This window comes from Paenibacillus sp. CB74 (genome assembly GCF_055687625.1).
Window position 1 is genome coordinate 2,132,586 of sequence record NZ_CM146009.1, and the last position, 461,373, is coordinate 2,593,958.

365 protein-coding genes, 1 pseudogene, 2 riboswitches and 1 other annotated feature (1 of these 369 cut by a window edge) are annotated in these 461,373 nt (G+C 45.7%); of the genes and pseudogenes, 78 read left to right on the plus strand and 288 right to left on the minus strand.

Annotated features, from left to right (window positions below; genetic code table 11):
- Positions 1–365, minus strand: partial view of a LacI family DNA-binding transcriptional regulator gene (locus ACX9NY_RS09490; RefSeq protein ID WP_339261043.1) — the beginning only. It extends 634 nt beyond the left edge of the window; the window shows 365 of its 999 coding nt (coding positions 1–365); it begins with the start codon at positions 363–365; its stop codon lies beyond the left edge, outside the window.
- A 158-nt stretch (positions 366–523) separates the two neighbouring features.
- Here ACX9NY_RS09490 and ACX9NY_RS09495 point away from each other — a divergent pair, with 158 nt between their 5' ends.
- The gene (locus tag ACX9NY_RS09495; RefSeq protein ID WP_339242503.1) at positions 524–949 is read left to right on the plus strand and encodes a MaoC family dehydratase; all 426 of its coding nucleotides are present in this window, start codon (positions 524–526) and stop codon (positions 947–949) included.
- 76 nt (positions 950–1,025) lie between these two features.
- Here the strand turns inward: ACX9NY_RS09495 and ACX9NY_RS09500 are convergent, their stop codons facing one another.
- The 28 genes from ACX9NY_RS09500 to ACX9NY_RS09635 form a co-directional block, all read right to left on the minus strand.
- Positions 1,026–2,216, minus strand: coding sequence for an aminotransferase-like domain-containing protein (locus tag ACX9NY_RS09500; protein WP_339261042.1), 1,191 nt, complete (start codon positions 2,214–2,216; stop codon positions 1,026–1,028).
- 178 nt (positions 2,217–2,394) lie between these two features.
- The gene (locus ACX9NY_RS09505) at positions 2,395–3,543 is read right to left on the minus strand and encodes an NAD(P)/FAD-dependent oxidoreductase (protein WP_339261040.1); all 1,149 of its coding nucleotides are present in this window, start codon (positions 3,541–3,543) and stop codon (positions 2,395–2,397) included.
- Between the two features lie 6 nt (positions 3,544–3,549).
- Positions 3,550–4,269, minus strand: coding sequence for a methyltransferase domain-containing protein (locus ACX9NY_RS09510; protein WP_339261039.1), 720 nt, complete (start codon positions 4,267–4,269; stop codon positions 3,550–3,552).
- Entirely contained in the window at positions 4,256–5,413 is a 1,158-nt protein-coding gene (locus tag ACX9NY_RS09515; protein WP_339261037.1) for a type III polyketide synthase, read from the minus strand. Before ACX9NY_RS09515 ends, ACX9NY_RS09510 begins: the two co-directional genes overlap by 14 nt.
- A gap of 265 nt (positions 5,414–5,678) precedes the next feature.
- On the minus strand, positions 5,679–6,563 hold the full coding sequence (locus ACX9NY_RS09520) for an alpha/beta hydrolase (protein ID WP_472478335.1): 885 nt from the start codon (positions 6,561–6,563) through the stop codon (positions 5,679–5,681).
- A 171-nt stretch (positions 6,564–6,734) separates the two neighbouring features.
- A complete protein-coding gene (locus ACX9NY_RS09525; protein ID WP_339261034.1) occupies positions 6,735–7,424 on the minus strand; it encodes a hypothetical protein in 690 nt (229 codons plus the stop codon).
- A gap of 56 nt (positions 7,425–7,480) precedes the next feature.
- A complete protein-coding gene (locus ACX9NY_RS09530) occupies positions 7,481–7,837 on the minus strand; it encodes an MmcQ/YjbR family DNA-binding protein (RefSeq protein WP_339242487.1) in 357 nt (118 codons plus the stop codon).
- 136 nt (positions 7,838–7,973) lie between these two features.
- Positions 7,974–9,401 (minus strand): DEAD/DEAH box helicase, encoded by a 1,428-nt coding sequence (locus ACX9NY_RS09535; protein WP_472478338.1) that lies wholly within the window; start codon positions 9,399–9,401, stop codon positions 7,974–7,976.
- 116 nt (positions 9,402–9,517) lie between these two features.
- Positions 9,518–9,832 (minus strand): DMT family transporter, encoded by a 315-nt coding sequence (locus ACX9NY_RS09540; RefSeq protein ID WP_339242483.1) that lies wholly within the window; start codon positions 9,830–9,832, stop codon positions 9,518–9,520.
- The gene (locus ACX9NY_RS09545) at positions 9,832–10,170 is read right to left on the minus strand and encodes a DMT family transporter (protein ID WP_339242481.1); all 339 of its coding nucleotides are present in this window, start codon (positions 10,168–10,170) and stop codon (positions 9,832–9,834) included. Before ACX9NY_RS09545 ends, ACX9NY_RS09540 begins: the two co-directional genes overlap by 1 nt.
- A gap of 101 nt (positions 10,171–10,271) precedes the next feature.
- Positions 10,272–10,372: riboswitch (guanidine-I (ykkC/yxkD leader) on the minus strand.
- A gap of 70 nt (positions 10,373–10,442) precedes the next feature.
- Positions 10,443–11,072: a pentapeptide repeat-containing protein gene (locus ACX9NY_RS09550; protein ID WP_339242478.1), complete on the minus strand. Its 630-nt coding sequence runs from the start codon at positions 11,070–11,072 to the stop codon at positions 10,443–10,445.
- On the minus strand, positions 11,069–11,848 hold the full coding sequence (locus ACX9NY_RS09555) for a class I SAM-dependent methyltransferase (RefSeq protein ID WP_339242475.1): 780 nt from the start codon (positions 11,846–11,848) through the stop codon (positions 11,069–11,071). Before ACX9NY_RS09555 ends, ACX9NY_RS09550 begins: the two co-directional genes overlap by 4 nt.
- Before the next feature lie 139 nt (positions 11,849–11,987).
- Entirely contained in the window at positions 11,988–13,067 is a 1,080-nt protein-coding gene (locus ACX9NY_RS09560; protein WP_339242473.1) for a threonine aldolase family protein, read from the minus strand.
- A complete protein-coding gene (locus ACX9NY_RS09565; protein WP_339242471.1) occupies positions 13,064–13,486 on the minus strand; it encodes a MarR family winged helix-turn-helix transcriptional regulator in 423 nt (140 codons plus the stop codon). The genes ACX9NY_RS09560 and ACX9NY_RS09565 overlap by 4 nt, the downstream gene beginning before the upstream one ends.
- 257 nt (positions 13,487–13,743) lie before the next feature.
- On the minus strand, positions 13,744–15,462 hold the full coding sequence (locus ACX9NY_RS09570) for an ABC transporter ATP-binding protein (protein WP_472478342.1): 1,719 nt from the start codon (positions 15,460–15,462) through the stop codon (positions 13,744–13,746).
- A gap of 2 nt (positions 15,463–15,464) precedes the next feature.
- Positions 15,465–15,839 (minus strand): hypothetical protein, encoded by a 375-nt coding sequence (locus ACX9NY_RS09575; RefSeq protein ID WP_339242468.1) that lies wholly within the window; start codon positions 15,837–15,839, stop codon positions 15,465–15,467.
- A gap of 177 nt (positions 15,840–16,016) precedes the next feature.
- On the minus strand, positions 16,017–16,958 hold the full coding sequence (locus ACX9NY_RS09580) for an alpha/beta hydrolase (protein ID WP_472478345.1): 942 nt from the start codon (positions 16,956–16,958) through the stop codon (positions 16,017–16,019).
- 25 nt (positions 16,959–16,983) lie between these two features.
- Positions 16,984–19,113, minus strand: a complete 2,130-nt coding sequence (locus ACX9NY_RS09585; RefSeq protein WP_472478347.1) for a serine hydrolase domain-containing protein — start codon at positions 19,111–19,113, stop codon at positions 16,984–16,986.
- A 194-nt stretch (positions 19,114–19,307) separates the two neighbouring features.
- A complete protein-coding gene (locus tag ACX9NY_RS09590) occupies positions 19,308–20,669 on the minus strand; it encodes a sensor histidine kinase (protein ID WP_472478349.1) in 1,362 nt (453 codons plus the stop codon).
- Positions 20,666–21,340 (minus strand): response regulator transcription factor, encoded by a 675-nt coding sequence (locus ACX9NY_RS09595; protein ID WP_339261019.1) that lies wholly within the window; start codon positions 21,338–21,340, stop codon positions 20,666–20,668. Before ACX9NY_RS09595 ends, ACX9NY_RS09590 begins: the two co-directional genes overlap by 4 nt.
- Positions 21,341–21,460: 120 nt before the next feature.
- A complete protein-coding gene (locus ACX9NY_RS09600; protein WP_472478351.1) occupies positions 21,461–23,551 on the minus strand; it encodes a serine hydrolase domain-containing protein in 2,091 nt (696 codons plus the stop codon).
- A 23-nt stretch (positions 23,552–23,574) separates the two neighbouring features.
- Positions 23,575–25,029 carry an alpha/beta hydrolase family protein gene (locus ACX9NY_RS09605; RefSeq protein ID WP_472478353.1) on the minus strand — a complete coding sequence of 485 codons (1,455 nt, stop codon included), beginning with the start codon at positions 25,027–25,029 and terminating at the stop codon, positions 23,575–23,577.
- Positions 25,030–25,169: 140 nt separating this feature from the next.
- Positions 25,170–26,153: an alpha/beta hydrolase gene (locus tag ACX9NY_RS09610; RefSeq protein ID WP_339261013.1), complete on the minus strand. Its 984-nt coding sequence runs from the start codon at positions 26,151–26,153 to the stop codon at positions 25,170–25,172.
- Positions 26,154–26,322: 169 nt separating this feature from the next.
- On the minus strand, positions 26,323–27,312 hold the full coding sequence (locus ACX9NY_RS09615; RefSeq protein WP_472478355.1) for an alpha/beta fold hydrolase: 990 nt from the start codon (positions 27,310–27,312) through the stop codon (positions 26,323–26,325).
- Between the two features lie 209 nt (positions 27,313–27,521).
- Positions 27,522–28,892 (minus strand): sensor histidine kinase, encoded by a 1,371-nt coding sequence (locus ACX9NY_RS09620; protein ID WP_339261009.1) that lies wholly within the window; start codon positions 28,890–28,892, stop codon positions 27,522–27,524.
- On the minus strand, positions 28,889–29,563 hold the full coding sequence (locus ACX9NY_RS09625; protein WP_339242454.1) for a response regulator transcription factor: 675 nt from the start codon (positions 29,561–29,563) through the stop codon (positions 28,889–28,891). The genes ACX9NY_RS09620 and ACX9NY_RS09625 overlap by 4 nt, the downstream gene beginning before the upstream one ends.
- Before the next feature lie 70 nt (positions 29,564–29,633).
- Positions 29,634–30,167, minus strand: coding sequence for a GNAT family N-acetyltransferase (locus tag ACX9NY_RS09630; RefSeq protein ID WP_342572960.1), 534 nt, complete (start codon positions 30,165–30,167; stop codon positions 29,634–29,636).
- A 97-nt stretch (positions 30,168–30,264) separates the two neighbouring features.
- The gene (locus ACX9NY_RS09635; protein WP_339242450.1) at positions 30,265–30,870 is read right to left on the minus strand and encodes a TetR/AcrR family transcriptional regulator; all 606 of its coding nucleotides are present in this window, start codon (positions 30,868–30,870) and stop codon (positions 30,265–30,267) included.
- 281 nt (positions 30,871–31,151) lie between these two features.
- Between ACX9NY_RS09635 and ACX9NY_RS09640 the strand changes: the two genes are divergently transcribed.
- Positions 31,152–32,591 carry a DHA2 family efflux MFS transporter permease subunit gene (locus ACX9NY_RS09640; protein ID WP_339261412.1) on the plus strand — a complete coding sequence of 480 codons (1,440 nt, stop codon included), beginning with the start codon at positions 31,152–31,154 and terminating at the stop codon, positions 32,589–32,591.
- 97 nt (positions 32,592–32,688) lie between these two features.
- Here the strand turns inward: ACX9NY_RS09640 and ACX9NY_RS09645 are convergent, their stop codons facing one another.
- The 3 genes from ACX9NY_RS09645 to ACX9NY_RS09655 form a co-directional block, all read right to left on the minus strand.
- Entirely contained in the window at positions 32,689–33,921 is a 1,233-nt protein-coding gene (locus ACX9NY_RS09645) for a cytochrome P450 (protein ID WP_339261005.1), read from the minus strand.
- 212 nt (positions 33,922–34,133) lie between these two features.
- Complete coding sequence (locus tag ACX9NY_RS09650) at positions 34,134–34,421, minus strand: hypothetical protein (RefSeq protein ID WP_339261003.1); 288 nt, start codon at positions 34,419–34,421, stop codon at positions 34,134–34,136.
- On the minus strand, positions 34,418–35,560 hold the full coding sequence (locus ACX9NY_RS09655; RefSeq protein WP_472478359.1) for an NAD(P)/FAD-dependent oxidoreductase: 1,143 nt from the start codon (positions 35,558–35,560) through the stop codon (positions 34,418–34,420). The genes ACX9NY_RS09650 and ACX9NY_RS09655 overlap by 4 nt, the downstream gene beginning before the upstream one ends.
- 293 nt (positions 35,561–35,853) lie before the next feature.
- On the opposite strand from ACX9NY_RS09655, the gene ACX9NY_RS09660 reads away from it, so the two are divergent.
- Entirely contained in the window at positions 35,854–36,669 is an 816-nt protein-coding gene (locus ACX9NY_RS09660; protein WP_339242443.1) for an AraC family transcriptional regulator, read from the plus strand.
- On the opposite strand, the gene ACX9NY_RS09665 is transcribed toward ACX9NY_RS09660, so the two are convergent.
- The 31 genes from ACX9NY_RS09665 to ACX9NY_RS09815 all read right to left on the minus strand — a co-directional run bounded on the left by ACX9NY_RS09665 (position 36,666) and on the right by ACX9NY_RS09815 (position 76,246).
- Entirely contained in the window at positions 36,666–37,307 is a 642-nt protein-coding gene (locus ACX9NY_RS09665; RefSeq protein ID WP_472478361.1) for an HAD family hydrolase, read from the minus strand. The genes ACX9NY_RS09660 and ACX9NY_RS09665 overlap by 4 nt on opposite strands.
- 39 nt (positions 37,308–37,346) lie before the next feature.
- Positions 37,347–37,940, minus strand: coding sequence for a DUF1349 domain-containing protein (locus ACX9NY_RS09670; protein ID WP_339242439.1), 594 nt, complete (start codon positions 37,938–37,940; stop codon positions 37,347–37,349).
- Positions 37,941–38,019: 79 nt separating this feature from the next.
- Positions 38,020–39,264 carry an MFS transporter gene (locus ACX9NY_RS09675; protein ID WP_339242437.1) on the minus strand — a complete coding sequence of 415 codons (1,245 nt, stop codon included), beginning with the start codon at positions 39,262–39,264 and terminating at the stop codon, positions 38,020–38,022.
- 92 nt (positions 39,265–39,356) lie between these two features.
- Positions 39,357–40,388, minus strand: coding sequence for a zinc-dependent alcohol dehydrogenase (locus tag ACX9NY_RS09680; protein ID WP_339242435.1), 1,032 nt, complete (start codon positions 40,386–40,388; stop codon positions 39,357–39,359).
- Between the two features lie 41 nt (positions 40,389–40,429).
- Positions 40,430–41,737: an aminotransferase class III-fold pyridoxal phosphate-dependent enzyme gene (locus ACX9NY_RS09685; protein ID WP_472478364.1), complete on the minus strand. Its 1,308-nt coding sequence runs from the start codon at positions 41,735–41,737 to the stop codon at positions 40,430–40,432.
- 37 nt (positions 41,738–41,774) lie between these two features.
- Positions 41,775–42,929, minus strand: coding sequence for a glycosyltransferase family 2 protein (locus tag ACX9NY_RS09690; protein WP_339242431.1), 1,155 nt, complete (start codon positions 42,927–42,929; stop codon positions 41,775–41,777).
- Between the two features lie 354 nt (positions 42,930–43,283).
- Entirely contained in the window at positions 43,284–43,850 is a 567-nt protein-coding gene (locus tag ACX9NY_RS09695; protein WP_339242429.1) for a TetR/AcrR family transcriptional regulator, read from the minus strand.
- Positions 43,851–44,066: 216 nt separating this feature from the next.
- Entirely contained in the window at positions 44,067–45,545 is a 1,479-nt protein-coding gene (gene abc-f, locus ACX9NY_RS09700) for a ribosomal protection-like ABC-F family protein (RefSeq protein WP_472478366.1), read from the minus strand.
- Between the two features lie 386 nt (positions 45,546–45,931).
- Positions 45,932–46,468, minus strand: a complete 537-nt coding sequence (locus tag ACX9NY_RS09705; RefSeq protein WP_472478368.1) for a GNAT family N-acetyltransferase — start codon at positions 46,466–46,468, stop codon at positions 45,932–45,934.
- A 230-nt stretch (positions 46,469–46,698) separates the two neighbouring features.
- Positions 46,699–47,304 (minus strand): pentapeptide repeat-containing protein, encoded by a 606-nt coding sequence (locus ACX9NY_RS09710; RefSeq protein WP_472478370.1) that lies wholly within the window; start codon positions 47,302–47,304, stop codon positions 46,699–46,701.
- Positions 47,305–47,550: 246 nt separating this feature from the next.
- Entirely contained in the window at positions 47,551–48,159 is a 609-nt protein-coding gene (locus tag ACX9NY_RS09715; RefSeq protein WP_472478372.1) for a GNAT family N-acetyltransferase, read from the minus strand.
- 32 nt (positions 48,160–48,191) lie between these two features.
- The gene (locus ACX9NY_RS09720) at positions 48,192–48,554 is read right to left on the minus strand and encodes an Asp23/Gls24 family envelope stress response protein (RefSeq protein ID WP_472478374.1); all 363 of its coding nucleotides are present in this window, start codon (positions 48,552–48,554) and stop codon (positions 48,192–48,194) included.
- 164 nt (positions 48,555–48,718) lie between these two features.
- Positions 48,719–49,195 carry a hypothetical protein gene (locus ACX9NY_RS09725; protein WP_339242418.1) on the minus strand — a complete coding sequence of 159 codons (477 nt, stop codon included), beginning with the start codon at positions 49,193–49,195 and terminating at the stop codon, positions 48,719–48,721.
- Positions 49,192–51,210 (minus strand): alpha/beta hydrolase family protein, encoded by a 2,019-nt coding sequence (locus ACX9NY_RS09730; protein ID WP_472478377.1) that lies wholly within the window; start codon positions 51,208–51,210, stop codon positions 49,192–49,194. Before ACX9NY_RS09730 ends, ACX9NY_RS09725 begins: the two co-directional genes overlap by 4 nt.
- A 21-nt stretch (positions 51,211–51,231) precedes the next feature.
- Entirely contained in the window at positions 51,232–52,161 is a 930-nt protein-coding gene (locus tag ACX9NY_RS09735; protein ID WP_339242414.1) for an ABC transporter permease, read from the minus strand.
- Positions 52,162–52,177: 16 nt separating this feature from the next.
- Positions 52,178–53,095, minus strand: a complete 918-nt coding sequence (locus ACX9NY_RS09740) for an ABC transporter permease (protein ID WP_017688654.1) — start codon at positions 53,093–53,095, stop codon at positions 52,178–52,180.
- Between the two features lie 105 nt (positions 53,096–53,200).
- A complete protein-coding gene (locus ACX9NY_RS09745; protein WP_339260981.1) occupies positions 53,201–54,766 on the minus strand; it encodes an ABC transporter substrate-binding protein in 1,566 nt (521 codons plus the stop codon).
- Between the two features lie 2 nt (positions 54,767–54,768).
- A complete protein-coding gene (locus ACX9NY_RS09750; RefSeq protein WP_472478380.1) occupies positions 54,769–55,974 on the minus strand; it encodes a M20 metallopeptidase family protein in 1,206 nt (401 codons plus the stop codon).
- Positions 55,971–56,723 carry a FadR/GntR family transcriptional regulator gene (locus tag ACX9NY_RS09755; RefSeq protein ID WP_339242408.1) on the minus strand — a complete coding sequence of 251 codons (753 nt, stop codon included), beginning with the start codon at positions 56,721–56,723 and terminating at the stop codon, positions 55,971–55,973. Before ACX9NY_RS09755 ends, ACX9NY_RS09750 begins: the two co-directional genes overlap by 4 nt.
- Before the next feature lie 178 nt (positions 56,724–56,901).
- Positions 56,902–57,615 carry a glycosyltransferase family 2 protein gene (locus ACX9NY_RS09760; protein ID WP_472478382.1) on the minus strand — a complete coding sequence of 238 codons (714 nt, stop codon included), beginning with the start codon at positions 57,613–57,615 and terminating at the stop codon, positions 56,902–56,904.
- Positions 57,616–57,773: 158 nt separating this feature from the next.
- Positions 57,774–58,871: a Gfo/Idh/MocA family protein gene (locus tag ACX9NY_RS09765; protein ID WP_339242404.1), complete on the minus strand. Its 1,098-nt coding sequence runs from the start codon at positions 58,869–58,871 to the stop codon at positions 57,774–57,776.
- A gap of 12 nt (positions 58,872–58,883) precedes the next feature.
- The gene (locus tag ACX9NY_RS09770; protein WP_472478384.1) at positions 58,884–59,807 is read right to left on the minus strand and encodes an AraC family transcriptional regulator; all 924 of its coding nucleotides are present in this window, start codon (positions 59,805–59,807) and stop codon (positions 58,884–58,886) included.
- 24 nt (positions 59,808–59,831) lie between these two features.
- Positions 59,832–60,836, minus strand: coding sequence for a Gfo/Idh/MocA family protein (locus tag ACX9NY_RS09775; protein WP_472478386.1), 1,005 nt, complete (start codon positions 60,834–60,836; stop codon positions 59,832–59,834).
- Positions 60,837–61,083: 247 nt separating this feature from the next.
- Positions 61,084–63,876 carry an alpha-mannosidase gene (locus ACX9NY_RS09780; protein WP_472478388.1) on the minus strand — a complete coding sequence of 931 codons (2,793 nt, stop codon included), beginning with the start codon at positions 63,874–63,876 and terminating at the stop codon, positions 61,084–61,086.
- A gap of 18 nt (positions 63,877–63,894) precedes the next feature.
- Entirely contained in the window at positions 63,895–64,719 is an 825-nt protein-coding gene (locus ACX9NY_RS09785) for a carbohydrate ABC transporter permease (RefSeq protein ID WP_339242395.1), read from the minus strand.
- 22 nt (positions 64,720–64,741) lie between these two features.
- On the minus strand, positions 64,742–65,608 hold the full coding sequence (locus ACX9NY_RS09790) for a carbohydrate ABC transporter permease (RefSeq protein ID WP_091016580.1): 867 nt from the start codon (positions 65,606–65,608) through the stop codon (positions 64,742–64,744).
- 67 nt (positions 65,609–65,675) lie between these two features.
- Positions 65,676–67,055: an extracellular solute-binding protein gene (locus tag ACX9NY_RS09795; RefSeq protein WP_342572930.1), complete on the minus strand. Its 1,380-nt coding sequence runs from the start codon at positions 67,053–67,055 to the stop codon at positions 65,676–65,678.
- Between the two features lie 96 nt (positions 67,056–67,151).
- A complete protein-coding gene (locus ACX9NY_RS09800; protein ID WP_472478391.1) occupies positions 67,152–68,453 on the minus strand; it encodes a glycoside hydrolase family 125 protein in 1,302 nt (433 codons plus the stop codon).
- Positions 68,454–68,674: 221 nt separating this feature from the next.
- Positions 68,675–69,847, minus strand: coding sequence for a GntR family transcriptional regulator (locus ACX9NY_RS09805; protein ID WP_339261411.1), 1,173 nt, complete (start codon positions 69,845–69,847; stop codon positions 68,675–68,677).
- Between the two features lie 187 nt (positions 69,848–70,034).
- Positions 70,035–70,796, minus strand: a complete 762-nt coding sequence (locus ACX9NY_RS09810; protein WP_472478393.1) for a YheC/YheD family protein — start codon at positions 70,794–70,796, stop codon at positions 70,035–70,037.
- 200 nt (positions 70,797–70,996) lie between these two features.
- A complete protein-coding gene (locus ACX9NY_RS09815) occupies positions 70,997–76,246 on the minus strand; it encodes a S8 family serine peptidase (protein WP_472478395.1) in 5,250 nt (1,749 codons plus the stop codon).
- A gap of 1,002 nt (positions 76,247–77,248) precedes the next feature.
- Here ACX9NY_RS09815 and ACX9NY_RS09820 point away from each other — a divergent pair.
- Positions 77,249–77,683 carry a hypothetical protein gene (locus ACX9NY_RS09820; protein ID WP_339260955.1) on the plus strand — a complete coding sequence of 145 codons (435 nt, stop codon included), beginning with the start codon at positions 77,249–77,251 and terminating at the stop codon, positions 77,681–77,683.
- Positions 77,684–77,813: 130 nt separating this feature from the next.
- Here the strand turns inward: ACX9NY_RS09820 and ACX9NY_RS09825 are convergent, their stop codons facing one another.
- Positions 77,814–79,199: an exosporium glycoprotein BclB-related protein gene (locus ACX9NY_RS09825; RefSeq protein WP_339260953.1), complete on the minus strand. Its 1,386-nt coding sequence runs from the start codon at positions 79,197–79,199 to the stop codon at positions 77,814–77,816.
- 360 nt (positions 79,200–79,559) lie between these two features.
- Between ACX9NY_RS09825 and ACX9NY_RS09830 the strand changes: the two genes are divergently transcribed.
- Entirely contained in the window at positions 79,560–80,489 is a 930-nt protein-coding gene (locus tag ACX9NY_RS09830; RefSeq protein ID WP_339260951.1) for a carbohydrate deacetylase, read from the plus strand.
- Positions 80,490–80,611: 122 nt separating this feature from the next.
- On the opposite strand, the gene ACX9NY_RS09835 is transcribed toward ACX9NY_RS09830, so the two are convergent.
- The gene (locus ACX9NY_RS09835) at positions 80,612–82,069 is read right to left on the minus strand and encodes an alpha-L-fucosidase (protein WP_342572922.1); all 1,458 of its coding nucleotides are present in this window, start codon (positions 82,067–82,069) and stop codon (positions 80,612–80,614) included.
- Positions 82,070–82,191: 122 nt separating this feature from the next.
- On the opposite strand from ACX9NY_RS09835, the gene ACX9NY_RS09840 reads away from it, so the two are divergent.
- The gene (locus ACX9NY_RS09840) at positions 82,192–83,037 is read left to right on the plus strand and encodes an AraC family transcriptional regulator (RefSeq protein WP_339302608.1); all 846 of its coding nucleotides are present in this window, start codon (positions 82,192–82,194) and stop codon (positions 83,035–83,037) included.
- Between the two features lie 26 nt (positions 83,038–83,063).
- Here the strand turns inward: ACX9NY_RS09840 and ACX9NY_RS09845 are convergent, their stop codons facing one another.
- A complete protein-coding gene (locus ACX9NY_RS09845) occupies positions 83,064–84,152 on the minus strand; it encodes a glycosyltransferase WbsX family protein (protein ID WP_472478398.1) in 1,089 nt (362 codons plus the stop codon).
- 56 nt (positions 84,153–84,208) lie between these two features.
- Positions 84,209–85,198, minus strand: coding sequence for a CgeB family protein (locus ACX9NY_RS09850; RefSeq protein ID WP_472478400.1), 990 nt, complete (start codon positions 85,196–85,198; stop codon positions 84,209–84,211).
- A 307-nt stretch (positions 85,199–85,505) separates the two neighbouring features.
- On the opposite strand from ACX9NY_RS09850, the gene ACX9NY_RS09855 reads away from it, so the two are divergent.
- On the plus strand, positions 85,506–85,913 hold the full coding sequence (locus ACX9NY_RS09855; protein WP_244660886.1) for a hypothetical protein: 408 nt from the start codon (positions 85,506–85,508) through the stop codon (positions 85,911–85,913).
- Between the two features lie 113 nt (positions 85,914–86,026).
- Here ACX9NY_RS09855 and ACX9NY_RS09860 read toward each other — a convergent pair whose 3' ends face one another.
- The 6 genes from ACX9NY_RS09860 to ACX9NY_RS09885 form a co-directional block, all read right to left on the minus strand.
- Entirely contained in the window at positions 86,027–87,373 is a 1,347-nt protein-coding gene (locus ACX9NY_RS09860; RefSeq protein WP_472478402.1) for a glycoside hydrolase family 30 protein, read from the minus strand.
- A 36-nt stretch (positions 87,374–87,409) separates the two neighbouring features.
- On the minus strand, positions 87,410–89,053 hold the full coding sequence (locus tag ACX9NY_RS09865) for a type 2 periplasmic-binding domain-containing protein (protein ID WP_472478404.1): 1,644 nt from the start codon (positions 89,051–89,053) through the stop codon (positions 87,410–87,412).
- Positions 89,054–89,090: 37 nt separating this feature from the next.
- A complete protein-coding gene (locus tag ACX9NY_RS09870; RefSeq protein WP_472478406.1) occupies positions 89,091–89,978 on the minus strand; it encodes a carbohydrate ABC transporter permease in 888 nt (295 codons plus the stop codon).
- 15 nt (positions 89,979–89,993) lie between these two features.
- Positions 89,994–90,983 carry an ABC transporter permease gene (locus ACX9NY_RS09875; protein WP_472478408.1) on the minus strand — a complete coding sequence of 330 codons (990 nt, stop codon included), beginning with the start codon at positions 90,981–90,983 and terminating at the stop codon, positions 89,994–89,996.
- 116 nt (positions 90,984–91,099) lie between these two features.
- On the minus strand, positions 91,100–92,122 hold the full coding sequence (locus tag ACX9NY_RS09880) for a LacI family DNA-binding transcriptional regulator (protein WP_339242367.1): 1,023 nt from the start codon (positions 92,120–92,122) through the stop codon (positions 91,100–91,102).
- A gap of 135 nt (positions 92,123–92,257) precedes the next feature.
- Positions 92,258–92,602: a thioredoxin family protein gene (locus ACX9NY_RS09885; protein ID WP_339260935.1), complete on the minus strand. Its 345-nt coding sequence runs from the start codon at positions 92,600–92,602 to the stop codon at positions 92,258–92,260.
- Positions 92,603–92,721: 119 nt separating this feature from the next.
- Between ACX9NY_RS09885 and ACX9NY_RS09890 the strand changes: the two genes are divergently transcribed.
- Positions 92,722–92,859, plus strand: coding sequence for a hypothetical protein (locus ACX9NY_RS09890; protein ID WP_339242363.1), 138 nt, complete (start codon positions 92,722–92,724; stop codon positions 92,857–92,859).
- 99 nt (positions 92,860–92,958) lie between these two features.
- Here the strand turns inward: ACX9NY_RS09890 and ACX9NY_RS09895 are convergent, their stop codons facing one another.
- Positions 92,959–93,252 (minus strand): DUF3817 domain-containing protein, encoded by a 294-nt coding sequence (locus ACX9NY_RS09895; RefSeq protein ID WP_342572909.1) that lies wholly within the window; start codon positions 93,250–93,252, stop codon positions 92,959–92,961.
- 211 nt (positions 93,253–93,463) lie between these two features.
- Entirely contained in the window at positions 93,464–94,432 is a 969-nt protein-coding gene (locus ACX9NY_RS09900) for a LacI family DNA-binding transcriptional regulator (protein ID WP_472478411.1), read from the minus strand.
- A gap of 362 nt (positions 94,433–94,794) precedes the next feature.
- On the opposite strand from ACX9NY_RS09900, the gene ACX9NY_RS09905 reads away from it, so the two are divergent.
- On the plus strand, positions 94,795–96,228 hold the full coding sequence (locus ACX9NY_RS09905; protein WP_472478413.1) for a glycoside hydrolase family 1 protein: 1,434 nt from the start codon (positions 94,795–94,797) through the stop codon (positions 96,226–96,228).
- 201 nt (positions 96,229–96,429) lie between these two features.
- Here ACX9NY_RS09905 and ACX9NY_RS09910 read toward each other — a convergent pair whose 3' ends face one another.
- The 4 genes and pseudogenes from ACX9NY_RS09910 to ACX9NY_RS09925 form a co-directional block, all read right to left on the minus strand.
- Positions 96,430–97,017 carry a sugar O-acetyltransferase gene (locus tag ACX9NY_RS09910; RefSeq protein ID WP_339243055.1) on the minus strand — a complete coding sequence of 196 codons (588 nt, stop codon included), beginning with the start codon at positions 97,015–97,017 and terminating at the stop codon, positions 96,430–96,432.
- A gap of 38 nt (positions 97,018–97,055) precedes the next feature.
- Positions 97,056–97,623, minus strand: a pseudogene (locus ACX9NY_RS09915) (sugar O-acetyltransferase).
- Between the two features lie 217 nt (positions 97,624–97,840).
- The gene (locus ACX9NY_RS09920) at positions 97,841–99,004 is read right to left on the minus strand and encodes an MFS transporter (protein ID WP_472478415.1); all 1,164 of its coding nucleotides are present in this window, start codon (positions 99,002–99,004) and stop codon (positions 97,841–97,843) included.
- Between the two features lie 124 nt (positions 99,005–99,128).
- Positions 99,129–99,881 carry a TrmB family transcriptional regulator gene (locus ACX9NY_RS09925; protein ID WP_339260927.1) on the minus strand — a complete coding sequence of 251 codons (753 nt, stop codon included), beginning with the start codon at positions 99,879–99,881 and terminating at the stop codon, positions 99,129–99,131.
- A gap of 204 nt (positions 99,882–100,085) precedes the next feature.
- On the opposite strand from ACX9NY_RS09925, the gene ACX9NY_RS09930 reads away from it, so the two are divergent.
- Both ACX9NY_RS09930 and ACX9NY_RS09935 read left to right on the plus strand, forming a co-directional pair.
- Positions 100,086–100,214, plus strand: a complete 129-nt coding sequence (locus ACX9NY_RS09930; RefSeq protein ID WP_047842809.1) for a DUF4023 family protein — start codon at positions 100,086–100,088, stop codon at positions 100,212–100,214.
- 95 nt (positions 100,215–100,309) lie between these two features.
- Complete coding sequence (locus ACX9NY_RS09935; RefSeq protein ID WP_339242352.1) at positions 100,310–100,570, plus strand: hypothetical protein; 261 nt, start codon at positions 100,310–100,312, stop codon at positions 100,568–100,570.
- Between the two features lie 81 nt (positions 100,571–100,651).
- Here the strand turns inward: ACX9NY_RS09935 and ACX9NY_RS09940 are convergent, their stop codons facing one another.
- The 5 genes from ACX9NY_RS09940 to ACX9NY_RS09960 all read right to left on the minus strand — a co-directional run bounded on the left by ACX9NY_RS09940 (position 100,652) and on the right by ACX9NY_RS09960 (position 107,755).
- Positions 100,652–102,295, minus strand: coding sequence for an extracellular solute-binding protein (locus ACX9NY_RS09940; RefSeq protein WP_472478418.1), 1,644 nt, complete (start codon positions 102,293–102,295; stop codon positions 100,652–100,654).
- A gap of 119 nt (positions 102,296–102,414) precedes the next feature.
- Positions 102,415–104,094 (minus strand): response regulator, encoded by a 1,680-nt coding sequence (locus tag ACX9NY_RS09945; protein WP_472478420.1) that lies wholly within the window; start codon positions 104,092–104,094, stop codon positions 102,415–102,417.
- A gap of 4 nt (positions 104,095–104,098) precedes the next feature.
- A complete protein-coding gene (locus tag ACX9NY_RS09950) occupies positions 104,099–105,847 on the minus strand; it encodes a sensor histidine kinase (RefSeq protein WP_472478422.1) in 1,749 nt (582 codons plus the stop codon).
- A gap of 96 nt (positions 105,848–105,943) precedes the next feature.
- On the minus strand, positions 105,944–106,834 hold the full coding sequence (locus tag ACX9NY_RS09955) for a carbohydrate ABC transporter permease (RefSeq protein WP_339242341.1): 891 nt from the start codon (positions 106,832–106,834) through the stop codon (positions 105,944–105,946).
- Positions 106,835–106,849: 15 nt separating this feature from the next.
- The gene (locus tag ACX9NY_RS09960) at positions 106,850–107,755 is read right to left on the minus strand and encodes an ABC transporter permease (RefSeq protein ID WP_339242339.1); all 906 of its coding nucleotides are present in this window, start codon (positions 107,753–107,755) and stop codon (positions 106,850–106,852) included.
- A 310-nt stretch (positions 107,756–108,065) separates the two neighbouring features.
- Here ACX9NY_RS09960 and ACX9NY_RS09965 point away from each other — a divergent pair, with 310 nt between their 5' ends.
- Positions 108,066–108,731, plus strand: coding sequence for a potassium channel family protein (locus ACX9NY_RS09965; RefSeq protein WP_237175555.1), 666 nt, complete (start codon positions 108,066–108,068; stop codon positions 108,729–108,731).
- Positions 108,715–110,112 (plus strand): TrkH family potassium uptake protein, encoded by a 1,398-nt coding sequence (locus ACX9NY_RS09970; RefSeq protein ID WP_472478425.1) that lies wholly within the window; start codon positions 108,715–108,717, stop codon positions 110,110–110,112. Before ACX9NY_RS09965 ends, ACX9NY_RS09970 begins: the two co-directional genes overlap by 17 nt.
- Positions 110,113–110,246: 134 nt before the next feature.
- Here ACX9NY_RS09970 and ACX9NY_RS09975 read toward each other — a convergent pair whose 3' ends face one another.
- Complete coding sequence (locus tag ACX9NY_RS09975) at positions 110,247–113,984, minus strand: alpha-L-arabinofuranosidase C-terminal domain-containing protein (protein WP_472478427.1); 3,738 nt, start codon at positions 113,982–113,984, stop codon at positions 110,247–110,249.
- 394 nt (positions 113,985–114,378) lie between these two features.
- On the opposite strand from ACX9NY_RS09975, the gene ACX9NY_RS09980 reads away from it, so the two are divergent.
- Positions 114,379–116,796 (plus strand): family 43 glycosylhydrolase, encoded by a 2,418-nt coding sequence (locus ACX9NY_RS09980; RefSeq protein WP_472478429.1) that lies wholly within the window; start codon positions 114,379–114,381, stop codon positions 116,794–116,796.
- A 198-nt stretch (positions 116,797–116,994) separates the two neighbouring features.
- Here ACX9NY_RS09980 and ACX9NY_RS09985 read toward each other — a convergent pair whose 3' ends face one another.
- Positions 116,995–117,549, minus strand: a complete 555-nt coding sequence (locus tag ACX9NY_RS09985; protein WP_472478431.1) for a helix-turn-helix domain-containing protein — start codon at positions 117,547–117,549, stop codon at positions 116,995–116,997.
- A 130-nt stretch (positions 117,550–117,679) separates the two neighbouring features.
- Between ACX9NY_RS09985 and ACX9NY_RS09990 the strand changes: the two genes are divergently transcribed.
- Positions 117,680–118,261 (plus strand): LysE family transporter, encoded by a 582-nt coding sequence (locus ACX9NY_RS09990; RefSeq protein WP_472478433.1) that lies wholly within the window; start codon positions 117,680–117,682, stop codon positions 118,259–118,261.
- Positions 118,262–118,312: 51 nt separating this feature from the next.
- Here the strand turns inward: ACX9NY_RS09990 and ACX9NY_RS09995 are convergent, their stop codons facing one another.
- The gene (locus ACX9NY_RS09995) at positions 118,313–119,290 is read right to left on the minus strand and encodes an MBL fold metallo-hydrolase (protein WP_472478435.1); all 978 of its coding nucleotides are present in this window, start codon (positions 119,288–119,290) and stop codon (positions 118,313–118,315) included.
- Between the two features lie 202 nt (positions 119,291–119,492).
- Here ACX9NY_RS09995 and ACX9NY_RS10000 point away from each other — a divergent pair, with 202 nt between their 5' ends.
- Complete coding sequence (locus tag ACX9NY_RS10000; RefSeq protein WP_339242325.1) at positions 119,493–120,470, plus strand: alpha/beta fold hydrolase; 978 nt, start codon at positions 119,493–119,495, stop codon at positions 120,468–120,470.
- 86 nt (positions 120,471–120,556) lie between these two features.
- Here ACX9NY_RS10000 and ACX9NY_RS10005 read toward each other — a convergent pair whose 3' ends face one another.
- The 3 genes from ACX9NY_RS10005 to ACX9NY_RS10015 all read right to left on the minus strand — a co-directional run bounded on the left by ACX9NY_RS10005 (position 120,557) and on the right by ACX9NY_RS10015 (position 123,647).
- The gene (locus tag ACX9NY_RS10005; protein ID WP_472478437.1) at positions 120,557–121,204 is read right to left on the minus strand and encodes a hypothetical protein; all 648 of its coding nucleotides are present in this window, start codon (positions 121,202–121,204) and stop codon (positions 120,557–120,559) included.
- A gap of 305 nt (positions 121,205–121,509) precedes the next feature.
- Positions 121,510–122,991 carry a DHA2 family efflux MFS transporter permease subunit gene (locus ACX9NY_RS10010; protein ID WP_339243053.1) on the minus strand — a complete coding sequence of 494 codons (1,482 nt, stop codon included), beginning with the start codon at positions 122,989–122,991 and terminating at the stop codon, positions 121,510–121,512.
- A 68-nt stretch (positions 122,992–123,059) separates the two neighbouring features.
- Positions 123,060–123,647 carry a TetR/AcrR family transcriptional regulator gene (locus tag ACX9NY_RS10015; RefSeq protein ID WP_339242321.1) on the minus strand — a complete coding sequence of 196 codons (588 nt, stop codon included), beginning with the start codon at positions 123,645–123,647 and terminating at the stop codon, positions 123,060–123,062.
- Between the two features lie 264 nt (positions 123,648–123,911).
- Here ACX9NY_RS10015 and ACX9NY_RS10020 point away from each other — a divergent pair, with 264 nt between their 5' ends.
- Positions 123,912–125,732, plus strand: coding sequence for a beta strand repeat-containing protein (locus tag ACX9NY_RS10020; protein ID WP_472478439.1), 1,821 nt, complete (start codon positions 123,912–123,914; stop codon positions 125,730–125,732).
- Positions 125,733–126,210: 478 nt separating this feature from the next.
- Here the strand turns inward: ACX9NY_RS10020 and ACX9NY_RS10025 are convergent, their stop codons facing one another.
- Positions 126,211–129,450, minus strand: coding sequence for a bifunctional cytochrome P450/NADPH--P450 reductase (locus ACX9NY_RS10025; RefSeq protein ID WP_472478441.1), 3,240 nt, complete (start codon positions 129,448–129,450; stop codon positions 126,211–126,213).
- A 307-nt stretch (positions 129,451–129,757) separates the two neighbouring features.
- Positions 129,758–130,687, minus strand: coding sequence for an NAD(P)/FAD-dependent oxidoreductase (locus ACX9NY_RS10030; RefSeq protein ID WP_339242315.1), 930 nt, complete (start codon positions 130,685–130,687; stop codon positions 129,758–129,760).
- 455 nt (positions 130,688–131,142) lie between these two features.
- On the opposite strand from ACX9NY_RS10030, the gene cyoE (ACX9NY_RS10035) reads away from it, so the two are divergent.
- Positions 131,143–132,072, plus strand: a complete 930-nt coding sequence (gene cyoE / locus ACX9NY_RS10035) for a heme o synthase (RefSeq protein WP_253434982.1) — start codon at positions 131,143–131,145, stop codon at positions 132,070–132,072.
- A 108-nt stretch (positions 132,073–132,180) separates the two neighbouring features.
- Here the strand turns inward: cyoE (ACX9NY_RS10035) and ACX9NY_RS10040 are convergent, their stop codons facing one another.
- From ACX9NY_RS10040 to ACX9NY_RS10060, 5 genes are all read right to left on the minus strand, one after another.
- Positions 132,181–133,950 (minus strand): ABC transporter ATP-binding protein, encoded by a 1,770-nt coding sequence (locus ACX9NY_RS10040; protein ID WP_339260900.1) that lies wholly within the window; start codon positions 133,948–133,950, stop codon positions 132,181–132,183.
- Entirely contained in the window at positions 133,947–134,735 is a 789-nt protein-coding gene (locus tag ACX9NY_RS10045; protein ID WP_472478444.1) for an ABC transporter ATP-binding protein, read from the minus strand. The genes ACX9NY_RS10040 and ACX9NY_RS10045 overlap by 4 nt, the downstream gene beginning before the upstream one ends.
- Positions 134,723–135,691, minus strand: a complete 969-nt coding sequence (locus ACX9NY_RS10050; RefSeq protein WP_472478446.1) for an ABC transporter transmembrane domain-containing protein — start codon at positions 135,689–135,691, stop codon at positions 134,723–134,725. Before ACX9NY_RS10050 ends, ACX9NY_RS10045 begins: the two co-directional genes overlap by 13 nt.
- Before the next feature lie 137 nt (positions 135,692–135,828).
- On the minus strand, positions 135,829–136,560 hold the full coding sequence (locus ACX9NY_RS10055) for a Stf0 family sulfotransferase (protein ID WP_342572875.1): 732 nt from the start codon (positions 136,558–136,560) through the stop codon (positions 135,829–135,831).
- Between the two features lie 444 nt (positions 136,561–137,004).
- The gene (locus ACX9NY_RS10060) at positions 137,005–138,240 is read right to left on the minus strand and encodes an MDR family MFS transporter (protein WP_339242305.1); all 1,236 of its coding nucleotides are present in this window, start codon (positions 138,238–138,240) and stop codon (positions 137,005–137,007) included.
- Positions 138,241–138,569: 329 nt separating this feature from the next.
- Here ACX9NY_RS10060 and ACX9NY_RS10065 point away from each other — a divergent pair, with 329 nt between their 5' ends.
- Positions 138,570–140,336, plus strand: coding sequence for an ABC transporter substrate-binding protein (locus ACX9NY_RS10065; RefSeq protein WP_339242304.1), 1,767 nt, complete (start codon positions 138,570–138,572; stop codon positions 140,334–140,336).
- Between the two features lie 139 nt (positions 140,337–140,475).
- Here the strand turns inward: ACX9NY_RS10065 and ACX9NY_RS10070 are convergent, their stop codons facing one another.
- The 5 genes from ACX9NY_RS10070 to ACX9NY_RS10090 all read right to left on the minus strand — a co-directional run bounded on the left by ACX9NY_RS10070 (position 140,476) and on the right by ACX9NY_RS10090 (position 148,677).
- Positions 140,476–143,103 carry a PAS domain S-box protein gene (locus tag ACX9NY_RS10070; RefSeq protein WP_472478449.1) on the minus strand — a complete coding sequence of 876 codons (2,628 nt, stop codon included), beginning with the start codon at positions 143,101–143,103 and terminating at the stop codon, positions 140,476–140,478.
- A 270-nt stretch (positions 143,104–143,373) separates the two neighbouring features.
- Positions 143,374–145,755 carry a polyprenyl synthetase family protein gene (locus ACX9NY_RS10075; RefSeq protein ID WP_472478451.1) on the minus strand — a complete coding sequence of 794 codons (2,382 nt, stop codon included), beginning with the start codon at positions 145,753–145,755 and terminating at the stop codon, positions 143,374–143,376.
- Between the two features lie 186 nt (positions 145,756–145,941).
- Positions 145,942–146,739: a sulfite exporter TauE/SafE family protein gene (locus ACX9NY_RS10080; RefSeq protein WP_339260886.1), complete on the minus strand. Its 798-nt coding sequence runs from the start codon at positions 146,737–146,739 to the stop codon at positions 145,942–145,944.
- A 487-nt stretch (positions 146,740–147,226) separates the two neighbouring features.
- Positions 147,227–147,982, minus strand: a complete 756-nt coding sequence (locus ACX9NY_RS10085) for an SDR family NAD(P)-dependent oxidoreductase (protein ID WP_339242297.1) — start codon at positions 147,980–147,982, stop codon at positions 147,227–147,229.
- A 218-nt stretch (positions 147,983–148,200) separates the two neighbouring features.
- Positions 148,201–148,677 (minus strand): DUF6376 family protein, encoded by a 477-nt coding sequence (locus tag ACX9NY_RS10090; RefSeq protein WP_472478453.1) that lies wholly within the window; start codon positions 148,675–148,677, stop codon positions 148,201–148,203.
- Positions 148,678–148,812: 135 nt separating this feature from the next.
- On the opposite strand from ACX9NY_RS10090, the gene ACX9NY_RS10095 reads away from it, so the two are divergent.
- Positions 148,813–149,781, plus strand: a complete 969-nt coding sequence (locus tag ACX9NY_RS10095; RefSeq protein ID WP_472478455.1) for a bile acid:sodium symporter family protein — start codon at positions 148,813–148,815, stop codon at positions 149,779–149,781.
- Positions 149,782–149,902: 121 nt separating this feature from the next.
- Here the strand turns inward: ACX9NY_RS10095 and ACX9NY_RS10100 are convergent, their stop codons facing one another.
- Positions 149,903–150,754 carry an aldo/keto reductase gene (locus tag ACX9NY_RS10100; protein WP_339242291.1) on the minus strand — a complete coding sequence of 284 codons (852 nt, stop codon included), beginning with the start codon at positions 150,752–150,754 and terminating at the stop codon, positions 149,903–149,905.
- Positions 150,755–150,927: 173 nt separating this feature from the next.
- On the opposite strand from ACX9NY_RS10100, the gene ACX9NY_RS10105 reads away from it, so the two are divergent.
- A complete protein-coding gene (locus tag ACX9NY_RS10105; RefSeq protein WP_472478457.1) occupies positions 150,928–151,422 on the plus strand; it encodes a MerR family transcriptional regulator in 495 nt (164 codons plus the stop codon).
- A gap of 167 nt (positions 151,423–151,589) precedes the next feature.
- Here ACX9NY_RS10105 and asd read toward each other — a convergent pair whose 3' ends face one another.
- From asd to ACX9NY_RS10135, 6 genes are all read right to left on the minus strand, one after another.
- Positions 151,590–152,675, minus strand: coding sequence for an aspartate-semialdehyde dehydrogenase (gene asd / locus ACX9NY_RS10110; RefSeq protein WP_074094892.1), 1,086 nt, complete (start codon positions 152,673–152,675; stop codon positions 151,590–151,592).
- Positions 152,676–152,792: 117 nt separating this feature from the next.
- Positions 152,793–153,068, minus strand: a binding site (T-box leader).
- 78 nt (positions 153,069–153,146) lie between these two features.
- On the minus strand, positions 153,147–153,992 hold the full coding sequence (locus ACX9NY_RS10115) for a class I SAM-dependent methyltransferase (protein WP_472478459.1): 846 nt from the start codon (positions 153,990–153,992) through the stop codon (positions 153,147–153,149).
- A 151-nt stretch (positions 153,993–154,143) separates the two neighbouring features.
- Positions 154,144–155,016 (minus strand): UTP--glucose-1-phosphate uridylyltransferase GalU, encoded by an 873-nt coding sequence (galU, locus tag ACX9NY_RS10120; RefSeq protein ID WP_472478461.1) that lies wholly within the window; start codon positions 155,014–155,016, stop codon positions 154,144–154,146.
- 57 nt (positions 155,017–155,073) lie between these two features.
- Positions 155,074–155,466, minus strand: a complete 393-nt coding sequence (locus ACX9NY_RS10125; RefSeq protein ID WP_472478463.1) for a GtrA family protein — start codon at positions 155,464–155,466, stop codon at positions 155,074–155,076.
- Positions 155,459–156,445, minus strand: a complete 987-nt coding sequence (locus ACX9NY_RS10130; protein ID WP_472478465.1) for a glycosyltransferase family 2 protein — start codon at positions 156,443–156,445, stop codon at positions 155,459–155,461. The genes ACX9NY_RS10125 and ACX9NY_RS10130 overlap by 8 nt, the downstream gene beginning before the upstream one ends.
- A 51-nt stretch (positions 156,446–156,496) precedes the next feature.
- Positions 156,497–158,683 (minus strand): ArnT family glycosyltransferase, encoded by a 2,187-nt coding sequence (locus tag ACX9NY_RS10135; RefSeq protein WP_472478467.1) that lies wholly within the window; start codon positions 158,681–158,683, stop codon positions 156,497–156,499.
- 204 nt (positions 158,684–158,887) lie between these two features.
- Here ACX9NY_RS10135 and ACX9NY_RS10140 point away from each other — a divergent pair, with 204 nt between their 5' ends.
- The gene (locus tag ACX9NY_RS10140; protein ID WP_342573360.1) at positions 158,888–159,571 is read left to right on the plus strand and encodes a response regulator transcription factor; all 684 of its coding nucleotides are present in this window, start codon (positions 158,888–158,890) and stop codon (positions 159,569–159,571) included.
- Positions 159,571–161,088, plus strand: a complete 1,518-nt coding sequence (locus tag ACX9NY_RS10145; RefSeq protein ID WP_472478469.1) for a sensor histidine kinase — start codon at positions 159,571–159,573, stop codon at positions 161,086–161,088. The genes ACX9NY_RS10140 and ACX9NY_RS10145 overlap by 1 nt, the downstream gene beginning before the upstream one ends.
- 181 nt (positions 161,089–161,269) lie before the next feature.
- Here ACX9NY_RS10145 and ACX9NY_RS10150 read toward each other — a convergent pair whose 3' ends face one another.
- Positions 161,270–161,740: a GNAT family N-acetyltransferase gene (locus tag ACX9NY_RS10150; protein ID WP_339242277.1), complete on the minus strand. Its 471-nt coding sequence runs from the start codon at positions 161,738–161,740 to the stop codon at positions 161,270–161,272.
- 247 nt (positions 161,741–161,987) lie between these two features.
- On the minus strand, positions 161,988–162,698 hold the full coding sequence (locus ACX9NY_RS10155; RefSeq protein WP_342572854.1) for an SDR family NAD(P)-dependent oxidoreductase: 711 nt from the start codon (positions 162,696–162,698) through the stop codon (positions 161,988–161,990).
- 103 nt (positions 162,699–162,801) lie between these two features.
- Here ACX9NY_RS10155 and ACX9NY_RS10160 point away from each other — a divergent pair, with 103 nt between their 5' ends.
- Positions 162,802–163,161 carry a MerR family transcriptional regulator gene (locus tag ACX9NY_RS10160; RefSeq protein WP_339242273.1) on the plus strand — a complete coding sequence of 120 codons (360 nt, stop codon included), beginning with the start codon at positions 162,802–162,804 and terminating at the stop codon, positions 163,159–163,161.
- Positions 163,162–163,275: 114 nt separating this feature from the next.
- Here the strand turns inward: ACX9NY_RS10160 and ACX9NY_RS10165 are convergent, their stop codons facing one another.
- The 6 genes from ACX9NY_RS10165 to ACX9NY_RS10190 form a co-directional block, all read right to left on the minus strand.
- Complete coding sequence (locus tag ACX9NY_RS10165; protein ID WP_472478471.1) at positions 163,276–163,863, minus strand: GNAT family N-acetyltransferase; 588 nt, start codon at positions 163,861–163,863, stop codon at positions 163,276–163,278.
- Between the two features lie 35 nt (positions 163,864–163,898).
- On the minus strand, positions 163,899–165,362 hold the full coding sequence (locus tag ACX9NY_RS10170; protein ID WP_472478473.1) for a S8 family serine peptidase: 1,464 nt from the start codon (positions 165,360–165,362) through the stop codon (positions 163,899–163,901).
- Positions 165,363–165,492: 130 nt separating this feature from the next.
- Positions 165,493–165,978, minus strand: a complete 486-nt coding sequence (locus ACX9NY_RS10175; RefSeq protein ID WP_472478475.1) for a GNAT family N-acetyltransferase — start codon at positions 165,976–165,978, stop codon at positions 165,493–165,495.
- Positions 165,979–166,122: 144 nt separating this feature from the next.
- A complete protein-coding gene (locus ACX9NY_RS10180) occupies positions 166,123–166,422 on the minus strand; it encodes a hypothetical protein (RefSeq protein WP_017688728.1) in 300 nt (99 codons plus the stop codon).
- Positions 166,423–166,534: 112 nt separating this feature from the next.
- The gene (locus ACX9NY_RS10185) at positions 166,535–168,274 is read right to left on the minus strand and encodes an ATP-binding cassette domain-containing protein (protein ID WP_472478477.1); all 1,740 of its coding nucleotides are present in this window, start codon (positions 168,272–168,274) and stop codon (positions 166,535–166,537) included.
- On the minus strand, positions 168,259–169,116 hold the full coding sequence (locus tag ACX9NY_RS10190; RefSeq protein WP_472478479.1) for an ATP-binding cassette domain-containing protein: 858 nt from the start codon (positions 169,114–169,116) through the stop codon (positions 168,259–168,261). The genes ACX9NY_RS10185 and ACX9NY_RS10190 overlap by 16 nt, the downstream gene beginning before the upstream one ends.
- Positions 169,117–169,228: 112 nt before the next feature.
- On the opposite strand from ACX9NY_RS10190, the gene ACX9NY_RS10195 reads away from it, so the two are divergent.
- Positions 169,229–169,819: a biotin transporter BioY gene (locus tag ACX9NY_RS10195; protein ID WP_339242262.1), complete on the plus strand. Its 591-nt coding sequence runs from the start codon at positions 169,229–169,231 to the stop codon at positions 169,817–169,819.
- A 127-nt stretch (positions 169,820–169,946) separates the two neighbouring features.
- Here the strand turns inward: ACX9NY_RS10195 and ACX9NY_RS10200 are convergent, their stop codons facing one another.
- The 5 genes from ACX9NY_RS10200 to ACX9NY_RS10220 all read right to left on the minus strand — a co-directional run bounded on the left by ACX9NY_RS10200 (position 169,947) and on the right by ACX9NY_RS10220 (position 177,914).
- Positions 169,947–171,416, minus strand: coding sequence for an Msr family ABC-F type ribosomal protection protein (locus tag ACX9NY_RS10200; RefSeq protein WP_472478481.1), 1,470 nt, complete (start codon positions 171,414–171,416; stop codon positions 169,947–169,949).
- 481 nt (positions 171,417–171,897) lie between these two features.
- On the minus strand, positions 171,898–173,784 hold the full coding sequence (locus tag ACX9NY_RS10205; protein ID WP_472478483.1) for a beta-glucoside-specific PTS transporter subunit IIABC: 1,887 nt from the start codon (positions 173,782–173,784) through the stop codon (positions 171,898–171,900).
- Positions 173,785–174,001: 217 nt separating this feature from the next.
- A complete protein-coding gene (gene licT, locus ACX9NY_RS10210) occupies positions 174,002–174,832 on the minus strand; it encodes a BglG family transcription antiterminator LicT (RefSeq protein WP_472478485.1) in 831 nt (276 codons plus the stop codon).
- Positions 174,833–175,355: 523 nt separating this feature from the next.
- On the minus strand, positions 175,356–176,798 hold the full coding sequence (locus ACX9NY_RS10215; RefSeq protein WP_339242255.1) for a 6-phospho-beta-glucosidase: 1,443 nt from the start codon (positions 176,796–176,798) through the stop codon (positions 175,356–175,358).
- Between the two features lie 285 nt (positions 176,799–177,083).
- A complete protein-coding gene (locus tag ACX9NY_RS10220) occupies positions 177,084–177,914 on the minus strand; it encodes an amidohydrolase family protein (RefSeq protein WP_472478487.1) in 831 nt (276 codons plus the stop codon).
- 317 nt (positions 177,915–178,231) lie between these two features.
- On the opposite strand from ACX9NY_RS10220, the gene ACX9NY_RS10225 reads away from it, so the two are divergent.
- Positions 178,232–179,959: a cellulase family glycosylhydrolase gene (locus tag ACX9NY_RS10225; RefSeq protein ID WP_472479260.1), complete on the plus strand. Its 1,728-nt coding sequence runs from the start codon at positions 178,232–178,234 to the stop codon at positions 179,957–179,959.
- Between the two features lie 140 nt (positions 179,960–180,099).
- Here ACX9NY_RS10225 and ACX9NY_RS10230 read toward each other — a convergent pair whose 3' ends face one another.
- The 19 genes from ACX9NY_RS10230 to ACX9NY_RS10320 all read right to left on the minus strand — a co-directional run bounded on the left by ACX9NY_RS10230 (position 180,100) and on the right by ACX9NY_RS10320 (position 218,238).
- Positions 180,100–182,082, minus strand: a complete 1,983-nt coding sequence (locus tag ACX9NY_RS10230; RefSeq protein ID WP_472478489.1) for a sucrose-specific PTS transporter subunit IIBC — start codon at positions 182,080–182,082, stop codon at positions 180,100–180,102.
- A 26-nt stretch (positions 182,083–182,108) separates the two neighbouring features.
- Complete coding sequence (locus tag ACX9NY_RS10235; RefSeq protein ID WP_339260854.1) at positions 182,109–183,584, minus strand: glycoside hydrolase family 32 protein; 1,476 nt, start codon at positions 183,582–183,584, stop codon at positions 182,109–182,111.
- A 345-nt stretch (positions 183,585–183,929) separates the two neighbouring features.
- Positions 183,930–184,913, minus strand: a complete 984-nt coding sequence (locus ACX9NY_RS10240) for a LacI family DNA-binding transcriptional regulator (RefSeq protein ID WP_472478491.1) — start codon at positions 184,911–184,913, stop codon at positions 183,930–183,932.
- 242 nt (positions 184,914–185,155) lie between these two features.
- Positions 185,156–186,829, minus strand: a complete 1,674-nt coding sequence (locus ACX9NY_RS10245; RefSeq protein WP_472478493.1) for a ribonuclease J — start codon at positions 186,827–186,829, stop codon at positions 185,156–185,158.
- 150 nt (positions 186,830–186,979) lie between these two features.
- Positions 186,980–188,251 (minus strand): L-rhamnose isomerase, encoded by a 1,272-nt coding sequence (gene rhaA / locus ACX9NY_RS10250; RefSeq protein ID WP_342572831.1) that lies wholly within the window; start codon positions 188,249–188,251, stop codon positions 186,980–186,982.
- Between the two features lie 19 nt (positions 188,252–188,270).
- Positions 188,271–190,340, minus strand: a complete 2,070-nt coding sequence (locus ACX9NY_RS10255; protein ID WP_472478495.1) for a bifunctional aldolase/short-chain dehydrogenase — start codon at positions 190,338–190,340, stop codon at positions 188,271–188,273.
- Between the two features lie 178 nt (positions 190,341–190,518).
- The gene (locus ACX9NY_RS10260; RefSeq protein WP_445252972.1) at positions 190,519–191,451 is read right to left on the minus strand and encodes a glycoside hydrolase family 5 protein; all 933 of its coding nucleotides are present in this window, start codon (positions 191,449–191,451) and stop codon (positions 190,519–190,521) included.
- Between the two features lie 356 nt (positions 191,452–191,807).
- Positions 191,808–194,174, minus strand: coding sequence for a beta-galactosidase (locus ACX9NY_RS10265; protein ID WP_472478497.1), 2,367 nt, complete (start codon positions 194,172–194,174; stop codon positions 191,808–191,810).
- Between the two features lie 52 nt (positions 194,175–194,226).
- Complete coding sequence (locus ACX9NY_RS10270; RefSeq protein ID WP_472478499.1) at positions 194,227–197,565, minus strand: DUF5107 domain-containing protein; 3,339 nt, start codon at positions 197,563–197,565, stop codon at positions 194,227–194,229.
- Positions 197,566–197,738: 173 nt separating this feature from the next.
- Positions 197,739–198,449: a trehalose operon repressor gene (gene treR / locus ACX9NY_RS10275; RefSeq protein WP_339260842.1), complete on the minus strand. Its 711-nt coding sequence runs from the start codon at positions 198,447–198,449 to the stop codon at positions 197,739–197,741.
- A 127-nt stretch (positions 198,450–198,576) separates the two neighbouring features.
- Positions 198,577–206,079 carry a fibronectin type III domain-containing protein gene (locus ACX9NY_RS10280; RefSeq protein ID WP_472478501.1) on the minus strand — a complete coding sequence of 2,501 codons (7,503 nt, stop codon included), beginning with the start codon at positions 206,077–206,079 and terminating at the stop codon, positions 198,577–198,579.
- Between the two features lie 156 nt (positions 206,080–206,235).
- The gene (locus tag ACX9NY_RS10285) at positions 206,236–207,258 is read right to left on the minus strand and encodes an SDR family oxidoreductase (RefSeq protein ID WP_472478503.1); all 1,023 of its coding nucleotides are present in this window, start codon (positions 207,256–207,258) and stop codon (positions 206,236–206,238) included.
- A 96-nt stretch (positions 207,259–207,354) separates the two neighbouring features.
- Positions 207,355–207,780, minus strand: coding sequence for a cupredoxin domain-containing protein (locus ACX9NY_RS10290; RefSeq protein WP_339260839.1), 426 nt, complete (start codon positions 207,778–207,780; stop codon positions 207,355–207,357).
- 431 nt (positions 207,781–208,211) lie between these two features.
- Positions 208,212–209,171 (minus strand): EamA family transporter, encoded by a 960-nt coding sequence (locus ACX9NY_RS10295; RefSeq protein WP_339260838.1) that lies wholly within the window; start codon positions 209,169–209,171, stop codon positions 208,212–208,214.
- Between the two features lie 106 nt (positions 209,172–209,277).
- A riboswitch (purine riboswitch) is annotated at positions 209,278–209,388 on the minus strand.
- Between the two features lie 77 nt (positions 209,389–209,465).
- Complete coding sequence (locus tag ACX9NY_RS10300) at positions 209,466–211,685, minus strand: DEAD/DEAH box helicase (RefSeq protein WP_339260837.1); 2,220 nt, start codon at positions 211,683–211,685, stop codon at positions 209,466–209,468.
- Positions 211,682–213,025, minus strand: coding sequence for an ATP-binding protein (locus ACX9NY_RS10305; protein ID WP_339260836.1), 1,344 nt, complete (start codon positions 213,023–213,025; stop codon positions 211,682–211,684). The genes ACX9NY_RS10300 and ACX9NY_RS10305 overlap by 4 nt, the downstream gene beginning before the upstream one ends.
- Positions 213,026–213,032: 7 nt before the next feature.
- On the minus strand, positions 213,033–214,613 hold the full coding sequence (locus ACX9NY_RS10310; protein WP_472478506.1) for a TerB N-terminal domain-containing protein: 1,581 nt from the start codon (positions 214,611–214,613) through the stop codon (positions 213,033–213,035).
- A gap of 207 nt (positions 214,614–214,820) precedes the next feature.
- Positions 214,821–217,361 carry a diguanylate cyclase domain-containing protein gene (locus ACX9NY_RS10315; RefSeq protein ID WP_342572816.1) on the minus strand — a complete coding sequence of 847 codons (2,541 nt, stop codon included), beginning with the start codon at positions 217,359–217,361 and terminating at the stop codon, positions 214,821–214,823.
- A gap of 286 nt (positions 217,362–217,647) precedes the next feature.
- Complete coding sequence (locus ACX9NY_RS10320) at positions 217,648–218,238, minus strand: biliverdin-producing heme oxygenase (protein ID WP_339260832.1); 591 nt, start codon at positions 218,236–218,238, stop codon at positions 217,648–217,650.
- A 285-nt stretch (positions 218,239–218,523) separates the two neighbouring features.
- Between ACX9NY_RS10320 and ACX9NY_RS10325 the strand changes: the two genes are divergently transcribed.
- From ACX9NY_RS10325 to ACX9NY_RS10340, 4 genes are all read left to right on the plus strand, one after another.
- A complete protein-coding gene (locus ACX9NY_RS10325; RefSeq protein ID WP_472478509.1) occupies positions 218,524–219,321 on the plus strand; it encodes a Nif3-like dinuclear metal center hexameric protein in 798 nt (265 codons plus the stop codon).
- 560 nt (positions 219,322–219,881) lie between these two features.
- Entirely contained in the window at positions 219,882–220,307 is a 426-nt protein-coding gene (locus ACX9NY_RS10330; protein ID WP_342572814.1) for a DMT family transporter, read from the plus strand.
- Positions 220,308–220,341: 34 nt separating this feature from the next.
- Complete coding sequence (locus ACX9NY_RS10335) at positions 220,342–221,040, plus strand: Crp/Fnr family transcriptional regulator (protein ID WP_339242209.1); 699 nt, start codon at positions 220,342–220,344, stop codon at positions 221,038–221,040.
- Between the two features lie 14 nt (positions 221,041–221,054).
- Positions 221,055–221,561 (plus strand): DMT family transporter, encoded by a 507-nt coding sequence (locus ACX9NY_RS10340; RefSeq protein ID WP_472478511.1) that lies wholly within the window; start codon positions 221,055–221,057, stop codon positions 221,559–221,561.
- Between the two features lie 84 nt (positions 221,562–221,645).
- Here the strand turns inward: ACX9NY_RS10340 and ACX9NY_RS10345 are convergent, their stop codons facing one another.
- From ACX9NY_RS10345 to ACX9NY_RS10360, 4 genes are all read right to left on the minus strand, one after another.
- A complete protein-coding gene (locus tag ACX9NY_RS10345; RefSeq protein ID WP_249911804.1) occupies positions 221,646–222,365 on the minus strand; it encodes a YebC/PmpR family DNA-binding transcriptional regulator in 720 nt (239 codons plus the stop codon).
- A gap of 279 nt (positions 222,366–222,644) precedes the next feature.
- The gene (cysI, locus tag ACX9NY_RS10350) at positions 222,645–224,366 is read right to left on the minus strand and encodes an assimilatory sulfite reductase (NADPH) hemoprotein subunit (RefSeq protein WP_339260826.1); all 1,722 of its coding nucleotides are present in this window, start codon (positions 224,364–224,366) and stop codon (positions 222,645–222,647) included.
- A 56-nt stretch (positions 224,367–224,422) separates the two neighbouring features.
- Positions 224,423–226,258 carry an assimilatory sulfite reductase (NADPH) flavoprotein subunit gene (locus ACX9NY_RS10355; protein WP_339260824.1) on the minus strand — a complete coding sequence of 612 codons (1,836 nt, stop codon included), beginning with the start codon at positions 226,256–226,258 and terminating at the stop codon, positions 224,423–224,425.
- Between the two features lie 218 nt (positions 226,259–226,476).
- A complete protein-coding gene (locus tag ACX9NY_RS10360) occupies positions 226,477–226,866 on the minus strand; it encodes a winged helix-turn-helix transcriptional regulator (protein ID WP_339242202.1) in 390 nt (129 codons plus the stop codon).
- A 175-nt stretch (positions 226,867–227,041) separates the two neighbouring features.
- On the opposite strand from ACX9NY_RS10360, the gene ACX9NY_RS10365 reads away from it, so the two are divergent.
- A complete protein-coding gene (locus tag ACX9NY_RS10365; RefSeq protein WP_472478514.1) occupies positions 227,042–227,602 on the plus strand; it encodes an NAD(P)H oxidoreductase in 561 nt (186 codons plus the stop codon).
- 169 nt (positions 227,603–227,771) lie between these two features.
- On the opposite strand, the gene ACX9NY_RS10370 is transcribed toward ACX9NY_RS10365, so the two are convergent.
- A complete protein-coding gene (locus tag ACX9NY_RS10370) occupies positions 227,772–232,997 on the minus strand; it encodes a fibronectin type III domain-containing protein (protein WP_472478516.1) in 5,226 nt (1,741 codons plus the stop codon).
- A gap of 449 nt (positions 232,998–233,446) precedes the next feature.
- A complete protein-coding gene (locus tag ACX9NY_RS10375; protein ID WP_253434780.1) occupies positions 233,447–235,003 on the minus strand; it encodes an ABC-F family ATP-binding cassette domain-containing protein in 1,557 nt (518 codons plus the stop codon).
- 197 nt (positions 235,004–235,200) lie between these two features.
- Between ACX9NY_RS10375 and ACX9NY_RS10380 the strand changes: the two genes are divergently transcribed.
- A complete protein-coding gene (locus ACX9NY_RS10380) occupies positions 235,201–235,674 on the plus strand; it encodes an SET domain-containing protein (RefSeq protein ID WP_339242197.1) in 474 nt (157 codons plus the stop codon).
- Between the two features lie 219 nt (positions 235,675–235,893).
- Here the strand turns inward: ACX9NY_RS10380 and ACX9NY_RS10385 are convergent, their stop codons facing one another.
- The 7 genes from ACX9NY_RS10385 to ACX9NY_RS10415 form a co-directional block, all read right to left on the minus strand.
- A complete protein-coding gene (locus ACX9NY_RS10385) occupies positions 235,894–236,502 on the minus strand; it encodes a DUF1349 domain-containing protein (protein WP_342572803.1) in 609 nt (202 codons plus the stop codon).
- Positions 236,503–236,546: 44 nt separating this feature from the next.
- A complete protein-coding gene (locus ACX9NY_RS10390) occupies positions 236,547–237,893 on the minus strand; it encodes a dihydrolipoyl dehydrogenase family protein (protein ID WP_472479263.1) in 1,347 nt (448 codons plus the stop codon).
- A 50-nt stretch (positions 237,894–237,943) separates the two neighbouring features.
- Positions 237,944–239,458, minus strand: a complete 1,515-nt coding sequence (gene opuFB, locus ACX9NY_RS10395) for an osmoprotectant update ABC transporter permease/substrate-binding subunit OpuFB (RefSeq protein ID WP_472478518.1) — start codon at positions 239,456–239,458, stop codon at positions 237,944–237,946.
- Entirely contained in the window at positions 239,451–240,425 is a 975-nt protein-coding gene (locus tag ACX9NY_RS10400) for an ABC transporter ATP-binding protein (RefSeq protein WP_339260819.1), read from the minus strand. The genes opuFB and ACX9NY_RS10400 overlap by 8 nt, the downstream gene beginning before the upstream one ends.
- A 209-nt stretch (positions 240,426–240,634) precedes the next feature.
- Positions 240,635–241,495: an ergot alkaloid biosynthesis protein gene (locus ACX9NY_RS10405; RefSeq protein ID WP_472478520.1), complete on the minus strand. Its 861-nt coding sequence runs from the start codon at positions 241,493–241,495 to the stop codon at positions 240,635–240,637.
- The gene (locus ACX9NY_RS10410; protein ID WP_339260817.1) at positions 241,488–241,928 is read right to left on the minus strand and encodes a nuclear transport factor 2 family protein; all 441 of its coding nucleotides are present in this window, start codon (positions 241,926–241,928) and stop codon (positions 241,488–241,490) included. Before ACX9NY_RS10410 ends, ACX9NY_RS10405 begins: the two co-directional genes overlap by 8 nt.
- Positions 241,929–242,065: 137 nt before the next feature.
- Positions 242,066–242,650 carry a TetR/AcrR family transcriptional regulator gene (locus ACX9NY_RS10415; RefSeq protein ID WP_339260816.1) on the minus strand — a complete coding sequence of 195 codons (585 nt, stop codon included), beginning with the start codon at positions 242,648–242,650 and terminating at the stop codon, positions 242,066–242,068.
- 167 nt (positions 242,651–242,817) lie between these two features.
- Between ACX9NY_RS10415 and ACX9NY_RS10420 the strand changes: the two genes are divergently transcribed.
- Together ACX9NY_RS10420 and ACX9NY_RS10425 are read left to right on the plus strand one after the other, a co-directional pair.
- Positions 242,818–243,180, plus strand: coding sequence for an iron-sulfur cluster biosynthesis family protein (locus ACX9NY_RS10420; protein WP_339242182.1), 363 nt, complete (start codon positions 242,818–242,820; stop codon positions 243,178–243,180).
- A 424-nt stretch (positions 243,181–243,604) separates the two neighbouring features.
- Complete coding sequence (locus ACX9NY_RS10425; protein ID WP_339242180.1) at positions 243,605–244,378, plus strand: M15 family metallopeptidase; 774 nt, start codon at positions 243,605–243,607, stop codon at positions 244,376–244,378.
- A 137-nt stretch (positions 244,379–244,515) separates the two neighbouring features.
- On the opposite strand, the gene ACX9NY_RS10430 is transcribed toward ACX9NY_RS10425, so the two are convergent.
- Positions 244,516–244,755, minus strand: a complete 240-nt coding sequence (locus ACX9NY_RS10430; protein WP_342572797.1) for a hypothetical protein — start codon at positions 244,753–244,755, stop codon at positions 244,516–244,518.
- Between the two features lie 130 nt (positions 244,756–244,885).
- On the opposite strand from ACX9NY_RS10430, the gene ACX9NY_RS10435 reads away from it, so the two are divergent.
- Positions 244,886–245,518 (plus strand): nitroreductase family protein, encoded by a 633-nt coding sequence (locus ACX9NY_RS10435; protein ID WP_339242177.1) that lies wholly within the window; start codon positions 244,886–244,888, stop codon positions 245,516–245,518.
- A gap of 48 nt (positions 245,519–245,566) precedes the next feature.
- On the opposite strand, the gene ACX9NY_RS10440 is transcribed toward ACX9NY_RS10435, so the two are convergent.
- On the minus strand, positions 245,567–246,727 hold the full coding sequence (locus ACX9NY_RS10440) for a leucine-rich repeat domain-containing protein (protein WP_472478524.1): 1,161 nt from the start codon (positions 246,725–246,727) through the stop codon (positions 245,567–245,569).
- A gap of 157 nt (positions 246,728–246,884) precedes the next feature.
- Between ACX9NY_RS10440 and ACX9NY_RS10445 the strand changes: the two genes are divergently transcribed.
- Positions 246,885–247,343 carry an AraC family transcriptional regulator gene (locus ACX9NY_RS10445; protein WP_339242173.1) on the plus strand — a complete coding sequence of 153 codons (459 nt, stop codon included), beginning with the start codon at positions 246,885–246,887 and terminating at the stop codon, positions 247,341–247,343.
- Between the two features lie 310 nt (positions 247,344–247,653).
- On the opposite strand, the gene ACX9NY_RS10450 is transcribed toward ACX9NY_RS10445, so the two are convergent.
- From ACX9NY_RS10450 to ACX9NY_RS10460, 3 genes are all read right to left on the minus strand, one after another.
- A complete protein-coding gene (locus tag ACX9NY_RS10450) occupies positions 247,654–248,898 on the minus strand; it encodes an aminopeptidase (protein WP_472478526.1) in 1,245 nt (414 codons plus the stop codon).
- A 241-nt stretch (positions 248,899–249,139) separates the two neighbouring features.
- Positions 249,140–250,732 (minus strand): acyl-CoA synthetase MbcS, encoded by a 1,593-nt coding sequence (gene mbcS, locus ACX9NY_RS10455; RefSeq protein WP_472478528.1) that lies wholly within the window; start codon positions 250,730–250,732, stop codon positions 249,140–249,142.
- A gap of 249 nt (positions 250,733–250,981) precedes the next feature.
- Positions 250,982–251,986 carry an aldo/keto reductase gene (locus ACX9NY_RS10460; protein ID WP_472478530.1) on the minus strand — a complete coding sequence of 335 codons (1,005 nt, stop codon included), beginning with the start codon at positions 251,984–251,986 and terminating at the stop codon, positions 250,982–250,984.
- 201 nt (positions 251,987–252,187) lie between these two features.
- Between ACX9NY_RS10460 and ACX9NY_RS10465 the strand changes: the two genes are divergently transcribed.
- The gene (locus ACX9NY_RS10465) at positions 252,188–253,033 is read left to right on the plus strand and encodes an AraC family transcriptional regulator (RefSeq protein WP_339242168.1); all 846 of its coding nucleotides are present in this window, start codon (positions 252,188–252,190) and stop codon (positions 253,031–253,033) included.
- A 77-nt stretch (positions 253,034–253,110) separates the two neighbouring features.
- On the opposite strand, the gene ACX9NY_RS10470 is transcribed toward ACX9NY_RS10465, so the two are convergent.
- The 13 genes from ACX9NY_RS10470 to ACX9NY_RS10530 form a co-directional block, all read right to left on the minus strand.
- Complete coding sequence (locus tag ACX9NY_RS10470; protein WP_339242167.1) at positions 253,111–253,509, minus strand: Asp23/Gls24 family envelope stress response protein; 399 nt, start codon at positions 253,507–253,509, stop codon at positions 253,111–253,113.
- Positions 253,510–253,538: 29 nt separating this feature from the next.
- On the minus strand, positions 253,539–254,618 hold the full coding sequence (locus ACX9NY_RS10475) for an AI-2E family transporter (protein WP_339242165.1): 1,080 nt from the start codon (positions 254,616–254,618) through the stop codon (positions 253,539–253,541).
- A gap of 35 nt (positions 254,619–254,653) precedes the next feature.
- Complete coding sequence (locus tag ACX9NY_RS10480) at positions 254,654–256,111, minus strand: sensor histidine kinase (protein ID WP_472478532.1); 1,458 nt, start codon at positions 256,109–256,111, stop codon at positions 254,654–254,656.
- The gene (locus ACX9NY_RS10485) at positions 256,089–256,796 is read right to left on the minus strand and encodes a response regulator transcription factor (protein WP_339260804.1); all 708 of its coding nucleotides are present in this window, start codon (positions 256,794–256,796) and stop codon (positions 256,089–256,091) included. The genes ACX9NY_RS10480 and ACX9NY_RS10485 overlap by 23 nt, the downstream gene beginning before the upstream one ends.
- A 227-nt stretch (positions 256,797–257,023) precedes the next feature.
- Positions 257,024–258,469, minus strand: a complete 1,446-nt coding sequence (locus tag ACX9NY_RS10490) for a 4-hydroxyphenylacetate 3-hydroxylase family protein (protein WP_472478534.1) — start codon at positions 258,467–258,469, stop codon at positions 257,024–257,026.
- 127 nt (positions 258,470–258,596) lie between these two features.
- Positions 258,597–260,555, minus strand: coding sequence for an FtsX-like permease family protein (locus tag ACX9NY_RS10495; RefSeq protein WP_472478536.1), 1,959 nt, complete (start codon positions 260,553–260,555; stop codon positions 258,597–258,599).
- Entirely contained in the window at positions 260,530–261,300 is a 771-nt protein-coding gene (locus tag ACX9NY_RS10500; RefSeq protein ID WP_339260799.1) for an ABC transporter ATP-binding protein, read from the minus strand. Before ACX9NY_RS10500 ends, ACX9NY_RS10495 begins: the two co-directional genes overlap by 26 nt.
- A 310-nt stretch (positions 261,301–261,610) precedes the next feature.
- Complete coding sequence (locus tag ACX9NY_RS10505; RefSeq protein ID WP_472478538.1) at positions 261,611–262,594, minus strand: sensor histidine kinase; 984 nt, start codon at positions 262,592–262,594, stop codon at positions 261,611–261,613.
- Positions 262,591–263,295 (minus strand): response regulator transcription factor, encoded by a 705-nt coding sequence (locus ACX9NY_RS10510; protein ID WP_339242153.1) that lies wholly within the window; start codon positions 263,293–263,295, stop codon positions 262,591–262,593. The genes ACX9NY_RS10505 and ACX9NY_RS10510 overlap by 4 nt, the downstream gene beginning before the upstream one ends.
- A gap of 41 nt (positions 263,296–263,336) precedes the next feature.
- A complete protein-coding gene (nagZ, locus tag ACX9NY_RS10515) occupies positions 263,337–264,665 on the minus strand; it encodes a beta-N-acetylhexosaminidase (RefSeq protein WP_472478540.1) in 1,329 nt (442 codons plus the stop codon).
- Positions 264,666–265,087: 422 nt separating this feature from the next.
- A complete protein-coding gene (locus tag ACX9NY_RS10520; protein WP_472478543.1) occupies positions 265,088–266,191 on the minus strand; it encodes an NADH:flavin oxidoreductase in 1,104 nt (367 codons plus the stop codon).
- Between the two features lie 360 nt (positions 266,192–266,551).
- Complete coding sequence (locus tag ACX9NY_RS10525; RefSeq protein ID WP_342572777.1) at positions 266,552–267,865, minus strand: hypothetical protein; 1,314 nt, start codon at positions 267,863–267,865, stop codon at positions 266,552–266,554.
- 183 nt (positions 267,866–268,048) lie between these two features.
- The gene (locus ACX9NY_RS10530; protein WP_339242147.1) at positions 268,049–269,098 is read right to left on the minus strand and encodes a 2,3-butanediol dehydrogenase; all 1,050 of its coding nucleotides are present in this window, start codon (positions 269,096–269,098) and stop codon (positions 268,049–268,051) included.
- A gap of 388 nt (positions 269,099–269,486) precedes the next feature.
- Here ACX9NY_RS10530 and ACX9NY_RS10535 point away from each other — a divergent pair, with 388 nt between their 5' ends.
- Positions 269,487–270,524, plus strand: a complete 1,038-nt coding sequence (locus ACX9NY_RS10535) for a LacI family DNA-binding transcriptional regulator (protein ID WP_339242145.1) — start codon at positions 269,487–269,489, stop codon at positions 270,522–270,524.
- A 124-nt stretch (positions 270,525–270,648) separates the two neighbouring features.
- Here the strand turns inward: ACX9NY_RS10535 and ACX9NY_RS10540 are convergent, their stop codons facing one another.
- Positions 270,649–271,617 carry a D-2-hydroxyacid dehydrogenase family protein gene (locus tag ACX9NY_RS10540; RefSeq protein WP_472478544.1) on the minus strand — a complete coding sequence of 323 codons (969 nt, stop codon included), beginning with the start codon at positions 271,615–271,617 and terminating at the stop codon, positions 270,649–270,651.
- A gap of 80 nt (positions 271,618–271,697) precedes the next feature.
- A complete protein-coding gene (locus tag ACX9NY_RS10545) occupies positions 271,698–272,279 on the minus strand; it encodes a TetR/AcrR family transcriptional regulator (protein WP_472478545.1) in 582 nt (193 codons plus the stop codon).
- A gap of 228 nt (positions 272,280–272,507) precedes the next feature.
- Here ACX9NY_RS10545 and ACX9NY_RS10550 point away from each other — a divergent pair, with 228 nt between their 5' ends.
- Complete coding sequence (locus ACX9NY_RS10550) at positions 272,508–273,728, plus strand: MFS transporter (RefSeq protein ID WP_472478546.1); 1,221 nt, start codon at positions 272,508–272,510, stop codon at positions 273,726–273,728.
- A gap of 176 nt (positions 273,729–273,904) precedes the next feature.
- Here the strand turns inward: ACX9NY_RS10550 and ACX9NY_RS10555 are convergent, their stop codons facing one another.
- From ACX9NY_RS10555 to ACX9NY_RS10610, 12 genes are all read right to left on the minus strand, one after another.
- The gene (locus ACX9NY_RS10555) at positions 273,905–274,378 is read right to left on the minus strand and encodes an SRPBCC family protein (RefSeq protein WP_342572772.1); all 474 of its coding nucleotides are present in this window, start codon (positions 274,376–274,378) and stop codon (positions 273,905–273,907) included.
- Between the two features lie 162 nt (positions 274,379–274,540).
- The gene (locus tag ACX9NY_RS10560) at positions 274,541–275,632 is read right to left on the minus strand and encodes an HD-GYP domain-containing protein (protein ID WP_339242137.1); all 1,092 of its coding nucleotides are present in this window, start codon (positions 275,630–275,632) and stop codon (positions 274,541–274,543) included.
- A 283-nt stretch (positions 275,633–275,915) separates the two neighbouring features.
- A complete protein-coding gene (locus ACX9NY_RS10565) occupies positions 275,916–277,751 on the minus strand; it encodes a UbiD family decarboxylase (protein ID WP_342572771.1) in 1,836 nt (611 codons plus the stop codon).
- A 212-nt stretch (positions 277,752–277,963) separates the two neighbouring features.
- Positions 277,964–279,295 (minus strand): sensor histidine kinase, encoded by a 1,332-nt coding sequence (locus tag ACX9NY_RS10570; RefSeq protein ID WP_472478547.1) that lies wholly within the window; start codon positions 279,293–279,295, stop codon positions 277,964–277,966.
- A gap of 2 nt (positions 279,296–279,297) precedes the next feature.
- Complete coding sequence (locus ACX9NY_RS10575; protein WP_339260783.1) at positions 279,298–279,966, minus strand: response regulator transcription factor; 669 nt, start codon at positions 279,964–279,966, stop codon at positions 279,298–279,300.
- A gap of 28 nt (positions 279,967–279,994) precedes the next feature.
- Positions 279,995–281,959 (minus strand): ABC transporter ATP-binding protein/permease, encoded by a 1,965-nt coding sequence (locus ACX9NY_RS10580; protein WP_472478548.1) that lies wholly within the window; start codon positions 281,957–281,959, stop codon positions 279,995–279,997.
- Between the two features lie 287 nt (positions 281,960–282,246).
- On the minus strand, positions 282,247–284,178 hold the full coding sequence (locus ACX9NY_RS10585) for an S-layer homology domain-containing protein (RefSeq protein WP_472478549.1): 1,932 nt from the start codon (positions 284,176–284,178) through the stop codon (positions 282,247–282,249).
- 91 nt (positions 284,179–284,269) lie between these two features.
- Positions 284,270–285,325, minus strand: a complete 1,056-nt coding sequence (locus tag ACX9NY_RS10590) for a dockerin type I domain-containing protein (protein ID WP_472478550.1) — start codon at positions 285,323–285,325, stop codon at positions 284,270–284,272.
- A 192-nt stretch (positions 285,326–285,517) separates the two neighbouring features.
- Entirely contained in the window at positions 285,518–286,810 is a 1,293-nt protein-coding gene (locus ACX9NY_RS10595; RefSeq protein ID WP_472478551.1) for an amidohydrolase, read from the minus strand.
- Between the two features lie 78 nt (positions 286,811–286,888).
- Positions 286,889–287,182, minus strand: a complete 294-nt coding sequence (locus tag ACX9NY_RS10600) for a hypothetical protein (RefSeq protein WP_339242124.1) — start codon at positions 287,180–287,182, stop codon at positions 286,889–286,891.
- A gap of 74 nt (positions 287,183–287,256) precedes the next feature.
- On the minus strand, positions 287,257–288,360 hold the full coding sequence (locus tag ACX9NY_RS10605) for a saccharopine dehydrogenase family protein (protein WP_472478552.1): 1,104 nt from the start codon (positions 288,358–288,360) through the stop codon (positions 287,257–287,259).
- Positions 288,344–289,051: a class I SAM-dependent methyltransferase gene (locus ACX9NY_RS10610; protein WP_472478553.1), complete on the minus strand. Its 708-nt coding sequence runs from the start codon at positions 289,049–289,051 to the stop codon at positions 288,344–288,346. The genes ACX9NY_RS10605 and ACX9NY_RS10610 overlap by 17 nt, the downstream gene beginning before the upstream one ends.
- Positions 289,052–289,180: 129 nt before the next feature.
- Between ACX9NY_RS10610 and ACX9NY_RS10615 the strand changes: the two genes are divergently transcribed.
- Positions 289,181–290,290: a helix-turn-helix transcriptional regulator gene (locus ACX9NY_RS10615; protein ID WP_472478554.1), complete on the plus strand. Its 1,110-nt coding sequence runs from the start codon at positions 289,181–289,183 to the stop codon at positions 290,288–290,290.
- Between the two features lie 176 nt (positions 290,291–290,466).
- Here the strand turns inward: ACX9NY_RS10615 and yidC are convergent, their stop codons facing one another.
- The 3 genes from yidC to ACX9NY_RS10630 all read right to left on the minus strand — a co-directional run bounded on the left by yidC (position 290,467) and on the right by ACX9NY_RS10630 (position 293,353).
- Positions 290,467–291,354: a membrane protein insertase YidC gene (yidC, locus tag ACX9NY_RS10620; RefSeq protein ID WP_339260772.1), complete on the minus strand. Its 888-nt coding sequence runs from the start codon at positions 291,352–291,354 to the stop codon at positions 290,467–290,469.
- Positions 291,291–291,641, minus strand: a complete 351-nt coding sequence (locus ACX9NY_RS10625; protein ID WP_342572757.1) for a hypothetical protein — start codon at positions 291,639–291,641, stop codon at positions 291,291–291,293. Before ACX9NY_RS10625 ends, yidC begins: the two co-directional genes overlap by 64 nt.
- Before the next feature lie 92 nt (positions 291,642–291,733).
- Positions 291,734–293,353, minus strand: coding sequence for a DUF4153 domain-containing protein (locus ACX9NY_RS10630; protein ID WP_472478555.1), 1,620 nt, complete (start codon positions 293,351–293,353; stop codon positions 291,734–291,736).
- 135 nt (positions 293,354–293,488) lie between these two features.
- Here ACX9NY_RS10630 and ACX9NY_RS10635 point away from each other — a divergent pair, with 135 nt between their 5' ends.
- Positions 293,489–295,279, plus strand: coding sequence for an ABC transporter substrate-binding protein (locus ACX9NY_RS10635; protein ID WP_472478556.1), 1,791 nt, complete (start codon positions 293,489–293,491; stop codon positions 295,277–295,279).
- Between the two features lie 60 nt (positions 295,280–295,339).
- On the opposite strand, the gene ACX9NY_RS10640 is transcribed toward ACX9NY_RS10635, so the two are convergent.
- On the minus strand, positions 295,340–296,689 hold the full coding sequence (locus ACX9NY_RS10640) for an FtsW/RodA/SpoVE family cell cycle protein (RefSeq protein WP_472478557.1): 1,350 nt from the start codon (positions 296,687–296,689) through the stop codon (positions 295,340–295,342).
- Complete coding sequence (locus ACX9NY_RS10645) at positions 296,686–297,021, minus strand: PadR family transcriptional regulator (protein ID WP_253434636.1); 336 nt, start codon at positions 297,019–297,021, stop codon at positions 296,686–296,688. Before ACX9NY_RS10645 ends, ACX9NY_RS10640 begins: the two co-directional genes overlap by 4 nt.
- A 264-nt stretch (positions 297,022–297,285) precedes the next feature.
- Here ACX9NY_RS10645 and ACX9NY_RS10650 point away from each other — a divergent pair, with 264 nt between their 5' ends.
- The 4 genes from ACX9NY_RS10650 (at position 297,286) to ACX9NY_RS10665 (ending at position 303,349) form a co-directional block, all read left to right on the plus strand.
- Entirely contained in the window at positions 297,286–297,870 is a 585-nt protein-coding gene (locus tag ACX9NY_RS10650; protein WP_339242110.1) for a P-loop nucleotide/nucleoside kinase family protein, read from the plus strand.
- A 333-nt stretch (positions 297,871–298,203) separates the two neighbouring features.
- Positions 298,204–300,249, plus strand: a complete 2,046-nt coding sequence (locus tag ACX9NY_RS10655; RefSeq protein ID WP_339242109.1) for a serine hydrolase — start codon at positions 298,204–298,206, stop codon at positions 300,247–300,249.
- 386 nt (positions 300,250–300,635) lie between these two features.
- Positions 300,636–302,717 carry a sensor histidine kinase gene (locus ACX9NY_RS10660; protein WP_472478558.1) on the plus strand — a complete coding sequence of 694 codons (2,082 nt, stop codon included), beginning with the start codon at positions 300,636–300,638 and terminating at the stop codon, positions 302,715–302,717.
- Positions 302,714–303,349 (plus strand): response regulator, encoded by a 636-nt coding sequence (locus tag ACX9NY_RS10665; protein WP_472478559.1) that lies wholly within the window; start codon positions 302,714–302,716, stop codon positions 303,347–303,349. Before ACX9NY_RS10660 ends, ACX9NY_RS10665 begins: the two co-directional genes overlap by 4 nt.
- Before the next feature lie 133 nt (positions 303,350–303,482).
- On the opposite strand, the gene ACX9NY_RS10670 is transcribed toward ACX9NY_RS10665, so the two are convergent.
- From ACX9NY_RS10670 to ACX9NY_RS10720, 11 genes are all read right to left on the minus strand, one after another.
- Positions 303,483–304,448, minus strand: a complete 966-nt coding sequence (locus ACX9NY_RS10670; RefSeq protein ID WP_472478560.1) for a sugar phosphate isomerase/epimerase family protein — start codon at positions 304,446–304,448, stop codon at positions 303,483–303,485.
- A gap of 55 nt (positions 304,449–304,503) precedes the next feature.
- Positions 304,504–306,222, minus strand: coding sequence for a hypothetical protein (locus ACX9NY_RS10675; protein WP_472478561.1), 1,719 nt, complete (start codon positions 306,220–306,222; stop codon positions 304,504–304,506).
- A 21-nt stretch (positions 306,223–306,243) separates the two neighbouring features.
- Positions 306,244–307,116, minus strand: a complete 873-nt coding sequence (locus ACX9NY_RS10680) for a carbohydrate ABC transporter permease (RefSeq protein WP_339242100.1) — start codon at positions 307,114–307,116, stop codon at positions 306,244–306,246.
- 39 nt (positions 307,117–307,155) lie between these two features.
- A complete protein-coding gene (locus ACX9NY_RS10685; protein WP_339242099.1) occupies positions 307,156–308,058 on the minus strand; it encodes an ABC transporter permease in 903 nt (300 codons plus the stop codon).
- Between the two features lie 111 nt (positions 308,059–308,169).
- Complete coding sequence (locus ACX9NY_RS10690) at positions 308,170–309,771, minus strand: extracellular solute-binding protein (RefSeq protein ID WP_339242098.1); 1,602 nt, start codon at positions 309,769–309,771, stop codon at positions 308,170–308,172.
- A gap of 395 nt (positions 309,772–310,166) precedes the next feature.
- On the minus strand, positions 310,167–310,538 hold the full coding sequence (locus tag ACX9NY_RS10695; RefSeq protein WP_472478562.1) for a hypothetical protein: 372 nt from the start codon (positions 310,536–310,538) through the stop codon (positions 310,167–310,169).
- Positions 310,539–310,774: 236 nt separating this feature from the next.
- Complete coding sequence (locus ACX9NY_RS10700; RefSeq protein ID WP_339242096.1) at positions 310,775–313,018, minus strand: helix-turn-helix domain-containing protein; 2,244 nt, start codon at positions 313,016–313,018, stop codon at positions 310,775–310,777.
- A gap of 21 nt (positions 313,019–313,039) precedes the next feature.
- The gene (locus ACX9NY_RS10705; protein WP_339242094.1) at positions 313,040–314,263 is read right to left on the minus strand and encodes an MFS transporter; all 1,224 of its coding nucleotides are present in this window, start codon (positions 314,261–314,263) and stop codon (positions 313,040–313,042) included.
- 42 nt (positions 314,264–314,305) lie between these two features.
- Positions 314,306–315,364: an ROK family protein gene (locus tag ACX9NY_RS10710; RefSeq protein WP_339260761.1), complete on the minus strand. Its 1,059-nt coding sequence runs from the start codon at positions 315,362–315,364 to the stop codon at positions 314,306–314,308.
- A 36-nt stretch (positions 315,365–315,400) separates the two neighbouring features.
- Positions 315,401–316,627 carry an ROK family transcriptional regulator gene (locus ACX9NY_RS10715; RefSeq protein ID WP_339242092.1) on the minus strand — a complete coding sequence of 409 codons (1,227 nt, stop codon included), beginning with the start codon at positions 316,625–316,627 and terminating at the stop codon, positions 315,401–315,403.
- Between the two features lie 545 nt (positions 316,628–317,172).
- Positions 317,173–318,012 (minus strand): YitT family protein, encoded by an 840-nt coding sequence (locus ACX9NY_RS10720; RefSeq protein ID WP_339242091.1) that lies wholly within the window; start codon positions 318,010–318,012, stop codon positions 317,173–317,175.
- Between the two features lie 375 nt (positions 318,013–318,387).
- Between ACX9NY_RS10720 and desA the strand changes: the two genes are divergently transcribed.
- From desA to ACX9NY_RS10735, 3 genes are all read left to right on the plus strand, one after another.
- Positions 318,388–319,446 carry a Delta(5) desaturase DesA gene (gene desA / locus ACX9NY_RS10725; RefSeq protein WP_339242089.1) on the plus strand — a complete coding sequence of 353 codons (1,059 nt, stop codon included), beginning with the start codon at positions 318,388–318,390 and terminating at the stop codon, positions 319,444–319,446.
- 87 nt (positions 319,447–319,533) lie between these two features.
- Positions 319,534–320,682 carry a sensor histidine kinase gene (locus tag ACX9NY_RS10730; RefSeq protein ID WP_339243042.1) on the plus strand — a complete coding sequence of 383 codons (1,149 nt, stop codon included), beginning with the start codon at positions 319,534–319,536 and terminating at the stop codon, positions 320,680–320,682.
- Entirely contained in the window at positions 320,679–321,278 is a 600-nt protein-coding gene (locus tag ACX9NY_RS10735) for a response regulator transcription factor (protein ID WP_307537205.1), read from the plus strand. Before ACX9NY_RS10730 ends, ACX9NY_RS10735 begins: the two co-directional genes overlap by 4 nt.
- 197 nt (positions 321,279–321,475) lie before the next feature.
- Here ACX9NY_RS10735 and ACX9NY_RS10740 read toward each other — a convergent pair whose 3' ends face one another.
- The 3 genes from ACX9NY_RS10740 to ACX9NY_RS10750 form a co-directional block, all read right to left on the minus strand.
- Positions 321,476–322,384 carry a hypothetical protein gene (locus tag ACX9NY_RS10740; RefSeq protein ID WP_342572747.1) on the minus strand — a complete coding sequence of 303 codons (909 nt, stop codon included), beginning with the start codon at positions 322,382–322,384 and terminating at the stop codon, positions 321,476–321,478.
- Positions 322,385–322,464: 80 nt separating this feature from the next.
- A complete protein-coding gene (locus tag ACX9NY_RS10745) occupies positions 322,465–323,208 on the minus strand; it encodes a polysaccharide deacetylase family protein (RefSeq protein ID WP_339242085.1) in 744 nt (247 codons plus the stop codon).
- Positions 323,209–323,680: 472 nt separating this feature from the next.
- Positions 323,681–324,184 (minus strand): ferritin, encoded by a 504-nt coding sequence (locus ACX9NY_RS10750; RefSeq protein ID WP_339242083.1) that lies wholly within the window; start codon positions 324,182–324,184, stop codon positions 323,681–323,683.
- A gap of 172 nt (positions 324,185–324,356) precedes the next feature.
- Between ACX9NY_RS10750 and ACX9NY_RS10755 the strand changes: the two genes are divergently transcribed.
- Positions 324,357–325,616, plus strand: a complete 1,260-nt coding sequence (locus ACX9NY_RS10755) for an amino acid permease (protein WP_472478563.1) — start codon at positions 324,357–324,359, stop codon at positions 325,614–325,616.
- A gap of 56 nt (positions 325,617–325,672) precedes the next feature.
- Here the strand turns inward: ACX9NY_RS10755 and ACX9NY_RS10760 are convergent, their stop codons facing one another.
- The 4 genes from ACX9NY_RS10760 to ACX9NY_RS10775 all read right to left on the minus strand — a co-directional run bounded on the left by ACX9NY_RS10760 (position 325,673) and on the right by ACX9NY_RS10775 (position 334,696).
- On the minus strand, positions 325,673–325,792 hold the full coding sequence (locus tag ACX9NY_RS10760) for a hypothetical protein (RefSeq protein ID WP_017688846.1): 120 nt from the start codon (positions 325,790–325,792) through the stop codon (positions 325,673–325,675).
- A gap of 100 nt (positions 325,793–325,892) precedes the next feature.
- The gene (locus tag ACX9NY_RS10765) at positions 325,893–326,150 is read right to left on the minus strand and encodes a YolD-like family protein (RefSeq protein WP_339242081.1); all 258 of its coding nucleotides are present in this window, start codon (positions 326,148–326,150) and stop codon (positions 325,893–325,895) included.
- Positions 326,151–326,303: 153 nt separating this feature from the next.
- Positions 326,304–327,995 carry a DUF11 domain-containing protein gene (locus ACX9NY_RS10770; RefSeq protein ID WP_339242080.1) on the minus strand — a complete coding sequence of 564 codons (1,692 nt, stop codon included), beginning with the start codon at positions 327,993–327,995 and terminating at the stop codon, positions 326,304–326,306.
- Positions 327,992–334,696 carry a DUF7507 domain-containing protein gene (locus tag ACX9NY_RS10775; protein ID WP_472479265.1) on the minus strand — a complete coding sequence of 2,235 codons (6,705 nt, stop codon included), beginning with the start codon at positions 334,694–334,696 and terminating at the stop codon, positions 327,992–327,994. The genes ACX9NY_RS10770 and ACX9NY_RS10775 overlap by 4 nt, the downstream gene beginning before the upstream one ends.
- 244 nt (positions 334,697–334,940) lie before the next feature.
- Here ACX9NY_RS10775 and ACX9NY_RS10780 point away from each other — a divergent pair, with 244 nt between their 5' ends.
- Positions 334,941–336,071, plus strand: a complete 1,131-nt coding sequence (locus ACX9NY_RS10780; protein ID WP_339242076.1) for a GGDEF domain-containing protein — start codon at positions 334,941–334,943, stop codon at positions 336,069–336,071.
- A gap of 118 nt (positions 336,072–336,189) precedes the next feature.
- On the opposite strand, the gene ACX9NY_RS10785 is transcribed toward ACX9NY_RS10780, so the two are convergent.
- Both ACX9NY_RS10785 and ACX9NY_RS10790 read right to left on the minus strand, forming a co-directional pair.
- Positions 336,190–336,711 (minus strand): hypothetical protein, encoded by a 522-nt coding sequence (locus ACX9NY_RS10785; RefSeq protein ID WP_339242074.1) that lies wholly within the window; start codon positions 336,709–336,711, stop codon positions 336,190–336,192.
- 71 nt (positions 336,712–336,782) lie between these two features.
- Positions 336,783–338,426: a sensor domain-containing diguanylate cyclase gene (locus ACX9NY_RS10790; protein WP_339242072.1), complete on the minus strand. Its 1,644-nt coding sequence runs from the start codon at positions 338,424–338,426 to the stop codon at positions 336,783–336,785.
- A 297-nt stretch (positions 338,427–338,723) separates the two neighbouring features.
- Here ACX9NY_RS10790 and ACX9NY_RS10795 point away from each other — a divergent pair, with 297 nt between their 5' ends.
- From ACX9NY_RS10795 to mnhG, 6 genes are read left to right on the plus strand one after another with little or no spacing between them, the layout of a single operon-like run.
- Positions 338,724–341,678 (plus strand): Na+/H+ antiporter subunit A, encoded by a 2,955-nt coding sequence (locus ACX9NY_RS10795; protein ID WP_472479267.1) that lies wholly within the window; start codon positions 338,724–338,726, stop codon positions 341,676–341,678.
- Between the two features lies 1 nt (position 341,679).
- Positions 341,680–342,018 carry a Na(+)/H(+) antiporter subunit C gene (locus tag ACX9NY_RS10800; RefSeq protein WP_036670645.1) on the plus strand — a complete coding sequence of 113 codons (339 nt, stop codon included), beginning with the start codon at positions 341,680–341,682 and terminating at the stop codon, positions 342,016–342,018.
- Positions 342,011–343,489 carry a Na+/H+ antiporter subunit D gene (locus ACX9NY_RS10805; RefSeq protein WP_472478564.1) on the plus strand — a complete coding sequence of 493 codons (1,479 nt, stop codon included), beginning with the start codon at positions 342,011–342,013 and terminating at the stop codon, positions 343,487–343,489. The genes ACX9NY_RS10800 and ACX9NY_RS10805 overlap by 8 nt, the downstream gene beginning before the upstream one ends.
- 6 nt (positions 343,490–343,495) lie before the next feature.
- The gene (locus ACX9NY_RS10810; RefSeq protein ID WP_339242068.1) at positions 343,496–343,972 is read left to right on the plus strand and encodes a Na+/H+ antiporter subunit E; all 477 of its coding nucleotides are present in this window, start codon (positions 343,496–343,498) and stop codon (positions 343,970–343,972) included.
- Positions 343,972–344,256, plus strand: a complete 285-nt coding sequence (locus tag ACX9NY_RS10815; RefSeq protein WP_017688855.1) for a Na(+)/H(+) antiporter subunit F1 — start codon at positions 343,972–343,974, stop codon at positions 344,254–344,256. The genes ACX9NY_RS10810 and ACX9NY_RS10815 overlap by 1 nt, the downstream gene beginning before the upstream one ends.
- Positions 344,240–344,632 carry a monovalent cation/H(+) antiporter subunit G gene (gene mnhG, locus ACX9NY_RS10820; protein ID WP_076249568.1) on the plus strand — a complete coding sequence of 131 codons (393 nt, stop codon included), beginning with the start codon at positions 344,240–344,242 and terminating at the stop codon, positions 344,630–344,632. Before ACX9NY_RS10815 ends, mnhG begins: the two co-directional genes overlap by 17 nt.
- A gap of 134 nt (positions 344,633–344,766) precedes the next feature.
- Here the strand turns inward: mnhG and ACX9NY_RS10825 are convergent, their stop codons facing one another.
- The 6 genes from ACX9NY_RS10825 to ACX9NY_RS10850 all read right to left on the minus strand — a co-directional run bounded on the left by ACX9NY_RS10825 (position 344,767) and on the right by ACX9NY_RS10850 (position 352,708).
- Entirely contained in the window at positions 344,767–345,939 is a 1,173-nt protein-coding gene (locus ACX9NY_RS10825) for a rhamnogalacturonan acetylesterase (RefSeq protein ID WP_339242065.1), read from the minus strand.
- A gap of 51 nt (positions 345,940–345,990) precedes the next feature.
- Positions 345,991–347,010, minus strand: a complete 1,020-nt coding sequence (locus tag ACX9NY_RS10830) for a dienelactone hydrolase family protein (protein ID WP_472478565.1) — start codon at positions 347,008–347,010, stop codon at positions 345,991–345,993.
- A gap of 190 nt (positions 347,011–347,200) precedes the next feature.
- Positions 347,201–349,426, minus strand: a complete 2,226-nt coding sequence (locus ACX9NY_RS10835) for an MMPL family transporter (RefSeq protein WP_472478566.1) — start codon at positions 349,424–349,426, stop codon at positions 347,201–347,203.
- 108 nt (positions 349,427–349,534) lie between these two features.
- Positions 349,535–350,689, minus strand: a complete 1,155-nt coding sequence (locus ACX9NY_RS10840; protein ID WP_472478567.1) for a type III polyketide synthase — start codon at positions 350,687–350,689, stop codon at positions 349,535–349,537.
- 240 nt (positions 350,690–350,929) lie between these two features.
- Positions 350,930–351,550: a flavin reductase family protein gene (locus ACX9NY_RS10845; RefSeq protein WP_472478568.1), complete on the minus strand. Its 621-nt coding sequence runs from the start codon at positions 351,548–351,550 to the stop codon at positions 350,930–350,932.
- A gap of 165 nt (positions 351,551–351,715) precedes the next feature.
- Positions 351,716–352,708, minus strand: a complete 993-nt coding sequence (locus tag ACX9NY_RS10850) for an iron-hydroxamate ABC transporter substrate-binding protein (protein WP_339260747.1) — start codon at positions 352,706–352,708, stop codon at positions 351,716–351,718.
- Between the two features lie 225 nt (positions 352,709–352,933).
- On the opposite strand from ACX9NY_RS10850, the gene ACX9NY_RS10855 reads away from it, so the two are divergent.
- Positions 352,934–353,572: a hypothetical protein gene (locus tag ACX9NY_RS10855; protein WP_342572738.1), complete on the plus strand. Its 639-nt coding sequence runs from the start codon at positions 352,934–352,936 to the stop codon at positions 353,570–353,572.
- 94 nt (positions 353,573–353,666) lie between these two features.
- On the opposite strand, the gene ACX9NY_RS10860 is transcribed toward ACX9NY_RS10855, so the two are convergent.
- Positions 353,667–354,902: a multidrug effflux MFS transporter gene (locus tag ACX9NY_RS10860; protein ID WP_339242052.1), complete on the minus strand. Its 1,236-nt coding sequence runs from the start codon at positions 354,900–354,902 to the stop codon at positions 353,667–353,669.
- A gap of 6 nt (positions 354,903–354,908) precedes the next feature.
- The gene (locus ACX9NY_RS10865) at positions 354,909–355,652 is read right to left on the minus strand and encodes a GTP pyrophosphokinase (RefSeq protein WP_062834047.1); all 744 of its coding nucleotides are present in this window, start codon (positions 355,650–355,652) and stop codon (positions 354,909–354,911) included.
- 301 nt (positions 355,653–355,953) lie between these two features.
- Between ACX9NY_RS10865 and ACX9NY_RS10870 the strand changes: the two genes are divergently transcribed.
- Together ACX9NY_RS10870 and ACX9NY_RS10875 are read left to right on the plus strand one after the other, a co-directional pair.
- A complete protein-coding gene (locus ACX9NY_RS10870) occupies positions 355,954–356,787 on the plus strand; it encodes an alpha/beta hydrolase family protein (RefSeq protein WP_472478569.1) in 834 nt (277 codons plus the stop codon).
- 85 nt (positions 356,788–356,872) lie between these two features.
- Complete coding sequence (locus ACX9NY_RS10875) at positions 356,873–357,589, plus strand: YoaK family protein (protein ID WP_472478570.1); 717 nt, start codon at positions 356,873–356,875, stop codon at positions 357,587–357,589.
- A 47-nt stretch (positions 357,590–357,636) separates the two neighbouring features.
- Here ACX9NY_RS10875 and ACX9NY_RS10880 read toward each other — a convergent pair whose 3' ends face one another.
- On the minus strand, positions 357,637–358,533 hold the full coding sequence (locus ACX9NY_RS10880; protein WP_472478571.1) for a LysR family transcriptional regulator: 897 nt from the start codon (positions 358,531–358,533) through the stop codon (positions 357,637–357,639).
- Between the two features lie 137 nt (positions 358,534–358,670).
- Here ACX9NY_RS10880 and ACX9NY_RS10885 point away from each other — a divergent pair, with 137 nt between their 5' ends.
- On the plus strand, positions 358,671–359,375 hold the full coding sequence (locus tag ACX9NY_RS10885) for an O-methyltransferase (protein WP_472478572.1): 705 nt from the start codon (positions 358,671–358,673) through the stop codon (positions 359,373–359,375).
- 77 nt (positions 359,376–359,452) lie between these two features.
- Complete coding sequence (locus tag ACX9NY_RS10890) at positions 359,453–360,766, plus strand: MFS transporter (protein ID WP_339260741.1); 1,314 nt, start codon at positions 359,453–359,455, stop codon at positions 360,764–360,766.
- Positions 360,767–360,905: 139 nt separating this feature from the next.
- On the opposite strand, the gene ACX9NY_RS10895 is transcribed toward ACX9NY_RS10890, so the two are convergent.
- The 15 genes from ACX9NY_RS10895 to ACX9NY_RS10965 all read right to left on the minus strand — a co-directional run bounded on the left by ACX9NY_RS10895 (position 360,906) and on the right by ACX9NY_RS10965 (position 382,010).
- Positions 360,906–361,109 (minus strand): hypothetical protein, encoded by a 204-nt coding sequence (locus ACX9NY_RS10895; protein ID WP_339242039.1) that lies wholly within the window; start codon positions 361,107–361,109, stop codon positions 360,906–360,908.
- A 76-nt stretch (positions 361,110–361,185) separates the two neighbouring features.
- Positions 361,186–361,464: a YkgJ family cysteine cluster protein gene (locus tag ACX9NY_RS10900; protein ID WP_339242037.1), complete on the minus strand. Its 279-nt coding sequence runs from the start codon at positions 361,462–361,464 to the stop codon at positions 361,186–361,188.
- Positions 361,465–361,562: 98 nt separating this feature from the next.
- Positions 361,563–362,414 (minus strand): chemotaxis protein, encoded by an 852-nt coding sequence (locus tag ACX9NY_RS10905; RefSeq protein WP_339242035.1) that lies wholly within the window; start codon positions 362,412–362,414, stop codon positions 361,563–361,565.
- A gap of 490 nt (positions 362,415–362,904) precedes the next feature.
- Positions 362,905–364,923 (minus strand): PTS system trehalose-specific EIIBC component, encoded by a 2,019-nt coding sequence (treP, locus tag ACX9NY_RS10910; protein WP_339242033.1) that lies wholly within the window; start codon positions 364,921–364,923, stop codon positions 362,905–362,907.
- A gap of 28 nt (positions 364,924–364,951) precedes the next feature.
- Positions 364,952–366,673, minus strand: coding sequence for an alpha,alpha-phosphotrehalase (gene treC, locus ACX9NY_RS10915; protein ID WP_339242032.1), 1,722 nt, complete (start codon positions 366,671–366,673; stop codon positions 364,952–364,954).
- 365 nt (positions 366,674–367,038) lie between these two features.
- A complete protein-coding gene (dctA, locus tag ACX9NY_RS10920) occupies positions 367,039–368,394 on the minus strand; it encodes a C4-dicarboxylate transporter DctA (protein ID WP_339242030.1) in 1,356 nt (451 codons plus the stop codon).
- A gap of 238 nt (positions 368,395–368,632) precedes the next feature.
- A complete protein-coding gene (locus ACX9NY_RS10925) occupies positions 368,633–369,325 on the minus strand; it encodes a metal-dependent hydrolase (protein ID WP_339242027.1) in 693 nt (230 codons plus the stop codon).
- Positions 369,326–369,421: 96 nt separating this feature from the next.
- A complete protein-coding gene (locus tag ACX9NY_RS10930) occupies positions 369,422–371,113 on the minus strand; it encodes a glycoside hydrolase family 13 protein (RefSeq protein WP_472478573.1) in 1,692 nt (563 codons plus the stop codon).
- 370 nt (positions 371,114–371,483) lie between these two features.
- Complete coding sequence (locus tag ACX9NY_RS10935; protein ID WP_472478574.1) at positions 371,484–371,942, minus strand: VanZ family protein; 459 nt, start codon at positions 371,940–371,942, stop codon at positions 371,484–371,486.
- A gap of 41 nt (positions 371,943–371,983) precedes the next feature.
- A complete protein-coding gene (locus ACX9NY_RS10940; RefSeq protein ID WP_472478575.1) occupies positions 371,984–372,853 on the minus strand; it encodes an effector binding domain-containing protein in 870 nt (289 codons plus the stop codon).
- 263 nt (positions 372,854–373,116) lie between these two features.
- Positions 373,117–375,549 carry a glycogen/starch/alpha-glucan phosphorylase gene (locus ACX9NY_RS10945; RefSeq protein WP_339242020.1) on the minus strand — a complete coding sequence of 811 codons (2,433 nt, stop codon included), beginning with the start codon at positions 375,547–375,549 and terminating at the stop codon, positions 373,117–373,119.
- 499 nt (positions 375,550–376,048) lie between these two features.
- Positions 376,049–377,152, minus strand: a complete 1,104-nt coding sequence (gene glgD, locus ACX9NY_RS10950) for a glucose-1-phosphate adenylyltransferase subunit GlgD (RefSeq protein WP_339242018.1) — start codon at positions 377,150–377,152, stop codon at positions 376,049–376,051.
- Positions 377,153–377,178: 26 nt separating this feature from the next.
- Positions 377,179–378,348 (minus strand): glucose-1-phosphate adenylyltransferase, encoded by a 1,170-nt coding sequence (locus tag ACX9NY_RS10955; RefSeq protein ID WP_339243038.1) that lies wholly within the window; start codon positions 378,346–378,348, stop codon positions 377,179–377,181.
- 564 nt (positions 378,349–378,912) lie between these two features.
- Positions 378,913–380,064: an iron-containing alcohol dehydrogenase gene (locus ACX9NY_RS10960; RefSeq protein WP_339242016.1), complete on the minus strand. Its 1,152-nt coding sequence runs from the start codon at positions 380,062–380,064 to the stop codon at positions 378,913–378,915.
- A 251-nt stretch (positions 380,065–380,315) separates the two neighbouring features.
- Positions 380,316–382,010: a M3 family oligoendopeptidase gene (locus ACX9NY_RS10965; protein ID WP_472478576.1), complete on the minus strand. Its 1,695-nt coding sequence runs from the start codon at positions 382,008–382,010 to the stop codon at positions 380,316–380,318.
- 607 nt (positions 382,011–382,617) lie between these two features.
- On the opposite strand from ACX9NY_RS10965, the gene ACX9NY_RS10970 reads away from it, so the two are divergent.
- Together ACX9NY_RS10970 and ACX9NY_RS10975 are read left to right on the plus strand one after the other, a co-directional pair.
- Entirely contained in the window at positions 382,618–383,373 is a 756-nt protein-coding gene (locus tag ACX9NY_RS10970) for a hypothetical protein (protein WP_339242012.1), read from the plus strand.
- A 118-nt stretch (positions 383,374–383,491) separates the two neighbouring features.
- Positions 383,492–383,704 (plus strand): cation:proton antiporter regulatory subunit, encoded by a 213-nt coding sequence (locus ACX9NY_RS10975; RefSeq protein WP_076249592.1) that lies wholly within the window; start codon positions 383,492–383,494, stop codon positions 383,702–383,704.
- A 49-nt stretch (positions 383,705–383,753) separates the two neighbouring features.
- Here ACX9NY_RS10975 and ACX9NY_RS10980 read toward each other — a convergent pair whose 3' ends face one another.
- Positions 383,754–386,501 (minus strand): PAS domain-containing hybrid sensor histidine kinase/response regulator, encoded by a 2,748-nt coding sequence (locus ACX9NY_RS10980; protein ID WP_339242010.1) that lies wholly within the window; start codon positions 386,499–386,501, stop codon positions 383,754–383,756.
- Between the two features lie 271 nt (positions 386,502–386,772).
- Here ACX9NY_RS10980 and ACX9NY_RS10985 point away from each other — a divergent pair, with 271 nt between their 5' ends.
- Positions 386,773–387,597 (plus strand): protein-glutamine gamma-glutamyltransferase, encoded by an 825-nt coding sequence (locus ACX9NY_RS10985; protein WP_339243037.1) that lies wholly within the window; start codon positions 386,773–386,775, stop codon positions 387,595–387,597.
- 185 nt (positions 387,598–387,782) lie between these two features.
- On the opposite strand, the gene infC is transcribed toward ACX9NY_RS10985, so the two are convergent.
- The 18 genes from infC to ACX9NY_RS11075 form a co-directional block, all read right to left on the minus strand.
- Positions 387,783–388,274, minus strand: coding sequence for a translation initiation factor IF-3 (gene infC / locus ACX9NY_RS10990; RefSeq protein WP_339242008.1), 492 nt, complete (start codon positions 388,272–388,274; stop codon positions 387,783–387,785).
- A 119-nt stretch (positions 388,275–388,393) separates the two neighbouring features.
- Positions 388,394–389,326, minus strand: a complete 933-nt coding sequence (locus ACX9NY_RS10995; protein WP_339242006.1) for a manganese-dependent inorganic pyrophosphatase — start codon at positions 389,324–389,326, stop codon at positions 388,394–388,396.
- 399 nt (positions 389,327–389,725) lie between these two features.
- Positions 389,726–390,049: a (2Fe-2S) ferredoxin domain-containing protein gene (locus ACX9NY_RS11000; RefSeq protein ID WP_339242005.1), complete on the minus strand. Its 324-nt coding sequence runs from the start codon at positions 390,047–390,049 to the stop codon at positions 389,726–389,728.
- Positions 390,050–390,150: 101 nt separating this feature from the next.
- A complete protein-coding gene (locus ACX9NY_RS11005) occupies positions 390,151–390,903 on the minus strand; it encodes a metallophosphoesterase family protein (RefSeq protein ID WP_339242004.1) in 753 nt (250 codons plus the stop codon).
- A 101-nt stretch (positions 390,904–391,004) separates the two neighbouring features.
- Positions 391,005–392,012 (minus strand): LLM class flavin-dependent oxidoreductase, encoded by a 1,008-nt coding sequence (locus ACX9NY_RS11010; protein WP_339242002.1) that lies wholly within the window; start codon positions 392,010–392,012, stop codon positions 391,005–391,007.
- A gap of 245 nt (positions 392,013–392,257) precedes the next feature.
- Positions 392,258–394,195 (minus strand): LTA synthase family protein, encoded by a 1,938-nt coding sequence (locus tag ACX9NY_RS11015; protein ID WP_339242001.1) that lies wholly within the window; start codon positions 394,193–394,195, stop codon positions 392,258–392,260.
- Between the two features lie 116 nt (positions 394,196–394,311).
- The gene (locus ACX9NY_RS11020) at positions 394,312–396,678 is read right to left on the minus strand and encodes a putative PEP-binding protein (protein WP_339242000.1); all 2,367 of its coding nucleotides are present in this window, start codon (positions 396,676–396,678) and stop codon (positions 394,312–394,314) included.
- Positions 396,679–396,968: 290 nt separating this feature from the next.
- On the minus strand, positions 396,969–397,184 hold the full coding sequence (locus ACX9NY_RS11025) for a hypothetical protein (RefSeq protein WP_472478577.1): 216 nt from the start codon (positions 397,182–397,184) through the stop codon (positions 396,969–396,971).
- A 229-nt stretch (positions 397,185–397,413) separates the two neighbouring features.
- Positions 397,414–399,084 (minus strand): helix-turn-helix domain-containing protein, encoded by a 1,671-nt coding sequence (locus ACX9NY_RS11030; protein ID WP_472478578.1) that lies wholly within the window; start codon positions 399,082–399,084, stop codon positions 397,414–397,416.
- Positions 399,085–399,182: 98 nt separating this feature from the next.
- Positions 399,183–400,181: an ABC transporter substrate-binding protein gene (locus ACX9NY_RS11035; protein ID WP_472478579.1), complete on the minus strand. Its 999-nt coding sequence runs from the start codon at positions 400,179–400,181 to the stop codon at positions 399,183–399,185.
- 185 nt (positions 400,182–400,366) lie between these two features.
- On the minus strand, positions 400,367–400,741 hold the full coding sequence (locus tag ACX9NY_RS11040; RefSeq protein WP_339241994.1) for a hypothetical protein: 375 nt from the start codon (positions 400,739–400,741) through the stop codon (positions 400,367–400,369).
- 22 nt (positions 400,742–400,763) lie between these two features.
- Positions 400,764–401,426 (minus strand): 3'-5' exonuclease, encoded by a 663-nt coding sequence (locus ACX9NY_RS11045; RefSeq protein WP_339241992.1) that lies wholly within the window; start codon positions 401,424–401,426, stop codon positions 400,764–400,766.
- 61 nt (positions 401,427–401,487) lie between these two features.
- Positions 401,488–402,066 (minus strand): histidine phosphatase family protein, encoded by a 579-nt coding sequence (locus ACX9NY_RS11050; protein WP_472478580.1) that lies wholly within the window; start codon positions 402,064–402,066, stop codon positions 401,488–401,490.
- Positions 402,063–404,282, minus strand: coding sequence for a class I SAM-dependent methyltransferase (locus ACX9NY_RS11055; RefSeq protein WP_472478581.1), 2,220 nt, complete (start codon positions 404,280–404,282; stop codon positions 402,063–402,065). The genes ACX9NY_RS11050 and ACX9NY_RS11055 overlap by 4 nt, the downstream gene beginning before the upstream one ends.
- A gap of 72 nt (positions 404,283–404,354) precedes the next feature.
- Entirely contained in the window at positions 404,355–405,167 is an 813-nt protein-coding gene (locus tag ACX9NY_RS11060; RefSeq protein WP_472478582.1) for a phosphotransferase family protein, read from the minus strand.
- Positions 405,168–405,181: 14 nt separating this feature from the next.
- Complete coding sequence (locus tag ACX9NY_RS11065) at positions 405,182–405,772, minus strand: GNAT family N-acetyltransferase (RefSeq protein WP_472478583.1); 591 nt, start codon at positions 405,770–405,772, stop codon at positions 405,182–405,184.
- A gap of 8 nt (positions 405,773–405,780) precedes the next feature.
- Positions 405,781–406,227 (minus strand): RidA family protein, encoded by a 447-nt coding sequence (locus ACX9NY_RS11070; protein ID WP_339241983.1) that lies wholly within the window; start codon positions 406,225–406,227, stop codon positions 405,781–405,783.
- 17 nt (positions 406,228–406,244) lie between these two features.
- The gene (locus tag ACX9NY_RS11075; protein ID WP_472478584.1) at positions 406,245–407,126 is read right to left on the minus strand and encodes an AraC family transcriptional regulator; all 882 of its coding nucleotides are present in this window, start codon (positions 407,124–407,126) and stop codon (positions 406,245–406,247) included.
- Between the two features lie 127 nt (positions 407,127–407,253).
- Here ACX9NY_RS11075 and ACX9NY_RS11080 point away from each other — a divergent pair, with 127 nt between their 5' ends.
- The 7 genes from ACX9NY_RS11080 to ACX9NY_RS11110 all read left to right on the plus strand — a co-directional run bounded on the left by ACX9NY_RS11080 (position 407,254) and on the right by ACX9NY_RS11110 (position 416,933).
- Positions 407,254–408,543 carry a Gfo/Idh/MocA family oxidoreductase gene (locus ACX9NY_RS11080; RefSeq protein WP_472478585.1) on the plus strand — a complete coding sequence of 430 codons (1,290 nt, stop codon included), beginning with the start codon at positions 407,254–407,256 and terminating at the stop codon, positions 408,541–408,543.
- Between the two features lie 118 nt (positions 408,544–408,661).
- Positions 408,662–410,479 carry a sensor histidine kinase gene (locus ACX9NY_RS11085; protein ID WP_472478586.1) on the plus strand — a complete coding sequence of 606 codons (1,818 nt, stop codon included), beginning with the start codon at positions 408,662–408,664 and terminating at the stop codon, positions 410,477–410,479.
- Positions 410,451–412,010, plus strand: coding sequence for a response regulator (locus ACX9NY_RS11090; protein WP_472478587.1), 1,560 nt, complete (start codon positions 410,451–410,453; stop codon positions 412,008–412,010). The genes ACX9NY_RS11085 and ACX9NY_RS11090 overlap by 29 nt, the downstream gene beginning before the upstream one ends.
- Before the next feature lie 116 nt (positions 412,011–412,126).
- A complete protein-coding gene (locus tag ACX9NY_RS11095; protein ID WP_091016954.1) occupies positions 412,127–413,041 on the plus strand; it encodes a carbohydrate ABC transporter permease in 915 nt (304 codons plus the stop codon).
- A gap of 5 nt (positions 413,042–413,046) precedes the next feature.
- Positions 413,047–413,886, plus strand: a complete 840-nt coding sequence (locus ACX9NY_RS11100) for a carbohydrate ABC transporter permease (RefSeq protein WP_339260701.1) — start codon at positions 413,047–413,049, stop codon at positions 413,884–413,886.
- 39 nt (positions 413,887–413,925) lie between these two features.
- On the plus strand, positions 413,926–415,254 hold the full coding sequence (locus ACX9NY_RS11105) for an ABC transporter substrate-binding protein (protein ID WP_472478588.1): 1,329 nt from the start codon (positions 413,926–413,928) through the stop codon (positions 415,252–415,254).
- Between the two features lie 23 nt (positions 415,255–415,277).
- Positions 415,278–416,933 carry an MGH1-like glycoside hydrolase domain-containing protein gene (locus ACX9NY_RS11110; RefSeq protein WP_472478589.1) on the plus strand — a complete coding sequence of 552 codons (1,656 nt, stop codon included), beginning with the start codon at positions 415,278–415,280 and terminating at the stop codon, positions 416,931–416,933.
- Positions 416,934–417,005: 72 nt separating this feature from the next.
- Here the strand turns inward: ACX9NY_RS11110 and ACX9NY_RS11115 are convergent, their stop codons facing one another.
- Positions 417,006–417,350, minus strand: a complete 345-nt coding sequence (locus tag ACX9NY_RS11115; protein ID WP_253434362.1) for a hypothetical protein — start codon at positions 417,348–417,350, stop codon at positions 417,006–417,008.
- 124 nt (positions 417,351–417,474) lie between these two features.
- Between ACX9NY_RS11115 and ACX9NY_RS11120 the strand changes: the two genes are divergently transcribed.
- Positions 417,475–417,897 (plus strand): hypothetical protein, encoded by a 423-nt coding sequence (locus ACX9NY_RS11120; RefSeq protein WP_472478590.1) that lies wholly within the window; start codon positions 417,475–417,477, stop codon positions 417,895–417,897.
- 200 nt (positions 417,898–418,097) lie between these two features.
- Here ACX9NY_RS11120 and ACX9NY_RS11125 read toward each other — a convergent pair whose 3' ends face one another.
- From ACX9NY_RS11125 to ACX9NY_RS11185, 13 genes are all read right to left on the minus strand, one after another.
- Positions 418,098–421,271 (minus strand): bifunctional cytochrome P450/NADPH--P450 reductase, encoded by a 3,174-nt coding sequence (locus tag ACX9NY_RS11125; protein ID WP_472478591.1) that lies wholly within the window; start codon positions 421,269–421,271, stop codon positions 418,098–418,100.
- A 315-nt stretch (positions 421,272–421,586) separates the two neighbouring features.
- A complete protein-coding gene (locus tag ACX9NY_RS11130; protein WP_472478592.1) occupies positions 421,587–422,141 on the minus strand; it encodes a glutathione peroxidase in 555 nt (184 codons plus the stop codon).
- Positions 422,142–422,354: 213 nt separating this feature from the next.
- On the minus strand, positions 422,355–423,080 hold the full coding sequence (locus ACX9NY_RS11135) for a LutC/YkgG family protein (protein WP_472478593.1): 726 nt from the start codon (positions 423,078–423,080) through the stop codon (positions 422,355–422,357).
- On the minus strand, positions 423,070–424,590 hold the full coding sequence (locus tag ACX9NY_RS11140) for a LutB/LldF family L-lactate oxidation iron-sulfur protein (RefSeq protein WP_339260688.1): 1,521 nt from the start codon (positions 424,588–424,590) through the stop codon (positions 423,070–423,072). The genes ACX9NY_RS11135 and ACX9NY_RS11140 overlap by 11 nt, the downstream gene beginning before the upstream one ends.
- A complete protein-coding gene (locus tag ACX9NY_RS11145; RefSeq protein WP_472478594.1) occupies positions 424,587–425,315 on the minus strand; it encodes a (Fe-S)-binding protein in 729 nt (242 codons plus the stop codon). The genes ACX9NY_RS11140 and ACX9NY_RS11145 overlap by 4 nt, the downstream gene beginning before the upstream one ends.
- 243 nt (positions 425,316–425,558) lie before the next feature.
- On the minus strand, positions 425,559–426,320 hold the full coding sequence (locus ACX9NY_RS11150) for a DeoR/GlpR family DNA-binding transcription regulator (RefSeq protein WP_342572707.1): 762 nt from the start codon (positions 426,318–426,320) through the stop codon (positions 425,559–425,561).
- Positions 426,321–426,322: 2 nt separating this feature from the next.
- Positions 426,323–427,816, minus strand: coding sequence for a rhamnulokinase (locus ACX9NY_RS11155; protein WP_472478595.1), 1,494 nt, complete (start codon positions 427,814–427,816; stop codon positions 426,323–426,325).
- A 234-nt stretch (positions 427,817–428,050) separates the two neighbouring features.
- Complete coding sequence (locus ACX9NY_RS11160; protein WP_472478596.1) at positions 428,051–428,566, minus strand: DUF2500 domain-containing protein; 516 nt, start codon at positions 428,564–428,566, stop codon at positions 428,051–428,053.
- Between the two features lie 109 nt (positions 428,567–428,675).
- Positions 428,676–430,478 carry an oligoendopeptidase F gene (pepF, locus tag ACX9NY_RS11165; protein WP_472478597.1) on the minus strand — a complete coding sequence of 601 codons (1,803 nt, stop codon included), beginning with the start codon at positions 430,476–430,478 and terminating at the stop codon, positions 428,676–428,678.
- Between the two features lie 500 nt (positions 430,479–430,978).
- On the minus strand, positions 430,979–431,338 hold the full coding sequence (locus tag ACX9NY_RS11170) for a winged helix-turn-helix transcriptional regulator (RefSeq protein WP_472478598.1): 360 nt from the start codon (positions 431,336–431,338) through the stop codon (positions 430,979–430,981).
- A 272-nt stretch (positions 431,339–431,610) separates the two neighbouring features.
- Entirely contained in the window at positions 431,611–432,174 is a 564-nt protein-coding gene (gene hxlB / locus ACX9NY_RS11175) for a 6-phospho-3-hexuloisomerase (RefSeq protein WP_472478599.1), read from the minus strand.
- 4 nt (positions 432,175–432,178) lie between these two features.
- Positions 432,179–432,811 carry a 3-hexulose-6-phosphate synthase gene (gene hxlA, locus ACX9NY_RS11180; RefSeq protein ID WP_036670570.1) on the minus strand — a complete coding sequence of 211 codons (633 nt, stop codon included), beginning with the start codon at positions 432,809–432,811 and terminating at the stop codon, positions 432,179–432,181.
- A gap of 378 nt (positions 432,812–433,189) precedes the next feature.
- Positions 433,190–434,272, minus strand: a complete 1,083-nt coding sequence (locus tag ACX9NY_RS11185; protein WP_472478600.1) for a lactonase family protein — start codon at positions 434,270–434,272, stop codon at positions 433,190–433,192.
- Positions 434,273–434,487: 215 nt separating this feature from the next.
- Here ACX9NY_RS11185 and ACX9NY_RS11190 point away from each other — a divergent pair, with 215 nt between their 5' ends.
- Entirely contained in the window at positions 434,488–435,417 is a 930-nt protein-coding gene (locus tag ACX9NY_RS11190; protein ID WP_472478601.1) for an AEC family transporter, read from the plus strand.
- Here ACX9NY_RS11190 and ACX9NY_RS11195 read toward each other — a convergent pair.
- The 5 genes from ACX9NY_RS11195 to ACX9NY_RS11215 form a co-directional block, all read right to left on the minus strand.
- Positions 435,395–435,985, minus strand: a complete 591-nt coding sequence (locus tag ACX9NY_RS11195) for a DUF2062 domain-containing protein (RefSeq protein WP_339241946.1) — start codon at positions 435,983–435,985, stop codon at positions 435,395–435,397. The two genes, ACX9NY_RS11190 and ACX9NY_RS11195, sit on opposite strands and share 23 nt — an antisense overlap.
- Positions 435,986–436,043: 58 nt before the next feature.
- Positions 436,044–436,502, minus strand: a complete 459-nt coding sequence (locus tag ACX9NY_RS11200; protein ID WP_339241944.1) for an OsmC family protein — start codon at positions 436,500–436,502, stop codon at positions 436,044–436,046.
- A 21-nt stretch (positions 436,503–436,523) separates the two neighbouring features.
- Complete coding sequence (locus tag ACX9NY_RS11205) at positions 436,524–437,291, minus strand: DeoR/GlpR family DNA-binding transcription regulator (RefSeq protein WP_472478602.1); 768 nt, start codon at positions 437,289–437,291, stop codon at positions 436,524–436,526.
- A 137-nt stretch (positions 437,292–437,428) separates the two neighbouring features.
- Positions 437,429–438,559: an NADH-dependent flavin oxidoreductase gene (locus tag ACX9NY_RS11210; RefSeq protein WP_339241941.1), complete on the minus strand. Its 1,131-nt coding sequence runs from the start codon at positions 438,557–438,559 to the stop codon at positions 437,429–437,431.
- 203 nt (positions 438,560–438,762) lie between these two features.
- Positions 438,763–439,440 carry an SOS response-associated peptidase gene (locus ACX9NY_RS11215; RefSeq protein ID WP_091016984.1) on the minus strand — a complete coding sequence of 226 codons (678 nt, stop codon included), beginning with the start codon at positions 439,438–439,440 and terminating at the stop codon, positions 438,763–438,765.
- A 228-nt stretch (positions 439,441–439,668) separates the two neighbouring features.
- Here ACX9NY_RS11215 and ACX9NY_RS11220 point away from each other — a divergent pair, with 228 nt between their 5' ends.
- Positions 439,669–440,190: a zinc metalloprotease gene (locus ACX9NY_RS11220; protein WP_339241939.1), complete on the plus strand. Its 522-nt coding sequence runs from the start codon at positions 439,669–439,671 to the stop codon at positions 440,188–440,190.
- A 43-nt stretch (positions 440,191–440,233) separates the two neighbouring features.
- Positions 440,234–440,905 (plus strand): hypothetical protein, encoded by a 672-nt coding sequence (locus ACX9NY_RS11225; protein WP_472478603.1) that lies wholly within the window; start codon positions 440,234–440,236, stop codon positions 440,903–440,905.
- Positions 440,906–441,041: 136 nt separating this feature from the next.
- Here ACX9NY_RS11225 and ACX9NY_RS11230 read toward each other — a convergent pair whose 3' ends face one another.
- On the minus strand, positions 441,042–441,905 hold the full coding sequence (locus ACX9NY_RS11230) for a helix-turn-helix transcriptional regulator (RefSeq protein ID WP_472478604.1): 864 nt from the start codon (positions 441,903–441,905) through the stop codon (positions 441,042–441,044).
- 175 nt (positions 441,906–442,080) lie between these two features.
- Here ACX9NY_RS11230 and ACX9NY_RS11235 point away from each other — a divergent pair, with 175 nt between their 5' ends.
- Entirely contained in the window at positions 442,081–444,075 is a 1,995-nt protein-coding gene (locus tag ACX9NY_RS11235) for a beta-galactosidase (protein ID WP_472478605.1), read from the plus strand.
- A 135-nt stretch (positions 444,076–444,210) separates the two neighbouring features.
- On the opposite strand, the gene ACX9NY_RS11240 is transcribed toward ACX9NY_RS11235, so the two are convergent.
- The 4 genes from ACX9NY_RS11240 to ACX9NY_RS11255 all read right to left on the minus strand — a co-directional run bounded on the left by ACX9NY_RS11240 (position 444,211) and on the right by ACX9NY_RS11255 (position 451,285).
- Entirely contained in the window at positions 444,211–446,121 is a 1,911-nt protein-coding gene (locus ACX9NY_RS11240; RefSeq protein ID WP_472478606.1) for an AraC family transcriptional regulator, read from the minus strand.
- A 204-nt stretch (positions 446,122–446,325) separates the two neighbouring features.
- On the minus strand, positions 446,326–448,872 hold the full coding sequence (locus tag ACX9NY_RS11245; RefSeq protein WP_339241930.1) for a beta-mannosidase: 2,547 nt from the start codon (positions 448,870–448,872) through the stop codon (positions 446,326–446,328).
- A gap of 246 nt (positions 448,873–449,118) precedes the next feature.
- Positions 449,119–450,150: a LacI family DNA-binding transcriptional regulator gene (locus ACX9NY_RS11250; RefSeq protein WP_339302835.1), complete on the minus strand. Its 1,032-nt coding sequence runs from the start codon at positions 450,148–450,150 to the stop codon at positions 449,119–449,121.
- A 187-nt stretch (positions 450,151–450,337) separates the two neighbouring features.
- Positions 450,338–451,285 carry a DMT family transporter gene (locus ACX9NY_RS11255; RefSeq protein WP_472478607.1) on the minus strand — a complete coding sequence of 316 codons (948 nt, stop codon included), beginning with the start codon at positions 451,283–451,285 and terminating at the stop codon, positions 450,338–450,340.
- A 132-nt stretch (positions 451,286–451,417) separates the two neighbouring features.
- Between ACX9NY_RS11255 and ACX9NY_RS11260 the strand changes: the two genes are divergently transcribed.
- Complete coding sequence (locus ACX9NY_RS11260) at positions 451,418–452,326, plus strand: LysR family transcriptional regulator (RefSeq protein WP_472478608.1); 909 nt, start codon at positions 451,418–451,420, stop codon at positions 452,324–452,326.
- A gap of 48 nt (positions 452,327–452,374) precedes the next feature.
- On the opposite strand, the gene ACX9NY_RS11265 is transcribed toward ACX9NY_RS11260, so the two are convergent.
- From ACX9NY_RS11265 to ACX9NY_RS11285, 5 genes are all read right to left on the minus strand, one after another.
- Positions 452,375–452,572 carry a hypothetical protein gene (locus tag ACX9NY_RS11265; RefSeq protein WP_339241922.1) on the minus strand — a complete coding sequence of 66 codons (198 nt, stop codon included), beginning with the start codon at positions 452,570–452,572 and terminating at the stop codon, positions 452,375–452,377.
- A gap of 31 nt (positions 452,573–452,603) precedes the next feature.
- Positions 452,604–453,086: a tetratricopeptide repeat protein gene (locus ACX9NY_RS11270; protein WP_472478609.1), complete on the minus strand. Its 483-nt coding sequence runs from the start codon at positions 453,084–453,086 to the stop codon at positions 452,604–452,606.
- Between the two features lie 270 nt (positions 453,087–453,356).
- Positions 453,357–454,214, minus strand: coding sequence for a heme o synthase (gene cyoE / locus ACX9NY_RS11275; protein ID WP_339260651.1), 858 nt, complete (start codon positions 454,212–454,214; stop codon positions 453,357–453,359).
- 157 nt (positions 454,215–454,371) lie between these two features.
- Positions 454,372–454,938 (minus strand): hypothetical protein, encoded by a 567-nt coding sequence (locus tag ACX9NY_RS11280; RefSeq protein WP_339260649.1) that lies wholly within the window; start codon positions 454,936–454,938, stop codon positions 454,372–454,374.
- A 289-nt stretch (positions 454,939–455,227) separates the two neighbouring features.
- Complete coding sequence (locus ACX9NY_RS11285) at positions 455,228–455,581, minus strand: DUF3243 domain-containing protein (RefSeq protein ID WP_310334611.1); 354 nt, start codon at positions 455,579–455,581, stop codon at positions 455,228–455,230.
- A 255-nt stretch (positions 455,582–455,836) separates the two neighbouring features.
- Between ACX9NY_RS11285 and ACX9NY_RS11290 the strand changes: the two genes are divergently transcribed.
- Positions 455,837–456,046 (plus strand): hypothetical protein, encoded by a 210-nt coding sequence (locus ACX9NY_RS11290; protein WP_339241912.1) that lies wholly within the window; start codon positions 455,837–455,839, stop codon positions 456,044–456,046.
- Between the two features lie 135 nt (positions 456,047–456,181).
- On the opposite strand, the gene ACX9NY_RS11295 is transcribed toward ACX9NY_RS11290, so the two are convergent.
- From ACX9NY_RS11295 to ACX9NY_RS11315, 5 genes are all read right to left on the minus strand, one after another.
- Positions 456,182–457,093 (minus strand): NAD(P)/FAD-dependent oxidoreductase, encoded by a 912-nt coding sequence (locus tag ACX9NY_RS11295; RefSeq protein ID WP_339241910.1) that lies wholly within the window; start codon positions 457,091–457,093, stop codon positions 456,182–456,184.
- Between the two features lie 383 nt (positions 457,094–457,476).
- Entirely contained in the window at positions 457,477–459,108 is a 1,632-nt protein-coding gene (locus ACX9NY_RS11300) for an S-layer homology domain-containing protein (RefSeq protein ID WP_472478610.1), read from the minus strand.
- Positions 459,109–459,323: 215 nt separating this feature from the next.
- On the minus strand, positions 459,324–459,923 hold the full coding sequence (locus ACX9NY_RS11305; protein WP_339241906.1) for a nitroreductase family protein: 600 nt from the start codon (positions 459,921–459,923) through the stop codon (positions 459,324–459,326).
- A gap of 153 nt (positions 459,924–460,076) precedes the next feature.
- Positions 460,077–460,325, minus strand: coding sequence for a hypothetical protein (locus ACX9NY_RS11310; RefSeq protein ID WP_339260642.1), 249 nt, complete (start codon positions 460,323–460,325; stop codon positions 460,077–460,079).
- A 136-nt stretch (positions 460,326–460,461) separates the two neighbouring features.
- Positions 460,462–461,319: an AraC family transcriptional regulator gene (locus ACX9NY_RS11315; RefSeq protein ID WP_472478611.1), complete on the minus strand. Its 858-nt coding sequence runs from the start codon at positions 461,317–461,319 to the stop codon at positions 460,462–460,464.
- Positions 461,320–461,373: the final 54 nt, after the last annotated feature.

The following is a 461,373-nucleotide window of genomic DNA, read 5'->3' on the forward strand; positions in this document are numbered from 1 at the left end:
GCGATAACAATAGCTCCATCAATTCTTCTTTCTCGGATGTAACGATGGGCTGTTGATTTCTCTCCACCCAACGAACTACATACGATCATATCGTATCCATGACTCATGACGACAGTTTCTATTCCGTTCACCAAATCCGAGAAATACGGACTGGACATGTCATGGACAATAATACCAATGGTTTGTGTACTATTTCGTTTTAGTTCAGATGCAGGACCATGCCTAACGTAATTAAGTTGGCTCGCTGCCTCAAGTACTCGGAGTCTTGTTGGCTCACTTACATTCCCTTTATCGTTGAGTACACAAGATACGGTTGAACTGGCTACTCCCGCCATCTTGGCTACATCTTTAATCGTTATCATCATATATACTCCTCAAAGACAGTTTCATCTGTTTATTTCATTATGTCGGTAACACAGCATAACACCGGCGTGTTCACTAGCATTTTAACACGTCAGTCCAGTCATGTCTCTTTCCAAGACATCGACTACGAAAAACATATTAAAGAAACCGAGGTGCCTTCATGAGATTCAGTGAATATGTAATAGGTCAGCGCTACGAAACCACATCCTTGGCATTGTCCAAGAACGATATTATGGAGTTTGCCACGATCTATGATCCACAGTACATGCATTTGGATGAGGAGAAAGCCAAGCAAGGCCGCTTTGGCAGCATCATTGCTTCTGGCATGCAAACGATGAATATCTCCTTTAAATTATGGATTGAGGTCGGGGTCTATGGAGAACATGTCGTGGCGGGAACCGGAATGAATAACATTCAATTTCTGAAGCCGGTCTTTCCGGATGATGAACTTCATGTCATTGCAGAAGTTATTGGACTAACGCCCCGACGAAAAGGTAATGGGATTGTTACCGTGCTGCTGAGTACTTTTAATCAGAAGAATCAAAAGGTTTTTCAGGCAGAATTAAGTGCATTAATTGATAATTAAGGGCTGTGAAAGGCCAAAAAGAAGCCGCCCATTGGCGACTTCTCATGGATTATTGTATTTTACTTTTTATGCAATATTAAGCGTTGTAGCCCTTCAATACCTGCCCCAAAATATCTACACCCTTGATAATCTGTTCGTCTGACGGGGTTGAGAAATTAAGTCTGATGGCATTACAAGGGTCTTGCTCGTTCACCAGGAATGCATTTCCCGGTACAACCGCAACCCCTTGAGCTGCCGCTGTCTTGGCATAATCAAGCATCGGCACATGTGCTGGCAGGTCACACCAGAGGAACAGTCCACCATCCGGTTGAGTGTAGTTAACGGACTCACCCATATGCTCTTGCAGCTTGTCCATCATCAATGTAGCTTTTCTCCGATATACCTCACGAATGCTGTTAATGTGCCCCGCGTAATCATATTCTGTCATGAACTTGTATGCCAGAATCTGTGGAAGCATGGCGGTATGTACGTCTTCTCCCTGTTTGGCAACAACCATCTTCTCCACCACTTCATGTGGCGCTTGTACAAAACCGACACGTAGTCCCGCCGACAAAATTTTGGAGAATGATCCAACATAGATGACCAGACCCTCATCATCCATAGACTTGATGGTTGGCACATCGTCTCCGTTGAATCGAAGTTCTCCGTACGGATTATCTTCCAAAATCATAACGCCATACTTCTTAGCCAACTCGTATATAGCCTTACGTTTCGCTAGACTTGTCGTTACACCAGTAGGATTCTGAAAACTTGGGATCACATAGATCATTTTCACATTGGGCTCCGTTTGTAGCGCCTGTTCCAGCTTCTCGATATCCATGCCGTCCATCTCCATCGGAACACCCGCAAGCTTCGCACCGGATGCCCGGAAGGAGTTGAGTGAACCAATAAAGCTCGGACTCTCACAGATAATCGTGTCCCCTTCATTACAGAACACTTTACAGGCAAGCTCAATCCCCTGCTGCGCTCCAGATACAATGAACAATTGATCGGATGACTTACCGGTATCAAAACCTGTCTTCAAATGTTGCGTCAATGCTTCCCTGAGGGGAACATATCCTTCTGTAATTCCATATTGCAGAGCCGTGACCGGGTCTTGCTCCAGAATGGTTTGGGTGAACGTGCGAATCGCTTCAATAGGAAAAGTTTCCGGTGCGGGGTTTCCCGCAGAAAATGGAATCACATTTTGTCCCGAGGAAGCTTTCAGAATCTCGCGAATAATGGATGGTTGCAGTGCTGCGATACGATTGGAAAATGAATAGTTCATCTTAAATAGTGCCTCCCGACATTTCATCTGACTTAGTTCTCTATCGTTACATTAGATTCTATTATACGAGCATTTGCCGAATTTCCAAACTGTCTCCACAAAATTATATGTATACACCAAAAAAGAGGCCGCCGTCAGCAACCTCTTTCGCATCAGTATTGAGCAAAGTTTCAATGAATTAGCGCGCTGCGTTCATCTCGGATAACCGTGTGGCCTTCACGACATAAGCAGCTAAACCGGGGATCATCCGAGCCAGACCAGGATAGAATTTATTGGTTTTGGCAAAAGCCAGCTTTTGAATTCTTCTTGCGCGTCTGAGCAATTGGGTGAATTCACGGCTTGCTTCCAGCGTGTAATTACTCTGCCAATCAGCATGTTCAATGTCGCCTTGCAGGTACTTGTCGGTCCACCTTGCACACAGGAGTGAGGAGCGAAGGGCAATGGACATCCCGTCTCCACATAAAGGCGGGATCATCAGCATGGCATCTCCAATATGCGGATATTGAGACCAAGGTTCAGGAACATTGGACAAATGCAGAGGAGCAATCGACACTTGCGTTCCGTCTACAGGTTTTCCTTCGGCTAAACGGGCTGCCAAACTCACGTTCTTCAGGGATGCAGCCTGTAAAATATCGTTTACAGACTTGCCACTTCCCTGTACGGTATCCAGTGTCAACAATGCGGCGACATTCACATTGCCATTTTCAATGGGAGAAATCCCCACATAACCACCCTCGCAAAAATATAACTCGACCCGTGCAGGAATCTCAATTCCGCTGAAGTGGGATTTAACCCCAACATATACGGTATGGTCTCGCAGATCAGGTGCGGAAGCCATCCCACGCGGCTTCTTGGTACCATGTGCTCCGATGACGGCTTTGGCTCTGTAGCTCATCCGCTCATCTCCCTGTTTCACCTGAACCTCATAACTGGCATCCTCAAGCTGCTCAATACTCGTTACGGTCGCTTTGGTAACAATCTGGGCTCCGGCCGCCAGAGCCTTCTGATGCAAAATCTGGTCCAGCTCATATCGACTTATGCCATATGCAAATCCCGGCAGTGGTGCTTCGATCACTCCACCTTGTGGCATAACGATTTTGGCATGATCCATGGTGCTGGGTTTCTTCGTCTGGTCCAGAAGGTGAATGTCCAGAACCTCCAGCATTTCCTTGGTTTCGGGTGACATGAACTCACCACAGGTTTTGTGTCGAGGGAACTCTTGGCGATCCAGCAAAAGGGTTCGATGACCTTTTCCTGCCAGTTGCATTGCACACGTACTACCGGCAATCCCGGCTCCGATGACAATCACATCTATCGAATTCGTCACGTCAGATCACCTGCCCTTTGTGGGAATAACAACAGAGTAACGGAACAAAGGCTTCCATTCATAAGTCATCGTATCATGATTTAGCCGTTGTTTAAGTTCCTTCCAATCCCTGCCTGTAAAGCCTTTGGCTACGGACAGAGGGCCATCATGACGAATGTACCGATTGCGCGAGATCATTCGTGTTGTAATCCAGACGGCTTTATAGGACACGGAATGGCGGTGAATATCGTTAATGACGACACCATATCTCGATGCTCGCAGCATATGAGAAACCATATCAACCAGCATATCTCCGTCAAAATGATGCACAAACTGGGAACCTGTCACAATATCTGCTGACGCATCCGGCAGTTGTGTAAGATCGGCACGTTGTACCCTGACTCGGGGTTCGTCACGGAATAGTTGTCTTGCTTCCTCACACGCCTCTTCCGTCAAATCAACCAATGTAATTTCCAACTGAATGCCCTGACGGTCCGCCCATTGTAGCAGTTTCTGGTTCACATCCCCTGAACCTGCCCCCACATCCAGAAGAGACAGTTTATCTGGCCTGCCGACAGAGTTCCATAACTTCTCTACACCAGCAAGCGTTGGGCCGGGTGCCGCGAATATTTTGTTAAGACGCCTCAGATGTCTGAGTGCTTCACGCAGCTCCTCCCCTCCCATAGAGAAGTCATCCATCAGTTCCTCTTCCTTGGCCCGTATGGACAATGTTCTAAAGAAGGACATGATCGTGCTCCTCCATCACTGAAGAGAATGAGGGTACATAAGTGAATTTCATCAACTCCGCGGTGAGTCCCGGTCCAAATGCCATGGCTACACCATCTGTGGAGGATTGACCCTGTACCTTCATGTCCTCACGCATCGCATTCAGTACAAACAGGATCGTGTTGGAAGACAGGTTACCATACGTTCTAAGGATCTGCCTGCTGTACTTTGTTTGTTCATCTCTTAACTTCATTACATTCTGCACAGTGTCCACAATCCCGCGTCCTCCCGGATGAATGGCCCACAGTTCAGGAAGCTCCTCACTTGGCAATAAGAGACGAAGTTCCTCTTCCAGATGAACACCAAGCAACTTCGGAATACGAGGGGATAGATACAGGTCATACCCCAGATTCCCAACCTCCCAGGTCATATCTTCAGTTGAATCTGGAAGAAGCACAGAATAACCCGTTCCTAGACTCAGAACATTCTTGTGCTGAGGTTCTGGTGTGCCCACTATGCAAGAAGAAGCTGCATCTCCGAAGAATGAAGCCGCAAATAGCGCTTCCCGATCTTGCACCGGCTGAAAATGTATTGTGCACAACTCTACACAGACAATAAGTACCTGTGATCCTGGAGCACCCTGCACGACATCTCGTGCCATCTGAATGGCTTTCAACCCTGCGGCACAGCCCTGAAAGATCAACGGCAGTCGGTTAACACGGTCAGACAGTCCCAAGTGACGGATGAGCATAACATCAAGACCTGGCAGATATTGACCGGTGCAACTGACGGTGATGATATGCGTGATGCTCTTGGGAGATACACCTGAATCCGAGAGGGCTTTCTCTGCCGCCTCGATTCCGAGCGGAAGCGCCTCTCGCTTGTAAGTATTCATTCTTTCTTCAGTTGTCGGGATGTCAGATCTCTCACCAGAGGGCAGATAACGGCATTCTTCCAGTGAGCCCAGATAACTCGGTTCTACGGTATATCGAGTTTCAACACCACAGGACTTGAATATTCGCCTGGCAAACCGGGCCAAATCCGGCCGATCCTGAAGAGAAGAAGCAATTAGTTCCGCAATATCAGACTGCGCTACGGGGTGAGCAGGGAGAGCCGTTCCCATGCCAAGAATGGCGATATCGGATGGACTGTTGTATTGGTTCATAATAAACCTCCTGGTATTGGTTATTATTTCCTCTAATTAACACTCTTACCCTTAACGATATCGTTATAATCTCAAGACGGCTCCTAATCCAGTTTATTAACACATCTGCAAGATCAGAAGCTTGGTTTCACCAAGCAATTGAGCAATCACGCCAATGAACTCAAAAAAAGCCGCCATTAGGCGACTTTAAGGTAACTTTTATACAACTTGCTCAAATGATATCTAACCACTTCCCAGTTCTTTCTACACGTCGCTCTAATGTACTTTATTTGGAAAATGCTTCTCTGATCTTGTCACTCATCCGATACCAAGCATCCTCAGCTATCTGAAGATCGCCAAAATGTGTAAATCCATGAGCAGCTCCCTTATACTCCTTATGGGTCACCTTCACACCGCTTTCTTCCAGCCTTGCTGCGTATGTTCTTGCTTCTTGTGCCAGTGAATCTTTCTCCGCCGTAATGATTAACGCTTCCGGGAGACCCTGCAATGATGTCGCAAGCACAGGCGACGCTAACGGATCATGCGCATCTTGTGGCGTTTCAAGGTACATCGCGTTGAACGTTCTGGCGATATCAGCAGGAATGGCTACTTCATAACTCGGTTTCTCGGCCGGATCTGTAGCTATATCCAACACGGCATAATCGATAACCTGAAGTACAATCGGCAGCTCGCTACCACGTTGCTGATTCAGCAAACACACTGCTGCTGCAAGATTCCCCCCAGCACTATGCCCACCAATGGCGAATAGAGATGGGTTCACCGAGAAGGATTCCGGATTGTCGTGGACCCACTTTACAACGTCATAACATTCATGGACTGCGGTTGGAAATTTGTGCTCTGGTGCAAGACGGTAATCGATATTCACGACCACACAATCAGCACGATCAGCGATCAGACGACACCATGGATCATCCATCTCTGCTTGTCCGAGGATGAAACCACCCCCATGCATATTGAAGAAAACCGGCAGAGGTGCGGAATGATCCCGATTCGGTGTATACACAAGTACACGCGCATCACCTTTCGTCGTAGGAATCATAACTTCTTCTACGGTGACGGCATACGTGGAGCTGGGTTGAAGAGCTGCATCTGTACCGACGACATTTTGACGCATTTGTTGTACCATGGCCAGTTGTTGCTGTTGATCCATAGATATCACTCCTTATTTGCATTAAGAATGAATCCGACAATCGGAAATTTGAATCATTCATTCTCCAATGAATTCAAGACAGTGATGTAATTTTCCTCCCCCACTGTCGTTGCCAGTCCACCTTTCGTTGTGACAGCATGTTCATGCGAGATATCAAGCTCCCCCAGTTTCTCACTGTTCGTTGGATGCGCTCTCCTGCTCCATACTTGACTGCTTAGTCTTGTGGAACATCATCCAGACCCCCATCAGACAAAATAAAACGCTGCACCCCATGCCAAACACGCTGCTGGTTTTTAAAGCGAGAGGTGAGGCTTGCATGGTAAGTAGTGTCGCTTGTGTCACGACGATGGATACCATGGCATCGGTGAAGTTAATCATTTTCAATGTAGATATAATTGGGTTATGTAGATGACGATTAGCCCAGGTACCATACACGGCAAAAGCAAGTTTGGTAAAAGCGACTATAGCTACGATATATACAATAAGTCCGCTATATATGAAGGCATCACCGATCAGATACATTCGCAGACAGACGATCGAATAGGATACGCCCAGAAAACATAGAAAAAGACCTCCGCGTTTATACACCGCAAGCTCCAAAGAATATCTTTCTTGGGGAGACACCATACCTTTGGCAACTTTATATTGATGAAGCACCTGGCCTTTGGCTATACACAGAATCAAATAATACACTGCATTTGTGATGAACCATCCGGAAAGGAGATATATCCCCAAGACTAGCTTGCCTATCCCAATCCAGGCATTGATAACAAGGGATGCAACGTTGAACAAGGCCGTTCGATCTTGCTTATTTCCAAGATAACGGTCCCATATGGGCTTCAAGTATGTCTTCATTTTCATAAGATATTCATTCTACTTGGCGAGCAGACCATCGGCATTGATATGAGCGAAATGCCTCACGATTCGGCCAGAGATTCCCGAACCCTTTTCGGAAGGGATTGGATAACCATTTCATACGAGTGATCGATCATGACGTAGACATCCTCATCTGACAAGGAGCCATCCAGCGTAATGGTATTCCAGTGTTTTTTGTTCATATGATATCCTGGTTGAACAGCTTCATGCTGCTCTCTCAGATTCTCTGCAATAATCGGGTCACATTTTAAGTTCAAGCGACAGTTCTTTTCTTTATTTTCAAAAATAAGCGCGAACATCTTACCCGCGACCTTAATCGCGACTGGATCAGGGCCAAATGGATAATCCTTGATCGCGCCTTTCTTGTTCAAACAGTACTTAATTATCGTATCCTTCAAGTCAGTACCTCCCTTTTACCCGTGAACGATATAATGATATAGAATATAAGTTCGTATGTAAATAAGCTCTCTGTACATACATAATAAAACCTCCTCCATATGAATGAAGAAGGTTTTATCTGCGTTTATTTAGGTCTTAATTGGCTCTATCATTCCTTGTTTTGCTGCTGCGGCTGAATGAACCATTATTTGATTTACTGCTACTACTGTTCGATCGACTGCTACTGCTGTTAGAACGATTGCTATTGGATCTACCGTCGTTAGAACGGCTACTGGTCGTTTTGCCACTCTTGGCAAACCACTCGGATTTGGGCTTGCGTGCCGGGTTCGCCTTGGATTTGGCTGGTTTGCCCACAGCTGATTTGTTGAACGCAGGTTTACTGCCTGATGCTTTGCTGGTTTTCTCAAACACAGGAACACCTGTCATCGGATATGGATGACCTTTAACTTCAGGAATCGTCTTCTTGATTACTTTCTCAATATCCTTCAGGAATGGAAGTTCATCCTTCTCACAGAATGAGATGGCCATCCCGCTTTTCCCTGCTCGACCTGTACGTCCAATACGGTGAACATACGTTTCCGGAATGTTAGGCAGGTTAAAGTTAATGACATGTGACAGTTCTTCCACATCAATTCCTCTTGCTGCGATATCCGTCGCCACCAGTACTCGCGTAGCCCCACTCTTGAAATTGTTCAGTGCCCGCTGGCGCTCGTTCTGAGACTTGTTGCCATGAATGGCTTGTGCCGTAACATTCACTTTGGCCAAATCACGTGTAACCCGGTCAGCGCCGCGCTTCGTGCGTGTGAACACCAATGCCGTGACGATGGATTTATCCTCCAGGATCTGATTCAACATCTGCTGCTTTTTGCCATTCTCCAGCAAATATATAGACTGCTCAATGCGGTCTACTGTTGAAGATACGGGTGTGATTTCGACTTTGACTGGATCAACCAGCAGGGTTTTAACCATCTTGGTGATTTCAGGAGGCATGGTCGCTGAGAAGAACAGCGTTTGCTTCTTGTTCGGCATCTTGGCGATAATTCTTTTTACATCATGAATAAAGCCCATGTCCAACATCCGGTCTGCTTCATCCAGAACGAGAATCTCAACCATCTTCAGATCAATACGTTTCTGGTTAATCAGATCGTTCAATCTGCCAGGTGTTGCGATAATAATATCTGCACCTTGATTCAGCGCCCGCTCTTGCACTTTTTGCGAAACACCACCAACGATAGCCGTACAACGGATGTCCGTATACCGACTATATACTTTGATATTATCGGCGATCTGAATTGCCAGCTCTCTTGTTGGTGTCAAAATCAATGAACGAATATGTCGAGCGGACTTTGATCCTTGTCCTTTGGATCTTTCGCTTAATAATTGAATGATCGGCACCGAAAATGCTGCCGTCTTGCCTGTTCCGGTCTGTGCACATCCCAGCAAGTCTCTGCCAGCCAATACAGCTGGAATGGCCTGTTCCTGGATAGGCGTAGGATTAGTATAGTTTGCTTTGCTTAACCCTTCCATAATAGAGGGAATAATATTTAGGTCCTTAAATGTCATGTTATCTCCTTCATTTACGCACATCTATCAATAAGACGCATCTTTTATTTCACACGTAACGTATAAGGATAACATTAAAAACGCAATCTGTACATTATCTTTTTAATTCTACTTATTTAACTAACCAATTTAAGACCGACTGCCGATCCGAGCACCATAGCGATAAACAGAATTCTTAGGGCATTTCGGGGTTCTCCGTAAAACACCATGCCCAGAATGGCACCGCCGGAGGCTCCGATTCCCGTCCATACCGCATATGCTGTCCCCATCGGAAGAGTTTCCATTGCAAGGGACAGGAACATAAAACTTAAACCAAACCCGGCTACCAATAGAACGAGTGAAATTAAATTACGGTCTTTGTGCAACTTGTTTATCATTAGCACGCCGATCATCTCAAATACCCCTGCCAAGATAAGAAACACCCAGTTCATTATAGCTGCACCTCCTTGTTCTTCTCTTTACTCAGCATTTTAAGACCAATTACGCCGAGTAAAAGTGTACCAATGAGTATCATTTTTCCGGTTTGCACATTTGCATTAAACAAAAGAATCTCTGCAAGCACCGTTCCAGCGGTACCTAGGCCAACGAATACTGCGTATACGGTTCCCACGGGCAAGGTACGCGAAGCTGCAATCATTAAGCTGAAGCTGATCATAATCGCAACCAGTGTAAGACTCCATTCCAGCAACCCGCTGGCATGTTTTAATCCAATGACCCAACCCACTTCGAACAACGCAGCAATCACAACCGACATCCAATTTTTATTCATACCTGAAACACTCCTTCTCTACTACATTTTTTGTACAACCTGTAAGGGTTCATTAGCGAAAAACAAAAAAAGCCCGGGAAACAAACTGCATATCGCAGTTCATCTCCCAGGCTTTTATCCCTCCGTGGCACAACCAACAGGTTGCGGGTTTTCTCTCGGACCAGACCGACACATACGTCGCGGAACCCTAGAAAACCTGTTTGTATTCTAATGTGTCTCCAATTATACACACTTCCACTATCTTGGCAACCCCGTTAATGTGATCATGCCATTTATTTGATAATCAAACCCATTAATCCTACAAATGTGGCGGCTTGATGTGGTGAAATCACACAACCGTTGAGGTCTTCCATGGTTAACACCAAGGAGTCAAATTGGCAATCGCGAAGATCCAAATCTTTCATTTTGGTCCCCGTTAAGGAAGCTTGGTCGATATTACATTGAGTGAACTCCATCTTCTGAAGAGCCAGATAGGCAAAGTCCGCACCAATCAAGGTACATTCCGAGAAGGAGACCTGTTTCAGATGGGCAAAACGGAAATTGCTGTAATCCCCTAGACCATGAAAAAAACTGACATTTTGCAAGCGACTATTGGAAAAATCCGTTCCAACAAACTTGCAGTTATGCCATTCGATTCGGTGCATGAAGGCACCAGAGAGATTGACATTGGAGAAGTCGCAGTGTTCGAACCGGACATCCGTGAATTCGAATTGTTCCAAGGCAGACTCCGAGATCGTCACATGTCTAAATACAACATTTTCAAAGGAAACCTTACTCGCTTCCTGTTGATCCAAAGTCATGTTCTCAATCAGTTTGTGTTTATACTCCATTTTGGATTCGAGAAAACCTATCGTTTCCGGTTCAAGCAACTGCTCCTGAAGCTTGGGTTTGTCCACTTTCATACCGCATTCCCCGATTCCTTCATGGCTACCACTCGCAGTCGGCTTCTGTCCAAATACCATTGTCCATCCCGCATCAGTTGTGGCTGTACTTTTTTCTCTACAGCTTCCATAATAACATCCTGTTCCGCAGGTGCGATACCACTGAATAAATACTCTGCGAAGCTGTCCAACCACTTTCTGGCACCTGGCTTGAACGGAGTAAATTGGTCAACATGCTGGGCCAGACTAACTCGAAATCCGTTTTGCTCCAGAAGATTAGTATATTCGCCAATGGTAGGGTGATACCATGGATTCCGGCCTTCCCATTTGTATCCACGGGCATGCAGTTCTTCCCGTACCGCTGCTATTAAAATAGCCGTATTGCCACTTCCGGCAAACTCTGCCACGAATCGTCCGCCCGTCTTAAGCGCTAAGTATATGGATTGCACTACAGCTGGGGCATCCTTTATCCAATGCAGAACGGCATGAGAGAAGACCGCATCAAACGGCTCTTCAGACCGATAATGACAGGCATTAGCGACTTGAATATTCATATCAGGATATTTCTGTTTAGCTTGCCTAATTGTCTCCTTCGAAAAATCAATGCCTGTTGTCAGCGCTCCTGCGGCTGCAATTTTGGCTGTCAGATCCCCATTCCCGCAACCCACATCAAGGATTCGTTCTCCATGGGACGGCTGGAGCAAGGTTAAGATCGGTGTTTCCTGTAACGCTGTAAAAGGAGCAGAATGACCACTCCACGATTCGTTCGTTTGTCCGGATAAATGTCCGTTATTCATAGAATACAATCTCCTCCTCAATTAAGGATATATTATATCTATAATAGCTTTAATATAAGAGAACTGTCAATTCACGAAAAACATACGAAAAAGGACAACCTGTCGCGGTTGTCCTTAAGTAACATTAATATTAGCAAAGTTATACCAATACTTCGAGTCGTTGTTCAATCCGAGTCTCTTCATGCAATAATTGAGCAATATCACGAGTCAGTGCATCCACATTCTCCTGCCGGGTTGCCCAACTGGTACAAAAGCGCACCGCACTGTGTGTATCGTCAACCTTTTCCCAGAAGGAGAAAGTATAATCATTCCGTAATTTCTCAAGCAAAAGATTGGGCAGAATCGGAAACTGCTGGTTGGTTGGTGAGTCATACAGGAAGCGTACTCCCTGCTGTTCGAGTGAATCATGAATTCTCAACGCCATATCCACGGCATGATGGGAAATCTCAAGATACAAGCCGTCTTCGAACAAAGTTTCGAATTGAATCCCCAACAATCTGCCTTTGGCAAGCAGGCCACCTTTTTGTTTGATCATATAACGAAAATCTGGTTTGAGCGCATCATTCAGGATCACGACCGCTTCTCCCATCAACGCCCCAATCTTGGTTCCGCCGATGTAAAATACATCGCACAAGCGCGCAAGATCAGCAAGTGTCATATCGCAATTACGGGAGGCAAGTGCATATCCAAGGCGTGCTCCATCCACGAAAAATGGCAGACCACATGCTCTGCTGACTGCGTGCAATGCTTGCAATTCTGCTTTGCTGTACATCGTTCCGTTCTCCGTTGGCTGAGATATATAGACCATACCTGGCTGTACACAATGTTCCGGTGAAGACTCGTTCATGTGCGCATCATAGACTGCTCTAACCTGTTCAGGCGTGATCTTTCCATCCTCACTTGGAACCGTGAGTACCTTATGGCCCGTTGCTTCGATAGCCCCAGTCTCATGAACCGCAATGTGTCCCGAGGTCGCTGCAATCACACCTTGATATGGACGCAAAATAGAGGCAATCACCGTTGTATTCGTCTGTGTACCGCCAACCAAAAAATGAACATCAGCCTGCTCGTTGTCACAAGCCTGACGAATAAGCATTCTCGCGCGTTCGCAATGCTCATCCGTGCCATACCCGCTTGTCTGTTCCATATTGGTTTCCATCAGTTTTTGTAAAATGCGTTCATGCGCACCTTCGTTATAATCACATTCAAATCGTATCATCGTGTTGTCTCTCCTGCCTTCTTGTTCAACTTCTCTTGTATGTTCATCATGGAGGTGTATACCTCTTGAATCTCTTCTTCATTGAGTTCTTGCATTAATTTCAGAATCTGTTGATCGGAACGATCATTTAATTGGGCATACAGCTCCTCACCCTTGGCTGTCAGACGAATCAGACTGACCCGGCTATCGGCTTCAGAATTCACTTTCACCAGCAGACCTTCCTTGGTCAGCTTGTTCACAATGCGGCTCATATAACTGCGATCAATGGTCAGTGTATCCACCAGATTGTTCGCAATGCTCTCTCCCCGAATTCCAATCTCGATAATGACCCGTACTTCAGCAAAGGAATACCCTGTTCCGAGAATATGCTTGTCGAGTACACCAAGTATGTTGGTATAAAAACGGTTAAAACGTCGCATGTCAGCCAGAATATCTGGATTTATGTACTGAGAGTCGATGTCAAACCCTCCTTTTTAGTGGACATTGTCAACATTATAATAATCAGGTTAGTGGACGTTGTCAACATTATATTTTCCCTTGATATTTGGTTACCACATTTTTAAGCCAAACCAAAAAGCCGCACATATGCGCGGCCTTCTGGGGATAACAGCAATCGGAAGGTTGTTCTGTCATCAGAGTATCAAGTGTAAATATTCTATACTTCAATTTATATGGATTAAGAGTGACTATATTGCACCTGATGAAGACGGCTGTATATGCCTCCAGCGGCGACCAATTCCTCATGGTTACCCTGTTCAGCGATACCATCTGTGTTCACTACAATGATTCGATCCGCGTTCTTGATCGTTGTCAATCGGTGTGCGATCACAAGGGTCGTTCTACCCACCGACAATTCAGCGAGTGATTGCTGAATAAGTGCTTCCGTTTCCGTATCCAGTGCAGACGTTGCCTCATCCAGAATAAGAATGGGTGGATTTTTCAAGAACATACGAGCAATGGATAACCGTTGCTTCTGTCCTCCGGATAGCTTGACTCCACGCTCGCCAATGACCGTATCCATACCGTCCGGCAACGTAAGAATCAATTCCTCCAATGAGGCACGGCGAGCGGCATCCCAGATCTGTTCGTCCGTTGCACTCAGGTCACCATAAGCAATATTCTCCTTAATGGTACCCGAGAACAAAAATACATCCTGTTGAACGATCCCGATATGCTTACGCAACGATTGAAGCTTAACATCCCGAATGTCCACTCCATCTACAGTGATTCGTCCCTCTTCTACCTCATAGAATCGAGGAAGCAGGCTGCAGATGGTTGTCTTACCTGCGCCTGACGGGCCAACAAAAGCAACGGTTTCCCCTGGTCGAACAGTCAGACTGATATCATTTAAAATACGGCGACTGGATTCATATCCAAACGAGACGTTCTCAAAACGAATATCACCCTTCACACTTTCGAATTCCACGGCGTTTTTGTTATCCGCAATTTCAGGTTCTGTATCAATGATCTCCAGATAACGCTTGAAACCAGCGATGCCCTTTGGATAACTTTCGATGACTGCGTTAATCTTCTCGATAGGACGGAAGAAGATATTCGATAGCAGCAGGAAGGCCATAAAATCACCCATATTAATTCTGCCATCAATATAAAACCAAGCCCCGCTGATCATGACAAATACCGTAACCAGTCGCATCATCATATAACTGACTGAGTTACTTTTTGCCATCGTTTTGTAGGCAAGCAGCTTGGTTTTACGGAAATTCTGATTGTCTACAGCAAAAAGCTCTTTTTCGTGTTCTTCGTTGGCGAACGATTGCACAACTCGCATGCCTCCGACATTGTCCTCAATGCGCGCATTGAAATTGCCGACGTCTCCGAAGAGTCTTCGATACGTCTTCGTCATACGGCCACCGAATACGATAATGACCCAAGCCATAATTGGGATAATGATAAAGGTTAGGAGCGCAAGCTCAAGATTAATGTTAGCCATCAGCCAGAATGATCCGATTAATGTCATCACTGCAATGAACACATCTTCGGGTCCATGGTGAGCAACCTCGCCGATATCGTTCAGATCATTCGTAAGATGACCAATCAAATGACCTGTTTTGCGATTATCGAAGAACCGGAAAGACAGCTTCTGCAAGTGAGCGAACATCTTCTCACGCATGTTGGTCTCAATGTTAATGCCCAGCATATGTCCCCAGTATGTAACGACATAGTTCAATACCGTATTAAGTGCATAGATGGATAACAGCACAATACAGGCAAGCAAAATAAGAGGCCAATCCTGACCCGGCAACAACTCATTAATGAATTTGCTGACGGCAAGGGGGAAAGCCAACTCCAGAAGACCTGCGAGTACAGCACATCCAAAATCAATCAAAAACAGTTTTTTATAAGGACGATAATACGAAAAAAAACGACGAATCATACTTATTCACTCTCACTCTCCAGATTCTTATTGGGACCTACATCTTCATTTTGCAGTTCGAAAAGATGGACATACTCGTCGATGACCTGATCAATGGCTTTCAACTCCCCACTGATTATTGGGCGAATATGTTCATACTCCTCCTGACCAAGTTGTCTGGCGAGCGTTGTTCTTCGATTCTGCATCTGTTCCAGAAATACAAGAATCCGGCCGCGACGGAAGGTTTGCGCACCATGGCCCCGTTTCCCCTGATGTTCACCATGTCCTCTGCCACGTCTGGAATGCTCTCCACGTTGCTCGCTGTCACCCACATCACGTCTCGGACGTTCACCTTGACGTACACTTCCATCCGATTCTTCGATCTGTCGATCTCTCATCCTGCCACCTCCATTACGTGTATACATATGTATACAACGCATTCATGTATACGATTGTATACGCGGCGACAAGGAGTGTCAACCTTAATTTTCCAATAAAGTAACTACGTATGTATGTTCATCACCTCTTTCAATAGAAAAAAGCCGCGATTTCGCGGCTTCTTTTGTTGACACACTCTACTCTATTTCACTCATAAACTTCCTATATTCTTGAACCATTTCTTTGGATCGGGTGTGATGCAAATAATGATCTCCCTCGAAAGTCCTCACTTTTCCATGCACTGAATCTTTGACTTGCTCTTCATGCAAGGGTATCCATCCTTCCGTTTCAGTATCATTCGCTTGTAAGAAGAAAATCAACGGAAGATCTTTGGGGAAGGTCAGGTTCTCCGCTGCTTTGAAGTTAGGACCAAAGTTTTCGCCTTCATTCAGATTGTTCGGATTAAACGTATTTTTGAGTGAAAGGATTCGAATTTGTTCTCTGGTTTCATCATCAACATCGGGTGCAATCAGTTGATCAGGGGCCAGTTTCATTAACAATCGGTAGAATCCTGATTTTTTAAGCAGTTTGTACGTTTCAGTTGGGAATGGATCATCGTTACCTCCCTGCGTTGGGACACTGCTCTCGATGCCGACAAAGGAAGTTACTTCGTTTGCATATTTGTTCACATAATCCAGTCCGTATATTCCTGAAATGGAGTGAGCCATGAGCGTATAACGATGAATACCAAGTTGCTGTAACGCTTCATGAATTTCACTAACCATATTTTCCGTAGTACGCTCTTTTTCAGTAATGTCACTTAATCCATAACCGAAAGGTTCAATGACAACGACTTTGTAAAATGGAGATAGCTGATCGATGAGCGGTTTGAAATCAAGGGCTGGGGCGGGTGTTCCATACCCAGGAAGTAATACCACCGTTTCTTTGCCTTTTCCTTGAATCAACACATTCATGTTTTTCCCGTCAACCGCTACAAACTGGCCGTATGATTTTATTTTCCCTTCCTCCGATTTGTTGCTAAATACATTAACAATAAAGACAGTTGCAATAAATAATGCAAAAGCGATAACGATCGCTCCGAATATTTTGAGCAAAATGATTAATATTTTTTTCATCATGATGGTTCTCTCCTGTTGAGTTCATTTACTTTTTTAGTGAAATTTCAAATTTGGCGCCAGCCTCACCTGCAAATACAATACGGCCGTTTTCGGGTAAAACAACAACATTATTACCGCTGACTACGCTGTGATTAATACAAACTCCGTTCTGATCATAGATAGCGAAGGCTCCATTTGCAGGTAACTTCACTGTCATGACTTTTCCTTTCGCAGTAGCGGGTACCGAAAACCATTTGGCATATCCATCTGCTTGAATCGTTGTTGCGGATTGTTTACCGGAATAGATTGGTTTTACCAATTCCTCACTGACGAATACATAACCTGAAAATGTAAGATACTCTCCATCGTTCTTTTTGAAGAAATGAATGTCCATTGGTTCTCGTCCGGCACTACCCGGAATCTGCAATTGATTGGCTGCTTCGTCTGCTCCAATAATCTTATTATTGGACATATACCCTGGATTCTCTTTATTCATATAAATAGGCACGATCGATGTAGCATTAAGATAAAACATGGATGTGTATTTCGCATTCACCAGATAATATTTTTTACCATCACGCTTTGCCCATGCATCGTTAATCTCCTTGGGTAATGTATTGGCTTCCAGCTTCTCCGCTTTATATTCTGAGAGAGCCACCTGTCCGAGTCCTGGAACGGAGATATAAGATCGAGACCACAGGTAGGTATTCCCATTTTTCTCCACAACGAATTTCAACTTTTCTGTACCATCATCACTCACAAAAGTACCATCTGATGTATAGGTGTATTCTTGAACCGGATGACTTGGAGACGTGAGAGAGGAGACCGTCATTTGTCCAGCCGTATTTATTTTGATCTTCGTCACTGAATTATTGCCACCATAATTCCCTGCAAACTTGGAGATTTCTTTAGGCATATCAGCCTTCACAGGTACACCAAATGATTTTTCCGGTTTCCGTTCTTTAATCATGCCCTTTTCTTCAAGTGCGCTAAGTAATAACTCACTCGCAATGAATTGATCGGTTACGCTTGACCCGTCTGAAGAGATCACGGCTGCAGCCATGTTGTATTCCGGAAGTACGACGAGTGAAGAATGATAAGATAACGTATCTCCACCTTTCGTAACAGCCTTGATGCCGTACTCACTGAATGGGAACAAGTCCACACTATCCCACCCTAATCCGTACGACATAGAAGAATCACTATCCTTTGGCCACATGCCTCTTCTGTATTCTTTTTGCTCCATGGCTTCTACCGACTTGTTGGAAAGAATCCCTTTGACCTCTCCTGTGAAGATTTGCGAAAATTTCACCAGATCCTTAGCGGTGGAATATATGCCTCCTGAAGCAATGATATTATAATTCTCTTTTGGAAGTTGTGCCTCATAAAAAGGGGAATAGATTCCCGCCATTTCTTCCGGATTAACTATATCCTGTGGTGTTTTGGTATGATTCATTTTCAGAGGCTCTGTAATATATTTGTGTATAAATGCCGTAAAGCTCATACCAGTGACTCTCTCAACCAGAATTTCAGCTAATGTAAATCCATCGTTAGAGTACACCGAATACGCACCTGGCTCTGCCATCAGATTCTGGGTCGCCAATTGATCCAAAAAGGTATCATGTGCAATGGTATCATTGTCCCCATACAGTATAGCACTACCGTTAGAAGCTCCGGGAAGCCCGGCCGAATGATTCAGCAACATACGGGGTGTAATCTGTTTGTGTCGATTATCTTTCATTGTAAAATCAGGCATATAGTTCACAACAGGCTCATCCAAATCGATCTTGCCTTCATCCACCAGCTTCATCACTGAAGTTGTAAGAAACATTTTACTGGTTGACCCTATGCCATAGATCGTGTTCGTAGTAAGAGGTACCTTGTCGTTTAGATCGTTCTTCCCCGTTTGACCGGACACCGTAATCTCTCCACCATCAATGAGCGCATATTGCAGACTCGTCGTACCGTACGTCTCCGTCAGCAATTTAGCTTTTTCGATTACGGTTTTCTTTGTTGTCTCATACGTAAGGTTAATGGTGTTATTCGTGGCAGCCGGTGCAGCCATTGCAGATAGCGGGGCAAGTATCGTCAGCATGAGAGTCACAGCAGCTATAGTATTTCTCTTTCTTGCTCTCCTCACACTCATCTCCAGTTTTGTTACCTCTCTTGGTTTCATTCTTGCATCTACTCCTGTCTTCATCATTGTGTTAAGCCACCATAACGTGGGCGCTAAACACAATATAACAAACCAAGATGTCCCCCTAATGACTACAACATGAACGGAGGATGAACAGGCAAAAAAAGTTTGCATCATTATACGCAAGGAGGTTTATACAGGGTGTCATAGCCTAGTGAAGGCATAAAATTCAATCACTCTGTGGGTGTTGTAATTGGCAAGATGACGATGAAGGTCGTTCCTCGTCCATATTCGCTCTCCACCCGGATGTCCCCTTGATGAAGCGAGATGATCTGCTTTACAATAGCTAGTCCCATACCGCTTCCTTCATATTTCTGACTGTGGGAACGATCTGCTTTAAAGAAGCGGTCAAATATACGCTTTTGGTCTTCCGGGAGAATACCAATACCCGAATCCGATATGCGTATATCCACGTTCTTGATATTCTGTTTGATCGTGACGTTAATTCGGGCACCATCTTCGGAAAATTTGATGGCATTGCCGAAGATATTGATCCACACCTGATTTAACTGATCATAATCGGCCGTGATTTGGGTGGGCTGCAAATCAAGATCGATCTGAATGTTACGGGCCGACCATTGGGGTTGAATAGCGACAATTACTCGTCTGATCTGTTCATCCAGACTGAGCGTGGCCAGCCGCATTTGCAATGATTGAGATTCAAGCAAACTCAGCTTTAGCAGACTATCACTTATTTTGGACATTCGTGCAGTTTCAGTGATGATAATGTCGAGATAATCGCTTTTTTCGTCATCCGGGAGGTCTACCTGCTTGAGCGCTATAGCAAAACCGGAAATGGAAGTGAGCGGAGACTGAACTTCATGGGACACGTTTGCTACAAATTCCCTGCGCATCTGCTCAAGCTGCTTTAGATCGTGCATCATTTCTTCAAAGCTGCGAGCCAAAGTACCTATCTCACCCTTTTGTTTAATATTAAGCTTGACGTTGAAATCTCCAGCAGCTATAAGCCGGGTCGCTTTTGTCAATTTTTTGATCGGTCTTACCAGAAAAATAGCCGCAATTAGTATCAATAGGCTTCCTGCTAACAACGAACAAATCAAAAAGGTTACAACAAATTTGATAAGAAATGAGGTGGAAGAGGAAGTGAGGGGCTCTACAAACATTGCTATGCTTCCCATTTCAGTTTTTATCGGCAATCCCAAGAAGATCGTATCGATTCCATTAACTTGGACTCTTCCTCCATCCAGCACTTTCTTCAATTGTTCTGTAGTCACTAGGAAAGGATGTTGTCCTTTAAGTTCTCTATAGGATTGAAACGGACCCGTTGCTTTATAGATTCGGATGTGGTAAGAGTTGAGTTGTTTCATTTCACTTATAAACATTTCTGCTTCGCGTAGAGGCAATGTCTCGTAGATGCGGACGATATCCTGTCCAAAGTCAAGCAAGGAAGCTTGTATGTTTTCGTTTAATTTATCTTGAAATATCCAGGTTGTAGCAAGAAAAGAAAGGATGGTGCCCCCGGTCACGGAGACCAAAAAGGTCAGGACTACACGTGTATAGAGGGAGCCGGTCACTCCTGCACCTCTAGCCGGTAGCCAAGTCCCCGCACCGTTTCGATACGAAAATCGGAGATATCGGTAAAACGTTCGCGTAGACGTTTAATATGCACGTCTATCGTTCGATCATCGCCAGTATAATTAATTCCCCAAACTTGATCGATTAGTTGCTCCCGCGTATAGACTTGTCCCGGTAATCCAGCAAGTTTATACAATAATTCGAACTCTTTAAGCGGCAAGGTGAACGACTCTGTACCCCTCAGGACCTTATAAGTCTGCCGGTTCAGAATAACGTTTCCTAATTGGATGGTCTGCGTTAAACCTATACGGTATCGTTTCAACAGTGCCTTGACGCGAGCCATCAACTCAAGCGGATCGAATGGCTTCGTCATATAATCATCTGTCCCGAGCTGAAATGCTTGTACTTTCTCCCAGGTCTCGTTTCTTGCCGTCAACATGAGTAACGGAAGATCCGGATTGGCTCTTCGAAGTTCCTCGCATAATGCCCAACCGTCCATGACTGGCATCATAATATCAAGAATAACCAAATCGACTGGCGTGGAGGTATAGATAGCCAGGGCTTCCTTTCCGTCTACGGCGTTGATGGTAGTAAATCCGTCGTTGCGCAAAAATAAACAGACGAGTTTGCGAATGTTCGCATCGTCGTCAGCAACTAATATCGTAGGCATCGTTTCCACTCTCCGAAAAAAGAATATAAATATATCTTCTTCAATTGAACAAAAGCAGCCGATTACTTTGATCGGCTGCCTTCTTAGTTTCGTTAAACATGCTACCTTACTAGAATTCATCTATTTCAATGAAATTTCAAATGTGGAACCAACGTCACCTGCAAATACAATGCGACCGTTTTCCGGTAAAACAACCTCATTCTTACCGCTGACCACGGTGTGATTAATACAAATACCCTTTTGATCATATACGGCAAAGGCACCATTTGAAGGCAGTTTAACGGTCATGACTTTTCCATTCACCGTTGATGGTATAGAAAACCATTTGGCGTAACCGTCTGATTGAATCGTTGTTACAGATTGTTTGCCCGAATAGAGTGATTGTACGATTTCCTCACTGGCGTATATGCTACCTACAGCTGTAATGTACTCTACTCCATTCTTTTCAGCGAAATAAATTTCCTTTGAATCCCGTCCTGCCATACCAGGGATTTGAAGATCCGTGACTGCTTTGTTGGCTCCAATAATCTTACTATTGGTCATATACCCTGGGGTCTCTTCATTCATATGGAAAGAAAGGATTGGTGATGAATGGAGATATACAGTTGATGTATACTTCTGATTCACCACGTAGTATCTCTTACCTTCACGCTGCTCCCATGAGGCAGTAATATCTTGGGATAATTCATTGGCTTCCAGCTTCTCCGCCGTATATTCGGAGAACGCCAACTGTCCCAGTCCCGGCATGGATATATAAGATCGAGACCATAGATATGTCCTTCCATTCTGCTCTGTAACGAATTTCAGCTTTTCTGTGCCTTTATCGTTAACAAACGTACCATCCGCTGTATATGTGTATTCTTGAGCCGAATTATTTGGAGCTGTTAGCGCGGATACAGTCATTTTTCCAGCATAATTCATTTCGATCTTCTTCACCGAATTATTAGAACCGTATATACCCGCATACGTGGATATTTCTTTAGGCATATCTGCCTTCACTGGTACGCCAAACGATTTTTCCGGCTTTCGTTCTGTAATAATGCCCTTTTCCTCAAGTGCACTGAGTAATAATTCACTTGCAATAAACTGATCTCTGGCACTCGTTCCCCCTGATGAGGTAACGGCTGCAGCCAGATTGTATTTTGGCAGTACAATTAATGAGGAGTGATACGATATGGTATCCCCACCTTTGGTAATAGCTTTGATGCCATATTCACTGAATGGGTACAAATGTACACTATCCCACCCTAACCCGTAAGATATAGACGTGTCGCTATCCTCCGGCCACATACCTCTTTTGTATTCTTCCTGCGCCATGGCTTCTACCGACTTATTGGAAAGAATGCCATCGACTTCTCCCGTGAAGATTTGTGAAAATTTCACCAGATCCTCAGCAGTGGAATAGATGCCTCCAGTAGCAATGATATTATAATTCTCTTGAGGAAGCTGGCCTTCAACCAAAGGAGAATAGATTCCCGCCATTGCTGCCGGATTAACGACATCCTGCGGTGTTTTGGTATGTTTCATGTCCAGGGGCTCTGTAATATATTTGTGTATAAATGCAGTAAAGCCCATGCCGCTCACTCTTTCAACTAGAATCTCGGCTAACGTAAAACTATCGTTACTATACACCGAGTACGCGCCAGGATCAGACTTCAGGTGTTGGTTCGCCAATTGCTCCAGAAACGTGTCATGTGAATACGTGTCATTATCCCCGTATAATGTAGCATTGCTACCGGAGCTGCCCAGCAGACCAGCGGAATGATTCAACAACATACGTGGTGTGATTAATGTGTATCGGTTATCTTTCATCTTAAAATCAGGTAAATAGTTCACAATTGGCACATCCAAATCGATCTTGCCATCATCAACAAGCTTCATAACAGAAGCTGTAAGAAACATTTTACTTGTTGAGCCGATGCCGTAGATTGTATCTGAAGTAAGCGGTACTTTATCCTCTATATCGTTCTTGCCCGTTTGACCGGACACCACAATCTCTCCAGCATCGATTAATGCATATTGTACACTGGTCGTACCGTACGTCTCAGTTAGGATCTTCGCTTTCTCCGCTACTATTTTCTTGGTTGGTTCATACGTTAAATCGCTGTTGTTACTCGTAGCTGGTGCAGCCATGACTGACATTGGAGCTAACATCATTAACACCAGAGTTAAGGCGGTGATTGAAGTTCGTTTTCCCGTTTGTCGTCCCATTCACATCATCTCCTGAGTTTAAATTAGAGTTCTTTCGGATCAACAAATTTCACCTCTGGGTAGATGTCGCTCGGCCCCTGAATCAGGTTTCCACCCGTTCCTTTCAATTGTTTGTTAAAGAAATCGAGTACATATTGATTTACGATATTTGAACCTCTTTTACCATTGATCTCTCCTGTGATCCCGGACAGTTTAATCAGTTCTGAATAAAATTGAAGATCCGTGAAATTGAAGTGCTGGGTTCCTTCTATATAAATTACATTTCCCCCATGTTCAATAACATTTTTCATAATGTGCAGCTCATCTGAAAGAAACTTAGTTACTTCGTCATCCGAATTTCTGTCCTTTTCAAAATTGGCTAACCAGTCTTCAAAATTTCCCGATCTGATAAACATAAACGGCTTGTTTATATCATCTCTATCTTCTACTTCATTCAGTGACCCATCCATATTAACCGCGGCCTTGATTCGATGATCCAAATACGTTGCATTAAACGCCGTTGCACCCCCAAAAGAATGCCCCATCGCACCGATGTTATCTACATCGATTTTTCCTTTAAACTGACTTTCAATTGCACCTGAATTCAGCTTTTCAATTTGATCAATTACAAACTCCACGTCTTTTGTCCATATATCGCCAACTTCTCTGCGGTCATCTATGGTTGTCATCTTTGTTGTATACCCCGTTACACGACCATCAGGAAAGAGGGTAGCAAACGTGCTGTACGTATGATCGATTGTCACTACGATAAACCCATGACTGGCCAGATTCTCCGCCTGTGATGCCTGTAGAACTCTACTGGTTCCCATACCATGAGATAGCAGCACCACAGGATAAGGACTTGCCGAAGGTAATATTTCTACATTTTCATAAGAGTTGCTATGACTATATTTCCAGTAGTCGAGCACAAATTCAGGCAGTTTCAAAGAAGCAGAGAAGCTCTGAATATACGTTTTGAACATTTCTTTATTATTTGGAAACAGCGTGTCACGTTTCTTGTTACTAATGTTTTCAGTAGGGTACCAGACTTGAACCATTAACTCCCTCTTATCGGTTTGATCTTCAGTCAAGATTTCATCTCTGTTCTGATCTGTAAAATGGAAGGTTTGAGTACCTACTTTCTCTGGACCCTCGGGCTTCGGCAAATCAAAGACAGGTAAGTATACCGACAAGAGGGTAGAAGCAACAAGCAGAATGACGATTAGGGAAGATAAACTATACTTCAATACCTTTCCTATTTTTAGATGGATCATCTTGTCGGAATGCCGGAGTAAAACAATAAACATGAATAGTGCCGTCATGATATATACCAAAAGCAACTGCCATCTGTATCCCTCAACCAATAAATGAGCTACGAGTATGACACTGCTTCCTATACCTATACCTAGGCCTGTTTTCTTTGCACTTCTTTTAATAAATAGTAAGTCTGCGAGTAAAGCGAAGCAGGATAGAACTAAAAGTATCTCAAATAATCTCATTTGTATTTCCTCTCTCTCATCACAGCAACGTCCGGATTGACCATGTTGTAGAAACCGCCACACAGGACGGTTTTTCATATTCGTTCATATAGATTCGTTCATACAGATCTGTTATTCAAAGGTTGTACGTTTACCCCTATTTATTTCGCTTCAGCCATAAAAGCTCTAACATCTTCAGCAATTTTTTTGAATTGCGTATGATGTAAATAATGGGAACCATCCATTGGAATTACTTTCCCATGAACCGAGTCTTTGATCTGTCCTTCATGCAAGGGGATCCATCCTTCTACCCCTTCATTATTCGCTTGTACAAAGAGCAGAAGTGGAAGATTTTTAGGAAAGCTTAAACCTTGAGCACCTTTAAAATTGGTATAAATATGGTCCATCTCGTTTAATGAGGTGGGATTGTACATGTTTTTATTCGAAATCATTCTCATCTGCTCAACCGTTTGTTCATCGAATGCCAGTCCCTCATAGGGATCTGCACCCACTTTCATCATTAATCTCAAGAGACCTGTATTTCTAAGAAGAGCAAACGTTTTTAAGGGGAACTTTGCATCTGTAATACTTGGTTGGGTGGATACACTGCTATCAATACCGACAAAGGCAGTTACCTCATCCGGATATTTGTTCACATAATCAATGCCGTAAATGCCCGCTATAGAGTGACCCATGAGCATGTACTGCTGAATATCAAGTTGCTGCAGAGCTTCATGAATTTCACTTACGATATTCTCCGTGGTTCTTTCTTTTTCAGTTTCATCACTTAATCCATAACCGAATGGCTCAACAGCAACCACTTTGTAATATGGTGATAATTGATCAATAAGCAACTTGAAATCAAGCACTGGTGTTGCTGTTCCATAACCAGGCAGAAGCACAATCGTTTCCTTGCCTTCACCTTGAATGAGCACATTCATATTTTTTCCATCTACAGAAACATGCTGACCGTAAGACTCAATCTTTTTCGCCTCAGAATTACTGCTGATTACATTGGTGATATAAACAATACCTAGAAACAGAACAATGGCAATTAAGATTGCTCCTAGTATTTTAAGTATAATATTTCGTACCTTCTTGACCCTGGTTCTATTCTTGGTTTTCTTGCCTTCTGGTTGTGTCACGCTAATCTTCTCCTGTCCTGAACTGGTAGTTGGGTATTCTTCTTTGCCGCTAATGAAACTTTATCCAATGCACATGTACTCTCCGTGACGACAATATGAACTGAATATGAACAAGTAAAGAAATGTTATGACGTGACGGAGCAGGCGCTTATTCTAATGGATAATGGGGTTATTGAGATCCTCCCATAAACTCCCTGAACTGTGCAGCGATTTCTTTGGCATGGGAACGGTATAGATAATGATTTGCTTCCAGAAGCACCATTTCACCACGCGCAGAGTTCTCTATTAACTTCTCGTGTTCGGGAACCCAATTGTCCACTGCAGGATGATTCTTTTGAACAAAGAAAAGAACCGGGAGATCAACTGGGAACGTTAACTGTTCAGCTGCTTTAAAATTGGAATACATGCTTACAATTTCGTTTAACTGAGTTGAATTAAACATGTTCTTTTGTATCAAAATGTTCAATTGTTCTTTGGTTTGTTCATCATACGGAAGCCCAGCATATGGATCATCACTCAATTTCAATTGCAAACGTGGGAAACCCAAGTTACGGTACCATTTAATCGGTACGATTTCTGATGCTTCAACCTTCTGTTCACTAATCGCTGGAACACTGGTGTCCAGCCCAACGTATGCACTTACTTCATCAGCATATTTGTTCACATAATCCAGACTATAGATCCCCGATATGGAATGACCCATGAGAATATACCGATCAATACGAAGATTTTGCAGCGCTTCATGTATTTCGCTTACGATATTTGCTGTACTGCGTTCCCTTTCGGTATGATCACTTAATCCATAACCAAAAGGTTCCACCACGACGACTCTATAATATGGGGTTAACTCCGAGATAAGTGGCTTAAAATCTAGTGCAGGTGACGCTGTTCCAAAACCCGGCAAAAGCACAATCGTTTCCTCGCCTTCACCTTGAATGAACACATTCATATTTTTCCCATCCACGGAAACATGTTGACCATATGGCTCCATTCTTTTTTGCTCTGAATAACTACTGATTTTGTTAACCGTATATACGGTAGCTACAAAAAGTAAAATTACTAAAATGATTGCGGCAAGCACTTTTAACAAAATGCTTAACACTTTTTTTGTTTTGCTCTTACTCCGCACGCTTTTGTCTACTTGTTGATTCACATTCATCTGCTCCTGTCCTCATCTGTGTATTGGCCTAAGAGGCCGTTAATGCAAGCCTAACCAACAAAGATGTACTCTCCGTGACCGGAATATGAACGGAATATGAACAAGCAAAAAAACCATGTGTAACATGCAAGGAAACATGCATGTTACACATGGTATGAAAATCCGGTATTCAATCATCCGATTTTAATTCTTTGGCCTATCCTGCGAGCCTAACTATCCGTTGGTGGATGGATGGGCAACGTGATGACAAAGGACGTCCCTTGACCAGGTTCACTTTCCACTCGAATGTCACCCTGATGAAGCGATACGATCTGTTTAACGATAGCAAGTCCCATACCACTGCCGTCATATTTACGACTGTGGGAACGATCCGCCTTGAAAAAGCGCTCGAATATACGCTTCTGGTCTTCAAGGGGAATACCGATGCCCGTGTCGGACATTCGGATAGTCACATTTTTGATATCCTCTTCGATACTGACTTTAATCATGCCGCCATCATTGGAAAACTTGATGCTGTTTCCCAGAATGTTCGTCCATACCTGATTTAACTGATCGTGATCAGCCGTCACCTTTACATTCTCCAAATCAAGCTCGAAATGAATATTGCGCGCAGACCATTGCGGCTGGAGTGCCACGATAACCCTTCGGATCTGTTCATCCAGACTTAAAGTATTGAGCCGAAGTTGCTGTGACTGCGATTCAAGCAAACTCAGCTTGAGCAGGCTGTCGCTCATTTTGGACATTCGCTTGGCTTCAGCAATAATAATATCCAGATAACGGTTCCGCTCTTGTTCTGAGAGGTTTACCTGCTTCAGTGCCGAAGCGTAACCGGATATCGAGGTGAGTGGAGACTGAACCTCGTGCGAAACATTCGTAACGAATTCCCTGCGCATCTGCTCCAACTGCTGCAGATCGTGCATCATCTCTTCAAAACTGCGAGCCAACGTACCTATCTCAGTCTTTTGCGTGATGTTCAGCTTGACATTGAAATCTCCAGCTGCAATCCGTTTGGTCGCTTTGGTCAATTTCTTGATTGGTCTAACCAGGTATACAGAAGCAATCAGAATCAGCAGACTTCCTGCAATCAACGAACAGCTTGCAAAGATTAAGCCAAACTGCACTACAAAAGAGGCGGAGGGCGGTGCGAGGGTTTCCAAAAACATCGCTTTTGTGCCCATTTCCGTCTTGATCGGTAACCCCAAAAGAACAGTAGCGATCCCCTTGGGTGTGTCTTGAACAACCCCTCCATCTAACACTTTTTTAAGTTGCTCTTTCGATACAGCAGCTGATTTATGTCCATTAAGCTTCCCATAAGTCTGGAGCTTGCCCGTTGCATCATAAATTCGAATATGATATGAATCAAGCTGTTTCATATTGCTAACGAATAATTCTGCTTCATCCAGAGGCATCGTCTTATATATCTGCACTACGTCTTGGCCAAAGTTGCGTATGTTAATTCGGGCATTTTCGTTCAATTTATCTTCGAATATCCAGGTTGACATAAAAAAAGAAATAACTGTACCAGCGATGACAGAGATCAGAAAGGTGAGCACCACACGAATGTATAATGATCTGATCATTCATGGACCTCAAGTCTGTATCCTAGCCCACGCACCGTTTCAATCCGAAAATCAGGTGTCGTCGCGAATCGTTCACGCAGGCGCTTAATATGTACGTCTATCGTTCGATCATCTCCGGCGTAATCAATACCCCATATCTGATCGATCAACTGCTCACGTGTATAGACCTGGCCTGGTGTTCCAGCAAGCTTATATAGCAATTCGAATTCCTTCAGTGGTAAAGTAAGCGATTCTGTACCTCTCGTCACCTTATACGTCTGACGATCCAGAATGACATTGCCAAACTGGATTGTGTGTGTGGAGCCAATTTTATATCTTTTCAGTAATGCTCGGACACGTGCGGTAAGCTCCAATGGATCAAACGGTTTCGTCAAATAATCATCCGTACCCAATTCGAATCCTTTTACCTTCTCCCAAGTCTCTCCTCTCGCCGTCAGCATGAGTAACGGGAGATCCGGATTGGCTCTGCGGAGTTCCTTGCATAATGCCCAGCCGTCCATAACAGGCATCATAATATCAAGCACGACCAGATCCACTGGCGTCTCGCCGTACACGGTGAGAGCTTCCTTACCGTCCGCAGCTTCCACCGTCGTGAATCCATCGTTTTTGAGAAAGAGACAGACGAGTTCGCGAATGTTCGGATCGTCGTCCGCAACGAGTATAGTAGCCATAGATTTTTCTGTCCTCTCCGATACGTTTGAATATATGGTTCAAATTATAGTTAATTCTGATACATCCTGCTCATTGTATATCCACAGCAAACATCGTATGCTCCTTTAACGTTCCCTGGATCGGGACAGACTGTGACCCGCACGCTGTGAATCCTGCCTTTTGAAGTACACGGATGGAACCTGTATTATCAGGTACCGCTCCAGCCTCGATGCGTGTAATTTCAGTTTCATGTTTGGCAAATTCCAGCACACATTGCAGGGCTTCGCTCATATACCCTTTTCCTTGATGCAGCACATCCGTCACATAACCTACGATCCATTTGGGGGTTGAATCCATTATGATCTTGAACAATGAAATTTCACCCACAAGTTCATCCGTTGTATGTAGAAAAATACCGAAGGAATAGCGAATTCCTTCTTCTCTTTTCTTGTCCCAGCTCTCAATGAGTTCCCTTTGCTTTTCCAAGCTGTAGTAAGAGTCATCCCGATGACTTGCAGAGGTTCTCTCAATTGCCTCACGATTTCGAACCTGAAGATCCAGAAGCAATGAGGTATCCTCCACCTTCCAAAATCTCACATATATACGTTCTGCACTATATTTCATTACATTAGTCCTCCTCTGTTATGTATGAGTCGATGGCCTGCATTTTCCCTGTCATATCCCCCCGTTTGCTGTCATTGTTCAGTGAATTGTAGTTTGATTATATCAGGTCATTATAAGAGTATGAACGGATCAATGAGAATTGTTTCGCCAGAAAATGCGGAGAATAAGGCATGTCGTTACGCAGCCATGCAACAATGGTACCAATTAAAGCAGACGAACCATACCAGATGGCGATTTCCTTGTGAATGCCGGAATCCTCCAGCACATCTTCCATTTCGGCTCGATCTATCTTAGCTTTGACCAAGGTACTTAACAGCTTCAGGAGTCGTTCTGTGAAAATGGGTGTGCGCTTCGTGGCAAGTACCACCTGATAGAATGAGGCGTTCTCTGCAAAATGCTCCAGTAACTTGACCAGAACTGGCCAGGCTTCTTCTGTTCTTTGTTTCTCAAAATGAGGGGCATATTCCTCCACGATCCGTTCAATATGCTCAATCATCTCATCAGCCATCTTCTCCATCATATCCGTAATATCCCGATAGTGCAGATAGAAGGTTACCCGATTGATCGTCGCTCGTTCGGCAATTTTGTTCACTGACAATTTCTCAATATCCATTTCCTGCAGCAACTCCACAAACGCACCTCGAATTAACTGACGTGTTCGCAATATTCTTGGGTCCACAGGCGATTTCTTCTCATCTTTCACGTGTATCCCTCCTTCAAATTTGGAACATTACAATTTTAAACAATCAGTCGTTTATTTTCGATTTACACAACAATATCATAACATTTGTAAAATAAACGACGAAAACACCTCATAACGTAAATTGTAATCTGTCCGAATATGTATATAATTCAATAAATACAATGTAAACTATACAACACGTTGTAAATTTAGTCACGTTTGGATTGAAAGGATGAAAAGGATTGAGTCAGGTTAAGTTACAAGATGAATCTTCCGTAAAGAAAGGCCCTATTCTGTTTATCATGATTCTGGGAGCCTTCCTTGCAACGTTGAATCAAACGATCATGAGTGTCGCTACACCGGAACTGATGGGTGATTTTAACATCTCCGCCGCAACAGCACAATGGTTAACGACAGGTTACATGCTGGTAAACGGGGTGCTGATTCCCATTACAGCCTACTTCATGCAACGCTTTTCAACCAAGCAATTATTCCAAGCTTCGATGTTCATTTTTCTAATCGGTACCATCGTATCCGCTCTTGCAACCAACTTCGGCACATTGCTGACAGGTCGCATGATTCAGGCAGCAGGTGCTGGGATTATCATGCCACTCTTGATGCACGTTATTTTGACCTTGTTTGCCCCTGAGAAACGAGGGTCAGCTATGGGTATGGTTGGTTTTGCGATCATTTTCGCTCCTGCCATCGGGCCTACCCTTGCCGGTTATATTCTGGAGAACTACTCTTGGCAAACGATGTTTTATGGCATGATTCCATTAACACTTATTGTCATTGCCTTTGCCTTTGTATACCTGAAGAATGTATCCGAACGGGTCAACACCAAGTTCGATACGATCAGCGTGGTGTTGTCCACCATCGGATTCGGCGCATTGCTGTATGGATTCAGCAGAGCAGGAAGTCTGGGATGGTCAAGTGCAGAAGTACTTATCTGTATTGCTGCTGGTCTTGTTGCACTTGCGCTGTTCACTTGGCGTCAGCTCGTTTCGGAAGATCCATTGCTTGATCTGCGGGCTTTCAAGTACAACATGTTCTCCCTGACCACGGTCATTAGTATCGCAATTACCATGATCATGTATGCTGACATGATGTTGCTTCCCTTGTACCTCCAGAATGCACGTGGTTACACTGCACTGGAGTCCGGTTTATTACTCCTTCCGGGTGCCCTTGTTATGGGCTTCCTGATGCCTGTAGCCGGAAAATTGTTTGATCGATTTGGAGCAAAATGGCTCGCTGTTATCGGGATGGTTATCACCATTGTGACCACCATTGGTTTCATCGATTTATCGGATTCAACCAGTTATGGTTACCTGGTGTTAATGTCGACCGGCCGCCGAATTGGTATGGCTTTGCTCATGATGCCGATTCAAACTGCTGGGCTTAACCAACTGCCACCAAGACTGGGTGCACACGGTACAGCCATCTCCAACACCGTCAGACAAGTTGCTGGCGCTGTAGGTACTTCATTGCTCGTGAGTGTCATGACCTCACGTACAACAGCACATATAGAGGATATGATGGCAACTGGTGCAGCCAATGGCCTCAGTCAACAACAGTTGGCTACCGAGTCCATGATTCAAGGTATCAATGATGCGTATGTTGTTATCATCGGTATCGCTGTCGTGGGATTGGTTCTTTCCTTCTTTATTAAACGCACCAAACAAGCCAAAGAGGAAGAAGTCAAACAAGTTGTCAGACAAAAGGTTTCGATGAATTCAAATTAAGTTATCCAGCCTCATACTTGCATAACAAAGCGGCAGACCAAGACGTTCACGTCTGATCTGCCGCTTTTTAGGTTGTCCAATGATGAAACTCATTCCCTTAGCCGACAATCTTCACTGGCAGATGGGTCAGTGACTGTCCCGGAGCTGAAGCGGCCAGATTATCCTCCAGATCAAAAGACTCCACGGGTTCAATCCGAGCAATCTTCTCTACAAATGCAGTCAAGACAATACTTAATTCCATTCGCGCCAGCGGAGCACCCAGACAAAAGTGTGGACCATTACCAAAGGTAAGATGTCTTTTATTATTATGACGATGAATGTTTAACTCAAACGGGTTTTCAAACATCTGCTCATCCATATTGGCTGCACTCATCCAGGAAATGACAACATCCCCTTTTTTCAAGTCCACTCCAAGCAGTTGGTTATCCTGCTTCACTGTTCGATGCCGCTTGGCATTATGAAACCGATAACGAAGCATTTCTTCCACTGCTAGCGGCACCAATTCAGGATTCTGTCTAAGCTGTTCATACAGACTCGGATCATCGTACAGGAAGGAATAGAACGTATTGGAAACCATATGGCTCGTTGTCTCAATACCAGCTCCAAGTAAAAGCATGGTCGTGCGAACAACCTCATCTTCCGTGAACTTCTCCCCGTCAACTTCAACACTCAACAGATCCGTAATGATATCCTCACCAGGATGGGTCCGTTTATGAACCACTATAGGATAGAGAAATTGATAATACTCTTGAGCTGCCGTCTGTTTTTTCTGTTCACTCTCCTCAGCAGTCTTCGGATTAGTGGGTTGAAACAGAATATCTACCCAGTTCTTAAAGCGATGACTGTCTGTAAGAGGGATACCAAGCAGATCGGCCATAACCATCGAAGGCAGGGGAGCGGCCAGCGCCTGAACCATATCAATGGTCGTATTCGGTTTAATATCAGCTACGAGCTGCTGTGCAATGTTGCGAATTCGTGGCTCCCAGTTTTTCAGACTACGCGGTGTAAAAGCAGCGGATAACAACGAACGACTTTTTTGATGACGGGGCGGATCGATACTTGAAATGTTTAATTTGTCCGGAGGTGTGCCTTCGTTGTTCTTCGCTCCGACCGCAATGGTCGTTCGAGTTCCTTCAGCTGAGAAATACTCATGATTGCTTAGGACCTGCTTCACATCATCGTATCTGAACACATTCCAGGTATCTGTATCTTCGTGATAGTACACAGGATGATCGGACAACATTTTTTGAAACCAGTGAAGTGGAAAAAACTCTTCAGATCTGGTCTGGAACCCTGTGATGTCCTCAACACGTATCACTTCTTTATACATTCGAAAGCCACCTCTCAGAATAGTTTCATTGATTGGTTACATGGATACCTGAATTGACAGTTCTGCACCCACTTCTATTTTATACCACCCGTTCATTTATTGGTATAAACCATTTGAACTAAATCACAAAAACCCCTTAAATAAGAGGTTTTTGTGTATACATATCGTATATTTTATTGTCAGAGTTTCAGAAAACACGAGATATGAGCCGATTAATCGCCCAGTTTCGCCAATGCTTCCTCTAGCTGTTTCAGCTGTGCAGACAGGATTTCAATCAAGTTCTGCGTCTGACTAGCCTTCTCCTTTAAGAATTGCTCGTCCGAACCGACTTTCGATGCATTACCGATTGGTGATGACTTCAATTCCGACATTTCCCGCTCGTATGTTTCTTGTTTCTCCATAGCGATTCGCAGTTCTTCTTTTGTCGTACCAATCTGATGCTCCAGATATATGATGTCGGACGAGTTCGCTCCATCGGATAAACGTTGTGAATAGGTCATGACTCACCTCTTTCCATCTCATCCATTGCTTTGCCAACATTGTACGGCTCAATATCGATATCCAGTTCCATGCCAAGAGCCAATTTGGCCAATTGACTCCCGATAAATGGCCCCATGGTCAAGCCAGAAGCACCCAGGCCATTCGCCGTAATCAGCCCCAGCCACCCCGGCACAGCTCCCATTACGGGCAGAAATCCAGGTGTGAACGGACGGAATCCAACTCGCACTTCCTGGAATGTGCTGTTTGTGAGACCCGGTGCCAGTTCCAGACCTTTATTCAAAACCTCCTGCATACCTCCTGCAGTTACTCTTGTATCATAACCTTCCACATCATTTTCATGAGTGGCCCCAATCACAATCTTCTGTTGATCAAAGGCCAACAGATATTGATCTGACGGGGGCATAATCACAGGCCAGCGGCCTGTATCCGCCTCCTCCGTGACATGCAAATGCATAATCTGTGCCTTTTGATAGTGTACTTTAAAGTGTATTCCGAGAGGCTTCAGGAGTGTATTGGCCCATGCACCTGCACATACAACGACTTCATCTGCCAGCAAATGCTGATCATTAACACTCACACCAATGACCCGATCTGCTTCGAATTGAAGCGTGGCGTCTCCATGGACCACTTTCGCTCCATTACGCTGTGCAGACCGGATTAAGGCATCCCGCAACGCCCGTCCATCTATACGTGCAGCACCGCTAATATGAACCGATTGATAACGTTCATCCAGCAATGGAAAACGATCACGGGTTCCTTTGGCATCAAGAGGTGTAATCTCACCAATCTCCGGTGCATCTGCTTTTCGAAGCTGTGCCCGTTCTTCCATTTTGTTGATTTTATCCTCATACGTATGAATGCTGAGCGCGCCCACTTGAGCATATCCGGTTTCCGTTTCTCCTTCTTCCTCAAGCTCCGCTATGATACCAGGATAGAATCGCGCACCAGCCTTGGCGAGCTGATACCAGTCCTGGTTGCGTCGCTGTGACAACCATGGACAGATGATACCGGCTGCTGCATCGGTTGCCTGTCCTATATCTTTTCGATCTATGATGATTACTTCTGCGCCCCGTTTGGCTAATTGATAGGCTGTTGATGCCCCCAGAATACCCGATCCAACTACGATGACTTTCTTCATGTTTGCATCCCTTTCCTTAATCACTCATCCGTTATAGCGTATACTGTTTCGCATTCTGTTGGCAAGGCAAGCGTACTTTCAGGTCCATAAATGGAGACTGATCTGACTGCGGTTCATGCTAGTCCATCCAGATAAAACAGTTGCATCGTTTTTTTGAAAACGTTTTATTATCACTAGCCATTAAATTAAAATTATTCCATTTATGTAATATAATTCATTCTAGGTTTCTTTTAACTCTGTAACCACGCCACTTACGCACATGATCCTTTAACGAAAAGAGGAATAACACGACGATGCCGAAACCTAGCATGGGGAATCCACTGGATACCGATATGCCGCTCATGATTACAGGGCAAAACCAGTTGACCGTTGATGAATTGATGAATTGGAGCGACCATTCACGGGATTACAGCATTGTACAGTGCATCGGAGGAACAGGGCGAATCGCAGCTAAGAATCATGAATTTTCGATCAAAAAAGGGACAGCTCTCATTTTGTTTCCGGAGGTAACATACCGTTACCACAATCTGAGTGATTCATTACGATTTGATTGTCTGTCTTTCAATGGCTATTTATTACCACGATTCTTGCATACCTTGCAGATCGGGGAGCTGCGCGCCTTCAAGCCGGATGGAATGCTTCATATCCTGTTGCATGAAATTACGTTGGCGCTGCAGTCCCGGCACAAGGATCAGATCTGGCACGTATCCGCATTACTGTACATGCTTTTGGTCAGATTAACCATTGAAGGTGAACGCTATAGTGCTTACGAACGTTCCAATGCCCGATTACGGTTGGATGAACTCATTACTTTTATCAAACAAAATTATCATCAGGATCTCTCTCTCCCCATGTTGGCTGAGCAGATGGACGTGACCGAACAACACCTGAATCGGATATTTAAAAAAGAATTCCAAATGACTCCATTGGAGTATTTGATGCGATATCGGTTGTTGAAAGCCAAGGAAATGCTTATTGAAAATGATGCAACTACGGCTCATGAAATAGCGCATGCCGTTGGATTTAACAGTGCCAGTTACTTTGGATCGGTGTTCAAAAAATACGAAGGGATCTCCCCGATCGAGCTACGCAAGCAATATCTGGATTAGAGAACCTCCATATCAATCTCGGCCAGCGAGGATAACCGCAGTTCATGCATGGCGAATTCCAGACTACGCGTTACCTCGTTAGGCACGATGATGCAACGAATACCTGCGGCGTTGGCTGCCTTCAGTCCGTTAGGAGAGTCTTCAAACACAATCGCTTCCGAAGCCTCGATTCCCAGACTCTGGAGAGCAAGAAGGTACAGTTCAGGATCAGGTTTCACTCGCTTCACATCTTCAGATGTATGAACGACTTTGAAATAATCAAAAATGCCTAATTTCTTCAAGTAACCATGAACCCAGTCCCGTGTGGAGCTGGAAGCAACGGCAAGCTGAATCCCCTTTTCCCTCGCAGACTGAAGCAACTCATTCACCCCTGGAAGAATAGCCGCCTGTCCCAAATAAGCTTCGTATTTCTGTTCTGAGAGCAGTTTGATATGCTCATGATCAATTTTTCTTTGAAGCGCCTGCTCCAGATACAAAAAAGGATGAAATTCCTCAAAGGATGTTCCCACATTTTTCGACCATAGGTCCAGACCAAGTTCAACACCATGCTCTTCATAGATATCGCGAAACGCATAATACCACGGCGTCTCTGTATCCACAATGAGTCCATCAAAATCAAATATGAAAGCTTTTACCATGAACCTGTTCTCCCTCCAATGATCGGCCGGGGGAGCGGATTAGAAGCGTGCAGTCAAGTCCGGACGAGTAACATTGACAGACAAAAAGTGACATGTACAGCCCGTTCCAGTCGGCGATTGTGCAACTAATCCAGCTCGAAGTTCCCCTTGTGTCGGCATGCCGAAATATCGAATTAGTTTCCACTCTTCCCCATCAGGAGAATAAAAGAATGATATGCAGTCCTCTACTTTGCGTATACGCAGATAGGGATTAGATACAGAGACTTCAACCGAATTACAATCATCGGATGAACCATCACGTGTGACCACCGACACGATGGTAGGTGCTTTTCCATCATACTCAAAACAAATTTTGCACCAATTGAGATCATCCGCCATGACCATCAGGCATCCGGAATCATATTGATTTTTCATATCTACGGTTAACTGGGTTGTGATTTCGAAGTCACTAGGTACAGGCATGGACAGGAAGGGTGCAGTTGCACGAATATGCTTGCCCGCAGGGTCCTGGAAAAAGTCAGTATCCGCTTTCGCTTCCACCACCACACCTCCCTGATCCGTGTAGGACCAGCTCTCGGGCTCGTTCATCCAGCTCCACTGATTCCGCGCTTCTGTTGTCATTATGTTCGTCATTCCGTATCCTCCCAAGTGAAGTTAATTTTTAGTTTTTTCTGTACTACATATTCGATTTACATACAGAAAACCCCTTCTTCTACATATTTTTGTAAGGTTTCAGCACTTGGGAGTGCTTTTGTGGATCAGGCAGGAAGAACATGATGATCATGAGTACGATGTATAGACCAAGAATGACACTGAACAACAGCGTTGGATTGTGATGGTAGAGCAAGCCCGTCAGGTAACCCGATGGAATAGCTGTTAACGTCATAACCGTCTGCACAGCCGAGAACATGTCAGCTTTTTCATGCGTCCCCAATCGGTTCATCAGCAGGGAATCTCGATACGTCTGCAAAATGAAGTTACCCGCAGCGAGCACGATTAGCGTGAGAAACAACATGCCTATATTCCCCACCGGAATCAACAGAAAGAGAATGGCCCCGGCCGTACTAAGCACAATGGAAAAACCAACATACTTCTCTTCCGAACGCCGTTTCAGTCGCGGAATAATGACCAGATAGAGCAGCATGACAGTGACCGCAGTCACCACTGGGATAAACGAAATGACACGGTCATCGAATTTCAACTGTTCCTTGAAGAAAATGACCTGAAAGAAATTCAGCTGCAAAATCAGATTCGACAACACCGTAATCAGAATGATCGGGAACAGTCTTCGTTTATAGAACGATTTGCCGAACAGGCGCAGACTGGCTCCCAAGCTCTGAAGCACGCGGGTTTTACTATGCAATCCCATAAGCTCCTTACCAACCTCGGTCTCATCCGTGTATCGATTACGAATGAAAAACATGGCCGTCATGAGGATGCCCCCGACAAAGTAAATGCTGGCCAGTGTAGGTACAATTCCAAAATCAGCTATAACAACTCCTGCAATTGGCGTAAGTACCCCGGCTCCTGTAATAATCATGTTGAGAATAGCAAATACCTTGGATCGTTTGTGTTCCTCAACATCCTCTATGATCAGACAGTTAAAGGCAACCGTTACAAACTTCGATGTTGCGTTCAGCAAGTAGGCGATCAGAAACAGCCAGAAGTTCTGGGAGAAAGCCCAGATGAACATGGGAACACTCCAGGCAAGCAGGTCGAAGATCAGCGTTGTTCGTTTACGCCCCAGCTTATTGGTAATGGAACCCGCAAACAATTGAAAGATAAAAGCAAAATAAAGATTCACCGAATTGATTAAACCGATTTCGATATCCGAAAGTCCGGCTTCCTTCATATATAAAGGAGCGTAGAAGAGAACGATCGTGCCCGGAATGGCCCATACCGGTTCGAGTAAAATGGAGTAGCGTGGATTCTTCGGCAAATCTTGAAGCAATTTCAATCGATATCCCTTCCTTCTGCGGTTTTCACCGCTGCGAATTCCAACTTCTCGCAGCGGCAAACCCGCTAATGTCTACATGCCTATAGTACCTCTTATAGGATAAGAGCTGTTTTGACCGAGTTCATCGGCAATTTCTCTCCAGTATGCATGTCATAACCAATCGTTCCATTAAAGGCCCGTTCATAATCACTCAGCAGTTCTTTGGCTGTCACCATTTGTTCCAGCTCCGGGATGCTTTGGGCAAATTTCAGTGCCGTGCTGATCATCGAGTGGTTAGCAACTGCACCGATGATACTGATGCCATCATTAATCACGGCTGTTGATTTGAAAGTCACCTCATAGCTGTCGTCATATCCCATCGGAATAATCTTTCCACCTTTGGCAATCATCTCAAATCCCACATGAAGCTGGTTACCAACCGCGTCCACCACAATATCAAACTTCTTGTTATTATTGATCTCGTATACTTGATCCAGTGTCAGATCCTGAGGATAGAACACATGATCTGCGATCCCTGAAGCGAACTCTTTGCGATATGGATCAACTTCCGTGCCTACAGTAAGCCTTGCCAACCTTTTACTCACAAGCTGACACAGGGAACCGATTGCCCCCGAACCGAGGACCAGCACAGCGTCGCTTGGCTTAGTCCCTGCTTTCATGAACGTCTGAAGCACACATCCCAGTGGTTCGATCATCATGGCCGTTTCCCAGCTCATGGAATCCGGGATGGCATAGATATACTTTTCGTCCCCAACAAAATATTCAGCAAAGGTTCCATGTGTCGTCATCCCTACTTGATAGTCATCAAAATTCTCGCAGTAGATGAACAGACCTTCACGGCAATAGGAGCAGGTTCCGCAAGATTGCGTGGGATCAACCAATACCCGATCGCCAATCTTGAAACCGCGAACTTCTTCACCCACCTCAACAACGGTGCCCACACCCTCATGACCGATAATCGTGCCTTTATTGGCAGGTACTTTGCCTTTGACAATGTTCAGATCTGTACCACAGATACCTGAACCATAGATTTTGATTTTCACCTGGTTTGGCTTTTGAATAGTTGGCTCCTCAATCTCCTGATAAGTCACCTGTTTGAGATCCTGATATACGAGTGCTTTCATTGAATATTCCTCCTAGTTGATTGTAATTTCTAATTTATGGATTAGACTTCAAACGTTTTCGATAATTGCATCGAATGGAGATGTTCCTGCTTCTGAATCTCTTTCCAGTCTGACAGGGTCTGTAACAGTGCTTCCTCAACCCACAGCAATTCTTCCCGTGTATGGGCATCCGAGAAAATAAAGTAACCTTTGGTGAAAATGCCGAAGTGAGCCATTCTCTTCACCATGAACTCGCGGAAAGGGTCCGTTTGAAAGTTATCCTCGGCCAAGGATTGAATGCAGAAGCTCGCATACGTTCCCTTCACTTCCAATTGATCCGTTAATCCAAGTAACACAAGTTCAGATGCCAGACGATCCATAATCCGGGTTGCCGGATCACGCCAGGTCGGCCATACTTTCGCATTTTTCATTAATCGTTCACAGGCAATGGCTGCCGCGAGCGCTGTTGTTTCGCTGGAATGGGCATTGCTGAATCGGACTTGTCCCGACAGAGACATCAAGTGCTCAGGCCCCAAAACCGCTGCGAGCGGTAAACCGTTTGCCATACCTTTGGAGATACAGAGCAGATCAGGCCAGATGTCATATTCTCCTGCTGTAGCCTGTTTGCCCATTCGAATACCGGAAGTAACCTCATCGAATATGATAATGATGTCCAGAGACCGGCATAGGTTCACGACTTCCTCCAGTGCGTCCCTTTTCCACTCGTTGGGACATAAAACAATACATGCGATATCCTCGGGAGATGAGGTAATCTGGGCCTCAATTCGTTCTGCAGTAGGTTTGTTGACCCAGATTGTCGAACGCTCGATATCTACTGGGATGCCCCGTTCTTTCGTCTGGCCACCATAATAACCGTATGCGGACCAATCATGCCACCCATGATAAGCCGTCGCAATAACCTTGCTCTTACCACTTGCGGCACGAGCAAGTCGTACGGCCCCACTCACTGCATCCGCACCACTCTTGGTGAAGCGCAGCGACGGATAACGACCCTCGAACCGCTCCAAAATTAACTCGGCGCATTCAAGCTCGATGTCGGCCGGTACCGAAAAGCTTGTCCCTTTTTTCAGCTGGTGAATGACGGTTAGTTGGACTTCATGCCTCGCATGGCCCCAAGACGCCGTACCCATGGCCATTTCGCAATCCAGCCATTCATTACCGTCGATATCTGTAAATCGGGATTTGTAGGCCTCTGCACAGCATACGGGTGTATGCCCCGGAAATAAACGTTCAGGTGCTTTGGCTAAAGTGCTGCATCCGCTCGGAATTACCTTTTCGACTTGCTCCAACCACTCCAGATTACGGGTAAATCTTACGGCACGATCGAGCGTGCTCTCTTTTTCTTTCACCTTAAGTACCTCCCTGTTTATTTTCGTTGTGCGTGAATTACCGTACTTTGGTTCCAGGCCAGCATCCATCGTAGATGCGATCCATCGTAATTACATTGCCATACAGATCAATGATCAGATCCTTGGCTCGATGAGCATGTCTCATCTCTATCCAGTAGCGGTTTTCTAATAAACGGGCGAAATTGTCCACCAAGAACAGTAACCGATTCTCACTATGAATCAGTTCCTTACCCAGTACCTGTGGCAGCCAGATGGCCCCGTTGGAATTGAAGCGATTGGAATAGTCACGTACCTCGGTTACATTGGCAAAGTCAGCTTCCTCCAACTTGGTCCAGAATGTATCCGCATCACTGCGAACCTCGGCAAGGTCAATGCCAACAATCGGCAGATGCTGGTATTCAGCTTGACTCTCTAGCTGCGCTTTCAGATGACTGAAAACGAAAGGCCACACATCAGCCTCGATTTGACCGCCCCACTTTTTCCAGAAGCGTGCCAGATTGTTCTTGCGGTTGAAGTTCCGGTGAATGCCGCTGCTGCGTTCCCAGTGATAGGCTTGAATATTCGGATTAATGACTGTATCGTATCCGGCAGCTCGTGCCCGCATCTGATAATCAAAGTCCTCGTACCCGTTAAAGAATTTCTCATCGAGGTTGCCGATGGTCTCGTAGACCTCCCGCTTCATGCCGAACATGGCAAACACCACCAGTTGAACAGAGAAGGTTTCTTTCGGGATATCATCAGGGGATGCGTTCAGGAACAGGTGTCGACCGATGGTGTCTGCAAAAGCAATCCCGCAGTGCTGTACACCTCCGGTTTGTGGATACAACAGAACGCCTCCAATCATGCCGATTGTAATATCGCTGTCCAGTGTCTCTTTCATCATCGGTTGCCAGTTCGGCTCTAGAATCGTGTCAGAATCCAGGAAGAAAATGTACTCTCCCTTGGCAAGACTCAGTGCGCTATTAATCGACACGGCGCAACCGAGTGGAAAATCATGCTGAAGAATCTCGATGGTCACACCTTCTTTTACTTCTTGCTTCAGTTTATCCAGATGTTGAAAGACTGCTGAGCCCGAACCGTCGTTGATGAAAATAATCTGAGTGGATGGGCTTACCGTCCGAAGCAACGAATCTGTGAACAGGTTCAAAATGTTATAGTCCTGGTTGACTGGCACAATAATGGTGTAAAGCATGGAATCCCTCCTGATTTGGGTTGATGGAATGAGTACTTGAGCTGATTCTGAACTGGATAATTGCAGGTCGTTCTGTCTGTCCCCCTCGCCTGAATATTTTGTCTTTATTTGGTAATGATTTGAATCTACTAGAAATTTATATCATTTTTTGTAAACTTGAAATCTTAAATTCTGAACCCTGTTAATATTTGAATATTAGTAAAAATCAAGTCCATGATGTCTGTACACTGGGAAAAGCTGTTGCAAACGCAAAAAAACACCCTCAAGGAGTCTGCATATCTAACGATACGATTGACTGTTTTGAGCGTGTTTTCACTATTAAAATCTAATGTTTTTCCTTCTATTGGCGCTGACCTAGTGCTGCTTAAACCCATGATAAAACGTGTCTACTACAAGCGCAGGAGCTGCTTTTCTCGCGATATGACCACTTACAACCTGCTGCCATGTCAGGAACATGATGGAGTACAGCACATCGACAATCCAGGTTTTATCAAGATCGGAGCGGAAATAACCTTTCTGCTGTAACAGACCGACCGCATGCAGTACCGGTTCTCTCAGCTTCAGATCTGCTCCCTCAATCTCTGGATTATAGTTAATGGTGGTGTCATGAGCCAGGAAATATATTTTGTCGCCTAATGGAATCAGCGCCTCGATCAGCTCAGGTATGTACTTTTCACAGTGCTCTTCATCCAGTTGAATTTGTTGCATGGTCTCACTGACCACCTCGATTGCCCGTAATCCCAGATGAACCATGAGTTGTTCGCGACTTTCCACATATCGATGTAATGTAGCGATCCCGATTTTTGCAGATTCGGCAATTTCATTCATGGAAGCATTCGGTTTTTCAATCAATAATTTGGTGGCCTCGTCCAAAATGGAATTGAGCCTGGTTTGTTTGATTGTGGTCATTTCCTTTTTCATTGGTATTACACCTCTTAGCGAGTATATTCAACAATTGATCTATTTATCCATCATATGATTGGATTAGACTATAAAATTATAGCATACATTCTCACCATATCGAAGTCTGAACGTTACACGCTACCTGCTATACTCTTGCTGTACATATAAAGCTTAAAAGCCGCCATTCGGCGGCTCTTAGCATCGTTACCTTTTAACGCAGTCTGTTGCTGTTGCTCATAGTTCAATAATTTTTGTTGCAATATTGGTACAAAATTCACGATCATGCTCTACAAAAAGCAGGGTCGGTGTATATTCCAGCAGCAGGTCTTCGATCTGCATACGTGAGATGACATCTACAAAGTTGAGTGGTTCATCCCAAATGTGCAGATGAGCCCTCTCACTAAGACTTTTGGCAATGAGCACTTTCTTTTTTTGACCTGCACTAAACGTTGAGATATCTTTGTCCAATTGCAGTCTGGAAAAATCCAACTTTCGAAGTATCGATTTAAACAGGCTCTCATCTATCCCCTGTATCGCCGCGTACTCAGATAATTGGCCTCCGAGATCAGACGTGTCCTGCGACACATACGAGATTTTAAGCTGATAATCCTTTTGCAAAAGTCCTGTGTAAGCAATATCTTCACCACAGATCAGTTTAAGAATGCTGGATTTGCCAGATCCATTTTTACCGTAAAGGGCAATACGATCTCCTTTTTCAACCGTCATACTGACATCCTTGCACACCGTATTGGCCCCGTACGATATCGACAAGTGTTCCAATTCGACAAGTTCATTCTTGTGAAAATCCAGCTGATGGATCTGCAGACGTTCTGCACTCTCGATATTTTTGAGAAGTTTAGACTTATCTTGAATCGCAGACTGCTGCCTTTGTTCGATATTTTTGGACCGTTTCATCATTTTGGCAGCCTTGTGCCCAATATATCCTTTATCCACTTTGGATCCGGAGTTTCTTGTACCATTTTTGGTCTTCTCGACTTCATGCGACCATCCACCGGTTCGTTTGGCAGAATCGGATAAACGCTTGATATCTTTTATTAATTTCTCATTACTCGCAAGTTCGAACTGATCTTGCCTTCTTTTATTTTCCCACCAAGCGGAGAAATTGCCTTTCTGAATCTCGATGTTGCTCTTATTGATGGAAAGGATATGGTCTACACTTTGATCCAGGAAGGATCGATCATGAGACACCAAAATAAATCCACTCTTGCTGCGGAGATAATCACCTACGATTTGTCTCGCATGAAGATCAAGATGATTGGTTGGTTCATCAATGAGCAGAAACCGATTGTCCTTCAGAAACAAGGCAGCCAGCATCACCTTTGTTTGTTCTCCATTGGATAACGTGTCGAAAGGCCGATACAATACATCTTCCGACACCTTCAACAGGTTAAACTCGCGCACAACTTGCCAGTGCAGATATTCAGGATGAATCTCGCCGATGACATCGATTGTCATGGCTTCCTTATTCTCTACCTGGAAAGGAAAGTATTCAAAGCTAACATTCGCAGAGATATGTCCGCTGTATTCATATTTACCGAGCAACAGATTGAGGAATGTCGTTTTGCCTCTGCCGTTCCTGCCGGTAAAACCCAATTTCCAATCGGAGTCTAACTGAAAACTAACATTTTCAAATATATTATCGTAACTGCCATCATAGGCAAAGGTCAGGTTGGTAACGTTAATTAAAGACATGCTGATCATCCTTTTTATGTGAAATATAAAAGTAAACTGACGGGATTTCACCATTGAACCTGGCATGGATTCCCTCACTTTAATATTTGAACATAATCAGAATTTAGATTCGCTTATACGATAAAAGAAACCTGGCGATATAACCTTCAGCGCCAAGTAGATCTATGCATAGGAGGATAAAGTGTCGGATTCTGATTAGCTATATTGTGAACCATGCCATTGTTCAAGTTCGTTGACAGGTCCACATAAACATCTACAACCTCTAATTCTGTCATCACTTTATCACCCTTTCGAAGCTTAAAATTTAATACAGAAAACTTAACATGGAACAACAACACGGGTCAAGGCGAGAAAGCAGTTAGAGCCTCATCGCACAACCAACTTGATTAATATAAGTATCCTAAGAAATCGAGTTCTCCTTCTTCCCATAGCTGGCTTCCAACCTCTTTAATCATTAACCCCTCCACCTTTTGAGTCCCTACTCCAACTGTGGTTAAGGTTTCATGATTAATTTTCAACCACTTACATATGTTGCTTACCGTTTTGAAACCATTTTTGCTGTACAATTCCTCATGATCCGCAAATAAAAGGACAAAATCCACTTGCACTTTGGCCAACCTTTCCACTTCGGATATTAACAAAGAAGCGATCCCTTGAGAGCGAGCAGCCGGAGAAACACACAAATCAATGATTCCCATCACTCTGATCGGTGTTCCATTTAAATTCATCATCCTGTAATCCAGTCCCACTTGCCCAACGAGTTGGTTATCTGGGGTAAATGCCAATACCCTACTCTGTGGTATCTGCTTAAAGAACAATCTGTCTTTCGGATAAACTTCTGGAAAGCTTGCAACAAGTAATTCCTGAAGAAGAGTTGACCATTCTTCACTTAGTTCCACATCATATGTTTTAATTAATTTCAAAAAAATATCCTCCAAACCAAGTGATTCTGTCTTTTACTTTCGTTATAAGCCCAAAGACAATAACAGCAACAATAATAATTAATGTGACGGTCATGATAAACTTCATTTAGTTGAAACTTATGTTAACTACTTCTTGTTTATATCTATTATTCCCTCCTATTTTCTTAAATGTGAAAGCTTTATAGTCAAAAAGCCGCCTTAACGGCGGCTTCATGCTGCATATGTTCAACTCAATCTACTTTCGCACCATGCGAGCGCACAAACAGAACGGCTTGTTCACGATCCAATCGTACCCCTTTGATATCCAGTGATTTCAGATCGATACCTTCCAGATTAGCCCCTCTTAGATCGGCCCCTTGCAGCTTGGCTCTGCTTAATACGGCTCTGGTAAGATCACAGTCTCTCAAATCCGCTTTGGTGAAATCCGTGTCCGTAAAGTCAGCTTCAAAGAAACGAATTCCTCTCAAATCCTGTTTGCCTAATCGGGTATGTCTCAGATTCGTATAAGACCAATCGCCGTGACTTAGTGTAATGCCATCCATTTGCGCACCCGAAAAGTCCGATCCGGTCATCTTGCAAGAACTGAATTTGGAAGCAAATAGATTCGCACCACCAAATAAGCAATTTTCAAAAGCCGACTCCGTATGAATTGAACCATTCATGGAAGCCCCTTTGAAGTCACACTCAATGAAACGGCAATTACTTGTTTCGATTTCTTCCATAGAAGCGTTCATAAATGTACATTGTTTAAAAACACAACTTATGAGTTCTCCATAGCGCAGATCACGCCCCTCAAAATGTACTGCCTCATATTCCTGGTCCTTATATTGATACACTGGTTACACCCCGCATTATATATTTCTCCGTCTTTCTTCATTAAAAGAACTTTTTATACTATACCACACCCCTGTCAAGTCCCTGCTTAAACACCACTGAAAGTCAAGTATCTTTTTTTGTAAAATGATCTTAAAACTACAAAAGGAACGCAATAAGCGTCCCTCCATCCCACACCATCGAATATTCCAACGTGTGCTTAAGTATATGAATCTACCATTTCTTTATCTATTCGTATTAGAGAAACACTATACCAGTATTTTGGACATTCGGTACAGGGAAAGCGAAGGTTTGTTGATTCCCCCCACTCTCTGGTATCCCAGACGTTCATACAGTTTAATAGCTAGTAGATTTTCTCTTTTAACCGTAAGTGAAGACTTGGAGAAACCTTGTATTACAGCTTGCTCCTCTGCAAATTGAATGAGCTGTGTCCCTACACCAAGTCCTCTGCTCTCAGGCAAGGTAGCCAATGTCCCGATGTGGTATTCGTCGTTCTTCGCTTCTTTTAATGTCACCATGGAATAGAACTCTTTCCAATGTTGAAGATTATACTTAATCAGGCTCCAGTTCCGAAGTTCAAACAATTTGGTGAACGTTGGCAAAGCGAGCTTGTTCATTAGAGTGGTCGGATAACACATGATCATGCCCAGCGTTTTGTTCTGCATTTTGGCTTCATAAGCGTATTCGTGACTGAATCGGTTTCGTTTCGAACGCCATAACTTGTTGAAGGTTTTTTCTATAATGCTTGTATCCTTGGTACCCGCAAGCGAATAGGCCATATATTCAAGTGCCATCTGATTCAGTTGCCCGCCGACCAAGGACTGTGGACTGGCTTTTATTATGGAAATCTTATTCATCGCTGTCACTCCTCCAGGTAGTTGAAATTGGACTACATCCTCACATCAGGTTGATTGAAGGATATGCCCTCAACGATGACGTTCACAGTTTCAATGGTTAGACCAGTCAGTTGTTCTACATGCACTCTCACATTGTTTTGCAATTCCCTGCAGACTTCATGTACTTTTGTTCCATAACGAACCACAACCTTTAAGTTAATCTCCAGTCTGGATTCTATATTGCGGATTGCTATGCCATTTTGCAGACTTTTCCCACTCCACTTTTTGGTGATCCCTTCTACAAATCCTGTCGACATGGAGGAAATCTCACTGGTCGTATTTGCAATCTTGCCGACAATTTTGGAGATCGCATCATCCGATATTTGAATTTTCCCCAGAACATTTTGAATGGACATCCCATGTCCTCCTTTTTACATCCATCATTTTGATAGATAATAATATCATTTAATATAAATATAAATCATACAGAGTTCGATTTCAACTTTTTGAATTCAGTCGTCCACATTTCTAACTGTACATACCAAAAAAGCCGCGATCACGGCGGCTTCTGTTGGTCATACTATGGGAATTTCAATTGAATAAGGACAGGAATGCGGGAGGATGACCCGGTGTCTGTTCTCCCTTCCTCTGCTGCCTCGGTTTCTTCTACGTGTACGATCCATTGCCTGCCAATTAACGATTGCAGCAATTCAATCTCATGTTCAGTCAGATGAACATGCTTCAATGACAGATCGTCTTGAACATAATCCCGATCCACCTTACGGTCAAACCGGAAATCGAGCAATCTCTTCAATGCGTTAATATGCAAAAACTTGAACTCATAACCTTGACGTATCGCCATCTCCCAGTCGTCTCCGATATCAGCTGCTGTCTGTAGTCTTTCATCAAAATCCATCGCGGGTTCTTTAACCAGAGGCAGCAACTGGGAAAAGTCACGACGTTGCAACCATTCAATCATGTTCTCCTTGGTTGCACCACTTGTCAGTGCATTCTCTACAAGAAGCCCTACAGGAATGGACAACTGAGTTCGGCTCATTGCTCGCCCTCCTCATTCCCGAGATACTGATTGAACCAGGCATTCACCTGTTCGAAGCTATCGATCCGCAGCGATGGTTTACCGCTTTTGAGCAAACTGTGATTGGAGCCCGGATAACGGATCAGCTTGGTCTTTTTGCCATATCGTTTTAACGTTGTATATAATTCTTCCGCTTGCGCAATCGGTGTCCGATAGTCCTGTTCCCCGTGCATGATCAGAAGCGGCGTCTCAATATGGTGTGCATGGGCAAGAGGTGAGCGAGACCATAGGAATTCAGCGTTTTCCGCCGGATTACCTCCAATGACTCCCTCCACATAGGAAATTCCAATATCGCTCGTTCCGTACATGGATAACCAGTTAGAGATACATCGCTGGGTTACAGCAGCCTTGAAACGGTCCGTATGTGCTACGATCCAGTTCGTCATTACACCGCCATAACTGCCACCTGCGACACCCAGACGTGATGCATCAAGGAAATCATACGTAGCCAATGCATAATCAACAGCTTCCATCAGATCCCGGTAATCGCCTCCGGCGAAGTCACCACGGCAAGCTCTGGCAAACTCCTGACCGTATCCCATACTTCCGCGAGGATTGATCCACAGCACAGCGTAACCTTGCGCAAGAAGTGTCTGCATCTCATGACTGTATGTTCCCGTATACATCGCATGAGGTCCACCATGTATTTGAAGTATGAGTGGTAGCTTCCCATGGTTGCCACGTATTGCCGGAGTAGCTAACCAACCTTGAATCGGCCATCCATCGGAAGACTTAAACTCTACACGTACAGGCGCATTTACAACTAAACCCGCCATGAATTCATCATTTCGCCGGGTGAGCCTGAACATCTCACCACTATCCATATTCACGCGATATAACTCTCCAGGATGTTCATCAGTCAACGCAGCGATAACGAGCGAAGTACCATCTGGCGTTAAGGTATACTGATACACATCCTTTTCACGAGTGTCCGTCACCGATTGACAAGCTCCATCTTCTTGAATGCGATACACGTCCACATTCCCGTTATGCGTTCCGAGTACATACACACCACGTTCCGGATGATGGATATCCGAGACAGGAGAAGGTGATGCACCTGCTGACTTCATATCTCCCAGTGCTGCGTTACCAATCTGCATATCTAACTGTGGTGCAATTATCCTGGGTTCCCCCCGTTGAACAGGGACAGCGTATAAGTTGTTGTGGCTCCCGCTACCATACTCACGATCACTGGCGATCAAGATCAGCTGCTGCCCGTCCGGTGAATAGGAAAACTGGCTAATTGCCAGACTGGAATCCGTCACTTTGAAGAGCGTATTCTCTCCCAATTGAATGCTGTATACATCTGTAAAGTACAACAGATCCGCATCAAGTTCCTCATCCTCCACTTGCTTGGATATGAAGGAAAGATACTGGCTATCTGGCGACCATGCCGGAGCACTGATATTCCACAGCCCGGAAGTTACCTGCGTGATCTCCCCGCTGGCGATCTCATATACAAACAAATGGCTGTATTGACCATCCCACCATCCAGCCCCTTCTGCCTTCGGCGTTGTACGCTCAAAAACCTTACCTCGTAGCGCAGGTGCGGACTGCTGTTGGGGATCAGCTGTCTTCTGTTGATCCTCCGGTTGCACTTTGCTGGTAAACGCAATGTAATGCCCGTTCGGCGACCAGATATAATTCAATATCTTACGTGCGGGAGAGATCAGCATGACAGACTCTTTTTTATCCGAATCGAGCACCCATAGTCCTTTACCTCCATCCACAGAGCGAATGAATGTGAGTTGTGTGCCATCCGGCGACCATGCAGGCGAAGAATCCTTCGTACCATCTGAAAGTGCAATATCTTCATCACCATCGAGCGAAATCCCTCTTATTTGCGTGTTATATTCGTTTTTATCCTGATCAATGGTTTGTTCCACATAAGCCACTTGTCCGTTCGGGCTGACAACAGGCTGACTTATCCAACGATAGTGAAGCAGATCCTCCGGCATAATTGGTCTTTGATTCATAATGATGGCTCCCTTCTCCGTTTATTTTTGGGTTGTCTCCGTACGTGGATCAAGCACATCACGCAGCCAATCTCCAAGGAAAATAACACCGAGTACGGTAAAAGTAATGGCTAGTCCCGGGAATGTAGCGACCCACCAGCTTGTTGCAACATATTGTCTGCCATCACTGAGCATGCCTCCCCAGGATACATCAGGTGGTTTGATGCCCAGACCCAGGAAACTGAGTGAAGCTTCCATAATAATCGTCGTGCCCACATTCATCCCACAGATCACGATAAAGGACGAGAGGATATTCGGCAGAATATGTTTCACAATCAGTCTTCCGTTCTTCGCACCGATCGATCTGGCCGCATGAACAAAATCCCGCTCCTTAATACTAAGTACCTCACTTCTGACCACACGGGTGAATGGAACCCAATTTGTCACCCCGATGACAAAGATTAGCGTTGTAATACCCGGACCAACAATCGCCATCACAACGAGCATAAATAGAATGGTTGGGATCGCCATGAAGGCATCACCTACACGCATGATGATAGCATCCAGCCATTTCCCGTAGAATCCGGATACCAACCCCAAAATGGCGCCAATGATGCCTGATACAATCACGGCACCCATCCCCACGATTAAGGAAACCCGGGCACCATATACAATTCGACTCCACATGTCTCTGCCCAGATTATCGGTCCCCAGCCAGTATTCGGCCGTTCCACCCTCAAGCCATGCAGGCGGTTTAAGGCGATTGAGCGGATTCACTGCCGCTGGATCATGACTCGTCAATAGAGGTGCACCTATGGCGATTAACACCACCAACAATACAAGCACAGCACCAAACATTCCGGTCTTGCTGATGATCAGTTGTTGCCAGATATAACGAAATCCCGTTGGTGCACGCCCATTGTCCTGTCCCTGTTCTGTACCCGGAATTGGCATTTCATTGCTGCCTGTCATATGATTGCACCTCCTTCTAGTCGTATTTGATGCGCGGATCAAGCAGCCTGTAGGCCACATCCGTCAAGATGTTGATTACCACAACGATAAAAGCAATGACAAACACCGCGGCCTGTACAATCGCCATATCATGTGTGTTGACTGCAACGACCAGCAATTGACCCAGTCCAGGCCAAGAGAATACCGTTTCCGTAATCAAGGTTCCCCCGATCAGACTTGTAAACTGCAAACTCATGATTGTTACTACAGGAATCAAACCATTCCGAAACGCATGTTTCACAATGACAACCATCCGACCCAGTCCTTTGCTCCGGGCTGTTCGAATATAGTCCTGATTCAGAATCTCTAACATACTTGAGCGAATCAGCCGGGTCATCTGCGCAGCCAGTCCAACGCCAAGTGTGAATGCCGGCAAGATCAGATGTGACAATCCTCCGCGACCGGATACCGGCAATACACCCAACATGACGGAGAACAAGAGGATGAGCATGATTCCCATCCAGAAGTTTGGCATGGCCTTACCAATGACGGATATTCCGGAAATGATGAGATCGGTAAACGTATTGCGTTTGACAGCTGAAATGACACCAAGTGGCACAGCCATAAGTACAGCAAAAAACATGGCGGCTACTGCCAGTTCAAAGCTGGCAGGCAATCTCTCCAGCACTAGCTCTAATGCAGGCTGATTGTAGCGAAAAGACTGACCAAAGTCTCCCTGGATCGCACTTCCCAGAAACTTCACGTACTGCGTATATAAAGGCTGGTCCAAACCAAGTGCCTGCGTCAAGACAGCACGATCTTCAGCGGTAGCCGTTTCAGGCAACATTAGCGCAACCGGATCACCGGTGACTCGAACCAAAATGAACACAATTAATGAAACAATGAACAGCACCGGAATGATCTGCAGTAATGACTTAAGTACGTATTTGCCCATTCCTTGTTCACCTCCCTTGTTAAGAAAAAGAACGGCAGGAACATGGTTATCCAGTCCCTGCCGTTCACGGCCTTATCTTTTCAATGACCGGTATAATGCTCGATGTTACTGTGTAACAGGTGTAATCTCGTCAGCATAGAACATCTCGTCACTGCGCGGCGCGAAGTTCACTTTGGCGTTTGTTCCGTACACACCTTCCATTTGGTACAGATATACGGCTGGGCGTTCTTCAGAAAAAATCTGCTGTACTTGCTGGTACTCTTTCTCACGAGCCGCTGGGTCCATATTCACCAATGCAGATTGAAGCAGTTTTTCTACTTCAGGATTGTTGTAATCCGACTCGCCTTTGGCTTCTTCCAACATATAACGATTGTAGTTATTCGAAGCATCGAACAAGGAGTTACCAATACCGATCATGAAGATTTCTTTGAATGATTTGGAGCTGTAACGTTCACTGAATGCACTTGCTTCCAGGACATCCAGATTGATTTTGAATCCGGCTTGTTCCAGCATCGCTGCAACAACTTCAGCTTGTTCTTTGTATTGTGCAGAAACGGAGATGGTCATCTCAGCTTCACCTTCTGCATAGCCAGCTTCTTGCAGCAATTGTTTTGCTTTTTCCAGGTCATAGAGTGACGTTTTGTACAATGAAGGATCAGCACCGAAGTTGCCCGGCGTTACGGATGTGCGGGTTACAATACCTGCCCCGCCGGCAATGCTGTCCACGATTCCTTGTTTGTCGATCGCCAAGTCAATCGCTTCACGCACTTTTGGATCAGCCGTGATGCTGCCTTCCGTCTGACGGAAGATCAACTGAAGCACACGCTGGATTGGTGCTTTGACAATCTTCTTGTCTTCTTCACCTTCGATCCGGGCAATGTCAGTGGACGGAATGGAAGACGCTACATCTACACCACCAGCGAGCAATTCGGATACACGTGTGGAGGCTTCCGGAATAACGCGGAATACCACTTCATTCCATTTGGGTTCACCGTCGAAGTAGTTCTCGTTTTTCACCAATTCGACACGATCGTCTTTGGCCCATTTACTGAACTTGTAAGGACCTGTGCCTACCGGCTGTTTCAGGAAAGCATCAAATCCTTTATCCGCAATATATTTTGCCGGCAGAATACCAGCTCCCATTTTGGACAAACGATTCAGCAAGAGCGGATCTGGACCATCCGTGATGATGTCTACGGTATAGTCATCCACCGCTTTAACTTCTACGATATTTTTGAAATAACTGTTTTGTTTCAGTGTCTCATCCTTGGCTACGCGCTCCAGCGTGTATTTTACATCTGCTGAAGTGAAAGGATCGCCATTGTGGAAGGTTACGCCTTCACGCAGCTTGAATCTCCATGTTGTATCATCAACCTGATCCCATGATGTCGCGAGTCCCGCCACTTTTTTCTGTTCACTGTCATTTTTGATCAGATAATCAAAAACGTTCACCAGAACCGCTTCACTGGAAGTGTTGTTGTTGTTGTGCGGATCGAAACTCTCAATATCTGTTGCCGCAGCAATGGTCAGTGTTGTACTTGGACTTCCACTGTCCGTTCCTCCTGTTGCGGTATTATCATTCGTGCTTGTCGTTTTACCTCCGCAAGCGCTGAGTACCATTACGATTGCCAGTAACGTAATCCACAAGCCTGTCCATTGTCTTTTTTTCATTGTCATTGCTCCCCCTCAGAAGTTGTATTCCTTGCCAAAAATTCAAGAGCTACTGCTGACAACATGCCCACACCATATGGCATCGCTGTCTCATCGAGATCAAACATGGGATGGTGGAGTGGATAACGAGTACGTTCCTCATCATTACCAGATCCTAGTCTGAAAAACACACCCGGAATCTGCTCACAATAAAAAGCGAAATCCTCGCCCCCTGTAGAGGGTTTGATATAGTTCCATCCCTTCTGCGCATTAACCTGATCACAGGTCTCTGTCAGCAGACCAACCATGCCAAGATCATTCACAACAACAGGGTATCCATCTCCGTAGACAACTTCGCATTCAGCTCCGAAAGAATCACAGACCCCTTTAACAACCTGCTCGATCAAAGCTGGCATCTGTTCACGAATGGCAGGTGAGAGTGTACGAACCGTACCGATCATCTCCACTTCCGGGGCGATGGCTGTTCCCATATAACCTCCGGAAATTTTGCCAATGGTGATTACAGCGGGTTCAAGCGGATCAACCATCCGACTGACGATATTTTGCAAGGCGGTGATAACCTGTGCAGATACCGCAATCGCATCAATGCCCTCATGCGGACGAGCTGCATGTCCACCCTTGCCAAACACCTTGATAATCAAGGGATCAGCTGATGCAAATGCAACGCCCTGACTTACGCCCAAGGTTCCCGTGTCCTGTCCAGGGGTCATGTGTAACCCTGCAATGGCATCAACCTTCGGGTTCTCCAGAACACCGTCTTGGATCATGGCTCTTGCTCCTGCAAGTCCTTCTTCCGCTGGCTGGAAAATGAATTTGATGTTGCCTGATTTCGGTCTACCAAGTCCAGTAAGCAGTTGAGCTGCTCCCATCAGGATGGAGGTGTGAGCGTCATGTCCACACAGATGCGCTTTGCCTTCCACTTGCGAGCGGTACTCCACTGCTTTCTGATCTTGGATTGGCAGAGCATCCATGTCTGCTCGCAAGGCAAAGGTTGGTCCGTCGGTCTCTCCGCGAAGCAGGCCTGTAACCCCGGTCTGTCCCACATTACGTGTAACTTCCAGGCCTAGGCTCTCCAGATGTTCAGCTACGATAGCGGAAGTACGATGCTCCTCGTAACCGATTTCCGGATGGCGATGTAAATCTCTGCGCCAAGCAGTTAACTGGGCTTGTAGTGGCTGAGCCAGCTGTATTAGTTCTGAACGATTCATTCGCTGTCATTCCCTTCATTTTCATCCGATTCAGAAACCAAACGGGCATAAATTGCATCCGCCGAGAATTCGATATGTTTTTTCATCATCTCTCGGGACTTGAATTGGTCATGTGCCTTCAGTGCTTCAAGAATCTCCATATGTACACCATGGTTGACCGTACGTATCCGGTCATCATAAGGCATCAAGTCGAGCGCCGGATTAATTTTGGTCCGAATCTGTCTGACAGCCTTCTCGCAATAGGGATTCCCGGAAGCTTTGGCGATGGTCAGATGAAATTTCACATCCAGCGCTCTGAACCATTCCCTTGTACAGTCTGGCTCTATACTTTGCTCCATATAGCTCTCCAGAAGCTCCAGTTCGCCTGCGGTGATCCGCTCAGCAGCGAGAAAAGCTCCCTCCGGCTCGATGATGGTTCGATATTCAAACACCTTGAGCATCTGTGCCCAATCCCGTTTAATCTCTTCTCTGGTCCGTTTATGCGAATTGGCTGTCAGAGGCAATACAAATGTTCCGCCTTTGGCCCCTACCCTTTTTTCAATCAAGCCTTTCTCTTCCAATGAAGAGAGTGCCTCACGAACGGTAATGCGACTTACATTAAAAATCTCTGCCAGATCTCGCTCGGCTGGAAGCTGTTCTTCACTCATTAATTCCTTCAGAATAATGGCTTCTTCCAGTTGTTCTCTAATGAACTCACTAACCTTTTTGGTAGATACTTTCTCAAAACGAAATGAAAACGTACTGGACATCTAAACACTCCGATCTGTATATGGTCTAGACCTTATACCATTAATATAATTCCGACTAAACTTATATGCAATACTTTTTTTCAAGTTAATTCATATTTTTTTCTCACCACCTCCCAATTGAACCATTTTGGGCACAAAAAAGACGCATCTGCAATGGGCAGAAGCATCTCTTTCTCCTCTATAACTTCTTGTTAGCAAAAGGTCTGAAATCGTCCGTAACTGCAAGTTTGGTGCTTCCCTCCAGGTAAAAGTTATCATCAGCTCTCCACGTATGGCTTTTTTTGTTTTTTCTCCGGTGATACACATAATTGAAAGGTGAGGTCGCGTACGCTTTGAATCCTCTTTTTCTGCATTGTCTCAGGAAGGTTACGTCTTCCCCTATTGAACGGTCCGTGAAGCGGACTTTTTTCAAGATCTCCCTTTTGAATAAAATCGTGCCGCCCTGTACAAATTCAACCGGTTTATTTTTCTCAGTAGGTGATCTGACCAATAGTGTCTTAGAAGCACCCAGGTAGACCAGACAGGAATGTTTGCCCACAATATCACTTTGGGTTCGTCTGAGTTCTCTCACCTGTTCTGTCAAATAATGCGGTGAATAGTAGTCATCATCATCAAATTTGGCGATCAACGAAAAGCGAGTCCTTGTTATTCCGGCGTTTAAGCTTTGTCCTAGCGATATGCTCTCCGGAACTTGGTATACATGAACATTGGCAAGATTTCGAACGCGTTTCTGATATAATGACAGATTCATACGGTCATGGTTCAGAACAATGATAAGCTCTTTGCTTTGATAATGCTGCCGACTGTAATTCTGTAGGATGTTCTCAAAAAATTGCGGCCGATTGGTACATACAACAATGGAAACACCATGACTCGTTTTATGTTTAGTCAAGACATACCCTCTTTTCAACTCCGTTTTCTCTCAGCATATGTGCCGAAATAGTGTCTGGTATGGACCAATAGCTAGTAACCACAACACCCAAAAACCCTCTGTCCACAATAACGGGACAAAGGGTTCTGTAATCTGTTCTTTCTGTATTTCGTTCTGTTCTATGCTTCGTTAGCGTTATTCAAGTATACAGCCTTGCCTGTACGAGCAGATTCATAGAGTGCTTCCAGGATCTGAGATACAACGAGCGCTTGTTTTGGTGTAACGACTGGCTCCTGATCGTTCTCAATCGCTTCGATCCACTTTCTCATCTCCACATCCGGTGCGCTCTCGCTCTTGCCATCGTAGAATGCTACCCCACCTGCACTCAGTTCAATCTCGTTCGTATATAGACGGCTGAATTTCTCGCCATTAATGCGCAGTCCGTTCTTCATATCCGCACCGGCTTCGCTTCCGCTCAAGCTGCATTTGGCTTCATCCACGTCCAGTGAGTTAAGTGCCCAGCTGGATTCAAGCATAATTGTTGCACCATTTTCCATCACAATCATGCCAAAGGCTGAGTCCTCTACGGAAAATTGTTTCGGGTCCCACGGGCCCCAGGCGTTGGCCGCATTTTCACGTTGCGAGAGTTCATGGTAGGTCGTGCCGAGTACAACCTTTGGTTGATAATTATCCATCATCCAGAGCGTCAGATCAAGTGCGTGCGTACCAATATCAATCAGCGGACCGCCGCCTTGTTTCTCCTCATCCAGGAAAACACCCCAGGTTGGTACGGCTCTCCGTCGAATGGCATGTGCTTTGGCAAAATAGATATTTCCCAGATCACCCGCTTCGCATACCTTCTTCAGATATTGACTGTCTTCTCTGAAACGGTTGTTGTATCCAATCGTCAGTTTCTTACCGGTACGTTCTGCCGCTTCCAGCATGAGTTGTGCTTCAGCAGACGTCTTCGCCATTGGCTTCTCACACATGACATGTTTACCTGCTTCCAGGGCAGCAATGGAAATCTCGGCATGGGAAATATTCGGGGTAAGCACATGCACAATATCCAGAGACTCATCCTTGAGCAGTTCTTGATAATCGGTATAGACTTCAGCATCCGTAGAGCCATATTTCTGCTTGGCTTCATCTGCACGTTCCTGAACAATATCGCAGAAAGCCACCAGTTCAACATTATCCAGTTTACTCAGACTTGGCAGATGTTTACCATTCGCGATTCCACCACAGCCAATAATTCCGATACGATATACTTTACTCATATATATTCACCCTCACTTAAGTATTGGTTGTTTCATTTTACGAAATGCCGACGGGGTCATCCCCAGACGTTTACGAAATACAGCATGCAAATAGTTGGCATTATTGAAGCCTGAAGCGAGAGCGATCTGTTCGATGGATACGTTACTTTCCTCCAGATTACGGCACACGGCGCGCAGACGAATATCCTCCAGTACGCGGCTGAACGGCATCTCAGGCTGTACTTGATAGAAGATTCTCTGCAATTGTCTGCTGCTGATATGAAGTTTCTCAGCTACATGCTCCAGCGTGACTACTGTAGGATGATTCGCCTCCATATACTGCACTGCATACTCATAACGATACGCTGACATATCCCGAACAGGGGCTTCCGGTCGATTCCCACCGGTGTCGTATGCTCGCACGGTTTTGAGTAATATGCTAATGACCAGCTGCTTGATTGATGTATAATAACCTAATAATTTCTGATCACATGCCTCATAGGCTTCCAAAAAACACTGCATCGCGCGATGATAATCATTCACCGGAGTATGCGGAAGCGTTCTCAGCTTTTCAATCGTCTCCTCAGATTCAGCGGCTTCCCAAGGATCGACATGCTCTCTTGGCTTGTGAACGATATCCACATGAAGACAGAGTTCATCCATATCCTCTTTGGCGTCCGCCTCCTGATAATGAACGACACCCGGACCGGTCAAATACAGCATACCTTCCGAGAGTGCATGTGTCTGTTCATCGAGAATAACCTTACCTTTGCCTCTCGGGATAAAATGAAATTCAAACTCCGCATGATTATGGAAATCCACAACTCGGCCCGCTGGAAAAGAAGTCAGATGAAATCGCATTACGCGAATCTCATAATGTCCCCACACCATTGCAATATCCAGTCTCTCTAGGAGATCCTGCCGTTCAAGCATTTTCTCATAAGGATACAGGCTCAAGTTTGCATACCTCCTTCATAAAACCTAACCCTTCAACTCACTCAGAGTGATTCTGCGCCCTTCCTTGTTAGAGAGATTCGCAGCTTCCATCAACCGGGTCAGCTCCATAGCGATCTGCACGTTTTCCGTTGCATCCGTATCATTTTGTATATGTGCAACCCATTGATTGAATGCGCTTTCCCTTTTGTCTGCCAAAGGAAGTTCAGTCCATTCTTCATACTGTCCCTGTGCTGCTTTTGTACGAATCAACAGCTTATCATCAGGTGTTCCGTAGAGAAGGGTGCCTTCCGTACCATGAACCTCAATCGTAAACGGAGAATGACTATTTACAAAACCAGCTTCAACAACACCAACTGCTCCGGAATCCGTAAACAAGGTTGCAACTGCATTATCTTCCACTTCTTTGCCTGTAATGTATCCGAAGTTCGCATTAACCGCTGTTACTTCCTGACCCAGAAACAGTTTGGCCAGATACATTGGATGGCAGCCCAGATCAATCAGTGCACCGCCCTGACAATCCTTCAGATCATAGAAGTGTTCAGGTAACCAGTTCGAAATCGCTCCATCATGCGATAAACGTGCTCTAACATAAGTCACTTTGCCAAGCAATCCCTGGTTAAGTACATCCTGAATCGTGAGCGTATACCCTGCATTCAGACGTGGTAAGGAGACTGTCATCTTGACTTTGTTTGCCTTTACCTCACCAAGGATTCTGTTGGATTCCGCTTGTGTCGCTGCAATAACTTTCTCCGTAAAGATGTGTTTCCCTGCTTTTGCAGCAGCGGTGATCACTTCTTCATGGATGCGGGTTGGCGCATCTACAATAACGGCATCGATGTCATCCTTAGCCAGCATATCTTCGAGTGAAGCATAGAATGGTACGTTTAAACGTTCAGCCGCTTCCTGTCCCCGCTTGGCATCTTCATCCCACACCGCTGCGATGACTGTATCTTCATGTTCCTGTGCCTGCTTGATGTAATCCCATGCGTGAACATGCCACAAGCTAATTTTCCCAATTCGAATGGTCAATGTATCTTACCTCCATACTATATAATATTCTGACATTTATCTATAAGTTATCACAGAGTTAATGTATTTTTAATAGAAACTCACGACAAATAATGTATAAAATCACGACACGTATATCATTAGGTATGTATGCGGTTTTCCCATATTACTTTGGGTGTGGGTGCATTTAACGGGACACATGACAAAACCTCCTGTCCACACTACCGTGAACAGGAGGTTCCTAAGATAATAAAGTTCAAACATTAACTCAACGTAACGCATACCCTTGTGTAACAATCTTGAACCCGGATATCGTCTGGCTGTCCTCTTCCAACGTATCCTTGACCCGTTCCAGCACATCACTCTCATAAACGGAGGCGCATTCGAATCCAGGCTGAACGTTCAATTCAGCGGCTTCGGTATTCAGATTATACCAGCGAGCGATCACGTCTCCGGTTTCCTCTGCGATCTTCAATGTGGAGAAAGCTAGTGACGAACTTTGTGTATTCCACGCTAACCATTGCTTCGACAGAGGCAACTCCACCTTCTGCCCATCAGCTCCGGCATGACCTTCCCACTCAAAAGTGCGTGCTAATGATCCTAGCTGCACAGTCGTCCACGGAATGGGATACATATATGCGGAAGCACATGCGCCTGACTGTGCTGCATCCCCTGCAAATGGAATAATCGCATATTCCACACTCTGTTGTCCCAGACATTGGGCTTCCGGTGTCTCGAACACGCCCCAGTCTCCCAGCTCCGAAGAGGCACGCAGTAGCGTAACCGCAATCGTACTGCCCTCTTCATGTTGTAAAATCTCGTATTCATTCAGCCCTTTGTTTGCAATCATCAAGCCATGATCACCATCCGTCACATGTACAAACGCTTGCTGATGCTGCGCATTACTCGGATTCACCCATTCCTTGGCCGGTGTGTTCGAACGTTTGGCAACCTCAAAGATGGAATCTGCATAATGTTCCTCTGTCACCAGTCCGGATGGAAAGAGTGCACGCAGCCGATGATCCTTGGCCTGATTGTTAAATTCAGATTTTACTTTGACCATATTACTGCCTGCTTCCAGCGTATACGTTGTCGTAATTACCAGCGGAACCGTGTTCTTCACCCGCTGTGCCTTCCGTTCTGTAAAAGGAACCATTTGGCGCTTCTCCAGCTCGAACAGTTCATCTGCTCCAGCAGGAATGTCCCAGTGTAATACACTCTCCATGACTGCACGATACGGAGATTGCTCCACGATCCGCAGGTCTGCCTTCAGATGATTCGTGGTCAGCGTCATCTCTCCGTCAGGCTGACGATAGACGTATTCATTGCCGATATCACCGGTATTTTCATATGAATTCAAGCCCCTGTATACAGCACCGGAGATCTTATCTTCAATCGTTGCCGTACCATTCTCTTCAATCGTCACCCGCAAATGACCGTTTTCCATCATCATTCCCTGAACCTGAACGAGTTCGCTCGTAGCGGGCACTTCAGCAATCTCTGTTTGCTTCTGAACTGGAATAAGAGCATACGTCTTATAACCCAACGAAGGTACATCCACCGCCTGGAAAGTCACTCTAACTTTACGAGCCATATAAGGCTGTCGGAAGCGATCCTTCGGAAGTTCATAACCGAAATGCGCACCCAGATCCTTGATTTCAGCCGAGTACGCGTGTCCATCCGAATCGACCAGTTGATATGCTGGCAGTGCATCTTTTTCCACCTTCTGTGCAAGTGCCTGAGGATTAGGCCCTTCCGGGAAAAAGGCTTTGTCCACAATAAGATCCATCTCCATGATGCCATTTCGATTCCACCCACTCGTGTTGAATACAGTGAACGGCACGGCTTCCTCTCCCCAAGCCTCAGCAGGTTGCGCACGAATGGATTCAGCAATCGCTTGCGCGCTCTGGGAAACCAATTTCTCTGCAAGCTGTCTGCTCTTGGCGAAGCGGGTCACCATCTCACGGTGAACCTCATCCACACTGCATCCGCAGATGCTATCATGCGGGTGGTTCTGCATCAGCATCTTCCAAGCATGTGTTAACAGATGATGCGGATAATCTTTAACCCCGGCTACATGGGCCATGGCGGCCAGTGGTTCAGCTACTTTTTCGAGCAACGTCTGCCCCTGCTGATTCAACTGTTTCAGATAAACCCGTGCGGATGCCGTGTTCACCAGTGTTCCCCAACCATCCGTGTGCTGACTGCGAAGTTCACCTTCAATGGTCGCCAGATTTTCAGGGACATCTTTCGTAACCGCCTCAATGTAATCGTCAAAATTGGAGTGAATAAATTCCACATCCGGATACAACGCAGCCGCCGTGCGTAAAGCCTCAGGCAGATCCGTCTGGATCGGCTGATGATCACAACCATTCATGAACAACAGATGTGGAGTCGAGGCGAATTTCTCGGCATCCTCCAGATTTTTATCCCAGTATAATTGAGCTTTCTCTGGTTCAACCGGAACTTCCATCCCATTGCAGTACCAATTCGCGAACAAAATACCGAGCACTTCCGAGCCATCCGGCGAACGCCAGATCATCTCGGAATAGGGAGATTCGTAACTATCCGCATCAACCACGGCATTATTGAATCCGGTAGGCTTTACCCCGCGCCCGAAGATCGCGTTATGAATGTCCGCCTGTTGCAGAATCTGCGGTGCCTGTCCCATATTTCCGAATGAGTCAGGGAAGTACCCCGTCTTGGATATCACACCGAATGGACGAGCATCACGATGACCGATGAGCAGATTTCGCAAGTTGGCCTCGCTGCTGGTCAGAAACTCATCCTGTAACACATACCATGGGCCAAAATGAATGCGTCCTTCACGAATATAGCGGTCAAGTCTCTCCTGTTGTTCAGGCCGAACCTGCAAATAATCCTCACGAATAATCGTCTGCCCATCCAGATGGAAATAACGATATTCCGGGTCCTGATCGAGCGTATCCAGCAGTTTATCCATCAGCTCAATGAGAAGAACATGATGATGTTCATAAGGCATATACCATTCCCGGTCCCAATGGGTATGCGAGATGAGATGTGCCGTCTTTTTGGTTGTCATGTTGCGTACCTCCTGTCATTAACCTTTGGTTGCCCCGCCCATGCTGAAGCCTTTGGACATGTAACGCTGGGAGAAGATATATAGCACAACCGAAGGCATCGTATAAAGTAGTGAAAATGCAGCCAATCTGCCGTATTCAACCATCCCGTGGCTGCCGAAGAATTGATAGATCGTGACCGATGCCGGAAGTTTCTCCGGTGTCTGGAGCAGGATGTAGGGCACGAAGAAGTTGCCCCAACTTCCCGAAAAGGTAAATATCGCTATTGTTGCAATTCCCGGCAACATCAATGGTGCTACGATTCGTCTCAAGCCATTCCAGACGGATGCTCCGTCAATCCATGCCGATTCTTCCAGATCAATGGGCACCGAATCCATGAAGTTTTTCATCATCCAGATACCGTAAGGAAGTGAAGAGGCGGTCAGGAACAGCATGGTGGCAATGATGCTATTTTGCATTTTGAAGAACAGAAACATTTGAAATACCGGAACCATCACGGCCGTAATCGGAAGAGCTGTCATGAACAGAATGGATAACAGGAAGCTCTTTTTAAATCTCATTTCATAACGGGACAGAGGATACGCAGCAAGTACTGATACCAAAACAACCAATACCGCTTGCCCTCCCGACAGAATCAGGCCGACACCGAATGAACGAAGATTGCTCGCATCCCCGAGTACATCCTTGAAATTTTGAATGGTCCAGGTACTGGGCATTTTGATGCCCTGCTGTGCGTTCGGATCAAATGAAGCCAAAATGATCCAGAGCAGCGGCAATAAAAAACAGAGCCCTAGAAAGACTAGAATCCCGTACTGGATTTTACGTTGAAGCCCATGTTTGACCATAGGGATCGAACCTCCTTCATGGTTACACTTTCACTTTCATGGATCGCATGTAGAACAGGCTGGCGATGATACCGATGAACAGCAGAACCAGCGAAATGGCTGTACCATATCCAAACTGATAATTCACAAAGGCCTGGTTGTACATGAAGATTGGCAAGGTTTGTGTCGAAGTACCCGGGCCACCACCGGTCATCGTATAGATCAGCGTGAACACACCCAGTGTCTGTAGGGTAACCAACATCATGTTGGTCACGATCGACCCTTTTACCATTGGAATTGTAATGTGTCTGACGATCTGGAACCCTGTAGCACTGTCAATAATGGCAGCTTCTTCGACTTCCTTCGGAATATCATCCAAAGCCGATTGGTAGACCATCATCGAAAAGGCTGTGCCGTGCCAAATATTCGCGATAATGACACTCACCATTGGGAAACTGAACAACCAGGAGATCGGATTCGCCCCAAACCAGCCAAGAATCTGATTCAATGAACCATTGTCACTGAAAAAGGCAACCATACAGAAGGCCACCACAATCTCGGGTGTCACCCAGCCAGCAATGACGATGATGCCAATGACCCGGCGGAACGTCACATTTTTTTCCTTCATTAGAAGAGCCAGAATGAAGCCAAGCAATACCTGACCAATCACTGCGGAGAAGATGAGAAAGACCAGCGTACGCCAGACACTAATGCGGAAGTCCGGATCATGGAACATATTAATGAAATTCTGAAATCCGACGAACTCCAGACTCTTGGCTGCCGCCCCGGTCAGAGCCATATTCGTAAAGGCAAAGCAGATCGTCAGAATGATGGGAACAATGAAAAACACGAGTAATAACAGTACGGAAGGCATGAGAAACAGAAATGAGCCTGGTGCTTTCCTTTTCATAAGTCACTCTCCATTCGAACCGGAAAAAGGGGAGATTGTTCCTCCCCCTCCGAATATATCGATATCCTTATTTCTCTTCGATGCTGTCCGCGCCAAGGGAGCGGGATACGTTGTCCTTCAATTGCGTAATTCCGTCTTCCGGCGTCAGCTTGCCAGAGGCAATACTCTCTACGATACTTTGCAATTGTGCGGATACCGTTGCATACTGATCGTTCGCCGGACGGAAGTGAGCCACATTCAAGAGTTCCTGTGCTTCTTTGGTATATGGACGATCCGTATACCCTTCAACTTCTGTGGAATCATTACGTGGACTGAGGCTGCCTTCCGCTATTACGCGTGCAGTCGCATTTTCCTTATTCATCAGAAACTCGATAAATTTCCAAGCTTCTTCCTTGTTCTTCGCTTGTGCAGGAACAGACCAGGCCCATCCTCCAGACATCGTCGTTGCTCCAGGTGCTTCCCCATTTTGTGTAGGGAATGGCGCAAAACCTATTTTCTCTTCGACGTTGGCAATTGGAGCAGCACCGTTCTCGGCCCATGTCGAACCTGCCCAGCTACCATCTACAGCCATCGCCAGTTTGTCTTGCGGGAACTGTTGCTGGAATGCAATACTGCCAGCTTGTCCATTCAAGGCGACCTGCATAGTCGGACCTGTTTTATCCGTGTTGAACACTTGATCTATGAATTTGAAAGAATCCAGAAGGCCCGGGCTGTTCACGACCCATTTCTTGCTGGTATCGTCATACAGCGTATCCGCCGTACCATAGAGCAGCATTTCCAGCGTCTGCATGGTAACCCCTTCACCGTTTGCTTTGCCCACGATCATATTAAGCGGTGTCACACCTGGCAGTTTTTGCTTGATGGTACGTGCTGCTTCGAGTACTTCTGCCCAGCTTGCAGGTTTGAATGGAACTTCCAGACCTGCCTGTTGAAACAATTCCTTGTTGTACCAGATCCCGCGTGTATCCGAGGTAGCCGGAACACCGTATACCTTGCCATCTTCACCCGTAACCCCTGCCTTCAGGTTGTCGATGATGTGTTCTTCCCAATCGGACCAGCCCTGAACCTGTGTATCCAGCGGCTCCAGATATCCCGCAGCAGCATCGGATTTGATAATGGATGTATCTTCGGCAATAACATCAGGCGCCGTGTCAGGCGATTTCATCTGCAAAACCATTTTGGACGTATAATCACCTTCACTTGCCAATACAGGAGCAATGTTGATTTTGATATCCGGATTTTCTTTCTCGAATTGATCCACCAATCCGGATTTGAAAAACTTCGTAAGTGTATCTTCAGATCCTGAAGAACGGAACGATACGGTTACTTCCTTCTTGCCATCACTGGTTGTGCCTGTACTTGAACTTCCGCCTGAACAGGCTGTCGTTAGAATGAGCAAGGATGTCATAACTGCTGCTACCGGCATTTTCAAAGATATTTTTCTCATGGTTCGCTCTCCTCTTGTCGGAATTCAACGAACTCCGAACGTTATGATGTACTCGCAGGTTCTCTCTTGCTTTCCTATCTATTTCTGTGCGTAATCCTATTTCTCTACGCGGAATCCGCAATAATCCATCATCAGTTCACTAAAGAGCATGTTAGACCATGAAAACCATGGGCGGGTATACTCATGTGGATCGTTAGCCGAAAAGCCTTCATGGGTAAGTCCGGTGCCCGCATCCGTCTGTTGGATAAGCTGGAGCAATCGCAGTTTTTCGTTGCGATCCGTTGTAGTCAGCCCCTGCATCGATAAAGCGATATGCCAGATGTACCCATCCGGTGTATGTGGACTACCGATTCCAGCTGCTGCTGTTCCCTCATAGAAATACGGGTTGTGTGAGGATAGAATGAATCGGCGTGTATTCTGATACACCTCGTCGTTCTCATCAACATATCCGAGATAAGGTAAAGACAGCAGGCTTGGTACATTGGCATCATCCATCAGATTGTGATTGCCTTTCCCGTCGGTTTCGTACGCATATATGGTGCCATATTCCGGATGTTCGACAGTACCATAATCCTGAATACCTTGGTTGATCTGTTCCTCCAACTGCTGAGCAGTTGCTGACAGCCCTTTATCCTCGAACACGACTTCGGCAATTTCCTGTAGATATCTCAGCGCCACAACGGCGAACATATTGGATGGTATAAGATAACCATATTCACAGCGATCATCGCTGGGACGGAATCCCGACCATGTCATGCCTGTATAAGCTGTTTCAGTACCTCGTCCATCTCGACTGAGCGTATCGGTTTCGGGCGCATCCAGACGTTGGAACGTGTAGGGTGATTTCGTCTCATGATGCTGCTCCACTTGCCATAACTGCATGATAATCTGGGTTGCTTTGCGGAACGTATCATTGAATTGAGTTGTTCTTCCCGTGTTCTTCCACAGGAGATAACTGAGCTGAATTGGATAAGCCAGAGAGTCAATCTCATACTTCCGTTCCCAGATCCAATCATTCATCTGCGTTAGATCTTCCTGATGTCCTTTCCCACTCTCTGTCTCATTAAAAGCGTTTGCATAAGGGTCTAGGAGAATATAATTCAGTTGCCGTTCAACCAGTCCAGCGATCATGTCGGCGATATCTTCATCCTCTGAAGCGAGAACCAGATACGGTCTGACCTGTGCAGCAGAATCACGTAACCACATGGCAGGGATATCTCCCGTAATCACAAAAGTTGTTCCATCTTCTTTGCGCTGAATGGTAGTCGCCATCGTATTGGTAAAACAGTTTTTAAACATTTGGTTAAGTTCCGGATAATCCGGCATACGTTTGTTAACTCGATCAATCATGTCGTATATCGAGGGGGAAATGTCTTGATCTTCTCTGGGTGTCAGCATGTTGTCCTCCTTATGTAATCCAGTTTATTAACCGCTTTCATCATCCTAAAACGAATATAATGTTATGTCAATATATTTATTTGTATATTAGCATGTTATTATCATTTTTTAATCTAAATAATATACCAATCAAGGTGATGTTTCCCTTTTTATCCATACCAAAAAGAGACCTCGTTTTCACGAAGTCTCTGATTACACTCAATGAATATAGGCCGCTAAAATTAACCCTTTTGTTTCACTATACTCGTTGATTTCCCCTTCACCAATCGGGCAGGCAAAACAACCCTGTTCACTGCCATTTCGTTGTTCTGCATATTTTGGAGCACCATCTCGAATGCTTGTTTCCCCATATCAAACTGACTCTGTCGCATATGTGTTACACGGCTTCCTTCGGCAGCGTTTGGACTGTCAAAACAAATGATGGACAAATCTTCCGGAATCTTCAGACCCAGCCGAGCGGCTGCTTGTTCTGCAAGCAAAGCAATATGGTATTCCGCAGCAAAGAGTGCAGTAATCTCCGGATATTTCTGCAAATGTTCTACCAGTGTCTCCACATCGCGGACCTCGACCTGAGGATCGAACACACTAGGCAATGTCGAAAGAAAAGATTCCAACCACAATTCTCTGTTCACCAGCACACCTTGATCATGATGTGCCTCAATGATCCCTTCAATTCGTTCTTCAATCGGTGTGGTGTTGGCCGGAGGCTGTGTAAGAAAAGCAATGTGTCGATGACCCAGGTGGAACAGATAATTCATCCCTTCTCTCGCCGCCCCTACGTTATCCGTACTGACCGAAGAAGCTGGAATGCCTTTCAGATACCGGTCAATCAGAACAAACGGGAATTTGTTCACGACCAGTTTAAGAATCTCATCGCTGAAATATTCACCCTGTGCAGGGAAAATGATCAATCCGTCCACACCCAGTTCCAGCAGTTCCTGAATGCTGCGTTCCTCCTGCTCGGGAATCCCGAAGGATCGTCTAAGTACGAGAAAACAATCATGCTCTCGTGAAGCTTCTTCCATGCCATATAACAGTTCTGTACCATACATATCACTGAAGTTGGTAATGACCAGACCAATGAGCAGCTTCTTCTCTGGATCTTTAACCGCACCATGCGGAGCAGGTCTGTTAGGTCTTTCCTGCATACCCTCTGCCGTATCGGCTACAAAAGAACCCCGTCCCGGCTGACGTACAATCAATTGTTCACTCGCCAACATCTCAAGCGCTTTTTTCGTCGTAATCCGGCTAACTCCAAATTCATCACATAATTCCTTCTCCGAAGGAACACGCTCACCCACTTGATATTGATGAAGCTGTATCCGTTCGCGCAAGGATTCAAAGATCTGTTCATACATCGGCTTGGATGCCGAGTCTTTCCCCAATACAAGCACCTCCATAAATACCCATACTTCTCATGTTCTACATCCTAATATATCATGTTATATCATTAATGTGAAGAAAGGAGAATACTTCCCTGCTGTCATATGCAAGCAAAAGAAAAAGCATCCCGATGGATGCTTCATTTTCACATATTTATTTTCACATGATTTTCTGAATTCGCTTTGACATCGTCATTCATTATAGTGCGTTCTGACGATAATATCGAATCACCTTGCGATACATTGTCTTGTCCTTTAACTGATTGAATATATAGGGATCTGGCTTCGCGTTTACCTCAATAATCCATGGAGTCAGACTTCGATCAAGCCCGATATCCACCCCAATGCTTCTCAAACGCGTGTATTTCTTCCGCATGTGCCGAGCGATATGGATGCCCAGGTGATTCATCTCCTGGATCAATTCGTTAATCCGATTGTCAGAGGCATGGGATCTCAACAACGTATGAATGCTCATTGGCTTCGCACCGCTATGGTAGTTGGTCACAATTTTCTTTGGATGACCCAGTCGGCCTATGACCCCTGTCGCTTCCCACGCCTGCCCGGGATTTAATTGAACCATTACCCGAATGTCAAAGCGCCTGTTATTATGTTGCAGCAGATGGATACCTCGTTGAATGAGATAGCTTTTTTGCTTAATTCTATGGGTCAGGCTTCGATAGAATGACTCAAAGCTGTTGAACGTCAGACGCTTTTGACCAATCTGGTAGGCGAAGTAGTGCTGATTGTGCATTTCAGCTTTAATGACTCCCATTCCAAAGGTGCCTATCTCGGGTTTGACATATACCATCCTATATTTCTCCAGCATGGTCTTCAAGTTGGATTGGCTATATCGTTGTGTATCAGGGATAAATGGTTTGATCGCCGAGTTATTCAGCAACATTTTGGTTTTGAGCCATTTACTTCGTAACGGTTGGGATCGTTGTACTGCATCAACTCCCACAGTTCACTCCTCCTGTCATCGTATTTGTTAATCCTAATGCTGCAAACCATGCAGTATATGCATTTTGCTCGAACTAATCTTAGGCGTCAGCTATGAAAAGAGAATATAACAAAAAGCCGACAAGCCAGGATACCTCGGCTTATCGGCTTCTTGCTTCAATGTGCTAAATACAGTTATCTTCCATGACATACTTTGAATAATTAAGGTTGAAGACCCTCAGCAGACGATGGAGCAGGTTCATTGGATTCGTCCACTTCAGGACTCGAATCTGGTTCTGGATTGGATTGTTCCTGTGCTGCGCTGACGAACAATCGTCCAGCTGCTTCGGCTTCTACTTTGTTGCCAGCTGCATCCTGAGCACGAATTACAATGACTCCACCCTCAAGAGTAAGGGATGAAGGTGTTGTGTACGTACCCGTGTAACGACCTGGCTCAGTCTCCACCAATGGAATCTCTCCTGCCCCTGGGGCATTTAGATTCAGCGGTAACTGAATCCGGAAAGATGCTTGCAGTCCAGGTTTACTGTCAAACGATACGGTGACAATCTCCCCTGATGTGATTCGAACATCTTCAGCTGGCGTAATATTCGTAAGTTCTGGCAACGCCGTTTCCACGTATACGGTGCGGGTTACCGTTGTTTTGTTGCCAGCAAGATCGGTTGCTGTAATGGTTATCGTGTTCTCGCCTTCGTTAACCAATACGCGATGACTGAAGCTTCTGTCTTTGCCCACTTGTACGGTTTGTCCGTTAACAGTCAACTTATCGAGGAATTGTTCCACGACATTACCTGTTACATGAACAACTTCCGTGTTGATCCGGCTTCCTTCCGTCGGGCTCGTGATGGTCAACTGTGGTTTGGTTTGATCCAAAATGATGACAACGGGCAGTGAACGGTCGGTTGTTTTTCCGTCCACCACAGCCTCGGCCGTAATCGCATTAATCCCAGAACGGAGTTTCACACCGTATGAGAACTTCCCATTTGCGACAGTTGTTGTACCAGCCAGATCTTTGCCGTTGTAGATCTTAATCTGAGCGCCGGATGCCGGAGAGGTTCCCGACACGGTGAAAGTTGATTGATTCGTATATGTGTTCGCAGGTGCTGTGAGCACAGGTGCATTTACCGGATATCTCACAACTGCACGAATCATGTAGTTACCTTCTTCTGCAGGTGAAGTGCTCCACGCCCCACCTACTCGCTGCCAGCTTCGACCTGCATTTGGACCATCCTCATCGGTAGCGAGTCCCGGAGCGCTAGTTCCAGCTAAGCTCTGTACATACACGATATAGAAATCACCCGTTACAATGACCGGTTCTGGGAATTCAACGGTTGTCCATTGATCGTTACGAAGTGCAGTACCGTCAAATGGTCCAGCTAGTTGTCGTCCCGGAGCTCCGCCAGCACCCGATGCATCATAGACGGCATATTGGAACGCTGTACCTCCAGGTACAGGCCATTCGGTGTTCCAGAAGCGGAACGATGCACCCGTCAGTTGTGCGGTCTCCAGCTCTGGTGTCATTCGAACTGCCCAAGCGTTATCCGCAGCGTTAAAAGCTCGTGCGTTCTCTGCTGTTCCATCATCATAAGCAATTTCCCCTGGAAAACCGATGAACGGCTTCAAGGCAACATTCGCCTCTGCCGTACCATTACCAGGTACAGTCACAGTAACCGTCTTACTGTAATAATCCGCAGCCCGGATGGATAGAGTGTAGCTTCCTTCCAATACCTGAATAACGAAGCTGCCATCTGAACCTGTGTGAACTTCACCTACATTCGCATCTTCCACCACGAGAACGGAAGCATCAGCCAGTGGTTGTCCTGTCCGCTCATCCGTTACTACACCTTCAATCTGTCCATGAGGGATTGCCTCCAGATTAAAGTTGGCTTTGGCTCCACTGCCATCGGTGATTGTCACCTGCTGGGTACGAGGATAATATCCATACGCCTCAGCTTTTAATGTGTAATCACCTGCTACGTGTGTGAAGCTGTACTTGCCTGTAGCCGAATCCGTTTTCACCGAACGTCCGGTTTCCAGTACGGTAACCGTTGCACTTGCAGGCAGGCTTTGTGGATTAACCGAACCTGCGCCTGGTTTTTCGACTTCCGGTTGTTGCTGTTTCGTTTTGTTGAATTCCGCTTTGTCTGTCCGCGTAATTTTGTACCATGGGTTATCATAGGACGGTTTTGGTTTGTCACTGTTAAGCACGACGGCATTGTCCTCTGTAACCGTCTCCACCGCAACACCCAGTACACGGAAATCATCAATGAACCAACCTGTTTTCACAACACTGTTGTCTGAAGTCAGACGGAACCGGAATTGTACTTCATTGCCTGTAAGTGTATCCAGATCATAAAATACCGGTGTCCATTGTTTACCGTTTGTACTATGTGAGAATTTGCCCAGTTCTGACCATGTTGTTCCACCATCTTTGGTGACTTCCACATATCCATAATCGTATCCACTCTCAATCTCGTACCAATGATTAAACGTGAGTGTTCCTTCGGATACATCCGTCAAATCAATAACTGGGGATACGAGCGAATAGTTGGAGCCATTCTCATACGTATTGTCGAGATCAGTTGCCCACACATTCGGCGGAGAAACGGCGCTGGCAGGTCCCGTTACCGGAATGCCGCGTTCCCACTCATCTTTGGTTCCCGAATGAGTCCAGCCATTATCATCACTGCCGTCGAAGTGATCGATGTAGATATCCTCAGGCACCTCCACTGTAATGGAGACCTCATTCGACTTGTCACTTTCATTGCCACTATAATCCAGTGCAGCAACGGCATAGTAATAGGTCGAATCCGTAACTGTAGTTGTATCCGTAAACGTTGTTCCTGTCGTGCTTCCAATAGCTTCATAACTTGTACCTGCGGTTGTGGAACGATATACGACATAGGATTCGAGATCCTCATCACTCGCTCCAGTCCAGTTCAAGGCTACGTTGCCGAGAATATCAGCAGTTGCAGTCAATCCAGCAGGAGCTCCCGGTGCAAGCTCATCCAATTCTTCAACTGCAAAATCATCAATATACCAACCAGCCTTCTGCACCGAGTTATCACTGGTCAGATTGAATTTGACAAATACCTGCTGACCCGCGTATGCGCGAAGGTCCACATATTGTTTCTTCCAGTTACCACCCGTACCCGTGAAGCTTAACAACTCTTCGAACACATAATCGCTATCCTCGGAAGCGATATATACCTTGCCAAAGTCGATGTTATTCTCCAGATCATACCAGTGTTTGAAAGACAATAACGCGCCTTCCGGGCTCTCAGTAAGATCAATTGGCGGCGCAAGCAGATATGCATTGCTGTTCGCCAGATAAGTACCTTGCAGGTTGGTTGCAATCACCTTGTCACCGGAGTATGCACTTCCAGGACCACTGCTTGGTGCTCCCCATACCCATGTACTTCCCGTACCGCCAGTGGTGAAGCCCAGCTGATCTTCTTCAAAATCCTGAAGATATCCGGGTTGAACACCATTGGAGACAGCCACCTTGTATACCTGACTATCGAATCCGTTATTGCCATAGTCATTCACGCGGATATAATACTCCACACCTTGTGGCTCAATGAGAAAGGCAGGAATGGTTGCTGTGTAAGTTCCATCTTTACTATCTCCGGCAATCCGATTCATCGGCAGATAGACGTACTGGTTGGTACCTGTCGTTTTGGCAAAAGCCTCGACGGAGACTACCGCGACGTTATCTGTCACATGAGCCGTTAATGGAATATCAATGCCTGTAAAGGCTGAATTGACAGGTGTGTGTTCCAGTACCGGCTCTTCCAGATCATCTCCGGCTGTAACGACTCTGCCGGATACTGTGCCGATTCCTTCGAGTACAGAACCCACAGCATCAAGCGCATTAATAATGCCGTGACCGTAGCCGTTATTAGGAGATGTCGGATACTGACTATCTGTTCTCGGTGTGGCCGTATCTGTAATGATCTGCTCCAGCTGATCCACCGTAAGGGAATGGTTGGCCTGAAGCAGGAGTGCAGCAAGTGCAGTGGTATGCGGGCCTGCCATTGACGTTCCGTTCCAGCCTCCCTCATAGACACCACCCGGAACTGCTGAACGGATATTGACACCAGGGGCAGATACTTCCGGTTTGATCTCGCCATACGGAGATGGACCCAGCAGGGAGAACGAAGCCAGATTTCCGTTGATATCCGTTGCTCCTGTAGCAAAACTTTCAGGATAGTTGGCCGGGTTAGCAACAGAACCAGGTCCGCCCGGGTTACCCAGTCTCACATTTCCTGCAGAGAATTCCGGGAAAATCTGAGCATCACGCCAGGCTTGCACCATCGGCCGGAACCATTCATCCAGTCCTGCGCCTCCGCCCCATGAGTTGTTGACGACATCCGGTGCAAGTTCAGGGTGCAGATTACCTTCCGCATCCACCGGTGCGATCAACCATTGTCCGCCATCCAGAATAATGGCATCTGTTGTTTCCGGATTAAATATCCGTACACCTATCCACTTCGCACCGGGAGCAACCCCGATCTGATTGGTACCATCTGGTTCCGAGCCAACCATCGTACCCATGGTATGAGTACCATGTCCGTCTCCGTCCGCAGGAAGCGAAGCATTGCTGTGCGGATCATACCAGCTCAGTTCGGGATCAACAATATTGCCCGAAGCATCCAGTCCCCGCCATTTGCTGCGAAGCGCAGGGTGGGTATAGTCCACACCGCTGTCGAGATTGGCAACGACAATCCCCGTTCCATCGATGCCCCGATCCCATACGGCTGGCGCATTGATGTAATCCAGGTTCCATTCCACGTTCTCTGTTGCAAGCTTGTCCTTTGCAGCAGGCTCTTTATCTTTGACTCCGACTGAAGCGTCTTTAGCTGGCGTTTGCACAGCATCTTTGGCTGGTGCCGCACTCGCCGGTTCTTTACTCACTTCGGCTTTCTGTAAGTATCGTGTCTCATTCGGTAGAATCTTCTCTACCTCAGGCAGCAGCGCAATCTGTTCCATGACTTCTTTGGTACTCGTCACTGCCAGTGAATTGACAATAAAATAGCTTTTATATTCTTTGACCTTGCCCAGGTCAACTTCCTTTTCCAGATAAGTTTCCAATGGATATTGTGTACGTGAGGCCGTTTCTCGCAGAGAACTGACGACTGAATTCCGAACGGACAGCTTTGTGGCTGAAGGCGTTTGTTTGGCGATAGTCGCCTTTTCGAGGGCCTGCTTGGAGACTGCTGCTGTATCCACCTGTTCCTTCATTTTCACCAGATAGGTAACATATTCACTACCTTCAAATTCTTTGGTCAACTTGGCGTTTACTTTGACCTCCGAAACTTTGGCAAGTCCAGATTTCATATCCAATTTGGATGATGTGGAGTTTTCAGCTGAAACCGGATGAATGATCGAAAATGCAAGGAGAAGCGAGAGCCCTATAGAGATGGGCTTGCGTAACCGATTAATCTTTATCAAACTTTTCCACTCCCTTTACCCGGTTTTGTAATTTAGTCTGGTACATATGCCCTTCTCTGCAGAATAAAACGGTAGACTAACCTTGATTGCGGACGGAATAAACGCCCTGGATTTCACATAAAGCCTCACCTCCTTTACAGGTTTGGTTAGGGAATTAGGGACAATATGAGTCAGAAGAGACACACCGATTCATCTATGTTTTTTCACTTGGAAGTTTAGGAGATTTGATACCTCAAGGGTTAAGACGCGAGTGTAATAGGTTGGATGTTTGAGTTATGCGACGAGAGTGAATGTCTATAAGCATTCATATGGAAGGGTAATCAGGAGCGTTAGCAGAACGCTTTCTAAGGAGTGGTGAATATGACTTTCGATCGTGATTCGAGTGAGTGTGCAAATATTTAAATTACATATAATAGTCAATTAGGAATTTAATTGGATTTTATTGGTATAGTATAGAATCATTATTCGATATATACAAGCACTTTTATTGAAAAATATAGAAAATAAGCCTATTAAATGCTTTTATGTGTCTCATGTCGCTTACGCGTTCATACTATTTTTTCGTAATTATGCATTCCATTCTGCTAAATGATCAAATTTAGTAGTTCTATGAAACTACTTTTTGAAGGTCAAGGTTACTATTCAAACCAAGAGGTCAAGTAGACATCTATCCTGCTGTTACCTTTTTCGTTCATCGTGCGTTTGAATCGCGGGGCTCTTCTCCGTAATCATTCGATCTAATAAATGTTAATTTGTGAACTATATATGAATAAAGTATATATTTAACAAAAAAAGCATAGAAAATCCTGCAAACGTTATTGTATATATTTGGAATAAAATGTACGATTATCTTGTAACATACATTTGGCGCCAGATCATCCTTACTCTCATCCTAGGAAATGACTGTGAGGAAAGCTACTGCTCTATTGATCTTTTGTCTTTGTGACAAGTACGAACTCTACTCTATTTTAAATTTTATATACCATAAGGAGATGTTTGATTGTGAAAAAATATCAAAAAACAGCAATTGCAGCTCTTTCTTCCATGGCGATGCTTTTAGCATCTGTTCCAGCGGTATTCGCTGATGAAGCTCATACGGTAACTCCCCCTTCCTCCCAGGAAGTTCAGACACAACAACAGTCCCAAGCACAAGATATTAATATTTTTGTTCAAAATCCCATAAGAGAATATTTCAATGGAGGATACAGTACCGATATATACTTGAGTGGAAGTGTCACCTTTAGATTTAATCCTCTTACAACAGGGGAATATGTGTTTAATGTTGAAGATATGAGTGGAAATCTGAAGGGAAGTGGAAGAGTAATCGTGTCTGATTTTGGAACGAAAAGCATTACACTTGGTAACTTGTATGGTTATCATAAAATTGTAGCTTACTCACCAAATAGTTATGGTGGAAGCTATGACATTTACTACTAATGCTTGATAGTAACAGATATCACAGCTATGTATAAAAAGTTCAAACCCCATGGCTCTCATGAGTCATGGGGTTATTTTATAATTTTGAAAGAAACGATTGAGTCGGCCCCAGATCAAAATGTATATCGCATCATGTAATGTTTACGCCACCACTAGCATAACCAACAACGGTATTCACAAGGCTGAGTCCAGTTGCCGTCGCGGAGAATACGAGCAGAAGACGTGTCTCTGCTGTCACCGGTATCGCCAATCCGGTTGTTATGCCATTGGAGATGCTTCCCAAAGCAATAATACCTGTGAGTGGCGGCGCCAGTGTAACGATGGCCCCTGGTACCGCAGTGAATGCATTATCCGGAGTAGGTGAACTGAATAATTGCGCGGTGATGGTCACCGTTGAACCGACCAAGGCCAAGGCTGCTGTGGTACTAAAATAGGCCGCGATGGAAGTGATCACGCCATCACGTGGGGCAGAGAACGCAAAGTTAATGAGTGGGCCGACAACCGTCCCCGTCAAATCAATCGTGCCACCCAGAATGCTGACTCCGGTTGCCGAGCTTCCGAAACCGATGAGACTTGTCGTTCCTACCAGTCCACCAGCAATGGTTGTCAATATGGCAGGTCCGCCAGAAGCAAACGGTATAATAGCTCCAGAACCCGTAGCGCCTGTTACGCCAGTGCTGCCAGTTACTCCCGTAATCCCGGTTGCGCCGGTCAGTCCCGTATCACCTGTGGCACCTGTAGCCCCGGTTACTCCCGCAATTCCGGCTGCACCCGTATCACCTGTCACTCCCGTGGCACCCGCTACACCAGGATCACCTGTTGCTCCTGTAACACCTGCTGCACCAACAGCTCCAGTACTCCCCGTTGCACCTGTCGCTCCTGTTGCACCACCCGCAGGGCCTGCCACACCCGTTGCGCCGGTAGCTCCCGTGACACCTGCTGTTCCCGGTGTACCAGCAGGTCCTGCACTACCTTGAGGTCCGGCAGCGCCTGCCGGGCCTTGTGGTCCAGGTACGCCTTGAGGACCCGCAGGCCCTGCAGGTCCAGCCGGACCTTGACTCCCAATGTTTCTTAGCCCTGTAGTAATAGCCAATTCAGTTGCCCGAATCAAAATGACCAGTTGATCTTTTTCAGCCGAATCGATATTCCCCTGTAAAATAACAGAGAGCAGCACATCCAGCAATTGTTGCAAATTGGTCGCCACACTAATTGGAGAGAATGGAACAGCCTCTGCAGATACAATTGTGAGCTCCAAGACTGCTTCGAGGTCTGCGCGGGTTCCCTTTTTCAAATCCGAGTGATGAATCAGGGCCAGTAATTTACGCAACACCTCGATCAGAAGCGAAACATTGTGTGAAGTCGGATTGGCAAAAACCTGTACAATGGCTCCTTTCAACTCGCCAATCAGCTTGAAAAGCAATTCAGCTTCGATTTCAAAGCACTTGTGATGTTCCTCTCCTCCTCTATTTTTCTTAAATATGTTTCCACCAAATTTTATACGTTTTTTTGGCTTCATCTGACGGAATCGCCTCCTTAGTGAGTCCGAGTAAACATACCCATAACGCCATTGTGCTTCCGCGATATTGTGCAGCTGAGATTACTTCATACCAAGTCTGTTTGAGCCATACTGACAGCACTTACGTGAATTATATTCGCAATATGAACTGAATATCTCTCCCCAGGGATGGACATACATCCTTACTTTGCAGTGTTTAGACTGAATTTGACACATTCGACGAAACGGTCATGTATTGATTTGATAAGAGCAAGATTTTTAGCAAACCTGTGCGAATGTACGATCCCCTTGTTTGTTCCTTTAATATATTAGCTAGATACTATTCGATTTTTTCAATCCGAGGGAGGGGGATCACTGGACATGAGCAGGCAAGTAATTATTAATGCAGACGACTTTGGATTGTCACCTGCCATTAACGAAGGCATTATTAAAGCTTATCAATCAGGAGGAATTACGAGTACTTCGATGATGGTCAATATGCCTGGCTTTGATCATGCAGTGCATGCTGCACAGTCGCTACCTGATTTCGGGATCGGTTTGCATTTCAACCTCACCTACGGATGCCCTGTTTGCGATCCGGGAAGCGTATCTTCTTTAGTGAAAAAAGATGGTTCTTTTCATAACGGAAATAGTGTATATGTACGAGATCCCGCTGATATCATCAAAGAACTTGATGCACAATGGAATCGGTTTATAGAAGCTTTCCGTTACCCTACACATTTGGATGCCCATCATTTGCTGCATCAGAACGATCCCATGATATATCAAATTATGGCAGAAAAAGCCATTCGGGAAAATGTACCACTCCGCAAATCTCAGATCGTTCATTCCATTCCCCAAGCGCCTGTCCCCCGAATGACCGAGATGATATTGTTGGATACTTATGGAGACAATGAAGGCTTGCAGCGACTGCTTCATCATTTGTTTACGCTGCAAGAAGGAACCACTGAGATTGTATGTCACCCCGGCTATGTGGATGATATTCTGCTTGGGATTTCGGAATGGACGGACATTCGTGAGCGGGAACTTGCCGTGTTCATGAACGAGGAAATTCCCCGTACGATGCGGGCATTGAATATCTTGCCTGTTAACTACACAGCGTTGAAAAAATCACCGGAGGAACCATGTGAACTCCCCATACGTCCATCAACACCAGAACCCATAAATAAGAAAACTTCCCGTCACAACCCGAATCGTGCAGTTAAACGCAAACGAAAAACACCTCGATTATTCAAAAAACGAGGTATCAAGTCTCGCCTGTCTACCGCTCGAACCCGGAGAAGAGTGTAAGTCATTGCAGAATATTGATTATTACTGCAAAAGTTAAACAACCCAAAGAGCGCTATCCAATGAGAACAATACTCCTGGATGCGCCCTTTTTATAATAACCGTATTGAGAATGATCTTTGAGATTAATCCAATTCAATTTTGAAAACAATCGGTGCATTACTCTTCACAGTTGTCGTTGTGATTGTCAGTGCGTCCGTAGTTCTCTCCCATTGCGGTTTTTCTTCGTATCCAAGTACCTGAATGTCTTGAATAACGCCTTGGAAATGATGAGAACCTTCCTTCAGCGATTTAATGTGAATCACTCCGTTATCCGGGTAGGCAAGAACCGTGGCATACAGACTGCTTTCTTTTATCGTAAACCGTATATCTTCACTCGTAAACGCCTTGGTATCCCCATCCGTAAATTGCCCTTCCTTCACCTCGGTTGGACCCTCGCCAAACGTACGCCAGAATGTCGTGTCATAGATCGCTTCTCCATTCACTTCAAGCCACTTGCCGATGCTCAGCAAAATGTCGCGATCTTCATCCGGTATACTGCCGTCTGCTTTGGGGCCAATGTTCAGCAGAAGATTTCCGTTCTTGCTTACAATATCGACGAGATCCCGAATGATCTCCTCGGCCGTTTTATAGTTATTATTTTCCGTATAACACCATGAGTTTTTAGCGACAGCCGTATCCGTTTGCCAGAAATAAGGCTTGAGATCAGCGAACTGTCCGCGCTCCACATCCGGAACGGCACTGCCAAACATATAGGCCTCATGTTTATAATTGATCGCAACAGGCTCGCCCCATTCTTCACCTTTGTTATAATAATAGGCCGCAAATTTCTTCAAATAGGGTTTGAATGCAACCGTTTGAATCCACCAATCGAAATAGAATACCTTCGGCTGATATTGATCTACCAGTTCACAGCAACGAATCAACCAGTCTTCCAGATACTCCTCGGTCGGAGGCGAACCATACAGATCATGATGATCCGGTTCTGGCATGGCAGGCCAATAGAAATCACCACGTTTCAGGGGCTCTTGAATATCTGACTCGAATTCCTTCCCGTGAGACATGAAGAACCAATGCTCCGCACGGTGGGACGATACACATAAGGTTAATCCCTGCTTCTCATATGCAACCTTCATCTCGCCCAGAATATCTCGTTTGGGGCCCATTTCATATGTGTTATAGTGAGAGATAGAGCTCTTGTACATCTGAAAACCATCATGGTGCTCAGCTACAGGCATAACATATTTGGCTCCGGCCTGTTTGAATAAAGTTGCCCATTCATCGGCATCAAACTTCTCTGCACGAAACATCGGGATGAAGTCTTTATAGCCAAAGTCTTTATGAGGTCCATACACCGCAAGGTGATGTTCATAAGCCTTGGAGCCTTGAATATACATATTTCGCGAATACCATTCGCTATCATAAGCTGGGACGGAATACAGCCCCCAGTGGATGAATATACCGAATTTCGCTTTTGGGTACCATTCTGGAACTTGGAAAGCGCTGAGCGAACTCCAGTTGTCCTTAAATTTACCGTTCTCAATTGTTGCTTCGATCTGTTGCAAATATTCATTTTTGTCCATGAACTGTTCTCATTCCCTCCGTTATCGTCTGCACTTGTATTGTAGTGTTAAGGCCACAGGTTAAACATGCAGAACACTAACTTTTAGATGGACAATACTAACCTTGTATGGAGATGAATAACATGAACCACCAAACGTTGCTTACAAACTATCTGTCCAATCTGCAAGTTGAATTATTCATGGTCAACTATAATCGTTGCGACATCGATTGGAGAGATCTGGATTATACACCCGATTACAGCAAGTTTTATTTCATATGTGAAGGTGAAGGCTGGCTCAAGATTGGGAACGAAGAGTTTTACCCTACGCCTAATCAGCTTATTTTAATGCCGGAAGGAATCAAACAATCCTACTCTGCCATTAATGACCGTCCTTTTCTCAAATATTGGTGTCACTTTAGTGCAAAGGTTGGAGGAATCAATTTGTTCCAAATTCTGAAATTTCCGAATAGCTGCACGTTGGATCAACCTGAGTTGATTCAGGGGATTTTCAGCAGTATCCTTGCATATGCAAAATCCGACTCAGTCTATGCCCATATGATGGCCAAGAGCAAACTGACCGAGTTACTGTCCCACTATATAATGAATCTCGATCTGGATCAGATCTCTTTTATTAACGTACCGGTTATGGAGAAGCTATCCACCATTCTGGCTTACATTGATTCCAACATTGAAGAGAATATTTCAGTTCAGGATCTGGCCCAGATTGCCTACATGCATCCGAATTATTTCATTCGATTCTTCAAGCAGCAGATTGGCCTTCCTCCGATCCTCTACATTACTGGCAAAAAAATCGATAAAGCCAAGGAATTACTGACCTGCACCCCGAACACAATCACCGCCATCGCAGAGCATCTCGGTTTCAGTGATTTGTACTATTTCTCCAGACAATTCAAAAAGCATACAGGGCTCACACCTACGGAGTACCGTAGACAAACAACAGTACTGACTACGAAACAGGGTTTATGAACAAGCGCAATTAAGAGAGAGTTCCCTCATTCGGAACTCCCTCCCACAGACTTGTTTCTGTTCAACAACTCTTGCTGGATTACTTTTTTGAGTTCTCTCAAATAAGCGTAACCATATTTTTGATCCGGCTCAAGATATGCCCCTTCCGCCCATTCATTCCAGGCGTTAACAAAGAGATATTCACTATTGTACACTGTCCTCGCTCTCTCCATCTGCCTCGCCAGATATATCCCAAACTTCTCTGGGGTTGACCCTAGCGTACTCTGGCCGTCAACGCCTCTTCGCGGTGTATTATCCCAATTGACAAAAGCACCTGGATAGATCATTTCTCCGTTACGATGAGGTGTTCGTTCCAGAATGGAGGACCATACTTTGTCGTAATTCACAGCAATATGCTGCCGACCCTCAATGTTCATTTCGATCCAGATTCCATTCATATGTCCATGTGCAAACGTGTAATGTGGTTCAAATTCCATACTTGCATCAAAGATCTGATGAATAAATGTAGGGAACCCGCCAATGGTCTGCACAAAATGGATCCCTTTCAGGCCATGCTCCAGAGCCAATTCACGCCAAAACTGTATCATTTCCTCACATCGAGGAATGCTTGCTGGCCGATAGATCAGAAATAGCGGTTTATCTTCGACTCGAATATATCGTTTATCCTTAAATACCTCTACCAGATAATTAAAATGCTCTTCCCAATCATCTTGATCCCCATAATTCTGGGCCATGAGAATGTCCGATTCCTGGCCATCCCATTTTCTCGTCCATGTTTCATTGGCCCAAGACAAACAAAATGGAAAATCAGGCTCTCCACTGCTCAGTATTTCATTCACCGGTTTTTCCAGCAATCGTTTGCCTTTGAACCAGTAATGATAATAACAAAATCCATAAATGCCATGCTGGTTGGCTGTTTCTGCTTGCCACTTTCGCACATCCGGATCGGAAAGATCATAATATTTCCCCTGAAATGGCTGGTTCGGCTGATGATGACCCGAATATAGGGGAGTGGCTTTTTTTACATTGGTCCATTCAGTAAAACCTTCCCCCCACCAACGGTCATTCTCCTCAATCCGGTGAAACTGGGGTAGATGCAGAGCAATTACCTTCAATCAGAACGCCTCCAATGGAGCAACATGATACAGCATATACCCGAGATTCTTGATGGTTATATAAAAATGATATCCAATAGTCGCAGTGTTTTTTGCAGATGGGATTGATTGTATTTCATGTATGCCAGAGCATGGCTAGCGGCCAGTCTTCTTGCATCAATATTCTGCCAGTAATATTCAAACTTCTGAATGAGTTCTTCACCGGAAGTGTATTGCTGAAAGATACCAAGGTCTACCATGTTACTCTGATTCAGCGATGGCCCTATGAGCTGAAACGTCCCGCATGTGGCAATTTCCATCAAATGTTTGATTGATTCTCCACTATGAATGATCAGTTTGCTTCCGTTATACAACATCTGACGAGCTTCATGTCTTTGAACGGGATAGAAATCCCCAAGCGGAGTCCACCCCTTCCCGTCCACCCGAACGTTTTTGTTATCCAGAAGACCCGATTTGGCAAAAGTTGTGATGATGCCATCCGGTTCTGCATCCCCGATGATATAAACATCCGATTCATACTCCGGGGGAACAGCTTGCGGACAGAAAATATGGGGATCAGGGGGCATTAATAGTTCATTAAGAGCAGAGCCTGCCAGATGCAACGGGTCGCTTATTGACCATGAATGCTGCACAAACACGTGATCAAACCATGGCAATATGGCTTCGCTCTGACTTCCATTTTGATTCGGGGACAACCAAATTGCTTTTTTGGCGGTTGATTCTTTTAAAGCTGTGATATTCTCATTCGGCAATTGTTCATCACTTCCAACAATCAGAATCAGGTCAACCTCCATAGCAGACAGACTGGCTGAAACGGATTCTATATATTTAATCTCATTTACATGCCTCACGAGATGTTTAAGGCTATGTTCAATCAGTACACAATGTGATGACATTTCCCGGTCATTACACGGTGTAATCAGAAGCACATTTAACTCCTTATAGATCACTTTGGACTTTACTCGATTAGTTGCATGTTCCTCCTGCATCATTTTCAACCATTGTTGCTTGAGATCCAACTGCTGTACTGCCATATGTTTGCGCATGGATTTGAGTTTTCTGTTCAGTACTGCATGCATCTGTCTCAGAAATAACTGGTTTGCATCGTGAACTGAACGATTCTTCTTTATAGACTTAACCTGCATTTTGGACTTCTTTCGGATAGCAAACCCTCCCGTTCCGTACGAAAACATTCTCTGGCTACAATATGCACGAAATAGTGGCATGGTTTCTTCTATTAATGGCTTCACTGGCTCATCATGTAAAACGGGCTTTATCTCGTACATATAATGTGTAGTCACCCGGGTCGGTTCAAATCTTGTCCTCATAGAATATAAGAATACTATATAGGAGATGATCTCATTGCCAACATTTGATAGTATCCTTGTCACCGGTAATCAGACCATTAATCAGGATCTGCAAGTCAATGGTAATGAAACCATTGGCGTTGATCTACAGGTCAATGGTAGCCAGACCGTAGCAGGCAGCCTCCAAATCAATGCCAGCTCCTCTATCGTTAATAATCTGGGTGTAGGCGGTGTTATTGAAGCTGGAGACAGCGTCAAGGCTACTACACAATTAATGGCACTTAATCAACCAGTGCTTCCAGTAGCTCTGCCGATTGTACAGCAGCTCAGGTACTACAATCCTGGTGTGGCAGGTCAACCCGGTCTAGTCTTAACGGGGACCGCTGGCAATCAATATATTCTGTTCGTTGATGAGAGTAGTGGAACGCCCAATCTTGCCATTCAACCTTTATAAGGTGATCCATCCACAGGTAATGTCAGCAAAAGAAGCGATGTCCATGTATTCTCCGGACGTCGCTTCTTTTGCTTTCGTTACTGATGAAACCTATTTATAACTTCATCCATTGATCAACCTTTGATTAATACAGACAAGGCACTCTTGCTTTCCAGCTGAAACTTCATCAATGTATCGTCACGCAGCTTGACCTGTACGTTACCCGTCCCATCTCCATCATTGAAGAGGACTAGTGCGACGGAACCGTCTACATTTTTGAAAGCCACGGAACAGATCGCATGATCACTGGACGTTGATTCAATGCGAACAGCCTTTGGACGAATCAAGGCACTAAAGTGTGCCAGGGCATAATAATCGAGTGTATACGTAAGCTCCTTCGTCTGCTGATTCACTTGCACGATCCCACGGCACGTACTGCGGCCAAAACCAGGAACCGTAGGCCCATTGTTCTCGTCCAGAGCCATATTCCAAAGTACCAACGACTTGCTGTAATTGCGCAGAATCTGAATCCCCGTTCTCATCACATTCGAGAAGGCTTGTTCAAATGGCGGGATCCACTCCCCTCCTGAGCCTTCGGTGAAGTGCACTTCTTTGCCAGCAAAGGCTTCGTATACCTTCGTTTGAGCTGATGCATCGCCACCGTACCAGTGCCAGGCTACGCCGTCCACTGCCTCTCCCACTTGTTCCAGCACAGTAAGTGGATAGTCCGGTTGATCCCAGTTGTGATCGTAACAGAGAATTTTGGTTTGAATATCGTTACGAACAAAGGCTGGTTTGAGATGGTTTTTGATAAAATCCGCTTGCGCTTCGGCTTGCATCAACATACCGGGATAATGCCCTGGTTCATAAAGCGCCTCATTCTGTGGTGTGATGGCATGGATCGGTAATCCATGCTCTCTATACCCTTGAATGTATTTCACGAAATATTCGGCATAAACAGGATACCATTCCGTATTCAATTGTCCGGTAATCATCGATCCGCTCGTTTTCATCCAGCCGGGAGCACTCCATGGTGAAGCAAACAGTTTCAGTTCAGGATTCAATGCTAACGCCTTTTGCGTTAACGGAATAACGTCCTCTTCATCATGCATAATACTGAACCGGGTTAATTCTGGATCTGTCTGCTGTTCTGGCATATCGTTATAACTGTATACCGTTCTCGCATAGTCCGAAGCGCCCATCGGATTACGTATGACCGAGAGCCCAATACCTTTCTCAGGATGGAACAGCCGGGTCATAACCTCTTCCCGCTGCTCCTCACTCAAGATCTGGTTGATCAAATAGGCAGATGAATCCGTAAAAGAAGCACCAAATCCGTCCATCTCCTGATACGTTAGCTGATCATTCAGATGGATGGTGGTTGTCTCCAGTTCAGGGGCAAGAGGTTGCCATTGATCCGAGGACACGGATACAAATAATTCATCTTCTCCTGTGGATTTGTACATTTTGAATGTAGTCATAAGATTCTCCTTCATATTTCATATTTCATTTTTCTATTATTGAATACCTAGTTTCTCTTTGTTCAATTTCATCTTTTCACTTCGTACCTTCACAATCTCTTCCCAGCGGTTTTCACCCAAAAATGACTTGTAAGCAGCCAATGCATTGTCATACGACGCATCATCCTTGGACCGCACCATGCTCACCAGTGTCGTATTCCATTTCGTATTGATTGCTGACAACGCACGAGCTTCAGGAGTACTTTGGTCCGGACTAATGTTTTCCAGAATAAAGTGTGGTTTCAGCTTGCCTTTGCCCCACTCCTGCATCTGTTTAATCGCTTCCGGAAAAGCATCTGCACTGAGTGCTTTGTGACGATCATGGCCGAAGAACATAAACTCACCCATCCGATAATCCTTTTTGAATTGATCTGCGTTATTCAGTTGCATGTCTTTCACTGCTGGCAGTAATTCGACACTACCGTCGGCTTTGGTTTGGAAGGTCTCCCCTTCGATCCCGTAATTCATAAGTGTCTGTCCTTCTTCACTGAGTAAATATGTGAAAATTTGAATCGCCTTGGCCGGATCTTTACAATCCTTGGAGATGTAATTGATCATCCATCCGGTTATCCCGGATTGATTCAATGTCGGGGCATTGCCTTTGGTGCTCTGCGGACCATCAATTGCAATATATTCTTTGCCCGGGTTGGCACTCATGTATATTTGCAGGTTTCCTCCTTGTTGAGGTGTACCGTCAAGCAGCATGGTCGCGTATTTACCAGACTTTACTTTTTCCTCAAAAGCCGTTCCATCATCAGCAAAACTGTCATCACTGATATTGCCATCTCTGTACACGGTGTTCAATGTCTTCAACCACGTGAGGTAATCTTCATCCAGATTACGATCGTAGAATTCTCCCGATTCGGTCTCCAGCGGGACGCCGATGAAATCTTGCAATGTATCCCCGAGTGAACCTGTTCCTTCACCAATGGAGTTGAATCCAAACGGAATCAGCGCAGGAAACTCCTGCTTAATTCGTTTCATCACACTCTGGAATTCCTCTGGCGTTCCAATGACCGGACTACCCAAAGCTTCGTACACATCCTTACGAATGATAAATGCCGTTTTGGCAGGAATGTTACCGCTATCATAATCCTCCTGTGTATTGGAATAGTTCGGATAACCATAGGTTTTGCCATCCGCCAATTGGAACCAGTTCAATGTATCGGCAGCCGCAACTTTATTAAAATAAGGATCATATTTCTCCGCCAGATCGTTCAGCGGCATAGCCCAGGTAGCGGCTTTTTGTACCACTGGAGAATTGGAGTCAAATACCGTTAGCAGGTCAGGCATATCTCCGCCGGCGAAAAAGGTATTTAACTTGGTATCATCACCCGTGATGAATTTAATATTGATGTTCAGATCCTCTTTAATTTTCTTCGTGACAATGTCCTTGCCAAAATCGGTGTTCCACCAGTCCGCATTGACGTACCACGTCAGGTCTGTAGCTTCTTCCTTTTTATCCAACTGCCAAGCCGGCTTTTCCGGGTCAACCGTGTACCGATCTTCAATGGATACCCAATTCCCTTCACTGGAGCCCCCAGATCCACCGCTACAACCCGTTATCATAATCACTGCTGCAAGTAATGTCGCGAACAATGTAATCCCTTTTTTTCCTGATGCCTTGTTCAACTTCAACATGTTTTTGTTCCTCCTCATATTGGGGTATTTGTTTCTTCTATTCCTTGACCGCACCGAGCATCATTCCCGAGATAAAGTATCTCTGAACGATGGGATAGATCAGTACGATCGGGAGTGTTGTAATGACAATCGTGGCCAACTGCACGCCTTTGGTCGTTGTTTCGATCACAGCCGAACCCCCAACATTTTGCATGGATTGGGTCTGGGACTGAACGATAATCTCATACAGCATCATCTGAAGTGGATACAGTGACTGATCGGTAATGTATAACTTGGTTGTCATGAAGTCGTTCCATTGCCCCACCCCATTAAATAGCGCAATTGTAGCCATGGCAGGCATGGAGAGTGGAATGAATATTTTCAAAAAAATATGCCAATCCCCTGCGCCGTCAATCTTAGCCGACTCCTCCAGAGAATCCGGGACATTTCGGAAGAAATTCATCAGAATCACGACATCATAGAAACTGAATAACGCCGGAATAATGTATACCCAGAAGCTGTTTAACAATCCAAGGGTTTTGATTAATAGGTATGTCGGGATCATGCCGCCCGAGAAGAACATTGTAATGACACCCATGGCAACATATAATTTACGGCCTCTTATGTACTTTTTGCTCAGACCGTAACCAACCATGGCACAGAAGAACACATGTGTAACAACACCTATCGTTGTTTTGGACACCGATATGAAGAAAGCCTGCCATATGCCCTGATCGTTGAATACTGCTCTGTAATTCTCTAGCGAGAATTCCGGTGACCAGAAGATGAATCCACCTTCCGCCAACGCTTTGCCTGAGCTAAAGGAAGAGATAATGACATTCCAGAGCGGAACCAAAATAACGATCGTACAGATGATTAACAAAATCATATTTAAGGTATCAAAGATCCGACTATCGAGATCTTCTTTTGCCACCTTTCCATTCACGCGGGATGCCTCCTTCTACAACACAGATTGATTATCATTTAATTTGCTGGTAATTTTGTTCGCCGTGACGAGCAGAATGACAGATATGATTGAGACACCCAAGCCAACGGCCGTGGCATATGAAAAGTCACCCTGAGACATCCCCATACGATACACGTATGAATTGATGACTTCCGCTTTATCGCGGTTTTGGGAGTTCATGAGAACCAGAGTCTGATCCAGATTCGACCCTAATAAACCGCTTACAGTTAGAATCAGATTGAGGCTGATAATGGAGCGCATATTAGGTAATGTGATATTCCATATCTGTCTGATACGGCTTGCACCATCGATTTTGGCAGCTTCATAATACGTAGGGTCTATCTTCGCCATAATCGCCAGATACAGAATCGTTCCCCAGCCTGCCTCTTTCCAAATATCCGATAAGGTAGCAATCCACCAATACTTGCCTGCATCCAGCAAAATGTTCTGCGGTTGCGATATCACTCCAAGACTAAGCAACAACTGGTTAAATAAGCCCGTTGTTGAAAACCAGGTGATCAGCATTCCCCCGAGTACGATCCAGGACAAAAAGTGGGGTAAATATGAAACCGTTTGCACAAACTTTTTGAAGCGTCCGCTGTTTAACTCATAGATCATGATCGCAAGAATAATCGGAATGACAAAGCCGATCCCCAGTTTCAAAAAGCTGATCCCCAGTGTATTCACAACTGCATCCCAGAAATATTTGTCAGACAAAATGATTCTGAAGTTATCCAGTCCTACCCATGGAGCCGTAGCAAGCGTATCAATGACCGTGTAATTTTTGAAGGCAATCGTCAATCCGTAGATCGGGATATAACAGAAAATAATCATAAATATAATGCCAGGGATAATCATGGATTGAATCTCCCATTGTCTTCGATAATCCACTATGAATTCTTTGATCCGTTGCCCGATGGGCTTCTTTCCGTTAGGACCGATCGTTTGTTTACCGGTTGAAGTTTCTACGGCTAATTTATCCACGTTTTTGTTCTCCCCTCCGCCTTACGTTTATTATAAAAACGTTTTTATTTTTCGCCATAAAAACCCCCTTTGTTTGTATTTATGTAAAAAAAGACCGGAGAAGCAGCTGAGTCAACTTATGTACGATAGTCTTTCCGGTCGATCTTCACATGACTTGAACCTCTAACCACCAGTTCACCCGCCAATTTTTGCGCTGCCCCTTGTTCTTTCTCCTTGATCATGCCTACCAGTTGATTGATGGCCAGGATACCCTGTCTTGCAATCTGATTTCTTACCGTTGTGAGCGGTGGAGAAAAATACTGTGCGATATCAATATCATCGAAACCTACGACACTAACATCCTGAGGCACTTCAAAGCCCTCGGACTTCAACGCATGCATACAGCCAATTGCACTCAAGTCATTCCCTGCAAGAAATGCATCCGGCCGCTTGCCGGGATGCAAATGAAGAAAAGATTTTATAGCACTATATGTGCTATCCTCTTCAAAATACCCCTGTATAATGTAATCTTCATCGATTGGAAGCTGGTATTCATGCAGAGCAGCCAGATAGCCATCTCTACGTTGCACACTATCGAACATCGTGTCCACACCGGAAATATACGCAATTTTCTTGTGCCCCAGCCCAATCAAATACTTGGTTGCTTCGTAAGCTGCCACATACGAGTCAAAAATGACACTTCCCATCGTATCGCTCTGATAGACCCGATCCAGAAAAACAGCCTTGATCTTGTCTTTCTCCATGGCGATAATATCTTGCTCATCGATCCGAAGCTCTTCGTATATAATGACACCATCCACCCGCCGACCCAGAATATTACTCATAATAACGTGTTTATCCTTGGTCACAAATACATTCAAACCATACCCAAGACGATCACATTCGCGAGACATCGATTCAACCAGCTTATAGAAATACGGGCCCGATACACTTGTAGTGAAAAAACCGAGCATTTTGGTTTGGCCGGACTTCAAAAGCTTGCCATTCAGGTTGGGCACATAATTCAATCGCTCTGCCACCTTGAGGACATGTGATTTCGTCTCCGGGTTTAAGACATCTACACCATTTAAAGCGTTGGAGACGGTAGATATGGATACGCCAGCTTCCCTTGCTACATCTTTAATCGTTATTTTTGCCATAATTTTTGTTCCTTTGCTATAAAAACGTTTTTATAATGTTTAAATTATCATAAAACCGTTTTCATGGCAACACTTTAATTTTCGAGCACAAAAAACGGCTCACGTATGAGCCGCCGTTCCTGAAGCTTTCGCTTTCTATTCCCCATCCTGGTTATACATGGAGTAAATCTGTTGCAGCTGCTCTTCCAGACGTTCCAAGCGCACAAAACGATCCGCTCGAATATATTCCTTCTGCTCCACAATCATGATCATTGTTGGAACGGTAAAAATAAGAAACCTGGAAGCGACTTCTTCCACTACGTTAGCATCAATGTGCCCCAAATATATGGATGGATAAGGTTCAAGCAACGCCCTGATCTTGGGAAGTAAAGCGTGACATACATTGCACTCCGGACGAGATACATACAAAAAAACGAATTCATGTTGCTGAATAGCCTCTTCAACCATTTCTATGGATGTTAATTCATGAATATCTTTCACAGAAACTCAACCCTTTCCATCATTCAATGGCTTTCTTAGTTAAAATTTTTTCTTTTCAAGTATAGCCTATGTGCGTTACAATTAAATGGAATATATCCCCATAAGAAAGAGGTTATGGTATGAAAAAATCATTCTTATTTCTGTTCACTGCCCTAGTTGTTGTTACTTCCTTCTCGGCCTATGCACCTGTGTCCAATGCCTCTGGCGATGTTGGAGTCAGCCTGTTGTCCGATCGTCAAACAGGTGTAGTGAAATAAAACTCGATAGAACTCAGCAGGTGACCTCTTCGGATAACATCCGTACTGGGTCGCCTGCTTTGATTTGTATTCTATTGATTTTGCCTCTTTTATTACATATTAATTCCAATCTCTCTTTCGAAGATAAGATTCAAATACAAAAGTTCCAAATGGCAGAAGACCGGCCACTCCACCCATCAGCCAGCGCGTAATCTTCCACTTTTTGACCACAGCCAGATGCACTAGCGCAATAAGGTACAAAGGAAACAAAATACCATGAATCATGCCCATTACGGCTACAGGGGAAGAGATATCTGCAAAATATTTCAGAGGCATAGCAATAAAAATTAATAGAAGTAATGACACACCCTCCCATATGCCCGCAATTCTGAATCGGCCTGTCACTGTTTTCATAAGGTCCATTCTCACCTTTCCCGCTAATCGTTTGTGAAATATGTAACTTGTAACATGATACGAAAACTTCACGCCACATCTCCGTACAGATATGTTGTTCTGAAGCTTATCCTCAGTATAACGTATGAGGTTAATCCGAAAATGCTTCAAATTTGAATAATTATTGAATCCACAAAACCCGATTCCCACATCAGGTTCAGGTCTTACGGATTCAAGTTGTCTCACGCTCAATCAGCTGGTATGTCAGCTTCTCGGTTTTCAGCTCTGTTTTACCCAATACAGCCCATAATTGGTGAAATGCTTGGGTGGCTTGCTCTGCGATCGGATTGTGTATGGTCGTGATTCCGAGAACACGGGAAAGCTCAATATCATCAAACCCCACAATGGCGAGTTGTTCCGGTACCTGGATATTTTGTCTCCGTGCTTCACTCAGAATGCCGATGGCTGCATAATCATTCGAACATAATACAGCTTGTGGAAGTTCTGGCCCCTCTGCCATTCTGCACATCGCTTCTTCGCCATCTGTGGAGCTGAATACAGAATATTGATACGCTTCAGACCACACAGGTAACCCTTTGCTCTTCATATAAGCTTCATAAGCTTCACGGCGGCTCTGGGTATTCAAACTTTCAGCCCTGCCAAATGCATTTGCAATTCGAGTGTATCCTCTCGAAACCAGATGCTCCAGAGCTAACGTATACCCTTCTGCCTGATCCATCGCGACAGACGGAATCTCGTCATTCCCCATTCGCTGCCAGGAGACAATGGGACCATACTCACAATATGCTCTCAACTTGCGAGGGTCATTGACACAAGCGATAATCACCAGCCCATCGACTCGTTTACTGCGCAGATCTTCGAACGCTTGCAATTCAATCTCCGGATCTCCACGGGATGTATAGATAATTGTCTGAAATCCAAAATCCATAGCTGTATCAATGAATTGATTCATGAATGTAAGAATGATTTCTCCTGTGGTAGAGGTCACAATTCCAATCTGCTTCGTTTGCCCTGTTGATAACGATATCGCATTTCGGTTGGGAATATAATTCAACTGTTTCATAATATCCGTGATGATCTGCCTTGCTTCATCACTAACATGCGGAGAATGATTAATCACGCGTGACACTGTCGCTTTTGAGTAACCGGACCGCTTCATAATTTCATCAAACTTGGACATCGGAGACTCCTTTCTTGCTAACGAACGATATAAGTTCAACCAAGATTATTTAGAATAATAGTATGCCTCAGATTAGGATCAAAAGTAAAACTTGACGTGTAACCCGTTACAACGTTTAAGCTTTTTTATGTCATACATGGATCACCTTAAAGTGCGTGTTGAAAAAGATCAGTTTTCAGTACCGAGAAGATGGGATGAAGATAGAAATGGAGTAGCAGAGCGTAGGGAAAACTACGTGAGCAACGGACATTTCGGCTGAATTCCATATTCGATGCTGATGATGCCGTTAGGCATCTTTTGTAATCAAAAGCGGGCTTTTTGAACAACCTCTTAAATAAAATTTGATGAATGGAGCGATACAGATGAGCAACTCTCAAAATCAAACTTATCAATTCCCGGAAAATTTCCTGTGGGGTGGCGCAATTGCAGCCAATCAGGCTGAAGGTGCATACAATCAAGGTGGCAAAGGATTATCTACTCAGGATGTAGCTCCCAAAGGCATCATGGGCCCGATCACGGAAGAACCAACCGAAGATAACATGAAACTGATCGGTATCGATCTGTATCATCGTTACAAGGAAGATGTAAAACTGTTTGCAGAGATGGGCTTCAAAGTATTCCGTACTTCCATCGCCTGGTCCCGGATTTTCCCAAAAGGGGACGAGCTGGAACCGAATGAAGAAGGTCTGCAGTTCTACGACGATCTATTTGACGAGTGTCACAAATACGGGATCGAACCACTCGTAACGTTATCCCACTATGAGACACCTCTTCACTTGTCTAAAGAATACGACGGCTGGGTTAACCGGAAAATGGTTGGATTCTACGAGCGTTATGCAACCACTGTCTTCAACCGTTACAAAAACAAAGTAAAATACTGGCTTACCTTTAACGAAATCAATTCGATTCTGGAAGCTCCCTTCATGAGTGGAGGCATCTACACGCCAAAGCAGAAGCTCAGCAAGCAAGATCTGTATCAGGCAATCCATCATGAATTTGTAGCGAGTGCTTCTGCTGTGAAACTCTGTCATGAGATTATTCCTACGGCACAGATTGGTTGTATGATGCTCAGTATGCCTACCTACCCGCTGACACCGAACCCAGACGATATGATTAAAGTCATGGAATTCGAACACAGCAACTATTTCTTCGGTGATGTGCATGTAAGAGGCCGCTACCCTGGTTATATGAAACGTTACTTCCGGGAGAATGGAATCGAGATTCATATGGAACCTGGCGACGAGGAAATGTTGCTTCATACGGTAGACTTTATCTCTTTCAGTTATTACATGAGTATCTGTCAGACGGCAGACCCGGAGAAACAAATCGCAGGTGAAGGTAACCTGCTTGGCGGCGTACCTAACCCTTATCTACCAGCAAGTGAATGGGGATGGCAGATTGACCCGCAAGGTTTACGTTATGTGCTTAACATGTTCTATGACCGTTATCAGAAACCACTGTTTATTGTAGAGAATGGTCTTGGCGCTGTCGATGAGTTAATCACGGGTGCTGACGGTGAGAAAACAGTCGAAGATGATTACCGAATCCAGTATCTGAATGATCATCTGGTTCAGGTTGGCGAAGCCATTGAAGATGGCGTTGAAATTATGGGTTATACATCATGGGGTTGCATTGATGTGGTCAGTGCGTCTTCTGCTCAGTTGAAAAAACGTTATGGCTACATCTACGTTGATCGTCATGACGATGGTTCAGGAACACTCGAACGTTACCGTAAAAAATCCTTCCATTGGTACAAAGAAGTAATCAGCAGTAACGGGAAAAGTTTGCAGCGATAAAGTTTCTCAAGCAAATGTTTTAGCAAATGTAACAGATATATCCGTCTATCCCCCAACAAATTACGTGAAAAAGTGTCGGTTATACGATACCTTGGCATGTTTACTGTCTGGGGGGTGCTATTATAAATGCCCGATGTTAAACGATAAACATCGGGCATTCTCATTAGCTGTTATCCTATTCTTTACTATATATGTTCTTCACTACATCCTGCTGTACTTTGTTTTGTCTTCTTCGGTTATCTCGCGAATGACCCTGCAAGGGTTGCCCGCTGCAATCACCCCAGACGGTATACTCTTGGTCACTACGCTCCCTGCTCCAATGATCGTATTGTCTCCGATGGTAACTCCGGCAAGAACGGTCACACCGCCACCGATCCACACATTATTCCCTACCGTGATGGGTCCAACAATCTCCAGACCTTCATTGCGCTGCTCTACATCAAAAGGGTGGCCAGCAGTATAAAAACCACAATTTGGAGCAATAAAAACGTTATCTCCAAAACTGATTTTGCCTCCATCCAACATGACAATATTATGATTGCTATAGAAGTTCTCACCAATTTCAATATTATAACCATAATCACATACAAAGGGCTGTTCAATCAGGAAACGATCAGTCGTTTTCCCGAGCAGTTTCTTAATTAACGCTTCTCGTTCATGGATCTTGCCTGGATGGAGCTGGTTATAATCGTAACAAAGTCCTTTGGCATACAAACGCTCTTCAATCAACTCTTTATCATAATTGGCATTATATAAGAGCCCTAATTGAGATTTTTCTTTTTCAGTCATCATATCCTGGCACTTCCCACCTTCTATCTATACATTTGTTAAAGCTCTATCTCTCTAATGATTCTGGTCTGGATTGCCGCCCACGATCATATTATCCGGAACATCCTTCGTAACCACAGCGCCTGAAGCAATAACAACGTTATCCCCTATGCTAACACCCGGATTTATGACGGCTCTTCCCCCTATCCAGACATTATTCCCTATCGTGACTGGCTTGCCATACTCTGCTCCCGTATTGCGTTCATGCGGATGGAGTGGATGAGTAGCTGTATAGATATGTACATCTGGCCCCATTAAACAATAGTCTCCAATACGAACTTCACACACATCTAATATCGTACAATTAAAGTTGGCATAAAAATGATTGCCCACATGAATGTTATATCCATAATCCACATGAATATTAGGTTCCATACCCAGATGTTCACCTGTAGATCCAAACAGTTCCTTCAGTAACTTGGTTCTAAGCTCTCCGTCCGTTTCTGTCGTTTGATTGAATGTGCGCGTCATTCTGCGTGCATATTCTCGATCCTTAGACAATTCGAGATCAGAAGCCATGTACAGCTCGCCATCCAGCATTTTTTGTTTTTCCGTCTTTGTGGTCATGATCACTGCTCCCTTGGTACACATCATATAATTCAACATTAGATAATACTTTTTAAAACTATTTTAATTATATAGATTACGATGAATAAAACAAGTCTTGCTTGATATAAAACAGTATATTCTACTCACGCACAATCTCGTAAGGTAGCCAAAAACCTCTACACCCCATTGACTAGGGGATTGCAGAGGTTCAAATTTTTTGTCTAAGTTCTTTATTTTATGCAACCGCCTGAATGGTTTTTTCCTTCACGCTAATGGCGTAGATGGCAGACACCAAACCAAGCAAAATGAGTACAGAGCCGACCCATCCGGTGTGCAGAATCGATGAATGATCGATCACCATGCCACCGATATAGGTACCGAGTGCGATACCAGCATGTGCTATACCGGAATTGGTGCTGATTAGTGTTTCAGCTGTTTCCGGCGACGTTTTGATAATCAGACTATTCTGTACAGGTGTAACCGTCCAGCTCAGTGCACTCCAGATGCTTAACAATATCAAGAAGGCAATCAAAGGCAATTGAACACTAAACGGGATGATAGCCATACTCACGATAAAGGGAATTAGAACAATGACAATCGCTTTAGCAGGATGCAGACGATCCGATAACATGCCCCCAATGCCTCCACCTGCAACAGCAGCGATCCCAAACATCATATAGATAAAGGTAACCATCGTTGCGCTGGCACCCAGGGTTTCTTGCAGAAATGGTGTGAAATACGCATATAAAGTCAAATGACCCGCAAGTACAAGCAAAGTCGTCGCATGGATTGCCAACATTTTCGGATTCCACAGCGCTGTAAGCTGTTTCTTCAGGGATACAGCAGGAATCGGCTGCACTCGATCCATCGCAATCCAGATAGCTACCATAACCACTGCGGTCAGTATGGCAATCAACATAAACACTTCACGCCAGCCAGCCAAGTTCCCTACAAAAATACCGAGTGGTACACCAAGGATAAGTGAGGCACTGCCTCCCATGGTAATGGTCCCCACCGCGCGTCCTTTATACTGTGGTTCCACAATGCGCGCTGCAAGCGTCAGGGAGAGCACAAAAATAAGTGAACCCGTCGCGGCTCCGAGAGCTCTACCCGCCATCAGCATGTAGAAGCTGGTGCTGAACGCAGAGATGAGATTACTGATCAGAAATACAAATAGCGTACACATATATACCTTTTTACGCTCGAATCTAGCCGTCATATTTAATAAAATCGGCGCAGATAACGCATAGACAAGTGAGAAAATAGAAATTAAATATCCGGCCTTAGCCAGGGATAGATGAAGATCCGTAGCAATCAGGTCCAGAATGCCGCCCAAGATCAATTCAACGGTTCCGACCACAAATGCTGCGATAGCAAGCACATATACTTTCTTATTCATGTTGAATCCTCCTCAAAAGTTACAACTACGATAGTAACTCATAGGAATGAAAGTTTCAATAGTTATTTTCATTGTTTTTTCAAATAAAGTTATAACAAAAAAAACTATTCTCTTGGAGAATAGTTTAATAGATCAACCTGGTGAGCAATCGCTCGATTTCAGCATCCTGCAACAGTTGGTCACCATATTTTTTTGTAATTTGAGTAAGGGCAACATCATGGTAGAAATAATCAGTCATAGCTTTAACAATCGGTTTGGACATCGTCTTGATGGCTCGCCATGAATCGTGTTCCACACCGGCAAACAACAGATAAGCATGATCCACAATGAGCAGTTGGGATGGCTCCGGCGCGTCAAGTAATGGAATCAACGAGTATTTACGCGTTAAGGAGGTCTCCATTCCCCCTACGGCTAACACTTCAACGTACACTCCCTGCTTTTCCTTCTGCTCCAGCAGTTCACGATATTTTTCCATTCGCTCATTCCATGCCAGGAAAAGAATTGATGATTCCGCTTCTTCGATAAGTTGTTCAATGTTTGATCCAATGGATGATTCATCTTTTAACGTCCAGATATGTTCATCCGTGAATGTACGTTTGATTTTGTAACTCTTCAGTTCCTCGATATCTTTATCAAAATCTGCCTTGATCTTATGAATAACGGACTGAATATCCACGGCCATATATAATTTTTTCTTTCCATCCATCGTGGTCAGCACCGTTCCCTTGTCGATCAATCGATTAAGCACTTCATATATTTTGGCTTTGGGAACGTTCGAGTAATTAACAATGGATGTGGCATCAAGCGGTTCATCTTGTGCAAATATAGCCTCGTATACCTGGCTCTCATATTGTGTAAAACCGAATTTCTGCAACATATTTGGATCGGCGCATCCCTTCTTATTATGTCTGGTCTATCTAGTTTAGACGGCTATACTTCCCATGTCCAGTATGTCCCACCTAACGTGGGATTGTTTGAATCAAAATTAAATTAAGCGATGTCCCCAAAATAAAATCACTTTCCAGTGGTTATATTAAGAATCGGATACCCATTTTGCTTGTGGAAGGAGCTGTAATTTTTAATGGAAAGCACGCAAGATTTTGTGAAGAAAGTTAATGAAAATGCCGAAAAAGCGCGTCACAATAAAAACAATGGCAAGGGAACACCTGGAGACAAGTTGCCATCGAAACAGCATTCTACGAATAAGTAGAGTCTATTTATTGAACAGCATGACTTCTGTCTAGCACCTTTTCCTCTACTTTTCATCTACTATTAAGAACCTTTAATAGAAAAGAGATGATTAGTATGGCTCGTGTCAATGCTGTTCGACAACCGGATCTGGTGTTAATCTATTGGTCCAGAAATCCGCTCGTGCCTGGTTCTGCGCGCAGAATTCAAAGCGTACGTGTGATTGGAAACACCGCTCCGTGTACATTTACCTTAGTTCCCGGGGCATTATTGATCAATGCATTAAACTGTTTGTTGGACAACGATATTGGATTCAAAGTGGTATACCGCCAGAAAACATCAGCCATCAGTGGAGTTCTGTTATTGAAACGCAGATAATCAGACCCGAAAAAAATGGTGCTCCCTTTAGGAGAGCACCATTTTCTCATTTTTCATTCTTGGATTATATCCATTAATCCTTTATTGATTAGCAGCGATTGTTTCATTCACTTCCTGTGTAATCTCATCACCGCCGAGTTTCTTCCAATTGGCAACAAAGTTATCGAACTCGTCAATCGACAGGTTACCATAGATGATTTTCAGGAACGTCTCGGCTCTCAATTTATCCAGCGTAGCTTGCTTGGTATTCATTGTTCTCGTTGGTGCATAGATGAATTCATTCATGACAATCAGGTCATTATCCCGATAATATTTAATCACACCTTGCGAACTCTCTGGGCCAAATATCCGCTCCATATGCCACTTGTCGAGATTACCATTCCGATAATCCATAATATCATCATAGAACAGCTTCGCTTCGAGTTCCAATCCGGACGTATCTCCTGTTTGAAGCGCCTGCTCCACTTCGTCCTGCGCCTTCACATTTTTGTTGGCTGGCAGGTTAGAAACCGTCGCATTATGAAAACCAAGACCTGTCAGTCCATTTAAGTAAGCAGCCCGTTCTTCCTTCGCAGACTCACCAAACATTTTTTCAGCCTGGAAATTGAGCAATTTAATTAACGCTTCCGGATGCTCGTAACCTTTGCGAACAGCAAATATGCCGCCCAGACTAAGATGGTTCTGTGTTTTTGCTGGCTGATCATCAATCGATTGAACCGGGTAAGGCATCCAGTCGATGTTCTTGTCTTTCTTAATCATACTGCTAACCTGGAAAGGTGCCCATTGTGGCAGGAAGAACATGCCTGACTTGCCAGCATTCACATCCTCCATCATTTTAGCAAAATCTTTAACGCCAAATTCGGGATCAAGAACACCCTTCTGATACAGAGTCTGGAGCTCACGCAATCCTTCTTTCACTTCCGGTTGGATCGTTCCATTCACGACTTGACCTGAAGCATCCTTAATCCAGGTTTCGAGATAACCATGATAGCCGAGCAAGAACGCGTTGATAGGTAAATCCTTGTTTAAGGCAATGCCGTACGTATCATCTTTGCCATTTCCGTCTGGATCTTCGAAGGTAAAGGCTTCCGCAATCTGGATGACATCCTGCATGGTTTTAGGTGCCTCAAGCCCAACCTTTTTCAGCCAATCCTGACGAATCCAGATCATATCCGAGGAATCCAACGAACCTGGGAAGCTAACCATGGCGTATATTTTTCCATCCTTGGTTACCGGCTTCAAACCTGCTCCATCTTCAGCAGACATGAACTCCTTCACCAGTTCGGATGCATACTTGTCATATACTTCGGTCAGATCCTCCAGCATTCCCGCTTCATGCAGTTGTTCGAATTGCACAGCGCTCACTTTCAGTACATCCGGCAGATCACCACTCGCGAGCGTAACATTCATCTTATCGTTATAATTGGCATCCGGAACAATCCATTCGTACGATACATCAATACCGAGTTCATCCTTATACCCTCTGGTCCAGATGTTATTGGCGTGTGTATCTCCTTCGGCTAGCGATTCTTTCCCCGTTTCATTCATGGTAGAAGTTAATTTAATGGGTGGGTCGTATTTCGTAAGTGGTCCTCCCGCATCCTGCTGTGTGTTTGGCTCAGCTTCATTCTCGGCACTTCCCGCACCGGACGAACAGGCTGCAAGTGTGGTGGCTAGTACTATGGTTAATGTTAATAATGAGAACTTCTTGAATGATATATTCATGCGAATCCCCCTTTTTTCTCCTCCCGTGAGGTATAATTTTATATTACAAAGGAAGCGCTATCACTTCGAGTGTACCCCGTTTACATCTAGTATCTTTGATTTACCCTTTGAGAAATCCTCTAACTTTTCTGATCCCGATACTCTTGAGGGGTGCAGCCTGTCGCTTTTTTGAAGAAACGATAAAAATAATGCTGATCGCTAAACCCAACCCTCGCAGATATTTCATGCATCTTACAGGTCGAACCCAGAAGCAACTCTTTGCTTCGCTCCACTCTAAGGTCATGGATGTAGTCGGATATGCCTTTGCCTGTAATCCGTTTGTACCAACGTGACAGATAAGAAGGGTTAAGAGAGACTTCCTGTGCGATCCGTGTGAGTGAGAGGTCGTCCTCCAGATGGTGCTTGATATAATGATGGATCGTGATCAGAATCTGTGATTGGTCATTCAGACGAGCATTGCTTCGTTTGGAGATCATCCATTCGTATGCAGATTGATAAAAGATAACCAGTTCGGACCATGCGGTATGGATGTCAAAATGCAGCATTCGGGACAGCGCTATCTCTTCCATTGCCGATTCATACAGCCCTAATTCGTGCAGGACTTCAATGAACACATTGGCTGCGCCAGTATAGGTTTTCATTCGAAAGAACGGATCTTGAAGTCCTTTCTTCGCAGCCTCGGTCCATTTATGGAAGGACTCCATCCACTCCCGGTCACCTGCTGTTATTCGCTGTTTGATGTGCTCCAGATGCAGAACTACGACACCCTGTTGATTCATCATGCTAGGAGTGTAAGGCAATTTATCCTGGATTTTGACACGCAACAGCTTCTCCATCCCCAGCCCCGGACTCTCATGAATCGATAGACGCAACTGCGCAATAGCCTGATTAACCCTGTTCCATTCTACCGCCTGCTCACTAACCATGATGGATACGGACAGGTTCAAACAGTCCGCACAGGATTGCTGCACAGACTCCAGTGTGCCATAGACAAAACGAAGAGTTTGTTGCCAGTTATCCAGCTGACTTCCTCGCCCCCCTTCAGTATTAGATACGTGTGGCGGATGCACCCCCTGCGATTGAATAAAGCAAGCGATGACCTGAGTGTCCAGATCAATTGCCTTCACCTTGGCCTTGTCCTGCAGCAGTTCCTCTGCAACATTGGCAACGGCATAGCGGATTAAGCTGCGATCGGCCTGGGACTGATAGTTGTTCCATTCTTCTACCCGGATGATTACTGGAATAACGAGTTGATCGGATTCGAAAGGTAGCTGTACAGCATCAAGTTCTTCCTGAAGTGAAATGATATCATGGCTTTCCGTTCGCTTAAGCACATCCAGCAGCAATTGACGCTGTAACTGGGGCAGCGCTCGTGGCAATTTACTCCGAAACCATGCAGCTTGGTAGCGAAAATCATTCTCTTCGGAGATTTGTGTTAATGCCCGTTCTACCGCAGCCCGAATGTGATTCATGCCCTCTGTCTTTAACAGGTAATCAACAACGCAAGGATTCCGAATAGCTTGGTGTGCATAATCAAATTCGTTATGACCTGTCAGCAAGAGGACTTTGCATCGTGGCCATCGATCCATAATCTGTTCAATTAATTCCATGCCGTCCATGCCAGGCATACAGATATCACTGAGTACAATATCAACCTTTACCAAGTTCAGCCAATCGATAGCTTCATAGGCCGAGTATGCCTTGATTATCTCCATGTCCTGAAGATTTGCTTTTTGAAAAAACGCATACAGTCCGTCCAGAATAACGGGTTCATCATCTACTATGAGCATTCTCTGCATGACGTTACTCCCCCTCCCATGGAATCTTCACTATAATGCACAACCCACCGAGCTCACTTCGCTGCGCTGTAAGACCATAACCAGCCCCGAATTTGATTCTTAATCGCTGATTCACATTGATGAGCCCGGTTATCTCTTCGTTTCCATGTTTCCGCTCTGTTTCCTCAAATGCAGATTGCAGATAATTCAATGTTTCATCACTTAACTGATCCCCATCATCCTCAATGCGAATGGACAGATTGTCCAGGCCCTTTTGGTACGAGAACTGTAGGATACCTCCTTCGCTGCGTTTGGCTAGTGCATGCTCAAACACATTCTCTACGATCGGCTGAATCATGACTCTGGGAACGGAAATGACTCTGTATCTTGCGTCCAGATCCTCTAATTCCAATTGAATCCTCGAACCAAACCGGATTTTTTGAATCGATGCATAGACCAGCGCATGGTCAATCTCAGCCCCCAACGATACCTCCGTATGAGAATCCCGAGACATATACCTGAAATATTGACCCAGGTAGTCGGTGAATTCCTGAATGAGCTCCACATTCTCCACCTCAGCCATTTGCTTGATGCTGAACAGACTGTTGTATAGAAAGTGAGGTTGAATCTGGGATTGCAGATGTTTGAGTTCCGCCTCACTTGTTCGAATGCGCGCAACATAATTCTCATCGATCAAAATATGTAAGCGTTCTATCATATGGTTGAATCGGGAGTACAAATAGCCGAATTCATCCCTTCTGGATGAAGGAATATATACACTTGTCTGGCCCTGTTCAGCCATTCTAAATCCTCGGATGAGCAACGATAAAGGTTGGTGAATCGATCTATAGATCGAAAAAGAGAAGACAATAATAATTACAACCGACATGAAGGTCACCATCCATAACCATACGTTGTATTGTTCCAGTGGTGCGCTCAGCACATCCTGCGGAATAGTGGCTGTCAGCGTGAACGAATGATCTTTATCGTGTAAAGAATAATAGAGATATGAATCAGATTGGAACTTTGTAACTTGCATGGACTCAGACGGTTCAGGCGGAACTGTTCGAATCGGTTTTACAGGTGCTGCCTGCTCTGAAGAAGAGATGACTACATTATGGTGTTCACCAAAACTCAGTGTAATCTCACTTTCACCCGTTTCCGACAGTTGCTGCAAACGATGTTTCAGTTCTTCAGCAGACAAGCGTATTCCTAATATGAAATTGGGTGGCTCCTCATGGTTCATGTTATACGGATTACTTTTCAGGAAATAGAGAACGTTATTGGAATGCGATAATTCGCCATTCAGATTCCCCATTGTCGCGAGCAGATTCTTCCACTCGGTATCCTCTACATCCCGAATCCCGTCCGCCGCACTGACTCGTTTATGCAGAGCGGGAACGTAATACACAACATCACTAATATAAGGACTCGTCACCATGATCTGACCCAACTTATTGTGAATGTTGTTCAGGCTGGACGTGATTTCATAGCTACTCATAATCGCAGCTCTTGTACTTAGCGTGGACATGGGTTCATCAAATGAAAATTCGGTAACCAGCGCACTCATCCGCTCCAATTCGAATTGCAGATGATTATGGTAGAAGTACAATATGGACTCATGGGCCTTCTCCACCTCTGTCTGCATTTGTTTGGAGCTGAGTTGTGTAATCATAATGCTTATCCCGTACAGGGGCAGAATGACCAGTATAAAAGCAATCATCAGTTTGACGACAATGGATGACTCTCTCCATCTCCCCCAAATGAATCTCAATGTTCCATCTCTCCTCTCCTCTTTCTTCTCACCTCAATAGCAAAAAAAGGAGCCAGAAATCGGCTCCTCAATCGATTGGTTTTCCTCCTACCGATCTTATCCCTTTACACTTCCGACGACAAGCCCATGAACGAAATATCGCTGCAGGAACGGATACACAAGTAGAATCGGAATAACGGACAAAAAGATCTGGGAAGCTTGGGTAGTTCTATCCGATACCTGACTTAAGAGTGTCGCATCCTCCAGCGTCATCATCTCGCTCTGAATCATCGTCACCTGCTGTAACATGGACTGAAGATATGTAGCAAGCGGATAACCTTCCGGACTTTTCATGTAGATCATGCCATCGAACCAGGCGTTCCAGTGTCCCACCATGGCGAACAGCGTGATGGTCGCAATACTGGGAAGTGAAATAGGAAGATAGATGCTGCATAGCGTGCGGAAATGTCCTGCCCCATCCATCCAGGAGGCCTCTTCAAGTTCCTTCGGCAATCCCCGGAAGAAATTAAGCATTAGAAGTACATTAAAGATCGGAACAGCACCCGGCAAAATTAGAGCCCAGATGGAATCCAACAAGCCCGCTTCCTTAACCACCAGGTAACCCGGGATCAATCCTCCACTGAATAACATGGTGAATACGAATATCCAGGCATAGACTGTTCTTGAACGGAATTTGGCAGCCTCTTTGGAGAGCGGATAAGCTACCAGAATTGTGAAGATCAGATTGGTCGTAACCCCCAGAATGACACGTAGCAGGCTCGTGCCGAATGAGTTCAGGAATTGCTGATTTTCCAGAATGTATTGATAGGAGGACAATGTAAAATCCACAGGCCAGAATGTGACGCTCCCCGCTTTGACCGCATCACTTGAACTAAATGAAATCGCTAATATATTCACAATCGGGAACAGGCATAACAAGGCAAGAATCGTCAGGATGACGTAGTTAAACCCTAGGAACCACCGATAGGCTCTTGAAGCGTGGTGCATGACTCTGCCTCCTTTCTAGAATATCCGATAATTCGCGAACCGATAGGCCAAGAAATAACCAAGTCCGATAAAAATGAACGAAACGACAGATTTGATCAGCCCCAACGCTGTGGATACAGAATACTGTGCATCCTGCAATCCGATCCGATAGATCATCGTATCGAGAATATCTCCTGATTCGTATACTAATGGATTATAGAGGTTGAACACTTGATCAAAACCGCCGTTGAGTACATTCCCCAGACTAAGTGTTACCATCAAAATTACGATTGGGCGAATGCCGGGCAGTGTGATATGCCATGTCTGTTTCCATCTTCCCGCTCCATCCATAACAGAGGCCTCGTAGAGTGACTTATCAATATTCGTGAGGGCAGCAAGATAGATAATCGTACCAAATCCGAATTCTTTCCATTGGTCTGTGATGACGAGTATGTATGGAAACCACTCGTTACTGGCCAGGAATTGAATTGGGTCAATTCCGAGGGCTTTTAGCAACATATTAACGATCCCTGTGCTGGGAGATAACACATCCACGATGATTCCCGCCAGAATAACCCAAGAGAAAAAGTGAGGCATATAAATTACAGTCTGAATCGTTCTTTTGAAACCTGTCTTGCGAACCTCGTTGAGTAATAAGGCTACAAGTACCGGAATAACCAAGCCGGACACAATTTTCATCGTTGATATAAACACCGTATTCCATACAACTTGCGAGAAACCGGGCAGATCGAACAGATACCTGAAATTATCCCACCCCACCCAGTTCATGTTTTTGAATCCGGCAATGGGAGAGAAATCCTGAAAGGCAATAGAGAGCCCCGCCATCGGAATGTAACCGAATACAATAATAATCAGCAGTCCGGGTAGAATCATAAGATGAAGCGGAACGTTTCGGATGAATTGTTTGTAGTTGGAACGCATAGCTGACTCCTCCTTCAACGTTTATTATAGGAGCAGCCCTTTCACCGCAACAGTGTGGGCTATTTACTTTAGGTATCTTTTGTTGACTGCTTTCCACAGTTCAATAGCATACCAAAAAAGAAACGAATCAGTTGCAATTCTATTGTTAAGCCATTAGAATGAACTCTTTTGAGATATGCTTATACATAGACATGGTGGAAGGAATTTGCAACTACGATATGAAACCTTACATTCCAGTGTACGTAATGTAATATTTACCATTAGGGTGTAGAGTAAACTGTTATTTATTTTGATTACAATGAGGGATATTATGAAAAAACAATTTATGGTACTTGGTCTTGGACGATTCGGTTCAAGCTTGACACACACACTCATTAAAAATGGGCATGAAGTGCTCGCTGTAGACAAAAGCGAAACTCTTGTTCAGGAGATTTCAACGGTGGCAACCCATGCGGTACAAGCAGATTGCACTGACAAATCAGTCCTTATGGAGCTTGGAGCAAGCAATTTTTCACACGCCATTGTCGCGATTGGCGAAGATCTGCAAGCAAGCATACTGACCACTCTGTTATTGAAAGAACTTAATGTACCCAAAGTAACAGCCAAAGCAAAAAATGATAACCATGGCAGTGTGCTTAGCAAGATTGGTGCGGATCAGATCGTCTATCCTGAACGTGACATGGCCACAAGGCTGGGGAATCAGCTTAGCTCAGACAACATTATTGATTCCATTGAATTGTCTTCAGATTATAATCTGGTTGAAATCAAAGCACCCTTAAGTATGAATCAGAAGACACTTCTGGAACTCAACATTCGGGCAGAATATGGATGTACCGTTATCGCCATCAAAACGGGGAATAACCTGAATATCTCACCCATGGCAGAAGACATAGTCCGTGCGGGAGATATGCTCCTGTTAATAGGCAGTAACGATGACATTCGGAATCTGGAGAGTGACTATGAACCAAAGAAATAAAAGCACACATGGAAACTCGCCGCTAGATAAGATTGAATCCATTGTGAACAAGCTAAAAAATAATATGAGCCCTCCTCAACTGATCATGATCATCTTCTTCACCCTTATCTGGATCGGAGCCATATTGTTAGCACTACCGGTATCTTCCAGTAACGGAAAATCAATCGGGTTAATTGATGCTCTGTTTACAGCTACTTCTGCAATCTGTGTAAACGGGCTTATCGTACTGAATACAGGGAGTGTCTTTTCAACATTCGGACAGGTCATCATCATGATTTTGATTCAGGTTGGTGGACTGGGTTTTATGACACTAGGTGTAATGGTTGCCATTATTCTGGGGAAACGGATTGGTTTGAAACAGAGGCTTCTTATTCAACAAGCCACCAACACCTCCTCTGCTCAAGGTCTGGTTAAATTATCCATGTATATTGTACTTATAGCCTTTGCTTTTGAAGCTCTGGCTACGGTGGTTCTTACATTGCGCTGGCAGAGTGATTTGGGATGGGGACAAGCTTTCTATTACGCCATATTCCATTCCATCTCTGCCTTCAATAATGCGGGTTTCTCTCTTTGGAGTGATAGCCTTACCCCATTTGTTGGTGACCCGATTGTTAATCTCACAGTCATTACGCTCTTTATCATTGGCGGCTTGGGTTACATTGTGGTTGTGGATGTATTCCGCAAACGTTCATGGAGAAAGCTCTCCCTTCATTCAAAAATTGTGTTAATCGGTAGTTTTTCTCTGTACTTGTTTGGATTTCTGACTATTTTTTTACTCGAGAGTTGGAACCCTTCTACGTTTGCTGATTTATCTTACAGTGAACGTATATGGGCTTCTCTGTTTCAGGGTACTGCTCCTCGAAGCTCTGGATTCAATACCATTGACATTGGAAGTATGTTGGCCACATCCCAATTTTTCATTATTATCCTAATGTTCATTGGGGCTTCTTCCGGCGGAACAGGTGGAGGAATTAAAATCAATACTTTTGTGGTCCTTATTCTTGCGACCATACAAACATTTCGGGGCGGCGGACAGATTCATGCTTTTGAGCGTAAAATTGCAGAAGAAACAGTAATGCGTGCACTCGCTGTTGTCTTAAGTTCTCTCGCCTTTGTGCTTGGGATTTCCATTCTGCTATCCATATCCGAAGGCATTCTAGAAAATCATTTTCTGGATGTTCTGTTTGAAGCCACTTCAGCATTTAGCACCACAGGACTCTCGATGGGTCTGACGAGTGAGTTGAGTGTTGCCGGTAAAATTATAGTCTCTATTACGATGTTTGCAGGACGATTGGGACCATTAACTCTGGCTTTTGCACTGGCTCAGAAGAAACGCACATCCAAAATCGGTTATGCAGAGGACCATGTCCTTATTGGTTAACATACCGGACTATGACATGTTAATCCTATTCGTAAATTAATTGATTTTTATGTCAAAACAAGTTCAATAGCAAAAGGCCCCCTTATCGGAGACAACTGATGTCTGCATAAAGGGGCCTTTATTTATATATTTGCTTACTGAAGATCCATAATAAGAACATTTACCGAATGAGCTGACAAATCAACAATCACTGATTCACCATTCAATTTTATCTCCTGTTCTTGGGGAACCACTTTCTCATCATTCTTCTGATTCACATTTGGAATATGCACCAAATGATCTTCTCCGGTAAGCGTGAGCAGTCTGGCTGAAGCTTTCACATTCAGATCCTGAAGGCAAATCCGGGTTGATTTATCCACATCATCTGCATTCACCAGCTTCACATACACATGCCGTGCGTCCTTCGTAACGGAGTGGAATACTTCCCGGTTATAGGCTTCCAGCTTGTAATCCAGAACTTTGCTGGGATGGAGACCATCTGTATACGAGCAGATCAGATTCTTTCCTGTATCCCCACCATAGTTAACCGTAATCCTATAATCGGTCCCATTCTCGATTGGTTCATAATTGGCCGCTCTCAGATTACCTGCTGCTGAACTGGATGAGTAATCTCCCAGTGTATAACCCTCGACCCCTTGTTTGTACACCTTCACGCCTGTTGCGTTCCCGTCGTAACTGATTGCGTACTCAATGACATCCTTGTTCTCAGGTGAGATATCCGTCAATCCCACGCCGATGTAAAAACCATCCTCACCCGAAATTCTCTCCGCCTCAACGTGCACCTTGTAGTTGGTCCATTCGCCATTCAGCAGGTACAGTCCATTTAATCCAGTAGTTTGTGCGCTCAAGATGAGCCCTTTTCCTGCGGTTAACGTGTATCCTTCCGATCCGGGAATCTGGCTCCATGCCTCACTAAGCTCTGTACGTTCCCTGAAATCTTCTTCAAACATCAAGCTGCCATCCACATTGGACGTGACGGTGACTCGTTTCACCACGATGTCTGCATTCCCTGTCGCAATCTCGATGCCGCCACGTGGAATGAGATTCAGCGGTTTGCCTTTGCTATATGTGGAGAACGAAGTCGCAAGGACCTGATCCCCTATATATTTTGCAAAAAGCTGCTGCACATAATAATTCGGTGTGTACCACACCGTTTCATCATCAAACCAAATGCAGTCCGGCGTCCAGCGGTAGGTCCCGTCCGTTAGTACTTTGTTGAACAATGGCGCATAGGCAGCCAGACGAACAACGTCCGCATTATTTTCAAAGCCGGTCATGATCGCAGCTTCCGCAACCGCACCTGCCAGTGTATTTTTGTCCGTGGAAGCATACTCTCCCACAAACACTTTGGATGTTTCTTTCCAGTCGACACTTCCGTCTTCATGATAGGCCCGGTCATAGTAGTTGTAACGATCCACGTTATTCAGCAAATATTCATTGGATCGATAGTAGTGCTCATCTGCGATGGTGTCCATATAATTGTCCTGATTCTCATACCAGGTTACGGTCTCCTCAATGACCTCTGTACCATCTGCAAAAGCAACTTGGGTTGATCCGGTCAGATTTCCGCTGAGGAACTTCCATCCTTCCTGATACGCATCATCATCCGCCTGAGCACCAACCGTCGAGATAATGTGCAGCTCATGATCCGGATAGTTCCGTTTCATGTACTCATCTATCGAGCTTTTGAACACTTCGAAATTGGCAAAAAATTCAGTGCCCCAGTTCTCATTACCTACACCCAGATAACGAAGATCGAACGGTTCAGGATGTCCCATCTGGCTTCGTACCGCCGCCCATTCGTTGTGTTCAACATCTGTACTGAGTGCAAAGTCGATCAGGTCGGTGAAGTTGCGGATATAATATTCCCTTAATGCGCCACCCGCAGGGTGAGCATAATCCGAACGTGCCTGACATAACACACCGCAAGCCATCACCGGAACCGGAGCAGCATTCAGATCCTCCGCCAACTGGAAGTACTCCATATAACCAAGCCCCATCGTCATCATGTAACCCCAGACATTATAATTCTCTTTGCGCAGCTCAACGGGTCCTACAGAATCCTTCCAATCGTATACGTTGTCCCATATGAAGGACCCTTCCGAGATACATCCTCCCGGAAAACGCAGGAACTTTGGATGCAGATCTGCGAGTGCCTGAATTAGATCTTTTCTCAATCGATAGTTCGGATTACCTGTGTAGTTGGCATGTGCTGTAGCGGATATTCCTTCTTCTGTCGGATCAGCTCCCCATACATTCTGAGGCACTAAAGACACCATATCAACAGATATGTCACCTGCAAACGTAAGTGCCAGTTGACCAAATACAGTATGTTTTCCGGTAAGTGACAAGCCGTATTTCTTCCATGTGTTCCCGCCTTCAACATGTAACGTTACCGAATCACTGATGGAAGTGTCTTCTCTATCCTGCAATTGAACAGTGATTGTTCCTGCCGACTCTGCTTTTGCCCATACGGTAAAATCATACGCCTCACCCTGCTTGATGGACATGGCACAATGCTGGTTGGAGTCTGAGAATCCACGATTTCGAATCGTTGCCCCATCCTGAACGGTGACATAATAAGCATTTACTTCGGGATCTTGCACGTTAAAATGTGTATTCAATCCCTCCGTATGCTGCACGAGCATCTTCTCGGTATCCCCTGACCAGGCAAACAAAGGTTCACGATTTCGACCTGTCGAACAACCACATTCCCCCGAATCATGTGAATATGTATCAAATGCAAAAGATTCAAATGATCGATTCTGAACAAGCTCCGCATAGATCCCGCCATCAGCGGCGTTATTAATATCCTCATAGAACAAACCATACATCACTTCACTGATGTCAGCCACCTTCTGATCTCCATGGATGGTGATCGTATACGGCGGGACGTGCGCCGGCACAACAGACACGTCAAAGCTTTGGCTCAGCTTGCTATCACCTTTGTTCAGAAGCGCACGGAGCGTAACCTCTTGTGCGGATGTAATTGCCTGAACCTCTCCATTCTCAGACAGGACTTCCGGATTACTGGAACTCCACTGTACCGTCACTTTATCACCCAGTAAATGTGTGGGTAGTGACACATCTTTGGTGATAATTCGGTTAGGGAAGGACAAATACTTGTCTGCCGCTAGCTTCACAATCGCTTCATCTGTCAGTGATTCACACATCACTTCAATCACCTGATCCATGGTGAGCGCTGCCCCATAGATCCGAAAGTCGGACAACGAACCTGCAAAATCCACATCAGCTGCGTATTGGGAGCGTCCAATATAGTTCTGGTTATAATTCTCAGGGTCCTTGAACGTATCAAACCAATTGCGCAGTTTGGCATAATTGCCACTGGATGTCTGACTGATCGAACCGTCTGCGGCTTTCTCCCCGTTCACATACACAATCGGACCTGCACTGCTGAGCGTCCCTCCTTGGCTGCCTGCCACGGAGAGTGCAATATGCATCCATTCACCGCTTGCAACTCCCCCACTTGGGTGAACAACCAGATTATCTCCGGCATATAACGTACCCAGAAGCTGACGCGTCAAAAACATATACGGTCCCTTCTCTCCTTTGCCAAAGTCAAAAATGCGTTCCCACACATTAGCCCCCTTGCCCAGGAACACCCAAGTGGCAATTGTAATTCCTGTGTTATCGCTTACATTCCGAAGTAGATCCGAAGATAACTGCAGATAAGAAGTACCATTCACTCCCCCGCTAAAAGTTACAGCCGATCTGCCTTTCACTTTGGATCCCACTGGCAGAATCTCGCCTTTTGCCAAACTATCATGCCCGTTCCCGGAGTTGTCTTTACCGATCTGAACAGCATCTTCGAATGTGTACCGTGCGATTAATTGGTTTTGATACGAAGTCATGTGCTAACCTCCTATGTAGTGTAGAATTGTCTTCCCCTCTTTTGATTCGCATAATTATAAAATGATTGATAAATATATAAAGACATAATCTAAACGTAATACTATCGCATTACAGAGTCCCATTTCAATCCTAAATTTAAAAATGACTCCTGTTTTATTTATGTTTATTTCTATGTAAGAAGCTTGGTCGGTCCATCTCTCTGCTCTTATTTTTATTCATTTTGCTATAAATCCATCATATTTATGGTTTACAAACATATAAACCAATTGATAATATATCAAATGAAAGCGCTTGATTATGATTGGATACTCAAAGGAGGTCTGCTGAACCTTATATCGTGTGTTGCCAAGTATCGCGTTATTTTTCATTCCGGGAATTAGGAAAGGGGAAAATATGAAACGTTATTGGGTAAATGTACTTAACATTTCTGTACTAAGCACCGTATTACTTACAGCAACAACTTTGACGCCGGTCTCGGTGTTCGCCAATGGTTCAGGGGCAACTGTGGGTAACGCACAGACTTCCATTACACCAATCGTAAATCCAGCTCCAACATTCAAAAATGTTTCTGTTCATGACCCTTCTGTCATTAAGGTGGAGGATACCTTTTATATTTTTGGATCACACCTGCAAGTAGCCAAGTCCAAAGATTTTCTGAACTGGGACCTCGTCGCCTCCGGCGTTACGGATAACAATCCTGTTGTCCCCAATGTAACCAAGGAATTCGCTGAAGCCCTAGAATGGGCACAGACAGATACGTTATGGGCGGCAGATGTCATTCAGCTCGCAGACGGCAAATTTTATATGTACTACAATGCCTGTAAAGGAGACTCTCCACGCTCAGCCCTAGGAATTGCTGTCGCAGATAACATTGAAGGACCTTATAAGGACCAAGGCATACTGTTGAAATCTGGCATGTGGGATCAGATCAGTGAGGATGGTACCATTTACGATGCAACGATTCATCCCAATGTGGTTGATCCTGATGTCTTTTATGATAAAAACGGCAAGTTATGGATGGTGTATGGCTCCTACTCCGGGGGAATTTTCATTCTGGAGATGGATGAGACGACAGGCAAACCGCTGCCGAATCAAGGTTATGGCAAAAAGCTGACCGGAGGAAACCATAGTCGTATTGAAGCACCTTATATGCTCTACAGTCCCGAAACCGATTATTATTATCTGTACCTGTCTTACGGCGGACTGGGTGCTGACGGAGGATATAACATTCGAGTTGCTCGTTCCCAAACGCCGGATGGTCCTTTCCTAGATGCCGAAGGAAACGATATGATCAACGTTAAAGCGGACAAGGATAAACCGCTATTTGATGATCGTTCCATTGAGCCTTTTGGTGTCAAATTAATGGGGAACTTCCTGTTCGAGAGACAGATTGGCGATCCGGGCACAGGCCTGGGAACCGGTTATGTATCACCGGGACACAACTCAGCTTATATTGATGCGGAGACAGGCAAACAATATCTGATCTTCCATTCCCGTTTTCCGGGGCGTGGTGAAGAACATGAAGTCCGCGTACATGAGATGCATATGAATGCAGACGGTTGGCCCGTCGTTTCTCCGTATCGCTATGCTGCCTTGGGAGAGGATACAACGCAACTGACAGCTCAGGATATCTCCGGTCAGTACCAGTGGGTGAATCACGGTAAGGACATCACGGCGGACATCAAGCCATCGCAGGCCGTTCAGTTCACAGTAGATGGGAAGATTCATGGTGCCGTGACAGGAACATGGAGTCTCGGCACAGACAACAAAGTTCAGATTACATCGAATCAAGTTGTGTATAACGGCGTTTTCACACATGAATGGAATTCGGAATCCCAGAGTACGGTTCTGACCTTTAGCGCCCTCTCCTCCTCCGGGATTGCCGTCTGGGGAAGTCAAGGTGTTGAACGGAGTGATCAGGACATTGTAGATGCAATAAAAAATGATCTGAGCATTGGTAATACGGATCATGTGTTCTTCAATCTCTCACTGCCTTCAAAGGGCTCAAGTGATGCAGACATTACGTGGAAAAGCTCAAACCCTTCGGCTCTATCAGCTACTGGTGTAGTGCAGCGACCACGCGCTGGCAAGGGGGATGCCAAAGTGAAATTAACTGCTACAATTCGTAAAAGTACTGCGGTAAGCTCCAAAACGTTCAACGTGATTATTCCGCAGCAAGCGGTAAGCCCATTGCTCGGGGAGTATACGTTTGAACACAAGAAAATTGCAAAAATCGCACAGGATGACAGTAAGAACAAATATCATGGACAAGCCTATAATGTGGTGAGTTCTGCTGCAGGTGGCAAAAATCAGGCTGCCACATTTAACGGGACCAACAGTTACATCCAGTTGCCTGGACTCCTGACTGATACCACGGATTTTACGTTTAGCGCTTGGGTCAATTGGGATGGTGGCGGGTCCTGGCAGCGTATTTTCGACTTTGGAAATGGCTTGACGAGACACATGTTCCTTACTCCATCCCAGCATAATGGAGCATTACAATTCACCATCCATAATGAGGGACGGGATCAGAGTCTGATTGCTGCAAATCCCTTGCCTTCCAAGGAGTGGGTTCATGTGGCTGTAACTCTTCAAGGGGATGTGGCTACTCTATATGTGAATGGTACATCTGTTGCAAGCAGCTCTGAGATCTCCTTTAATCCGAAGGATCTGCAAGTGACAGAAGCTTATCTGGGCAAAAGTCGTTATGAGGCTGATCCGTTCTACAAAGGTAGTCTGGATAATGTTAAAGTGTACGATAAAGCATTAACAGCCAAGGAAATTCAGCGTCAGGCCAAAGAAAAGCCTTAACCCAGCCATATCATAGTCGTCGCTGTTCTGCATAACGAACATACCAATAAAGCAGCCAATGGTTTGAACGGTATCCTCTTTGTCATTTGTCAGACTGAAGGAGGTGCAGTTCAATGACCAGGCTGCTTTATTGTCATTTCATTCATGTATGCATACATTCGTTCATCGTTCGTTACCTTCACAGTTGGCTCTTGGCGTTTACTTCGAATAATGAATAACCATGTTTAATTTATTGGTCTTAGCACCAGCGTTAACATAGACATGAGGCTTGTCCGCCCCAAAACGAATGGATTCCCCTCGGTTCACCGTGTATTCTTCCGTCCCAACCCGAATCGTAACTTCCCCTTCAAAGACCGTAATAAATTCTTCCGTACCTTCGATATGCGATTCTGCATTTAACGCAGACTGGGGGTCCATCTCCATCATATATATTTCAAAACGCCGACCCTCTTCAAAAGGAAAATGAGGATATATTCGTACCCTTCCCTCATCCTCCACCAATACTTGAATATCATCGCCCGTTACAACGGTAGTATCTGACTTCGGTTCGTGGATCAAAGCAGTAAAAGAAATTTTCAGGCCGTTGGCAATCTTCCAAACGGTTGCAATCGATGGATTGGATTCGCCACGTTCAATCTGACCCAGCATGGTCTTACTGATACCGGACATTTCGGCAACCTTGTCCAGACTAAGCTTTCTTTGTTCCCTAAGCTGTTTCAAGTTTTGGGCAAGAATATTATTAATGTTCTTCAAAATCCATCCTCCTTCATATATAAACTAGTTGTGCTTTATAACGTACGTATTGTACAATGATAAAGAACATACGTTATAGCGCACATTTTAGTTTATTATATCACACAACTTGAGAAGACATGGAGGACACATGAACATCATACCTTTGGTGACATACGCAATCATCGCATCATTTACACCGGGCCCCAACAATATCATTTCCATGACGCATGCAAGAAATAAAGGTTTCCGCAAGACCATACCTTTTATTAGTGGAGTTGCAGCCGGTTGCTTGCTTATTATGTTTCTGTCCAGTTATTTCAACCTTATTCTGCATCAATATATCCCCAAGATCACACCCTTTTTGAACCTGTTGGGATGTGTGTACATGCTTTACCTGGCAATCAAAATTATGCGAAGCAAACCTGCAGATACGGAAGAAAACACAGTGAATCATTACTCATTTCTATTTGGGTTCACCCTGCAATTCATTAATCCCAAAGTCATTCTGTATGGACTTACGGCCATATCTGTTTTTGTTCTGCCTCTTGGGCAATCCCATGTTCAACTTATCGCATTTTCCTTGCTGCTCACCTTCATCGGGATTAGCGCCAATATGACCTGGGCTTTTGGTGGACTATTATTCCAGAGCTTTCTATTGCGATATGAACGTCCAGTTAATATCGTGATGGGTATAATGTTAATCTACAGTGCCCTATCGATCCTGATGTAAAATGCAACAGAAAAAGCGTCCACTCATTGAATGAGCTGAACGCTTTTAATTTCAACCGAGTTCCGGTCTCCACCATGGATGTGTAGGGTAGTGATCCGTATGAAGTACAACCTTCTCGCCAATTTTAGGTGTTGCAATCTTAACATTCATAGCATGTGCTGCCTTGGTGATCCGTTCGACCGGTTCATTCCAGGCATGATAAGCCAGCGTAAATGCGGCCCAATGAATCGGGATAAGCAACTGGCCACCTACATCCAAATGCGCTTGCACCGTCTCTTCCGGCATCATGTGAATGTTGGACCACCGTTCGTCATATTGCCCGCATTCCATCAAAGTCAGATCAAATGGACCGTATTTACTGCCAATTTCCTTGAAGTGAGGACCGTATCCGCTGTCACCACTAAAGAACACTTTTGTATGTTGTCCAGCGATGACCCACGAACACCATAACGTCGAATTGCGGTCGAATAATCCTCTGCCTGAAAAATGTCGTGCTGGCGTACAAGCCAATGTTAGACCCTTGAACGATAACTCATCCCACCAGTTATGCTCGGTAATCTGCTCCAAAGGCACGCCCAGTTGAATCAGTCGACGACGTACGCCAAGCGGCACGATAAATCGTTTTGTTTTATCCTTCAATCTGCGAATGGAATCATAGTCCAGATGATCATAATGGTCATGCGATATAATGATTGCATCCAGAGTTGGGAAATCCTCCGGTTGAATCGGTAGATTCGTGCTGTAACGTTTGGTACCCACCCATGATACGGGGGATGGACGATTACCCAGCATCGGATCAAAGAGTAACCTGTGACCCTCGATTTCAAGCAAAAACGCCGAGTGGCCAAACCATGTAACCTGCGGATGATCGGATGCACTGAATGACTCTGCAGGTTCACACATCACTATCGGCATCGTACCTGATGGCCTCCGCTCAACATCTCCACGCATGGAATCTCTCAATATACTGACCAAGGACTTGAAGTTCATGCCAGCTGATGTCGGAAGCTGATTTTCGTATTTTGTCATTGTTCATACCTTCTGTTCTATATAATCAATCTATGATTAAACATTTAGATAACATATATTCATATCGTAGCTATATATTAATTCATTGGCTGGTGATATTCAATTTTCGGTTAATTAAGATAGAATTAAGACACGGTTTTCTCTCGTATAAGATTGGGCATATATAATTGAGAAAATACATCGAGAGAGTGTGTGAGAAACCATGAAGAAATGGCGTAAAAGATTAGTCAAGTTTTTGATATTCGACCTGGCGGTGCTTCTGTTGCTTCTCGGTACAGGGGTAATCTACCAACAAATAGGTGCAAGACAAGATGCAAAAATACTTGTGCCCCCTGGAGAGTTGTACAAAGTACATGGTGAAAATATGCATCTATATACGGGTGGAAAAGGCGATGTAACCGTAGTGCTCGCCTCCGGCTGGGGTACCGCTAATCCCTATGTAGATTATTATCCATTATATGAAAAGCTCGCTCCCAACACAAAATTCGCTGTATATGATCGATTTGGCTATGGATACAGTGATCAGACCGATAAGAAACGTGATGTTGATACCATAGCTGAAGAATTACACGAGTTGTTGCAGGTATCTGGACAGAAGCCACCTTATGTATTAGTTGGACATTCGCTCGGCTCGCTGGAGACCATCCGCTTCGCACAAAAATACCCGGATCTCGTTAAGGGTATCGTCATGATTGATGGTGGAAGCCCTGAATATTATTCGAAGGACGATGACTCTTTGGCAGACACAATTGGTGGTTTTGCTAATAAATTACGTATCCAAACCGGACTATTCCGCCTCTCCATGCAATCTGACTTGGTTGTCGAAACATCCAATGCCAACCGTAATGAACTGAAACTTGTACCTGAAGATTTAAAAAAATTGGATACAACTGCCCTACTACACAACTATGGTAATGAAAACACGTTGGATGAATTGCGTGAAATAGCTGAAAATGGAAAAGTGGTCGTGGATCACAAGCAACCATTTCCGTTTCCACTCACCATACTGACGGCTGACTACTTTGGTGCAAGTGAGCCCGAATGGGATAAAACACAAGCAGAATTCAAATCTTGGTCAGATGAATCGAAACAGGTAACCGTTAAAGATACCGACCATTACATCCATCAATATCATCCTGACCTCGTTGCCGATGAAATATTGGCTATGGTGAAGAAGTAACTTACAATCTGCCAAAGTAATGCAAGGCTATAGTAAAAAAAAGAAACCCCAAAGATTATCCATATCTCTGGGGTTTTAAGTATGATTTATTGTGCTATCGCCAGTCTTGGCCGTTGAGACCGGAAATCGTTGAAGGCTTGCTGGATCTCTGAAGAAGTAAGCTGGTGACGAATGAAATACTGCGCCATTGCCTCCATTTCGATTCGATCCCCATTGTAGATCTGTTCAATCTTTTGAATGACCTGCTCATACAGGCTCTCGCGTCTGGCTCTTACAGGCTCACACAACCAAAAGTCTGTTCTTTTCACATTTCCGGTTTCCGTCCAAAGTAAATTTTCGTATCGGATAACATCCCAATCCCAATATCCCGCTTGAATCTGCTGAAGCTCTGTCGAGAACATATCATATATCAAGCTTGGAGGAATATGTCCATACGCCGCACGGTATTGTTTCAGATTACATGCGTCAATCCACTCTGTCAGGATGTACTCCCCTGGTGAATACGCATACAATTTAGGTGCATAAGGGTTATTTTGCAATGACCTAATTGCTTCACTTTCCATCTCCCCATCCAATCTTGCTCGTGAAGCGTATACCTTGAGACAATAGTCTTGCAATCTATATACAACCGAGCTATTACTAATAAGCGAAGCCTGTAGTGTGAGATGGCCATTTTTTTCGTAGTGTAACAGCATCTTTTCGATCGTGTTATCGATGGGATGAATGATTATCATAATGAGGTCTCCTTGCATAAAGATAAAAGATATAAATCGTTTTCGATTAATTAAAATTGCACGAATATATTCTATATTACCCTGTTATATTAGTATGAACATATACAATCTTGCAGGAACATGAAGTATTTGCTCTGAAATTCAATGTTTTGTGCTGCCGAAGACTGGCTATACACTTACTCTAATGGCTGAAACCCGTTTCACGTCAACACAAATTATTGAACTAATAAATTTCACCTAATAAAAGAGCGATGCATCCTTATGGTTAAGGAACGCATCGCTCTTGATATTGCATAGGTATAATATTAATGCATTGGACCTTGTTGCTCTGGTGTAGATCCAACCTTGACTCGTTTCACGAAGAGTGAAGTGATCAAACCGATTATCGCCAGAACCAAAGCAAAGACGAAAGCGTTTTGTACTCCTGATGTGAAACCTGCCAGTTGATTCTCCGGGGTTTCCGGATTCGCCACACTACTTAGAAAGCTGGATTGCCCTGCACTCAATATACTTACCGCCACCGCAGTACCGATTGCTCCGGATACCTGCTGTAATGTATTCATGATTGCAGTACCGTGTGGATAATACTCACGAGGCAACTGGTTCAAACCATTGGTCTGTGCAGGCATCATAATCATCGAAATGCCGACCATCATGAACACATGCAACGTAATAATCGTACCAAGGGAAGTCGTCGCTTCAATACCTGTGTATAAGAACAGAACTATTGCCACGACAGTCATTCCAATAATCACAAGCCATTTCGGTCCAAACTTATCAAACAAACGTCCCATGACTGGTGATAAAAATCCATTCAACAAGCTGCCTGGTAATAGTACCAATCCAGCAGTCAACGCTGTCACAGCCATTCCCTGCTGAAGATACATAGGCAGGATTAACATGGAAGACAGAATCATCATCATACAGATGAAGACAAGAATCAAACCAATCGTAAACATTGGGTACTTGAAGGCTCGCAAGTCCATCATAGGCTGTTTCATTCTCAACTGACGGATGCTGAACAGTAACAAGGACAGCACACCAACAACCAATGTGGATACAACGATCGGACTTGTCCAGCCCCCACCGGTATCCCCATGTCCACCTGCGCTACTGAAGCCGTATACGATACCACCAAAACCTAGAGTAGAAAGGATAATGGATAGTACATCGATTTTGGGCTTGGTCAATTTCGAAATATTAGGCAAGAACAGCAAGCCGCATACCAGTGAGATAATGAAGAACGGCAACGAAATCCAGAAGATCCAGTGCCAGCTCAGATTAGCCAGGATCAGACCGGAGATACTTGGCCCGCTTGCTGGCGCAAACATGATAACCAAACCGATTAATCCCATGGCAGCACCACGTTTTTCAATCGGGAAAATAACCAATATCGTGTTAAACATCAGCGGCAGCAACAGTGCTGTACCTACAGCCTGTAGTACCCGTGCCACCAACAAAATTTCGAAGCTAGGTGCAAGCGCAGCAACAAATGTGCCTGCAATGGAGAAAATCAGGGACGTTGTGAATAGCTGTCTGGTTGTAAACCATTGCAACAGCATACCGGATACCGGCACCAGGATTCCCAACACAAGCAAGTAACCTGTGGTTAACCATTGAATCGTTGTAGGTCCAACTTCAAGCAGACCCATAAGTGGCGTCAAAGCCACGTTTAATGCCGTTTCCCCAAACAGACCAATAAAGCCGCTCAGCAGCATTGCGAACAAAATCGGAAATACCTTGTATTGCTTCGTTTCTTGTTGATTCTGTGCAGAATCAGCCTTCATGGAAACCTCCACGATCCCATCCTCCTCAAACGTATCGAACTTTCTTTTTCTCTGGCTCTTGCTATAACTCATTGAACCTGTTTGGCGTTCTTCGTCACAACCGACAAATACTCAGCAGCCGTCAGCAGAGGCTGTTTATCCTGATTGGTCAGGCTGATAATCAGTGCTCCCTCCATCAAAGAAATGATCAGAAGTGCAGTCTCCCGCGCCTTCTCTTCACCAACGCCATCCAGAATCAGATGTTTCTTAATGATATCCTGCCAATCTGCAAATACACCCTGACATGCAATACGCAACTGCTGACTAATACACGATGTCTCCACAGCTGCCCAGAAGCTGAATGGCAGAAATCCGGTAAACCCGGCTGCTTCTGTTTCATGAGCCAAATCATGAATAAATCTCTGAATGGCGTCCCCTGTATTATCATGGGCTGCAAATGTTTTCTCAAATGTCTGCAGGATCTGTTCATTGGCTTTTTGAATACACTCGTGCGCAAGCTCTTCCTTGCCATGAGGGAAATAATGATACAACGACCCTTTTGGCGTATTACTCTCTTTGATGATCTGATTCAGACCGGTCGCATGATATCCTTGTGAAAAAAACAGTCTCGCTGCTGTGCTGACAATGGACTCCCTAGCATTAGACTTTTCACTCAACGAAAGCCACTTCCTTCAAATAATTATAACAATCGGTCTATATAATTAAACCCGCTTAAATAGGCACTGTCAATCCTTTTTATTTCAAATTTTAGATGTAAGCATTTTCATATGGATTCATCACGCCATCTTTATTTTTTTATTGTTACCTTTCTTACATTTGTTTCTCAGAAAGTAGGGCACATTTCTCTAATCCAGAATAAACATACATCAGTGTGAGTGAATTACACATAATCACGATTTCTGAGAAAAGGAGTGAGAAACTTGGCAATCCTGCTAACTGGCCCTATTGATAATAGTCCAGTAAATGGCGTACGACCCACCCAGACGGTTTCAATTAAAATTGAAAATCAGAGTGCTGTAAACGCCGCGACTATACTCATACAGGGATATTCATTAATTACAACCAGAGCTTTATATGTGAGTGAGCAATTCACCATTTTACCTGGCGCAGTAGCTACACGTAGTTATTTTGCCGATATCAACAGCTTTGAATTCGTTATTACAGATACAGGCGCAACCCCTGAGGACATTTTAGTTTCTGTTTGGGGGAAAAACAGTGCCGGCTCTTTAGTTGCTGCTCATCGACTTGTTTATTCCGAATTATTTGGCAGTGAGAATTTTAATGGAGCTACCGGGGCTACCGGTACAACAGGCGCTACAGGAACTACGGGACTTACAGGACTTACAGGACCTACTGGACCCACAGGAAATACTGGTGCTACTGGCGCAACGGGGCTCACTGGTGCCATCGGCACGACTGGAGCTACGGGTGCATCAGGATCTACAGGACCTACTGGTGTCTCTGGAGCCACAGGATCTACTGGGGCAACGGGCATCACAGGCGCTACTGGTAGTTCTGGAGTTACAGGTATTTCTGGTTCAACAGGTGTTACAGGGGTGACGGGCGCCACTGGGGATACAGGAGCGACAGGTCTCACGGGTGCGGTCGGTATTACGGGGGCCACCGGCATTACTGGGGCATCAGGTCCTACGGGAGCTACAGGTATTTCCGGTTCAACAGGTGTTACAGGGGTGACGGGTGCCACTGGGGATACAGGTCCGACAGGTGTTACAGGATCAACAGGCGCTACTGGGGATACAGGTCCGACGGGCGTCACGGGTGCAACGGGTGATACTGGTCCATCAGGCGGTCCAGAAGGCCCTACGGGTGCAACGGGTAATACAGGTGCAACAGGTGCCATCGGAGTTACTGGTTCTACGGGGATTACAGGAGCTACTGGAGCCACCGGAGCTACTGGAGCCACTGGAGCCACCGGGGCCACCGGAGCTACTGGAGCCACCGGAGCCACTGGTGCCACTGGTGCCACTGGTGCCACTGGAGCTACGGGAGCTACGGGAGCTACGGGTACTGTACTGCCCGATCCCTTTAACGTATATGTTTTACAAGGCGCGGTGGGTGGAAATGGAACACAAGCTAGTCCCTTTGGAACGATTCAACAAGGTGTAACCGCGGTATCTCCAACGGGAACCGTTCATATTCTTGGTGGCACATACCCTATTACTGCAAATATTACTATTAATAAAGCAGGAGTAACTTTGATGGGCTATCCTAGTACAATTATCCTGTTACAAGCTGCTGTTATCCCTTTCACCATCATTGGAAGCGGAGTAACTGTAGACGGATTAACGATCACCAGTGACAATCCTTATGCTGTTGAGTTTATTCAATTAGGCGGAACCAACCACACCGTAAAAAACAATACCATATTCGGTCCTCCGCAAGCAGGTCCCTCTTCAGGTTGGGTTGTGAATCGGGGCCTCGTCACCCAGATTGGAAATATGACCGGATTAATTGTACGCAATAATATTTTTTATTCCTTGCGTCAACCAGCATACTTTAACCCTAACACGACTGGAGAAATCATCAGTAATGTAGTTTATAATACCAGAGGATTTGTGAATGATCAGGCCGTTATGGTTTTCTCGGGAAATTCATGGGGCAGTCCAGTCAATGCGGTGGATATAGCACTGCTCGCAGGTACAATAACAGGGCCTCCTTTCGATCCGCTTACCGATCTGAGTGCCAATAATAGCTCTGCAACAATTCAGGATTCCAGATAAGAATCATTTCTCGCTCTTACAAAGTGCCTAATCTAAAAAACAGCCGCCGATTTGGATGTGAAAGTCCAGATCGAACGGCTGTTTTTTGGATTAACAGCAATGTTCCATTACTACTTTAATAGTTAACATAACCTGCGTATGTCACGGTCCATGTGTAACCTGTTTGACCATCAACTGATTTTAGTGTGAGTTGTCCCCAGTATGGATCAACATTATAACTTGCTGTCATTGGAATATCACCAAGCGTTGGAAATGATTGAAGTTGAAGGTACACTGGCTGCAAAAGATGTGGAGCCAAGACTGAAACATGCAACGACGGTTAATAGACCAATCATAAGTTTCTTTTTCATCTTCATCTTCCTTTCGTATTTAAGTACATTTTCATCATATATGATATTAGTCTATCAAAATGTAATATTTGTAATATAGTGAAAATATTTGATTTATTTTGTGTGAACTACTCTTTCATTTTTAAGTTTTAATAGATACATTCAGAGGTTTCAACCGTTCGTATATTACCTGCCCACACGTCCTGCAAATAACGTCCTTCAGCCTGAAGCTGAATGAGCCATTCTTTCGCTTGCTGCCTCGTTGCTCCCTGCACCTCCTGATACGCCTGCTGCAAAGCCTCTTTCACCGCAGGAGCCATCTGGCTTCCATCTCCACATACGTAGATTCTTCCATTGTTCATGAGCATATGAAGCAACTGCTCGAAATCCTCTTTCATCAGATCCTGTACATACGTTTTGGGCTTGCCTTCCGCACGAGAAAAAGCAATGTGTAACTTAACAATGCCTTCTCGTTCGTATTGTTCTAACTCCTGACGATAGATGAAATCTGAATCATCCCTGCACCCAAAGAACAAATGCGCCGCACTCAGCGGCAAATCTCTCTGTTTCATGACAGCTCTTGCCTGGAGGAACCCTCTGAACGGTGCAACCCCCGTTCCCGGTCCCACCATGATCATGGGAACATCGGCCTCTTCCGATAGAACAAATTCGGATTCCGGCGTCCGTACAAACATCAGTATACGTTCTCCGGATTGGCAACTGGCGAGGTATGATGAGGCAACGCCAAGGTATTCGCCCCTGCCACTCCACGCAGGCTCTCTTACTACCGATACGGTTATGCTTGCTTGCTCCGAATTCAGTCGTGGTGAGCTGGATATTGAATAATATCTGGGTTTAAGCGGCGGTAATAGTTCAATACACTTTTCAAAAGGCAACTCACACGCCTCATATTTTTCTAACAGGTCCAACATGGTGATTCGATGGGCAAGAATATAATCCCTATAGCCGTTCTCGTCCAACATGCCTTCCAGTTCACGCTTATGAGGGGGGCATACCGTATGATTAGCCAACTCCTGCAACTGTGTTCTGGTAGCAGGTGTTTGCAGTTCCACACATTGAGTGAGCAACTCTTGTACCTTGACGGGACGGTTAAGGGGAAGATGTGTAAGGTGTTTCGTGTCCGAAGTTAATTGTACATGGACATCTCCACTTAACCCGAACCGACTCAGAACCCGGTCCACATTCTGCGACTGATTGTTAGGCAACACGCCTAGATGATCGCCTTCTCTATAGGTCATACCTTTAGGAAGCAACACCTCAATGTGACGTGTGCTTCTCCCACTTCCCATCTCCTGAAGTTCTTTATTAACTAATACCGTGGCATAGCTGGCATCATATGTTTGTGCAAGCGGCATCTCAGCTTCCTGATGGACAAACTCCATTTGAATTCCCCTTGTGCTTGGCCGGGTTGGCTTCACTACTTCCGCGTTGATTCCCAGAGCGTTCAACACCTGCGGCCACAACATATGCTGCCATGCCTCGACTTGTTTCTCGATATCACCTCCGGCATCGGCTTCACCGCGGGATAACAATCGATTGCCACCTAAATTTTCAAGTTTCTCATCCATTAATCGCGGAATACTCTGGTATGTTCCCGACCAGCTTCGATCTCCACAGCCCAAAATTGCATAGTTCACATCCCGTGCATCCTCTGACTCCGCTTCCTTCAACCAGTCTACAAATGCTGTAGCATTTTGTGGTGGTTTACCATTATACGAAGCAGTGACGATGAGAACCACCCCCTGACGGGGTAAACGGCCCATCCATTCATTCAGAGTTGCAGCTTCACTTGGGATGCCATACGAACGACCTTTCTCCACAAGTTCCCTGGCAATGCCTTCTGCCGTTCCCAGATTGGAACCATACAACACCAGGAGTGATGGATCACCATCTGCTTCAACGAACACATTTTCTCCCATCTGACGGTCGCTTGCTACATTTTTATGAACAACATCAGGTTCCTCTTTTGCATATACAGTTGCCTTATTCATCGGCTGCGTAGCCGCGCGCGCTTTCACCTGGATTCGGAAGTCTCCCGGCTTCAACGTCAGCGTCTGTTTAACATCCAATTCATAATTGCTATAATCGATCAGCTCAAAATGTTTGAGGAGCATGCCAAGCACAAGAGCTGCTTCATATAAAGCAAACTGCATGCCAATACATGCTCTCTCCCCATTACCAAAAGGTTTATACGCATGATGAGGCACTTTCGTCGTATCTTCGAATCGCTCTGGACGGAACAGCTCCGCATCCTCTCCCCAAGCCTCTCTGTCACGGTGAAGCTGGGGCAGAAGAATGCTACAACTCTCCCCTTTCTTCAAGGGATATTTGCCACCTATGACGGTGTCTTCTTTGGCATATACATCAAAACCCGGGGCTGTTGGCCATAGACGTAGCGATTCACTTAGAATCATGCGAATATAGGCAAGCTGAAGAATTTCCTCGTACTGTGGTGAGTCACTGACCAAAATCTGATCTACCTCGTCGTACGCCTTTTGAAGGGATTCAGGATTGTTCAATAAGAAATACAGGGCAAAAGATAACAAACCACTGGTTGTTTCATGTCCGGCAATCAGAAACGTAATAATCTGATAACGGATATTCTCATCATCCAGCATTTCTCCAGTCTCTGGATCTTTGCCATTCAACATACGAGCGAGCAAGTCAACCTCTTCAGGTGCTGAACTCGCTTTACGTTCCTCTATAATTTGATCTACCAGAGTGAACATCGTCTGAATATCGTCCTGGAACTGTCGTTTGGTTTTGACCATCAGAAGATTCTGAATTTTCAAACGTGAGCTCTTCTGCATCGCTTCATTTAGCGCTCTGACCATACTCTCAATAAAAGGACTGTGATCCTGTCTGTAAAAGCTGTTAAACCGATAATTGAATCCACATAGTCCAATGGTATCCAACGTAAGACGTGTCATATCGTCTGCAACATCAATCGTATCGTTGGAATTGAGGCGTGCCCACTTGTTGATTAACTGTTCGGCAATATCCACCATCATGGGATGATAACCTTTCATGGCCTGCTTGCTGAAAGTCGGAAGCAGGATGTTATGGGCCTTTTTCCAGTTGGGCTCTGATGTTCTACTAGTGAATAAACCATCGCCTCCAAAAGCACGGACGTTTTCGAGTTCATTGTATACAAACTTGTCAAAACGGGACACATCACATAACTCAGCAACAAGATCTGGCCCAGATACGATTAAACCGGAATAACCGGGCACGGTAAGTCGATATATCGGTCCATACTGTTCAGCCAGTGCACCTAGCGACAACGTTGGTTTATTTTTATCAATCAAAGGCAGATTTCCAAGCGGTCCATACATTTTAGGCTGTGGTATGTGAGTTGTATTATTCATGATGATCACCTCTTATCTGTACGTCATGGAGCAAGGTATTCGCTAACCAAGGGATGGCTGCTCTGTTTTCATTCATGTATGACCTCTCCTTTGCTTATAATTGATAGTTATATCTATCATTTAATAATATAATAAATCAATTTAAACTTGATATCAAATTTTCTTCCGGTTGCTCCCTCTCTTTGGAATCGTTCAACGTTAAGGCTGAAAACAACAAGTAGAGGATTGCATATGCAATCCCCTACTGTGTGAACTTGTGACGCTATCGCTATGGTTCTATTGGTTCTATAACACTGATTCATATAATCTAATGCTGACTTGGCTCATCCCACTTCTCAAAATTCAATTCAGTATTAATACTTACTGCAGACAATGCTCCCAGGGACGCAGCCGTAATGGCCTGATACAACTCAGAGGCTGCATCACCTGCACTGTACACACCCGCTATAGATGTTTTGCCCGAAGCATCAACGATAACTGTTCCTGATTCTGAAATATCACAACCGATGGCCTTCGGCAGTTCTGATCCGGTGAACAGTTTGGGTTGGAAGAAGACTCCCGTGCATGGAATCGCTGTACCGTCATTCAGCACAACTTGCTTTACCATTCCTTTTTCAGAGTCAATGGATTTAACTGGTGCATCGAATACAGTAACATGATGCTGTTTCAGCTCTTCACGCTCCTCATCGGTTAAGGAATCTGATCCATTCGTACAGATTGTATAACGATCTGTCCAGCCGGATATGACTTTTGCCATATGTAATGCCTTATCTCCACTAACGATGATGACCAGCGACTGGTCTCTTAGCTCCCATCCATCACAATATGGACACACAAACGCACTTTTACCATAAACCTCTGTTAATCCGTTAATATCCAGAGGCAGATCTTTCTTACCTACTGCAAACAAAATCTTTTTCGTGCGATAGCTTGTCCCCTGTGTAGTCTGGATTACAAAATCACCATCACTACCTGTAACCGCTACTGCCGTATCCGATGCAAATTGAACTGAAGGGTATGCTGCAATCTGCTCTTTTGCCGCTTTGCGAAATTCACGAGGACTGGCCCCATCTCTCGTCACAAACCCATGCGTCTCCTTTGTAACCCAGTTTCGCGGTGTCTCATCGTCGATGACTACGACGTTCTTGCGGGCTCTGCCGAGTACAAGGGCTGCATTAAGCCCCGCTGGTCCTCCACCAATAATAAGTACATCCAAGAGTTGATTCGTATTACTCATATTATTCACCCTTTCCAGACATTTAATATCTCTAATTGACTTCTAAAAATAACCTCCGCTTTCTCTTAAGAAAAATCATTCGGAGATTTACGTAAAATCATCTAAAACAAAACCATTAAAGATATCTTATATCTACAATATACAAATCTCAGACATTTTGCAACCTATATCTTGGTTTACATTCTTCAATCCACCCTATGTGAGTTGAACAAAAGAACATTTACAATTACACTACTAACGATAGAACAAACTTCACATCACTGTTATCCACAGATTTTCTGCTTCTCTCCTGTAACACAGAAATAATTATTTAACAATTAAAAAAAACCTTGTTTTTAAATTGTTCACAATCAAATGACATTATTTTAAATACTAAAACGTTAATTAAATCACATAGTGTATTGAATGGTATAATAGCGACATAATATATAAGTATAGATATAGGAAGTGAGTTCTTGAAAACATTGAACAATGGTTCACAGACCAATATCAGCCTGGAGTATAGCTCGATTCCGAAAGTATTCTTCGATACGATCAAAATCGGAATCATCAAGTCCAACCTGATCGCCATGTTTGCGGGTTTAAGTTTGGCTTTATATGTATTTGATGCTTCAATCTTAGCTAATATTGTACCAATTATTCTTTCTTTTATCGGGTCTTCCCTTATTATTGGGGCAGCAGGGGTGTTTAACAACTTGTATGATCGCGATATTGACGCGATTATGGAGCGCACGAAGACACGTCCTACCGTTACGGGACGCGTAGATACCAAGTCGGGGTTAATTCTCGGTATTGCAATCACCATCATCGGGGGCATCATGTTGTACATCGCTTCCCCATCTGCTGCCGTATTCGGTATTTTGGGACTGTTGCTTTACGTGTTCCCATACACGATGTGGACCAAACGTACAACGATCTACAACACGGAAGTGGGAAGTCTTTCAGGGGCTGTGCCTCCGCTTATCGGTTGGGCAGCCATTTCACCGGAACTGGGTCATTTTGAGATCTGGGCATTGGTCGTAACGATGCTCCTATGGCAAATGCCTCACTTCTACGGCATTGCAATTCGTCGTTTTGACGAATACAAAGCGGCTGGTGTTCCCATGTTGCCTGTCGTTAAAGGTATTAGACGGACATACATTCAGACGAATGTGTATCTGGTACTCTTGTTGATATCCAGCTTTTTATTCTGGCCGATGAGTCCTTTTGTCGCTATTGTGGCATTTCTGGTTACCTTGGCCTGGCTCATTCTCAGTGTGGCTACCTTTGATCGGAAAGAAACGGAGAAATGGTCCAAACGGATGTTTATCTTCTCCATTAACCATATCACTATTATCTTCTTGGTCATCATTGCGTATTCCTTGATTGCTCAAATGATGAGATAAAACCGTTACACTCGTTATAACGAAAAGCCTTACAGACTATACTCTTTCAAGGAGTAAACGTCTGTAAGGCTTTTTTGGTTTTTATTGGCTTTTCTAATTTATTCAAAGCTATCCTACTTTAGCGGGAGTTTGTTCGCCTTGCCACAGCAGTTGCATCTCTTCATTGGTGGCAAGCAATTCAGCCAAGCTTCCCTCCGCTTCAATGCGTCCATCTTTCATCACGATAATATGATCTGCTTTGGAGAGCGCTGCCCTGCGGTGAGAAACCGCGATGCAGGTGACATCCGGCTCTTGGAACAACCCTTCCCATACTTGTTGTTCGGTCTCCACATCCAGTGCACTGGACAGATCGTCAAAGATAAACAAGTCCGCCTCCGTCATTAACATGCGCCCTGTAGCCGCCCGTTGAATCTGCCCGCCTGACAGCATCACTCCTCTTGGACCAACCGGGGTCTCAAGCCCCTGATCCAGATGGTTGATATCTTTCTCCATCACAGCCAAACGAATGGCTTTCTCAAGCGCTTGCTCCATATTACCTTGTTTACCCTGAACAATATTTTCTTTCAACGTATCACTGAACAGTCTTGGCACTTGTGGGGTATACGCTGCTCTAGGCGGCATCAGGAACGTGGCTGGATCAACAGCTGCTCCATTCCAGTGAATGTCCCCTTTTTGCTTGGGTAACAGTCCAAGAAGTGTGCGTACAAGTGTTGATTTACCTGACCCGATCCGTCCCGTAATGACCAGAAATTGTCCGCGTTTCAGACGGAAACTGATCTCTTCTATGCCATTTGCAGAATTCGGGTATTGATACGTCAGATTCTTCACCTCAAGCGATTGCAATTTCTCCTTGGGATCTCTCTGTTCACTTACAAGCGCTGGCGGATCTTCATACAGGTAGATTTCTCTCGAATCCATGATCTGGTCTTCTTCCCCTGGGCGAAATAGCTTGCGCATACGATCATAGGATACCTTAAGCCTTTTGTGCTGAAACACCATATAACCAAACAGTGAAATGCTAAATCCGATATTAGCCAGATAACTGGTGAATAAAGCAAAATCACCTACGGTAAAGTTCCCTGCTTTCATCTCAGCTGCACACATCAGTAGAATCAGCCCGGTGCAGATACTGAGCACATGCTGATTCATTGATCTCATCCACTGTTTGAACAGATTGTCCCGGAGTGCAGCCTGACGACGATCCTCATTCAACTGATTAAAACGTGAAGAGACGTTCTCTTCCGCCTGACCCAGTTTCAGGGCTTGCACAGCTCCAAACGTTTCCGCAATAAAACTGGTAATTCGCCCAGTCGCTTCGCGGTTAACCTGTGCATATTTCCGGGCCCGATTCCCCGACAGGTTATTAAGTAAGGTCACGACCACCAATGGCAGCACGGCAACCAATGTGATCTGCCAATTAATGTTCGCCATAATGACGATGGACACAACAGCAAATACAAGTCGTCCCCAGAAGTCCACCCATGATTCTACATACTCGACGACTTCATCCACATCATCCCGAAAACGACTCATCGCTTCCCCTGGTGAAGCCGGAAGATTACGGCCCGGCCAGCGCATGATCGCTGCGAGCATGTTGGTACGCAAAATCGCCTGAACATGATACAGATACGTAACCCATGCATAGAAGGCTACAAAGAATGTGCCCACCCGAGCCATTCGGACCAAAGCAATAAAGATAAGCGGCACAGCAAGCCACATATAGTCATTTGACCCCACTGTTGTGCGATCAAAAAACCACTGCATCCCAATACCAATGGCTAACGGCAAGGAATGAAATATACACCATAACAATCCGTTGATTACAAATAACAAAGGCCTGAATCGAAACAAACGGCCTATAAATCCTGCTACAGTCATGCCAATTCCTCCTCTCGGCCTGTAATGAGCAGTCTGGCATAATGAGATGCCGGGTTACTGGCAAGTTCTTCTCTCGCTCCAAATTCCAGTACCTTGCCATCCCCCAGCACCATAATCCGGTCAACTTTCTCCAGTGTAGCCAGTCGGTGAGCAATGATGACTCCTGTGGATTGTTTCATTAACTGGTCAATTGCAGATTGCAGCATGCCTTCAGTCGCAGCATCCAGACGTGACGAAGGCTCATCCAGAATGACCAGACTTGGTTCGGTCAGGAATACGCGGGTCAGGGCAAATAACTGTGCTTCCCCTGCCGATAACGAAGCTCCACCTGCGGCCAGATAGGTATCGAGTCCTTCTGGTTGTGAATTAATCCATTGGCTAAGCCCAAGGCGATCCGTCGTTTCCCTGATCATATGATCCGATACATCCCCATTGAACAAGGTCAGATTGTCACGCAGCGTGCCATCAAACAACTGCACATCCTGTGTCACCATACCCACCCGGCGATAGAGCGCTTGTAATGAAAGCTTCGTGATATCCGTCCCACCTACACGGATCGTTCCCCGATCCAGATTGTACAATCGGAGAAGAACACGACTAAGACTCGATTTGCCGCTACCTGTGCGACCGATGATTCCCAGACGTTCTCCAGGTTTAATGGCAAAATTAATATCCTGCAATACCGGTTTATCCTGGTTATAGCTGAAATGTACCTGATTGAATTCCAATCCAAGCGGTCCTTCAGGCAATTGCTCCTCTGTCCCCTCTTCAATCACACTCTGCATGGATAGCAGCTCTCTGGAGCGCAGCATACCTGATTTTCTTTTTGGAACTCCTGCACCTGATCTCCAAGCATCTCAATCGGATCATTCAGCATCTGCGTATATTGGTAGATTAGAAATAATGTTCCAATACTAATGAGACCTTCCATATAGTAATGCACACCCAACAATAACACCGCAGTGACCGCCAGAGCGAACAGAACTACTGTGGTATTCCATGGAATAACCCGAAGTAGCCAGGCTTTTCTCCCCTTACGGAATACTGTGCGCATCGTGCGGTAAAAGCGGTTCATCACATAGGGCACATGGCCATTCGCTTGCACATCTTCAATCCCGGCAATACGTTCTTCAATTAATCCAAACAGAGCGGCACTTGCCGCCCGTTCATTTTTGGAAGAGTCCACGCCCAGATTTCGGATGAAGACCATGAACAGGATCGATAACAATGTGAACACGGTCATGACCATAGCAATAGGCACATTGACGCTGAACATGAACCCGAGAATTCCGGCCAGCAGTACAAAACTCCCGATCACTTGCACGATAAACATTGCGAAAAAATTGGAGATACTCGTTACGTCACCATCCACACGTTCAATCATCTCACCAGGTGTTTTCACATTATGAAAACGCATATCAAGACGCAGACAGTGCTTCAGCAGATCTCCACGAAGTTGATTCGTAGCCCGCCAGGCTACATCATTTCCCAGATAACTGACCGCTACCGTGATGAGTTGATTAAACACGGCCACAACCAGAAATATTCCTGCAAGCTGAATGAGATTGGTGAGCACTCCGCCATTTGCCGCTGTATCGATAAATCGTTTGATAATCTGTGGATTCAAAAGCTGAAGCCCCGTTGATGTCAGCAACATGAGTAAAAGTAAGGCCAGCCGTCCTTTGACTGGTTTTAAATAGCGCAGCAGCCAAGACATGGAGCGTTTCTCTGTTTTGGGCATAACCCCTCACTCCTTCGTATAACAATTCTTTTCTGTTCTAATGATTCAAACCATCTTTGTTCCTCACTAAGATGAATCATACATAATAACACTAAATGCAACATTTCCGACCCGTGGATGTATTTTTCCATGTGTGTTTACCATCTTACATTCTCCCATCCTCTCTGGCACTCTTCCCGAAATCGTTGGACCCATTGTTCAGAGATCTCATCTGCAATCGGGTCAAAGGAAGGGGCTGATACCGTAATACCGTCCGATTGAACTCCCAAAAACGCTAACACATCCATGACGGTCCCCTCATAATCTTGTATAAAATCCTCATATACAATTGTCAGCGGTTCAATGCCCGATTCGGACAGAAAATCTTCGATTGCAGCTTCGCACATGTTACTCTCAACAAGCAAATGTTTAATCGCATCAAAGTTGTATTGATCTGCAATATCTTGTATGTGAGGGCGATCTCCATGCTTGCGATGCCACTCCCCCGAAACAATGGCTCTCCACCACGACACCGCCAATCTGACTTTGTTGCGACGTGTCATGTATATATGCTTGTTACAGTTCGGAAACCCCGTACTCCATACCTCAGCTCGCGATAACACTGGTGGCAGATGATAGAGACTACGGAATGCATCAATCCATCGTTGTTCAAAATTAATCTTTATGCCAAACACGCCGTTTGACGTTGTCCCTTGGCTCCAAATCTGCTCCAGATCTTCATGTTTCAAATTATCTGGACTTTTAAACTGATAATGCAGCCATTCGTTCGGATAACCGGCTACACCTGTAGAACTTAAAGCGTCACCCAACAGAGTACTGCCCGTGCGTTGGGAGAACCAAATGGTATAACTTTGCGCAGGTTGCTTCATAGGGTTACCTCTCTTTCTTCCTTTAAGGGTATGTTCATTGCCAAAAAGAAAAACAAATGCTCCTTTCCATGTGAACGGATTGGTGGAATGCATGCAAAAAAGCCATAGATGAACTAAAGTTCATCTACAGCTTATAACCGAAGGAATCCGGATGAAATGCAAGCATTTCCCGAATCTCCTCTGCATCGCAATAATGATGAGCGTCCACGACAGGGGTGCACAAACATGACTGTCCCAACGCGATCATTGCAAAAAAAATCGGATTAATGTCACTATGCTTATGCGTATTCAGTTATTGATTCGAAATCTGTATAGGCATAAACATAATCATCATCCCACCCGTTTCACATATTTGTTGTTTATTGTATTCGCTGGTTTAACATCCGTCAAGATAATTTTAACTGAATTGTTATTTAATTCATGTCATTAATCTTTCAATTCCTGCTACATACCCAATGATGTGGACTCCGTTTGCTTCTCTCTAACAACAAGGCGTCTATGTGCGATCAGAAGAAAAGGCACTCCCAGTGCTGTTGTCAGTGCAATCGGTACAAAGACAGCCAGCCCATTCTCCGCTCCAAATTGACTTAATAACACCCCTCCCATTACAGGAGCAATGACACTACCAATATTATTGAAGCCGATGGTCCCGAAATACGTTCCCTTCCATTCCGGCTTCGCAATCCGGTCGATGAGCATATCCATCATCGTGAACAATAATACTTCCCCAATGGTAAATAGTATGACACTCATCATCATCATGAGTACACCTTCAGCGATTCCAACCATCATCAGACTGGTTGCAACCAGCAGATTACCCACAATCAGAGGAACAAGCGGTGGAAAGTTTCGGAATGTTCGCACAAGCGGATACTGAATAATCAATACCGTCACGGCATTCAGGGAAAGCATGTACGAGAACATCTGGCTTCCATTTTCAAAGATCGGGCTCCTCGCCAAGTACTGTGCCAATGTAGAACTGAAGTGTCCGTAACCCAGAACACAAAATGTGGTACCGATCAATACTGGCAGAAACACCCGGTCGCGACCAGTGGTCATGAGTGCTTCACGCAAACGTGGTGCGGTTGCCTGATGACGCTCTGGCAAATTGGCATGCTGTAGCTTGAATTGCAGAAACAGTACAAGTCCATAGGCTATGTATACCAAGCCGGAAATCACAAATGGAAATGTCGATTCAGACGATCCCAGTTGAAATCCGATAATTGGCCCAAAGACCACGCCGAGATTAATCGCAGCATATCTGAGGTTGAACACCAGCAATTTGTTCTGCGGAGAAGTAATATCCGATAACAGGGCTCTGGAGGTAGGCTCGAATACTGCACGGCATAATCCGTTTAACGTATTGGCAACAAAGAACACCCATAGATGCTCTGCTGCTGAAAAAATGAAAAACACACCTGCCCAGCTAAATACCGAGATTAACATCACGATTTTGCGACCAATCCGGTCCGAAATATAACCGCCATAAAAGCTGACCATTACACCTGCCAGCGAGCTAACGGCCACAGTAATACCGGTCTGGGTCGGTGTAGCCTCTAGTACACGTGTCAGATAAATGGATAGAAACGGGATACTCATTGACGTGACAAGACGTCCAAACATGGTTCCGATAATGATGGTCCATGCCAAGGGGTGAATTTGCCTTAAATATTGCTTCATGCGAACTTCTCCTATTCATTCTAGATGCTTCAAAAGCGGACTTTTTGAACAACTTCTACTAATTCGTGTTCAAAAAGTTCGGTTTTCAGTACCGAGAAGATGGGATAAAGCTAGAAATGGAGTAGCTGAGCGTAGGGAAAACTACGTGAGCAACGGACATTTCGGCTGTATTCCATATTCGATGCTGATGATGCCTTTAGGCATCTTTCGTAATCAAAAGCGGACTTTTTGAACTACCTCTACTCATGTATAATTGTAAGGATAAAAGGGGGAAGTAAAAGTGTAAACATTTGATCACACTTTTCACCTTTAATAGAGGAGTTATGCACATGGATACTCTACATACACACTTTCTAAGGATCGCCGGTTCCGAACAACTTTCATTCAAGCTCCATGAACCTGTAGCGGTAACCATTGATAGCCTGTCCGCTGCCTTGTGCTGCACCCCTCGTAATGTGAAGTTCATTATTAGAAAATTGGAGGAGCAAGGCTTCATCCACTGGCAACCCGGGCGTGGTCGTGGGCACCATTCGGAATTAACGTTGCTGCGTAGCATGAATGAAGCGCTGGAAGCGAGTTTTACACAACTTCTCGCTAAAGACAAAATGAAAGATGCCATTGAACTCATCGGAACCATTCAGATGCATGATTCATTGCGAGAACAGCTCATGCTTTCCCTCCATCAACAGATGGGATTTCACAGCCACGACGAAACTTCCTCAGGTCAGGATATCCTGCGCATTATGAGGTCTCGCCAGTTAGGCGATTTGGATCCAGCCTTTGTGTATACTGCTTTTGAAACCTATCTGTTGAGCCAGGTCTGTAATACATTAATCACTTATGATGCCAAAAAAGAATCATTCCGCCCAGCATTGGCTCATATGTGGGAGTGCAGCGAGGACCACCGATTATGGACCTTCTATCTCAGGAAGGGTGTACGTTTTCACAACGGTCGTGTCATGACCTCCCGGGATGTGCAAGCAACGTTGCAACGATTAAAAGACGTGCATAGTCCGTCCATCTGGTTATATCGGGATATCGAACACGCGGAAGTAGCAGGTGATTACTGCATCAAGTTTGTTCTTCGTCGTCCTAATCGGTTCTTTTTGCATCTGTTCAGCTGTATTCGAATGACGATCCTGCCCTACGATTACAATGTAGCCAATACCTTAATTGGTACCGGTCCTTTCCAGATCTCTGAGCTGAATGAAGATGTATTGGAACTTACTGCATTTGATGCCTACTACGGCATTCGGCCACATCTGGATCAAGTCCATTTCTGGTTCGTACCTGACCTGAGTCCGAATGATCGTTATTATGAGCTACCAGGTACAGATCGATTGAGTCTCGCAACAGGCTTTGAACGGACCAACAGCATCAATTATCCGGCACTGGGTTGTCAGTATATGCTGTTTAATTTTCACAAGGAAGGCATCCATCATCAGCCTCTATTTCGACAAGCGCTTCGTATCGTCTATGATTCGGTCGCTCTTGTCAGAGATCTCGGTGGCAATCGGATCACACCAGCCAGCAGTTTCCTTCCCTGGAGAAGTGCAGCCCAAGACTGGACAGCGGTTTCTCTTGACCATGCTCGTGAATTGCTGCATGGCTGTGGATACCAGGGTGAGACGATAACTTTATCGTATAAGCAAAATAAGGATGCAGATGTTGCGGAGTGGTTCCAATGTCGTGCGCAGTCCATCGGAATAAACATCAGCATGCAGCCCGTTGTGGATTATTTCAACTCAGAGGAAACCACGAACGCACAATTGATCTTGGCTGAAGAGATACTGGAGGAAGATTGGCAGTACGGCATGATTCATTTTTTCAAAAACCTGTCCAACCATTTTCATATGTGTATGTCTCCTGCATTCCAGTCTCAACTGGATGACAAACTGGATCATTTCGCGAAGCTTCATCGGGAAGACCGAACAGTGCTCCTGGATGAAGCTGAAGCATTGCTTCGTGATCAATGCTGGATCTTGCATGGTTGTCACATGAACAAGCAGGCTGAACTGGATCAAAGCATCTTCGGCATGCAGATAGCAGAATTCGGATATATGGACATCTCCAAATTGTGGATCAAAAATCCTTAGGGATATTCGTGTGCAGTTGCATCTGTGGGATACAGGGGTGGACCAAAATCATGGAACAGCAAAAAAAGCCGCTAGTTTATTTGTGGTAAGCTAACGGCTCTATTGCCAATCTATTTTTTAGTACAATTAGAAATTAGTTTCAAAGATTATGTTTGACGTAATAGGTTTCCAAGACTTGCATGATGGACTCGATTTTAATCGGTTTGCTGACGTACGCATCCATGCCTGCCTTCAAGCATTTATCCTTGTCTCCTCTTAACGCATTGGCAGTTACCGCAATAATATACGGACAACTCTCGGAGTGCAAAGAATTTTTAATCACTTTTGTCGCTTCGAATCCATTAAGCCTTGGCATATGCACATCCATGAAGATAATATCATATGAATTGTGTTTTACCGCTTCGACTACCTCAATACCGTCCGCCACACGATCCACAAAATGTCCTTTTTTCTCCACAATTCTGCTAAGGACAAGCTGATTCACCTCATTGTCTTCTGCGACTAATATTCGCAAGGCTGAGGTTCTGCTCTTCTTCTGCTGTTGATCCAAGCTGTTGCTTTCTTCACCATTATTTAATTTGAATTGGGCAGTAAATATAAATATTGTACCTGGTTGATCCGAATCCTCAATCCAAATCTCGCCCTGCATAAGCTCCACCAGTTTCTTGCTAATGGCTAGGCCAAGACCGGTACCTTGAGGTTTGCGGGTCATAAAATTCTCCAGTTGGTAGAAGGGTTCAAATAATTGTTGTCTCCTCTCAGCCGGAATCCCAATGCCCGAATCCTTTACCTGAAAATAAAGTTTCACGCTATTGCTAGACTGCTCCTTAACCCCAACTTTAATATCCACGCCGCCTTCTGAAGTGAATTTGACCGCGTTGCCAATGATATTGGTAAGCACCTGTTTCAGTCGATACGCATCACCATATACCGGAGTTGGTATGACATCTTCTACGCACATACGAACATCCAGTTTTTTTTCAATAGCCAGTGGTTTTACGATTTGTACCGTCTCGGTCACGATTTCTACGAGATCAAAAGGATCTTCTACCAGATCGGTTTTGCCTGACTCGATTTTGGAAAAATCAAGAATATCATTAATGATAGCTAGCAAGGAATCTCCACTCTTCTGAATGATTTCAATATATTCCTTTTGTTCCGCGCTAAGTCCAGGAGTATCCAATAGCAAATCCGTCATCCCAATTACACCATTCATAGGTGTGCGGATCTCGTGGCTCATCATCGCCAAAAATTCACTTTTGGCCTTATTCATTCTCTCCGCTGTCTCTTTGGCAACAAGCAGTTTCTTCTGCTCCATGATATCCTTCGCAATCAGGTAAAACCCGACATTGGATTTATTTACAATGATTGGAGCAAGTGTAGCCAAGACTTCGGTCTCAGAGCCATCGGTGTGCCTTACAGCGTTGATTTCCTTTTCAGCCATCTCATAATTACTGCCCAAGATCAGGCCCAAGTTGTCGGCTCCGATAAATCTGCTTATGCTTGTGCCGATCATCTCAGCCACGGGACAGCCCGTCATGTTCACCGCTACGGGATTGGCATTCATAATATTACCATCCATGTTAAACGAGATAATGGCGTCATGATTATATTTTTTAAGCGAAGTGTAGCGCTCCACAGATTCCTGTAATTTAAATTCGATGCGTTTGCGTTCAGTTATATCCTGTAGTGTCCCGTTTAGCTGGACTGGCTGATGATCCTCATCGAACGTAATCAATCCACGCAAGTGAAGATACTTCTCACTTCCATTCGTACTAATGTGCTTGTACTCGAAATCTAGCGCTTTCCCTTGTTTTACCCATTCCATTTGTTCGTATAAGGAGGCTTTATCCGCAGGATTAATCACATTAGCTATATCGCTTGCACGATATGATTTTCGTGTACGTTCGAATTCAAGAATCTCAAAAATCTGATCTGAAAGAGCGATCTGGTCATTGACCATATCCCATTCCCAACTGCCAATTAAGGCGATGCGTTCAGCCTCTGCACTGATGTCTTTATGTTTTTTCCGTTCGGATACATCTCGTCCAATTGAAAAAATCTGCATTCCATGCTCAGCATCTCCAAAGACCTTGTATGTGGTTTCAAACCACAGATAATGCCCATCTTTATGACGGACCCTAGTATTCAACAGATTACCCTTGGTCAAGTCCATCTGTGAAATCCGTTCCAGATCTTGTGGGTGAAAATATGCATCATTATTTTGACCAATTACTTGTTCTGGCGAATAACCCAGTAAACCTTGAACGGAGGGTGAGCAGAATCTACAAACACCCTGCTGATCGGCAATATAGATGATCTCCTGAGCATGATCTGTTATAAGTTTGAACATCTCTTCACTATGCAGAAGCTTTTGTTCAGACATTTTGCGGTCAGTAATATCAACAATATGGCAGATAAAGTAAATCGGTTCATCCGTAATTTCGTTACGAACTAATGTAACATGCAATGACGTCCATAAGATGTCACCATTTTTATGGATGTAACGCTTTTCGTATTGATTTTCTTTTATTTTACCCTCAAATAGGTCGTAACTACAGATCATATCGTGTGGTGAATCATCCGGATGTGTAATATCCTGATACGTAAGATTCATTAGTTCATCACTTGTGTAACCTAGCATACAGCAAAAAGCAGGGTTCACTTTCATCCATTGCCCTGTCGGAGCAACGAGTGCAATCCCAATAGGCGCTTGGTTGTAAATCTGCTCGAACAATTCATGATGATCGACCTTTTGAACCTGCATTGTAAGCTCTCCTTTTGGCATATAAACTCCATCTAAAGATTGTCGAAATCTAAGATTTTTCCTGATAAAAGATTTTCTATAATAATTAGTCGGTTTTAAAACAACAGTACCTGCTTAATACCCAGAATTTCAATCCTTGAAACAAAACTTTCCAAGAAATTTGTGTCTATGAAGGCAAACAAGGCCCGGAATCCATCCTATGGAATCCCGACCTTTGTCGTTATCTATCATTATAAGTCATATGCAGTAAGGCATCACGAGAAAAATGGTTTATCGCTCACGAGCCACAAGATAATCCAAAAGATGTCTCAAAAATGGAATAGATTTCGGCAACTCGTTTAATGCATCTGTAGCAAGACAGTAATGTTCCCACATCTCTTTCTTCGCGCCTTCATCACCCAGGATGGACACAAAGGTTGAATTGTTGTTCCGCTCATCCTGACCTGCAGGTTTCCCAAGAATGAGATGATTTCCCTCGTAATCCAGCAAGTCATCCTTGATCTGGAAGGCGATCCCCGCATGATAAGCGAACTTTTTCAGCGTTGCCATCTCCGGTTCCTTCACTTGAGCAAGTATGGCTGGCATGATCAGAGCAGCTTCGAAGGCAATGCCTGTTTTGTAAAAACAGATCATATTCAACTGCTCAAGCGTTAACACTTTGCCTTTGGAGTTCAGATCCATCGCTTGCCCCATACACATATCCTCAGCTTTTTCAGCCGAATATTGAATAAGAGTGAGTACGGTTGCTGCATCAAAGCGATTCAATGAGGATTGTTCTCCTATCGCCTTCTGAATGAGAAACAGACCCGTAAGCTCTGCTGTGGCGCTATTGTGTACCTGATGCAGTGTGGAACGTCCACGCCTTGTCGAAGCATTATCCTGCGTAGGCAGATCATCAAAGATCAGGGAAGCAGTATGCATGTACTCCAGCGATCGTAGCAGCGGAACAATAGATGATTCAGGTAGACCATACTCGCGCACACCCATAACCCAAGTTAATATGGGGCGTAACCTCTTTCCGTCTCCCTGCAAGCTATAATTGGCGGCATCGATCAGCGTTTCTTTCATCTCATGAAGTCCACCGGGCTTCGCAATCTGCAACTCCACATTAATCTGTTCGCGAACTGTTCGAATGGTCTGCTTGAACTCCTCTTTCTCCTGCTTGTCATGTTTCAACTGAAGCACAACCTGATCCCGTAACAATTTATCGAGAAAATCAACGTCATCTGCTTTTCTCACCATCTGTTGAACCAGTTGATTGAATTCAGGCTGCCCCGAGGCAAAGATCGTCATTACTTCATCATATTTCTGCTGCCCCAACCGTTCTTTACAACGCTTCAGACCATTTATAGCCCGATCCAGGATGACCTCCCGGGTCTTGGCGTCCGAGTTGTATACATCGTGGATCAGGTGAGAGATGACTGCCCAATACAATTCATATGGATTAATCAGATCAGGGCGCAAATCACGATACTTCAAATAGTACGTATAAGGAGTTACAGCCCCTTCTTCCATATCGTCAAACATATCGGCAAAATCATCTGCCAGCTGATTATATATCCCGTAATAGAACGTCCGCAGATCAAATCCTTCATCCACTGGTGCACTGAGTACAGACCGGACAATTAATCGGGAAGACGAAGATTTAATAATAATTGGAATGTACAATTCTTCATTGGTATAATTCGCATTGGCTAATTTCTTGTTGCGATCCATCTCTTGAGACTGAAAGAAAACATAGGATTGCTCTAGGAACGTGCGTTGTTTCTCTGGATGCTGGTAATTCTTGATGTACTCAAATGCTTCCCGAAGCTCGGAATGCACATATTCAATCACTTCAAGGTTAGCACCAATCCATTCTCCCAGATCAGGTACAACCCCGGTAAGAAGTGCATCGCGTATCATCAGGGAATATTGTTCCTTTTCCTGAGCAGTCAAGGCTTGAGAATCCAGCAGGTCATCCACAAATGGATACGTCAAACCGTAGGAATAACCGAGTCTGATCGCCGCATCGAATCTTCGGGCTCGTTCCTCAGGTGGGGTCTGCTCGTTCATCTCATCGTCCACATGAAGAACCACGCCGAGAATAATTTTGATAAGCTTCCGCTGCGCCTGCTCTGCATCCAGCTCCTTCGGGATGTTGGATGCTACGTTCTTTAATTTGTTCATCACCCAGATGACAGCTGTTTCAATGTGCTCCTTCTGCCCCCACCGGTACAGCGCAGCCAGACTGATGTAATCGTGCTGTCCTTTGCGCCCAGCGGCAGAGCCCATAAAATATTTTTTGGTATTCTCGACAACGTGCTGAATTCGGGCCTGAGTATCTGGAGAATCAAGGGCTTGCCCCAGATCTCGCATATAGATATATGAAATACTCCGATCCAGGTAATCATCCAACTTTCCAGTCGTATTCAGCCAATGGATATATCTATGCACATCCCGGGGATCGGGTTTTCGTTTACTTGGTGACAAAAGAGAAAGCCAGGCAAAACAATGAATATGTTTTTTTTGCCACACATGAATATCTTGGGTAAGTATAGTTGTATACGTATTATCCATAAGTTGCTGCCTAAGAGCAGTAAAATACTGAGATGCTTTCTGTTCAGCTAGCCGATATCCTGCATCAGCCTGTTCTGTAAGTACGTTATTCATAGGGTGGATACCTCAACTTCTATTAATGTTAAACATGTATCCATGAAAGGAGATGAGGTGCTCCATGGACGAAAACTGAACTCATTTGATGGTGTATCCAACGTGTCAGCTCATGTTCATAACCTTTATACGGTGATCCAACCGTTTGGTTACGAAATCGTCACTGTTCATTCTACGTACGTGATTTTAAAGAATGGAAGACCAGACTTTGACCGCTGTAATGGCGATAAGTACAATTAATGCATACCGAAGTATCCTCACATTGATCATCGAACTAACCTTAGAACCAATGGACGCCCCCAGCATGCTACCAATCACTGTATAGATAATGGGTTCCAGCGGAATGTCTCCACCCGTCAATTTCCCTATCACACCACCAATGGCCGAGATAAATACAATTGCCAGTGAAGATGCAATCGTCGTTCGCACGGGGATGTTAAGGATTGTCAGCATGATGGGAATAAGGATAAAAGCACCACCCGCACCCACAATTCCTGATACAATGCCTACTGCAAACGCAGTGCCTGCTGCTATCCATCGGTCGAACACCAAAGGAGCCGAGGTATCAAGCTTTCCTTTTCCAGGAATCAGCATGAGCACAATCGCCAGAATTGCCAAAATACCATAGATCAGATTAATAACCCTTCCATCCAAATGACCTGAGACGAACCCGCCAATCAGACTGCCAGCAAGAATGCTGGAGCCCATGTAGAGCACCAATCCGCGGTGAACAAATGCCCCACCACTTCTCCCCGCTTTTACTTTTCTCCGGAATGCAACAACACCGGCCAGTGAAGCGAAAAATACTTGAAACATACTAATCGACGATACCTCATGGGCTGAGAATGGCTCCAGTCCCATCCAGGATGGAACATATAACAGTAGCGGATAATTGATAATGGCCCCACCAATACCCAACAAACCGGAGAAAAATGAACCGACCAGACCGAGAATAAACATGATGATAAAAAGCTGAAGATCCATCGGTTATGCGCTTCCTTTCGTGCCAATATAAATTTCATTTCGATCCCCATCTAAAGTGCTATACAAGGCGAATATTATCCGTTATAATAAAAACCAAGTAAATTAATCCGAAATGAGTGATTAAGCATGTTTAACGTGTTGAAGACTCTTTTTGAAAATAAATGTCCACAGTGTAACGAAAAATTACAAGTTCATAATGATGCTTTGTGTTCAACCAAAAGCTGTTCTCAATGTCATTACAAAGAAGAGAGCTATGGCTCTCTTGGAGTTCGAATTGTATATGACACCACAAAATGATAAAAAGCTATAGCCTTGTTAATTGTATCATGATCTCTGAATTTTCGGGATAATTCGACAAACTTATTTCCACCTCCTATGCCACGATTCCTTTATAATGAAATACAAAAACGGTGCAAAACGAATAAATCGTTTTGCACCGTTTTTTCTGTTTATTTGAGGAGACTTCCCTTCCTTCTAGAAGGGTTACTTATTTGGTTTTGAAGCTGAGGAAACCATCATCTACTGCTACGGTTGTACCATTCATTGCACTTGCTGCATCACTGAAGAGGAATGTAACCACACTGGCTACTTTCTCTGGCTGAATAAGTTCTCCACGCATATGTTGAGTAGCAAGTGCATCTTTCATGGCTTGGTCATCGCCAAGAATCGGTGTTTCGATAAAACCAGGCGCTACACCAACGACACGAATTCCATGCTCCGCAAGTTCCAATGCACCAGACTTGGACATCATTACAACAGCCGCCTTGGCTGCATTGTAGTTGAAGCTGCCTACTGCAGCAACACTTCCATAGATCGAAGCCGTATTAACAATGGTACCTTGTACATTTAATTCAACCATTTTTTTCGCGCCATAATACATCCCATAATATACACTGTGTTGATCTACATCAATGACTCTGTGATAGGATTCCGGGTCCATCTCCAGAAATGGCTTCACAAGTCCAATGCCTGCGTTATTGAAAATACCGCTTAACGTCCCGTATTGCTCAACTGTCCAGTCGATCAGGGCTTTAATCTCGTCCCCTTTGGATACATCCACTTTATATGCGCCCGCTGTTCCGCCTGCTGCTTCAATCTCTGCCGCAAGCTTCTTCGCTCCGTCTTCATTATAGTCAGCGATAACAATAGTCGCACCTTGATCCGAAAGTTGAAGGGCTGTTTCTTTACCAATACCACTAGCTCCACCAGTAATAATGATTACTTTTCCATTGTGTTCGGTCATGACTCAGTTCTCCTTTGTGGAAAAATATATCAAACCCTTGCTCATATTCATCTCGTGATTACTTGCTATAGTCTAGCTCCTGTGACATTAAATATGCATGAGTTTTCGGAAAATAAAAAAAGCGAACATATCAGTCATTCAATCCCTCCGATATCCCGCTCGTATAAAATATGAAAATTTCAGACTAGTTGTCTCTACATATTGAAAATGAATTCAACTTATTCCCCCTGAAGTCCACTAAGCGGATCTTTCAGGTTATTGATGTTGGTGATCAGTTCAGGAATGCCCGTCTTCTCCCAATTTTCCACCGTAAACCCTTGCTCTGTAATCGTATTCTCGAAATGGTCCACAACTTCCGTTAATTGCGTATTGTAGCTGACCAGATTCTCATGAATGCTCTCACCGATTGCAGGAGCAGTCAGCTGAGAAAATTCGCTTGCTTCTGCTTGAATCAGATCGATTTTCTCCTGAATCTGAGTGGTTATCTCCGGATTGTTCACTGCACCTGATGCGAGCTCTTGCAGATCTGCGCCAGCGTTCGATACCTGTTCTATATAATCAGTAGCCCCACTAACATAATTTAAACTTTCATTGGCTTGCTCCACGACAGAACAGGCCGAAATCAAAAGAATACTTGATGCGATAAGGCCTGTCATCATTAATGTGTGCCTTCGTTTTCTTATGAACATGATCATCTCCCTTTCTCCTATTCTAAATCCTTGTTCCAAGTCCATGATACCTGTTTAGACTGTTTTATTGCAAATGGATCTGCAGCCAGCGTTATTAACATGTATAATAGTAAAATCACACGGTAAAGGGATGTCATGATAATGCTTCAAGCCTTGAACCAACGCTTGAACCGCATCATGCCACTGATTACCCCAATCAGCATTATTATTGGCGTGTTATGCGGGAGTTTCCTTTCTTCTTATACCTTTTTATCTCCTTGGCTCTTTGCGTTCATGACGTTCGCTGGAAGTATCAGTCTTGGGATACGGGATTTTGTCAATGTACTGAAGAAGCCGTTCCCCTTGTTTGTATGTCTGTTTATTTTGCATTTGGCGATGCCTCTAATTGCTCTCGGTATGGGTCATCTGGTGTTCCCTACAGATGCGTACACCATAACGGGTCTGGTTCTGGCAGCCGTTATACCAACTGGAATAAGCAGCTTCATCTGGGTCAGCATCTATCGGGGCAATATCGCACTTACGCTTTCCATCATCCTGATTGATACGATGCTTGCTCCTTTCGTAGTTCCCGGCGTATTATCTCTGTTGATTGGCACCAGTGTCACCCTGGATACAGCTGCCATGATGAGCAGTCTGTTCTGGATGATTGTAGTGCCATCCCTGCTCGGTATGCTTTTGAATGAGTGGACCAAAGGCGCCATTGTCCCGGTCTGGGGACCGAGATTGAATCCATTATCCAAATTGTTTATGGCATCCGTCGTTGCAATAAATGGATCTGTTGTTGCCCCCTACTTGGCCAATTTCAACTGGAAATTGGCTGGTCTTGCGGTCATCATTATTTTCCTGGCATCTTTCGGGTATGCACTAAGTTATTTTATTGCTCGATTGTTGGGATGGAATGAGGCCGACCAGGTAGCTCTCGTGTTTAATGGAGGCATGCGTAATATCAGCGCAGGTGCAGTACTCGCTGTTTCGTATTTTCCGCCACCTGTTGCTGTCCCGGTCGTGCTCGGGATGGTATTCCAACAGATGCTTGCTTCCCTGACAGGTTATCTGCTCGCTCGTCGCTCTCAGCTTCTGCATAAGTCGGATAAGACATCTGCCGCCTAACAACATACTGGAATGTAAAAAACGCCGACATGATTGTCGGCGTTTTGCATTGGATTGCTTTTATTACTAATATCGCTACGATACTACTCCGCTTCGTAAATCTAGTCATTCGTTTCTGTCTTTACAAATCCACTTTCATCTTACCTAGCATCTGGGCAACTTCAGGGTCGTCAATCTTCATAAATAGACTTTCCTTGGTATCCAGCGTGGAAATGGTTGCGATCTCTTCCGGACTCAGTACAAAATTGAAAATATCAAAGTTCTCGATAAGCCGCTCTTTGCGTACCGATTTTGGAATAATCACGATGTCTTGTTGCACAAGCCAGCGGAGTACAACCTGGGCGATGGATTTGTTATGTCTCCCGGCAATGGAAGCCAGCACTTCGTTACTAAATAAATTGTTGCGACCTTCCGCAAACGGTGACCATGACTGGTGTTGTATGCCCTGTTCTTTCATAAAAGCAGCACTATCGACCTGCTGTTGAAACGGATGTGTTTCGATCTGATTGATGGCAGGCACAATTTCGTTATGAACAATAAGGTCCATCAGACGGTCTGGCAGGAAGTTGCTGACGCCTATTGCCTTGATCTTGCCCTCGCGGTACAGTTCTTCCATCGCACGCCAAGACCCGTAGTAGTCACCAAAAGGCATATGAATGAGGTACATATCCAGATAATCGAGCTGCAGCTTACTGAGCGATTTGGCAAACGCCAGCTTGGTACTTTCATATCCGGCATCCTGAATCCATAGCTTGGTCGTGATAAACAGTTCTTCCCGCGGTATGCCACTGCGCTTGATCGCGCGTCCAACTGCTTCTTCGTTCAGGTATCCGGCGGCCGTATCAATTAAGCGGTAACCTGCCTTCAATGCTTCATATACCGTGTTCTCGCATTCATCGGCATCAGGAACCTGGTAGACACCAAAGCCGATGATCGGCATTTTCACTCCATTATTTAAAGTTACAGTTTGCATATTAACGCCTCCTAAGGTTCTATTGTGAATCGCAAGTCTTCACGTATTGCTGAAATTCAGCAAAAAAAGCAGTTGTTCCACTTCCGTCCGACTTGCGTTACAATAACCCTAGCTCCTTCGTGTTAGACGAAGTCAAGCGGTCTCCATTATATTTTTTACGAGGAGGATTACATATGTATACGGTTCAGGATGCTGCCCATCTTACAGGACTCACAGAGCACGCGGTACGCTTTTACACGGATAAAGGTTTGGTTCCAAGCATTCAACGCAATAAAAATAACATTCGGGTGTTTGATGAGGAATCCATCAACTGGCTGCATGGTGTCAAATGCCTCAAACAGACTGGCTTACCGATTGAGAACATTAAAACATACGTCGATCTCTGTCTTGAAGGGGATTCAACCGTTGCACAGCGATTCGCACTTATGATGGAATACAAGGAAGCAGCGCTGATTCAGCTTGAAGAAGCCAAGAGCCGGGTTGCTCATTTGGAAGAGAAAGCACGTCAATATCAAGCCATTTTGGAGCAACGCATCCCGGATATAACCAATCCTATTAATTGGGAAACCAAACGCGACGAAGAAGGTAGCTGTCCGGCTTCTCGGCTAAAGAGTCGTATTCTTCCTGAATCCGAAGCTTCGAGTCCGTGCCCGGCAGCTGCGCAGTAAATAACGCTGACAATCCTGTTGGCGTTTTTCACTTTACATATTTCATACCACTCCATGACTCCACTCCGTTTTCCGGATATAGCCCACAAAAAAAACCATCAACAAGTGATGGTTTTCATCTAATCATTCTTTGCAGAAATCTGTTGCTGTTCATGATTCTTTGATGCTTATTTCGGTTGAATGTATCCTTCGGCTTTGAGCAATTCAGCGATCAGAACCGCACCACCTGCCGCTCCGCGGAGCGTGTTGTGGGACAATCCAACGAATTTGTAATCATAGAGTGAATCTTCGCGCAGTCGGCCTGTCGATACACCCATTCCGCGTTCGATGTCACGATCCAGTTTTGTCTGTGGTCTGTTCTCTTCTTCAAAATACGTAATGAATTGTTTTGGTGCACTTGGCAGAGCCAGTTCCTGCGGACGACCTTTGAACTGCAACCAACGCTCCAGAATTTCGTCTTTGCTTGGTTTTTTCTCGAAGTTTACAAACACGGTAGCCAGATGCCCATCCGTTACCGGCACACGAATACATTGTGTTGTAATTAATGGAGCAGAAGCTTTGACGATCTGATTGTTCTCGATGCTACCCCAGATCCGGAGTGGTTCCTGTTCACTCTTCTCTTCTTCGCCACCGATGTATGGAATGACATTATCGAGCATATCCGGCCAGTCCGTAAAGTTTTTACCTGCTCCTGAGATGGCTTGATATGTGGAAGCAACGACCTGAGTCGGGTTGAACTCACGCAAGGCGTGCAATGCTGGCACATAACTCTGAATGGAGCAGTTTGGTTTTACGGCAATGAATCCGGTTTTCGTACCCAGACGTTTGCGTTGAGCTTCAATCACGTCCAGATGTCCCGGGTTAATCTCAGGAATTACCATAGGTACATCTGCTGTCCAGCGGTGAGCGGAGTTGTTGGATACGACAGGTGTTCCTGTCTTGGCATAAGCCTCTTCGAGCGCTTGGATCTCATTCTTTTTCATATCAACCGCGCAGAAAATAAAATCAACCTGGCTGGCAAAAGCTTCGACCTGCGAAGCATCTTGAACCACGATTTTCTTCACTGCTTCCGGAATAGGAACTGCGAGTTTCCATCTGCCCTGTACGGATTCTTCATATGTTTTACCTGCCGAATTGGCGCTTGCAGAAATAGCTGTTACTTCAAACCATGGATGTTGATCGAGCAGGTCTACAAAACGCTGACCTACCATTCCCGTTCCACCGACGATACCAACTTTCAATTTTGCTGACATTCAATCATCATTTCCTTTCGGTGTGAGTTTCCTCTTATTAAACACTATTCAGGCAATTCCAAAGCGTGTAGTCACAGCCCCGAAAAAACCAAAAAATCCCATCCCCAAGACAATAGTCTCAGGGACGAGATTGAACTCTCGTGGTACCACCCAGATTCGCTGATATGTCACCATATCCGCCTCTTCAAGTAAAGGTTACACAACCATGTTGCTGTTGTATACCTTCCTACTCTAGCTCTGTAACAGGAGCGCCTGTCACACCATCCCTTAATGCTAAGTTCCGATGTGCTGCTCTGAGTCTTTATTCAATAAAAAGTTCTTTACTCCTTTTCAGCTGCCGGAGCTCTCTTTGAAAGAATTGTTTTTATCTACTCGTCTCTTCGTCGCATTTGATATTGCGATTATAATATCAAAATTACCGTGATGAAGTAAACATATTTTTTTGGCTATTAAAATTTATTCGTGATTTCCTTACTGTTTGTTGGCAATAATGGCATACGTCCCCAGTGGACTCCCAGGGCCCAACGCATGATGTGTTCTAAGTAATTTCAGTTCGGAAAGAAGAAGTGTTTTTACTTTGTCCGGGATCGGAAGCCGTTTTAGTTCCTCAGGCGCTTCTGCCAGTGTCATTTCAGTTTCCCAGCGACCATCCTGCAGCTCGGAAGAATGGATCGAAATCTCTTCCTTCATCATCCAGCCTGACGCAGTGACAAGCTCCTGAATATCCTCCGGTGTAAAAAGCGTACGCACATTGGAGAAGCTGTTCTCCTTGTAACATTCAACCTGGGACTGAATGAGAACGGATAACCAATGCGAGAGCTGGCTCACATCTGTTACTCGTGCATCCCATTCGGCAAAACATAACTGATGTCCCCACGTCCTAACCTTGCTAAGAATCCGGGCGAGTTCGTCAAACGATTTCAAGTACCAGGAACAATGGGATAGTACAATCACATCGAACTCATTCTCGGCAAATTGAACCTCATCACTTAGAATATCGAACTCATAATCCATTCGAATTCGGTCACCCAGCGGAGATCTCAGCAGCTTGGCTGCCGCTTCACCTACGGTCAACGGTGAACCATAATCCTCTGGTGCAATATCTAGACCATGAACGTACCCATGCTCCCCCACCAGGTGTGCAAGCACGGCTGTTGTATCTCCCTGACCACACCCGATTTCCAGCACACGGTTACCTTTCTGTATTCCCCAAAAGTGTCCCAGTTTCATCCGATGCTCGGTCTGAATGTACTGAATGGCGGCGTTGTCCTCGACGTCCATATACTTAATAAGGTCCCTGATGATAGTCTCATTCATGATTCCTCACTCCTCCAAGAGCAACTTGAACTTCTTGCTCATTGTAGCGTTACTGGAAACATTGTACAATGCTGGATTCGATGAAAGAACCATGTACGAAGGAAAGGCTCTCTTGTTGCAGCAGATGTGGGCCTCTGCTTCATATCAATGCCTATACCCACTGGGTTGCAAGCTTTTGAAGATAGGGTGTCAGCATGGGCTGTAATTCCTTGCGCATCAATCCGATCTCCAAGATCGCCTGAATATATCCGAATTGATCGCCAATATCGTAGCGACGTCCTTTCAGTTCAAGAGCTAACAACTCCTCCACCTGACTTATTTCTTTCAAGGCATCCGTTAACTGATATTCCCCTCCGGCCCCTCTCTCGATCTGATCCAGAATGGGAAAGATGGAAGGTTTCAGAATGTATCTTCCCATTACAGCTGTTCGGGATGGTGCTTCTGCAAGGGAAGGTTTTTCGACCAGATTGGTGACTCGGTGAACCCGGTCCTCTGCACCAGCCGAATCAATAATGCCATATTTGCTCACATTTGCCGCGTCTACCTGACGGACACCGATGATCTGGCTGCCTGTCTTTTCATAGAGATGAACCATCTGGGCCAGTGCAGGCGGATCAGACACCATAATGTCATCGCCGAGCAGTACTGCGAAGGCATCATCTCCTACAAACTGCCGTGCACATCCAATGGCATGCCCCAGACCCAGCGGTTCTTTTTGACGAATAAAATGAATATTGGCCATCTCGCTGATCGCTTGCACCTCTTCCAGTAAAGACTGTTTGCCCTTGGCATATAAAGAATGTTCAAGTTCAACCGATTTATCAAAATGGTCTTCTATGGATTTTTTGTTACGTCCAGTCACAATGAGGATATTCTCAATGCCTGACTGCACTGCTTCTTCAACAATGTATTGGATAGCCGGTTTATCCACGATGGGCAACATCTCTTTAGGCTGTGCCTTCGTTGCTGGCAGGAAACGGGTTCCGAGACCCGCTGCCGGAATAACGGCTTTTTTAATTTGCATTTCATCATACACTCCTTTCATTTGCTTCGTATAACTAATATTTCATATTGCGCGCAGCTAAGCTGCTATACGAAACACCCAATATCTACTAGCCATATAGTTCAGGACCATTCCCATTAATGTCGCCAAGATCTTGCTCATCACGAGACTCCATCCCAACTCATCGTGCAATGTCATCATAATGAGGGCTGATAATGCAAGAACGATGAGATTGGTGATTAGAAAACGAATAAGCTTCGCTCTATCGTTACCCCCTCGCGTCGCATCTCGAAAAGTCCACCTGCCGTTCAGCCAATAGCTGTTCGCAACACCGCAGCTGTACGAGACTCCTTGAGCAATCAGAATCGGCATACCGACCAGTGCGAGTATAGCAAACACCGCCGCATCCACTGCGGTATTCGCAACACCCACAATACCAAACTTGAAGATTGTTACCAGACGCTTAGTCATGATGAGCGACTCGGGCTGTCAATCGGGATTGCACTTGCTGACTCTCGGCCTGAACCACGTCTCTTACAATGTATAGTGGACGTGCCTTGGTCTCATCATAGATTCGGCCAACATACTCGCCCAGAATGCCCAGCATAATCAGGATGAATCCGTTAAACATCAACATGATACTCACAATGGAGGGCCATCCTTTAATCGTAGAATCCGTAAAGATGGCTGAACTAATAACCGTTAACATGTAGATGAATCCACCTACCGACAGGATCGCACCTACATATCCTGCCAGCTTGAGCGGTTTATGCGAAAATGACGTAATGCCATCCAGGCTCAGCTTCAGCATGCGTTTCAGCGGATATTTCGTTTCACCTGCCAGACGTTCATCCCGTTCATATTCAATAGCCGTCTGACGAAATCCAACCCAACTGACCAACCCGCGCACAAATCGGTTTTTCTCCGGAAGACGTTTCATTTCATCACATACTTTGCGGTCAATGAGGCGGAAGTCTCCGGTGTCTACCGGGATATCCGTATCCGTGGAGGCACGAAGTAGACGATAGAACAGACTTGCCGACCATCTCTTGAAACGAGTTTCCCCGCTTCGTCTGGTGCGACGGGCATATACGACTTCATAACCCTCTTCCCATTTGGCGATCATATCCAGTATCAGTTCGGGAGGGTCCTGCAGATCCGCATCAATAATAACCACGGCATCCCCCGCTGCATAATCCATACCTGCTGTTATCGCAATCTGATGTCCGAAGTTACGAGCAAAATCAATCAGCTTCACACTCTCGTCCCAACGAGCGTAATCACGGATCATCTGTGCGCTTCGATCCACGCTGCCATCATTGACAAACAGCAGTTCATAGCTCTCTCCTGTGCTGCCCATGACCTTCTTCAGACGCCGATAAGTCTCCTCAATCACCGCTTCCTCGTTATACATGGGAATAATAATGCTGTATCGGTACGCGTGAGCCATGTTCGTCCCCTCCCTTTTCCAATGGACTTCGTTCGAGATTTTCATTACAGTTTATAATTTCACTTCGTACAAGGTCGTCTGTCCGCCGAATCCAAAGCCAGCTCTGTTTCCGGTGTCTCCGTTATCCATAGATCCACTGTCGATGCCTGTCTTCCATTCTGACGTTGGAATCTCGGTTCCATGTTCTTTGATCCAATCGGTAATTTCCGAGTTTCCTCCACGGCCACCCATGCCACCAACCATGAAATATTTCACTTGCCCGCTCTTGACGAGTTCCTCAAGTTCCTCTGTGGTGTACACCGGGTCTGATCCGGAGAAACCGCCAAGCGTAATCACTGCTGCTTTCTCATCGATGATATAAGGCGCTGCCTGATTATAGTCCGTAGTGGCGAAGAGATACGTTTCGCCCGTATTGTGCTCTTTCAGATAATTCAATGTGGCTGTATCCACTTCTTCGTTACGGTTACCCATTCCACCTCGGCCACCCGTTGCAGGCATTTCTGTATCTCCTGCACCGTTACCCATCGGCATGCCCATTCCGGCTCGACCAAACATGCTATTGGAACCCGTAGGTCCTGCTGCCGGAATCATGCTGTTGCCACCATAAGTAATTGGGGTGAATGCCCAATAGATTGGACCAATCAGCATCACCATGAATCCCGCGATAATGAAGCCCTGTTTCCATCGATGTGTGCGATGAAGCATAACGATCAGAATGACCGTAACCAGAATGCCTGCGATGAATTCACTAATCGACCATCCTGCACCAATCGTATCGTTATACAACTGCATGATATACCAGCCGAACAGCGTCGTAAGCAGTATGGACACCGGAAGCAACCACGCCTGCCATCCGGTGCGATCACGATATAACTTCCACATCGCTACAAATCCTGCGCCAGTCAGCGCTGCAATTGGAGGTGCAAGCATAATCAGATAATATTGATGGAAGAACCCTGCCACACTGAAAAAGGCAGCAACCGGTAGCAGCCAGGCCAACCAGAACAAGGCCTCCTTGTGCTTGTTGGTTATACTTCTCCGTCTTAACCCTGCAAATATGGCAATGCACCCAAGCAGCACAACTGGCAATAGCCAACTTGCCTGACCTGACAATTCAGTCTGGAAGAGACGCAAAGGACCCTTCTCCCCCGTTCCAAACATTCCTCCCATGCCTCCGCCACCATTACCGCCAAAATTTCTTCCGTTTGGCATTTCCATATCATTTGGCATCTGTCCGTTCGGGAAATTGCCATTCAGCCCATTCATGCCGCCCATGGTGTTCCTTCCGTTTGAAGCATTTGAATTATCGGTATCCGGTGCATTGCCAGCTTGCCCAGAGCCTGGGGAACCACTATCCGTCTGATTAGGAGATGAGGTCGAATCCCCTCGATTGCCACGATTATTTCCCTGTCCGATCCCATTTGGCATACCAGCGTTACCTGAAGTATTCTGCTGACCCGTTAGACGAGCCAGGCCGTTGTATCCAAATGCCAGTTCCATGACCGAGTTCGTTTCACTGCTGCCGATATAAGGACGCTCGTCTTCGGGTATGGAATCCACAGTGACGGCCCAGGATAAGGAAACGACCGCCAGAACCGCTGTACTGCCGATCATCAGGATGATCTTCCTTCTCCATTTCGCCTGAAATGCGAGCAAATAGAACAAATAAAAAGCCGGGAGAATCATGTAGGCTTGAAGCATTTTCATATTAAAGGCTAAGCCGATTAATCCAAAGGCAACCAGTATGCGCCAAGCACTGTTTTGTTTGCTGCCTTTGAACAAAAACCATGAACCCAGCAAGAGTGTAAACACCAGCATGCTGTCAATATTGTTGGTCCGGCTGACTGCCGCCACGACAGGCACAGTCGCCATTGCAAGCGCCGAGATCCGTGCTGCTGCAAGACCGTATGTAGGTTTCACCATGAAATAGATCAGGAGCACCGAACCGATTCCCGCTAATACCTGTGGCAAAATAACACTCCATCCGTGCAATCCGAAGACATAGGCAAAAGCCGTCTGAATCCAGAAGACCACAGGTGGTTTATCTACAGTGACGGAGCCTGCCGAGTCTAGTGAAGCATAGAAAAAGTTATGGAAGTTGCTGAGCATACTACCAACGGCAGTCGTATAGTAGGAATTGGCATATTGATCGTTCCAGATACCGTACCCATTCAAAAACGCCGCCAGTAATACAATTGGCAGAAGGACAAAATCCATCCTTCTTTTGGTGTTATTCAATGTTAATCACTCCTTCAAAGTTCTTCATGTCTACTATTCTGACATGTCAAAATAAAACTGGGATGAGTGTCCGCTGAATGTTGTCTGAGGATAATTCATCATCCTTTCAGCTAAATTTCAGTTTGGCAAGCGATAATACAACATATAGTCCCTCTCACTTGAGGGAGAATTAAGATGGAAGCAAGCAAGGAGGAACCCCGCATTATGAAGCTTAGCAGCGGAATTAAAATACTATTGGCTGATGATGAACCACATATTTTGCAATTTCTGGAGCTTGGATTAAGCAATGAAGGCTTCGATGTGCGTACGGCACCGGATGGAGCGGCTGCGCTTGAGTTGGCACTTGAATTCAGGCCACATATGGCTATTCTGGATGTCATGATGCCAGAGATGGATGGATTCGAAGTGGTCGAGCGTCTTCGTAAGACCGGAGCTCAGATTGGTGTTATTATGCTGACAGCGAAGGACGAAGTCGAGAATCGGGTTAAGGGCCTTTGGCTGGGGGCTGATGATTATATGATCAAACCCTTTGCCTTCGACGAGCTGCTCGCTCGAATTCAGGCCAGACTGCGCAATCAATTTCCTTTATTAATAGGAGCCGTCACCCACGGCCCATTCCGAATTGATGATCAGCGCAAAGAGATCACCTATCAGAATCAGGTCCTGGAGTTATCTCCAACCGAATACGAACTGTTAAAATTTATTGTGCTTAATCATGGGATCGTACTTAGCAAAGCAACCATTTTGAGCCGGGTATGGGGGTATGATTTTGGCGGAGAAGAAAATATTGTGGAGGTATATGTTCGCTCCTTGCGTGACAAACTCGGGGACAAAGAGCATAAACTCATACGCACGCTTCGGGGTGTCGGGTACAGGGTGGACCTCTGATGAACTCACTGCCTAAGAAAAATAAACTTCGTTTAAGACGTCTTCACCAATGGATCTGGCCCCGTTCACTGCGTTCTCAATTGCTCTCACGTTCTCTGTTCGTGCTTGCTGGGTTGCTATTGTTAATCGGTATCCTGCAATTCTGGATCATGGAAAGCTTTCTGTATCGAAATCAGGCAAAAACCATGCAAGAACAGCTCATGTCCATGCCCCCGGTGTGGCTTGGAATCCAGTCACGTAGTGGCTCTTCCAACAATCCTTTTGGAGGACAGGCAGGTAACGGATCTGGCAATCGGGTGCTATTTATTCCGGACCGGTCACTGGCGTTGTTTGATAATCAAGGTACGTTCGAGGATGTTTTTGGGGAAGACGGTCTGAAAGCTCCTCATCTATCAAGCGTTGAATATCAAGACATTACAGCGGAGTTGAAAGAACAAAAACATATTCCCTACCGGATCGTAACGGATAGTCAAGGGAATGAGCAATTGATTGTATTCGCCTCACCAGGTCCACGCAATCGGGGCTTACCCATGGTCCAGATGGGCACAGCTACAAAACCACTGAAAGACTTGATTATTAAACAGCTTCTGATCTTTCTGATGTTATCACTGTTGGCCATGGTAGCTGGTCTTATTCTATACACTAAGGTATTACGCCGGACATTGATTCCCCTGTCCAACATGGTTAATAAAGTTCAGCAGATCGATGCAGGCAGCCTTGCAGAACGCCTTCCCGTCGTTCAGGGACAAGAGGAAGTGGATCAGCTCGCCGTTTCATTTAATGGGATGCTTGAAAGGTTGGAGAACTCGTTTGAAGCGGAGCGGGAATCGAAAGAGCAGATGCAGCGTTTCTTGTCCGATGCTTCCCATGAGCTTCGTACCCCGCTTACCTCCATTCACGGCTTCATTGAAGTTCTACAGCGGGGAGCAGCGACCAATCAGGATCAATTGTATAAAGCACTGGACAGCATGCACGGCGAATCGGTACGAATTAACAAGCTCGTTGAAGATTTACTGCTCCTGACCAAGTTGGACCAGGCTCCGAAGCAGGAGCGTGAGGTCATTCAGTTGGACAGTCTGTTGCTCGAAATGCAACCCCAACTTGCGATGATGGCTCAGCTGAGGTCCATTCATCTGGACTTGACGGCTGCGGTCCATATACTGGCTGACCCTTATAAGCTGAAGCAGGTTGTGCTGAATCTGTTCCATAATGCGGTGCAGCACACCGATCCAGAGCATGGAGCCATCTCCATTACGTTGTATGCCACGCACCATAAGGCTGAATTGTCAGTAAAGGATAACGGCACAGGCATTGAACCTGCACATCTGCCCCATATCTTTGAGCGATTTTACCGCACAAGCAGTTCTCGTTCGCGTAAACAAGGTGGTGCAGGTCTCGGTCTAGCCATTACCCGCTCAATTGTGGAGTCGTATGGTGGGAAAATTACAGTACGAAGTCAGATAGGCGTGGGGACTGAATTTATGATTTTGATGCCGCTGTATAAGACTGATGTCTGAATTGAGGTAGACTCCGGCTTTTCATTGCCATGAAGAATCCCCCATCATTTCAATTAAGAAACGAATGGGGGATTCTTTTTTGTATCTGTTTGATAGAGTGAAGAGTAGTAGTCCAATTGGTTTGAGGCTTCCGGGCTTACAAGCTTAGGAATCTGAAGCCCCTTATTCAAGGATTTACGGCCTATAAATGCTTCTCATAAAATACCATTGTCATTTTGTCGTTAATTGCTTTTGTTGCACCTGTTTTTTTATAGCCTATCTTTTCATACAAATAACAGTTTCCCTTCTCTTGCAAGATGGTACCTAGTTTCCATGATTTTGCATCATCATATATCTGCTCAACTATTGTAAAGACTTTTTGAGCAATTCCTTTTCCTTGATGTTCTGGCAGTATAAAAATTGGGCTAACACTGTAGACTTGATTTTCTTTTTTCACGACTCTTATTCCACCAACAGCAATTTCAAGATGACGAATTATGAAATAATCTGTAAAAGATTGATTGATTTGAGTAATAACTCTTTCTACGGTTTCATTAGCAGGGCTTGTTTCAAAATCCTGATATTTTTCCAACAAAGGCATAAATGATTTAACTTTCATCTCATGAATAGTCACTGCATCTGTTAAACATGCTTTATCTAATGAAACCCCCATTAAATATATACCTCCGATTGATACACTTGTTAGAAATATGATTTTTCAGTACATGCTCTCTTAAACTGGTACAAGAAAGATGTTCGTCTACGTTTATGTTTGTTTCATATACAACTAATAAATTAGAACTAACAAACACATTTTTCTTATTCGACGTTATATTCTCATATTCCTTGCTATCCAAGAGACAAAATCAGTCAGAATGAACTCAAGACTTTTTAGCCCCTCATACCCATCATCTTATGGATTACCAAGGGTATACGCCATTCTCATCAAGGAACTCCCCATTATGGCGTTTACCATCTGTCGCATAACGCACGATAATCGCAGCGCCGGCTTCTTTTGATTTACCGCCTTCGGCATTGCCGTTAAGATCTGTTGAAGTGAATCCGGGCGTGACTGCAAAGACTTGAGCCTTGCTGTTTTTGACTTCATAGGCCATGGAAAGAGTCATGGCACTGTTGGCCGTTTTGGATGAGTTATAGTCGAAGGCATTTAAAGTGAATTCCGCATTTTGCATATGGTCCAGAGATGCCATGTCGGTCGAAACATTAATGATTGTGCCTTCATTATCTTTAATTAACGGGAACAAACGCTGATTCAAACGGAACGTGCCGAAAAAGTTCACTTCGAAGGCGTTCCGCAGGTCTTCCTCTTTCGTATCCGTGAAGGAATGAGAGAATGCACCAGGCATACCTGCATTATTGATCAGAAGGTTTATTGAGGGATACTTCTTATAAATCGTATCAGCTGCCAGTTCGATACTCTTCATGTCGATCATGTCGATCTGCACAAATTCTACATCCAATCCCCTGGAAGTTAACTCCGAAACAGCTGCTTCCCCCCGTTCGACACTCCTTGCGCCAAGGATAACTTTCCAACCAGCTTCACCCAACTGTTTTACAATTTCATATCCAATTCCTTTATTTGCTCCGGTTACAAAAACAGTCTTTTTCATGTGAATCCTTCTTTCCGTCATTAGATTTTTATTTAACAATGTATAAGTTACTATGCTACACTTAGTGCAGGTCAAATTTTTTTTTATAAAAAGGTGGATTCACATGTTAACGATTGGAGAAGTAGCCAAAAAAGTTGATATCTCGATTGGAGCGATCCGCTTTTATGAAAGAAAGGGACTGCTGAAACCTGCTGCACGAAATGAGCAGAATAACCGCCTTTATTTGGAGGATGATCTGAACTGGCTGGTTTTTATCAAATGCCTTCGTGAAACGGGGATGAGTGTGGAAGACATCAAAAAGTATTATGATCAGGTCAATGAAGGAACCTCCACGTTGAAAGAAAGAACCAGGCTAATTGAGGATCAAAAGCAAAAGTTGCTGAATGATATCGAGGAGAAAAAAGCGCAGCTTGTTCATTTGGATCACAAACTGGAACGCTATTATCGCGGAGAAAATTTTTAAAATAAGCCTTGTCCTATAAATAAATGAAAGAAAAAGATCAGGCAGCCAGCAATAACTGTCTAGCCTGATCCAAAATGTTAATGTTATAACAATTCTACATGGGACTATGTTCTATCAAAAATGACCTTCATGCTTACACAGTTGATAATGGTGATAAGGTTCATTCTCGATCTCGATCTCGATCAAATTTAACCGTTCAAAATTACATTTCTGTATCACCTTATTGGATGCTTGATTGGTAATCAAAGCGATGGCATTTAATATTTCAACGTTTGTATGTTCAAACAAATACTGTGTCATCCCTTTTACTGCCTGCGTTGTATAGCCACGATTCCTGAAGTGTTTCGAAATACCGTACATAATTTCCCGATTGGGTGCTGGCAGTTCGTCCTTGGTCCCTGAGCAGCACCACCCTATGAACTCGTCATTTTCTTTAAGTACGATAGCCATACGTAAATATAACTCTCCGATATTTCCTCCTGCCAATGCTGCTTGTTTAAAACGCTGATTCTCAGGAATTTCATATTCGGTGAGCCACAGGGTTCTCTCTTCCATTGTAGCGTTCCATCCCGGTAACAATTCATACACCTCAGGTTGCCACGTAATTTCTTGCAGTTTCTCTAAGTCCTCAAGTCGATACTCGCGCAAATAAATATCCTTGCAATCAATGATTAATTCATCACTTGAAATGGTTTGTTTCATAAAGTTCCCTCCACATACTGATTTACGTTACTTCATTATAGAAATAGAGTCGTGAACCATTGCCTTAAAGGCAATGCCTTGATATGTATAGCGTCAGGATCTTGGGTTTTTTCCAGTTGGGGAAAACACTCTGGATATTGAGCCAAATATTCGCTAACACACCATCGAACCGACCAGTTAATATCTGTTGACCAATTTATCCATTTATGTATTTCCTCCTTTGGAGCATTTTGCAATAATCCATGCATATACCATCCACGCACTCCCCCTTCTGTTTCATTCATTAAATACATCCAATACAACTTTCGCTCTCGTTTGTTCATCGGTTGGCCGAGGGTCGATACTGCAATTTTACGAACAATAGCGGATGAATCCCTAGTGAAGCTCCACAACTCTTCACGTGATAATCCTCCCCTCTCCACTAAAACTGTTAAAGAGAGCGCTCTTTCGATATCATCCATTGAATGAATTTTGTTATAGAGATTTTGATTTTTTATACTTACTATGGGTAAAGTTTTTGTTATGTACCTTGGCTTATCTGCCCTGTCCATATAACGAATTGTATTCTCAACGTTAATTCGAGGAGCCAGGTTATCATCACCCTCCAGTGGTTCTCCATGCTCGACTAATAAGTGTCTTAGCATCTCAGAACTTAAACTCGGAAATCGGGAGAATAGATGAGCCGCAACACCAGCAACAAGGGCAGCCGCTCCAGATGTGCCCCCATAAAAAGATACACGCCGAGTAGATTCTTCAATTTCACAAAAGGGGATCGTAAGGTCTAGTCTGGGCGCTAATATATCTGGTCTATAGTGACCATCTCCATTTCTGCCATAAGGTTCATCAGGGAAAGGAGCGTGTAATGAACGATCAGCATTTCCACGATCCACGTAGCCCCCTACTGCTAAATACTGTATTGGAGGCATGATGTTATTTAAACGTGTATTCCCATTCGAACAAATAACCAAAATGCCCTGTTGCACAGCTGTCGCCAATGCTTTAACCGTTGAGTTTTCACTCGTATTTTTAAGATAAACTTCATTATCTAATGCCTGCCAACCAGTGCTTAAAATAATTTTTATATTCCATTCGAGCCCATGTTCAAGAATCCATTCCATTCCTTTTTTCAGACGTTCTCCTTCTCCAGTTGTAAATGCCCCATGATCTAAAACGATAAATGTTGCTGCTGGTGCAATCCCGACATGAATCTGTCCCTCTAATAGAATAGGTTCATGAGCCAAAGCTAATACACTCATAAGGCCATGCTCGCCTTTCCGATTATCCTCCTCCCTGTTCATAGATGAAATGTCTCGCATAGTGACAGTCATATTTTCATGTACGGTAACACATTTAATTCGTGTATTTAAGTGATGTACGAGATGATGTGGTTTAATTGAATCGATAATTACAATCCCCACACCCAGACCAGAAGTATGAAAATCAGGCTGTTCAGCAAAACCTAACCTTTTCCATGTCGGATCAGGTATCGCTTTATCCACACGATCACCTCAGATTTTGATATCATTAGAATATACTCTCACCTTTAGCTTAATGTACATTACCATTTATCCAATGATCATTGGCAGACTTTAAGCACCTAGTGATCTTATATATGCTGGAATCAAACAATCAAACAAGCCCCTCTTTTTCCACAAACTCGTCTTTGGTTAATCCAAAGAGAATTAGATCCTGGTATTTTCCATCCGTATAGATCACCTGGCGACGCACACCTTCCTGAATACATCCAAGTTTTCTCATCATGGCTGCAGAAGGTTCATTTCCTTCGAGTACAGAGTCATTGAATTTGTTGAGCCTACGCTCGAAGAAGGCATACTTCAGCAAAATTCGAACAGCTCTGGTTCCGTATCCTTTTCCTCGATGATCCCTGTCAATTTGAATGCCAATGCTAAAGGTACCGTTTCTCTCATCAATGCTGTTCAGGTTTACACCTCCGACATTCTCACCATCCATATTTACAATGGTAAACATGATCCGTCCTTTGGTTAAAGAAAAATCAGAGAAGTTTTCCGTGAAATTCTTAGCCTCACCATGAGTTGGAGGTAATTCTACTGCACACTCCAATAACCGCCCATTCCGAATCCTCCGCCTATTCAACCAAATTTTTACTCCGAGCTACAAATATAATAACCCATAATGTGGAATTGGAGGAGATTTGTTTTTATTGAGCACAAACGAAAATAGCCCCCGAACAAGATAAAACCTGTCGGAGGCTGCGCTCTATTTTATATCCATATCACATTACGATTCTTCCGTGTATTGAGGTTTGGACACATTATCCGGAACCGTTTCGTCAAAAACATCCTGACCCGGATAATCCCGTACTTCTCCCTCGTGAAGCTCATGATTCTCATAATCAAAACGATGTGCAGACCTCTGATCCACCCGCCACGGAGAACTTTTCCCGAGAGACTCGGATAACAGAGATGAACCGTAAGGACCCTCCGGGAATTCTTCCAGTGTGATATCGTTTCGCTGCGACTCCACCGTAGACACATCGGTATATTCTTGTCGTTCTTCACGCAAAAACTTATCTTTCATCGTTTATCCCTCCTGATCCACTTCCAGATGATTCACGCACACTTATTGTGAGCAAGGTCGACCGTACTTATGCATGATCTTTGGAAAACACTGCGTTTATAATTCTAATTCTTCACAATTGGCCAATCCATACTAATAGTACAAAACCAATGAGGCCTGCCATGCTAATCCAGGTATCACGCTTGGACCACACCAATAACGAAGAGCGCGTTCCAAGCATAGAGTGCTCTCTAACTTTACGCATTTCCATCGCAATAGTCATATCCTCTGCACGTTGGAACAGTGCCATTAACAAGGGAATCACCATCGGACCCAAATCACGAATCCGTACGGTATTTGGTCTTAAAGCGACCTTTCCACGTGCCCGTACAATCAGTGAGAATCGCTGCCATTCACTCCAGATCATCGGGATAAATCGAAAGATTAACGATACAGCAAGAGCAAACGAAGCTACGGGCAGTCTGATCTTTTTACCGATACCGAGTACCCAATTCAGTCCTTCTACCATTCGCCCATATGGTGTCGTCAGTGAAAACCATAAACTTGCCAACGTGACGATAAACAAACGATACACATTCAGCAAAGTGCCCTCTGCCTGCATCAGGGAAAAGCCAAAGTGCAGACCCCCTCCCTCTGTTGAAAGGGTTGTCCCCGATAGCGCTGTCGATATGATGAAAAAGAATAACAGTGGCTTCATTAACTTTATACATCCAGCCAAAGTCTGACGCGGGAGCCCGGCCAGTGCTGTCACGACCGGCACCAGTGTTAGTGTCAATCCCAGCCATCGATGTTGAAGCATCGCGGCGGTGACCAGCAAAATATATAAAATCCATTTCAAACGCGGGTCCATAACACCATATAATCCGCCTGAATGAGTCCGTGTGTTCGGAAGAAGCTTCGGATCGTGCACTTCCATGTTCTCCATTGTCTCTCTCTCTGCCAGGTTAATCGCTGGTCCGGATGCCACTTTCCCTTCGTTCTGAACGCCCACCTCAACGAACGTAGACTGAATAATACTTTCAGCCATCTCTTCTGGCGTCATCGCGATAGAAGGCAGATCAAGACCCGCAGCCCTCATCTGCTGTGCTAGTCGCATCGAAGGTGGCAGTCCGATCCCTGTCTGCTCCAGCAATTCAGGCCTATCGTGAAGTTCTCGCGGCGTAAGATCGGCGATTAGGCGGCCTTCCTGCAATAACAATACCCGATCCGCACAAGGCAAGAATGTATCCAAATCATGTGTTGCTACAACGCCCCCACCACCTGCCTGACGATGTTGCTCCAATGCATCCAGCAAAAGCACGACACTTTGCGCTTCCAAACCAGCGCTCGGCTCATCCAGCAGAAGCCAATGTGGGTTGGTCACCATTCCGAGAGCAAGACCTAGTCTGCGCTTCTCTCCCCCACTTAGGGCAAATGGCGACCTGTCCAGATGAAAACGTCGTTCCAACTCCGGGGATACCGGCGGATCCCACTGATTCAGAGCTTTTGTGATCTGCTCTTGTTGTTGTTTCTCTGAATATCGATAGGAACGCAGAGAATATGCGAATTCACGCTGAATACTTCTGGCAAACAGTTGTTGTTCCGGAAATTGAAACAATAGTCCCATTTGCAATAAAATGGACTTCGGCACTTTTCCTTCTTTCCAGAAAGGTGTACCATCCAATGTGATACTGCCTGCATCGGGAGGTCTCAGACCAGCCAACGTCTGTAGTAAAGTCGTTTTTCCTGAACCCGTGCAGCCCAACAGCAACGTGATTTCCCCACTGTTCAACTGAATATTTATATCTTCAAGCAGTGCACGCTTGCTCGATTCCGATGCTTCTATACGTATATTGGTTAATTCGATCTCCAACGTGCGACCTCCTTAGCCAATTGTTCAGGCCTCAGTGGCATGGCTTCTGGCCTGATGCCTTTTTTGTGCTTGAGCAATAACGCAGTCTTCACAGTGAACGGAGGATCCAACCCTAATCTTTCACAGGGAGATAGCTGCTCTTTATTCAAAATAGCCTTCTCAGTCATCTCTTTTTCATAGAAAAAGGACTCGGGCTTTCCGTCGTACACACAACGCCCTCGGTCCATAGCAATAATCCGATCACACAAGGTCGCTTCTTCCAGATGATGCGTAATCCAGATTACCGTTGTCCCCCGCTTGGTGATCTTCTGAGCTATGGTCTCAATACGGTCTCTTGCTCCGGGATCAAGCATGGCTGTTGGTTCATCCAGAATCAATACATCGGGTCTGGACACGAGCGCTACAGCAATGTTGAGCAGTTGTTTCTGTCCACCCGATAACTGTGAGATGGCCATATCCGGTGCATATTGAAGTCCTACGGTATGTAATACGTCCTGCCTGAGCTCCAATTGTTCTTCTACAGTAATCATTAATGGAGACAATGCATAATGGAATTCCTCTTCAATCGTGTCCCCCAATACCTGGGTATCCGGTTGCTGCAATACACCTCGGACGGTTAGTGCCTCCGGGATAATCCGTACCCCTCCCGATAATGGAATGAATCCAATGAGTAGCCCGGCGAGCGTACTTTTCCCACTGCCATTCGCCCCTACAATACTAATCCATTCTCCTTGATGCAGCGTAAGCGAGATACCGTCCAGCGCTTTCCTTACTTGACCATCCTCGGAAGCATAATGCACTCGGATATCTTCTAATGTAATTATGGGCAGGTTGCCTTGCATCGTAAATTAGTCCTTTCCCTTTCTATTTTTATGTGGTACGATCCTAATCGTCAACCACATTTATATAATTGGTTAACAATCATATTACCAAAATGGAGAGGATTGTTCAAACATGAAATTATCTTTGCGAGGCATTGTATTCAGCGCCCTTATGGCCGCAATATTAGTACTTTTTGGTTACATAAGCATTCCTATTGGCTTTTCCCCGGTACCCATAACATTACAAACCTTGGCTGTTATGCTGGCCGGAGGGTTACTTGGTCCGTTGTATGGGTTCTTAAGTATTGCTCTCGTTGTTGTGCTGACAGCACTAGGCTTCCCACTTCTACATGGAACTGGTGGTCTTGCTGTTCTCTTAGGTCCGACCGGGGGATATGTTGTAATCTGGCCCTTTTCCGCACTCCTAATCGGTTTGTTCCTCTCCAAAGTGAGAATCCAAGGGTTTAAAGGTTTTATTTTTGCGTTTATCATCATTGAATTATTTGGTTCACTATTAAATTATGTCTCAGGCGTTCCCTGGCTGGCTTATGCATACAAAATGTCCTTGCCCGAGGCCATGATTCAAGGATTCTATCCTTACATTATTGGTGATCTGATCAAAGCGGTATTTGCCACGATCATCATCGCACCCGTGCGCATGGTATTTCCACCTCAACGTCTTACAGGTAACATGCATTCAACGGTTGTAAAAATCGATTCTTAATGAATCTACATATCCTATTGGATCACGAGCATCCATATTCTAAAACAAAAACAGCCAAAATCTCTTTGGCTGTTTTTGTTGGTTGTTCTGTCATGGAAGTGTCCAGTGTAAATATTTTTAGTTCAACTTATATATTCACCCGAATTAATTGACGCTCCGCAATCTGAAATTGTTGATCCGCTGTATTTTCAACGAACCTCTGGTCATGAGATACATAGAGAATCGTTCCTTCATACGCCTTGATAAAACGCTCCAACGCTTCCAAGGCATGCATATCAAGAAAATTCGTCGGCTCATCCAACAATAGAATGTTATATTGCCCAAGAAACAAATAACATAATTGAAGACGAATCGCTTCTCCTCCACTTAATGTTCCCACATTCTTGAGCAAGTCATTCCCTGTAAACTGCATCGCGTGCAACGCACTTCTAAGCTCTGATTCCTCATATTCCGAACGGTTTTTCAGAAATTGTAATACAGTATCTTTCATCGTGAAACGATAGCTCATTTGCTGAAAATAACCGATCTTTGCTTTTGGAGACATCGTGATTCCATCTCCAGCACGGAAAACATGGTTAAGCAATGTGCTTTTCCCGCTGCCATTGGTTCCAGTTATCGCTATTTTTTGTTTTAACGGAATTTGAAAACTTGCATCCTCCAATAATATGTTTCCACCCACTTCAAGTGTAAGGCGATCTGCCATAATTGGAAATCGGTTGTGTAACTCCAATGTCTTCGGCTGACGGAAGATAATCGGTCGATCCTCCTGCACCGCACTCACCTCTTGAAGTTGTTGCATGCGTTGTTGAATCGCTTTAGCAGCACGATGCACTGCTTTTTGACTGGTACCTTTGGATTTGGTCTCAAACATGCGGTTTGCTTTTGCCTTGGATTCTTTTTTGGACATGTTTCCAGCCTGCGTTATTTTCTCGGCTTTCTTCATCTTTTCCTGGGCGGCCAGCTCCAATCTTCTTTTCTCTTTGGAGAATTGTTCATGGGCCAGGTGTTGCTGTTCACGCTCCAGCCTCTTCTGTTCCTGATAATCACTATAGTTACCGGTATATACGTGGACTTCTCCCTGATGAATTTCCCAGATCGTGGTCACCAGTTCATCCAGAACCGCACGGTCATGACTGATCAGCACGATTGCCCCATAGTAATACCGCAATTCATCCAGTAAAAATGTAATGCCCTCTTGGTCCAGATGGGTTGTGGGTTCATCCAGTAATAATACTTCGTGGTAATGAGTGAACAATTGAGCCAGTTTCAAACGGGTCTGTTCTCCGCCACTCCATGATTTATCATGTTGAGGAATCGCCAATTTGCTGAGTAAAGCCCCGTCAACCTCCAGATTTTCGTTTGGCTGGGGTGGTTCTACTTGTTCCATGTAACCAAACTCTGCGTAACGTTTTACCTTTCCGGCTGTTGGCTGGATCTGTCCCGCAATGAGTTTCAATAATGTACTTTTACCCTGACCATTACCACCCACTACACCGATGCGATCCAGTTGATGCACGGCCAGTCGCTCAATATTCAGAACTGCTTTATCCATATAGGACATTTCAACCTGCACTAATTCAAAACATATCTTTTCCATATTCGCTACCTCCGAAATAAGATTTATTTCGTATCGATAGCGAAGAACACTTCTATCGATACGAGCTTATCGTGCCAGCTCGTATCAATAGAATAGTAATGTCATCATAGCGGCGTACCTCCTGTAGTCTCTATTGAGCATCATATCAGCTCAGACTCGTGATAAGTAAACCAAAAAATCACAGGCCAAAGGCCTGTGATCCAATGTAAACGAGAATACAAGTTAAACCATGTATATAAGGTCAGGATAATTGAAAATGACAGACTGATCCCGTTTACTCTGAACTAACGGTCAGAGCCTTTGAACGTATTTAATTTAACGATTCAAAGGAAAGAAACGCAGTCTCATCGCATTCGTCATGTTCAATAATCCACCTTTCATTATCAGGTAATAGATGTACAATTCCAATTATAAATTTCCAATTCCACCCTGTCAACGGAACCATGAAAACCTAAAACACTGATTTTGCATCTAATCTACTTTATTCCTCTCCCTTTCCACTGTTCAACTTCAATAGAAGGTCCTGGGTATCAACCTGACCTGTTGCCTGCGGAATAACTTCCTCATAGTTGGCGGAATTCGTTACGATAATAGGTGTCACCGTATGATAACCAGCCGCCTTAATCTGCGCAATATCGAATTCTAGCAGCAGGTCTCCCGCTTGAACCCGATCCCCTTCTTTGATATGGGAGACAAAATGCTGTCCGTCCAGCTTGACCGTATCTACACCTACATGAACCAATATTTCTGCACCGGTGTCAGATACTACAGCCAAGGCATGTTTTTTCTTGAATGCAACGGTAACTGTACCGTCGAATGGCGCTACCACTCTGCCCACAGCTGGCTCAATCGCAATCCCTTTACCCATTGCTCCCGAAGCAAATGCCGGATCTGGAACTTCCGATAATTCCACAATCGTTCCCTGAATTGGACTAAATACTTCTTCGTCTGAAGCATTCATTGGACGGGCAGGTTGCTGAGCAGATGACGTAGAATCGGACTTTGTTTCTTCTTCTTCAACCGGATCTTTGAAGCCCATGATGTACGTCAGTACAGCCGAAACCACAAAGGATACTACGATACCCAAAATCAATCCTGGGAAGCCTTGCCCACCTGGTCCGTAGAAGATTGGCAAAGTCAGCAATCCCGGTGCACCAGACGCGAATGCCAAAGTGCCCGCTTGACCAATGATCGCTCCACCAACTGCACCACCGATTACTCCAGCAATGAACGGACGTTTCAGTGGTAATGTTACCCCATAGATAGCCGGTTCAGTGATACCGAATAATGCGGTCAATGTGGATGATCCAGCCAGCGTTTTCAGTTTTTTGTTCTTGGTTTTCAGCATAACCCCAAAAGCCGCGCCCGTTTGAGCAAAGATCGAAGCTGTCGCAGCCGGTTTAACGCCATCCTGTCCATACACTGCAACGTTGTTGATAAATACCGGAATAAGACCCCAGTGTATTCCGAAGATAACGAGTAACTGCCAGCTTGCACCCATAACGGCTCCCGCAAGCAATGGACTGAATCCAAATGCAGCAACGAGTCCGGCTGCAATTGCATTACCAACGTATACACCAAATGGTCCGAATACCAACAGTGTCAGAGGTACCATAATCACTAGCAAAAATAACGGTGTAACAAAGTTTTTCACACTATCGTGAAGTGTCTTATTAAAGAACTTCTCCAACTTGCTCATGACAATGACAGCTAAAATGATAGGAATAACCGTAGATGAATAGTTCATCAGAATGACAGGGATACCGAAGAAATCCGTTGGTGTTCCCTCTGCTTTCAACGTGACGATGGATGGATAGATCAGTGCTCCCGCAATCGTCATCGCTACAAACATATTACCCTGGAATTTACGCGCTGTTGTAACCGCTAACAACAGAGGCAGGAAGTAGAAGAGACTATCTGCTGCTGCATACAGGATCGTATAAGTTGTTTCTGTCGTTTCCAGCCATCCGATATTACTTGCAATCAACAATAACCCTTTTAGAATACCGGCTCCCGCCATAACTCCCAGAAGTGGAGCAAAGATGCTGGAAATGATATCAATGATACCGCCAATCCCCTTGGCTTTTTTGCCCGGTTTTTCTTTGTTCGACGAATCATCCAGAATGTTGCTGATCTGTCCAATGGCATTATAGACTTCAGGCACCTTGTTACCAACAACAACCTGGAACTGTCCTCCATTTTCTTTGACTGCGATGATACCTTCTGTTTTCTCCAGCTTGGCCTTGTCTGCCTTGGCGTCGTCCTTCAATACAAACCGTAACCGTGTTGCACAATGAACAAGCGACTCCACATTTTTCTCACCGCCGACGAGTTCTACGATCTCTTTGGCCAGTTTCTCTTGACTCATAATCTGCACCCCCACTTTTTCTCAAACAGGCCCTTTACCGATTTTTTTGCACGCAAAAAACCTAAGCCTTGAGTAAGGGGACACTGACACAATGGTCCTGACCTTCTCATGACTTAGGTTTTGCCTGCATAACCAGTAACAATCCCAGTTAAATCGTATTCAATTCCTGTTAATCACATATTATTATAATTAAACCATTTTTGTCAACATTTAAATATTATCGATTAACCACTCGTTCGATATGAACTGTCAGATACAACTTTTCTTCATTGGTCAGCTCATGGTTGTACTCTTTTTTGACAAACAACTCAATCTTCTCCGCACACGCTGCGGCATCAGGATGCTTCTCCTTAATCATGTCATAGAAATGATCATAGTTGTTGTCGTAATGCGTACCACTGAGCACTCGCTGAGAGAAAAACTTCAAATGTGTAATGAAGCGAAAATAACTGAGAGAATCCTCATCAAATTCCATTTTGAAATGATATTTCGCTATATTAATAATTTGCTGAATAAACTTCGTAATGTTCATCGTTGTAATGACTTCTTCGTTCATCTCTGCGTTAACAATATGAAGGGCAATAAACGCGGCTTCATCTGGTGGAAGCTCAATATTCATTCGAGTGTTGATCTGTTCCAGTGTCTTCAGACCCAGCTCGAATTCAGGCTTGTACAACTGCTTGATCTCCCACATTAATGCGTTCTTGATCTCCATGCCTTCCCGATAACGTTCGATGGCGAAGTTAATATGGTCCGTAAGGGACACATAGATGTTCTCATTGAGCTTTCGGCCGAGATTCTCACGCGCATACGTGATGATCTCTTCCACAATTTCAATCAGTTCCATCGGAACTTCACGCAGCAGCATTTTGAAATTATCGGATGTCTGTTTGTTTTTCAATGCAAATACTTTTTGGATGCGGGTCTCGTCTACTTTATCCCCCGGCTTTTTCTTAAAGGCAATCCCACGTCCCATCACCACAAGCTCTGCTCCATCCGCCTGATAGATGCTAATGACGTTATTGTTGATAACCTTTGCTATTTTCACTTCAATCCCCCCGTCACGTTCCACTCTCTTGGCAGTTATACATCGTCTTTTGGGCATACAAAAAAAACCTGAAGCATCACAAAATAAACAAGACATGGTGGTCTGCTTTTTTGGTGCTTAGGTTTTGCCTACTTCGAGTAGTAACAATCCCAGAAACGATATAATTGCGTCAAGTATAGCGCGAACCTGACTATATGTCAACGCTTTCAATGTGGGAACAAACGGAAGTTCCGTGGTTATATCAATTGAACTAGAGAATATTTACACTAGCTACTCCGATGACAGAACAACCTTCCGATCACTGTTACCCCCTGATTTTTTTGATTCACTTGCTAAAGGGAAAATCCGGGGATAAAGCGAGTTGATACTCACGAAGTGGCTTTCCATTGAAAGCTTTTAGCTTCGCTTCTCCAGCTTTTTTCTGTCCTCTCCGTTTTGTGTAAATGTTTAGTTCAATTGATATAGATGAAACTTCCGATGTTTTATTGCCGTTCAAGACCATTTTAATTCAGAAAAGTATAAACTACTTGTCACCTAGGTTTGTTCCGTTAGATGCAATCACATTTTTGTACCACTCAAAACTCTTCTTCTTCAGTCGTGTTAGCTCTCCTTGACCTTCATTATCACGGTCCACGTAAATGTAGCCATAACGTTTTCTCATCTCTCCTGAGGATGCACTTACAATATCAATAGGTCCCCAGCTGGTGTAACCGATGATGTTGACCCCATCCTGAATGGCCTCACCCATTTCAGCTACATGGCGTTTCAAGTAATCAATCCGGTATGCATCCTCCACTTCACCTTCCGGTGTAACCACATCATTGGCACCAAATCCATTTTCAACGACAAACAGCGGTTTCTGATAACGGTCATGAAGCTGATTGGCAGTAATACGGAATCCTTTTGGATCAATCGTCCATCCCCATTCGGACTTCGCCAGATATGGATTGGCTACCGAGCCAAATACATTGCCACTGGTCATATTTTTAACCACTTCAGGATCGGTACTCGTAGTACGACTTGAATAGTAGCTGAATCCGATATAATCTACGGTATGATTCTTCAAGATTTCCGCATCACCCGGCTGCATAACAATGTTCAACCCGTGATCCTTGAAGAAACGTTTGGCATAACCCGGATATTCCCCACGTGATTGCACATCAATGAAGAAATAGGATTCTCTATCTTTCTCCATACCTTGGAACACATCTTCCGGATTACAGGTATACGGATAGAAGCTTCCTGCCGCAAGCATACAACCAATCATGGCACCAGGGATAATCTCATGACATGCTTTGACTGCCAGTGCACTTGCAACCAGTTGATGGTGAGCAGCCTGATATTGAATTTCCTTGATATTATCGCCTTCATTGAACGCCAGCCCCGCGCCAAGGAATGGAAGATGAAGCAGCATGTTGATCTCATTAAATGTCATCCAGTATTTCACCTTGTCTTGGTACCGTGTGAATACTGTTTTAGCGTACTTCTCGAATAAGGTTACCAGTTCACGACTTCTCCAGCTACCATACTTCTCGATCAGGTGCACAGGCACATCGAAGTGAGCTAATGTAACGACAGGTTCAATACCATGCTTCAACAATTCATCGAACAGGTTATCGTAAAATTGCAATCCTGCTTCATTTGGCTGTGCATCTTCTCCTGTTGGGAAAATCCGTGCCCAGGCAATGGAGACACGCAGTGCCTTGAATCCCATTTCGGCAAACAGAGCAATGTCTTCAGGGTAACGGTGATAAAAATCGATTGCTTCATGTGAAGGATAGAATTCGGTAGCGAGCGGCGTAAAAGCTGGAACATGACCTTTCATAATGCTTCTGCGGCTCTCTCCTGTTGGCAGCAAATCAACGATGCTCAGTCCTTTGCCATCTTCTAGATACGCGCCCTCCGCCTGATTGGCAGCAATGGCTCCACCCCATAGAAAATCTTTAGGAAACTCAAAATTAGTCATCATCATTTCTCCTTCCAAATATGTAATTCAGCTATCCGCTCAAATCGTTAGAATATTAAAAAGACAAAATATTTAAGTTGAACTGCAAAATTACACATTTTTTTGTTCAGCTTAAATAGAAAAAACCCGAACCAGCCTGGGTACACGATTACGTGTAAACAAGCCAGCTCAGGTTATGCCCATATCGGTAACATTCCCAGATCAATTATGCGGATTGGATAAAACTTTAGCAAGAATCAGAACCGTTGTCAACTTCCCGAAACCGGTTTAACGAAGAAATGCCGATTATGATATTTGATAAAAGGCAGCACATGTCCCACCAAGAATCATCTGTTGCTCAGACTCTGATAGGGATTGAATGTGGGTCTTAATGAGACCGTATACTTCAGAATACGAAGCCGCAAGGTTACTCACTGGCCAATCAGACCCAAACATTAACCGTTCCGCACCAAAGGCTTCTATGGCGATATTCAGATAGGATGTAAAGTCACTCGGAGTCCAACTTGCCCAATCTGCTTCAGTCACTATTCCTGAAAGTTTACAATATGTGTTTGGTTCGGCAGCCAATGACTCCAGTGCTTCTTGCCATGGTGAGAGTATACCTGATTTTATGTCGGGTTTGGCTAGATGATCAAGTACAAATCGCTGTTCAGGAAACGCCTTAACCAGGTCAACGGCATAAGGCAGTTGCTCCTTGGATACCAACAGATCATAGGCCAAATCATACTCTTTAAGCAATGAAATCCCGCGCTGAAAATCTTCTCTCAAAACATACTGAAGATCAGGCTCATCCTGTATGACATGACGCACACCCTTCAGAACCGGATTGGACGCGAGCAGTTCAAGCTGATTTCGAACATCATCCGAACAAAGATCCACCCATCCGACCACACCTTTGATAAACTCGTATTGGTCTGCCAGTTGCAGAAGCCACTCAGTTTCTGTCAGTGATTGTCTCGCTTGCACTGCAATGCATCCGTCCATCCCCGATTGTGTTAATATAGGTTCCAAATCATGTGGGAGAAAAGACTGACGAATGGCTTTCATCTCTTCCCCAATCCATCCATACTCAGCAATATTGTATTCCCAGAAATGTTGATGTGCATCCAGCTTCATTTTACATTCCTCCAAGAGTATATGAATCTAATTATTGTTAAAATCAATTATATCATCTCAATTCCAAATAAAATCATTATCTTCACACAATCTACTAGCTAAACCAGATCACTAATTATCACATGAGTTTTATTGCAATTGTGCGGGTATCCTCCTATATATAATCATGATATATTAAATTCCGAAAACGCTTTCAATACATAATTCGGTGGTGATCCCATTTTTGAACAAGTCATGATTTGGTTTGAGTTGAGCTCCATTTTCACAGTTGCTTAACTTCTATTCAAGTTCAACCATTCTAACTGAAGGAGATTATGTTGATGAAAAAAAATCGTAAATCGGTCCTCTCTCTTACACTTGTAACTGCCATGATTCTGTCTCTCTTCTCTTCGGCTTTCGCTTCCGCTGCAACAGACAACAGTGAACAGGCCAGTACCTCAACCGCGCCAAGCAAAATGCAGGCATACGTGAACGCCATGGAGCCTGGCTGGAATCTGGGTAACTCTCTGGATGCCGTTGGTGAGGATGAGACAGCCTGGGGCAATCCGCGCATTACGAAAGAACTGATTCAATCGATCGCAGCTGAGGGCTACAACAGTATCCGTATTCCTGTGACCTGGGAAGCTCACATCGGTGACGCACCCGACTATACAATTGATTCCGCTTACATGAATCGGGTTCAAGAAGTAGTGAACTGGGCCCTCGATGCCGATCTCTACGTCATGATCAATCTGCACCATGACTCCTGGCGCTGGATCAGTTACATGGAGAAAGACCATGACAACGTACTTGCCCGTTACAATGCTGCTTGGACTCAGATCGCTGACAAGTTCAAAGATGCATCCGACAAGCTCATGTTCGAAAGTGTTAACGAACCCCGCTTCTCCGAAGGAGGTACAACAGATGCGGCTATTGGCTATCGCATGCTGGACGAGTTGAATACTTCTTTTCATAAGATTGTAAGAACTTCGGGTGGAAACAACGATACACGTCCACTTGTGCTACCAACGATGCATACCTCTTCCGCTCAACCTGATCTGGATGAACTGAATAAGACCATTCAAAAATTGAGTGACCCCAACATTATTGCAACCGTTCACTATTACGGGTTCTGGCCATTCAGTGTGAATATTGCAGGTTACACCAAGTATAACGAGGAAGTCCAGAAAGACATTACCGATACCTTCGATCGGGTATACAATGCTTTTACAGCCAAAGGCATTCCGGTTATCGTCGGTGAGTATGGCTTGCTTGGTTTTGACCAGCATACAGGTGTCATTGAACAAGGCGAAAAGCTGAAATTCTTCGAATTTGTTGGGCACTATCTGCGTCAAAAACAGATGACAACGATGTTGTGGGATAACGGACAACACTTCGGACGCACAAGCTTTACTTGGTCTGATCAGGAACTGTTTGATACGATGAAAGCAAGCTGGACAGGTCGCTCATCCACAGCTGAAACGGACCTCGTGTACCTTAAACAAAATGAAAGCATTCAAGATAAAAAAGTAAAACTCAATCTGAATGGTAACAAATTCAATTCGTTGAAGAATGGAACTACTCCTCTTGTCAGAGGTAAAGACTATACGATCAAAAAAGATGTGCTTACGTTAAAATCCAATCTGTTAACCAAATTGACAGCCTCTGGTGATTTGGGCGTAAATGCCACACTCACAGCAGAATTCAACCAAGGTGCGGACTGGAATTTTAATATCATAAAATATAACACACCTACGTTAAACGATACGACTGGTACAACCAGTGCATTTGCCATTCCAACTACGTTTAACGGCAACCAACTGGCAACGATGGAAGCGACATATGCCAACGGGGAGAACGCCGGTCCACAGAACTGGACTTCGTTCAAAGAGTTCTCTTACACGTTCAGCCCAGATTACGATCGTCAGGTGATCGAGCTAAAACCTAACTTCTTTAATGAAACCAATGATGGCGAAGTCACCCTCAAGTTCCACTTCTGGAACGGCGATGTGCTGACGTATAAAATCACAAAAAATGGAACCAGTGTTGTTGGCGTAGCTTCATAACGGTTTTAAGGGTTTCTAAATTCTTAGTTCCCATCGGAATTACAAAACGTTCTGTCCAGAGCAATGGGCTCGGACAGAACGTTTCTGTTTTGTTATAAAAATTGCATAGAAATCTGGCGAAAATAATTTCATATGTTCACTTATTGAGGTTCATTGAATCTCACCACAAGCATTGCATCCCCATTGGCATGTACAGGACCGGTTGAGGTTCCTGTAACCGTTGCTATCGTTTCATTCCCGCTTGGAATCAGCACAGGTGTTATCAACGGCAGACCCGCAGCCTGAATGACATCCATGTCGAATTCGATCAATAATTGCCCTGCAGTTACACGATCTCCGCTATTCACATGGGCGGTAAAACCACTTCCTTTGAGTCCAACCGTATTAATTCCGATATGAACCAGCATCTGTACACCTGTCTCATGCTCCAGAATCACCGCATGTTTACTTTTGTTCATGACATGTGCAATGACACCATCAAACGGTGCATACACTTTACCTTCTGATGGCTCAATGGCAATGCCCTCACCCATATGTTTTTCCGAGAAAGCCGGATCAGGAACCTGCTCCAAATCAACGACAGTACCATTCATCGGCGAAGCGATTTCGAGCAATTCTACCTTAGGACGATTGCTTATAACAGCATGGGTAACTGAATTAGCGTGCGGATTAGAATCTGCTACATGAACGTCAACTGATGTTACTCCACTGTGGTCATGGCTCACCGGTTCCTCTGCAATCGGTTGATCCTTATATCCGAAGAACCAGGTAAGTGCAAAAGCAATGGCCATGGCAACCACATTGGACAAGATGTACAACGGCAGTTGGCTGTTGAGATAGAGCAATGTTCCAGGGATAACCGTTACTGCCATGCCTGTACCTTGCAGATGGAACAAGGAAGCGATGAAACCACCCACACCACCACCAACCAGCCCCATAATAAATGGTTTCATATAACGCAGGTTAACACCGAAGATAGCTGGCTCGGTAATGCCCAGAAAAGCAGACAATGACGAAGGTAATGCGAGTGCTTTGAGTTTCATATTTTTGGTTTTCAGACCAACCGCAAGACAAGCGGCTCCTTGTGCAGCCATGGCACAGGTGATAATCGCGTTGAACGGATTGAATCCTGTTTTCTCCAATAGCTGAATCTCCAGGAAGTTAAAGATGTGATGCACACCGGTAACAACAATAATCTGATGGAAGAATCCAATGATAATACCTGCGATGCCAAACGGAAGATCCAATACGGCCGTTGTTCCATGCAGTACCCACTCTTCCAGGGAATGGAACACGGGACCAATCGCGAACAGTCCAAGTGTAATCATAACCGTTAACGTTATAAAAGGAGTCAGAATCAAGTCCAGTGCCTCAGGCACCCGTCTTCTTAGTACCTTCTCGAACTTGGCTCCAATCAAACCTACGAAGAACGCAGGCAGGACCGACCCCTGATAACCCACGACAGGGATAAAACCGAACATATGCAGAGGCTGGGCTGATCCATCCGCCACCGCGTAAGCATTGGGTAATGCCGGATTAACCAGCATTAGCCCCAGTACGATACCAAGTACCGGACTTCCGCCGAATACGCGGAATGCAGACCACGCTACAAGTGCAGGCAGAAATGCAAATGCCGTATCCGTCAGAATCTGAGTAAACAACAGGAAATTGGAAGAGATATCATCTGGTGTTGCACCAAACAAAGCCAAAATTTCATTCTGGGTAAGTAATCCGCGCAAGCCCATAAACAACCCTGTAGCTACCAGTACGGGGATGATGGGTACAAATACGTCACCAAAAGTGCGGATTGCCCGTTGAAAAGCGTTTCCTTCCTTTTTTCCCTGACTCTTCACATCATCCTTGGACGATCCTTCGATTCCCAGCTTCTCAACTTCTTCAAAGATTCGATTCACCGTTCCCGTACCAAAGATAATCTGATATTGACCCGAGTTGAAAAAAGCCCCTTTCACCTTTTCGATGTTCTCGACCGTTTTCTGATCAATTTTCTCTTTATCCTTCACCATGATGCGAAGACGTGTTGCACAGTGTGCAAATGATGCGATATTCTCTTTGCCCCCGATGGCATGAATGACTTCCTGGGCAATCCGTTGATTCTCCGACATGTTATCTCATTCCTCTCACGTAATACTTAATAAATCCATTGTGTTGCTTCGAAATCAGCTTTGCCTCCGTGTGCAAAGAAACGAATATCTACGCTGTCCCGACTTGGGAAAATGCGGCTGGTAAAGACCTCTTCCCCGTCGTTCACAAAGATCTCAACTGAAGATGCGTCTACGAACAGATGGAATTTAATTACGTCCGCAGTAAGCGCGCACCGCCGTACAGCGCCATTTTGCTCTGCCAGCTCGGCACCAGACATCGTCCGATCCAGAATAACTTTCTGCTGAATCCGATCATACAGAAGAACCGTTTTCTCCGTTCCACTTGCACGGAATTCGATGCCGACCATCTCTGCATCTGCTTGGCTTATCTCACATATCAGCTCATAGGAAATTCCATTCAAACCAGTGAAAGATCGACTCTCATGGTCAATCGTTACACGAATATGCATGCCTTCCTCCTGTTGACGCAATTGGTTCATCTCAACAACCGGTTGTTGAATTAACTTCCCTCCTCGCAGTGTCAACTGCCGAGGAATGGTCAGGCAATGAGCCCAACCGTTATCATCTGTCGGATATGCCAGATCAGGAAGCCCCATCCAACCAACCAGAATACGTCTTCCATCCGGGCCCTGCATGGTTTGTGGAGCATAGAAGTCGAATCCACGATCCAACTCCTGAAACTCACCATGATTGAACTCTCTCGTCTGAAGATTGAGCGGCTCACCGATCAGATAACCGGACTGAAAAATATTCTGATAATGATCTCCTGCAGCATCTAAGCCTTGTGGTGAAAAGACAAGCACGCCTTTCCCGTCTATCTCCATATAATCCGGGCACTCCCACATGTAACCAAAGGAAGTGAATTGCGTGCGAATTTCACCAAGAAACTCCCAGTTGTTCAGATCAATTGAGCGATACAGCACCGTACATCCCGTCTCGTTTGTTCTCTGCGCACCAATGACACAATAATATGTACCTCCTTGTTGCCACACCTTGGGATCTCTGAAGTGTTCCGTGTATCCGGCTGGAACAGACGAGATTATGGGATCATTCCGTTTGGTTACTGAACCGCTTTCATCCATGACAGCCAAGCATTGATATGGATGTCTGACCCAAGCCTCATTCCTCATATTGCCCGTGTACAGCAAGTGCAGCTTGCGATCTTTTTCAATCGCACTTCCGGAATAAGCTCCGTGTGAGTCATACCAGCTATCCGGTTCGATTCCAATCCCGACATTTTCCCAGTTCACCAAATTCTTCGAGCGGGTATGATACCAGTATTTCATGCCGTGTTCTGTTCCAAGTGGAAACCACTGATAGAAGAGATGATAATAGCCTTGATAATATGCAAAGCCGTTAGGGTCATTAAGCAGACCCGTTATGGGCTGAATGTGGTAACTCTGTCTCCATGGACACTCGGATATCTGTGCTTCAAGCTTCGCAATCTCTTCAGGCTCAGCTTGTTCAATCCGTCTATAGCGCTGCTCTCTAGTCATTTTCATAGCTGTTCTCCATTCTCGCTTATATAAGTTAGACCAAGAAACTTCACACTGGGACTACGATGGCAGAACAATCCTCCGATCGCTGTTATCCCCAGATTTCCTGATCCCTTATCTAAAGGGTGAAATCCGGTGATAAAGGCGAGCACTCCGTTTCTTCAGATTTTTTCTGCCCTCTCCGTCATGTTTATTTCTTATTTAACTTATACGAAAATCAAATTATAGGAACCGGTTCCAACGGATGCAAAAAAATAATTCCATTTGGCATTAATGCCTGCCCGTGTTCGCATATCCGTATTGGATATCCACTATGGAACCGGTTCGATGGAATTATCATAAAGGATGTTTTTATAATTTGTCAACGCTTTCTCGAGGAATCAGTTCTACGTCCAGTGTTGTTCGTGCCTCCACCGACTCGCCTTTGACCAGACGAATAATATGATTCGCCGCTACTTTCCCTGCCCGCAAATAATCATATTTCACAGTCGTCAGCATGGGATGGATCATCTCCGTAATCTCATATCCGCCAAATCCGGTAACAGACAAATCTTGCGGTATGCGAATTTTATTGGAGAACGCGATCTTCATCACACCCAGTGCGATATTATCCGTGGCCCCTACAATGATTGTTGGTGTGATTTCTTTCAGGATGGATTCAGCGGTCACGATGGCTTCAGACATCTTGAAGCTCGTCTCATAATACTTCACTTCACATCCACCACACTCGGCGATTGCTCGCTGGAACCCTTGTTTACGATAGATCCCTACCGCCCGATCCTTCTCGCTAACCCCCATATAGACGATCTTGCGGTGACCCTGTTCGACGACATATCTGCCCATCTCATAACCTGCCTGGTCATCATTATGAACCAGACTGTGCAGTCGCTCATGTTGCTGCCCCACCAATAACACCGGAATCCGTATATCTTCAACAGCCTTCAGATGTGCTTCGGTCACTTCAGCAGCCAAGAGAATAATACCCGACACCTTCTGTCGTGCAAAATCATAAATGGCATCAATCTCACGCTGCATGTCCTGACTCGTATTTGCGATCAACATCTGATACTGATTACTTCGCAGCTCTTCATCAATTCCGATCAGTGTCTGGGAGGTCGCAAAAGAATCGAGACGTGGCACAACCGTACCAATGATACTGGTCTTCTTCGCCTTCAGACTCTGTGCAAATGTGTTAGGAACATAATTGTATTGTTTGATAATACGCTCAATCTTCTGGCGTGTATCCTCACTAACCGATCCGCCATTCAGGTAGCGAGAGATCGTGCTTTTTGCCACACCTGCCATCTGAGCGATATCAGAAATCGTTTTATTCATAAAGACCCCTCTTGTTTCTTTAACTAGTTTACCTTTTATTATACTTCGAATCGCAAAGCCATGGCGAATTAGATTCACCTCCGTTTATCGTGTCCAATATACTTTCCTATGTAATAGCAAAAGCCCGATATCACTGTGACGTTCATACAGAAAGTATGATCCCACATTCATCAGGCTGTTAAACTTTCATCTGCACGTTTGCTCAGATCATTAACACAAGAATACTCGCTACATTCTACATCTCAAACTTCAATAATAATAGGCAAGATCATAGGTCTTCTCTTGGTTTGAGCGTAAATATAGTGACCGATCTCGTCTTTCAGCTTTCTTTTGATCACATTCCACTGATTCACGCCAGACGCGGTCAGCTCACCCATCCGGTTTAGAACCAGCTCATGAATTTCATGCATGAATTCTTCCGAGTCCTTGACGAATATGAACCCTCTGGAGATAATCTCGGGTGACGTGACCATCTGTTTTTCCGTTTTGCTTAAGGTAGTTACAATCACCAACATACCATCGGATGACAGTTGCCTGCGATCACGCAGGACAATATTGCCGACATCACCCATGATCAGACCGTCTACGAGACTGTTTCCTGATGCAATTTTGGGACCCAGAGAAGCAGTGCCTTCTTTGTACTGGACCATATCCCCATTATTCACGATAAACACATGATCACGCTCTATACCTACAGACTCGGCAAGCAGCCTGTGCTGATACAACATACGGAACTCACCGTGGATCGGAATCAGATAATCCGGTTTCATCAGGGTCAACATCAATTTGAGCTCTTCCTGACTGCCGTGTCCCGATACATGCATTCCTGCTGCACCACTTGAACCATATATCACACGTGCTCCGAGAACATACAGGTTATCAATGACATGTGCAAGATTCCGTTCATTGCCCGGGATGGCTCCGGCCGCAATAATGACCGTGTCCCCAGCGTTAATTCTTACATGTGGATGCTTACCGGATGCCAGACGTGATAATGCTGCCATCGCTTCTCCCTGGCTACCTGTACATAAGACAACAACCTGTTCAGGTGGAAACTGATCCGAGTCGATGGCTTCAATCAACAATCCGTCAGGAACTTGCAGATACCCCAATTCACTCGCCACCGATACCACATTCACCATACTTCTGCCCAACAGTGCCAGTTTGCGTCCCGTCTCGAATGCTGCATTTACAATCTGCTGTACTCTGCTGACATTTGACGCAAAAGTAGAGATAAATACTTTTTGTTTTGCACGGATAAAGGCATCCAGAATGTGGTCTCCCACTACACGCTCGGAAGGTGTAAAACCCGGTCTTTCTGCATTGGTACTCTCGGAGAGCAAAATATGGACACCCTGTTTGCCAATCTCGGCCATGCGGTGCAGATCTGGGAAAGGTCCATGTACAGGCGACATATCAAATTTGAAATCTCCGGTATGCACGACATTACCCACGGGGGTCTTAAAGAAGATACCAAGACAATCCGGTATACTATGACTGGTTGCGAAAAAGGAAACCTCGATTCCTCCCAGCGTAATGCTGGAGTGAGCATCGATCGTATGCAGGTCCGCCTTGCGCAGAAGTCCATGCTCTTTCAGTTTAAGCTCGATCAACCCTCGAGTGAGCCTGGATGCATACACGGGGATGTTCATTTGTTTTAACAAATAGGGAATGCCACCGATGTGATCTTCATGTCCGTGGGTAACCACAAGACCCCTTACTTTATCCAGATTCTCCAGCAGATACGCAACATCCGGAATGATCAGATCAATCCCAGGCAATGTCTCATCGGGAAACTTCGAACCACAGTCAATCACGATGATGTCCTGATTGTACTGGATCAAATACATATTCTTTCCTATTTCATTCACGCCGCCAAGTGCAGCGATATACAGTTTGTTGTGGGCTAGATTCAACGCTATTACTCCTCCTCTGCGTGGCAAACGTATGCGATACGGATCTATATTCCTAGTATGGAAGCAATCTCCTCACTTATGCATTTCCTTGTGATTAATGTCAAAAAAGAAAAAAACCACCACGGAACTTTCATTCCGCAGTGGTTAGACTTACACCAACGATTTATCACGCTGTAGCAATACGTCTTGTTCATAGGTTTTGATATCGGTGATCCACTTTTCACGAACAGGCACTCCCTGCCTAGCACAATAGTAGTCCCAGATTGCGCCAAACGGATAGGATTTGAACTCTTCCGTTAACGCGAGACGCAGGGTGTAATCTCCATCAAGTTCGGCTTGTTTCAAGGCATCCACCGGTTCCAACATCGCACGAAGAAGGGCTTTGATTGTGTTGCGAGTACCCACAACCCATGCAGCTACACGGTTAATGCTTGCATCGAAGAAATCCAGTCCAATATGTGTGGTCGCAAGCAGATCATGTCGAACCAGTTCACGGGCAATTTCCAGCAACTCATCGTCCATGATTACCACGTGATCACTGTCCCAGCGCATCGGGCGGCTTACGTGCAGCAGAATGCCACTTGTAAACAATGACAAGGACGACAGTTTATTGGAAATAACCTCTGTTGGATGGAAATGACCCGCATCAAGACAGATCAACGTATCATTTTGCAAACCGTAACCCATATAAAATTCATGAGAACCCACCACATAGGCTTCCGAACCCAGACCAAACAGCTTACTCTCTACCGCATCCAGGTTGTGCTCTGGGTTAAGGCGCTCGCCGAATACTTCATCCAGTGATTCTTTGAGACGTTTGCGTGGAGTCAACCGGTCAACCGGATTATCCTTGAACCCGTCCGGTACCCACACATTGGTTACACATGTCTGACCGAGCTGTTCCCCGAAGTAAGCACCAATCCGGCGGGATGCCTTGCAGTGATCAATCCAGAACTTGCGAATCTCAGGGTCTGGATGACTGAGTGTAAACCCGTCACTTGATTTTTCATGAGAAAAACATGTTGGGTTGAAGTCCAGGCCGAGTCCTTGTTCTTTGGCCCATTTCACCCAGTTCTCATAATGCTTTGGCTCAATCTGATCCAGTTCAACCTGCTCGTCTGTGTCCGTGTATATCGCATGCAGATTGACCTTATGTTTACCAGGAATCAGAGCAAAAGCTTGCTCCAGATCGTTACGAAGTTCTGCTGGTGTGCTCGCAGCCCCCGGGTATTGACCTGTAACGGAAATACCCCCTGTTAACTCGCCATCTTTATTCAGAAAACCTTTAACATCATCGCCTTGCCAGCAGTGTACGGATACTTTGATCTCCGCGAGTCTGTTCAGCACCTCTTCTGTATCAATTCCGTGCTGAGCATACAATGCCTTGGCTGCTTCATACGCTTGCTTGACTTGGTTATCCATCCGCAAGAACCCTCCTATTTTAACGTGTAAATGCTGCTGGTACACCGCCATCAATGGTCATCATGCAACCGGTTGTTTTTTCGGATTTTGAAGAGGCAAAGAATGCAATTCCTTCTGCAATATCTCTAGGATAGATATTCACGAGCAATGTCGTCCGTTTGCGGTAATACTCCTCCAATTGATCCGGTTCGATTCCGTATGCCGCTGCCCGTTCGTTTCTCCAGGAACCGTTCCAGATGGCTGAACCCTGTAGAATGGCATCCGGGAGAATCGTGTTGACACGAATGCCATACTCTCCACCTTCTGCTGCAATGCAGCGTGCCAGATGCGCTTCCAGTGCTTTCGCTGAACTGTAAGCAGAGGCACTTTTACCTGCATACACCGAATTCTTGGACCCGATAAATACAATGCTTCCCCCAATACCCTGTTGTTTCATCAGCTTGAACGCTTCACGAGCGACGAGGAAATACCCTGTGCCCAGTACATTCATGTTCAGGTTCCATTCTTTCAAGGATGTTTCGTCAAACGGGCTGGATGTGGCCAATCCTGCATTGTTCACGATAATATCTACTCCGCCATATTGCACCGCAACATCCGCATAAGCCGATTGAACGGCTTCCTCATCGGTCACGTCCATTTTCAGCGCATAAGCACGATTCGCTCCGTACTGATCATTAATCTCCTGTGCTACCTTCTGTGCACCTTCCAGATTAAGATCAGCGAGCACCACATGAGCGCCTTCGGATACCAATCTGCGCGCTGTTTCACTTCCGATACCACCTGCGCCGCCTGTAATAAACGCCACTTTGCGGGAGAATTCGGTTTCTGCCGGAGCGAGAGACAATTTGTACAATTCCAACGGCCAGTACTCCACATTGTAAGACTCGTTTGCACTGAGTGATACGAATTGACCCAAGCTAGTCGCTCCACGCATAACGGCAATCGCTCTGTGGTACAACGCTCCGCTTACTTGGGAAAGCGCCCAACTCTTGCCTGTGTTGATCATGCCCACACCAGGAATGAGGATAACGCGTGGTGCCGCCTCGAACATGACATCACCTTCGTTTTTGTTGCTCTCAAAATACTGCTGATATTGCTCTTTGTAGGCAGCTACACCTTCTACCAGCTTGGCTTTTAAACCTTCGATATCTTCCGCATCCGGTGTCCAATCGATGAACAGAGGTACCACTTTGGTATGTACCAGATGATCCGGACAAGCTGCACCTACCTGAGACAATTCCGGGGAATCTGATCCGCCTACAAAAGCAAGTACGTCCTCTTGATCATCAAAGGACAGAATCATTTTTTTGCTATCTGATACCGCTCCACGAATCGTTGGCATCACACGTGATACGATCTGACGACGAACATCAGCGGCAAGTGCCGGGTGCTTCACACCACCAAACAGACTTTCTTCGTTCACCCGTGCTTCGATGAAAGCTTCTGCTTCATTGATAATCTTGATCGTTTGAGCGTAACATTCCTCGGATGTTTCTCCCCAAGTCACAAGTCCGTGTTTTTCCATCAGTACGAGTTCGGCATGGGGATTCGAGAATACGCTTTCAGCAATCATTTTAGATAATGTAAACCCTGGACGTACGTAGGGCACCCACACAAAACGATCACCGTAGATCTCTTTCGCCAACTCCTTGCCATTATCCGCACAACACAGGCTAATAATCGCATCTGGATGAGTATGATCCACATGTTTATATGGAAGGAACGCATGCAGAAGAGTCTCAATGGAGGCGCGCGGGTGCTTGGCATCGATCATGCAATGTCCCAGATATTCAACCATCTCTTCATCCGACATGGATTCACGTTCAATTAATGGTCTGATATCTTCAAGCCCAAGTCCGGTAAAATGCTTCGCTTCCATCGAACCCAGATCTGAGCCGCTGCCTTTCACATACATTACTTCTACATCACGACCACGAAAGTCCTTCACTGTCGTTTTGGTAGACGTATTACCACCGTATATGTTACATACACTGCGATCAGAACCAATGAGATTGGATCTATAAACCAGCTGTTCAAGTCCTGTTGTTTTCTCAGATGCCTGCGACGCATTCCATAAACTCTGTACCATTTGTTTCCCTCCGATAATGTTTGTTTTGTTCCTGATACGAGTTTAACATCTTTGTTTTATTTTGAAAACAAAATAATTTTAAACAAAACGGAAATATTCAAAAACCATCAATGATTGAGCCATTTTATTAAAAAAACACCCTGACGTGAACGTCAGAGTGTTCTGTTTCATCGGCCGATTAGAAAATCCCCGCTTTTTGGGAGGTGTTTTTGATACCGTAGGTATCATTAACTACAGTGTTGCCAAAGCTCGTTAAGCTTCCATTCGGACCTGTGGCCATGTCGAGATAGTTCAGACCTGAACTGTTTCCGTACCAAGACCAAGCAAGCCAGCCTACCCCTTTTTCCTGACCATATCTCATGATGGCATACTCGTCCACATCGCCGTTAGTGTGATAGCCTCCGAATTCACCAATGATCAGTGCCAATCCTTTGTTCAGCACATTCTCCATATTGGCTTTGACCGTTGCAGCATCTTTGCCAGCATACTCATACATATGAATGGAGAAGACCGTATTTTTCTGAGAGTCGGCTGCAAATACACTTTGTCCATAATCCACGATGGATTGAGGGTACTGTCCCCAACCGGCTGCATCCACAATTAGCGTATTTTTGATTCCGGCATTTCTTAGTTTGGGAATGGCTTGTTTGTAACCATCCGCCCACGCACTTCCATTCCACGTTCCATACCATTCATTAGCGATATTAACGATTACCCGATCTTCTTTGCCAATCAAAGCTTCCTTAATGCTAATCCAGTAGTTCACCGCCGCATCCAAAGAATTATAATCATCCTTTCCTGTGGCGTCATGCACTTCGAGTACAGCAATCATTTTATTTTGGTTAACCACATTAATAATATTTTTAACAGCGTTCAGATCATCTTTGGTGTACAGGCTGCCATTCGATAGAACAATACGTACTGTATTGGCACCTGTTTTGGCGATTGCAGGGATAGCGGTATTCAAATCATTCTTGAACCAGGAATGTCCGTGATTAACACCTCTCATGACAAAAGGTTTACCTGTGGAATCATACAACTTGTTACCACTTACATAAAATCCTGTGGCAGCAGATGCTTTGGGGGCTGCACTCCCCAATGCCATGAACATGAGCGCAGCAATAACCGTGAAGATTGTACACTTTTTCAGATTAACCATTTGTTTGCAACCTCCTGAATTGGATTTTTTATTTCAATTAACCCTGCTCTAGGCAATAAGTTAACTAAAATCGCTAGTAATAGACGTTTTAACGGGTAACAAACAAATAAAGACTAACCTTACTAAGGTTAAGTTATTTTCCTAAAATAAACCTTATCGATAAGGTTATGAATTCATAATAAAATGAAAACGCTTACTAAGCAAGTGTTTTTTACCATTGAATAGCAATCTTTTCTTTTAAACACCACATCAAAAAGGCTCTTTCCCCTCACACCCGTTCGGAGAAAGAACCCTCTGTATTATAAATGTCAGTTAACTATTGTACTCTTTGATTTTGAAGAAGTGTCTTCCCTACCTGCTATAATCAACCCAACCCGGTAATGTGGTCTTACCCGAATCTCATTAAACTTCCCGATCTCCACACCCTCAAACCGCTCTACATAAGCCTGATTCACATAACTCTCAGTCGTTCCTCTTCGAATTGGAGTTATGGACAGACGAAGCGCATGATCGGCCAGCAAATGACGGGATTGCTTCAAACCAAGCATCCAGCTATGCCCATAGTGAATATGATCTGTTAACATCTGATGATGAATATGTGCTGCTGCAACGTCTCCTTCATAATCAATCTCAACCCATACGTCATCTACTTGTTCCGGCCACGCTGTATCCAATCTCAATGTTGCAGCATACTCCTTCGGGTAGTCAACCTCTACAGCAGGCTCGTAAGGCGAAACCTGGAATGTGTACGTACTGAATATTCCCCGCTTTGACTGGGATGACACAGCATATTTAGAAGGTAAAACATGCTCTGGAGCAGGATAGAAGGATACCTCAAACTCTGGATGCTCCAGGGAGTTGCATATGAGCATCTCATTCTGCACATACAGATGACTGCTGCTAATTACAAGTCTCTCTTCTCCGCCCACATGGAAACGGTAGGTATGCAATGCCTCTTCACGGGTCAATGTAATGATACGTATGACCATACCGTCCGATGTTGTGATTTGCAGATGATGATCCTTACCAGCCTTCGGGTGAATAACAACTTCATTCCCCTGCTCAGATATGGTACCTTCAGGCATATCCACGTTCGTAACAGACGATATATCCATCACATACTCCGGCTTCATGCCTTCATGAGCATAAAAAACAGCCGTAAGTTCATTATTGACCGTAAATCGGGTCAGTGGCTGAACGGTAGCACTAATGATCTTCATTCCATCCAGATTCATATGGAAAGGCAGAATGGCTGCCATGCCCGATTTCAGCTCCATCGTGCCTTCTCTTGGATAAAACGCAGCCCCTTTGCCAGTATGCAGCTGCAATTGTATATCTCGATCAGGCAAAACCATATGATCCTGATAATTGTTCATGAACAGAAATCCTGAACCTTCTTGTTGACGAACAGACCAGCGCAGATCCATCGTGTTCTCTGGTGTTATCCCATGTTGATCTTCCGGTATAACACTACCCATAGGTGCAAGCAGCTCACCGTAAGCTTCCAGGAACATGGACAAGGTTCGAATGCGGTCATACGACTCACCGATACGTCCGAATTCCCCGAGCGGGGCTTGGTAATCATAAGTCATTTTCGGCAATGCCTGTTCGTTCATATATGATTTTTGCCCTACCGGATTGGTTCCACCGTGATACATATAATATCCAACCAGATTACTGCCATTTGCCAGCTTCACAATGGTCATTGCCTCAACACTGTCCGCATCTACAACCGGCCGAGCGTGATAACTGACCTGCATGCCACCAGCAAGTTCACAATACGCCGCAGGATACTCCGGACTGTCATAATCCACTTCTTCAACAGGATTCATATGCAGATCCCGGAATAAATACTCTCGGCTTGGAGGTTGATTGGGAATCCATGGTGTGTACGCATATCCCGCGAGCATGGGTAACGTTCCTTCTTCAGGCACCGCAGCATTACCCCAGGCCGTGGCAGTATAGAACATGGGATGCATACCGACTTCTTCGGCAATACCGCGAAGCACCTTCAGATGTTCACGACCGTCCCGGCCAGAGGAAATGTATTTGTCACGTGTGTAACCCCAGGCATCCATGGGTGCCCCAGCGTGCATATACTCATTTTCCAACTGTACGGCTATTACAGGGCCACCCTCTTGATAAAAAGATCCGTTGAGTTGACGGGCAATCTCACGATATAATCGCTTGGCATAATACAGATACCCTTCATCATTCGATCTCACTTCAAATGGATAACTGAATAACCAATCTGGCATGCCTCCATTACGAACTTCCCCATGACAGAATGGACCAATCCGCACGATCAGTGGCAGCTGATGTTTGCCACACAGATCCACGAAGTGCCGCAAGTTCAGGTTTCCTGACCAATTAAACTCGCCTTCCTGCTCCTCGTGAAAATTCCAGAACACATAAGAAGCAACGATGTTCACCCCGCCTGCCTTCATCTTCAGCAATTCTTCTTCCCACTGCAAGTAAGCGAATCGGGAGAAATGAAATTCACCTACCACGGGAATATGAGCTTTACCATTACGGATCATATAATAGTTGGTAAAATCATAAGTCTCCCCTCGTGGATTCTTGCCTCCACTACCCGTCATGCGACCCGCACGAATCTCTTTATCTTTTGCATCCAGTACGAAACGAATCTGGCTTCCTGCTATACTATCGTTCATGGGTTATATAACTCCTTCGGTATAGATGAGATAAGGTTGAATCGATTAGCAACTATCGATGGATGACTGCTCCTTGATGATTGGGGTTCTTCTCCAGAACCCGATCCAATTCAAGTTCGGCTTCACTTGTCCGACCAAGGCCAAGAAGCCCTAATGCCCGCATGTATTGGCAATGTTCTTCATTACGCTGATTGAGATCGTCGTCAAATACCAGGAAATCGGGCAGAGATACCGCAAAATAATCCATTCGGATGTGATCATGCATATGTCTTTCGGCATAGTCAATTAATTTGTTAAACCGCCTGTTGGCTTCCTTCACATTGCCAAGCTTCTGCCAGGCCAGACCCTGATAATAGATGGATTCCGGCGGTTGATCATTATAAAACATCGCGCTTGAAGGTTCATTAAGACCGATGGATGCTCTATTGAAACTCTCTTCTGCAGCCTGATTATTCTTCAGTAGCTGGTAGGCACAGCCAAGATAAAAGTAAACGGAATTATCTGCGGCTCCCGCTAGCTTACCTTCACCTAAGTTCTCTGGGTAAACCAAAGCCTTTTGCAGCAGCTCCAATGCCAGTTCCGGTTGTTGTTTCTCCAGATTTTGCTTCGCCAGTTCCGTCAGTGCCGTAACATACTGTCCAGTAACCTTGCCTTCTCCACCCTCCCAGGGATGAAACCGCCGTGCCTGAAGAGCATCCCATGCTTCCTGATGGCTACCCTGCATGTTCAATAAAGTTACCCACTCAATATACAGATCATCACGGTGGCGAACCAACTCCATATGCTGTTCAAGCAATTTGATTCGACGCCCGCAAGAATACCCTATCTTCTTGTGCAATTGATCCAACTCGTAGAAGATTCGGGTATCCCGTGAATCCAATCGGAATGCTTCCTCTAATGAAGCCAGTGCAAGATCGGAGCGATTCAGCTTGTTATAATAAGCCAGTCCCAGATTCCGATGTACAGTCGAAAATGCAGCATTCTCCTCGCGTGAAGCTTCCCAATGGGTAATTGCTTCCTCATAGCGTTTATGATCATATAACCAATTTCCCAGGTAATAGTGAGCATGCGAATCATTCGGATCAATGGCCACCACATCCTGAAGCACCATAAATTCAAATAACGTGTTAGGAAAGCAATAATCCGTTGGAGCAGCTTTCCCCTGTTTTTGACATTCCCGGGCCTGTTCCAGATCCCCCAGTTGACGATGCACGTAGGCTTGAGCATAACCAACCATAGGATACGGCTGTAAATTTTCGGATTCAACATACGATAGTACCGTCCGTGCTTCTTCCCACAACCCACAATCCACGTAATCTGCGGCTAGGTTTAGATAATTATGAACGTCTCCCCGCATCAAACGATGAAAATGTTCACGTGCTTGCTCCGCTTGCTCTCTCTCTGAAGGTGCAGTCGCTCCGCTGTAGATCAGGGCTAATTCATGTGCGGCTCCAAACTCAACCGGGTCCAGCTCCAACGTTTCATACGCATATTGGACGGCCCGTTTATCCTGACCCAATCTGCGCAGCAGAGCCAACTTCAGATGCCGAGCCTTGTAGTTTCTAGTGTTACGGATCAGTGAACGTTCGATGTGATCCAGTGCTTCGACATCCCGATGTTGCGCCATATCGATCTGAGCAAGCATGTAATAACCCGTATCCTGGAACTGTGCGGACCATACGGCTTTATACAGTGCTGTGTAGGCTTCTTCCTGTTTCCCCTGTAGTTTCAAACTCAGACCGAGTTGGTAAAAAGCTTCACTATCATATGGATTCGTATTTTTCCACGTCAACGATTGTACAGCCTGTCTGAAATGCTTCTCTGCATCTTGTAACAGACCTCTCCGCAACAGCAATGTGCCATACGCAATGTTTAGACGAATATCCGTTGCATCACGCTTCAAGCCTTCCAAATAATAAGGTTCTGGTTCATACGTGGCATGCCGATATTGCTCCAAATGAAGACCAGCCAGATATAGTTGTTCATTCGTACGAATCTCGGATGGCAGCGGGAGTGGTGTAGCCGGGTCTGGGACTTCCTGAATCTCAGAACGTTCAGGCTGATAGGCCACAAGTACTTTTCCTTCCGCAGTTCGAACACTTAACTTCAGTTGATGCCATTCATCTTGCCCGCTCCACGGGAAGGAAGACTGATATAGTTGCGTAGGTGAGATATTGCATCTCTCATGGAGATATACCGTAGTTGGTCCAATCACTTCAATGGTCACTTGTTCAAAAACCGACGTCGCATATACCATCACGGTTACCGCTCCGTTCGTTTCGTCCATTTCCAGATTAACTGCGGCATCAATCGTTGCATTTTTGACCATGCCGATTCCTTTATAAGGCATAAAATACTGCGAAAATGATTTGGCTTCATAGGGCTGCAACCACGTAAAATCAGGCTGATTATCAGTATAGATCCCGGTCATTAATTCAATATAAGGTCCATCTTCGTCCGTTAACTGGCGATCCCAGGCTTGCCCGAACTCCCCATTCCCCCAGGTCCATTGCTTCTTGCCCGGAGAAATATGATGATTGGCTACATGCAGCAAGCCTGCCTGTACCCCGTGGTCATAACCCCCGACAAAATTATAATCCGACTTATACGCCATATAGGATGTTGGAACCGATATGTTTTTGTATCGCGAGATATCCACACCTTCGGAATAGTCCATCTTGTAATAGGTGCCCGTTGCGATGGGAAAGCGGGATACGTCCCGTTTTCCATGGTCCAGCACAGCCGTTACATCCGGTGGAAACACGGATTGCGTATGATCGTTGACGGCTACAGCCGGGTTGGCCCACCATAGAAAAGTTTGAGGAGCGCAGGTGCGATTGTATACCTCGGCATGGATTTCAAGATAGGCTTTGCCGGGATGTAATGTGAAGCCAGCGGTCATTTTGGTACCATACATGCGGTCAATTTCACCCACCCATACGGTAGCGCTTCCATCTTCATTACTCCCAAATGTATAATCGACTGGACCAAATGTGTTGGGCCGATGATGCTGTGGCCAGTTGAATTCGATCCCCCCGGAAATCCATGGCCCTGCCAGACCCACAAGTGCAGGTTTAATGACCCGGTTATAATATACAAAATCGTAGTCATTGGTCCGATCCAACGCACGATAGATTCGTCCACCCAGTTCGGGCATCATCTCGATACGTACATATTCATTTTCGAGAATAATTAAGCGATACGACTTCATTTTGGCCTCATCTTCAATGCTGTCGATCACAGGATGCGGGTACACCTTACCCGAACTTCCCTGGTAGATTCTCTTCTCAAGAAACATCGGATTTTTGTCCGGTTTACCTGTACCATAGGTTAGGATATCTCTGGTTTCTTCCCATATGCGAACAGTTGATGTCGCTGTCACGTGATTCAATTCCCTCACTCCTCGGCCTCGTATATATTATGATCATACGCTCCGACATGCAGGAAGAACATTAACATTAAGCGGTTCTTGATGGACGATCTTCGGATTCCCTCATAATCAAAGAGAGTACCTATCCACCCAATTAAGCAGTGAAAGGTACTCTCTGATTGATCTTGATTCGCTTATCTGCGGCGTGCAAAATCCACAAATCTGAACTTGTCCGGTCGATGCCTCGACTCCGTATACTGAAATTGACTGGCATCCTCGAGGTACACCTGGCTCCTCACCACAACCACATTATGGAACCCTTCAAGGTCAAGCAGTTCCCTGTCTTCTGCGGTGGGTTCTTCCACCAAAATCTCTTTTTTGGCAAACGAAATGGAAAGCCCCAGCTCTTGCTCAATGTACTCATAGATGGAATCATTACAGATCTCTTTGCTGAGTCCGGGAACAAGCCGCTGGCTGATGTAATCTTTGTCCAGTATGACATGCTCTCCATCCACTTTGCGCACACGTCTGATCTCCCAGACCTGTTCATTCAGACCAAAGTTAATTTTCTTGTGCAACGCCTGATCGACCTGTTGCTCTTCAAAAACCTTCACATACGTTTGAGCGCGATGCCCCATTTTTTTGGCCAGTTCCTTGAAGCTAACCAGACCAGAGATGGGAAAATCGATCTTGCGTATGTCCAGTACAATCGAGCCCTTGCCTTGAATCTTCTGAATATAACCTTCTTCGTACAACATTTTCAGCGCTTTGCGAATGGTCTCTCGAGATGTTCGATAACTTTCCGATAGATCCAGTTCCGATTGAAGCAGTGTGCCTGCCTCAATCTCTCCGGTCCGAATACGATCTGCAATATCCTCATATATTCGGATAAATTTATTATTCATTATTCATCACCATTGTTCATTACCCTTTTTTATCATATTGGCAACCTATTATAGCATTAAAAACCAATCAAGCGGTAATGTCATTACTGGCGATGATTGCAGTATCACATCCAAAATTCAATTCCACCTAGATATGACGATCCAACGCTGACGCTTTCTCCACTTGATCTGTATGCTTCTCATTCATGACTTGAATCAGCTTGTTTAGGCGGAAGATCAGTGCTGCAGCTTCGGATCTGCTTAAGTGCTGCATGGGACGGAAGCTGCCGTCTTCATATCCGTTAATCATGTACAAACCTGCAAGCTCCTGCACTTCTTCTTTGGCCCAATCGGATACATCAATCTGATCGGTAAATGCTCTTGGGGAAGTCAGCGGTTCCGGTCTGATCTTACGAACCACATTGGCTATGATCTTGGATGCCTGTTCACGTGTTACCAGCGCATACGGAGCGAACTTGCCGTTCCCCATACCTTGAACCATCTCATGGTGAACGGCTGCCCCAATCTCAGGAGCGAACCAATCCTCATCATTCACATCTTGAAATCCATGCTGTTCATTTACCGTTGTGTCCACACCCATCAGTCGCACGATTAATGCGGTAAACTCTGCACGCGTAATCGGACGGCGCGGTTCGAAGCGAGTTTCACTGACACCTTGAATAATATTTTGTTCCGCCAGCCAGGTAATCTGGTCCTTATTAAAGGTTTGGTTAATATCAATAAATTTGATATTCTTTTTCGCAGGCAAATCAGGTTGTTTAGCGGGTTCAGATTGTGAACTCAACTCATCGGCTTGTTCCGATGTACCATTTGAACTTGGGGTTGCACCGCCACCACTCCAGGCGGATGGTGGATACGGAAAAGTTATAGCTGCTGCCCGTCTGCTCTCACTTTGTTCACCTGCTGAATTCTCTGTCCATGCGACCACCTCATAATGCTGCTCAGCATTTAGTCCTGTCCATACATAACTGCGCTGTGTTCCACGATATATCTCACGATCTTTATGGGTGATCACAATTACTTCATTCATTGAATCCAGTTCCCAAGTTAGCTTAATCGTACTTGTGCCTTGCGCTACGGCTGCTACTGTCAGATCTTCGGAAGGCAACGTCTCGAATTCCGGAACTTGGAGCGCCTCTCCCTCCCCTGCTTCATTATATGGAATGATGGCAAAGTCAGTATAACGCTCTGCACTGTTTAATTCAGACACATGTATCGATGTCTCCGCGGTCGTCCCTACAAGCTCTTCATTTCGATAGACTCGATAACCCGCAGCACCAGGAATCAGTTCCCACACAATGTCTGCACCATGCATTGCACGCCCCTCTACTATAGGAGGTGAAGCAGCACTACCAGGCAAGGTCATGGCATGAAGGTAATAACCACCATCACTACTGCCCGAAGCATTCATGGTCTTGACTGTATAGCTGTAGTTCACGCCCGGTTCAAGTTCCTTGTCGTCATAGAACATTTCGTCAGCAGGAACACGAGCAACCTCTACACCGTCACGCTCAATGATGAACTGCTCGGCACCTTCAACCCGGCTCTGTTCCAATAGAAGACGAATGTGGTCCTTCGCCGAATGATACTCTACTTTGGCAGGCGCTGCTGGCTTGGTCAGGACAGAATACGCCTTCATCCCGGATGTATCTCCCTGCTCATTCTCTGTGTAGATTTCGATCAGGTACTGCTTACCTGCATCCAGTTGATCAACGATAAACTCTTTTTGCTCGCCACGGTATACTTCTGCACCATCCAGCAATACAACGAATGTTTCGTTCCGATAAGGGAAGTCCCATTCCAATTTGGCATGGTCTGTCTCCGGGTATATCTGCATTTCGAGTGAATCAACATGAGGCAAGGTGTAAAAAGGAGTCACAGTCACTGGGCTTCCTGAACCAGCCGTATTATAAGGAATAATCTGTACCTGATCATATCGGGTTGCACTCTCCAGATGAGTTAATATCACCTCGGTGATATTACCATCGTCAATCGTGGTGAACATCTGATCTCCGATCCGTATGGTATATCCCTCTGCACCTTGTACCTTTGGCCAAGAAATTAATCCCTCTTTTTCCCCAATCATACTTGCATGTAAAGGTTCAGTAATGGTCGCAGGCAACGTTCGCACGTGAACTTCGAAACCAGAATCACTCTCACCCGTTGCATTCGATGTTTTGATGGTGTACAGGTAACGCTCTCCTGGTGTCAGACCATGATCTTCAAATGAATTTTGATCTGCCGGAACCTTAGCAACTTCAACGCCATCCCGCATAATGATGAATTGCTCTGCTCCTCGTGTAGAGCTTCCAGTCAGATCCAGCACCGCAGTCTGATCTGTGATGTGTGTTATGCCTGCCGTCTGAGGGGATATAGGTTTCGTTAAAACCTGAATCTGAATAGACTCTGACCGATGACCCTCTTCATTAATTGCAACGAGTTCGAATTCATACGCTGTACCATCCAGCATACTATTGAGATGTACAGACGGTTCAGACACGCTCTGCATATCTCCCGTTACCCGATTGCGAATCTCATATGCAGCCGCTCCCTTAACGACTTCCCAAGCCAGATCCACCGAATGTGTTCCAGCGTTCACTGTGATCCCTTCTGCAACCAATGGCAAAGTTTGAGTCATTATACTGAAAGTAAGTGGCGCACTGGTTCCACTCGCATTGACTGCCCGAATCACGTAAGTGTATTTCGTTCCTGGCGACAGATCCTTGTCCACGAATTGGGTTTCAGTTGAATCCATTTGAGCAATCTTTCTCCCATCCCGTTCAATGATGTATTGATCTGCCCCTTGGACACCTGTGTTGCTGAAATCCAGACCAAGGCTGTTCTTGGCCACATCATATACGGCAACCTTAGCGGGTTTCTCAGGCAAAGTCAGCAGCGATACATCTGTCGCTTCAGAACGAGTCCCCTGTCTGTTGACCGCCCATAGTTGATAGTGATGCCACGTTCCATCCTGGAGCCCTGTAATCGTGGCTTCATTCTCAATTCCCCTATAGATCTCTTTGCCATCCTGCTCAATCACATATTCAGCGGCACCTTCCACGACCGACCAGGAAACTTTTGCCCGATGTACTGCTGGGTCTGCAATTATCTCGTCAGGCGACACAGGTTTGGACAATCGGATGAGCTGCGTTGTCTCACCCGAACCCGAAGTATTCACAGCCTGAACTTCCAACGTGTATTCTGTACCTGGCAACAATTCATCAGCCGTGTAGGTCAGTTCTGTTGTTCTGCCCACTTCTATGCCATTGATTTTCACAATATAGAGATTTGCCGTATCTACAGCTTGCCATGCAAGTCCCATACTTGTTTCACCAGTCCATGTGACATTCAGTCCTTCCGGCCTGCTAGGTAGCGTAAGAATCGTACTACGGGTGGATGCACCGTACCCGGCAGCATTGCCCGCCTGTACTTCATAGGTATACTCACGACTGCTTGACAGATGGTGAACTGACAGTTGTGTATCTGATATCTCATGGCTCTGTCCATTGATGACCACCCGATATTTCGTTGCCCCAACTACAGGCTCCCAGCTCAAGATCGCTCCCTGTTCAGTTACTTGAACAACATGAAGTCCCGACGGGCTCTCGGGTAACGTTGTTCCTGACACCGAACTTCGCATACCTTGTCCACTTTCGTTCACTGCTTGTACATCCAGTCGATAAGATGTTCCCGAACTCAATCCCACAAATACCCATTCCTCGTTTCCGGCAGCAACCGTTCCCGACTTCTCTCCATTCAACCATAACTCATAGTGATCGGCTCCTCGTATTGCCTCCCAATTCAGGCGAAGGCTCGCTGTGGAAGCATCTGATACCTGTAAACCGGACACCTGCCCTGGTAACGTCTTGAGCAAAGGTAATTCCGCCAAAGGCCCGGGCCCTGTCTCGTTGCCAGCAATTAACGCATAGCTGTAATTGGTTCCGCTATCCAGACCTGAATCCAAATACGCTGTCTGCTCCCCTTCGTATATGGCTGCTCCATCACGTGAAAGACCATAATACGTTGCAGAGGTCACCGTCTCCCATGTTAATGAAATATCATGCTCCCGAATTTGAACAGCCATGAATTCACCGGGCACTGCCGGCAGTGTGAGAAATCCGGTCCTGCTGCTACCGCCTGCTCCACTCTCATTCATTGCCGTGACCGAAATGTTATGCATGGTCCCTGGGACGAGGTTACTGATATAGGGTAGGTTGGAAGGATCAGATACCGTCTGATCATACACGGTGGACCCGTCCGAAGTAGCAGCAATGATGCGGTAAGCATCTGCTCCCTTTACTGAATCAAATTGAATTTCGGCCAAATTGGGCTGGGAATCTACTTTTCGAACGTGCAACGTTCCGGGAGCTGCCGGGATCGTTAATACTTGAGCGCTTACTGCATCACTTACTCCGGTATGGTTTCTTACTCTAACTTCGTATTCATAGACCTGACCACCGCTTAGGGACTGATCGATTATACTGTGGTTGGGATAATCCAGTGTCCACGACTGTCCTGTTGTTTTATTTGTTATCTCATACTGATATCCATCGGTGTAACTTTCCCCCGTTGGCAAATCCACTGTAAGTTCTGCTGATGTCTCCGCGATCTGTGTCATTCTCACATGTTTCGGCTGCTCGGGCTTGCGTTGAACATGGTAAGGTGATGATGTTGTCTCATATGTATTGCCTGCTGAGTCCATGGTTTTGGCATGGATGTACCATATGCCTTCCGATTCGATGGATATTTTATGCTCGTCAGAGCGAGCTTCAAGCCAATGATCCGGTAATTCTGCACTGTTTGTAATTTGATAGAATCGTTCCAGTTCCTGAATACCTGAGTGGGCATCTGCATACTGAATGGTAGTGGATATGTCCAAGTCCGTCCAGACATGTCCGTTCGGTGCAAAAGTAATCGTTGGAGCCATCTGATCCACATAGGCGATTCGACTGACTTCCTTGCTCACATTGCCAACGGCATCCCTTGCTCTGGCGCGAATGGTGGTAATCCCGTTCATACTTACTGTACCCGTATTTCCTGCCATATACGGACCATCATTCATGCTGTACTCATAGGATATCGCTCGTTCATCCACACTACCATCGATCGAGAATTGCACATGTTCTTTACTCCATCCAGCAGAACTTAAACGAATTACCGGCTCGGTTGGAGCTGTCGTGTCGATTCGAACCGTTGCCTGAGCATACGTGCTTATATTGCCTACATGATCAAGTGAGCGTGCATATACGATCGTTTCTTCCTCATCGGTAACCGTCACTTCGCCCGTGTAATCGATCCAGGGACCTTCTTCGCTCAGTCGATATTGGCTTTTGGCAAGCCCACTGCCTGAATCTTCACCACTGGTTATTGCAAAAGTTACATCCTGATTCGTCCAATCCTCTTCACTTAACGTTATCGTCGGTTGCTCAGGCCCAGTCTTGTCGATTCTGGCTGTTGCCGAAGTGGAAGCACTGACATTGGCAGCCCGATCGACACTTCGTGCATAAATCTCGGTTATCCCTTCTTCACTGAGTGTAAAAGGAGTCCTGTAGTCGATCCATTCCCCCTCGCTTCCCAGCTTGTACTGTGTCAGACCAATACCGCTTGCTGCGTCCGTACCCTCCGTTAATGTCACAATTACGGACGCTTTTGTCCATTCGGGTGGATTCAACGAGATGACAGGTGGCGTTGGTGCCGTCCGATCTACCTTGGCAGTCACAGTCGTTTCCTGTCCTGTATTACCAAATGCATCCATACTGCGCGCCATAACTGTTGTGCTACCTTCACTGCTTACGGCAAACGGAGCACTGTATTCACGCCATTCTCCTGCCAGACCGACTTTAACTTCAGTCTTTTGGGTTCCGCTCAAGGCATCTTTTCCCTCTTCAACTGTGACGAGAACATCTTCCTTGGTCCATAAGGATGGCGTGAGTGTAACAGAAGGAGCAGTTGGGCCCATCGTATCTTTCATCATCTCTCCAGCGGATATAAATGGGGTCTGTATCCCTTCTCCATTCATTGCCGCAACAAATACTTCGTATTTTCCATCCGCGAGTCCAGTCAGGGCAAACGCTGTACGAGTGGAAGTTGTTGTTCCCGTTGCGAGAACTTGCCCACCTGGACTGCGTATTTCAGTTTTGTACTGAGTGCCGTCAGGGTTGCTATTATTACTCCAGCTCGCTGTAACAGAGTTACCTGATTGTGTCACAGCCGCAGCAACGGGTGGATTGGCCAGTGTATACTTGGAAGCTGGACTGGAGTAACCCGTATAGGAACCGCTTGAATTTTTGGCTCGGACGGCAAAAGAATAACTGGTATTCGGAGTGAGCCCTGTCACCTGCCGACTGTTTGTTGTACCTGTATCCACAATCTGATTCGTCGTCATATTTTTCAGTTCATACGTAACGGATGCATCATTCGCCTTCTTATCCCAGTTCACCGTCAAGTTATTGGAATTAACCAATGTATATGTCGGCGTTCCTGGCACTACAAAACTTCTTACCGTAAAGTTAACGGTCCCTGCTGAGGACACCCCACCCTTGTCATCCATAACCCATACTTGTAATGTGTGTGTGCCATCTGGCAGGGTATCAGGCAATGTGTAATTGGTGTTAAAAGACTGATTAGAACCCGTTGCGGTCATCTGGGTCAGCATATTCTCGGCCCCGCCATCAATGGACCATTTCACAGTCAACAGGTCACCTATATCCGTATCTCTCGTTGTACCGGAGATCTGAAGTTGCTCGCCTTTGTAATAGGTTTGACCTGAAGAAGGTGCTGTTAAGGTAAACGAAGGTGGGGCATTTTTGGGGCCGATCCCCACAATGGTTGAAAATTTGCGTGAAGCCTGATTCGCTGTAGCCTTGGCGTCCCACCAAAATTGTGCGGCTGTATCACTCGCCGTTACGGTCTGGCCTGGAGTGAACGCTGAAGGTGAAGACCCTCCCGTGAGCTGTGCGCTATCTGGGCTGCTGTACTGGCCCATATATATGCGATCTGCATTTACAACATTATACGTATTGGCATAAAAAGCCGTGACCTGAACACCCCCGCTGTAATTACGCCATCCATTCTCAATAACTTCAAATGGAGAAGCATCATTGCCATTCACCATCGTATCCCAATAAAATGTTCCACCCAAATTCAGTGCCGTTCCACTTCGATTAATAGCTTCAAGTTCAACCTTCATGTATCCACCTTGTGAGGTGGCATTAACGATAGATACACGCAAAATGTATTCCACATTGTCCTTTTGCCGCGACATTTCAATCACATTATTGTTAATGCGGTAATAATTCAGTGGCAATGATTTGAAGTTCACGGGAGATCCGTTGTGGTCGATAATGGTGGACACATTCCCGGTATCACCACCGTAAAATACATTTGTGTTTGGCAGTAATACAATTCTGTATTTTCCGTCACTGTTCATCTCCACTTTCACCTTGGAGGACTGAACCGCCTTCATGCTGGACGTATCGGATACAATCCCGATCGTTTCAACCGTTTCAGCCATTACCGTGGCTGCTCCCCATTCAAGCAACAGGGCTTGAGGTGATAATAAAGCAAATGCCAGCACCACCTTGGTTAGCTGTTCCGCTTGTTTCTTCACACGTTTTCCTGATTTCTTCAACGTCTACTCTCCTTTTTGGCACACAAAAAAAGGGAGGCACCCCAACAAAGGAACGATGTCCTAAGTTGGGGTGCCTCCCCTAACAAGTGTCATTTTTTCTTGATTATAACGATTCAACTCATGAATGTAAACAGTTGATCATGAACACCTTATTTCTCATTTCTCATCTCTGATTTTCAATAACGCTTCATCCAACGCAGCAACGACCTTGTCACACCAGCCATCAAATTCCGGATCTTCGGTCTGTAATTCAGGATGGGCCAGAATGTATTCAATCGTACTTCGTATGCCTTGGTCCGCTCTTGTCGTTGCTACAAATTCCGGAACAAGCCGTTTCAGCTTACTGTTGTCAAACACAACGGTATTGGCTTTGTCTCCCAGCAAACCGCCGCGAAGATCCTGGTCACTGCATGCTGCCAAGAATTCGGATGGTACATGTACCGCGTGAAGCTTAACTCCCAAGACGCCGGCAATAATCTCATGAATCTGATTCCAGGTGACGGATTCGTCCGAGGTGATATGTACCGATTCACCAATTGCATGGATATTTCCCATAAGCCCGATAAACCCTTTGGCAAAATCGGTGTTGTGCGTAATGGTCCATAGTGAGGTACCATCTCCATGGATGATAACAGGTTTGCCTTCACGTATGCGCTTGAGAACCTGCCAGCTGCCTTGAGCACCATGAACACCAAGAGGTACAGATTTGTCGCCATACGTATGGCTTGGACGCACAATAGTCACAGGGAATCCATGCTCGCGGTATTGTTTCATCAGATAGTCTTCACAGGCAATCTTGTTGCGAGAATACTCCCAGTACGGATTCGATAAAGGTGTCCCTTCCGTGATCCGGTAATCAGCCAAAGGCGTCTGATACGCAGATGCTGAGCTTATAAAAATAAACTGCTTTGTTTTATCCTTAAATAAACGGTAATCTCTCTCCAATTGAGATGGTACAAAGGCAATAAAGTCTGCCACAACATCAAATTCCAGATCAGCGATCAGTTCTGCTACACGTGTCTCGTCATTAATGTCCGCTTGAAGTACGTTGATTTCCTTAGGTAAGTCATGGTTATGATTGCCTCGATTAATCAAATACAGTTCACAGCCTTGCTGTGCAAGCATCTCCGTAATGGCCGTGCTGATGGTGCCTGTCCCTCCAATAAATAGCGCTTTCATTCTCGCACCTCCTGATCAATTTTACCCACTTCCCCATGATATCACGCACCAAAAAAAGGAGCAAAGCTCGGTGACCCGAAACCATGCTCCTTCTGCTTAGACGACCTTAATCGTTGCGTATATCATGTACATACCACAGTGAATTTCGTATTCGCCCTTTGGCAGATCTTTGTCGACCGTATAATAATTGGGCCCCTTTTGCATATACAGATCCATGCCAAGCTGTTGTGATCCGACTGATTTCACATGTGTCACCGACCGAGTCAGAATAAAGTTTATTTTGGTCGGTACACCAGCTTTCACCTCAATAACGTCTGGTCCAAAACCATCGTTGCTCACGTCCACATCAATGACTTCATATCCCTTCAAATCCTCCGGTGTCTCGGCTTGTGCAGTGACAGCACTTCCTGATCCTGGGGATACGTCTTTGCCCATAAAATAAACCAAAAATGATCCAAGCAGTACAACAACAGTCAGACCCAGCGTGATCCAAGGCCAGGTTTTTCCAAACCAGCTTTTCATATAAACACTCCTCATTCGATGGTTCCATCAATAATCAATCCACAGACGGATGTATTTTATAAGCATACCTGATTCGCATGACATTGAAAATGACCCCTCTGGGCTATTGTGGTTGAGCCATATAAATTGAACTAAAGAACATTTACACTGCACACTCCGATGACAGCACAACCTTCCGATCGCTGTTATTCCCAGATTTTTTGATTCCTTTTATAAAGGGGAAGTCCGGGGATAGCTTATGCTTCCGATGCATCTTTCTTTCAGAAAGCTTTTAGGCGAACGCTCCGCTTCTTCAGGTCCTTTCTGTCCTCTCCGTTTCGTGTAAATGTTTAGTTCAATTTATATAGAATATTTAAATAAAAAAGCCTGATTTCTCAGGCTTATCTACGGTTATTCCCGTTCATGCTCCGCAATATCCCTTTTCGTCTGGATCAGGAGTAGATTGGTTTACTACGACTACGACTTCTTCTCATGCGTAATTTATACAACTCTGGCAGGGCAACTCCAATGAGTACAATGATAACCCCGAACCATTGCAATCCGCTGACATGCTCATGGAGCACGATAGAGGATAACAGTACTGCAATTGGAAGCTCCACCGCACCCAGAATTCCGGCCATGTCGCCTCCAATATGCGGAACGCCGATAGCGAATAATACCGGTGGAATAAATGCTCCGAAGAATCCGAGCAGCAGTCCAAACACCAGCAACTGGCTCCAGATCAATCCATTGAAGAGGAATGTCGGCGGGAACAAAATGCACAGCAGGATCAATCCCCCTGTTACCATCCACGCACTACGAAAGGCAGGATGCGCTGAAGGAACCGCTTTGCCGCTGAACAATACGAACAGGGAGTAACTTACCGCTGCCATCAGTCCAAGAGCAATACCCAGACCGTTGAACTCACCCAGTCCCTGTTCCAGGAAACCCGCTGCCAGCAAAGTTCCGCCAAACAGCACGATCAACGTCAGGAATGTGACTTTGTCTGGACGTTGACGTTTGCTTATCGCCTGAATCAATACACTAATCCAGGTGAACTGGAACAGCAGGATAATGGCAAGTGAAGCCGGGATGTAACGCAAAGACTGATAATACACAAGACCCGTAATTACCGTTGGTGTTCCGGCAGCCATCAATAGCAGACGTTGTTTCCACGTCAACCGTTTGAATACCTGTGCCACAGCTCCTGATGATTGGCCATCTGCCTGTGACTTGCGTTTTGTTCTAAATTTTGTGTATAGCGCCAGCATCCAGGAAAGAAGAAAACCCGTAATCAGCTGTGTTCCCACAACTTCACCAAGTTTATATCCTTCGCCATACGCCAGAACCACAATCGTGGATAATATGCCATAGCTCATCGCTCCCGCGAGAACGGACAGATAATATTTCATTTGTGAATAAACCTCCTGATGATAAGAAAATACGCCTGCATGATTGGTTCATGCCAAGGTCACAGACACATACAAATGCAAAAAATCCTAACTACGAGCAAGGAATATATTGATTCCTTGGCATCGTAGTTAGGAAGTATAGGCTTCCCGTAGAGACCCTCGCCCTGTGTACACTTTCGGCCTGCGAGGTTATACGAAATGATATATGCAATTTGATGTAATTCGTGTGTGACGACTTTTCATATATTACATGGGAGGTGAGGTGGTGTCAACCCTATTCCGTATAAAAAAACGTCAGGTTCGATTAGAGGCTGAGGAATCCCACTCCAATGTTTGCTGTAAACCTGCCTTCAATCCATCCAGATCCAGCCCATCCACGGCAAAAGCCTCACGGATCAAAGGTGGCGCGACAAATTCATCATACTTGCCCAGATAGGGTGCTTCATCTTCAGCCAGTAGCGCAGATGCATCTTCAGCCATCCGACATTCGCTCATAATCTCGGCTAACAATGTCCGTTCATCGACCTTGCCGGATACTACAAAATAATATGGTTCCATGGGCACTACCGAACGCAAAGCCAGTTTGCCCGACAGATTATGCTTCATCAGGCGCTCCAATGTACGGAACGATTTACTCCCTACCCAAGGAAGTACATACATCGAATCTCCCCCAGCCGGAATAACAACCTGCTTCAACAGTCCGCTTTCACGAGCTAGACGGCGTGCCCGTTCAAGTCGATTGACGGCTTGCGGTGACAGGTAGGGATAGATCACTGAGTCGGACAACACTTCACGCATTTTCTGTACCACCGTTGTGTGGATGTCTCCGCCCGCTCCAAGCCATAACGTATCCACTTTACCTTTGGCAGACTTCACATACACAGCCTTGTGCTTGTGATCAACTTCTTCCACTTTCCACAGTTTGCCTGCGAGCGAGAAGCAATAGCCTGGCGGGGGCACGGTTGTAATGGAACCAATCTCTTCCGAGCCGTTCAGTACTTTATGTTCCTCATCGTCCTTAAACACCGCATAGAAGCGATAATTGTTTACGATTTTCTCACCTGTCAGTCCGATAATCAATGTCCGGTCCTCTGTCCATTGCAGATGATCCGTCTCAATGAGGTAATTCAGGAAAGCCTGATATTGATCTGGTCTAATCAACGCAAAGGGGGCCAGCGAAAGGATGGCTTCTGCAAGATCTCTCGGCTCCGCCTCCCCCATACTTTTCAGCATGCTCATCGTCTGATGGTAGAGCACCCCTATGGGCATTTTGCGGGCTTCAAGCGGCTCGACCCACTTTGTTTTTACATATAGTTCGATAACAGCAATTGCACGCATTAACGTCCACGGCATACGTGCTGGTAATTGCGCTTCCTCATCCTCTTCCTCCGGACATACAAAAAGCATCTCTGATGCCATGTCCTCTCGTCTCCCCGAACGTCCCAGACGCTGTACAAAGCTGGACGCACTATACGGTGCACCAAGCTGAACCACACGTTCCAGTTCGCCCAGATCGATACCCAGTTCGAGCGTGACCGTTGCCGCAGCAACCGCAGGCCCCGATCCGGTGCGCAGAGCAGCTTCCGTTTCCTCCCTGAGCATGGCGGAGATACTTCCATGATGCACATGGAACACATCACGCTCTTGCCTGCGAGCCGCAACCCGCCGCATCTCAAGAATAGTCACCTCAGCGTCCGTACGACTGTTGGTGAAGATCAATGCTTTTTTACGATGTGTGCTCTCATAGATGAAGTCGTAGTAAGCTTTGCGTGCGTTATGAAGCTGCTCCGCCTGCTCCTCGTCCTGTGCATCTGGAAAAGAGAAATGTTCCACCCGCAGCCGCAGCTTGCGACCACCTGGAGAAGAGACCACATCCACTCCCTGCTGTGTTCCGGCAGCAAGCCAAGATGTAGCCGCATCATAGTCACTAAGTGTAGCCGACAATCCAACTCTTCGCGGTGCACAGCCAGCCATACGCTCAATTCTAGCAAGCTCGCTGAGCACTTGAATCCCCCGATCTGCTCCCATGAAGGCATGTACCTCATCAATGATGACATAGCGCAGATCATGAAACAGCGCCGGGATCGCATTCGGTCGATTCATAAGCAGACCTTCCAGCGATTCTGGCGTAATCTGAAGCACACCGGACGGATTTTTCATCAGTTTTGTTTTCTCCGCCTGAGGCACATCCCCATGCCAATGCCAAACCGGAATATTTCCTTCGGTTAACAGATCCTTAAGACGTTCGAATTGGTCGTTAATCAGGGCTTTCAGAGGTCCAATGTACAGAATGCCCACTGATTTGGAAGGCCGTTCATGCAGCTCGGTCAATGCAGGAAAAAAAGCCGCCTCCGTTTTGCCGGAGGCCGTGCCTGCCGCAATCAGCATATGATGCGGGGTATGAAAACAGATATTGCAAGCCTCTATCTGAGCAGGCCGAAGCGATTCCCATCTTTTTTTATATATAAATTCCTGCACGAATGGCGCCAGCCGATAGAATGGATTATCACTCATAATTCAAACTCCGCCAGAAAGTCGTCCAGATCATCCGAATTTGCGGAAGCATCCGCTCCTTTACCCGGTTCCTGGGGTTTGGCAGCCCGTTCACCAAGTAATTGCGTATAAGTCACTTCGGGATTCTGATGGAGCGTATGCAGTACATCCATAAAGTCCCGTACCACTTCACGCGTGGTCAGCAATTCATCCGCCCCCAGTCGATTCACCGCCGTTTGCATAAAATCAACCAATTGTTCATCCGTCAGACTTGCACTGTATCCAAAATGCAACGCATGAATCTGCCGCAGCTTCTGGAGCAAAATCAGAATCTCTTCATGTGATAACATTGCAAGCTTCAGAATCGGGCCTGTATAATTTGCATACGCTTTGGCTGCATAACGACCATCAATAAGCCTGGAGCGAAGCGCTTCATAGCTATATAGTCCGCGCCGTTCATCCTCTACAAATTGCGGCGTACCGCCTACAAATATGCCCAGGTGCTCCGCCTTGCCCTGCATTGTATCATTGAACATGGTCAGCAATTTCTCATAATTGCTTTGACGAGAGACGCTGTTTGTAATTTTGTACAGATTCACCGCTTCATCAATGAACAACAGCAATCCTTTGTAACCAATCCGCGCTGTGAATTCAGACCACAATTTGAAGTAGTCATACCAGTTGTCATCGTCAATGATAACACCGACAGAGAGTTCTTTTTTTGCCTCCGTTTTGGTTGCAAATTCTCCTCGAAGCCAGCGCAGTGCCGCCTGTTTGCGATCATCATCAGCGAGCTTGTACCCATTCCAGTAGGAAGCCAGTACCTTGGCAAAATCAAAGCCGTGAACCAGATTCTGCATCTCCCCTGTCACCGCATAGATCTGCTTCTCTACTTCCAGCGGCAGAGCGGGATCATCCGGGCGCAGGTTCTGACTTTGCATCGTGGATTGTTGCAGGCCTGCGATCCATTTTTGCAAAATCGGCTCCAACGCTCCCCCATCCGGACGTGTACGTGTAGACAGACGAGTCATTAGTTCGCGATATGTCGCAAGTCCCTGCCCTTTGGTGCCCACCAATCGTCGCTCTGGTGACAGATCGGCATCTGCTACAACAAAGTCGCGATCCATGGCATAATTACGAATCATCTGCAAAAGAAAGCTTTTACCACTACCATAACGCCCGGTAATGAGTTTGAACGCGGCGCCACCCTCGGCGATATTGTCCATATCTCTCAAGATGGCTTCCACTTCCGGTTTTCGGCCAACAGCAATCTGCTCCAGTCCTATGCGCGGGACAACACCCGCCGTTAACGAATTGACAAGTGCGGTGGTCAGCCGCTTTGGTATTTTAAGTTCTGTCACTTACGTATCACCTCTTCACATGTTCGAAAACATCTATATAATCCGGAACAATCCGATCACCATCAATCAGAAGATCACCGATCGTATCCATAGCCACATCATTAATTTCATCGAGCAGAAGCGCAGGCATCGTTCCATATTGCTCAGCCAGACGTATCAGCTCCGTATCAGGGTTAGCGCCAAGAAGAGCATGAATCACTTGCACCTGCTGAGGGGATAGTCCCTTGGCAAATAGCAGCCATTGTTCATCCAAATCAACCTCTGCACTCACGTCCCATTGCAACCCAATTGATGCTGTTGACCCTTCTATTGCAGTATCTCTTACCGATGGGTCCGGCTGCATGGAATCTTCTGTTGGTGTGATCTCATGCCTTGCTTCCAGTGCGTCGACTGGATTACTTGTAACATTTGCGTTATGAACCTCATCATCCTTCACTTCAGAAGGGTGATCATCCTCAATTGTAAGTGCCATTCGTACGTATTCACTTTCTTGCTGTAACGATGCCAATTTTTCCGTATCAATACGAATCACCGGTTGTTCCACCGTCTCGGCCTGATCAATCGCATATGCTTTGTCCAGGTAACGTTCAATCAGATTCGCAAGTTCGGGCTCTAATGTTTGTCCACGCAATCGGCCTCTGAATCCGAGCAGTTCACGAAGTTTATTTTCAGTACATCGATAGATCCGCGTAACCATCTGTACAAATTCAGTATGTTCACCAATGGGCATATATCTGAATGATACCGATCTTCCATAGATCGAGTCGTCATAGACCGCTTTGCGAAACAGTATGCGCTCCACCATGCGTTCTTCGTTGGGTTGAAACACTGGCAACAGTCCGACTTCTCGCGTACGCTCCAGATATGAATGAACCAATGCCATGACCCGTGGGATGTACTGCTCCATCACTTCTTTGCCGCCATCTCTATAGAACTTACTGAGCGTAATATCGTAATCGTAGTACCTTTGCAGCATACTTAGCGAAATATCCGACATCTTGTTCTGTAAAACACGTTGCAGTTCCTTGTCCAGCATCTCTGCTGGCAGATACCCGCCCGAAAGGTCCATAACTTCGGATAAAGACGTCTCCATCTGATGGACCAGTACGTAATCGACCACCCACTCTTGCATATATATATTTAATTGAGGGAGCCTTTCACGGTAGTTCAACCATAGCTGCTTTAATTGATTATAACCATCCTGAGCATTCTGCCAGCCAATGCCGTTAATCAACTCATATATATGAATAAATAGATAGGACAGATCGGTATCTGGATATCTCCCCTGACGAACTTCCTTCCTCCAATACAAATACCACTTGCGTTGGGCTTCGTTCATTACGCCATATGTGGGCCAGTAGCTCATAAAGGGAACCCAGGGGGACACATCTCCCTCCATCTCTGACCACTGCTTTGCTTCCTCTACAAAACGTTTCTCCGAAGACAATATGCCTCCACGATGCTGCATCGCATGATGTGCAGGTTGCTGCACAATGGTTGAACGATCAGGAACCGGAACCGCTGCTGTTACGGGTTCTTCGCTCAGATCTATCTCCATAAATTCCAATTGTCTAGAGTTGTCTTTCATAGAACGTTAGCTCACCCTCCTCCGAGACAGAATACGAACAAGTGTATCCATAGGGATCATTATAACACTAGTGCTGTGTCTGCGGTGATGAAATTAACACATTATTAAAACCAAAAAAAGAGAGCATTTCTGCTCTCTCATTTAGTTCATATGGATATGATATTGATCCAGGTGTATTCGTTAAAAAGTAAGGTTACATGCCCTAAATCAGACTACAATTGCTCGATTCTTCCCTTCACTCTTCGCTTGGGCCAGCGCTTGAGTAGCTTTTTCAATCAGATCGGATGCACTTGACTGCTCATCAGGTACCAGCACTGCACCCCCGACACTAACCGTGACGATCCCACTCGGACCCGATAATTCTCGCTGGATCTGCAGAGCCAGAACATGTTGTCTAATCTCTTCCGCAAGCTGTGCTGAATGTTCAGAAGTTGTGCTCTTCATTTTCAACATGAAGGTACCTCCGCGAAGACGGGATATTAGTGCGTTGTGCTGCTCACTGACCACGGTGAGTACCTCACCGATCCATTGCAGACACAGATCGCCTCCCTGAAGTCCGTATGCCGCGTTATATGAACGGAAATCATCGATATCTATAATGAGCAACCCCAGACTACATTTCTCCTCCAAACAATCATCCCAGTCATCCTGAAGCTGAGACTTGAACACCGTTTGAATTGGCATATCTGTTAACGGATCTGTGTTCAGATAATTTTGCAACTGGCTTGTCGTTTCGGTGTAATGGTCATGTTCATGGTGAGACGCCCCGCTGTGCAGAAGCACCATCACAGAAGGTTTTCCTGCATGCGTAACAGCAGCGAGTGTAACTTCAAGCAACAGTGAGGTACCAACTGCTGTAGTGAAATAGGACTGACTTGTAATCAAACTTGTGTTTTTGTGCTTTAATTCCTCAAAATTCTGTTGCAAGGTAACTCTCGTATTGTCAGGTACAAATTCTCTAAAATCCTTACCCATCAGGTTTTGGGAACTCTCGAACCCGAGCAGTTCAGCTGCCTTTGTATTACAATAGATAATCTTACCGTCCGTCAGAGTAAAGAATGCCACGGGCGAATAATCCATTAACTGCAAATAACGCTGTTCATTTTGTCGCAAAATACGAGCGTTCTGAAGTGCCTGTTCCTCAGCCTGAACCAACTGATTCTCCGTCTGCCGACGTACAATGGATTTGAGTAAAGGTAACACACTTAGTTCTTTCGTAGTCCACGGATACGAAGTTGACTTTACAACCTCACGCCATTTCTCGAATGATTTACGAGGTGACAATCGCATGCCGTCATCCGTCTTGAGTACCGCTTTGGCCGGGTCACCCGCCCACTCGACAACCTGCTCAACCTCAGGTCGGAACCAGATCATGTAGTTATGCTGTCCAGGCGAAATGGCAACATAAATAACCCCGGAAGCCTTATCCGGATAAGCTTTGGCTGTTTCATACTCTGAACTCAGTTTCGAAGTGTAGTAACTGTAATCCTCAGACTTTCCTGCAAGCCAACCTGCCAGTTCACGAATCTGGCCGCTGTTAGGCGTTTTACCATATAACAATAACTTGTCCTGGTAACAGATCGCTGCTCCGGCAGCATCCATCAGGTTCAATACCGTCTCTTCTTCTCCCTGTAATTCCTCAAGTACTCGGGCAGGACTTGTGTTTCCAATAAAAATGTTGGCAATTCGTGAAGCAGCTTCACGAGATTGAATCTCGGATTGGTAATCATCTAACTGCTGACGCTGGAACAATTCATTGGAGAAGAACGCCCCCAGGAAATTGCACAGATTCCGCACACGATGGGGGACATATCTGGCCGAATAATGATGGCATGTGATGAGTCCCCATAGCTCATTGTTATGAATGAGCGAGATCGTTACGGTCGCACCTACACCCATATTATGCAGATATTCGATGTGAAGTGGCGATACGCTACGCAGGACCGAAAGACTCAAATTCAGTGGTTTGCCAGTCAGTGGTTGTAGCATAGGTACAATTTCGACCGGTTTATAATTTACATTCACGATAGTCCGCAGCCAATTGCGAAGATACAACTCCCGAGCTTGTTTTGGTATATCCGATGCTGGATAGTGATGTCCCAGGAATGGTTCGAGTTCTTGTTCACGCGCTTCAGCAATAACTTTACCATTCCATTGCTCGTCAAATTCATAGATCATCACCCGATCGTAACCGAGCATTTCCTTGACCTGTTCAGCTGCAATCTGACTTGCCTCCACGCGGCTATCTGTGCTTTTCATCCGACCGAAGAATCGGGATATCCACTCGAAGTCAGTAGTCCCCACGTCCTCTTTTTCGTCATAAGGCTCGATCTCCAGAATGAGCAAACCTTCACTTTCATGAAGCACAGAAGAGAAGACCCGTTCCTCACCGGATACCTTAATGGTAAGATCCATGTAATGCAGGTCAGAGGTAACATTCGCATTGAAGCTGCTGCCCAACAATTTGCTTACTTCTTGCTCGCCAATCAGGTTCTCCAAAGGCATGCCCAGAACAGCCTCATAGGCAATACCCAGATGTTCCTCCGTATTTTGGCTACACTGAACAATAGTTGGCGTAAGACTGGTATTGATGGCCAAAAGAACACCATGAGGTTGAATAAAGCCGGGGATATGAATTGGTTCTTTATCACAGTTATTCAGATCTATCGGATCAGTTGTGTATGTTCCCTGATGAAGCAATGTGCGGTTCAACAAATTTTGTTCTTTCTTGGACTTCGGTTCGGCCATGGCCAGGAAAATCCCCTCTCATGATGTTATATAAGTTGAAATAATGATTATTTACATTGCACTACGATGACAGAATAACCTTCTAATCGCTGTTATCCCCAGATTTTATCGATTCCCTTTTCTAAGGGAAAAATCCGGTTATAAGCGTATGCTTACGATGTAGCTTTCTTTCAGAAAGCTTTTAGCGAATGCTTCGCTTTTCCAGGTTTTTTCTGTCCTCTTCGTTAGGTGTAAATGATTAATTCAACTTATATAGATACCTTTAAAATATGAAATAAAGTCTGCCCTACGTATTAATCCATTGATCCAGCAGTCGGAATGTCTCTGATGCACTGTGCACCATGTTGTCATGATCTTCTGGACTGGTGATGGACTGCTGCAGCAAAATCATAAACTCGCTCCATCTTGTTCTTGTCTCTGAGCCATAGGCGTTGAAATATTCCAATCCACGATCAGCTTCAATGGGCAGGAACTGCGACAAACGTTTGGTCATGATCTGTCCACCGTTCGTGGACCCCTCAATGACATACATGTATCCAAACAAACGGGCTGGTGTCGAAATATCCGGAAGTTCTTTGCAGAGCGGAAGTTGGCTAATTTCCTCTTCACTTGCACCAAGATTGTGCAGATCTTTCTCCAGTAGTCCAGCCTTGCCTCTAATCTCGATATCCAATCCCGTACTTCCCCAGAAAGGCTGCTGTACAGCTTGATCTTCCAGCGGTTTGAGGAATCCATAAAACTTTTCTAGATATGTTCTATATTCTTCTATAGTCACAGTTTGATTCATAATGGCTTTTGCATAAGGGTTCTGTTCTACTTGTCTGTGGTAATGAGCTGTCTCGCTCTTCAGACGTTCCATAATAGTTGTTGCTGTCATCGTAGTTATCCCCTTTCACAATCTGCTCTGCTGTTGCAAACAGCTCATTTAATGCAATAAAGACTCTATGTAAGTATACTTATTCTTGTTTGAGAAAACTACACGAATCCAACATCCGTACAAAGTGAACACTTTTCTTCGTTGTTATCTTAACCCACTGTAATCTGCATGTTTTAGTATTAACCGAAAATAATAAAATTGACCCCCACAATCTGGAAGGCAGTAGATTTCAAATGTAAACATGTTACACTATTTTTATATCCTGTCATTGGAGGAATGCAATCTATGGATCTCACTGTTCAAGACGTTGTACTTCATCTTTTAGATAACATTGAACTGCCGGAAAACACGGTGGATCAGCTTATTACCGGTTCACTTGACTGTAAGGTCACGGGTATTGTCATCGCTTTTATGCCCACACAATATGTGATTGAACAAGCCATACAGCAAGGCGCTAACTTAATCATTGCGCATGAATCTCCGTTCTATAACCATCACAGTCAGACAGATTGGCTTGCAACTGATTCGGTGTATACGGACAAAAGAAAGTTAATCGACGAAGCAGGCATCTCCATCTATCGATGTCATGATATCATCCACCGCTTCCAACCGGATGGCATTACCGAAGGACTGGTTCAGGCCTTGGGATGGTCCTCTTATGTGGAGCAACGAGTACCGGAAGCAGACATCCTTTCTTTTCCGGAAGCAAGCACTGCCCAAGCTACTGCTCACCATGTGAAACGTTGCCTTGGGATCGATTATGTCCGCGTTGCAGGCAATCCCGACACAGTCTGTAGACACGCAGCGGTATTGGTTGGTTTTCGTGGCAACGGCTCTGTGACGATTCCCTTGATTCAGAACAAACAATTGGATCTGATCATCGCTGGAGAAGGATTCGAATGGGAGACACCGGAATATATCCGTGATGCTGTGCAACAAGGCAAGTCCAAAGCACTCATCATGTTGGGGCATGCCGAGAGCGAGGCTCCGGGAATGAATCTATTGGCAGACAGGTTGGCAGAACAATTCACAGAACTGTCCGTTCATTATGTAGGTGAGCGACCTGTGTACACTGTGATCTGATCATGCGATTGATTGGATTAGTTTGGTATGGATTGTTTTGGAGAGGTGTCTAGCCGAATTGTTCAAATCTCATTGCCCACTACCCTGGAACTCTACATCTGTTGTGTGTTCTAGGGTCGAGTCGGCAGACTCTCTTTCTTCTTGGCTAGCTCTTAGGACAAATTCTTAGATAGTTATTAACGAACCTGACACACTCTATTTAGTGAATATTTACCGATTTTCAAAACTAACGAATTGTAGACACGGTATTCCTCCGGTTCCACTCATTATCCATCCTTTCCTACCGCCTTAGCCCGATTAAGATGGCTGAGGTTCCTTAGATTTCTCAATTCAATCGAATCAATACAATAAGGTGTCACTGGTTCGTTAGAGATCATGCTCATTAAAAATGAGTACTCCCGCACATATACCGCGCATCTCTTCATGCTCCAACTGGATTTCCCTGGTTCTTTATTGTACTCTAGATGCTGTGACTTCAAAGCTCAGGACATTTGTCCTTGGCGTTTGGGGTGAGTTTGTCATTAAATAGAAGTCGAAGTAATTGAATAAGGAGCGTACATATGAAAGGAATTATTTTTGCATTACTGGGTGGCGCGTGTATCACGCTCCAAGGTGTTGCCAATGCTCGGATTAGTACCGACATGGGCACATGGCAGGCCGCTACGATTACACAACTGACAGGATTCATCTTAGCGGCGCTGATCCTAATGTTCGTTAGAGACATTAACCTTCAAGGACTCAAACAAGTTAAACCCATGTACCTGGCAGGGGGAGCGTTTGGCGCTGTCATTATTTTCAGCGAAGTAACGGCCATTCAGCAAATTGGGGTGACATTCACGATCTCGGCCCTGCTCATTGCTCAGCTGTTCCTGACTTTTCTCGTGGATAGTAACGGATGGTTTGGTGTAGTGAAACAAAAGATGAAACTGCCGCAATTTCTTGGCATTGCCTTGATGATCACAGGTGTCATCATTATGAAACTGTAGTTTTTCTAGAATATAGTCAGGGGTGAACAAGAGCGTGGAAGAGATTCATGATGAGCAACAATTAATACATTATCTGAAGCAATATCAACTCGAAAAGGTATTTCACGAGCCCCTGCGTCCCCATATGACATTATGTCACTTCGAGAAGTGTGAATTGATCTGTCGTGAAGGGGAAGCCTCCGAATATTTATACGTGTTGGTCGAGGGTAAAATCAAGATCTTCACCACCTCCGCTCAGGACAAAACACTCGTGCTTTGCTTCAAGACACCGCTTGAAGTCGTCGGTGACATTGAATATGTCCGTGAAAGTGATATTGTCAACACAGTTCAGGCCGTGTCACCTGTGGTGATGCTTCGGATTCATTATCAATGGCTCGCTGAGCTTGCCGGCGATTATGCACCTTTACTTAAATTTTTGCTCAAAATCATCTCACACAAGTTCTATATTGATTCGAACTTCTCCAACTTCAACCTGATGTATCCCGTTGAGGTTCGGCTAGCCAGCTACCTTCTCTCCATCTCGACGGAAGAAGCTGGTAGCGTCGTTCATGAAGATCTGGACGCGTTCAATCTGACCGACATTGCGAATCTGATCGGCACCAGTTACCGACACCTGAACAGGGTCATCCAAAAGCTCTGTGCAGACGGATTGATTGAACGACATCAGGGATTGATTATGATTAAAAACCGTGCGGGTCTGCGCGAAATAGCAGGTCACAATATTTATGAGTAAGGAGTTCGACAACCATGTTAATTACAGGGATTTCGCTTGCGCTCTTGGCAGGAGCACTTGTCAGTCTGCAAACCATATTTAATAGCAAAGTCAATGAACGCACCGGTTCATGGTCCACAACAACGTTGGTGCTTTTCACCGGATTCATTGCCTCGTTCCTCATCTCTCTGCTCGTGGAGGGCAAGAATACATTCAGCTTTCAGCATATGCAACCGTGGTATTGGCTCAGTGGAGCCATCGGCGTTGGTGTCGTCTTCTGTCTCGTACAAGGTATGAAGCTGCTTGGCCCCACGTATGCCATCTCGATCGTGCTGACGTCCCAACTTAGCTTCGCCCTTTTGTTTGACTCCATGGGGTGGCTCGGTCTGGAGCAAATTCCTTTCTCATGGAATCAACTGCTCGGTGTGCTTGTCATTGTCGGCGGAATTGTGTTATTTAAATTCGGTGGGGGGAACTCGGAAAAATCAGATCCGTCAGATACATCTGACAAGTCGCCCGGCTCCCTGCAATCCAACTCTTAAAATAACTAAAAAGAGTGTCCGTCCAATCCGGAGATTGGTCAGACACTCTTTTTATGCAATCAAACCACGTATCGTGCAGCTTGCTTACTCTGCGAACTCTACGTTGTGGTACACCTGTTGAACATCTTCAAGGTCTTCGAGCGCATCGATCAGTTTCTCGAACTGAGCTTGTGCATCCTCTGGAAGTTCAATATGGTTCTGTGCAAGCATCGTCAGCTCGGCTACGGTGAACTCCGTAATACCGGCTGCTTTGAACGCTTCTTGTACAGCGTGGAATTGATCCGGTTCTGCATATACGATGACAGCATCATCTTCGTCCACGATATCACGTACATCTACGTCTGCTTCAAGCAGAAGTTCAAGTACTTCCTCGGAGTTTTTGCCTTCTATACCGATAACCGCTGTAGGATCAAACATGTAAGCAACAGAACCGCTGACACCCATGTTTCCGGCGTTTTTGTTAAACGCAGAGCGTACTTCCGGCGCTGTACGATTTACGTTGTTGGTAAGTGCATCCACGATGACCATCGCACCATTCGGTCCGAAGCCTTCATAACGCAACTCTTCATAGTTCTCATCCCCGCTGCCTTTTGCTTTTTCCATCGCACGATCAATAATGGCTTTGGGTACATTATACGTTTTGGCACGTTCCAGCACGACTTTCAGTGCACGGTTCGCTTCCGGGTCCGGTTCGCCCTTCTTAGCAGCTACATAGATCTCAACGCCGAATTTAGCGTAGACCCGGCTCGTATTTGCATCTTTTGAAGCTTTTTTTTCCTTGATATTATTCCACTTACGACCCATATCGTTTCCGCTCACTTTCAACATGTAATCTGCTTTCTACTATGCCATTATATCTTGTTGAGCGTACTTCAACAAGTTAATACACACGAAATAATGGGAATAACTGCGGTGATTATCCATCTCCGCTTGAAGTTTGGCCACAGTTTTTTCTCTCATAAATCTCTCAGCAGTAACTAACGTTACCTCTATTATCTCCATATATAACAGACAAGAAGCACCCCATGAAGGAATGCTTCCGCCCTAAGTCAGTCCTAATTTCAGTTCATCTTACCCGGTCCATTAAGCGTGAAATTGTCGACCATCCAAGACTTCAGGAACATAGCCTGCACGAATGACAAAGTCACCGAAATGTTCACCTTCATTGCGCTCTCTGGCATATTGGTTCACCATTGGTGCCAACGTGTCCAGAATCTCGGTTTCGCCAATGTTTTCTTTGTAAAGTTTATTCAGGCGATGTCCAGTGAAGCTGCCACCGAGATACATGTTGTATTTCCCAGGTGCTTTACCGATAAATGAAATCTCCGCCAGCATCGGTCTTGCACATCCGTTCGGGCAGCCCGTCATGCGAATGACAATCTCTTCGTCTCTCAGCCCGGCTTCGTCCAGTACTGGCTCCAGTTTGTCGATCAGAGACGGCAAATAACGTTCTGACTCAGCCATCGCAAGGCCGCAGGTTGGAAGCGCAACACAAGCCATCGAACTTCTGCGCAGCGCAGAGTAATGTGCCCCATCCGTCAGATTGTATTGCTGAATCAGCGCTTCAATCTTTTTCTTCTTCTGGCTGCTAATGTTACCGATGATCAGATTTTGATTGGCAGTCAGACGGAAATCACCCGTATGCACTTTGGCAATCTCACGTAAACCCGTCATGAGAGGATATCCATCCACATCCTTGACACGACCATTCTGAATGAACAGCGTGTAGTGCCATCTACCATTATTGCCTTTTACCCAACCATATCGATCTCCGTTTGACTCAAAATGATATGGACGTGCCGCATCCAGTTTCCATCCCAGACGGCTGGTCAGCTCTTCGACAAACCATTCCACACCGCGATCATCCAGCGTATATTTGAAACGAGCATGTTTACGAACTGCACGATCTCCATAATCACGCTGAATCATAACTGTTTTCTCTGCAACATCAATCATTTGCTCCGGAGTACAGAAACCAATGACTTTGGACACCTGAGGATAGGTTTTGGCATCACCATGAGACATGCCCATCCCGCCGCCAACGGAAACGTTGAATCCTTGCAGCTTCCCGTTCTCCACAATAGCAATAAAGCCAAGATCCTGTGAATAAACATCCACATCATTGGATGGTGGTACAGCAATACCGATCTTGAACTTACGAGGCAAATACACTTTGCCATAGATTGGTTCAACTTCTTCGTCAGAGTCCTGCGAATCAATCACTTTCTCGCCGTCCAGCCACAGCTCATGATAAGCCCGCGTGCGAGGGTCCAAATGATTACTTACTTGACATGCCCACTCATACACTTCAGCATGCACATCGGATTGATTCGGATTCGGGTTACACATCACGTTACGGTTTACGTCACCGCACGCAGCCAGTGTGCTTAGCAACGAATCGTTCACTTCACGAATGGTGTTCTTAAGATCCCACTTCAGTACACCATGCAGTTGGAAAGACTGACGTGTGGTCAGACGAATGGTCTGATTCGCATATTTATGTGCCACTCTGTCCATCATCAACCACTGCTCCGGGGTTACAATTCCACCGGAAGCACGTACACGCAGCATAAATTGATATGCTGGCTCCAGCTTGGATTTGTGACGCTCATTACGCAGGTCACGATCATCCTGCATATAACTGCCGTGGTGTTTCATCAGACGATTGTCGTCCTCTGGAATTGCACCCGTGATGCGATCAGCCAACGTTTCGGTCAGGCTTCCACGCAAGTAATCACTTTTGATCTTTATATCTTCCACATCGCTATTCGTGCGCTGTGGGTTAAGTAAGTTATTATAAACCATGCTGCTTTCTCCTCTCGTCTCTGCGGGATGGTGCAATCCGGCTAAGCCGGTAATAATTAATAGACGTCCCGCTGATAACGTTTCTCCTGCTGCAACCGTGTCAGATATTCCGATGCCTGCTCAGGTGATAATCCACCTTCTTGTTCAAGAATCGTGGTGAGCGCAGCATGCACATCATGTGCCATTTTTTTCTCATCACCACAGATATATACACTCGCACCTTCCTGAAGCCACTGGTACAATTCTTTGCTGTGTTCCAACATACGATGTTGTACATACACCTTCTGTTCCGTATCACGTGAGAAGGCTACATCCATCTTCGTGAGCACACCATCTTTGAGCCAACGCTGCCATTCCGTCTGGTACAAGAAGTCGGTGGAGAAATGTTGATCTCCGTAGAACAGCCATGTCTTGCCTTCTGCGCCTGTTTCTTCACGCTCACCAAGGAAGGATCTGAACGGTGCTACGCCTGTACCTGGGCCAACCATAATGATCGGCGTATCCGGGTTCTCAGGAAGCTTGAAATTCGGGTTATGCTGTATATATACAGGCAGGGTGTCGCCAGCTTCGATTCGTTCAGCCAGATGTACCGAGCATACACCGTAACGTTCTCTGCCACGCGCTTCATAACGTACCGTACGAACGGTAAGATGAACTTCATCCGGGAAAGATTTCGAACTACTCGCTATCGAATACAGACGTGCCGGAATTTTGCGAAGTACAGCTACAAATTCTGCAGCAGGAATACCTTTCAGATCATAATCATGAACCAGATCCAGCAGATCACAGCTATTCATGACTGTGCGGAATTCGGAATCATCTGCGAGTAACGCAGTCAAGCCACTCCCCGGATTCAGTTTCGCAAGTTGTTCCACGACCGGTTTCGTTACCGCTGTAATCTCAAAATAACGCAGCAACGCTTCGTACACAGATGCCTGATCCCCGTTTTTATTCACGGTCACGCGCTCATCTGCATTCCATCCCATGGCTGCAATCAATTCATCGACAAGACGCGGGTGATTCTCAGGGAATACCCCAAGGCTGTCACCAGGCTCGTAATCTAGGCTGGAGCCTTCCAAGGACAATTCAATATGGCGTGTTTCACGGTCCGATCCTCTGCCATTCAGATTGAGATTCTCCAATACTTCAGCCTTGAACGGATTCGTGCGATCATATTCGGATTGCCCGCCGCTCAACGCAGCTGTAACAGCCTCAGTAGTTACCGTGCTCGCAGCAGCAGATGTGCTACTTAAGGAAGCCAGCACTTCATTCATCCACTCCGCAGCCGGTTCATCAAAATCAACATCACAGTCTACACGCGGTACAAGTGCTGTACCACCCAACTCCTGCAATCGTGTATCGAAGTCCTTACCTGTCTGACAAAAGAACTCATAAGAGGTATCTCCAAGAGCCAACACCGAGTAGCGAAGCCCTTCGAGCTTCGGAGCCCGTTTGCTGTTCAGGAATTCATGCAGGGGAATCGCATTATCCGGCGGTTCTCCCTCGCCATGCGTACTGACGATGATGAGGAGATTTTCAATTTTCTTGAGTCCGTTCGGTTTGAAATCTCCCATCGATGACAACGTTACCTGAAGACCTTGCTCTTCAAGTTTCTTGGCCAGCTTCTTCGATAGGCCGCTGGAATTCCCGGTTTGTGAACCGAAGAGCACGGTAACTTCGCGGGATACTGGCGTAGCACTTTCAGGTGCGACACCTGTAGTTGGTGCAGCCTGTACCAGGTTCGCTGGAACCGCTATTGTTGCGCTTGCCTGAATTGCTGCAATATATCCGCTCAACCAAGTCCGTTGTCCATCGGTCAATGTAGGAATAAGACGATTAAGCAGTTCAACTTGTTCTTGATTAAAAGGGCTATTTGTCACTTGAAGTTCCACTGTTTGCCACCTCGCGCATTGCTTCGATTTTAATTCCGACTAAAATTATCATATTAATTTAATTTCTTCTCTTTAAAACCTAACACACCGGGTGTTGAGGGTCAATTTCAATGATTTTATAGCATTTATCAGTTTCACTGATAAAGGACAAAAAACAACAAATACCCTCCTTTTGAGATCAAGGAAGGTTTTGATTTATTTTTCATTGGACGGTCAGCTCAAGTTGAAGTTGAAAGTGGAATATAGTCCCTAAAATGATCTCCCAGCACGCTGCTTTTATCTCCGTATACTCTGTCCAAATGATTTTCTCCCCACATACATATGCGATCAATGATGTCCTGTAGTGTCAGGCCATATTCGGTCAGCTCATACTCTACCTTGGGCGGAATCTCAGGATGAATAATTCGATGGATGATTTCATTCTTTTCCAAATCACGAAGCTGCTGGGTAAGGACCTTCTGGGTAATGCCAGGAATGGCCCTGCGAAGTTCACTGGTTCGTTTTTTACCTGATATCAGTTGATGCAGGATAAGAATCCTCCATTTTCCACCGACCAGTTCCAGCATCGCCTGCACACCACTCTCATATTTTTTCATTTCTTGTTCCACTTGTACTCCCCCATAATTCACATATATGTATATCCATTATTAAAAGTAACCGAAGAACCTCAAGGTTTCTACAGCACTCGAAGGTGCGTACTTCTCAATAAGATGTCATGAAACTTATAATAACATTGGTCAGAATGTTTAACCAAAAAAAAGAAAAAAGGATGGTTACTCCTACATGAAAGTTAAACTGGTCGTTACTCACCCAAGACAGGATTCCCTAACATTTGCCGTAATGAATCGTTTTATAGAAGGTATGCAGGAGAATTCCCATGAAATTGATATCCTCGATCTCTATCATGACGGATTCGATCCATTATATGGTGTAGAAGATGAGCGAGACTGGCAAAATCCCGATAAACAGCATGCCCCTGTAATTCGCAAAGAGCTGGATCGTGTGCTTGCGGCTGATGCCATTGTATTTGTTTTCCCGATCTGGTGGTATAACGTTCCCTCCATGCTCAAAGCTTATCTGGACAAGGTATGGAATATGGGGCTGTTCAACAAGGCAAACTCCAAAAAAGCACTGTGGATTGCACTAGCCGGGGGAACGGAGGCTTCATTCCATAAATACGACTATTACAACATGATTTCCAATTATCTGAATAACGGGATCGCGGGTTATGCAAGAATGCAGGAATCCCGAGTCGAATTTCTCTATGAAACGATTTCAGAATCCAAAGAACATATCGAAGGTTTGCTGGAACAAGCCTATCAAATTGGTAAACACTACAATTAATAGTTCTTCACTGATAGTACAACTAACAACTGCAAAAGGATAGGAAGTAACTCGTTCGTTGAGTAACCAACTCTCCCCATGGCAGGCGCATAATCAAGAAGGCTTACTCCAACCTGGTCCCAGGTCAAAGTAAGCCTTCTTTTTCATACACTACGATTCTGGTGTAACCTTACTTATTCCATACCAATTTGCTCATCATCGCATATAGCAGCGCAGCCGATTCAGCTCGTGTCGCTTCATCAAGTGGTTTCACCTCACCGTTGTACCCATGAGCGATGCCCAGATCCACAAGTAAGGCCACACTATCCTGGGCATAAGAGCGAATCTCGGAAGCATCGCGGAAACGAGTCAGTTTATCCGTTGCAGCTGTCTCGGCGTCAACCAGACCAGCGGCTGCAAGTGCTCTAACTGTCAACGTCATCATCTCCTGACGAGTGATCGTGGACTCTGGCAGGAAGCGCCCGTCACCAGTACCACTGGTGATACCTAGTGAACGCGCAGCTGTAACTGCTTCGTAGTATGGAGCCTTTTCGTTTACATCCGTAAACGCATTCCCGGAAGAAGCATTCAAGCCGAGCGCAGTCATCAACCATTGCATGTATTGACCGCGAGTCATCTCCTGTTTTGGATGCAACCGGGTGGAATCCCCACTTGCTTCGGCATCAATCACACCTCGGACTGCCAATGCCTCCATCGCTTTCTTGGACCACTGCACTTCTGCAAGATCTGCGAATGCCTGCTCCACAGACACAACAGCATAATTTCCTGTGAGTGACGTTACGGAAAATACAAGCTGCCCGCTGTTTGGATCGTAGTAACTTTGCGGCAATGGACTTGCCACACCGTTCTCGCCAATGACAAATGCAACAATCCGATCCTGCTGAACATTTTGAGAAGATGGGAAAGGCAGATGAAGTTTGAATCCGCTTTGCAATGGCCATGGTTGACCATCCAGTTGAAGCTCAAGCTGGACTCCATATTGCGTGCCAAGCTGATCTGCCACTGTTTTTGGTAACTCTGTTCTGACCAATCGGATGGATGCCATTCCATCACCAACGATGTCCTTCGTTAACAGTGACGCGGGAAGTTCCAACATGCCCAGCTCTGTAACCATGTTGAACACGTGGGACTCACCCTGATCTATCAACGCAGAGGCAGGCAGAGATACTTCATATGCTGTTGCTCCCGAAACCGGCTTCAACCGAAGTTCGACCAAGCGCTTACCCACATCTGTTACAGGGGCAACTTCGAAAGCATCTTTGATCGTTGAAGCATCCACGTTGGACTGCACTACACCTTTCTGGTCAGGCTGTGCCTGCAACTCCAGAACAGAACGGTCTTTCTCCGGTTTAGGTTGTGGTGCAGCATTTCCTGCACCTGGGCTAACACCTTCTGATTGTCCGCCATTGTTGCTTGAACCTGAACTACTTCCTGAATTTCCACCGGAATTGCCGCCCGGGTTGCTACCCGAACCAGGGTCCGATCCTCCTGGGGAAGAAACAGATGCAGGCACCTTCACCGTCAAAGGTACAGTCAGGGCTCTTGTGTCGTCAGAAATTCGAGTGATTTCCAACTCCAGTATTACTGTTGTTTCCTTAGAAGGTGGGACAATCGTTCCATCCGTCTGAATGACGGACGGTAACGAACTTGAAGCGATCTTCACTGTGAAACCTTGCGGCACGGATGGCAACTTCATTTTTTTCGCACCTACTGAAGGTTGTTCCAGTGCTGTAATGCCTGTAGCTACATCGGCAGCAGTCTGCTGAGCCGTATGCACCTGGTATGCGGAAGATACACCTCTCACCGATTGCCCTGTCGCATCCAAAGCTTCCACTTTGTAATAATATTCCGTGCCAGGGTTCAGTTCACTGTCCGTGTACTCCCGTCCATTGCCGCTATAGACCACCTTGTACTCACCTTGCTCACGATCTGAGCGGTAGAGCTTGTAGCTTGCTGCTCCAAGATGAGCATCCCAATGAAGCGTTGCACTCGTTGAATTCACCGCATCCGCATTGAGACCAGCACTGTCATTAACAGGTGGCATAGCATCTGGCTGAACGATCATTATCCAACTAATCATCGGGTCCTGTGATGCCGTATTGCGCACGGTTAACTCCAGTTTGTTGTCCGACACAATGATGCCTTTGTGTGCTCTAACACTGGCAGGCGTAAACGCAACAGCCCCGGTATTCGTGCCATTGATGATGAAATTGGCTCTGCGCGATGCATTCGTCCACGGATCGTTGAATCCCGCGTACACATCATATGTTCCATTCGGTACATCAAATCTGTAGGTTAAGTCTGTGCCTTTTGGAGAATTGCTGACATTGCCCCCGTTTAGATAACGTACGGTCGAGAAAATATCTCCGCCATTCGAGCCGGATGACAGTGCGTCTGCGCTGGTGTATCCCCAATTGCGACCCTCTGCCGGAGCGTACATCTGGTCTGCCGTTCCCGGGTTGGCCAGTGTTCCTTTCATATACGCACCCATAAGATTGTAATCAGTCGTTTCGTACCCTCCGCTGTTCACAAAATATAGGGCATTCTCTGGAATGACGTTTACACGAACCGCCTGCTTTTTGTTGTTATATTCTGGTGTCGTTACCTGTAATGTGAGTGGTCCTGGCTTAGCAAAATCTTCTGCCGTCATGGCCCGGTTATCAATCGTCCACACTGCTGGCGTTGACACCAGTTCACCACCGTCGCGAACGTTCAATGTCGTTGGAAGAGATGGTACTTTGCCAAGCGCCACAGCTTCCGGCAACGGATCAGCGATATCCACCTTGCCCATCGAATTCAGCAGATCCGGTGTCCAACTGTTATACCACTTGATCGCAATGTCGGAGCCTATTCCAAACTCAATGGGCAAGAACACGTATTTTGCAGCATCATTCGAGAAATTGCCACCGTTCCACGTATCCCCAACGTAAATGAATTTGCCTTTTTCCGGATCTACCGGAATGACGGATGTGGTCTGTGTGCCGAAAGCCTTACCTGGATCAGGATCACTCGGCAACGTGCGCACGAACGGATTGGTCTGCGTTGACCACGGGCCAAAAATGTTATCCGCCACCGTCACTTTGTTTTCGTTAGGGGCCCATCCGGAAGCTCCGGAAGTCAAAATATAATATTTCCCCTGATACTTAAACATCGCTGGTGCTTCGCGTTGCCCTCCAGGGAATACACGCACGTAATCTACGCCATATTCAGCCTGATAGGTCGAGTCACGAACCGGATTACCTTTGTCATCCGTTCGTCCTTCCTTATGCCACCCAGTTACGTCACTGTAGTCTTCATTCAGTTTGGAGATATAGAGTGTCAGGTTTTCTTCGCTCGAGTAGATCAGATAACCGGTACCATCATCATCCTTGAACAACGTCATGTCACGTGCCATGCCCTTATCGCTTGGGAAGTAATCTTTCTCCCCTTCCGGAGCTCTGTCCATCCGGTAACTCTTCTGATACACAAAAGGCCCTGTTGGAGAGTCACTGATCGCATAACCGGCCCGCGCCTTACCGTAGTTCGCATTATCGTTATACGGGTCCTTGTCACCGTCCATGTGAGCCCACATCACGTATTTCTTTGTTTTGTCGTTGTAGATGACCTTCGGTCGTTCAATGATCCGTCCTTTGCGAATATCTGCCCAGATATCCACGCGGTCCTCACGTCCCGCATACAATTTGGAAATTAACGGGTCATGGTCAAAATCATCCATGGATTGAAGTGTCGATAGAGCCATGCCCTCATCTGTCCAGTTCATCAGATCCTTGGAGGAATACACACGCACCCCAACAGCTGGCCAGCCGCCCTTATGATATTCACCATACCAGTAATAGGTCTCCGTCTGTTCATCGTAGAAAAAGCCAGCCCCATGCGCATCAATCGGTTGACCGTCCAGACCTGGCCACAATTGCCCTGGTGTAATGCTTGTGCGAACTGTGGCAACACCCAACGGTGCGGATGCTGGAGAAGTTACGCCGTCCACGGTCGCCTGGATGATGTAAAAATATCCTGTGCCCATCGTCAGACCACTATCGTTAAACGTACTTTCATTCCCACTATAGACCTGCTGATACGTACCCGCAGCACTGGTAGACCTGGAGAGCGTATACGTTACATCAGATCCAGTAAGAGCATTCCACCCCAGAGAGATGGATGTATCCGTAACAGCTGTTGCAGCAAAATCTGTAGGAGAGTCAATGGAGTACGTCATGGCTTCTGCAACAGTGAATGCTGACTCCCCAGCTGCATTGAAGGCTGTTACACGATAGTTGTAGCTGGTGCCAGGCTCGAGTTCCTGATCTGTATAAGTGAGCCCCTTCCCTTCATAGATCTGCTCGTATTGCTCACTGCCAGCTTCGGCCCGAACCACGCGGTAACCCGTTGACTTGTCCACGGCCGACCATGATAACCTCACGCTCGTTGCGTTGAGTGCTTCAGCCTTCAATTCGCTCGGAGCCTGAGGGGCGGTCGCTGAAGTTCGTACTTCCAACGGCGAGGACCACAAGGACTCAGTCAGACCTCCGTATTCATAGGCGAGTTTGTAATAGTAGACCGTATCCCCGCTTAATCCTTCATCTGTGTGTCCCAAAGTTCCGGTGTTGGTTACCAGGGAATAGCCCCCTTCAGGCGTGTTGGAACGATACAGGCGATAGCCTGATGCACCCACGAGTTCAGACCATTGCAGGGAAACCGAAGACGCCGTCTGCTCGGCAATAGAGAGCTGAATATCGTTCTCCGGCGGTCGATCGGCAATGATCACGTCATCTGCATGTACCGATTGCCACTTATTCCGAATGCCCACGGTACCTGAACCGTATGTAGGATCGACCAGATCGAATATCAACCGATCGGAGCCGTTTTCGGCGATATACCCTCGAATGGTTGTACCTGATAACACAACTTTGAGGGTATACCATGTATTCTTGGCAAATGCATAGTCCACCGTTTTCAAAGTGGTATCTGATCCATTCACCCTTTTTGAGAAAACGAGCTTATTATTGGGAACCTGCATTTGAAAATAGTAAAAGTTGCTCTTATCCTGAAACCGCGGCAATATTCCCGGATATCCTTGACCGTTCCCCGTGTAAAAGCGCATGGACACGGTCATGTCCGACATGGATTCTCCAGTAGAGATGATGCCTTCATTGGTATCGCTCTGGAAAAGTGTGAAGTTCGACGCATCTGTCGGGTCCGTGATCACTTCCCAGTTGCCTGAACTTACGTTCCAAGCAGGTGATTCCGTGTAATCCCCATCCGAAAAATCGTCCTGCAGCAACGTGGCGGGTATACTCCCCAGATCGGCATACGCTTTACTTGGTAGCATCAACGGTCCGGAAGACAGCGCAAGTGTTGCAGATAACATGAATATCATGGGTTTCCTGAGTTTATCCAATGTTCATTCTCTCCTTTGGCGTGAAAGATGAAAGCATGGTTCTTAAAGACGCGATGTTGTTGCTCAGCCTATCCTCTGGAACCGGCGGTCAGTACAAAAGCAGGGTCCACCTCCTTATTTTAATGAAACCGGTTTCATTGAAGAGTAAAAAAAGACCCGTCTTCCCTTCTAAGTGCAAAATGGTACCCATACGGAATACCGTGTCTTCTTCGCCCCTATGCAGTGAAACAGGTTACTAACATATAAATGTAATCGCTTTCTTGAATTATATTATTGCCTTATTCAAGCTGTCAACTGTGAATTGGGCACCAACATTTTTCGTTAAAACCAAGCAAAAAGGGCGCGAGTTCTGCCTGTTTTGCAAGCAAAATTCGCGCCTTTTCTCACCGTTCGAGCTTGTTCGCAAGCTCTCTCGTATTATCAGTGCGTGACTTTTGAACAACCTTTATTTAGAATACTTTGGTTGTCCATGACTCACAGTTCCACGTCTCTGTAACTACATCACGGTAGAATTCCGGTTCGTGGGAAATCAGAAGAATACTGCCTTTGTAAGCCTTGAGCGCACGTTTCAACTCTTCCTTGGCATCAACGTCCAGATGGTTCGTCGGCTCATCGAGTACAAGCAGGTTGGTTTCGTTATTGATCAACTTACAGAGACGCACTTTGGCTTTCTCGCCACCACTGAGTACAGCTACCTTGCTCTCAATGTGTTTTGTTGTCAAACCACATTTTGCAAGTGCAGCACGCACTTCGAATTGGGTATATGAAGGGAACTCCTGCCAGATCTCTTCAATACACGTATTGTAGTTGGCATCCTTCATCTCTTGTTGGAAGTAACCAATCTCCAGATGTTCACCGCGTTGAACGGTTCCTTCCAGCGCCTGAATTTCACCCAGAATACTGCGCATCAAGGTTGTTTTACCGATTCCGTTTGCACCAACGAGGGCGATCTTCTGTCCCCGTTCCATACGCAGATCCAGTGGTCTGGACAACGGTTCGTTATAACCAATCACAAGACCTTTGGTTTCGAAAATGAGCTTGCCAGACGTTCTTGCATCACGGAAGTTGAACTGTGGTTTCGGTTTTTCCTTGGCAATCTCGATAACTTCCATCTTGTCGAGTTTCTTCTGTCTGGACATTGCCATGTTACGGGTTGCCACACTTGCTTTGTTCCGGGCTACAAAGTCCTTGAGGTCAGCAATTTCTTGTTGTTGGCGCTTGTAAGCCGACTCCAGCTGCTGTTTTCTCATCTCATGCACTTCCTGGAAGTGATCATAATCGCCCACATAACGGGTCAGATCCTGATTCTCCATGTGGTAGATCAAGTTGATAACACTGTTCAGGAACGGAATATCGTGTGAGATCAGAATAAAAGCATTCTCATATTCCTGCAAATAGCGTTTCAGCCATTCGATATGCAATTCATCCAGATAGTTCGTAGGCTCATCAAGGAGCAGAATATCCGGTTTTTCCAGCAGCAGCTTGGCAAGCAGTACTTTGGTACGCTGTCCACCACTAAGGTCATTGACGTCTTTATCCAGACCGATATCCGTCAGACCCAGACCACGTGCGGTTTCATCCACCTTGGCATCGATCATGTAGAAATCCTGGTTAGTCAGTGTATCCTGGATCGTGCCCACGTCTTCAAGAAGTTGTTCAAGCTCCTCGGGAGTTACATCGCCCATTTTGCCATACATATCATTCATTTCCTGTTCCATGTCGAACAAATACTGGAACGCGCCGCGAAGCACGTCACGGATGGATTGGCCTTTGTTCAATACAGCATGCTGGTCCAAATAACCAACACGCATCCGTTTGGACCACTCCACTTTGCCTTCATCCGGCTGAAGTTTTCCTGTAATAATGTTCATGAAGGTGGATTTACCTTCACCATTAGCCCCGATCAGACCAATATGTTCGCCCTTCAACAGGCGGAATGAAACGTCGTTAAAGATAGCACGGTCACCAAAACCGTGACTTAATTTTTCTACATTTAATATGCTCATTCATGACACCTTTTCTATATAGACTTAATTCTTTGTATATTATAAGCGTTATATCCTGCACAACTCAACGCCCTATTCAAAAATATTGCACCTTTTTGTCTGAAATTTGCCTTATATGAAAGTATGGGTTAAAATTTTGCCTTAACGAATTATTACTATATAGAACGGAGCTCTTCAAAGAGCATCAGGTGAAAAATATGATTGAAGTGAAACAATCCAAGTTGGGTGATGGTGGTGAGTTTAACCGCGGGGTCTTTGCTACCGTTGATATTGCGAAAGGAACGCTGATCCATCAGGCACCCGTCGTGCCTTACCCGAATGAAGATCATGAGCATGTCGAAAAAACGATTTTGGAAGATTACGTATTCGAATATGGGGCGAATCATACCGCCATTCTGCTCGGCTACGGCAGTCTGATCAACCACTCTTATGAACCTAACGCTACCTATGATATCAATTTTGATAACCACACCTTTGACTTCTACGCGTATACAGACATCAAGGCTGGCGAAGAAATCGTCATCAATTACAACGGTGAGGAAGACAGTATGGACCCGTTATGGTTCCTGGACGATTACGAGGAGCGTATGCTGGAGTTCAATAAGTCCAATGATGATGAGGGTGAAAAAGAGACCAACCCCCAATCCCAGGATACGGATACGAGTAAATAAACGTTAAACTCAAAAGTTCTGTCGTTGTAAATGCGAAAAAACTTGCGCCCCCGGTGAATTGTAAAATGAACACCTGGAATACTCTTCAGGGTGCAAAGTTTAAGCACGAAAATAAGCAAGCTCTCCGTGAACGGAAGACTTGCTTATTTGTGTTGTATTTCTTGGTAAGCGAGATATACTTGCTCAAATATCATTGTTTAGCGTGCATCTTAACTTGTTTTAATCCGTTATTGGAGGATCTGTGTGCAGATCAGCATCGGGTGGCGTGGATCTCCATTTGGTAAAGGCTACCTCGAACCCTGCACGCTTCGGTGAACACAGAAATGGGCCTGCGTGTTTATTCGTCGGATAGGCGAACCGTGCAACGCGAATCGTACGCCAAGGATGCTCATCTGTACGAGCCCGAATGACAACAGCCTCATTACTGTACGAGGCTCTGATCGTCACAATTCGTCCACCCCACTCAGGTACAGGAGATAGGGACCAATCCGAATATGTATCCGTCACGACAGCTCCAACATGAGCAACACCGTCATTAACCTCAACTCCGGCCTTGATCCATTGATCTTCTCCGTGCCATAACATCAACCCCGCCTGATCATATAATTCGGTGAATGAACTTAGATCAAAAGATACCTCAATCGCTTCCGTTCCGTCCCATGGAGCAAGTATGGCGTGTCCATCCCGATGACAGAACCCATAGAATGTTTCCTCCCAGAAGTCACTGCCTTCCCGAGCTTCCACAACGAAACGATCCCCATCCATCCTTGCGGCAACGGGTTCCTTCGTCCACTTGCCTTCAAGAAGTCCTACAAAATCCGATGACATCGTTATTTTCATCCTTCCGTCCCAAGGGGCTTTTATCATCATTTCTACACTAGAGAACCCAGGTCCGATGCAGCAGTAGGATATGCAAAATTCATGGTGTTTAACTGATCGATAGTCAGATCGAACTGAATAGCCATTGCAAAAAGGTTGATCAATTCTTCTGTCTTGCCCCCGAGCACATGCGCACCCAGAATGCGACCGGTTGATTTGTCGATCACCACTTTGGCCATGGCAAATTTTTCATGAGTTCTCTTGTAAGTATACCATTTCGACATATCATTTACCTGCACCTCATAGCCCTCTTTTTTGGCTTGTTCCGTGCTCATCCCTACAGAACCAAGTGCTGGGACAGTAAACACAATGGAAGGCATCACTTTATAATTGGGTTTGTGTTGATTTCCCTCCAACAAATTGAACGATACTGCCCGGGATTCCTGACCTGCTAACGGGGTCAAAGGCAACCCTTTTGTATCGGTTACATCGCCAGCAGCATACACTCTCGGATTACTTTCGCTTTGCAAATACTCGTTCACCGTAATACCCTTTTTGCTGTAGCTGACGTTGCCTTTCTCCAATTCCAGCCCATCCACATTGGGAATACGCCCGGCTCCATGAACGACAAGTCCGCACTGCCACTGGTGATCTGCACCATTGCGTGTGCCATGAACGATATAGGCGTTCCCCTCTTGCCGTACATACTTCACCTCTGCGTTCAAATGAACATGAATGCCGATCTCTTTCGATTTTTGCATTAAAGATTCAACCAGTTCCGCATCAAATGATTTCAGCGGCTGTTCACTCCGATGCAGGATATGGACTTCCGTCCCGGCTCTGGCCGCAATATGCGCAAATTCAAATGCAATGTATCCACCGCCTATCAGCACTAATCGATCAGGCAGCTGTTCCAGATCCAGAAAGTCATCACTATATACGAGATGCTCTGAACCCTCCATTTGAATTGGCGCAGGCCGTGCACCAGTAGCAATCAGAATGTGTTTGCCATGAAGCACTTCTTCTCCAACTTGAATATGGTCTTCATCGACGAATGAAGCTTTACCATGGAACGTATCCATTCCTTCTTGTTTGAATTTATCCTCACTTGCTCTAGGTATGCTCTCGGTAAAGGTACGTTTAAAGGCCATAAGCTCAGACCAGTTGATAGTCGCCCGTCCCTGAATTCCTTTCCCTTGCATCCGCTCATTCCAGTCAATCAGCTCCGCGGCTCCGGCCAGCACTTTCTTGGGATCACAGCCGCGCAGTGCACAGGTTCCGCCGAACTCACGTTCATCAATTACAGCGATTTTCCAGCCAGCTTCAGCGCAACGGGTAATAACAGAACTTGCCGCGCTTCCTGTTCCAATTGCAATCAAGTCATAAGTTTCTTGTGTCATCATGGTTCCTCCTCATGCTTTTGATACATCTATTGCAGGGATGCCTGAAGTTACAGCAATCCAGCCTGTTTAAGGTACTCTGCTGCAACCTGTTCAGGATTCGCTCCCTCTACGTTCACGTCATAGTTCATCTGACGCATCTCATCGTCCGTAATTTTGCCAGCAAGCTGATTCAGCACCTCAACCAGTTGTGGATATTGATCTGCCGTTTCTTGACGAAGCATCGGCGCACCTTGATACGGCGGGAACAATTCCTGATCATCTTCCAGCACGACGAGTTCATATTGTCTCAACTCACTATCGGTGGAGTAAGCATCTACGAGATTGATATCGCCTCGTTGAACAGCTCCATAGCGAAGCTTCGGTTCCATGGTTGCAACGTTCGGGAATTCAATTCCATATTTCTTCTGAATACCAAGGTAACCGTCTTCCCGATCCGAGAATTCCAGCGTGAAACCTGCCTTCATTTGCTGTTCTACCGGTTTGAGATCCGAAATGGTCTTGAGATTGTATTGATCTGCAATGCTCTGTGGAACAGCCAACGTATACGTATTGTTGTAATCCATAGGGTTCAGCAGCACCATGTTGAACTGGCTCAGCATTCCATCTCTTGCCTGTTCGTACACCTCGGTCCGATCGGTGCTGACTGCTGTTTCCTTCATGAATTCGGAGATCGCTGTCCCGGTAAATTCGGGATAGATGTCAATATCACCCGACTTGAGTGCATTGAAAAGGAATGGCGTTTTTCCTAATCCGGGTTTTAGTTCAACGGTCAGGTCTGTGTCTTTTTCAATCAACAATTTGTACATGTTAATCAGAATCTCCGGTTCCGCCCCCAATTTCCCGGAAATGACGAGATCCTTCTGTCCACCACGTGCCACGAAGGGAATGGTAATCACAAGTATCGCGATCAGAGCTAGCGAACCCAAGGTAACCAATGTTTTCTTGAAGGATAACCGCTGGAACTGACGCAATAGTACATCAAACAAAATAGCCAACAAGGCTGCCGGGATGGCTCCAAGGATGATCAGTGCGGTATCATTCCGATCAATACCCAGCAAGATTAATGCACCCAAGCCTCCTGCGCCGATCAAGGCTGCAAGTGTCGCCGTTCCTACAATCAGGACCATAGCCGTCCGAATTCCGGCCATAATGACAGGCATCGCCAGTGGCAGTTCCACTTTGATTAGACGTTGCCGACTATTCATGCCCATTGCATTCGCCGCTTCGACCATGGAAGGATCAACTTCGGATATGCCTGTGTACGTATTGCGGAGTACAGGAAGCAGCGCATACACCACCAATGCGATAATTGCAGGAAGTGTTCCTATACCAAACAATGGGATGAGTAATCCGAGAAGCGCCAGGGATGGTATAGTCTGCAACACAGCCGTAACCCCAATAATGGGTTCAGCGACTCTTGGTTTGCGTGTAAGGTATATACCAAGCGGAATAGCGATAAGGACAGCGAAGAACAATGCGATAAATGAGATCTGAATATGTTCCAGGAGAGCAGACAATAATTGGCCTTTACGCTCGCTGAACACCTCCGTGAATCTACTCATGTCCCTCACCTCGTTCCTGTAACTGTTCAGACCAGTATTTCATCAGATCTGCCCGATTGATCTCACCAATAATCTGTCGGTTGCGTTCCACTAACAAATGGTCGTGAGAACTCATAATCTCAACCAACTCCGGTAAGGTAGTTGATACGGGAACGGCAGTTTTAGCTGACTTTGGCACATGACCCGGTGAGAGTGGTGACATGATGGATCCAAGATCAAAAACAGATTGTGAACTCGTATCGGTGTTAGGACCTCCAACAAATTCACGTACGAAATCATTAGCTGGCTGTCGGATCAGTTCTTCCGGGGTGCCTACCTGCAGAACCTGTCCATCCTTCATAATGCAGATGCGATCACCCAGCTTCATCGCTTCCTGAATATCATGGGTGACAAACACAATTGTTTTTTTCATCTGGCGCTGGATATCCAGAATATCGTCCTGCAATTTCTCACGGCTCATCGGATCGAGTGCACTGAATGGTTCATCCATCAATACAATCTCGGGATCGGCAGCGAGTGCACGCAACACTCCAATTCGCTGCTGCTGTCCACCAGATAGTTCGGCAGGTTTGCGCTCACTGTACGTATCTCCATGCAATCCAACCATGTCCAGTAGCGTATGTACGCGCTGCTTGATCTGATCTGACTTCCATTTTCGCAGCTCAGGAACTACCGCAATATTTTCGGCAATCGTCATATGCGGGAATAGTGCAATCTGTTGCAGCACATATCCGATATTCCAGCGCAATTCGTGAATGTTGTATTCATCAATTGAGCGTTCATTAATGAGCACTGCTCCATCTGTTCGCTCAATCAGGCGATTGATCATTTTGAGCATGGTGGTTTTGCCACATCCACTCGGACCAATCATGACAAACAATTCTCCCTTGTTAATGTTGAGGTTAACCTGACGCAAAGCCGTAGTTCCATCAGGATATTGTTTTGATACATTTTCGAACTGAATCATCCGCTCTCTTCGCCCCTTTATCAAACCTTTATCAAACATTCATTCTCATCTATTTCCCCAAAAGTGTGTTCGTATAATCACTGCTGTCCGTCGTGCCTGTGGTTATGCATAGATCCATATTTCAATCAACGATGTCAACATGCTGGTAGACAGGCAAAAAGACGGGCACTAGGCACCGTCTTCTCTTTAATTACAATATGTTTCTTCCATTAATTCCATACTGCCATATGATTTTGAACAAATTGCTCCATTGAGATTGGGCCATTCCCCGTCAATCTCAGCACGGTATCCGTTACTTGATCTTCGCGGCCTTCTTCACGGATGGCAATATCCAACCCTGCCAGAGCTGTTGCATAGTCTTCAGGCATCCCGGCTTGAATCATGCTGTTCCTCAGTTCATCGTCGGACAAAGATTCATGCTGGATGGACTGACCCAGTAAACGACTAATGATGTTGGAAACCTGCCCATAGAACAACGTCTCCGGCCCTGTAATCATATGCTCTGTATTATGAGGAATAACATCTGTAAGTGCTCGGAAGGCAACAGTTGCAATATCATCTGCGCTGACAAAACCGATTTTCCCGTCACCCGTAGCACTGTAGATTTTACCGAGTTGCTTCATCGTCTCCCGATGCGGTCCCTCCGTAAAATTCTCCATAAAATAAGATGGTTGGAGAACAGCCCACTCGGGAGCATGCGCTTTTAAATACTGATGTACTTTGCCAAATATGGGACCATTCTCGTCGATCGAAGCACTGCCGAGCAAGACAAATCGCTTAACGCCGCTCCACAATGCTTCCTTGATGAACGTAATCATGACGTCTTCTGGATTCATGTCCATGACTGGCACGACAAGGTACACCTGGTTCACATTTTTCAATGCCTGAGCATACGTATCGGAATCGTACCAATCGAAATAGACATAGTTATCACCAGAACCAGAAAGAGATGCTTTAGTTCTTCCTGCCAAGCGCACCGGATATTGTTGCTTTTGAAGTATAGCCGCAACACGGCTTCCTGTTTTTCCATTAGCCCCTGTAATCAGTGTCACCGGTTTATCATTATTCATGTTTACTTCCTCCTAAGTCCGATTCAATTACGATCATCGGATTCCAATAGTCTTTATAATGTGTAATTTTTCCATTCTTGTGGCTCACCACAGAAATGTAGGTTTGGTTGTATGGCTTGCCTGTAACTAATGAGCGCCCTGTACAAGTAAATTCAGCCACAAACTGTTGTTTCGTGGAATCGGCCAAGATTACCGGTTCAGAAAACTGCTGGATTTCGATCATCCCCAACAGATTATGAACATGATTCGCAAGTTCGGCTTTGCCTTCCAGTTTCTGAGGATATCCTGCTGGTGCATATGGGAATTCGAAGATAGCCTCAGATGTATATAGGTTCAACCACTGTTCCAGTTTTCCTTCCAGTAACAATTGAGTAAATCCGTGCATGATCTGATGCGGTATACTATCTGCTTCCAACTGCTGAAATTGTGTCATCCTTACTTCCTCCTTCAGTTTTGTTTGGCGAACTTTTTCCAGACCAATCAGTCTATAAAAGTTAAAAAATAAACGCCTTACGCGTTCATTTTCAAAAAAAAAATTTATGAAGGTTCATGCTCAAATCATGTGAATCGTTAATCCATAGCCCTTAGAGTCATTTGTACAAAATCTCGCAGCGCTTCTACACTTGCACCGCTCTTCGCCGTAAAGGTCAATGAGAGTCGGGAATAATTCAGATAACGGGCAAGCCCAGGCAATTCTTCCTCTGCGTGCTTAAATTCACCATTCCTCTGGCCTCGTAACAGCGCAGTATGAAAAACATCTTCCATTTGTTGATTAGTGGTTTGAATAAAGGCTGCGATTTCGTGATTTTGTGGTGCCTGTTCCACCGCGCTATTAATGATAAAACATTCATTACGACGTTCATCGTCTGTGAGCACGTTAATCACTTCGTTGAACAACTCTGCCATGCCTTGCCTCACACTTGTGCACTCGTTTAATAGTCTGATGCCCGCTTCTGTCTTCTGCTGAATATAGAATTTAAGCGCAGAGACAAATAAATCATGTTTCGTTCCATATGTGTCATACAGGCTTTGCCGCGCAATGCCAAGTTCACTCAGCAGTAAGCTCAAAGATGTACCTTCATAACCATACGCTCCAAATACGGACGTTGCTTTTCTTAGAACAGTTTCCGTGTCAAATTCCTTGGCTCTTCCCAATTTCAGACCTCACCTCCCTGTTCATTAAATAAAGAATACCTTTTCCAGACTGATCAGTCAAGAAAATAAATGCTTTGATTTTTCACAAAGTGGTATAATGAGAATAGAAGCTGAATGAGCTCTTTTACCACTTATAACCACGACCACATATAAAGGAGTGTACCCATATGTATATTGAAATTACAGACCTGGCTGCAAAACGATTGACAGAAAGCTTGAATGATCAACCTGGATACTTCAAAGTAATCTATGATCTGGAAGGTTGCGGATGTAACGGAGTTATCGCGATTATCATTGTCGATGAACTCGCGGCTCTTGATGCTCAGATTGAAACCAATCTGGTTCCGTTCTATGTTGATCCGAAACAGCAACTGAACCTGGAACAACACATGAAGCTGGATACAGAAGAAAATTATCCTTCCTTCAAATTAAGCAGTGACTCCGGCGTGCTCAGCGGTAATGTTCGTGTGCGCGATACCCGTGCCGTAACTGTGGGAAGCTCCGGTGGATCTGACGCTTGCATGTTGTAACCCACTCGCCAGCATAATTGCAGTAATCTAGATTATCTCTTCACAACAAAAGCCGTTGCATCTACTAATGCAACGGCTTTTAATGTTCTTTTCTTTATATACCTCTTATCAGAGTTGCAAAAAAGACTCTATAAAAGATAGATAAACTAAACATTTACACGAAACGGAGAGGACAGAAAAAACCTGAAGAAGCGTAGCGCTCGCCTTTATCCCCGGATTTTCACCATTATAAATTGGTCAAACAATCAGGGGATAACAGCGATCGGAAGGTTGTTCTGTCATCAAAGTGGCAGGGTAAATACCCTCTAGTTAGATTTTATAGCAAACTTTGTTTACAACTCGGAAACAATTGGAGAACCTATGGATATAATCCTCTAGTATACTCGGTATATAGATTCATATATTCCGAGGAGGAACACACATCATGAAACCTTTTACTCGTAAATCCATCATATCTACAATTCTCATAGGCTCTGTTGTCGCAGGTTCTGCTTTTACTACGTTTCCCATCACTTCAAACCTGAATCCCGTCGCGTCTGCTGCTAGCTCCAGCTTCACTCAATTTCTGCATGATAATGCACCTGGTCGTACGATCAAAACCATCAAAAATGTGGCAACCGTGACCAATGTGTCCAGTACAGTTGTGCTTGTCAATAAAAAGAGAAATCTGCCTTCGACTTACGCACCACAAGATTTGGTTGTACCTAATATTCCTTTTAGCTTCTCAGGCTCAAGTCCGAAGAAACAGATGCGTAAAGTGGCTGCAACCGCTATTGAAAAATTATTTGCTGCTGCCAAAAAAGACGGCATTGATATCAAAGCCGTGTCTGGTTATCGCTCTTATGCGACTCAGAAATCAATCTTTGACCGGAATGCCAGCATCAAAGGTGAAGCTGTTGCCAATAAAACAAGTGCTCGTCCAGGACAAAGCGAACATCAAACGGGTCTTGCAATGGATATCTCCAGCGCATCCGCCGGTTATGATCTTCAGCAAAGCTTCGGCAACACCAAAGAAGGCAAATGGCTAAAAGCCAATGCCCACAAATACGGATTCATCATTCGTTATGGCAAAGATCAAGAGAAATTAACGGGTTATTCCTATGAGCCATGGCATGTACGTTATGTCGGAGTCTATATTGCTGGTGAAATTACCAATCAGAAACTTACACTGGAGCAATATTTGGAACGAGCCAAATAAGGTAGATATCTACCTTATCTCTAGTCAGCTATTTGATTAGATAAAAGAAGGATGAATATAGATATCAAGGCTGAAATTGAAGATGGGGCCGCAAACGCCCCTCTTCTGCTTCAATCTTTTTCATTTTGAACACATCATCACGTCCCAACGATTCTCCTAAAGACCAGTGGCAATCTCTTCAGACTTTCAGTTCCAGCCCAAGAGCCTGCGCCAGCAAGTAGCGCATTATGACACAAATACAGTGCGACATTGTACACGATTGAACCCAAAATAATCTCCATAACGACAAAACGTTTTAACGTCGAAGATTGGATCACATATACCCGAAATTCATGCGGGTTATGCCCTCCCTTAAATCTTGTGATGAGAGCTTTCATGAATCACCTCTAGTGTTTTATTTTAGCGTATGGCAGGCAATACTTGTCTTATTCAAAAATAATACTTACATAAAGTAACTAAGTGTGTTATAGTAATTTTATAAATCATACATAAGCGAGGGAAACCATCATGAGTGAGTTCGAGAATCTGGTTAAAAACCGCAGGTCGGCTGTTATTTTTGAAGAAGGAATTGAGATTTCGGAGTCTGAACTGCAAGAGATGTTTGCCCTGAACAAATTTGCACCATCTGCCTTTAACCTGCAACACACCCACTATCTTGTGATCAAAGACGAGGAACAGAAAGAGAAAGTCTATGAAGCTTCCCAGCAATATAAAGTAAAAACAGCTTCTGCGGTCATCGTGGTTCTGGGCGATGTCAACGCACACCATCATATCCGCACCATTAACGAAGGTTTGCTGAATCTGGGCGCCCTCACTCCGTTCCAATATGAGCAAGAATCCCAAAGTGTAACCGAATTTTACGAATCTCGCGGCAGGTTCTTCCAACGTGAGGATGCGATTCGCAATGCCAGCCTGTCTGCCATGCAGTTGATGCTGATCGCTCAAGATCGCGGTTGGGACACCTGTCCAATGATTGGTTTTGACGCAGAAGAATTACAACAAAGCTTGGATATCCCTAATCATTACGTACCGGTTATGTTGATTACCATCGGCAAAAAGTCGGAAGCCAAACAACGTCCGCGCGGTTACCGTAAACCAATCAATGAATATGTTAGCTTCAATAAAATGCACGCTGAATAAACAGATAACCTGCAAACTAACAAAGCAAAAAGCCACGGTTTCGTGGCTTTAATACGTTTCATAGATTAATGTGTCCAACATATGAAATTCATCGTCAAACTCCGCGTATATGTACAATCGACCAGCAGGTGTATCCCCCGCATCATATCCCAATCGGAAATACCGATCTCCCTGGAACTCTGCGTCAGCCAAAACCAATTCACTGATATCCTCGTCCGGATGGGCCTCGGCAATGGTTTTAAGGGCCTGCTCCTGAAGCATGTCCCATCGATCCCACGTCGCTTCCATATATGGAGACAATTCCTCCATCTCAGCCTTGGTTGAAACCTGTGCAGTGACTATCAGTTCTTTATCCTGAATATGTAAGCGCATCTGATAGTTGGACATTGATGCGTCATACTGAAACACACCCATCCCCTGAACTTCATGATTGGATTCAAAAATCAGATTGTCTGCATATTGCAGTCTCTCCAGCTTGGGATTAACGCTATAATCCAACTCGGTTAATTTGTTCTCGGAACAATAAAGCTCTCTTAATTGCACGTTATGACGAAGATCCAGCTTGCTAATATGGTTGTTAAAACAACGGATACTCTCCAGAGCCAGATTTAAAGTAAGATCCAGCTGTTTGATATGGTTGTGATTACATCGAAGTTCAAGCAAGTTTGGACAGCCGGATACATCGAGATCCAACATGTAATTGTTAGCGCAATCCAGTCGCCGCAGGTGTATATTGTGTTCAAGCTCAAGCGTGAAAAAAGCATTATAACTGCAGCTCAGTTCCTCCAACTGCTCAAGGCGCTCCAAAGCCAGCTCCGACAACATATTCCAATGGCACTCCAGCGTGACAAGTTTGGAATTATGAGAAAGATCCAATTGGCGAAGTCGATTAAAGCTGCAATCGAGTACCTGCAATTCTGAATTGGAGTGGAGGTCCAGAGTAAGAAGCTGATTCTCTCTGCAACGTAACGTCCTGAGCATGTGATTCTGAGCAAGATCCAGACCCGTCAATTGGTTATAGGCACAATCCAACTCTTGAAGACCTTTGAAATACTCAATCCCGTCCAGATTACTAATATCGTGATTTGAAAGCTGCAATGTCTCAACCTCACGAACATCACTCTCCTGAATAAATCCCCTCTCATTACAAAAACGATCCAACACAACTTGCCTGAATCGTTCATCCGTGAAGGCATAGGTGATATCCATATCTCACTCTTCCCCTCCTGTTCTCTTAAAACATCCTTTAACATATCCTTCCTATTCTACGAGTTTTGGTACGGGGAATCAATTCATTATGCAATATTTTTTATACCATGTTAGCATCCAATATGTAAGAGAAAACCATATTGAGAGGAAGATTTCCATGCAAATGTATATCGAAAACCTCCCGTCGTGTCGCCTTGCCTATGTTCGACAAGTGGGGCCTTACGGTCCGGCCAATGCCCAAGCGATGAATACACTCAAACAATGGGCAGACAAAAACCAATTGCTTCATGAATCAGCAACATTACTGGGCATCCCCCAAGATGACCCGACTACCACACCACCCGAAGAATGTAGATATGATGCCTGTATTGTTATCACGGAATCTAAACGTCTGGAAGATGACATAGTTGAGATTGGCGAGTTATCAGGCGGAGACTATCTCATCTGTAAGGTGAGACATACGGCAGAAGATATTCAGCAGGCTTGGAATGTGATCATCCCCCATTTGCATGCAAGTGGTTATGTGATGGACAACAAACCAGTTATTGAACGGTATCGATGGGAACTGCTCCATCAGCATTGGTGCGAAATATGTGTGCCTGTGAGGCCTGTGTAATCCATGTTATGAAAAAACGAAAAAAGTGACTTCAAGTTGAAGTCACTTTCTCGATTAAATACTATTAATACTATATAAGTTGAACTTACACGATAACGGAGAGGACAGAAAAAACCTGAAAAAGCGAAGCGTTCGCCTAAAAGCTTTCTGAAAGAAAGCTGCATCGGAAGCATACGCTATCCCCGGAATTTCCCCTTCGAAAAAGGGAATCAAAAAAAATTCCGGGGATAACAGCGATTGGAAGGTTATTCTGTCATCGTAGTGTCAGTGTAAATAATCTTTAGTTCAAGTTATATAGCCAGATTAGAAATTAAAATGCCCAGTTGCCTTTACGGAATACCGGCTCGATTGTGCCATCCTGTAACTCACCATCGATATCCAGCTCTGCGGAACCGATCATGAAATCGACGTGGGTCAGACTCACATTGCACTCATGCTTCAACAATTCATCGTTAGACATCGTAGTGCCATCTTTCATGTTGAATGGATACGCACTTCCCACAGCCAAATGGCAAGATGCATTTTCATCAATGCCCGTATTATAGAAAATACGATTCAAGTTGGAGATCGGGGAGTCATGAGGCACGAGTGCCACTTCACCCAGATAACGTGCTCCTTCATCCGTGGCAAAGAGGTTCTTCAGATGCTCTTCACCAGATGCTGCCGTAAAGGCAACAACTTGTCCGTCCTTGAAGGTGATTCTCATCTGGTCAACCAGTTGCCCGTTTAGGTTCAGAGGCATGGTGCTGCTAACATAACCGTTCACCCCACTGCGCTTAGGCATGGTGAATACTTCTTCAGTCGGCATATTGGCAACCGTGTATACGCCTTGTTTATTTTCGCTGCCACCACCGCCCCAGATATGATTGTTAACCAATTCGATTTTCAGGTCTGTACCTGGCGCACGGTAATGCAGGCTCTTATAGTTCTTTTGGTTCAGGAGATCACTCATGGTATTCAGGGTATCCAGATGCTCTCTCCAATTTTGTACGGCGTCTCCGCCATCCACACGGTTCATTTTGAAGATGGTTTCCCACATCACATTGATTCGTTCTTCTTCCGGGATGTCGGCAAACACTTTGTTCGCCCAAGCCTTGGTCGGTGCTTTGATCAAACACCAGCTAATTTCATGATTACGTGTATATTTGGAATATCCTTTACGTGCTTGAGCAGCAGCCTTAGTTGCACGGGAGACGTTGTCCGAATTAATCCCATTGTACAGATCCGGGTCAGGTACTTTGATCGTCAATGTTGCTCCGCCGGCTTCAGCGAACTTCTCCATCATGTCGCCTTTCCAGGCCGGATAGTAGTCAAAACTGTCATCCGAGCCATGTTCGAAACGACTGCGGGTAATGTTATCATCATCGAATTCCACTTGCACGTACTTCGCTCCGGCTGCATACGCTTTTTGAACAATCAAACGTGTGAATTCAAGCGTTTCGATGGGGGCAGTGACGAGCAAGTCCTGTCCTTTTTGAATATTTACACCGACTTTGACAACCAGTTCTGCGTATTGTTCCAATGACTTTTCAAAGGTTTGTTCAAATTGACTCATGGTTGTGTTCACTCCTGTTTCATATATTATGACATGGTTTGCAAGTGACTTGGAATCTGCTGATTGGCCGTTACAGCGAAGGATCGTTCTTTAGATCGTCGTTGTCTCCAAATTTTCTTCATCGTATTTTTCAAAGGTTAAAATTCGGAGACAAATACGACCGCTTTCGCTTCTGCAGAATCGAATCCTTCTCTTTCACTACGCAGGCACAATCCCCAAAATTTCATCTATACAAAATGATCTAACTATGACGTTTTTCTTGTTCACGTAACTCAATCCGGCGGATTTTACCAGAGTTGGTCTTCGGCAGATCCGTAACAAATTCGATCTTGCGTGGATACTTGTAAGGTGCTGTAATTTCTTTGACATGGTGCTGCAATTCACGCATCAGTTCTGGTGAAGCCAGTGAATCATCTCGCAGTACAACAAAAGCTTTCACCACGTTGCCACGAATCTCATCCGGACTCGCAACCACCGCGCATTCCTTCACACTCGCGTGTTTCATGAGTGCTTCTTCCACTTCAAATGGTCCGATGGTGTAACCCGAACTGATGATGATATCGTCACTGCGACCTTCAAACCAGAAGTAACCTTCTTCGTCTTTACGTGCACGGTCCCCTGTTACAAAATAATCGCCACGCTGACTCGCTTCCTTCCGTCCCTCATCCTGATAATAGGATCGGAACAAAGCCGGCATCTCTTTGTGTACCGCGATATCTCCAACTTCACCCGCAGGTACAGGTTGTCCCTCTTCATCGATGATTTCAATCAACCCAGGTGTAATCGACTGACCCATCGAGCCAATACGTACAGGCGCATCTTTGAGACTGCCGATCAACAACGTGCTCTCGGTCTGTCCATATCCGTCTCGAATAGTGAGGTCAAAGTGACGTTGGAAGATTTCAATGACTTCCTGATTGAGCGGTTCACCCGCTGAAACAGCACTGCGCAGATGGGACAGATCATAATGTCCAAGATCATCGGCTTTGGCCATTAACCGATACTCGGTTGGTGTACAGCATAGAACATTAATTTGATGTTCCTGCATCAATTCCAGGTAACGCTTGGGTTGGAATGATCCATTGTAGACCAGTCCTGTCGCGCCTCTTCCGAGTACCGACAGGAACGGACTCCAGATCCATTTTTGCCAGCCAGGTGCCGCTGTTGCCCATACGGTATCTGAAGGCTGAATATCCAACCATAGTGAAGAAGCGATCCGCAGGTGGGCATATCCCCAACCGTGGCTATGTACAACTCCTTTGGGATTACCTGTTGTGCCCGAAGTATAGGCAAGAATAGCTGTATCATCACGGTGAGTTTCCACTGCAGCCATCTCTTCAGGTTGATTTTCCATTAACTCATGCACATTGACCCAACCTTCAGCAGGTACGCCAACATCACCATTAGGAGATGCTACGATACGATGTGCCAGTGACGGCAGATCCGCGTTCATCTTTTCCACTTCCGAGGTTGTCTCGGACCATACAATAACAGCCCGCGCCTCAGAGTGACGCAGACGATATTCCAGATCTTTAGCCCGTAACATCTCGGAGGACGGAATAACGGCAATCCCCAATTTAAGACAAGCAATGTAAATGACATAGGCAATGATACGGCGTGGTACCATGACCAGCACCCGATCACCCTTCACCAGTCCTAGTTCACGCAAACCTCCAGCAAGACGATTCGCCTGCTTGAACAAATCACCATACGTGATCTCTTCCAATTCTCGTTGATCGCTGAGCCATCTAAGTGCAATCCGGTCGGATGGATGATTCTCCATCTCGGATGTCAGGTTATAGCTTTCAGGCGAAATCCACTGTTCAAAGTTCAAATGGAGCCTCTCCTTCGTAGTTCAAATGTAAAGCTTCTATATATTATACCCTAAATCCTAGGACCAGGTGCTATGAACTAGGCTCATTCCAAAAAAATAAACATAGGTCAATTAATGAACTATTATAATAGATCTTATCCTATAAAGAAAATGACATATAAAAAAATGGCACCTTCCTGGTTATCAGGACGGCACCATTTCATATTAATTTGCTATTACCATAATCTTCGTCTAACTATAATTTTTCGGTTACCACGGATAATTACCCATTCCGTCAAGAATGATTTCGATCTCATTCAACTCTTCCGTTGTCAGGTCCGGTGCCTTGAGCGCAGCTACGTTTTCTTCGATCTGGGACACACGGCTTGCACCAATCAGTGCGGAGGTTACACGGTTACCGCGCAAGATCCAGTTCAGAGCCAGTTGAGAGATCGTCTGACCTCTTCTTTCTGCAACCGCCTGAAGCGCATCGAACTTGGCAATCCGTTCGTCCGTATAAGCTTCTTTTTTCAAATTGCCTGTTGGATTGGCTCGTTCTTCCTTAATCTTGTCGACATATTTATTCGTCAACTGGCCGCGGCCGAGTGGACAGAATGCTATTGAACCTACGCCCTGCTCATCCAGTACGTCCTGCAAACCGTCTTCGATCCAGCGGTTCAACATGGAGTAATTCGGCTGATGAACCAGACACGGCGTACCCAGACGACGGAGAATGGTCACCGCTTCTTGCGTCTGTTCTGCATTATAATTGGATAACCCCACATACAGTGCTTTACCTTGCCGCACGATATGATCCAGCGCTGTCATGGTCTCTTCCAAAGGTGTATCCGGATCTGGACGGTGATGATAGAAAATGTCTACATAATCCAGTCCCATCCGGCCAAGGCTTTGATCCAGGCTCGCAATGAGGTTTTTGCGGGAACCCCATTCGCCATAAGGTCCATTCCACATGTGATAGCCAGCTTTTGTCGAGATGAGCAGCTCATCCCGATAAGGACGCAGATGTTTTTTATATATCACACCAAAGTTCTCTTCCGCTGATCCTGGAGGTGGACCATAGTTATTCGCCAAATCGAAATGGTTAATTCCGAGGTCAAAGGCACGCAAAATCATCTCTTCCTGAATATCCAACGTACGGTTGCCTCCGAAGTTCTGCCATAGACCCAGCGCAATTTGCGGCAGTCTGATTCCGGATTTACCGGAACGTACATATTTCATCTCATCATATCGTTGTTCACTCGCAGTATAGGGCATCGTTATTCTCACTTTCCTGTAAGGTTTGCCTTGCTGCTTCTAATCTTAGTCATTTCTCGGGCAAAACGATATGGCATTTCACTATAACCATATGGAAAAATGACTGTTATCTCTACCAACGAATGTTAAATCATTGATCTTTTAATCTAATTAATATGTTAAAATGCAAGATGAGAAGAAATCATACAGGAGTGAATACCCTTGATTACATATATGTTTAAAAGCAATCATTTTCAGGAGCTTCAGCTCCTTCATTATGGTACGGAAGCCTGTACACCAGGTCATCACTTTGGCCCTGCCATGAGAGACTATTACAAAATTCATTATATTTTGAATGGCAAAGGCACCTTCGAAGTAGGAGGCAGAACATACACCCTGCACAAAGGTCAAGGTTTTCTGATCGTTCCGCATTCTGTTGTTCATTACGAAGCAGATCAGGATGACCCTTGGGAATACAGCTGGGTTGCTTTTCAAGGTAGCAATAGCCAAACCTTTTTACAGCAGGCTTGTCTGTCTGAGCATCACCCGATTTTTGAGCTGGGCAATGAGGATGACGAGATGCGATCCTGTCTGCATCGAATGATTAATTCGCGCCACACCCACAAAGGCTGGGAGATCAGTATGACTGGTTTGCTTTATCAATTTTTCTCCATTTTGATTGATCAGGCCAACTCAGAGCATCTTCAACCCATGCAGGATTATTCGAAGGAAACATACGTAACGCAGGTCATGGACTTTATTGAAATGAACTACGCCAATGCTATTACCGTTCAGTCCATCGCGGCCCATGTGGGCTTGCAGCGCAGTTACCTGTGCTCTCTCTTCAAGGATCAGATGGGGAGCAGTATCCAGTCGTATCTGGTCCATTACCGGATGCGCAGGGCAGCCGAATTGACCCTTGATCCCGGTCTGACCATTGGTGATATTGCCCGCTCGGTGGGCTACACTGATGCATTGCTTTTCTCCAAAATGTTCAAAAAAGTGATGGGCGAAGCGCCCACTTATTATCGCAAACATAAAACAGCACCCTCCCAGTTAAGTTGCTAATGGGAAGGTGCTGTTTTTTGCCAATCGATATCACTTGCATTTGTTCAATACTTACATTCGTTATTCCTTACGTTTGTTTATACCGTCTCCTGCATGGATATGCCGACGACTTGCACTTTAATTTCATTAACCATAACACCCGCTAATTGCTCAACGGCCTGTTGAACGTTATGTTGAAGTTCACGGCATACCTCATGCATCTTGTTGCCATATTGAATGTTAATGCGCAGCTGGATGGTCGCCTGATCGTCTTTGACGTGCACATCAATCCCTTTTTGCAGACTCTTGCCGCTGATGCTTTTGGCAATCCCTTCAGTCAGCCCCACAGACATGGAGGATACGCCATTCGTGCTCTGCGCGGCCATCCCCACAATCTTGGACAGCACATCGTTCGAGATGTGAATGGTACCCATTTGAACAGATTGAGGTGCGATATATTCAGGTTCGTTATATGGTTTTTCGATAATTTCAGACATGTGCTCCACTCCTTCGAATAATTTACATGCTAGGCATTCTGCCATTTGTCCTTGAAGAACATAGTATAGATTCGAACCAAAAGAATTTTAACGATCATATACACCGGGATAATAATCAGGATGGCAATAATCCCACCCAGGTCCCCTGCACCCAAGACCAGAATAATCGTCGTAAGCGGGTGAATATCCAGCTTTTTGCCAAATACGTACGGTGCAACCAGGTTGTCCTGAATCTGCTGAGCGACGAGAATAATAATCAGAGACCAGATGGCAACGGATGGCGATACCACGAGACCCATGATCACAATAGGGACAGATGACACAATCGCTCCGATAAACGGAACAAAGTTCATGATGACCGCGATTACTGTGAGCAGTAATGCGTACGGCAGTCCAATAATCAGGAAACCGATATACATCAGTACACCCAGCGCCAGATTTACCAAGACTCTACCCACAATAAAACCACTCAGGGCCTGATCAATCTCAAGCACAACTTCACGGCTGTCATTTTGGAAACGTTTTGGAGCGATATGGGCCAGTTTACGGCCAAATTTCTCACCTTGTAACAGCATGTAGAACAAAAGGATCGGTAATGTAAACAAGATGATCGCAAAACTGGAAACGAGTGAGAAAAATCCACTTACATAGTTGGTCACAAAGTTAAATCCTTTGTTGATATACTCCGTAATCTGAGAGAAAGGTGTTGAGCCCTCGGGGAACAAGGCTTGAATGGCACCATTCTGCTCCAGCTCTCTCAGCTGTTCACTTAATGAATTGATTAGATTCGGTGCGTTATCGACCAGATTCACCAATTGCTCACGTAACGATGGCCATAAGCCAATGATGAAGAATACACCCAGAATAGCAATAACCAAGTAGATTAGCAAAATACTTAGTGTACGATTGATTTTCTTTTTCTCCATATAATTCACAAGCGGTCTTAGCAGATAATAAAAGAACACGGACAACATCATCGGTACGGTAATGACCGTGATCATGGTGACAAGCGGCTGAAAGATGAAGCTCACACGTGATAATAAATAGATATTAACCAATATCAGCGCCAGTGCGATACTGAACCGGACAAACGTATTTCCTTTGAACAAAATTTTCCCCTCCACATGGACATTTCTTCTCTAATTTAATTTGGAATCTGGATGGTAAACACGGTGGTCTCTCGACCACGCCCGGAAAGGATCAGCCGTCCACCCATTTTCTCTGTATTACGCCGTGCGATGGACAACCCCAACCCGGTGCCTCCGGTCGCTGTACGTGCCTCATCCCCTCGTACAAACGGGTCAAAGATCGTTGACCACAGTTCTTGGGGTATGCCCACCCCGGTATCTGCCACTTCAATCACCACATGGGTATCCAGCGGAATGAGTTCCACACGCAGTTCTGTCCCGAGCGGATTATACGATAAGGCATTGGTGATTAGATTCTGAATGACTCTGGATAGCAGCTCGGGATCATACCTTGCGTAAATCTCCTCCTCAGGAACAAGTACGTGAAGGACAAACTGTTTCTGCTCAATCTCCCCATACGTATCTGCCATAATCTCGCGCACGAACTCTCCAATTTCTCTTCTCTCAATCTGCATGTGGAAATCAGGCGAATCCACCTTGAGCAGCTCCAGCATATTCTGTATCATGCGTGCAACTTGAACAGATTTGTTATAGATGTATCCCAAATATCTTTGCTGCCTGTCCTTGTCCTCTCCACGTCCTTCCACCAAAGCCTGAGCATATCCCTGTATAGATGTTATCGGTGTCTTTAGATCATGGGATAAGTCTACAATCAGTCGCTGCTTGCTCTCTTCCGCATAACGTTTCTCCGCAGAGGTGTTCTCAATAACGTCCGCCATGTAGTTAAAGGTCTCACCAATCTGGACAAACTCCCTCTCGGCAGAGATCGACATCCGTGTACTATAATTTCCCTGAATCATCTGCGTAAGACCCGAGGAGAGAATACCCAGTGGCTTTTTGATTCTCCGTGCGACCCAATAGCTATATACAAAGATCAACAACAAAACTAAACCAATACCAATCATAATGTAAAAGGATAACGGGTGCTTCAGATTGGTAATCAACTGATTATCATTAATCCTTACGCTGACCAGATCACGCGGGATCTTGAGCAACACATACGTTGGCGGTCCTTCTGCCGAAAACGACGTGATGGAGTAATAGTACGGTTGGTCGCTTCGGTTCTCCAGTCCTGCATACAGCTCGGCTTCACTGTATTGGGTGAACGAATCCTGCTTGTCTCCCACATGATGAATGACGTTACGATTCGCATCCAGAATCTCAATCCAACCCCCGCTGTCCTTGAGACGTTGAATCTCTGTATCTTTCCCTCTCGACACCGAACCTCCACCGGAGTAAAACTCGTTTTCCAGCTCTGCCACATACACGTGGGCTTCAACATTCAGCTCTGGATCAACGACCTGATCCGAAATGCGGAAATCCACGACATCCAGTGACACTATAAGGTATACAATCAATACCAGTAACAGCAAAAAGAAGTTGAACAGCAAGAAATCCAGTGTCAGGGATGTCTGCAACAGTCGCTTTTCTCTAGCTTTCCATGGGCGCTTCAATTTTGTATCCCAGTCCCCTTATCGTTTTGAGATATTCCGGTTGTCTGGAATCACGCTCGATCTTCTCCCGAATGTTGCTGATATGTACCATGATGGTGCTGTCCTCGTGCGCATAATAATCGCCCCAGACCGCTTCGTATATTTTTTTACGGGTGAACACTCGGCCAGGTTGATCAAGCAACAATTCCATAATTTTATACTCTGTAGAGGTTAATGTTACAGCTGTTCCTGAACGAAAAAGAATACACTGGGATCGATCCAGTGTCAGATCACCCAATACCAGATTCTCTTCTTTGGCAGCGGGGATCTCTGCTGCATCAAATTGATTGACTCTTCTGAGCAGCGCCTCTACTCTGGCGACAATCTCGAGCGGGTTGAACGGCTTCGCTATATAATCATCTGCCCCAAGTCCGAGTCCAAGGATTTTATCGTGATCCTGACTTTTGGCGGACAGGAATAGCACAGGCATGTGATGCGTAGCCCTGATCTGCTTAATTAACTGCAATCCGTCCATTACAGGCATCATGATGTCCAGTATGACCAGATCAATCTGTGTTGAACGTATACATTGTAGCGCCTCGGCCCCATTCACGGCAGTCTTAATGGTATAATCCTTCTCCAGATAGAGCTGAAGCAGTTCAACAATCTCTGGTTCGTCATCTGCAATTAATACGGTGTATCTCATGTTATTCCTCTCATTTCCTATACTCTATGCCTATCTCTACATTATTACTATATACTACGTCTCTTAATTCAACCTAAATCATTTCTAAAGATAATCTAAATAAATAGAAATAAAGCCCTGACACTTGCCAAGGCTCTAGGAGCAGGTTAACTAAAAATAAGACTGTTCTCATTTCTGTATTCTAGCTGTTCATTCTTTTTGCAGACTGTCCGTATTAGATTAACAGATCATGCCTTACCCGAACGAAGCCACGGTTCAACTCTGGCCAATAAACGTTCCTTGTCATATTGCACATATTGACTCGCCCGGTTGCGCACAGGATCACCGGCGTAGAAACGTTCATACAGATCATGCCTTGCTCCGAGTGGACTTCCGGTCAGTTCCCATGCCAATTGAAAAAGACGAATCTTCTCCGGGGCTTGCAACGTTACTCCACCAAGATATTTGTTCATCATGGAGCCTATCCTTTCATTGCCCTCAAACATACCTGAAGGGATCTGCATCAGACCACCCGCAGCAATCGTCTTCAAAATCTCCACTGCACGCGGATAATAACGATTGCCCAGATTACGTGCGGTTTCAATATATTTGAATTCCGGCAGCCAGTTGCCGTATGTGTCCGGCTTGGACTGTGCCTCAGCGGCAATAATCAGTCCCTCAATAGTCTGCATCTGACTGATCATCTCACCGAGTTGTTCCTGCACATTCAGGAAGGAGTCCACCCCGATCTCCTTGGCAATGGCGGAGGTCACGGCTGTAATGAACTCCAGTTTCGAGTGTAATCGGATAACGCTCTGATGATAAGCCAGACTGGACGAAGCTGTATTACAGCGAATCTGCCATACAGCTTCAGGGTTATTGTGCAGCAATACACGTTCCCAGGGCACAAATACATCGTCAAAAAATAACACAGCATCCATCTCATCATACTGGGCACTTAGTGGATGTGATCTATCCGAATCTTTTGCCGCGAATGTTTCTCGACACATCATGTGCAAGCCCGGACTGTCCGCGGCTACAATGACCATATGGGCCAGCTCTGGCAGGTGGCCTGGAATTCGTTGAACGGGATACGCAATGATATCATCGGCATAAGGCGCAGCTGTTGCAACCATTTTGGCTCCGCGGATCACCACGCCCTCCGCATTGCTTTGCACAATTCGCAGCATGGCATCCTCATCTTCCCCAACAGGCAAGGAACGATTAATCTGAGGGTCCCGCTGGACAATCGTCAGGAAGGCATCTTTTCGTTTGGCTTGTTCATAATAAGTCGATATTTTACCTGCAAATGCGGGATCATATGCTGTCATCTCATGTCGTGTTGCATACCAACCAGTCAGGCGGGAGCGAGCATAATCAGACAGTCTGCTCATTACCCCATACGTCCGCTCAGACCAAAGCCGAAAAGCCCCCGCTCTGCTGTTCACGTCAAGAAGTGAACGGGGCACATGGAAGGAGCGATGTACATAACTTCCCGTTTGTTCGTCCCAATAGGCCACAGTTTCCCTTGTCTCCGGGTCATCCACCAGATTGAATAATCCTTCTATGGTCTGAAGTGTTCCCTGAAAGGCCTGATGGCGGGTTACCCGGATACGCTCACCATCCAGCCATACATTCCGCTCATCATTCAATCGTTGAATGTAAGCCTGTCCGCGAGACAACGTGATGCTCATATATGTCCTCCCTATTGTGAAACGATGTAATGATACACTTTGTATCTAATGAAATAGTACTGTGCCTTGGATAGAAAAGTCAACAGACACCGAGCCATGAGTTCGGTGTCTGTTGGGCCATTCATTTTTAGACTAACTTGGCATACATATGACGCAGATACCGCCAGCGTACGAGTGCAAAATACAGGATCTGCATGGAAGCAAACACCATGAAGATGCGCAGACTGTATCCGAAGACTGAGAAATCAACCAACTGCTGCAATGCTACGAAGGCAACCGAGCTGTGGATAACGGCAATCAGAATTGGCAGGAAGAACATAAGCAATAGCTGCCTTGTCACAATCTTACGAAGTTCGGGGCGGCTGAGTCCCATTTTGCCAATCATGCGATACTGCGCTTCATCCCGTTCGAGATCTGCATAGAGTCTGAAATAGGTGAAACTTGCTGCAAAGGTGAAGAAAACAATGCCAATCAGTCCGCTCAGGATCAGGATAATTCCGTTCGTTTGTTTCGAATTGAGCCAATCCACCACTAGTGCACTCACCTGGAAGTAACCTCTATTGGAATGATTCTGTTGAATAGATTCGATTAATTCAGGAGCAAAGCTCCGTGTACCCATCCAATCTTTCACGATAAATTGGACCGTTCGCCTCGAATAGAAACCTTCAGGCATGCCAACTTCCTCGTTGTACGCAGGCCTCATCTGATTAAACAATTCGTCAGTTACGATGTAGAGATTAATTTCACCTTGATAAGGAATCACAATCTCGGTACCAGGTGTCGATAGCTGAACAGGTACGCGCTGACTATCCACCTCCAGATTGACCTCCGCTCCGGAGAATCCTTGTTCAGCCTGTTCACGGTACTTCTTGCGAACCGCCAAATTGCTTGGTGTCATAAATGACTCATCGACCTGTTTCAACGCACGTTCTTCATACCCAAGTGCCTTCGCCAAACGGTTATAATCACTTAATTTGATAATCTCTCCATTATTATTTTCAGATATAGGAGCATAACTGCCCTTCACGTAGGGAACTTGATGATCAATCAACGTCTCTTCAATCTGCCGAATATGTCGCTCGGAGTTGGGAGTATCCCACATATTCATATAACTGAATGCGTACGGATTCGACATGGATGACAGACCCGGGTCAGCAATCGCAAGCATGGTGCCAATTCCCGTAAATGAAGAAGCCGAAATGATACTTACCATGAAAAACATAATCGCGTTATCTTTCATTCGATACGTAAGTTCCGATAGAAAGAGCAAATTGGTTTGACGGAAAAATAACCGTGAGTTGCCTTTGAGGGCTCGGATAACGTACACACTGAGCTGTGTGAACAGTAAGTATGTACCTGCAATAACGACCATAACACTCGCCATTAATAGCGGAAACGAGAAGCTTACCCAGACAAAGGTGAATACCCCAGCATAACCTCCGCCAATGAACAATACGGATAACAAGGCGAGCAGACGTGATGCCTTCGGTTCCGGTTTTGGCTTTTCCTCTGATTTCACAAGGTCAATAAGTGTTCCTTTCCGTATGAGTAAGGATGATGACATGGCAATCACTACAAACAGCAGCAAAAATGCGCCAGCCGTCAAGGCAATACCTTTCAGCGGAAAATAGAATCGAAGGCTGTTCTCAACAGCCAGCATGGAGCCACAGATCAGCAGAATCAATTTGCCAAAAACAATTCCCAGTCCAATACCGGTAATAATCGAAGCTAATCCGATACACATATTCTCCATAAATAAGAGCCGGTTCATCTGTTTGCGTGTCATGCCGATGATCAGGAAAATGCCAAATTCCTTCTTGCGTGTCTTCAGAAATGAACCTACCGAGTAGAGCAGGAAAAGGAATGAAAAGATGAATATAATGATCTCCGCAATCATAAACCCCTGGTTGGCAAGTAAAGTAACCGTTCCATTGGAACCCTTTAAGCCTTCTTTTAGATCGGGATGGAACAATAGCAATGCGTAGGTAAAAAAGATCATGACAGAGAATGTACTGCTCAGAAAATGAGCCAGATAAATTCGTTTATTGCGAACAACGTTATTAATGGCGAACTGGCGAAAATTCATGTCCTGACCCTCCCATTAGGGATAATACATTAATAATCTTCTGGTAAAAGGCTGCCCGATTATCGCCGTAGTGAATCTCATTGTATAGCTTGCCATCTTTGATAAAGACGACTCTACTGCAATAACTTGCAGCTACTGCATCATGAGTGACCAACAGCATCGTCGCCTGATCCTCCTGATTGCGGGTTTCGAGGATCTCCATCACATCTCTGGCCGCCTTCGAATCCAGATTACCTGTTGGCTCATCCGCCAAAATCAGTTTCGGAGAATGTATGAGTGCTCTGGCAATGGCTGTACGTTGTGCCTGTCCACCCGATATCTCATAGGTTCGTTTGTTCAGAATACTTTCAATTCCCAGCTTGCTTGCCAGCTGTTCTACACGTGTGTTCATCTCTGCTATGGGAACGCCGTCAAGCGTCAGTGGCAGCACGATGTTTTCCTTGACTGTCAGGGTATTTAATAGATTAAACGATTGAAAAACAAATCCCAGCTCTTTGCGCCGAAAGAGCGCGAGTTCGTCTTGGTTCAATTCAAACGGATTCTTCCCTGCAATCCGCAGTTCTCCTGATGTCGGATGATCGATTGTGGAGATCATGTTCAGCAGCGTTGTTTTACCACTGCCGGATGGTCCCATAATGCCGACAAACTCACCTTTCTGAATACTGAGATCGATGCCGGATAATGCCTCATAGGACACGATGCCTTTATAGATTTTACTGATCTGATTGACAGAACAAATCTCCATAGTTACAACTCCTCTAATGAAAGTGAATTCGAAAATTAAGATACGCTGATGCTGTGTGTCTGCATAATAAGTGCGGCCTTTCCTGTGATCTTCATGACTACAGTCTATCGAAGTTTCGGTCATTCTCCTATGGTTTAACCTTTCATCAACATGACAATGTTGTAAGGTTGCATGGTAAAAATCCAAAAAGACGCCTTCGCCTCAATCAGGCAATAGACGTCTTCATATCCATTTGACACATCATTATGTTAATACTCATCATGCTTCAGCCCAAATTCACACGTTCCACTCTCGTCTTCCACCTGCCACTTCAGGAGCTGAATGTAATTCGGACAGTTGTTCCTTCACCGTACACGGATTCAAGATTGATCCGATGATTCATTCGGGTCAGTACTTCTTTCGCAATATACAGCCCCATGCCAGTGGACTCTTTGAAATGCCGTCCGTTCTCCCCAGTGAAGAAAGGCTGAAATACCCGGTTCAGATCGGACTTTGGAATCCCGATGCCTTGATCCTGCACTTCCAGTAGGATGGAGCGTTCTGATTCATATGCCCGCATATGAATTTTTTGCCCGCTGCCCGCAGAATACTTGATCGCATTAGATAGTAGCTGTACTAAGACAAAACGAATCCACTTGGCATCGGATTGCACAACCAGTGAGGAATCGATATGCATCTCTGGATAGACATGATTGCGAATGAAAAATCGCTTCAGCTCGTGAATTGCTTCCTCACCCGCAGTTTTCAGTACTACGGGTTCAACAGTGAAATCCTGTTCGAAGGTATCCAAACGGGCCACATACAGCACAGTCTCCAATCCACGTCTCATTTGGTCCGCTTCCTCCCGAATGCTTATGAGCCGAGGATCATCATCCTCCTGATCTTCCAAGGTCAACTCAATGACCGACAATGGTGTCTTCATCTGGTGTACCCACTGATTCATAAACGTCAGATATTCTTGCTGTCGCTGTTCCAGTCGATGCAGGTGAGCATGATACTGTCCGTATTGTGAATCCAGCAGCTTCTCCAATGCCTGTGATAATGGACTTGTTTCGTTCAAGGGTACAAATTCCTTCAACGAATCCATCGATCTGGATATTCGGGCATAAAACGAGCGATGTGAATAATAACGATAGACCAAATAGCCAACATACAAAAATAATCCCAACGCTACAGCATAAGCAGCGGTAATCCAATCACTATAACCGTCATACCAGAACACCGCCACCACGGTGAACAAGATAGCAACCACCCAGCAAGTTAAAGCGAGATGTTCACGAATAAACAATCTCATGATGGAGAGGAAGCCTTCCAGTTGTTGTTCAATCGGTAACCTGAACCTCTGACCGTTTCCAGTGCATCCGTAATGCCAAGCTCGGCTAATCGCTTACGAACCCGCGTAACGTTAACGCTGAGTGTATTGTCATCTACAAAAGAGTCATCCCACAGCTTCTCCAGGATCGTTTCCCTGCTTACCAGCTTGGGACTGCGACGCAGTAACGTTTCCAGCAGAATGGTTTCTTTCTTCGTCAGCTGCACTTTGCGATCGCCCAGTTGAATCTCCAATCTTTCCAGGTAAACGACCAAGCCGTCCAGTTCCACCTTGCGTTCTTCATCACGTGCGGCATAGTCCCCATACACCCGGCGTAACTGACTCCGAATTTTAGCCATAACAATCTCGTGTTCGAATGGCTTGGTGATATAATCATCCGCTCCGTTCTCCAGTGCCATGACCTGATCCATCTTTCCGCTCCGGGCGGAGATAAACAGAATTGGGCAGGTAGATAATGTACGAATCTGGCGGCACCAGTAGAAACCATCATAGCTGGGCAAATTGATATCCAGTAGCACAACATGCGGTTGTACCTGTTCAAACTGCTGCACAATCATCTCAAAATCCTCGGCCAAAACGGCCTTATCTCCATAACGCTCAATATGTGACTTCAATAATCCCGCAATCTTGGGATCGTCCTCTACAATCATAATGGTATACATGGTTGGATCTCACCTCTGTCAAAATCATAACACAGGTTGTATTATCGAGCATCGACTTGATTACGCCAGTCCACAATATCTGCGTTCAGCTGCTTCAAGTCTCCATTGGCTTGCTGTTTGTCCGTTAATTTATACTGCTGCTTCAATGCCAGGATACGATATACACTTTCATCGATTCGGGATTCGGAGATGTCCCCTGACTTTACTGCATTCATCAGTGTATCAAAAATCGTCTTGGCACTCTCATAACTATGAGCTACCAAAAGAATGTCACTACCTGCCTTAACAGTTGCTAGTGCAGCTTCATTCAACTTAAAGTTCTTCGCGATTGCTCCCATACTCAGGTCATCTGTGATGACGACACCGTTATACTTGAATTTTCCGCGCAGATGTTCACCAATGATGACATCAGATAAGGAAGCCGGATGATCGGGATCAAGCTTCGGAAACAGAATATGTGCCACCATGACTGCTTCCACTTGCTCCTTCACTGCGGCCTGGAACGGAATCCATTCAAGCTCAGCCAGTTGTTTTTCCGTTTTGTTCACAACAGGCAGATCCAGATGGGAGTCCACGGACGTATCGCCATGACCCGGAAAATGCTTCACTACCGGAATAATGCCTTCATTACGCAGACCTTTCATCTCCGCAATCCCCATACGCGATACCAGGTCTGCCGAACTGCCGAATGAACGATCACCGATCACCGGGTTCTTCGGGTTACTATTCACATCCAACACAGGTGCGAAATCCACATTAAAACCTGCAAGCTGCACTTGTCTGGCCAGCAATTCTCCCATCGTTTCAGCGAGCGCGCTATCTTTTGTCTGGCCTACTTTTTGGTTGGATGGAATGGATTCCACGTTCTCCGGCATACGGCTGACTTTGCCGCCCTCCTGATCCACACTCATGAAGATGGGTACCGGATTGGACTGATTCGTTTCCTTGATGGATTGTACAAACTTGGCTGTTCCCTCAAGCGTCGTTACATTGTTGGCGTAGAAAATAATGCCTCCTACCTTCTGATCCGCAATCATCTGTTTGGCCTGATCATCCAGCGTTGTACCCTGAACACCAGCGAGTATCATCTGTCCAATCTTCTCTTCTAACGTTAATGAACTGAGCTGCTCCTGCACCGGATCGACTTCTTCTGGTACTTCTTCCTGCGGTGGAGCGGTATTCTGCTCCGGCGATGAGGAAGATTGCCCTGAGTTAGAGCCAGCATTGGAGCCGGTATTCGAGTCCGTTGTGGAGGAAGGTTTCTGTGCTTGGCCACATGCCGATAAAAGCAGAATGATCCCCAGCAGAAGACATATCATATGCAGTGGTTTTCTCCATTTTTTGTTCGGGGTGTGACTATAGTTGTACAAGGATATTCATCCTCCTTATGTAATGTCGTCTTGGTAATTCAAAGGTTCAGGCCTAACCTTATCACAAGGTGAATGATTTTCAAAATGAGCGCTTCTGAGGATTGAATCGTTGTGCTGACATAATATGCAGCGAAAAAATTGGTTGCTATAGAACCTGAGATGTGGAACTTCAATGGTGTTGTGACTATGCGCGTGTGTGAAGTATGGGAGTAATAAACAGGTGCAGCGGTGCGGAAAATGTTTTTCTATTGTGAATTTTTCATATGTTGAAATTATAAGTATAGGTAGGTGAAAAAGCCGCCCAAAGGCGGCCTATTTGTTCGTTTTTGTTTCGTTTATGTTTTGTTTTCGTTTCGTTTTTCGTTGTAAATCGTCACCATTCGGCGTTGGTTCACTTTTTTTTGCAAACGTTTAGCCTTCAATTAATGAAGGGTTTGCAACACTTCCGTTGTAAATGGAATGATTTCGGATATGCGACCTTCCCGAACTTTGGCAGGCCATTCTGGATCACTAAGCAGAACGCGACCCAAGGCGATCAGGTCAAACTCATGATTCTCCAGCTTCTCATTTAGTAAATCCAAATGGGCATCCCCTGTTCCCTGGTTCTCGGTCGCTCTGTCCACAAATTCAGCTTCAAGCCCTACCGATCCAACCGAAATGGCTAGTTTGCCTGTGATTTTCTGTGTCCAACCCGCGAGATTCAGCTCGGATCCTTCGAATTCAGGTAACCAGAACCGCCGTGTAGAGCAATGAAATATATCCACGCCAGCAGCACTGAGTGGTGCCAGGAATTGCTCCAATTGTTCCGGCGTTTCCACCAGACGTGCTTCATAATTCCCCATCTTCCATTGGGAGAACCGGAGCACAATTGGGAAATCAGGACCAACCGCAGCACGACAAGCTTCAATCACTTCAACCGCAAATTGGGTTCTTCGTACCAAATCACCACCATACTTGTCGGTTCTTCGATTCGTCTGCACCCAGAAGAACTGGTCAATCAGATATCCATGTGCTCCGTGCAATTCAATGCCGTCAAACCCGATTCGCTGTGCATCCGCTGCCGCTTGGGCATATGCCTTCACAAGACCTTGGATCTCATCTTCCATTAATGGTTCACGTGATGGCTCACCTGCCATGCTAACCCCTGACGGGCTTACAGGCTCAGCTTCAGCGTTAGGCAAGTCACCGGAACGACGTGCTGTACCCACATGCCACAATTGTGGCATGATTTTGCCACCCGCTTCATGCACTGCTTTCACTACATTAGCCCATCCTTGCAACGAATCTTCACCATGGAACAATGGTATACTCGCTCCGCTGACCGAAGAAGGATGATTGATGCCTGTACCTTCCGTAATGATAAGTCCTACTCCGCCTGCTGCTCTTCGACGGTAGTATTCAGCAACTTCCGGTCCAGGTACGCCCTCTGGTGAGAATCCGCGAGTCATAGGGGCCATAACGATTCGATTAGACAAGGTTAGCTTGTCCGAGGTAAAAGGTTTAAATAATGCTGAAGGTACGTTCATCGTATACTGCTCCTTTGCAATTGGAAGTATGGAACTTTCGCATTCATGTGAAATGCGACATGCTTTTGTATATCATAACATTAGTAACTCCGTTGACTGGTTTAGGATTATTTCTCTATCCATTCTATAGTTTCTTAATTTTATTTTCAAATTTTCGAAGTGAGTCATTCGAACTAATCTTTTAGATAAAAAAAGAAAGCTACCTTAACGGCAGCCTCAGTTTGATCACTCTACCGAAGCGGTCTGACTTGCACTCTGATGCATCTTTCTGACTTGCACTCTGATGCATCTTAACGGATTTTCCCGGTCACCAATAATGTGGATGTCGCATAGTATATAATCCATAATCTTCCTTCCAATTTAATTAGCATTTACGGGGATATCATTGCGATTCACTCGAAGCAATTTCCCCGATGAAGTCGATAACACATCGGGATCGGTACCCAGACCAAAGTAGAAGTCGCCCTCGTTCTCTTCAAATGACTTGGCATACGTGTCCTGACTAAACCGTAAAATCTCATTCCATGTTGTCAGATCCGTGGATTGGTAGACCCGATTGATATATAGATTGGCACTTTGACGCGTATACGTAAGCACATATACCTTACCATCACGCAACAGTACATCCGTAGGAAGCGCCTTGGCATCTGGCAGATTAACTCGTTTGGCCTGGTTAATATCTGTCATAACATTCAAGGATTTGGGCAGCAGTTGTCCATCATTGAACACCCCTCCCGCTATATAGAGCAACTTATTATTAAAGTTAATATTTTTGCCTATTTTATTATAGGGAATGGTGCCCGTTTGATAAGTCAGTCCTGGCAGCATTTTATTTCCATAGATGACAACGTCCCGTTTCTCAAGCTTTTCATTGATCTCCAGGATATTGGTTTTGTCATTCCATATTTTATTGGCAGGATACATCATGCCAGATGCATATAATTTGCCATTAAGATGGAACATGGTATAAGCCCGGAAGCCAAACGTATTGATTGTTGCATATTTCTGCCAAGTTTCACCTTCATTATGAGAGATTAATATCGTTGGTTTGGACTCTGTACCTAGCGCGGCAAACATCTTGCCCTGATAGGAAGCCAAATCGTATACGTGTACTCCGAGTGGAAGATTACGATATTTAGTCCAAACCTCTCCATCCAAACGATAGAAATTGCCGAGTTCCCACTTCTCACTATCCGAATCATTACCAGGAATATATAACTTGTCGTTAAGCACTCTGTAAATGTCAATCTGTTCCTCATCCACATACATCTTCGTCGATGGCAAAATGCCAGGGTTGCTGTTGGTCACCGACTGGGTCTTGAATTTCGCGTTCGCTGTATCATAATAAATGACTGGAATAGGGCCTGAATTCGGCGCTACGCCCAGATTACTGCTGTTCCCGTGACCCAAATATATTTTGCCGTTGTACAGTTGCATATCCCAGACGTTATTGGCATATGGTGTTTTGGTAAAAGGCCTTCCCAGCAGTTCTATCTTGGATGTTACATCCGCTGAAATGATCGGTGCATTCGACACCTTGGCAAGCTGACGTTCCGTAGCAGGTGGTTGACTAGTTGACGTGTTATTTTTCGGTTTGGAATTGCCCATGAGCATCCAGCTCATTCCCGCAACGATGGTCAAAATTACGGCTGTCCATTTCTTGTGTCTCTGCATGTCCGCTTCCTCCTTCATATTTTCAGAATGATTCCCTTCATACCAAGATGATACATTTTGTATCTTTTTCATACTATGTAAAACCATCTGTACATGCAACAAATTTCGCCCGATCTGGACAAAAAAAGTAGACAACCACATCTGTTGATGTGTTGTCTACTCGTTCTTACTATCTTGTGGATTCTATTCTGCTTTAACCAGAATCTTAACCTGATTTTTCTCTTTTAGTAGTGCTTCAAAACCATGTTCCACCACTTCATCCAACGAGATTCGTTTGGTTACCAGCTTGTCTGCGGGGAAGAAACCTTTATCCATCAGACTGATGACTGCCGGGAACACATCGCGATAACCGATAATGCCGTTGACCGTACGCTCTTTCATAACAATAGAGTTCGGATGAATCGGTGCTTCCTGTTCAAAAATACTTACGATCATCAACTCTCCACCAATACGTGTGGAATCGATGGCTTGTTGCAGCACACGTGGTACACCGGTTACTTCATAAGCTACGTTAACGCCACCTTGTGTACGCTGATGGATTTCTTCTACGACATTGAACTGTGTTGGGTCAATCACAATCGCACCCAGTTCTTCGGCTTTAGCTTTCCGTTCGTCCGATAATTCCACAACATAAATATCAGAAGCTCCCGAGGCCTTAAGTGCTTCAATGACCAATAATCCAATCGGGCCAGCACCAAACACGGCTGCCGTATCGCCCACTTTCAGCTTGCTTTGGCGCACAGCGTGAAGTGCTACAGCCGAAGGTTCAACCAGTGCACCTTGCTCATACGAGATTGAATCCGGTATGGCATGGACCATGTATTCTTCAGCAGTTACATATTCGGAGAATCCGCCTCCGCCTCCAGCGAGTCCAAGGAAACCCATTTTATCGCACAGATTGTATTTACCTTGTTTACAAGCTTCGCAGTGTCCACATGCGTAGATCGGTTCTACAACTACACGATCGCCCGCCTTGAAGCGTGTAACGCCTTCCCCTACCTCAACCACCTGTCCTGAGAATTCATGCCCCATGACTACAGGCGCTTGTTCCCCTGTTAGCGGATGCGGTGCTTGAGCCGGAATAAAAATCGGACCCGCTGTGTACTCGTGCAAGTCACTGCCGCAGATGCCGCACCATTCCACTTTTATTTTGACCTTACCTTCTTCAGGATGAGGTTCGTTAATATTTTCGAGACGTAAATCTTTGACTCCGTGCCAACGTAATGCTTTCATTCATTTCATCTCCCAGATCATAATTTATAGTATAATCGGAAACGTTTCCGTAAGTTAAATATGTCACATTTTAGATACGCTGTCAAACATATTTCTACACTAATATGTCTATTTCGTGATCATATCGAGTTTTAATTAAGAACGCTTACATTTTTATTAAAGTTATTTTAGCGTATTGTGTAACCGCTCTAATCCAAGTTATTAAGATATATCCTGGCAAATAATACTGCAGACGGAATGAAATATAATCATACTTCGGCATAAATGTGGTCCAATCACGGGATACTTCATAGCTCAAATGTTATAATTAAGTTATATACTTAACGCGAAGTGCATACATATCCCTAAATATTCGGAATCGTTTCCGATAAAGTGAGGTAAACGTACATTGAGGAAAGAACAGAAACTGACGATCAAGGACGTGGCTGAGCGTGCCGGCGTGGGCATCGCTACCGTATCCCGGGCCATCAACAATTCAGAAGGTATAAGCAGTAAAACACGAGATAAGGTGATGAAGGCCATTGAAGAACTGGGTTTTGTACCCAACACCTCCGCACAGAGTCTGAAAATCCGGCAAACGCACCAGATCGCGCTCGTTGTACCCGACATACGTAACGCCATTATTCCGGAGATTTCATGGTCTGTTGAGCAAACGGCGAAGCAGCATGGTTACCATGTCGTGCAGATCAATACGGCAGGCAATGCCCGTACCGAGTTGGAGACAATACGTAATGTGAAAAAATTGCATGTAGATGGATTGATCTTCATGCCTCTGGCCTATCCCAAAACGTTACCCGGACTGATTGATAAAGCCCCGCTCCCCATCTCTATGATTAACTACGGCAAGAAACTGGAACCGGGAATGAGGGCAGATATCGTCTCTCTGTCTCAACCCGAAGGCAAACTGGTCATGGAGCATCTGTTCAAAATTGGGCGGACGCGAATTGCCTATGCCGGTGCACCCAAAGACATTATTGAAGAGCGCTTCCGTGCTTATGAGCAAGCTGTAGGCCATGTGGACATTTCTCTCGTCTACTTTGGTGAGGACTTTTCATTGAATACAGGTGCCAATGCTGCAGATTATTTCTACGGACTCACGCATATGCCAGATGCAGTCTATGCCATTAATGATATGGTTGCCATCGGATTGGTTAATCGGTTCAAGGAGTTGGGGGTTCGTGTACCTGAAGATGTGGCTGTAGTGGGTGTAGATAACAATCAGTGGACCACGGTCTCGTCTCCGCAGATTAGTTCTGTGTCCATTATGGGTGAGGAGGTTGCCAGACTTGCTACCGAACTGTTGTTAAAACGGATTCGGGAGATGAACACGACCGATTACGAACACATTCAATTCGAACCACGCTTAATCGTTCGTGAATCAAGCGTCGCCATGATTCATTCTTCCCAGCGAGGACGACACAGTTAGATTTGTTTTGCTACACAGATACTCTAAAAAGGTGTTGCTCAGGTCTAACTTTTTCCTGGCAGCACCTTATTTGTCTATAATCCCATATATCTAAAACTACGTCTTTATTCAGCACCGTTTTTTTCTAAGGAAGCATTTGCCTGATCGGTGTTCCGTTCAGGAACATCGCTATGTTTTCTACGGTGTGACTATAATAGATCTCATAATTGCCACGAGTCACATAACCCAGATGCGGTGTAGCCAGGACATTGGGCAATGTTCGCATAATATGGTTAACCGGCAGCGGTTCCTGCTCATATACATCCAGACCTGCGCCAGCAATCAAACCACGCTGTAATGCATCTACCATAGCTTCCTGATCAACAATACCCGCTCGAGACGTATTAATGAATAGCGCACTTGATTTCATTTGTTGAAATTCGGCTTGTCCAATCAGATTGCGCGTACGATCACTTAATACCAGATGAACGGATATGATATCGCTCTGTGCAAGCAGTTGCTCCTTGGTCTCGGACCAAATGACACCATGTTTTTCGGCTTTCTCTCGTGTCAGATTCTCGCTCCAAGCCATCACATTCATGCCAAATGCTTGTGCGATCTCAGCCATGCGAGTGCCTATCTTGCCCAAACCGAGCAATCCAAGTGTTCTCCCATGCAGATCCAATCCTACAGTGCTCTGCCAGTTTCGATTGGAGCGAAGTGCATTATTCTCCGTAACCAGCTGTCTGGACAGTCCCAGTATTAGCGCCCACGTCAGTTCCGTTGGAGGATTAGAGCTTCCCTCGGTTCCACATACAATGATCCCTTTTTGCTCCGCAGCCTTAAGGTCTATGGACGCATTACGCATACCACTTGTAATCAGAAGTTTCAGCTTAGGGAGCTGCGAAATAACCCTCTCCGGAAATGGTGTACGTTCTCGCATCAGGACCACAATATCGAATTCCTGCAATTCTTGAATGACTTTTTCTTCCGAGCCCATATAGTTGTTGAATGTCTGAATCTCCACCCGATCCATCAACGAACTCCAGTCTGCCGACGTCAGCGCAACGTTTTGATAATCATCCAAAATTGCACAGCGCAACTTCGTATCCATCTCTGATCTCCTCCTATATCTGCTCACTTCTTAAACATATTGTAGCAACTCCGCATCACTTTAAACAGAATAAATCCCTATTACTGCAGCAAAGACAGCGTAACCTGAATGCTCTGCTCTACAAACAAGCGGTCCGGTCCTGATTTCATCAGTACAGTTAGTCCGATCATGGATACAACCAAAGACTGTGCTACCGCACTCGCATTCAAGTCAGCGGACAATTCCCCGCTCTGTTGGCCTTTTTCAATCGTTTCCTTGAAAAGAACACCCAGATACATCTGATGCTCCCGTGTGAGGACAGCGAATTTGGGGTCATGTGGAGCCAGCTCAACCATCGTATTAATGCAAAAACAGCCATGACTAGGCTCGGTTACACTCCCTTCAGCTCCAATATGTTCAAACAGCCCACGGAAGGCTTCTCGCACCGTGGAGGCCTGTTGAAGTCTGGCTCTGACTTGGGCCGCATGCTGCGTGGTATACCTGCGAAGTGCGGTTTCGAATAATTCCTTTTTATCGCCAAAAGCCGCGTACAGACTGGGACGTTGAATGCCCATTGCGGTCGTCAAATCACTCAAAGATGACGCTTCGAACCCCTTGTCCCAAAACGTATGCATTGCTGCATCGAGTGCTTTGTCCGTATCAAATTCCCGTTGTCTAACCATACATTCCACCTCTTTATGTATCGTTCAGTATATTTATATTGTAATCTCAAAACAATGAACAGGTCAAACATAACACATTTTAGCATTGGATAAACCTAGCTTAAAAGTGTTTTTCACCAAATAAAAGTCTTAGCTAATCCTCTATTGACAGAATCCACGTTAATAAAGTAAGGTTATCCCGAAACATATCATACCAATCAGTACAAAATAGAAAGGTGACAACCATTCATGCAAACTTCTTCTCCAGATGCACAATTATCCAATAAGGATCGTCCTGCCATGTCAAGGTTAGTTGCTCTTCTCTTTGCCGTGTGCAGCGGACTTGCGGTCGCCAATATTTATTATGCTCAGCCTTTGCTGGACTCCATTGCTCAAGAGTTCAACCTCTCTCCATCATCCATAGGGATCGTCATCACAGTGACTCAAATATGTTATGCCCTGGGGCTGTTCCTTCTCGTTCCGCTCGGGGATCTCTTAAACCGCCGCAAGTTGATAATTATCCAAATGCTCTTATCCGTACTTGCACTGGTTCTGGTAGGAACCGCAAAGTCCAGCTCACTTTTATTCACGGGTATGGCCGTCGTAGGTCTACTCGCGGTCATTACACAGACATTGGTTGCCTTTGCTGCACACTTGGCAGCCCCTACCGAACGTGGTCGTATTGTCGGGCAGGTCACCAGTGGAATCGTCATTGGCATATTACTTGCACGAACGGTTGCAGGTACGCTTAACGATTGGCTCGGGTGGAGATCGGTGTATCTCTTCTCTGCCAGCTTTACTTTACTCGGAATTGTCGCCTTATATCTTGTTCTCCCAAGGCAACAGTCCCCACAAGTAAAACAAAGCTATGTCCAATTACTTAGCTCTGTCTTGCAACTGTATCGTGAGTTGCGTGTATTACGAGTACGAGGTGTACTGGCGATGCTGATTTTTACAGCCTTCAGCATCTTGTGGACTTCCATGGTTCTGCCACTAAGTAGCCCTCCACTGTCCCTGTCTCATACGCTTATAGGTGCATTCGGTCTCGCAGGAGCGGCCGGAGCAATGGCCGCTGCCCGTGCAGGTAAACTCGCCGATCGGGGCCTTGGGCAAAAAACAACCGGTATCTCTCTTGTCATTCTGCTCTTGTCCTGGCTGCCCATCTGTTATGTCCATCACTCGTTGTGGTTCCTGATCCTCGGCGTTATCCTGCTCGATCTCGCCGTGCAAGCCGTACATGTTACCAACCAGAGCCTGATCTACGAAGTTCGTCCCGAAGCACAGAGCCGCCTGACGGCAGCGTATATGATCTTTTACTCCATCGGCAGTGCAACCGGCTCCATCGTTTCTACCCAGGTGTATGCATGGGCGGGTTGGACAGCGGTTTGCTGGTTAGGTGCGGGTGTTAGTGCAGCAGCACTTCTGTTCTGGATGATTGATCGTCATATGCATCGGAATCTCGATCGTTGAATTAGTCCAGTTTATTCCACACCACAATAAAGAGGGTTGCCAAAGGACCCAACAACAGGGAAATCAGAAACCAGTTCCGACCACTTCTGTTTTTCCCTGTGCAAGTCCGGCATTAATCAAGGCAAGGGTGCCCCAACCTACATAATATTCATTATCCATCAAACGTCTTCTCTCCTTTATTCCTTCAATTCCGGATACTGCTCAAGGATCACTTTGAGTTTACGGTTACGACTCTCCAGAAATGCCAGCATATATCTCTTCAGCACAAGTCGCTCCGTTGCCCACCCTAGCAATCCAAGTGGTGCTTCAAACCGCAGCGTGTCTCTCATGCATGTCATCTGTTCTGCAATTGCGCTGAAATGATGTTCATGTCGCATGCTCTTGAAAGCCCCCTTCTCCATCTGATCCACAAATAAAAACGGTTGTTCAAACTGCACAATTCGGGACTTCAACTTCTGTCTGACACCCAGGTGGGTAGCCTGAAAGGTAACGGTATCCCCGGCTCCAATTTTTCCTGTGGTTACTCCAGCGACCGCTCGTTCTCTCGTATGTTTCCAGACAGTCTGTGTATGTAGGTCAATATCCCGGGCATAGTCAAAGCACCGTTCAATCGAGGCAAGTATCGTAATCTCTGTTGTCACTTCAATCATGACGATCGCTCCTTGGCAGGAAAAATAAGGTCTCTGCAAAGTATAACCTTGCTTCGTTGATCGAACAACACAGCAAAGGGGGATATAACAAAAAAAGGGCCCCTGTCTTAGTACAGGAGGCCCGTCTTTCATGCATTGGCAGAATGGCAAAGGCTGCCGATATTAAATAAGCAATTCATCAATGGCAAGCGTACGCTCTTTGGAAAGATCGCGATATTCTTCCGACTCCACTTTGATAAGCGGTTTGAAAATATCAGACGTATTGTTCATGACAATAACACCTTTTTCTCCATTGCTGAGCAGGACTTGTTTTCCGATAAAATTAGGAAGTAAATGTTGCATCAATGCCTGAACCGGCTTTTCATTCAATTTACCAAATCCCATTCCATAAATATCTCTTAGGTTGTTGATGAGGTTTGGATTGCTTCCCCCGTGACTCCCGGATCTCATGCCGATATAGATATCAGCTACAGATACGATCTGGGTATAGGGGTGAATTTCACTTTTCTCAAGTTGCATTGGATAACCCGACCCATCTTCCCGCTCGTGATGTTGCAGAGCAACCAGTGCTGTCGCTTCATCCGTCATGGAATTTTTGATGATTTCATGTCCATATATCGTGTGACGCTGCATTTCAAGCTGCTCGTCCGCTGTCAACGGTTCTGTTTTGTTCCGAATCCGGTGGGAGACTTTGCACTTTCCAATGTCATGCAGATAACCACCGCGACTAATCTGATAACTCTCTTTTTGAGAATATCCAAGCCAGTTCGCGAGGTAGAAGGACAACAATCCGACTTGAATTGAATGTGTATAGTTATTGACATCATCCCGCTCCAGCATCATCAGGAGATGAACGACATCTTTCTGCTCATCCAGTCCTTCAACCATCGGTTGCAGTGCATCATCCACCATGGTGGCGTTGAACTTGCCAACAGTCAGAGCTTCAAGAAAAGCATTTTGATAATTATGTACGGTCTGAATAAATTGGGACTTCATCTCTTCTTCTGGCGGCTCTTCCTTCGTACTTGTACTTAACCCGGAAGCATGCTTGGCGGCTGCAGCAAAAAATTCTGCCTCAGTGATTTCCTCTTCGCGTGATTCAATATCTACATAATCTACACGGTGCTGCATAAGCAAGGTAATATCCTCACCTCTGATTACTGTTCCCTTCCCGAGAACGTGTAATCCTGCATCGCTGAATGTATCCGCAGTCAGACGGTCTCCGTCTTGCAGGTTCATAATATGGATTCTCAAATCGGTATTCCCCCTGAACAATTCATTATAGTAACAGCACCCAATGGAACGGGGCCACAAAAATACCTATACTTCTTTATATCGTTATAATTCTTCATTTCATACATAGTTCAAACGACCTTAATCACAAAGGTAAATACGAACATGTAAGACTTTATCCTCACTCCAATATCCAAATTAGTCCCGGTTTTAAACTTTTACACACCTTTGTGTCTTATCGCTGGATCAGAGCAAGCCAAAGAAGTTCAAACGCTCCGTTTGAACTTCTTTAAGACAACTCGTATTAGATTTTGATTGAACCCAGACTTGCCCCTTTAACAAATAAACGTTCAATGCTCTTCTCAACCGAAGCATCGGGAATCAGTGGCGGTGCCTGGTGAGGTTTGGTCCGCGCATCAATAATCACCTGATCACAACCCCAATGCTTGTGGTCATATCCGCTATTAACTCCATACATATCATGTGAAGGGTTACTCCGGGTAAACGTGGCCCACAAGAAGTTACTGAGATTAGCACTCAGGAACGAACTGTCATCACAGAGGATAATCATCGGGCAAGAGTCCAGACCTCCCTGTTCTTTCAATAGAGAAGTGAATGCTTGCATCTCCTGCGCTGTATCCGCATAACTTGTGAAGGCTGATGTCTGGATTGCGACGATGCCCGGCATGATGAGCTGTGGATTTTCATATCCGCGTATGTTTTTCAAAGACTCCGGAACTTCCGTACACAGATCCCGAACCTTGTCCCCATATGCGGCAAACACAACCTTGCTTCCGCTGTTCAGTCCTGTACCGGAGTAATCCAGCGTATCAATCGTTGTATGCGTGTGGAAATGAATATCCCGTTGCAGGTCGATACGCTCCAAAATATAGGTCAGGAATTCAACTTCCTTATGGGTATCCAGAGGCTGCTGATCCTCAGCAGTTATAAACAGGTACTTCGCCAGACTGAGCTGACCTGTACCCAAAATACGGTTGGCAATCGTAAGCAGCTCTGTTGGCTGTTTCACCGCCTGATACGGCGTATACCGTTCACTGCCGATGGCGAACAGTAATGGATGGACCCCTGCCGCATCGACTGCATGTACTTCTTTGACGCCCGGAATCTCCTGTTTAATGGCATCCCCTGTAATCTCATGTATCAAATCACCAAATGCCGTATCCTCTTGAGGCGGACGACCCACAACCGTAAAAGGCCAGATGGCATTAGGTTTGGCATAGACTTTGTGCACACGCATTAACGGGAATTCATGTGTCAGACTGTAATAACCCAGGTGATCCCCAAACGGTCCTTCCGGCTTCGTCTCGCCTGGGTAGATATCACCCGTGATGACAAAATCAGCATCATTACTGATGCAATACCCGTCCTTGTAACTGTACCGGAAGCGACGTCCGGCGAGCAAACCGGCAAATGTCATCTCACTAAGTCCTTCTGGCAGAGGCATAACGGCTGAAAGTGTATGTGCTGGTGGACCCCCAATGAAAATGCTGACTTTCAGTGGTTCTCCTTTTTTGACCGCTTTGGCTTGATGTATCCCAATTCCGCGATGAATCTGATAGTGTAATCCAATTTCTTGGTTTAATTCAAAATCATTGCCATTCAGTTGAACCCGGTACATTCCCAAGTTCGAATTCATGATGCCGGGTTTATCTGGATCTTCGGAATACACTTGCGGCAGTGTCACAAATGCCCCGCCGTCCATGGGCCAGTGTTTGATTAGGGGCAGATCCGAGATTTGAATCTCTTGTGCCGACACGGGTAGGCTGATAGACTTCTGTTTCGGCAGCGCCTGCCATGCGGCAAGACCAGTGCGGACATGCTGAAACGGCGTCTTAAGCGCCTTCATCGGATCGTCACGAACAGCCATGACCCGTTGTACGCCTTCGAGCGTACCGCGGAACATGAATTTGCTTCGTTCCACTGTGCCGAACAGATTCGATACAGCCTGGAACTTCGAGCCTTTTACATTTTCGAATAACAATGCCGGGCCTTTAGCCTCGTGCACTTTCATATGGATGGCTGCCATTTCCAGATGAGGATCAACCTCTTCTTTGACCCGAATCAAATGACCGTGCTGCTCCAGATCGTTAATACAATCTTCCATATTGCGATAGTTCATTGAATGGCTCCATTCTGTGTATGATAAATTGATTAAGTTCATAGATTCACATAACGTCTCTTCTATTTTATCAAATGATTCACTGCTAAACAAAACTATATATGAAATTTTGTTGAGTATCCTAATATCAAAAAAAGCAATATGAAGCAATCTGAATCCTGAACGTACAGGAGCCGATTGTATTCATATTGCTGCTTTCAATTCTGGGTTGCCTAAGATGTGATAACCGATCTGGGAATCGTGACTATAAACTGCGTACCTTTTCCAACTTCGCTCTCTACATCAATGGTACATTGATGCAATTTCAAAATTTTAATCACAATGGACAACCCTAACCCATTGCCTCGAAGTGAGCTGCTTCGCGCTTTGTCCACCATATAGAATCGATCAAAGATATACGGGAGGGCTTCCGCAGGTATTCCTTGTCCAGAATCTCTAATCAATACCTTCACGAATGAAGATGACGTCTCAATCTCGACATGAATGGTACCCTCAGAACCGGTGTATTTGATCGCATTGTTTATTAAATTCTGCCAGACTTGATCAAACAAATCTTTGTCCACGGTGATCTCGCAGGGCAACAAGTCCAATTCGATCTGTATATCCTTCTGCGACCACTGCGGCTCCGCCAATAAGATCGCCCTTCTTAATTGTTCATCGACCTGGAAGGTGGTGAAATGAACCGGATGATGCTCCGAATCCAGCGAGGCTAGCCGAAGCAGATTATCACTGAGCCTCGATAAGCGCAGCGTTTCCTCATAGATAATATCCAGATGCTCTTTCTGCTCTTCCAAAGGAATAACACCATCCTGCAGTGCTCTGGTAAATCCCCTGATCGAAGTGAGCGGAGACTGCATTTCATGAGAGACGTTACTGACAAAGTCATCACGAACCGAATCGATTTTTTGCAACTCACTGGCCATATGATTAAAGCTCTCCATCAGTTCCCCGAACTCATCCTGATTGTTATGTTTCAAGCGAACAGACAGGTCACCTGATGACATCTCCTTCGCCGCAACCGTTAACCTCTTAATCGGTTTCACAATGTACCCGGACATGAACAGGATTAATAGGCTACCAATGACCAGTACTGTTAATAGTGAGGTTAAGAGCGTGTTGCGCAGTGTGTGAAAAAGAGAAGAGAAATCGCTTTGTATCAGAAATGTGCCGATCCCCTCGTTTGTTCCGGGAACACCTATGGTCGCAATGCCATCTTTACTGGATATAAACATGGCATCGGTTGTCCCCGCCTCAAATAACGAATGAACTTTATCCTCTGGCAAGGAAGACAACACGTCACTTTGTTCATTCACGGGCGTGATATTTAAGCCATAGCGGGCAAAGATATCGAAGCTTGATTTCACTTTTTCCGGATCATCGATCAGGTTAATCATTGTAGCGATGTCTTCAGCAAAGGTAACCATAAAACGATTCGGCGCTTTTTCGCGGGACCCGTTATTGATCATAAAGGAGAGAATCAAACTCACCAGAACAATCCCGATAAAGGTAGCTACAATTCGAAGTCGCAGGCTCTTCCTCAGCATCTTCATGCCCGCTCCAGTCGATATCCAAGTCCTCTTATCGTTGAGATTACCAGTTCAGGTACTGGTTCAAGCCGTTCCCTTAACCGCTTGATGTGCACGTCGACTGTACGCTCATCGCCTTCATAATCGATGCCCCATAGATCATCGATAAGCTGTGTACGTGTGAATATTTTCCCTGGCGAACTCGCCAGAGAAAATAACAATTCACATTCCTTCTTTTTCAATTCAATCGTTTGTCCGTCCGCAACGACCATCAGATTGCCCAAATCAATCGTTACACCGCTAATCTGAATGATATTCGATGAACTTTTGTTATATCGTTTCAATAACGATTTTACACGCAGGATTAACTCCACAGGATCAAAAGGTTTAACCAGGTAATCGTCTGACCCGGCATTAAATCCTCTGACCTTGTCCTTGGATTCTCCCTTGGCGGTGACCATCAGGATCGGAATATCCAGATAGGATCGGATATCTTCTGTCAATTCAATGCCGTCGATTCGAGGCATCATTACATCTACAATCGCCAGATCAACTTTCGTATGAGAGAGAAGATCTAACGCCTCTTGACCGTCTGCTGCTTCCAGCACGGAAAATTGATTCTTTTCAAGATAGATTCGGATTAATTTGCGGATATGGGAATCGTCGTCCACCACCAGAATCGTGTTCATGTAGCCATTATCCTTTCCGCCATTCGTTTTATTCGTATCGCAAGGATTCCATCGGGTCCAGTTTCGCCGCTTTTGATGATGGCATCAAACCAGCCACGATACTAATCGCTGTACTTACCACGAGACCAAACAAGATGTAATATCCCGAGAGATGAATCAGTTTTGCTCCAAACGCATTGTCCAGAAGTATATTTAACACATAACTTATGATCACTGCAAAGATTACCGCAATAATACCACTAAATACGCCTAATAAAGCAGATTCCGAGAAGAATATTCGCTTGATATCCTTCTTTCTCGCTCCAATTGCCCGCAGTATTCCGATCTCTTTCGTGCGTTCCACGACACTAATATAGAGTACAACCAGTATCATAATACCGGATACGATCAACGAAATGCCTGCAATACCCGCGAGTACAATGGAAGCCATACTTACGTAAGTCGTGATATTCTCCATGACCTTGGCCATCTGGGAGCCTGCGAAGCCAGCGTCAACAGCAGCTTCATTGATATCATTTACATATTTCATATCGGTGGCATAGGCATTAACCTGAATCGGTCCAATTGATATTCCTTTGTCCGAGAACATCTGCTCTAACGTCCCTGATGAGATGTATCCCGGGGATTGTTGCATTGGAGATCGTTGATCTGCCGGTTCGTAGATCCCTGAGATGGTTACTTCTTTCTCCAAAGTCACTGGTTTATTATTGCTATCCATCTCATTGATATATAGAAGCACGGACTTGCCGATCATGGAATCAGCTTGGTCATTTCCGCTTAATTTATTCGCCGTATCAAGGGGTAACATGATCTCATTTTCTGCCGGGAGAACTCCCGTTGTCATCAGTGCGGGATCAAAAGCATCCGTTAATGTCGTTAACTGCGTAAGTCCCACACTTTGTTTTTCATTCACCATCGTTGATTGGCCTGTAATAGTCGTAATTGTCTCTACATGATCCACATTAGGAAAATTGCGAATCCTCTCGATATCAGCTTCGGTGAACGGTTCACCTGTTGCCATCAAGGCTTCGGGACCTTGCATGTCTTTGGCTTCTTCACTCGGCTTGGTTATATCCACAAGCAAAGGGTCCATACTTGAATTGATTTCGTCGTTCATATACGTCGTTATCCCATTCCCCAAGGAAAGCATCAGGAGTACACTTAATATACCTATAGATCCACCTAAAGCGACCAGGACATTACGCTTGGCGTTGAGTTTCATATTTTTGAGTGCCATCTTGAAGGAAGCAAGCAAGCCCAGGCTCCGGGAAGAACCTTGACCACTTTCGTAGACAGTCGTAGAAGGATCTTTGAGATGAATATCATCACTGATGCGCCCCTCCTCTACCTTCACAATACGTGTACCGGAGTCAGCGACTTTCTGCGAATGAGTTACGGCGATCACCAGCATTCCCTTTTGGGCTATGCTGTCGAGCAGGGCCAGGATTTGATTTCCGTTTTCTCGATCCAGCGCGCCTGTCGGTTCATCTGCGAGAATAATGTCCGGATTGTTGGATAAAGCCCGTGCAATGGAAACCCGTTGCTTCTGACCTCCGGATAACTGGTTGGGACGTTTGTTCAGATGATCCTTCAGTCCAACCTCTGTTAATATATCAACGGCACGTTGATTTCGCTCTTTTTCATTGGTATCCGTCATTTGCATCGCAATCATCACATTTTCGAGGACAGACAGATGCGGGATCAGATTGAAATTTTGAAAGACAAAGCCGATATTATTCTTTCGGTAATCGTCCATTTCCTTCTCTGTCATGGCACTTAGGTTCTTGCCACGAACAACGACGTCCCCTTCATAATCGGAATCCATCCCACCAATGATATTCATCAGTGTCGACTTACCGCAGCCAGATTCACCAAGGATAGAGACAAATTCCCCCGTCTCAAAACTCAGGTTCAAACCGTGGAGGACCGGAACTCTTTCTTTTCCATATAAGGCGTATGACTTCTTCACATTTTTGACTTCTAGTATTTTCATATGGATCTCTTCCTCTCCTGATCAAGCACAATATCTATCTATTTGATGTTCATATCGTACCAAATCTGTATGAACTGATAATGAACTGGGCCATTGGCCTGTAGGAGTGGTTCAAAAGAACGATATGTAAAAAACACCTACAGCTTTGCTTGAAATAAATCATTTCAAGTAAGTGTAGGTGCAAGACAACCCGAATCCTTAGATATAAGGACTCGGGTTGTCTTATTTCGTTACTATTCTGTCATCGTAGTGTCTGTGTAAATAATCTTTAGTTCAACTTATATCGTTTAGATTAATCCGGCTTTTGCCAGCAACCTTTTCACAATCGCCGCCGATTGCGCACGACTAATATCAGCTTCTGACATCAATTTGCCATCAGCACCTTGTACCAGTTCTTGTTTAATTGCCGAAGCAACCGGCTCTGCAGCCCAAGCCTGTACTTTAGCACTATCACTATATGTGCTAAGCAGACTTGTTGTCTCTGACGCGTCGGCCTGTGCCAGACCGACCAGTTTCATCGCACGTGACACAATCGTCAACGCTTCAGCACGAGAAATTTCGCTGTTCGGACGGAAGCTGTCGTCAGCATAACCTGAGATCAGTCCGTAGGACACGGCCGTCTGAACCTCATCCTCATACCAGCTGCCAGTTTTCACATCTGTGAACGATGCCGCTTCTGTACTACGCGGTGCGTGCAGTCCCAAACCTCTTAACAGAACAGCCGTAAACTCTGCCCGCGTAATACTCCGGTCTGGCGCAAACACGTTCTCACCAGTACCTTGTACGATCAGACGGGATGCCAGATCTTGTACGTCATCCCGACTCCAGTGACTTGATATATCGCTGAATGTTGTCGGGTGATAGATCAGGGCGTAAGTACTGTTCGTCAAGCTGTTAATAATAGCAGAATCTTGCACGTTACCTTTGATAACCTTCGTCGGCACATGCAGAAGACTGCCATCTGGCTGAAGCACAACACCAGTCGTAATCTTTGAACCATCTACTCCCTCAGGCAATGTGATGGAGCGTTCTACATAAGAGTTGAAACGATCCACATTGACTTGTTGTCCATTCCAGATGGCTTTTACTTCAAAATCAACTGGAGCTGCAACCACCGTAGTATTCTGCATCTTGTCCGCTGCGGCCTGAATGGCTGATTGCTTGGATGCAGCACTAGGTGCAATAGCGATTTGAATGGTAATATCTTCGAGTGGAACAGTGCTTCCGAATTGGTTCAGAACCTGATCAATCTGAATCTGGTTTGCCGGGAGGGTGTACGTACCACTGTCTGTCTGAATGACAACTTCGGCATTACTTCCTTCCATCGTTTTAACCAGTTTGCCGTTCAGTTCACCAACGACCGCATCCTTGCCAGTACCTGTAATCGGCAGCAGAAGTGTTCTTAGTCCACTTCCAATCTGATTGATGACTTTGTCATTATCCACGTGAACAGTGGTGGTAACCAGATTGTTTACCGTTGATGTGGTAGCCGAAGCAGATTGTTCCTGTTTCTGTCCGTTCACATAGATGTCTACACCTTTGGTTACCGCTGGAGTAGAAGGAACAGGTGTAACCACTGGTGAAGTTGGCGATACGCTCCCTCCCGAGGAGGAACCTGGATTAGGTGTAGAATTACCACCGCCCGAGTTTGCTGCTGTAATTGTGATGGTTCCACCGGACAATTGAGTGTAGCTCTGATGTTCAACATTCGTAAAATGCCAATGCTCTGAATCCGTTTGATCTACAGAGAGCTGTTTTGTTCCCGGCGTCGCATTGTTTTTGGCTTTGATCTCGATATCAAACATTTGTTGTTCATCTACAATTGGATTGTTCCCTCCAGAAAAATCAACCCAAATGATCCGTACCCAGCCTTCTGCATTATTGATTTCATACTGGAAATCTGCTACACCTTCTTCATTGGAGGATATGGTGTTGGCGTTGATGGATTTAGGCGTGATCCGAACAATTTCCAGTGCAGACGTATCATAATCAATCTGCATATTATAAGCTTTCACTCCGAAATAGGATTTCTTCAATGCAACAGGTACATGAACGCTCTGCCCTGCCTGTACGCTTACATTTGCGAATTGTACTTGAGCTGCTTCTACCGGCTCTGCTCCAGCTACATTTGGCAATATGAGTGAAGAGAGTAATGTCAGTGCGATGAGACCCGACATTGTTTTTCTGATTCTGGGACGTTTCTTTTTCGGTTGAAACATGTAATAGCCTCCATGTCTGTATCAATTAATAGATCGTATGGTAAAGATAGAAAAAGTATTGTTATTCCTTATCCAAATTAAAAAAAATGAATTAATCAAGGTGTTGTATTTTTTCTTTTCCAACAATGTATACTTTTCTAGGCTCCGTATTGGAGTCCCAAGTGGACTGAGTAATAACTTCGAGCACAAGATAATAACCTTCGTCCTCTTCTTTAACGGTATACTGTGCTCCTGTTTCCCCTTCGATTGGCAGCATATCTTCTCCCGTAGCTTCTGTCGCGCGGTACCACTGGTAAGAAGGAGTATTAAGGGAATCATTGTAATCAATATCCATTATATAATGACGAACCCCAATTTCATTTCCAATTAACATGGCATTCATCAATTCACCATTTAGTACATACGGCGCATCATCTACTTGCTTGAAGGTCAACACATAGTCATTGTTTTTTCCGCCAAGTGTTTTGCCTTTGTACCCTTTTAACAAAGCATCCATGTCCCCGAGCGTGGGTTCCGTATTACGATCCACATCCATTCGGTTCATCTCTACATAAGAAAAGCTGCGACGAGTCATCATGTTACGAAGATAACTGAAAAGGTCAGATGCATCCAGGGAATTCACTTTTCCGTCTGCATTTACATCCCCTTTTTTACTAATGTAAAGTTCAATGTTATCCGTAACAGTCTCTGATGCACCAGAGATCATATAATTCGCTTTTAATTCGATGCTGATTTTGCCGCTTTGGCGAGGAATAACCACCAATGTGCTCTCAGGCGTTGGCATATTCTCATCTTGTCTGGTTTCTACATACACCTCAGCGATACTGCTATCACTTGAGCTGGCTGTAGGTGGGCTATACTCATCGGATCGAAATTGTGTACTTAGATTGATTCTGATGATATTATTGATGGTCACCTCGATGGGCACATCGCGTAAAGAAGGATCATTTGGTTTCGATGAATAACTTAACCAGTTGATGCCATCATTAAGAACAGGTTGTGAAATGTTTATTACCGGACCAATTGCACCTGCGTCAGCCTGCGGAAGCGTTCCACCTATAGGCAATGCAATGCCCAATCCGAGCGCAGTCAACATGCTTTTTTTCAATATTGGCTTAAGCCGTTTTTTGTTTTGTTTCCCCTTCAATTCATGTTCCTCCTCGTGTACATTTCTAATTTGAACAACTACACGCTCAGTATAACGAGTCATTCTGAACCAATTCTGAACAGGACCATGGAACTATTTCCAGTTGTAATTCGACAAAAAACGCCATGGAGTAAGCCTCCATAGCGTTTTGAGCACAAATATTTTTCCAGTTTGGATTAAATTCACTAAAAATTAAATTCCCTCAACAATCCTTTTGGCTCTAACCTTCACCTCACGGTAGAGTTCATCCTCATCAATCGTTAACAACTTCCTGCCTTGCATGAGGATCTGACCGTTCACAATCGTGGTATCCACATCCGCACCGTTTACACTATAAGCCAGTAACGATTCTACTTCATGTACCGGTTGAAGATGTGGTTTCGCCAGATCGATCAGGATCAGATCCGCCTTGCGCCCCACCTCAAGTACACCCACTTCATCCTGTAAACCAAGCAGAATAGCACTTCCGCGTGTAGCCATGTGTAGAACGTCCTTGGCTGGCAAGCGTGTGGGATCGCCATAGTCTAGCTTTTGCAGCCAGGTCGCCGCTTTGATCTCCTCGAACATATCCACGGTTGTGGCACTTCCCGCTCCATCGGTTCCGATCCCCACGTTAATCCCCTGGGCCAACATCTCGGTAATCGGAGCGATTCCACACCCTAGCTTCAGATTGCTGACCGGATTGTGTGCTACACCACCACGCATACCCTTCAATCTGCTGATATCTCTTCGATTGAGGTGCACACCATGCGCAAGCAACACATGTGCCTGTTCGAACATCCCCGCCTCTTCCAAATACTCCGTCGGGGTCATACCATAACGTTCACGAATCTTCACGACTTCCTCTTTCGTCTCAGCCAGATGAATATGCAGCGGGATATCCTCCTTGACAGCCATAGCAATGACTTCACGGAGTGGCTCTACGGGACATGTGTAAGGAGAGTGGGGTCCATACATGGTTGTAATTCGCCCATCGGCGGCTCCAGACCAGCGCTCTACAAGATCAATCGCTTCCTGCAACCTGCGTCCCCCATCGTCCTCCATGAATACCATTCCGCGTGTGAGCGATGCCCGGATACCTGTTCGCTTGACCACTTCGGCAATCTCGTTCATATGAATGTACATATCGGCAAAGGCAGTGGTACCCGAACGGATCATCTCGGCGATGGATAACTTAGCTCCCCAATAGATATCTTCCGGGTTCATCCGCGCTTCAGCAGGCAGCATTTTGCGTTCGAGCCAGTCCATCAGCTTCAGATCATCCGAGAATCCCCGGAGCAGGCTCATTGGTGTATGTTGGTGGGCATTAATGAGACCCGGCATGGCAAGCTTATGGCGGCCATCAATAATCTCATCTTGCGGTTGAGGCAAAATGTGGTCAGCAATCTGCGTAATGCGATCTCCTTCAACACGAATATCCCCCGTAAAGGGGGCATCGGCATCTTTCATCGTTAGAATCGTAGCTTGCTGAATCAGTATACTCATTACATTCACAGCTCCTCTGAATGGGTTATCGTTCCTTCCATATCCGAGGTTAAGCCTTCACGTAACGGCAAGGTCAAGTCATTTTAATTTTTGAATCGTCATCTTTCTGAAACTTTGTATAAAAGGTTTGGGATCAATTTCGACCATATATGGATATACTCCAGTGCTCGTGTGCAGATAGAAAAATCCACCTTCATTACCCATACGGCGAAATGACATATCAAACACTTCCGTGATGTTGAATTCACGGTATTTGGTCACGATTTTATCTGAATACAGAATCATCGAACGGGCATTCACTTCAATCTCTTGGGCGAGACCCGTCACTTCTCTCTGTACTTTGTAATAAGGTAATACAGCAACGCAGTTCATGATCTCCCTCCATTCATGCCATGATTATTGTTACATCATAGCAGATCGGAGGGTGCCAGCAAAAGAATATGAAACTAGGTGATCCTGGTCGTCACCTTTAGTGGCGTATGAAGTGCATCCTGAATGTCCTGCAACGAGAGAACCTGTTCGATATGAAACACACCATGCGGCAAAGCTGACTCTATTTTATATACATGTTCGGCCACAGCTGCTGCTACGGCTGCTGTTGCATCTGCTTCCTTATCGCCAACAAGCAATTGTTCGACGCGGATTCGTTCCCCATTTTCCCACCCAATGGCATCGACCTTGACCGCATACATCGGCTCTCCTCCAGGAATAAGACCAAAGGCCTTCACTGTTCCATTCCGAATAGACGGGATACGCAGCAGGGAAAACAGCCCTATACGTTTGGAGATTGCCATGGATGTTGTGATCCAGCGGGAATCCAGGCATAGTCTGGTCGATACGGTTGGAATACGTAAGGTCCGAGCAACCACGTGTTGGTCCGAAAAGTTAAATCGATACGCCTTCCGGTTACCCAATTCCGCTCCAAAATCGATCCTTTTGCCATCTCCGAAACTTTGCACCTCCGTAGGCTTGCCCTTTTGCATCACCTGGTAGGTGGCATTCATCTGATCAACCGTCCACTCCACGGCTGCTTTTCCGTGTTTCTCTCCAAGTCCCAGCATCACGGTAATGTCTGCTTCCTCCACCTGATCCATATGCATGGTCGCTTCGCGTACAAGCAAGTTTGTTACTCCCGGTGATAGTCCAACGCTGAGTATTGCGGTCGATTTGGAATGTTGCATTGTGGTGTGCAGCTGTTCAACCTGAGCGAGAAAATCATACTTTGCAGAAATATCAATATAATCGGTTCCGGCTTGTGCACAGGATTCAACAAACCGGGTATCACTCTGATCGACACACATGATGACCAGCTTCACAGACCGTAACATGGACGGCTCCACAGGTTTGGTCACATCCAGTTGTAGCGGCAGTACCGCACCACCTGTAGACCTGCTGAATTCTTCCGCACGGTTCATGCGTGTACCCGCAGCCCATACTTTCCCCGGGAACAAACGTCCCAGTTGAGTACATATCATCTGCCCTACTTGACCATAACCGCCAACGACCCAGATCTGATCTTTCATAGGCTTCACGTTAGTTTCGAATTGCATAATACCCCTCCACCCAGAACGCCCCGAAGTAACGTGTAATATGTGAGAAACCGCATTCGGTCAGTAGCTGAGTCATCTCTTCAGAGCATATTGGATCGGATTCACGGCCCAGGGAAGCAGCAAAGCGCTCCCACTCTTCAGGAAGCACACCCACACTGAGCATGTGATCCTGCCAAGCTTGCATCATGATTGAATGTGCCGGAGAACGAAGATCGGCATTTACAGCCGCAATGATCAGTGGTGCACCCGGTTTAAGTCTCGCTGCCAGACTTGTCAGGAATGCTCGTTTGGCCTCCATCCCTTGAAGAAAATGCAACATGAGCATGCTTGTCGCCCCATCATATAAAATATCCTCCGGCAATGCTTCAACCGTGACAGGTTGCAGCGTCACTCTGGAGCCAATACCCGCTTCCGCGACTCGTTTCTCAGCAAGTTGCAGCATCGGCAGCGAAGGATCTACTCCCGTGAACATCCAGTTGGAATGGCGTGAACCCATCAGAGCTAATTCTTTTCCTCCTCCAGCTCCAGCAACAAGTATATGAATTTCGTTGTTATCCGCAAAATATGCTGCAAGCAGCCGTTCCATTAGATCATGCATATGAGAATAACCCGGAATTTTCAAGGCTATCGATTGTTCGTAACGATGAACATCTGCTGTTTCCCAGCTCATCGGTGATGGATTGTGATTCATGGACACCGCGCTCCTCTTGAATTGAAGTTAGACTTGACTCGTTGTTCGTCTAATTTCATTATAGAAGGATACGCCGAGCCTACAATCCCAGAACATTGGGATATACGCATAGAGAGAGGAGTAATCTTGTTGACATCACCTATTGATCGGAGCCGCAGACTTATCACTTCTCTTGAAAAAGGAACCTGGACCTCACGTACCTACCGGGAAGCTGTTCTCAAGCAGATCCATTCGGTTGTACCTTACGACGCATACTGTTTCACCACCGTTGATCCTTTGACTCTTCTCTCCACTGGAGCCGTGACAGAAGAAGGCATTGAAGCCATTCATGATCGGTTATTCATGAATGAATACATGGAAGAAGATATACATAAGTACGCTGAGTTAATTCGCAGCGGTGAACATACAGCTACACTTCATACGGCCATGAACGCGCAGCCTGAACAAAGCCCACGTTATATCAACATTCTTCAGCCAGCGGGGTTCGGTGATGAACTGCGCGCTGTATTCGTCAGTGGAGACGCTTGTTGGGGATATCTGACGTTGTATCGCAAAACTGAGAATTCTTTTTTTACAGAAGAAGAACGGTTGCTGATTCAGACCTGGACTGCTTCGATTGCATCGATGCTGCGGTCCACAAGTCTGACCCTTGTGGAGGAAATCACGAGTGGAAGTCCTGAGGAACCCGGGATTATGATCACCTCGGATACGTTCCAGCTCTTATCCCTGAACGCCCCGGCAGAGTATTGGCTGTCCCAATTGCGTATGCTGGAACATATAGGGCCGGATGTTCTGCCCCGCCCGGTACGTGCAGTGAGTTCGCACTTGCAGCGCAAGAATCGGGTAGAACAGGCTGACGATACTCAACTCACTCCCAAATCGCCCTCCAAAGTCTGTATCCAGCTTCCGGATGGCCGTTACCTCATACTTCATGCCAGTCTTATGCAACAACTCTTGGGACCGGATCAGATTGCCATCCGTTTGGAGCAGGCGATGCCGCAGGATTTGCTGCCCTTGCTTGCCGAGAGCCATGGATTATCCAGTCGAGAAAGGGAACTGCTGGGTTATGTGCTTCGCAGCTATTCGTCCAAAGAGATTGCTGCAGCGATGCATATTTCTGTCTACACCGTTCAGGATCATTTGAAATCGATTTTCGCCAAAACCAAGGTATCCTCACGTCGAGAGCTCATCTGGTATTTCGTTTCCCGTTTCCAACTGTCGAATGAACCGACAATATGACGTGACGGAACAGATGAATAGCTGCTCAATAGAATGCGAGTACATTTAATCTACTTCGTTTCTTGAATACAAAGAAGCCGATCCTAAAGGATCGGCTTCTTTCTTAGGCTTTTGCAACGTATAACACGTTCGTACTAAATATCTTGACGATGCAATGATTACGTCCATATCTTTTTCTACGACTTTGCAGGTTTCCGAGTAGATTTGGATGAACCAGATTTTTTATTCTTTTTCTGACTCACTTCCACTATTACAGGCTCCTGCGGGTGTTCTACAGGGTACATCTTGCGGAATAATAACGTCTGTAGTACCAGGAACGAACCCCCAACCGTCCAATAGAGCGGCATGGCTGCAGGGGCTGTTAGAGAAAAGAATGCCATCATTAATGGGGAGAGATATCCCATAATGGCAAACTGTTTTCGCTGTTCAGGCGCCATATTAGCTTGGGATACCTTCGCTTGAATCAGATAAATGACCGCGACCACCACAGCGAGCACGTAATCCGGTGCACCCAGTTTGAACCACAGGAACGAATGGGAGGACAACTCCGGTGTAAGTCGGATAGCCGTGTAAATACCTGAAAGTATAGGCAACTGAATGAGCATCGGCAAGCAACCAATATTCAGCGGATTAAACTTATGTTTCTTGTATAGCTCCATCGTTTCCTGAGACAGCTTTTGCTTATCAGCAGGGTCATTTTTGCCTTCATATTTTTTCTTGAGGGCATCCATCTCGGGTTTCATGGCGTTCATGATGACTCGTGTTCCCTGCTGGGACTTCGCTTGACGCATCATCAATGGCAACAGTGCTAAACGAATGACCAGCGTGATCACAATAATCGCCACCCCATAGCTTCCATTAAATATGGTGGCAATATGCTGAATCAGATACGACAGTGGAAATACAATGTAATGGTTAAAAAATCCCGGTGTCGATGAGGTAATCTCCGACACGTTGTTGCTGCATCCGGCAAGCAGCATGACTGCAAACAAAATAGCAATCAGGCCATAGATCCGTCCCTTGCCCGATGTAAACGTGAATCCCTTGTTCGTCTTATGTTCCATATATATCCTCCTCGTTGATTTGTTGACCAATCGTTCAACGAGGAATGACAATCTGGTTCATCTTCATCGGGCGCTTCTCTTCGTCTAATCATGCGGCTCCAGTCTTCCTGTCTGTGCTGTCTGTCCAAACACAGGGCGGGAAGTACAGGTTCAAGTCCACCACCGACGCCACCTTCCACCCAGTACTCCGTCATGCCACAATGAAGATGGGCAATATAGGCATAACTGACGGTGAAGATGAGTCCAATCGAGAATAAATATGGTAATAACTCGTGCAGTTCAAACAAGGGATTCACCCCCTTTATAGGTTAGTTTTTATATTATAACACTTACATATTGTTTTTGCATAAATCCGTTCGTGAAAATAGCCAGTATTCAACTATTCCGTTCTCAATTTGGACATTTCTAGCTCAGCTCTGTGTTTTGCAACGTTATAAGAAGGCCAGGAACGATTGGCTGTATCCCTCTCCAGATAGGCTTGACGTTCCAGCATTTCTCTCTTGAGATCCGGGTACTCCTTCAGAGCAAACTCTCGAAGTAACGGAGTCGCATCTGCCGATAGACCTGCCAGGTAGGATGCATCAATATTGCCAGTTTGACGGTAACGTTCTATGTTCAATTCGGCAATCCTGCGATCCATGCCCACATAATTGACGGCAACATATGCAGTCAGTGCGAGCACAATATACCAACGGATCAACGGAATCGACGTATAACGTATACGAAGGCCGGCAATCAGCAACAGAAGTGCGAGAAAGATCATAAATGCGTGTACCAGGAACCGGATGTACGTATATCCATATGCCTGTTCATATAGATTTAGGCGCATAAACGCGGAATACAACATGATTGCTGAACAGCTGACCAGAATCAGGAGAAGTGCCTGATGCACGATCATGCCTACTTTTCCACTCGGACGTGTGAATTGCAATGCAACAATAAGAATAAAGAAATTAATACCCGTAACGAGAATCAGCTCCGCAAACCCACTTCTCGCATACTCAGCGTATGACAGATCTACCGGAAGATGTCCCTCTCCGGCACCAAACAGATACGAAAACTGCACAAGTACGAACATAACGTACACACAGTTGATGACGATCAGCATGGTGCCCACAATGATGGGGTCCAATCTGAATGGTCCTCGAAGAACCGGAGTGCGTTCGGGCTCGGGTGTAATTTTATTCGTAACCTGACCCTTAGGGAGTGGATCCACAGGAGAGTATATATAAGTGTGATCACGCTTATCAAGCGTGGTTGCTGCTCCACTTTTCCAATGTGCATTCTCTCTCTTCTCTGTCTCATATTGCATCGGCTGGACAAATCCCCATACATAACCGAATAACAATATACCTCCGATGAACATCCAGATGATTCTTGGCAGTCCTGGTGTAAAAGCCAGTTGATTTAACCACTCCGGGAAACCGGATAAATATTGATCGAAGACCCCGTCAGCGGATGACAATAACGTGATCACAACAATAAGAATAGGCAAAGATGCCACAAGACCGATGAGCACTTTAAAAACAACTGTTTTCTGTGATTTGCCTATGCCACGCCCGCCTGCTCTCACAGCAAGGGCCCCAACAGTCCCCCAATGACGTATGGCTTGAGGCAGTAAATGGTCAATCGCCGTACCAATCAACCCGATCTCCCACCACTGCTTCTGTTTTCTACCCATTAGATACGTCATATGTAAGATGATCAGGCCCGGTACAACTAGAAAATTAAGTACACGCAGCAGTTCGTTGTCGTATAAGAGGAACGTTAGCGATAACAACAGCGCAACACCCGCAACAAATGCATCAATCCACTGGAAAGACCTCATACGATCCCGTGCAAACAGATACATAAACACGTATAAGAAAATAACAAAGATAGGATACGATACGCCAATCTCATTACCATAGAATAAATACTGGTGAATGATCGCAAGTATCCATGCAGACAGTAGCGTGATTAGAGCGCGTTGCGGTGAATCCATTATTTTATCAATCATGGGAAAAACCTCCATTAACCTTTCTATGCTATATTCTAGATGATAAAATAGGAATATAAATAGAAATTAAAATCGATAAAACTTCTTATTTTAGAGGAATACGTCAGAGTTCACCTCCAGGAGGGAATCATCACTTTGAAATTACATCAGCAATATCTGCTGTTACATCGCCAATACGGTCATCATACAGAACATGAACTTACGCTTGCCGACCTCGCTGAATTGCTCGAATGCACGCATCGTAATACATTAACGATTGTCAAAAAGATGGTTGCTCATGATTGGATTAGTTGGGTTTCCCAACGTGGCCGCGGTCGTCGTTCATCACTGACTTTGCTTGTTCCGGCCGATCAAATCGCGGCTGAATACATGATGCAAGCCATGAATCGCCGGGAATTGCAGGAAGCTGCCGAGCAGGTGAGTGCATTCTCCAGTTCAACAACCATGCAGGATCATCTAAACCAGTGGTTGCTCGGGTATTCGGGACATCATACAGAAGCCGGCACCAATAATGAGCAGATTGATACACTACGGCTACCCCTGCGCCAACAGCTTCATGCGCTTGATCCGCTGTACATTAATCTGTTGGCTGAATCCTTTGTGACCAGCCATGTCTTTGACGGGTTGGTTCAACGTAGTGAAAAAGGGGAGATTCTCCCCTGCCTCGCTCATACTTGGGATGTCAGTGCAGACCGACAGACCTGGACGTTTTATTTACGAAAAGGCATTACATTTCACAATGGTCAGATGCTGACGTCCCATGATATTGTGCATACGTTTGAACGGTTGCAATCTACAGACCTCCGAACACTGTACCGTGATGTGAGTAAACAGATTCTATCTATTAAAGCGGTAGGTCCCTTGACCGTGTGTTTCCGGCTTAAAAAACCTCACGAATTATTTTTGTCCTTCCTTACAACAAGTCGTGCGGCGATTGTACCCTCACCGGGAACACACGAACTTAACATGAATCATGCGGGTGATCTGCATGCAATGCAAAAACCTGTCGGGACGGGGCCGTTCAAGGTTACTGCCTGGGATGATCACTTGTGCAGACTTGAAGCCTTTTCATCGTATTTTCAGGGTAGAGCACATATGGACCGGGTAGACATCCTGCAAATTCCGTGGAGTGCCTCGGCCAAAATGGACGATAGTCAAGAGATCGAAACTCCGTTCTTCCATCTTGTTCATAATCCATCTTCGTCCGAGGGTGCAGACTGGACTCAGATTAGCGCAGGTGTGATGGTTCATAAATTACTCACGTGTAATACGCAAAAAACCGGACCGTTAAACGATCCGGAAGTAAGAGCACACATCCAGTCATGCCTTGCTGAAATGTATAGAGATGACGGACATGCAGATGACTCTGAGGTTGTGGTACCTCATTTTAGTAAAGTGAGTACCCAGATGGTCCAGGTACATTCGGAGGGATGTAACCATATATCTCAACGACTCAGTGCCACTCGTCCCGTATCCCTGCACATTGCAACCATTCCACAATATCGCAGGGATGCACAACAACTGGCATCTATATTGGAGCAGTGCGGTTACTCCTGTACCGTCCGCACAGGCACGATGGAGCAGTTCAAAGGAGATCTGCGGCTGGAATCTGATCTGATTCTCTTTTCTCTGATTCGGGACAGAGACGAAGAACTGCGCAGGTATGATCTTTATTCCACGTTGTCCGAGCATCTGGAAGATTCTGCTCGTATAACGATTCATGAGATGTTGCAAACCATTATCGCCTCTCCGATTGCAGCAGATCGAACTTCTGAATTAGACCGAATTGAGCAATTTTTGGTTGATCAGAATTTACTGTTCCATTTATCCAAAAAACCGGTAGAGACGGCTTATTTGCCTTCCGTTCGTGGCCTATCTTTCAACAGCCAGGGCTGGGTGAACCTGCGTCATATCTGGTTTCCGTGAATGCTCATTAAACGAGCATAACAATACCTTCATTCATAATGCGGTAATGATTTTGGATGCCTATGAATTGGTCAGTAGGTCGGCATCCATCTTCTTCGGCATTTCGTCATTTTTCTTCGAAGTAGTATCCTTCCGGCGGTAAATACCGAGCAGTAAACCGAGCATGGCGTAATCAAACATCAAGTGATTTCCGTATCCAATTAAAGGAAATGTGATACTGATAATAGGTGCTTTTCCGGTAGTCATAGCCAGCGAATAGATGATTTGCATTGCAAACATAGCTGTGATACTGACAATAATCATACGGCCAAAATCATCCCATATGCGAGGAAGCATTTTCACCATATTGGCAACAAACCAGATGATCGCCACCAATAGCAGTATCCCGGCAGACCAGCCAAACACATCAATGAGCAGCACTCCTGGGTAATTGAAATAACTCGTTTTAAACCTGTCAAACGTTGTATCAATCCCGTTACCCCACCAACCTGATGATCGAATAATTTCGATAATGGAATAGTTACTATAGGCACTGCCATAAGGATCATCCTGAAGATTCAAAACGACAGTGAGCCTCTCCAGTCGTCCGTATTGATCTGCAAAGAACAATAACAATACAAAAATAATTCCTGTTATAACTGCACCTATGACTGTATAAAGCCATTTTCGCGTGAGCCAGCCAAATAAAATAATGGACATTATGCCAAACAGAAACAAGCGAACCCAGTCCAACGTTTGAAACAATAGTACTGCGGGAATCGTTACCATCGCAATGTAGGTCAATATGGATTGCATATTACAATTGGAACGAAGCTTGTCCACCATAATGGCACCTATAGCAAGTGGCAAAATCCACACTGAAGCTGTGGTAAGGTCTAGTGTTAAGCCAAATAAGCTCCAATATCTGCTATTACCATAAATATCTGTAGTTATCATTGGACTGATCCATAACATGACATTCAGTAGAATATAGATCCACCAAGCAGCTTTTTTCAACTTACGATAATCAAAGTAAATAAAGAACAACATCAACAATACACCTATAACGGTGTACACGACATGATTGCGATATAAGAACTGATACTTTTCATCTGCTACATTAATCGTAAAAACCCACATTAAGAACAGACTTATTATAGACAAAGCAATTAATCCAACTAACAGCCCCCAATGCATTCGGTGACGATGTAACCGGTGCATACTCTTGCCTACAACAGCTGGATCGCCCATCTGTTCAATGGCGTATGCAATTGCTTCTTCTTCTGAATAACCTTCTTCTTCTTTGTCCAAAATGATCTCTTCCATGTGGTTTCCCAACTCATCACGCAAGTCGTTATGTACTTCGCGAGCTTTAACCTCAACACACATGTGATCAAGATAATGCTGAATTCGTTCATCTCGATTCGTCATGTCAGGCCTCCTTCCCCAAGCACCCGATCCACAGCTCTACGGAACAAATTCCACTCCGCTTTTTTACTTTCTAAGGCCTCCATGCCCTTGTCACGAATCGAATAATATTTACGTTTACGGCCTTCAACCTCCATCCAGTACGACTCTACCCATCCTTCAATCTCCATGGCATGCAAAATAGGATATAACGTGCCTTCTTTCAGATTAAACACACCCTCGGATTGACGATGTAATTCCTTAATTAATTCATAACCATACAACGGTCGTTCCTGAAGCAAGGTCAGAATCAATGTTTCGGTACTACCTTTAATCATTTGTTTGTTAACCTGCATGCGCTCACTCCTTCCTTATCAATTCATTTTGGATTTCGAAAAAATTCACTTTTAAATCTCTTCTGATCATATACATCGGAAACCTATGCATAGAACAACTAGGTATGATATTACCTTATCCTTCCTTTTCTGTCTAGCTATCAACCTTCTTTATTTATGTTAAAATAAACAAGTCCTTTCTTTCACGTACTCTAGAATCTATCTATTCGTATAACTCAATTACATATCTTATTTTTTGAATCTAGTTAAGGAGGCATTACATTCATGAGCAAACTAATCTTCTTTCTCGGCGGGGCCGGAAGTGGCAAGACCACCCTTGCCAAAGCCCTTTCCCGTAAACATAAAGCGGCTTTCTTCGATATGGATATCCTGCTTCGTCCCGCGGCTGAGGCAATTATGACCCTTCAGGGACTCGATCCATCCGACCGGGATTCGCCTGAATACAAGCGGCTGTGCCGTGATCTTGGGTACCGCATTACGATGGACGCAGCTCTGGATAACGTTCAGTTGGGTATCGACACGATCGTTGTCGGGCCATTTACCAAAGAAATCGGAACCCCGGATTGGATTGCTCAGGAACTTGCAAGAATTGAGCGTTCTCTGGAAGACACGGATGTGCGGGTGGCTTATATTTATCTGGAGAATGAATCGTTGTATCACGAGCGGATTACAGCGAGACAATCTCCATTGGATGACTGGAAACTTGATAACTGGGATACCTTCACAGCTTCTCTAGTCCGTAAAGAAGTAGCATGGCCCCTCCCTGCTTCATCCGTCGCTTATATCGACAACTCCAGTGATGATCCTGCGATTGCCTATACCGAACTTGAACGACGGATGTACGAGTAGCTTATAAAATCTACATCCGAATTCCTTTGCACCATGTAGCTTCACCCGGAAAATAAAAGAAGAAACAAAAAGAGGTATTTGTCGAGACCCCCGTTGGGTCCATCATGACAGATACCTCTTTTTCATATATTCCAGATCATCTTTTCATATGTTCAAGATCATTCGCAACTCACTATTCACCCTCTGCGATTGCGGGATCACGCAAAAAGGTTTGCGGTACTCCTGCCCATAATAAGTGCGTACTACGGAATCGCCATTACATTCGAACTGATAGATTATAGAAGTTACTCAGTTGTAAGACTGCGTAAAGATCACAACACAAAGGAGAATTTCATGAAATCTCACGTAGCAACATGTCCAACTCAACAACAATATCAACAACAGAGCTACAAATCGAATGACAAGTGGAAGCGCGCTGTAGTCTACATCATGCTCGTTGCATCCCTGAGCTTTACCACAATGACCAGCGTATCGGCAGAGAGCAGCACACCTCATCCGCAGATAAGCGTTCAGGAAACGGAATCGTTCATCAATCAATTCTTCGCCCAGCCTGAAATGAAGTCTGCTCTGAAAGGTGCGGTAGTCACCGTTGTTCAAGATGAACAGATCGTACTTAATAAAGGATATGGTTATGCCAATGTGGAAAAAGAGATTCCTGTCGATGCCGACTCCACCCTGTTTCGTGTAGCCTCGATCTCGAAAACCCTGACAGCAACGGCCATTATGCAATTGGCTGAGCAAGGACCAGTCAAGCTTAATCAGGATATCAGCACATACACAGATGGTTTGGACCTGACCAACCATACCGGAACAGCATTAACATTGGAACATCTGATGACCCACACCAGCGGATTTGATTTCACAGATGCAGCAGCTACAGACAGAGAGCTGGGAAGTTCTTATCCGCTTGAGCAATTCATCAAAGAACACCAACCGTCCGTTGTCCGCACGCCAGGAGAAGTTTTCCGTTACGACAACTACGGCTATGCACTCTTGGGCTACATTGTTCAGAAACAGTCCAAACTTCCGTTTGAGACTTATGTACAACAGCATATTTTCCAGCCACTCAGTATGTCGGATAGCCATTTTACACTAAGCAAAGACTCGCTCAGTAAACTCGCGACTCCTTATGGCGCTAAAGGAGAGGAACTTTCGCAGTATCCCAATGTACCCGACAGTTCACCTGAAGGCGGATTAATAACAACCGGACGGGATATGGCTCATTTTATGCTCGCCCAACTCAATCAAGGTTCCTACCAAGGCGAACGTATACTCGATCCTTCTTCCGTCCAGGACATGCAAACGTTGGATGTCTCCATACACCCTGATATCCCCGGTACAGGATATGGATTCGAATCCACCTATTCGCAGTATAATCATGGACGGAAAGTCGTGAGTAAAGCAGGCGATCTAGCGGGCTTCCACTCCAATATGTGGCTGTTGCCTAACGAGAAGACTGGACTATTTATCGTCTCCAACAGTGATGGACCTGATCTGCGAGAAACGCTTTTCCACGCATTTATGGATCATTTTTATCCAAACAACGAGACACATTATGCCGATTATAGCGTACCCGAGTCTTTACTCCTTACCTACGAGGGACTGTATCGGGATATCCGCTTGCCCGCATGGTTGTATGATATTTCAGCAACAGAGACAGGGCTCCAGGTTGTTGATGCTTATGGCACGCACACCTTAACCCCCGTTAAGGACATGCTGTTCATGGATGAGGACGGTAAGCTCGCTGGTTTCAAAAAAAATCAGTCAGGTGAAATCACTTATTTCTATTACAACAAGTCAGACAGCTGGTCCGAAAAATTGCCTGAAGCCAATCCTTATGAAGATGTGCCAGAAAACCATCCTTATGCTCCGTACATCTATCGCTTAACACAGATTGGCCTGTATCCACAGGATCAATCCCGATTTGAACCAGAGAAGCCTGTAAGTCGTGGAGAGTTTGTAACACAGGTCGTAGGCATAAGCGGGATGTCGATTTCGACTCAATCACCAAAATTTAAAGACGCCCAATCAAGTCCCTATGCCGCCTACATTCAAACCGCCCTTGAACTGGGTATTGTGCAAGGAAATACCCGTGGATTGTTCCATCCTGACCAAGCTATCACAAGGCAAGAGGCCGCGGTGATTATTTCGAGAACGGCTCAACAACTACTTGGTGCACCTGCCGTAACTGCCAATCTTGCCGGTTCACAGGATCGTTGGGCTAAAGAAGGTGTTCAATTTGTAGTCGCTTTAGGTCTCTACGGTCCGGAAGTATCCATATCCAGCAGCGGTGCTGTGGATTATAGATCGAAGCAGCCTATGCTCAGACAGGAATCATCAGTTTTGATGTACAAAATGTTAGGCACTCTGCTACATTAACATAGAGTGATGCACGGCAAGCCATGACATTGCTTCATGGCTTGCTTTTTTACATCATATACCAATGATACACATCATAAGAACGGATGATTACTCGCATGGGATTAAGAAATTCATTGCATAGAGTCACCACATATAAATTTGGTTCTGTTTGGTTTGTCACGATGTTGTGCTTTATACTGACAGCCACGTATATCCATATCTCTTCATTTTTAAATCCTTATATCGGTCTTTCGTTAACACCAAATGCCTCTAATTCCTGGGCAGTACATGATGTAGATCCGCAAGGTTTAGCATATACATCCGGGATTAGATCGAGTGACACTGTTATCTCGTTGGAATCCAAAGGAGAAGTCCGATTACTCCATCAAAAAGGTGAATTCTTAGTGACTGAAGCCTACACCATTGGTATTGAGAATTCTCGCGGTCAGGCAGTCGAACATACAATGAAGCCTGGATTACGTGAATGGTTCAACATCGGCTTCTCATCCACTGTAGAATTATTGCTGTTGTTGACCGGAAGCTACGCTTTGTTTAACCAACCCGGTTCACGAGTGATGCGTCTGTTCTACCTGCTTAACCTGTCCATGGCCTTATGTATACTGACGATATATACTTCCCAGTTGCCTATATCTAATTATATTCTCGCCTTTTGTGCGGCATGGTTACCTTACTGTCTAACCGCATTTTATGTGTCTTTTGTATTTCGCACCCGTCTGCATCGTTTCCGGTGGTTATTAATCATCAGCAGAGGAATTGCGATTGCTTATTCTACATGCCTAGTATTTCTATACATCAAGCAGTGGATGATGACCGATGTTCAGTTCAATCCAGGCATTAGCATCGTTAGCACCCCTGTTGCACCGTCTGGTCCAACCAATCTGCTTAACTTTATTCTTTGCGGAACCCTTCTGATCTTAATCTGGATGACATGGGTTAATCGTAAAAGCTACAATCGCAAGGAACAGAACCAGCTATTGCTCATGTTAACGGGAATTATTATTAGTTTGATTCCCTTTATCATCTGCTTTGCCATTCCAACCCTGCTTCAAGGTGAACCTTTACTTCCTGTAGAGTACACATTAATTGGATTCCTGCCTTTATCATGGATGTTCACTTATGTACTTGTACAACGGAGTATGCTTGATTTCAAACTGGTTATGCCAAGATTGATGATTCATGGACTATATATGCTGATCGTATTTTTACTATTTCTGACTGCTTCTCACCTGGAAACATTAATTCATATCAGCTGGCTGTTCGTCTCGTTTATGCTGATCACTTGGGTGTATCAGTACACGCTCACCCGCTCACGTAAGAAAAACAAACTCAATAAGGACTGGCTGGAACACCAGCAACTGCGATTGACTGTGCGAATGGCTGAGCAGCAAAACATGCGAGACATGATCCACGTGTTTGCCGAGATGTTCCACAAGATGCTGGATATTGAAGGCGTAATTGTGATATGGATTGATGATAAGCACAGATATTCTCAGGAAGGTACAGGGGTTTTTGCTTCCATACAGAATATCGATAACGAGGCATTGGATATTGAAGTGTTACGACAGAAGTATGATTTGGCACAGATTTGGGAGCTGTCAGGTGAACCAGCGACGGAGATGTTAGGATTTCTGGGCATTGGTCACAAAGAAAATCGAACCCTTTTCTCAGCAGAAGAGCAGGATATCATTGATAAAGGCAGACTGGAAGCGATTCGGATGCTCGTCAATGGCAGACTCTTATCCGATCTGCAGAAGCGATATGAACACCATGTAGATCAGACAGCTCTTCATGAACACCAGATAAGCCGTCATCGGAAGTTCAATCATATTATGATGGAAGCACAGCAGGCAGAGCGTATGAAAACCTCTTATTTCCTTCATGATCAACTGCTTCAAAACCTAATCTTCCTGTCTCGTGATCTGGAGGAATTTCATAATACCGGAGAAACCAATGCTGATCAAACGGCTGTTTGGCTGGAGTGCCTATATGCTTCACAGAAAGATATTCGCCAACTGTGTGATGATCTCTACCCTCATATTATGGATCGGAGCGAACTGGAAGAAGCGTTGCAATGGCTCATCCGTACACTTCAAATGCAAAGTGGCATCAGGATGGAGCTGAGTTACAACGCCCTCGCTGAAGAGTTGAAGCAAGAACCTCTGAAGTCCACCGTCTTTCGGACGATCCGTGAACTTATTATGAATGTGATGAAGCACGCACAGGCATCGTTTTGCTCCATTCAGGTACATACGAAGGATCATGATTTGATTCTACAAGTAAAGGATGACGGCTTGGGATTTAATGTTCATACCACATTCGACACTGAAACTGGGCACTTCGGTTTGATCTCCATACAAAGCAGCATTCAGCACCTCGGTGGTGAATTCACTATACATTCCATCCTTGGCAAAGGAACCTCAATCAACATTCGTTTGCCTTTAACCAAAGGAGCTATTGAACAATGAGCGAACCTATTACAGTCGTCCTGCTTGATGATCACCCCCTGGTCATGGAAGGTCTCAACAACCGCTTAACCCGCGAACCAGGCATAAAGGTACTGAAGACTTTCAGCGATCCTTTGCTTTTCTTATCCGAAGTAGAGACGTTGCGACCAGATGTTGTCGTCATGGATATCCGCATGCCCCAGCTTGATGGTTTTGAGGTTGTGAGAAGATTGAAAGATCAATACGGGTTATCCGTCAAAATTATATTGCTTTCCGGGTACAACTATCACGAATTCCAGTTGAAAGCTTATGATCTGGGCGTACATGCCTACTTGTCGAAACAAGCAACGTATGGACAGATTATCAACGCCATTCACCAAAGTATGTTGGGTCATGTGCTTGTTCCAGAGACCATGTTATCCTCTAATCTGGAGGAATCACTCACTGCAACAGAACGCGAAGTGCTTAACCGTATTGCACTGGAGATGACCAATAATGAAATTGCACAAGATATGGCGATCAGCCAACGTACAGTGGAGTATCATATCACCTCTATTACACAGAAATTTGGTGTTAAATCCAGAATCGGGGCAGTTGTCAAAGGCTATCAGGGAGGTATTCTCGGTGACGTAACACTCCCTGAGAAACGCTAAAACATTCACCACTTTAAAAGAACAACAAAAGAGCGGCAGAACACCCCTGTAATGCAACCTGAGGTTGGTTCTTAACCGCTCTATTTGTTAATTACTTTCCTATAAGGGCATTCATGCTTGATGCGTGTGCTCCCTATCCTCGCTGACGCGCCGCATGACGTTCAGCAATGCGAGACGTAATCATCGCATGACTTTCATCAATTTCTTCCGGTGTACAAGCGGCTTTTAACTCATATACTTTCACCGGTGAACGATCAATAATATCCAAAAATGAATCAAAAAAGGTCATGTCTTTACTATGAATGTATGGACACCAATGATCTGCCAACCCTACGGTTTCATGAATATGCACGCCAACCACGTGATTAATCAACGCGTTAGCCTCACGTACATTATCGTACAGCCCCATTCGATCCATCATCATGCCGTGACCAATATCGTACCAGAGACCAAGCGGCGCGCCTTTCATGCGTCCAATAATCGTTCCCGCTTCATGCAAAGTCGGCATCTGATAACAGCGTGAACGGGTCTCAATACCAAAATTCACTCCATATCCCCGCTGCTCCGACAAGTCACATACCTCTTCCAGACTCTCCTGAATCCGGCTCAGGTAATGTGCGCTGCCATCTTCCCGTTTCTCCAGCATCTCTTGCCATAAAGATTGATACGCCGGTGAGTCCGGCCCCTGATCGTGGTATATCTTTTTCAACGCTTCATCTATATTGTATTCAAACGGCACCTCACCCGGATGCACAACAACAGCCTTGGCGCCATAACGATGTGCGTACTCGGCAGAGCGAAGTAACAGTTCAATCGCTCGTTTGCGGCGCGGCTCGTCATCGAATCCGAGCAGGACGGAATCCGTCCCATAATCTGGATCAGCCACATGCGGAAATGTGTTATGCACACTGGATACACCGATTTCTCCTCGTTCAATCATCGGCTCTATCGTCTTCAGCATCTCTTCCGTGACGTTGTAGTTCAGTTCAACGTGTCTGAATCCAAGAGATTTGATCTCTTCAATCATGCCTTGTCCGGTCGTATGACGTTTGATGTTCCAACATGTTGAAAACGAATATTCCTGCTTGTCCGTGTACATGATTATTCCTCCTGCCTCTCATTCTATCGCCTATTCATATTCCATTGATCTCTATCTATTCATTCCTCTGTCCATTGTCTTCACGGAGGGTCAATTCAAATCTCATCTTGTTCGCAGTCCTTCCAGGTACATATCGATAGATGATCTCCGCGTGATTCGAGTACATTAATACGGATGGTTCAGGCGCCTCAGTCTTCACGGTACACGTAAGTCCAGGGAACTGCCATAACGCTGGCGTAATATCCTCCTTACGAAGGGAAGGCCCTCTGATTTCAAAATAAACGTCGATTTCTTCCTCTGTATCCAAAACGACATCAATGGTTAACGAATCTGGCGTGAGATCCGCATCAAACGTCACTCCGCGCAGATGACTGTTCCACCCCTCGCCTACCTCACGGCGGATCAAGCGGAGATAATAACGCTCCCCCGTCTCCGTCTGCCAGTGAATTGTGGCGGGATGCATCTGGCCGTTGGTATTCACACTTCCCGACATGGCTCCGATCATCCGGTCCTCACCAATCCATGCTTTGGCCGTACATAGATTCCGATTGGACGTTGGATCATTGCGCTCACACAGTTCCATGAACTGTTTCTGCACAAGCCGATCCGCTTGATGAGCCTTGAAATAAGGCACGGCTTCCGCGGGCACATCCACCCCAAGGAGCGCAATCAGTGGATCATGACCTGACTCACAGTTGATTCCTGCCAGATATTCATAGCCTTCACCGAGCAAAAGATAGATAAATACACCGATAGAACTATGCTCTCGCATCTCCATGTCGTACGCCCGAGAGAATGGGCCGGAGAGATTCTCCAGGTTCGCATTGTAATATAGCGCAATGTTATTCCACAGCCCGTGTTCAATCCGGTGTCCAATTTCAACTAAACGTTGAGTGAGTCCATACTTTCGATACATGCCAAGCACGGAGAGATCCACCCCGTAATACGTTGTTGTATTGAATTCAGCGAATGTACCGTCGAACTGCTCAAACTCCTTCATGAATCCCTCTGCCTGTTCATCCGAATGCTGAATCCATTCTGTTCGGTTCAAGCGATGGCCGTAGTAGTGGGTGATGAAAATATGCATTAACTCAATATTGGTGTTCATGGGGATTACGTCGGATAACCTTCGTTCTATGGACCCTTGAACAGCCAATGCCATGGCATGGTCCATCCGTTTCATGAGTGTATCTGGCATAAGTTCAGAGAATTCGGCAGTTACGACCACACAGACACAAGCGATAAACTCGCGCCAGTTGGGATCATAACTGATCCAGACCGGTGGCAGTACCTGATTCACTGCCGAATGAAACAGACGTTTCAGTTGTTTGGGATCTGCCGTCTCTGTGAGTAGAGAGCCATCTTCCCGTAGTTTATGGATAAACTGCGCAGACACCTTCTCAAAGGTGCGTTCCAGGAAATAGGCTGTGCCTGGCGCAAAAGATTTCCAAGCATAGTGACCCGCTGGTGGATGCACATCATTAGGTCGGGTCGCGAAGGTTCCGTGATAGATCTCATCCGGAGCGTCATATTGAACATCGAGCACCTTGTGGAACACTCGTATCGCGCGTTCCACATCACCAGGTTCATTTCTAATCAACAACCCCAGCGCATAATGTGCACTGGCTCGTGTGCTGTGCTGCGATGAATCCTCTTCTTCGAAACTGCGAAGCAGATCCAATTCCTTGTCATAGAAGCTATCCATCATCAACATGGACTGATTCACTAGATACTGCTGTTCTTTTGACATCTTCTCTACCATTCGTTGTGTCATGTCATGGACCTCCCGAGACTATTAACCTTTTACAGCACCTACCATTACGCCACTGATAAAGTACCGCTGCAACCATGGATACACCAGCAGGATCGGTAATGTTGAGAATATAACGCTGGCTGCTTTCAGACTCTCAGGCAAGACCTGAACGGCACCAATGCCTTCGTTCTGCATCAGTTCTGTAATCTGGTTTTGCTGAATCATCTGATACAATTTCAATTGTAACGGGTATAACTCAGGCTTGGTAATATACATGAGTGCATCCTGGAAACCATTCCAGCGTCCTACCGCGTAGAATAGGCTCAGTGTTGCCATAACCGGAAGGGATAGTGGCAAGATAATGCGCATCAGTGTTCCGAAGTGGCTGCTTCCATCAATGCCCGCCGCTTCTTCCAGACTTTCGGGAATACCTCGGAAGAAGGTAATGAGAATGATCATATAGAACGGACTAATTAATCCAGGCAGAATAAGCCCCCATGTGCTGTCGAGCAGATGAAGATTTTTGATCAGAATGTACTCGGGAATAATCCCCCCACTGAAGAACATCGTCACCACAATGACAAGCATGAACCACTTGCGTCCCTTCAGGTTACTCTTCGCCAGCGGGTATGCCGCTGCAATGGTCATCGCCATGCTTAGCACCGTACTAAGGACGGTCAGCCAAATGGTATAGATGAGGGAACGAATCATCGATCCATCTGCAAACACTTTGCTATACGCTTCAAAGGACAACTCTTTGGGGAAAAAGGAAACTTCACCTGAACCGATCGCTCGGTTCGAGCTGAGCGAGATCGCAATAATATGAATGAATGGTGCAAGACACAGCACCATCGTAATGATAATAAGAATGACGTTTACCGTGTTGAATATTCGATTCGCCGTGTTTTCAGACATCCCACTCACTCCTTACAGATCATATGTGAATCAAATCCACTACATAATGCTCTCATCGGTTAATTTCTTGGACGTATAGTTTGCTCCGAGTATGAAGACAAGTCCAACTAAGGCCTGGAACAAACCTACAGCTGTTGCAAGCGTGACCTGACCAGATTGTAAACCGACACGATAGACAAACGTGCTGAGCACATCCGAGTATTCACGTACAGCCACATTTCCGATAATAAACGGTCGGTCGAAGCCGATGGAGATCATGTTGCCGACATTGATGATCAATAAGGTAACAATCGTCGTTTTGATGCCGGGCAAGGATATGTGCCAGATTCTGCGCAGCCGACTTGCTCCATCCACTTCTGCCGCTTCATACAGTTCCCGGTTAATGCCTGTCAGGGATGCCAGATACAGAATCGTTCCCCACCCTGCACTCTGCCACACGCCTACCGCAAGATACGTGAAGAGCCAATAGTTTTTGTCTGAAAGGAATGGCAATGGATCAAACCCCATGCTCATCAAGATATTGTTGATGAAACCGGACTGCGTTCCGAAAACCTGAAGCACGATCCCTCCAATAATAACCCATGAGATAAAGTGTGGAATGTAGAGCAACGTCTGTGCCATCTTTTTGAACCAAGCCTTTTTCAGCTCGAATAATAAGATGGCCAGTATAAGCGGCGCCGGGAAGGAAACCAATAAATCCAGCATGTTTAGTACCAACGTGTTGCGTAATGCCGTGTAAAACCCCTGATTTTGAAACACTTCTCTGAATGCATCCAAGCCAATCCACTCACTACCAGAGATCCCTTGGAAGAAGTTAAAATCCTTGAACGCAATCTGCACACCATACATTGGCCCATACTTGAAAATAATGAAGTAGATCATGGGCAGTAGGAGCAACGCATATAGTTGCCAGTTTCTGCGGAAATAGATGCTTGTTTTCATAAACCTTCCCCCCATGTCATTCAGGATTCTTCATCAAGGCGATGTTGCCATCGCCCTAATGAAATCCCTGTTCTTTGTTGTCGTTCACATTAGATGTGTTCTCTACTCTGCTTATTTCATCGCTTTGTAAGCTTCTGTACGTTCATCCAGGATTGCTTGACCACCGCTCGCCATGTAATCCTTCATCATGCTGTCATACGTCGCTTCAAAGTCAGCCGGTTTGGAAATGGTTGTTTTCACGAAGAACTCCATAAACTTGTCTTTCAGGCCGTTACCGTAGCGCGCTTCTGCATCAATCGGTTTGGAGAAGCGTACCGGTTGAATCGTGTCCGTGTTGGAAATGGCTACCGACTTGCGCATATCATCCCGATACTTCGATTCTACCTGTACGACATAAGCCTCTTCATTTTTCTTGTCATCCCCAACGTATTTACCATTGACGATAATGGCAATGTCACCGGAATTATAGATACGACCTGCGATTTCAGGAGAAGCATCATCTTTGATCAGTGGCACACCGTCCACAAGCTCATAGTTCTCATTTTCAACACCAAATTGCAGGTCGAACAAGTTGTTGTCTGAAGCCATCCAATCCAGGTACTTCATCGCTGCTTCCGCATTTTTGCTTGATTTTGGAATCATGACATACATCGCATTGGGAGCATATGCTGGTTTGGCGAATTTGCCTTCGGAGTTTTTGAATGCATCAATCGGTGTGATCACTGCACCTGGTTGATTGGTTTGCAGGTTTTTGTACGTACCGGAGATGTAAATCTCCCCTGCATCCTCGGTGTAAAATCCAACTTTGCCGTTGGATACATCTTCCCACAGCTTTTTCTTATCTTTGTCGAGTCCAAAGTCCTTGCTCATCAAACCTTCATTATAAAGTGTGTTCATATATTTCAAGGCGTCCTTGAAACCCGGCAACAACGTTGGATAGTCATTGGAACCCAGTTGTTGTGTTAATGTATATTTTTGTTCTTCCGTCAGCGGTTCAATGAATGACCAGATCAGAGGTTCATATTGAGCCGAAGCAATGGACATCCCCATTGGGATAAGTCCTGTGCCCACCTTACCCGGATCTTTTTCCTTAAAGGCCTTCAATGTGGTATGCAGCTCCTCAGCTGTCTCAGGTGAAGGCAATCCGAGTGCGTCCAGCCAATCCTGACGAACATAGGATGCGTATTTGCCAAGTACAAGACGTTTACCCGGAACCGCGAACTGTTGCCCATCGTATTGACCGTAGGCCAGCGTTTCATCACCCAGGAACTTCTTCAGGTTAGGGCCGCTTTGATTGAGCAGATCGGTAAGTTCAGTCAGACCTCCTTGCTCTGCATATCGGTTGAATGTTCCTGAGTCGTAGGTAAATACGATATCAGGTACTTCAGAGCCACTCGCCATCAGAACGTTAAGCTTCTGTACTTCCTCCGAGCGAGGTACCGGAACAAACTGAACATCGATGTTGTTTGGATCACCAAACTTCTCTTGAATGAAGCGAGTCAGATAACTGTCTGAAATGGTGTAGCCCGCCGGCGTATTTCCCCGGTCGAAGATTTCTACTTTCAAAGTCGTTTTTTCCCCCGAACCTGATTCTCCGGATGAAGATGCAGATTCGCTTCCTGATGAACATGCGGATAATAATAGAGTGAATGCTGTTACCACTGCGAGGATTGAACTTGCCTTGCCTGCCTTACGTCTTTGAAATAATCTCATTTGACCTTTCCCCTTTCGCACACACTCTGATATGGATTCACATGATTGCCACTCCACTTGGTTCGTGCATTTCGTTGCACCTGTGAATGTCACTAATCATTACATACGAATTCGACATTAGACAATAAACTATTTTCAAAATGCAAAAATGACGTTTTTTTAGTTAAAAACCGCGATATATAAACATATTTCCTGACAATATACAATTTTCACGCCTTATATGTAAACTATGATAACACAATATGTTGCATTTCATTGGATTCTCATACGCTATCTGGCATCGCCCAGCTTGCAATAATCCTTTTTCCAATGAATCTTTCTTCAAAAGAAAGAAAAAGAGACCACATCTTATGTGATCTCCTTGTTTAACAACACTTGTAGAACGATTGAACTCACTAATTCCTCGGCGGAAGATTAAACTTCACTTGACCAAACAACGTATCGATGGCATTTCCCGCAAATTGATCAATAACATGTTCGTTGCTCGTGTCCGTATGTTCCAATATCAATACATTATACTTCTCATCATAATGCATTCCGCCCAAAATAAATCGTACTGGAATGTTCTGAGCCGCCCCTGCCTTCGAAATGGCCTGAATAAGTTCGGATTCATGCCTTTGTTGACTTGTTGTGTAGGTACCAACAGGCAGCGTTATCGTGTATGACGAGTTATCTACATTAAATGTAAATGTGTTATTGCTTGCTGTGATGGTAACCCGTTTACTGATATCTACCGATCCCCACACTTGCTGTCCGTATTTGTACATCTATGCAACTCCTGCCCTATAAATTAATGAATTGTCATATTGCTTAGTATAGGACACTCGTAAAATTCCTTAACGCACCAGCTACACTGGCCCAAGATCGTGGTTGAGCATCCAAAAAATCTCCTGCAGAGGGCGATAAGGTACGAACCCTATTCCCTCATACAGGAGATTTCATAGATATTTCTAAGATTAATCGATTTCACCCGCTAACGTGTGTTCTAACACGACCAATATCATTATTGATCCCCTTGTTTTCCACTCTGCTTGCGGTAGTCCCCCGGTGTCACACCCATAATCCGTTTAAATACTCGGCCGAAAGAGATGGCGTTAGCATAACCTACTTGCAGCGCAATATCCTGAACTGCCATATCGGATGCAGACAACAAACGGCAGGCCTTTTCGACCCTCAGTTTCACCAGAAAATCAACAAACTTCATCTCAAACTCTTCCTTGAACAAATAACTCGCATATTTGCCCGAAATCTGGAACCGATCGCTTAGATGTTTTAGGGACAGATCCGGATCATCAAAATGTTCTTCAATATAAATCCGCAGCTCGTTAATCATTGCGCGATGACTTTTCGTTTCATTCACAGACACATAATTGCGATAGACCTCTTTCAACCATTCCTGCAAAATGTCCTGAATTCCCTCCAGTGTCTCTACCTGTTGGATATCACTGCGAAGACGTGTCAGAATTTCCTCGGCAAATTGGCTCTGTAACCGCTCAGACAGCTCTCCGAATTCACGGGACAACATCTGAATTAACGCCTGCAGTAACATGCGAATATCGTTATCCGTAATCTGATCTTCGCTGAACGCAACAAACATCTGATCCAGTTGTGTCCGCCAGCCATCACCAGTAAGCCTGAATTCACGGACAAAGTCCGCGAGCATCTGCAAGTACTTATACGATTGCAGCTCAATACGATCCGGCAGTTGCTCACTGAGAACGATCGCATCTTTACCAAGGGTAAGTCTATGCTGCAACCCCGCATCGGCACTCGCATAGGATCGAGTAATCTCCTCCCAGCCCGATACGGTTCGTCCAATCCCGAAGGTAAACCGGAGGCGGAAGTTTTCCGCAATCCACATATGCATCTGCTTAGCCAGATCCATAAGCAATTCACGGTCCAGTCCTTCCTGCTCATCCGATGCAATCACCACAATAAGCCTTCGGTTCCCAAACCATTCAGCCCAACCGCCGAATTGGGTCTCGTTCTGCACAAGTTCTTCCACCACATTCATAAGCGCAATCTTCAGAATATTCTGATTGGTCGAGAGGTCGTCACCATTCATCTCCGCAATCAGGACAGCCACACTCTTCGGTTCCATGAAACGTTCCTCTAGCGGTTGCAGATGGCGAAGTCGCTGACGGAACGAATCCATGCGTTCCCCTTCCATCAGATCAACAAGTAATTGTCTGCGATGAATCAGCAAGTTTTCATGATGCTGTTTCTCATAATCAACCGTCTGAGCAATCAGATGTTCCAGCGCACGGTCGATGAGAGCCAATTCATCCTTGACGGATGGAGCTGCTTCATCCTCCTCGGCACGTGGCTGTAACGCCTGAATTCGATTCATGATGAGCTGGATGGGCCGCGTATTTCTACGCGTAATGTAGATCAGTCCCGCCACCGCGCCAACAATCGTTAATAATCCAATGCCAATCCACACATAAGAGACAAGCGATACCCATGAATACAGTTGTCCGGATTGAATGCCGCTCTCGAAGACGAGACCAAGCTTGTCGGAAGACACATGATTAAGGATTTCACCTGCTGAAGGGTCCATTTGATGCGCTGTATAGATCAGATTGTCGCTCTTGTCCCGTACCTGAAGAACGGATAACTTTTCATTCGTCATGTTATCAATCTGCCGTTCGACTGCATACATGCGGATTGTTATGACGAGCAGACCTTCTCCGCCCCACGGTAAAGGAAGCCACTTATTCATGCTAATCACCTGTGAAGGTACGTCAAAAGAACGTTCCTTGTATTCACGTGGCAGGTTCCAACCGAGGTTCTCCCGATCTTTCAAAGCTTGTTCAATATAGGCACGATCTTCGAAATCTTCCAAGCGCATCATGCCTCTCGGCGTAAGGATCTGGGAATCTGACATGCGATAGAGATAAATGGATTGAATCATATCCTGCTGATCCAACATACGTCCCAGTCCACTTGCCGCATCATAGATGAACTGACTCGACAATTGTCCCTGTCCGGCCTCCAAAAAACGACTGTATGTCTTGTTCGCACCAATGTCTTCAAGCAACCGGAGTTCGATATCGCTTAGCGAGCGTTCCAGTGTATCCACGATATAACGGGTGGAGATCATGTCTGCTTTTTGCGTTTCGTTACGTGAGAGTTCGTTGACAATCAGGAAGGAGAGAAAGATCAGAATGGAAATCGTAAGCAGAAAAATAGGAAAATAGGAATACAGCAACTTGGTGTGCCAATTCCGCTTCAGATTTACTCTCATAGGCTCCAACTCCTTCCATCGCTATTCTAATGAGTATGATCTTCTTTCATCTTTGGCCTGCCTGCTGACGATATACAGAATCACCGATCCTAATGCTGCACTAATCGTACAAGCCAGATACATCAGTGATGGACCGCCGGAATCGAGCAAATATCCATTAAGCATATTACCAACAATTCCGCCCAGGCCGGCAAACACCATGTTAAATAAACTTTGTCCCGTGGCCTGCATTTCCCGTCCCGTAACCGAAGCCACATATTCCACTGCTGCGATATAGAAGAATCCGAAGGACAACCCATGCAGTACCTGAACGCCAATCATTACCTCAGGCGTTGGCCATAGCCATTGTATTCCCCAACGTAACATATACGCACCGGCTGCAAGCAACATCGTGCGTTCATGCCCCCATTTTCGGAGTACGAATGCCGCTGCCAACATGGATGGAACATTGGTGATTGATGCAAGCAATAGCGCTGTACCTGTCATCTTCACAGAACCGCCAGCCATCTGAAATGAAATAACAAAAAAGGAGTTAAACGCAGTGAGCGTTTGGTTAACCAGGAAACAACCTGTTAGAAATAGAAGGAATGTCCGGTTTCGGAGCAATCTTGCCAAACCTACGGAGAAGGTTACCGAGGACGAGGATATGCTCGTCTGCCGGGGGAGTGTGCTTGCCAGTATGGCGCTTAGAACGTTAAACATCAGAAACGGCAGCCATAACATGTGAATGGAAAACTGAGAGAGATACATCCCTGCTGCAAATCCTCCAACTCCGGTTCCTATGCTCCCGAAGAGTCGGATCATGCCATATGAGGTGTTGGCTGCTCTCGCGGCGGTAACCGCATAGGAGTCAGCCACAGGTATTTGTGTCACTTGGAATATAGTGCATAAAGTATAAATCAATATTAATATAATGTACACTTGAATATTGTAGAAGTACGCTAACGATGCAGGAACGAGCAGGCTAATTATCAGTACAAACCGTGTCTTTTTGAATTTATCTACCAGAATTCCCCATATAGGTTGAAGAATAATAGATACAAGTGTGCCAAACGCCATGATAAATCCGGTTTCTTTACTGGAAAAACCTTGTGCAACCAAAATGGGATTGATGTACGGGTTAAACATCCCCCCGGCAAGTCCCATAAACAGATACAGGCCCTGTAATTTGAGCAAAACACGTCTTGCATCAGTAGAATCGGCTTTTATTTTCTCTGTGTAAGCCTTCATATGTCTATTTCTCATCCGGATCTCCATCCTTTAATTCTATAGTAGCTTCACCTATCTCTAATGGTATGTCCGTGCCAGACTCGACCTGATTACAGCCAATGCCCCGATTGCTCCTGCTCTATTACCAAGTTCAGCTACAGCTAAACGTGCAGGCAGAACGGTATAACGCTCGAGACGTGTACGCACTTCATTTAGATAATAGGATGGGTTGGATGCTGCCACACCTCCACCGATTACAATCATGGAAGGATTAAGTAAAGCCGTAATATTCGCCAGACCTCTAGCCATATAACGCATAGGCAGTTCAAGAATCTCAAGTGCAGCAACATCATCTGATTCGGCTGCCTTGAATACATGTCTGGCTTCAATCTGCTGCACTTCACCTCCTGCCAGACTCATGACCAGAGATAAGGCACTTCCCTTACCCTCTTTAAAATAACGTCTTGCTTGTTCAGTAATTCCCGTACCTGAAGTCGCTTGCTCAAATACACCAAAGGAATCCGCATCCGCAACATAACCCGTATGAAGTCCTTCATCTCCTGCAATGAAATGCCCAATCTCACCTGCTGCTCCATTTTGTCCGCTGTAGAGTTGCCCATTCAGGATAAGAGCAGCTCCAATACCTGTTCCAACCGTGACCATTACACAATGTTGATGTCCCTGTGCTGCCCCTTGATCATATTCTCCCATTGCAGCCATATTCACATCATTATCCAACATGATGTTTCCGCTGTAATACTTCGCAATCACAGGGCGAATATCTTGCTCAGGCCACTGAAAAGCCGGAGCACTTCGCAGTACTCCCTCATCTTGCAGAATGACACCAGGGAATCCCAAGCCTGCACCAGAAAGTTGATCCAGACGGCATCCAACCTCGCGGCAGAAGGTGTCCAGTTCAGCGAATAACCATCGGAAGAACTCATCCGGCTGATCACTGACACGCGTAGGCAAGATACGTTCATGAACTTTGCTTCCAGCCTGTCGTGATGACAAAAGCATCAATGTTTTGGTGCCTCCAATATCAATACCTGCAATCCAACCGGATAGATCACCTCCAACCGTACCATCCTGATTAGACGAATAATCATTACTTACGTTTTTCAAGAATTCTGTCATCCCGTTTCCCTCCTCAGATATTGTGTATCCAATCTTTTATTCCAACGCTTCCTGCTGAAGGTTCAGCATCGTTTGTTTTATGGCCACCTGCACTGCGCCAGTGACAACAGCCTGCTCACCAAGCTTGGAGCAGATTAGCTGTGGTTGCACCGGGAATTGCTCAGATATGACCTGTCTCAGTAAAGGCAATAATACATCGCCATTTCCTCCTACGCCCCCGCCAAGCACAATAAGATCTGGAGCAAGCACAACGCTAATATGACGCAGAGCTGAAGCAATCATCTGGCTGTATTGTTGTAAAATATCCAAGGCATCTATTTCTCCATTGCGTGCGGCTTCAAATAACTTCTCGGGAGTCAAGTGTCTGTGAAGATCATCTGCAACTGCAACTACATTTACATCCGCACCCGAATCAGCAACTTGCAATAGTTCATCATGCGGATTAAGGTGACGTTTCGCCAACTGCATCAGACCATCGGCTGACAGCACTTCCTCCAGACGACGGCCATCCTCCATCAACATCTCTGCGATCTCTCCGGTTAACCCACCAAGACCTCGTAGCAGTTGGCCATGTACCATAATGCCAGCGCCCGTCCCTGTACCGATGGAGAAAAAAACAAACAAGTTACAACCTGCTGCTGCACCACTTCGATACTCCCCAAGCGCCGCAAGATTCACATCATTTTCCAGAATCACTTCACAGGGAAAAGCGCCTGACAACGACTCTAGAGAGAATGCTTGTTCCAGACCAACTAACGGGTCCACAATACGATGGATACGTCCCGAATCAGGCAAGACTACGCCCGGTATACCGAACCCGATGCACTGAATCTGATCCCAGTTCAGATGATTCTCATCAAGCAATTCATTCAGATGGCCTCGAAGAAGCTCCAGCATCGTCGCTTCCGCTCGCTCCTGACCTTCTTGGACAACCATGGGATGTGTTCGATAGGCAATGATTTCTCCAGTCAGATCGGATAATGCGATCCGAATACGTGTTGCGCCGATATCTATACCACAGACATAATAAGCCGTTTCATTGAAACGGATGAGGGTTGCTTTGCGACCCTGAGCATTGTCAGCTCTCCCCATTTCCTTCACCAGATTACGGTCAATCAGATGTTCTACAGCCAACGACACCGTTGGTTTACTAAGTCCGGTCTGACGGCTGATATCCGCTCTAGACATGGTTCCCTGAGTTATCAGGGCATCCATAATGAGGTTTTCATTCAGATTACGGATATATTGCGGTGTGCCAGCCATGCAATCGCCTCCTTTAATAGTTAGTTAAGTTTATTAACAAATTAATTAAATTTAATATATCATCGTGATTGATAGGTGTACAGCTTTTTGTCATTGTATTCTTTTAATAGAAAGAACCACGCCTTCACTAGTAACACAAAAGCCTAATAAAGGAATTATTATACAATAATAGACGTTTATACATTACCGATACATTGCCCTGTTCATACAATACCTTATCACAATCAGGGAGGGTTCAATATGTACAGAAAGCATAAAGGATGTCACCCAAAACCAAAGTGTTTTTACAAAAAAATTACGAAAACTTGTGTTACTAAAATTAAATATGTCCCTACAAAATGTAAAAAACACTGTCATGTCACTGTTGAATACTGTGGAGTCAAAAAAAGAAGACATTATTAATATTCTTTTGCCCTTCTCTATGAGAAGGGTTCTTTCTTTTTGAACTAGATTAATACCCGGTTCAATCCTATCAAAAAAGTTGCGGTGATATTTCACCGCAACTCCCTTCTTTCATATATACCTAATGCATATATACCTATTACTTAAGTTTTGGAAAGTTCGATAAATCCTTCCCCGAATACATCACGCACGTCATGAATGGTGATAAAAGCAATCTCATCTTCCGCTCGTACAATCTTCTTCAGCATGGAAACTTCCTGCTTGCTAATGACAATGTAGAGGATCTCTTTCTTATTTTTCGTGTAATACCCATGTCCGGATAACACGGTTACACCACGGTCCATCTTCTCAATCACTTGCTTCGCAATCTCATCCTGTTTGGAAGAGATAATCATAACCGCCTTTTTCGGATTGAGTCCTTCAATAATGAACTCCATCGTTTTGGTACCCACGAACAGCAAGACAATCGTACACATCAGACCTTGCGGCCCTATAATGAAGAAAGATGAGAATGCCACAATCAGATCAAAGAATAATAATCCATAACTGATGTTCCAATCCAAATATTTATTGGCAAGCCGTGCCAAGATAACGGTTCCGGCTGTTGTTCCCCCTACTCTAACAATCAAGCCGATCCCAAGACCGGCAAACAATCCACCAAATATCGTATTAATCCACAGCTCATGCGAGTCAATGGTCCAGCTCTCTGTCAGATGCAGGAACAATGAATTGAACACAACCGCAATAATCGTATACACCGTAGTCGTTTTATCTAGAAACCGGTATCCCACAATTAACAAAATACCGTTCAGGATCAGGTTCATCAGTCCTGGTGACCATTCAAACAGGTAATACAAAATAATCGTTATACCCGTTACCCCGCCTTCAGCCAAATCGTTCGGGATGACGAACAGGTTCACCGCCAGCGCAAACAGAAATGCACCTGCCATAATAAATAGAATATCCGTAATTCGTTTCTTCATTAAGCATTCCATCCAATCCATCAGAAATCAACCTAATCGACCCGTCTCATAAGTTGTCATAATCACTCAAAGATAGATTTTACCATGCTCACAACAAAAATTGTATACATAATACAAATTGTTGCGTGATTTGTGCAAAGGAATTTGTAAAACGTCCTCTTTTAGACTTCCGCCAAGCCTTTCAGCATCATACACCCATGACAAATGTCATGGTCCATCATTGATATTCATCATTACAGAGGGCTGACGTTTATGACTTACTGTCATGATCCGATTGTTTTACAATGATAAAAACGCTTCCTAGAGGAAAGTCTTACCGGGAAACGTCAAGTTGTAGCTGATACAGTTATAACGATTGAAGGAGGACACACGTCAATGAGTAGAAATAAAGAAATGGCGCTAAAAAAAGAAGTCACCCCTTACGAAAAAAATGATCTCAGATTAAGTATCCGACAGTTAATCAATACATTGCTTCCGCTCTTCCTGCTATGGGCTGCGGCTTACTTTAGCTTATCAGTATCCTACTGGCTGACCTTCCCGATTGCCTTGGTGGCATCCGGATTTGTACTACGGACATTCATTATCTTCCATGACTGCTGTCATGGTTCATTCTTCAAGAGCAAACGTGCCAATGATATTCTCGGTACCATTACTGGTGTATTAACAGTGACACCCTATCAGCAGTGGAAAAATGAGCACTCTATCCATCACGCGACAAGCAGTAATCTTGACAAACGCGGCGTTGGTGATATCTGGGTTATGACCGTTGACGAATACAAAGAAGCTTCTCCTTGGGGACGCCTCTTCTATCGGATTTATCGTAATCCGTTCGTATTGTTCTGTATCGGACCTATCTACGTGTTTCTGTTGGCTTACCGTTTCAACCGCAAAGGTGCAAGACGTAAAGAACGCATCAATACACATCTGACTACAGTATTAATCGTAGCCCTCTATGCATTCATGTGCTGGTTAGTCGGATGGCAGGCTTTTGTAATGGTGCAGGCACCTATATTCTTCTTCTCCGGTTTCTTTGGGATCTGGCTGTTCTACGTGCAGCATCAGTTTGAAGAGACGTATTTTGAACACGAAGATGAATGGAGTTATGTAAAAGCCGCTGTCGAAGGTAGTTCTTATTACAAATTGCCAAAATTATTGCAATGGATCAGTGGCAATATTGGGTTTCACCATGTGCATCACTTGAGCCCGCGTGTACCTAACTATTTCTTGGAAGAAGCACATAATGCAACACCACCCTTGCAAAAGGCAACTACCATTACACTGCGTTCAAGTTTGGTTGCCCTGCGCTTCCGTCTGTGGGATGAAGATTCTAAACAGTTCATTAGCTTTAGACAGCTCAAACATCTATCCCGCAAACCTTACGTTCAACCAACTATCCGTGTAACGAATCCAGCGGGTCTGACAGAGAAGCCTTAACTCTGTCGGATTCGTTTTCTTGTGTTCAAGCCATAGTCATGCTACAGTCATGCTACGGTTGAGTACAAGTGCAAGGAGGAGAATCATATTCAGAAGTGGATGCAGATTTTTTATAAAAATACAGGGTTAAATCCTTATGTATGGCTTGTCTTTTTCATCCTGCCCTTCTATTACATTTCACAATATTCCAAATTATGGACGATGGTAACCGGCATTGTAATCATTCTCGTTTTCTTCGTATGTTATCTGCTCGCCTTCATCACCAAGGGCTGGCAGGTATACATGTGGATTGGATTGCTCATTGCCATATCCATTACGATGACAATCGCCTATGATTATGCCTACTTTTCATTGTTTCTTGCTTTTTTTATTGGGAATATTAAAAATAAAGCTGGTTTCTTCACCCTCTATTCGGTAAACCTGGGAGCCAGTTTCCTAACCATTAATTATGGTTTTATCAATCAGAGTTCATTGCTCGTGAGTCAGTTCCCGTTTGTATTCATCAGTTTAATGGCCTCCATCCTGCTTCCAATCAGTACGTATAATAAAAATAAGACTGAACAATTGGAAGGCCAATTGGAGAATGCGAACAAGCGACTTGACGATCTCGTGAAAATGGAAGAACGTCAGCGTATCGCTCGTGACCTGCACGATACCCTTGGACAGAAGCTCTCTCTGATCGGTCTAAAAACCGATCTGGCGAAGCGGCTGCTCCGTAATAATCCCGATCAGGCCGAGATTGAATTGAACGACCTCAGGCAAACGGCAAGTACAGCTTTGAAGGAAGTCCGGGAAATGGTCACCACCATGCGTGGTACACAATTGGTTGATGAACTGTTCCGGGCGGAGCAGATTCTGAAGGCCGCTTCAATTGAATTTATACTGGATGGCAATCCGAAGCTACAAGACACGTCTCAATTGAATGAAAATGTGCTTGGCATGTGCTTGAAAGAAGCGGTCACCAACGTGGTCAAACATAGTCAGGCAACAGCATGTACCATCGTCATTGAGGAAACACCCGCCAATAATGTACTCACAGTACAAGACAACGGCGTCGGAATAGAACGATCACACAGACAAGAGCGGCGCGGAACAGGAATTTTGGGCATGAAAGAACGACTTGAATTTGTAAATGGCTGTTTGGATATTCGATCTGATGCAGACATTCAGGGTACAGAGATAATTATTCATGTTCCCAAACTCGTCCGCAAACCGATAAAGGAGGCAGAATCATGATTAGAATTGTAATCGCGGAAGATCAGCGCATGATGCTCGGTGCCTTGTCTTCCCTTCTCAATCTGGAGGAAGATATGGAAGTCGTCGGACGTGCCAGCAACGGCCAGGAAGCCCTTACCCTTGTACAGGAGCTTGCACCAGACATCTGTCTGATGGATATAGAAATGCCCGTGAAAAGCGGCCTCGAAGCCGCAGAAGAACTCAAAGGAATGAGCTGTAAGGTCATTATCCTAACCACTTTTGCCCGGACCGGATATTTCGAACGCGCCTTAAAGGGTGGTGTCCGTGGTTACCTGCTTAAGGACAGTCCAATTGAAGAACTTGCTGAGGCGATCCGCCAAGTTATGAATGGCAGACGTATCTTCGCTCCCGACTTGGTAGACGAAGCTTATGTAGAAGAAAATCCTCTGACAGAGCGCGAAAATGCCGTACTAGGCCTCATGGCCGATGGCAAAAACACCAAGGAAATCGCCGGGCATCTATTCATCACAACGGGTACGGTGCGTAACTATATTTCCATTATTCTCAACAAGTTAAATGCCAGTAACCGCATTGAGGCCATCACTCGCTCTAAGGAAAAAGGGTGGTTCAAATGAAAGTACCGCTTTAACCCATTGAAACAAAAATAAGTATGTACCCCGACTGCATAAGCCGCAATAATTTTTCACACGTTGCCATAACATGCTACAACTAAAAGAGCTTGGCCCAGAAACCAATCTGGACCAAGCTCTTTTAGTTTATTACAACCATCCAATACGCGTCTCTTCTACAACTCAGAATATCCATTAAATCCTTAAGATTTCACAGATACAGTCATGCCAAGAGCCTCCAGTGGTACTTGATCAGTCTTAAGCTGATGAATTTTATGACCGTCCTGCCATGAGACCGTTACATGAACAGACTTTCCACCACTTGGATATTCAACCTTGATATACCCTTTATCTTTGGGTACAGGCAATGTATGTGATTCCAGGTACTCCACCATTTTCTTCGCTATGCCGGGGTTATTCATTTCATCTTCGGAGACGGAACGAATTTGCAGCGTCCATCTGCCTTCTTGCCAAGTCAGATATTGACTGCCTGCGGCACCTTCAGCCATGCCTTTGATGCCATGTCCCAGATCCACAGCCATATCTGCTGGAATATCTTTCAGGTCTGTCTCTGGGAAAATACTTTCCTGCTCAGGGTCCTTATACGTTTTCACTTCATAGGAAGCCAGTAAAGGTACCTTACTGTCGGAAGCCGTTAAAGATGGATCATTAACGGCAACGGATTGCGTGGACGCGTAGAAGTTCACTTTGAATGCATCAGCCGTATTGGACGGTATTGCCGCACCCAAATATGCGCCTTTATCCAAGGGGAACGAAGTGGGTAACGCTGCATCCTCCATCTTCAACTGGTTGCGAACTTGCTTGATCACATCATTCACACCGGATTGACCTGTGGCAGTATGGTTTCCGCCCGACTGCGCTCCTGATGGTTCTACACTATTCACTGTACCCGTGTTCTCTTTGGTTCCTGTTTCATTTTCATTAGAGAAATCAGCACCACCGCTGCCGGTCTCGGTTTGCTCACCCACTGTTGTCGTTGGTGAAGTACTACTCTCTGATGTTGCATTCGAGTCCGGTCCGCCACATCCTGCCAGTGCAAGTAAAACGGCTGTCGTTACCGGAATGGTCATCCATAATGATTGTTTCTTCATGATGTGTACCTCCTTCGTTTTAACCAATCTGTTATCAGGCTCTATCTATCGTCCGATCGAATCGGAAAATTTAAAAAATATTAACGTTTGTCGTTCCAGAAGTTAACCGGCTGCACCTTCTTGCTTAATACTTCAAAACGATACCCTTCTGCCTTCAATGTTTTTAATACTTGCGGTAATACTTTCAGCGTTGCTTCCTGGTCGTGCATCAGCACAACCGGCGTTGTTCCACTCTTTTGTACGGTGTGGATCTGCTTCATTACACTGTTATAGACTTTCTGGTGATCTTGCTTGTACTTCCAGTCTTCCGAATCCACATTCCAATCCCATAGATGGAATCCACCCTGACCCAGCAGCACGTTACGGAATGCCGGTTTGAGATATGGTTTACTACCATATGGCGTCCGAACGAGACTTGTTTTAACTCCAGCAACCTTGTTCAGACTTACATTGGCCTGTTGCATCTCTTTCAAACCGCTATATGCGGATTTATAGAATTTGCTTGGAACATGACTCACACCATGCAGACCCAATCCATGCCCGTCAGCTACAATTCGTTTGGTAGCCTTCTGAAATTTCTCCATCTGAGGACCCAGCATGAAAAACGTAGCCTTCGCATTATACTGATCCAGAATATCCAGTAACTGACCCGTATGAGCGGTTGGCCCATCATCAAAAGTCAGATATATGATTTTGGCATTTGCTTTGCTTGCACGATCCTTCGATGAAGCGGATTGGGCAGATACCGACTGCGGCAATAAAAGTGGAATGATTAGTAAAATAGCAAGTGTGACCATGATAGATTTGCGAATATGTAACATCATTAAAAAATCTCCCTTGTGTGTTATATTTCCCCGGGTGTCCATGTTGTTCTACCTTCATCCCTTGGCGATAATCTTAATACTATCAAAGGAATAGACTCCTGTTCTCCCTTCAAAGGCTACGGTAGAGTTACACTTTTGTCAGATAAACCTAAAATTTAATACGAATTTGATAGATTTGAGCAAAATAAAGATCCCGTCAGGATAGATCAATTGTGACATATCCTTTATTACCCACATTCAGAATTTTGATAGACTTTTGCTCCAATCCAAGCAAATCAATACAAAAATAAAATAGCTATGCATGCAAAAAAAAGCCTGCACAAGTGCAAGCTTTTTTCGTCTTCTTCAGCATATGGCATCAACCCGTCATCTCTTGCATGGAAACCTAACCCCTAATGCTTTGAGGGTGATTTCCTTACGCCGTATGTAAAAGTCTTTTGTTCTTGGAATCTTCTCGACTCCCTACGTGCATTTATTCAGCGGGAGCAGTGAATGAACGTTTGCCAAATTCGGCATCCAGCATATAGAAGGCATTGCTGTCTTTTTCAATGCGGCGCAGCTTCTGAATAATGTTGTCGAACAAGGCTTCCTCTTCCACTTGCTCATCAATGAACCATTTCAGGAAATACATTGTCGCATGTTCACGTTCGTTCAAGGCGATGTCAGCCAGATTGTAGAATTTTTTCGTGTTCTGCTGTTCATGAGCATAACCATGCTCAAAGACATCCAGCATCGAAGCATATTCATTCTTCGGTTCTGGCAAAGCGGCTAATGTAGCACGGTGTCCACGATCATTCAGGAATTTGTATATTTTCATACCATGGAATCGCTCCTCTTCGGCTTGCACGATGAAGAAGTTCGCAAATCCATCCAGACTCTTGCTGGAACAATAGGCTGCCATAGCCAGATATACATGAGCGGAATAAAACTCGAAATTCATCTGTTCATTTAAAGATGCTGTTAACTCTTGGCTCATTATCCAAACACCTCTTTCTTTCTCTAGGGATGGTTATATTCTAACATAACGCCAGCAGGACTTACACCGATTTTCTACAAAATTCGCCAATGACTGAATGGTTGTCCTCCTATATAATTACATAGTCATTATCAGAATAATTCCAATCTGGAAGGTAGGCTAATACAAGAACATGAACACCTCTTCACAGCTCAAAAAAACAATCGGCATGCCGCAAGCCGTTGCGCTCTATGTAAGTGCAGTACTCGGTTCAGGTGTCCTGATTGTACCCGGACTGGCCGCTGAACTGGCCGGTCCAGCTTCGCTATTGGCTTGGGGCGGCATGGTCCTGCTAATTCTGCCACTCGCTTTATCCATGGGACTATTATCTGCCCGATATCCCGATGCAGGTGGTGTATCCCATTTTGTCACCCTTGCTTTCGGACAACGTGCCGGAACAATCATTGGCTGGTTCTTTTTGATGTCGGTACCCATAGGAGCTCCTGTAGCAGCTCTGACGGGTGCAGGATATATGACGGCAGCATTGGGGTTAGGTGAACATATCAGAATCCTTATTGCCGCCATAATGCTGGCGATTGGATTGATCATTAATATCGTTGGTATGCAAGTTGCTGGTAAAGTACAGATTGGTGTCGTCATCGCTATTGTTACCGTGCTGGTGATGGCCTTTGTACTGGCTCTTCCCAACATGGACTCCATCCATTACACCCCATTCATGCCGCATGGCTGGGTCAGCATCGGTCAAGCCGGAGCGATTCTGTTCTGGTGCTTTATTGGCTGGGAAGCGGTATCCCATCTTTCCGAAGAATTCACTGATCCTCGAAAAGCAGCCATTACAGGTGTGACTATCGCTGCGATTATTGTAGGTGTACTCTACTTCCTGACAGCCCTGGCTACCGTAGGCACGCAAAGTTATCTGCATGGCGGGGCCGATGTGTCCCTCGTATGGATCATTAGTCAACCCCTTGGTATCTGGGGTGCATGGATCGCTGGACTGACTGGCATATTTATCTGTACAGCAACCGTCATTGCCTATGCCGGGGCAGCTTCAAGAGTTGGTTATGCACTCGCGAGACAAGGTGCTGCACCGCGTTGGATGGCTCATCTGTCCAAGCGATTCCACACACCCGTAGCAGCAATTGGATTCCTCGGGATCTGCTTCATTCTGGTGCTAAGTGTCTATGCCAGCGGCATCGTGTCACTTACAACACTGATTCAGCTTCCCAATGCAACCTTTATCCTCACATATCTTGGGGGCTGTGCAGCAGGAATCCGATTATTGAAAGGAAGTCGCACCGGCGTGACCATCAGCTGGATTTCCTTTGTAGCCACAGCGATCGTATTCCCTTTTACCGGATGGGCTGTACTGTACCCGGTTCTTATTGTAATTCTCTATGGCTTGTTCAGCCGCAAACAACCATCCAAGATCTGAACAAAAAAAGCTCTGCCGTGATGGCAGAGCTTCTTTCATTCTTTAGAAATATGCAATTATACCAAGAACGCTTTGGAGATGATAACCAACAGGATGAACAGAACCAGAATGGCACCTACAGAAGTGAAACCTCCGTATCCGTAGCCTCTTGTTTCTCCACCTAATACTTCGCTCATTGACCGTACCTCCTCTGCAACAGGTATGGGTTATCTTATGCAGGAAGTACGACTTTGACAGGGCGGATGCCCTAATTATTCAGATTGCTGTTTTTTTCGTTCAGTATCTGGGAGACTGCACCCGCATGATATCCATGAAAGGCACCTTCGCCGTGAACTCTTCTTCTGTATACTCTACATGCACGAGTCTTGTACGCGAGTCCATTTTGACAATGACGCCTTGCACCTGGTCTTCTTTGCCCCATACGGTCAATAGTACTTCCGAACGTTCACGAAAGGCTTCAACCAGTTGATTTCCCAACTCTTCAAGTTCAAACTCATCCCGTGTAGGTCTTTTTGCTACTTTTGCTTTTGCCAATGTGGCTGCCTCCTCTACTCCGACGTCCCGATTCCACGGGTTGATTGCCGAGTTCATATTCAATTAGTATACCATTCATTTACGTTCGTGTAATGTCATGGCATCCAAGAATCAGCAAAATCCTCAGGCATTTTAACTTTAACCACATTCTCCTTATTCTTCTCCATACTCCACAATGATACTGTACTCATTCGATCGGGATTCGCCTGCCTTTTTTTGTCCATTCCATTCATACGTATACCTAGCGATCAAGGCTCCTTGCAGCGTACCCGTCTTGTCGGATGCCAGCTGCACTACATAGGAGTTGTTCTTCTCCTCTCCAGGCTTAATCTCACCCACATGGAGAACTCTAGGCGTGGAGTATTCCGGAATGTTCCACTGGATCTGACCCGCAGCTTGCCCAAGCCATTTGGAGCCCTCAGGCAAAATGCCTCCCAACTGCACGCGTGCCGTCACATTACCCGTATTCATCACACGTACCTCAAAAGTCACTGTATCTCCCTGCTCGACCAACGTGGGTTTTACTTGAACATAAGCCTGAATGAACGGTGCTTTTAATTCAATCACAGCTTCATTGGATGTAATCATCCGCTGTACTGATCGTGAATCCGGCAAGCGAAAGGTATATATCAGGCTGGCATGATTCACATACTTATAGTCATCAGGTATCGATTCACCTCGTTCTGCAAGTTTCGCTTCGAACTGAATATTCAGATTAGACCGGGCAGTCAATGTCCCCAGATTGAGACCTTTAGCCAGATTAGTTCCGGGACGTTTAACTCCATTCCAGCCCAGACTTCCTTCGACAAATGTCATACCTGTTGGCAATATATCCATGAGGGTTCCGTCTACCGCGTAGCTGCTTGCGTTGGAGACGGTAATATTATATTGCACGGTATCACCCCATGTGGCCGTTACCGGGAGCACCGTTTTCACCACAGAAATTCGGGGCTGTATCACTTCCAAAGTAACCTGATTGGAGTAAACCGTCTCGCGCTGCCCTGCGGAGATATAAGTCAGTACAGCCACACTTGATATTCCGTTCGCATCGCTTCCCCCCACAACCTGAACCCGATATTGTATCCTAACGGAGCTTCCGGGCAAAATCTCTCCAAGTTCTACGCCCGTATCAGGCGTTACTTGTGGCGCAAACATCTCATCTACTATGACACTGGCAGGTATAAAAACAATACCTTGCGGCAAAGCGATCGTTACCTGCGCACCCGTCGCTGCAACAAAACCCGGATTGCTTACGATGACGGTGTACATGATAATATCCCCTGAGAAGGTTTGGTCCCGCTCGGCTTGCAGGCTGACTTCAAGCCTGGACGAGACCATATTCACCTCCACCGTGTTGGATCTCTCCACACCTCTGACTGTTCTGCCTTCAGATGCCACAAATGCATAGTTAACCTCAGCTTGATTGAGCAGCTTTAAGCCAGCCGGTATCCGCAAAATCACGACTTGAAAATGATATCTCAGCGTTGCTCCCGGTGCGATCTCTGCTGCAGGCAGCCCGTTCTCTGGTGATGCCCCCGGTAGTGGAATTGCATCTCGTAATACACTATTAGGAAGAAGGGATGTTTCAGCAGACAATGAATCCACAACATGAACTGTAGCCGTACAATTGCCTGTGTTAACAATCTCGATCATATAAGTCAGGGACTGGCCCAGTGTAGCGATAGCTACATTGCATTGCTTTTTCACTTCCAACCTAGGCCCGACCCATGGAGTAGTAACTGTATTGGAATAAGCCACCTGTTCCAGTTCAGTCGTACCCGAGCTGAATCGAACCAGCGACTGATTCTGAAGCCAGTGGGACAACGGACCTGAGTTAGGACTCATATCACAACGACCTCTACTCGGAATGTAACAGTAACGGAAGCACCAGCAGCAATGGAACCAAGTGTAATTCCTGTATTCGGATTTCCGGTAGGTCTCGCTACACCATCCACGGACACACTCCCCGTCACAAATACCGTTCCTGCCGGTACAGGGTCAACCATGACAACATTATTCACCACTTCAATGCCGCTATTGGTCACAACAACCGTATATGTGATTACATCGCCAACAACTGCATCAATGGCACTTGTGCTTTTGGCAACAACAACATTTGGTGCAGATACAGGGATCACCAGCACGTTGGAAGATACAGTTCCCGTCAACACACGGCCATCCGGAGGACTAAAAGTATAGCTGGCAGTGGCTTGATTGATCAACTGCTGATTCTGAGGCAATGAATCTACCGTAATTTCAAGTGTAACCGTTACGTTCACCGATCCACCTGGGGGTATCGTACCAACCACAATTCCTGATTCCGGGTCAGCTCCTGGCTGTGGAACACCATCAATCAGAACACTGTTAGAGAGCAGTACAGCTCCAGCAGGTATGTTGTCCGTCAAGGTCAAGTTGGCTGCAAGATTCCCACTATTGTTGATGGTGAAAGAATAGATGATGGTGTCACCAATCGTTGCATTTGAGGTACTCGCTGTTTTGCTTAAAGACACTATCGGCTGATAAATAGGTGTTACAACTGTATTCGAATACGTAGCTCCAGAGAAAACACCGGATGTGAAACTTACAGAAGATTGACTGCTCACTTGTGGTGGTGTTGGAAGTGAATTGACCCGAACCGCGTATGAAACGGCTATAGTTGCGCCCGGTGCTAGTGTCCCCAGAGCAATTCCAAGTGCAGGGTTGGCCAAGGCACGTGGGACACCATCCACCAGAACACTGCCTGTCACAAATGTGGTAGCCGGGCTAATCGGATCTGTGATCACAATGTTGTTAACCGGGTCAATCCCGTTATTGCTTACAACCATCTCGTATACAATCGTGTCGCCTACCACAGCGTCAATGACCGCAGTGGTTTTCACAACACTGACATTTGGAGCAGATACTTGAATGTTGAGTGCGTTGGACGTAATTGTGCCTCCAAGTGTCCTTCCATCAGGTAATGTATACACAAATGTCGCAGATGCCTGATTGGTGATGGATTGACTCAAAGGTAATGTCACAATCACAACAGAGAATATAATCGTGGTTGTTGTGGCAACAACCCCCAGGGGAATACCTGAAGCCGGATCAGCACCTGGTGCTGAAGCTCCATTAATAATGACACTATTCGGTACAAGTTCGGTTCCAGCCGGAATGGTATCCGTTAACGTGACGGATGCTCCGTAGTTTCCGGTATTGGTAATGGTAATGCTATAGACCACCGTATCCCCGACAGTTGCTACAGCTTGATCTCCTGTTTTGACAGCAGCCAAAATAGGTTGGTACACCGGCGTTGTAATGGTATTGGAGAATGTGGTGGCAGAGAATGCACCGGATGTAAAACTCACCGTTGACTGGTTGTTCAAAACGGCACTTGCCGGAAGTGATGTCACCTGCACGCTGAATACAACCGTCACCGTCACGCCCGGTGCAATGGAGCCCAGCGTTATTCCGGTTGAAGGGTTCGCACCCGGGCGTAGAACACCGTCAACAGATACACTTCCTGCAGTAAGAAGGGTGCTTGCTGGCACGGCATCTGTAAAAATCACATTGCTTACACTTGCAATTCCGTTATTGGTTACAGCGATGCTGTAAGTGACGGTATCACCGACGGAAACAGCTGTGGATGTGGTGGATTTGACCACTTCCACATCCGGCGCGGAAACGGAGATGGTAAGCACATTGGATAACACGTTGCCTGTAATGTTCCGTCCGTCCGGCAGTGTAAAGGATAACGCAACCGAAGCCTGATTCACGAGTTGCTGTGGAGTTGGCAGTGTATCAATAACTACGGAAAACGTAATTGTAGTTGTAGCTCCGGCAGCTACAGTTCCTACGGGAATACCCGCTGCCGGATTTGCAGCAGGTAGAGGTTGACCGTTCACAATGACACTATTCGGAACAAGAATGGTACCGGCCGGAAGGTTATCCGACAGATTGATCTGGGCACCGTAGTTCCCCTGATTACTCACGGTAATCGTATAGCTGACGGTATCACCGACGGTAGCATTCTGAGTACTTGCTGTCTTCTGTGCCGAAAGAATTGGCTGGAAAACCGGAGTAACCACTGTATTCGAAAATGTCGTACTTGAGAAAGCTCCAGAAGTAAAACTGACCGTCGAACGATTACTCAACTGTCCTCCTGGCGGAATCTCGTTGACCCTGACACTGAACGACACTGTCGCGGATGTCCCAGGTCCCAGTGTAGCAAGTGATATCCCACCTGCCGGATCAGCATTAGGTAGGACTCCCCCATTCACGGTAACACTGCCTGTGTTGAATGTCGCCCCAGCCGGAATTGGATCTGAAAACTGGATATTGCTTACCGGAGCTATCCCGCTATTCGTAACCAGGATGGAATAGCTAACAGTATCGCCCACGGCAGCAGCAGTCGATGTAGTACTTTTGACCACAGCGACATTAGGCGATGATACTGGGAAAGTCAATGTATTGGAAGTGGCTGTACCCGTCAACGTTCTCCCGTCAGGGGGTGTAAATGTAAAGGATGAAGTTGCAAAATTGCTGAGCTGCTGAGGCGATGGAAGTGAATTCACGACTACGGCAAACGTAACCACAGCTGTCGCTCCCGCTGCAACAATACCAACCGGGATACCTGCTCCAGGTGTTGCTCCCGGCTGTGGCACTCCAGAAACCACCACACTGTTGGGAACAATAGTTGTCGCTGCGGGAATGGTATCGGTCAGCGTTACATTGGCTTGCAAATTACCTGTATTGCTCACCGTCACTGTATATACTACCGTATCACCTACAGTTGCATTAACTGTATTCGCTGTTTTGACAAGGGAAATCTGTGGCTGTATGACCGGAGTCTGTGTGGTATTGGACGATGATGAACCCGAAAATGAACCGGATGTGAAACTGACCGTCGACTGATTGTTAATCTGTGAAGGGATCGGCATAGTTATCCTCACCTCAAAAGTTACGGTTACTTCAGCCCCTGGGGCCAATGTACCGATTGGAATGCCGGCGGTCGGATTGGAGAGCGGGAATGAAGTCCCGTTCACAATGACACTTCCGGGTATAAATGGGGTGTTCGAAGGTAGAGGGTTTGTGTATACCACGTTGTTCACTGCCACCGTTCCATTGTTACGAATGACTGATGTATACCTGATGACATCTCCAGATACGGCGTAATCCACGTTGTCACTGTTTACAATGCTTACATTCGGCAGGGATACAGGAATGGTGATTGTGTTTGATGATGCAAAACCTGAAATACTCCTCCCGCTAGGAAGAGCATAGCTATAGGATGCGAGGGCTTGATTGATTAGCTGCCTCGCATCTGGCAGACTTGTGACTGTTGCAAGGAAAGTGACTGTCGCGCTTGCCCCCGATGCCAGTACTCCAAGACTGATGCCGGAGTTCGGACTGATGCCGGGTGCTGGAGAACCATTAATGATGACACTGTTCGTATTGAATATTGCTCCGGCAGGAACCGGATCTGTTAAAGTAACCGTTGCCGCAATATTGCCAGAATTCGTAATCTGGAGGGTGTAATTAAAGGTGTCTCCTACAGTCAGGCTCGTTGTGCTAGCCGATTTCAAGACTTGAACAACAGGTTGAAATACTGGAGTATTTACGGTCACAGATGAGGAAACACCATTAAAACTGCCGGACGTAAAAGCTGTACTTGCCCGGTTGCTGACCGAGCCCGAGGCTGGAACAGAGGTCACTCTTGTCTGATAGGTCACAGTTACATTACTGGAGCTGTTCAACGTTCCCAAAGCAATGCCCGAAACCGGGTTTGCATTTCTTGCAGCCGCCCCATTAATCGTGACACTACCAGATACAAATTCAGAACCGGTAGAAGGCATATCTGATAGAATCAGGTTCTGAACTGCCCCACTGCCGGAATTCGTGGTTACAACTGTATAGGTAAGTACATCTCCTACAGTGGCATCTGTTGTATTGACTGTTTTGGCAATGGATATGTTGGGTGCGGAAGCGGGAATACGAACGATATTGGAAAGTGCGCTTCCTGCCAGATTACGCCCACTCGGGAGCTGGTAGGTGTAATTTCCCGTTCCCTGATTCTCCAATGTTGGCGGTGTCGGGAGTGTCGTAAGTGACGTACGAAACACCACTGTGGCGCTCCCTCCAGGCAGAAGACTCCCCAGCGTGATTCCGGTTAAAGGACTGAGCCCTGGACGCGCGGAACCATTCACGGTTACCGAATCAGGAATGAACGTGAGCCCTGATGGAATCGTATCAGTCACGCTTACTTGTGCTGCAATGTTCCCGCTATTGGACACGAGCAGTGTATACACAAGCTGATCACCCAACGTCGCATTGGTCTCATTCGCCGATTTATTGATCGTAATCACAGGCTGGTATACAGGTGTTGTGATGGAATTGGAGTTAGAGATTCCAGTGAACGCGCCTGAACTATATGATACGACCGCCCGATTGATGAACGAACCCGCAGTAGGCAAAGACTGCACATTGACCTGAAATGTGACAGTTGCCGAGCTTCCTGCTGTTAAGGTACCCAGCGCTATACCACTGGCCGGATTGGCTGCCGTTACATTAACCCCCCTGACTACAACACTTCCGGGGACAAAAGTCAGACCTGTCGGAAGACTATCGGTTAGGACGGCGTTATTTATCGTTTGGATCCCACCATTTGTCGTAACCACAGAATAGGTAAACGTCTCTCCAACAGCAACGTCTGTAACCGTTGCATTCTTCACAACGGATACGTTCGGTAAGGTAACCGGAATCGTCAGTGTGTTTGATGCTAGCGAACCCGTGATGGTTCGCCCGTCAGGGGAAAGGAATGAATAGGAAGCCGTAGCCTGATCCACCAACGTAGGCGGTGTAGGAAGATTCGTGACCGACACTTGAAAGGTTATCGTGGTTAAGCTTCCCGCTACAAGACTGCCCAAATTAACACCAGTAACCGGATTGGCACCTGCGATGACAGTTCCGTTCACGCGGAAACTGCCCGGAACATAGGTACTGCCACTTGGAATATTATCGGTAATCGTCACGTTGGCGCCTACGTTTCCCCCATTCGTTACCTGTAGCGTGTACGTCACCTGATCTCCAACCGTAGCGTTCGTTGTGCTTGCTGATTTCACAATGGACAGGTTCGGTGAATACACAGGTAAAGTAGAATTATTTGACGGAATGACTCCTGTGATAACTGCACCGCCTGCAACGCTTTGAAAAGTAAAAGCTGCATTTGCCGAATTTACCAATTGCAAGATGCTTGCGTCCTGAGCGATTAGTGCACGATAGGTTATAACGACACTACTGGACAGATTTAACGAACCCAGAGGAATACCAGCTGTTACATCAAGTGTTGGACGGGGTATCCCGGCAACCGTGACGCTACCTGGAATGAAGGTAAGCCCTGCAGGCAGTGAATCGGATAACACAACACTGGCCGCACTAGCTGTGCCTGCATTGCTGACGGTAACGGTATAAAGAACACTATCTCCCGCTACTGCTCCGGAGGCAGTCGATGCCTTGGCCACCGTAATTTTGGGTGCGTTGATATCAACTTGTATTGCATTGGCGTTCACAATGTACGCATCGCCTGAAGTCGTTAGCGTAAGCACTGCCGAGGATTGATTGTTAATCAGTCTGGCAGACACATCCACATTGGTGATATCCCAGCCTTGACGACCACCGACAATGTTGGAACCCGGAGCACCATTCGTCTGATTTCGAGTTCCGAAAGTGCCCGTTGTGTTAAGTGCTCCCGTGTCACCGTTGATTTGGGATGCAAAAAAATTCGCAGCCAGATTGTTCGGCCCGGATAAGGCCACTGAAGTCGCAGAGGTCGGCCCGAATAAGGCCTGATCACCTGTTCGATTCGCATCACCTTCCTGGGCACTAAACAGCGCCCTTCCCCCGAGCACACCGGAGAGAGGGGTTGCGAATCCTGTCAGTGTTGTTACTACTGGTGGTGAAGTGGATTGCACAAGTACGCCGCCTGCACGCAAAGACATGTTGCGAAAAGGGAGATTGGGATTCTGATAAATAACGCCAAGCGTCCATCCGGCATGATTGGCTGTAGCATCATTCGTAATCACAATCGTTCCCACGACTGCTCCGGTGATATATGTACCTGCTCCCCCATTTTGCACAAGTGTCGTCACGTTGGCTGAACGTACATAACCCGCGGCATTGTTACCCAGGTCAAACTGGTTGTAAGTCACCGGGTCAGGTGTAACACTGAATGAACCTGCGGGGGTGATGAACGTTACCGGATTGTTGATCGCTGAGCTCAGATTGACCGTTCCGTTGATATAACTTCCGCCCCAGATTAATTCTGCATACAGGACGGTACTACCCGCAGGAAGGACAAGGATAGCAGCGGAACTGTTACTCTGGTACAAGCTTGTGGTTCCCAGGGGGTAGGTGCCGTACTGGACAGTGCTGTTCGTTGTGGTAAAACCTCCAATACTGTCCTGTGTCCCGGGTACCCCTGCTGTTTCCGAACGACTCAGTCCAAGCGTATTACCTGTAAACGTAATCGCTCCCGTAGCGTTGACGGTAGAACGAACGACAAGAGGAATGGATTTCACCTCCCCTTCAGCAAAATAACAATCCTGTGATTCGGAGCCTTTTAACAGTCTATGATGCTCTCACCGAAATTTGTATGTCCCTTTTTCGGAAAGTTTCTGCCTTTCTATGTGATATAATGTAAGCTTAGTTCTCATGCTTAGAATATAATGATTTGCGTTTTGTCCATTGTGATTTATAATCATCATATACGAGAGTCATTCTGTCGTACCATTATGATGCAGTCAGCGGTGATATATGAAAAGGTTCCATACATACAATAGCAGCCACATTCCAACCGAATACGAGTTCAAGCATTCCAAATGGATTCAGAAAATGCTTCATGCCTACTGGGTTGTCATCATTGCACATTTTGCCATTCAGGTTGGCTGTTTCCTGTTTCTGGAGTATGATCGCACACCTCGAGATTTCTTGATGAATGTCCTGTTCTGGCCTACGGCCATCAGCAGTTCTTGCATTTTGTTCGCAAGCTGGGTTGATCGACGCTTCAGTTCCTATTCCTTCTATACCATGTCTATCGCCAGCACCGTTATTGCCTGGACGATTATTCATGTCAATTATGATATTCGGATTATATTAGCCATCTGCCTGTTGCCCATCTTCGCTTCGGTGCTGTTCTTCAATAAAAAAAGAGTCTGGATTGTCTTTCTGATGCAGATGACTGGTTACCTTCTGGTGTTGTTCGATCCGGCCTACCGGTTGTACCTGTCTTCATTTGATATGGTATCCATTCCTGCTTTTCTAATCTTAGGTACATATGTAGCACAGGTTATCGTGACTAGCGGCGTTGAGGTTTTGGACGATCTTCAGGCCAGTATGCTTGCCAAGCAGGACCTTATTGTGCGAAATGCCATTATGACCAAACAGTCCAAAACAGATGGTTTAACCAACCTTTATAATCAAAGCTCATTCAAGGATTATTACGAAAAGGCATTCGAGTATGCCAACAGCGGCATGAGTCTGCATCTGGCTTTGATTGATATTGATGACTTCAAATCCATTAATGATACTTATGGTCATCGGGTTGGAGACATCATTCTGGAGAAGGTGTCCCTGATCATTCAGGAAACCATTACCTCCAGTGATATTGCCGCACGGTACGGGGGCGAAGAGTTCGCCTTATTGATGTTTGAGCAATCTTTCAAGCAGGCCTATGCCTTGGTGGAACAGATTCGTCAGAAGATTGCCCTGATGGGCCATCTGGAACTTGAAGGAGCTCCCATCACGGTAAGTATCGGTCTCAAAAGCTACAGTCCTAATCTAAGCAAAGACAAATTGTTTGAAGAAGTGGATGCCTGTTTGTATGCCGCCAAACGAACAGGTAAAAATAAAACCGTAACATCACTTGAACTGACTTCGCATTCGTAGAGAAAATATAAATAAAAAAAAAGTTGTGCTGTACTCCGGAATCCCGGTTTGTACAACACAACTTTTTTTGGGTTTGCATAGCATCAGCAGGCTGATCCTCTTCATACGTTTAATGTGCTCATTCCGCCCATTCCCAGCGGTGACGATTTTGCTCCAGCCTGGGATGAAGATCACCGGATGACCCATCAATGATGAGACGCAGCTCTTTGATCCAATCCTTGAAAGAGTCAAACGAAGCAAACATATTTGCCATCTCAGTTGTCATATACAAAAAATGAGGAGCGGGATATTCCGCAGTGATATGTCGCAGTGCACTATCCACAGGCGTATATTTCTTTCTCTTGCCCTCAAGCCCCTCCACACGTATACGTGAATTGGGATGCTCCCGCCGCCAATCATGCAGACGGTCTTCTCTTTTGTAATATGCCTGGATTGTATCCTTGCTCATTCGCTTAAATGTACTCTCGTGTAAAGGATACAGCACGAGCTGTAAGAATGAACGAGTATCCATCGTTGCAACGGCACGTTCGAGTTGCTCATCAGTCACACGTTCAAACGAGTCATAAAAAGTCAGTGTCCCTTTATGGCTGGCCGCAGGTGGCTCATAACCGTAAGGTACCGATGTATATTTACCAGACATTTCACCCCTCCTTGTCTATATGATGATCCGCAGTAAGGTGATTGGGATAACCCAGCTCCTGTTATTATACGCTATTGATTCTGCTTCAACTCGGAATAAAATGTCATTCTGTTCTTGCCTGCACGTTTGGACTCATACAATGCTTCATCCGCCATTCGGATAATCTCAGATGGGTTGTTGCTGTTGGTTGGATATTCAGCCCCTCCGATGCTACATCCAATTCGAATTCGCTCGTATTCAATAATAAACGGCTTGTTCAGACTTTGAATGATGGCTTCTGCATAAGCGCAGGCTTCTTCCCTCGGATGACTTCCGACCGACTGAAGTACAATGAGGAATTCATCTCCGCCCAATCGAACCGTTATGCCCTTCTCCTGACCAAGAGAGGACAGACGTTGGGCCACTTTTTGTAAAAGAACATCTCCAACCTGATGTCCAAGTGTATCGTTGACTCGTTTGAATCCATCCAGATCCAGATAGAGAAAAGTCAGCGTGTGATTTTCACTTTCGGTCTCCAGAGACTCCTCCAGATACACTTCAAGGGCAGTACGATTCGGCAGACTTGTTAACTGATCAAAATGTGCCAGATTCTGCATTACAACCAGCTCTGAGTCTTTATTCATCAGAGAGGTCAGCATATCGCGAAGCGAGCGGGACAACACTTCAATCTCCTTAATCCCCTTATTTTCAGGAATCTCAATCTCTTCACCTGCCCGGAGTCGATTGGCCACTCTAGTGAGACGTACAAGCGGGGCAGAGATCAGACGTGAGACAAACCAGCCAATCAGTGCAAACAGCGCAGTAACCGCAAGACCAGCCCACACATTAAACCGCATCAGGTCAAAAACAGATGCAAACGCTGTCGACTTGACTTGACGAATAACCACAGTCCAGCCTAATCCGGGATAATCCAGATGACCCTGGCTGTAGGCAAACCCTGTTACATATTCCTTACCATCAGGCCACTCTTCAATGGACCAACTGCTTTGGTTGCGCTGGGCCTCTTCGACGCCAGGCAATGCCAAAGGTTTACCAATCCATTCCTTTGGCCCCAGCAACACTGTATGTTCCTTTTTGCTTACGATAAAGAACTCAATGTCCTTTTCTTCTCTTTTCAATGGGGAAAGCACGGATTCTTCGACTTCCTTCGCCCATGCCCAGCTTAAATGTGCAGCGAGCACACCCCTAATATGTCCTTTGTTATCCTTCAGTGGAAAACTGATATCGACAAATTGCAACGGCTCTCCCGTTGGATTTGGTAACAGCTTGGCAAGAAGTACTGCGTTATGCACATCTCCAATGAATTTACCCTTGATCCCCTCCTGATACACAGGTCGCTCTGATAAATTTTCTCCAAGCAATATACCATCTGTCGCGGCTAGCACTTTTCCCTTCGGGTTCATGAATCCAACCCATGAGAATGAGGGAAAGCTATCTTGTAGCTGATCCAGCAACATCTGAATCTCATCAGGCTGAAACCCATCTTCTAGCGAAGCCATTTTGCCCAGAAGATCCAGTTCACCGGCGCGCGCGGACATAAACCGATCCAGTTTGTCCGAAGCTTGTGAGGCCGTACCTGTAAGTGAATGACCAATCTCGGTCTCCACAGCAACGAATGATTTTTTGCTAAAAACAGATCCAATCGTCAAGGTAACCAGCAGGGATAACACAGCGAAGATGACAGTAAGCACAGTTCTAATCTTGAATGACATCATTTCCTCCATTACACGGTGAAACCATCTTGCTTTTCAACATTAGTATGCTGCAAAGGGTACACGGGATGTCACCTAATCGTTTTCATATTTATCGGAACTTGTGTGTTTTTTTATTATACAAACCCATACAATAATTACGGAAATCTTCACCGTGTTTCTTCCATTCAAAGAATAGACACGATTCTGTATATACATACTTGGGTTATGAATATAGAGAGCAAGCATATCCCTTTGAGGATTATGCGCCTGTATGTCACAGAGAGAGTAGTCGAAATACTAAACATTGGGGGTGTAATGTTGAGCCTGCTTCATGTTGCTGTTATTCTGCCTTTTGCCGCTGGCATTCTCCTTGCCATGCTGCATCGTTTCTTCCGTAAAATTCATTTGGGATGGCCGGTTCTCATCGTCCCGGCACTATTATTTGTATACTTTGCGAGTCTCATACCCGCTGTGTCACAGCGGGATACCGTATCCGGAAATATTCCATGGATTCCTTCACTGGACATTGGATTTAACCTCTATCTGGACGGTCTGAGCCTCATGCTGACACTGCTAATCACCGGAATCGGTGTCCTCGTTGTTCTCTACTCCATCTTCTACATGGATATGAAAGAGGCGCTAAACCGCTTCTACCTTTATCTGTTGATGTTCATGGGAGCCATGTTGGGCGTGGTGCTGTCTGATAATATGATCGTGCTCTACGGGTTCTGGGAATTGACCAGTATTACGTCTTTCCTGTTGATTGCATTTCATTACAAACGCAAAGCTTCCACTTCAGGAGCACAAAAATCTTTCCTGATTACGGTTTTTGGCGGTTTCGCCATGCTCACCGGATTCATGATGATGTATCTCATTACCGGAACATTCAGTATTCGTGCAACCATTGCAGGATTGGGTCAGTTTCAGGAAAGCGCACTATTCCTGCCCGCACTTGTCTTGATCTTAATTGGTGCTTTCACCAAGTCAGCCCAATTCCCGTTCCATATCTGGTTGCCGGATGCCATGGAAGCTCCGACACCTGTCAGCGCCTATCTGCATTCCGCCACGATGGTCAAGGCAGGACTGTATGTTGTGGCCCGGTTTACACCGATCTTCGGTGGACAGGGGCTCTGGTTCTGGCTTGTTACCGGCGTTGGTCTCCTGACTTTGTGTTATGGATCATTCCTGGCGGTGAAAAAAAACGATCTCAAAGCGATTCTCGCCTATTCGACCATCTCTCAACTTGGTCTGATCATGTCCCTCTTAGGGGTGGGATCTGCTGCTCTCTTCTTCGGATATGGCGAATCCTCTGCGATGTATACCGTGGCAATAACCGCTGCGCTGCTTCACCTTTTTAATCACGCGACCTTCAAGGCCGCTCTGTTCATGGTCGTAGGCATTGTTGATCATGAAACGGGTACACGTGACATCCGAAAGCTCGGTGGACTTGCTTCATTCATGCCAATTACATTCACCGTAGCATTGATCGGATCACTTGCTATGGCGGGTATACCGCCATTCAACGGATTCCTGAGCAAGGAGTTATTCTTCCAGGCGATGGTCGAAGTCACGCATCTGCGAATCTTTGGACTTGGTTCCTGGAGTGTTCTTTTGCCGGTATTGGCTTGGCTTGCAAGTGTGTTTACCCTGATCTATGCGCTGATTATCGTGTTCAAAACATTCCTCGGTCGTAGCCAAAGCGAGATCCCTGCCGAGAAGCTGCACGAAGCGCCCGTTGGTATGCTCATTCCGCCCGTTGTTCTAGGTGTTCTTGTCGTTGTATTCGGACTCTTCCCGAATCTGCTGGCCGGATCACTGATTGAACCGGCCATGGCAGCCGTACTTCCATCCCTCTTAGATGGAACTGAACGCTTCGATGTACATTTTTCCCTGTGGCATGGATGGACTCCGGAACTGATTATGACGATCGGAGTTGTGATTCTCGGAATCACTCTCTACAAGCTGTTGCCACGATGGAGGAATATTTATGAGCATTATCCGCAAGGATTAACCATTAACAATATGTACCATGTTGTACTGGATAATCTTCAGCATTATGCACGCAAATGGACGGAAGCCTATATGAATGGCTCGGTTCGTAATTATTTGGTTTACATTTTCTCATTCACGGTTGCCTTGTTGGTTTATGCCTTCTTCCGTTCAGGTGAAAATATTACCTGGAATCTGCAGGGCAATGCACCTTTCTCATTTTATGAGGTCGTTCTGCTGGTCACACTCATCGGTGCGGCGGTTTCGATTCCTTTTGCCAAAAACAGACTGTCGGCAGTCATTATGACCGGTGCGGTTGGTTACATCGTAACCCTGCTGTTTGTGCTCTTTCGGGCGCCGGATCTGGCCTTGACACAGATGATTGTCGAGACGGTATCCGTTGCATTGTTCCTGCTCTGCTTCTACCATCTGCCTGAATTGAAACGTGGCAAATCAAGCCGTAGTTATCTCACGGTAAATATGATCGTAGCGATTGCAGTCGGCGTTGTGATGACCTTTGTTGCTCTAGCTGCAAGCGGAACAGCATCACTGGACAGCATTTCTACCTTCTTCCTGCAAGAAGCGTATGACTCTGCTGGTGGTAAAAATGTCGTGAACGTGTTATTGGTTGATTTCCGTGGATTCGATACGTTACTGGAGATTATGGTGCTCGGCGTTGCTTCATTATCCATCTACTCCATGATTAATCTGAACCTCGAAGCCAAAGATCTCGGAGCCCGCTTGAAGTTCCGTAAGAAGGACGAAAGTCAGGAGTCTGAACCTGCTCTGGATGATGAAGCGGATAATACGAAAAAGTATGGTAACCGTGAACGGAGCTCATCCTCGTGGGATACTGTACCTTTGCAGAGTAATGATGTATTGCTGCAAACGACCACCAAGGTCGTTGTGTTCATCATTCTGACGTTTGCCATGCACCTGTTCTTCGCAGGACATCACAATCCGGGTGGAGGTTTTATCGGTGGCTTGGTTACAGCGGCAGCGCTCGTATTGATTGCCCTGGCATTCAGTACGGATACGATACGCAAAGCGTTACCCGTTGACTTCCGTGTTCTAACAGGAATCGGATTGGGTATCGCGTTACTGACAGGTGCAGGTTCATTTATATTCGGAGTTCCGTTCCTAAGCCAAACCTTCGGTTATTTCGAACTCCCTTTGCTAGGAGAGACAGAACTCGCCACGGCCATGCTGTTTGATCTTGGCGTGTATCTCGCTGTCCTGGGTGTCACCATGACCATCATTCTACAGATCGGGGAGGATCGCTGATATGGAAATATTGATGTGTGTAGCCGTTGGCATTCTGTTTGCGGTTGCTGTCTTTTTAATCTTGTCGCGGAGCCTACTCCGTATCGTACTTGGCATGTCCATACTAACCCATGGTGTACATCTGCTCTTGATCACCATGTCACGTCTCAAAACCGGGGCACCACCCCTGCTTGGGGAGATGGCCGAGCGCTATGTCGACCCTCTTCCTCAGGCGTTAATACTAACTTCTATTGTAATTAATTTTGGACTCACTGCGTTCTTCTTTGTTCTTTCTTATCGTTCTTATCTGAAATTAAAAACAGACGATATGGAAGAAGTAAGGGGGCGCCCATATGAATAATCTCGTCGTTCTGCCGATTCTGTTGCCTTTAATCACAGGTGTTCTGGCTTTGCTCTTTTTCCGAAAAACAAATATCCAGCGGATCATTAGTGTCATCGGGCTTTTGTTTACAGCAGCGGTCTCAACGATACTTATTACTCGTGTAACTCAAACTGGAGTGCTCACGCTTAATATGGGCGGATGGGCACCTCCCTATGGTATTGTGCTAGTTGCTGACATGGTGTCTGCGTTGCTTGTGGTTGCTGCTTCCATCATTGCGCTGGCTTGTCTGCTGTATGCATTCCGCAGTGTAAACAAGGAGAGAGAAGAACATCACTTCTATCCGTTCTTTCATTTTCTGATCGCGGGAGTTAACGGTTCATTCCTAACCGGAGATTTGTTCAATTTGTTTGTTTGCTTTGAGCTGATGCTGATCTCTTCCTATGCACTGATTGTATTGGGTAGTACGGAAAGGCAGCTTCGTGAAACGATCAAATATGTCTTGATTAACATCGTTTCTTCAGCCCTGTTTGTCGCTTCCATTGGCTTCCTTTACTCCATTACTGGCACACTGAACATGGCAGACTTGTCCGTAAAAATTGCTGAAGTGGGACAGAGCGGAGTCATTACCTTAATTGCCGTTCTCTTTCTGATTGTATTCAGCATCAAGGCCGGACTGTTCCTGTTCTTCTGGCTGTCGGGCTCTTATGCGGCACCACCTGCTGTCGTCACTGCATTGTTCGCAGGATTGCTTACCAAGGTTGGCTTGTACGCTATTGTGCGAACATTCACACTGATCTTCTATCATGATCCTGATTTCTTCCATGCCCTGATCGGATGGATGGCTGGTGCTACGATGGTTCTTGGTGTTATCGGTGCAATCTCGTACCGCGATGTGAACAAAATTCTCATCTACAACGTGGTTGCAGGTGTAGGTTTTGTCGCTTTTGGTATGGCTGCAGCGAGTCGTCCTGCACTGGAAGGTCTGCTCTTCTACATGCTGCATGACATGTTAATCAAAACATTGCTCTTCCTGCTTGGCGGTGCCTTGATCGCCGTTGCCGGAACATCCAAACTGGACAACATGGGCGGGCTGATCCATCGCTATCCGCTGCTCGGCTGGATGTTCTTCATTAGCGCACTTGCCTTGGCAGGCTTGCCTCCATTCAGTGGTTTTCCGGGGAAGTTGCTCCTCTTCGAAGGTGGCTTGCAGGCAGGCTTGTATGGTCTGACCGGTATTGCGGTGCTCTCCAGCTTGTTAATGTTATATTCGGTACTGCGCATCTTCATACAAGCGTTCTGGGGCGAACCGCCTGCCGGTGTTGCAAGACGGCCATACGCGGTGAACGGCCTGCTGATTCCTGCCGGAATTCTGTTTGTATTCATCATCGTAATGGGTGTGGGGGCTGAAGGCATGTTCCAATTGACCTCCCGCGCAGGCGATATTCTACTGCATCCCAATATTTATATTGATGCCGTATTGAAGGAGTAGATGTCTATGGCCTTTCAGATTGTACTTAATCTTATCATTGCCTTTGTATGGATGTTTTTGAACAACGCCTGGAATGGTGTTGGTTTTCTCATAGGTTACCTGCTCGGACTACTTCTCATCGGGGGGATGCGGAGATTCTTCCCCCAGCGCTTCTATATTGTTCGAGTCTGGGCCATCTGCAAACTGATTACATTACTGTTCAAGGAACTGGTGCGAGCCAGCATTGAGGTTATACGCCAGATTATCAAGCCCAAGCTCGACATAAGGCCCGGTATTTTTACGTATAAAACTCAATTGTCCTCGGATTGGGAGGTCACCCTGCTCTGCCTACTTATTTCATTAACACCGGGTTCTCTGCCACTTGAGATCTCGGGTAACCAACGCAAACTGTTTATCCACGCGCTAGATATCAAGGATGAACAGAAAATGAGAGATAATATTCAAAACACATTCGAAAAAGCAATTATGGAGGTGACGCGTTAATGTTATCCTCACTGTTGTTCATCTCATTGCTCATTCTCTCCTTAGCCATACTAGGGTGCTTGTATAGGGTGCTTCGGGGACCATCCATGGCTGATCGGATCACAGCATTGGACACCATCGGTATCAATGTAATTGCCATCGTCGCCGTTCTTTCGATGATGCTGCAAACTCAGGCATATCTGGATATCATCTTGCTGATTGGTATTCTGGCTTTTCTAAGTACAGTGGCATTTGCACGTTATATTGAACGGGGGGCGGTATTCAAAAATGATGGAGATCGTTAAGGTAACCGCTGAAACAGCCATAGGTTTACTCGTACTGCTTGGTGCATTGCTTAGCGCCCTCAGTGCGTTCGGACTTATTCGTCTGCCCGATGTATATCTACGAGCCCATGCCGCAACCAAAAGTATGACGCTTGGCGTGTTCTGTGTACTAAGCGCTACGTTTTTCTACTTCTGGTACTTCGATAACTATATCAGTGCCCGTTTGTTGTTAGGTATCCTGTTTGTATTCATCACGGCTCCGGTCGCCGGACATCTGAACGGACGGGCCGCCTATCGCACAGATGTACCACTGTGGGAGCAGAGTGTACAAGATGAACTGGAACCCTTGTTAAAAGGTAAAAAGGTGAACCATGAAGCCAAAGACATGATGGAGTGATCCTCCATCTCAGAAATAGCGAATACCCCCAAGGATCAGCCGCCCTTTTCGTGGGCTGTTCACGGGGGTATTTTTTAATTTATCATACGCAGTTCATATCATATCCGGATCATGCAGGCAGATAATATTCATCATTAGAATCCACTCAATCCCTGTCTTTTCAGATCCGCAGCCACAATGCGTGCAAGCTGTGCAGCACCTTGACGATTCGGATGCAGACTATCCCCCGTCATATACAGAGCGAGTGTTGCCGCCGGACCAATGGACGTGAAATAAGCAGAACTCAACTTATTCAGTTCAACCAGTGTGACCCCCTCTTCCTGAGCCAGTGCACGAGTCGATTGATTATACCAGCGGTTCTCCGCTTGATGTACATTGGCTGTATTAAAGTCTGTTGCCCGGCCTTGTGGCGTGGAGAGGATAACCGTTGCTCCTTTGTTCTTCGCCTGACGCACCATATCCCGCATAATCTCTTTAAACTGCGCCTCCGTTGTATTGTTCTTGGCATTGGTATCGTTAATCCCGAATTGCAAAATAAAATAATCTCCCGGCTTGATATACTTCAGAATCGCCTCCATCTGACCATCGTCGCGGAATCCTCTCGCAAACTGACCACTTGATGCCATATTACGAACCTGGAACGTAGCGTTGTTCACATAAGACGGTAACAGCTGCCCCCACCCTCCTTGTACACTGCTGCCAAGCGGATAGTAATTACAAACTGTTGAGTCACCACCGATGTAAATCGTGCGGTTGGTTACGGTCTGATTGGATATCTTCCGAATCTCGAGTGCGCTGAGTGTAAATGCAGTACCTGCTTTTCCTTCCGTAATGAGCAGATTGAGTTGCCCATCAGTTATCGGAATTTGAAATTGATCCGTCGCCCCGTTGCCCGTCATGTTGATGATCTGGTACACCCCTTCTGCCGCCACACTTGCTCTGGCTGTATTGCCCAGAACCACTTTGACCTCATATAGGCCATTGGACAAGTTCACATTGAAGGTGTTGTTGCTCTTCGTGCCAAACGTCAGAAACTGTACGGCGTCACTCATTACTCCGCTTCCAGAAGCAGACACATTTCGCATATTGGCTGGTGTATTGAACCCATACCCTTTGGTAGCCGTGTAGGCATCTCCTGCGGACACGCCTGTGTAACCGCTCTCAACCGGACCCGAACCAAAATCAAATCTGTAATTGTCCGTTGCTGCCTTGGCAACTTGCCCTCCACTGCTTCCCAGACCGATGCTCAACGTACTTGCAAACAGAATAAAACAGAGCAGAAACTTTACCAATGTTGACCATTTCATCACTGAATTCTCCTCTCGAATCCATATTAGATTGGTGCATGATCCACAACTTCACAGAACTCGATCAAGCCAGTCATAGGCCTTCGCTCCGCTAATCTCATGTCCACCTGTAAAGAAATCCGCATCCAGTGCTTCTGATGCCCCCGCTTGTTCATAGATGTATGTCAATCGCTTATATGCTTCTCTTGCTGCATCGAGCGGAAATACCCGATCATCACTTCCAGCTTCAATAAAGAGTGGTCTAGGTACAATCAAGCCGATGAGATCGGGCAACTCCGCTTCACGCAGGATACCTGGCACATAATTGTCCAGACAATGGTTGCGATCCAGTATGCTGCCCTGGAATGTACTTGCATAGCCACTTACTACAGCTGCATGGAAGCGTTCATCCAATGCGGCTGAAAATGCCGTAACCAGACCACCACCCGAGATACCCATGCTTCCAATTCGCTCCGTATCCACTTCCGGTCGGGTCAATAGATAATCCAGTACTCTAGTTGTTTCATATACCCTGTGCCCGGCGAGAGTCTTCCCCACCATGAGCAGATGCGCCGCAATCTTCGTACAGGAGCTTACCCCTGGTGGCGCATCGCGGTCCTCTGCCAGTCTTCGATCACCGAAACCGAGTAGCTCTGGAGCCGCAACCACATATCCACGCTTCACAAGCGCTACTGCAAAGTCCTTGTGTAATCCGGGCTCTCCAGTCCGTGGTGAACCATCCGGTTCCATACCAGAGATCTCCCGGCTACCATAGCCATGCCCATGACAAGCAACGATAGCAGGTCTTCTCACCTCGGTAGTGCTTCCATCCCCTGGAATCAATACATACACAGACATACGGAGTCCCGCATAGGTCGTGATCTCAACCCGCTCCCGGATATACCCGTCACATGGAATGCGCTCCAGTAAGACAGGATTCAATGCTGCGTCCCTGGTTGGAAAACCGCCCAGCCGTTCTTTCACGCGGGTACATAACTGACTGCGCCATAACTCCAGGGGTTGATCTGCCTGATATGCGGAACGTCCACGGAGATTCGTTTGTTGTTGTAAATAGGCTTCAATATCCGACATGGGCCTGTGTCCCTCCTGTTTTTCGTAAAGATAACGTAGATAGAAGACTGTCATATGGAATGAATCCCATCCATTATAGAACATTGATGTCACCCATGAATTGAACATGTTTGCCTGTTTTGAATAGAATCATACGATTTCTAGCCAAAAAGGATATCTCCAACCTGAAGACAGGTTACGGAAATACCCTTCATTTGATCTGACCTGGCAGCCACCAGTTCCACCTGCCCATTAATCTCATCAACGCAGGTACCAATATTAGGCGGATCAATGTAACGTCAATCAATACCGCTGCCGTGATTCCAATCCCTAATTGCCTCACACCTGCAACTTCAGCAAAAGCAAACGGCACGGTAACCGCAAGTAGAATTGCCGCTGCGGAAGTGACCAGACGACCGGTAGAAGCCAGTCCTTGTTGGACAGCTCCATCACTGTCTCCTGTTCGTCTGTACACCTCCTGAATACGACTTAACATAAATACCCCATAATCCATGGATATGCCAAACACCAATCCTGCAATGAATACAGGGATCATAATAGCAATGTCTGATTGCTCCATGCCCAGATGTCCTTCATTAAACACCCATACCAAAATGCCAAATGAAGCGGCTAAGCTGAGCAGATTCATCACAATCGCTTTGATTGGAATGAGTAGAGATCGGAATGCCGCCAGTAATACAAGATAATTGGTGACGACTACAAATACCAGCACTTTAGGCAGTTGATGTGTAACTTCCTGCATGATTTCAACCTGCTTGGCAGCTTCCCCACCATAACGCAGTTTTACATTGTTGGAACCTAGTGCATGATCGCTATTCCTCATCCGTTCCAGCCAATCTGCGACCTGCTCCGATCCAGGCTCCCCATGCACGGTGGCTACCAATCGTATGGAATAATCAGAGACCGTTGAACGCAGCCATGCCGTCCTTGTTGACTCCTTGCCTTCTATGGAAGGCGACGACGATGGAATTGTAAACAGGTTTGGTGAGCCATTCTGATTAGGCTGTAATAGGCCCCATGGTGAAACAATGCTCAATACGTCCGAGTCCTGAAGTAATTGACGTGCTTTGTTGTGGGCCGTCTGCCAGTGTGAGGTAGTTAACCGTTCCTGCTGTCCACCAATCACGATCTCGATGGTGGAGGTATTCTTTGGACCATAATCATGCTGCAACAGCTCTGCTGCCTGGCGGGACTCCATTCTGGCTGGCAGTGAAGAGGCATCCGGGACAGACAGTTCCAGCCGGGTCACTGGATAGACACACAGGAGCAGCACGATCGTACCTCCAATTGCCATGCTGACTGGACGTTTCATGACCATTGCTGACCATCTGTGCCACACTGAACCTCTAGGTAACGAATGAATTGAATTTTGCCTGAAGACACGATCCGCGAACAGTGACAGTAGAGCTGGCAGCAGTGTAAGATTTAACAATAGTGATAGAAGCAGAACAATGACGGCCCCCAAGGAGACACTCAGAAACATTGGCAGCCTGATCCAGAGCAGACCCAGCAGCCCGAGGAGTACGCAAGCTGCCGAGAATAACACTGCTCTGCCTGCTGTACGTAATGTTCTTTGAAGAATCTCGCTCTGCATAACCAGGCTTCTTCCCGGAATATTAGCTGCACCTTCATCTTTATATGCCCGCTGAACTTCTTCCCTGTACCTGCTCAGGATGATCAGGGCAAAATCTATACTGAGTGCCATGCCCACCATGGGAATAACGTTAATGATAAAGTTGGACAATTCCAGATGATAACCAAGGAGCGTTGTGGCTCCCATCGCTGTAATCACAGCACTGATGCCCATCATGACAGCAATCAATGCGGCATATAACCCCCTGAAAGCGAAGCACAGAACGATTAGGGCAATCGGTAGCCCCACCATCTCTGCCCGTTCCAGGTCACGAAAACTCAGATGATTCACATCCTGTTGTACGACGGTCTTGCCGGTCAATTGGACTGTACCTGGACCGTCTGTTGCCAGCAAGGCGCGCAACTGCTCAATTGGAGGACCCATCTGATGTGGGGGCACATCCATCTTCACAAGGGCATATGCCCTGTGATTTTGCAGCGTGACCCTTTCGCCAGCATCCAGCGGGAACGTGACAGAGCTTACCGCAGGTAACACTTGAACCTGTGTCAGACGTTCCCTGATCCACTGTCGGAACGCTAACGGCGAGGTATTATCCTTTTTCTCAAAAACCAGAATAACCGGATTCGCAGGAGAAGCGAATTCGTCCTCCAGAACAAGCTCTACGGCTTGCGCATCCCCGTGAACCCGTTTCAATCCGTGATCCTGGACAATGTCAGGCAACCTCCACGCCCAGACCGCTGACATCCCGATGATAAATACCCAGCAGAGAATAATGAACCGTGGATATCGGCTGATGAAGGCAGCAAGTCTGCGATAAGCCATACCTAAGCTCCTCTGCGATCAGATTAGTCATTCGATTACGTTCATCGGTAAGATCGTACGCACATCCAGCCACTTGCGGTGTATGTCTCCTTCACTCGGATTCGCGAACTAATGGATGCCTTGCTTCACAGGTGTTCTGTTCGCCATGGGCACAGGAATGTATGTAAAAGGGAGTAATTCTGCGGTCAGTCCGGGTCCAAAGGCAAGCGCTATTCCACTCGAGTAATCTTCTTTTTGTCTGTAATCCTCGCGGATGGCTTGAAGTACAAAGAGAATTGTCACAGACGACAGGTTGCCATAATCCCGCAGGATGTTACGACTGTATGAGACCTGCTCATCTGTCAACTGATACAGCTTCTGAACGGCATCCACGATGCCTCTGCCTCCCGGATGGATCGCCCATATTTCAGGTAAACTCCCCCCCTCGAGAAGTCGCTCAACCTCTGGCCCAAGATGCAGACCAAGCAGCTTTGGAATCTGTGGTGACAGATAGAGGTCAAAGCCTGTATTGCCCACTTCCCAGATCATTTCTTCTGCACAATCCGGGAGCAGCGTTGAGTACCCACGCCCTAGTCGAAAACATTCATTACGGTCTGTTCCGGACGCACCAATAACACAGGCAGATGCACCATCACCGAAGAACGATGCAGCATACAGGTCGTCCCGTTTGGAAGATGGCTGAAAATGAAGCGTGCACAGCTCCACACACACGATGAGAACCATGGCCTTCTGATCGGTCGTTACAATGGAATTCGCCAGTTGTATCGCCTTCAGACCCGCTGCACATCCTTGAAACACCAGCGGAATCCGGTTAATCTGCGGTGACAGTTCAAGCTGCTGGATCAGCCGAACATCAAGTCCGGGCAGGAATTGGCCCGTGCAACTCACCGTAATGAGATGTGTAATTTCCGAGGAGGATACGTCCGCATCCTGAAGCGCTTGTCCGGCCGCCTCCAGACCAAGGGGAACAGCAGCAGCTTTGTATTTGCCCATGCGCTCGGATGTAGTCGGAACTTCCTCCCTACTCGTGAAAGGTAAGTATCGGCAAGAATCAACAGGCTCAAGCAGATTCGGTTCACACGTATAACGAGTCTCCACACCGCACTGATTAAAGATTCGTTTCGCCCATCTTCTCGCATCCGGCTCATGTTCCAGCGCCTGTGCGAGACGGGCAGACACATCCTTTTGCTCAATACGGTGGGCTGGCCACGCCGTTCCTATTCCCATAATACTTGCCCCTGTAGTTTCCTCAAGCTGGTTCATCGGCTTAACCCCCTATATAATCTTTTCTTTCTCATCAAAAGTGGGCTTGTTAAACGACCTATATATCAAATAGGTTCATATAAAAATGTGCAGGTTATAGTACAAGTCTATTCACTCCCTGTCCCATTTATGTTCATATCACAACGAAAGGCGGACAACCTATGCGAGTTTCGCATGTGTTGTCCGCCGTTATCTACAAAATTAAACCCTTTCACAAATTACATATAAGATCTTTCATACCTATTCAGGGCGTATTATGGTAAATCTCTCTCCGAGCTTGGCATAATCATTACCCGCAAGTCGGCTGACTGGTTTCAAATGATCCATCAGGATATACCCCTTGTCCGGATTATAGACTTGTTCGCTGAAATGATACTGTACTATGCGTACCAGTAGCAAATCACTCATCGGTTTGCCATCATCGTTGGTAATGGGAATGTGCTGATACAGCTCACACTCCATTCGAATAAGGGCTTCTTTTATTCCTGGCACGGCGACCTTTGTACTTGGTACTGTAGTCAGTTTCGTCCGCTCAAGCTCACTTTCATGAGGTTCAAGGATAGCTGCTGTCTCATTTACTTCTGCTATGATTGCTTCATCACATATATGCACAACCAACTCTCTATGAGCAAGTACATTACGTGCAGTATCTTTCATCATGCCGTCTTTACGCGCAACGGATATGGATAACAGCGGTGGGTCCGAGCTAACCACATTGAAGAAACTGAAAGGTGCTGCATTGATCACACCATTCTGATCTGAACGTGTTGTCACAAAAGCAATTGGGCGTGGCACTACCGAGCCACTCATTAGTTTATAGTTGTCTCTTCCCGTTATTTCACGTGGATCCAATGTATACATATGTAATATCCCCTTTCCTGCTCGTGTAACAAGTGTCCATTTCACTGCAAGACACGATACCACACTCCTATTAATTATATAACGTAAAATGCTGAATTAACAAAAAAACTCCCTGGCCCCATTGCACCAGAGAGTAGGAATATGCTTTTTCATATCGACTAATTCTTATTTAACAATGCTGTTCTGAATGTCTTCCATAATTTGAAGGTTCGCTTGAACTCCACTATACAACCAGCTGCTGGACCGGGTGAATTCAAACAAATTACCATTTTTCACAGCCGGAATGCTTTGCCACACTGGATCTTTCAGTGCTTCCGCCCCAGTACCTTCATCACTATTCACAAAGAACAAGTAGTCTACATCCATTTCCGCCAGCTTCTCCAAAGAGATGGAAGACCAGTTACCTGTTGCATTGGCAGAGATTTCTTTTACAACTTCAGGCTCTTGAAGGCCAAGTTCTTTATACATTACTTCTCCACTTGATACATTGTCACTTACAATAAAGAACTTGCCACTAACCAACCAAATGGCCGCTGCCGATTTCGTTCCACCTGTAACGTTGTTGATCTTTTCCTTAATTTCTGTAGCTTTAACTTCGTAATCATCCAGCGCTTTTTGTGCTTCATCACTCTTATTCAATATCTCACCGATTTTCAGCAATGTTTTACGCCAGTCGCTATTGATCTCATCGCCAAGTACATAAGTAGGTGCAATCTTACTGTACTGTTCGTATTTTTCTCCTTCAACCACACTTTCAGAACCAATAATAATCAGATCCGGGTTGAAACTTGCTACCGCTTCAAAAGGAAGATCGAAGGCAATCGTTGGAATACCGTTCAGATCTTTTTGCAAATATTCCTGAATGCCGTTTGCTACTGACCACTGTGCTGCTGGCTTAACACCTAGTGTTACCAGATTGTCTTCTAGATAAGATGCGATAATACGCTCCGGATTCGCCGGGATTTTCACTTCGTGTCCCATTGCATCTGTCATGGTTCGCTCTGTAGCGGCTTCTGTTTGCGTTTCTGTCTCGGTCGTTGTATCGTTCTCTCCAGCTGCACCGTTCTCTGCCGGCTTCGCTCCACATGCTGCTAACCAGATGGACATAACCATCACCGTAATCAAAAGTGTGATCATCTTTTTATTTCTCTTAAACACTTTATTATCCCCTTTCAATATGGAAACCTTATTAGCTGTATTGGGACAGATATCTACGTTCAAAAACAATGATATTATTATTGATACATATAATACCCGTATGTACATTTGTCCAATTCCATTGACAATGATAATTGTTATCAGTTCAATTGTCAATTCGATTATGTCCGAGCGAAGCATATAAAATCTTCTTGGCGGCATTCACGTATAGGCGGATGCCGCCATATGCTGAATGCAGAATACGACGACAGGAAGGATGTTCTATACATGTATTACGAATATAGTCCTTATCTAAGTTATGGAGAAGACCGCTCCTTTCAATTGCCTCCACTATTCCCAGGAGGTGGCGGTGGCGGCATCCCAGGTGGTCAGACGTATCCGGGTACCCCTGGAGGTCAAGGCTCCTATCCTCCATTCATTCCAGGCGGAGGACCAGGTCCATATATTCCTGGAGGCATTCCGGGTACAGCACCGGGCGTACCTGCGCAACTGGCACAAGGCAATCTGCCAACGCTGCTTAGCGCCTATCCGCGTCCGGTAGGTCAGCCTCCCGCAGAGATGCTTTTTCTGTATAACCTGATCAAAAGCAGCCCGGGTCTGCTTCCACTCTTCCTCCAGCAACAGCCGCAAAGTCTCACTCAAGCTGTACAATTTGCACAGACGGGTGCAGCGGCACCGCGAGAAAACGAAGAACGTGCACTGCCCAACTTTTGCTATAACCGATGGTCCCTTGTCTTCACATACAATGATGTGTACCTAATGTGGCCTGCCATCAATCTGTTCGGTTTTGTAGTGGGGTACTTCTATCCATTCCTCACGCCAGGCATACTGTCCAATACACAGATTTTGTTTGCGCTCTGCTAAACTTGTCCTTAGCGACAGCAAGAGCCTCATTTGGAAGTATGATTCCTTCCAAGTGAGGCTCTTGTTCGTTCTTTTAATCAAAGAATCCGTATCGTTAACTCAACGTCTGATCCATCTGACGCTTCCTGCCCCGACTGACCATTAGGAAATAAATCAGCAAGGCACCGAGATCCGCACACGCGATAACGATTCCCATTGGCACAGCTGTACCTTCTCCTCCGAGACCAACTAGCGGAGCGACAATGCCACCGAACAGGAACGTCATCACACCAATAAGCGCAGACGCACTTCCTGCCGACTTCTCCTGATTGGCCATCGCCAGAGCGAAGGACGCAGTATTGACCAGTCCAACACTGGATACCACCAAAAATAACGGAATCAGTACAGAGATTAGATTACCTCCCGCCAGAATGGCGATGAGCAGTGATGTGCCTCCCAGGGCCGCGGTTAGCAGCCCCGCGATTAACAGGCGGGTTTCAGATACCTTACCTGCAAGTCTGCCGGCAACCTGACTGGCCAGAATAATGCCAAGCCCGTTGATGGCAAAGCAGATACTAAACATTTGCGGGGATACCCCATATATTTTCTGAAGTACAAACGGTGAACCGGATATGTAGGCAAACATACCAGCCGCTACGAAACCCTGGGTCAACGCATAACCCATAAACTGACGATCGCCTGCGATTTGACGAAACGTAATCAACGTCTGTTTCAATCCCCCGCTTGATCTGCGGTTGGAGGGCAATGTCTCTCCAAGGCCGAAAATAACAGCCAACAGCGTCAATATACCGATGAGGCTAAGCAAAATAAATACGCCACGCCACGACGTATATGTCAACAATTGTCCACCAATGATCGGTGCAGCAATTGGGGCTACGCCGTTAATCAGCATTAACAGGGAAAAGAACCGTGTCAGTTCCGGGCCTGAATATACGTCTCTGACGATTGCGCGCGAGATGACAATCCCAGCCGCTCCGGCTACACCCTGAATGAACCGCAGCACAACAAAAGAGCCCATCGTAGGGCTGACCAGGCAGAGTATGGAAGCTATAGTATAGAGCATAAGTCCTGCAATGAGCGGTGTTCGCCGACCACGTACATCACTTAGAGGTCCGGCAAGCAGCTGCCCCACCGCAAGTCCAATCATACACGCCGTCAGACTGAGTTGAGCATAGGAGGTCGATGAACCGAACTCATCAGCCAGTGTAGGTAATGCGGGTAAATACATATCCAGGGACAACGGCCCGAAGGCCGACAGCGTCCCCAGAATTAAAGCCATACGTACACGGGATGTGGGATTCGTGTTCAATGAAGCTATTGTACTTTTCATCGAGTACTACTCCCCGCTACCCAGCAGTTTGAGCAAGTTGGACGGCAGTGTGAACTGTTGGTTGTTAATAATGATACGGCGCAGTTCTTCTTCATCCCGCTCGTTCTCGGCGTCCTTAATCTCCTGAATTTCCCGGTGAAGTCGTTCCATCTGTTGATCCAGTGCATTGGCGGAGTCTGCCGCACTCTTTAGCTCTCTCGTCAAATGCTCGGGAACATCCTTATTGTATTTATAAAAAATCTTATGCTCTAGACTCGCCCAGAAATCCATCGCGATCGTACGAATCTGAATCTCCACACATGCTCGTTCCTCGCCATTGGACATGTACACAGGCACTTCCACCAGGAGGTGAAGGCTTTGGTAGCCATTTGGCTTCGGATTCTCGATGTAGTCTTTGACCTCCAGTACACGCAGATCGCTCTGGTTGCACAGCATATCCTTAATGCGATAGATGTCCGAGATAAAGGAACATGTAATCCGTACCCCGGCGATATCCTTGATATTTTGCTTGATGCTCTCAAACGTTAACTCATGATTTTTGCGGAACATCTTGTTCATAATGCTCTCAGGTGATTTCAGTCTGGACTTTGTATGCTCAATTGGACTGTAATCATGCAGAGACTGGAATTCTTCCTTCAATACTTCAATTTTGGTCTCCATTTGATCCAGAGCAAATTTATAGATCATCATAAATCTCGTAATTTCATATTTAAATTTCTTGAATTGATCGATTGGATGTGGAGCATTCATCATGGCTTTCTTCCTTTCTTTCTGCACACTAAAGTTAGTTTTATGAATATGAGGACAAGCGGTCAATCCACATGTCTCCTGAACCATTATAAATCATCTGAAGCCAATAAACGAATTTCTCACCTTCGGGATGGAGATTTAGCTTAGAAGGTATGGGAAATTATTAAACGAGCATCATATAGAAGCATCCCTGTCAAAGGGCCGTTCATTTGCCGTTCATGACTAATAAAAGAGGTGAATCACCCTGCTCTATCAAGTGACGTATTCATCCGATACACTTCGGGTTAAAGCTTATTTATTCTTGCCACGAGGTTGTTCATTACCTGATATCACGACATATGAATCTTCTTATCCCCGCTCTGTCTCATCTGCCTTTCCGGACTTCACTTCCACACTTAATTCTCTACATCTGCAACCACTCGCCAGCGACTACCCTGCTGCAAACATACCTGATATCGCACACCCACAGGAACAGTGGCCAGCGCTGATCTATTGTCGCGGCGGACTTGGCAGCTATGGCGGGGTAAATACCGTTTGGCTTGAGCAGTTTGTACAACAAGGTTATATCGTGTTCGCCCCATCCTATCGTGGCAACGAAGGCGGTGAAGGTCGTGACGAGTACGGCGGAAAAGATGCCGAAGATGTGCATGCTGCTTATCGGTTGATACAGCGTTTACCTTTTGTCGACCCGAAACGTATATCGTTAATGGGGTTCTCGCGTGGGGCCATTAATGCTGTACATACGGCAACTGCCTACAATGAGGGACCGGATAAAGTACATAAATTAGTTCTTTGGAGCGGTGTTTCCGATGTGGAACGCACTTACCATGAGCGAACCGATCTGAGGCGCACATTGAAGCGGGTATTAGGTGGTTCCCCCCGCGCAGCTCCGGAAGCGTACCTCGCCCGTTCTCCCTTATCCAAAGCGAACAAACTATCTTGTCCGGTGCTGATCATGCATGGTACATCGGATACACAGGTGAATTATAGCCATGGAACCCGAATGTATCACTGGCTTAAGCGCCGAGGTGCAAACGTCACATTCCACGCTTATGGCGGGCAGGATCATCATTTTCACGAGAAAATACATGAATCTGCGGTAAACAATATGTTTGATTGGCTCGCTGCACCTTAGCCAGCGCTATGAATTTCATTTTGAAGAAGCATGGGTTATGGCTGTATACTGGATGGGCTACGTTTCTTTTGAAAGGACGGATAGAATGAATCAAAGTACCCTCCAAAAATACGCCATGCTACTTCTCTGTATGTCTGCCGGAATGGTGGATCTGATCGGATATCTGGGACTGGGGCATGTGCTGACAGCCAACATGACAGGAAATATTGTTTTATTGGGTATTGCCATTGCCCGAGCTCAGGAATTTGTTGTGCTCCGGTCACTGCTTGCTCTCATTGGTTTTATTGCGGGCAATGCCATTGCAGCACATATGGTTGGACCTGTGCAGACCAAAAATGGCTGGTCTACTAAGGTTACCACCGTATTTACAGTTGAAAGCATATTGCTCCTTCTGTTTGCAATCGCTATGATTAGCCCATTTTCAGAACAACTGTCCTACCTGTTAATTGTCATCCTGGCCGTTGCCATGGGAATGCAAACAACCGCGGCACGTCGAATCGGCATTGCTGGCATCTCAACAACCGTGCTAACCAATAATCTGGCCGCTGTGGTTGAGGACACCGTAAGCATCCTTAAAAGACTGCGACATGCTAATATTCGATCGTTAGTCACAGCCCTGTCTACAGACGCCTACCTTCGTGCAGGTGCTGTTGTCATCTATTTGGTCGGTGTCATTGCAGCCGCACTGCTATTCCACCGTGTGCCCATGATCGCAGTCTGGATTCCCGTCCTGATCATTGGCGGTGTAACCCTGTACGCCCGATTACACGCATGGGGAACTTCACAACAAAGTGAAGGTTAAATACCGAATAAGCAACCCTCTTAATCCTTTAAGTGCAATCGCACTATTTATTTCATCAATGCAGCTTCTTGCCGAATAAACTTGACCAGATGCTGTGCAGCAGGTGACAACACTTCCCCTGCTCGTGTACATACGGCAACCGTATTTCTCAGCTGTACTTCTCGAACAAACACACGTGCGAGCTTACCTTGCCGCACATCTTCCTTCACAACCAAAGAAGATATGAAGTTGGCCCCATAACCTGCCTTCACCGCACTGATCGTTTCATTCAGCCCGTTGAACTGAAGTGCAATGCGGGGAGCGGCCAGGTTATTGGTTGTACATAGGGACACGAGTCGCTCACGAGTAGCACTGCCTTCTTCGCGCATGATGAACGGTTCTGCCATCATCTCATGCAGCTCAATTTCTTGGCCCGCATACGGATGGTCTGGATGCACAACAAACCACATCTCATCGTCAAACAATTCGTCCCATTGGACACCCACATGTGTAATACCACTCCCACCATACACTGCAATCTCTGCCTCATAGCGAAGTAACTGGTCAAATGCCATCCGGGTATTGGTTGTACTCACAACAATCTCTACATCCTCGTGCATTTGCTTGAACCGCGCAATCCAGCCTGGCAACAGAAAATTCGAAGGCAAATAGGTTGCTGTAAGACGGATCAGTCCTTTTTTGCCCTCCCGAAAATCCTGCACAAAATTCTCGACATCCTGCTCCAGCATGAACAGCCGTTCCGCATAACCAGTTAACTGTATCCCTGCATCCGTAAGCACCAGTCTTCTCCCCTCCGAAACAAAAAGCTGAATTCCCAATTCACGTTCAAACTTTTTCACCTGGGAAGATACAGCAGGCTGACTAATATTCAGTTCCTCTGCGGCACGAGTGACCCCGCCATATCTCACGATGGCATGAAATAATCGTAATCCATGCAGATTCATGTGTTACACCTCTTCCATATCAAATACATAACTTAAATTTATATTAACATACATAATATATATTTTATTTATACAATTACTCCAGCTATAGTTGAATTATGAAATCCAATACAAGAACCAAGGAAGGAACATTGAAGATGAAAAATACAAATACAACCGATCTCCAGCATACCTGGACCCAAGTCGATGACTACATGAACGATCTGCTGATCCCCTCCGATTCCCTGCTGGAGCAAACATTGCAAACCAATGCCGAAGCTGGACTGCCCGCTCATGACGTAACACCCAATCAAGGAAAGTTACTCCAGCTTCTGCTGCAAATCCAAGGCGCATCCCGTGTACTTGAAATCGGCACATTAGGGGGCTATAGTACCATCTGGATGGCAAGAGCGCTGCCGGAACACGGACGTATCGTCTCCCTGGAATCGGAATCACGCCATGCGGACTTGGCGCGAACCAATATCATACGTGCAGGACTTATGCACAAAGTTGATCTGAGAGTTGGTCCTGCCCTGACCACCCTTCCCGATGTTCAGGAAGAATACAGGGAACCGTTTGATATGATCTTCATCGATGCTGACAAACCGAGTAATCCCGATTATCTGAGATGGGCCCTGAGACTGACTCGACCGGGAAGTCTTATTATTGGTGACAATATCGTCAGAGACGGTGAAGTGATCCGCACGGACAGCACGGACCCCAGAGTTCAAGGCGTTCGATCATTCCTGCAGTTAATCGCGGATCACCCCCGGCTTGAAGCTACAGCACTGCAAACGGTGGGAAGCAAAGGTTACGATGGATTCGTCATTGCTCGTGTGTTGGATAACCCTGAACCAAAATAAACAGTGGTCAATTCTTCCGCAAATTCCCCTTTCCTGTTAAACTGGAATGACTGCACAGGCAGACTGGAGGGAACCACTTGAGAGTTTTACAACAGATTCATGCTGAAATTCGCGGCTGGTCCCGCAATATTCAACTTTTTTTCCTGGCAAGCATTCTGTATCAGATCGGAAATGGCATGTTCTCTGTCTTGTACAATCTGTACATTCAGGGGCTGGGTTATAATGATACAATGAACGGCCAGATCGTAAGTATTCAATCACTCGCAACAGCCATTATGTTTGTTCCTATCGGTCTATGTGGTGATCTGTTCAGTCGCAAGCGGCTGCTCATTACCGGGGCGTTGTTCAGCGGAATCTTCCTGATCGGACGCTCCTTCGATTATTCAGCTACAGGACTGATCTGGTTCGCGGTATTTTCCGGCCTTTTCGCTGGTGTATTCCAAGTACTGGCCATTCCTTATCTAGCGGAAAACGTCAAGAAAAGCCAGCGGCTGAAGATGTTCAGTTATTATTCATCCCTTGTGCTTGCTTCCCAGGTGCTTGGTAGCCTAGGTGGCGGTGTATTCGCAGATTTGTTACATACGGCAGGACTCGCCAAAGTGACAGGACTTCAGACGGTATTATTTGTTGGTGGTGCAGCAACACTCGCTGCATTCATTCCACTGTTATTTGTAACCGAGGACAAGGCCGTCCCGCAGACAACCACTTCGGCGCAATCTGATCTTCAACCCAATGCAGATCTTAAAGAACGTTTGACAAATACCGTAAGCACGAATGATTCAGTCACCAAGAAAAAAGATTCCCGACTGATTGGTCAGTTTGTAGTCACCCAGTTATTAATCGGATTAGGTTCAGGACTGGTTGTCCCATACCTAAATCTGTATTTCACCAATCGCTTCTCGGTATCTCTGAGTGGCATGAGTCTGCTGATTGCACTTGGTCAGATTATGACGATAGTATCCATGCTAATTGGTCCTACCCTGGCCGCAAGGGTCGGGAGTGTACGAGCCGTAGTCATTTTCCAGGTTATGTCGCTGCCCTTCCTTCTATTAACAGGTTTCACCAACCTGCTGTTCATCGCTTCATTGAGTTTCTTATTCAGACAAGCGTTGATGAATGCAGCCAATCCCATTCATTCAGCCATCCTGGTGGATCGCATCTCGGACAAGCGCCGCGGGATCGCCAATTCACTGATGCAGACAGCTTTCATGATTGGATGGGCTACCATGGGCCCTGTTCAATCCCATCTGGTCACCACATACGGAACGTACTGGGGTTACGCGATCACATTCAGCATCACAGGCAGTTTATATGTCATTTCATCATTGATGTACTACGTAATGTTCAGAGAACCCAAGCCTTCGGCTGCCTCTCTCGCAAGAGAAGCATGAACTGGACAATAACAGCATGATTGTTCCCATGCCAAAGAGAGTACCCTCTTGATATCACATCCTGCGGATACTCTCTTTTATTTGTACAGACTTCACTTCAGCGACATTAGGCATGTTCGATCATAAGCAAAATGACGACCTATGAATAAATTCGATTGTACATCCAGCCCACAATGCCTACCGTAACTACCGTTGCCCCAATAATAAATGCATAATACCCCATCTTGCTCTTGGACCCCGAAGTCTGATGGTCATAATAATCCGAGTTACGTCGGTAAAAGCCCATCCATAACTCTCCGATCATATTTACAACAACCAATACAAAACGTTTAACAAGCCCCATTGTATTCGCATCTCCTCTCCAGATCTACCTTCTTCCATATTAAGTATAATTATCCTATTTAATTAAAACAAGTCAATCAAACGACTTTCGGTGCAATGACAGTCGGTGCAGTTTCTTGCTCCAACCAGGTTAGAATATCAAATGCTTCCTGATCGGTGCTACCGCACATCTCTTCCTCAGCCTGCAATCCACTGCATACGGCAGGTCGCTCTTTTTGGCCAAAAATTCCGCAGCGATTATCATCTGTAAGCTGCACACAACGTACACCTGCCGGCTTGCCATGAGCCATGCCCGGTATCGGTGATGATATGGAAATGGCGATACAACATGCGGCACAGCCTGTCCTGCATTCCATACGTATTCCCTCCTCATTTCAATACTTATAGTACTTACAATACATGTTCAAAAAGATCGGTTTTCAGTATCAAGAAGATGGGATGAAGTAATAATCTTTTATATTGAACGATTTATCCAGGTCCAGGTTCGTGCAAGCCCCTGCGCGATTCTCCGATTCATGCTTCGATTGGAAAAATACCCTCCATGGCTTAGCGGATTCCAACTCATAGCTACGCCGCCGGAGTTCACTTCAATGTCTTCTTTGACCGCTTTCTCATAAGCCGGATCAATGGGGCGTAATGGATAACCCAGAATATCATCCCGATCGTAGAAGTTCACCCACTCCCCTTCCAGTCCGGCATAATACTGATTCACCTGGGCAGAGGGCACCTGAATTGGGCAACTAAAGTCATGGTAACGCAAACTCCATAAAGGCAGGGTTGTACCAAACGAGTAAAAATTAGTAAGCGTATCCCCCCGCTCCAACGCCGAGCTCACATCCACAACCTCAGGAATACGACTGGACGGATATTGCAGATCATAGAAGAAGTTACTCGCGATTACGGCACCCAAACTATGGGCAACTACACAGAGCGGAGCTTCGGGTCCGTTACGCTGTGCAAGGGTATGCATCGCCTGATTCAACGTTCGATGTACGGCATCATAGTTATGGCCTTGATTTTCCACAGGTTGATATGCAACCGCGTCAGCCAGGTAATGGATGACAAATCGTCGCAGCGACTGGTAATTCAATCCCGGAGAGCTGACGAGCTGTTGAAACAACATCTCTTCCCGCTCCTCAAATACATCCGCCCAATATACGGGCTCAATATCCAGCATCTGTTTGGAGGCTCCAGGCAAGACCATCACCTTGTCCAATTCCTTATGCAAAGAAGTAATCAGCTTGTCCGCGTACCCATCCTTCCGCATACCCAGCCCATGAATGACCATCACCGCAATACGTGTCATGGCTCTCCTCCTCATCGATCGCTAGGATCTCTTACTCCACCATATGAACGCCACCACTCGAACATGCCTGAAGCATGTTTTATTAGAAAACATACTATATAAAATGAGCTAAAGAATATTTACACTGCACACTCCGATGACAGAACAACCTTCCGATCGCTGTTATCCCCAGATTTATTTATTCCTTTTATAAAGGGTAAATCCGGGGATAGCATATGTTTCCGATGTAGCGTTCTTGCAGAAAGCTTGCAGGCGAAGTGTATGCTTTCGAAGCAGCTTTCTTTCAGAAAGCTTTTAGCTCCGCTTCTTCAGGTCCTCTCTGTCCTCTCCGTTTTGTGTAAATGTTTAGTTCAATTTATATAGGAACCTGTATTTCAAAAATGTGATTCTTCCATTTTATATACAGTTTACCATGATAACCATGGAAATAACGATCATACTGCAAAAAGGAGCTGCACATCACGCAGCCCCTTCATGTTGTTATATTTAATTAACCTTTCAGATGGACCTTCAACACACCATTTTGATTAGAGGTAACATCACCTGTTGTGACTTCTACCCGTTCAACCATATCTTGGCCATCTGGAATGATAATCGGTGTAATCAGCGGATATCCCGCATCTTCAATGACCTTACGATCAAATTCCAACAACTTTTGCCCAGCCTTTACGTGCTCGCCAGCTTCGACATGCATGTTGAAACCTTCACCCTTGAGCGATACCGTATTAATCCCTACATGGATCAGAACTTGTAGTCCACTCGCGTGTTCAAGAATCACGGCATGTTTACTCTTGATCACATGAGCGACTTGAGCATCGAACGGAGCTACGACCAGGTTGCCGGAAGGCTCAATGGCTACACCTTCACCCATCTGTTTCTCGGCAAAAGCCGGATCAGGTACTTGCTCCAGTGACACGGCCTGGCCTGTTAATGGTGCCATAATTTCCAGCGTATTCACTGCTTCGTCCCCTACTTGAGCTGCACTACGTGTGCGCTGGTTTGGTTCAGTTTTGGCAGTGGAAGAGGTAACCGCCGAAGCAGATTGCGATGTAGCCGCTGTAGGCTCAGCATCCGTTCCGTTGCTTGCATTACGATCTTCTTTTCTCAGTTTGGCTCTGCCAAAAAGGACCGTCAGTACAAACGGTACCACCAAGACGATCGCCATGCCGATGAAGAAGACGCCCCACTTGTTCGGGAAAATCGACAGGAAGCCCGGTACACCACCTACACCGATGGAAGTTGCCTGAACATTATTGATCGTCAGCAGCACACCACCAATTGCGGAACCGACCATACCGAAGATAAACGGATAACGGTAACGGATATTTACTCCGAAGATCGCCGGCTCAGTAACCCCGAGGAAGGCCGACACCGAGGATGTTGCCGCAAGTCCTCTCATTTTCTTCTCACGCAGGACAAGCATCATCGCAAGTGCCGCTGAACCTTGTGCGATATTGGACAATGCCAGCATCGGCCACAGGAACGTACCACCCTGGCTACCAATGAGCTGAACATCCACCGCAAGGAATGTGTGATGCATACCGGTGATGACGAGCAGAGCATATAGACCACCGTAGATCAGACCACCCAGCGCCGCGTATGAATCGTATACATAGATCAAGCCGGATGTAATTGCATTCGCAATGGCGAATGTAACCGGTCCAATAATCGTAAATGCCAGGAATCCGGTAATCAGCAATGTAACTGGTGCAACGACCAGCAGTTTAATCGAATCATGAACTCTTTTGTTCAGGAAAATTTCCATCTTCGCAAGCAGATAGGCCGATACCAGTACCGGCAGAACCTGCCCTTGGTAACCGATCTTCTCAATCTCCCAACCAAACAAATTCCATGTTGGTACTGTGCCATTATTCACGGCATCAGCATAACCGTATGCACTCAGCAGATCGGGATGTACCAGAATGAGACCAAGCACGATCCCGAGCAGCGGACTGCCGCCGAACCTTTTTACAGCTGCCCAACCAATGAGAGCCGGCAGGAACGTGAAGGCTGTACTTGCAATCGTATTAATAATGGACGCAAGATCTTTCCAGGCTGGGTAGACATCCACCAGTGATTTTCCATCAAAGAAAATGCCTGGACCTGTCAGAATGTTATTAATCCCGAGCAAAAGACCTGCCGTGATGATCGCTGGCAAGATTGGAATGAAAATATCCGAGAGTGTTTTAATCGCTCGCTGAATTGGATTTTGCTTTTTACCAGCAACCGCCTTCACATCATCCTTGGAAGAACGATCTCCACCGGTAATCTGAATCATCTCATCATAGACCTTATCCACCAGACCAGGCCCAATAACGACCTGGAATTGTCCCTGGGAAGAGAACTGTCCTTTAACCAGATCATTCTGATCCAGGCTTTCGGTATCCACTTTACTCTCATCATGCAAGGCAAACCGGAGTCGTGTAACACAGTGTGTTGCAGCTTCAATATTCTCTTTGCCGCCGACTGCCCGGACGATCTCCTCAACCTGTTTTTTATCAATTGCCATAGTGTCACTTCCTATTTATAAAATATGATTAGTCCTGTTGTGGTACAAGCCACATATAGGATGCATACGGACTGAGCAAGATTTCCTGCGTCAGAGCAGGGGCCGCCTCTGTATTACCAATGAGTAATTCAGCTGATTTGCCTGCAATGTGATCATTCCAGACCGCTTCCGGAAGCGAGAACGTGACGTCTCGTTTACTGAAGTTGGATACAACAATCAGGGTTTCACTTCCATTGGTCCGTGCGTACGCAAATACATCCGGGTGGGCATCATCCAAGCGTTCATACAGACCGTCGATCAGCACGTTTACCTGTTTACGCAGGGCAATCAATCTGCGGTAATGGTAGTAGATCGAATCCGGGTCAGCCAGCTGCTGTTCCACGTGAATGGAAGGATACCGCTCATCCACCTTCAGCCAAGGTGTTCCCGTAGTGAAGCCGGCGTTCTGACTTCCATTCCATTGCATCGGTGTGCGGGAGTTGTCCCGGGAACGCTCCTTCACGATCTCGAACGCTTCCTCCGCTGATTTCCCTCGTTCTTCCTGAAGCAAGCGGTACATGTTCGTCGATTCGATATCGCGGAACTCGCTAACGTCATTCCAGACTGGATTCGGCATTCCGATCTCTTCACCCTGGTATACATAAGGCGTACCTTGCATTCCGTGTATCGTTGTCGCGAGCATCTTGGCACTCTCGGCACGATAGTCACCATCATCAGCGAATCGGGACAGTGCTCGCGGCTGATCATGGTTATTCAGGAACAGCGCGTTCCATCCTCCACCCGCCTGCATGCCTGTCTGCCACTCACTGAAGAGCTGCTTCATCGCTTCAAAATCATACGGCATCAGTTCCCACTTCTGACCATTCGGATAATCCACTTTCAGGTGATGGAAGTTGAACGTCATTGAAAACTCCCGGGAAGCCGGGTTCGAATATCGGATACAATGTTCCAGTGTTGTGGAGGACATTTCTCCGACAGTCACCATGTTGTACGGTCCGAATACTTCGTCGTACATCTCGGTGATATATTCATGTACACGCGGTCCATCCGTGTAGTACTTGCGTCCATCACCAGGTGATACGCTGCCATCGTCATCCGGGAAGCGCTGATCTTTGGAGATTAGGTTGATCACGTCCATACGGAAACCGTCTACACCCTTTTCAGCCCAAAACTTAATCATATCCCGTACTGCTTTGCGTACTTCCTCATTCTCCCAATTCAGATCTGCCTGCGTTTTATCAAATAAAGTCAGGAAATATTGTCCCGTCAGTTCGTCATACTGCCAAGCAGGTCCACCGAACTTGGATTGCCAGTTGTTCGGCACACCGCCATCCGGGGCAGGATCTTTCCAAATATAATAATCCCGATACGGATTATCCTTGGAAGAGCGGGATTGCTGGAACCACTCATGATCGGTCGAAGAGTGATTCACCACGATATCAATCATCAGTTTCATATCGCGAGCCTTCAGACCTTTCAACAGCTCGTCAAAATCCTCCATCGTCCCATAATCCGGATTAATCCGGTAATAGTCCGCTACGTCATATCCATTATCATGTTGCGGGGATACATATACCGGCTGCAACCACACAATATCGATACCCAGATGCTGCAAATAATCAAGCTTCTCGGTTAATCCACGAATATCTCCGGTACCCGATCCGGTTGTATCATTAAAACTCTTCGGATAGACCTGATACACCGTTGATGTCTTCCACCAAGATGACGGAGTTGTATTGTTAGAACTCATGTTAACGCCTCCAATAAATTGTAATGCTCTCATGTGATGTTCTCGGTTAACTTCATATCTATATTACATAACTAAACATGTATATACAAGTTGAAACTATAATATGGTTATTCTTCGCCTCTTCTACACATTCCCCATAAACCTTTCCTCTGTAACATTTATTTTGGAATCAGCGTTCGTGAACTCCATGATATCTGTATTGGCACAAAAAAAACCGTCTGTTCTCCCTACATGTGGTGTGGGCAACAGACGGTATATCTTGGTTGAACTTTTTAAATGTACTCTGCTGTTTTTTACTTTTGTAATGGATTGTTATCATAGGGTTGCTGTCACTTGACTTCATCACCACAGCGGAGCCACGCCTCTTATGACATCTCTGGTGAAACGGAAGCTTTCCCTTGTTTGTCCTGCAGATTCAACTTCAGTAAGGAGAGCGCAGCTTGTTCTTCTCTTTCCAATTCAGCAGCACTGATCTCCCCAGACAGCACGGCACGCATTCGCTTTTGATCCAACAAACCTTCCCATTTTGCAACCACGAATGCTGCAACACAGTTGCCCATCAGGTTTGTGAAAACACGCATTGTATCCATAAAACGGTCTGCACCAAGCAGCAGAGCAACCGCTGCTACCGGAAAAGCATTGACGGCTACTGCCGTTGCGGACAGGGCCAGAAATGCGGAGCCAGGTACTCCTGCCATACCTTTGGAACTTAACATTAACACCAGCAGAATCGTAATCTGCTGCATCAATGTCAGTTCTATCCCTACGGCTTGAGCAACAAATACCGTTGCCAATGATAAATAGATTGAAGCGCCATCCAGATTGAACGAGTACCCCGTCGGCACCACAAGACCCACAACCGCACGATCGCATCCCGCCTTGGTTAGTTTGTCCATCATGCGTGGCATCACCACTTCCGATGATCCTGTTCCAATCGCCAGCATAACTTCAGCACGGGTATACTTCACAAATTGTAGGAAATTCAGCCCGGTGATCCACCAGGCAGCGAGTGCCAACATGATGAGAAACAACAGTGCTGCACCGTAACAGGCCAGAATCAACAGACCAAAGGACGACAATGTGGAAGCCCCATAGGCTCCTACCGTGTAGGCCATGGCTCCAAATGCACCAATCGGTGCAAGTTTCATGATATAACCGATGATGCGGAACACAATGCCGAGCAAGTTCTCAATCAGCGTCAGTACATTTTCTTTTGCCTTACTCTCCGTTGCTGCCAGCGCAACCCCGAACAGGCAGGCTACGAGCAGTACTTGCAGAAGTGCATTCTGTGCGAAGGCATCCACAACACTTGTCGGAATAATATTCATAATAAAGTCGACCGTGTGCGGTAACTCGGAACCATTCGTTTTCGCTTCAATGCCACTCGCGTCTATGGTTGAAGGGTTTACGTTCATTCCGGCACCTGGGCGAAGCAGATTGGCTGTCCCCAATCCAAGCACCAACGCCACTGTAGTTGCAATCTCGAACCACACGATGGCTTTCAGTCCGATACGACCTACCGAACTCAGATCTCCGATCTTGGCAATGCCTGTGACAATCACCATGAATATCAATGGTGCGATGATCATTTTGATCAATTTGATGAACCCTGTCCCGAGCGGTTGCAGCAAGCTACCCAGATCCGGCCACAGGATGCCTACCCCAATCCCGATGATTACCGCGACAATAATTTGAAAAAAAAGTGATTTCACAAATGACATGAACGCTCCCCCTGTTTGCGGTCAATTCGGATTTCCGTTTGGTTTCCGTGTAACTTTTTATATCATTCCAAACCAGAGTTCAACAATGGAATTTCAATGTTTTTGTCATTTGTACCAACTCTATCGGTGAAAATTGAACCTGAAACCGAAAAAAGACGAATATCGCGTCAGTTATCTTGACGTGATATTCGTCTTTATCCAAAAATACAATTATTATTGAACAGGGGTTAAATGTGGTTTACAGGGTAAGAGAATCTCCCGGGGCCAACACACGCCCTTCCAACCCTTTTGCAGCCAGCTGTTGCACGAAGTGTTCCGCATCCTGACGAATCACCGGGAATGTATCATAATGAACCGGAATCGTCAGTTTGGCATTGAACCATTCGGCCGCTTGCAGTGCATCCTCAGGTCCCATGGTGAAATGTCCACCGATCGGCAAGAAAGCTACATCAATGTCATGACGATCACCAATCATTTTCATATCCCCGAAGAGACTCGTGTCCCCTGCATGCAAAATCGTTTTACCACCAATAGTAATGATATATCCAGCAGGCAAACCTGCATACATAATCCGTTGTTCTTCTTCCAGCACAATCCCGGAAGTATGGAACGCCTGAATCATTTTGGCTTGAGCAAAGCCAAGATCCACCGTTCCGCCCATATTCATGCCGAGTGTATCCAGACCTTTCCAAGACATATATGTAGCCAATTCCACAATAGCCACAACTTTGGCGTTATTCGCTTTGGCGATAGGTTCAGCATCGAGGATGTGATCCATATGTGCATGTGTCAACAATACAACATCGGTCTTGATATCTTCAGGCTTCGTGACGGCAAGCTCGTTGCCACGCAGGAAGGGATCAATGATCAGTGACTTTTCTTCTGTGCCCAGCTGTACACTGGAGTGACCATGGAACGTAATATTCAACAACTCGGATTCCTCCCGACATATGTTTGGATTATTTTGAAACCACTATTGATTATAAATCATAGCTCTTCACCAACGCAAAAATGGATAACTTCCGTCTCACTGCTTCCTACGATATACCCTTGCTTCATATGGTTGAAGCTGAATAGCACCTTCATCGGTAGAATAACGTTTGCTGACATTGCTGATGATCAGCTTGGCATGCTCCGCATCCCACCCTTCAGGCCACTCCATCTCAGGCTCATGCCCACGGAAATTCAAAATGACCAACATCTGCTCATCATCCAGCGTTCGTGTATAGGCATAGATATTCGGATCATCCGGCAGCAGTAGTTCATACGCGCCATAGATCAGCACTTTATGTTGTTTGCGAAGTGCAATCAGCTTTCTGTAATAATTTAAAATGGATTGTGGATCACTTTCGGCATCAGCTACGTTAATCTCAGGATAATTATCATTCACCTGTATCCAGGGCTGACCTTGGGTAAATCCAGCGTGTTCCGTATCATCCCATTGCATTGGCGTACGGGCATTATCGCGACTCTTCAGCCAAATAGCCTGCATGACTTCATGCTTCGACTTCCCTTGACCAATGTAATGATTATAATAATTTTTCGTCTCAATATCCCGGTATTGCTCGATATTCGTAAAAGCGACATTGGTCATGCCGATCTCTTCTCCCTGGTAGATATAAGGTGTTCCTTCAAGTGTAAGCATCCACGTGGCCAGCATCTGAGCAGAACGCACTCGATATTTACCGTCATCACCAAAACGGGAGACCGGGCGTGGCTGATCATGATTGCCCATATAATTGGCGTTCCAGCCTCTACCATGCAAAACCGTTTGCCACCGGCTCATGATTTCTTTGAGATCGGTCAATTTCCATTCCTTGTAGTTCCACTTACCAATTCCGGAAGATTTGGCATCGATGAACATATGCTCAAACTGGAATACCATATTAAGTTCATCACGATCAGTCCCCACATAAGCCAGCGCTTGCTCAGGCCCAAGTCCCGAAGTCTCGCCAACCGTCATAGGTCCGTATGGTTTCAGGATCATGTTATTCAGCTTTTTCAGAATCGAATGGACTTGTTCCAGGTTGGAAAAGAGCTGATATGCCGGAACCACTGGCAGATTGTCCGGATTGTGGGCACTTGGCAGCCCCTCTGCCTTGGCGATATGCGCCACTGCATCGAAACGGAATCCGTCTACCCCTTTTTCCAGCCACCAATGAACCATCTCATACATCTCTTCCGCCATCTGTTCATTGTTCCAGTTGAGGTCGGGTTGCTGTTCCGAGTATAGATGAAGATAATACTCATTCGTTTCGGCATCATGCTTCCACACTGAACCTCCAAAATAGGATTCCCAATTATTCGGCACCTGGCCATTTTTGCCTGAACGCCAAATATAATAATCCCGCTTCGGATTCATCTTTGACGACCGCGATTCGGCAAACCAGGCATGTTCATCCGACGTATGATTCAACACCAGATCCATCATGATCTTGAGACCACGCTTATGTGCCTCTGCCAAGAGTCGATCAAAATCCTCCATCGTGCCATACTTTCGCAGAATGGCGTAATAATCACGTATGTCGTATCCGTTATCATGTCCTGGTGAATCGTAGATGGGACAGAGCCATATCACATCCACGCCCAAATTCTCCAAATAATCGAGCTTCTCACAGATCCCCTGCAAGTCGCCATACCCATCTCCGTCCGAATCGTTGAAGCTGTTCGGGTAAATCTGGTATACCACACTCTCTTTCCACCAAACGATATCGCCCACCTCGCTTTCATCTTTGTACTATATATAAATTGAACTAAAGGATATTTACACTGGACACTCCGATGACAGAACAACCTTCCAATCACTGTTATCCCCAGATTTTGCTAATTACCCCAATTAAGGGGAAAATCCAGGTATAGCCTATGCTTCCGATGCAGCTTTCTTTCAGAAAGCTTTTAGGCGAACGCGTTCGCTTCTTCAGGTTATTTCTGTCCTCTCCGTTTCGTGTAAATGTAGTTCAATTTATATATATAATCTCTGTATACGATATAAATAAGCCGTTAATATGTTTTATCCGAAATGATTCCCTTGTAAACATATGAAAGGGTTCTTATGCAAAAAGACTCGGTCATGGACCGCGATCTGCGGCTCAATTCCGAGTCTTTCCTGGTGATAATAAGAATAGCTTAAATCCGGCGTAACCAATCCAGGCACCGACTGTGTTCAGAATAATGTCATCCACATCGAACGAACCTACACGTGTAATCAATTGGATGACTTCAACACCAAGCAGAAGCAAAACAACTGTGGATGTGAAGATCAGGAACGAACGACACCTCCGAAACAACCAGGGAATCCAGATGCCCAGTGGAATGAACAATACGATATTGCCGAACAAATTCTTGACCCAGGCATCTGTATGGTACCTCTCCCTCTCCAATAGAAGTGGCCGAATGGTCTCAAAGGGGACGAGATTATATTGATAATACAAGCCTTGCGTTCGTCCACTGACAAACAGTAAATTGCCCATAATCAATAAGTATAACACTGCCATGAAACCAACCGTTGCAAGTATCAACTTGGAGTGGAGCCACGACTTTTCGTTCATTCCCTCTATCCTCCGACCTTGTTTTCCGCGAAGCGGTAGGTCTATTTTAACGGGATATAGATCTTCATGTCCAATTGTTCAGGAGTTGATTTCCAGACATCCGTCACTTCAAAGTCTGGTCCTTCCCTCCGTTCATAGTTCGACTGTGGCAGCCAACTGCCATAGATCATTTTCCTGATATCCTGCCCTGAGCCTTCCACGGTGAACTCTGCATACAATCCTCCCGGAATTTCAATCGAGGTAAAACCGGGTTCAAGCACCTGAGATGCTCCACTGCTCTCTTCACCCACAATAAAAGAAAATGCTCCATCCTCTTCGAAATGACAAGCCACACCATAAGCCATATCAGGGCGTGTCCTCTCCGGGATCGCCATGAATCTCTGTTCCACACCAAAATCGTGATAAAATCCAGGTATTTCAGCATAATGCTGATTGTCATTCAGGTTGGTCTTATATTCATAGCCGACAATCCAGTTCGGTTCCCGTGTGACCAGACGGGGTGTGTTCATATGGAATGTTCCATTAAGCGAAGTTCGATAATCATTGAAATCAATGCTCTGTTGCATCTTCAAAAGAGACAACTGATCCGCTTCCAACTTGCGCAGCTTCGCGGGTGTCATTCCAAAGTAGGCTGAAAATGCACGGGTAAACGCCTCCTGAGATCGATAGCCAAAGTTCATCGCAATATCCAATATGCCTTCCGACGAGCCCCGCAGCATCCCGATAGCTTCCGTTAATCTTCGTCTGCGCACATATTCCAGTACAGTGAATCCGGTGATCGCCTGAAATAAACGTTGAAAATGAAACGCCGAAAAGCTCGCAGCAGCAGACGTCTCTCTGATATTAAAATCATCCTGCAAATGCTGCTCCAGATACTCAATCGCAAGCTGAATTCGTGTGTAATGATCCATAGTGACGGCTCCCCTATCTAATTCGAAATATCAAACGATTTCTTATGTAGTATGACTGAGATCCGGAACATTTTTTTGATTTTGTGTGCGAACTTGTATGAGTTAGGATAAGTGAAATCCGTTTCTCTTCATTCTGAATGTCACTATAATAAAATGTATGCCAAAATCCCCTTGCTCTACAAGGAGATACCCCTACTCTGATTGATTAACCAGTAGAGATCACTCTTGTGAACAAGGGGACCTATTTGTCTAGAAATCTATGCTCAACCTTTCCAGTTCCCCGACACGGGATGAATACCCCAGATATCTGTGGCATACTCACTAATGGTACGGTCACTGGAGAATATACCGGAATGCGCCGTATTTAATATCGCTTTTCGAGTCCAGCCCGGAATATCCCGATACGCTTGGTCAATGGCAGCATGCGCATCTGCATAAGCAGCAAAATCACGCAATACAAAGTATTCGTCACCATGAGCTAACAAGGAGTCATAAATATCCCAGAACTCCCCGTCACGATAACAGAATGCACCTGGATGCACCAATTGCTCCACGACCTCGCGAATGCGTTCATCATGCTGCACAATCTCATTTGGACGATAGCTGCCGGAACGATAGTACTCAAGCACTTCGTCTGCACGCAGACCATAGATGAACATATTTTCCTCTCCAACTTGCTCTGCCATCTCCACGTTGGCTCCATCCATCGTGCCAATCGTCAAAGCACCGTTCATCATAAACTTCATGTTGCCCGTACCGGACGCTTCCTTCCCTGCGGTTGAGATCTGTTCACTAACATCCGCAGCAGGAATGATTTTCTCTGCAAGAGAGACGGAATAGTTCTCGAGGAAAAACACCTTCAAGCGATCATTCACGGCCGCATCCCGATTCACCGTATCAGCGACGGTATTGATCAGCTTGATAATTTTCTTGGCAAAATAATAACTCGGCGCTGCCTTGGCACCAAAGATGAACGTACGCGGTACCATATCAAATGAAGCATCATTCTTAAGTCGATTATACAGATGCATGACATGCAGAATGTTTAACAGCTGCCTTTTGTACCCATGCAGTCTCTTCACCTGTACATCAAAAATGGAATCGGGGTTCACTGATGTCCCGGTATGGTCCAGAATATACGCAGCAAGCCGCTCTTTGTTATCCCGCTTAATCAAACGGAACTGCTCCTGGAATGATGCACTATCCGCAAAGCCAGCCAACTGGTCCAGCTTACCCGGCTCTGTAATCCATTCGTTACCGATGGTATCCGTAATCAGATCCGACAGTTTCGGATTGGCATGCATCAGCCAGCGGCGATGGGTAATCCCATTGGTTTTGTTATTGAAACGCTCTGGATACAGTGCATAGAACGGAGCCATCTCGCGCTCTTTCAAAATCTTGGTATGCAATGCAGCAACACCATTCACGCTATGACTGCCTACAATCGCCAGATGCGCCATCCGTACCTGATCATTCGCAACAATCGCCAGATGCCCTATACGATCCTGATCTCCCGGATACCGATCCAGCAGCATGCCACAGAAGCGTTTATTGATCTCTTCAATGATCATGTAGATCCGCGGCAGCAGCTTGCTGATCATGGCTACAGGCCATTTCTCAAGCGCCTCACTCAGTGTTGTATGATTGGTATACGATACAGTACGCGTTGTGATGTCCCATGCTTCATCCCAGCCATAACCCTTCACATCAATCAGGATGCGCATCAGTTCCGGTATAACCAAAGTTGGATGTGTGTCATTAATGTGGAAGGCCACTTTATCTGGCAAACGATCATACGGTAGCTCCAGCTTGTTAAACGTACGCAAGGCACTCTGTACGCCTGCTGAACACATGAAGTATTGCTGCTTCAATCGCAGCAGCTTTCCCTCGTACTGGGAATCATCCGGATACAGGAATTCGGAGATCGATTCAACGGAACGGCTATAATCCAGATAACCGTAGTAGTTCGATGGGGTGTCAAGTGAAGTCTCACGCTTCGGTTCAGCACTCCATAGCCGCAATGTGTTCACATGCGTTTGACCATAACCGATGACAGGCACGTCATAGGGAATGGCTACAACCGCTTCGGCATCTTTGGTAACAAATTGATATTCCCCATCTTGCTCGTGAGCTTCTACCCGGCCCCAGAACTGCACTTCCACTTTTTTGTCTGGACGGCGGACTTCCCATTCATTGCCCTTATCCAGCCAATTGTCGGGTAGCTCTACCTGATTGCCATTGATGATTTTTTGCTCAAACAAACCGTATTTGTATCGAATGCCACAACCATGTCCTGCATATCCGAGTGATGCGAGTGAATCCAGGAAACAGGCAGCGAGTCGTCCCAGACCTCCGTTACCGAGTCCTGCATCTGCCTCCTGTTCTTCTACCTCTTCCAAGGAAAAACCCAGCTCCGCCAGACTATCACGGACGAGTTCCAACTCGTTTACATTCAGCAGATTGTTGCCGAGCAGACGTCCAATCAGGAATTCCAGCGAGAAGTAATAGACCTGTTTATCCTGGCGCTGCTTGAACCCCTGATTCGACGCTGCCCAATCCTGTCCTGCATATTCACGGATCATGCTTCCCAGTACATGGTACACGTCTTCCTGTGTGGCTTCTTCAATCGGTTTGCCCAATTTGCTGACCAAATTCCGTGTAAAGATACTCTTGAACGTTTCTTTGTTGTCAAACAAAAGTAGGTTCCTCCCGGGGAAACCCTGCAGGATGATGGCGGTTCATACACTCCGTTGCTCAACATTGTGCAAAGTGGCCGTTACGGTGACGAATCGTTCTTATGATCGCTGTTGTCTCCAAATTTTCTCGATTACCTATATACATTGAACTAAATAATATTCACACTGGCCACTCCGATGACAGAATAACCTTCCGATCACTGTTATCCCCAGATTTTTTTGATTCCTTTTTTTAAAAGGAAAAATCCGGGGATAAAGGCGAACGCTCCGCTTCTTCAGGTTCTTTCTGTCCTCTCCGTTTTGTGTAAATGTTTAAGTTTAATTTATATAGTAAAAGGTTGAAATTTGGAGACAATATACGCTTCTTCAGAATCGATTTCGTCCCCTTCACTTACTGCTAGGCTCTTTACCAAACAACTTTCGTCTACGAACCTTAAATCCATCCTACAGGATTTTTATTTTATATATATTTATAGAAGATATCGGTTACGTGCGGGCTTTAGATAATAGTGCTTTTCGCTAAAATGTATGGATTCGACCGGTCACCGATCAGCGTCTGTCCTCCGGTCAGCTTCACGTCTTTATCCAAAATGACGTTCTCAAGCACTGTCCCTTCACCAATGTAACATTTCTGCATGATAATGGAACCTTTGATTTTGGCACCTTTGGCCACCTGTACACCACGGAACAGAATGCTGTCCTCCACCTCTCCACCCACAATGCAACCGTTGGCAAGGAGGGAATGTTTAACATTGGCGGTATCCAGGTATTTGGCAGGCGCTTCATATTTGATTTTGGTTTGGATCGGATCTTCCTTGAACAGTTGTTCATATTGCCCTGTGTTGAGCAGATCCATACTGTTGCGATAATAACTGTCAATGGAATTGATGACTGCGTGATAGCCATCATATGCATACGCAGCGATATTCAATCCATCCGGATTTTTTTGAATCACATCCCGGAAGAAATGGCTCTCGCCATGATCAATACAGCGCTGCACCTGGCGCAAGAACAATTCTTTTTCCATGATGAAAATTTCTGTATATATATTCGGGTGATTAGCGCTTTGGTGAATGTCCACCACATTACCGTCCCCGTCATGGTCAACTTTGACACAGGCGTCATGCTCAGGCAGCAGTTGATCCACTTTTTTGCAGACCAGTGTAACGTCCGCTCCTTTGCTGATGTGATACCTGTAGACATCCTGGAGGTCTGCTTTGGTCACATGGCGACTACCTGCATGCACAACATACTGTCCTGCACCTCTGTGGAAAAAGTCCAAATTATTATGAAAATGCTGCAAATCCCCCTGTGATGTGTCTGTTGGATCGTTCCAGTCTGGTGGCAAAATAAACATGCCCCCATGCTTACGATCCAGATCCCAAGGCTTCCCATCACCAAGATGGTCCATCAACGAGCGATATTTTCGCCGTACAAATACACCTATACTCTCAATCCCTGCATTCATCATATTGGATAGAACAAAATCGATCAGACGGTAACGCCCGGCATAAGGCACCGCGGCTCCGCAGCGAAAGTACGTCAATTCCTTCAATTCCTCAAGTTCATGGTCAAGGTTAATAACTCCGATCAATTGTTTCATCGCATGCACCGTCCTTTTGACTTCAATTAGGCCTTGCTGGTTATTCCTTGGCGAAGCTGACGTTCCAGTTCTTCCTGATCGACGAGCAATATATCACTCTCATCTTCCGGTGCAGGCGAAATCTGTGTTCCATCAGGAATAACCAATCCTTCTGCGATAATAGCTCGGTAAATGCGCACATTTTGCCCGATTTTCACTCTTGGCATGATGACCGAATCGATAACAGCGCTGTTCTCCCCAACGTCTACCCCGTAGAAGAGGACGGAATGGTTGACCTCGCCGTGCACAATACTGCCTTCACTAATAATACAATTGCGAACCTTCGCCGAAGGTGAGATGTATTGTGCAGGTTGGTTCGGATTACGTGTAAAGATACGCCAGTCCGGATCATTCAGATTAAACGGTGTGTCTTCGTCCAACAGGTCCATATTGGATTCCCACAGACTGCGAATGGTACCTACGTCTTTCCAGTAACCTTCAAATGGGTATGCATATAAGGATTTTTCGTTTTCAAGCAACAAAGGAATAATATCTTTACCAAAGTCATAGGAGGTGGATGCCTGTTGTTCATCCTGGATCAGGAAACGTTTCAGTACATCCCACTTGAAGAGATAGATACCCATGGAAGCGAGTGTGCTCTTGGGTTCAGGAGGTTTTTCTTCAAATTCATAGATGCTATAGTCATCGTTGGTGTTCAGCACCCCGAATCGGCTGGCTTCTTCCAATGAGACATCAATGACCGATATGGTGCAATCCGCATCTTTATCTTTGTGATACTGGAGCATTTTTTCGTAGTCCATCTTATAGATATGATCCCCTGACAAAATGAGCACGTGCTCAGGATCGAATTGTTCAATAAAGTTCAGGTTACGGAAGATGGCATCTGCTGTACCACGGTACCAACTGCTTCCGTCTTCACGTTCATGGGGAGGAAGTACGTATACTCCGCCATTTTTACGGTCCAGATCCCAGTCACTGCCAATACCAATATAGGAGTGCAGGACAAGTGGTTCATATTGAGTTAATACGCCCACTGTATCAATACCCGAGTTAGAGCAGTTACTTAGCGGAAAATCAATAATTCGGTACGTACCGCCAAAATATACTGCCGGCTTAGCCAGTGATTTCGTTAATCCTTTTAACCTCTTCCCTTGCCCTCCGGCAAGTAGCATCGCTACAACTTCTTTTTTCGCCATCATTACAGCCTCCTCCACGTGCATTCGTTCTGATTCATTTCAGAGCCCATAATCGATATTCTGTTGTGTGGACACTGTTGTCATGATTAGGAGCATGCTGTACAGATGTGTAACCGGATAAGTCTTATTGAAGTTGAACTTTTTGATTGTGAAGCCTGAGATAGAGATGATGCGGTGTAGAATTGCCTTGACTGACTTACAGAGGTGAATGTTAAATGAAGAACTTAAGATGTAGCTCGTGAGCAATGAAATAGAATACTCCTATTTAACATTAAACACGAAACGGACTGGGGAATCTTACTGGAAAACATCGACATCAAGTTTCGGGTAAGATTACCCTTTCTCTAGCCGCTGTTATTCATATTGTATTCGATAATAGAGAAGCAAAATCCTTTAGTTTTTGTGCAATTATTAAGTGGAAAAATAAGTAAAAATATCGAGTTTACACGACAAAAAAGCCGACTTTCGATCTCGGCTCATTTTGTCTATTATTTTTGAATTGGATAATCCGTGATCCTCAACATCAATAGGATCGTACTTTGATATATCCGTTTCTGAAAAAGTCTATATAATTTTGCGGAATAGCTCCATCACTTCATCCTTGGACGGTTGATAGGGATTTCCTGGTGCACAGGCATCTTTCATCGCGTTATCGGCAAGCAGTTCCACATCCGGATCTTTCACCCCCAGCTCAGACAGTTTCTCAGGAATCCCAACTTCCTTCGATAGCTGACGGATGGCCTCAATGACGTAATCGGAACACTCCTCATCACTTCTACCCTTCACATCCATACCAATCGCTTTGGCAATGTGACGGAATTTGCCCGGTACATGCTTGGCATTCAACTCCTCCACATAAGGGAGTAACATGGCGTTGCACACACCATGCGGCAAATCATATACGCCACCCAGTTGATGCGCCATCGCGTGGACATAACCCAGACCCGCATTGTTAAAAGCAATCCCGCCAAGGAAACATGCGTACGTCATATGTTCCCGCGCTTCCAGATCACTGCCGTCTCTCACCGCTCTTGGCAAATATTCAAAGATCAATTCAACAGCTGCTGCAGCTGTCGCACTTGTCACTGTAAATCCACCAGGCGTAACCATCGCTTCCACGGCATGGGTTAAGGCATCCATTCCCGTAGCCGCTGTGAGACTTGCTGGCTTGCTGAGCATCAGCTCCGGATCATTAACCGACAGGGAGACCAGACTATTACGGTCCACCATTACCATCTTTACTTTACGTTCCTCATCTGTAATCACGTAGTTCATTGTCACCTCACTCGATGTGCCAGCCGTTGTGTTAAAAGCTACAAGTGGCACGGACTTATGTTTCGATTGATGCAATCCTTCATATTCACGGATATGCCCACCGTTGGTAGCCACAATGCCAATACCTTTGGCAGCATCCTGTGGTGAACCTCCGCCTATCGATATAATGGCGTCACAGCCATGATCTTGGAATAATCGATGTCCGTCATGTACATTCTGACATGTTGGATTAGGCTGAACCTCATCATATACGACATAGTCTAACCCTGATTTTCTTAATATAGACAGTACCTGCTCTGCAACGCCTGAAGTTATCAAATGACGATCACTCACGACCAGTGCTTTGCAGATACCCATCTGTCCAATCATCTGGCCTGCTTCCTGTAAACAACCTCTACCCATCAAGTTCACGGGCGGAACATAATATGCATGTGTTGCCATCTGAACCAGCCTCCTGTAACCCCTGATTTACTATCTACATTGTAACTGAATCCGTTTTCAGATATAGTGAAATAAATCACAATGGACACGATAAATGTTACACTGAAGTTTATTTTTACCCGTAATGAAAAAAAGACGACCCGGACACCCGAAGGTATCCAAGCCGTCTTGCCTATCAATCTTAAAGCTATATCCACTACTTATACCTTACGAAGGTACTTTCATTGAAACATCCTTATCCTTACGAAGGCTTAAAGCGCCTTATCGTTCACACCGTCAAGCCATGCCTCAATATCTCCAATTACGGAGGAAACACAACCGTCCTCAAATGGTGAGTTCAATCCAGCCAGTTCAACCAATCCTGTGAAGGACAAACTTCCTCCCGCTTTGCACAATGTCAGGTAATCGGCCCATGCGGACTTCATATCTTCGTTGCTGCGTTTCCAGAACTGGAATGCACAGATCTGTGCCAACGTATAGTCAATGTAATAGAACGGCGATGAGAAAATGTGACCCTGCTTATGCCAGAAACCACCCTGCTCCAGATAAGCATTATCTTTGTAATTGATGTGTGGCAGATAGGTCTTCTCAATGTTACGCCATGCCTGCTTACGCTCCGTTGGTGTCGCATCCGGGTTCGCATATACAAAATGCTGGAATTCATCCACAGCTACACCATACGGAATGAACAACAAACCGGAAGACAGGTGATCAAACTTGTATTTGTCCGTATCTTCCTTGAAGAACAATTGCATCCAAGGCCATGTGAAGAACTCCATACTCATGGAATGAATCTCAGCCGATTCATATGTCGGCCAGTTGTATTCAGGCACTGCAAAATCACGGCTCTCATACACTTGGAAAGCATGACCTGCTTCATGTGTCAATACATCAATATCACCGGATGTACCGTTGAAGTTGGAGAAGATAAACGGCACTTTGTAATCGTTCAGGAACGTACAATATCCGCCCCCTTGTTTACCTTTTTTGCTGACCAGATCCATAAGCTCGTTGTCGGTCATCATCTGGAAAAATGCATCCGTCTCTGGCGATAATTCAGCGTACATTTTTTTACCATTCTCAATAATCCATTCCGCATCACCCTTAGGTGTCGGGTTACCTGTCTTGAAGCTGAAGCCCTGATCGTAATAATACAGTGTATCCACATCAATCCGATTACGCTGGCGCTCTCTGAGCTTGGTCGCTACAGGTACAATATAATCGCGAACTTGGGCCCGAAAGTTGGCTACCATCTCTGCGTTATAATCCGTACGGTTCATGCGATCATAGCCGAGTTCCACATAGCTTGGATATCCCAGTTTTTTCGCAATCTGTGTACGCACTTTAACCAGTTCATCGTAAATACGATCGAATTCAGCCTCATGCTCAGCCATGAACGTGTATCTGGCTTCCGAAGCCCGCTCACGCATGGAGCGATCCGTGGACAGTTCAAATGGATGAAGCTGTGGTAACGTGCGCTCTTCACCTTCGAAAGGAATTTTGGCCGAAGCGATCAGCTGATTGTATTCTGTGGAAAGTTTGTTCTCCTTCTGGAGTTCTTCAATGATTTCCGGGCTGAATGTTTTCAGTGAAAGATCCGCCAGTTGGAACAGCTGTGAACCCCATTTTTGCTCCAATTCATTGCGGAATTTCGAGTTAACCAGTGCACGGTAAAAATCCGTAATATATTCCTGCACAATGGGTGCATTTTCATCCAGAAATTCGTTCTCCGCTTTGTAAAACTCATCATTGGTATCAATGGAATGACGGATGTAGACCAGTTGGGCTTGCGTCTCAAAGTCACTGCGCAGCGCATTAATCTGATCCATGAACCCACTCTGTTCCTCAACCGTTGTCGCAGCTTCAAAACCGCTCAACAGCTCACGGAAAGATGTCTTGATGTGTTCCAGATTCGGACGTGTATACGTATACTCACTAAATTTCATTTATGTACACCCTTTCCTGTTTGGCAGAATCTCGAGAGTATCCCGAGTTAAACTAACCCCTATTATACAAAAGAGCAGCTAAAAAATCCCATCTTTACGAAAAATATTTGTCCATCGGTCAAATTTGTACAACATTGTTGACTACATATATTACGTGCTAATGTAAGATCATTTCTTCAAAAAACTTTCAAACACAAATAAGCCCGCCTCGCATTAGCGAAGCCAGCTTATAGGTTGTCTCTCTTCTTTTCACATTTAAAAAATACTAGCTTTGGTCTTTATCCATAATCTGATAGAACCAGCCCATTCCGACCATGCCCACGACCATAATAACGGCCATAATAATGATATATGTCATGAATGTAACCTCCCTGCTTCCGTATATTCATCACACTACTACTAGTGTACACGGTGAAACACCGTTTGAATTGACCGAACATTGACAAAAATACGAAATCTTCAATTTTAACATATTGATTATTTCCCACAGGGCACTATATCATACGTACCTCACTGCAGGGTTCAAAGTTTCATCCGCCATGTTTACGGTGTATACTATACTTCTATGAAATGGAATTTGGATTTTTACGCAGAAAGGTTGAAAGACATGTCGACTCGCATCCCCTTACGTCAGCTAATGCTTACTGTTCTACTAGTCCTTATGTTATCTATTTTATCCGCCTGTGCGGATGGAGAAGCCCATCTAACGGTGAATATGGACGGATCAACGGATCTGGATCTCAATCTCAACGTAAAGAACTCCGCTCTTGGAAAGATTGGACAAGACAATCTCATGCCTCTGATCGCAGATGCATTGAATCGAAATAACTTCCAGGCAGAGGTTTCGGAACAGGGAGATCAGAAGCAACTCACAGCGACCACCCATTATGAAAAAAGCAATACAACCAACTTTGATACGTCCAAGTTACCACAAGGGATCAAAGTTGAACAATCAACTTCTCCCGGCTTCTTCACTTCCAAGATGCACATTACAGCAGAAGCCGACCTCATGGAATCCATGCCGGATGGTGAGATCAAAAATCAGATTAACAAGGTGCCTAGCTTTCTTAAGAACCTCTTGTTAAAAGATGTTAACTTTGATTTTAAGTTGTCTTTGCCTATCAAGGCAGCTGATTCCAATGCGGATCAGGTAGAGGATGGCGGAAAAACGCTCATTTGGCACGTTTCCCCCCTCCAGATGAATAAACTGGATCTGACTGTACAGGTCCCCAACATTCGGAACATCATCATCGTTGCAGTCATTGGCCTATTATTCATCGTTGCTCTGCTCATTTGGTTTTTGGTTCGTCGCAAACGGGCCAGACAGAGACATAGTGCAGGATCACATCGCGGAAAAAATTAATTCCTTCACACCAATTTTATTTGTGACTTGCCAAACGGTGTTGTGGATAGTAGAATACATCCGTACTGTGTGAACGGTTAATTTTTTATTCAGCAAAGCTAAAGAGGTGACAGGTTTCATGAATATCCGCGAATGCCCACTACCTGGTATTGGAGTTAAGTACCAGTTTGATACAAAGGGCGGCCAGCAGTTAGTCATTATTGTGCATGAGGACGGACGCCGTGAATTATTCTCCGTTGATCCACAAGACAACGAAGAACTCACTCTGATTGCAGATTTGGAAGATGACGAATGCGTAACCCTCTCCGGGTTAATCGGAGGCTGGTCGTAAATGACAGAATAACCTGTACCTTGAATTCAAGGCACAGGTTATTTTTCTGTTACGTTACCCTTTGAGAGCGAATATATGGAACCCATGTATTTAATACACGGCTGATCTCCGCGGAATGGAACGGTTTGCTAATAAAGTCCTGCATCCCGCATTTCAAGCACTCCTCGCGGTCACTCGCACCTGCAAAAGCAGTTATCGCTGCAATAACCGGTATCTCTGGATGGCTCTGTCTGATTCGACAGGTCGCTTCAATCCCATCCATAACGGGCATTTGAATATCCATGAACACCAGGTCATATTGAACCTTGTTCAATGAATCAACGGCCTGTGCACCGTTCTCAACGATATCACATACTCCGCCAAACTTGCGCAGCATCTCCTCCAACAGGTGGCTGTTGACCGCTTGATCTTCAGCAATCAATATTTTGAGGTCATGGGCAAGACTGGCTCGATCCAATTGCAGTTCATCATTCTCAGTAATTTCGATCGGGTCACTACTTTCTTCTTGCCAGCGCTCCACTACGAGGGTGAACTGGAACTCTGCTCCCTCACCGATCTCACTCTGTACGCCAATCGCTCCACCCATTAATTCCACCAGTTTCTTGCTGATCGCAAGCCCCAGTCCTGTCCCGCCAAACTTGCGATTGATGGCCGGATCAAGCTGTGAGAAGGATTGGAACAACTGATGCTGCTTTTCTGTTGGAATACCGATTCCTGTATCTCTTACTTTAAAGGTCAACATCAGATTGTCCCGACCATGCTCATCTGAAAAATCAGCACCAACGCTCACCTGAATACGACCCTGCTCTGTGAATTTAACAGCGTTACCCACCAGATTAATCAGCACCTGCCGAATTCGTGTCTCATCCCCCCGAATTCGCTCAGGAATGTGATCCGACACTTCACAAAAGAGTTCAATATTTTTCTCTGAGGCCTTCAGCGCAAACAGTTCAATCACTCCACCCAGCATCGCCTTAATATCTACAGGTGCGCGCTCAAGATCCATTTTGCCTGCTTCGATTTTGCTGAAATCCAGGATTTCATTCAAAATGTACAAAAGAGATTCGCCGCTATCAATCATGATTTCTGCAAAGCCTTTCTGTTCATCATCCAGCTCGGTTTCCATTAATAGGTGGGCCATGCCCATGATGCCATTCAATGGTGTTCGAAGCTCATGACTCATGATAGCCAGAAACTCGGACTTCGCTCGGTCTGCATGCTCTGCTGCTTCCTTGGCACGTATGATGTCCTTCACAGATGTCATATCACGGAAAACCAAAACGGCTCCACGGGTTCTACCCTGATCCATAATCGGCTTCAATTGGAACTCCGCCAGGAAACTGGACCCATCCTGTCTCCAAAAAACGGATTCGGTACGCGGCAGACCTCGTCCCTCACGAACAGCCTGTAGAATTGGTGTATCCTTGGATGGGTAAGGGATTCCTTCGCTCTGCATCTGAATCATCATCTGTTCAAGAGGTTTGCCGTTCATTTCACTTGGACAGAAGTTCATGATCTCCGCAGCGGCCGGATTAGCAAAGTTCAGATTCCCTTCCAGGTCCAGTCCAATAACACCCTCAGACATGCCATTCAAAATCAATGCCCGTTCATAACTAAGATTCTCGATTTCCTCGACATAACGTTTGGACTCCGTAATGTCACTGGTAATCCCATAGACACCTACAACTTTATCCTCCAGTATAATAGGAACATTAATCACATTGGTTTCAATTCGCTGTCCATTTTTGTGAATCAAGCCTATCTCATAGCTCTGTGCCGTGCCCTTCACCGTTTCCTCAAAATGATATCGTGTCTTCTCCAGATCCACAGGATCAATGAGGTGATCAAAAGGTCGGCTCAGCAGCTCCTCCTTGCTGTGTCCCGTCAACTGTTCCTGACCCACATTGGCTTTCAGCAGATTGCCTTCCAGATCAAGAGAAGCCACGCCCAGGGGATTACAGTCAAATAATGATCTGTACTCCTGCATGCTTAACTGTTGTTGCTGGCTGGCTGTGATATCCCGGGTTACAGCGACGAGTTCTAACAATTCACCTGCACTGTCATAGACATAATGTGTAATGGTATCTGCCCACACCGTAGATCCGTCCTTATGTTGCAGGCGATAACTGAGCCGTTTGGGAGCCAGACCCCTTCTCTGCTCTTCCATATACGCTTCAACCAAGGGCACATCCTCCGGACAGATAACGAATGTTCCAGGCTTACCTATCACTTCTTCCAACTCATAGCCGAGCATGCTCTTGCATGCATTCGAAACATATTTAAATGTACGACTGGAATCGACATCATGTATTGCAATCAGGTCCAGTGAAGACTCTGCCAGCAGCCTCGAGATGCGACTGCTCTCCTCCAATTGCTTACGTTGCACAATAAGGATTTCCTCTGCATCTTTTTGTTTCGTAATATCAGCAGCTTGTACGAGCAGATACAAAGGTTCACCACTCGTTTCATCCCGTACGATGCAAGCTCTAATGGTTGCCCATAATAACGAACCGTCCTTGCGTTTCAGGCGAACCTCCGTCTCGTACATCTCCCTTGTTTTATGGGTCATTTCCCAGAACTTGCTGCGGAATTCCTCCATGTGCAGATCTTCTTCGCAGATCATATGTACGACCGAAGTATCGAGCAGTTCTTCTTCACTATATGCAAGCATCTCGCAAAATGCAGGATTAAGCTGCAACCACTTTCCATTTACATGCGATGCGACAGCAATGCCGATTGGTGCGTGTGTATACAATTGTTCGAACAGAGATCGGCTCTCTGTAATGGATTTCGACATCACGTGTCCTCCTTTATGAGAATCTGATTGTATTCCGTATGAATAGACCCGCTTGAACATAACTTCATCTATAGAGTACTACCCCAAATGCCATGATTTATAAACGAGGTCACACAAAATGTTCACAGGAAACGACATTTTTAAGCTTGGATGCCGGGACATTCAATATGTACATACCAATTCGAACACATCGCGTCATATACTACACAATACCCGTGCTCTACTGATAATACAATGTTGAATATTCAAACAGGAATGGAGGTTATGAATGATGATCATTGTCGCAAATCAACCCGCCCTGCTGAACCGCTCGGAATGGTCTGATTTTGAATGGTACTGGTTACAGCAACTTCAGGATCGTCCAACGAGATATGTTTACCAATCCATGGATCATCTTCGATTTGAATGGGACTTGAGAGGCTCGCTCGTGAATGCAGCAGAAGGACTGGATCGAAGCGGGGTGAATTTTGCATCCTTTGAAAAATCCAGATGTAATCCTGCCTTCTGGAATCGAAATGCAGAGGGTGGATTCGAGCTTAAACCGAACGTAACACCCGCTGACGGCATCCGGGATATTTGGAGGAATGGGCACTTGTATGCCTTTGAATGTGCAACAGCCACGGTCATTGTGCTGTATGGTGGCGTGCTGGGAAGCATTCGTGAAGATGCTTTTAATTCGCTGTTTCGAAATCTGCTGCTCTTTGACTGGCATTATGACAGCGACCTGCGATTGATCGAAAAAAATGGTAGTGAAACCGCGCTTCCAGGAGATGTACTGTATTTCAAAAATCCGGATGTTTCTCCCGAAACCCCCGAATGGCAGGGAGAGAATACGATTATGCTGCGCGAGGACTGGTATTATGGCCATGGGATTGGCATTGCAAGCGGCGGAGAAATAATACGTACCCTGAATCAGTTCCGCGTTCCAGGTAGCCGGGTCTCTGCTTACTTAATGGATATGGTTATTTATCCGGACTTCTTTTATTTATCTCGATTCGCCAAGAACAACCCGAATAATGTTGCCGCTGCTTCTACACCTGTATTACCCGGACAGTTATATGTACGTCTTGGGGGCAGTCGTTATTTACGCAGCTGAATTAATGATACAGAAACGGATTTCGCCTTGAGTTGCATCCCTGATATATCAATCCAAGTGACGATTAACAAGCCCAATGGTACAGCAGTTACCCTGCCATTCATTGGGCTTTTCTCACATTCGAATAATCATTACTGCATTCACATTGGCCTTGCTATGTGTTATCTCAATAATCGTCTGGCAATCTACGCATGGGGGTCCAGTTGCACGACAACCTGTTTACCACTTACCTGGACACCCGTCGTTTTACTACCGAATTCAGCCAGCGATTTGCTCAGTTGCTCTGCCCATTCCTTGCCAGCAGCTCCCTCTTTGGCTCCATGCACCTGGATGACGAGTTTTACCGAATCACCTTTCTTCAGGATGCGTTCCGCCTGAGATTGCTTGGTATCCCGGTCATGATCCTCCATTGCAAGGTTCAAACGAATTTCTTTTACTTTCCGTTTATCAGGGGATTTACTCGCTTTTTTCTTCGCCTGCTGCGCTTCCGCTTTGGCTGCTCCTGCACCGATCAGCTTGCATGGCGGCGGACTGGTCATCAAGGACAAGCACACCAGATCTACTTTATGCTGCTTCGCAAGTAGAAGGGCTTCCTTTGTGGGCATCACGCCCAGATCTTCACCATTCAATCCGGTAAGCTGTACTTCGGCTGCTTTGATTTTTTCATTTTTGATCATGATTCTTCCTCCTCCACATCAAAAGCCTGTCCTGATCATGTACCGATCAGAGCAGGCTAGGATGTCGTTGCTATTATTTGTAATACCTATCAGCGTATGAATACGCCAATCTGTCCGATTTATAACGTGTTGAATGCTTCCGTCAGAACCGGTACAATCTGTGATTTGCGTGATACTACGCCTTTCAAGAGCGCTTTGCTATCAGACAGTGTCACATTGTAGGCTTTCTCCACAGCTTTGGTGGATGCGCCATATGCCAGAGCCACAGAATCGTTGTTCAGAATGTCTGTTACGACAAATACGAACAGGTCGAGACCTTTGCTGGAAATGATCGCTTCAATGGCTGCTTCTAGCTCAGGTTGCTTCACGAGAACATCGTTCACATCTACAGCGTTAACCTGTGCAATTTCCACTTTGGCTTGACCCATTACGAATTCTTTGGCATCCAGGGAAATCAGCTCAGCAATTGTTTTTTGGCTCAGATCCGCGCCGGCTTTCAGCATGTCCAGACCATAGCTGTCTGCATCTACGCCAGCAATGGCAGCCAGTTCACGCGCAGCGGCTACATCCTGCTCTGTGCAAGTCGGGGATTTGAACAACAAGGAATCAGAAATGATTGCAGACAGCATCAGACCAGCAATCGGCGCACTCACTTCGATGCCGTTTTCTTTGTACATTTTATTCAAAATGGTTGCAGTACAACCTACAGGCTCTGCACGGAAATACAGAGGTCCGCTTGTCTCAAAGTTAGCAATACGGTGGTGGTCGATAACTTCCACGACAGTCACTTCCTCAATATCGCTTACGCTTTGCTGACGCTCGTTGTGGTCAACCAGAATAACCTTGTTTACTTCATTTGAAGCTGTTTTAATCAGGCGCGGTGCCTCAATTTTGAAATGATCCAGTGCAAACTGGGTTTCACCATTGACTTCGCCGAGACGAACAGCTTCAACGTCCTGACCCAATTTTGTTTTGAGATCCGCATAGGCGATTGCCGAACAGATCGTATCCGTGTCGGGATTTTTGTGACCGAAGATTAACGCTTTTTCCATATTTATAGCCCTCCGTCAATTCTCATTTATATAAGTTTAACCAAAGAATGTTTACACTTGCCACTCCGATGACAGAATAACCTTCCGGTCGCTGTTATCCCCAGATTTTTTGATTCCCTTTTTAAAGGTTAAATCCGGTGATAAGCATACGCTTCCGATGCAGCTTTCTTTCAGAAAGCTTTTAGGCGAGCGCTCCGCTTCTCCAGCTTTTTTCTGTCCTCTCCGTTCTCGTGTAAAACGTTTAGTTGAACTTATATAGAATAATACATGTCATATTTTAATCATACCCTACTGATTATAGCGCTTATAAGGCTTAATTCCAATCCCGTTACAGCGAATTAATTGCAAATCATTCTCAGGTAAGTCATCTTAGAAAAAAATAATATCCTCTCTGTAATTCTATTTCACAGAGGTCTTGGCCACATTCGCAATCAAGTGTTTCTCCAGTTTCTCGCCTTCGCACAAGGCCTGTACGAGTGCTCTGCCTGAATCCGGTGTCATCTGGCCATACCAGTCACCCTGTGGATACACAATCGACACGCATGCGTTGTCACACTGACCATTACATTTGGTACGAGTCGTATGGATGAATCCTCCCGCCTGCTGTTTAACAATCTCGTCCCGTACCGCCTGAGTTACTTCTTCCCCATCGTTACGCATGCATGTTCCACCATTACAGAGTAAAATGTGATGTTGCAGTTGATCCAGATTATAGATAGCCAAACTTGGTTCATTCCCCTCAAGTCGATATGATATGTATCCTATTTATTCCATCGTACAACCTTATAAATTAGCATATGAATTCCTGATACGCAACGAAAATATTAAATCTCGGACTCTTCCACGCTCTGCCCTTGCCGTACAAAAAAGGTCTGTAGACTGCCATCCTCGTTAATCTCCAGCATGTTCAATTGTGCTCCATAGGCACAACCACCATCAATGCCAATTTTGTCTCCGCTCGGGTCAAACCAAATGCCTGACTCATCATGCAAATGCTTCACGGGTGTGTGTCCAAATACGACCGTCTCTCTAATCGCCGTTGGTCTGGAATAGAATGGTTCCCGAATCCAAATGAAGTCCCGCTCGGACTGGTTTCTCCAATCTTCGATATCCGGGTTGATCCCGGCATGCACAAAAATATAACCCGGTATCTCGTACACCAGCGGAAGCTGATCCAGAAACTGAAGATGATGTTCATAATGTGTACGTATCCACTGTTTGGCTTCAGCATAAGCTTCCCAATCGATCTGTTGCTCATCATATGTAAGCTCCAGATCCAGATAACTTGCCATCGTGTTTAATCCACCATTACGAATCCAATGCTGATCATATTGCTCAACATCCTGAGTCAGCGCCTTGACCATCATGGCATCGTGATTGCCTTTAATCACTATAATATTGTGCCGTTGCTGAAGCTGCATAATCTGTTCGATGACCTGCCTGCTGTTTGGACCGCGATCCACATAATCACCCAGCAAAATCAACTCATCTTGCAAAGGATTATAATCTGCAAGCTTAAGCAATGCATTCATTTCATCGTAACAGCCATGAATATCACTAATGACACATCTGCGCATATGAATCTCTCTCCTCTCCCTGATCAAGCAAGAGTATAACCGGAACCTTGCAAGAGCAAAATTCCGGTCTGTTCAGAGTAGTTATTCCCGCTTGCTGATTATTAGTCCTGCTTGAGTCCAAAGGCTTCTGCAATCAAGCCGAATGAGCGTAGACGTGCTTCGAACGAATGGATCGCTGACGCGATAATGACTTCATCCGCTTCATGACGTTCAGCCATAGCGGTAATTTTGTCTCTCACCTGATCCGGTGTACCCACGATGGAAAAAGAACGACGTTGACGGATCTGTTCCATCTCCATCGCTGTGAATGGATAGTTGTTCACCGTCTCCAGGGATGGGAAGGAACTCTGTTCAAGTCCCCGTCCGAGTCGCAGGAAGAATAGTTCATTGCTGCGCGCCAGTTCAGCCGCTTCTTCCTCTGTCTCTGCACAGAACGCCGAGACAGCGATCATGGAATGGGGTTTGTCATTCAGGATGGACGGCTTGAAATGTCTACGGTAATGTTTCATTGCTTCTTCGCCGCCTGGTGTACCGAAGAATTGGGCAAACGCATACGACGTCCCTTGCGCAGCTGCAATCCTCGCACCTTCGGAGCTGGAACCTAGCAACCACACTTCGGGTACCGTTGGAACCGATGGTCCGGCTACCAGAGACGCAAACCGATGATCCTCAGGCAATTGCTCGTGGAAGTATCCGCCTAGATCCGCAATCTGCTGTGGGAAGAATTGTACATTCGATGATTTGCCTTCGTTCAGCGCTCTGCTGGCAATCGGCATTCCGCCTGGTGCTCTGCCAATTCCAAGGTCAATCCGCCCCGGATGCAACGCTTCCAGCAGACGGAAATTCTCCGCAACCTTATAGGCACTATAATGAGGTAACATGACTCCACCGGAACCTACCCGAATGTGATCCGTATGTGCAGCCACATGTGCAATCATCACTTCAGGACTGGAAAAAGACAGTGCACCACTACCGTGATGCTCCGACATCCAGAAGCGGGAGTATCCCAATTGATCCGCATGTTGCGCGAGTTTCACCGTTTCCTGCAGCGTATCCTGCACACTACGGCCTTCATTGATATGTCCATGTTCGAGTACACTCAGTTTCATATATATTCAATCCTCTCGTCTATTGCTTCATGATTTCTGTGAATATGAGTTCTGCGAATATTACACGCTATTGCTCACTTCATTCTTGCTTGTTCCATTGTAACATTAATTATTACAGTTTCAAACTTTAGTTATCCTCTTTTATTACCACACTTGTGCAAGAAACATGCAAAAAACGCCACCAGTTTTGAACTGGTGACGTTTGGATGTAGCGTTGAGATCTAATCTCTTTCAGAAAAACTCAGTTATGGCGCACGTTTCGGTAACAACTTCACATACTCGTCAGACAGTTTCATCAGGCTGAGCACATGTTCATAGTCGGCACGATAGGGTTCCAAATCCGTTACCGGCTCATACGTTTTGAGTGAGTAGGCTGTTCCATCATCAAACCCTGCACCCGGAATAAACATGATGTCATTGTTGACAAATGACCCCGTCGGCAAGTAATACCGGATACCGAAGGCATTATGATCCATGTTGAGCAGATCATGTCCGAAGGCAGTGAACTTCTCGTCCTGGAGCGAAACGCCCATCAGATTCATGATTGTTGGCAACATATCCAGCTGACCGCCTGGCTGCTCAATGACTTGCCCTTTGCTCTGTTTCGGTGTGTGAATCATTAACGGAATGTTGAATCGACTTACTTTACCGTCATAAGGGACACCGAGATTAGCCTGAATCTGTTGTGTAATCTCTTCGTCAGCAGGCAGACCGAAGTGGTCTCCGTAGAGCACTAGGGTTGTGTTATCCCATAATCCGTTGGCCTTCAACTCATTAATGAGTTGACCAATGGCATAGTCCGTATAGTTGATCGACTGCAGATAATCGTGAAGCAGTTTGTTTGTGATCGTCGCGGGAATCGTAATTCGTGCACGATCGGCAGGAACCGTAAACGGCGAGTGGCTTGATGCCGTGATGAACTGAGCATAGAACGGCTGATTTGCAGCCTGATGCGCAGTCATTTTTTCCACACCTACACGGTACAACTCTTCATCTGATGGTCCAAAATCATTAAACTTGTCATTCTCAAAGCTCGGCTTGTCGAAGTAACGAGTGAATCCGAGGGCCGGATACATCTTGTTCCGGTTCCAGAAGGTAACGTCATTGACGTGGTACGTCTCGGACTCATATCCCTCTTTGCCAAGTAATTTTGGAAGACTTGGCAATTCGCGGTCACTATACCCTGCCGACATGGGGACAACGCCGGTTGGATAGATGGACGTGTTCGACATAAACTCAGCGTCTGATGTGTTTCCCTGTCCAATCTGTTGGAAAAAATGAGAGAAATAATAGCTTTCTTTTGCCAGATCATTCAATACCGGCGTTAATTCCTGACCGTCCAATGAGGCATTAATCGGAAAATTCTGAAAGGACTCCAGTTGCAGTACAATCAGATTACTGCCTTTGGCCTGACCAAAATATTTGGCCTTCACGGCTGAGCCGTCACTCGGTTTATCCTGATACGGATACTTGCTAACCAGGTCATTGATCTTGGCAATCGTTTCGTTAATGTTGCCATTCGCAATGGCCTCATTCTCTTTGCTTGTCATAATAGCAGATGAGACCTGGTAGTTCAGAAAACCGAGATTCTCGGCGCGAACCAGTTCGTTATCAATCGTTTCACCTTTGACAATAAAACTGCCAGACAACACGATGCAGAATGCAGCGGTAAGCGCAACACCGAGTTTTCCCCAGTAACGTCTGCGAACTCTGCCGAACGTCAGACCGCTATCGCGGTAACTGCTGCGGTTACGCCCACCTGCACGTCTGCGCACAATCAACCATATTGGCAGTGCCAATACGATGTCTGCAAAAAACAGAAAGTGCTCCGGTCGTACCAGAGGTCCGATACTGCCCCGTACTTGCGCAACCTGACCTAACTCACTTAGCACGGTATATGTGGGTACCGAACTGAAATGAACGTTATACAGCGTTGCCGCGAACAGAAGCAGAGAAAACAAAATATTGAATCCCCCATAAACGGTCCGCTTCCAGCCTTTGGGCACAATCAGATCCAGTATGCATACCAACGTTAATGCACCTAATGCGTCAGTCACCAGACCAATGCCAGACAGACCCTGGAAAAAGAAATACCTCAACAGTGACAGCTTCAACAACATAAGAATGAATAACACGGCGAATAAAGTCCGTGATGAAGTTCGTTCATTATTGGAATTATACATGGTCGCTTTCAACCCTTACCCTGAAATTTTACGTTCTCTTTACAAAACGCATATTTCAGTATAACAGTTTTCTGTTTGCTATTCCATGGAAGTTCCGTGCAAGACAGGCTGCGTGTTTACGCAATGGTGGATATATCTGCATTCTGTGTGTTCGTAACCTCTCTCTGTCCCTCAATGGCTGCTTGTGCAGCTGCAATTCGTGCATAAGGGATCTGTTCAGGCAGACAGCTTACGTAATCCATTCCAATACGGTGGCAGAACGTAATCGATTCCAGATCCGCCATATTTTCTCCGCAGATCCCTGTTTTCAGATGAGGTTTTCGAATTCGCCCTTGGACTACCGCCATCTCTATCAGTTGCCCGACTCCTTCAATATCGAGCACATGAAATGGGTTATTCGTTACTGTACGAGAATCCGTATCACGTTGAAGGAATCGCTTCTCGGCTTCATGGCGACTATATCCAAACGTCATCTCTGTGAGCTCATCCGTGCCAAATGTGAAAAAGTCTGCCTGTCGAGCGATGTGAGTCGCCGTCAGCGCCGTTCTCGGAGCTTCGATCATCGCCCCAACTCTATAGTGACAATGCCGTCTCTCCTCACCTAGCACTTGGTCAGCCACATGATCCACCAGATCTCTCATCACCTGAAGTTCATGCACATGACCGATCTGCGGGATCATAATCTCGGGGCGTACCCACCAGCCTTGACGGATGCCTTTCACTGCTGCACGGAATATTGCTTCAAGTTGCATATCCATAATTTCAGGGAACACGGTACTCAGACGACAAGACTGTTGCCCAAGTGCCGGATTGTGTTCGTGCAATTCACTGACTCTGCGAATGACGCGCTCCAGTTCCTCCAGTTCACTCTGGGGGTCTTCTTGCTTCTGCGGCTCCTCGGATTGTAACCATTCACGTCGTTTCTCCAACACGCCCAGATCCGGTAGCAATTCATGCAGCGGCGAATCGAGCAAACGTATAGTTACCGGGAATCCATCCATCGCTTCGAACAGCTGTTCAAAATCAGACTGTTGCATCGGTAACAGACGCTCCAACCCTCTCCTGCGCTCGGATTCACTATCAGCCAGAATCATTTTCTGTACAAAAGGTAGCCGCGCAGGTGACAACAGCATGTGCTCCGTCCTGCACAACCCAATTCCCTCCGCCCCCAGCTTCCGTGCTGTTATGGCATCCTGCGGTCGATCCGCATTGGAAAGTATCGTCAACTCTTTCACTTCATTAGCCCATTCGAGCAGCAGTTGCAGATCGGATGAAGAAGGTGAAGCTGAGTTATTCTCAGAGGCTGCATGCTCGTCATTCGTTCCTAGCTGGATCTGTGTGGGAAGATTTCCAATGCTCTCTTCTCTGCCCGAATCTGTATAATGCTTCAGCACTTCCGTGATATGCCCAGGTTGAATACGCAACAGTGCTTCCTCCCTGGTAATGAGTCCTTTATGGACAAAATCCACAGCACTTCTCAGTAAGGCTGTAGAAGATAATCGAGCGGGCTGGGTGTACACAACATACAACGCGCCGGAATCAACTACAAAGGTAATCTCCTGCACTTCTCCCTCACGTCTCTCCAACTGGCTGCCTATCTCCAACAAACGTGTATAAAGCTCAGATTGGTCATCTCTTAGCCGCTCCAGACCGTGATCCGTTTGATCGGTGTTTCCCGTTGAAACGTACTGTCCAATAATTCCCTTCTCTCCTGTAAGTGGGTTACGCGTATATATTGTTCCGGTCCCGCTTGAGTCTCCACATTTCCCATGCATCATGGTCTGTATAAGAACAGGAGCGCCTGGCTCCGAAGAAAAGTAAGTTGGTTTACGCATGATCTCATTCTGAGATCTGGATGCTTGAACACGCTGTGAATGATATACCGCACGTACAGCTTCATTGAATTGAAGTTGGACATCCTGTGGAAAAGGGCTGCGACCCTTCGCTTCAATTAAATATTTAAATTCGGTAATGATTAATTCAAGCTCCGCTTCATCCCCATCCTTGACGTTGCTCGATATTTCTGTGAAAAATTTAGACGGAATTCCATGTATCAACTGTCCATATTCCTTTAAGTAATGAAGGTAACATTGGAGTGCATACAACCGATTACCGGTATGACGTGCGAGTCCTTCCACAGTGACATCGTTTAGACCCACACTTAACAATGGATGTATGGCAGCATCTGATGATTGATCACGATCAGTAAGTACCGCGAGCAGAAGCGGATTCTCCGAATGTCCGAAGAATTTACCGGTTTGCTGTTCCAGGTGCCGGATCGCGTTCACAATCTCTTCCTCTCCTTCACCGGAAAGATGTCCAAGACGGGTACAGAACTCGCGACAGCATTCCGTTGTGACTACAAATCCGGCCGGGACAGACCAACCTGCATGCTTTAGCTCCGCAAGATCAGCCCCTATACTGCCCATTAGCCCCTTCATCTCTGCCGTACCTTCTTCCAACAGAATTACCCGTTTTGTCATTACAGCTCTCCCATCCGCCATTCATGGCTATGCTTGAAGACTTCATCCTGCCTTACAGATCAGCCTTCACTCTAATGGTATGTCGTAATCTTTCAGTCAAGGACATCCGCTTTTGCATTTTGTGCTCATTGTTCTGTTTTTTTGTAAACGCTACACTAAAATGAGATGAAACAAGCCTTTTGAGTCGTTGTATTGGTTCATTTATCAAAGCGAACAAAAAGAAGCCCCTTCAGCTATGCTGATGGAACTTCATATTTTTTAGTATTCACTTACCTCAAACGTCATATGTTTTATTCCCATTCACCTTTTTTGACGTAAGTTGCTTCATAAGCAACAATTACATTTGTTTTATCTGTTACCTTTTGTAAATCATCGACTACAACCTCTTCTTCACCGTAGTCTACCAAACTGGAATCAACTTTCTCGTAGACCCCACAATCCTTCACATAAATTACATCTGGATGCTCGGAATCATATCTTAAACTTTCCAGAAGATCTTCAGGCAAGATTTCATGTGATTCGGCAACCGTAGTCTCGGTACCTCTGTAACAGGAACCATCCCGATAACAGCTACTACTAAAAGTGATGCCCAGATTTTTTTCTGCATATGATGTCTATTCTCCTATTCATTTTTCCTATATCATAGAGTAAATCCGATTAGTAGATCTTTCCAGCTTTCTTCGAGTTTAATTTAATTATTGAAACCAGCTTGTTTGTAGTTTTAGCTCCCATTCCTCAAGCCATAAACCGCAATACATCCTCAATCTTCTTCCCATGGGATATCACACCGTAGTTCATCCATGACATGAAATCCACTTCATACACATTACCGTTCCTCACCGCAGGCAGACGTTTCCATTCATCCCGGTCGAGCAGTTCGCGCTCAACTCCTGGTTCAGCAGAATCCCCAGTATCAAAAGTAATCAACAAGTGATCCGCATCAAGTTGGCTTAACTGCTCCAATCCAATGGAAATCCTGCGCTCATGTCTTGTCCATTGCTGCACACGGGAATGCGGAGTTAGTCCAAGATCCTGATAAATTACAGGGCCCACGTAACCTTGCTGATTCCCATAGAGAGTAATATCCGACGCAGATATACGCAAAAACGCCACCGTTTGACCACGCATATAACGTGTTAAACGTCCTTTAGCTTCCAATGCCTTGTCCTCATACGCACCAATTACATCTTGAACCCGATTCACCTTTCCCAACACATCGGCTGTTGATCTAAGAATGGAACGCCAATCCTCTCCCAGATGATCTACGTAAAACGTAGGTGCTACTTGCTCAAAGCGGTCCAGATTCCATCGATCATATCCCTTGTTCAGCATGATAAAGTCAGGTACAAAATCCGCACTGAATTGAGCATCCTGCTGGCTTACATCGAATTCGGGCACATCATCCAATCCCAAATAATGCTGTCTACCCCAGGAGTGATGCGAATATTGCAACACAGGCTTTACGCCCAGGGCCAACACAAAGTCTTCCAGATACGGAGCAAAGACACGAACCTCTTGACGGTGATGACGACGATATAAACCGGGGGAAATACCAGCATACTGCTTGAAACGGCGACCAAAATAATACTCGCTGCTGAATCCCACATTCTGTGCAATCTCATGGATGCGATCATCCGTTAGCTGCAATAGTTGCTTCGAGCGCTCCAGCCGAACCGTATTCACATAATCAAGCGGAAGCTTGCCTGTTATCCTTTTGAATTGCCGAGTGTAGCTGGCTCTGGTTAGACCAATATCTGCCGCGAGCTCGTCCACGGTTATCGTCAGATCATAGTGGTCGTCAATATAACGAATTGAACTTTGAAGACGGGCACGGTCATCTGGTGCATCGGTTTCGGGATCACTCTGGCGAAGCAAGGCACGGAACCACTCTTGGAAACGAAGCTGTACCTCCCATTGCTTCAGCCAATCGCCAGTGACCTGTTGACGCAGCATTTGTTCCAACGCTTCCAGACAGGAACTCCACGGACTGTAACTCAGCTGAATAAGAGGGGGCGATTCTTGAGCTTCAATCCCTTTAAGTAACTCTTGCTGCTCAGTCGTGATTATCGTAGGCGAATGGTCTGAAATATCTTCTTTCACCTCAGCCACCACCAGATCAAGCTTATAATATTGCAAATTATTTTCTGTCCAAGGAGGGCCTTCTATCTTAATCGGTGTTCCCGCTGGAACAAACATAATCATTCCTTTTTCCAAATGAAATTCCCGATCGGAGTAAACTATCGAACCCTTTCCAGATGTAACAACAAATATGGAGTGTGAAGACGATTTTTTATGTAGCAAACGTTTATCGATCTCAGATTTACCGTGGTTTATATATTCCATCTGCTGAATCGTGCACAGCCAGGGCTTGGGAATCCATTGTATTATCGTGGGGTACATGTTCATCGTCCTTAACTGAGAATTATTATCATTTGAAATAGTGTATACGAAAAAAGAAAGCTCTTCAACCCTCGCTGAAGAACTTTCTTTCTTATAGGGTTATACTATGGAGTCATCTTTTCCAAGAGATCATCAATTTTCATGGAATTCGCTGTAATTGCACCTGATTGCCAATGTGATCTTTCCATGATGTACACCTGATTGTTTTTAACCGCTGGAAGGGATTGCCATAACCTGCTGTCAAGCACCTTCAAAGCTTCCTTGTTCTCGGGAGATGACCATTCTCCATTGGAAGGGAAAATGATAAGATGATCCGCATCAAGCTGCGGGATGGCCTCCTCAGACAGAATTTCCTGATATTCCTCCATCTTGCTAACCAGAGGATGCGGTGTTAGACCAAGCTCTGAATAGATAAATCCGGTCAATCGATTTTTCACACCGAACAGTGCCAGTGTGTCATCGTTAACATTCAGGCGGACCACTGCGACGCTCTCGTCCCCGACCGCTTCCTTCAGTTTCGATTTGGCATCTGCAATCTTGGCCCCGAATGCCGCAGCAACTTCTTCACCCTTGTCTGATTTACCTACAACATCGGCAATGGTTTTTAACATTTGATCGGCGTCCTGCAGTACTTCCTCAGGCAAGCGATACGTTGGTGCCACCTTGGAATACATCTCATATTTCTCCATGTCCGCTCCCCCATCCACAATGATGAGATCCGGATCATATTGCAATAAGGCCTCAATGCTGCCTGTAGTATCAAATTGCGGCACATCCAGTCCTAAATACTCCTGCACACCCCACATCGGATTATACCACTGCACGACAGGTGTAATATCGAGCGCCTTCAGATAATCTTCTACATAGATTCCAGCAATTCGTTGTGGCTGAACCGGAATCGTTACATCTCCAAATTCATCCTGTACAACTCGTGTCGCAGGCTCTGTCTCGGTTACGGATGTATTTTCTCCCGAAGCTGCACTTTCAGTTGCAGGAGTCTGTTCCGCATTGGTAGCGGTATTTGTACTACATCCCGAAATCACCAGACCCATGAACAGTAATGTGATCGTCCACCCTTTTATACCTTTAATAAAACCTACCATGATACCCTTCACCCCTATATGATCTGTTGATATAATCGTGAGAATGATATACACATAACGTATAATGATTATCATTCTCATCTATTGCTTAGGTGAATTGTAACTCATGCTTCAACCGACTCACAATGTACATTTGATGCTATTTTTTTATACAAACGAGAAGAGCCAACATGGCTCACCCCCGCTTATCGCAGGGGCAACCTACCTTGACGATAACTTTCCAGCAGCTTGTTCACAAAGATATCATTCACCATATCCTGTAACAGTGCAGCGCCAATTAAACCCAGATCATCACTCACATACCCCGCTAACTCAGGTTCGCCAGTGAGTGCTAACGTTTGTTTGAACGCCTGTTCCCTGCATGCGCGCAGCACCTCTTCTTCAGCCACAGCAGTAGCTTGAGCCCATCGTTCAAAGGATTGCATCCACTCGTCAGCAAACGTTGAGGCATCCCTGTCATCCAGATAAACCTCTACATCCAATCCTTCGAATGTCTGCTGAGTCAGAATCCGTCCTTCGTTAAGTTCCGACAGCAGCTTCTCCACATCTGTTCTGCTCATCGATCTCCCCTCCAGTTCTTCATTATGTCAGATACATCTCAGGTATAACAAAACGCTTCATCATGCGCTTGGGATCAGCTGTAAAATGATTCAATTGAAGTTCCTCGTATTCACTAAGGATACATTCAAAGATACCAGCGATCACACCACAGTCTGCCAGAGCATTGTGCCTGTGAACTCCATCTGTATTCAGATCGTAATACCGAATCAGAAAATCCGTAGAGACGACCTCGTTAATCTCAGGATGAATGTACGTGAACATCGCTTTTGTATCCAATACCAGATTAGTGAACATCGGGAGACCATACTCATCACAATGTCGCTTCAAGATGGGCAGATCATATTCATATCCGGCTTGGGTCACAAGAACGCTATCACCAATGAATTCCTGAAAGGACTGAAATGCTTCTACAAACGACGGAGCCTCTACCATATCCTCATTCGAAATGCCTGTTAATTTGGCCACAGCTTCTGGTATAGGTTTGTCCGCCCGTGTAAGTGAAGAAAATGTTGTATTACATTGTTGACCTCTTTGGTAATGCATCGCACCGAATTGTGTCACACTCTCCACCACAGGATTAATGCCCGTACCTTCGAGATCAAATATGCAGTACATTCTATCCTGTAATGGGGATACGCTTAGATTTTCAATAAAGTATGTATCAGGTAACAGCGTCATTTTCATCCGTTCAACTCACACCTCTCTATTCTCATCACGCTTAATGTATTTCTCATGTATTAACCTGTCACTCCCACAATCTTGTTACCTGGATCAACTTGTGCATTTCGTCAAACTGCAACTTATAGATATCCGGCATCGTAGTCTTCTCCCAGAAATCATAACCGTAGGAAGCATCATAGTGTTGAAAAATAAGCGTCATCACGTCTCCATGGGTTCCGATGATTACCTTGTGACCCGCATGTTTATCCAGAATTCTATCGATCACCGCTACTGCCCTTGAGCGAGCCTGTTCACCAGACTCTCCTCCAGGATATGCATACGTAGAGTCGCGGTACAATCGCTGCTTGGCTTCACGAAAATTATCATGCTTCACATCCGAACTCGACAACTGGCGTTCACGCAGATCTTCCTCTGTCACCACAATTCCACCTGACCGATCTGCCAGAATCTGAATTGTATCCACCGCTCGCCTATACGGGCTGGAATAGAACAGTTGAATCTGCTCCCCTTGGAGCAGACTGGCAACCGTCCCTGCATCTTGATGACCTTGTTCTGTCAGCCCACGCTCGCGCTCTTGTCCTTCAACATACCTAGACTCCGCATGTCTGACAAAATACAAAAACGTACTGGCCTCGCTCATCATCCATCCGCCAACCCCTTCTTCTCAATGACAATCAGGCAGGTACTGTCTGGCAAAGGCGCAGGGGAACCATCTTCCTTCATGAAGATCATTCGTTCTCCAAGTGCTTCCGTATAACCCTCCTGAAGGAAATGTTCGAAGGTGATCATTTCGGCTTGTTCGCCCAGCGCTTCTAGAATACAGTTCTTATAGTCGGTCGGCGTAAAGATACCGAACTGTTCCTGTATCTCATGTACATATGCCTCTTCCCCCCACGTATAGGTGTAGAGAAATTCCATCGCATCGTTGATTGGCATGACGACCTCGTTGTCTGATATTCGTTCATATTGAATTGCACGTCCCTGAAAATCCTCTGCATACCGCTCCAGCCATCGCAGCCCATCCGGTTCCAGGAAACGAATCCGGCGCTTTTGCGCCTCGGGTTCACTCATGATGCCATCCCGAATCAGAATTCTTCCTCCAGGTGACAGTACACGGAATGAACTTCTCAGCGCTGCCACAACCGTATCGGAATTAAATCTTCGACCGTCCAGTTCAATATATGAATATAACTCATGCAGAATGGATGAGAAAATAACCGTATCCACGGTGCCTGGCTGCACATATTGCTCCAGTTGCAGGGCATCGCCCTTCATCACTTGCCAGCGATGTCCCTCGCGCTGTTTTTTGCGCTCCAGCGCTTCAATGACATTGGCTGAGATATCGATACCGATCGGCTCCACTTCCGGTTTTTCCTGCTCAATCAGATCCAGCAGAATCCCTCCACCTGGACCGATATCAAGTACCCGTTTACCGACGATATAGTCGAGCAGTACTTTTTTATAATCACCGGAGCTGTTCATATCGGACAAATACGTTTCTTCGTTGTGGAACCGGTCATAGGCATCCCGGCGTAATCCGAACAGGTCAAATAACAGCAGCACAGCCTTCTCATATAATGGTGACTTTTCCGCTTCAATACAGAATGCGATGAGCTTCTCGGCAGCGGGGGAAAATTCGAAGGTCACGAATAATGTATCTGGCAGATCCACATGACGCTCCACGCGATGGGTTAGGTGGGGATAGACGATCTGCTCCCCTGCCGCAATCTGTTCCCACGTGTATTGTTCCAAATATTTTTCAATCATTCGTTTCTTATAAATATTGAGCTTCTTGACCCCTTTGTAGTCGTAATACATCGTATTCATCAATGGTTCGAAGCTGATATGGCGGACTATATCAGACTGTTTCTTGATGGATGTTGGAGTCATACTCTCGCTACGTAGCGTCAACAGGAACACTTTCACCATCTCCTGCAACGAGAAATCCTGCATGGCCGACTCTACATACCACAGGGTACGATGGGCCAGCGGAGCCAGTATCTGTTCCACATCCAGTTCCGTCTGAAGTTTGGCATAAGCCGTATCCATAGCTTCTCCCTGCCGGATGGATGAACTTCTTAATCGGGATAACCGTTCCTTCACGCTCCAGTCCTCATGATCCGGTCCAGCAATAATCCAGCCTACAATTCGCTGTACCTCAGCCTGAACCTGAACCCATAACGCTGGATCAACGCCTGCAATAATGCACTCATTTAATGCCAACAGTATGGTGTGCAGTTCTTCTGTAGTAAGCCATCCTTTAGCGATCAAGTCGTGCAGCGGAGCATTCTCGGCAAATGGAATCTCGCCGCGTATGTATTGACCAATAAGTCCATGCGTAGCAATTAGAGTACGAATAACCTCATGCCTTGGTGTGTCTGAAGTCAACACAGCATGCTTGCTTATATAAGCGTTCTTACTTAAGGCATCGCTCAGAGAACCAGGTTGATTCATACTCGTTCCCCCGCTCTTACTGATGTCATTATCCAGGTGCTCTGGCCCTTCGTATAGATCATATAACTGGGCGGACCCCACATTGTGCACAAACAGATTAACGCCCTGCTTCTGCCATACACGCCGCTGCTCACGTGATCCGGCCTTCGCTGTCTCTGACCAGATTAGAACCTCCTCCAGAATTTCTCGCACCCAAAAAGAAACCTGAAGCTTCTCCAGCACACGCAGTGTACGCTCGGTGTAATCCAGCACCGGATTCGTTCCCTCAAGTTCCGCGATGGAATGAATGCGTTCGAGGTTAATATGGGGTTTCTCTGCTGCTGCCAGCAGTTGCAGCCACGGCTGCTGGGCCTCCGGCGTGTTACCTGACTTGTATGATTGTATGGCCATTAATGATTGCAGCATGAATTCGTCCCCTCTCGTTCTCTACCCTACCTGTCATCGTAGTGTCTGTGTAAATAATCTTAAAGTTAACTTTTATAACAGACGAAGTCGTTCCTGAACCAACTTGAGCAGCTGCTCCACCTCTTGAGCAGGCAGATCCTCATCAAGACGCGCGGCAGCAACGGGAAGTATCCAGGATTCGATTGATTCAAGTGTAATCCCGGACAGTTGCATATAATGATGCATGTAATATTCAACCAGCGACTCACGAGCCGTTTCAAACCCCATTCGTACAGCAGGCTCTGTATTCTCCGGCAAAGTGCTGCTCATTAATATTACCCAGCTTCGAGCCGCATCACCCGCAGGATCTCCTGACATACCAGTCATCCAATCGATAACCCAGTATTGATCGCCAGCATCACTGAGCATAACATTATCGGGGTGAAAATCGCCATGACAGATTTGCTGTTGATCAGGCAATATTGTTAAGTATGAGAGGATTCGCGCTTGATCACCCTCTGATAATAATCGAACATTGCGAATTGCTCCGGATAGAATCTGCTTTTGGGAGGGCAGTGCTCCTTCATCATCTCGTTCGCAATGAAGTCTGTAATGACAGTCAGCCATCATGAACGCCAACTGCTCCAGTAATTCAGGTTGCTGAATAATAAGGGATAACAGGGTATTCCCCTGAAGTCGTTCAAAGACAATGCCCGCACGCGGCGTAGTATGTTCTATTAAGGATATTGCTTGTGGGACGGGCAGTCCTTTCTTGTACGCCAACTCACTTATTCTAAATTCATTTTGGACCGCTTCGAGTGGAAAATCCATTCGATATAACTTCATAATGTGCTCGTTCGAATACGCATAGATTTCCGCAGTTCTTCCCTGACCAATTCGCTCCATATCTACCCGCCCTTTTACTCGAACTCAATTCCTCTGACTTTAGAGAAAACCATATAATCGACCAAAGTACCTGTACTATTCCGCCGCATCTTGCGTAGTGTGCCTTCCAGTGTATAACCCGCCCTTTCAGCTACTTTGGCACTTCGCACATTACGCGCATCACAGCGTATCTCCAGACGGTTCGCCTCCAGATGCGTAATGGCAAATTGCTCAATGCCTTTCACCGCTTCCGTCATCAACCCCTCACCAGCTCGTGAAGTTCGAATCCAGTAACCAATCTCGAAACAACGTGCATTCCAGTCGATGCGATGTAACCCGCTGCTGCCTACCAATTCATCCGTGTGTCTGTCTCGCAGATGAAGCATCAGGTCGGTACGTTCCAGATATTTCAGTCTTGCTCTGCGAACAGTCATCTCGGACTCTTCCAATGACGGGATCTTCTCCGCAAAAGGCAACCACAATCGCAGCTGCTCCGCACTTTCACGGACCGCTTCATTGACTGCCGCACCGTCCCCCCACTGCGGGGCACGAATCGTGAGGCGTTCCGTTTGGAAGCTATCGGGAATCGTTAGCATAATTGGATTAAATGAAGTCGATTCTGTCATGGTTAGATCTACTCCTCTACTTGAAATATGGAATCAATGATCAAGGGCAAATTATCCCTAACAGATACGGCACCAAATACCGAACGAGCATGTACACCCTGATCCCCGAATACCTCCATCATCAGATCGGAGAATCCATTCAGGACTTTATGATGTTCCTGGTATGAAGCGGACGCATTGATAAAGCCCTGCACTTTAACCACTCTCTTCACCTGATCCAGTGAACCCAGCACATCTCGAACGACAGCGAGCACTTCCAGTCCGGCATTCCGGGCAAAATCATATCCCTGCTCAGTTGTGAAGTCTGATCCCAGTTTTCCACGTTCCGAGGTATCAGGTCCTTTCCCGGATACATACATGATGCCATTAACAATAACAGCATTGGCATATTTCGCCGCAGGGGCACTGGCCTGTGGCAAAGTGATCCCCAGTTCATTTAATCTCGCTTCAATCATCGTATACTCGCTCCCTCTCATAAGGTCCTTACGGAACCCGATTCCTTGTTTTCCTGCCTGTAAACTCTTGGTGATACCTGTACGGTTCGCTTAAACATCTTGCCAAAATGAGAGAAGTTACTGAAGCCGGCAAGCCAAGCAACATCCGTAATAGATTCCTCACTTTCCCGCAGCAAACGCTGTGCTTCCTTCACCCGTAACAGATTCAGATAATCACTGAAGGTAAAGCCCGTTGTTTGTTTGAACAATCGACTCAGATAATGCGGACTAATGCGAAACATCCCCGCCACCTCCGGTAGTGTCAGTGGCTTCTGATAATTCTCATTCAGGTAACGAACAACGGCCTGTGTCTTGGGATGAAGAACCGGCTCACGATCATCGGAGCATAACCTGCCCAGATGCTGATTACGATGGGCATGAAGCAACAATTCAATAGCCCGGTGACGAAGCAATAGGTTGCTTCCCGGCTGGGGACGAAGCATTTCATCGACCATTTCGCTAACCATGCGCTGCAATACCTCCGTGACCTGTGAAGGAAACCTTATAATAGGGATCTCCCAGCAGAAGGGCTCCTTCAAGGCTTCGACTAACTCCGTTGAAATAGCCATGGCTGCAAAAAGCTCAGGCTTCAAATACAGCACCATCCGCTCATGGTCGGGCATGCCGCTCTCCAAGGTCTTATGCACCGTATTGCGGTCAACAAACACCAGGTCACCAGCCTTTACCCGGTAGGTCCGATCCTTGATGAAATAGATACGCTCGCCAGACAACAGGTAATACAACTCATAATGATCATGCAGGTGGTCATCCGTCATCGAGAAATATCCAATGCGACGATCATATTCAATATGTAGTAAATCCGTGGGATCATGAAAATCTGCACTGAAAGGTTCTGTCATGTCGGCCTCTCTCCTTTCCATAAATTATAGCAAAATATGCGGCATTTGAAAGCGGTTACGCATAAAATGCGGCGAAAGAAGTACTCCCTTGTTATAGTCTAAAGCTATATTCAAGGAGGCGATAGACATGAGTAGCAAGAAACGTTATGTATTAGTCGGAACCGGCGGCCGTGCGGAATTCTTTTATGGTGCATTAACCCGGGATTACAGGGATACTTCCGAGCTCGTCGGCTTTTGTGATATAAATCAAGTCCGCATGAACTACGCGAATCAACTGCTGAAGGAAAAGTACGATTATCCAGAGGTACCCACCTATCCTGCGGATCAGTTTGATCAGATGATTGAGAACGAGAAGCCTGACTATGTCATCGTAACCAGCGTTGACCGTACCCATCACAAGTACATCATTCGCGCGATGGAACTGGGTTGTGACGTTGTCACCGAGAAACCAATGACGATCGATGAGGAGAAATGCCAGGACATCCTGGATGCAGTCAAGCGCACTGGCCAGAACGTCAGGGTTACCTTTAACTACCGTTATGCGCCGCACCATACGAAGATTCGGGAACTTATTCTGAATGATACCATCGGAAAAGTCACGTCCGTTCACTTTGAATGGCTGCTGAATACACGCCACGGGGCAGATTATTTCCGCCGTTGGCATCGGGACAAGCGTAATAGCGGCGGACTGCTCGTGCACAAATCCACCCATCACTTCGATTTGGTGAATTTCTGGATTGGTTCGCAACCGGAGACCGTGTTTGCATTCGGTGATCTGATGTATTACGGCAGAGAAAACGCAGAAGAACGCGGTGTAACGCAGTTCTACAATCGAGCAACCGGCAACCCGATCGCGAAGGAAGATCCTTTTGCACTGCATTTGGATTCGGATGCTCATATGAAGTCCATGTATCTGGATGCCGAATCAGAAGATGGTTATCAGCGGGATCAGAGTGTATTTGGGGATGGCATTAACATTGAGGATACGATGGGTGTGCTTGTGAAGTATCGGAGCAAAGCCATTCTGACGTACTCCCTCGTTGCCTATCAGCCATGGGAAGGGTACCGCATTGCCATTAACGGCACCAAAGGCCGGATTGAGATGAACATTGTGGAGCAATCCTATGTCAATTCATTAGGTGACAAAAGTAAAGAAGGTGCATTGATCGGTAAAACGTTGCGGGTCCTTCCGATGTTCGGTGCGCCATATGAGGTTGAAGTGGAGGAAAAAGCAGGTGGACACGGCGGTGGTGACCCAGTGCTGCTGAATGATCTGTTCGGAGAGCCTGTAGAAGATCCGTTCCATCGCGCAGCTAATCATGTGGACGGTGCCAGATCCATTCTGACGGGCATTGCGGCCAATCGCGCCATCGCCACGGGTTTGCCTGTCAACGTCAATAATCTGGTTCGTTTCTAAGTCTCCCAAATCTGCACTACATTATTATTTTTTTTAAAGGCTGCGCATATCACGCAGTCTTTTTTATATTTTTATAATTACTCTGCGCTCAAGTCGACTCGGTAGAAGGAGGAAATCCATGTTCTTCTCTTTAAAAAACCGCCTGATTGCCTTTATCGTTGTCCTGTTTGTCCTCGCTTTTGGCACACTCTCCTACCTGCTCTTCAAGGAATCACGCACGGTCATTCGCTCTTATATCGAATCCTCTGCTCTTGAGAAAATGGAGGAATACGGTTCATACGTAGACATGGTACAGATACAGATCTATGATGTTGCCTCACTTGTTTTCAATAGTGATATGGGCAAGAACTGGGATAACGCGATCAGTGATCCTAACCTTCCGGAAGGAGAAAAGATGCTGGCCAACCTCGCGATGAGCCGTTTCCTCACTCAGGCAACCAACAGTTACACCAGTATCTCGGATGTATCCATCTATCGACGGAATGGACTGCGAATTGGCAGCGAGAATCAGGTAACATATGACCCTGCCTTTGTACAAGAATCCTGGTACACGAATTTCTATACATTGGGGGAACGCTGGTTACCTGCACACACCGATCAGCATGAACGTGTCAGAGATCATGGCAATCCGGTGGTCAGTCTGCTGATACCTATTGGCACCTTTCATCATGCTACAGCGCAGAATGTCATGAAGGTGAATGTCAGTGAATCCTACTTTCTGGAACCGCTCCGGCGTATCCACCTGGCGGAGAATAGCACTATTTTTCTACTGGGCGAGCAAGGAAATCCCATTCTCTCACAGCAGGTAGACACGTTAGGTGCTGTAGCTACCGCAGAGATCGATCGATTTCGAAACAGCCCGCTCAAATCTGGTGTGGCATACCTCACTAACCATGAAGGACAGCGAGACATCCTTGTTTTCAAGAAACTGGGGCGTACCGGCTGGATGTTGGCAGGTCTGGCACCTGAAAAGGAAATGTATCTCTCTCTCCATAAGCTCCAAAGCACGATTGTGGTGGTGACAATTGTCCTAATTCTGGTCTCCCTCTTGGCGGCCGCATGGTTATCCCACGGCGTAACCAAACCTTTGACCAGACTGGTGCTGGCGATGAGACAGGTTCAACGAGGTGCTTTTGACCAGGCGGATTCACTTCTGCCTCCAGATAAAAATGTAAAGAGTGAGATCAGTTATGTCATCTTTACCTTCCGTTATATGATCAGTCAGCTGCGGCAGCATATCCAGAATGAATTCGAGCTGAAGCTGCTTCGCCAACAAGCAGAGTATAAAGCACTTCTCATACAGATTAATCCACATTTTATGTTCAATACCTTGGAGCTGGTAAGCAGTCTTGCCATTCAGCGTAGAACGGAAGATACGGTTCAGGTCATTGAGGATTTGGGTAAAATGATGCGCTTTTCCATTAATACCAATGACGATCTTGTTCCCCTAACCGAAGAACTGGATTATGTGCAGCGTTATATCTCCATCTTACAGACTCGTTTCGGTCATAAGCTCAACATTTCGATAACAAAGGAAGGCACACTGAACGCCTTGGTCATCATCAAGTTTATACTACAGCCACTTATTGAAAATGCAGTGAAATACAGCTTCCAGCATCAGACAACAGCTCAGATTCAGATTCGAATCAATCGGCTAGATGATCGTCTGCATATCCGCGTTTCCGACAACGGACCGGGTATTCCAGCAGAGATAATCCATAACATGCATCACCCTGATGCTTCCCCCTCATTGGAATCCATTTTGCTTAATGAAGGCTGGCATATTGGACTGGGCAATGTGATTGCTCGTTGCCGCCTACATTACGGTGCCTTGTTCACGGTTCATATGAAGAACGATGAGAGCAGTGGTGCATGTATTGAACTGACTCTACCCGTACAGGAGGAATATGATGTACAACGTATTAATCGCAGATGACGAGATCGAAGTTCGCGAAGGATTAAAATTGAAAGTCGATTGGCACGGCATGGGCTTTGTCATAACAGGGGAAGCGTCTAACGGGATCGAAGCGGATGAACTTTTACAATCTGAACATTTTGACTTGCTGATTACCGATATGAATATGCCTGTCATGGATGGCATCAGACTATTGGATGCCTGCCGCAGTTATAACCCTTCCATTCAGATTATCATTATCACGGGTTATGAAGATTTTCAATATGCCAGAGCGGGGGTCCGCAGCCAGGTGATGGATTATTTACTGAAGCCAGTAACCCGGGATGAATTGAAAGCCACATTAGGCAAAATCAAAGCGGATCTGGATGAACAACGTAAAATTCGAGGCGACTCTGAATTGCTGCATTGGCGACTCTCTCAGTATTACCGGGAAATGAAGGAACGTTTCCTTCTTGATCTCGTCAAAGGTAATCGCCTACCGCCTTCCTCTATGCCAGAACGACTCCGATTGTTCCATCTCGAATCATGGCAGGATCAGAAGGTCTGTTTCATCACCGCGAGTATAAGTCACTCGGACAAGCCGGATATTCGAAAAGATCGATTACCCGAGCAGATGCATCTTCCTTTCGAGATGCTATGTTATGAAATCGCCCGGTCTGATTCAGACAATGTCCAGGTATTTCATGATTCGGCACACGCAGGCATCATGCATTTCATGGTACAAGATGGTATGCAGCATGAATTCATCCAACAGCTCAGGGAACATACGGCATCGGTTTTTTCCATGGAACTCAAGATTGGGATGGGACTTTCTGTATCCGGACTTGAGCACTGGAAAGAAGGTTATATCCATTCCCTTTTGGCATGGAATTCAGCTGAACGGGCTGTCAGCGGGCTGAACCCTCAGGCAGGAACAGACTATAGTCCATTACTGCCGGAGGAAACGACACGCACGCTGCATCGTTGCCTCATTCGTGGGGAACTGGACTCCTTCCGCAGCATCATCCATAAGGAAATTCACGAGGCATTCCAGCTCTCTCCTTCCCGAATGACAAGAACTATTTTTCAAATTTCACTGTTGATGGATTTTCCTATGGCCCCGGAATGGATACTGTGGCTTAAGACACCAGATCAAGCAGAACGCTTATTAATGCAATGGGCTCAAGACTTCCTGGGTCGACAACTTCCTTCGGAAAATGGGAATGGGACGGTTATAGAGTTAGCCAAGCGATATATCGAAGAGAACTACATGCAGGAGCTCACGTTGACGTTACTCGCTGAACGATTCAACTATTACCCTACCTATTTCTCCGAATTGTTTAAGGAAGGGGCAGGTACCTCTTTCGTTCAATATGTGACGGGTGTTCGGATGAAACATGCCTTGCAACTGCTGAAGGATACTCAATTAACGGTATGGGATATTACTGAACTGACAGGTTTCAGTTCGCCAAGTTATTTCAGTTCGAAATTCAAAAGAATGTTCAACATGAGTCCTTCAGACTATCGGTTGCAGCATTCCGAAAAAATCGATAATCATGATCCGAAGAAATAAGATTCAAGCTTCTCCCCTTCCCCGGTATGATGTGGTTACCCAGAGAACGACGCATGTTGTAAGCGGATTCACAGTGGGTAACCATGAATTTTATCGATTCAGAAGGGAGGCACATGATGAAAAAACAGACCAAGCCCTTATACGGTCAGCAGAATACCACAGCCTACTTGTTTCTTCTGCCCTGGCTGATCGGACTCTTCTGTCTGACACTGGGACCGATGATTGCGTCCCTATACTTATCCATGACCAAATTCAATCTGCTGTCATCACCGACTTGGACTGGACTTAGCAACTATGTTCACATCTTTACCGAGGACGATACCTTTCGCAGGTCCCTCGGGCTGACATTTTATTATGTCTTTTTATCCGTTCCTCTAAGGCTTGCCTTTGCTCTACTGGTGGCAATGGCGCTGAACAAAGGAATTCGAGCCCTCGGCATCTACCGGACCGTATATTACATCCCTTCCCTCTTGGGCGGGAGCGTCGCGATCGCAATCGTCTGGCGTCAACTCTTTGAGGGGAACGGACTGGTCAACCAGTTTCTAAGCTGGTTTGGCATCTCTGGTCCGTCCTGGATTGCGCATCCGGATTATGTGGTTTATACCATCATCACGCTATCTGTGTGGCAATTTGGGTCTGCCATGGTCATCTTTCTTGCGGGTCTGAAACAGATCCCGGCAGACTTGTATGAAGCTTCCGATGTCGATGGAGCGGGAAAGATACGTCAATTTTTCGGAATCACCCTGCCCATGCTCTCCCCCGTTATCTTTTTTAACCTGATCATGAGCATGATCAATTCATTCCAGGCGTTTACACCCGCTTACGTGATCGGAGATGGCCGCGGGGGTCCACTCGATGCAACAATGTTCTATACCTTGTATCTGTATCTGAAAGGTTTCTCGTTCTTTGATATGGGTTATGCTTCGGCTCTGGCTTGGATCATGTTGGTCATTATCGGCGTATTCACCGCAATCGTCTTTGTTACATCCCGATTTTGGGTGTTCTACGGGGATAATCAGGAGGGGAGGTAATGCATATGCCAATCAAACGACAACTGGTTCAGGCCGGGAGGCATGCCGCCATTATACTTTTCGGTCTGCTGATGTTATATCCTGTACTATGGTTAATTCTCAGTTCGTTTAAACCGAACCATCTCATTTTCACCAGTGGCAGTCTTTTCCCAACCAGCTTCACGCTGGAGCACTATATTAATGGCTGGAAAGGTCTGCAGGGCATCTCCTTTGGCCGTTTCTTCGGCAACTCCGTGCTGATCTCGGTCATGAGTGTGCTGGGTAATGTGATCTCCTGTTCCCTTGCAGCCTTTGCTTTCTCCAGATTGAAGTTCAGATTCAAAGGCCTGTGGTTCAGCATGATGTTGATCACAATTATGTTGCCTTACCATGTTACTCTGGTGCCCCAGTACATTCTCTATAATGAGCTTCAATGGATTAATACGTATTTCCCGCTGATTCTGCCCAAGTGGCTCGCGCAGGATTCCTTCTTCATCTTGCTCATGGTTCAATTCATACGCGGTATACCGCGGGAACTGGACGAGAGTGCAACCATTGACGGTTGCGGGCAATCACAGATCTTTTTCAGAATCGTAGTGCCTCTGCTCATTCCGGCACTGATTACAACAGCGATCTTCACCTTCCTGTGGAGCTGGGATGACTTTTTCAGCCAGATGATCTATCTGAGCAAAATTGATCTGTTCACCGTGCAGCTGGGCATCCGGTCTCTCTTTGATCCCTCAGGACAATCCGATTGGGGAGCATTGCTCGCCATGTCTACCCTGTCACTGCTTCCCGTGACCATCATCTTTTTACTGTTTCAACGATATTTCCTTGAAGGCATTGCGACAACAGGTCTGAAGTAACAACACGTTTCTCATTATCCATAGTCAGGGGGATTCACCATGTTCAAACGTTTCATGATCGGTATAATCACTTCACTTTTGTTATTCGTAACAGCTTGCTCTGGAACAGACCATACAGGTGCTACTAATAATACAGGCGACGGTAATAACAATGGAACTACCGAGGGCGGACAGGTCGAACTTCGCATCATGTGGTGGGGTGACCAGAAACGGGCAGATATTACGAATGAAGCCCTGAAGATCTTTCAGGCAAAACATCCGGATATTAAAATTTCAGGTGAATTTGCACCCTCCTCTGGATATTTCGACAAGCTAAATACCCAGTTGGCATCAGGCACAGCACCGGATATCTTTTTCCTCGGGGGAAATGTCGTTGATTATGCCCAAAAAGATGTCCTGCTTAACCTTGACCCCTATGTTGGCAACGAACTGAATCTCGACGGTATGGATGAAACGATGATCGAATACGGACGTCTCGACGGGAAGTTGCAACATATCTCTGCCGGTGCGAACGCACGGGGAATTGTTGTTAACAAGGCACTCTTTGAGAAAGCCGGCGTGCCTTTGCCAGCTGCGGATTGGGACTGGGCGGACTATGCCACCATCAGTAAGGCGTTATCCGACAAACTCGGGGACGGCTTCTATGGAACCTATAATTTCACCGTCGACGGGATGGATATTTTTCTCAAACAAAGGGGTAAACAACTGTATGACATGAAAAACGGTACACTCGGATTCGCCAAGGAAGACATTCTAGAATGGTTCCAATATTGGGAGAAGACTTCGGCATCCGGCGGTGTAGTCACACCGGAATTGCAGGTTTCCAACCCGCATGATGATACTAGTAAATCCCTGTTGATCACAGGCAAAGCAGCCATGACTCTCCTGCCTTCCAACCAGCTCGCTGCATTCCAGAGCTTGACGGAAGATCCTTTGGTTCTTCTCCCTGTACCACGAGGTCCTAAGGGAACGGGAGTTGTATTTGAATCCAGTCAGGGATTATCAGGTTACGCGAATACCAAACATCCGAAGGAAGTGGCAATGTTAATGGACTTCTGGATTCATGATCCGGAAGCAGCCAAAATTCTTGGTAATGACCGCGGCGTGCCTGTTACGGAAGCCAATCGTACTCTTCTTCAGGAAGGTGCAGGCCCTGTGGAGGAGATTGTCTATAACTATACAAATCTTGTCTCCGAAGCTACGAAGACTGAACCTTTTGACGTCAGCTACAACCCGCCGGGATTTGCAGAATTCTCCAAATTAGCTCAGACGACGAATCAGGAGATCGGATTTGGACGAAAAAGTGTGGAACAGGCTGTCTCCGACTTCTATAACGGAACCGTTCGCATCTTTGAGTCGAATCAATAAGCAGAAGCTGTGAGGAGGAACATATGACAGAAGAGATACTGAATCGTCTACGCAACATGTCGATCATGGATCAAGTTCAGCCTGTTAAACCGGAAGATCAGCAGTTATTACAGGAATGGCATGCATCTGGTGTCCAGTTTGCAGCATCGGGCGGACGAATGGAAGCTACGTATTATGTGGCAGTGCAAAAATTGCTTGCTTGCATCCTGCCCATGGGAGACAGCGATCCCATTTTACAAGAAGGCGGCATCTATCTGGGATGTTGGTTAGAGAGCACAGGTACCATCAATGCGGAGCTACTGTCTCGCCTGCTGCCTTCCGTATCCGAAACAACGTACCTCGCATTAGCCGAGCAGCAAAGAGATGATGGATTGCTTCCGTATAAACTCACGGCTACCGGGCCTTCTTTCCGGCAAATTCAGTTGGTCACTCCACTGGCACGCAGTGTGTGGAACCACTATCAGCTTCATGATAATGATGGCAAGCAGTCACCTTTCCTGAGCACCATGTACAAGGCTATGGTTCGTTACGATGAATGGATTGCACGAAACCGTAATACACGAGGAACCGGCTGTGTAGAGGCCTTCAGTACGTTTGACACCGGACATGACTTATCCCCCCGATTCTGGCATGTTCCGGATACACCTTATATGAATGATGCTTCTGCCTACCACCCGGATTCTCCGATTCTGCCCTTTCTGGCACCGGATCTGACTGCTAATATTTATTGTCAGCGCATGTATCTGTCCCGCATAGCTGAGGAGCTGGGGGAGTCGGGAACGGATTGGAAAGCCAAAGCCGAGTCCAGCCTGGAAAGTCTCTTTCGCTATTGTTACGACGAACAGGATATGTTCTTCTATGATCGGGATCGCAATGACGAATTCGTCAGAGTGCAATCCGATGTGCTGCTCCGCGTGTTGGCCTGCGAGGTGGGCAACCGTGAATTGTTCGATAACCTACTACGGCGGTACCTGTTGAATACAAGCAAGTTTTTCGCTAAATACCCATTTACATCGATCTCAATGGATGATCCCCGATTCGATCCGTTTTCCTCCTATAACAGCTGGGGAGGCGCATCCAATTTTCTGAGTCTAATCCGGGCACCACACGCATTTGAGTATCATCATCGATATGTGGAGCTAACCTGGGTTATGCAGCCTATCTTGTCTGCTCTGTCCAAAGATAAGCGTTTTGGTCAGGTACTCAGCCCGTGGACCGGAGAACAAGGTTTTACCGAGACATACTCACCTTCCATCCTCTGTCTCCTTGATTATGTCGAGCGATTATGCGGAATTATGCCTGTTGGATCGAATAGGCTCTGGTTTACCGGACTGCTCCCCATCGATATGGATCATGGTGAGGTCGTATCTGGCAACACGGCTTATAGCCGTAAGGTCCGTGGAATAGGATATGAATTGGTGAACACCCCGGATCGCATGACCGTATATAAGGAGGGCAATGTTCATCTGGACGGCCCGTCAGGAATTCGCCTTGTAACCGACTGTAGTGGACATCTGGAAGCCGTCATCGGAATGACCGTTCGCACCGTCGAGGGAGAGCTTTTCTACCAAGGAGAATGCATCCCAATTCGGATCAAAGGAAATGAAATGCAGCGTTACGTTGACGGAGGGTTCAGAACCGAGCGCGATATTGGCATCATCCATCCTGCGTATCGTTAATTGTTGTTATGCAAAAAGCGCAAGTTGCGGAGGCTTACTGCCCTGCACTTGCGCTCTTGTATTACTTTATTTCTACACTTTCCGGTTCCACGCCGGGTGACGATAAAATTCTATTGTATCAATATAATTTACCGTGAAATGCTGTTCTACATCCGAGAGGTTCAACAGTTTGCGGTCGATTTGCTTCATCCCCATGACCACATCATGTCTTAACAGGTCCATCGCAATTTTGCCTACAAACCCGCCTTCCATCTCCTTATGCTTGGCACGAAACTCTTCATTATAGATCATTTCAGGCGTGAATGCTGCTTCGACGAATGCATTAACAAGCGTAAGCTCATTGCCATCCATCTGTACTGCCAAATAATAATTGCCACGCTCATCCTGAATGAGGTCTTTATACATCTCAACGATCACTTGAATCACTCCTCTATTATAAAATGAAACCCCGTTAGCCGTAACGAACATGGGCTATCAAACGTACACCTTCCTACCCCTTGCCTTCATATACTAGGTACAAATGGCGAACGGAGGAATTCTTATGAGCTGGCAGCATCTCCATACTGGCAAAACACTTCAACAGCGTCTGGCAGAACTCCAGGGGCACCTTGCAGAACTGAATACTCCACTCTCCGGGTTGGAACCGGGACGTATTCGTCGTGTCTATCCAAGGCAGTTTATCAAAGTAAACCGTCAGTTATTCATTCCGCTCAGTCTGAATTCCATTCGGGTATTTGATATTCCTCGAACACGGCGAGGCGTCAGAGTGGGAATCCGCACGACGTTCCCTTCCTGGAATGCATTTAACAATATCAGACTGGTAGGCGTGGGACTGGATTATCTTGAACTCCAGGGAAAAGGCAGAGTCCCTTCCTGTATTCTATTCCCTCTCTCCAGCGTCGAGTCGATCTATCGACCAACCACTGGAAGAAAAAAACTCAGACGACCTTGTAGACGGAAATAAAGCTGGTTCTTTTCGCAAACCATACAATGGTTCCCGAACGCCTACCATACGGGTGCTCCCTTCCAATATTTCATTATAACCCATGCAACCACTTCTCTGCTGAAGAATCATTTTATGTCAAAAAGCGGTGAGCACAGAACTGCTTCTGTATCTCACCGCTCAGCCAGTTACGGATCAAACTGATCCTTCACATGTGTACATCAGATACCTGTCCATACATCCTTGGCATAACGACCTTCCTGCTGAAGGTGATCAAGCCAATCTGCTGCTTCCTGCGCGGATTTGCCATGAAGTTCAGCGTATGCCTGCTGGAGTGTAGCTTCCACATCAGGTGCCATCTTGCTGCCATCACCGCAGATATACAGATGCGCACCCTTTTCAAGTAAAGGAATCAGATGCCGGGCATCGTCTCTCATCAAATGCTGTACATAACATTTCTCTTCTCCGTCCACTCGGGAGAACGCCGTATGAAGCTCGACAAGCCCTTCTTGCTGGGCTGCTTCCAATTCATTTTTGTATAGATAATCATGCTCGGGATTCCGACATCCAAAGTATAGATGTGCTTCGCCAAGCTCTTGACCTTGTTCCTTCAACACATGTCTTGCTTGTATAAAACCACGGAATGGGGCAACGCCTGTACCCGGCCCTACCATGATGACGGGAACCTGTGTATCTTCCGGCAGTTGGAAACCGGATTCCGGTGTCCGCGTGAACATGACGATCTCGTCACCCGGTTTCAGGTTAGCCAGATAGTTGGACGCAATGCCTTTGTATTCTCCCTGTCCACTCCATGCCGGAGCACGCACCACACTCACCGTAATACTCGCTTGATCGGGCTGAACACGCGGTGAACTGGAGATCGAATAATATCTGGCTTTCAGTGAAGGCAGTAATTCAAGGAAGCGCTCAAACGGCAGTTCACATGCCTCATATTTCACCAGATAATCCAGCATGGAGATCCGTTTATTCCGAACTTCATCCATATACACAGATTCATCAAGCAACGCTTCAAGCTCCTTCTTATGCGGTGGACATACCGTGTATGCTGCCATTTCTCTGAGCTGAGCACGAGTTGCGGCTTCTTGAAGCTCAACGCTGTGACTAAGCAGGTCATACAGGTTAACCGGTTGATGCAGCGGCAGATGTGCGGCACTTCTACCCGATGCATCGAGAACCAGATGCTCCGTTCCCGTGAATCCATACCGACGGAGTACACGTTCCACCAACTCCGGTGGGTTTTGTGGCAGAATGCCCAGATGATCCCCTTCCTTGTAGGTGATGCCTTCAGGCAATTTGATCTCGAGGTGACGTGTACTCCGTTCACTACCCGCGTCGTGAAGCTCTCTGTTCTCGAGTACTTCTGCCACATGAGCATCATACGTATCCGCAAGCGGTGTTACGGCGAGCCCACTGACAAACTGTACTGATAGTGAGCTGCGTTCGCTATTGGAACTTGTGTTTAGCTTCAGTCCCATTGTTCGTGCGAGATCCGGCCATAATTGCTCTGTCCAATCCCCCACCTGTTTCTCAAAATCTCCGCTTGCATCGGACTCACCCAAGGGCGATAACCGCTCTGCTCCTCTAGAAGATAACTGTTCATCGATTAGACGCGGAATACGCTGATAGGTGCTGGCCCAGTTGTGGTCACCGCATCCCAGAACGGCGAAACGCACCCCATTGAATTCATTGGCATCCGCGTGTTCGATCCACTCGACAAACATCTTCGCATTGCTAGGCGGCTGACCGTTATAGGATGCACTGACAATAATAACGGCGCCATCCTTCGGCAGTTGGCCAACACGATCATCAAGCGCAGCAACCTCGCTCCGGAAACCTTGATATCTGGCAGTATCCGCAATCTCACGTGCTATGCCTTCCGCCGTTCCCAGATTGGAACCGTATAGAACAAGCATCGGTGTGTGGTGAGCATTCGCAGCATCCGGTTCTGTTCTTTTGGCAACTGGCTTCGGTTCTTCGACCGCTACACCTGGCACGGCCATGACGGGCTGGCCTCCACGCGCACGTACCCGAATGGTGAAGTTATCCGGTTTGAGCGTCAGCGTTTCTTTCACCTTTAATTGATAATCGGAATGATCGATGAAGTCAAAATGCTTGAGCACCATGCCCAGCACCAGCGTTGCTTCCTGAAGTGCAAACTGCTGACCAATGCAGGCCCGTTGACCATTACCGAAAGGTTTGTAGGCATCATGCGGCACTTTGCTCGGATCTTCGAACCGTTCCGGGCGGAAGTCCTCTACGTCATCTCCCCATGCTTCGCGGTCGCGATGCAGCTTGGGAATAAGTACACTGACGCTGTCGCCTTTTTGCAAAGGATATTGACCCGCAAGTACCGTATCCTCTTTGGCATACAGAGAAAATGCCGGGGCCGTCGGCCATAACCGCAAGGCTTCGTTCAAAACCATGCGAACGTACTTCAGATTGCGAACCTGGTTGTACGTTGGAACCGGATCTTTTAGAATCTGATCCACTTCTGCTTGGGCCTTAGCCAGTGTATCCGGGTTCTTCATCAGATAATAGACGGCGAAGGATAATAGACCACTTGTGGTCTCATGTCCAGCAATCAGGAACGTAATAATCTGATAACGGATGTTCTCATCATCCAGGGTTTCTCCCGTTTCCGGGTCCTTGCCCCTGAGCATGTGGGACAATAGATCATCCGCGCCTTCCTGTGGTTTCTCTTTGCGCTCGGCAATAATGTGATCCACCAAAGAGAACATGGAACGGATATCCTGTTCAAACTGTTTCTTTTTGGTGATCATCAGCTTGTCTTGCAGACGCAGTCGCTGCAATGAACTCATGGATTCGTCCAGTGCACGAACCATGCTTGTAATGAATGGATGTGGTTCTTCCCGGTAGAAGCTGTTAAACCTGTAGTTGAACCCACAGAGTCCAATCGTATCGAGTGTAAGACGTGTCATATCATCCGGAACGTTAACCGTTTCATCCGGATTTAATCGTGACCATTTCTGAACCAGCTGTACCGCCAGATCAATCATTTTGTTGTGATATCCCTGCATGGCACGTTGACTGAAACTTGGCAGCAGTACGTTATGAGCTTTTTTCCAATTCGGTTCCTCGGTCCAACTCGTGAATAGTCCATCTCCTGCAAAAGCACGAACCTTGGCAAGGGGTGCCCACACACGTTTGTCAAACTTGGATTCATCCGTTACCTCGGCGACCAGTTCGTGACCTGAAATATACAATTCACTTCGTCCGGGATACTCCATACGAAAGATCGGTCCATATTCTTCAGCCAGTTTCACCAGGGACTGCACCGGCTCTTCAAAGTTCAATTGCGGCAAATTGCCCAGTGGGCCAAATGTTTTCGGTTGAGGCACTGAAATTGGTGGCATGACACTCACTCCTTCTTTCCAACTTTAGAGTTTTCACAACTAAAAATAATGACTTGATTACATGCAAAACTGCACTTAACCTTCGGATCGCACTTAACCTTCAATTCAACAGACTTAAGTTATTTTTTGCACAATTTCATATTTCATCCAGATAACTGTTAAACCAAAAAAGAACTGGCTGACCGAAATGGTATATTGGTCATTTTTGATTAAAAAAAATGGAGAACTCGTTATCTCCTTTTACCCTAACATTTCCAGTTCCAATCTTCAACCGTCCCAAAGTCATAGGACCTCAGGACAGGGATTACATTATAACTAGGAATTCTTCAACAGAATCTGGATCACCGGCTCTATCTCCAATGGAGCCACTGTCGTTTCATAACGGCCATGGACGTTCCCACTGCGGTCGATCATGAATTTGGTGAAATTCCATTTGATCCCGTCTCCTCGGTACAATTCGGGATGCTTCTCTTTTACAAAAGTGTCCATCCACTGTCCTTCTTGGGTATCCAGATCATAGCCTTGAAACGGCGCTTTTTCAGTCAGGTAATGGAACAAAGGATGCATCGATTGCCCTACCACCTCAACTTTCTCCAAGATCGGAAAGGAAATCTGAAACTGACTTCTGCAATATTCTGCAACCTCAGCGTTACTGCCAGGTTCTTTCTCGTTAAACTGGTTGCAAGGGAACGCCAGAATCTCCAGTCCTTGATTACCATAGGTCTTGTAAATCTGCTGAAGTTCACTGAATTGCCGGGAGTAGCTACACCGACTTGCTGTATTTACAATAAGCAGTACTTTCCCTTTGAATGCTGACAAATCCCCCTCGTGGCCATCCATGTACGGAACCTGGTAAGAAAATATACTCATTCACAACGCCTCCTCTTTCTCTCTCATATCTCACATCAATTCTCTCTTGAGAAGAATTATACACCCACCCTATTAATAGGTGAAATATATAATAAGTATATGATTGATAGTTTTTAACTATAAAAACTCAACAAAAAAACTGTCCTCAGCAGCTACGTGCTACCTCTTGGACAGTCTTCCAAATCATGTTGCGCCATCACGCTCAACTCACCGTTAACCCATAATCAAACCATATACAATACCTGGTCCGTGTACCCCAATGGTCAGATCATTTTCAATATCGGACGATCGGCTTGGGCCTGAAATAAAGTGGATACCTGCAGGGAGGTTCTCTCTTCCCACCTCGTCAAATCGATCAAGCGTTTCACCCAGTCTGGTGTACAGCCGATCTACTGGAATAATGATGATAAGTACTGTAGGCAGCAAACTGACGGAACGACCTTTTTCCGGTGAAGAAAGTACAGTAACCGAGCCTGTATATGCAGTTGCATAATCCGCCATGACCACACCAATATCAGCCTCAGCTGCCCGAGCCCTCCAGTTCTCATCCGCTTGACTATTCCAGACGGAGATCTGTACATCCGGGAGCTGCGCTTCCAATCCGAGATCTTTTAGCGCCTGTTCATTCTGACGAATGATATATCTGGCACTCAGTTCATGCGATTTGTTAGCAATGAATTGAGATACTTCTTCCATGTTCTGAACCCGTGCAATGTGTGCGCCTACACTTACAAAGTTATCCGTAAATGCTTGAATACGCTTCTCTTCATCCCATTCCAATTCCGTCCAAAAGTCGGGTGCTCCCCGAAAGGGTTGGGTCGGCGCTTGGCGTTGCCTTGGTCTTCTCAATTTCGAAGCAATGTCTTTCATGAACTGCTCCTGTTTCTCAATGGACTTCTTCTCCAATTGTGCAAGCCATTGCTCATGTTCAGTGACCATGCTTCTTCCCCTCCCCTTCTTCTCGTTCACGAATAATCTGCTCCATACGGCTGCGAACGGAAGAATCCATAGCTTGTTGCTTCTCGTTCAGTTCCTGATCCAGCTTGTTCCATTGTTGCCGGAAGGATTTCTTGGCGAGACTTGGCGCAACCCGATAATTGTTCCAGCCTTTAAGTGGACCCAGCTTGAGAGAAATGCCGTTGTTGCGCACAACTGCCTTCTGCCCGATCTGTCCCAGACGTATGGCCGCACTGAAGCGTTTGGAATTGGAAACAACTGCAGCAAAGCCCTTCATGCCCATGCTCTCCATTTTGTTGCCATGACCGTCTTCCACTTTACGCCTGCGTAGATAAACAAGCATATCATGTAGCGGAATTTTAACTGGACATGCTTCATAACAGGCTCCACACAGACTCGAAGCACCCGCAATATCATTCCATTCATCAATGTTGCCATTGAGTGCAGGTGTCAATACCGCTCCAATCGGTCCGCTATAGGTTCCACCATAGGCATGGCCCCCAATATGGCGATATACCGGGCAAGCATTCAAACAAGCACCACAGCGAATACAATTCAGCAGTTCTTGAAACTCGGGATCACCGAGTTGAAGGGATCGACCGTTATCCACGATAATGATGTGCATTTCATCCGGTCCATCCGCATCCGCTGTACGGCGAGGACCTGTGATGCCTGACATATACATCGTCAGTTTCTGACCTGTTGCAGAGCGTGGCAACAAGGTTGCCATGACCTCCAGATCCGTCCACGAGGGGATGATCCGCTCCATGCCCATCAGTGTAATCTGCGTTTTGGGAACAGTGGATACCATACGGGCATTACCTTCATTTTCGAACAAAACCATGGAACCTGTCTCTGCAATTGCAAAATTACAGCCCGTCATGCCAATATCCGCCTCAAGGAATTTCTCGCGCAGCTTTTTGCGAACAAACCCCGCAAGTACCGTCGTATCCGGCTCCAGAATTTCACCCGCTTCCTTCGATAACAACTCTGCAATCTGATAGCGGTTCTTATGGATGGCTGGAATGACAATATGAGAGGGGGCCTCGCCTGCCAACTGTATGATGTATTCACCCAGGTCGGTCTCGATCGCTTCAATGCCCGCTGACTCCAGCACATGATTCAGATGTACTTCCTCCGACACCATCGATTTGGACTTTACCACCGTAGACGCCTGCTTGTGAGCCGCAATATCGAGTGCAATCGCCGCTGCTTCCACCGATGTATCTGCAAAATGAATATGAACCCCGTTCGCACGGGCGTTATTCACAAATTCATTCAGATAATAATCCAGGTGCGCAATGGTATGCAGACGAATCTGACGTCCACGTTCCCGCCACTCATCCCAGTTTCCATGTTCTTCTGAGGCCGACTTCTTACCGTTACGCAATCGTTCTGTTGTGAATTTGACCGCCTTACGCAGAAAATCATCATTCAAGGCCAGTCCGGCACGTTCTTTGACCGTCGTATCCATAACTCCCGGTTGGCTCATCCAGTTCGCACCCCCTCATACAATAGTTCCGCCAGATGCATCACACGCACCGGTTCATTCCGATAACGCAGATTACCTGCGATATTCATCAGACAGGCCATGTCTAGCCCCACCAGTACTTCGGCTTGGGTCTCTTTGACATGATCAACCTTCTCCGTCACCATCGCTCCTGAAATATCGGACATTTTGATGGCAAAGGTACCTCCAAACCCGCAGCAATCCTCAGCAAACGGCAGGGGAACCAATTCCAGTCCCTTTACTTGGGATAGTAATGCCATCGGCTCATCCTTTACACCCAGCAGACGACTACCGTGGCAGGATGGATGATAGGTTACTTTGTGTGGAAAATGTGCGCCCAGATCGGTTATCCCGAGTACCTGAACGAGGAATTGAGTGAATTCATAGACTTTGGCTTCCAATCGTTTTGCCTTCTCCAACCACACCGGTTCATCCGCGAACAGTTCGGGATAATGATGAATCATATACGTACACGATCCCGAAGGACAGACTACAAAATCACTGTCGTCAAACGCTTCAAGAATCGTCTTGGCCGCTACCCGAGTCTCATCCCAGTACCCGCTATTGTAGGAAGGCTGACCGCAGCAGGTCTGAACCGGCGGGAAATCCAGCCGAACGCCATGAGCGGCGAGCAATCTGACCATGGCCTCCCCCACTCGGGGATAGATGGCATCGCTGAGGCAGGTAATGAATAAGGAGACCTTCATAAGTACACGCTCCTATTAACTGATTAGTAGATGAATTGACTAAAAATATTGAATAAGAATATTTACAATGAACACTCCGATGACAGAATAACCTTCCGATCGCTGTTATCCCCAGATTTTTTAATTTACTTTTTAAAGGATAAAATCCGGGGATAAAGGCGCACGCTTCGCTTCTTCAAGTTATTTCTGTCCTCTCCGTTTCGTGTAAATGTTTAGTTCAATTTATATTAATAAATTCAAAGCTTAAACCGTAATAATCTCGATATCGTATCCGCTCAAACGTTCTGTCTGTTCAGCCTCCAATGGCTGATCGGTAACGATCGTATGGACTGCATCTAATCCGGATACCCGAGCAAAAGCACGGACACCAAATTTACTGGCATCGGCAAGTAAGATGACCTGATCGGATATGCCAACCATCTTTTGCTTCAGCCTTGCCTGAAGTTCATTGGATTCACTGATTCCGCCACCTTCAAGATGTACGCCTTTGCAGGACAAAAACAATTTGTCCACATGATACGTCTCCAGAGAACGCTCCGCGAGTGGCCCTACAAAAGACAACGAGCGAGATGCCAACTGGCCTCCCGTTGAGATGACCTCAACCTTGTCACGACTGCTAAGTTCAGTCGCTACCTGAATGGAATTAGTCAAGACGGTCAGCGGAAAATCAGGCATGTTTGCTGCCATATAACCTGCCGTTGTACTGGCATCCAACAGAATGCGATCACCCGGATTAATCATCGCCAGAGCCGCTTGTGCAATCCGTTTTTTCTCTTCCGCATGGGTTGTCTCCCTGATCCGATAAGGGATCTCGGGCTGATCTTCCTTCACACTCACGGCACCACCGTGAGAGCGACGCAGTCGTCCTGCCTGTTCCAAACGATCCAGATCTCGCCGGATGGTTTCCTCCGTCACCCGGCAGCGTTCACTAAGCTCGGATACACGCATACTGCCCTTGACATTCACCATCTCCACAATCCGGTCATACCGCTCGGCTGCCAACATGTTTACATCTCACTCCCCGCTTGTGAAGTGGATGAAGCCGTCACACGCAAAAATCTGCCGTAAGCCTCTTCCCAGATTGATCCGTCCTGCGGCTCATACGCAATTACAGGAAATGAATCACGAATGGCCTTGCGAGCTTCCCAGATATCCTTAAACGCTCCGCTCGCCATCCATTGCACAACCATATTCCCGATAGCACTTCCCTCTGCCGGACCCGCCCATACCGGCTTGCCAATGGAATTCGCAGTCCACTGACATAACAGGCGGTTTTGGATACCTCCACCGACCATATGCAATCCGTTGAACGACTGTCCCGATAATTGTTCCGTCCATCCCAGAACTCTTCTATACTTCAATGCAAGACTCTCCAGAATTGCCCGGGCAATAGCCCCCTGATCCTCTGGTATCACTTGTCCTGTATCACGGCAATACTGGCGTATTCGGGTTGTCATATCTCCTGCTGGCATGAACAGTTCATCATCCGGATCAAATAAACTGGCAAATGGAGGTGCCTGCTCCGCCTTTGCCAATAACGCACTGTAGCTAATTTCCTGCCCCTGACGCTCCCACTCCCGCATGCTTTCCTGCAAAATCCACAGACCCATAATGTTCTTGAGCAGACGGAATGTTCCGCCCGTCCCGCCTTCATTCGTGAAGTTCAATGCCAGACTCTCGGTACTAATCGCAGGATGATCTATCTCGGTACCCATCAGGGACCAGGTTCCACAGCTCAGGTAAGCAAATGAACGTTCCGTTGCAGGAACAGCCACAACGGCTGAACCCGTATCATGCTCCGCAACGGCGATCACAGGGATAGAAGAAAGACCAAGGTCGTTACAGATGCTGCTGCGCAACTGTCCAACACGGGTGCCTGGCATCACCGCTTCACCGAAGAGTTTCTCCGAAATGCGAATATGCTTCAGCAACTCACCGTCCCATTGACCCTGTGAGGGATTATACAATTGTGTTGTCGTAGCATTGGTGAACTCATTCACGGCTTCTCCCGTCAGAAAGTATCGAAGCAAATCCGGAATCATGAGAAACCGCTCTGCTTCATGAAGAAGCGGAGAACCGCTACGTTGAAGGGTTGCCAACTGATACAGGGTATTAAAGCTAAGAAACTGAATCCCTGTACGTTCAAAGATTCGCTGAGAGCTCAACTCTTGGCGTACCTGATCCATCATGCCGTTAAACTGTGTATCACGGTAATGATACGGGTTACCCAGTAGCTCACCATGACTGCCAAGCAAACCAAAATCAACGCCCCAGGAATCGATCCCCAGGCTCTCCGGCTTTTCTCCCTGCTGTTTCACAAGTGTAAGCCCTTGCAACAATTCATGATGCAATCGCAGAATATCCCAGTGCATCCGCTCGCCAACCTTCACGGGTTCATTCTTGAACCGATGAATTTCGCTTGTTTCGATCCCATGATCATTCAGATGTCCCAATAGCGCTCTCCCGCTGCCAGCGCCCAAATCATAAGCCAAAACACTCACTGCGCTTCACCAACCTTTCGAGCCAATTCTATTTTCCACACGATATCTCTTGATTTAGTTCGCACTCTGTACTTTATTCTGTATTTATTGTTTGTTTGTTTTTGTTTAATACTGTTTTACTTTATTTTACGAGTATATCACCATTGTAAGCGTTTGAATACCCTTCGATTTTTCTTTCTTTTGGGCATACCAAAAACGACTCTCTCCCAAGTAGGAGGAGCCGCATTTCTATTTTCACGTATAAAACTGGCCTTTGTTAACGCCCGACTGGGGCTGCACATCTCTCTCAAAATGCTTGAATCGTGTCCCCTGATACGTCAGCATCCCTCGATCATATTCAGCCAGCATGCCATAATGGTTTCCACCAACAATCAGTTCAATGCGCTCCCCATTGTCGAATTCAAATGTAACATAATACCGGGTCGTCGCACTGCTATCTCCGCTACCACCTGATACTTCCGTTCGTTTGGCCACCACTGTTGAATGCAAGGTTAACAATGTTGCAGCATTATTCGATGACCATGTGCGTACCCCTGAGATGATGGCATATACAATCACACCCGCAACAATAAGAAATACGGCACCAATAAAAATGGAAACAAACGCACCCATGGTACCAAACTCATTCAATCCCGAAAAGAAACCACCCTGATTGCCTTCAAAACCCGGTACTCCACTCATGTCGTCAAACACACCAAAGCCGTCCACGCTTAATCGGCCCATCGATGAGGACACGCTCGTTAACGCCATTCATCATCGTTCCTTTCCCCTTGCAAAATAAGATGCACCGCCCCCACGCAAGGAGGGCGGTGCATGCAGACAACCCGTTCTGCCTTGTCCGTATACTATATGAACCAGATCAGGAATACAGACGTTCAAGTTCGTCGACCAGACTGCCGACATAAGCAACCGCAGAACGAATCGGCTCGGGTCCGGACATATCGACACCTGCAAGCTTCATTAACTCCTGCGGAGTGAGACTTCCACCGGCTTTGAGTGCTTCGAGCCAGCGATCTACCGCAGGCTGCCCTTCTTCCCTAATCTGTTGTGCTGCCGCTGTGGAAGCGGTCAAACCTGCCGCATAGGTATATGGATATAGACCCATATAATAATGAGGTTGTCTCATCCACGTGAGCTTGGCCCCTTCATCAATTACCAGATCAGGTCCCCAGAATTCGGAAAGGATGTCTCCTTTGAGCTGACTTAACGTCTTCGCCGTAATCGGCTCATCATTGGTTGCGCGTGCATATACCCTGCGCTGCAATTCACCTTCCAGCAGATGTGTAACGAAGTTATGGTAATACGTATTCAACAGTTGCAAAATGACCCAACGACGCATTCTCGGATTATCGGAACGTTTTAATAGATGATCTGCCAGCAGCATTTCATTCATGGTCGATGGTGCCTCGATGAAATACAGTGATGGCCTTGTATTCGTGAGCCGTTGGTAACGTCCCGCAAGCATGAAGTGGCCTGCATGTCCCACTTCATGGGCAAGTGTAAATGCTCCGCGCATATTGTTCGCCCAAGAAATTAAGATATAGGAGTGCGAACCATATATAGAAGAGCAAAATGCCCCTGTGGATTTGCCTGCATTATCTGCGTAATCCACCCAGCGATCGCGAAATGCGCGCTCTACGATCTCGCCATACTCCGGCCCAAGCACATCAAGCGCTTCTTGAATGAGTGTGCACGCCTCATCATATGTAATGGCAGGGCTAAATTCAGGATCAAGCGGGGCCTTCAGATCACAGAACATCAGCTTGTCCAGACCCAGCTCACGTTTCTTGAGAGCCGCCAGTCTGCGCATATGTGGTGCGAGTTCCTGCTGGATAATATCCAGAATATTATTGTACATCTCTTTGCTCACTTGCTGTGGGCTAAGAAGCATATCTGTAACATCGTCATAACCCCGCAGCCTGGATAACACAACTTGTTTCTTCACTTCGGTTGCATAACCTTCTGCGAACGTATTTTTGTAATCATTTAATGTCGAGCTGAATGCAGCATAAGCAGAACGGCGCAGCTTGGTATCGGACGACATCTCATAATTATTTTCATAGAAAGACCAGGACAGTGGACGATTATTGTCCTCTCCATCGAGAGCATCGTCAAACGTCATGTCTGCCAGTTTACCGCGCAGATAGATACGGTATGGCGAATCCAGTACCTCTCCGAGTGAAGCGAGTACCTTCTCGGTCTCTGGCGTAAGCCGATGTGCTTTTTCCCGAATCAAACGCTCCAAACTGCGCGCATATGGCTCCAATCCCGGAAGTTCTTGGATATAACGCTCTACCGTTCCATCCGGAAGTTCAACGATCTCCGAATTAACAAAAGACAAGGATGACGACAGATTCGATAGGATATCTCCTGCTTTAGCTGAATTCTCTATGTTTACCGGATTGGTGCTGTCCTCTGACTGCTTCAAGCGGGCATAAGAAGCCGTCTTGCCGATTCGCTCCTGCAAAGCTTCACGAGCATCCAGACAAGCCAGCAATTGTTCAGCGCCTTCGCCCAGACGTCCTTTAAACATTTCAATCTGGGCAGCAGCCTCAGGAAGTGATCGAAGCTCCTGCTCCCACTCTACATCAGTTACAAACAAGTCTCTTAATTCCCAAGTGGTTTCCTGTTCTACCTCAGCACGTGTACGTATTTTTTCCATCTTTAGTTGTCATCCTCCTTGCATTTTCCAATATCTCTCATCGTATCATATTCGGTTTATGTATACATGACATCTGCAAATAATGAGACTTTTGGTTCAGGGGAATACAGATTGGACTAAAGAATATTCACACTTACCACTCCGATGACAGAACAACCTTCCGATCGCTGTTATCCCCAGATTTTTTTGATTCCCTTTTTCAAAGGTGAAAATCCAGTGATAAAGGCGAACGCTCCGCTTCTTCAGGTTCTTTCTGTCCTCTACGTTCTCATGTGAATGTGTAGTTCCATCTATATAAAAGGGGTATCTAGGATAAAAGCCAGTATATGCTTGCGATGTAGCTTTCTTTCAGAAAGCTTTTAGCTTCGCTTCTTAAGTCTATTTCTGCCCACTGCGTTTGGAGTAAACTATTGATCATGTGACCAAATTTGAAAGTAACTAAAAAACCGCTGGTTATGGAAGTATCCATTTACCCGGCGGTTCATTAAGAACTTACTTATTTAGATTTCTTTCCAGATTACATTTTCACCGTAATTTTTACCCCAGTTATACATTGCATGCAGCACAGGCATCAGGCTCTGACCGTGATCTGTCAACGTATATTCCACCCGAGGAGGGACTTCTGCATAAACCTTACGCTCAATCAGCTTGTCTTCCTCGAGCTCACGCAACTGGTTGGTCAGCATTTTCTGGGTAATATGAGGGATTAAGCGTTTCAGCTCACTGAAACGTTTGGTGCCTTCCAGACCCAAATGCCACAAAATGATCAGTTTCCATTTGCCACCGATCACCGCAAGGGTCAATTCCTTCTCACAGTTGATTTCTTTCAGATTAATCCGTTCTTTGACTTCGGCTGCCATGGCTCCGAGCCCCCTCATCTTCAATCTTATATCGCGTATATTACGCATATCACGGGAATACTTCACATCAGGTAAGCTTTCCGCTCCATGCATGATGTAATAAGTACGTTCATTCGATACAGCTATCTATTAATTCTACTACAGCCTGAACGGGATGCAAAGTTTAACTGAAATCAGAAACACGAATAAAATCTATTCACCTGAAAGACTGTACATCGCACAAAAGACCAGAACCCTTCATAATCAAAGGATTCCGGTCTTTCATCTATTCCCTATTCCAGGTTTGCGTGGCGGCCAAACATATCCGCTCCGGTCATGCCCTTCATTTCCATCATCGTAAGGATGAGAGCATCCATGCCGATTAACAGTCCCTGTTCAAACAGCGAGCCCATTGGCTGGATGGTGACTTCCGCTCCGGAAGTCGCTGTGTCCTCTTTGGCTGAAGCCGGGAGGCGCACTATCGTAGTTGCCAATTGACCGATCGTGGACTCTGGCTTGATCGTAATCAGGCCGACAGGTGCTCCTGCTTGACTAGCCTTCTTAGCCATAGCTACCAGACTGCCTGTCTCTCCTGAGCCAGAGCACAGCAAGAGGAAGTCTTTCGAGCTAATCCCGGGTGTAACGGTCTCGCCCACCACAAATACACGAAGCCCCATCTGCATCAATCTCATGGCAAAAGCCTTTCCCATCAGACCTGACCGGCCTGCTCCAGCCACAAAAATCTGTTCTGCAGCCAGAATGTGTTTAGCCATTGCTTGCATCTCTGCATCATCGATCTGGCTCAGGGTACGTTCCAGCTCCTTCAAGATGTCAGCTGCGTACTGTGTTTTGCTCATCTGCTTACCCTTGTTTAACAAGACGTTGCATTTCAGCTGCAACTGCTGCTTTGTCTGCTTGTCCTGTGATACCGCCACCTACAATAACCAGGTCCGGTTGTGCTTTGATTACTTCTGGCAATGTTTCCAGCTTGATTCCACCAGCGACAGCCGTTTTAGCGTTTTTCACAGCAGCTTTGATCGTTTGCAGATCTTCGAACGGGCTTTGTCCTTCAGCTTGCAAGTCATAACCTGTGTGTACACAGATGTAATCTACGCCAAGCGCATCAATTTCACGAGCACGTTGTTCAAGATTAGGCACGTTGATCATGTCTACAAGAACTTGTTTGTTTTGTTTCTTCGCTTCTGCTACTGCACCTTTGATCGTGCTATCGTTGGTTGCCCCAAGCACAGTGATCAGATCCGCACCAGCCTCAGCAGCTTTCATGATTTCATAACCACCAGCGTCCATGATTTTAAGGTCTGCAAGAACTTGCAGATTAGGGAATGCTTCTTTCATCGCTTTTACCGCGTGCAAACCTTCATTAATAACGATTGGTGTACCAATCTCAACGATATCAATATATTGTTCAACCTCTTTAACCAGTGCGATACCTTCAGGGATGTTTACCAAGTCGAGTGCCAATTGCAATTTCATCTTTTATTTCTCCTTTTTTGTTCAAATATGGGCCGTTCCTGTAAAAATAATAATTAGATATTTAGCTTGCACCAATTTGTCTGTAGAGATGCATGCAGTGTTTGTTTTGGCTACTCACTCATTGTAGACCCTGACTATCCATTCAGGAAGTACGCACTTTGAAGTGGGGTAGTTACTTGGGCGATACTATTGATAATTATTCGTTGTTAAATGAAATATAAAACGTGATTAATCCTATGTTCAGGTCCGTTCACAGCACTGTTTACAGCAGAACAGCAACCTAATTATCACGTTGGATGTCAATATAAAAGACCCCACCACATGGCAGGGCCCTTATCATTTCAATCCAGCCAAGGCCGGTATTAGAAATGTATCATTTTACAGATATACAGGCTTCACACATACCGGCTTGGATACACCTGTGCTGTGACCTGTGTATTTCAGGCGTCCGCTCTCCTGATCCACCGTGAATGACACGATGTTGTTCGTATCGCGGTTAGCGGCGATCAGCAGTTTGCCGTTAGGTGTCAGAGCAAAGTGACGCGGGTGCTCCCCTTCAGCAGATACATGCTCAACCAGTGTCAGGTGACCTTTGTCTGCATCTACTGCAAATACAACGATGCTGTCATGTCCACGGTTAGAACCATATACATAACGTCCATCATTGGAAACCGCGATTTCCGCTGTTGTATTCTCTTTGCCATCATATCCATCAGGCAGTGTGGATACAGTAGAAACCTCTGTCAATGTACCTGCTGCTGCATCGTATTGGAACGAAGTAATCGAAGAATCCACTTCGTTGATCACATAAGCGAATTGACCATTCGGATGGAATGCCAAGTGACGTGGGCCTGCACCCGCATGCGTTTTGGTTTCACTGTGCAGCACAAGTTCATTCTTGTCTGCATCAATGGAATAGATCGCGATTTTGTCCGCACCGAGATCCTGTACCATCATGTATTTGCCATCCGGGCTGAAGAAAGCGGAATGCACATGGGGCTTGTCCTGACGTTCAGGATGCGCACCTTGGCCTTCATGTTTCTTCTCGTCCAGAAGCGCTCCAACTTCACCGTTATCCGTCAAGGCTTGCAAACCTACCAGACCACCGTGGTAACTGGAGAGGATCAAGTATTTGCCGGAAGGATCACGCTGGATATGGCATGGTGGAGCTGAAATGGAGTCATTCCGGTTCAGCAACGTTAATTTTCCTGTGGAAGGATCAATGCTCAGAGCTACAGCTTCAGACATTTTATTGCCTTCAGCTGACGCTGTTTCACCAATCGCATACAGTTTGTTACCTTCAGCATCCACGTTGACAAACGTTGGGTTTTTCACGCCCGCGATGCCGTCAAGCTTGGACAAGCTGCCTGTATCCTCATTCAATTCATATGCATAAATGCCCTCATTTTCCGTTTCGGCATAAGAGCCAGCAAGTACGAGCAAGCGTTTTGATTCGCTCATTACAGTTTCCTCCTCTATGTGTATGTAATCTTGTTGCACCTCTTCTATAATAAATCTGCCATATCAAAATAGCAATCCGCTGACGCTACGCATCAGGGAAATCCTCAGTTAAGCAAGGCGATTACTACAACATGATCATCCTGAAATCCATGTATATGAGGTTCATCTTCTGCTATGATAAAATAGGTTTTTCATCCGGAAGGGACTGAACTGCATTGCTTCACTCATTCATACTCACGTTATACCATGTATTCTTGCCGATATCACTTCCCGTGATCGGAGGTATTCTGTTAAAATGCTTCAAGAATTGGGATACCCGGTCGCTCTCGACCTTTTCCCTTTATATTTTGAGCCCTGCGCTCATCTTCAATACATTGCTGCATGCAGAGATCACCTGGACGGACGTAACCAGCACATTCTGGTTCTCCTTCATCAATCTGATTGCCCTGTGGGCACTCGCCGAGCTGTTAAGCCGGATTTTCCGTCTGGGTGCAAGCGAAAAAGCGGGTCTCACCCTTGTCTCCACATTTACGAACTGCGTGAATTACGGGCTCCCGCTGGTACTGCTGGCCTTTGGTCAGCTCGGACTGGACAAGGCTTCCGTCTACGTTATTGGACAGATGATCATTGTGAATACGGTAGGTATCTTTTTTGCCGCGAGATCCGAATTCACGGTAAAAAATGCGATCCTGTCCGTTTTCCGCATGCCTTCCATCTATGCTGCTGGCATCGCCATTGCGCTGCGTGCGTCCAATCTGAGCCTGCCTGAAGCACTGGATGGAGGGATTGCCATGCTGGCTGCGGGCTATTCTCCTGTCGTTCTCGCCATTCTTGGGGCACAGATGCTCAGACCCAAAGGAGCAACGGTACCTTGGTTGCCCAATGTACGCCGAGCCTTCTGGACCGGACTTGTGGTGCGTCTCGCAGCTGCGCCGATTCTCTCCTGGCTGATTCTGACCGCACTTCAGGTCGAAGGTACGTTATTCAGTGTGCTGCTGATTCTCGCATCCATGCCCACCGCAGTGAACGCTGTTATTTTGGCTGAACAGTTCAATGCTTCCCCGCAGTTTGTATCTCGCTGTATTCTGTGGACTACTGCTGCATCCATGTTCATGCTGCCCATTATGATTGTGATGGCTTCCTGATTAACACCGGAGGGGATACCGAAGCGATATCCGCTTGTCGGCGTTTCTCCAGCCGGCGTTCATAACGCCGGTTGAGCGCTCTGACATAGAAAAATTTCACGACAAAGTACGAAATTACACCCAAAATGACACCGAACACGGACATACCTGCCAGAATATCCAGCCCACCAAGCAACAATTCGCTCACGGCCGACCAGTTTCCACGAAACAGCTCCATGAATGCACTCTCATGCACCAGTCCCTGTCCCATGCTGTGAGCAGGCAAAATCCATGAACCAATCTGTTTGGCGAGCGGCATCAGTATAATAGGTAAAAACGTAAGTTTACCAATCACATTACCAACAATCGCTGCGGGCATCGAACCGCCAGACAGTCGTACAATGGGATAAAATATGAGATAGATCAGGGAAGCGGTCGAGATCACGATCAATTCCAATCCGAACCCTATGGCAAATCCGGTGGATACTTTATGCGCACCTCCGGGAGCACGTAACAATTTGAGAAAATTCAGCTTCATAGCACGTGTTAAACGTACCCAGCGGTTAGTCTTGCGCTTCTGTGTGTTCATACCGAATGACTCCTTATTTTACACAAATGACAACTTGAATCGTCTATTCTTCAGTATATCACACCGCCTTAGCTCCTGTTGTAATAATGACCGGTTGTGTCTCCATCTGGACATTACCTGCCACCGCTCGGGAGATCATGCAGGATGATTCAGCCTTGTGCGCTAAGCGCTCAGCCTTGGTTATATCCGCCTCTGAAGCATCCTGGCTGAGTACAATCCGGGGTCTATGTACGATCCGTTCGTACGTAAATACGTTATTCGTAACATCTACCGTTGCTTCCGATTCAAGCGTCAATTCATCCGGCGTAATATCCGAACGCTCTAGCATTGCAGCCAGTGTGATCAGATAACAGGTGGAGGCTGCACCCAGCAGCATCTCATCCGGGTTGGTTCCCGTACCGGGTCCGCCCATCTCCTGCGGAATCGATATGACCGTTTTTAATCCACCCGCATCGATTGTTCCCTCACTGTTACGTCCACCATTCCATACCGCTTTCAGATGAAAAGGATGTTTCATGACACTTCATTCCTTTCTGATTTACACACGTATACACGTAATATTTTGCTCGATTAATGCGTTAACTTGCTCTTCATCTACACCCTGATCTGTAATCACTTTCGCCACACTGCTTATCTCAGCGACTCTGGTAAATGCCTGTATATTAAATTTGCTGGAATCGGCAAGTAATATGACTTCATCCGCAATCTGGATCATTTTCTGCTTCACCAAGGCCTGTAATTCATTCGATTCACTGATGCCTTTAGTCAGATGCACCCCTTTACAAGACAAAAACACTTTATCGACATGATACGCATCAAGCGAACGTTCCGCCAGCGGTCCTACAAAAGACAGTGACTTCGAAGCCAACTGCCCACCTGTGGCAATCACACGAATCTGCTCCTTGTTACTCAGCTCTGCGGCCACTTTAATCGAATTAGTTAATACCGTCAGTGTAATATTCGGCAATCCTGCCGCCATGTACCAAGCCGTTGTACTTGCATCCAGGGCGATCCGGTCGCCGGATTCCACCATGTTCACCGCTTCGCTTGCAATTCTGCGCTTCTCTTCTGCATGGGCTACAGCCCGTTCCGGGTACGGAATCTCCGACTGTAACTCTTCCTTGTATTTTACGCTGACCGCCCCGCCATGGGATCTTCTGAGCCTGCCCGCCTGTTCGAGCTTGTCCAGATCACGACGTATCGTCTCTTCTGTCACCCCGCAGCGCTCACTAAGTTCGGTTACACGCATGCTGCCTTGCGTATCCACCCATTCCACTATTTTCTCATACCGTTCAGCTACGAGCATATTTCTTCACTCCAAACCGTTGATTATCCAGTTGATCCTGTTCATCCATCATACCACAGTGCGATGACAAGGAGAATTTGGATCATGTGCAAAAGGAGGGAGCTTTCGCCCCCTCCATTTTAGTTCTGAAGTGTATATTATTTATCTTCTGCCATAGGGAACCAACCCGGTGTGTGGATGATTGCATTCCACAACCCGTCAGGGATAACCAGACGTTCCTGATCCGATTTCGTCAGAATCGTTGCAATATCTTCTTCACGTCCGCTCTCGATTTTCTCGACCCAATCCGGTTCAATAATCAGTTCACGTCCAATGGCAAGCAAAGGTACTCCCGTTTGAAGGGCCTCAGCGGCCTCATCAGCCGTATGAATCGCACCTACGCCAATCACAGGCAATTTGCCGTTCACTCGATCCAGGATGAATTCCATTCTTGAACGTGTATCGGCTTCGCCGCGTCTTGGCTTGGACCAGAATTCGTTCAGGGAAACGTGCAGGTAGTCGAGATTTTTATCTTTTAATGCATCCACCAGTGCATACGTATCTTCCATTGTAAGTCCCGGTGTTTCCGGTTCTTCCGGGGAGAAACGGTAACCAATGATGAACGGCAGTTTGGTATGTTCGGCAACTACTTTTTGAATCTCATCCACGACAGCAAGCGGGAAAGTAAGACGTTTCTCCACACTTCCGCCAAAGCGGTCTTCACGTCGGTTGGAATGCGGGGAGAAAAATTGCTGGATCAGATAACCGTTCGCACCGTGAATCTCAACACCATCAAATCCGGCTTCAATTGCACGACGTGTCGCTTCACCAAAGTCTTTGATAATGGAAGTAATCTCGGCATCCGTCAATTCTCTTGGTTCAGGCGAACCTGGACGCTCACTCGCAACCGCACTAGGAGCAACTACTTGACCCGCAGGTACAGCTTGTTCAGGCGTCAGACGGCCCGCATGGAAAATTTGCAATACGGCAACGGAGCCCTGTTGTTTCATGGTTTCAGCCAATTTTTTCAGACCAGGAATGAAGCGATCATCATAGACACCAAATTGAGCGGGGAAACCAATGCCATACTCGGTTACATGCCCTACAGCCGTAATCGACATGCCAGCCCCACCGGTGCGTCGTGCATAATAGGCGAGTTCAGCGTCGGATATGGTACCATCCGCATTCGAGGACATATGAGTCATGGGAGCGAGCACGATACGGTTTTTCAGTGTAATACCAGTCGGCAGTGAAACTTGTTCAAACATCTGGTTAAACTTTGGATTCATTCGTGGTTCCCTCCTGATTATAAATATCTCTTTTAATAGATATATGAATATATGCGTTCACTTACTGTAATGATTATAGTTACGTTTGACTGCAATTGCAACTTTTCATTTTCAGAAAGAAAAAAGAGCAGAGTGTCTCCAGACTCTCGGCCCCTTCATCTTCTTCATTCTATCCCAAGTCCTTCACGCTATCCAATGGATGTTCAGAAACTCCGAACGTAAGCCAGCTTCTGATCCATCTCTTCTACGCACTCGTAACAGTCGTGTTCATCGTTGGCGACCATTGGGGTGACTGGATACAGATTCATCTCTGTACTATTATACGATTTCAATAGCGGTAACAATTGAGTCACCCGTGTATTCGCCGGGTCAAGCCAAGTATTGATCTCTTCTTCGGAGAGGATCGCCGGCATTTTACTGCCAAACTCGCGTGTAACCATGTTCGCGCCTGTCATAAGCATCGTGCAGGTACGAAGCGGCTCTTTACGTGTATCTCTCCACACCTCGTATAACCCAGCAATGCCGAACAGACCGCGATCTGGCATGACAACACGAACTGCATAACTTTTCTTGCCCTCTTGCCGCCAGTAATATAGTCCATTGCAGGGAATAACGCAGCGCTTGGTCTCTACCAGTTTGTAATAGGAAGGATTCTCATGCACCGTCATGAGATTCGCGTTAACGGCATCACGACCCCAAAATGGTATGAACCCCCACCGAAACTCATCCAATACACGCTCGCCATCCTGATGTAAAATAATCGGCGTATGCTGGGTTGGGCTGATATTGTATCGGTTTTTGTAATAATACATCACTCGCTGAATCTTGAAATGATCTCTGACTTCGTCCAAATCGGCTGCCAATGAAAAACGGTTGCACATATTCAAGCACTACCTTTCCCTGTGAGAAGTTGGATGTATTGTTTGTAACTTCAGGGAAATTATGCATGCATATTGAACAGAAAATGACTTATTTTGACACCATTAGGGTCTGAACAAGCGTTATTTCATGTTTTTCACGACAAAAACAATGACCTCGGACTCATTTCAATCTAACTATTCCTTGTTACTATAATAGAGATTAAAATACATTTATTGGAGGTTTTTAGTATGAAAAGGAAGTTTTTGATGAGCATCATGTTGTTCTCGGCAATTGCGATGTTCGGCAGTACCATCTATGCAGCGACCTTTCTGACCTACGGTTATCCTAGCACCACCATCCCCATTCGCACGTATAACTACACCTCCGCATGGCAGGCCCCTATGGACGCTTCCCTCGCGAACTGGAACAATGCTGGTGCCAAAGTTCAATTCACCAAAACAAGTAATTCCCCTAATACCATCACCGTAGGAAACTTCAATAACACAGCGTATGGTGTCAACTACGCCTCTGTATCCGGCAGTCAAGTCGTAAGCTTCCGCATCGAACTCAATGCATCCACCATCACCCCTGACGCGACCAACTTATCCAACTTCATTCAAAGCGTATTCGTCCACGAACTCGGTCACTCCATCTGGCTCGGTGACAACCCAACAACAACAAGCCCTTCCATTATGTCATACTCCCGCAACCGCAATTCCATGACCAAACCTCAGACTTTTGATATCAATAACGTAAGATCCAAGTACTAATCCATTACGATCTCATCCCAAAATCCAAGGAGGATACCTGTCCATGAACAAAAATCGAGTATTAATACTGCTTCTCTCTTCCATTTTCATTCTATCTGCTGTTGGATGTTCTTCTGTTACACCTACTGCTTCCTCGTCGAATGCACCCATGACCATTATTGCTTCTGAAGATTACCCGAGTTATGCCAGCATTGGCGACCTGTCCGAGAGAGCAAACACCATTGTTAAGGGTAGTGTTATTGAGACTCGTGTGGAGGCTATGAACGATATCGTACACGTTACCGATGCTGTGAATGAAAACGAGTTGACCCCCGCGTCCGATCCGGGTGGAGAGCCGTCTTCTTTTGACAAAATCTATACGATCCATACCATTCAGATTGCCGAATCCTATAAGGGCATTTACAAGGCCGGGGAGAACATTGAAGTGAAGCAACTTGGCGGACAATTGGGCAACACCGAGATTATTAATGATGACAACCTCAAGCTGATCCCTGCCAGAGACTATGTACTTTTCTTAGAAACGTATGAAGACACCCCCGCCAGCCTGCTCAACTCTGTTCAGAGTCTCTACGTGATCAAACCTGCCGGCAAGTCGAATCAACCCGGCCAGCAACAATCTCAGTCAGAAGTCATTGTGAGCGCAAACCCAGAGAATGACCTTTCACTACAACTTACGGATCTGCAAGAAATTCAGAATGAACAAAAGAACCAATAACTCTTATACGGCAAACACAACGCTATTTCATCTGCGTCAGGCAGCTAATCCCCTCTACTGTTCAGTCATACATAAGCATAAGAGAACCGTGCCGCTCAGCATACTGGGCAGCACGGTTTTTGAGTTTAATGTGGATTCAGTCCTCTGCTGATATAGCGTCTGCCTCTCCACTACCTGATCTATAGAGCAGCCTGAATTGCTGCGGCGTCATTCCAATGTAAGTACGAAACATACGAATAAAGTAACTGCTGTGCGTGAATCCGCATTGGGAAGCAATCTGCTTCACTGTCAGATCTGAATCGGCCAGACTTTTCTTCGCCGCCAGCATACGGCAATCCAGCAGATATCGGCCCGGGGGAACCCCCATGATGCTTTTGAACATGCGATTAAAATAATACACACTGTATCCCGCGGTATTTGCCATGTCGGCAAGACTGAGCGGTTGCGTACAATGACGACGGATGTAATCGGCCGTTGAACGAATCGTATCCTGATGACTCAGTATAGAAGTCCCCGCCAGCGACTCCGAATTTCTTGTAAGTTCCACCAGTAACTCATACAGCACAGCAGACAATCTGGGTTCATGCACACTCTCATAATGTCTACCAAGCTGGCATAATTGTTCATGCAGCGCCTCGAAGCGTTCGAATCCTGAAAATGAAAACAGCCAAACCTTGTCTGGACTGCGGAGGTCCAGCAATCGCTCCAGATCATAGGCTTGTAGATGAATCCATCTGACATCCCAAGGATCCGAGGGATCAGCATAATAATGTTGAGCTTGTCCTGGTGCATATAGAAAACCTTGTCCAGCCACCAACCGCACGGTTCCCTGTTCTGTTCTGACATATCCCTGTCCACTGAAAATCAGATGCAGATTGTATTCCCGTATCCCGTCTGGACGATGCTCCTCATGCTCTGGATCGAGATATCTTCCATAGGCCAGCGGATAACAGGTGTACCCGGCGAATCCCGGCTCAGGCATAAACCAATGTGTTCGCATATGTTCAACCCCCTGGTTACGTATAGGATATGGAGATACAGATACTAAATAGCAAGATCATGATATCCTGTCGCAACATGTTGTTATATTCCCTTGTTATTATCCAGTATACAATGAAATAGACTGATGCAAAATTCACAAGATCATGATGCTTATACTAAAGGAGAACAACGATATGAATACATACCTTCCCGTGCAAATGGGCGTGGATTATTATCCAGAACATTGGGATCCTTCCCTGTGGGAACAGGATGCCCGTTTAATGGCTGACAGCGGAGTGCGCATTGTGCGTGTGGGTGAGTTCGCCTGGAGCCGAATGGAACCCACTGATGGACAATTTGAATGGGCATGGCTTGATCAAGCGATTGATACCTTACATCGTCATGGACTGCAAATTGTAATTGGTACACCAACCATGACACCCCCACGCTGGCTTACGGAAAAATGTCCTGATGTTCTGCCTTTGCTTCCAAATGGTCAACCATATCACGAAGGCATTCGGGGTCATCGCTGTTATAACAGTCCCAGTATGCGAACATACAGTGCAAGAATTGTGCAAAAACTGACTGAGCGCTATGCTGAACATGCGGCAATCATCGGCTGGCAGACCGATAACGAATTCAGCTTCACGGATTGTCAGTGCGCCGCTTGTGCCGAAGCTTTTCGTGAATGGGTTCGTGTTCGCTACCACAGTCTGGATCAGCTAAACCAAGCTTGGGGGACTGTCGTCTGGAGTGGTGAATATAGCGATTGGGAACAGGTTACGCCGCCGTATGGAGGCTCCTCGTTCCAGAACCCTTCATTCCTGCTGGACTACTCCCGTTTTCAATCGGATTCCATTGTGGAATTTCAACATATTCAGGTCGAGATTATTCGTCGCAATTGTCCTGCGCATTTTGTAACCCATAATTTTCACAGTTATCCGCAAAAGGCGGATCAGTATAAAATCGGTCAGGAGCTGGACTTCGCTTCTTTTGATTATTATCCGAACCCTTCACCGAACAAAACAGATACCGCACCATACAGCGGCGCGCTCTCTTTGGATCTGACACGCGGCATTAAACGCCGCAACTTCTGGATCATGGAGCAGCTGAGTGGCCCTCCGGGATGCTGGTTTCCGATGTGGCGTACACCGCAGCCCGGCTTCCTGCGTGCTTACGCTTGGCAGACGATTGCTCGTGGAGCCGATGCGGTTGTGCATTTCCGCTGGCGGAGTGCACCTGTGGGAGCGGAGCAGTTCTGGCATGGGCTGATTGATCACAGCAATGTTCCGGGGCGACGTTTCAAGGAGTTTCAACAGCTATGTACCGAAGTGAACAGACTCAGTGAGCGACTACAGGGTTCAACATTGCATAATGAAGTTGCGATTCTGCATTCGCATGATCAATTGAACGCCCTTCGAATTCAGCCACAAGCCGAAGGACTGGAATACTACGAAAATATGAAGGTCTGGCATCGCGCGTTGACCAAATTGGGCATCAGTACGGATGTTATACACCCTTCGGAGCCACTGGATGGCTATAAAATCATCATTGCTCCGCATCTGTACCTGCTGGATGAGACTACAGCAGAATGTCTGCAATCCTTTGCAGCAGCCGGAGGCATCTTGGTCTTAACCCATCGCACGGGTGTCAAGAACGACAATAACGTCTGTGTCATGGCACCGCTCCCAGGTCTGTTATCTAACTGTAGTGGTGTGCGGGTTACGGAGTATGATCCTGTTGGCGGGGATACCGTTCAGATTCGTGACGACCAAGGTCATCTCTATGCTGCTTCTCAATGGGTGGATGTACTGGAACTGGACACGGCGCAGCCGGTCGCTGTGTATGCCGATCAATTTTATGCCGAAAGTGCCGCTGTGACCCGGAATCACTGGGGTAAAGGTGAGGTTTACTATGTGGCAACCCAGCCGGAAGAAGCGTACTTGAGCCAGTTATTGCGAAGCATCGCAGAAGGCTGTGACCTTTCCGGAATTCAGACTTTGTCACATGGCGTACAGGTGACCACCCGCTCGGGTCCGAATGGAACGTTCCGTTTTATTCTGAATCTGAGCCCCGAACCTGCCTCCATTGAACTCCATGCTTCATATACCAGTGCACTGGACGGGAAACCGAAAGGACCTCATCTCGAGCTGGACGGTTATGCGATCGAGATCCTGGAAATTCAATAAATCAAGATTTCAAGATTCCATGATTCCAAACAATAAGCATCACCAATTAGAAATACATGGTTTCAAAAAACAAAAAGGCCCGCTGTGCATTTGCGTTGCACTCGGGCCTTTAACTGTGGGCAGGACGACCGTTCCTTACTTAGACGGTGTATGAAGTCCAATAATCCATTCAGCCAGATCCTGTGTCTGTTTCAGCAAGGCGATGGGGTCACGGAACCAGGATTGTTCTTCTGTCCATATGTACACTCTTCCATTTTTGACAGCAGGTAATGAACCCCAGACTGGATCTGCCTGAAGGTCTTTCAGTTGAGAATTGCTGGTCAGAACAATGTAATCTCCCGCGTATTTGGAGAGCAATTCTATCGAAAATTCATGATAAGCGCCCTGCATCAACTCGGATGGAATGTTCTTTGGTGCCTGCAAACCAAGCAATTCATAGATATTACGTCCTCCCCGGCCTGACTGATTGCCAAAAATGAAAACTTGGCGATCATATTCCTGCATTACGGAGAATGTAACGCCAGCTGGGACAACGCTCTGAACCTTCTGCTTGATTTTGGCAATCTCCTCATCGAAATCAGCCAGCCATTTCTCTGCTTCCGCTTCTTTGCCCAGGACTTCACCGAAATAGTTCACTTCGTCCTTCAGTGTGGGGAAAGTGATTGATGCAATCGAAACCGTTGGTGCAATCTTGCTGTATTTCTCATACGCGGCCTTGTCGGGATTCAATGTAATAATGAGATCCGGTTCCAGCTCCATCAATTGTTCAACGGAATCCCCTATCGTTGCAAGACCATCCATGTGACCTTCCAGATAGGGACTGTTCATCAGAAATTGCCCCCCACCGATCGGTTTGACACCAAGAGCAAGCACAGTTCCCAGATAATCGATAGCCGCCACTCGCTCTGGATGTGCAGGGATCTCCACCTCACCAAAGGTCGTTTTGACCATTTTGGTTTCTACTACTGCCGGTTGTTCGGGTTCAGCCGCGACCTCGGATGTTTCTGCCCCCTGCTGGGCTGTTCCACAAGCACTCAATGTGAGTACAAGCGCAAGCGACATAATCGCTGATTTGAAATGGTTAAACATATGGATTTCCTCATCTCCAATATATTGATAATGATTATCATCATCAATTAAAGGATAACGTTCCTCCCGGCCTGTTACAATGGATTCATTTGTTGCATATAATGCACTTTTTGAAACTGATTTCGAATGCTCCTGTTGCTTCAACCGATATTGTCCCGGTGTAATGCCGGTCTCTTTTTTAAATATGCGATTGAAATAGAACGGGTCCATATAACCCACGTACGCAGCAATCTCCTGTAATGAAGCTTCCGTGGATGCAAGCAAACTCCTTGCCTCACCCATTCGTAACCGAATCACATATTCTGTCGGTGTACATCCCGTCTGCTCCTTGAATTTGCGTGATACATATTGCGGACTGTAACTCAAGGACTGGGCAAGCGAATCAAGCGAGATCGATTCCCTATAATGAGCTTTGATGTATCGCAAAACCTGATCGGTAAGCGAAGGTTGCTGAACTTCGTTAAGCATGCGACTCCGCTGTAACAATGCAATCTGTACCAGTTGAAAGAAGTACACTTTGACCTGAATTTTGCCCACTTGCTCCTGCTCTGACCAGCATTCATGTATATTCCGAACAAGCTCGCGCAGCTCAAGTGCATGATCCGGGGCTGTCGCCCAGGACTCTTCGAACGGATTGCGCTGGTTCAGCATCATTCGGTACTCCACCAGCACGTTGGATGGCAGCGTGGATTTGTATAAAATCAGATGCACCTCTGTCACCCCGGTCGCTTCAAGGGTCAGACGCCTTCCTTTTCCTCCGTGCAGCAGCAAGAACTGGCTTGTGGTCCATACCTCTTCATCCAGCCACACCTGCCCCCTGCCTTGAACATACACAAATGCACTGGTCGGTAACACATAATTACGTATGAACTCGTTGGTTTCCAGTGATATAAGACGCACATCAAGCACGCGAACCTGTACCTGATCCCACAGCTTGATGTCATTCTGAATTCCCATATAGACTCCCTTTCCTAAGTACCGATCATGTACAATTCATAGCATTGTGACTACAAACCCACTTATTAATTGATAATGATTATCAATTATAGCAATGATGGCATCATCTTTGAAGCCTACCTCCGTTTTTGCTGGATGACGTAAAAATAAAAACGGTCGAAATCCCTCTTATGAGAGATCTCAACCGCCCTGATGTTAGCCTGATTATCGTTTGATAAAGTCAGCCATGGAACGAACCTGAATGAGTCCTGTATTGGAAGCCGCATCGGCAGATTGCAGCCCTTCTCTGGAAGTAAACTGCACCTTCACCGGGATGCCAGGAATGAGATCGAAGAAGTTGTCCGAGAATACACCTTCCGCTTCTGAAGCGATCCATACCTGTTTGGCAAGCACATCACTTTCCAGCACCAGATGGGCACCAGCCTCATCCGAAACTTCAGTTACTTTAATGTGTGCAGGATTCAACGCAAGATCTTTGGATGGTGCAAAGTAATGCTCCTGCACAATGTCCGCTGCGTCATTCTGCTTCAGATCAATCCGCAGCAACGTTGTTGCTGCATCATGTCCTTCCAGCCATTCAGCCTGGCTTAGGGATAACACCTGCTGACCCGAGTTCGAAGCCACTGTTACTTCATGATTTTCTTCACGATACACCGTGCCATCGAATCCAATCAGTCTAACCTGCAATTGACCCTTCACTGGCTCAAGTAGATCCGAGATGATATATATATCTGTCGTATCTTCCTTGGTTCCATCTACGGATACCAACACATCGCTGAAGCTGCGTTTCGCATAATATTGCAATGCTTTCCAACGACCAAGATAGTCCATTCCTGCCCATGAAGCCACAGGCCAACAATCATTCATTTGCCAGTAAAGTGTGCCCATACAGAATGGTTTACGGCGACGATGCGCCTCAATCGCGGTCTTCATCGCTTCCGCTTGAAGTACCTGACTCATATACAGGAACGATGGAAAATCCTTCGATTCATGCATGTACATATCCATGTATTGTTTGATCAGACGATTGCCTGCCCCATTCTTCTGATGGGCGAGCATGACTTCTGATTCCAGCGCCAGATCCTCTTCTTCCGCGTACGTGCGGACTGATTTGTACTCCGGGAACGACTGAAATCCGTATTCGCTCATGAAACGACCCACATGCACGTTGTAGTTTTCGAACGGTTCTACATTGTGCCATACACCCCAATAGTGAATATCACCTTCGGCTGTGGACGGGTGAGCATGTTGCTTCTCATCCCCTGACAGGGATACAAGTGGTGAAGAAGGCCAGTAATCCACACCTGGAGCATACGCTTCAACGACTTCTGGCAGCAGATCATGGAAGATGGCTTCGTAATCGGCCCAAATGCTCTCACGCTGCTCGGCAGTAAATTCCTTTTTCCAACCCCAGCCACCATTCTCAACATAGTGAGCCCAAGCCGAATCAATCTCGTTGTTCCCACACCAGAGTGCAATACTTGGATGGTTGCGCAGACGTTTCACATTATCAATCGCCTCATGTCTCACACTGTTCAGGAACGCTTCGTCTCCCGGGTACATGCTGCATGCAAACATGAAGTCTTGCCATACCAGAATGCCGTATTCATCACACAGTTCATAGAAGTCATCTTGCTCATAGATCCCGCCACCCCACACACGAAGCATGTTCATATTGGACTCGGCTGCGGATACGATCTCATGACGATAACGTTCACGGGTAATTTCGGTGATGAAACTATCATTTGGAATATGGTTTGCCCCTTTGGCAAAGACCGCAACGCCGTTTAATTCAAAGTAAAAGGAGGCTCCCGCTTCATCTTTGTCACGTACCAAACGAATGGAACGAAGCCCTGTCTTCACTGTAGATTCAGCAACAGCCCGTTCACCTTGAAGCACTTCAGCAAGGAAAGTATACAGATGCGGATCACCAAGCCCACGGCTCCACCACAGTTTCGGTTCATCAATGGAGATTGGAATCTCCACAGTCTGAGTTCCGGGTTGTAGCGATACGGATCTTTCCCATCTCTGTCCATCTGCGCCGATACGAATAATCGTATCTACCGCTTGTGATGTCTCGACTTCCACAACAGCAGTTAATGAAGCTGAGGTAGCGCTTACTTCGTTTTGCTGGATATACACATCATTGATTCGTACCTGTGTCCAACCTTCAAGGCGTGCTTCACGCCAGATCCCACTCGTTACAAAACGCGGACCCCAGTCCCAACCATAGTGATACGGCGCTTTACGGGCAAAAATACTTACTCTCTTATCGCCAAGTCCGCCAACATCGGACTGATCATTGGATGCAGGCAACGCATATCCGAGCTTCTCCAGCTTCGGCAGGTCTTCCTGAATCGGCGACCGAAAGCGTATTCGAAGGTTATTGCCGTTCTCCTTTAATACAGCTTTTACATCTGCCTTCCATACTCGGAACATATTATCTGCGGATAACACATGCACCTCATTCACATACACATCCGCATATGTATCCAGGCCATCAAACACCAGTTCCAGATGTTCCTGGGAGAACAACGCTTCGGCCACGTCAAATTCCGTCTGATATTCCCAATCTATCTTATCAATCCACTGTACTTCCTTCTCGTTTGTTCCATAAAAAGGATCTGGAATCTTGCCCAGCTTCAGCAAATCTGTATGCACACAGCCGGGCACCTGAGCCGGCATCCATTCTTGATCTTCGCAAGCCTTGAACGTCCAATTCTGAAAAACCTGTGATTGTATTGTGCTCATGACAGCCTCCATTGTTGTTAGAGTTGTTAACCAATATTTTGTTAGGTTTTGTTAGTATAAAAACAAATAACTTACAAAACAAAATTAACATGATATGCTTCTTATAGTCAATCTGTTTTGTTATTTAATTTGTTAAATAGTTTCTGCATAACAAAAAAGACATGAAGCTCTAATGCTCCATGTCCCTTCACTAAACTTATTTACCTGGATGCTTGTTTTTACAATGACTCAATACGTCCTACCATATCACTCTAAACTGGCGTTATATTCATCTCGAATAATTAATTCCGAATAGATCAACTTGCGTTCATAAGGTTCGTCCCGATGCTGAATCCGCCACAACAGCTGATCTACCGCTCTGGTGCCCAGATTCTCTTTGTTGATATGCACTGAAGCAAGGATGGGTTCATCTGTCTGCGTATTGTCAAACCCGGTCACGGCACAGCGTTCAGGAACCTGAATGCCTCGGCTTCGGAGTGCCTCAAGCACGATAACAGCCGTATGATCATTCGCACACACAATGACTTCAGGGATGTCCTCCAGCTTCATTTCGGCAATGGAGCCCCGAATCTGTTCGTACTCCGCGCCCAGCAAACCTTCTTGCTGTTCCCCTGCCACCTGCTTCTCTTCCAGCACCGTACGATATCCAAGCCAGCGTTCTCTGAAACTTGCTGCATCGGGCAGTTGCCCGGCAAACTGGAACCTTCTGTACCCTTTTCCAACAAGCATGAGAACGAGTTCTTTCATACATTTCATATTGTCCGTAAAAACCGAGTCTGCGTATACGGCGGGGTCTTCATGATCTACCATGACCAGTGGAATACGCAGTCTGTAAATTTCCAGCAATACCGATGTCGAGATGGTGCCCACGGTAATGACTCCACTGATTGCTTCGGGATTAAGAACCGAGAACATTCGATCTGAAGAGGGTTCCGTCAGTGTTAAAATATCCATTCCCTTCTCATTCAACCTCTCAGAAATGCCGTCAAACACAGGCCCCCAGTACAAGGAGGATCGATTCTGAGAACGAATGTTAGGAAACAAAATCAATATGGTGCCTTGCCGCTTCGCTTCTGGCTTCATCTCCAATGACATCTGTGTCTCCAGCGCATAACGCTTCGGTTCAGTTCTGAAATACCCGAGCTGACCTGCCGTTCTGACGATCATCTCGCGTGTATGCTCACTCACACCAGGCTTGCCCGTCAGCGCACGGGAGACTGCAAATTTGGACACCCCCGCAGCATCCGCAATTTGCTGCATCGTTACTCTTTTGGCCATACTACTCACCCGTTTTTCCTAATTTTCATTCAGTGTAGCATAAAAAACAAAAATCAACAAAACAAGGTTATGTTATTCTGTTTTTTGTTAGGTCGTCAATTATCTCTTACGCAACGTGAACGATATAACCAAAAAAAGCCCTCTCCCCACCTTCTGTAGAAGATGAAGAAAGAACCTTGTCCCTTAATTATATGCCTGGTGCTCCCTGATCACCGAGTTCCGACTGTAAAACCGGGCGTTTTCGGCGCCAGAAGATAGGCTGTGGAAGTTTGATCTCTGTGATCAGAACACCGACCAACATCAGCGCTGCTCCTGCATATCCTTGCAACGTTAACGATTCTCCTTGAAAGGTAAATGCAAAGGCCGCTGCGAACAGTGGTTCGAGTGAAAAAATCAGACTTGTTCTTGTCGGTGAAGCATGACGCTGTGCGAGCGTCTGCAAAATATACCCCAAGCCACTACATAATACACCTAAGCCGAGAATCGCTGCCCAGGATTCAGCCGTATCGGGCATACGTGGCGTCTCCAGCATGAATGTAGCTGCAATTCCCCACATCGCTGCAACGCCCAATTGGACGGTTCCCAACGTTAACGGATCATGCTTCGGTGTGTACTTGCCAGCAATCATAATATAGATGGCATACACCAGTGCTGCAAGTATACACAGAATATCTCCCGTGTGCAGACTCAGCTCATGTTGAAGCGTCAGCAAGCCAAGCCCGGTAACTGCCACGAGGATGCTGAGCGTCAATCGTTTGTCCGGCATACGGCGATGCTGGATCGTTGTCAGGATCGGTACAAAAATAACGGCCAAACTTATCAAGAATCCCGCTTGGGATGTTGTTGTTCGTTGCACACCATAGGTGATAAATACAAATGCAGCGAATAACGCTGTCCCCATAACGGCCCCTGCCACAAGTGTGCCACGATTCATATTATACAACCGCCGATGAAACAGAAGCCCTGCCGCAATAAAGGCAATTCCAAAACGGAATGCGACCAGATTCAGTTCTTGCATGGACTCCAGGCCCGATTTCATAAACAGATAGGATGATCCCCAAATGACCGTTGCGAGCAGCATCTGGATGTCCGCTCTTCTCGTTGCCTGACCTTGATTAACCTGTACACCATTCATCTTGCTTCAACCTTCATTCTATGTATTCTGAGCTGTGTGATCGTGCGTCAAACTAACTCGCCTTGGCAAGTATATACGATCTCTTTGCATTATAAAAATGAATATTTATAATAGATTATATGAAATAAACTCATGTATCGAAAATGGGAAGGAACGGAACTATTCATGTCACTCATCAAATATGAAATATTGAATACCGTCGTGGAATATGGCAGTCTCACCAAAGCAGCAGAAGCGCTGAATGTCACCCAATCCGCAGTCAGCCATGCCATCGCAAGTCTCGAGACTGAATGTGGTTTTTCACTCCTCCATCGCGGCCGCTCCGGCGTACGGGTTACCGCTGAAGGTGAACGCATTCTGGGATATACACGTGAGATTCTGCGCTGGACGGAACTGATGAACCAGGAGATATCCCTCATTCGCGGCGCCGAGATTGGTACCGTGCGGATCGGCACCTTCGCAAGTGTCTCCACGCAATGGTTGCCAGGCATCCTGAAACAATTTCGCCTGCGTCATCCAGGAATTGAGATCAAGCTGTGGGAGGGCGATTATGCTGATATTGAGGGTTGGCTGGCTGGAGGTGCCATCGACCTTGGATTCCTGTCCCTTGGCGATTCCTCCCCTTTTGAGACGATCCCATTACAAAAAGACAGGATGATGTGCATCCTGCCTCTCGATCATCCTCTCGCCTCAGAGGAGTCTGTTTCGTTTGATGTTCTGCTGGAGCAACCCTTTATTCTGCCCAAGTGGGGCGGGGATAACGAGATTGAACGACTGATCCGGCAGCATGCAGCCAAACTCAATGTTGTCTATGAAGTCGCAGAAGATCAAGCCATCATGGCGATGGTCCGTAATGGTCTAGGCATCAGCTTACTGCCGGAAATGGTACTACAAAATCATACTGATGCGCTCGCACTCGTGCCGCTCGCAGGAGATCCGTACCGCACGATCGGCATGGCCTGCCCCGCTTTGGGCAATCTATCACCAGCTACGCGGCGTTTCATTGAAGAGGTGCAGCTATGGCTCGGTACGACTATGTAAGTAGTACATTCAGAAAATCATTACGTTTTTCGTTAAAATCAATTGCTCCTATCCATTACTCACAAATTGGATAACACCGAGGATTAGTAGCAGTACAAATATCACCACAATCGTGATGCCAAAGCCACTCAGGAAGCGTACGCCAGGTGAGCGTTTGTTCTGCTGGCTGCCTTCCAGGTGATCCAGCTTCTGCTCAATTTGATCTAACCTTTCATGTACCTGTTTCAGATCTTGATTGGAGTTCATATTCATCCATCTCCTTCTCTGCGTATTCGATCTATTCCCACACCCGATCCAGCTGATCTGCGTAGTAACGGATTGCTCGGTTATAGTCATTGATTCTCTTATCACTAGATGTATCTGCAAGTTGCACGAGCAATCTTTGCATCGCTTCTGCATGTTCACCCAGATTGTAGAGCACCATCGCATAGAACACCTCAAATTCCCGGTACGCCGGGAATTCTTTCAGCCCTTTTTCAAACCAAGCCTTTGCCTGCTCGTATTGTCCAAGCGTTCTGTATGTACTGCCTAGTCCGAGTATTGCACCCGCTCTATCCTCACCAGAAAGCCCAAGACTCAGTGACTTCTCATAATGCGGGACAGCTTCTCGCTCTAACCCAAGTGAATCATGTGCCCAAGCCAACTGATACCAAACATTTGCATTCTCGGGTTCCTGCCCTGTAATCTCTTGCAGAAGCTCAATCGCTTCCTGCACTTTGCCATCTTGCCTCCATCGTACGGCTTGCTCCAAATCACTCATGATGTCACTTCCCATCTTGCATTATAATTTCCACATATATGATTCAATTGTTTTATTATACCAAAAAAGCACACTTAAGAATATGTTTCAACAACTGAAGGTTGTCCAAACTCTATTCCATCGTGTGCTTTTTCATCCGGTGAAGGCTGTTATATAAAATGAACTAAAGCATATTTCCGCTGGACACTCCGATGACAGAACAACCAGATTCAGTTCAATTTATATAGTTTGAGGTGAAATTTTTCTCAAAACGTTCTGTTCAACACCTGATTATGACCATGTCGTATTCGCGACCATCACAATAAATACAAGCATGAGATAGTTCACCGAGATCAGAAAGTTTACTTTTGCCCACTTCTCGTCATCCTGTGTCTTCAGTCCGCTAAGTGTATGCACGAACCAGATCAGTCCACCGAGCAGAGATACAATCAGAAATACCAGACCAACATAGTCGTAGTAATACAACAGGAACACAGCAGGAAGCAGCAGAAAAACATAAGGAATCATCTGAAACTTGGTGCGTTTCACCCCTTTAACGACAGGCAACAAGGGGAACCCCGCAGCACGATATTCCTCTACCCGGCGAATACCCAATGACCAGAAATGTGGTGGTTGCCAGAGGAACAATAGCGCGAACAGTAACCAGGCTCCCGCATCAATTTCATTGGTTACAGATGTATAACCAATGACAGGCGGCATCGCTCCCGCAATTCCGCCGAGCGACGTGCTCCACGTTGAACTGCGTTTCAACCACATCGTGTAAATCACGATGTAAGCGAACCATCCAAGCAATGCCATCCAGCCTGATAACGGATTCACCAGGAGATACAGCACTGCTAGTCCAACAACACCAAGGACAAGGCCATACCCAAGTACAAAACCTGGCTTCAGATGGTTAATGTAATCCATCCTTTTTTTGGTGCGTTCCATCTTTTGGTCCAATTCACGGTCCCAATAATTGTTGATTACACAAGCTGAAGCAATAACCAAGGTTGATCCAATCACGACCAAGAGCAGAGATAACCATGCGATATCCCATTTTGAAGCTACCCAGAACCCTACCGCCACCGCAAACACATTTAGCCGTAGAAGTCCGGGTTTAGTTAATGCAATCATGTCTTTAAGCATGAGGCTCCTCCTGAACTATGTAAAAACGCCATTCCAATAATGATACATGTACCTACCATTAATTACAATCGCTTTCATGAATTTGTCATAACCAAAAAGCATCCCTCACCGTTCCAATGAACCGGAGGAATGCTTGAATGATGAATTTCTTCTCATTTTATGGGATGTACTGCTGTACAATTTTGGTCACTTTTCCGTCCTGCACCGTCAGATGATATGGGAATACGGACAGGTCAAGAATACGGGTATTCTCATACAACGATTCGAACTTGGATAATGTCACAGGTTCATTCCATTGAATGTCTGCGCCCTGCATCGTACCGTCTCGATCATACAACTGCATCAACACTTCAGCATTGGCACTAACCTCAACCTGTTCCTGCTCTTTGCTATCATTAACAATATAGTAACCATCAGGAGCACCATCTATACCCGCTTCCGGATTGCGCTGTGCAAAAATCGCATCAGCTTCTTCACCCTGATACCAGCCAATCTTGTCCACTGTCATAAACAATTTGCCGTTTTCCATGTGCATACCTTCAACATAGGCTGTAAACATCTCTGAGTTCGCAACCTGTGCTTCTTTGTCAGAAGGCTGTTGGGCATCTGCACTTTCTTGAGCATTCGCAGGGGTAAGCAAATATGTAGTCAGCACAATCATGCCAAGTAAAGCAACAACTGCACCGATCATTCGTAGTTTCCATTGTTTTGCCGCGTTCTTCATAGGTAACATCTCTCCTTAATATGAACGTTACTATTCCTTAACCGGAAGTCTTCCTTATCAAACGCTCAAGTGAACTATTAATTCCAACATTCTCTCTTTTCCTATCATACTTGGAACAGCGAATATAAAAGTATCAGCCAGATTAAAAATAGTTACAATGAACGTCATTACTCCTGTCTGCAGTTTCCGAAAAAGATAAGAACCCCTGAAGTCTCGTCATTCAGGGGTTCTTGACTAGTACAAGATTCTTATGTTTATTCATGAATATGCTGAAGCATGTATATTCATCTTAATGATTGGTTGTGGAGTCTTGCGCCAAACGAACGAGCATATGAGCCAGCATGTGACGTTCATCTTCCTTGCCGACATTCCAGAGTTCCTGAAGCAACTTTTCTTCACGGTTACGAGGCTCTTCGTTCGCAGCCAGATGGTCAGCTACTTTCTGGGCAATTTTAGCCATCTGTTCTTCACTTAATCCGATAGACTCGCCCATCGCAATTCGTTTACCCAGATATTCTTTGAATGCATCAAAGTTCTGTAAAATCTGTTCTCTCTCTTCCGGTGCAATCTTTTCGATTGCATTGTCCACCTTGTCTGTTGAAACCTGACCATCTTTATGGATTACATGATTTTGTTCATTCATCTGAATAACCTCCTGTATATTAGTTGTTTATTGGTTTTAACCTTTAGACTCTATAATCAACTGGTTATCTATAATATAAACGTATTGCAGAAGTTTAATCAGCACGTTCACTTTTGTATATATCTTCTATGATAAGAGCAAGTACGCGTTTCAAAAGAACTACAGCGGTTAATCGTTTACATATGTGTAACGGTGTTTGGATATGTTAAAGAACACCTTACACCTTATATAATATCGAACCAGGAGGGATTTCCCATGCGTGATAAAACCAAACCTGAGAAAACAAACGATGAACTTGAACCAGGCGTGAATACCGTTATCCATCCAGATAAACATAATCCCGGACCAACCGACATGATCGAAGGTGTGGTTGGCGATATCGTGGACAACATTCGGAAGGATTTCTCCCATGAATCGAAGGACGAGAAGGCTTCTTCCAAGTCAACAGATTCATCGGATAAATGATTGTCCTTTTTCCAGATGAAGTTAACCCAAAAAGACCTCCCGCCTATTCATGGCTTGGGAGGTCTTTTTGGGTCATGGAAAAATGATGTTCTAATTGTTCAAACTGAAATTTTATTTTGATAATGAAATCCACATTTAATCGTTTGCCATCTGCTGTAACGCCTTATGAATCCAGATCGCGGCAATGGAACCCTCACCCATCGCAACGGTTGCTTGTTCTGCGTGCAGTCCCAGATCCCCGGCTATCCACACATTCGTCGCTGCCTGCAAGCTGCGCGGATCAGCTTCTACATGTTTATTATCTGCGATCACAGCTCCAAGCTGCTCCGCCAGTTCATAGTGTACCCGATTGCCTCCAAAAGCGATAAAGCCTCGCTCAGACTCAAAGATCTGTCCATCTTCGGTCAGAACACCAGTGATATGACCATCCTCAATCTGTTGCACTTCCTGAACAGCCGCTTCCAGATAACGAACGCCCGCCTCTTTCATGCTGCGATGAAGCTCAGCAGATATGGCGGTCTGCTCATGATTGATATATAACAGATCATTTGTACGCTGAATTAAGATCATCGCCATATGGGCACCTGCTTCACCAGACCCCAATAGCACCGTACGTTGATCCTGAATCTCATAACCATCACAATCGGGGCAGACATAGACTGTTCGGCCAAGGGTCGGGGTTAATCCCGGAATATCCGGAACTCGATCCGATAGCCCCGTTGCCAATAACACCGTTTTGCTCCTATATTCAACGCCGGATGTACCTAACAATTGAATCTTCTCTCCATGACGGCCTGCTTGCACAATACGATCTTTCTCAAAAGATACACCTGTCCGCTCTGCCTGCATTCTGCCTCGGGCTCTGAGCTCTTCACCGGATATCCCATCGGGGAAACCCAGGATATTATGGTACGTCCGACACAGGGTTGATCTGCCTTCTCCCGCGTCGATGACCAACACCTGATGAGCTGAATAACGCCCAAGCTGAATGGCTGCCTGAAGCCCTGCGAGCCCTCCACCTACAATTATGCAATCAACCTCTCGCATGCTCCTTCTCCTCCTGAACTATATATATTGAACTAACAGGTATTTACACTGGTTACTCCGATGACAGAACAACCTTCCGATCGCTGTTATCCCCAGATTTTTTTTATCTTTTACAAAGGTTAAATCCGGTGATAAGCGTATGCTTTCGATGCAGCTTTCTTTCAGAAAGCTTTAGGCGCACGCTTCGCTTCTTCAGCTTCGTTCTGTCCTCTCCGTTTTGTATAAATGTTTAGTTCAATATATCTATATTTTGTCCTTATATACATTAAACCGTTCAGCCAAGCCTAAACGATTCCTCATATTGCTTATTTTATACCAAAACAAACAGACCCAAACCATCCGCCTGTATCACGGTTCGTTTGAGTCTATGCAATTCATAATGGTCAGAAGTTATATGATTCAAATCGCGAAGCATTCGAAATGGCGTTCCATACATCGGCTGTTTCGCCGCCCATATACCAGTAAGCCAGACCGGCAATCTGACGTTGTTCACTCATCAACACTTTGGCAGATAAAGAACGACTGTCCTCTGCCCATATATATCTTGGCATTCCGTTGCTGTTGTACCCAATCATATATTGAACCAGACTTGCATCCCATCGTCTTACAGATCCTGTGGCATGCGCGCGCGTTCCCTGTTCTGACAATGTAATGTCCCAAGAACTGGTTGCCGGGTTCACTGAAGACCAGTCTCGTGTGTACAACGGAAGGGCCAAAATGGTTTTGGCACGTACCACCTCGGAGAGCATAGTATCCAGTGCCTTTTCCACCCATGGAAGAGACGCCACAGATCCTGCTATCGGATCACCGTTCCAGTGTTCCTCGTATCCCATTAGCACCATATAATCCGATACAGCGCCCAGTTTGGCATAATCAAATGCCTCCGTCCAATCTGTACCCAGATCCGGTGATACATCCACAGACACCACTGCACCCAGTGCGTGCAACGTAGCCGTCAAGGAGGTCACAAATGCCGTTAACCCTTCACGATCCGCAGGATCAACATTCTCGAAGTCCACATTAATGCCGTCCAGTTTATAGGTTTTGACATAAGCAGCTACCTGTGAGATCACTGCCGCTCGGTTCGTTGAGCTGGATAACATCTGATGGGTAAGTGCCGAATCAGAACGATTCCCAAGCAATGGCCATAACTGCCTGTTTGTGGCGGATGCCCAGGAGATCAATGCAGGGTCCGTGTGATCCGTTACTTTCATACTGCTATTCAGGAAAAACCAGCGTGGGACGAGCGTATTCACTTCAGACTGTTCCACCTGCTTCTTGAATTCAGCGGTAGTGGAATTATATTGCCAGCCCAACTGAACGCCGAGTTCATCTCCACGCTGTAACTGTTCAGACCATGTTTTCTTTTGTAAGATCGCATCAAGCATGACCGCAGCTTCTTCGCGCGTTACTTGATCATGCGGTCGGAACATGCCTCCACTTCCCCGCATCAATCCAAGTTGATACACCGTCTGCACATAAGGACGTGCCCAGTCCGAGATATCCGCTGCGTCGAAATACGTTGAAGATAAAAGTGACGTCTCTACGGGCTGTTGTTTTAACATCCGAACAAGAAGAGCAGCCGCTTCTTCGCGCGTAATGGACGCATTAGGCTGGAACGTTCCCTGACCCTTTCCCTCCAGAATGAAAAGATTCGTCATGGCAGCAACGTTGCCGTAATACCAGGCATTTATGCTAATATCCTGATAAGGATTGATATTATTTTTAACGGGCTTCAAACCTAGCAATCTCACCGCAAACGTCGCAAATTCTGCACGAGTAACGGCTTTCTTCGGTTCAAATGTAGTCTCTGACGTATCGGCAGCAATGCCTTTGTTCACCAAATGTGTAATGGCATCCTTGGCATAACTCGTACGGGTATCCTGAAACTGTTGCTGCACGGCTGCAGCCTGAACGCCAGAACTGTACCCAGCCACCGACCCAAGTGTTAATAACCCACATACAGCTATCTTCCACACACGTTGATTCGTCATGTCTATTAATCTATTATTCACATCAAAAAGCCTCGCTTCATTGGATTACGATCAACTAACATCGTATCAAATTGAAGCGAGGCCGTATGTGGTTAAATGTTGGGAAATGCGAAGCTTACTTAAATCAATTTCATAACTCATTAAAATGAATTTATGTAACTAGATATAGACAAATTGAAACATTTTGATCTATATCTAACCTTGATTGAAGCAGCTAAAGGTATTATGAAATTGATTTACTTGTGTACTTTTACGCGCTCTTCAATCGGTTGGAATTGTTTCTCACCCGGTGCTGCCGTTGGTTTACCAAATGGCATCTGAGCGATCAATCTCCAGTTCTCAGGAATGTTCCACTCTTGCTTCACTTTTTCGTCAATCAACGGATTGTAGTGCTGCAAAGATGCACCCAGACCTTCTTGTTCCAGAGCCGTCCAGATTACCAGTTGCAACATACCGTTGGATTGGTTCGCCCAGATCGGGAAGTTATCTGCATAAGCTGCAAAATTCTGTTGAAGCTGTGCGATCGCATTGTTATCTTCGAAGAAGAGAACCGTACCATATCCGCTGCGGAATCCAGTCATTTTCTCTGCTGTGGATTTGAAAGCTTCTTCATTACCTACCACTTCACGCAAAATTTCTTCTGTGTGATTCCACAATTTATCATGTTGTTCGCCGAGCAGTACAACCGCACGGGATGTTTGTGAGTTAAAGGAAGTTGGTGTATACTTCACTGCTTCTTCTACGATTTCCTGGATTTTAGCATCCGAAATTGTAGATTCCTTGCTGATTCCGTAATAAGATCTTCTGTTTTTCAACGCATCAAAAAAAGTAGTCATTCTTATTCGCCTCCCAAATTTTTTTCATTTGCCAACATAGTAACTATAATATAGTAACATACATTAGTCAACAAACTAATTTATTTTCACCAAATATACGTTCACTGAAAATACTTCACCATTTTTTCCTCAAACAGCTATTAACGTTATGCTTCACTCGCCTTTTTTGCGATAATCCGCCCGGTATTTCTCTTCGGTCGACGAGTTGCTTTTTGTCTGATCCTTGTTCTTCTCTTCCTGAGCCTCCATATTCAGATCTTCCATCGGAATTGGATCTACAGTCTGTTCTTCTTCATAACGGTCAAGCAGACTTTCGTGCTCTGTCTTATATTGTTCAGGATTGTCATGGGATTGTTCCTGACGGGTATCATTGTTATTCTGATCCGGTGTGCGCTGTTTCATTCATAATCGCCTCCTGTGGTTTCATTACCTTTCTTTACCTGTTCTGCGTGTGCTCTAAACACAGTGATACGCATTCCGCGAACGAAAATCAACAAAAAAAGCCAACCAGACAAGCTGGTCAGCTTACAGAAGACTTCTATGATTGACGATGCAATTGGGTACGGTACAGATCAGGCGAACATCCCACACTTTGTTTGAACATCCGGCTAAAATGCGAAAGTCGTTTGAAACCGGACAATCGACTAGCTTCCGTCACCGTGATCTCTGGTTGGAACTGAAACAAAAGCTTGGCCTGATTGATACGACGGTCATACAGGTATTTGAATACCGTCAAACCTGTCATTTCCTTAAACATGCCTGCCAGATATGGCTTGGAAAGATGTAATTCCAGTGCCAAATCATCCAGACCAATATCCTTCATATAATGTGTATCGACATAACGAATAATATGCTGGACATGCCGCTCCTTCTCCGATGAGGGAAGTTGTTCTTCGACATCACCCTGGCAGATCTCTGCTACAAAATATAACAGATCACACAGTCTGACATTCATGCGCTCTTGTCTGAAATGGCTCTGACTCTGAGACAGACGATGAAGATCATGCAATAGAGCTTCAAATTCAGAACGGCTATCCCCCGTCAGATTGACCCGGCAATTTCTGAGTTCTTCAAATGGCCTCAGGACCTCAACTATGCGGTCAGTATGCAGACTACTTCGTATGGCAGACGGATCAAAATGCAATGTGCTTCGCTCATAAGTACTGCCAGGCTTCGGATGTGGTCGATGAAGCGTCAAGCCGTGCATTAACACCAGATCACCTGGCTTCAGGTTGTATACCCGGTCTCCTATAATGTAAGTACATTCTCCATCATGAAAATAATAAATCTCATAATGTGGATGTGAATGGAATCCATCTGACTTGCCCGGATTATATACACTGGTGGAACGATAACTATACTCCAGTGAAGCACTAAATTGCATCATGCTCGGCATATTCATGCACCTCCTGTTCGGAAGAGGGAAACGATTCTTGTCATGCCCCTGTAT

Coding starts and splice junctions, on each gene's coding strand:
- ACX9NY_RS09495 (WP_339242503.1), top strand. CDS start 524: ATGAGATTCAGTGAATATGTAATAGGTCAGCGCTACGAAACCACATCC.
- ACX9NY_RS09500 (WP_339261042.1), bottom strand. CDS start 2,216: ATGAACTATTCATTTTCCAATCGTATCGCAGCACTGCAACCATCCATT.
- ACX9NY_RS09510 (WP_339261039.1), bottom strand. CDS start 4,269: ATGTCCTTCTTTAGAACATTGTCCATACGGGCCAAGGAAGAGGAACTG.
- ACX9NY_RS09515 (WP_339261037.1), bottom strand. CDS start 5,413: ATGAACCAATACAACAGTCCATCCGATATCGCCATTCTTGGCATGGGA.
- ACX9NY_RS09520 (WP_472478335.1), bottom strand. CDS start 6,563: ATGGATCAACAGCAACAACTGGCCATGGTACAACAAATGCGTCAAAAT.
- ACX9NY_RS09525 (WP_339261034.1), bottom strand. CDS start 7,424: ATGAAAATGAAGACATACTTGAAGCCCATATGGGACCGTTATCTTGGA.
- ACX9NY_RS09535 (WP_472478338.1), bottom strand. CDS start 9,401: ATGACATTTAAGGACCTAAATATTATTCCCTCTATTATGGAAGGGTTA.
- ACX9NY_RS09540 (WP_339242483.1), bottom strand. CDS start 9,832: ATGAACTGGGTGTTTCTTATCTTGGCAGGGGTATTTGAGATGATCGGC.
- ACX9NY_RS09545 (WP_339242481.1), bottom strand. CDS start 10,170: ATGAATAAAAATTGGATGTCGGTTGTGATTGCTGCGTTGTTCGAAGTG.
- ACX9NY_RS09550 (WP_339242478.1), bottom strand. CDS start 11,072: ATGAAAGTGGACAAACCCAAGCTTCAGGAGCAGTTGCTTGAACCGGAA.
- ACX9NY_RS09555 (WP_339242475.1), bottom strand. CDS start 11,848: ATGAATAACGGACATTTATCCGGACAAACGAACGAATCGTGGAGTGGT.
- ACX9NY_RS09560 (WP_339242473.1), bottom strand. CDS start 13,067: ATGATACGATTTGAATGTGATTATAACGAAGGTGCGCATGAACGCATT.
- ACX9NY_RS09565 (WP_339242471.1), bottom strand. CDS start 13,486: ATGCGACGTTTTAACCGTTTTTATACCAACATACTTGGTGTACTCGAC.
- ACX9NY_RS09570 (WP_472478342.1), bottom strand. CDS start 15,462: ATGATTCGTCGTTTTTTTTCGTATTATCGTCCTTATAAAAAACTGTTT.
- ACX9NY_RS09575 (WP_339242468.1), bottom strand. CDS start 15,839: ATGAGAGATCGACAGATCGAAGAATCGGATGGAAGTGTACGTCAAGGT.
- ACX9NY_RS09580 (WP_472478345.1), bottom strand. CDS start 16,958: ATGATGAAAAAAATATTAATCATTTTGCTCAAAATATTCGGAGCGATC.
- ACX9NY_RS09585 (WP_472478347.1), bottom strand. CDS start 19,113: ATGAAACCAAGAGAGGTAACAAAACTGGAGATGAGTGTGAGGAGAGCA.
- ACX9NY_RS09595 (WP_339261019.1), bottom strand. CDS start 21,340: ATGCCTACGATATTAGTTGCTGACGACGATGCGAACATTCGCAAACTC.
- ACX9NY_RS09600 (WP_472478351.1), bottom strand. CDS start 23,551: ATGGGACGACAAACGGGAAAACGAACTTCAATCACCGCCTTAACTCTG.
- ACX9NY_RS09605 (WP_472478353.1), bottom strand. CDS start 25,029: ATGAGATTATTTGAGATACTTTTAGTTCTATCCTGCTTCGCTTTACTC.
- ACX9NY_RS09615 (WP_472478355.1), bottom strand. CDS start 27,312: ATGAATGTGAATCAACAAGTAGACAAAAGCGTGCGGAGTAAGAGCAAA.
- ACX9NY_RS09620 (WP_339261009.1), bottom strand. CDS start 28,892: ATGATCAGATCATTATACATTCGTGTGGTGCTCACCTTTCTGATCTCT.
- ACX9NY_RS09625 (WP_339242454.1), bottom strand. CDS start 29,563: ATGGCTACTATACTCGTTGCGGACGACGATCCGAACATTCGCGAACTC.
- ACX9NY_RS09630 (WP_342572960.1), bottom strand. CDS start 30,167: ATGAAATATAGTGCAGAACGTATATATGTGAGATTTTGGAAGGTGGAG.
- ACX9NY_RS09640 (WP_339261412.1), top strand. CDS start 31,152: ATGATTCTGGGAGCCTTCCTTGCAACGTTGAATCAAACGATCATGAGT.
- ACX9NY_RS09645 (WP_339261005.1), bottom strand. CDS start 33,921: ATGTATAAAGAAGTGATACGTGTTGAGGACATCACAGGGTTCCAGACC.
- ACX9NY_RS09650 (WP_339261003.1), bottom strand. CDS start 34,421: ATGACCTATTCACAACGTTTATCCGATGGAGCGAACTCGTCCGACATC.
- ACX9NY_RS09655 (WP_472478359.1), bottom strand. CDS start 35,560: ATGAAGAAAGTCATCGTAGTTGGATCGGGTATTCTGGGGGCATCAACA.
- ACX9NY_RS09660 (WP_339242443.1), top strand. CDS start 35,854: ATGCCGAAACCTAGCATGGGGAATCCACTGGATACCGATATGCCGCTC.
- ACX9NY_RS09665 (WP_472478361.1), bottom strand. CDS start 37,307: ATGGTAAAAGCTTTCATATTTGATTTTGATGGACTCATTGTGGATACA.
- ACX9NY_RS09670 (WP_339242439.1), bottom strand. CDS start 37,940: ATGACGAACATAATGACAACAGAAGCGCGGAATCAGTGGAGCTGGATG.
- ACX9NY_RS09680 (WP_339242435.1), bottom strand. CDS start 40,388: ATGAAAGCACTCGTATATCAGGATCTCAAACAGGTGACTTATCAGGAG.
- ACX9NY_RS09690 (WP_339242431.1), bottom strand. CDS start 42,929: ATGCTTTACACCATTATTGTGCCAGTCAACCAGGACTATAACATTTTG.
- ACX9NY_RS09695 (WP_339242429.1), bottom strand. CDS start 43,850: ATGAAAAAGGAAATGACCACAATCAAACAAACCAGGCTCAATTCCATT.
- abc-f (WP_472478366.1), bottom strand. CDS start 45,545: ATGTCTTTAATTAACGTTACCAACCTGACCTTTGCCTATGATGGCAGT.
- ACX9NY_RS09715 (WP_472478372.1), bottom strand. CDS start 48,159: ATGAATAAGATTTCCATAATAAAAGCCAGTCCACAGTCCTTGGTCGGC.
- ACX9NY_RS09720 (WP_472478374.1), bottom strand. CDS start 48,554: ATGTCCATTCAAAATGTTCTGGGGAAAATTCAAATATCGGATGATGCG.
- ACX9NY_RS09725 (WP_339242418.1), bottom strand. CDS start 49,195: ATGAGCCGAACTCAGTTGTCCATTCCTGTAGGGCTTCTTGTAGAGAAT.
- ACX9NY_RS09730 (WP_472478377.1), bottom strand. CDS start 51,210: ATGAATCAAAGACCAATTATGCCGGAGGATCTGCTTCACTATCGTTGG.
- ACX9NY_RS09735 (WP_339242414.1), bottom strand. CDS start 52,161: ATGACAGGCAGCAATGAAATGCCAATTCCGGGTACAGAACAGGGACAG.
- ACX9NY_RS09740 (WP_017688654.1), bottom strand. CDS start 53,095: ATGGGCAAATACGTACTTAAGTCATTACTGCAGATCATTCCGGTGCTG.
- ACX9NY_RS09745 (WP_339260981.1), bottom strand. CDS start 54,766: ATGAAAAAAAGACAATGGACAGGCTTGTGGATTACGTTACTGGCAATC.
- ACX9NY_RS09750 (WP_472478380.1), bottom strand. CDS start 55,974: ATGAATCGTTCAGAACTAATACAGCTGGCTCAGCCACTACAAGCCCAG.
- ACX9NY_RS09755 (WP_339242408.1), bottom strand. CDS start 56,723: ATGTCCAGTACGTTTTCATTTCGTTTTGAGAAAGTATCTACCAAAAAG.
- ACX9NY_RS09765 (WP_339242404.1), bottom strand. CDS start 58,871: ATGAGTAAAGTATATCGTATCGGAATTATTGGCTGTGGTGGAATCGCG.
- ACX9NY_RS09780 (WP_472478388.1), bottom strand. CDS start 63,876: ATGACAACCAAAAAGACGGCACATCTCATCTCGCATACCCATTGGGAC.
- ACX9NY_RS09785 (WP_339242395.1), bottom strand. CDS start 64,719: ATGGTCAAACATGGGCTTCAACGTAAAATCCAGTACGGGATTCTAGTC.
- ACX9NY_RS09790 (WP_091016580.1), bottom strand. CDS start 65,608: ATGAAAAGGAAAGCACCAGGCTCATTTCTGTTTCTCATGCCTTCCGTA.
- ACX9NY_RS09795 (WP_342572930.1), bottom strand. CDS start 67,055: ATGAGAAAAATATCTTTGAAAATGCCGGTAGCAGCAGTTATGACATCC.
- ACX9NY_RS09800 (WP_472478391.1), bottom strand. CDS start 68,453: ATGCTGACACCCAGAGAAGATCAAGACATTTCCCCCTCGATATACGAC.
- ACX9NY_RS09825 (WP_339260953.1), bottom strand. CDS start 79,199: ATGAAGCCAAAAAAACGTATAAAATTTGGTGGAAACATATTTAAGAAA.
- ACX9NY_RS09830 (WP_339260951.1), top strand. CDS start 79,560: ATGAGCAGGCAAGTAATTATTAATGCAGACGACTTTGGATTGTCACCT.
- ACX9NY_RS09835 (WP_342572922.1), bottom strand. CDS start 82,069: ATGGACAAAAATGAATATTTGCAACAGATCGAAGCAACAATTGAGAAC.
- ACX9NY_RS09840 (WP_339302608.1), top strand. CDS start 82,192: ATGAACCACCAAACGTTGCTTACAAACTATCTGTCCAATCTGCAAGTT.
- ACX9NY_RS09850 (WP_472478400.1), bottom strand. CDS start 85,198: ATGCGCAAACATATGGCAGTACAGCAGTTGGATCTCAAGCAACAATGG.
- ACX9NY_RS09855 (WP_244660886.1), top strand. CDS start 85,506: ATGATCTCATTGCCAACATTTGATAGTATCCTTGTCACCGGTAATCAG.
- ACX9NY_RS09860 (WP_472478402.1), bottom strand. CDS start 87,373: ATGACTACATTCAAAATGTACAAATCCACAGGAGAAGATGAATTATTT.
- ACX9NY_RS09865 (WP_472478404.1), bottom strand. CDS start 89,053: ATGTTGAAGTTGAACAAGGCATCAGGAAAAAAAGGGATTACATTGTTC.
- ACX9NY_RS09880 (WP_339242367.1), bottom strand. CDS start 92,122: ATGGCAAAAATAACGATTAAAGATGTAGCAAGGGAAGCTGGCGTATCC.
- ACX9NY_RS09890 (WP_339242363.1), top strand. CDS start 92,722: ATGAAAAAATCATTCTTATTTCTGTTCACTGCCCTAGTTGTTGTTACT.
- ACX9NY_RS09895 (WP_342572909.1), bottom strand. CDS start 93,252: ATGAAAACAGTGACAGGCCGATTCAGAATTGCGGGCATATGGGAGGGT.
- ACX9NY_RS09900 (WP_472478411.1), bottom strand. CDS start 94,432: ATGTCCAAGTTTGATGAAATTATGAAGCGGTCCGGTTACTCAAAAGCG.
- ACX9NY_RS09905 (WP_472478413.1), top strand. CDS start 94,795: ATGAGCAACTCTCAAAATCAAACTTATCAATTCCCGGAAAATTTCCTG.
- ACX9NY_RS09910 (WP_339243055.1), bottom strand. CDS start 97,017: ATGACTGAAAAAGAAAAATCTCAATTAGGGCTCTTATATAATGCCAAT.
- ACX9NY_RS09920 (WP_472478415.1), bottom strand. CDS start 99,004: ATGAATAAGAAAGTATATGTGCTTGCTATCGCAGCATTTGTGGTCGGA.
- ACX9NY_RS09925 (WP_339260927.1), bottom strand. CDS start 99,881: ATGTTGCAGAAATTCGGTTTTACACAATATGAGAGCCAGGTATACGAG.
- ACX9NY_RS09930 (WP_047842809.1), top strand. CDS start 100,086: ATGGAAAGCACGCAAGATTTTGTGAAGAAAGTTAATGAAAATGCCGAA.
- ACX9NY_RS09935 (WP_339242352.1), top strand. CDS start 100,310: ATGGCTCGTGTCAATGCTGTTCGACAACCGGATCTGGTGTTAATCTAT.
- ACX9NY_RS09940 (WP_472478418.1), bottom strand. CDS start 102,295: ATGAATATATCATTCAAGAAGTTCTCATTATTAACATTAACCATAGTA.
- ACX9NY_RS09945 (WP_472478420.1), bottom strand. CDS start 104,094: ATGCAGAGAATGCTCATAGTAGATGATGAACCCGTTATTCTGGACGGA.
- ACX9NY_RS09955 (WP_339242341.1), bottom strand. CDS start 106,834: ATGCACCACGCTTCAAGAGCCTATCGGTGGTTCCTAGGGTTTAACTAC.
- ACX9NY_RS09960 (WP_339242339.1), bottom strand. CDS start 107,755: ATGCGTTCCAACTACAAACAATTCATCCGAAACGTTCCGCTTCATCTT.
- ACX9NY_RS09965 (WP_237175555.1), top strand. CDS start 108,066: ATGAAAAAACAATTTATGGTACTTGGTCTTGGACGATTCGGTTCAAGC.
- ACX9NY_RS09970 (WP_472478425.1), top strand. CDS start 108,715: ATGAACCAAAGAAATAAAAGCACACATGGAAACTCGCCGCTAGATAAG.
- ACX9NY_RS09975 (WP_472478427.1), bottom strand. CDS start 113,984: ATGACTTCGTATCAAAACCAATTAATCGCACGGTACACATTCGAAGAT.
- ACX9NY_RS09980 (WP_472478429.1), top strand. CDS start 114,379: ATGAAACGTTATTGGGTAAATGTACTTAACATTTCTGTACTAAGCACC.
- ACX9NY_RS09990 (WP_472478433.1), top strand. CDS start 117,680: ATGAACATCATACCTTTGGTGACATACGCAATCATCGCATCATTTACA.
- ACX9NY_RS09995 (WP_472478435.1), bottom strand. CDS start 119,290: ATGACAAAATACGAAAATCAGCTTCCGACATCAGCTGGCATGAACTTC.
- ACX9NY_RS10000 (WP_339242325.1), top strand. CDS start 119,493: ATGAAGAAATGGCGTAAAAGATTAGTCAAGTTTTTGATATTCGACCTG.
- ACX9NY_RS10005 (WP_472478437.1), bottom strand. CDS start 121,204: ATGATAATCATTCATCCCATCGATAACACGATCGAAAAGATGCTGTTA.
- ACX9NY_RS10010 (WP_339243053.1), bottom strand. CDS start 122,991: ATGAAGGCTGATTCTGCACAGAATCAACAAGAAACGAAGCAATACAAG.
- ACX9NY_RS10025 (WP_472478441.1), bottom strand. CDS start 129,450: ATGAATAATACAACTCACATACCACAGCCTAAAATGTATGGACCGCTT.
- ACX9NY_RS10030 (WP_339242315.1), bottom strand. CDS start 130,687: ATGAGTAATACGAATCAACTCTTGGATGTACTTATTATTGGTGGAGGA.
- ACX9NY_RS10040 (WP_339260900.1), bottom strand. CDS start 133,950: ATGACTGTAGCAGGATTTATAGGCCGTTTGTTTCGATTCAGGCCTTTG.
- ACX9NY_RS10045 (WP_472478444.1), bottom strand. CDS start 134,735: ATGCAGAGTGTGATTGAAGAGGGGACAGAGGAGCAATTGCCTGAAGGA.
- ACX9NY_RS10050 (WP_472478446.1), bottom strand. CDS start 135,691: ATGCCCAAAACAGAGAAACGCTCCATGTCTTGGCTGCTGCGCTATTTA.
- ACX9NY_RS10055 (WP_342572875.1), bottom strand. CDS start 136,560: ATGAAGCAACCTGCGCAAAGTTATACCATTTGGTTCTCCCAACGCACG.
- ACX9NY_RS10060 (WP_339242305.1), bottom strand. CDS start 138,240: ATGAAGCAATATTTAAGGCAAATTCACCCCTTGGCATGGACCATCATT.
- ACX9NY_RS10065 (WP_339242304.1), top strand. CDS start 138,570: ATGGATACTCTACATACACACTTTCTAAGGATCGCCGGTTCCGAACAA.
- ACX9NY_RS10070 (WP_472478449.1), bottom strand. CDS start 143,103: ATGCAGGTTCAAAAGGTCGATCATCATGAATTGTTCGAGCAGATTTAC.
- ACX9NY_RS10075 (WP_472478451.1), bottom strand. CDS start 145,755: ATGAATAACGTACTTACAGAACAGGCTGATGCAGGATATCGGCTAGCT.
- ACX9NY_RS10080 (WP_339260886.1), bottom strand. CDS start 146,739: ATGGATCTTCAGCTTTTTATCATCATGTTTATTCTCGGTCTGGTCGGT.
- ACX9NY_RS10085 (WP_339242297.1), bottom strand. CDS start 147,982: ATGACCGAACACAATGGAAAAGTAATCATTATTACTGGTGGAGCTAGT.
- ACX9NY_RS10090 (WP_472478453.1), bottom strand. CDS start 148,677: ATGATCATGTTCATAAGAAAACGAAGGCACACATTAATGATGACAGGC.
- ACX9NY_RS10095 (WP_472478455.1), top strand. CDS start 148,813: ATGCTTCAAGCCTTGAACCAACGCTTGAACCGCATCATGCCACTGATT.
- ACX9NY_RS10100 (WP_339242291.1), bottom strand. CDS start 150,754: ATGCAAACTGTAACTTTAAATAATGGAGTGAAAATGCCGATCATCGGC.
- ACX9NY_RS10105 (WP_472478457.1), top strand. CDS start 150,928: ATGTATACGGTTCAGGATGCTGCCCATCTTACAGGACTCACAGAGCAC.
- asd (WP_074094892.1), bottom strand. CDS start 152,675: ATGTCAGCAAAATTGAAAGTTGGTATCGTCGGTGGAACGGGAATGGTA.
- ACX9NY_RS10115 (WP_472478459.1), bottom strand. CDS start 153,992: ATGAATGAGACTATCATCAGGGACCTTATTAAGTATATGGACGTCGAG.
- galU (WP_472478461.1), bottom strand. CDS start 155,016: ATGCAAATTAAAAAAGCCGTTATTCCGGCAGCGGGTCTCGGAACCCGT.
- ACX9NY_RS10125 (WP_472478463.1), bottom strand. CDS start 155,466: ATGACTAAGCGTCTGGTAACAATCTTCAAGTTTGGTATTGTGGGTGTT.
- ACX9NY_RS10130 (WP_472478465.1), bottom strand. CDS start 156,445: ATGGCTCACGCGTACCGATACAGCATTATTATTCCCATGTATAACGAG.
- ACX9NY_RS10140 (WP_342573360.1), top strand. CDS start 158,888: ATGAAGCTTAGCAGCGGAATTAAAATACTATTGGCTGATGATGAACCA.
- ACX9NY_RS10145 (WP_472478469.1), top strand. CDS start 159,571: ATGAACTCACTGCCTAAGAAAAATAAACTTCGTTTAAGACGTCTTCAC.
- ACX9NY_RS10150 (WP_339242277.1), bottom strand. CDS start 161,740: ATGGGGGTTTCATTAGATAAAGCATGTTTAACAGATGCAGTGACTATT.
- ACX9NY_RS10155 (WP_342572854.1), bottom strand. CDS start 162,698: ATGAAAAAGACTGTTTTTGTAACCGGAGCAAATAAAGGAATTGGATAT.
- ACX9NY_RS10160 (WP_339242273.1), top strand. CDS start 162,802: ATGTTAACGATTGGAGAAGTAGCCAAAAAAGTTGATATCTCGATTGGA.
- ACX9NY_RS10165 (WP_472478471.1), bottom strand. CDS start 163,863: ATGAAACAAACCATTTCAAGTGATGAATTAATCATTGATTGCAAGGAT.
- ACX9NY_RS10180 (WP_017688728.1), bottom strand. CDS start 166,422: ATGAAAGATAAGTTTTTGCGTGAAGAACGACAAGAATATACCGATGTG.
- ACX9NY_RS10190 (WP_472478479.1), bottom strand. CDS start 169,116: ATGCAAGGCAACCTGCCCATAATTACATTAGAAGATATCCGAGTGCAT.
- ACX9NY_RS10195 (WP_339242262.1), top strand. CDS start 169,229: ATGAAATTATCTTTGCGAGGCATTGTATTCAGCGCCCTTATGGCCGCA.
- ACX9NY_RS10200 (WP_472478481.1), bottom strand. CDS start 171,416: ATGGAAAAGATATGTTTTGAATTAGTGCAGGTTGAAATGTCCTATATG.
- ACX9NY_RS10205 (WP_472478483.1), bottom strand. CDS start 173,784: ATGAGTCAAGAGAAACTGGCCAAAGAGATCGTAGAACTCGTCGGCGGT.
- ACX9NY_RS10215 (WP_339242255.1), bottom strand. CDS start 176,798: ATGACTAATTTTGAGTTTCCTAAAGATTTTCTATGGGGTGGAGCCATT.
- ACX9NY_RS10220 (WP_472478487.1), bottom strand. CDS start 177,914: ATGAAGCTGGATGCACATCAACATTTCTGGGAATACAATATTGCTGAG.
- ACX9NY_RS10230 (WP_472478489.1), bottom strand. CDS start 182,082: ATGTCGGAGAATCAACGGATTGCCCAGGAAGTCATTCATGCCATCGGG.
- ACX9NY_RS10235 (WP_339260854.1), bottom strand. CDS start 183,584: ATGAAAATGACTAGAGAGCAGCGCTATAGACGGATTGAACAAGCTGAG.
- ACX9NY_RS10240 (WP_472478491.1), bottom strand. CDS start 184,913: ATGAATAAAACGATTTCTGATATCGCTCAGATGGCAGGTGTGGCAAAA.
- rhaA (WP_342572831.1), bottom strand. CDS start 188,251: ATGGATAACCAAGTCAAGCAAGCGTATGAAGCAGCCAAGGCATTGTAT.
- ACX9NY_RS10255 (WP_472478495.1), bottom strand. CDS start 190,340: ATGGTACAGAGTTTATGGAATGCGTCGCAGGCATCTGAGAAAACAACA.
- ACX9NY_RS10260 (WP_445252972.1), bottom strand. CDS start 191,451: ATGTTCATGGCATTGGGGAGTGCAGCCCCCAAAGCATCTGCTGCCACA.
- ACX9NY_RS10265 (WP_472478497.1), bottom strand. CDS start 194,174: ATGAACGATAGTATAGCAGGAAGCCAGATTCGTTTCGTACTGGATGCA.
- treR (WP_339260842.1), bottom strand. CDS start 198,449: ATGAATAATAAATTTATCCGAATATATGAGGATATTGCAGATCGTATT.
- ACX9NY_RS10285 (WP_472478503.1), bottom strand. CDS start 207,258: ATGAAAGCGCTATTTATTGGAGGGACAGGCACCATCAGCACGGCCATT.
- ACX9NY_RS10290 (WP_339260839.1), bottom strand. CDS start 207,780: ATGAAAAGCTGGTTTGGAAAAACCTGGCCTTGGATCACGCTGGGTCTG.
- ACX9NY_RS10295 (WP_339260838.1), bottom strand. CDS start 209,171: ATGAAATATTATCTGTCCGTTCTCGCGGGAGCGATGAGCTATGGCATA.
- ACX9NY_RS10300 (WP_339260837.1), bottom strand. CDS start 211,685: ATGAGTGATAATCCATTCTATCGGCTGGCGCCATTCGTGCAGGAATTT.
- ACX9NY_RS10310 (WP_472478506.1), bottom strand. CDS start 214,613: ATGAAAGACAACTCTAGACAATTGGAATTTATGGAGATAGATCTGAGC.
- ACX9NY_RS10315 (WP_342572816.1), bottom strand. CDS start 217,361: ATGGCCGAACCGAAGTCCAAGAAAGAACAAAATTTGTTGAACCGCACA.
- ACX9NY_RS10320 (WP_339260832.1), bottom strand. CDS start 218,238: ATGACAGCAACAACTATTATGGAACGTCTGAAGAGCGAGACAGCTCAT.
- ACX9NY_RS10325 (WP_472478509.1), top strand. CDS start 218,524: ATGGATCTCACTGTTCAAGACGTTGTACTTCATCTTTTAGATAACATT.
- ACX9NY_RS10330 (WP_342572814.1), top strand. CDS start 219,882: ATGAAAGGAATTATTTTTGCATTACTGGGTGGCGCGTGTATCACGCTC.
- ACX9NY_RS10340 (WP_472478511.1), top strand. CDS start 221,055: ATGTTAATTACAGGGATTTCGCTTGCGCTCTTGGCAGGAGCACTTGTC.
- ACX9NY_RS10345 (WP_249911804.1), bottom strand. CDS start 222,365: ATGGGTCGTAAGTGGAATAATATCAAGGAAAAAAAAGCTTCAAAAGAT.
- cysI (WP_339260826.1), bottom strand. CDS start 224,366: ATGGTTTATAATAACTTACTTAACCCACAGCGCACGAATAGCGATGTG.
- ACX9NY_RS10365 (WP_472478514.1), top strand. CDS start 227,042: ATGAAAGTTAAACTGGTCGTTACTCACCCAAGACAGGATTCCCTAACA.
- ACX9NY_RS10375 (WP_253434780.1), bottom strand. CDS start 235,003: ATGAGCATATTAAATGTAGAAAAATTAAGTCACGGTTTTGGTGACCGT.
- ACX9NY_RS10380 (WP_339242197.1), top strand. CDS start 235,201: ATGATTGAAGTGAAACAATCCAAGTTGGGTGATGGTGGTGAGTTTAAC.
- ACX9NY_RS10385 (WP_342572803.1), bottom strand. CDS start 236,502: ATGTCATCGGATTTTGTAGGACTTCTTGAAGGCAAGTGGACGAAGGAA.
- ACX9NY_RS10390 (WP_472479263.1), bottom strand. CDS start 237,893: ATGACACAAGAAACTTATGACTTGATTGCAATTGGAACAGGAAGCGCG.
- opuFB (WP_472478518.1), bottom strand. CDS start 239,458: ATGAGTAGATTCACGGAGGTGTTCAGCGAGCGTAAAGGCCAATTATTG.
- ACX9NY_RS10400 (WP_339260819.1), bottom strand. CDS start 240,425: ATGATTCAGTTCGAAAATGTATCAAAACAATATCCTGATGGAACTACG.
- ACX9NY_RS10405 (WP_472478520.1), bottom strand. CDS start 241,495: ATGAATAATGATAAACCGGTGACACTGATTACAGGGGCTAATGGAAAA.
- ACX9NY_RS10410 (WP_339260817.1), bottom strand. CDS start 241,928: ATGACACAATTTCAGCAGTTGGAAGCAGATAGTATACCGCATCAGATC.
- ACX9NY_RS10420 (WP_339242182.1), top strand. CDS start 242,818: ATGTATATTGAAATTACAGACCTGGCTGCAAAACGATTGACAGAAAGC.
- ACX9NY_RS10425 (WP_339242180.1), top strand. CDS start 243,605: ATGAAACCTTTTACTCGTAAATCCATCATATCTACAATTCTCATAGGC.
- ACX9NY_RS10430 (WP_342572797.1), bottom strand. CDS start 244,755: ATGAAAGCTCTCATCACAAGATTTAAGGGAGGGCATAACCCGCATGAA.
- ACX9NY_RS10435 (WP_339242177.1), top strand. CDS start 244,886: ATGAGTGAGTTCGAGAATCTGGTTAAAAACCGCAGGTCGGCTGTTATT.
- ACX9NY_RS10440 (WP_472478524.1), bottom strand. CDS start 246,727: ATGGATATCACCTATGCCTTCACGGATGAACGATTCAGGCAAGTTGTG.
- ACX9NY_RS10445 (WP_339242173.1), top strand. CDS start 246,885: ATGCAAATGTATATCGAAAACCTCCCGTCGTGTCGCCTTGCCTATGTT.
- ACX9NY_RS10450 (WP_472478526.1), bottom strand. CDS start 248,898: ATGAGTCAATTTGAACAAACCTTTGAAAAGTCATTGGAACAATACGCA.
- ACX9NY_RS10460 (WP_472478530.1), bottom strand. CDS start 251,986: ATGCCCTATACTGCGAGTGAACAACGATATGATGAGATGAAATATGTA.
- ACX9NY_RS10470 (WP_339242167.1), bottom strand. CDS start 253,509: ATGTCTGAAATTATCGAAAAACCATATAACGAACCTGAATATATCGCA.
- ACX9NY_RS10485 (WP_339260804.1), bottom strand. CDS start 256,796: ATGAGATACACCGTATTAATTGCAGATGACGAACCAGAGATTGTTGAA.
- ACX9NY_RS10490 (WP_472478534.1), bottom strand. CDS start 258,469: ATGAGCATCACGTTGTCTCGCGGACAGGCTTACATTCAACGATTGAAT.
- ACX9NY_RS10495 (WP_472478536.1), bottom strand. CDS start 260,555: ATGAATTTTCGCCAGTTCGCCATTAATAACGTTGTTCGCAATAAACGA.
- ACX9NY_RS10500 (WP_339260799.1), bottom strand. CDS start 261,300: ATGGAGATTTGTTCTGTCAATCAGATCAGTAAAATCTATAAAGGCATC.
- ACX9NY_RS10505 (WP_472478538.1), bottom strand. CDS start 262,594: ATGAGATTGTTTATTCGTGAACATCTCGCTTTAACTTGCTGGGTGGTT.
- ACX9NY_RS10510 (WP_339242153.1), bottom strand. CDS start 263,295: ATGTATACCATTATGATTGTAGAGGACGATCCCAAGATTGCGGGATTA.
- ACX9NY_RS10520 (WP_472478543.1), bottom strand. CDS start 266,191: ATGAACGTACCTTCAGCATTATTTAAACCTTTTACCTCGGACAAGCTA.
- ACX9NY_RS10525 (WP_342572777.1), bottom strand. CDS start 267,865: ATGCAGAGACACAAGAAATGGACAGCCGTAATTTTGACCATCGTTGCG.
- ACX9NY_RS10530 (WP_339242147.1), bottom strand. CDS start 269,098: ATGAAAGCATTACGTTGGCACGGAGTCAAAGATTTACGTCTCGAAAAT.
- ACX9NY_RS10540 (WP_472478544.1), bottom strand. CDS start 271,617: ATGGATACGAAGTTGCGCTGTGCAATTTTGGATGATTATCAAAACGTT.
- ACX9NY_RS10545 (WP_472478545.1), bottom strand. CDS start 272,279: ATGGTTAGACAACGGGAATTTGATACGGACAAAGCACTCGATGCAGCA.
- ACX9NY_RS10550 (WP_472478546.1), top strand. CDS start 272,508: ATGCAAACTTCTTCTCCAGATGCACAATTATCCAATAAGGATCGTCCT.
- ACX9NY_RS10555 (WP_342572772.1), bottom strand. CDS start 274,378: ATGATTGAAGTGACAACAGAGATTACGATACTTGCCTCGATTGAACGG.
- ACX9NY_RS10565 (WP_342572771.1), bottom strand. CDS start 277,751: ATGAACTATCGCAATATGGAAGATTGTATTAACGATCTGGAGCAGCAC.
- ACX9NY_RS10570 (WP_472478547.1), bottom strand. CDS start 279,295: ATGCTGAGGAAGAGCCTGCGACTTCGAATTGTAGCTACCTTTATCGGG.
- ACX9NY_RS10575 (WP_339260783.1), bottom strand. CDS start 279,966: ATGAACACGATTCTGGTGGTGGACGACGATTCCCATATCCGCAAATTA.
- ACX9NY_RS10580 (WP_472478548.1), bottom strand. CDS start 281,959: ATGAAAATACTAGAAGTCAAAAATGTGAAGAAGTCATACGCCTTATAT.
- ACX9NY_RS10585 (WP_472478549.1), bottom strand. CDS start 284,178: ATGTTTCAACCGAAAAAGAAACGTCCCAGAATCAGAAAAACAATGTCG.
- ACX9NY_RS10595 (WP_472478551.1), bottom strand. CDS start 286,810: ATGAGTATACTGATTCAGCAAGCTACGATTCTAACGATGAAAGATGCC.
- ACX9NY_RS10600 (WP_339242124.1), bottom strand. CDS start 287,182: ATGAACTGCGTTGCTGTATTACCTTATTACAAAGTACAGAGAGAAGTG.
- ACX9NY_RS10605 (WP_472478552.1), bottom strand. CDS start 288,360: ATGCAATTCGAAACTAACGTGAAGCCTATGAAAGATCAGATCTGGGTC.
- ACX9NY_RS10610 (WP_472478553.1), bottom strand. CDS start 289,051: ATGAATCACAATCCATCACCGATGAGCTGGGAAACAGCAGATGTTCAT.
- yidC (WP_339260772.1), bottom strand. CDS start 291,354: ATGGAACATAAGACGAACAAGGGATTCACGTTTACATCGGGCAAGGGA.
- ACX9NY_RS10630 (WP_472478555.1), bottom strand. CDS start 293,353: ATGATTGATAAAATAATGGATTCACCGCAACGCGCTCTAATCACGCTA.
- ACX9NY_RS10640 (WP_472478557.1), bottom strand. CDS start 296,689: ATGACGAATCGAGATGAACGAATTCAGCATTATCTTGATCACATGTGT.
- ACX9NY_RS10645 (WP_253434636.1), bottom strand. CDS start 297,021: ATGCAGGTTAACAAACAAATGATTAAAGGTAGTACCGAAACATTGATT.
- ACX9NY_RS10650 (WP_339242110.1), top strand. CDS start 297,286: ATGAGCAAACTAATCTTCTTTCTCGGCGGGGCCGGAAGTGGCAAGACC.
- ACX9NY_RS10655 (WP_339242109.1), top strand. CDS start 298,204: ATGAAATCTCACGTAGCAACATGTCCAACTCAACAACAATATCAACAA.
- ACX9NY_RS10665 (WP_472478559.1), top strand. CDS start 302,714: ATGAGCGAACCTATTACAGTCGTCCTGCTTGATGATCACCCCCTGGTC.
- ACX9NY_RS10670 (WP_472478560.1), bottom strand. CDS start 304,448: ATGTACACGGACAAGCAGGAATATTCGTTTTCAACATGTTGGAACATC.
- ACX9NY_RS10675 (WP_472478561.1), bottom strand. CDS start 306,222: ATGACACAACGAATGGTAGAGAAGATGTCAAAAGAACAGCAGTATCTA.
- ACX9NY_RS10680 (WP_339242100.1), bottom strand. CDS start 307,116: ATGTCTGAAAACACGGCGAATCGAATATTCAACACGGTAAACGTCATT.
- ACX9NY_RS10685 (WP_339242099.1), bottom strand. CDS start 308,058: ATGAAAACAAGCATCTATTTCCGCAGAAACTGGCAACTATATGCGTTG.
- ACX9NY_RS10690 (WP_339242098.1), bottom strand. CDS start 309,771: ATGAGATTATTTCAAAGACGTAAGGCAGGCAAGGCAAGTTCAATCCTC.
- ACX9NY_RS10695 (WP_472478562.1), bottom strand. CDS start 310,538: ATGTACAAATACGGACAGCAAGTGTGGGGATCGGTAGATATCAGTAAA.
- ACX9NY_RS10700 (WP_339242096.1), bottom strand. CDS start 313,018: ATGAGAGTAAATCTGAAGCGGAATTGGCACACCAAGTTGCTGTATTCC.
- ACX9NY_RS10705 (WP_339242094.1), bottom strand. CDS start 314,263: ATGAGAAATAGACATATGAAGGCTTACACAGAGAAAATAAAAGCCGAT.
- ACX9NY_RS10710 (WP_339260761.1), bottom strand. CDS start 315,364: ATGACAGAATTCTTGAAAAACGTAAGTAATGATTATTCGTCTAATCAG.
- ACX9NY_RS10715 (WP_339242092.1), bottom strand. CDS start 316,627: ATGGCTGGCACACCGCAATATATCCGTAATCTGAATGAAAACCTCATT.
- ACX9NY_RS10720 (WP_339242091.1), bottom strand. CDS start 318,012: ATGAAGAAACGAATTACGGATATTCTATTTATTATGGCAGGTGCATTT.
- desA (WP_339242089.1), top strand. CDS start 318,388: ATGAGTAGAAATAAAGAAATGGCGCTAAAAAAAGAAGTCACCCCTTAC.
- ACX9NY_RS10735 (WP_307537205.1), top strand. CDS start 320,679: ATGATTAGAATTGTAATCGCGGAAGATCAGCGCATGATGCTCGGTGCC.
- ACX9NY_RS10740 (WP_342572747.1), bottom strand. CDS start 322,384: ATGAAGAAACAATCATTATGGATGACCATTCCGGTAACGACAGCCGTT.
- ACX9NY_RS10745 (WP_339242085.1), bottom strand. CDS start 323,208: ATGATGTTACATATTCGCAAATCTATCATGGTCACACTTGCTATTTTA.
- ACX9NY_RS10750 (WP_339242083.1), bottom strand. CDS start 324,184: ATGAGCCAAGAGTTAACAGCATCTTTAAATGAACAGATGAATTTCGAG.
- ACX9NY_RS10755 (WP_472478563.1), top strand. CDS start 324,357: ATGAACACCTCTTCACAGCTCAAAAAAACAATCGGCATGCCGCAAGCC.
- ACX9NY_RS10760 (WP_017688846.1), bottom strand. CDS start 325,792: ATGAGCGAAGTATTAGGTGGAGAAACAAGAGGCTACGGATACGGAGGT.
- ACX9NY_RS10770 (WP_339242080.1), bottom strand. CDS start 327,995: ATGAGTCCTAACTCAGGTCCGTTGTCCCACTGGCTTCAGAATCAGTCG.
- ACX9NY_RS10780 (WP_339242076.1), top strand. CDS start 334,941: ATGAAAAGGTTCCATACATACAATAGCAGCCACATTCCAACCGAATAC.
- ACX9NY_RS10785 (WP_339242074.1), bottom strand. CDS start 336,711: ATGTCTGGTAAATATACATCGGTACCTTACGGTTATGAGCCACCTGCG.
- ACX9NY_RS10790 (WP_339242072.1), bottom strand. CDS start 338,426: ATGATGTCATTCAAGATTAGAACTGTGCTTACTGTCATCTTCGCTGTG.
- ACX9NY_RS10800 (WP_036670645.1), top strand. CDS start 341,680: ATGGAAATATTGATGTGTGTAGCCGTTGGCATTCTGTTTGCGGTTGCT.
- ACX9NY_RS10805 (WP_472478564.1), top strand. CDS start 342,011: ATGAATAATCTCGTCGTTCTGCCGATTCTGTTGCCTTTAATCACAGGT.
- ACX9NY_RS10810 (WP_339242068.1), top strand. CDS start 343,496: ATGGCCTTTCAGATTGTACTTAATCTTATCATTGCCTTTGTATGGATG.
- ACX9NY_RS10815 (WP_017688855.1), top strand. CDS start 343,972: ATGTTATCCTCACTGTTGTTCATCTCATTGCTCATTCTCTCCTTAGCC.
- mnhG (WP_076249568.1), top strand. CDS start 344,240: ATGATGGAGATCGTTAAGGTAACCGCTGAAACAGCCATAGGTTTACTC.
- ACX9NY_RS10825 (WP_339242065.1), bottom strand. CDS start 345,939: ATGAAATGGTCAACATTGGTAAAGTTTCTGCTCTGTTTTATTCTGTTT.
- ACX9NY_RS10830 (WP_472478565.1), bottom strand. CDS start 347,010: ATGTCGGATATTGAAGCCTATTTACAACAACAAACGAATCTCCGTGGA.
- ACX9NY_RS10835 (WP_472478566.1), bottom strand. CDS start 349,426: ATGGCTTATCGCAGACTTGCTGCCTTCATCAGCCGATATCCACGGTTC.
- ACX9NY_RS10840 (WP_472478567.1), bottom strand. CDS start 350,689: ATGAACCAGCTTGAGGAAACTACAGGGGCAAGTATTATGGGAATAGGA.
- ACX9NY_RS10845 (WP_472478568.1), bottom strand. CDS start 351,550: ATGTATACATTGGATCCACGTGAAATAACGGGAAGAGACAACTATAAA.
- ACX9NY_RS10855 (WP_342572738.1), top strand. CDS start 352,934: ATGCTGAATGCAGAATACGACGACAGGAAGGATGTTCTATACATGTAT.
- ACX9NY_RS10860 (WP_339242052.1), bottom strand. CDS start 354,902: ATGAAAAGTACAATAGCTTCATTGAACACGAATCCCACATCCCGTGTA.
- ACX9NY_RS10865 (WP_062834047.1), bottom strand. CDS start 355,652: ATGAATGCTCCACATCCAATCGATCAATTCAAGAAATTTAAATATGAA.
- ACX9NY_RS10875 (WP_472478570.1), top strand. CDS start 356,873: ATGAATCAAAGTACCCTCCAAAAATACGCCATGCTACTTCTCTGTATG.
- ACX9NY_RS10880 (WP_472478571.1), bottom strand. CDS start 358,533: ATGAATCTGCATGGATTACGATTATTTCATGCCATCGTGAGATATGGC.
- ACX9NY_RS10885 (WP_472478572.1), top strand. CDS start 358,671: ATGAAAAATACAAATACAACCGATCTCCAGCATACCTGGACCCAAGTC.
- ACX9NY_RS10895 (WP_339242039.1), bottom strand. CDS start 361,109: ATGGGGCTTGTTAAACGTTTTGTATTGGTTGTTGTAAATATGATCGGA.
- ACX9NY_RS10900 (WP_339242037.1), bottom strand. CDS start 361,464: ATGGAATGCAGGACAGGCTGTGCCGCATGTTGTATCGCCATTTCCATA.
- ACX9NY_RS10905 (WP_339242035.1), bottom strand. CDS start 362,414: ATGACACGTATTGCGGTGATGGTCATTCATGGGCTGGGTATGCGGAAG.
- treP (WP_339242033.1), bottom strand. CDS start 364,923: ATGGCAATTGATAAAAAACAGGTTGAGGAGATCGTCCGGGCAGTCGGC.
- treC (WP_339242032.1), bottom strand. CDS start 366,673: ATGAGTTCTAACAATACAACTCCGTCATCTTGGTGGAAGACATCAACG.
- dctA (WP_339242030.1), bottom strand. CDS start 368,394: ATGTCATTTGTGAAATCACTTTTTTTTCAAATTATTGTCGCGGTAATC.
- ACX9NY_RS10935 (WP_472478574.1), bottom strand. CDS start 371,942: ATGAACGAAAAGTCGTGGCTCCACTCCAAGTTGATACTTGCAACGGTT.
- ACX9NY_RS10940 (WP_472478575.1), bottom strand. CDS start 372,853: ATGGATCATTACACACGAATTCAGCTTGCGATTGAGTATCTGGAGCAG.
- glgD (WP_339242018.1), bottom strand. CDS start 377,152: ATGAAACAATTGATCGGAGTTATTAACCTTGACCATGAACTTGAGGAA.
- ACX9NY_RS10955 (WP_339243038.1), bottom strand. CDS start 378,348: ATGGCGAAAAAAGAAGTTGTAGCGATGCTACTTGCCGGAGGGCAAGGG.
- ACX9NY_RS10960 (WP_339242016.1), bottom strand. CDS start 380,064: ATGGCAACACATGCATATTATGTTCCGCCCGTGAACTTGATGGGTAGA.
- ACX9NY_RS10965 (WP_472478576.1), bottom strand. CDS start 382,010: ATGAAATTTAGTGAGTATACGTATACACGTCCGAATCTGGAACACATC.
- ACX9NY_RS10970 (WP_339242012.1), top strand. CDS start 382,618: ATGTCGACTCGCATCCCCTTACGTCAGCTAATGCTTACTGTTCTACTA.
- ACX9NY_RS10975 (WP_076249592.1), top strand. CDS start 383,492: ATGAATATCCGCGAATGCCCACTACCTGGTATTGGAGTTAAGTACCAG.
- ACX9NY_RS10980 (WP_339242010.1), bottom strand. CDS start 386,501: ATGTCGAAATCCATTACAGAGAGCCGATCTCTGTTCGAACAATTGTAT.
- ACX9NY_RS10985 (WP_339243037.1), top strand. CDS start 386,773: ATGATCATTGTCGCAAATCAACCCGCCCTGCTGAACCGCTCGGAATGG.
- infC (WP_339242008.1), bottom strand. CDS start 388,274: ATGATCAAAAATGAAAAAATCAAAGCAGCCGAAGTACAGCTTACCGGA.
- ACX9NY_RS10995 (WP_339242006.1), bottom strand. CDS start 389,326: ATGGAAAAAGCGTTAATCTTCGGTCACAAAAATCCCGACACGGATACG.
- ACX9NY_RS11005 (WP_339242004.1), bottom strand. CDS start 390,903: ATGCGCAGATGTGTCATTAGTGATATTCATGGCTGTTACGATGAAATG.
- ACX9NY_RS11010 (WP_339242002.1), bottom strand. CDS start 392,012: ATGAAACTGAGTGTACTCGAACATGGACATATCAATGAAGGCCGTAGT.
- ACX9NY_RS11015 (WP_339242001.1), bottom strand. CDS start 394,195: ATGTATAATTCCAATAATGAACGAACTTCATCACGGACTTTATTCGCC.
- ACX9NY_RS11020 (WP_339242000.1), bottom strand. CDS start 396,678: ATGACAAAACGGGTAATTCTGTTGGAAGAAGGTACGGCAGAGATGAAG.
- ACX9NY_RS11030 (WP_472478578.1), bottom strand. CDS start 399,084: ATGAACATGTACCCCACGATAATACAATGGATTCCCAAGCCCTGGCTG.
- ACX9NY_RS11035 (WP_472478579.1), bottom strand. CDS start 400,181: ATGGTAGGTTTTATTAAAGGTATAAAAGGGTGGACGATCACATTACTG.
- ACX9NY_RS11040 (WP_339241994.1), bottom strand. CDS start 400,741: ATGAGCAGAACAGATGTGGAGAAGCTGCTGTCGGAACTTAACGAAGGA.
- ACX9NY_RS11045 (WP_339241992.1), bottom strand. CDS start 401,426: ATGAAAATGACGCTGTTACCTGATACATACTTTATTGAAAATCTAAGC.
- ACX9NY_RS11050 (WP_472478580.1), bottom strand. CDS start 402,066: ATGATGAGCGAGGCCAGTACGTTTTTGTATTTTGTCAGACATGCGGAG.
- ACX9NY_RS11055 (WP_472478581.1), bottom strand. CDS start 404,282: ATGCTGCAATCATTAATGGCCATACAATCATACAAGTCAGGTAACACG.
- ACX9NY_RS11060 (WP_472478582.1), bottom strand. CDS start 405,167: ATGGAGCGAATTGGTCAGGGAAGAACTGCGGAAATCTATGCGTATTCG.
- ACX9NY_RS11065 (WP_472478583.1), bottom strand. CDS start 405,772: ATGACAGAATCGACTTCATTTAATCCAATTATGCTAACGATTCCCGAT.
- ACX9NY_RS11070 (WP_339241983.1), bottom strand. CDS start 406,227: ATGATTGAAGCGAGATTAAATGAACTGGGGATCACTTTGCCACAGGCC.
- ACX9NY_RS11075 (WP_472478584.1), bottom strand. CDS start 407,126: ATGACAGAACCTTTCAGTGCAGATTTTCATGATCCCACGGATTTACTA.
- ACX9NY_RS11080 (WP_472478585.1), top strand. CDS start 407,254: ATGAGTAGCAAGAAACGTTATGTATTAGTCGGAACCGGCGGCCGTGCG.
- ACX9NY_RS11085 (WP_472478586.1), top strand. CDS start 408,662: ATGTTCTTCTCTTTAAAAAACCGCCTGATTGCCTTTATCGTTGTCCTG.
- ACX9NY_RS11090 (WP_472478587.1), top strand. CDS start 410,451: ATGATGTACAACGTATTAATCGCAGATGACGAGATCGAAGTTCGCGAA.
- ACX9NY_RS11095 (WP_091016954.1), top strand. CDS start 412,127: ATGAAAAAACAGACCAAGCCCTTATACGGTCAGCAGAATACCACAGCC.
- ACX9NY_RS11100 (WP_339260701.1), top strand. CDS start 413,047: ATGCCAATCAAACGACAACTGGTTCAGGCCGGGAGGCATGCCGCCATT.
- ACX9NY_RS11105 (WP_472478588.1), top strand. CDS start 413,926: ATGTTCAAACGTTTCATGATCGGTATAATCACTTCACTTTTGTTATTC.
- ACX9NY_RS11110 (WP_472478589.1), top strand. CDS start 415,278: ATGACAGAAGAGATACTGAATCGTCTACGCAACATGTCGATCATGGAT.
- ACX9NY_RS11120 (WP_472478590.1), top strand. CDS start 417,475: ATGAGCTGGCAGCATCTCCATACTGGCAAAACACTTCAACAGCGTCTG.
- ACX9NY_RS11125 (WP_472478591.1), bottom strand. CDS start 421,271: ATGCCACCAATTTCAGTGCCTCAACCGAAAACATTTGGCCCACTGGGC.
- ACX9NY_RS11130 (WP_472478592.1), bottom strand. CDS start 422,141: ATGAGTATATTTTCTTACCAGGTTCCGTACATGGATGGCCACGAGGGG.
- ACX9NY_RS11135 (WP_472478593.1), bottom strand. CDS start 423,080: ATGGTCACTGAACATGAGCAATGGCTTGCACAATTGGAGAAGAAGTCC.
- ACX9NY_RS11140 (WP_339260688.1), bottom strand. CDS start 424,590: ATGAGCCAACCGGGAGTTATGGATACGACGGTCAAAGAACGTGCCGGA.
- ACX9NY_RS11145 (WP_472478594.1), bottom strand. CDS start 425,315: ATGAAGGTCTCCTTATTCATTACCTGCCTCAGCGATGCCATCTATCCC.
- ACX9NY_RS11150 (WP_342572707.1), bottom strand. CDS start 426,320: ATGTTGGCAGCCGAGCGGTATGACCGGATTGTGGAGATGGTGAATGTC.
- ACX9NY_RS11160 (WP_472478596.1), bottom strand. CDS start 428,566: ATGGCGTTAACGAGCGTGTCCTCATCGATGGGCCGATTAAGCGTGGAC.
- pepF (WP_472478597.1), bottom strand. CDS start 430,478: ATGGAAAAAATACGTACACGTGCTGAGGTAGAACAGGAAACCACTTGG.
- ACX9NY_RS11170 (WP_472478598.1), bottom strand. CDS start 431,338: ATGGCAGCCGAAGTCAAAGAACGGATTAATCTGAAAGAAATCAACTGT.
- hxlB (WP_472478599.1), bottom strand. CDS start 432,174: ATGAGCAAAACACAGTACGCAGCTGACATCTTGAAGGAGCTGGAACGT.
- hxlA (WP_036670570.1), bottom strand. CDS start 432,811: ATGAAATTGCAATTGGCACTCGACTTGGTAAACATCCCTGAAGGTATC.
- ACX9NY_RS11185 (WP_472478600.1), bottom strand. CDS start 434,272: ATGAGCGAATCAAAACGCTTGCTCGTACTTGCTGGCTCTTATGCCGAA.
- ACX9NY_RS11195 (WP_339241946.1), bottom strand. CDS start 435,985: ATGAACACACAGAAGCGCAAGACTAACCGCTGGGTACGTTTAACACGT.
- ACX9NY_RS11200 (WP_339241944.1), bottom strand. CDS start 436,502: ATGAAACATCCTTTTCATCTGAAAGCGGTATGGAATGGTGGACGTAAC.
- ACX9NY_RS11205 (WP_472478602.1), bottom strand. CDS start 437,291: ATGCTCGTAGCTGAACGGTATGAGAAAATAGTGGAATGGGTGGATACG.
- ACX9NY_RS11210 (WP_339241941.1), bottom strand. CDS start 438,559: ATGAATCCAAAGTTTAACCAGATGTTTGAACAAGTTTCACTGCCGACT.
- ACX9NY_RS11215 (WP_091016984.1), bottom strand. CDS start 439,440: ATGTGCAACCGTTTTTCATTGGCAGCCGATTTGGACGAAGTCAGAGAT.
- ACX9NY_RS11220 (WP_339241939.1), top strand. CDS start 439,669: ATGAAAAGGAAGTTTTTGATGAGCATCATGTTGTTCTCGGCAATTGCG.
- ACX9NY_RS11225 (WP_472478603.1), top strand. CDS start 440,234: ATGAACAAAAATCGAGTATTAATACTGCTTCTCTCTTCCATTTTCATT.
- ACX9NY_RS11230 (WP_472478604.1), bottom strand. CDS start 441,905: ATGCGAACACATTGGTTTATGCCTGAGCCGGGATTCGCCGGGTACACC.
- ACX9NY_RS11235 (WP_472478605.1), top strand. CDS start 442,081: ATGAATACATACCTTCCCGTGCAAATGGGCGTGGATTATTATCCAGAA.
- ACX9NY_RS11240 (WP_472478606.1), bottom strand. CDS start 446,121: ATGGGAATTCAGAATGACATCAAGCTGTGGGATCAGGTACAGGTTCGC.
- ACX9NY_RS11245 (WP_339241930.1), bottom strand. CDS start 448,872: ATGAGCACAATACAATCACAGGTTTTTCAGAATTGGACGTTCAAGGCT.
- ACX9NY_RS11250 (WP_339302835.1), bottom strand. CDS start 450,150: ATGGCCAAAAGAGTAACGATGCAGCAAATTGCGGATGCTGCGGGGGTG.
- ACX9NY_RS11255 (WP_472478607.1), bottom strand. CDS start 451,285: ATGAATGGTGTACAGGTTAATCAAGGTCAGGCAACGAGAAGAGCGGAC.
- ACX9NY_RS11260 (WP_472478608.1), top strand. CDS start 451,418: ATGTATCGAAAATGGGAAGGAACGGAACTATTCATGTCACTCATCAAA.
- ACX9NY_RS11265 (WP_339241922.1), bottom strand. CDS start 452,572: ATGAACTCCAATCAAGATCTGAAACAGGTACATGAAAGGTTAGATCAA.
- ACX9NY_RS11270 (WP_472478609.1), bottom strand. CDS start 453,086: ATGAGTGATTTGGAGCAAGCCGTACGATGGAGGCAAGATGGCAAAGTG.
- cyoE (WP_339260651.1), bottom strand. CDS start 454,214: ATGCTTAAAGACATGATTGCATTAACTAAACCCGGACTTCTACGGCTA.
- ACX9NY_RS11280 (WP_339260649.1), bottom strand. CDS start 454,938: ATGAAGAACGCGGCAAAACAATGGAAACTACGAATGATCGGTGCAGTT.
- ACX9NY_RS11285 (WP_310334611.1), bottom strand. CDS start 455,581: ATGAATGAACAAAATCATGTAATCCATAAAGATGGTCAGGTTTCAACA.
- ACX9NY_RS11290 (WP_339241912.1), top strand. CDS start 455,837: ATGCGTGATAAAACCAAACCTGAGAAAACAAACGATGAACTTGAACCA.
- ACX9NY_RS11295 (WP_339241910.1), bottom strand. CDS start 457,093: ATGCGAGAGGTTGATTGCATAATTGTAGGTGGAGGGCTCGCAGGGCTT.
- ACX9NY_RS11305 (WP_339241906.1), bottom strand. CDS start 459,923: ATGACTACTTTTTTTGATGCGTTGAAAAACAGAAGATCTTATTACGGA.
- ACX9NY_RS11310 (WP_339260642.1), bottom strand. CDS start 460,325: ATGAAACAGCGCACACCGGATCAGAATAACAATGATACCCGTCAGGAA.
- ACX9NY_RS11315 (WP_472478611.1), bottom strand. CDS start 461,319: ATGCCGAGCATGATGCAATTTAGTGCTTCACTGGAGTATAGTTATCGT.